This window comes from Cytobacillus sp. BC1816, assembly GCF_051353635.1.
In the GTDB taxonomy this organism is placed as follows: Bacteria; Bacillota; Bacilli; order Bacillales; family Cytobacillaceae; genus Cytobacillus; species Cytobacillus oceanisediminis_C.
Genome location: NZ_CP195611.1, coordinates 3,187,878 through 3,649,250, shown reverse-complemented (window position 1 = coordinate 3,649,250; position 461,373 = coordinate 3,187,878). Strand labels below are relative to the sequence as shown.

Below are 461,373 nucleotides of genomic sequence, written 5' to 3'. Positions count from 1 at the left end.
GGTGCCTGGCTTAATGAGAAAAGCGGTGATATCTGGATTGGCGGACATGGAGAAGGTGTTGAAATTGAACAGAATATCCATGTGTATGATACTGAAACAGGGGAGTTAAAGAAGAGAATTCAGGCTCCTTCGATGCCGATTAATTTTCTTGGACAAGAAAATCATGTATATGTCTTAAGCCATGGTTCAAATATGTTATATAAAATTAATGAATCAGGGGAAGAAGCTGCCACTGTCTCAGTTGCAGCAAATCCCTTTGAAATGGCTTTTGCAAATGATATGCTTTTGGTCGCCGGTTATGACAGCAATGATTTACATATACTAGAGCCAAAAAATTTAAAAACGCTTAAAAATATTAAGGTTGGAGAGGGCCCTTTTAAAATAGTCATTAGGGAGAGTGTGAAATGACATGCTGAATATCCTGATAATAGATGATGAAGCAGATATGAGGCATCTGATTGAAATGTACCTGGGGAATTCAGGATTTACATGCTTTTCAGCAGAAAGCGGCTTTGAAGCATATGGCATACTTGAAAATAATGTGATGGACTTAGTTATTCTGGATATAATGATGCCGGGTGAAGATGGATTTGAAGTATGTTCTCGAATCAGGGAAAAATCAAATGTGCCAATTATATTTCTCTCTGCCAAGGGAGAGGAATGGGATAAAGTGAAAGCCCTGCAGTTAGGAGGGGATGACTATATTGTCAAACCGTTCAGTCCTGGAGAACTTATTGCCAGAATGAATGCTGTTCTCCGAAGAACGGGCGGATTAAAAAGTGACATGGATTCTATACAAGTTGGAAAGATCACAATTGACAAAAAAGCAAGGAAAGTCTCAGTTGCGGGGAAGCAGGTCACGCTTACTCTTAAAGAATATGAATTGCTTCTATTTTTTATTGAACATAAAAACCAGGCATTAAGCAGGGAGCAGCTGCTTGAATATATATGGGGCATCGATTATACAGGAAGTTTAAGAACAGTGGATACTCATATAAAAACGCTGAGAATGAAGCTGGGGGTTGGGGACTATATCCAAACAGTCTGGGGAGTAGGCTATAAATTCGAGGTGCCAAGTGAATGAAATTCCTGACCAATAGCCTGGCAAAAAAAATGTGGCTGACTGTGACAGCCGCGATTATCATTACGATCTTATATTCCTACTTTCTATCTTATTTATTTTATGAAAAAATTTATGTGGAAAATGTAAGGGAATCCCTGCTTACTGAAGGGAGGAGTTTGTCTTCAGAATACAAGGGGGGGCCTTTGACAGAGGATCTCAGGGAAAAAATCGATTGGTATAATTCAAAAGCAGAAACAGAAGTTTTTATTGTCAGTAATCCTAGAGAGCTTAGTGCCTGTCTGCCTTTTGAAATTGACTATCAGACTCTAATTGGTGAAGAAGAACGCGAAGAGCTGCTAAAAGGCAGTGCAGTTGAAAAATTGGGCTATGAAAAAAGGTTTGACCGAAAGATTATGGGTGTCATTATTCCGCTTCTTGATGATAATCGGCTGCAGGGCATAATATATTTATATGTTCCCCTGGCAAAAATTTCAGAGATTACCCAGGATTTTGCGTATCTATGGTTTGCTGCCGCGTTGATTTTTACGGTTATCAGCATCATTTTAGGTACCATGCTGGTTAAAAAACTGACAAAGCCCCTATTGGATATGAAGGATGCAGCTGACCATGTTTCAAAGGGGTACTATGATATTCATTTAAACATTGATTCGAAGGACGAAATTGGCCAGCTGGCAAGTGCATTTAATCATATGTCCTCGTCTATACAAAAAGAAGACGAAAAGAAAAAGGATTTTCTGGCAAACGTATCGCATGAGTTAAGAACCCCCATTAGCTATGTAAAGGGCTACAGTGAAGCACTCATTTCCGAGATGGCAGAATCTGAGGAGGACAGGCAAAAATATTTGCAGCTGATAATTAGAGAGTCAAAAAGGATGGAACGTTTGGTGGGAGACCTGCTTGATTTATCTAAGCTTGAATCTGACGAATACAAACTCGAAAAAATGCCCCTGCCTTTGGGACAGCTTATTGAGGATGCTATTGAAAAATACAAGCCTATCCTCCGCGAAAAGAATTTGGATTTACAATACCGCCTGGATCCTGAAGTAATCATCAACGGGGATGAAGGCAGAATTGAGCAGATCATCCAAAATATTATGGACAATTCTATTCGGTATACAGGAGAAGGCAGAATCAGAATCCTTTTATCTCAAGAGAAAGATAAATGCGTGATTGAAATAGAGGATACAGGAATTGGGATTTCTGAAGAACATTTAAGCAAGATTAAACACAGGTTTTATAGAGTGAATAAAGGCAGAACGAGATCAGATGGCGGTACAGGACTTGGTCTTGCGATTGCAGAAAAGCTTGTTAAGCTCCATCAGGGTGAGCTGACTGTTTTAAGTGAATTAAATAAAGGTACGACGGTAAGAATCGTGCTGCCGCTGTTCGAAATAAGGTAAGATAAAGGAGATTTGTATGAAGAAGCTACTAAATATTTGGCTCCCAGTAATGTTCATGGTAAGCCTGACAGCCTGCAGCAATAATAATGCAGCTGAGGAAGAACCGCAGTTCCTGGAAGTCGAATTATCGATTAATCCTGAAAAAGCAAAAGCAAATGAGCCGGTAGTTTTTGAAGCAAAAGTTACATATGGGGAAGAAGAGGTGACGGATGCAGACGAAGTAAAGTTTGAAATCTGGAGAGCAAATGCGGAAGAACATGAAAAAATACTTGTTGAACACACTGAAAACGGGATTTACCGGCTCGAGAAAACCTTCGAAGAAGAAGGAACCTACTATATATACTCACATGTAACTGCACGAAGGATGCATAATATGCCTAAAAAAGAATTTGTTATCGGCCAGCCTAGTGAACCTGAAAAAGAATCAGCCAGCCCGGAAAAGGAAAATATGGAAGACAATGATGATAGCAGCCATTAAAAAGCAGCAATGGCTGCTTTTTGTTTTGGATCCGGGTAATTCACCAAAAACTTTTCCTTTAGGGGTATAAATACCCAAATTCGGGTACATATACCTATAATATTTGTTACAATGGTGTAATAAAAGTAAAGAATAATGTCAGCCTAAAAACCTGTCAATAGTGATGTTTTAGTATATAAATGGTATTTGATTAAAGAGGCTTCCACTAAAGAGAAAAAAACCCAATCGTTTATTTACCCATTTATGAATATCCCTAAACCTTTTAATATAAGGATTCATGAAAAGCTGCAGTCCTAATTTAACTAGATTAAAAGTCTCTGAGGTGTCCTGAATTCAGGTATTTGTTAAATCTGTCCAAAAATATTACGAAAAACCCTGTGATATGATGATTGTGCAAGTCACACAGCACCACACAACAAAGAAAACAAACACAGGGAGGATTTATATACATGAATAAGAAAGTTATTTACTCAGTAGCAGCGGCAGCAGCATTACTAGTATCAGCACCAGGAGCTAACCAAGCGGACGCAGCTTCAAATTGTCCTACTCCTGAACAAGCTAAAAAAATGGTAGTTTCTCAATCTGGTAACTTAAGCCAGGAACAAATCAATAGCATTCTTCAAAAATACCTTAATAACTACAATATTAATTGGGGAAATGTTCAAGTAAATAAACAGGAAGTTCAGAAGCCTGCAGCACCAGTACAGCAGCCTGCGAAATCACAGGCTCCAGCACAGCAGCCTGCGAAAGCACAGGAAACAGCAAAGGCTCCAGCACAGCAGCAGGCACCTGCACAACAGCAGCAAGCACCTGCTGAGCAGACAAAAGAAGCGGCACCTGCAACTTCTGAAGTAAGTGCGTACGAGAAAAAAGTACTTGAATTAACTAACCAGGAACGTGCAAAAGCAGGAGTGCCTGCACTTAAATTGGATGTAGAATTAAGCAAAGTTGCTCGTGAAAAGTCACGTGATATGCAGTCAAAAGGATATTTTGACCATAACAGCCCAACTTACGGTTCACCATTTGATATGATGAAGCAATTCGGTATCTCATACACTACAGCAGGAGAAAACATTGCTATGGGCCAACAGTCTCCTGAAGAAGTTGTACAAGCTTGGATGAATAGTGAAGGCCACCGTAAAAACATCATGAATGCAAACTTCACGCATCTTGGTGTAGGCCATGTTGCTGACGGCAACTACTGGACTCAAATGTTCATTGGCAAATAATATGTGATGGAGTGAAAGGCAGCCTTTTTAGGCTGTCTTTTTTTGTTTTGCACTGTCACCTGAATAATGTCGTTTACGTAATGATTCAATTATAGTATTTACTTGGACTCTATGTATGTATTCAATCCTTCATAGGAACATTAGTAAAAGACACTAAAATCAGAAGCAACAGGTGATTTGAATGGATATTAGAAAAGGAACAAAAGAAGATTTGAAAAAAATTATGGACATCGTCCAGCAGACTGTTAACATTATGGCATCCGAGGGAAATGACCAATGGAACCGGACTTATCCCCAGGATCAGGACTTTTTAGCTGATATTGAAGCAGGCAATTTGCACACGGCCATTTTTGATGGAAAAGTTGCAGGTTCCATTACTGTCGATCAAACTCAGGCTGAGGAATATAAAAGTGCCTCTTGGAGAAAAGATGAGCCGTGTTTTGTATTTCACCGTCTGGCAGTAGATCCAGAGATCAGAGGTGAGGGAATTGCGAGCAAGTTAATTATTTTTGCTGAAGAACATGCAGTCAGTAAAGGGATTCCGTATATGAGAACCGATACATACTCGCTGAATACAAAGGCTCAAAGATTATTTGAAAAAAACGGATATGTCAAAGCAGGTACAATCTTCATGGATCGGGACAACCCTTTTTATTGTTATGATAAACTGCTGGATTAAGGCTTTTCTTCACTCTTTACAAAAATGGGTATTTTTTCTTCCTCTTGAAGTAAGATGGGGAGAGAAATGGAAAGTATCCCATTTTCGAATGACGTTTCGATTGAATATTTATCAACGGGCATAGGGAGGGTCAGCACTTTTTCAAAGGACCTGCTATGTCTTTCTTTCAGAAAATAGCGCAAGTGCTGATGAAATGAAGAACATTTTCCTTTGATAATTAGTTCATTTCGTATGAGAGATACTTTTATGTCATTTTTGCATACTCCGGGGAGCTCTGCTTCAATTTTGATATCCCCATTGCACTCATACATGTCACATCGCGGATAAATATCCTGATTAGATAGAAAACGATTGATTTTTTCCTGTTCCAGTCCTGAAAAGGAATGTTTTTTATTGTGACTGGATTTCTCAGACGATATAAAGGTGTCCCAGAAATCCTGGTTTTGATACTGGGAGGACATTTTTATTAAATCTTTCCATTTTTCCAGCTCCATTAAGATGCCCCCTTTATAATATTTCCGTTACATCAATTTCCGAAAATTGCATATCAACGTTTTTAGGTATTTTTATCTCCATATACCCCTCTTTGCAGCTGGCTGATGATCCTTTCTTTCTGACAATAGCAGGGAGGGTTAGGATATGCTTATCGTCTTTTTCAGGAATATGTTCAATAATCATTTGGTTGGATGTGTGGTAAAGTTTCATTTCTTTTAACCAGTCCTCGTTTTTGATGGGGAATCTCACAAAAACATAATCATGTGTTTCAAAGACCGATGCATTCAGCGGTGAAGAATGTGGCTGGTGATTAGTTCCAGTAGCTGCTGTATTAAAGCCTTTCATAAAATCTGGTGTTCCGCTCATTTCCTGCATATTTTGAGGAAACATTTGCCCCATGATATTTCGGACATATTTATCAATATCCTCCGGTTTCATTTGATGGGGAGGATTTTTCATATCTTTATTAAATGGAAAAAGGTTCCATGGAAACATCCTTCTCATCCTTTCCATGCTAAACTGCCGGTAAGACTAATGATTCTTCACTATGTCATATATTCTATGCGGAAAAACGCCTATCCGTTAATAAAGGATCTTTAAGATTTGCACAGCCCCTGTAGCCGAAGGTGAAAAAAGTTTCTTATTATTTGCATTAATACACTGTAATTACTAGTATATTGGTATTGATGTATATAAAAATTATTAAGTACTGAGGGGTAATTTTGTGAGAAATAAAGCAGCTTTAATAACGGGAGGAGCAACAGGGATCGGGAAAAGAACGGCGTATGTGCTTGCCGAAAAAGGCATCGATCTGGTGATCAATTACCGTAGCAGTCAAAAGGAAGCTGTCTCATTATGCCGGGAACTGACCAAAAAATATGGAACTAAAAATATTGCTTTACAGGGAGATATTTCAATACCGGCAGAATGTGTGAAGATGTCAGAAGCTGCTTTTAATGAATTCCCAGTAATCGATATAGTCATTCATAATGCAGGCCCTTACGTGCATGAAAGAATAGAGATGATGGAATATACCTTCGAACAATGGAATTATCTGATTAATGGTAATTTAAATGCAGTATTTTATTTATCCAAGCTGTTTATCCCGAAAATGCGTGAAGCTGGATGGGGAAGGATTATTACAATTGGCTTTGATCGTGTAGAGTCAGCTTCCGGCTGGATATACCGCTCCGCTTTTGCGGCTGCGAAAACGGGTGCTGCGTCTTTGACGAAATCCATTGCACTTGAAGAGGCCAGGAATGGAATTACCGCGAATATGGTTTGTCCAGGAGATATCGTCGGTGAATGGAAGGAAAAGAAAATTGAAGAAGCTGCAGAGGTTCAGGAAAATGCCTCACCAGTCGGAAGACCGGGAACAGGTGAGGATATTGCCCGAGTAATCAGCTTTCTGACCGATAAAAAATCCGATTTTATTACAGGCAGTATTATCCCGGTTACAGGGGGCAAAGACGTTCTCGGAAAAATATTCCAGTAATAAACTTATAAATGGCAGAAGAACGAAATTCTTCTGCCATTTTTTAAACTTTCATGGATGCTGGGTATTTTTTGTTTTGAAGATAAATCAGCCTGCCTGTTAAAGTAATGGCGCCAGCTGCAAGTCCTGTAATTAAGCCGATCCAATAACCATATGCCCCCCAGTTTGTATGATTGGCTAGATAATAGCCAAAGGGCAGTCCGATAATCCAATAAGAAATAAGTGACATAATAAAGGTGACGTTTACGTCCTTATACCCCCTTAACGCTCCCTGGACAGGTGCCTGAATAGCATCTGAAAGCTGAAAGAACATGGCATAGATTAAAAAATTGGCCGTCAATTTTAATACATCGCTGTCTTTTGTATAAATAGATGCAACTTCTTTTGGAAAAGCCAAAAGGATGGCTGCACAAATTAATGCCATAATTACGGCAATGCCTACTCCGATCCAGCTGTACTCTTTAGCATCATTATAACGTGCAGCTCCTGATTCAAATCCTATTACAATTGTTAATGCCATTGAGATGCTGAGCGGTATCATATAAAGAAGCGATGCAAAATTGAGGGCAATCTGATGAGCGGCGATAACGGCTGTTTCGAATGTACTCATTAATAAAGTAACTGCTGAGAAAATGCTTGTTTCGAAAAAAATCGATAAGCCAATCGGGATGCCAATTATTAGAATTTCTTTCCATTTGCTGATTGAAACGGCATGCAAATTCCTGAAAACTCCATAATTCGAGAATGGAGAATTTTTATGAATAATAAAAAATGAAATAAGCATGATCAGCCAGTAAGTAATAGAAGAAGCATAACCTGCACCTGCTCCTCCGAGTTCCGGAAGTCCCCATTTGCCATATATAAGCATATAGTTAAACACAGCATTGATCGGCAGTGAAAGAAGAGTAATAATCATACTCACCCTAGTCTTACCAAGAGCGTCAATAAACGACCTTAATACATTGTAGACAAACAGGGGAATCAATCCAGTGCTTAAGGCTGCAAGGTAGTTGAAAGCTGTGTCATGGACCCTGTTTTCGAGATTCATTCCACTTAAGATTGGGTTTAAGGAGAGTGCTCCTCCGGCAAATACAAGGACGGCCATAATGATGGATAGATAAACACCCTGAATGACAGAAAATGAAACTTCTTTACTCTGTTTCTTTGCTCCCACCAAGTGGGACACGATCGGTGTAACAGCAAGGAGTATGCCGCTAAGACCGGTGAACACGGGAACCCAAAGTGAGGATCCAATCGCTACGCCTGCCAGGTCCTGTGAATTATAGCGGCCGGTCATTAAGGTATCAATAAATGTCATGGAGTACATCGCCAGCTGGGTTACTAGTATTGGAATTAAAATCACCAGCAGCTGTTGCAGCTTTTGTTTTTTGCTGTATGTCTGATTCATGATACTTTCCTCTTTCTTTAAAGTGACTAGAGAATTATATCATACTAAAGAGAGGCCGGTGCAAAGCAGGCCTTCATCCTGGAAAAAACAGATACAGTAATCTGAACAAATCGATACAACGAAGTGTTTCAATTATGTGAACTTTTGAATAACGGGAATAAAAATCCTTCCATCGGCGAGTATAAATATTAAAGCAGCCATTTTCAAAACTCGACTAAAGGAGGCAGAATGATGAGCTTCAATATAAATAGGATTAATCCAAATCAGACTCAAGTTTCATTCGTGGACGGGCATTTTGAAACACTTACAAATGAAGAGCTGGAAGAATTGCTGTCCCAGTACGGAATAAGAGAAAAAACAGATGAACCGGAATCCAATATTATCAATTGAAAGAATATAAAAAGCACTTGCCTGTATGCAAGTGCTTTGCGTTATTATTAAGCCTCCAGTAATTGGGACGATTCTTGGACTGCTGCTCCATGACGCATTACATGAAGATTGTATAGATCTTTTGGGATCTCATATAAATTGTAAATATCTCCATTGGCATTCAGCTGATCATAAACAGACTTTCTCGTTTCATTTGCAAGAATGACATAAGGCAGCTTTTCTGCAGCTTTTTGCGAGCGGATATTTTCCTTGCGGATCCGCATAAAGATTGTTTCAATGCCGGTTTCAAAAAAGAGCTCTTCAAAGAAAGCATCTTTTGCTAATTTGTTATAGCCCTTGCCATGATAGGGCTTGCCAAGCCATGTTCCTAAGAAGCCGGCATTGTCCTGGATGTCATACAAATTGATCGTCCCAATCGGAGTGCCCCATTCATCAAGAATTGTGCGTGAAATCAATTCACAGCGTTCTTCTGCTTCGATTGTCTGCTTTGTAATAAACATAAACTCATCATAACAATTGGCTTTTTGGCGAACAAAAGGGAAGACATCAGGGTGCGTCATTAAATCAAATAAAGCATGGCAGTCGTGAAGATCACGTTTCTTGAGCATAGGATATCCCTCCAATTGAGGGCAGTCCTACTCCATGCCAAATAGAGCCATCGGTCCACCCTCGAAATTTTTTATTATGCTGCTAAAAAATTTCGGGGTGGGAATCGAACCCACTAGAACCAGATAACTGGTGGCGCACCATTTGCCTTCCCTATTACTATCGTTTCCGATATTAGATTGTCTGTCATAAAGAAGCAAAATTTTCACTTCACTTTAGGTATAATACTAAAAAAAAATCAAAAAGGAAATAGGTTTTTTGATTATTTTTTTTGCGATTTTATGTCAAATTACACCAGCGATATTCGACACGGTTTCACGATTCCCTGAACACAAAATTTCCGCCTATCATTGTCCATTTCGGCTTGGAAAGAAAGTGAAATGGGTGATGGTTCCACAAAACTAAATCGGCATCTTTTCCTTCCTCGATGCTCCCAAGCCGATTATCGATCCTGAGGTTTTTTGCCGGCAGAATGGTGATTCCTTCTAAGGCCTTTTGTTCGGATAGGCCTTCCCGGACTGCAATAGCTGCACACATATTTAAATACTGCACAGGTGTATAAGGATGATCTGTAGTGATGGAAACTTCAACACCATGCTGTGTCAGCTGCTGATACGTTTTCCAGGTTTTGTTTTTTAGCTCCACTTTGGACCTTCTTGTTAAAGTGGGCCCGACTGATACCTTTAAATTCAGCCCTTCCAATTCGTCCGCAATTAAATGGCCCTCTGTACAATGTTCGATCCGAAGATCCAGATTGAATTCTTCTGCAAAGCGGATAGCAGAAATGATATCATCTGCCCGATGCGCGTGGATCCTGACGGGAATTTCTCTTTTAAGTGCTTTTACAAGCGGTGCGAACCTTAAAGAATCAGGGTTATCGCACTGTAAAGCCTCATAAAAGGCTTCCCTCAGCATTCCCATTATCCCCATTCTTGTAATTGAATCCTTGTTGCCATGGCTGTGAATCCGTTTTGGATTTTCTCCAAGGGCAATCTTAAGTCCGGCTGTTTCCTGGATAATCATTTTGCTGATATTTTTCCCTGCAGTCTTAATAACAGAAGTAGTTCCCCCAATTACATTGGCGCTGCCTGGCATGATATGGGCAGTTGTGATGCCATATTTCACAGCATCAGTAAAAGCCGGATCAAGAGGATATACTCCATCCATCGCTCGAATGTGCGGGCTTAGCGGTTCAATTGTTTCGTTGGCATCATTGCCTGCCCATCCGGTGCCTTCATCATACAGGCCCAAATGAGTATGAACATCTATGAAGCCCGGAAGCAGGTGATGGCTATGGCAGTCAATAATTTTTACATTTGAATCAGACTTTAAGTTCTTGCCTGTCTTTAATATCTTTCCGTTCTCTACTAAGACATCCCCATGAAAAGCAGGGAAAGCAACAGGGTAAATGAATGCGTTTTTTAATAAAGTTTTCATCTCATGGTCTCGTCCTTTAATCCTGTAGTATTTGCTTTATTTTACAAAAATGAAAAGAAAGGGTGAACATTTTCTGATTGAACAAATAAAAAAGTGTAAAATGATTATTCTACACTTTTGAGTAATAAACTGATCTAAGTTATGTTAACTTTTCCGCGTTTTGTAAAAAAAATAGAACACTCCCGAACCCATCGCGATGACTATGATCGGCAATATAAATGGTTTTGCATATTCTTTGATGTCTCTCCAGTGGTCACCGAGTTCCATTCCCAATAATAAAAAGAGAACCGTCCATGGCACCATGGCTGCTATTGTATATACTGTAAAGACTGATAATGGCATTTTGGCTATTCCCGCAGGGATGGATATGGCATGACGTATGACAGGAATAAATCTTGCCGTAAAGATCACCCCGGTTCCATACTTTTCAAACCATTTCTCTGATGCATCTAAATGCTTTTTTTGAATAAGTAAATATTTCCCATATTTATCAAGAACAGGTCTTCCTCCGTACGCGCCAAGCCAGTAAAGAAACAGCTGAGCTAATGTTCCGCCTGCAATCCCCGCAAACAAGGCACCTGTAAAATGGATGTCTCCGGTGCTGACTAAAAAGCCGCCGTAGCTCAGGACAATTTCGCTTGGTATCACCTCAACCATTAAACCAAGTGCAATGCCGGCATAACCCAGCTGGGAAAGTATTTCAAAAATGCTGGCAATAATCTCTTCCATTCTGATACCTCCCCATTAGAAGTTTAAAAAATCCCGGTCATTTGCAGGAATATAATGGTGAACCCTAATATCCAAACGTATACAGCAAATATCTTTAAGGATTTTCGTTTCAGAAAATTAATCATCCAAACGACTGCTGCATAGCCAAAGAGTGCTGAAGACAAAGTTGCCATTAACATACTTCCAAGGGTTATGGCTTCTGTGTGACCGGACATCAATTCCCCAAATTGCATAACAATGCCGCCTGCGATGGCTGGAATGGACAGCAGAAAGGAAAAATATGCAGCTGTTTCCCTGTCGAGCTTTCTAAAGAGGCCTGCTGCAATGGTTAATCCGGATCTGGAGACTGCTGGAAAGATGGCTGCTGCCTGAAAGGTGCCGATAAACAGGGCATCTCCATACGTGATGCTGTCCATCTTTTTTGCACCTTTCTTAGCACCATCAGCAATCCAGAGTATGAACCCCGTAAATAGAAATTCCCAGCCGATTGTAACCCCGGATTTTGAAATTGAATCAAACATGTCACTCAGCAGCAGCCCAACAATTACAGCTGGAATCGTTCCGACTATCAGAAGGATAGATAGCTTGCCAAATGGCTTCTTTACAATTTGAAGCAATTCATTTTTGTATACGACAAGGACTGCCAGTAAAGTTCCTATATGCAGCATTGTATCTAGGAAGAGGCCTGCCTCATCAAGCCCAAATAGATGTCTCCCCAAATATAAATGTCCTGTACTGGATATAGGCAGGAACTCGGTAAGCCCCTGTATGATTCCCAGAATGAAAGCCTCCAGCTTTGACATCATCTATATATCACCTTCCTAAGCAGGTAAAAAATTAGGCAAAGTCATGGCGCAATGCCTGTCTCTAACATTTGTATTCAAGTTGTCCTAATCAAGAACTTGAAATTAAGGTTTTACGGATTTTAGGGAAGGATGCAAAAATTAAAAAATACATGAAACCTTTTAAAACGAATAACGTAAATAATATAGAAGAAATCATAATATATATTTGAGTATTATTAGGAGGAAACAGAATGAATGATTATAAAGTGCCTTCCAATGATGAAAGGCTTTTAGCAGCAGCCATCTATGTAACCAGCTTTTTTACAACTTTTATCGGACCGCTGGTCATTTGGCTCTTAAAAAAGAATGACTCGGAGTTTGTGGATTATCATGGCAAGGAATATTTGAATTTTTTAATTTCCTATACGATTTACAGTGTCATCAGTGTTGTGCTCATGATCATCTTAATTGGAGTGATTACTATTTGGATCGTGGGAATCCTTGCTTTCATCTTCACGATAGTAGCTGCTGTTAAAGCGTATGAAGGCAAGGAGTACAGAATACCACTAGTTTTCAGGATTTTAAAGTAATGAAACAGAGCCCAGGGCCGTTGCCACTGGGCTTTTTTTCATGGATAATTAATTCTGCAGAGCTTTTAGTTATAAAGTACACGGGGTGAAGTAATGAATAGACTTGATAACAAACAAAGGATGCTCAAGCTTATGGAGATTCTAAGAGAGCAGACTGATGAAGAAAATGAATATACACTTGACGATATAACTGAACGCTTTAAAAAGGAATATGGACCGGATGTGAAATTAAACAAAAACTCACTGAGGGACGATATTGAGCACCTGATTGAAGCAAAATTCGATATTACCATCAACCAGGAAAAAGAGGGAATGCCGAAGTTCTACAGCCATCAATACCGTCTATTCGAGCTTTATGAATTGCGTATGCTGATTGATGCCGTTGCTTCTGCACGCTTCATCACGAAAGATGAGACGAAACAGCTGATCCGGAAAATTAAAAAGCTGACAAGCAGTCATCATGCCAAAAAGCTGCATAATGAAATTTTGATCGATTCCTCTGTAAAAAGTGAAAGCAAACTGGTTCGGCTGGCTATCAATGATTTGCATGAAGCCATTTCCGAGCGGAGAATCGTCACATTTCAATATGGAAGATATAATCTTAACAAGGAATTTGTTTTAAGCCACAATGGAGGGCAATACAGGGTCAAGCCGCTGGCGCTCACCTGGGTAAATGATTTTTATTATTTAATAGCCTATTACTTTGCTAAAGAGGAAATCCGCCATTACCGGATTGACCGTCTGCGCAATGTAAATATAACGGAAGAACAGTTCGCATATGAACCCTTTGATGTATCCAGGTATGTGAGCTCAACCTTTCATATGTATGCCGGCTCTGAAGAGTGGATAAAAATCCGGTTCCATAACGATCTGATCAACGTGATCATTGATAAATTCGGGCGGGATGCAGACATAAGAAAGCTTGATGAAAACCATTTCGTATTAACAGCAAAAGCCATTGTGAGTGATGGTCTAGTCAAATGGCTCCTCAACTGGGGTAACCAGGCGAAGGTACTCTCGCCGTCCTCACTCATTGATCAAGTAACAAACGAAATCAGCAATATGATGTCTGTTTATGAAAAAGAAACAGATTAACCTCTTCCTTATTCTATTAAACTTTAAAGCGCTCCATAATTGGGGTGTTTTTTTTTGTTTAAAAACAATTGAATTCCCAGTGAACGTTTTATGAACTTGCACGTCATATGAATGACATAACAAATCAGGGAGGACAACAAAATGGAATTTTTAGAGAGCATTAACTGGGCAATTCTTGCACCTATAGTCATCATTCAGCTTATTTTAGTGGCTGTTGCCATTATTGATTTAGTAAAAATAGAAAAAGCAAATGGGCCAAAATGGGTATGGGCTCTCATCGTTTTATTTATAAACCTGCTGGGGCCAATTATTTACTTTATTTTCGGAAGGAGAAGCTGATAATGCCAGTTGTAAACATAATAAACATAAAAAAGCAGTTCCAGGACCAGGAAGTAATAAAAGGTCTGGACTTCCAATTATCTGAAAGAAAATGTATTGCCCTTCTGGGAGCAAACGGGGCAGGAAAAACAACTACATTAAAAATGCTTGCAGGCCTGGTGAAGCCAGATTCCGGTTCGATCGTGTTTGAAGGGGCAGAAAAAGCAGATTTCCGAAGATTAATAGGCTATCTGCCTCAATTTCCTGTTTTTTATGAATGGATGACAGGCAACGAGTTTCTCGAATATGCAGGCCAGCTTGCCGGACTTCCGAAATCAGAAGCCAAAGACAGAGCAAAAGAGCTTCTTGAACTTACCGGTATAGCTGAAGCTAAGAATCGGCGGATTGGAAAATATTCAGGAGGCATGAAGCAGCGGCTTGGCATTGCACAGGCTATAATCCACCGTCCGAAGCTCGTAATGCTTGATGAACCGGTTTCTGCGCTCGACCCATTTGGACGCAGAGAAGTGCTGGAGCTGATGGATAAGCTGAAAAAAGAATCAGCTATCCTATTTTCAACTCATATACTAAATGATGCAGAAGAGATTTGTGATGAAATACTATTTCTCCATAATGGTGAACTAGTTGAATCAGGGACATTGACAGGCCTGAGAACTAAACATCAGCAGGCAAAGATTGACTTGGCTTTTAAGGAGAATACACTGCAATATGCAGAAGAATTATCTCTGCTTCAGCCCGTTTCTTCAATGAAATTGGATGGAGAGTATGCGAGCTTTTTTGTAGAGGATATAGAATATGCTAGAGAACTATTCTTAACTGAGATTATGAAAAGGAACTTGCCGCTGGTTAAGTTTGAAATCAGCAGAACGAGGCTGGAGGATGTCTTCATGAAGGTGGTGCAAAAATGAATCAATGGATGACTTTATTTAAAAAAGAAATGCTTGAAATGTCCAGAAATTTCAAATGGATATGGGTGCCGCTTACTTTTATTATGATAGCTGTAAAAGAGCCGCTGACATTATATTATATGCCTCAGATTATTGATTCTCTTGGAGGGCTGCCGGAAGGGGCGGTCATCGAGCTTCCTGTCCCATCAGCAGGTGAGGCGCTTGCTGCCAGTCTCAGCCAGTTCAATACGTTTGGTGTGCTTATTATTGTATTAATTACAATGGGGACTATTGCTGGAGAAAGGAAAAGCGGTGTGGCGGGGCTTATACTGGTAAAACCTGTTTCATATGCGTGGTTTGTAACGGCGAAGTGGGCTAGTTCTATGATTCTCATTTGGATTTCATATTTTTTGAGTTATTTCCTCTCCTGGTATTATGTAGGTGTATTGTTTGAATTTATTTCTTTTATGGATTTTCTCCAGTCCTTCTTTGTTAACGGTATCTGGCTTACCCTTATAGTAACTGTAGTAATATTGTTCAATACCTTTATGAAATCGCCTGGAGCAGTCGGATTTATTTCTATTGGCATCATTGTCATATTAAGCATATTGAGCAGTTCGCTCCCTCACCTGCTGGAGTGGAGCCCGGCGCTGCTGTCTGCTTATGCGAATGCTTTTATCATGGGCAGTAATCTCCCAGATGAATTGCTGCCGAGCATTATTGTTTCTGTAATCATGATCATGCTTTCCCTGCTTGCATCAATTGCTATCTTTAAAAGAAGGGAACTTGCCTGAATTCATGGCATGTTCTTTCTTTTTGGGCATATTTGTATATGGGAGGTTAATATTTTGGTAGTATAGCATTAAAAGAATGAAAGGAAGATGAGCGGTGATCAGGGAAGCGGGTCTTGTGCTAGAAGGCGGAGGAATGCGAGGAGTATACACAGCGGGGGTTCTCGAATATTTTCTTGAGCAGGACCTCTTCTTTCCTTATGTAATTGGAGTTTCTGCAGGGGCATGCAATGCAGCTTCTTACTTGTCCAAGCAAAAGGGCAGGAATAGAATTGTGAATGTGGATTATGTTACAGATTCCCGATATATCTCATGGCGGAATTACTTTAAATCCCGTCAGTTTTTCGGGATGGATTTTATTTTTGATGAAATACCGAATAAGCTTGTCCCATATCACTATGATGAGTTTTATAAAAATAAGTCTGAGTTTGTCATTGGAACAACTGATTGTCATACAGGTAAACCGGTGTATTTCAATAAGAAGGATTATGGCAAAGATATGCTTAAGGTTTTAAAAGCATCCAGTTCCTTGCCTTTTATTGCTCCGGAGGTAGACTTTAATAGCCGGGTCCTCCTTGATGGCGGAATCAGCGACCCTATACCAATCAAAAAAGCCCAGCAAGATGGATTCAAAAAAAATATAGTAATCTTGACAAGAAACAGGGGGTATTCCAAAAAGCCATCTAAATTTACTTTTATGGTCAAAAGGAAATATCCGCAATACACTGGGCTTCAGAAAGCATTGGAGGAACGCTACCGGACCTATAATGAGACCCTCCGTTATGTTGAACAGGAAGAGAAGAAAGGGACAGTTCTTGTCATCCAGCCGCAGGAGCCATTAACAGTGGGACGGATGGAACGGAATCCTCAAAAATTGGAAAAGTTATATTTGCAAGGATATGAAGATGCAAGAAAATCCTTTGAGAGAATCAATCAATTTTAGCCAAACCGTATCTAATAAGATGGAATTTTCTTAAGGAAATAGTCTAGTCTTTTCGACAGGGCTGACAAGGAATAAACAAAGTTTTGGATTGAGTATCAAGTAAATAGACCCAGGCAAACTTAAAATATGAAAAGTATATATGAGTCTTTAGTATTGTTTTCTGCAAAATGACGAAGAAGTATGTCGAAATACAAAGATTGGTCGATCTCCCTATTTTGAATATAATGAAAATTAGAAAATATAAGGGGGTCTCTATAAAAAATGAATATTAAGAAGGGCATCGTTACGGGTACATTAAGTTTGGCATTATGTGCCTCAGCTGTTTTTGCGGGTTCTGTCAGCATTGGACAAGCCCAAACAGTTGAAAAGAGTTATTTAGTCGTTTTTAAAGATGAAGGAAAGCTTCCTGCAGGCTATACAGACCTATTGAGAAAATCTGGAGGACAACTAGAGAATAAGCTCGAAAAATTAGGAGCTGTTGAGGTTTCATCGGCAAATCCTAATTTTCTTAATGAAATCCGGAAGTCTTCCTTGGTATTGTCAGCTGGCGCTGAAAATGTTATTTATCCCGAATCTCCTGCAGTAGATGCAGATCTTCCATTAGATAATGCAGATCTATACAACAATCTGCAATGGGATATCAAACAAGTAACAAATAATGGTGCGTCATGGAATCTTCCAGGAGGAACTGGAAAAGCAGCTGACGGTAAAGACATCGTTGTTGGTGTAATCGATACAGGTATTGACTATAATCATCCAGATTTAAAAGAAAATTACGCATATGGTAAATCCTTTGTTCCCGGCTACCCAGATCCAATGGATGAAAACAGCCATGGAACCCATGTTGCAGGTTCCATCGCAGCGAAAGGAAGAACTATGGGTGTCGGACCTGACTTGAAGGTAGCAGCATACCGTGTATTCGGCCCTGATGGCGGCGCAGCGACTTCCCATATCGCCGAAGCTTTAATGACGGCTGCGGACGACAATGTGGATGTTGTCAACATGTCTCTTGGCGGCTATGACTGGTTCCAGAATCCCGAGTATACAACGAAGGAAACCGTAGCGGATGTGCAAATGTTTAACAGAGCCATCAAATATGCGATTCAAAAAGGCGTTACTGTAGTTGGTTCTGCAGGCAATAACGCTGTTGATTTAAAGAGCCCGGGACAGCTGTCAGGTTCTGATAACGGTGCAACACACAGAAGCCCCAGCAGTCAATTGATGATTCGTGTATCTGCGGGAGGAGCTTTAAAGAATCTTGCTTTCTATTCCAATTACGGTGTCGGCAAAATTGATGTCATGGCACCTGGCGGAGACTTGGGACCAAACTATGATCCAAATACTGGAGCTGGCAGAGACAATACTTATTTGGCATTAGCAACAATCCCTGGCGGTGGATATGGATATAAAGGCGGGACTTCTATGGCCGCTCCGAAAGTTGCAGCACTGGCTGGTGTTATCATCGCAAAACATGGGAAAGACCAAATCTCTCCTGCACAAGTAAAACAGATCATTCAATCTTCTTCAGAAGATATCTTCAAGCCTGGATACGACGAACAATCTGGCCATGGGCTAATTAATGCAGTTAATGCTTTAAAGTAATTCCATCAAGCGAGCTGGCGGAAAGTGTCCGTCAGCTTTTTTATTTGAAGGAAAATCAGCGAATAAAGGTGTTAAGGAAAAGCTCAAACAGACTTTCTGCAGATACAGCGATATGTACACTCATAAAATCCTGCCAAAAATTCATTTTTTTGAAATTAATTAATAGAATATAGAGAAATACATATAGCGGGGGAGACACACTGATGAATATCCAGCAATATTACCGGAAAACAGCTGACATCTCAATAAATGCAAGCCTTGCCGCACTTGTACCTCCATTTTTCTTTCTCTTGGTTTTCATAAATGATTCTCCACGGACAAATTTAATTCTTTTCCTAATTCCTTTCATCATATATAGTTCTCTGTGCCATCAAATTCACTTGCTGAATAAACAAAGGGCGGCCGAGATATTGGAGAGAAATTCCACTAAAAGCAGACAAGCACTTCTCTCATTGTTATGCCAGTCAAATTTAATGATCGCTTTTTTGCCGGCTCCTTCCCTTAGAATGGTGCTCTTTGATCCGGAAGGAAGGCAGGTTGGTGAAATCAGGGATATGAAAATGTGGAAGTTTCGATGGTTCTTGCCTTATTTTTTGGACCGGCTTTTTCCAAGAAGGCTGGGTATCTATGATCATAACGATAATCTGGAGGCATCAATCCTAATCGATAAAAAGGGCGTCGATATTTCGTTTGCGAAAGACTCCTGTAAAGAAACAATAATTAATAAAAAAGATGGATCCAAACTGGTTTATGAGAATGGCTGTGATCGATATTCTATTTCTAGAACATTTTTTCATACGGATTTTCAGGTTCTTGATGAGAAATCCAATAGGATAGCACGCCTTCGGAAAGGATGGATGCCGCTTGAATGGGGGCAGCAGTTCAGGGATCCCAATACACCTGTACTTTCTTTTGATGAGGATCTGACATCAAAAGAAAAGCTTAGAATTTATGCCATTTTTGCGACGCTTTTTCTTTACCGCAATCACTGAAACAGAGTGCACATTTATAGATTCTATATTCCCCATATAGTATGATAAGTTCAGCTAAAATATAGGGATATCAGTATAGAGGTGTTGGAATGAAAAAGTTTCTATTCGCTGCCGCAGTTATTGTCCTTTTGCTGTTTATTGTTGACAAAACAATTCTCAAGGAAAAAGGGGTAGTAGAGCAAGCCGGACAAATGCAGAAATACGATAAAATGGAGAATCCTGAAGATTTGCCTGTTGGTCTGGAGAAAGGGGACCTTGCTCCTGATTTTGAACTGACAGATATGGAAGGAAACCCAGTAAAACTCTCCGACTTTAGAGGCAAGGCAGTTCTTTTGAATTTCTGGGCAAGCTGGTGTCCTCCTTGCCGTGCGGAAATGCCGCATATGGAGAAGCTGTATAATAAGTATAAAGATAAAAATTTCGATATTCTTGCAGTCAATCTCACAAACACAGAAAAAAATAGCGGTGACGCAGAGAAATTCGTAAAAGAGCTGGGGCTGACTTTTACAATTCCTATGGATGTAAAAGGCGAAGCAGGTTCTGACTATAATATAATGGCCTATCCTACAAGCTATTTTATTGATTCCGATGGTGTTATTAGAGAAAAAGTCCTGGGAGCCTTAAATGAAGAGTATATGGAGCAGGAGATCAAAAAGCTTCCATAAATAAAACCGGAGAGCCATTGTCAGCTCTCCGGTTTTATTTCTGTAATCATATTCTGTTGCAGACGATTAACGATTACTCTTTTTCGGTATAAGATTATGCCTGCTTCGGCAATATCATTTACGGCTGAACGATTTATGAAAGCCCCAAACAGCAGACCAGCTATTGGGATCATTTGGAAAAGTTTTTTCCAGCCAATTTGGTCCCTGTAAGAAAACACAACTTCTCTCCATCCCTGAAGCTCGGAAACGACTTCCCTTTTTGCTCCTTCTTCTTTAGAGCCGAACATGGAAAGCTGCTGCAGAATGGCTTTTTTTCCTACAATGTCACTGGAAACAAATTGCAGAATTTTGACGATGAACATTCTTTCATTCCTATCAGCTGGATCAAAGCCATAGCAAATCGCAATATCCTGCAGGGTTTTTAGCTGAATGCCAAGGAGAAGCGGGATATCAATGGTCAGGGTAAAAATCCCTCCGACCCCAGTACTCGCACCTTGCAATGCAGCGGTTCTTTTACGATTTGAGCTTAGCTTTTCGGCGGCTTCATCCATCTTTGATATTGGCAGGGCTTCTACATCCAGCAGTGTATGAATATTTTGTTCGGGATAATAATTCTTTAATGCTGAAGCTGAACTTAAATATCTTCCTCCTGATTGAATATATGTGCCAAGCTCATCAAGAATCACTCCAACCTTTTTTTGTATGAACTCCGGTGTGAATCTATCAATGAGCTTAAAAGGGAGTCTGCCCAGCTTCTCCCATAACCATAAATCACCCTGGTCTTTTTCCCATTCTTCACATTTTCTTAATTCATTTATTAGATGTTCTCTTGGTTCAATCATATTGAAAGTCCTCTCCTTCTTCTATAATTAACTATACGGCAGTTTTAAGCAAAAGTTTCGATTCTTTCATAAACAATTCTCTTTGTATCTTCCGACTATTCATGGTAAGATTCTTATAATAGAATAGGATTTCCTTCGGGGCAGGGTGAAATTCCCAACCGGCGGTGATGAGGGTAAGCCCTCTTAGTCCGTGACCCGGTTTTATTAGCAGAGATACTTTCTAATGAAAACGGTGGATTTGGTGAAACTCCAAAGCCGACAGTGAGAGTCTGGATGGGAGAAGGAATGATTATATGCTGCGTTCAAAAAAACCTTTTTGAAACGCTTATTTCGTCATGTGATTTTGCCCCGTTTCACCTAGCTGGTGTACGGGGTTTTGCCGTTTTGTACTTAATTTGGAGAAATAGCAAGGGAAGGAGGATTCAGATAATTTGAACCATCAGGAATATATGAAGTTAGCCATCAGCCTGGCAGCGGCCACTAAAGGCCAAACCAGCCCTAACCCGCAGGTGGGTGCGGTTGTAGTTAAAAATGGTGAAATTCTGGGGATGGGTACTCACCTGAAAGCAGGAACTCCCCATGCTGAAGTCCATGCGATTGCTGCAGCTGGCGATAAGGCTAAAGGCGCTGATATTTATGTCACGCTGGAGCCATGCAGCCATTTTGGCAGGACTCCGCCATGCGCAGACTTAATAATTAAATCAGGAATTAATAGGGTTTTTATTGCTTCTGCTGATCCCAATCCTTTAGTTTCCGGCAAAGGAATTGAAAGAATGCAGGATGCCGGGATTGAAGTGGTGACCGGCTTATTGAAGGAGGAAGCAGATGCCCTAAACGAACCATTTTTCCATTATATAAAAACAAAGACACCATATGTAACCCTTAAAGCAGCCTCATCGTTTGATGGAAAAACAGCTGCAAAAACCGGTGACAGCAAATGGATTACTTCTCCAGAATCCAGGCAGGATGTGCATCGGCTACGGCATGAACATGACGCAATACTTACAGGTGTAAATACGATCATTCACGATAATCCCCTTTTAACCGCCAGGCTGCCCCAAGGCGGAAAAAATCCCATTCGAGTTGTATTAGATACAAATCTGAGAATTCCCTCTGACGCAAATGTCATTCGAGATCAGTCTGTAAAGACCATAATCTTTACCGGCTGCAATATAGATCGGTCAAAGGCAGAAGAGATAAGGAAGTATGATGCTGAAGTTTTTTCTTTTCCTGCTAATGAGGTGCCGATTAAAGAAGTATTAAAAAATTTAGGTGAAAGAAACATCATGACTTTATTTGTTGAAGGCGGATCTGAAATCCATGCTTCATTTATAAAAAGCGGTTTCTTTCAGCAGATAATCCTTTATATGGCTCCTAAAATTATAGGAGGCAATAAGGCGATACCCTTTATTGGCGGGGATGGTGCCGACTATGTAAAAGATGCCCCTGTACTGGAATTTACAGAAATTGATAGGATTGGCGGAGACCTTAGAATTACCGCAAAACCGCTGAGGGAGGCCAAGGAGTAATGTTTACTGGAATTATTGAGGAACTGGGGACAGTAAAAAAAGTAGTTCAGCAAGGCAAGGCAATGAAACTGACGATTCAAGCTTCCAAAGTTTTAACAGATGTTCAACTGGGGGACAGCATTTCGGTAAATGGCGTGTGCCTAACAGTTACGGAATTTGCGAAAAATGAATTTTCAGCAGATGTCATGCCTGAAACATTCAAAAGTACTTCGCTTTCTGCCATTAAAGAACGAACAAAAGTCAACCTGGAGAGGGCGATGTCGGCAAATGGCCGCTTTGGGGGGCATTTTGTGACAGGGCATATTGATGGAACTGGTCAGATTCTAAAAAAAACAGTGAGTGAAAACGCCATTTATATAAAAATATCTGTGCCTCCTGCATTAAGTCATTTGCTTATCATGAAAGGATCAATTGCCGTGGATGGGATTTCCCTGACTGTTTTCGGTAATGAAGACAATACTGTTACTGTCTCGATCATTCCCCACACAGCAAGTGAAACGGTACTGGGGTTCAAAGCAGCGGGAGACATTGTTAACCTCGAGTTCGATATGCTTGCCAAATATCTATATTCCTTCATGAACAGGCAGCAGGAAACCGCATCGCCTAAAGAAGGAATTTCTGAGCGACTCCTTAAGGAGAACGGCTTCATATAATTAGCAAGGAGGGTCAATCAAACATGTTCAGTGAAATAAATGAGGCATTAGAAGATTTAAAAGCAGGAAAAGTCATTATTGTCTGTGATGATGAAGACAGGGAAAATGAAGGGGATTTCCTGGCAATCGCGGAATATGCGAAACCGGACACGATCAACTTTATGGCCAAAGAAGGCAGAGGCCTGATTTGTACACCTATCACTGAGGAGCTGGCTGAAAAATTGGAACTGAATCCAATGGCAGAAGTGAACACTGACAGTCATGGAACAGCTTTCACAATCAGTATTGACCATGTGAAAACCACTACAGGCATCAGTGCATTTGAGCGTGCATTCACAATAAAAGAAATGCTTGAGGACGACGCTAAACCAGCAGACTTTTCCCGGCCGGGACATGTTTTTCCGCTAGTGGCCAAAAAAGGAGGAGTCTTAAGGCGTGCAGGCCATACAGAGGCCGCCGTCGATCTTGCACGTCTAGCCGGTGCTGCACCAGCAGGGATTATCTGTGAAATAATGAAAGACGACGGAACGATGGCTCGAGTGGATGACCTGGAAAAAGTGGCTGAAAAATTCAACATAAAAATGATTACTATTCAGCAATTGATAGAGTATCGATTAAAGCATGACTCCATTGTAAAAAGGGAAGTGGAGATACAGCTTCCAACAGAATTTGGAGATTTTAAAGCAGTAGGCTATACAAACACTGTCGATGGAAAAGACCATGTAGCTCTTGTAAAGGGAGAAATCGATGAAAATGTACCGGTATTGCTTCGTGTGCATTCTGAGTGTCTGACCGGAGATGTATTTGGATCCAACCGCTGTGACTGCGGACCGCAGCTTGAAGCAGCGTTGGCACAGATTGAAGAGGCAGGCCGGGGAATCCTTTTATATATGAGACAGGAAGGACGCGGCATCGGCCTCATCAATAAAATGAAAGCCTATAAGCTGCAGGAAGAGGGCTACGATACCGTAGAAGCAAATCATAAGCTCGGATTTAAGGACGATCTTCGCGACTATGGGGTAGGTGCACAAATCCTTAGGGATCTTGGGGTGAAAAAAATGCGCCTTCTAACCAACAACCCTCGCAAAATTGCTGGACTGGGCGGCTATGGGCTGGAGGTATCCGAACGGGTTCCTCTTCAAATGCCTGCCAAATCTGAAAATGAGAATTACTTAAAAACAAAGAAAACAAAACTTGGACATTTATTACAATTTTAAGGGAGCGATTAGAGATGAAAAAGGTAATTGAAGGACATTTAGTAGGAACAGGATTAAAAATGGCAATAGTAGTGTCGCGTTTTAATGAATTCATTACGGGCAAGCTTTTAAGCGGAGCGGAAGATGCACTTAAGCGCCACGGAGTAAGCGAAGAAGATGTGACAGTTGTGTGGGTTCCTGGAGCATTCGAAATTCCTCTGGCAGCTAAAAAGCTGTCCCAATCCGGAAAGTATGATGCAGTCATCACTCTTGGCACAGTGATTCGCGGAGCAACTCCGCATTTTGATTTTGTCAGCGGCGAAGTGGCTAAAGGGGTCTCAGCGACAGCATTGCAAAGCGGTGTCCCTGTTATCTTCGGTGTTCTTACAACTGACACGATTGAACAGGCAATTGAGCGTGCAGGCACCAAAGCCGGAAATAAAGGATGGGAAGCGGCTGTTGGAGCTATTGAAATGGGAAATCTGTATAGACAATTATCCGACGGTGAATAATGTTCCGTATTTTTTGCGGGTATGAAAAATAAGAGTATTTTACAGGTGCAATTATCTTGTCCTGTTGCTATATCTATCAAAATCGGCGGGGAAGTTTCCGCCGATTTTTTTTTGAATATATGAGCAGACGTCTGACCTTTCTATTGGCAGAATGAGTTTTTTTTGATAAAATAATGCTTGTGGCTCACCCGTGTTTTTTCTAATCCCTCTTAACTGAGGGAGATATATGCGGGGAGAGCGGGTAGGGAGAGGGCTAATTTAATAGATAGGTAGTATATATGAATAAGTGGTTTAACCAGCTTTTTCAGCTTGATTCAAATGGAACAACTGTAAAAAGGGAGGTTATGGCTGGGGCAATCGGCTTTTTTACGATTGTTTATATTATCGCAGTTAACTCTCTAATTCTCTCTGAAGCAGGAATTCCGCTGGAAGCAGCCATTTTTGCAACCATTATAACATCGGTTGTCGGCTGTTTGATTATGGGATTTTGGGCAAATGTACCGATTCTCCTTGTGCCTGGAATGGGAATTAATGCTTTATTTTCCTATACTATGGTCCAATCCATGGGCTTATCCTGGCAGGAAGCATTAGCTGTTGTTTTTATTTCTGGTCTGATCTTTGTATTCGTGGCATTTTCGCGATTCGCAAAGACATTGAGCGAATCGATTCCGCATTCACTTAAAGAAGCAATAACAGTTGGACTCGGACTTTTCCTGATGCTGATCGGACTTGAAAAAGGCGGAATCGTCGAAAAAGGAACAAACTCCATTATTGCTCTGGGTGAACTTGGAGACCCGCAAGTGCTTGCAACCATTTTAACGTTCTTGCTTGCCATCATTTTATTCATGCGCAATGTGCCTGGCAACTTTTTGATTACTGTTGTAGCAGGAACAGCGATAGCATGGGCTTTTGGTCTGATTAATGTGCAAAATACCAATGAAAAGCCGTTCGCTCTTTCCGATTATATGGAAGTTTTTGGAGCGATGTCATTTGATAACGTGCTTTCCGTCACTTTTTGGATTGCCATTTTTTCACTGACAATGGTTCTTGTTTTTGAAAATATTGGATTAGTCCATGGTCATGTTGGTTTTATTAATAGGCCGGAACAGTTTAAGCGTGCTTTTCAGGCAAATTCAGTTTCTGCATTATTGTCAGGTATTTTTGGGACAAGCCCAACTGTATCAACGGTTGAAAGTGCAGCAAGTATGGCTGCCGGCGGTCGTACAGGGCTGACAGCAGTTACAACTGGATTCCTGTTTATACTATCCGCATTCTTTATTCCTGTTATTAAATTGATTCCCAACAGTGCAATTGCACCTATCCTTATCATTATTGGCGGACTGATGCTTCAAAACATCCGCAATCTTGACTTAAAGGATATGAGCGAAAGCTTTCCAGCTATCTTTATCATTGCCATGATCCCGTTCACGTATAGTATTGCGGACGGCATTGCCATTGGATTTATTCTTTATCCAATCTTAAAGATTTCGATTGGCAAAGCAAAGGAAGTTTCATTTGCATTGTATGTCATAGCTGCTTTATTTTTATTCAACTTTGTTTTTCATGTAATTAGTTAATATAGATATTGGGATGCCCTATTGGGGCATCCTTTTTATGTATTGGCGGTAAGGGAAGATATTATTCAAAAATCCCAAATGGCTGAAGAGACAATTAGGTTATCAATGATTCGTGCCATAATGTGTGAGGAAATTGGGAGACTCAGAAGCTGGAGAAGGCGATTCATCCAGCAATTTTATGACAGGGATGTTTTCATTAATGGTTTCATTGCTGAATATTCCGTTGAGTCAAATTCTCGATGAACTTCCTTTGCAGGATGATAACTGTGAAGCCCACCGAGGAATAATAATAAGCTGAAAGAGACACTCGATCGTATAAAAAGCACAACGGAGCAGGATCAGCGAAATGTGTGAGAAACTGAATGTTGATGAAAAAATCATTTTGAAGATCTATTCAGAATCATTAGCCTGGTCCAGCCAGCAATCGGCCGAGCTAATATGTTAGCCTCGGGTGCCATTATAGATATTTTTTCTGCGGCTTAATATATCTTTTCATTTCTGCGGCCATCTTCCTTTTAACAGACACCGGAATGTCTGCCCGGGAAAGGTCCTCAGGGAAGGGGAAAATCCCATAGTCATTAAACCGCACCCGGATAATCCCTTCATATACAATTGTTTTATTAAAAAATGCCGTTGTTTGTACAAAGGCATTTTTTTCATTAATTACGCTGCCAAACTCTTCAATCCGCTGAATGAAAAATTTAAATGAATAAAGATCAGTATTAATATCGGTCACTTCCCTAAAAGACGGAACTTATCAGTTTTCTGGTAAATTAATAATATAATAAAGAAAACAATTATTGAATAATAAATGCTTTTATGGCACTCTTATTTATAAGTTGAGCTACAAATGGTTTGGAGGTATTACTATGAAAATTGAACTGCTGAAATGTCATGGATCAGGAAATGATTTTTTTATAATAGATGAAATTTCCCATACGTATAATTTTACAGAAGAAAATCGTGCCGAGCTTGCCAAAGCAATATGTGACCGCAGCACTGAACTTGGTGCAGATGGAATTCTTTTCGTATTAAAAAGCGAAAAAGCAGATGCCAGGATGCGTGTTTTTAATCCGGATGGATCAGAAGCCTCAATGTGCGGAAATGGATTAAGATGCGTTGCCCGTTATGTATGTGAACTTCTTGGTCTAAAAGAAGCCATCATTGAAACCATGAAAGCGGATTTGCAGGTGAAAAAGCAAGAGGACATCTTTGAGGACATTCCGACTTATCTTGTTGAAATTTCCCCTGTTTCATTCGATTTGAAGGATCTTCCTTTAGTTCTCGATAAAGAAACTATAATTAATGAAAAAGTCAGAGGTATTTCAGAGGAATTAGCATTTACAGCATTAGCAGTCCCTAATCCCCACTTTGTTTCGATTGTGGAGAAAGAGCAAATTACATCTGACCTGCAAAAAAAGATCAGCGAATACTTGAACGGGCCAAATGATTTCTTTCCTGATGGAGTAAATGTCAGCTTTGTAAAGCCACTAAAAAAAGGGCATATTTATGTAAGGACATTTGAGCGGGGAGTAGGATTTACCAATGCCTGCGGTACTGCCATGTCCGCTTCAACACTTGTCACTTGCATGAATGGGCTGAATAAAATCGAAGAGCCTGTTGAAGTATACAATAATGGCGGAAAAGTGCGCTGTGTAGTTCACGAGAAGAATGGCAGGCAGTCCATTGATTTAATTGGGAATGCCAGCTATGTTTACCGCTGTGAAGCGGAGATCAATATGGAAAAACCAGCAAAGTTCACCCTATCCCCGAAAGAGGAACATACTGGAGAAATTAAGCAGTATGCTAAACTTCAGGAATATGCACAAGCGGTACTTAAAGAATGGATGTAGGATAAGGCACTGGCCTTATCCTTTTTTGTTTTGCTGTTTTAAAAAATCAAGCACCGGAGAAAAGGGCTGAATTTCCTTTGTCCGAAAATAAGAACTGAATGGATCTCCATCGCTGTTTACCCGTTTTATAAGATTGGTTATCTGAAACCGCTCCATTGTTAATTTCTCGTTGACTTCCTCCCAAAAAAGAGGAGCAGCAACAGTCGCTGCTTTATTTCCTCTTGCTGAATAAGGAGCAATGATTGTCTTGCCTTCTGCATGCTGGATATAATCCACATAAAGCCTGCCTCCGCGATTTTTCTTGAATCTTTCTATTGTGAAAGATTCTGGGTCATTGGTAATTAGATACTGGGCAATAAATTCGGTGAACAGCCGAGTATCATCAAAGCTATACGTATTTTCCTGCAGGGGGATATAGATTTGCAGACCTTTATTTCCGGATGTTTTAACAAAGCTGATTAATTTCAGCTGATCAAGCACCTCTTTAATCAATAGAGCAGCTTTAATGGCAAGATGAAAAGCATCCCTCGAAGGAGGATCTAAATCAAACACTATTTCGCTTGGTCCATTGCTGTAAATGGTCTTAAATGGGATATGAAATTCAAATGCCAGCTGGTTGCCAAGCCAGAGCAGTGTTTGAAGATTATTGCAGATGATATAGTTGATGCCTTCGGACGTTTCAGTTTCCACAAAATCCGGTGCGTAATCAGGGCAATTTTTCTGGTAGAATGGCTCAGCAAAGATCCCATGCGGATAGCGGATTACAGTTAAAAGCCTGTTCTTTAAAAATGGCAGCATATATGGTGCAATCTCTCTTAAAAAGTGAATGTAATCAATCTTTTGAATAGCTGGTGTTTCCCATAATGGCTTATCTGGATGGGTGATTTCTATTTCGGGAGGCAGGTTTTTCTGCTGTTGTATAAATTTATCATAAGTGCAGGCATCAGGCTTCAAATCGAAACGAAACTGGTGAAAATGCGGTTCACGCATTTGATCCTCATAAATCTCAAGATATTTAACTTCAACACATATTGCTGGTTCTACATAAATGAATTGGCTGTTTTCATCTGTTTTATTATCTTTGATTATTTGGAATAAGGCTTGTTTTTCATCGGGCTTCAACCCAAAAAGAAACTGTCCGATTGCAATGACACGATCCCCTTGGTATACACCAGCATAAAAGTAGCCATTTGATTTTTCATATGCAGTGATAAAGCAATTAACGTATTTCCAATTCTTGATTTTTAGCCATAAAGATGATCTCTTTCCTTCTTCCCACTTATTCTTCATCTGCTTTGCCACGATTCCTTCGCCATCATGCAGGACAATTTTTTCCCAAAGTTCATTAAAGCTGCGGTAAGGAGGGATTAATTGTATCAATCTCGGATCCTTCTCATCAGGCTTTAAGGGCATGTTACAATCTTCAAATAATGCTTCCAGCTCTGCTTTTCTGGTATAGTACTCTTTATTGGTCATCTTTTTGCCTTTCACCATCAAAATGTCAAAAATTAAAAGACGGCAGGGGGAAGTTTTTGCCTTTTCTTGAATTTTCTTTTCAGACCTCATCCTGCCCCTGACCTGGATGGACGCAAAATTGGCTTTATAGGGATTCTCCAGAAAGACTAATTCTCCATCTAGTGTAAGTGGAAGGTATGGTTCGAATTTATCTTTGTTTTGCTCCAAAAATTCCTTAATTTCGGGGAAGATATGTAATAAAGGTTTATCATTCCTGCTTGTCAGTCTGGGTTCCTTTTCCAAGTGCAGGATTGCTCTAAAACCATCATACTTTGCTTCAAAGAGCCATTCCTTCTCTTCCGGCACATCAAAAGTTAATGTAGGAAGCATTGGTCTCATTCAATTTGGCCTCCTTTACAATCGTTACTATAGTTTTGGCCATTGCCGCTAAAACTACTCAGTTTCCAAATGTTTTAGCGTATCTCCCATTTTGTTAATACACAAATTATGAGTACTACATCTAATAAGAATGGGAGTTTGACTATGCATACAATGTGGAAAGGAAGCATCAGTTTTGGGCTGGTGAATATACCAATTAAGCTGCACTCGGCTACAGAAGATAAGGATATTAAGCTGAGAAATCTTCATAAAGAATGTCATTCGCCAATTAAATACGAGAAAACATGTCCTGTTTGTGAAGTAGAAATTAAAAACGAAGATATTGTAAAAGCTTATGAATACACAAAAGGAAAGTTTGTCGTTTTAGAGGATGAGGATTTAGAAAAGCTTAAACAGGAAAATGAGGATAAAGCTGTCGAGATTGTGGACTTTGTTAAAATACAGGAGATCGATCCGATTTATTATAATCGCACGTATTATATGTCTCCAGGGGATGGAGGAGGGAAAGCCTATTCCCTTTTAAGAAAAGCACTGGAGACGTCAGAAAAGGTAGGTTTGGCAAAGATTATTATTCGCTCCAAAGAACAGCTGGCTGTGGTCAGGGTATATGAAAACACTCTTGTTATGGAGACGATTCATTACCCCGATGAAGTGCGTAAGGCTGCGGATGTTCCTAATGTACCTGCAGAAGACAAAGTGACTGATAAGGAAATCGATACTGCCATCATGCTGATTGATCAATTAACCACTGAATTTAAGCCCGAGAAATATAATGATGACTACCGGACAGCTCTTTTGGAGCTTATCGAAGCAAAACGTACGGGCAAAGATATAGTCACACCTGTTGAAAAAGAACCTGCAGCCAATGTAACCGACCTAATGGCTGCCCTGCAGGCATCCATTGATAAAACTAAGCCTGCCGATGCAGAAACAAAGAAAAAACCGGCAGCTAAAAAGAAACGGGCTCCTGCAAAAACAAAAGCAAAAAAGCAGGCTTAATAGAAATAAAACCGATTTTGCTGTTGCAAACTCGGTTTTTTACTGGAGCTATTTTTTTTAAAAAAAAGCCTTCAAAAAATGTTCCGTTTGTTAAAGTTAGTGGTAATCCTATAAATAAAAAGGATTTGTTTAAATGGACAGAAAGAATTTAACATCAAAAAATATCATCTACTTAACGTTGGCAGCTGCAATTATTGGCGGATTTTTGCTGCTTTTTATTGAAATAGTGGATGAATTAAAGGAAAATGAGCTAATACAATTTGATGAAACTCTGATTCAGTATGTACAGGCCTTTATTTCTCCCCGACTCACGGAGTATATGAGTGTGATTACTTTTTTGGGGTCGGTAAAATGGCTGGCCTTTTCTGTACTTATGGCAGCCGTACTTTTGTTTATGTTTAAAAAGAGTTCACTTGCATGGTTCATGATTCTTTCATCTGGTCTTGGAGCACTTTTCAACTTGCTGCTGAAATGGATTTTCAAAAGAGAACGACCGGATATCAGACCTCTGATCGAGGAGCAGGGATTCAGTTTTCCGAGTGGCCATTCAATGGGATCTTTTATTTTTTATGGCTCGTTGGCCTATATGATCATCCATTTGGCAAAAAGAAAACGATGGAAGACAGCATGGACCGTGCTGCTAGGCTGTTTTATCATCATGATTGGTTTAAGCCGCATCTATTTAGGCGTTCATTTTCCCAGTGATGTAATAGCTGGTTTTGCAGCCGGAGGTGCCTGGCTGACAATCATGATAATTGGATTCCGCTATTATGAGTACCTTAAAAATGTATAATGGGTATTGAGAAATGTGCAGTTTCTTTATAACATAGGGAAATAACAGATACAGGAGTGGGAACAATGAATCAAAAAATTTTGCCGGCATCTTCAAACATGAAAGAATTTGAAAAGTTCCTGAAAAGTCCCTTTGACATTGGAGTATTTCTCGATATGCACATTTCGCAGCTGAAGAATGTTTCGCAGATGGCAAAAGCATATAACAAAAAAATGATCTATCATGTTGATCTTATTCATGGCCTGAAAAGCGATGACTATGCCGCAGAATATATTTGCCAGGAATTTAGGCCTTACGGGTTAATTTCTACTAAATCCAGCGTCATCCTGAAAGCAAAGCAAAAAGGAGTAATCGCTGTCCAGAGGATTTTCCTCATCGATTCTCACGCGCTTGAAAAAAGTTATAAATTAATCGAGAAAACCAGGCCGGATTACATAGAAGTTTTGCCGGGAGCCATGCCATGGATGATAAAAGAAGTGAATGAACGTTTGAATACCCCTATATTTGCTGGAGGGCTCATCCGATCAGAAGAAGAGGTGAAGAATGCGCTTGATGCAGGAGCAGCTGCCATTACAACTTCGAAAATTGAATTATGGGAAAGGTTTTCATAAAAAAGTTAAAAGAAAGTTTGACAACGTTTTCATAGACTTGTATACTCGGTTTAACAAGTTAATTTATGTGTCGGAGATTAGGAGATTCACACAGTTTAGCCATTAATGGCTTAATCTGTCGTGAATCTCCTTTTTGTTTCCGATCACCAAAAGGGAAAGGGGATTTTTTCAGATGTCTGCATTTATGGGAGAAATAATTGGAACGATGATCTTAATTGTATTTGGAGGAGGCGTTGTTGCCGGAGCGAATTTAAAAAAGACTTTCTCTTTTAATGGCGGGTGGATTGTTATCACGGTAGCCTGGGGACTTGCTGTAACGATGGGGGTTTTTGCTGTTGGGTCGATTAGCGGGGCACACTTGAATCCTGCTGTGACAATCGGATTTGCGCTTAGCGGAGATTTCCCCTGGGCAGACGTGCCTGGCTATATTCTGGCTCAAGTCCTGGGAGGTTTTTTGGGAGGGGTCATTGTATTCCTTCACTATCTGCCGCATTGGAAGGAAACAGAAGACCAGGGTGCAAAACTTGCTGTTTTTTCAACAAGTCCTGCGATACCCCATACATTTTCAAATTTATTAAGTGAAATGATTGGGACGTTTATTCTGGTACTGGGATTGATGTTTATTGGAGCAAATCAATTTACAGAAGGATTAAATCCGATTGCTGTTGGCCTTCTGATCGTTGTAATCGGAATGTCGCTTGGCGGGACAACTGGATATGCAATTAATCCGGCTCGAGACCTGGGACCGCGCATTGCTCATTTTCTTCTTCCCATTGCAGGAAAAGGGAAATCGAACTGGGGGTATGCATGGATACCGGTAGCTGGGCCAATCCTCGGGGGTCTAATGGGCTCTGCATTCTATCAAGTGATGTTCGATGGCAAGGCTTCAGGCAGGTTATGGGCAGTGCTGGGTGTTAATATAATAGTATTAATTCTTTCATATATTTTTGGCAAAAAACAGCCAGGAGAAGTAGATTCTTCAAAAGTGGCAGCATAAATAAGAATAATGAGTGAGATTGGGAGGAGTTAATTGTGGAAAAGTATATTTTATCTTTAGATCAGGGGACTACAAGTTCGCGTGCTATCCTATTTAATAAAAAAGGGGAAATAGTTCACACAGCACAAAAAGAGTTCACGCAGCATTTTCCAAAGCCTGGCTGGGTTGAACATAATGCTAATGAAATATGGGGTTCAATATTATCGGTCATTGCCGGTGTTTTTTCGGAATCCGGGATTAAACCTGAGCAAATTGCCGGCATTGGCATTACAAATCAGAGGGAAACAACAGTAGTTTGGGATAAAGAAACGGGAGCCCCGGTTTACAATGCGATTGTCTGGCAATCAAGGCAGACAAGCGACATTTGCGATGAATTGAAGGAAAAGGGCTATAACGATCTATTCAGAGAAAAAACCGGTCTATTAATAGATGCATACTTCTCTGGAACAAAAGTTAAGTGGATCCTGGATCAAGTGGAAGGGGCAAGGGAAAAAGCTGAACAGGGGAAATTATTATTTGGAACCATCGATACATGGCTAATCTGGAAACTATCCGGAGGAAAAGCGCATGTTACCGATTATTCGAATGCGTCCCGTACATTGATGTTTAATATTCACGAACTTAAATGGGATGAAGAACTGCTTAACATTCTTGGAGTTCCGAAAACGATGCTGCCTGAAGTGAAGCCATCTTCAGAAGTGTATGCCAAGACAATTGACTATCACTTTTTCGGAAAAGAAGTTCCCATCGCCGGGGCGGCGGGTGATCAGCAGGCAGCGCTGTTTGGACAAGCATGCTTTGAGAAAGGAATGGCAAAGAACACTTATGGCACCGGCTGCTTCATGCTTATGAATACAGGGGAAAAAGCAGTGCAATCTGAACATGGGCTTCTAACCACTATTGCCTGGGGACTTGAGGGGAAAATTGAATATGCACTGGAAGGCAGCATTTTTGTTGCGGGCTCTGCCATTCAATGGCTCCGTGATGGAATGAGAATGCTAAAGGATGCAAAGGACAGCGAAAGCTATGCAAAAAAAGTTGACTCGACAGACGGGGTTTATGTAGTTCCGGCATTTGTCGGCCTCGGAACTCCATATTGGGACAGTGATGTAAGGGGAGCAGTGTTCGGAGTGACACGAGGAACGACTAAAGAGCATTTTATCCGTGCGACACTTGAGTCACTTGCTTATCAGTCAAAAGATGTTCTATCTGCCATGGAAGCTGACTCTGGCATTGAACTTAAAACGCTTAGAGTAGATGGAGGTGCCGTGAAAAATAACTTCTTGATGGAGTTTCAGTCTGATATTTTAAATGTGCCGGTTGAAAGGCCGACAATAAATGAAACTACCGCGCTTGGGGCCGCTTATCTAGCAGGATTGGCCGTCGGGTTCTGGAGATCCCAGGATGAAATTGCTGAACAGTGGGCGATAGATCAATCATACCATCCTTCGATGGAAGAAGAAGTCCGTGCAGATCTTTATCAAGGCTGGAAAAAAGCTGTAAAGGCAGCAATTGCATTTAAATAATCAGAAGCAAGTTTTATACACAAATCAAATCATTTATGTTATAATAAGCTCAAGTTAATAGTTCGGCAGGAGATGCGGAGAGACCACAAAATCATTATCGGAAGATCGATAATGTATTTTGTGGTCTCTTTTTTATTACCTGCTAAAAAGGGTAGTTACAACCAACTATCCTTTCGACAAGGAGGAGACAGCAATGACATTTTCGAATTTACATCGTACTGAAATGATAAATACTCTGACAACGGAAAATTTTGATGTTCTGATTATTGGCGGCGGCATTACGGGGGCGGGAATTGCTTTGGATGCAGCAACTCGGGGGATGAAACCAGCACTCGTCGAAATGCAGGATTTCGCAGCAGGAACTTCCAGCCGTTCAACTAAATTAGTTCATGGAGGATTAAGATATCTTAAGCAATTTGAAGTGAAAATGGTAGCGGAAGTCGGCAAGGAACGGGCGATCGTTTATGAAAATGGGCCACATGTGACAACACCCGAGTGGATGCTGCTTCCAATGCATAAAGGAGGGACATTCGGAAAGTTCAGCACTTCAATTGGCCTTAGAGTTTATGACTATCTTGCGGGCGTCAGAAAATCTGAACGCAGAAGTATGCTCAATGTCCAGGAAACAATATCAAAAGAGCCGCTTGTAAAAAAAGATGGACTTAAAGGCGGCGGATATTATGTGGAATACCGCACAGATGATGCACGGCTGACAATAGAGGTAATGAAAGCTGCGGCAGATAAAGGTGCAACGCCTGTTAACTATTTAAAAGTCGAAAAACTTTTATATGATGAACGAGGAAAAGTATGCGGTGCTGCTGCTGCAGATCAGCTGACAGGCAAAGTGTATGAAATTAGAGCGAAAAAAGTCATTAACGCAGCAGGTCCGTGGGTTGATTCCATCCGGGAGAAAGACGGGTCAAAGAAAGGAAAGGCCCTGCGTCTGACTAAAGGTGTTCATTTGGTTATAGATCAGTCAAAATTTCCTTTAAAGCAGGCTGTATACTTTGATACACCTGATAAAAGAATGGTTTTTGCTATACCGAGAGACGGCAAAACATATGTGGGGACAACAGATACTTTCTATGATTCAGATCCTGTAAATCCAAAAATGACTGCAAGTGACCGAACATACATCATCAATGCAATTAACTTCATGTTCCCTTCAGTGAAAATTTCGGAAAATGACATTGAATCCAGCTGGGCAGGCGTTCGTCCGCTAATTTGGGAAGAAGGAAAAGATCCTTCGGAAATTTCGCGCAAAGATGAAATATGGGAGTCGGATACAGGTTTGCTGACAATTGCTGGCGGAAAACTGACAGGATACCGGAAAATGGCCGAAACTATTGTTGATTTGCTTTCTGAAAAATTCAGACAGGAATCAAATAGGACATTCAGCGGAAGCATTACAAAGACACTGCCCATTTCAGGAGGGAATGTAGGAGGATCATCCAAATTCCAGGAATTTATCGTTTTACAGACTGAAAAAGGAACCAGTATGGGTTTATCAGAAGAACAGTCCAGACACCTTGTAAAAATGTATGGTTCAAACGTTAAAGTCATTTTTAACATGATTGAAGCGAAAAGAACTGAAGCAGAAAATTATGGACTGCCGATTGTATTATGGGCAAAGCTGAAATATGCAATTGAACATGAAATGGCTGCCACCCCTGTTGACTTTTTTAATCGCAGAACAGGAGCACTTCTTTTTGATATTGAAACTGTAAGAACTTATCAAAAGCAAGTAATTTCATATATGGCTGATGCATTTAAATGGGATACAGCTGAAGAAAGTAATTTTGAAAACCAGCTGAACCAGGAACTCAGTTTTGCGGTAAATCCGGATGATCTGGTTTAAAACTCTCCAATTTGGGGAGTTTTCTTTTTTAAGGAGTATTTTCATAAACAAAAGGGACATTCCGTAGGCATACTATAGACTAAATACGTAATGGAGGTGACTTATGTACAATGTTCTCATGTTTGTTGACTCAGGGGTTGATGATTCACTTGCCCTTATGTATGCCCTTCAGCATCCCGAGATTAATTTGGTAGGTGTAGTCAGCGCTTATGGCAACATATCTAAAGAAGAATCTATTAATAATACTGCTTATTTACTGAAGCTTGCAGGCAGAGAGGATATTCCCGTTATAGCAGGGGCGAGCGGGCCATTATCAGGGGAGACCGCTGTCTTTTATCCTGAAATTCACGGGGAGGAAGGACTTGGGCCGATTCAGCCTCCGAAGGACTTCAGCAATAATATAGAGGTTTATGATATAAATAAAATTATTGAAATTGTAAATAAATACAAGAATGACCTTGTGATCGTTGGTGTTGGGAGACAGACAGATTTGGCATTGCCGCTCATCCTGTATGGAAAGGATGCATATAAAGATGTAAATGCATTTTATGTAATGGGCGGTGCGTTTCTGGTTCCGGGAAATGTAACACCAGAGGCTGAGGCGAATTTTTACGCTGACCCCATTGCAGCGGATTCAGTGCTTGAGAAAGCAAAAAATATTTATATATTTCCTCTTAATGTAACAAATAAAGCGATAATCAGGCCTGAGACGATTAATTTTATTGCAAATAATACCCGATCACCTTTCAAAGATTTAATCCAACCTGCTTATGATTATTATTATGAGGCTTATCAACAGCTTGTCCCAGGAATTAAGGGTGCACCGCTTCATGATGTTCTTGTACTAAGTGTTCTCACCAATCCCGATCTCGTCAAGTATGTAAAACGAAGAGTGAGAATTGAACAGTTTGGAAAGGCAAAGGGAAAAAGCATAGCTGACTTTAGGCCGAAACCCGAAGAGGAACCGCCGGAAACACTTGATAATATAGCGATGGAACTTGACCTGCAACGTTTTATCATTGATTTTATAGAGGTTTTCCTTTCGCAGAAAAACCAGAAATAGCTTTTGACACCTGGTGTTAAAAGCTTTTTTTGTGTGGTGCAGAAGGGGATTGGGGATTTCACATAGAATGTATTAAGATGGAAAACATTTGCATTCAGGGAGCGTATCTTCAAATGGCAATAAATCCATTTAGTTTCTGCATACATTAAACAAATCAAATGGAGGCTTTCAAATTGCTAAAAAACAAAAAATTAAACAGGGCTCTATCAATTCTTGGAATGATCATAGCCATTGCCATAGCCTATAGTGTACTTGTCTTTTTAAATAAGGACGAATCCAAGGTCCAAAAAACCTCTGCGAATGCAGAGACATCCGAACGGGAATTAATGTACGATGATTTAGGAGACTTCATTGCCTCCAATCATACTTATTATAATGAAACACTTGGGTGGGGAAGAGACCGTAAAGTCAAATGGCCTAAACAAAGAAAACAGGCTGAATTAATCGTAAACTCGTTAAAAAAAATATCAGCAGAGAATAAGGATCTGCAGCATGACCTGGACACAATACTAAGTCTGGCAGAAACTGTGCAGTCGGGCACTAAGGAAAAGGATGTTCTTATTAAACTGCACCGATATTTTCATGATCTGGATATTGGCTTTAATGACTATAAAGACACAACTGATTATTTTGATGTAACTGAGTATAAAGGAGAAGGCTAATAAGAGAGTGACAAGTTATTTTCTTGACACTTTACCCCATATAAGGTAACATAGTGAATGAAGTATTTGAGGTATATTGTTGAAGTCGTTAATTCACGTGGATTGTTCGGCAGCCGAACCTTCTTTTTTTGTGAAACTGCGGCTTTTTATTATGTTTTATGCTCTTTAGGATTTTGAAAGAGTAAGCATGTGTTTGTAATTAAGAATAATTTGTGTGGACAGCTTAATGCTGAATTTTCTTCTTAATCATCTTCTATAAACCAGACACTTCTCCGTATTTTTACTTCAGTAAGTTTCTTACCATTTAATATTAAAATCTCAGAGAGCATCTAAGTCGGAAAGGATTCCGACCAACCTGATTCCCACTGGCGCGGTCTAGGAGCCGCAAGGATGGAAGAGAGGCAGGGCTTTCATTGTTTTAGGTAATAATTAATTAACTCAAATATATCACTTATAAGGACAGTATTTGCTGTCCTTTTTTATTTTTTTCAAAAACACGAACGTTTGAATAAGTTCCAGTTTAATTATTTGTGTTTTTGTGGTATGATGTATTCATTAGAATAGCTTATCAAAATCGCAGTGACTGACGACAATGCGGAATGAACCGCTGGGGAGCTGCGTCTATGTATAGCCGGTCGTCTGGGCAGAGATAAGGGATACCCTTGTCTCTTTTTTTCATAATAAAATGGAAAAGCCCGTCAGTCAGCCGAATAGGTGCTTTTCCTATAGGAGGAATATGCATGGAAAAAAAGATTATTCTTGATGGAAATGTTGTGGCAAAACATGTGAAAGACCAATTAAAAAATCGAATTGAAGAATTGAAGGGGAAGGATGTCGTCCCTTGTTTAGCCACTATTTTGGTGGGAGATGACCCTTCCTCTGAAACATATGTAAGGATGAAGGGAAATGCCTGTGAGAAACTTGGCATTTTATCAAAACGTATCCATATGTCAAAGGATACAACAACACAAGAACTATTAGAGAAGATTACAGAATTAAACGATGATCCTTCTGTGCATGGTATCCTTCTCCAGCATCCCGTACCTGGACATATAGATGAACGAAAAGCTTTCGAAGCTATTGCTATTGAAAAAGATGTGGACGGTGTGACAAGCCTTGGATACGGACAGACTGCATTCGGATTTGGTGAATATCCTTCGTGTACACCTGCAGCCATTTTGGAAATTATGGATTTTTATAAATTGAATGCTGAAGGTAAGCATGCAGTAGTCGTAGGGAGAAGCCCGATCCTTGGCAAGCCTGTCTCGGCCCTTTTACTCAATCGAAACGCAACAGTCACTACGTGCCATTCATATACCCAAAACCTGCCCCAAATTGTAAAGCAAGCTGATATTGTAGTAGCAGCTGTAGGGAAACCTAACTTCATCAAGGGTGAATGGATCAAAGAAGGAGCTATTGTCCTTGATGCCGGGTATAATGAAGGAAATATTGGGGATGCAGAGTATGACAGCTGTTTTGAAAAGGCGTTTGCCATTACCCCCGTGCCTGGAGGAGTTGGACCTGTTACGATTTCCATGCTTTTGAAGCATACTGTTCATGCTGCGGGAAAATCGCTTGAAATACACGAGAAGCATAAATAGTTCATTTATCCCTAAATAAAAATTGATCTTTAAAAGGATTGACTTATAACTGGGTGTCGTTTATTATTAGGTTAACGCTGTAAAGTTCGTTATATACTTTTTGGATAAGTAGTCGTAGCTGCAAAGAAATGTAGGCGATCGTTCATCCTCATTTCTGGCAGCTGCGACTTTTTTATGTTTAAGTTTATATGGTACATTATAGTGAAAAACAATTTATTGGGAGGCAACACAAATGAACACAGGTAAAGTTAAATGGTTTAATGCAGAAAAAGGTTTCGGATTCATCGAATCTTCAGAAGGTCAAGATGTATTCGTACACTTCTCCGCTATCCAAACTGAAGGTTTCAAAACTTTAGAAGAAGGTCAAGACGTAACTTTCGAAATCGTTGAAGGTAACCGTGGACCTCAAGCTGCTAACGTAACAAAAGCATAATTTTGCTTAAAATGAGGTGATGCATGTCTAATCATGCATCACCTTTTTATGTTTGCTTATCCACTTTGTAGCCTTCAGCATTCCTCAAAACAGATCTTCTGCAATAACTGCTTTTAGGAATATGTATTTTTCATTTCACCCAATTAAAATTCTTCACTTACAAAAAGTTTAAAAATAGTGCAAACGGAAATGTAAAAAAGAGATACAAACTGGAAAGCCTAGTAAAGTGTCCATGTCTTTATACAAAAACAATCTTTCAGTACCTAATAAGATATGCAATTCAAGGAGGAACATATATTTTGACAACTTTTTCAGATTTTGGCTTAAGTAATGAAATAGTAAAAGCCCTTTCCAATATGGGCTTCGAGGAACCAACACCAATTCAGGCACAGGCAATTCCAATCGGAATGAAGGGTAAGGACATGATTGGCCAGGCGCAGACTGGAACTGGAAAAACCACCGCTTTCGGTGTGCCGCTGTTAGAGCAGATTGATTTAAACGAAGGTATTCAAGGTCTCGTCCTTGCGCCAACACGGGAGCTTGCTGTACAGGTGGCAGAAGAATTAAACCGTATAGGACAGGTAAAAGGAGTCCGGACACTTCCTGTTTACGGTGGTCAGGATATCACCCGCCAAATCCGTGCGCTTAAAAAGCGCCCTCATATTATTGCTGCTACACCGGGAAGGTTAATTGATCATATTGAAAGAAAAACAATCCGTTTAAGCGACATCAAGATGGTAGTTCTGGATGAAGCGGATGAAATGCTTAATATGGGATTCATCGAGGACATTGAAAGAATTTTAAGTGAAATTAAAGGTGAGCGCCAAACCCTTCTTTTCTCTGCAACAATGCCGAAAAGAATTCAGTCTCTTGCTGAAAAATTCATGCAGGAACCAGAAATGGTTAAAGTCAAAGCGAAAGAAATGACTGTTAAAAATATTGAGCAGTACTATATGGAAGTGCATGAAAAACAAAAATTTGATGTGCTTTGCAACCTGTTGGATATTCAGTCACCTGAACTGGCTATTGTGTTTGGAAGAACTAAAAAGCGTGTAGATGAAGTGGTGGAAGGTCTTATCAAGAGAGGCTATTCGGCTGAAGGGATTCATGGTGATATTCCCCAGGCGAAAAGAGATCAGGTTATCCGCCGATTTAAAGAGCAGACAATCGATATAATGGTAGCCACTGACGTTGCTGCACGAGGTCTAGATATTTCAGGCGTTTCCCATGTTTATAACTTCGATATCCCGCAGGATCCTGAAAGCTATGTTCACCGGATTGGACGTACTGGGCGTGCTGGAAATAAAGGGCTGGCAATTACGTTCGTTTCTCCAAGAGAAATTGACCACCTGAAAATAATTGAAAGTGTTACAAAGAGCAAAATGACGAAAAAGCCTGTTCCTTCCTTTAAGGATGTTGTTGCAGGCAATCAGCAGGCGACTATTAATAAACTTATGGAAGTTATTGAAAAAGAAGAACATGCAGACTTCAAGAGAGTGGCGGAAAGTCTTCTTGAAGATACAGATTCTGTTACTTTGCTTGCTGCAGCCATCAAATTGCTGACTAAAGGTCCTGATGTAACACCGGTTAAATTAACTGCGGTGGAACCTATCCGTGTCAGAAAACCTAAAGGTGATCGCGGCGGGAGAAGATTCAACGACAGGTCAAGAGGCGGCGGCCGTGATAGAAGAGATTTTAAAGGCGGCCGGGACAGACGCACTAAAAACCGAAGCAGCAGCAATAAGGGATAATGCAGTCTAATATCCGAGAGAAAATGGATATATTGATTTTTTTCAGTGCTTTTTGAACATTTTATTATAAAATTTGAGGAATTTACCCATATTAGTAAATGCAGGGTAAAAAATCACTCTGTGAGTTATAGATATTAGGAGGAAATTTACATGGCAACAGGCAAAGTAAAATGGTTTAACTCAGAAAAAGGTTTTGGTTTTATCGAAGTTGAAGGCGGAGAAGATGTATTTGTTCATTACTCTGCAATCCAGACAGAAGGTTTCAAAACCCTTGATGAAGGCCAGGAAGTTAACTTTGACATAGAGCAGGGCCAGCGTGGACCTCAAGCTGTAAATGTAACAAAGTTATAATTGATTGATAAGAGAGTCCCCTTTTTAGGGGCTCTTTTATTTTTGGGGTAAAATAGGGTATAAAAGCAAGAGGGAAGGAATGATGCTGATTAAAATCCTTATTCTGTCTGATACTCACATGCCCAAGAAGTCAAAACAGCTGCCTGATATTCTTCTGAATAAACTTCTCAGCTTGTGATTTAATTATTCATGCAGGTGATTGGCAGGGCGTCGAATTGTATGATGAATTAAAACAATATGCACCTGTTGAGGGGGTATATGGAAATACCGACAGTGATGAACTCTGCTCCATTCTTAAGAAAAGAATACTGCTTGAAATAGAAGGCTTTAAAATTGGGGTTGTCCATGGACATGGAAAGGGAAAAACAACTGAAAAAAGAAGTATAGAAGCTTTTGATAATGAAAATGTTGATGCTATTATATTTGGGCATTCACATATCCCGATAAAGAAACTCCATAATGGAATAATACTGTTTAATCCCGGGTCTCCGACAGATAAGCGCAGGCAGCCGAACTATTCGTTCGGCACCCTGGAGATTTCAGATGAGATGACATTCAATCATATTTATTTCGATTCAAAGGAATAAAACCTGTTTCAAACTTTGAGTGTGTTCAGATCATATTCGTAATAATCTTGTGTGCCGTATGGTTCAAAGCCGCATGATTTGTATAATGAAAGTGCATGGTCATTTTCTGCAGCTACTTCAAGGTGCACCCAGCAAACTCCCATGCTGTGCTGATGATTAACAACATTTGTAAGAGCGCCCCTGCCGATTCCCTTCCCCTGAAAAGAAGGACTAACAGCAAAGCCGTAAATCCACGCGGCATCTTTTTCTGTTTGAATCCTGATTTTGCCGGCTTTTTCGCTTTTGTATTCAATTATAAAAGTCCTCTCATTTTCACATGCAAAGATTTTAGTATTAAAAACCTCTGCTTCTTCTTTGGGGATATCAAAGCATACAGTATCCAAATGATTAAGGAATACAAGGTCACTGCTCATTGCTTGCCGCATAGTTACATCAGGGTTTGCTGTTCCGATTTTTTCGCTTTTATGGCGTTTCATTTGATACTCGGAGAATGAATAGGTGCAGGGTAATGATTTTATATAACCTTTTGCTGATTGGGAAGAGGCTGGAGCATTAATAAGCAATTTGCGTGCTTGGGCAAATTGTTTTACTGCCTCATTGAACAAGCTGGAGAAGATGCCCTTTCGTCTATGATTAGGGTGAACCATTCCGCATAATTCAATCGGACCTCCAAAATTATATAGAGCAAGGTAACCTAATAAATTCCCGTTATTATCATAATGGAAATAGTCATTTTCCTCACCGGCAGACCTTGACTTCAAGGTATCCCAGTTTAATTTTAATTTGATATTCCCTGTCTGTTCGCATAATTGCTGGAGAGAATGGATATCTTTTAATTGTTTCTTTGTCAGCACTCGGGCGGCCTCCTGTATAAAAGAAATAATAAACCAATAATATAAGAAAACGATTCAAACGAATAGTCCTAAACTTCAATCTATTTGCTCTGGATTGAAATTATGTAAATAAATATAGCAATATGTTAGGATTGTATGGAAAAAGGGGGAGAATTAATGAAGAATTTCACAGTGATGTTCCATAAAGAAGATAATGTACAGCCGATGGCTGTTCAAAAATTAAATGAAAATGATTTTGAACTATACACAGAAGGCGGCACAAGGCATTTATTTGAATTGAACTCAAATGTAGGCTATTTTATATTTTTTGATGCAATTGATAAGGAGGGTAAGGAGTCTTATCTGGTTCTCTATTATGAAGGCGAATCGGAAGAACCAAGTGCATGCTTTGCTTTTGAATTAAAAGATTTCTATCAATTCACAGCTCTTTATCTGAATGACCTTGATTTTAATGAAGAAAATAATGTGGATAGGGAAGAAGCTTATACACCGATACAGCATTTGGCACATTTAATGTATCACATTATTGAAGAGGGTAATACTATTCAGTGATAAAATAAAAGAGCAGGGAAACCTGCTCTTACTCTTGTGTTTGAGAAAGGTTCTCTCTGCACAAGCAGAAACTTTTTTTTCTTCCTCCTCATCTAAAGCGAAATCCAATATGTTTCCTGAATGACTTTCAACAAAATGATAATTAAGAATCCTCTCATCTTCTCCATTTTTATAATAAAGCACCCTTAGCCTAATGCCATTCTCTGAATATAATTCATCGTCTTCATCTACATCGATATCCAAAAAGTATTCGTAGCGGTCACCCGTTAAAATGCCGGTAGGATCCTGTATGTACTCAACAGTATAACTTGTAATGTCCATGGTCTTCACCCTTTCTTTCGCTGCTGTACATGTCATTATACACTTTTCCCAGATTGGTTTAATAGTATTTATCAATTTGTTTCTAAAGCTGCTGTGTAAGTTTAGAACTTTTTGACAGCACCCTTTAAATATGTTATACTATTATTAGTTAAAAGAATATAATATTGCCCATAAACACTTGTTATATAGAGCCAGTGGTTCGTCACTTTATATAGCAAGTGATTTTTATTTTGGGTAAGGGTCTTACTCTTTGGGAGGTGCCTGATTATGGCAATGGGATTTGGCAGAAAAAATTTGGAAGAAATCAAGGTTGAAGAAGTGAAAATCTGGGAGTGTACATCTGAGTCTTGCAACTGCTGGGTAAGGGACAATTTCAAAAGCAGCCAGTTACCTATTTGTCCGATTTGCAAAAGTGAAATGAAAGAAACGACTAAAGAATTGCAAGTCGTTAACAATAACAGCATCTTTTCTAAATAATAGTAAGGGCGATGATATCGCCCTTTATTTTTTGCAGATTTTTTCTATTACGCTTGTAAGCATATCAGATCTTAGAAATTCAATAGGGGAAAAGCCTTTTTAAACATAATACTTTCAGATTCAATAAGTAGTACATAACGGCATTTGCTTTGGCCATATGAATCGTTTCCCCTGAAAGGAGCCAGCTCACGGATAGTGGTCCATCTAACTTAAGCTCAATCTATGGAGATTGTTCAATAATTTATACGGCAGCTTCAATTGCCTGGTCTGTTGAATTTGGATTGGCTGCCCAAATTTCAATGCCGCCTTCCAATTGTTTTCTTCTTCGCTCTTCAATATATTCTTGTACCATCCCAGCATCTTGATTTTTACAATTTTGGAGGGATCTTTGCAAGCTCACCATCCAAAAAATCCTTTCATGCACTATTCTCATATTCCTCTGAATCGAAAGTCTGAAAGTGTTAAGAGTACTTCTCAGCATTTTCCCCCTTCCCGGACAACATAAAATGATAAATATTTAATTTCAAAATCCATACATTTTACCTACCTTCTTCACTTTACCTTTATAAATATAGGCAGGAGAAATCTCACATTAAATTGTCCTTCATTCAATGGTGAGTATATGTTTTCTCATGATGAACAAAATAATGGAAACGCGCTAAACTGGATGTGGAAGAATGTCAAATTTGCTTTGGTTTCTTGGATTAGTGCTTATCAGCATAGGTCTTATTTATATAACTTTTATTAGAACTGAATTTCGGCATAATCTTGCGGTTTATTTCTTTGTTATGGGGCTATCTTTTTTAATGGAATACATTGTATTAATTTTAGGTGACGCATACTCTTATTACCCGAAATTATTTTCTATTCAATGGTATGATGATGTTTTTGGCTCCAGTATATCACAGGCTTTTTTTATTCCTAGTGTATTAATGGCAATAGCTGCTTTTAGAATTCGATTCAGATGGATTGTTTTCATAATCGCCGCTATATTTGGAATAGAAGAGCTGTTTCTCTGGCTGGGCATCTATCAACACAATTGGTGGAAATCCTGGTTTACCACGATTATCTTGTTATCTTCAGTTTTTGTTATAAAATGGTGGAGGAATAGAGTTGAAGATCCCGCTTTTTTTATACAGTTTATAACAGTGTATATGGCCATCACCACAATTTTTCAGGGTATATATTTTGGTTTGACCGCTATCCTGGGAACCCATCAGTATAACATCGGGTGGTTTGATTCACCTTATCAGGACCATATAGCTTTCAGTGTTCTGGTTTGGATTATCTATGCACTGCTGCTGACCATTATCATAATAAAATATTATCGATTTAAATGGCTGGCCTTATTATTTTTGGCTGATTTAGCTTTTCATTGCTTTATGCTGAAAATGGACATTTTAGAAATAAGCGCTTTTTGGAATCCTATTTACTTTAGTATGATACTTATGCTATTGCTGATGCTAATCAGAAAATTAAATAACTATATGTTTCCGTCAATTTGAAATCTATACTTTAGGAGGTGTTATCTATTGATCCAAAAAACTGGAATATAATACCACGAATAAAGCGTTGACCTGAAACGCTGGCGGTGCTATTATTTAAGAACAGCTTTCACAAAATAACTGATTGAAATTATTTTTAAAATGTTATTGACGATGAAGGTTGTCAAGTGATATAATATAAAGGTTGCGTCGAAAGATGCGACTTGGAAGATTGGTCTTTGAAAACTGAACGAACAAAAACGTCAACGTTAATTCTTTAGTCTTTTTTGAAAAGACAACTTATGAGCTTAATCAACTCTTATATGGAGAGTTTGATCCTGGCTCAGGACGAACGCTGGCGGCGTGCCTAATACATGCAAGTCGAGCGGACAGATGGGAGCTTGCTCCCTGAAGTCAGCGGCGGACGGGTGAGTAACACGTGGGCAACCTGCCTGTAAGACTGGGATAACTCCGGGAAACCGGGGCTAATACCGGATAATTCTTTCCCTCACATGAGGGAAAGCTGAAAGATGGTTTCGGCTATCACTTACAGATGGGCCCGCGGCGCATTAGCTAGTTGGTGAGGTAACGGCTCACCAAGGCAACGATGCGTAGCCGACCTGAGAGGGTGATCGGCCACACTGGGACTGAGACACGGCCCAGACTCCTACGGGAGGCAGCAGTAGGGAATCTTCCGCAATGGACGAAAGTCTGACGGAGCAACGCCGCGTGAGTGATGAAGGTTTTCGGATCGTAAAACTCTGTTGTTAGGGAAGAACAAGTACCGGAGTAACTGCCGGTACCTTGACGGTACCTAACCAGAAAGCCACGGCTAACTACGTGCCAGCAGCCGCGGTAATACGTAGGTGGCAAGCGTTGTCCGGAATTATTGGGCGTAAAGCGCGCGCAGGCGGTTCCTTAAGTCTGATGTGAAAGCCCCCGGCTCAACCGGGGAGGGTCATTGGAAACTGGGGAACTTGAGTGCAGAAGAGAAGAGTGGAATTCCACGTGTAGCGGTGAAATGCGTAGAGATGTGGAGGAACACCAGTGGCGAAGGCGACTCTTTGGTCTGTAACTGACGCTGAGGCGCGAAAGCGTGGGGAGCAAACAGGATTAGATACCCTGGTAGTCCACGCCGTAAACGATGAGTGCTAAGTGTTAGAGGGTTTCCGCCCTTTAGTGCTGCAGCAAACGCATTAAGCACTCCGCCTGGGGAGTACGGCCGCAAGGCTGAAACTCAAAGGAATTGACGGGGGCCCGCACAAGCGGTGGAGCATGTGGTTTAATTCGAAGCAACGCGAAGAACCTTACCAGGTCTTGACATCTCCTGACAACCCTAGAGATAGGGCGTTCCCCTTCGGGGGACAGGATGACAGGTGGTGCATGGTTGTCGTCAGCTCGTGTCGTGAGATGTTGGGTTAAGTCCCGCAACGAGCGCAACCCTTGATCTTAGTTGCCAGCATTCAGTTGGGCACTCTAAGGTGACTGCCGGTGACAAACCGGAGGAAGGTGGGGATGACGTCAAATCATCATGCCCCTTATGACCTGGGCTACACACGTGCTACAATGGATGGTACAAAGGGCTGCGAGACCGCGAGGTTAAGCGAATCCCATAAAACCATTCTCAGTTCGGATTGCAGGCTGCAACTCGCCTGCATGAAGCCGGAATCGCTAGTAATCGCGGATCAGCATGCCGCGGTGAATACGTTCCCGGGCCTTGTACACACCGCCCGTCACACCACGAGAGTTTGTAACACCCGAAGTCGGTGGGGTAACCTTTTGGAGCCAGCCGCCTAAGGTGGGACAGATGATTGGGGTGAAGTCGTAACAAGGTAGCCGTATCGGAAGGTGCGGCTGGATCACCTCCTTTCTAAGGATATTTACATGAAACGTGACGCGTTTTGTTCGTTCAGTTTTGAGAGTTCAATCTCTCAATGAAAGATTCGTTCTTTGAAAACTAGATAATGTTAATGAAGAAGCAATAACCGAGTAATCGCCATCTTAGTTTTTTTCTCTTATTTTTGTTTTAAAACGAAGTAAGAGCACAAACCATGAGGGCAATGAGAAGCAAGAAGATCAAGGAAGCGACCGAGCGAGCACCGGAGCGTACGAGAGTACGCGAGGAGCACAGTGACGGAGCTGACGCAGAGATTCGCCGCTTATCATTGGCCGAAGTAGGTTAAGTTAGAAAGGGCGCACGGTGAATGCCTTGGCACTAGGAGCCGATGAAGGACGGTACTAACACCGATATGCTTCGGGGAGCTGTAAGTAAGCTTTGATCCGGAGATTTCCGAATGGGGAAACCCCCTATCCGTAATGGGATAGGATCTTTACCTGAATACATAGGGTATGGAAGGCAGACCCGGGGAACTGAAACATCTAAGTACCCGGAGGAAGAGAAAGCAAACGCGATTCCCTGAGTAGCGGCGAGCGAAACGGGATTAGCCCAAACCAGGAGGCTTGCCTCCTGGGGTTGTAGGACACTCTATACGGAGTTACAAAGGAACGAGGTAAATGAACAGGTCTGGAAAGGCCGGCCAGAGAAGGTAAAAGCCCTGTAGTTGAAACTTCGTTCCCTCCAGAGTGGATCCTGAGTACGGCGGGACACGAGAAATCCCGTCGGAAGCAGGGAGGACCATCTCCCAAGGCTAAATACTCCCTAGTGACCGATAGTGAACCAGTACCGTGAGGGAAAGGTGAAAAGCACCCCGGAAGGGGAGTGAAAGAGATCCTGAAACCGTGTGCCTACAAGTAGTTAGAGCCCGTTAATGGGTGATAGCGTGCCTTTTGTAGAATGAACCGGCGAGTTACGATTACATGCGAGGTTAAGTTGATGAGACGGAGCCGCAGCGAAAGCGAGTCTGAATAGGGCGAATGAGTATGTGGTCGTAGACCCGAAACCAGGTGATCTACCCATGTCCAGGGTGAAGTCCAGGTAACACTGGATGGAGGCCCGAACCCACGCACGTTGAAAAGTGCGGGGATGAGGTGTGGGTAGCGGAGAAATTCCAATCGAACTTGGAGATAGCTGGTTCTCTCCGAAATAGCTTTAGGGCTAGCCTCATGTAGTAAGAGTCTTGGAGGTAGAGCACTGTTTGGACTAGGGGCCCCCATCGGGTTACCGAATTCAGACAAACTCCGAATGCCAAAGACTTATCCATGGGAGTCAGACTGCGAGTGATAAGATCCGTAGTCAAGAGGGAAACAGCCCAGACCACCAGCTAAGGTCCCAAAGTATACGTTAAGTGGAAAAGGATGTGGAGTTGCTTAGACAACCAGGATGTTGGCTTAGAAGCAGCCACCATTTAAAGAGTGCGTAATAGCTCACTGGTCGAGTGACTCCGCGCCGAAAATGTACCGGGGCTAAACGTATCACCGAAGCTGTGGATTGACATCTTACGATGTCAGTGGTAGGAGAGCGTTCTAAGGGCGTTGAAGCGGGATCGCAAGGACCCGTGGAGCGCTTAGAAGTGAGAATGCCGGTATGAGTAGCGAAAGATGGGTGAGAATCCCATCCACCGAATGCCTAAGGTTTCCTGAGGAAGGCTCGTCCGCTCAGGGTTAGTCGGGACCTAAGCCGAGGCTGAAAAGCGTAGGCGATGGACAACAGGTTGATATTCCTGTACCACCTCTTTACCGTTTGAGCAATGGGGGGACGCAGGAGGATAGGGTAAGCGCGCTGCTGGATTAGCGCGTCCAAGCAGTTAGGCCGGTAACGAGGCAAATCCCGTTACCACATAGGCTGAGCTGTGACGGCGAGGGAAATTTAGTACCGAAGTTCCTGATTCCACACTGCCAAGAAAAGCCTCTAGCGAGGGAAAAGGTGCCCGTACCGCAAACCGACACAGGTAGGCGAGGAGAGAATCCTAAGGTGAGCGAGAGAACTCTCGTTAAGGAACTCGGCAAAATGACCCCGTAACTTCGGGAGAAGGGGTGCTCATTAGGGTGAATAGCCCTGATGAGCCGCAGTGAATAGGCCCAGGCGACTGTTTAGCAAAAACACAGGTCTCTGCGAAGCCGCAAGGCGAAGTATAGGGGCTGACGCCTGCCCGGTGCTGGAAGGTTAAGAGGAGAGGTTAGCGCAAGCGAAGCTTTGAATCGAAGCCCCAGTAAACGGCGGCCGTAACTATAACGGTCCTAAGGTAGCGAAATTCCTTGTCGGGTAAGTTCCGACCCGCACGAAAGGCGTAACGATCTGGGCACTGTCTCAACGAGAGACTCGGTGAAATTATAGTACCTGTGAAGATGCAGGTTACCCGCGACAGGACGGAAAGACCCCGTGGAGCTTTACTGTAGCCTGATATTGAATTTTGGTACAGCTTGTACAGGATAGGTAGGAGCCTGAGAAGCCGGAGCGCTAGCTTCGGTGGAGGCGTCGGTGGGATACTACCCTGGCTGTATTGAAATTCTAACCCGCGCCCCTTATCGGGGCGGGAGACAGTGTCAGGTGGGCAGTTTGACTGGGGCGGTCGCCTCCTAAAAAGTAACGGAGGCGCCCAAAGGTTCCCTCAGAATGGTTGGAAATCATTCGCAGAGTGTAAAGGCACAAGGGAGCTTGACTGCGAGACCTACAAGTCGAGCAGGGACGAAAGTCGGGCTTAGTGATCCGGTGGTTCCGCATGGAAGGGCCATCGCTCAACGGATAAAAGCTACCCCGGGGATAACAGGCTTATCTCCCCCAAGAGTCCACATCGACGGGGAGGTTTGGCACCTCGATGTCGGCTCATCGCATCCTGGGGCTGTAGTCGGTCCCAAGGGTTGGGCTGTTCGCCCATTAAAGCGGTACGCGAGCTGGGTTCAGAACGTCGTGAGACAGTTCGGTCCCTATCCGTCGTGGGCGCAGGAAATTTGAGAGGAGCTGTCCTTAGTACGAGAGGACCGGGATGGACGCACCGCTGGTGTACCAGTTGTCTTGCCAAAGGCATCGCTGGGTAGCTATGTGCGGAAGGGATAAGTGCTGAAAGCATCTAAGCATGAAGCCCCCCTCGAGATGAGATTTCCCATAGCGTCAAGCTAGTAAGATCCCTGAAAGATGATCAGGTTGATAGGTCAGAGGTGGAAGCGTGGCGACATGTGGAGCTGACTGATACTAATCGATCGAGGACTTAACCAAAATGAAAAGCGGAGGCGACTGTTCTAGGAGCCGAAGCTAGACAATTCATTGGTGAATACTCGGCAAATGCTTCTTCATGCATTATCTAGTTTTGAGGGAACGAAGTTTCTTCAATTACATAGTCCGGTGGCGATAGCGAGAAGGTCACACCCGTTCCCATACCGAACACGGAAGTTAAGCTTCTCAGCGCCGATGGTAGTTGGGGGCTGTCCCCCTGTGAGAGTAGGACGCTGCCGGGCATATGAAAGAGCACCTGATTGGTGCTCTTTTTTGTGTGTTTGGATGCCAATATCTTATTTGGACTCTTCTTTTTAATGGAAAATACAAATTTATGCGTCACTTTTACTCGTATATGTGCCAGAAATGAATTATATGCGTCATTCCATATTTCACCTCCTGTTTTAAGTATTAATTTGTTTTCTTCAAAGAAAAATTGCTAGACATACTAGATAAATTCCCGAACTTGACAGATAACCAAATTAACTGCAAATCAGCTTCAAAAAATTTATAATTTATTTTATCCAGCAGCTCAAATAAATTTGCATCACATAATTATCTGTTTTTTTCACCTTGTCTGAATGGATGGAATATGGATTAAAACAAAAGTTTATAAGCCTGCATCCCAAAATAAATCCCAAAGCCAATCAGCGATAAGCCAGATAATATGGAAATTAAAGCGAGAATTTTTCCGGTTAAAAATCTTCTAAAGCTGCTGGCAACAGCTGCCATCGTTATGTCCCAGAGAAGAAGCCCAGTGAAAATGGCACCGCTGTATAAAATAACATGAGCCTTGTCATATTCGGCTATTGTTTTGGCCAGAATGGAACCATAGATGCCAAGCCAAAACAGTATAGTTAAAGGATTTGACAAAGACATAAGAAAACCTGACATAAAGGATTTAACTTTAGATTCATCTTTGGTTCTATAGCTTGAAACGACTTTTCCGGCACTTGTAAGTGTTTCAACTCCTGTGTATACAAGGACGAAAAATCCAAAGCACCATAAGAAAGCTTTCATGAATGGAATCTCAAGAAAGTGTACAACCCCCAAATAAACAGCCGCCATATATATGGCATCTGCTGTCATGGCCCCCAGTCCCACCAGCCAGGCATGGAAAAACCCATTTTTTATTCCTTTATCCAACTGTGCAGCATTGATTGGACCGATTGGCGCTGCAAGCGACAGACCCAAGAAAACGTAGCTTAGAAATATGCTCATAAGTGTACAGCCCCTAACTCCAAAACCTATTTAAACAAAGTGTATTCAGTGTATTGGAAGGATAGGACAACTTTTAATCCAGAGCAAGTTATGAACGCAGGTTTGTAAACAGATGACATAGTCCATATAAACCTTGAGCAAAAATCGAAGGCTCACTCACTTCACTTTTTGATAAAGTAAAGCATAAATTTCTCAACCATGCAAAAAATAAAAAATGAAAATTGCAGAGGAGAGTGACTTATGGATGCAAAACGTGTGAAGCAAATTCTTTCATCATCAGCAGATATCGAAGTAAAATACAATGGTGCTTCTGTGTGGATTGACAAGCTGAATGAGGATGGAAGAACAGCTACGGTACATTTGCGCGGTCCACTTGAAGAAAGATCCGAGGTGGAAATTGGAGAACTGTCAGAATTGTAAATATGATCTTAAGCCGCCATATTGGCGGCTTTTACTCTATATTTCCTGATTGGATTCAGTTTGTGTACGTTCATTTAAATACTGATTCTCAGCAGAAGCAAAGTTTACTGACTGCAGGCTGATATCTTTATCAATCCCATATAGATCTTTGCCCGTGTCTTCTAGATTTTCATGCTTTCTTTTCACATTAGCTGCCTCCTTTAATAAAGTGTTTCCGTTAGTATAAACAGAGATTTTAAATATCATGAAAGGGAAATTGTACATAAAAATCCGTAATTTATTTCATTATGAGTTTAAGTCTTTACATAGGATACCGGGGTATAATATAATAAAAATTAAGGAGGCTGATCAAGTGTCTTTTGAATTGGAAAATGAGGATCTATTGTCTGAAAGCTGCTGTTCGATTGAATCGGAGCGAAAAAGTCATCACTCAGAAAAAGTTAAAAAGAATTTGACAACCCGTTTAAATCGGATTGAAGGTCAAATACGCGGAATAAAAGGACTTATTGACAGAGACGTGTATTGTGACGATATAATAACACAAATTTCTGCAACTCAGTCTGCTTTGAATAGCGTAGCGAAGCTTTTGCTTGAAGGCCATTTGAAAAGCTGTGTGGTTGAAAGAATCCACGAAGGCGATGAAGAAGTGCTTGATGAATTTTTAGTCACTATTCAAAAACTAATGAAAAAATAATTGGGGGTTTAATTATTATGGAAAGTGTAACTTTAAAAGTTAGCGGAATGTCATGCGGACATTGTGTAAAAGCTGTAGAAGGCAGTGTCGGCAAACTAAATGGTGTAGATAAAGTAGCTGTTGACCTTGATAAAGGCCAGGTGCAGGTTCAATTTGACTCATCAGCAGTGACACTCGGGCAAATCAAAGAAACAATTGACGATCAAGGCTATGATGTAGAGTAATAGATCGGGAAAGAACGTGTAAATAAAATGCACGTTCTCTTTTTTTAATAAATAGGAAACTGTAAAAATGATTAATTTGTCTGGATTTATTTGATTGACAAATAGGGTAGAGGGGTATAGTATATTAAGTGTAAGGAACATCGTTTAATAAAGGAGTGGGAGTTATGGTAGATGCAGCCCTAAAAGAGGTTCACCTTCCAATATCAGGCATGACATGTGCTGCCTGTTCGTCTCGAATTGAGAAAGGCTTATCTAAGCTGGACGGCGTCCAGGAAGCAAGTGTCAATCTTGCTTTAGAAAAAGCATCAATTAAATATAATCCTGAAGTAACTTCTGTAGAAGCTTTTGAGAAAAAAATTGAGGATTTAGGTTATTCGGTTGTGTCTGAGAAAGCAGAGTTCGAATTGCTGGGCATGACTTGCGCTGCTTGCTCTGGAAGGATTGAAAAGGGACTTAATAAGCTTCCAGGCGTCAAACAGGCTGTAGTCAATCTGGCTCTTGAAACTGGCACTGTGGAATATAATCCTGAACAAATCTCCATCCAGGACATGATAATGAAAGTGGAGAATTTAGGGTATCAGGCGAAAGTGAAAATGGATAAAGATCAGGATATCGCAGGTTATCGGGAAAAGGAAATTGAAAAACAAAAAGGCAAGTTTATTTTTTCTTTAATTCTTTCCATCCCTTTATTCTGGTCCATGGTTGGACATTTCGAGTTTACATCATTTATTTATGTTCCCGATATGTTTATGAATCCGTGGGTGCAGCTGGCTCTTGCAGCTCCGGTACAATTTTTTATAGGAAAGCAATTTTATGTCGGGGCATATAAGGCATTAAAAAATAAGAGCGCCAATATGGATGTGCTGGTTGCACTCGGTACTTCTGCTGCTTTTTTCTATAGCTTATACCAATCAATTTTAACAATAGGCAACAATGCCCATATGGTGGAACTCTATTACGAAACAAGTGCCATCCTTATAACATTAATAATCTTAGGCAAGCTGTTTGAAGCTCGGGCTAAGGGACGTTCTTCAGAAGCAATCAAAAAGCTTATTGGACTGCAGGCAAAAACAGCAACTGTCTTAAGGGAAGGGGAAGAAATTGAAATTCCCCTTGAAGAAGTCATTACTGGGGAAATCATATTTGTAAAGCCGGGTGAAAAAATTCCAGTTGATGGTGAAATTATCGAAGGACAGTCTGCTTTAGATGAATCCATGCTGACAGGGGAAAGCGTACCTGTTGATAAAACAGCAGGAGACACAGTTATTGGGTCCACCATTAATAAAAATGGGTTCCTGAAAATTAAAGCCACTAAAGTCGGCAAAGATAGTGCATTGTCACAGATTATAAAAGTGGTTGAAGAAGCGCAAGGTTCAAAAGCACCCATACAGCGAATGGCAGACAGAATCTCTGGGATATTCGTTCCAATTGTTGTGACCATAGCAGTGGTTACATTCCTGGTGTGGTATATATGGGTAAGTCCTGGAAATTTTGCAGATGCACTCGAAAAATTGATTGCTGTCCTGGTGATTGCATGTCCATGTGCTCTAGGTCTGGCGACGCCAACCTCTATAATGGCCGGCTCTGGCCGGGCAGCGGAATATGGGGTTCTTTTTAAAGGCGGAGAGCACTTGGAGCTCACGCACGAAATCACTACAGTCGTTCTTGATAAAACTGGAACAGTTACACATGGCAAACCGGTTTTAACAGATGTGATTACGGAAGGCAAAGTTGAAGAAAGGATATTTCTCCAACTTGTAGGGTCAGCGGAGAAACAGTCTGAGCATCCATTGGCTGAAGCGATCGTAAAGGGAATAAAGGATAAAGGGATCACGCTATTTAATCCAGTTGAATTTGAAGCTATTCCCGGGTATGGAATAAAAGCGAAAGTGGATGGCAAAGAGCTTTTAATAGGTACAAGAAGATTAATGGACAAATACGACGTTAATGTCCAATCAGCCAAACTCGAAATGGAAACACTTGAGGAAAACGGAAAAACGGCAATGCTTGTCGCGGTTGATGGCAAATATGCAGGTATCGTGGCCGTTGCGGATACAATAAAGGAAACTTCCAGAGATGCAATCAATCGCTTAAGGAAACTGGGGATTGAGGTCATTATGATTACGGGAGATAACAAACGTACGGCTCAGGCAATAGCTGAGGAAGTGGGGATAGACTCTGCAATTGCAGAGGTTTTACCTGAAGGCAAGGCAGAAGAAGTAAAAAAACTTCAAAACCAGGGGAAAAAAGTCGCCATGGTCGGCGATGGTATTAACGATGCACCTGCACTTGCTGTAGCTGATATTGGAATGGCGATCGGAACCGGTACAGACGTTGCGATGGAAACAGCTGATATTACGCTAATGAGAGGGGATTTAAATAGTATTGCAGACGCCATCCTGATGAGTAAAAAAACCATAAGGAATATAAAACAAAATCTATTCTGGGCATTTGGATACAATACACTTGGCATCCCGGTAGCTGCGTTAGGGTTCCTCGCACCTTGGCTTGCCGGCGCTGCAATGGCGTTCAGCTCCGTATCTGTTGTTTTAAATGCACTTCGTTTACAAAGAGTAAAAATAAAGTGAAACTTCAATTAGCGGGGATGCTTTTCCCTTCTGATTAATAGTTGAACCAACCGGTCCTTTAGGGCAGCTGCCCTCCAGTCATCCCCCTGAAGTTGGGGCTTACTGCCAGTTAGACTGCGATAAATGAAAAAACGTTTAATTGAAAGGAGTATCTAAAATGAAAAAATGGGCAGGTGCAGCGATTGCTTACCTCGTTCTTGTAATGGCAGGGTATGCTGTATATGATACTTTTTGGGCTACCCCAGAGCCGGTATCTCATGATATTGAAATGGAAAATCATGAATGAGAAGTAAAGAGCAGAGGGAATCCCCCCTGTTCTTTTTCGTGCATTAACGATTTAAAATTTGTAATCTATTTATCTATATGATAGAATCATCTACAATATATAGTATATAATAAAAAGAATAAAAACTACATATAGATCGTGATTGGTGTCCTATGAGGACTTAATAGGGAATTCGGTGTAAAACCGAAGCTGTCCCCGCAACTGTAAGTGCAGACGAAAAGAGCATGCCACTGTACAAAACGCTTCATGGCGTTTGTATGGGAAGGGCTTTTAGTAGAGTGAAGCACAAGCCAGGAGACCTGCCAGGGCGATCGAATGTTTCTTATCTTCGGGGATTGAGATGATGAAACGATCGCGTAATGGCCGTTTATTCATCTTCTGCATGCTATTATACTATCGTTTGATCCGCTCATTTTCCGGGCGGATTTTTATTTTGCCTTTAGGAGGAAGTAAGATGGTCCAAACCATACAACCGATAGAAATTTTAGAAGAACTTAAGACAGAATTTCCACAGCTCGGCATTGGGCAGCTTTTAAAAAGGTATGAAGATATGAGCCAGCTCAGAGCGGAGGCAATGTACGACCAGCTTATACTGGATTGTTTATCTTTTATCAGCATTGATGAGCCTGATTGGACTTTTGCCGCGTCACGTCTGCTTCTTAAGAAGCTTTATACTGAGTCAGGAAAAAATAGAGAATGCCTGCCGGATGATTGCTACAAACATTTTTATACGTTAATTGAACGGCTGACGGCTTTGGGAATTTATGAACAGGATTTATTAGATGTGTATTCAAAGCAGGAGATAAATGAACTTGCCCGCTTCATAAAGAAAGAAAATGACCGCTTATTTACATATTTGGGGTTGAAAATGCTGGCTGACCGATATCTTGCCAGAGACAAACAGAAAAATCTTTATGAGCTTCCACAGGAGCGGTTCATGATCATCAGCATGGTGCTGATGAAAATGGAGCCGAAGGGTAAGCGGCTTGAACTTATTAAAGAAGCTTACTGGGCAATGAGTGGTTTGTATATGACTGTTGCCACTCCAACACTCGCCAATGCAGGGAAAAACTGGGGACAGCTTTCAAGCTGTTTCATTGAGACCGTTGATGACAGTCTTGATTCTATATATGACAGCAATACCGATATTGCATCACTATCTAAAAATGGAGGCGGAATCGGAGTATATATGGGGAAAATCCGCAGCAGAGGCAGTGATATTAAAGGATTTAAGGGTGCATCTTCAGGTGTGATTCCCTGGATGAAGCAGCTGAATAACACAGCTGTCAGTGTTGATCAGCTTGGACAAAGGCAGGGTGCTATAAGCGTCTATCTGGATGTCTGGCATAAAGATATCTTCTCGTTTCTTGATGCAAAGCTTAACAATGGAGATGAAAGGCAGCGAACACATGATTTATTCACAGGTGTCTGCATTCCGGATTTGTTTATGGAAAAAGTTGAAAGCCGGGGATATTGGTATTTATTTGATCCCCATGAAGTCCGAAAGGTAATGGGCTTTTCATTGGAAGACTTTTATGACGAAGGTGAAGGCGAAGGTTCATTCCGCCAGAAATATAAAGAGTGCATAGATAACCCGAATCTATCAAGGGAAAAAGTGCCTGCTATCGATATAATGAAATCCATCATGAGAAGCCAGCTTGAAACAGGGACACCATTTATGTTTTACCGGGATGAAGTAAATCGGAAAAATGCCAATTCACATTGCGGAATGATTTATTGTACAAACCTGTGCACTGAAATCGTACAAAACCAAAGTGTTACAAAGAGGGCTGAAGAATATACAAGGGATGGGAGAATTATTATCGAAAAACAGCCAGGAGACTTCGTTGTCTGCAATCTTTCATCCATCAATCTTGCAAGGGCCATAAGTGAGGGAGTACTTGAAAGGCTTGTGCCAATTCAGGTGCGAATGCTTGATAATGTCATTGATATTAATAGTATTCCAGTGCCGCAAGGCCAGATCACAAACCAAAAGTACCGTGCGATTGGACTGGGGACATTTGGATGGCACCACCTTCTTGCACTGAAAAAAATCACATGGGAAAGCGAAGAAGCAGAAACATTCGCTGACATTCTATATGAGCAAATTGCTTTTTTAGCGATAAAAAGTTCTATGAGCCTGGCAAAAGAAAAAGGAAGCTATTCAGCCTTTAAAGGTTCTGATTGGGAAACGGGTGCCTACTTTGACAAGCGGGGATATCTGGAGGCAGAGTCAGACATGGACTGGGCTGCATTAAGCAAGGAGGTAAGGGAAAACGGTGTTCGAAATGCTTATTTGCTGGCGGTTGCCCCTAATGCATCAACTGCTTTAATTGCAGGAAGCACTCCAAGTATTGATCCTATATTCAACAAGCAGTATTCCGAAGAGAAAAAGGATTACCGGATCCCTGTGACAGCACCTGATATTAACAGTGAGACCATTTGGTATTATAAATCTGCCTATCATATTAACCAGGAGTGGAGCATCAGGCAGAATGCAAACAGACAAAAACATATAGATCAAGCTATTTCTTTTAATTTCTATATACCTAACCATATTAAAGCAATCGATCTTTTGAATCTGCATCTTTCAGCATGGAAGCAAAAATTAAAAACAACGTATTATATCCGTTCAACTTCATCTGAGGTGGAAGACTGTGAATCTTGCTCAAGCTAAAGGAGGACCTTATGAATACTCTAAAAAAACGGCCAATTATTAATCAATCGGCGCCTAACAAATCAACTTCAATCATCAACGGGGAATGCTCCAATATTCTTAATTGGGATGATGTTCGCTTCTCCTGGGCCTATCCAAAGTATAAAAAAATGCTCGCTAACTTTTGGACGCCCTTTGAAATAAACATGTCACAGGACATTAAGCAATTTCCGGAATTAACGAAAAGTGAACAAGATGCATTTTTGAAAATTATTGGACTGCTTGCATTGCTCGACAGTATCCAGACGGATTATGCCGGAAAAGTTGCTGATAATATTACCGACTCAAGCATATCAGCACTCATGATCATACTTGCACAGCAAGAGGTGATTCATAATCACTCATATTCATATGTTCTATCAAGCCTTGTTCCCAAACAAAAACAGGATGAGGTTTTTGAATTCTGGCGTACTGAACCTATACTAGCTGAAAGAAATGAATTTGTTGTGAACGGATATAAAGATTTTGCTGAGAATCCAAGCGCAGAGAACCTGCTGAAATCTATTGTGTTTGATGTCGTTCTGGAGGGGCTTTTCTTTTATTCAGGCTTTGCATTCTTTTATCACCTGGCCAGAAATCAGAAAATGGTAGCCACCTCAACGATGATTAATTACATCAACCGGGATGAGCAAATCCATGTAGATTTGTTTGTTAAAATTTTCAAAGAAATTCTGCAGGAAAATCCGGAACTTAATACTAATGAATTAAGTGAATTCGTCCAGGAGACTTTTAAGAGAGCTGCTGACCTGGAAATTGAATGGGCCCGCGATGTGATCGGCAGCAAAACAGAAGGCATCTTGCTGTCTGACGTTGAAGCTTATATCAAATTTTATGCCAATGTCCGCTGCAATCAGCTGGGATATGAACGGCCGTTTGAAGGCTATCGGACCAATCCGCTCCGCTGGATAGTAGCTTATGAGCAGGTTGACCATGGGAAGTCCGATTTCTTTGAACAAAAATCGCGGCAATATACAAAAGTTCAAATTGATAATGGGTTTGATGAATTATAAACGTTATCCGGATATATAAAATAAAAAAGATTCTGCTTTGGCGCAGAATCTTTTTTTTGATCAGGAGAATACTGGTTCCCCAGATACAAAATCAATCTCAAAACCAAGATCCTTCAGCATTTGGTGATCCGCTGTGCTTTCCTGCCCTGCTGTGGTTAAGTAATCTCCTACGAAAATAGAATTAGCCGGATAAAGCCCAAGCGGCTGAAGGCTCCTAAGATTCACTTCTCTGCCTCCTGATATTCTGATTTCCTTTGATGGATTGATAAAACGCATCAGGCAAAGCACCTTTAGACAATAGCGGGGATTCAAATCATCTGTCCCTTCTAATGGCGTCCCATCAATTGCATGCAAAAAGTTAACCGGGATTGAGTCGGCATCCAGGGCTTTTAGGCTTCTGGCCATCGCTATGACGTCTTCCTTGGTTTCCTTCATGCCAATAATTACTCCGGAACACGGTGAAATACCTGCGTCCTTTATTAATTGGACAGTATTGACTCTGTCCCGATACGTATGGGATGTAGTGATGCTCTCATGATGATTTTCTGAAGTGTTGATATTGTGATTATAGCGGTCGACCCCAGCCTCCTTGAGTTTGTCAGCCTGATCAGGCTTTAGAAGCCCGAGACAGGCACAGACCTTCATGTTATAGTTATCCTTAATTTCTTTAACCGCTGAAACTACTTCATTTAGCTCCCTGGTGCTCGGACCTCTTCCGCTTGCAACGATGCAATAGGTTCCGACATTTAGCTGATGGGCCTGTTTAGCACCTTGGATGATAGATTCCTTATCCACCATCCGGTATTTTTCAATAGGTGCCGTTGAGATGCTCGATTGTGAGCAATAGCCGCAGTTTTCAGGACATATGCCTGATTTCGTATTAATAATCATATTTAATTTAACATGATTGCCATAATGATGATGACGGATTTTATAGGCGCTTTGCAATAAACTCAGTAGTTCTTCATCTGGACAATTTAAAATTTCCATTGCCTCCGAGTCTGTCAGTTCATGTCCTTCCAGAACGTCAATTGTTAGCTGTTGAAAATTCATATGTATCCTCCTTAGTAAAATGGTTTATGCTGCTCGGTTCATTTTTCTGAACTGACTGCTGGCAAATACTCTATGCTCCAGACGATGGGCCATTAACCCGGCAAAAACAGAGAGAATAATGTCTTTTGGAAGGGGGACTGCCATCCACAGCCATGCCATTTGATAGGTAAATCCCTCAGGTGCTGTAAACCAAAGTTTATAGGCCATATACATCCAATTCGTCCCGAAAACATAATTGATCACCATTCCGATTAAAGCTGCAGTAATATACACCGGTACAGATTTTTTCCTTTCTATTAATTTGCCGGTGACATAGGCTGCGAATATAAAAGATAAGATAAAACCGAAGGTGGGGCTTAATAAGGAAGCAAAACCGCCGCCGAATTTTGAAAATACAGGAGCACCTGCAAGCCCGGCAAAAGCATAGACAGCCATAGTAATAGCCCCTAATCGGCTTCCTAAAATAGCCCCTGCCAGAATGGCAAAAAAGGTCTGTAAAGTAATAGGCACTCCCCCAATAACCATAAATGGGACAAATGAAGTGATATTTGCTCCAACCGCCATTAGGGCAACAAACATGCCAGCCAATGTTAAATCAATCGTTCTTAAACCTGACTTCATAAAATGCCTCCTGATAAATTACTATTTATACAATTTAGAATAATAGCAGTAAATGTTAAATGTCAACTTAATTTTTATTTCGGTTTACATATATTCGTGTTAAAGTGTGAAAATGGATTATAGGTGAATGCAGGAAGCTAGCGAAGAAAGAAATGGAGGTGAGGTAAAGAGTTTCTTTTTTTGTAATAAACCAGCCGCTGGCTATTAGCCAGCGGCTGGTTAGAGGTATTAGTTATTGCCTTGTGTTTTTTTTCGAACCACATCAAAAAGTCCGGAACCGATAATATCAAGTGCTGATTGCATTCTCTCTGCAGAGATATTATCTTCAATCGTATCCTGTGGAGTATGGTAAACTTTCTCAATATGGTAAACAAGCGGATCCCAGCTGTCTATGCCCATCCAGATAAAAAGGGCAGCAGGAATGCCGGCATTATGGAATGGAACATGGTCACTCGATCCGAATTTGCCTGGGAGAATATCCGAATTGCCCAGGCGTGCCCCAGCTTCACCTGTTGAAGAAGTTACAATGTTTTGGCTGCCGTCTGGTGTCATGGCATATAGGTTTGTCGCCTTGGCATAATTTGTTGCAACCATATCAGGAACAAAAACAGCCTCTATCTGATCTTTTTGTGTCTCTGTTAACTGATCTACATAATATCTTGCTCCTAAAAGTCCGCGTTCCTCAGATCCAAATGCAATGAATTTAAGGGTCTTGTCTGTATTGTATCCTTTATAAACTCTTGCAAGCTCAAGCATTAACCCTACCCCGGAAGCATTATCATTCGCGCCTGGAGCACCCACTACACTATCATGATGAGCACCTAGTATAACCTCTTTTGTATCTTCATCTTTTGATTTAGCTTCCTTGGTTGCAATTACATTTACCGATTTAAGATCTTTATAATGTTTTGCTGTCAGGGAAAGCTCCACTGCACCTTTCTCCATTTGTTCTTTGAGCCATTCACCATGAATATAGGAAGCCCCGAAAACCGGGATATCATATTCTGCAGTAAGGTTAGGATTAAAAGTTTGTCCGTAATTGCCGCGGCTTCCAACGAGGCTTTGGAGTATCACACCAGCTGCTCCTGCCTCAACTGCTTTGGCTACCTGCTCACGGTATCCGGCTGTAGAATCTGCGCGAGCCAGAAGTACAATTTTGCCTTCGGCTCCCTGGAAGTCCTCATTTTCCACAAAGATGACTTCTGCATGAACTGGCGTATCGCTGATTGCCCCGTTTGGTGCTGCGCCCATTTCCCAAACCGTCTCATCTTCGAATGATGCACTGCCAATGAATTGATCTGCTACCGGAAAGTATTGAAATTCAACATCATAGCCATAACTTTTGAGTGTATTTGCAATATACTCTGCCGATTTTTTTTCATTTTCTAATCCGCCAGGTCTTGTCCCAATTTCTTCAGATAGATATCTCACGTGCTCGATAGCCCGTTCAGCATTTACTCTGGCAATAATCTTCTGATCTTGCGAGTGGGATGATTTTCCGTTTTCATTACTTAGCGGGGCAGCATACCCGACTGAGCCAAATGCTAAAGAAGCTGCTAGAGCCGCTGCTAATATCTTGGACGATTTTCGACTGTTTTTTGACATAGTACCCTCCTGAAATCTAGTGTTTTTTCGATTCCCTAACGATTCCTAGTTTAGTAGAAAATGGCATTTTTTGAATAGAGTATTAATTCCTATGGGGTATGCCTATTGTTCCGACACTATGTGTCAAATTTATATAATAAAAGACAATATTTAGTGGTAAGTTACTACTATTTTGAGAACGGGACTGTGTGTTTTTTTTCTTCCTGAGAGGGTAAGTGTTAGATGAAAGTTCACTTATGATAAGGAGGTATAACATGGCAAATCGTAAAAACAACATTCACAGTGATGAACAGGAACAATATTTTAAGGACAGAGCAGGTACAGATGAAGCAAGATTCCATGTAGTACCGCACGATGAGGAAGGATGGGCAGTCAAAAAAGAAGGGCAAAACGAGCCTGAGTTTACTGCGGAAACACGTTCAGATGCAGTGGAGAAAGCGAAGAGTATGGCAGAGGAAGCAGGCACAATGGCAATCCTGCATAATGAGAATGGAAAAATTGAGGATTTAGTAAATTATGAATAAATAAACGGTCCTACAGACGGGCACTGCCATTGAGCGGTGCTCTTTTTTGTTCTGGCAGGCTAATAAAAAAGATCCTATTTCCAAAACAAAAAAATTCCGCTTTCAAAAAGAAAGCGGATCAAAAAAGAGACCTTGGAACGAGTTAATTCTTAAAATGAAACAATATATAGTAGATGTGGTTATTCAAGAAACTATATATTGTTATTTTTGATTCTAGCATAATCAAATCAATAGAGCAAACTATTATTTTAATATATTTAAAATATTCTATTATTTTCATAATTAAAGAGTTAATAATCACAAAACAATCAAAAACGTTCAATTTTTGATTACTTTTGATTGTTTTTGGATGAAAATGATTGATTTTTGCAATCGGTTTCAGTATTATGTAATCAAGAGGAGCAACACATTCCAGGGGGTGATGTTTTGTTAACGCCAGAGCGCCACAAATTGATTCTGCAGCTTTTAAAAGAAAAAGGTGTAGTAAAAATTCAGGATCTCGTTGATATGACAGAAACATCCGAATCTACAATCAGAAGGGACCTGACTCAGCTTGAGGAAGGAAAATACTTAAAAAGGATACATGGAGGGGCTGCCAGGCTTCAGGGAAAGCTTCAGGAACCCAGCATGTCTGAAAAATCCGCAAGAAACCTTCAGCAAAAGCGCCAAATCGCCAAATATGCCGCAAGTCTTGTTGAAGAAGGTGATTCCATCTATTTGGATGCAGGCTCGACAGTTACTGAAATGATTCCCTTCTTGCCTGCAAAAGAAATTGTAGTAGTAACGAACGGATTAATGCATATCAACACATTGCTGGAACGAAATATAAAAACGTTTTTAATTGGCGGTTTTGCCAAGGGCCAGACAAAAGCCATCATTGGCAGGGGAGCATTGGCCAGCCTGGAAAATTATCGATTTGATAAATGCTTTATGGGGGTTAATGGCATCCATCCTCAATTCGGCTACACCACACCGGATCAGGATGAGGCCATGATTAAGCAAATGGCCATTTCGCTTTCAAGGGAGGCATTCGTGCTTGCCGATGATACGAAGTTTTCAGAAATCGCGTTTGCCAAGATTGCCGATTTGCATAAAGCAGCAATTATTACAAATGAACTGAATGAGGATCAGCAAGAGCCTTATATCAGCAAAACTACAATAAAGGTCGTGACAGCATGATACACACATTGACGCTAAATCCGTCAGTGGACTACATCTTAGAATTGGATGAGATAATAGTCGGCGGTCTTAACCGCATGCAGCATGATACAAAGTTTCCTGGAGGAAAAGGGATAAATGTTTCCAGAGTGCTGAACAGAATGGATGTTGAAAGCAAGGCTCTTGGCTTTGCAGGCGGATTTACAGGAGATTATATTCTTGATTGCTTAAACAAGGAGAATATTCAAACTGACTTTGTCCAGGTTGCTGATGACACAAGAATCAATGTAAAGATCAAGACAAAGATGGAAACAGAAATCAATGCCAAAGGGCCGGCCATTTCAGGAAGGAATTTCGAGGATCTTAAAAATAAGATCCGCAGCCTTTCAGAAGAAGATTTGCTTGTCCTGGCTGGCAGTATTCCTTCTACTTTGCCTGAATCAACTTATGAAGAGCTGGTAAGAATTTGTTTAGAAAACGGGACGGCTTTTGTGGTGGATGCAGAGGGAGAGCTACTGAAAAAGGTCCTTCCATACAAACCGTTTTTAATAAAGCCCAATCACCATGAATTAGGTGAAATATTCGAGACAGAATTTACTTCCGCAAAAGAAGTTATCCCATATGGACGGAAACTTGTAGAAATGGGCGCACAGAATGTAATTGTTTCATTAGCCGGCAAGGGAGCGGTCTTGATTTCTGATGAAGCAGCATATATTTCAAGCGTTCCAAATGGTGAAGTGAAAAGTTCTGTAGGTGCTGGCGATTCTATGGTAGCCGGTTTTCTTGCAGCTTATGAAAAATACAAAAATATAGAAAAGGCTTTTCAATACAGTGTTGCTTCCGGAAGCGCTACGGCTTTTTCACTTGGTCTTTGCAGTAAGGAAAAAGCAGAGGAATTGCTTTCTCAGGTTTCGATTGAAAAGATCAGCCTAAAAGGGGAGATTTAGGATGAGAATAACAGAATTACTGACAAGGGATACGATTTTGCTCTCATTGAGCGGAACAGGCAAAATGGATGCCATAAATGGATTGGTAAACCAGCTTGATCAAGCGGGAAAGCTTCATGACAGTTCTGCCTTTAAGAATGCCATTTTAAAAAGAGAAGAACAAAGCACAACAGGTATAGGTGACGGAATAGCCATTCCGCATGCAAAAACTGGTGCGGTCAAGGAGCCTGCTATTGCATTCGGCAAATCAGAAGCAGGGGTGGATTATGAATCACTTGACGGTCAGCCCGCACACCTATTCTTTATGATTGCAGCCCCGGAAGGAGCAAACAATACACATCTGGAAGCTCTATCCAGGCTTTCATCGATACTAATGAACGAGGAAGCACGAAAAAAGCTCCAAAATGCTTCGTCTGCAGACGAAGTTATTGGAATTATAGACAGCTATGACGAGACAGAAGAAGAGGAAGTCCAAAATATTGCAGACAGTAAACGATTTGTTGTTGCTGTAACAGCCTGCCCAACAGGAATTGCCCATACTTATATGGCGGCTGATTCCCTAAAAGCCAAGGCAGCTGAAATGGGTGTTGATATTAAAGTTGAAACAAATGGCTCCAGCGGTGCTAAAAATATTCTGACTCCAGAAGAAATCGCGAATGCGGCAGCAGTTATAGTCGCAGCAGATACAAAGGTTGAAATGGAGAGATTCAGCGGGAAGCATGTCCTTGAAACGGCAGTTGCTGATGGCATCCGAAAACCTCAGGAACTAATCGAAAAAGCGCTGAAGCAGGATGCGCCGCTATACAAGGGCAGAAGCGCGGACAGCCGCGGAAATGCAGATAATAAAAAAGAACAAAAAGCAGGAGTTTATAAGCATTTGATGAATGGTGTTTCCAACATGCTTCCATTTGTTGTTGGCGGCGGAATACTCATTGCCATTTCCTTTATGTTCGGATATAAAGCAGCAGATCCTAATGATCCGTCGTATCATCCTATCGCAGAAGCACTGATGACCATTGGGGGAGGAAATGCATTTGGATTGATTGTTCCAATCCTTGCAGCTTTCATTGCCATGAGTATTGCTGACCGTCCTGGCTTCGCTGCGGGCGCAGTCGGCGGCATGATGGCAGCATCTGGAGGCGCTGGATTCCTTGGCGGCATCATAGCCGGATTCCTTGCAGGTTATGTAGTAGTTGGTTTGAAAAAAGTTTTTGCTGGCCTGCCTTCATCACTTGAAGGAATTAAAACGATTTTGCTCTATCCGCTTTTTGGTATTGCGATCACGGGATTGCTGATGCTTTATGTTGTCAACAAACCAGTTGGCGCATTAAATACTGCTATCACCGAGTGGCTTTCAGGTCTTGGTACTGGAAATGCTGTCTTGCTTGGAGTAGTCCTTGGACTGATGATGGCATTTGATATGGGCGGCCCGGTTAATAAATCGGCTTATGTATTTGGTACAGGACTGCTTGCAAATGGAGTATATGAACCTATGGCAGCCATTATGGCGGCGGGTATGGTTCCGCCTCTTGCCATCGCACTTGCTACCACTTTATTCAAAAATAGATTTTCAAAACAGGAACAGGATGCAGGAAAAGCAAATTACATTATGGGATTTTCGTTTATCACAGAAGGAGCAATTCCGTTCGCAGCAGCAGATCCATTGCGTGTCATCCCGTCCATTATGGCAGGATCAGCCGTGGCAGGTGCCATCTCAATGATGGCTGGAATCGGATTAAGGGCGCCGCACGGAGGAGTCTTTGTCGTCCCTCTCGTCGATGGCCCATGGGGAATCTACCTTGCAGGAATAATAGCAGGTGCTCTATTGTCTGCGATCCTTATAGGGTTCCTGAAAAAACCGCTAAATAAATAATGAATAAATCAAAGCCGGTACTTAATGTATCGGCTTTTTTTTAGAAATTCATTTAGAAAAGATTGAAAAAACTGAAAATAAATGATTTAATTAAAATAAACTCATCAGTCTATATTTTTTTATGAATAAATAAACTCCCCGGTCTGTTTAGTTGGAGGTGTGAAATCGTGGCCATTATCATTGTTATTAAAAGAGGGAACAAACATAAATAACCATTAGATGCCCAGCAAGTAAAATATCAGAAAACACATGAAGGAGAGCGTTTATGAAAATAAAAAAACTTTCTCAAGTTACCCTGGAGGAGGCGCTGACTGCCTGGAATAAAGGCTTTGAAGGTTATATAGTTCCAATAAAAATGGATATTCAGGCATTTGTTAATCGAATGGCATCAGAGGGACTTTCGCCTGAAAAATCCATTGTCGTTTTTATGCACGGAGAACCGTGCGGAATCATAATGAATGGATTCCGGAAGATTAACGGCAGGAAAATTGCCTGGAACGGAGGCACTGGAATGGCACCGCAATACAGGGGAAAAGGTCTTTCTGCAGCCATGATGTCAGAAGTGCTTAGCATATATAAAGCTGAAAATGTACAAACTGCTGTCCTTGAAGCAATTGAAGAAAATGAGAGAGCGATTAAGCTGTATAAAAAAGCAGGCTATGCGATTACTGATCAATTGCTTTATCTAAACAAGAAACTAACACAAAAAGAAATAGGCCCATTGATGGAAAGCCATTTAGCAATAAAAAAGATATATCCTGAACAGCTTCAGTCACTCAGGTTTTATGACATTGATGCTGCCTGGCAGTGCCAGTGGCAAAGTGTGAAACAAGGGGAAGCTGCTGTACTTATGAGTGAAGATGGGAAAGAGGACGGCTACATTTTATATAAAAGAGTGCTGGCAGCAGGAGGACGTACAGAACGCATTATCATTTATCAGCTTAAGTTCACCGATGGCAGTGCATATGAGGCAATGACTGAAAGTATTCTGGGCCAGCTGTTCCTGGATCAGGATGATTCAATTGATTTCACTGCAGTTAATATTTCAGCTTCCAATCCCGCATCGAAAGCTTTGCTTAAAATGGGATTTGAAAAAAAGATTGGCCAGGTAATGATGAAAAAAACACTATAGGATGCCTGATGCCCAGTTAAGATTCCCCCTTTCTGCCAAAAATGAGTTACCAATTAATTTTTGAGATTCGTGCTTATAGGCATAATTTCTAATGGTTACTGATATGTTTTTATGAGTAAGATTGAAAGGGGAGATACTTTGGCTGCTGGATTTGAAAGTGCTGCAAAATTTGAACACGGATTTTGGCTTCAGATTTTGGGTGATCATGCACGCTTCATACATGATTCACTATCACCAAAGGAAAAAGAGAGCATTGAAAGGGCAAATTACTTTATACAAACCTTCGATCAGCTATTAGGCAGGGTTGAAGTAGATAATCTGGAGCAATTGAGCCGGAGGGCAGAACAGGAAGCTAAAAAGCTAAGGGAATTTAAATTGAACCTAATCGAACGTCATCTGATAGGGAAAATTTCCATTCATCTTGGTCCTGTTTTTATAAACCATATGGTCAATGAACTTGAAGAATATATGCTTGTCCTTCAATATTTAAAAAAAGGGGAAGTCCCGCCTGTATTTCATGAGCTCCACCACCATTTAATCTGGCTTCTTGATGCGGCTGGACATGCTGGAGCCATATCAGATAATATGGAACTTGTTGAGAAGAAAATAAAAAAAATCAGTGATGGCTATACAAAGGACTTTGAAGCATTTTATTTAAAGGCGGTTGAAATGTCCGGGTTCCTTCGGACAAAGGTTGAGTCATTCCCGGCACTTCAAAAGTTCAACAGCGATGTTGCACTTGAAATATCCTTGTTTATGAACTTTCTCAATGAAATTGAGGAGCTTGAATTGAGCAAAGAGGCATTGGGTACATTTGCAGCGTTAATGGCTGATCACATGTACCGTGAAGAATGCTATTACCTGTCAAAGCTTGCTGAATCCACTCAGTCTGAAAAGCCGAAATGTGATCCGGCAAAGCCGAGACTTAAAGAATAAATTCAATGCTGCCATTTTTGGCAGTTTTTTTTGCATTAAGAACATGCGTCAGTGTTTTCTGGGTAAATAGAGAATAAAAAGGCTGATATCATGAAACTTGTAAGATGGAGTTACATGCGGAGAAATCAGGTAAAGGGGTTGTTTGACTGTTTTCCTGAAGCGGTCATCATTTTTAAAAGAATAAAGAATTATTACTTTATCCACAGTGCTGAATGGACAGGCAGTCCACAGTTAATTGCTAAGCAGCATATGGAGGAAATGGAGTATTTGCTTAATAAAGAAATGGGTTTTCTTCGTGGATATCTTCAAAGGAAATCTGCAGGCGATAAAGATAGTGAAACTTGAAAAAATAGGAAAGAAGAATCAATTTTTCTGAAATAGAACACATGTTCGACTAAATGGACAAGGATGTGTTATAATAAAGAAGCAATGGGAGTTTCTCAAGGGTGGTCGGCTAGCCCCGTATGAAAGGGGGTGATGCCTTTTGACAGTTTTCGAATCGATCATGATGATGATTTCTTTCTCTAGTCTGATCATTGCTGTCATGACTTTTAACCATAAAAAATAGACCTCCCTTGATCTGACAATTGAGGGAGAGGTCTATGTCTTTGACAGGCCGATCCCCTAAGGGAACGACTATTGCGAATGACCGTGGGTGCGGCAACACCTGCGGTCGTTTTTTTTATTCATATTCTTAATTCAAGAATATCATATACGGTTCAGAAAGTCACGGAAATAAGCATAATCGCATGATTACTTATAGTATATGCAGATTCCAGCTGAAAATCCATAATGATTCGAATCCTTATGTGCCATACTATAATGGCAGTACTTTAAAGGAGGTTTAACATGACAAAACGCAACATTAAGACTAAATCAGGGTTACAGAGCACAAAGAAGAGCATAAACGATATGGAGTTCTCGAAAGAGCTTGATCAGCAGAGTAAAAAAGCTAAAAAAACAAGACCTAACTGATGTTGGAAATCAAGAATTGACCAAGATGGGGCAGACTAAAACTGTCCCATTTTTATATGGAACAGGAGGCTTTAGAGCCATCTATGTTTTGTGAATGGAAAGGACGATTCTTGTGCCAGCATTTATTTATGAGGATACAAAGATATTTTATGAAAAGATGGGAAAAGGTGTACCGATAATCTTTATACATCCGCCTGCCATGGGGAGAAAGGTATTTTATTATCAAGGCCTGCTGGCTGAGCATTTTCAGGTTATTTTTCCTGATCTAAGCGGGAATGGAGATACTATTGGTCCCGAGAAAACAGTAACCATCCAAGGGTATTCAGAAGAGATAAAAGCTGTATTAGACCACTTGGGAATTGAAAAAGCCGTTATCCTTGGTTATTCCTCTGGAGGCATAATTGCTCAGGACTTTGCTCTATCTTTTCCTGAAAGGACGCTTGGTGTCATACTATCTGGCGGATTTCCAGAGGTTTTATCAGAAGCCTTCAAATATGAGCATATAATGGGAATGTATTTCGTGAAACATTTTCCGGGTTTTCTGCGGTATGTAATAGCAGCAAGTCACACAAATGATCCACAAGTCAGAAAAGGTATTCACGAACATATGAAAAAGGCGAATCATACTATGTGGTTTCAATTTTACGATAGGTCGCTTCACTATTCTTGCACGGATCGCCTGAGGAACTTAAGTGTCCCCCTTCTTCTGATATATGGATCAAGAGATTTTGTTAATCAGCATATTAGGAGCTATAGGAGATATGTCAGCTTTCAGGCGGCGATAATCAAAGGTGTTTCCCACCAGGCGCCAACCAAAAAGTGGCAGCTTTTCAACCAGGTTGTAACTGGTTTTGTACTGCAGCATTTTAAATAAAAAAATCCGTATCGTCATTGCACGATACGGATTTTTTTTAGCCCTCATTTGCGTCAGGTTTGATTGCTATAATGGCTGCAAGGGCAGCAAAAATGGTTATTCCGCTTAATATATAAAAAAGCCCTTGAACAGAATGCTTCATCAGAATGGCAATGGCCGGCGGGCCTCCGGCAACGCCTATAAACCTCATTGAACTGTATAAAGAAGTAATGGTTCCGCGTTCTTCTTTTGCAATTCCTTCCGTAATAAGAGCATCCAATGAAGGCAAAGCAACGCCTATGCCGATTCCGGCAAACAGGAACATGCTGATCATAAACCACATATTGTTTGAAAAGCTTAAGATTGCAGTGGCAGCTGCCACAAGCACTGAGCCTAAAAAAATAATCCACTTCATCAGTATTTTATTTTCTTTTATTTTTTTTCCTGTCAGATAGGAGGACAGGCATAATGCGCCAAGCGGGACAGCTAGGAGAAGCCCTTTTTTTACATCTTTAATATCATATGTCTTTTCAAGCACATCAGATAAATAAAAAAGTATCCCAAAAAGCACAAACATAAGAATGGCTCCAATTAAGAAAATAGCAGATAGCCATTTTCCGTCGTTTTTAAAGGTATCCTTGATATTGCTCCAAAATTTCTTTAGCGGAAGCGGCTCTTCTCTTTTATTTGGCGTTTTTACAAGAAAGAAAACCAGCAGGATTGAAATCGTACAAAAAACTGGAAACGAAAAAAACGGTAAAAACCATATAAACCCTGCCAGAAATGCTCCAAGTATAGGTGAAAGAACTTTTCCAAAAGTATTGGAAGTTTCAATAAGGCCAAGGGAACTGCTGACATCATCATCATTTTTAAACATATCTCCTACTAAAGGCATAACAATTGGTGCCGCACCGGCTGCCCCAACACCCTGCAATGCCCTCCCGGCTAATATGATCCAATAAGCATCCCCCATTTTCCATGCCGCCCATCCAGAGATCAGTCCGCCAATTCCTGCAATGAAAAGACTTGGTATAATGACTTTTTTTCGGCCGATATGATCCGATAAAAAACCTGCGATTGGAATCAAAATAATGGCTACAATACTGTAAACGGTAATAATCATGCTGGATTGGAATGCAGAAATATTTAGTTTATTTTCCATCGCCGGCAGAACAGGAATCAGCATGGAATTCCCGAGTGTCATAACGAGAGGAATTGAAGAGAGTGAAAGAATGGCCCATTTTTGGTTATGAACATCATCACCTGACTTCTTTTTCGCTTTGGAATTTACAGATTGTAAATTTTCAACATGCTCCATATTTCTGACCTTCCTTTTCGTTAATCAAACTAGTCTTAATATGAGCTAATTGCAGGAAAACTAACTAGAAAAACCTCTGTCTTTTTTTGGGAAAGTTCAAATTCTGGAAAAATATGTTTCGATTTACTAAAAGGAAAGCGTTAAAATATAAAGAAAAGCGAATCTGGTGAGGGGATAATGTGAAAGAAATAATTACTTTAAGTATAGGAACACCGAAAAAGCACAGCTGGAAAAACCGTGAGGAAATATCGGGAATCGGCAAAGAAAAAATTGAAAGTGCGTTTTTAACGAAGGATGGTTTCCTGGGGGATGAAGTGGCAAACACTGATTTTCATGGCGGCCCCGACCGGGCAGTTTGCCTATACCCGTTCGAACATTACGGGATGTGGGAAAATGAATTTAAAAAGACATTCTGTCCCCCGGCATTTGGTGAAAATATTTGTGCGGAAAATATGCTGGAAAAAGATGTTTTTATAGGTGATATCTTTTCGCTTGGTGAATCCGCTATCCAAATAACACAGGGGCGCATCCCGTGTTCAACCATATCCAAGCATAACAAAGAAGATCGGCTCTTAAAAAGAATTGTTGAAACATGCTTTACAGGCTACTTTTTCAGAGTGCTTAAGGAAGGTACTGTAACAGCAGGCAGCGGTCTTAATCTTGAAGAAAGAAAGCAGGAAAAGGTATCAGTTCTGCAAGGGAATTTTATCATGTTCCATGACCGCACAAACCGTAAAGCTATTGAAGAACTGCTGCAGATTGATGCCCTTGCAGATGTCTGGAGAGAAAAGCTGGAAAAAGCTCTATTATAAAAATATTAAAAATTACCCTTGACATTTTTCATTTATCGGAATAGTATAATAAGCAATATATCGATCGGCAATGACAAAGAGTAGTAGCTGCAGTTGAAGCTAAAGAGAGCTGATGGTTGGTGCAAATCAGTGTGGAAACAGCAGTGAATGGACTTTCGAGCCTCCAAACCGAACCTTTTTAAGCAGTAGGCTTTGGCGAACGGTCTCATCGTTACAAGGGACAGATATTCAAACGTTTTTCGTTTTGATATCTGTTAAGTGAGCTGATGTTTCAGCTAATGAAGGTGGCACCACGGGTTTCTCGTCCTTTTTAGACGGGAGGCCCTTTTTTATTTTCAAATAACTTTATTACTTTAAATCGCTGAGCAAGAGGAGTAGATTGATGGAGTCCGTTCAAGAGAGCCGGGGAAAGGTGAGAGCCCGGTACGGAAAGTCATTCGAATGGACTTGCGAGAGGTTTCCTGAAAGATAGTAGGGACGCACGGATTTCCACCGTTAAAAGGATAGGGTATCGATATTTTTCCGTACCCGAAAAAGGGAGCAGCATTTTGCTCTAAAAAGAGGTGGCACCACGTTCACAAGACACGTCCTCTATACCCGCAGATTCTGTCTGTGTGTATAGGGGACTTTTTTTTATAGTTAAGTATAAATTCTGAAGTTAGATAACTGTCTAGCACAAGCAGCCTGCCCCCTCGCGGTGTCGGGGGTGATCAAGTTACTTGCGCTTTTCTGAATCCGAAAGAACTGGAGGAGAAATATATTGAAAACGAACTTGGAAGGTCCGTATATCATCGAAGAGCTTGAGGGGGACACATTAACACCTATTTTGATCTACCAGAGAATGAGCGGAAGAAAAAAATTTCTGTTTGAAAGCTCGCTAAAACATGAAAAGTCGGGAAGGTATTCTTTTATTGGTGCGGACCCAGTGATGGAACTAAAAGGGGAAGGAACTCAGACTGCTGTTTCTGCAGAGGGGAAAATTGAGGTTTTTGATGAAAAGCCGCTTGATGTAGTAAGAAGGCTGATGCCGGAGGAAAAACATCACCCCTTTGAAAAGTTTCCATTTTGTGGAGGAGCTGTTGGATATGCAGGCTATGATGTCATCAGGCAATACGAAGATATCGGGGTGATTCCTCATGATGAGCTTAATGTACCAGATGTCCACCTTATGTTTTTTGAGGAAGTAGCCGTTTTTGATCATCTGGAGCAAAAGGTATACCTGGTAGCCATGTCTTTATTGGCAGCAACCGATGAATCTCAGCTTCGTGAAAGGCTACAGAAAAGAAAGGCCGAAATCCAAAAGGGGGCTGTGGCAGCTCATTCGGAAGAAGCATCGCTGTCGGCTTTCAAAGCTTCCATTTCTAAAGAAGACTTCGTTGAAAAAGTAAAAAGAGCCAAGTCCTATATTGAAGAGGGAGACATTTTTCAGGTGGTGCTTTCTCAGCGATTAAAAGCGGAATTGACTGGAGATCCTTTCGCCTTTTACCGGAAGTTAAGAGTGCAAAATCCTTCCCCATACATGTACTATCTTGATTTTGAAGAATATGCGGTTGCAGGGGCATCGCCTGAAAGTCTTATTAAAGCAACTGGAAACAAAGTAATTACTAACCCTATTGCCGGAACAAGGCCAAGAGGCAAGACAGAAGACGAAGACTTACAGCTTGAAAGGGACTTGAAAGAAGATGAAAAGGAGCTTGCCGAACACAGGATGCTGCTTGATCTAGGCAGAAATGATCTCGGCCGTGTCTGCGAATTCGGATCGGTAACTATAGAAAAAAACATGGTAATTGAAAGATATAAGCATGTCATGCACCTTGTATCCGAAGTTGGAGGCAGCCTGAAATATCCTCACACAGCGATTGATGCCTTAATAGCGTGTCTGCCTGCAGGAACGGTTTCAGGTGCACCCAAAATTAGAGCAATGGAAATAATCAATGAACTTGAAGCAGTGAAAAGAGGAATTTACTCAGGGGCAGTCGGATATTTTTCCGGAAACGGCAATATGGATTTCGCCCTGGCAATCAGAACAATGGTAATAAAAGATGGATTCGCCTATATACAAGCCGGGGCAGGCATCGTGCATGATTCCATTCCGGAAAAAGAGTACGAAGAAACACTTCATAAATTAAAAGCATTTTTGGAGGAAAAAAAATGATACTGCTGATTGATAATTATGATTCATTCACATTCAACCTTTATCAGTATTTAGGTGAACTGGGACAGGAAATTAAAGTTGTAAGAAATGATCAAATAACAATCGAGGAAATAAAAGAATTAAATCCTGAAGCCATTGTTCTTTCTCCTGGTCCGGGACGGCCTGAACATGCGGGAGTGATTGTTGAAGTTATTCAGAAATTTTACAGGAAGCTCCCTATCCTGGGCATTTGCCTTGGCCATCAGGCAATCGGCTATGCCTTTGGGGCAAAGATTGAAAAAGCCAAGAAAATTATGCATGGTAAGGTGTCTAATCTGAAGCATAACGGATCACAGCTGTTTCAATACATGCCGCAGCCAATCAGCATCATGCGTTATCATTCCTTAATAATACAGTCGGGAACGCTGCCTGGCAGATTTAAGGTGTTGGCCAGATCGATGGATGATAATGAAATAATGGCAATCAAGCATGAAGACTATCCTTTATACGGTTTGCAATTCCATCCGGAGTCTGTAGGAACAGGGCTTGGAAAAAAGATTTTGGAAAACTTTTTACAAACTATCGGGAGGAAAAAAAACGATGAAGACTATACTGCAGAGGTTATCTGAGCGGGAGTCATTAACAGAGGCAGAAATGAAGGAAGCGATGGACAATTTATTTGCCAATGATGTAACGGACAGTGAGATTGCGGCATTTATGGTGAGCCTTAAAACAAAGGGGGAAACAGTTGAAGAAATTGCAGGCATCGTAAAAGCAATGAGGGATAAATCCCTTTCGTTTAGCAAGAAAATTCCTAATGTTTTGGATAATTGCGGTACAGGAGGAGATGGTTCAAGCAGCTTTAATATCAGTTCCACTTCGGCCTTTGTGATTGCAGGAGCAGGAATTCCTGTTGCCAAGCATGGCAATAGAAGTGTATCCAGCAAAACAGGCAGTGCTGATGTACTGGAACATTTGGGAATAAATTTAAATCACCCGCCTGAGCGCACGGAGGAAATTCTGGAGGAAATCGGGATAGCCTTTCTATTTGCACCTCATGTCCATCCGAATATTAAAAGAATTATGAAAGTGCGCAGGGACCTGAGAATACCTACAACTTTCAATTTAATAGGGCCATTAACCAATCCGGTTGAACTTGATCATCAGCTTCTTGGGATCTATCGGAGAGATTATATTGAAATGTTTGCAGAGGTGTTAAACGCTTTGGGAAGAAAACGGGCAGTTGTTTTAAATGGTTCAGGGCATATGGATGAAGCATCTCTGCAGGGGGAAAATCACCTGGCCATTCTTAATAACGGCAGGGTAACGAAAAAGGTTCTTCACCCAGAGGAAGTTGGCCTACCCGTCAGCAGCAATGATGCGATCAGAGGTGGAGATTCCAGGGAAAATGCTGAAATACTCCTAAGTGTTCTAAAGGGGGAGAAGGGAGCAAGAAGAGACACGGTCCTTCTTAACGCCGGGATTGGCATCTTTACAGGAGGCAAGGCCGAAACAATTCATGGCGGGATAAATTTAGCCAAAGAAAGCATTGATTCAGGTGCTGCATTAGAAAAACTGAATAGGTTAATTGAAGCAAGTAAAAGCGTCCATAAAGAGGTGATATAAGGTGGGAACGATTCTAGATCAAATACTGTCTGAAAAAAGAAAAGAAGTCATCGGACTGCAGCAGGCAAAAGAATATTTTCAACCAGGAGAAACCATTAATAAACGCTCCTTTATTAACAAGCTTGCATCAGGAAGTGAACTGGCTGTGATTGCAGAATTCAAAAGAGCCTCACCTTCAAAAGGTGATATAAATACCGGACAAAATCCGAAAGATCAGGCATTATTTTATAAAAAGTATGGTGCCGATGCCATTTCCGTTTTAACAGACAATAGGTTTTTTAAAGGCAGTTTTGCTGATCTGTCAGCGGTCAGAGAGACAGTCGACCTGCCCATCCTTTGCAAAGACTTCATTATAGACGAGGTGCAAATTTTAAAAGCAAAAGCATCAGGGGCAAACCTAATTTTACTCATTGCTGCTGCCATGGAAGCTGAACGGCTTCAAGAGCTTTTCAATTTTGCTGAAAGTGAAGGCCTTGAAGTATTAATGGAGGTTCATAATGAAGAAGAACTGGAAATAGCTCTTAGAACCGGTGCACAGCTGATCGGAGTCAATAACCGGAATTTAAAAACTTTCAAAGTAGACCTTGGTATAACAGAAAAACTTGCCCCGCTAATTAAGAAGGCGGGAAAATTCCTGATCAGTGAAAGCGGGATTAAATCGGAAGACGATGTACGGCGTGTAATAGCAGCAGGAGCAAACGCCATTCTTGTCGGAGAAGCATTCATGAAAGCAGATAATCTGGAAGGGCTTTTGAAGGCCATGAAAATTCCATTGCAGGGGGCTGTCAAACAATGAAGGTGAAGATTTGCGGAATTAGGGATATCAGCACGGCACTTTCTGCTATTGAAAACGGTGCGGATGCCCTCGGATTTGTTTTTGCTGAAAGCAAAAGAAAAATTAATCCTGAGGCAGCTGGGGAGATAATTAGAGAGCTTCCCAGAGAAGTTTTAAAAGTAGGAGTGTTTGTAAATGAAACGAAAGCGACCATTGAAGAAATAGCAAGTGTTTCAGGGATCAATGTCATTCAGCTTCATGGAGATGAAACGCCGGAATTTTGCAGCTCATTCTCTTTTCCGGTTATAAAAGCTCTGAGCGTTGGTTCACCAGATGATCTATCCCAACTGGATGAATATTCATGCGAATATATTCTTCTTGATAGTCCGAAAGGAAAATATCGGGGGGGCAACGGGATATCATTTGATTGGTCGATTCTAAACAAAAACCCAATGCAGGACAAAAAAATGATCCTCGCTGGAGGGCTCCATCCTGAAAATGTGGGAGAAGGAATTAAAGCAGCCAATCCTTATATGGTTGATGTAAGCAGCGGGGTTGAGACTGAAGGTAAGAAAGATCCGGAGAAAATAAAAAGATTCATAGATAACGCTAAACGTGTGGAGAGGGAGGAAGTAAAATGAACGCAGCTTATACATTGCCTGATGAACGAGGTCATTTTGGGGATTTTGGAGGAAGGTATGTGCCGGAAACACTTATGCAGGCCATTCTTGAATTGGAAGAGGAGTATAAGAAGGCTCAAGCTGATGAAAGTTTTCAGAAAGAACTGCAGGCTTTACTGACAGACTATGTCGGACGGGAAACTCCTCTTTATTTTGCTGAGAACCTCACAAAATACGCCGGCGGTGCGAAGGTCTATCTTAAAAGAGAAGATTTGAATCATACAGGTGCTCATAAAATAAACAACTCACTGGGCCAGGCTCTATTGGCGCTTCGAATGGGAAAAAGAAAAATAGTAGCTGAGACGGGTGCAGGACAGCATGGAGTCGCAACAGCAACTGCATGTGCGCTTTTAAATCTTGAATGCATTATTTTTATGGGTGAAGAGGACATCAGGAGACAGCAGCTGAACGTATTCAGAATGGAACTGCTTGGAGCGAAAGTTGTAGGGGTACAATCGGGAAGTGCCACATTAAAAGATGCAGTCAACGAAGCACTCCGCTACTGGGTGACAAATGTCGAGGATACTCATTACATCCTTGGTTCTGTGATGGGACCGCATCCTTTTCCTATGATTGTACGGGATTTTCAGAGTGTTATTGGAAATGAGACGAAGAAGCAATACCTTGAAAAAGAAGGTAAACTCCCTAATGCAGTTGTGGCTTGCATTGGAGGCGGCAGCAATTCAATGGGCATGTTTTATCCCTTCATTAAAGATGAAACCGTCCGCATGGTTGGGGTGGAAGCAGCTGGTTTGGGTACAGATACAAATAAGCACGCTGCTTCATTAACAAAAGGAACTCCTGGAGTTCTTCATGGAGCATTAATGTATTTGCTTCAGGACGAACACGGACAAATTCAGGAGGCTCATTCCATCTCTGCTGGCCTTGATTATCCAGGAGTTGGGCCGGAACACAGCTATTTGAAGGACAGCGGAAGAGCCGAGTATGAATCCATTACAGACGATGAGGCGCTTGATGCATTAAAGCTATTATGCAAACTGGAAGGCATTATCCCTGCGCTGGAAAGTTCCCATGCCGTTGCCTATGCATTAAAGCTTGCACCGCAAATGAAAAAAGACGAAGGCCTTGTTATCTGTTTATCTGGCAGAGGAGATAAAGATGTAGAAACTGTAAGAGCAAGATTAGGAGGGAAAGGACAATGAACCGGGTTGAAAAAGTTTTTCAGAGCCTAAAGCAAAACAGAGAAAAAGCATTTGTGCCATATATAATGGCTGGGGATGGAGGGTTAGAGACACTGGCCGAGAAAATCACATTCCTCGAAAAAGCGGGAGCAACTGCCATTGAAATTGGGATTCCGTTTTCGGATCCGGTTGCCGATGGACCTGTAATCCAGCAGGCTGGCATTCGAGCATTAGAAGCCGGAACAACACTTAGAGGCGTCTTAGCAAAAATTGCGGAAATCCGTCCTATTGTTCACATCCCGCTTATCTTTATGACATACATGAATCCGCTCATGGCCTATGGCATTGGCAACTTTATTTCTGATGCCTCTAAGTCTGGGGTAGACGGATTAATATTGCCTGATCTTCCTGCAGAGGAAGATGAGATAATTGCACCAATTGCAGAGAGAGCTGGAATCGAAATTATCCGCCTTGTGACCTTAACCAGTCCATTAGAGCGGATACAGGCGATTGCAAACAAAGGGAAAGGCTTTTTATACGCTGTTACGGTTAATGGCATCACAGGGGCAAGAAAAGAATTTAAAGAAGAGCTTGGAAAGCATTTGGAGAAGGTTAAGGATGTTAGTTCAATACCAGTATTGGCCGGCTTCGGAATTTCTGAACCACAGCATGTAAAAGAAATGAATCAGCATTGTGACGGGGTAATCGTTGGAAGCAAGATCATAGAGCTTTTTCAAAGCGGTGAGTTAGCAAAAATTGAAGAGTTGATCGCTTCATCTAAAATAGAAGAAATTAAAATGTGAAACAAAAGCTTTCTCCTTGATGGAGGAGGCTTTTTATTTGATTAAGCCCATTTTTAAAAATATTTATTGTAAAGGTTGACATGCAAAGTGAATACTTTATAATTACAAGTAATCCGAGTAAATTAATGAGATTTATAGGAATAGGTGATCTTTGAATGTTCATTGAGATAAACGATGTGAATAAACAATATAGCGATAAAGAAAATCGTCCTGTTGACGTCTTGAAAGATATTAATTTATCCATTGAGAAAGGCCAGTTTGTTTCAATTTTAGGCCCTTCAGGATGCGGAAAGTCAACACTTCTTTCAATCGTCGCAGGGCTTACTAAAACAACTTCAGGCCACATTCAAATCGACGGAAAAACCATAACAAAGCCCGGAAAAGACAGGGGAATGGTTTTCCAGCAGGCAGCCTTATTCCCTTGGCTGACAGTCATGGAAAATGTCACGTTTCCGCTGAAAAAAGAAATGAAGAAGAAGGATGCTGAGGAAACAGCACTTAAGTATCTGCAAATGGTTCAACTGGGAAAATATATATCCCATTATCCTCATGAACTTTCTGGAGGAATGCAGCAGAGAGTAGCGATTGCGAGAGCACTTGCGATGAACCCGGAAACACTCTTAATGGATGAACCATTCGGAGCACTTGATGAACAGACCCGTTCGCGCCTGCACGGACAGCTGGAAAACATCTGGACTGAGACGAAGAAAACCATTCTTTTTGTTACTCATAGCATCTCAGAATCTATTAAACTGTCAGATCGAATCATTGTTATGGGAACAAAGCCCGGAATCATTTTACAGGATATAACGGTTGATATCCCCAGACCCCGTGAGGAACACAAAAATGAAATGCTTGAGATTGAAGACCACATTATGAAATATCTGAAGAAGGAAATTGATAAAGTTGTAAGTGAGGAACTCCAATATGCAAACAGCTATTAAAAGAATTATATTTTTTGCAGCCATTATTGCATTTTGGGAAATTGGGTCACGGCTTGAGCTTTGGCATCCTTTGATTTTCCCTTCCCTTTCCAGTGTATTCAGTGCCCTTGTTGAAGGGTTTCAGGATAAAACTCTCATTTATGATTTAATCGCCAGTTTTAAAAGGCTCGCAGTCGGTCTTGCTATCAGCCTTGTCATTGGCACATTGATTGGTATTCTCCTTGGAAAATCCAAAACAGCTGATGAAACACTGGGTGCAGTCATCCTTGCCTTGCAAAGTGTTCCCAGCATCGTCTGGCTGCCGATCGCAATTATGTGGTTTGGCTTAAATGAAAAGGCTGTTATTTTTGTAACCATACTTGGCGGTACATTTGTAATGGCACTGAACATGCGAACAGGCATAAAAAATGTTTCACCATTATATATCAAGGCAGCTCAGACAATGGGTGCGAATGGAATTGATTTATTCACAAGAGTCATCTTTCCAGCATCCATTCCATACGTTGTCACTGGTTCACGACTTGCCTGGGCATTTGCCTGGCGTGCATTGATGGCCGGTGAGCTTTTAAGCACAGGACCAGGATTGGGCTACACACTTCGATACGCTTCAGACTTTGGAAGAATGGACATCGTAATCGGTGTCATGATTATTATTGGAGCTATTGGAATGATTGTTGACCAATTCATATTCCAGCGCATTGAAAAATCAGTCATAAAAAAATGGGGACTTGAGTCTTAATTTTGGAGGGGTATAAATGAAAAAGGCTATTTTATGGGTTGCTGTCTTATTTACTTTCACCGGGCTGCTTGCCGGATGCGGTGCATCTGAGAAGAGCAGCGGAGGCGAAGACAAGATTGTCATAGGTTATTTCCCGAATATCAATCATGTGCCAGCAATGGTTGCGAAAGATCAAGGCTATTTTGAAAAACAGCTTGGCGATGGTACTAAAGTAGAATACAAGACATTTGCAGAAGGCGGTTCATTCATGACTGCCCTGAAAACGGGCGACATTGATGCAGGCCTAGTAGGACCCGGACCAGCAATGAACAACTTCTCAACCGGGGCTGATGTTAAGATTATCGCAGGTGCCTCAACAGGCGGAACAGTTGTCCTTGCCAGAGAAGGAGTAGAAATTAACTCACTAGAAGACTTCCAGGGTAAAACGTTTATTACACCTGGCGTTGGCTGCACACATGATGTCCAGTATGAAACATATCTTGAAGAAGCCGGGATCACTTCAGCTCGCATAGGCGGTACCATGAAGCATTTAACAGGCAACCCTGCACAATATGCAAGTATGCTGAAAACAGGTAAAGTCGATATCGCAGTTGCTCCCGAACCATGGGCAGCTGTCATTGAACAGGAAACAAACGCTGAAGTCGTAATTGGCTGGGATGAAGTATCTTTCGGTGAAACACTTCCGGCATCAGTATTGGTTGCTACTGGCGATGCAGTAAAGAACAGCCCGGAAAAAGTACAGAAAATCGTTGATGCACATAAAGATGCAGTTAAATTTATCGAAGAAAATCCTGAAGAAGCAAAAGCAATTACTATCAAAGACATTAAAGAAGTGACTGGCCAGGAACTGGAAAAAGAAGTCGTAAACCGCGCCTGGGAAAGAATTGGGTTCACTTACGATGTTGATGCAGACGCAATCCAGGAATTTGCAGATTCATCCTACACTTTAAAATTCCTGAAAGATAAACCTGAATTCAGTGAACTGATTGCGAACAATTTTATTAAATAATCATACTTGGACTGGAGCCCGAATGGGTTCCGGTTTTTCTTATGTTATTGGGGAAAGGAAATTTGTTTGGCGCATTTGTGAAAAGCGACAGCGCGATAAAGAGACAGGAGCGGTAAGAAAAAAGAGATACGACGGCGCGAATAACCTGCTGGATGACGCGAATGTGGGGAAGTAAGACGCATTAACGTTGTAATAGCGCAAAAAAATTAAAAGATCTGCGCAATAACCTGTCCTGGAGACGCAATTTCCATCAGACATAATGATAGATATTGACGCGATTACTTTTGATATTGTAAAAAATCATATGGCGAAACATACAAGAATTCGCGCATAAAAGTAATATATCCGCCCGAACCTGAAGCCTGCCACGTATAAAACGTGCACCTTGCGCAGGGAGCCACCCCCGTGTGAATATCGGAATCCGCGCGCAAAGGTAAAAATCCCGCGCAAAACAAAAGGAACCCCGCGTAGAAGTAGCCCGCCCGCACGTAACTCACCCAAATCCGCGCACAAAAGTAATAATCCCGCGCAAAACAAAAGGAAGCTCGCGCAAAAAACGTGCACCTCGCGCAGAAGTAGCCCGCCCGCTCGTAAATCATCCAAATCCACGCACAAAGTTAATAATCCGCGCAAAAAAGAAGGAAGCCCGCGCATAAAACGCGACCCCCCCGCGCAGAAAGAGCCCGCCCGCTCGTAAATCATCCAAATCCACGCACAAAAGGAACAATCCCGCATAAAAAAAGGAAGCCCGCGCAAAAAAACGTGCACCTCGCGCAGAAGTAGCCCGCCCGCGCGTAACTCATCCAAATCCGCGCACAAAAGTAATAATCCCGCGCAAAACAAAAGGATGCTCGCGCAAAAAAACGTGCACCTCGCGCAGAAGTAGCCCGCCCGCGCGTAACTCATCCAAATCCGCGCACAAAAGTAATAATCCCGCGCAAAAAAGAAGGAAGCTCGCGCAAAAAAACGTGCACCTCGCGCAGAAGCAGCCCGCCCGAACGTAACTCACCCAAATCCGCGCACAAAGTTAATAATCCCGCGCAAAACAAAAGGAAGCCCGCGCACAAAACGTCCCCTCCGCGCAGAAGCAGCCCGCCCGCACGTAACTCACCCAAATCCGCGCACAAAAGTAATAATCCCGCGCAAAACAAAAGGAAGCCCGCGCAAAAAAAACGTGCACCTCTCGCAGAAGCAGCCCGCCCGCTCGTAAATCATCCAAATCCGCGCGAGCTTAACAACATCAGCAAACAAATCTCCAGGTTTAACTTTCGCGCCAAAAAGGAAAAATACCATGCAAGTGACAAAACAACTTAGAAACAGGAGTGGCGCAAATGAAAAAAGGTATGGGTGTTTTAATTGCTGTTATTGCTGCAGTAGTCATAGCAGGCATAATGCTGATGTCCAGTTATAACGGGTTTGTAAGTGCTGAGGAAAATGTGGACCAGGCTTATTCTCAAATTGAGAACCAGCTGCAGAGAAGGCTGGATTTGATTCCTAATCTGGTAAATACAGTAAAGGGATATGCTGCTCACGAGAAGGAGACAATTCAGGCAATATCAGATGCTCGTGCGAGATTGGCGGGAGCCCGGTCTCCTGAAGAGGAAGCTGCCGCAAACGCTGAGCTGTCAAGTGCTTTGAGCCGTCTGCTTGTAGTGGTGGAGAACTATCCAAATCTAAAAGCGGATAAGCAGTTTACCCAATTAATGGACGAGCTTGCTGGTACAGAAAATCGGATTTCAGTTTCCCGAAAGGATTATAACGACCAGGTTGCTGTATATAACAAAAAAGTAAAAAGGTTTCCGGGTGCAATTGTTGCAGGGATAACTGGCTTTGATGAAAAAGAGTATTTTAGGGCGGATCCGCTGGCGAATGAAGCACCTGAAGTTGACTTTGGAGGCAATGGAGAATGATCATCCGCAGGGTCTCTCTGACCCTTCTGTTAGTAAATTTAATAATGGGTGCATTCCAGGTCCATGCAGATGAACCCATACCGCAGCCTGCTGGAGATATTTATGTCCAGGATTTTGCGGAGGTCCTGAATGACCAGGAAAAATCTGAATTGAATAACCTGGGAAGGCAATTGGAAGATAAGACATCTGCACAGGTTGCGGTTTTAACTGTTGGAACTACTGGGGACAGACCGATTGAAGAATATGCAAATGAAGCTTTCCGGTCTTATGGCATAGGCAGTGCCGCAGAGAATAACGGTGTCCTCTTGGTTGTGGCCATGCAGGATCGGAAGGTGCGGATTGAGGTTGGTTATGGGCTTGAAGGACAGATTCCCGATGGAAAAGCAGGCAGGATTCTGGATGAAGTTACCCTTCCATATCTTCAGGATGGCCAGCCCAACAGAGCTGTAATTGAAACCTATAAGGTGCTTGTTCAGGAAGCTGCCGGGGAAGAAGTGAATTTAGGCGGCAATTATGCTGATGCAGGAACACAGGATAGAGGCAGTAGCATACCGTCCTGGCTGATAATTTTAATTGTTGTTGGATTATTGTTTTTAGACATTAAATTTTTTGGAGGAGCCTTTTCATACGCCATCCTTTCCATTCTCTCAAGAGGTGGAAGTGGCGGCGGCGGTCCCCGGGGAGGGGGCGGCGGTTCATCCGGCGGAGGTGGAGCCAGCCGAGGCTGGTGATAAATGAAAAAGAGCGGGAGCAACTCCCGCTTTTCTCCATTATTTGATTCCAGTTACACATACGGTTAGGACGGGGCGTGCTTCTTTATATGAAATGGAAATAGAATGGAATCCAGCGGCTTCCATATCAGTTTTGATCACCTTTCCGAGATTTTTGGCAATGTTGTCATCTGCTCCTTCTTCTCTTGGCTGAACGGTGACGGCAATTATTCCGTCTTCCTCAAGCATCCCATAGAGATGCTGAAGTGACTCTCTTGGTTTTGTCCATAATGGATAATTGTTGACTGAAAATATCTTATTATACGTTTTATCAGGGAAGTAATCGTGTATATCTTTTACGAACAATCTGACCTTTCCCTGACGAATATAGTCATCATTCAGTTTGGCTGCTGAAGCCTTCATATCTTCGGATACATCAACTCCATCCGTTTCTGCATGGCGGCAGTGATCCATTATATGCCTGATGCTGTAGCCAGGGCCAAAGCCTACTTCTAAAATTGAGTCCCTGCGATTAATCTTTAATTGTTGTATTGTCCATTTGTTAATCTTGCGGTTTTCAAGGTACATGATTTTCCCGGCAAGCTTCCCTAGTAATCCTGCTGGTTTCTCAAATTGTTTTGCTAAAATATCGAACATGTCTATCACCTCGTTGCTTAATACTTATATTTAGTCCCTTTAAAGAGGTTCTAAACCTATTCCGTAAAATGGATAAATAATTTTTAACTGGAAAAGGTACTAATATGAATTAAGATTGGAGGAAGTCCGGTTGATTTATAGCGAAGATCAATACCGAAAAGATTTAAACCGGTATATTGACAATATCGACAATCAGATTCATTCTATTTCCAAAACGCTAGAGGACTTCAGCTGCTGTATTTTATCCGATTTCGAAAACTTGCAGAAGGCGGTAACTGAGGCTCATACAATTGCTTCGACTTATTATCTTCAGTCATATTTATCGCCGTATACTAAGGAATATTCAAGCTTATCATTGGCCGCCCAGCATTTATCAGAAAAAAGGCATGGAGGGCTTATTGTTGTTGAGAGAAGACTGCCTATAGGCGATTACCTTCATAATGGGACGCCAATTGGAGCAAAAGTAAGCAGCACACTGCTTGAAACCATTTTTTATCCTGGAAACCCTTTGCATGACGGCAGTATTTTAATAAAAGAAGATACCATTATTTCTGCAGGCAACATCCTGCCTCTTGCCAATAAAACCATTGAAGGGAAAAAACTTGGGACAAGGCATAGAGCGGCAATTGGACTTACTGAAAAATCAGATGCTGTTGCCATTGTAGTTTCAGAGGAAACAGGCCGTATTTCTTTTGCAGTGGAAGGACAACTGTATACAATCAGGACATGAAAATCCCCCGAAAAATGGGGGATTTGTCATTATGACTTCTTATTAATTTGCTTTCCGCTTTTTTTCTGGCTTTGAGATTTATCATTTCCTGCCTGAAACTCGCTTCCCAGTTCAACATCGTTTCGTTTATCCTGTTTTTCAATTTGGGCTCTCGTTTGATTTGCATTTTGTCTGCCTTGTTTTGTCATATTGCATTCCTCCCTATAAAATAGCTGACAGTTTTAATATGCGCTATATCCGGGAATAGATGAACATTAAATTGCTGAATTGACTTAAAAGAGGTGATTATATTGTGCGGCCGGTTTACACTAACAGAAACCATTGCTAAACTTCAGCTGCTGTTTGAATTTGAATATGCGGAGGGAGAGGTTTTACCCAGATATAATATCGCGCCAAGCCAGAATATCTTAGCCATCATTGGAGATGGGAAACAGCGGATCGGCAGGCAGATGAAATGGGGACTGGTCCCCTTCTGGGCTAATGATGAAAAAATAGCTTACAAAATGATAAACGCAAGAGCGGAAGGCATCGACTCGAAACCAAGCTTTAAAGGTCCCTTTAAAAGCAAAAGGTGCTTAATCCCTGCAGATGGCTTTTATGAATGGAAGAAAACCGAAGAAGGTAAACAGCCGTACCGTTTCATTATGAAAGATGAAAAACCATTTGCCTTTGCAGGCATTTGGGATACGTGGCATAAAGGAGAAAATCCAATAACGAGTTGTACAATCATTACAACGGGGCCAAATGAAGTAACCGAGGATGTACATGACCGAATGCCGGTGATATTAAAGGAAAGCGATTTTGAGGACTGGCTTAATCCTCGTTTTAATGACACTGAATATCTGAAATCATTGCTTGATCCTTATCCGGCTGAAAAAATGGATAAGTACCCGGTATCAAATAAAGTGAATTCACCAAAAAATGAGCTGGCAGAATTAATTTCTCCCCTCAGGTAGTTTATAAAACGGACACGGCGACGCGTCCGTTTTTTCAAAATGATAAGAAATCATTACTTTTAACTTTGATTACTCTCCAGCTCCAGGTCTGCTCCTGCCCTCTCGAGGTCACAAGCTTGTTTTGCTGCGGCTCCTAGGGACTCATGACAGAAGCCAATCCCTTTCAGAATGAAAGGACATTCTTGCAGGGCTCGTCCATACGCTTGTCGTCCATGTGGCAGTCGCCTCCACATTTCGGGCAAATCTCCCAAAAGGCAAAGAACGAATTTCCGGGAGGTTCGTCTTGTGCTTGTCAGGGGTGAGCACCATGGGGAAAGCTTCCCTGGATGTTCTTCGCAGGAACAAGCGCTTTAGCTTGTTCCGAAGGCGGTTCCGCTTTTCCTATCATCTGCTCACAAACATCGGAAGCTCCGTTTGGCCCATTTCACGTACATATACAAACAAGTTCCCTTTATGATGAATTTCATGATCCATAGCAAGCTGCAGCAGCTGGCTGCCGGTAAGCTCCATTCCAAATATCCGTGTCATATCAATGGTTCTTTCTAACTCATCATTTGTTAATGATGAAATGATCTCAATGGTTTTTTCTGTGTAGCTTTCAGCGGCTTCAGAAAGGTCTTGCGCAATTTCATCGAATTTCTCGCCAAACACTTCAGTGCTGCCTTCTTTTACTGTTTTGGCAAACATATAAAAAGAAGTAAGCATATGAGTTACCAGCTTGCCGGCCGCCATGCTTGTTTCAGTTGGTTTGTAGTCATAGTTATTTTCATCAATCTTCTTGATTAGCTCATTGGTCACCTTTCTGTGCGATAAAAAATAGTTCAGGTATTTTTGCGCTCTTTCCATATTAAAGACCTCCTAAAAAATTAATCAGATTAACATTTCCACTTAACCTCCTTAAATTCCTTTATATTTCAAAATATGTTTTGGACTGGCAGGGATTTTACAAAAACCGTGGAATTATTTAACAGGGGAAGATTTGGAAGAATCTCTATTATACAGACAGAGTGTTCATAAGGGGGGAGATTCATACATGGGGAAAAAGAAGAAAAAGAAAAGCCATGTGCCTTTTAGGGTCAATTTATTGTTTTTTGCTGTTTTTGTTTTGTTTTCAGTACTAATTTTAAGACTTGGCGTCGTCCAGATTGTAAATGGTGAGACATACAAAAAAGAAGTGGACAGGACGGAAGATGTCATCGTAGCTAATCCGGTTCCAAGGGGAAGGATGCTTGACAGGAACCATCAGGTTATTGTGGATAATATTCCAAAGAGTGCGATTACGTATACCAACCGGAATGCCAAACAGAAAGAAATGCTTCAGGTGGCAGAGCGGCTGGCCATTCTGATTGATAAAGAGACGGATAAAGTGACGGAGCGCGATAAGAAGGATCATTGGATTCTCAAAAATCCTGATGCAGTCCGGGATAAAATAACTGATAAGGAATGGAAGCTGTTTAAAGAGAACAAACTGGATGATAAGCAAATTTATGAGATGCAGCTTGAAAGAATTACAGACGAAGATCTGAAACAGCTGAGCAAGCAGGACCTGGAAGTGCGGGCAATCTTCCGGGAATTTACGAGCGGCTATGCAATGACGCCGCAAATAGTCAAAAATGAGGGGGTATCAAGTAAAGAATATGCTGCGGTAAGCGAGAATCTTCAATATCTTCCAGGTGTCAATACAACTACTGACTGGGATCGAACTTATGCTTTTGACAGTACGCTCCAGACAGTCCTGGGGAAGGTTACAGATACAAACGAAGGGCTGCCGCAGGAAAGGCTGGATTATTTTCTGGCCAGGGACTACAGCAGAAATGAACGTGTAGGAAAGAGCTATCTCGAAATGCAATATGAGGATGTTCTGCATGGCCAAAAATCAAAGGAAAAGCTTATTACAAAAAAAGGAGAAATTCTCGGAAGTGAACTGGTTTCTCAAGGCCAAAGAGGCAAAGATCTTGTTCTGACGATTGATATGGATCTGCAGAAGGCAGTGGAAAAAATATTGGAAGAGGAAATTTGGGCTGCTAAAAGGACCAGGGGAACATATTTAATGGATCGTGCGTTTGTCGTCCTAATGAATCCGCATACTGGTGAAGTTTTGACGATGGCAGGGAAAATGATAGACAAAGATGATGATGGCAAAACGGTTCTGCAGGATTATGCGCTGGGTACGATTGCCTCTTCTTATAATGTGGGATCCTCTGTAAAAGGGGCAACTGTTTTAACAGGCTATAAAACCGGTGCAATTTCACCCGGGACGACATTTTTAGATGCACCAATGAAAATTGCAGGTACACCACAGGTGAAAAAATCGTGGTTTAACTTTCAGGCAATCATGAACGAAACAAGGGCTTTGCGAATATCCTCAAACGTATATATGTTCAAAACAGCAATTGAAATTGCGGATGCGCGGTATGCATATGATCAGCCTCTGGGATTTAAAAACCCTAATGCATTTGAAGACATGAGAGAGTCTTTCGGCCAATTTGGCCTCGGAGTCAGAACTGGCATCGATTTGCCGAATGAGGCAATAGGCTATGAAGGACCGCTTCGCTTGCCGGGATTTCTATTAGACCTTGCAATCGGACAGTATGATACCTACACTCCGATGCAAATGGCGCAATATATATCAACTATTGCAAATGGCGGCTATCGTATCCAGCCGCGCCTTGTAAAAGAAATCCGGGAGCCCGCCACAGAGCAGGAGGAGCTTGGCCGGATCTGGAAGGATATTCAGCCAACTGTCTTAAATACGATAGATGTAAGTGATAGAGAACTAAACACTGTCAAAGAAGGATTAAGACAGGTGATGCAGCATCCTGAAGGGACTGCATATAGAAGGTTCGCAGATGCACCATATTCTCCAGCAGGAAAAACAGGTACAGCGGAAGCATTTTATGACGGCCCTCTCAAAAAAAAGGGAGATAAGTTAATAGATGTTATGAACTTGAGCCTTGTTGCCTATGCACCGCATAATAATCCTGAAATTGCCATGTCTGTCATTGTTCCATGGGCATACCAGGGAAGAAGCGGACATACAGCAAATTATGAAATTGGCAGAAAAGTATTAGATGCTTATTTTGAACTGAAAAAGAAGCCGATGACTGGACCAGGACAGGAACAGTCGGCAGAAGAAGGTTCCGAAACAGAAGAATCTGATTAAAGTATGAGTTTTAGCGGCCTATAATGGCTGGTTAAAAAAGCCTTTCCTTATTGGGAATGGCTTTTTTTATACCTGAATTTGTTTTTCAAATGATGGAGTTTTTGTTTAATTAAAAACGGTTTGTCACTTTTTCCGAATACCTTACGATTCACCATAAATTGAATCGTTTCTTCCAAAATAGCGAGGATAATAATAGGGATGAAGATTACCAGAATCCAAAACCACATGCCTCTGCTCCTTTCGACTGATCGGCATACAATTTAATTATATTCAGGAATGAATAGAAAATGATGTATATGGAAGAAAAATCCAAATATTTTTCTGGCTGAACCATGTCCTGGTTATTTTCTTAAATAACCTTTTATTTCTGAAATAAACTTCTGCTTTTTTAAAGGTTCTATATAGTTTAATGAAAGGGCATTCGGGAAAATAGCTTAAAAAGGAGGTCCTGACATGAAAACAATAAATGTAGAGATTCAGTATGATGATCAGGAAATGAATAATAATCAGACAAAAATATTTGATCAATTGAAGAACCAGCTCGAGGGAACAGGATTTAAGGTGGCAGCGATTATGGAAAATGATCAATACCTAAAGGAGCATTCCGGTCTTCCCAATCAAAAGAAAAACAAAGTGCTTTCATCTCAGCCTGAAGGAGCAGAACCAGATATCAATTCCAGCGGTGCCGGCGGTATGGTTTCCCCTGATTCCAGTGAAAGCAAATATTCTGAGTAAGATACATGAGCAGCCTTAGTTCTCATTTCGGACTAAGGTTTTTTTATTTTTAAAGAGGAATTAATACGTTTGGATATAATTTGCAAAAATAGAGAGTTTGTTAGGAGGAGGCTCATTTTTGAGTCAAAAGCTCTTAAGAGTGGGAACAGTCTACATACCTGTCAGAAATGTAATGGATTCCTTAAACTGGTACACAGAGAAGCTTGGAGCAGCAGAAAGCTTTAGGGATGAAAAGGGGAAAATGGCCATAATCAATATGGCAAGCCAAAGCTTTTTCCTTTTGGAAGCACCTGAAGAGGAAAGTTTTAATTTTAAGGATTCTGACGGAAGATTGCGATTTTGTTTAACTTTTGAAGTCGATGGAATAACAGAACTCGAAAACTTGCATCGGGAACTTCTTGAGAAGGAAGTAAATACAGGACCTATCGAAAATCGCGGGCATCCTGGCAGAAATTTTGTGTTTTCTGACCCGGACGGCAACATATTTGATGTTTAGAGTGAACAAAGCCAAGTTTTAAGAAATAACTTTTAGGCAAGAGAGCAGACAATGGACTCTGCTCTCTTTTTACATATGGTCATAACTCTGCAGCAAATCCTTAGCAATTATCTGATTTGTGAAGATGAAGCGGCGGAGGAATAAGCCAGCCTTTTTCTTTATTCATTCGAAGAACCTTAACACCTAAAGCAGCTTTCTGAGTATGAAACTGGCCAAACATGCCTGCGATATCTTCACGGATGCATTGGCCCATGATTGTACTGCAGCCAACCAATCCTGCTGCCAGATCTCCTGCTAATTTTGCAGCAACTTCAGGATCCATAAATCTGGCGCCAGCAGGAATATCGTTTACACAGGCTTCAGGTCTGTCAGGCGGTGATGGCGGAAGACCGATCCCGTTTTCCTTTAGCAGATCCTCAATTTGTTCCTCTTCCTGCTTGCAGAGGCGGATGGCTTCTTCAAGCATTTTTTTCAAGTCCCCATCTCCAGAGTGGCTAAGCATCGTTTGGTAGGCAGAGGCCATTCCCTTTCCTGCCAGCAAATAAGACCATGTGCTATAAACCTCGCCATAATGCAAAGGCTCGTCCTTTGGATTTCCGCTTAAAATACCCATTATATACCTCCTGAAAAGATTCATTGTGCCACCTTCCTTGTAATGCACAGCTATATCATGCCCAACAAGCATCTTAAAATTTCAAAATGGTTAAACTTCCTCAGTTTGTGGTAAATACCGTATAAAAGATAGAGGAGATGAAAAACAATGGACCAAACAAAAAAAACATATTATATAGATATTGAAAATGCGCAGATCTACACAGAACCAGTTGAAGCAGCCGAATGGCAATTTAAAATTTATGCAACAGACGAAGAATTAGCTCATTTAAATGAATACATTAATGAGAATTATGATGCAGATCTTAAAACATTTGCACGTGCACATGTCCCTTTCCTGGAGTACCACAAAGAATCAAAAAATGATGAATATGATGCATCCATGGAAGGCATATATAAAATGATTTATGATCTGGGTGATGACGAAGCCCGGAGACATATAGAAGGGATGGGAATATTATAGTCGGAAAAATGCAGCTGGTCTTTAAACGGACTGGCTGCTTTTGAAAAGATAATACATAAAAAAAGAACCGTCTGTTCTGTTTTCATCAGAATAACGGTTCTTATATTTGCTCCTGTATGATTGTTCTTTTTTGGTTTTTGTTTTTCTTGTGCGCATGTCCGCATACGCAAATGGGCTTCGATTGCATTCAGGGTTTCTTTTTCCCTCACGTACTGCTTTTTCCCTTAACTTCTTCGCAGCTGATTTAGCCATATTACCAACTCCTTTTCATGATTGTACCATAGTGCCTACGATGGAGGAATAACATTTGTTAACAGTAAGATAAAGAAAACAAGACCAATAAGTAAAAAGATAACCGAACCGAGAACAGCATAATTAGGTCTGAAGCTGAACTCCTCTCTTTTAGATAAGAATCCAGTCATAGCACTTGCGGTGCTGTCCATAAACTTCGTCACCATACCGCCGCTGCTTGAAAACCATACAGTTAAAGCTGTAAACAACACACCTGAAAAAAACATGATTTCGATGAATCGGATTGAAAAGGCTCGTGAAGCAAGCAGGGTAATCAGAGTTTCTGCAGCAAGTGTAATGAGCAGTATAAAAATATTTTTTTTCATAATTCCGCCTCCTAATTAGAAAATACGCATGAATATGGAAAAAGTTTCAATATTTTCGCAAGACCTTTGAAAAGGTCTTTTTTTATTGGTGCATTCTATGCAGCAGCATGTTCATTTAATATCCTTTCATAAAGATAGGGGAATTTCCCCCCCTCTAATGGGGAAGTTCCCCGATATTGAAAAATTCCTCCCGCTTTTACAATAAAGTTAAGGTAATTGTTTGTGAATGAGGAGGAGTTAATATGCAGGCGAAAGCTGCAGTCAATCAAAAAACAGGAAACACATTAAACAATGCGTTTGCATCTCATTTTGCCAAGTCGATGTTTTTATCTGTTACAGCATTAGCTATTCTTTCTTTTATTGGCACTAGAATGTTTACACATGTTGATTTAAACCTGTACGGATATATGGTCGGAACGATTGTGTTTATTGGAGGGTTCTTCTATAGGTTCATTGCCTGGGGCGAAAGGCCGCCAACAAAGCTTATCCTGAAAAAAGGATTGAAGCTGCTATTAAGAAAGTCAACGCCAAAAACGTCTGTTGAGCATCTTGCAACTTACAATTTTATCTGGAATAGGGGAATTTACCGATGGACTCAGCATGTGCTGATCGGCTGGGGCTGCATCCTATCCTGCTTCGTTACATTCCCTCTAGTTTTCGGTTGGATGTATTTTACGATGGATGACAATGGTCATTACAACATAATTGCAATGGGCATAAAGGTAATGACTGTCCCTGCGGATGGCATCATTGCCAACCTTTCTTATAACGCGCTGAATATTACAGCAATAATGGTAATCGCAGGGGTTTGCATGGCGCTGTACCGCCGTCTGAAAAATATGCAGGCAAGAGCAGAGCAGAACTTCCTATATGATTTCATGCCTCTTTATATGCTGCTTCTAGTCAGCATTACGGGGCTGGCTTTAACCTTTATGAATATCTTTTTACACGGTGCGGGACAGCCGGCAATGTCACTGATCCATCAGTGGTCAGTCATCATTACACTGATTTACCTGCCATTTGGAAAGCTTGCACATATTCCTTTCCGCCCAATGAGTGTTTTGGCAAGAAACTACAGAGAACACTATGCCGAACAGGGAATGAAGGAATGCAAGGTGTGCGGAGATCAGTTTGTTTCATCAGAACAATCAAAAGATGTCGTCGATGTACTCGGCGTAAACGATATTGAATTTAAAGCAAAGGAAGGACATCATCTTGCAGAAATGTGCCTCCCTTGCAGAAGGAAATACCGGATCGCACAATTTTCCGGATTCCCTACTCATGAAGTGAAGGTCAAGGAGGCAAACCAGAATGCAAAGGGATAAGTTTTTTAAAGAAATTGAGAATCTAAACCATCCGAATGAAAAATTGATAAAAACACACTGCAGTTATTGCGGCATGCAATGCGGAATGAACTTGAGGGTTAATACACAGACAAATAAAATCATTGGGGTCGAGCCCCGTTATGACTGGCCGGTTACGGTCGGGAAAATGTGCCCCAAAGGGGTTACCGCCTACCAGCAGACCAACCACAAAGACCGCCTGCTGAAACCGCTGATCCGGGATGATGCTTCTTTAAAAGGAACCACAAAAGGGTTCCGTGAAGCAAGCTGGGATGAAGCATACGATTTAATTGCAAAAAAATTCAAAGAGCTTCAAACAGAATACGGAAAGGATTCTCTCTCCGTCTTCAGCGGGGTATCAATGACAAATGAAAAATGTTATTTAACAGGTAAATTTGCCCGTGTTGCTCTTGCCACGCGATATATTGACTATAACGGCCGTTTCTGTATGTCAAGTGCTGCAGGCGGATTCCTCCGTTCTTTCGGTGTCGATAGAGGGTCAACCTTGCCTTGGACAGATATTCATGAAACAGATTGCCTGTTTATCGCCGGAAGCAATACAGCTGAATGCCATCCGACTTCCATGTTCCGCATTTGGAACGTTCAGGAAAGAGGCGGTTATATCATTGTAGTCGATCCCCGGGAAACGCCAATTGCCAGAAGAGCTGACCTTCATCTCGACCTGCAGCCCGGAACAGACCTTGCACTTGCAAACGGGATTGTTAATCAATTGATTAAAATGGGCTATATAGATGAAGAGTTTATTAATAAACATACCAACGGATTTGAAGAAACAAAGGAACTTGTAAAGGATTTCACACCTGAACATACAAGCATGCTGACTGGTGTGGCGCCGGAAAAAATCATTCGCGCTGCAGAAATATACGGAAAAGCTCCAAATGCAGTTGTCATGTTTGCCCGAGGTGTTGAACAGCAGCATAAGGGTGTTGATAATGTTTCCGCCTACACCAATATGGCGCTTGTTACTGGAAAGATCGGCCGTCCGAAAGCCGGAGTAGCCACATTTACCGGGCAGGGCAATGGACAGGGCGGAAGAGAGCATGGACAAAAATCGGATTTGCTTCCTGGCTACCGAAAAATTACGAACCCAAAACATGTTGAAGAAGTATGCAGCGTTTGGGGAATTACACCTGAAGAAATGCCACAGCCTGGTGTATCTGCTTATGAAATGATTGAGCTGATGGAGAAAAAAACGATTCGCGGTTTATACCTTCTATGTTCGAATCCTGCTGTATCTGCACCAAATCTAAATTTTGTCAGGAAAGCATTTAAGACCTTGGATTTTATGGTATGCTCCGATTTCTACCTTTCTGAATCGGCAGAATTTGCAGATGTTGTTCTTCCGGCAGTTACATGGTCAGAGGATGAAGGAACAGTAACGAATATTGAAGGCCGCATAATTAAAATCAATAAAGCTCAGGAACCTGTAGGGGAATCGAAGCCGGACTGGCAAATCCAAGTGGAGCTGGCTGAACGCTTAGGAAAAGGAAAATACTTTTCTCACCTAAAAACCGCACGAGATGTTGCAGATGAGTTCAGACTGGCTACCAAGGGCGGCTATGCTGATTACTATGGAGCTACCTGGGATAAAATCGACAAGCAGGATGGAGTTTTCTGGCCATGCAAAAATGAAAATGATGAAGGGACACCACATATGTTCCTTGATAAGAAATTTTATCATCCGGATGGCAAAGCAAAAATATGCGCGCTGCCATACCGTCCGCCAGCGGAAGAACCATGTGAAAAATATCCGCTCCGTTTAACAACTGGCCGGGTGGTTTACCATTACCTATCTGGCAATCAGACTAGAAGAATTCCATTCCTCCATGATATGTGTCCTGAACCATTTGTGGAGATCCACCCGGAAACAGCATCAAAATATAATATGGAACATGAAGAAAGGGTCCGTTTATTTACCAGAAGAGGCGAGGCCATCTATAAAGTCAAAATTACGGAAGCCATCCGCAAGGATACCGTCTTTGTTCCATACCATTTTGGACATGAAGATTCTATTAATCTATTAACAATTGCGGCGTTAGATCCTATTTCCCGAATGCCTGAGTTCAAGGCATGTGCTGCACAGCTGGAAAAAGTCGAATTAAAGAAGGTGCAATAAATGAAGAAGAGGCTGTATTTAGAACTTGAAAACTGTATAGGATGCCGTTCTTGTCTGGCAGCATGTACACAATGCGGGGGGCATGAGGAGCGCAACAGAAACTATGTGTATGATGTAAATCCTCTTGTGAACCGGCAGACGATGCCTCTCATGTGCCTTCACTGTGAAAATCCGGCATGTGCCCGAAGCTGTCCGGCCCAGGCCATCCAAATTCATGAGACAGGCGCTGTGTTATCTGCACTGGTGGAAAAGTGTATTGGCTGTCAGAACTGCACAATTGCCTGCCCATATGGCATACCAAAATTTGATCAAGAACAGAACTTAATGTACAAATGCGACCTATGTATTGACCGTACTAAAGATGGAATTCCCCCTATGTGTGCGAGTGTATGTCCATCTAATACACTGCAATGGCTCACAGATGAAGAAATTGAAAACAAGAAGAAGCAATTTAACCTTGATAACGGCAAATGGGTAACAAGCATGCCATATCTTGAAGGTGAAACAAACGTAAAGGTAAATCTGCCGGGAATCCTGCAGGGAATTACAAAGCTGTTTTAGGAGGGATTAGGGATGTCTGATAAGAATAACAAGATTCCCTTTAATGAAGATAATTATACGCATAATATCGAACGGAATAACGAAAGAAAACTGGATAGACGCGGGTTCATGAAAACTTTGGTTGGTGCCGCCGGTGTGTTTGCGGTTTCCTCCCTTCCCTGGGGGGCAGTAGCTGCCAAAGAATTAATGGGGCTTGGCGAAAAGGAATATCCTCATAAGAAAATAACCGATGTAAGCAAGCTGCCAATCGGTGATGCAGTGGAGTTCAAGTTTCCTGGGGATCATGATGACGCAATTTTAATACGCTTATCAGAGAACAAATATGTTGCCTATCAGAATGCTTGTACACATTTGCGCTGCCCGGTATTTTGGGTAAAGGAGCAAGGTGAAATGATCTGCCCTTGCCACCATGGCAAGTTCGATGTGGAGACTGGTTCGCCAACTGCGGGGCCGCCAAGAAGGCCGCTTCCCGAAATCCAAATTAAGGTGGAGAATGGAGCAATCTTTGCAGTGAGGGTGAAACGTTATGAGGCGTAGCTTTCTGGGTGTCATCATTTTGGCCGCGATATTAATGATGAATATTATCTTTACCCAATATATGGTCCACCAATACTATTACGAAAACTATGAAAAGGTATTGATTTTCGGCGGACTGAATATTGTTCTTTTTCCCTTGGCCGTATTCGCTTATAAAAAGACGATTAACATGAGGGCGTGATTTTTTATGAACAGTGAAACATATCTTGATTTTTGTTTTGTAAGAGAACAATCCGGGGATTTTGCTCCAGAAGTTGATCAGCTCCTTTCCGAACTCTTCAAGGGAGTCCGCCTCAACTGGTATTTGGATGAGAAGTCTAATGACGGCATGGACATTGTTGTAGCAGAGATAAAAGGCATGAGCAAATGGCAATCAGAAGAGGAAACCATTGAATTCATAGAAGAAAATGCAAGTGAATCATTCTGGAAATATCTGCAGGGTTATCAAATGTATATTTACCCTGCTAAAAGAGGGTGCGGCAGCTGTGGAACTCATTAGAAAAGAAGATTTGGACGGCTTTGTACGGCAAAATGTGCAGGTGGCAATTTTAGATGAAGAGGGAAATGACAAAGCCCCTTTTGTTCACAAAGAAATAATAAAAACCGGGCTCTGTCCGGATGGAACACATTTGCGTATTTATTTTGACCACATGAATTTTTTTGCAGTTCCGCTGACATCCTGTGTGGAAGCATCTGACAGCAGGTGGGCTGCTCTTGATCAGGAAGCCGGATTAAAATATGTAATAAAGAAGAGAGCGTGAACACGATGATTAGAAAAATACAGCTGCCATTGCAGACGTTAAACTTAGTAGCCGGGTTTATGGTTTGGGTGCTGATATCCTCCCTTATGCCGTTTATAAAGGAAGATATCAATATTCCAGCCGACAAGCTAGCCCTTGTAACAGCAGTTCCGGTGATCCTTGGATCGCTGCTCCGTATTCCTCTGGGTTATTATGCTAATCAGTTTGGAGCAAGAATAATCTTTATATTGAGCTTTATTCTTCTATTATTTCCAGTCTATTTTATCAGTATAGCTGATTCCATTACTGATTTACTGATCGGAGGATTATTCCTCGGTCTTGGAGGAGCGGTGTTCTCTGTTGGTGTTACATCTCTTCCAAAGTATTATCCAAAGGAGCGCCATGGGTTTGTAAATGGAATATACGGGGCAGGCAATCTTGGAACAGCCATAACCGCATTTGCGGCGCCGGTTGTTGCCACAAAGTTTGGATGGTCCCTAACCGTACAAATCTATCTGGTCCTGCTCGGAATCTTCATTGCAGCAAACTTCTTGCTTGGTGATAAAAAAGAAGTTAAGGTGCAGACACCGCTTCTGGAACAGATTAAAGGCGTCTATAAAAATGAAAAGCTGTGGCTGCTGAGCTTATTCTATTTCATTACTTTCGGGTCATTTGTTGCGTTTACCATTTATCTGCCAAATTTCCTGGTAGCTCATTTTGAACTCGATAAAGTGGATGCGGGATTAAGGACAGCCGGATTCATCGTCCTTGCAACTGCCATGAGACCGATTGGCGGCTGGCTTGCAGACCGTTTCCATTCATTAATTCTTCTAATGTTTGTCTTTGGGGTTTATACCATCTCTGCAGTGATTCTATCATTATCTCCGTCAATTACATGGTACACATTTGGATGCTTAAGCATTGCTCTATCAGCTGGAATTGGGAATGGTGTTATCTTTAAGCTGGTGCCTATGTACTTCCAGAAGCAGGCGGGTATCGTAAACGGAATTGTTTCCGCAATGGGCGGCCTGGGAGGATTTTTTCCGCCGCTTATATTGACCCTGTTATTTAATATCACCGGCCATTATGCGATTGGCTTTATGGCATTGTCAGAAGTGGCGCTTGCCAGCTTGATTCTGGTTGTTTGGATGTACTTCCAAGGTAAAATGGAAATTGCGGGCCAGGTGATTGATCATACAATTGAAGGAATTCTGGTAACGGATAGGGGAGGTAAAATAATCTCTGTAAACCCTGCTTTCACAGAAATAACCGGGTACAAGGAAGAGGAAGTAGTCGGCAAAAATCCTAATATCCTTAAATCAGGAAAGCAGACTAAGGGCTTTTACCAGGACTTATGGACTTCAATTGAAAAAAATGGATTCTGGCAAGGGGAAATATGGAATTGCCGCAAAGACGGAGAAGAATATCTCCAATGGCTTACCATTAGTGCTATTAAAAATGATGCTGGAGATGTAGTTCAATATGCGGGCATGTTCAGTGACATTTCCAGTCATCGGGTAAAAAAAGCAAAGTAAATGCAAAAATAAAGTCTTAAGGAGGAGGGGTGGAATGGAAATCCAGCCGGCAAAGAAAAATATCAGTTCCTATATTATTCAATCTCAGGAAGATGAGATCAAGCGCATCGCCCTGGAGCTTCACGAAGGGGTCGGGCAGACGCTTTACAGCTTATATACAGGCATGCAGTTCATTCAAACTGCTGTGGATCAGCCCGAAATGAAAGGCTATGTTGGAGATATGGCGCAAATGATGGAAAAAACAATTCAGGAAATCAGGCTTCTGGCTGTGGAATTGCATCCCCCTGCCCTGGGAACCCTCGGCCTGCTGCCGGCGCTGAAAAGTTATCTGAAATTATACACTTCCACATATGGAATAACAGTGGATCTTCAAAATGAGGGGATGGAAGTCCAAATCAGTGAAAGGGAAAGCATAACTTTGTTTCGGGTTTGCCAGGAAGCTCTGGCAAACATAGCCAGGTATGCTGACACAATGAGTGCATCCATCTTCCTGCAATGGAAACCGGGACAGCTTTCTATTAACATTGAAGACAAGGGGATGGGCTTTGATGTTGATGCTGGGATGCAAAAATCGTCTGGCCTTGCTGCAATGATTGAAAGAATGTGTTTAATCAGCGGCAAGTGCGTCATCAGCTCCAAAATCGGCGAAGGGACTACAATAGATATCAGCCTTCCGTTATACTAAGATTATACATAACAAGGGAACTGCGCAAAGCGGCTCCCTTGTTGCCTATAAAAGATAATTTTTTAACACTGGAACTGTTACTTTGTACTTCAAGAACTGTCCGGCGAAATCAGTCTGCCCCTCGGGCAGGCAAAGGCCCTTGTGCTTTTCTCGTGCGGACAAATGGTAAAGGGGGAGCAAGGTTGATCAATATATTACTTTGCGATGACCACGCGGTAGTCAGAATGGGTTTGAAAATGCTATTAAATAACCATGAAGATATGCAGGTGGTTGGTGAAGCTTCGGAAGGCAACGAGGGGATTCAGCAGGCTATTGAATTAAAGCCTGATGTGGTAGTAATGGATTTGAGCATGCCCCATGGAAAAGATGGCATGTCTGCAACGTCAGAATTGAAAAAATTAAAGCCGGAAATACAGATCCTGATTTTGACCATGCATGATGATGAAGAGTACCTATTCAGGGCGATCCAAGCGGGTGCGTCCGGATGTATTTTAAAAAGTGCTCCTCATGATGAACTGCTCGCAGCAATCCGGTCTGTTGCAAGCGGGAATGCCTATTTGCATCCGTCTGCAACTAAAAGGCTGATGGAAGAATATATCGGAAGTGTAAAGCAGGGGAACACTGATACATTCAACCTGTTGTCTGACAGGGAAAAAGAGGTTCTTACATTAATAGCCAAAGGATTTTCCAATAAGGAAATTGCTGAACAGCTTGTGATTAGTGTAAAGACAGTTGAAACCCATAAAGGTAATTTAATGGAAAAACTTCAGATGAAGACCAGGCCGGAACTTGTTGCATATGCCTTAAAGAAAGGGCTGCTTGGTTATGGAATATAAGGGGGGCAGTCCGGGAGAAAGCGCACTTATTGATCAGGCTTGTGAAAAGGTGCTGACAGAGCTGGACTGTGATTTTGTCGGATTGGCACTGCAAAATACAGATGGCCCGGATGTAAGATGGCATTATGCTGCAGGAAATAGCAACGAAAAGTATAAGAGGATTACAGTAAGGTACGGCAAAGGCATTGCAGGAAAGGTGATTTCAACCGGAAGGCCTATGTACGTAGAAAACTTCCCCGAAAATGTTGCTGGAAAAGCATTGGAATACCCGATTATGCTTGCTGAAGCCCTGAAGCATGCATATGCTGTTCCCATTCATTTTAAGGGAATTCCCAAAGGGGTCCTCTTGATCGGGAAGCGGTCCGGTCAGCCTATAAATGAAAACATGCAAAGCACTGCAAGGAATGCAGCGAGGACACTTGAACTAAAGCTGAATGGTTAAAAAATGCAACTGGAGGTACGTAAATGGACAGGAATAATCAGTTGCCTAAAAAGAGAGAGATTGCTCCTGATTCCAGTGATGCAACGATTCTTGTTAATAGATTTGGGATCATCTCCTTTGCGAACGAGCAGGCGCAAAAGCAATTTGGATACAGGGTAAATGAGCTGCAGGGGAAGAGCCTAAAGGAACTGCTCCCTGAGATCACTCTGCATGAAACTGAAGAGGGTAAAGTGGTTCACCAATATGGCCAGCATCATAATGGTCAGGTATTTTCCATTTTTTATAGAATTAATTCTTTCAAGCAGGGAGAAGAAACCTATTATTTAATCGTCTTTCATTCAGTCAAAGACCGTTCCCGATTAAAAAAGCAGCAATCATATTCATTAAAGGAATTGGTTGATCTGCAATTTGCCCTGGATGAATCAACAATTGTGGCCTTTACAGACCAAAAAGGAAAAATTACGTATGTGAATGAAAAGTTCTGTGAGGTGTCGAAATATTCTGCGTATGAACTGGTTGGTAGAGACCATAGAATTATCAATTCATCCTACCATTCCAAGGATTTTATGCAGAACCTTTGGGAAACCATTTTGAGCGGGGAAGTCTGGCGCGGCGAAATTAAAAATAAAGCTAAAGACGGAACTTATTATTGGGTGGATACCACGATCGTCCCCTTCATTGATGACAAAGGAAAGCCATATAAATATCTGGCGATCCGGAAGGAAATTACTGAATATAAGCGTGTTGTGGAGGAACTGAAAAATTCCGTAAACGAGCTGATTGATTTAAAGTTTGCCCTGGATGCATCATCCATCGTGGCAATTACTGACCAGAAAGGCACCATTACTTATGTGAATGATCAATTCTGCAGCATCTCAAAATATTCACGGAAAGAATTACTTGGACAGGATCATAGAATTATCAACTCAGGATACCACACCAAAGATTTTTTCAGAGATTTATGGAAGACGATTTCTTCCGGGAAGGTATGGAAAGGAGAGATCAAGAACAGAGCTAAGGATGGCACACATTATTGGGTGGATACCACAATCGTCCCATTCCTTAATGAAAAAGGGAAACCCTATCAGCATCTTGCTATTCGCCATGAAGTCACGCAAAGAAAAAATGCAGAAGAAGAGCTGCAAAAAATGATGACCAGAATCATTGATGTTCAAGAGGATGAACGGAAAAGGCTGTCTCGTGAGCTTCATGACGGAATAGGACAGAATTTGTACAGCCATCTGATTACCATTAATAGGCTTCAGGCGGAAATAAGCCACCCGCTCCTTGATCAAATGCAGGATGAGGCTGCTGAAATCATTGAGGAACTGAGAGACCTTTCATGGGAACTGCGTCCTTCTGTGCTTGATGATCTTGGTCTGATACCAGCGATTCGATCCTACCTGGTCCGGTTTTCAGAACATCACAATATCAACGTCCATTTTGATTGCTACTTGGCTTCCCGTCTTAGTTCAAATAAAGAAATCACCATCTACAGGATCATTCAGGAAGCCCTGACAAACATAAGGAAATATGCTGAAACAGATGAAGCAGCAGTCACAATCAGGCAGATGGAAGAAGAAATCCGTATTGTCATTGAAGATAAAGGCAAAGGGTTCAATGTTAATGTAGTCTCCAGAGGAGTCGGTCTTTTTAGCATGGAAGAACGAGCAAAAGCTGCGGGCGGCTCCATAAAAGTTTATTCAGCAGAAACTAAAGGGACAAGAATTGTACTTGAAATACCGATATAGAAAAAGCTGCCTAATCCAGGCAGCTTTTCTTATTAGATGCGTTTTTAAACTATTGATCCTAATATCGTTCCGCCGATGGCACCTGTCACAACAATAATCCAGGGCGGCAGCTTCCAATAAACAAGCATGCTGAATAGTATTGCTGCAAAGGCAAAATCAGCCGGCTCCAGGATGCTGCTGGTCCAAATTGGGTGATAAAAGGCAGCGATTAAAATGCCGACAACTGCAGCATTTACACCCATTAATGCACCCTTTATTTTAGGGTTGCTGCGAAGTGTGTCCCAAAATGGGAGGGTGCCTACTATAAGCAGAAAGGCAGGCAGGAAGATCGCGGCCGCTGCAAGCAAACCGCCTTGCCAGCCATTCATCACTGCCCCAAGATAGGCAGCAAAAGTAAATAACGGCCCTGGCACTGCCTGGGCTGCACCGTAGCCAGCCAGAAAAGCTTCTTCACTTATCCAGCCTGTTGGGACAAATTCACGTTCCAGCAAAGGTAGGACAACATGGCCGCCCCCGAAAACCAGAGATCCGGAGCGATAAAAGCTGTCAAAAAGAGCAACCCAATCCAATGCGGTTAACTCCCTTAAAATTGGAAGGATTATTAAAAGGGCGAAAAACAACACTAAACAGCCAATCGCAAAACCTTTTGAAATGGGGAATTCCATACGCGCTTCCTTGTTATCTGCATGCTTCTTGTAGAGTAAAAATCCAATAAATCCAGAGATAAGGATGACCGCTATCTGAGTAATGGCTGTCTGCCATAAAAGTGTGGCAATAATCGCGAACAGTGCCAGCGTTTTTCTCGGCAGGTCAGGTACAAGCTTTTGTGCCATTCCCAAAACCGCATGAGCTACTACAGCCACTGCGACAATTTTGAGTCCATGTATCCAGCCGGCTTCCGCGGGATTAATGCCTTGAAGAAGAATGGCAAAAATAATCAGGGCAATAACAGATGGCAATGTGAAACCAAGGAAGGCCATAATGCCGCCGGCTACGCCAGCCCTCATAACACCAATGCCAATGCCAACCTGGCTGCTCGCCGGTCCGGGCAGAAACTGACAAAGTGCAACTAAGTCTGCGTAGGTTTTCTCATCCATCCATTTCCTTCTGCGGACATACTCATCGTGAAAATAGCCGAGATGAGCTACAGGTCCCCCGAAAGAGGTAAGTCCAAGCCTTGTTGAAACCATTAATATTTCCAGTAAAGATTTTAAGCCAGTTCTGTTTTTGTTCATATGCATCTCCTTTAGTCTTTAATCTCTTTAAAAAGCTCATAAGCTTTTTTTCTGGCTTCCTCGAGCACTGAAATTCCTTTAGCTGTTGCAGTATAATATTTTCGGATTCGGCCATCTACATTTTTCTTCTCCTGATGAAGCAGCCCGTCTGATTCCATCGAATGCAGGATAGGATACAATGTTCCGGAACTGATGCTATATCCATGCTCTTTCAGCTCTTCCACCATCCAGGCGCCGAAAACAGGGTGTTCCTTTGCATGGTGAAGTATATGGATCTGAATAAACCCCAGGAACAGCTTTCGCAATATTTTATCTTCCAAGCAAATGCCTCCTTGTTAATTTCGAAAACCGATATCGGGATTCGATAATAGAATGATACCAAAATAATGATGACAAAAAAAGGGGGAATTATAAATTTACAAAACTTTAACATAGATATAAAAAAGAACGCTCTTCCAAGCGTTCCATTATTAACTATTTTGTTCATTTCTTAAAATTTCATAAGCATGATCACCGGCCGCGGCCGTTAAACTTTCCCACAGCTGATCACGCAATAAATCGAGTTCAATAATCCTTCTCGCCAGATCTATTGTATTTTTTGTTTCCATAAGGGCCTCCTGATTAATAACGGCTTTGATTGCTGTGTTTTTTAAATATTACCTCAAGTTCTGTTAAGGTCAGCTTTTGCAGAGCCGGTTCAGAATGCTGATATTCGCTTCCTGATTTGACCAGCAGGTCGATTAAGTATTGCCGTTTTTTCTCAATGGCCTTCCGTAAATATTGCATTCATTATCTCCTCTTTCCTTTAATGTTTTTGTTTATTCTAAAAGAAATTTAGCTCTTATTCATGTATTATGTTAAGTTTTCTTACATTGTTTTTGCTGTATTGTAAGATTTTCTGACAGGATTGATGAAAGTGATTGAAAGATTAGTATAATGAAAGAAAATGGTTAGATTGAGGTGACATGATTGGAAAGAGAATCATCCTACAAAACCAGAAAAGTCATTTCGATTGGGACAGTCAGCGAACTGACAGGACTTAGTGAACGGCAGATTCGGTATTACGAAGAGAGAAAATTGATTTTCCCTGAAAGATCAGAACGCGGAAGCAGGAAATATTCTTTTAGCGATGTAGAGACGCTCATCGACATAGCCAACAAAAGGGAGGAGGGAGTCCGAACGGAAGAAATCCGCTCGGAATTAAAGAGAAAAAAGAAAAAAGACGATCAGGCATCACGTTCAAAAATGATTCAGGGTCAGCTTAATGCGCAGTTTGGAATCCGGAAGAAATAATGGGGAAGTGATTATTCTGCAAGGGATAATCGCTTTTTTTATTCAGCTTCTTTTCTGCTTTTAGAATATGCCGCGGGAGTTTACGGCACATTTTTATATAAATTTTAGACAAAAGGTCTTTCTTTCGTTTACCATTTCCGTTAAGATGTAACCCTATATATGAAGGTTTTAAATTTTGATCTGTAAAGCAGGTGAAAGAATGGGGAAAGAATTCCCTCCAACAATAGAAGTAATAGAGATCTGCTTGCTTGCCGGGAAAATCATGCTTCAGGGCGGTGCAGAAACGTATCGGGTAGAGGACACAATGACCAGGATTGCAGCCTCCCTGGGTATACCGCACTCGCATAGCTATGTGACGCCAACTGGAATCATATTTTCAACGGATGGAACTGAACCGGCAAAGCTGATTCGGATTTCAGAACGGTCAACGGATTTATATAAAGTGACATTAGTGAACGGAGTTTCACGCAGGATCAGCAGCGGTGAACTTGATGGAAAGGAAGCCTTGGAAAGGCTGAAGGAAATTGAAAGTGCCGACTATACTTTCCCTGTTTATCAGCAGATTCTTGCAGCCTCCATTGCAAGCGGCTGCTTTTTAATTATGTTCCTTGGAAGCTGGACAGATTTTATTCCAGCCATGATTGCAGGCGGTCTGGGGTTTGTTTCTTTTATACACGTACATAGAGTGGTCCAGATAAAATTTTTCTCTGAATTTATTGCTTCATTATTAATTGGCCTTATCGCCTATTTCTTTGTGTACACGGGAGCGGGAACAGAACTTGATAAGATCATCATTGGTTCAGTCATGCCGCTCGTTCCGGGGCTGCTGATCACGAATGCAGTCAGGGATTTAATGGCCGGGCACCTTGTTTCTGGTCTTTCAAAAGGGGCTGAAGCCTTTTTGACGGCATTTGCCATTGGAGCTGGGATTGCTCTTGTATTCACTTTCTAAATGCATTAGCGGAGGAATATGCGTATGTTTATGTTGACACATATGATTACAAGCTTTATTGCTTCAGCAGGCTTCGGGGTGCTTTTCAATGCTCCGAAAAAATCGCTGCTGAAATGCGGGTTTGTCGGGATGGTTGGCTGGTTTGTTTATATTTGGCTTGTCAATTGGCAGTATGATGCTGTCATTTCGTCATTAATTGCTGCTTTTACCATTGCCGTGATCAGTCAGATTTTTGCCAAAATGTATAAAACACCTATTATTATATTCAGTGTTGCCGGCATCATTCCATTGGTCCCAGGAGGGATTGCTTATGATGCAATGCGGAATTTTGTTGAAAATGATTATAATACGGCAATACAGCTGGCTGCGAAGGCATTCATGATATCCGGGGCAATCGCAGTCGGACTTGTCATTTCAGAGGTAATCAATCAAATGATCCGGAAAGTTCAGTTCAAATCTAGAATCTAAATATCAGCGAAGGACGATTACATCGGCCTTTTTAAGAATTTAAGCCATAATGGACCTCTAACTTTCAGACTCGTTCCAGAAATATATAGGGACGGGTTTTTCTTGTAATATATTCCTGGTGAATTTATAATCCTATTATGTTTGATTTTTTCAGAAAAGGAGATTATGATGATCCGACGGTTTTTTAGCTACTATAAGCCGCATAAGCGCCTATTCATTCTTGATTTTAGTTCCGCGGTATTCGTGGCAATTCTTGAATTGGGCTTTCCTCTTGCGGTTCAGTGGTTTATCGACAGCCTGCTTCCAAGCGGGAATTGGTCCATGATTGTTTCTGTAAGTGCCGGTCTGCTTGCTCTTTATTTGACCAGCACACTTCTCCAGTTTGTTGTTAACTATTGGGGTCACAAGCTGGGCATCAACATCGAAACAGATATGAGGCAGCAGCTTTTTCAGCACGTTCAAAGGCAGTCTTTCCGTTTCTTCGATAATACCAAAACAGGGCATATCATGAGCCGGGTGACAAATGATCTTATGGATATCGGAGAGCTCGCCCATCATGGCCCGGAAGATTTATTTATTGCGGTTATGACGTTTGTGGGTGCATTCTGGATCATGCTGACAATCAATGTGAAACTAGCTCTTGTAACGATATTTGTTCTTCCTTTTCTTGTATGGCTGATTACATTCTGCAATATTAAAATGAACAAAGCATGGAAAAGGATGTACGGTGAAATTGCCGATGTGAACGCCCAGGTTGAGGATAGTGTATCTGGAGTGCGTGTGGTTCAGTCTTTTACAAATGAAAGCTATGAGATTAAAAGATTTAGAGAAAACAATGGCAGATTCCGTCTTGCCAAGCTTGCAGCATATAAGATTATGAGTTTCAGTGCTTCCGGAGTCTATATGCTGACCAGATTAGTTACGCTGATTGTTCTTGTGTACGGTTCCTGGCTGAGCTTCAACGGGCAGCTATCATATGGAGAATTGGTTGGATTTGTGCTTTATGTGAATGTGCTCTTAAAACCGATTGATAAAATTAGCGCCCTGATGGAACTGTACCCAAAAGGAATGGCTGGCTTCAAACGCTTTTTGGAAATTATTGATACGGAGCCAGAGATTGAGGATGCAAAAGATGCCATTGAGGTTGTATCCTTAAGGGGAGATATCCGCTTTCAAGATGTAGCATTTAGTTATGACAAGCATAAAGCGGTGCTTCAGGGGATTGACCTTCAAATAAAAGCAGGTGAAACAGTTGCTTTTGTTGGACCTTCAGGTGCCGGAAAGACAACGATTTGTTCTTTGATTCCACGCTTTTATGATGTAAATAGCGGAAGCATTAAGATCGATGGCATGGATATCAGGGACATGACGAAAAAATCACTGAGATCACAAATCGGCATTGTTCAGCAGGATGTCTTCCTGTTTACCGGTACACTGAAAGAAAATATAGCTTACGGAATGCTTGGGGCAACAGACGAGCAGATTGCGGACGCGGCGAAAAAAGCTCACCTGCAGGACTTCATTGCATCTCTTCCGGATGGCTACGAAACTCAAATTGGGGAACGGGGATTAAAACTGTCTGGCGGACAAAAACAAAGAATTGCCATTGCAAGAATGTTCCTGAAAAATCCGCCGATTTTGATTTTGGATGAAGCAACATCGGCATTGGATACAGAAACAGAGCAGATTATTCAAACTGCGTTGAATGAGCTTGCCGTAAACCGCACTACACTTGTGATTGCCCACAGGCTTGCAACCATTCGAAATGCAGACAGAGTAGTGGTGGTTACAGAAGACGGCATAGCCGAAGAAGGTACACATGATGAGTTAATAGAACAAGGCGGGATCTTCGCGGGTCTCCATAATGTGCAATTCCAAAGATGAAGCAGAATCCGTAATGGATTCTGCTTTTTTGTCTAAATGGAGACCTATGCAAAAATACTGTTTCATCAAACAAACCTGGAAAAATGCAAAGAATATTAGAAACTAGCAAACAAGCATTCATTTTTACATAGAAAGCTGGGAATTCTGCAAACAAATCATGAGAGTCAAAAGGTGAAATGCTAAATTTTCAGAACAGTCAAAAAGAACTATCGATTTAATTAAATATATGGAAGTTTTTAACTAGAACAGGACTTATGTGGTATAGACAACTATACTCTATCTCTATTAATCTTACAGTATGTAAACCCTTTCAAACATAAAGGAGGTTATTGGCTGATGAAAGTTCATAAAATTAAAGGAGGCAGTATGAAAAATAAAACCAAGCTTGTTGCGCTATCTGCAGCACTTAGCACATCACTCTTTATTCCGGCAGCATATCCGGTATCTGCGCAGAGCGCGGAAGGAGTTAAGCCAACAATGGAAATGAAGAATAATAAAGATGTGAAATACAAAATTCATCCGATTTTTTCATGGGATCGCCCTGGGCCGATTTCCCCTATTCTTCATCCAGGTTCAGCGGCGGGAGCTGGAATGGTTCAGCAGCCGCTCAATGAAATCGATCCACTTATGGAAGAGATGATTTCAGAAGGAGTAATGCCGGGTGCTGTCACTTTTGTAGCAAGGCGGGGCCATATTGTCAAACATGATGCATACGGATATTCCTACCGCTATACGGATGATAAATTCACTGAAGCGCAGAATCCGATTGAAATGACGGAAGATACAATCTTTGATCTGGCTTCAATCAGTAAGATTTTTACAACGACTGCTGCGATGATATTGTATGATGATGGCCGCTTTCAACTGGATGATCCTGTTGCGAAATATATCCCCGAGTTTGCTGAAAACGGCAAGGAAAATGTAACAATTCGCCAGCTGATGACACATACTTCAGGTTTTACTGCATGGATTCCTTTATATTCACAAGGAAGCAGCAGAAATGATCGCATGCAAATCGTTTTTAAATATCCATTGGCCAATGAACCGCGTGAAGCGTATACATATAGCGATTTGAATATGATTACACTCGGTGCACTAATCGAACGCCTTTCAGGACAAAGCCTGGATGAGTTTGTGAAAAACCGCATAGCCAAGCCCCTCGGTATGAAGGATACGATGTATAATCCTCCTGAATCTTTGAAACACCGGATTGCAGCCACGGAATATCAGCCTGCTATCAGCAGGGGCCTAGTCTGGGGGGAAGTTCATGATGAAAATGCCTGGTCCCTTGATGGCGTTGCCGGACATGCAGGTGTCTTTTCCACTGCATCCGATCTTGCTAAACTTGCCCATATGTATGTGAATGATGGGCGTTATGGCAGCAAGCGGATTTTAAAGGAAGAGACGGTGAAAATGCTGATTCAAAACCAGATTCCCCAATTTCCCGGTGATGATCATGGACTTGGCTGGGAGCTTGGTCAGGGATGGTTCATGGATGCTTTATCAGAGGGAACATCGCTTGGGCATACAGGGTACACTGGAACATCCATTGTAATAAACCGGAATAATGGCACGATTGCGATTCTCTTAACAAATCGTGTCCATCCATCAAGAAATACAGTTACAACGAATATTGCAAGGCGAGGATTTGCAAGACAAGTAGCAGATTCCATTCCTGTTGCAATCCCTGGAAAAGGAGATGCCTGGTTCTCAGGATATGGAGATAAAATTCAACATAATTTAACGGCAAAAGTGGATCTCGAAGAAGAGGCGGTCCTGTCGTTTGATACCTGGTACAGAACTGAAAACAATGCGGATATGGCCTTTGTAGAGGTCTCAGAGGATGGCGTCAATTGGACACAGGCGGCACAGCCATTAACAGGCAGCAGCATCGATTGGAAAAACGAAAAACTAACGATTCCTGCAGAAACCTCCCACATTCGATTCCGATACCAGACAGACAGTACAGTAAACGGAAGAGGCTGGTATGTTGATAATGTAAAACTCAGGCTTTCAGATGGCCAAACAGTGACGCCTGCCTTCTCAGGAAACGGGTGGAAAAAAAGAAATTACTAGCATTCGATTTTTTAGTGAAAAGTAAGCTTAAGTGCATATGAAATAAATGCAGTAAGGACGGTGGAAGAAATGGTTAAAGCCCGTAAATTAATGTTCATTTCCCTTCTCGCAATTACACTTGCCGTTTCACAGTTATGGATCGGAGGAACCTTGAAGCAAGCATCTGCAGAAAGTGCAGCAAAGGATTTAATCATCCTTCAGAATGTGCCTGAAATCAGCACAGAGAATAGTGGAGATGCATTTCAATTAAAGGCGCTTCATGTATATAAAGAAGGACATTTCATGGGAGTTTCAGATGGTGTGAAATGGAAATCTTCAAATAAAAATGTTGCAGCAGTTGATCAGGCTGGGAATATCACCTTAATGGGGAAGCCCGGAAAAATATTCATTAGTGTAACAGACGGAGTATATAAGGACCGTATTGCACTTCAAATAAAACCTGATGGCAAAAAGCACAGCAATAGCAAGCCAGTTTTTAAAGTGAAAATCATTAAGGAGCATGGGAAACGGTATGATCTCATTAGCCGAGCAGTGAAAAACATGTCCATTGAAGAGAAGGTCGGCCAGATGCTGATGCCTGATTTCCGCACCTGGAAGGGACAAAATGTCACTGAAATACTGCCGGAAATTGAGAAGCTGGTAAAAGAATATCATCTTGGAGGGGTCATTTTATTCCGTGAAAATGTAGTGACAACAGAACAGACAGCCACACTGGTTTCAGACTATCAGAAAGCTGCCGATAAATTCGGCTTATTGATGACGATTGACCAGGAAGGCGGAATTGTTACACGTCTTCAATCAGGAACGGACATGCCTGGCAATATGGCATTAGGAGCTGCCCGTTCTGAGGAAATTTCCCGAAAGGTAGGCAAGGCGATTGGAGAGGAACTTGCATCACTAGGCATTAATATGAACTTTGCACCTGTCATGGATGTAAATAATAATCCCGACAATCCGGTAATTGGCGTTCGTTCATTTGGTGAGGACCCGCAGCTTGTCGCTGACATGGGTGTTGCTTATACCGAAGGATTGCAATCAGCTGGTGTTGCCGCTACTGCAAAGCATTTTCCCGGACATGGAGATACAGCAGTAGACTCACATCTTGGATTGCCTGAAGTACCACATGACAAAGAACGTCTAAAAAAAGTTGAATTGTACCCTTTTCAAAAGGGAATGGAAGCAGGGATTGATGCGATCATGACAGCACATGTTACCTTCCCTAAGATTGATGATACAAAAGCAATCTCGAAAAAAACGGGTGAAGAAATTGCAGTTCCGGCCACTCTTTCCCATAAAGTGCTGACAGAACTTATGAGGGAAGAAATGGGCTATGAGGGTGTCATTACAACAGACGCAATGAATATGAATGCCATCGCGGAACATTTTGGACCAGTTGACGCGGCTATTCGGGCAGTTAAAGCTGGAACAGATATTGTGCTAATGCCTGTTGGACTTCAAGAAGTTGCGGAGGGGCTATTGAATGCTGTGGAGAATGGAGAAATATCAGAAAAACGCATTGAATCATCAGTTGAACGCATTTTAATTCTGAAAATTAAGCGGGGAATAATTAAAGAAGAGACACCACAGCCGATTGATGAAAAAATTGCAAACGCACGTGAGATTGTTGGATCAGAAGAACATAAACAAATAGAAAAAGAAGCAGCTGAACGTTCAGTCACATTGGTTAAAAATGAAAGAGATGCACTGCCGTTACAATTATCTGCTGAAGATAAAATTGTCGTTGTCGGCAATACGTATATTGCAGACTTAAAGAACGCAATCACCAAGTTTCATGCAAACACAACGGTCATCCAGACTTCAAGCTTTGCATTAACGGAAGAACAAAAGCAGCAAATCAGGAATGCCAGCGCAGTTATTGTGGGCTCCTATACGTTTAATGTTTCAGGCCGCTCACCGGACAGCGCTCAGATGAAAATGGTTAATTCCATCATTGCGGAATCAGAAGCTCCAGTCATTTCGGTTGGCATCCGTAACCCATATGACATCATGGCTTATCCGGAAGTTGATGCCTACATTGCACAATACGGATTCAGGACGGCAAGCTTTGATGCATCTGCAGGTGTTGTTTTTGGCCAGGTAAGTCCTTCAGGTAAATTGCCTGTAACAATTCCGGGTACAGATGGCAGTATTTTATATGAATTTGGCCATGGATTGAGCTATTAGGCACACTGCTATTTATGAATAGGAGAGGGTACAGGAAGCCTTAGGGATTTGAGCGTACCTTCAATCTTAAGAATTTGAGGATTGTCTTGCTCCAGGGCCTTCCCCCTCGAGGTTTAGGGGGTGGGCAGGGAGCTTCCGCTTTTCTGATCAAGGAGGGAATATATATGAAGAAATGGTTTATGGGATTTTTGACAATGATTCTCGTACTTTCTTCTTTAACAGTTGTGCTTGCAGATAACGGCAATGGCAAAGGAAAAGGCAAGAAAAAGAAATTCGAGCTTGGAGTTGAAGTTCTTTTAGATGATAAGAAGGATCTCATAGAAGGGAAAAGAGTGGGCTTAATCACAAACCCGACTGGGGTAGACCAGAATTTAAACAGCATTGTCGATATTCTGCACAATGATCCCGATGTGGAGTTAACAGCTTTATATGGCCCGGAACATGGAGTACGCGGAAGTGCACAGGCGGGAGAATACGTTGAGTATTATATCGATGAAAAGACAGGGCTTCCTGTTTACAGCTTATACGGAAAAACCAAAAAGCCTACACCTGAAATGCTGGAAAATATAGACGTGCTTCTGTTTGATATCCAGGATGTTGGAACACGTTTTTACACGTATATTTACACAATGGCATATGCGATGGAAGCAGCAAAAGAAAACAATATCCCTTTTATCGTGCTGGACAGGCCAAACCCTCAAGGTGGAACAAAGGTTGAAGGACCAGTCCTCGATATGAAGTATTCCTCATTTGTGGGGAATTATTCGATCCCGCTCCGGCATGGGATGACTGTAGGTGAACTGGCCGAATTATTCAATGATGAGTTCGAAATTGGTGCAGATTTAACTGTTGTCAAAATGAATGGCTGGAAGCGAAATATGTATTATGATGACACCAGCCTTCCGTTTGTCATGCCGTCTCCAAATATGCCCACTTTAGAAACTGCTTTAGTATATCCGGGAGCTGCATTGATTGAAGGGACGAATGTTTCTGAGGGGCGCGGAACAACGAAGCCGTTTGAATTAATTGGAGCACCATTTATAAACTCTGATGATTTGGCTGGACATTTGAACAGTCTGAATCTTCCAGGGGTAACCTTCAGAGCTGCTTCGTTTACACCAAGCTTCTCTAAGCATGCAGGACAGCTTTCCCATGGGATTCAGATTCATGTTACACATCGCGATGCATTCAAGCCTGTCGAGACCGGACTTCATATTGTAAAGGCGATCCATGATATGTATCCGGAAGACTTCGAATTCCGTGCAGAGAACAGTGCAGGGATTTCATTCTTTGACAATCTGATGGGCAATGGCTGGGTCCGTGAAGACATTGAGGAAGGGAAGCCAGTTGAAGAAATCTCCTCCAAATGGCAGAAAGAATTAAAACAATTCAAAAAGACACGTGAGGAATATTTACTCTATTAAACTCGAGGAAAGAACTTGGCGGCAAAATGCCCCAGGTTCTTTTTTTATTATATGGCGGGTCGGCATAATACTGATGGTGCCTGGTACTGAATTATAAAGCCTGTTCATATTATGTAATAATCCATGCAGAAAGAGGTGTGTAAAAATGTTGGGGTTTTTACAAAGGATTGGCAAGTCTTTAATGCTGCCGATTGCAGTCATGCCTGCTGCTGCACTTTTGCTTAGGCTGGGACAGGATGATCTTTTAGGCATTCCGTTTATATCTGCAGCCGGGAATGCTGTGTTTGGACATTTGGCTCTCTTGTTTGCCATCGGGATTGCCATCGGTTTTTCTAAGGATGGCAGCGGGGCCGCTGCCCTCGCAGGTACAGTGGGTTATTTTGTGCTGACTGAAGGTGCCGCGGCGATAAACGAAACGGTCAATATGGGTGTTTTTGGGGGAATCATTTCCGGTATTATTGCAGGGCTATTATACAATAAATATCATGATATTAGGCTGCCGGAATGGCTTGGTTTCTTTGGAGGAAAACGGTTTGTGCCAATTATCACATCACTTGTAATGATTGTTATTGCATTTTTGTTCGGGTATGTGTGGCCTCCGGTCCAGGCAGGCATTAACGGTGTGGGCGATTGGATTATTGGTGCAGGTGCCGCAGGTGTTGGAGTCTTCGGATTCCTCAACCGATTATTAATCCCAGTTGGGCTCCATCATATTTTGAACACGCTTGTCTGGTTTGAGTTTGGGGAGTTTACTAATGCAGCCGGTGATGTCATTAAAGGTGACTTATGGCGCTTCCTTGCAAAAGATCCATCTGCAGGAATTTTCATGACAGGATTCTTCCCGATCATGATGTTTGGTCTGCCGGGTGCTGCTTTTGCCATGGTTGCAGCAGCTAAAAAGGAAAGAAGGAAAGCAGTGGCAGGTGCAATGGCAGGACTTGCATTTACTTCCTTCCTGACCGGTATTACAGAACCGATTGAATTCTTATTTATGTTCTTATCACCGGTACTATATTTTATACATGCTATTTTAACGGGTTTGGCTATGTCCATCTCCTATGCGCTGGATATTCACCATGGTTTCGGGTTCTCAGCAGGCGCCCTGGATTATTTTCTAAACTTCGGCATTGCCCAGAAGCCAGTACTGCTTGCTGGAATTGGTCTCCTCTATGGTCTGCTGTATTTTGTGGTTTTCTATTTCCTAATCAAGAAACTGGATTTAAAAACGCCGGGAAGGGAAGATGAAATTGAAGGTGAATTTGAAGGGAATTTCGCTATAAAAGGCAACTATGCTGAAGCTGCTGATGCTTATCTGGAGGCTTTGGGCGGCAGAGAAAATCTTGAAGAAATCGATAATTGTGTAACCCGCCTTCGTTTAAAGGTAAAAGATATAGCCCTGATTGATGAAGGGCATTTAAAACAGCTGGGGGCAAAAGGGGTAATAAAGCTCAGCAAAACCAGTCTTCAGGTTATTGTTGGAACGGATGTTGAATTTCTGGCAAATGAATTGAAAAAGAAGTAAATGATAGGCTGGCTCTCTGTCACGGGGGCCAGCTTTTGTTACATATAGTTATATAGTTTTACATGAATGCCTCAAACTCCCCTTAGAACTGATGAAAAAATCATAATTCTAATAGCTTCGCAGTAAAATTTTAAATATTTATATGATGGCCCTTTTTTCGAAAGTGTTATCCCCCATGGAATAGCGCCCTTTTTTTTCAGTACAGGATAGTAGTTTAAGCATGTCCAAATCTTAAACATAACATGTCTACGTAAGGGTTCCCTTGCTAAATGACTTTAAAGGGGGGATATCATCATGGTAGAACCATTAACGGTGTTAATTGTCATTCTTTTAGCCGTTGTATTGCTTTTGGCAAGTATTCTCGTACCTTCAGCAGAAGGTGCCATCGTGGAGGCTATTTGCAGCCTTTTGGGATGCTCCGCAAATGACGCTTAAAGCCAAATTACAAAAACCCTGGAATATTTCCAGGGTTTTTCATATGAAAAAAATCCATAAAATCTTTTAATCTTGTATGTTTGTCTATTCCAAATATAGTGCAGTTTCATAGAATAGTGAGTGAAAACGAAGAAGGACGGGATAAATATGGAGGAAAATAAACCAGAACAGCAGAATTCATCTGAAAAACCGGCAAACATTCCAAATGGTTATAATTCTGATGCTGTAGAAAAACTAGCAGCAACCTTACTGAAGGATAAAAATGATATCAATTTCGGATCTTTATTTAAAATGGCCAATAAGATTTTGAAGGATGATTCCCTTATGGGACTGGTCGCAGAAATCTCCCAAAAGCCGCCTGAAGATAAAGATGGAGCAGATATCGAAGAGATTCCAGACACCGAAAATAGTGAACTCGTTTCCTTGCAAAAAGAAATGGAGGCAATAAGGTCCGAATTAAAAACAACCCGAAAAGAGGTAGCTGAATTAAAGAAACAGAACGCTTCCCTCTTAAGCCTCTATTTAAAAGTACTCAATGCAGCAAACAATGATTTTAAAAAAGGTATTGGGCTTATATCAGGATTAAGCAAATTATTAAAATAGAGACTTAAGGCATTACTTTTACGAGTAATGCTTTTTTTCTGGCACAAAACCAGACCGGCATGCCATAAATCCTTAGGATAGAAAGAAAAACATTGGAAAGACGGCGGCCCATTTGAAAGAAATAACAGGAAGGCTAGCTCAGCAGCTGCTGGATACTTATAACCAGCAGAACATTGATGAATTTTTGGGGGTATATAGTGATAATGTAACAGTTATAACATTCCCTGGGGACGAGGTTATGTATAGGGGAAAAGAAAAAATGGGGGAGATGTACAGCCAGCTTTTTAAAAACAATCCTAATCAGCATGCTGAGCTGATTTCCAGAATGGTAAAAGGAAATATAGTGATTGATTATGAATATGTTACTGGAAGGGCGAACGGACAGACAGTCTATTTATGCAATAGCGATGTATGAAATTAAAGAAGATAAAATTCAAAAAGTCTGGTTTGTAAAATAAAATAGTGTTAATTAAAAAATTTCGTAATCCGATTAAAAAAGTATTGTGCTATGCAGGAAAATCATTGATAATTTTTTAAAGATAGAGTGAAACTCATCTATACATTTTCTGATGAGGGGGAGTATATTGAAAATTCGTGTATCCGCTGTGCAGTATCATCTGCACACCATTCGTTCATTTGAAGAGTTTGCCAGTCAATGTGAGCATTACATTAAAACTGCCCAGGAGTTCGGATCGGAGTTTGTCTTATTTCCTGAATTTTTTACCACACAGCTTTTGTCCATAGGAAGCGAGCAGGGGACAAGTCTGACGATTAATGAATTGCCTGGTTTTACAGAGCAGTATAAAATGCTATTTTCCAATTTTGCTAAAGATACAAAAATGCATATAATCGGCGGTACACACGTTATTAACAGAGATGGCCGCCTTTACAATGCCGCTCATTTATTTTATCCGGATGGGCGGATCGAAGAACAGGCTAAACTGCATATCACTCCTACTGAAGTCCATGAGTGGAATATGTCACCTGGCGAAGGCCTCCGAGTATTCGATACAGATAAAGGCAGAATAGCCATTCTGACATGCTATGATATTGAGTTTCCGGAAATCGTCCGTATGGCAAAAGCAAAAGGAGCAGATGTTATTTTCTGTCCTTCCTGCACAGACGACCGGCATGGTTTCCACCGTGTCCGCTATACAAGCCATGCAAGAGCTATTGAGAATCAGGTTTATGTTGTGGTCACAGGAACAATCGGTTCCCTGCCTACTGTCGACTTTATGCGTGCCAATATCGGCCAGGCAGCCGTCATTACACCGAATGATATTCCATTTCCGCCAAAGGGGATTATGGTGGAAGGCGAGTTGAATGACGATATGATTGTGACTGCCGATCTTGACCTTAGCCTTTTATATGAAGTACGCGAACGCGGTTCTGTTACGACTTGGCGCGACCGCAGAACTGATTTGTATGTAGACTGGGAAAAAGAAAATATCGAAGGATGAAAAATGGCATATAGAAGCGAATTTTATGTGTTTGACGGGGATAAGCCGGTGCCAGCTGTAATCAGGAATTACACTAAAGCGGATTTTGATAAGTTAATTGACATTCAGGCAGAATGCTTTCCGCCGCCTTTTCCTTCAGATTTATGGTGGAATAAGGAGCAATTAACTAACCATGTGGAACTCTTTCCGGATGGCGCACTATGCATCGAGGTTGAAGGAGTATTAGCAGGGTCTTTAACCGGGCTGATTGTTGATTTTGATCCCTCACATCCAGAACATACATGGGAAGAAATAACCGATAGCGGATATATTCGCAATCATAGTCCTCATGGCAAAACATTATATATTGTTGATATAAGTGTCCGCCCCAAGTTCCGAAAACTTGGGCTGGGCAAATTAATGATGCAGGCTATGTATCAGGTTGTCATAAGCCTGGGTCTCGATCGCTTGCTTGGAGGGGGGCGAATGCCTGGCTACCATAAATTCGCCCATGATTTGTCTGCCCAGGAATATCTTCAGCAATTGATCGATGGGAGAAAGAAAGATCCGGTTATCACATTTTTGCTAAGGTGCGGCCGAACTCCGCTTACTGTTGCAGAGAATTATTTAGAAGATGAAGAGTCACTTAATTACGGTGCCTTAATGGAGTGGAAGAATCCATTTAAGGTTTAAGCGGCAAAGGAGATAGTACATTGGAATATATCAGAATTACGAGTATTCATGATCCGCTTTTTGTTAAAATGCATGAGTTAATGAAAGAAGTCTTTCCTCCTGAAGAAGTACTTGAGTTTGAATTGTGGAAGGAACCTCTTGAAGATTCGGGAATTCGTGTGTTTGCGGCTGTTCATGAAGGTGATGTGGTTGGTGCTACCGAATATCGCTACTATCCGCAATGGAATATTGCCATGACTGATTTTACCATCATTGGCCGTCAGGGCCTAAGCCTTGGCCGTTTCCTTGCACGAAATCGATCAAAGGATCTGGATGAACTAGCCCGCCAAAATGGTAAAGAGCTATTTGGCATGTTTGCAGAAATTTATGATCCTTATGGGATTGAAGACCATGAATTTGGCGGTGCCAAGCCAATGAACCCATTCGTCCGCCGTGAGGTTTTGTCTCATATGGGCTATAAAAAGCTTGATTTTCCTTATCTTCATCCTTCTTGGAAAAACGATGGGGAAGCAGTTAAGGGACTTGACTTTTGCTTCATGCCAGCTGAAGAAGAAATCACAGAAATTCCTTCTGGCTTGGTTATTAATTTCCTTACTGAATATTACGCTGTTCTATCGGCTAAACCGCAGGAGTGGTTTGGAATGATTGATCAGCTGAAGGAAAAAGAGAAAATATCCCTGCTTCCTTTATAATCAGCAGAACGCCCTTGCCTCAAGGGCTGTTTTTTCATTCAATGTTTAGCGGACATACTAAAAAGGTAAAGTATATAAAGTACTGTTTAAACCGAAAAGAGGGATCCGTTCATGGCATTGAAAAGATTAATAAAAGCATTCATTGTAAAAAACGGTGCTTCATTAGTGAAAAAATATGTTGTTCCGGCTGTAAAAAGAAAGTTGAAAAGCAGGAGATAAATTTATTTAGGCATCTTCCATTGGAAGGTGTTTTTCTTTTGTGGGGGTCAAAAGAAATACGCAAAAACTGGCATAATTAGTGTAAACCTCATATTCCAATATTTCACTAGTTATATAGGAGGGAAGAGGATGAGTCATTTTTTGTAGAAAATATAGGAGAATTTACTGATTTTAAAAATTCTGAATTTTCTTTAATATAAAAAATGCAGTATTTCGGGACACTTAAACTTAGCGTACCGACTACATAGCTAAATTATATTAGGGGGAATACATTTGAAAAAGAAAGTTTTAATTAAAACTGCATTAGCCGGAGCTCTTGTCCTATCTGCAGGAGGCCCAGCAGCACTTGCACATGATGAATTCAGCGGAGGTATTGAAAAAGGTGATAGTCTGGCCGGTGTTGAATTAGCTGTTCCATTGCTTGAGGGCAGCAAAAATACAGGTAATCTTCAAGAAGTAGCCTCTGTTCCGCTAAAAGAAGTGAAAGAGGGGGTACAAAATTCATCGGGTGATGTTTATGCGCATAAAGGCTTTGCCTATGTAGGTACACATACCAAAAATGGGGGTGAAGGGGGAGTACGTGTATTTGATATGAAAGAGCCTTCAAATCCTGTAGAAGTGTCGTCATTTGCTCATATTCCAGGGACTTGGCAGGAAAAAGTAATTGTAAAAACTGTTAATACGAAGCACTTTAAAGGTGATTTGGCTGCAGTCAGTGTTCAAAAGGTAGATCGCACCAACCCAAATGCAAAAGGAGGATTTGTATTATATGATGTCACAAACCCTCGGGAACCAAAGGAACTGGGATTCTGGGAAGATACATCGGGGGCAAGGGGAACACATGAACTTTACCTAACCGTTCAAGGAAATAATGTTTATGTGCTGACGGCAAATTGCTATGCCGATCTGTATTCTCATGGTGAAAAAATGGATGTTAATATTGTAGATGTTACAAATCCTTCAACGCCTCAAACAATTTATGAATTTAATCCGCGCAATTATATACCTGAAGTGAACGATGATAATTATGATGGGTATAATTGGACTGATGAAGAAGGAATTCAAAGGGCAGCGTTTGCTCATAGCGTTAAAACAGATGGAACTGGGAAAACAGCTTTCCTTTCGTACTGGGATTTAGGAACAATCATGCTTGATATTAGTGATGCCAAAAATCCAGTTTATCTGGGCAGGACCGATTTCGCCAATGATGTTCAGGGAGCAGCCCATTCGATGGATTTAGCTAAAGGAGGAAATGTCCTTATAGAGACAAGGGAGGTGTTTGGCCCAACCAGAGAGGGCTTTGAGAGTGCATACGGCTACACAATGATTTATGATATCAAAGATAAGACAGATCCAAAGCTTCTAAGCACTTTTAGAACCGACTTCACTGAGAAGATTCCAGGAGGAGCAACGGTCCATGATCCAAAGGTTCAGGGGAACACATTATATCTCTCACATTATGCTGGGGGTGTAAGAACAGTTGATATTACAGACCCGTCCAATCCGGAAGAAATTGGTGTCTATATTCCAAGCAAATCTAACATTTGGGGTGTATTCGTAGACCGCAATTATGTACTTGCATCCGATATGGGTTCTGGATTGAAAGTTCTGCAGAAAAACGGCAGCCAATAATATTTAAAAAACAGGAGTCCCGAAGAAGGCTCCTGTTTTTTTGATATCTCCTAAATAAAGGACGGATAATGATTAACTATTGACCTGACAAGAAGATTTTTTGAAACTAAAGCCAACTAACTTTATCATTTAAATTCTAAACTACAGAGTTATTTTTGTTATCAGCTTTCATTTTTCTCGCCCAAACGGTATAGCTGAAGCTGATGGCAAAATCTATTGCAAGTACCAATGTCCATATTCTTGCTAATCCTTTGAGACTCCCGGTTTACTGAAGATTGCCAATGTAAAGGATCATAGCCATTAATAAAATCAAACCAATTATCCATGCGAGAAGATGCCTATACCATCCGATTCTTTCTCTCCCGGCATGTTCCCTGCCGTATTTAGCAAGCTTTTCAGGTTTTGGACCGTTTCCGAACTTATAGGCAAACCTTTCGTCTGCCCATTGAATCATAGGTTTTCCATAGGCGGTCTAGCCCTACATGCAGTAATGAAACCAAATCAATTTAATGAAGAAAAAATGAGAGTGATTCTTAGAAATCATTTGTTATCATTGCGAAAAAAATAATCGTGTTAAGGCGGCTGAATTTACAGCCGTTTTTTTTTTGTGCTCCTTATGATTATTGTTATTAGCATGCCTGGAGTTATCTGCCAATATCATTAACTAAACGTTTAACTTTTTCTTACAAGGGTAGTGAAAATCTAAGAAACCGATTCATTGAAAGGATGATTTATTTGCCAGCATCTCTCAATATAAAGATAAATGGTATAGATATGAAAGCAAAGCAGGATCAAACTGTTTTGCAATTATTGAATGATAGTTCGATTGAGATTCCTCAGGTTTGCTTCCATCCGAGCCTGGGAGCAATCGAAACCTGTGATACCTGTATTGTTTCTGTTAATGGAGAATTCGTACGTTCGTGCTCTACAAAAATTAAAGATGGAGATGTAATCGATACTGTGGATCCTGATGTAAAACAGGCGCAGACCATTGCCATGGATAAGATTCTCTTTAATCATGAACTGTATTGTACGGTTTGCGATTATAACAATGGGGGATGTGAAATACATAATACGGTTAAGGCGATGAAAATTAATCACCAAAGCATCCCGTTTGATCAGAAGCCTTATGAGAAGGATGAATCTCATCCCTTTTACAGATATGATCCCGATCAGTGTATTCTTTGCGGAAGATGTGTGGAAGCCTGCCAGGACGTCCAGGTTACCGAAACCCTTACCATTGACTGGGAGCGGCAAAGACCTAGGGTTATCTGGGATAAGGATGTCCCGATTAACGAGTCTTCCTGCGTATCCTGTGGGCACTGCTCCACTGTTTGTCCATGTAATGCCATGATGGAAAAGGGAATGGAAGGGGAAGCCGGATTTCTGACTGGAATTGCCAAAAACACCCTTCGGCCAATGATTGAAATCACTAAAAATGTTGAAACAGGATATGGATCCATCCTGGCGATATCTGATATGGAAGCAGCCATGCGGGAAGAGAAAATTAAAAAGACCAAAACAGTCTGTACCTATTGCGGCGTCGGCTGCAGCTTTGATGTATGGACAAAGGGCCGGGAAATCCTGAAGGTGGAGCCTCAGGCAGAAGCACCTGCCAACGGAATATCTACATGTGTAAAAGGGAAATTTGGCTGGGACTTTGTGAATAATGAGGAGCGATTAACGAAGCCGCTAATCAGGGAAGGTGATTCATTCCGTGAAGCAGAATGGGATGAAGCATTGGACCTGATTACACGGAAATTCTCAGAAATTAAAGAACAGCATGGCCCAGATGCAATGAGCTTTATTACATCATCAAAATGTACCAATGAGGAATCGTATTTAATGCAGAAACTTGGCAGGGCAGTCATAGGGACAAACAATATCGATAACTGTTCAAGATATTGCCAGACCCCTGCAACTGTAGGGCTATTCCGAACTGTGGGATATGGAGGGGATGCTGGTTCAATTGAAGATATTAAAAACTCCGAATTAGTGCTGATTATTGGTTCCAATACGTCTGAATCCCATCCGGTTCTTTCGACCAGGGTGAAAAGATCCCAGAAACTGAATGGCCAAAAAGTAATTGTAGCTGACTTAAGGGAACATGAAATGGCAGAGCGGTCTGATTTGTTTGTGCGGCCTCGTGCGGGTACGGATATGGTCTGGCTTTCTGCCATTACTAAATACATTATCGACCAGGGATGGGCGGACGAGAAGTTTCTGCAGGAAAAAGTGAATGGCCTTGAAGAATTTGTGTCAAACCTGGAGAAATATACTTTGAAATTTGCAGAAGAAACAACCGGGATATCCATAGACAATTTAATCAAAATGGCAGAAATGATTCATGAAGCCAATAGTGTTTCTGCTTTATGGGCAATGGGTGTCACACAGCATCTTGGAGGCAGTGATACAAGTACAGCCATTTCAAATCTGCTTCTTGTAACAGGAAATTACGCTAAACCTGGTGCAGGTGCGTATCCCTTAAGGGGCCATAATAATGTGCAGGGGGCAGGGGATTTTGGAAGCAGCCCCGATAATTTGCCTGGGTATCAAAAAGTTTCAGACCCTGATGTGAGAAAGAAGTTTGAAAAAGCTTGGGGTGTAAAGCTTCCGGAAAAAGCCGGACTGAATAATCACGAGATGGTAGAAGGGATTCATGAAGGCCAGCTGAAAGCGATGTATCTGAAGGGTGAAGATATGGGGCTAGTGGATTCAAATATCAATTATGTTCAGGCTGCTTTTGAAAAACTTGATTTCTTTGTCGTCCAGGATATTTTCCTTTCCCGTACAGCTGAGTTTGCGGATGTGGTGCTTCCTGCAAGTCCAAGTCTGGAAAAGGAAGGAACATTTACGAACACAGAGAGGAGAATTCAGCGTCTTTACCAGGCATTTGAGCCGCTTGGGGATTCAAAGCCTGACTGGCAAATAATCATTGAAGTAGCTAATCGACTTGGCGCGGGCTGGACATATACCCACCCAAGCGAAATCATGGCCGAAGCTGCTAAGCTTATGCCATTATACGCAGGTGTTACTTATGAAAGATTGGAAGGGTATAAGAGTCTGCAATGGCCGGTGGCTGAGGACGGAACGGATAGCCCGCTCCTGTATACGGAAAGCTTCCCGTTTCCTGATGGCAAGGCAAGACTTTATCCGGTAGATTGGACTCCAGCTCTTGAATTTCCAATTGAATATGATATCCACGTCAATAATGGACGTCTCCTGGAGCATTTCCATGAAGGCAACATGACGTATAAATCAAAAGGAATCAGCTCGAAAACACCGGAAGTCTTCCTGGAAGTATCACCTGATCTTGCCAAAGAGCGGGGCCTGAAGGATGGTACGCTTGTTCGTCTGACTTCACCGTATGGTAATGTTAAAGTTAAATGTCATATAACTGATAGGGTTAAAGGAAAGGAAGTTTACCTTCCTATGAATGATAGAGGCGAAGCCGCCATAAATTTATTAACAAGCAGCTATGCCGATAAGGATACCGATACACCGGCATATAAGGAAACGAAGGTGAAGCTTGAAATTCTGAGTGAAGAAGGCAGCAATCCGCTTCCAAGAATTAATCACCGTTATGGCAACCCGCAGCCGCAAATTGGTGTAAATGTTCAAAAGAAATGGGCAAGGAAAGATTATATTTTCCCGGGAGAAATGGTGAAAAAGGAGCGGAAACAGCATGGCTAAAGCGATTAATAATATCAAGCGTTTTGAGTTAAGCCCTGAGGACAAACGCCAAAAAGACCTGGAAGAAGTGGAAAATGCTCTAATAGATAATAAGGAATCCATTCTTGAACTGCTTACAGCGGTCGGCCATATGCATGATCGGGGAATTCTCTCGTTATTAAATGGTTTGTTTGGACAGGGAGATAAAGTATTGAACGTACTTGTTAAAGCAGTAGATAAACCGGAAGCTACAAATACAATCAAAAACCTGCTGCTTATGGTTGGGACCCTGGGTACCATTAATGTCCAGCAGCTTGAGCCTTTGCTTTTAAAATTAAATTCCGGTGTTGCAAGAGTTGCGGAATATAAAGAAACGGATGAAAAAACAAGCTACTTTGATCTTGTGAAGGCTTTGAAAGATCCAGAAGTCAATCGGGCAGTTACACTTCTGATCACTTTCCTCAAAGGAATGGGAGAAGATACAAGTGCCATGGAAAGGAACACCCAGCTTCCCGAGGACCAGAAAATGCACAAAATGGAAAAAAGTGAAAGAGATGTCCCTCCTAACAAAAGAGAATGACAAAAAGCCAGTGACCCCATTTAAGGTCACTGGTTTTTTAATGGGGACGATAAAAACAGGCAAATAGCCTTAAATATTGTCAATATTCTCTTTAATATCAACTAACTAGCAAAATTTTTGTGGAAAAATGGAAAATCATGTACTAGAATGGCAATATAGGAAAGTTTATTAATTTGCCACCCAATACATACATCATTTGCGAAGTATAAGAAAGAGGGTAATAAAGTGGGCATTATAAATGAAGATAGTTTCATTGAAACAGTCCACATGAAAGGTTTGCAAATCTCCTTGATTGCTTCGGGGGATGGGACAGAGGTTATTTATCATAAGCTTGAACCTGATGCTAGGTGGGGACTTGAACCATTAGAAGGCGGTGAAACGCTGGAATATCTTCATTTGATTTCCGGTGAACTGCTCTTAAAAGATTCTAATGGGGAAAAAACTCTCAGAGCTGGTGATTCGTTTCAAAGATGCCCAGTAACTGAACACCATATTTTTCAATCAATAGGTCAATCTGAATTTTTATATGTAACATCTAATCCAGTTTTTCACTACTATAGCAGAGTGACAAATGAATTAAGAGATTTGGTAATATCAATCGAAGAGAAAGATGGATATACAAGCGATCATTGCGATAGAATTACAAGAATGTCAATGCTCATGGCAGACGCACTTGATTTAAATTCTCGACAAATTTTAAAACTTAATCTTGCAGCATTTTTACATGATATAGGAAAAGTGAAGGTGCCAATAGAGATTCTTCAAAAACCAGGTAAATTAACCTCCGATGAGTGGGATATAATGAAACAGCATTCTGCTTTTGGACGAGAAATACTGCAAGAGACAGGTTTGCCAAGTTTAATAGAAGCAGGCAAAGTGGTAGAGCAGCATCATGAAAGATATGATGGCACTGGATATCCCAAAGGACTTAAAGGGGATGAAATTGCAATAGAGGCAGCAATTATTTCTGTTGTAGACTCATTTGATGCAATGACTACTGATCGGGTTTACCAGAAAGGCAGAAGCGTACTTGAAGCAATAGATGAAATCAGAAAAAATCGGGGCACTATGTACAATCCAGATATTGTTGATACATTTTTTAAAATAAAAGACAAATTAGTAAAAATTTAAGGGGGAACAAAAATGAAGAAAGCAGCATTTGTTTTAGTGAGTTTGATGTTATTGTTAGTATTCAACGCAAAGACATCAGAGGCAGCATATTTACCTGAATATGATAAATATGTAGAAGTATCGTATGAACAAGCTAGATATATAGCTGATTTAATGGGACTGCAAAAATATGAATTAGGAGAAGAAACAGCAAGATTGTCATTCGAATTGCAGGAAAGTCTGATTGCAAAGATAGAGAAGGTCCTGAAAACGGAAATTGACCATTATTACATCTGGTTAACCGTAGATGGTGAAACGGTTCTGGGAATAGATCCTCCACATCCTATGTTTTAATAGAAAGCAAGTCGAGGCAAAAGCTTTGACTTGCTTTTTCATGGTATTACTAAACCTATCTAATTATAACTAGCCTTTTTATTTTTACGTTTAGTAATCTGCAAAATCAAGATATTCATTTACATGCAAAAAAATGAGCTTAAAAAATAGAGACTTTTTGAAAAAGAGAAAGAGGCTGCCCCATTTGCGTGTGCAATTGGACACCCTCTTTTTATTAATCTTCCGCCCCTGAAACGATCCTTTCCGGATGAGAATAAACATTAAAAGACTGACCGCGTATAAAGCCAACAGCTGTGATATTAAGATCTTCTGCCAATTTTATGGCCAGATCAGTCGGAGCGGATTTTGATAGAATTATGCCTACTCCGATTTTGGAGGCTTTTAGAAGAACTTCCGAAGAGATTCTGCCGCTGAATGCAATGACTTTATCCCTTACAGGAATCCTGTTTTCAATGCAATACCCAAGGATTTTATCTAGAGCATTATGCCGGCCAATATCTGTTCTGCTGACAATCATTTCATCTGCAGAAAATAAGGCGGCATTATGTACTCCTCCGGTTTCTTGAAAAGTCTGACTGCCATCCTGCAGCTGTTTCATAAATGAGATGCACTGGCTGGGAGACAAGGTCAGCTTTGATGTAGAAGTTCTGGCTGTCCTCGCATCATTGTGAAAATAAAATTGCCTGCTCTTCCCGCAGCATGAACCAATAAACCGTTTGGAGTGGAACTCATGGCTTGCTGTAGAAGTTTGGGTATGTAACTCCACATATGCAAATCCTTTGCTTTCATCTATTTGAATATCCTTGATTTCTTCCATTCTCCTGATGAAGCCTTCAGAAGCCAAAAAGCCGATTGTTAATTCCCGAATATTCTCTGGGCTGCAGACCATTGTTGCGAACTCTTCTCCATTTAGCTGAATTGTGAGAGGGTGTTCGGAAACAATTGAATCTTCTGCATCCTGCAGAACTCCATTCTGAAATCTGACAATTTTTCTGCTGCTTAGAATTTCCATAATTCTTCCTCCTAGAACCTTTCAACTAACAAAATAGTAGCATATAATTTCAGTTAGACAAGAAATTTAGATTGTTTAGTTTGACAATAATTGTATTAATTGATTAACTTATTAAAGTGAAACCTGCATTGGACATGTATAATTGGGATTATACATGAAAATAGGTTAATGAGGGTTGGAATATGAACAAGTATGAAGCTGAATTCAGTAATTTAGTGCGCTCCTTCCGGAAAAAACATATGGGCAAAGGACCTAGCAAAGTTAGGACAACATTCTGCAAACATTGGGCTATATGTGAAATGGAAGGTAATTTATCTCCTGTGGAAAAATTCATAGCAAGTGCAGACGAGGGGAAACAAATGCTTCGGGCTGCCAGAACAGAAATGGTCAAGGAGATGTATAAAAAAAACCGCCCCGCAGAAATGGAAGAATTTTTGCAGGCAAGACTAATTGACCTGTTTGTGGATATAGATATCGAACGGGATTTTGGAATGTCGGTATTTGTGTTCGATCAGGATATCCAAAGCAAGTTTAAGGATTAAAAAGTATTCATTAAAGGCTGAAATCCGTAAGAGTTAATCTGGATTCCAGTCTTTTTTTATTTATTCTGGAATACAGCACACAACTGTCGTTGGATATCTTCTCTCAGTAAAATAGGGAATTATGTCATATATAGGTGGCGAAAAAAGGGGTTTAATGTCACGTTTGAAATATTTTTGTAATATTTCTATAACAAGTCTGTCAAATAAGGATGGTATAATCCTCCATGGAAAGACAAATTTACTAGAGATTTTTATTGTAATCGCTTAAAAAAATAAACATAGATAAATAGTTTTATATTCTTACGGCCAATAAATGACCAAGTACATATTAGAAAGCAGGGTAATTACTTTGAGAAAAAGGCTACTCGTTTTAAATACAACTATTATCCTTGGGCTCGGAAGTGCTTTTTCCATCCCAGGTGTAAATGCTGAATCAATCAATAAGCTAGAAAATCAAAAAAGCCAAATTCAGCAGCAGCGTTCCAGCTTGCAGGACACACTGGCTGAAGCGGATAAGGAATTGGTAAGTGTCCTTAAAGAAATCGCTGAGTTAAATACTAAAATTACTAAAGTTGAAAAGGCGATTGAAGATAATAATAAATTAATAGCAGAAACGCAAACTAAAATTTCCAGCACTAAATCCGAAGTAGATCAATTGAAGGCAGAAATGGCTATCATTGAGGAAAGAATCGAAAAGAGAAGCGCTATCCTAAAACAGCGTGCACAATCTTTTCAGGAAAGCGGCGGAACCGTGGCATATTTAGATGTTCTTCTTGGTGCTTCCAGTTTCAGTGACTTTGTTGACCGTGTCGGAGCAGTAACCACATTTGTTCAGGCAGACAAACAATTAATGGAAGAACAGGAACAGGATAAAAAGGTATTTGAAGAAAAGAAGGCTGCAGTTGAAGAAGAGTTAGCGGGATTAACCAGCATGATGACCGAATTAAAAGGCATGCAGTCCATCATGGAGGAGCAAAAACAGCAAAATAGCTCATTAATCCAGCAGTTAAAAGATAAAGAAAATTCAATTGCAGATAAGAAGGCAAAGCTGCAAAGTGAAGATGTTAAATATGCTTCCATGATTGCTCAAATCGAACAAAGCATTGCGGCGCAAACAGCACCAGCAGCACAGTCAGCTGCTCCGGCATCTGCTTCTTCAGGTCCAGCTTCTGCCAAAAAGCAGACTCCTGCTGCCCAAAAAGTAAAAGGAACAGCAAGCTCTGCTCCAAAGCCAACTGTAAATGGCGGCAGTGCAATCAGCATTGTGACAACTGCAGGTAATAAATATATCGGTAATTCTGTTTATGTGTTTGGGGGCGGCAGAAATGCATATGATATCGCCAATGGAAGATTCGATTGCTCAGGCTTTGTTCACTGGGCTTTCTCCCAGGCTGGAATTAGTGTAGGAGCCAGCACAGATTCTCTTAAATTTGGTGGACGCCAGGTTTCAGCAAGCGAGATGAGAGCTGGGGATCTTGTTTTCTTTGATACTTATAAAAGGGATGGCCATGTAGGCATTTACCTCGGCGGCGGTAAATTCATCGGTTCACAAAGCTCAACGGGTGTTGCGGTTGCAAACATGTCCAGCGGCTATTGGAAAACTAAGTTCAATGGACGAGTTGTACGCGTAATAGAATAGAAAATTTTAAACTGACTTCCATACGAAAACGTGGAAGTCAGTTTTTTTGCTGTTTTCATAAGGTTTGTTGTTTTAGCTCTTAAGCATGAGAGTCGATTTTTACTTCGTGCATATGATTTCAGCGAATGTGTAACTTCTTTATCAGATTTTCTGATACTTTGCCCGGATGGTCCTCTGGTTCGGGCTCGTTTTTCCGGATATCTTCTGCACCTGTCCAAATGACCCCTAGATTCAAATATTAATAAGAATCTTTGATAAATTCTAAATATTTTATTGATTATTATAATTCACCGTGATTTAATAGGAAGTAACATATAACATATCAGATATGTGACGTCTGCAAAGAAGGTGGCAAGAGATTGAATGTAAAAAAGATTTCAACACGAAAAATTTCTGAAATTGCTGCAGAGCAAATTGAAGATATGATTGCCAAAGGATCCTTTAAACCAGGAGAAAAGCTGCCATCAGTAAGAGAGTTATGCGAACTGTTTGGTGTCGGCCGATCCGCTGTCAGGGATGCTCTAACCTCATTGCAGGGCAAAGGAATCGTACATGTGAAACAGGGAGAAGGCACTTATATATCCCGATTTGATTCATCAAAGCTTTTTAAAAGTCCTCATTTGCATCCTGGCATTAAAGATATCCACGAGTTATTCCAGGCAAGAAAAATGGTTGAAACAGGTCTCGCTGAAATGGCAGCCGCCAATCGGTCTGAGGCGGATTTGGCGAAGATGAATAAACTGATTTCCGATGCAGCCATCCATGGATGGGAGGAAGATTATCAGTTTCATATGGCGATTGCCCATGCAGCAGGCAATGATATACTTATCCAATTTGTGCAATTTATATCTGAAACATTGAAAAAATCCATGATCGATTTTCATCAATACCTTCAAACACGGGATGATATCGCAAAAAAGATTGAAGAGCAGCATCTGGGTATCTATTTGTCTATTAAAAATAAGCAGCCGAACCAAGCGCATAAGAATATGATTGAACATTTAGAGCTGGTTGAGAAACTTTTGCAAATGAGTATCGTGCAGGAACGTTAAAGTTTTTTTGAAATTTCTTTGAAACATTGTTTGTTATTACGAAACAATCGGGGGTGGACATGTTGATTGCAGCAGAATCGATAAGTGCTTTAAAAACTTATTTTAGGGAAGATCAGATAAGTAAAAATGAAGTTTCTAGCCCATTTGGCAACTCAGGTGAAATGATTATATTACCGGAAACAGAAAATGAGATTGCAGCGGCACTTAAGCATGCAGATCTGAATGGTCTAACCATCAACATTATGGGCGGTGGCACAAAACGCGGATTCGGAGGTTTAAATGAAAAAGCGGATCTTCTTTTATCGCTTGAAAAATATACAGGGATTGTGGAACACACACCTGGTGATATGACAGTAACAGTAAGATCCGGAATTCGCTTTAAAGACCTTCAGGATTATCTGGCTAAACATAATCAAAAAATATCTCTTGATCCTTTTTGGCCCCAAAATGCCACAATAGGCGGTATCATTGCAGCAAATGAAAGCGGACCCAAAAGGCTGGGATACGGTTCAGCCCGTGATGCAGTCATTGGATTAAGGACTGTTTATCCGGATGGAAAGATAATACGCTCGGGTGGCAGAGTCGTAAAAAATGTTGCCGGCTATGATATGAATAAGCTGTTTATTGGATCAATGGGCACACTTGGTGTGATTTCTGAAATTACCTTAAAGCTTCGCCCAATCCCTAAATGTGAGAGTCTGGTTCTCGTTTCGTTTCCAGCTGGAAATCTGGAGGATATAAAGGCGTTTGCAGTGAAGGTATTGGATTCTATGATAGAACCAGTTTCGCTTGAGCTGCTGAATCCGTCACTTTCAGATAGGCTTGCCGGAATAAACTCTTACACGATAGCTATGAGTTTTGAAGATGTTGAAAGCTCTGTACGTTATCAGGAAACTTTTGTGGGAAATATGCTGCCGAAAGATGCGAAGTTGAGTATAAGCACTAAGGAAAAAGCGGATTTGTTTTGGGAACGCTTTTACAGGCACATTCCTAACGGGGCAGACAAGGATTTGCCAATTCAAACAGAAGCCTCCATGAAGATTGGAACTGTTAATCTCGACGCAGTGAGAGTATTAAAGAATACTGATCTGCTTCAGGATAAATTCAATGTGAAAATCGAATCACATGGAGGTCTGGGCCATGGATTAAGTCAAGTGACCATTAGAGGAGCAGAGCCAGATGTCGCGGATGCTGCTGTACATGTAAGGGAGACTGCTGAAAGAGCAGGGGGATATGCGGTTGCAAAGCACCTTCCATTTGAGCTTCGGAAAAAAGTGGATGTTTGGGGCAATAAACCTTCTCATTTCTTTTTGCTCCAGGGGATTAAAACAAAGGTCGACCCAAATAAAACTTTAAGCCCAAACAGATTCATAGGAGGGATTTAAATGAGTGTCCGGGAACTCGATTTAAAGCAAGAGCCGCCATGTACCTCGGGATTGGGAAACTATTTATGGAGCGATCCGCCAGATGAAAAGAAATGGGCTGACTGTGTCCATTGCGGCATGTGTCTGGAATCATGCCCGACATATGAACAGACAGGTCAGGAACAGCATTCTCCAAGGGGGCGTGTCCACCTAATCAAATCTGTGGCTGAAGGGAAGCTTCAAGTAAATGAGCAATTCATGGACCCAGTGTTTCAATGTCTGGATTGCCGCGCCTGTACAACTGCATGCCCAGCTGATGTCGATGTTGGCGGTTTGATTGAGGAAGCACGCGGCCAGATTCGGCAGGCAATGCCATTGACTGGTATAAAAGGAGCCATCAGCAAGTTTTTTCTTCATGACCTTTTCCCTCACCAGAATCGCTTAAATACGCTAGGCGGCCTTATGAAATTCTACCAAAAAAGCGGCATGCAAAAAGCAGTCCGGAAAACCAAAGTAATCAATATCATGCCGCAGCACCTTGTCGATATGGAATCCATCATGCCTGAAGTGAAAGAGCCTGTAAAAAAGAAGTATAAAGACGTAAAAGTAATCAAAGCAAAAGGGGAGACAAAGAAGGAAGTTGCGATGCTGACCGGCTGTGTAATGGATGTCATGTTCAGTGATATTAATGAATCCACCATAAATGTATTGACCAGAAATGGAAATGATGTTGTCATACCCCAAAGCCAAACTTGCTGCGGAGCCCTGCATGTTCATGCGGGTGACCGTGATATGGGCAGGAAGCTGGCGAAACAGAATATGGAAGCATTCAAAGACTTTGACAAAGTAATTGTTAATGCAGCAGGATGCGGGTGCATGATGAAGGAATACGCAGAATTGTTTAAGGAAGATCCGGAAATGCATGCAAAAGCGGAAGAGTTCTCTGAAAAGGTAGAGGATATATCAAAATTTCTTCATGATACAGGCTATGAAAAGCCAAAGGCTGAAATGAACACTAGAATTACTTACCATGATGCCTGCCATTTAGCGCATGGACAGGGAATCCGCCAGCAGCCGCGTGATATTCTCCTTGATATTCCTGGTGTTGACATGGTGCACATGCCTAATTCAGACCGCTGCTGCGGAAGTGCAGGAATATACAATATTACCAATCCGGAAATGGCTAATGCGGTCCTTGAAAGCAAAATGGAAAATGTTCCAGATGATGTGGAAATGATCTCAATGGGAAATCCCGGCTGTATGCTGCAAATGGCAATGGGAGTTCAAAAATACGGCAGGAATCAGAAAATTGTCCATACTATCCAGCTTCTTGATTGGGCTTACCAAAAGGAAGACCGTGTGAAGGAGGAAAAAGAGTGAGAACGAAAGATCGGGTTAAATCACAGGACCAACACATCTTAAATTTGGCTGAAATTGTGGGAGGTTCCCGTTCCATTCTTTACCAGAAAGAAGACCTTTTGGCTTATGACTGTGACGGCTTTACGATCCATAAGCACTTGCCCAAGGCAGTCGTATTTCCAAAGAATACACAAGAAGTGGCGGAGATTGTCAAGTACTGCTCGGAAAACAATCTCCCCTTCCTGGCCAGGGGGGCAGGTACGGGGCTGAGCGGCGGAGCAATACCTCTTAATGGAGAAATAATAATAAGTATGGTTAGGATGAAAAAACTTATTAGCGTTGATCTTGAAAATCGCCGCGCCGTTGTGGAGCCTGGATTTGTAAATCTAAAACTCACAAATTCAATATCCGATAAAGGCTATTATTACGCACCGGATCCATCCAGCCAATACTGCTGCACAATTGGGGGCAATGTTGCAGAAAATGCCGGGGGTGCACATTGTCTGAAATACGGAGTAACTACAAACCATATTCTTGGACTTGAAGTGGTCATGCCTAATGGCGAAATAGTGGAAATTGGCAAAGATGGTATTCCCGATGCTCCCGGATATGATTTGCTGGGTCTGATTACAGGTTCTGAAGGGACCCTTGGAATTGTAACAAAAATAACTGTGAGGGTACTGAAAAATCCTGAAGGAAAGCAGACTGTTCTTGCCTACTTCGATCGGGTTGAAGATGGGAGCCAGGCAGTATCAGATATTATATCTGCTGGTATTGTACCTGCAGCCCTGGAAATGATGGATAAGACTGCTATTGAAGGGGTGGAAGCTGCAGCTTTTCCGGTAGGCCATCCAAAAGATATAGAAGCAGTTCTTTTAATTGAAGTGGATGGTATTGCAGCGGGAATTGGGGAACAGATCGACCAAATCCTTGAGGTTTGCAGAAAGAGGAATGTCCGTGAAGTCCGTGCGGCGGGAAGTGAAGAGGAAAGAGCAAGATGGTGGGCGAATCGTAAGACAGGCTTTGGTGCCATGGGTGCCATTTCTCCTGATTATCTGGTACAGGATGGGGTGATCCCTCGAAGCAAGCTGCCTGAAGTTTTAAGCAGAATCAGCCAGATTAGCAGTGAATCGGGATTAAGGATTGCTAATATTTTCCATGCAGGAGATGGAAACCTGCATCCTCTTGTCCTATTTGACGCAAGGATACCAGGAGAATCAGAGAAAGCGCTCGAAGCTGGAAGCCAATGCTTAAAAGTCTGCGCAGATGTTGGAGGGACCATAACTGGAGAGCATGGTGTCGGCATTGAAAAGCGGGAAGAAATGCGTTTTGTTTTCACAGAAGAAGAAATTGCTGCCCAGACAGAAATCCGGGAAGTCTTTAATCCTCATAATCTGCTGAATGCTGGAAAGCTGTTTCCATCGCCGAGCAGATGTGCTGAAGTCAAAAAAGAGATGAAGGCCCAGGCAATTTCATAAGAAAATGCCCAGCCTTCCTTAGAAGAAGGCTGGGCATTTACCCAATGTTGAAAAGCTAAATTAAGCCTTATCAATTAGAGAAGAATAAAGTTGTGTGAAAATTATTGAAAATCGATTTAGAAACATGCTATTATTTTTTTAAGAGAAAGTTAGAAACGCTGTTTCGTAATAAGAAACAAGAATCGGCAACCGCATTAAATTTAAAATGGTAAAGCAGCAACCAAAGGAGGAAATGAATAATGGGAAACTATGTAAAAACAGGAAGCCTGCAAGTTGCAAGTGAGCTTTATGAATTTATCAATTCCGAGGCTCTGCCGGGAAGCGGAGTGGATCAGGAACAATTTTGGCCAGGTCTGGAAGCGCTTATAAATGATCTGACGCCTAAAAATAAAGCATTGCTGGCGAAGCGGGATGAAATTCAGCATAAACTGAACAAGTGGCACAGAGAAAATCAAGATTTTGATTTTAATAGCTATAAGTCATTTTTAGAAGAGATCAGCTATCTTGAGCCAAAGGCCGAAGGTTTTAAAATTACTACAGAAAACGTGGATGATGAAGTAGCTATAAAGGCTGGACCACAATTGGTCGTTCCAGTTAATAACGGGCGTTATGCGATCAATGCAGCAAATGCCCGGTGGGGAAGCTTATACGATGCACTTTATGGCACAGATGCAATCAGTGAAGAAAATGGGGCAAATAGAGAAGGCGGATATAATCCAGTAAGGGGAGAAAAGGTTATTGCATTTGCCAGGGAATTCCTTGATCAAACCGTTCCTCTGTCAAGCGGTTCTCATAAAGACGCTGTTCAATATAAAGTGGAAAACGGTAAGCTGGCAGCTGTGCTTAGCAATGGAGAAACTGCAAATCTAAAAGATGAATCAAAGTTTGCCGGATACCAGGGAGAGCAGGATCATCCTTCTGCGGTACTTCTGAAGAATAATGGCCTTTATTTTGAAATTCAAATTGACAGAGGCCACCCAATTGGAAAAACGGATGATGCCGGAGTAAAGGATGTTTTGCTTGAAGCTGCAATTACTACAATTATGGATTGTGAAGATTCAGTAACAGCAGTTGATGCTGAAGACAAGGTCCTTGTGTACCGCAACTGGCTTGGTTTAATGAAGGGAGACCTTTCCGCCGCCTTTACAAAGGGCTCTAAATCCATAACGCGTACATTAAACCCTGACCGTTCGTATATTTCTCCAGATGGAAAGGAGTTCTCATTATCTGGGCGCTCGTTGATGTTTGTCAGAAATGTCGGACATTTAATGTCCATTAATGCGATTTTGGATGCAGATGGAAATGAAGTGCAGGAAGGTATCTTGGATACGGTAATTACCAGCCTGATTGGCAAGCATACATTGCTTGGAAATGGCCCATACCAAAACTCATCAGAAGGTTCCATTTATATCGTTAAGCCAAAGATGCACGGTTCCAAGGAGGTTGCTTTTGCAAACGAGTTGTTTGACCGGACTGAAGATTTGCTCGGACTGGAGCGGAATACACTAAAAATTGGTGTAATGGATGAAGAGCGCCGTACATCTTTGAACCTGGCAGCCTGCATCCGTGAAGTAAAGGAGCGCATCGTCTTCATAAACACTGGGTTCCTGGACCGGACTGGGGATGAGATGCATACTTCCATGGAAGCTGGCCCAATGATCCGCAAGAGTGACATGAAGTCAACAGCATGGCTAAAAGGCTATGAAAAATCCAATGTCAATACAGGCCTTGAAACAGGCTTCCAGGGCCGTGCCCAAATTGGAAAAGGTATGTGGGCTATGCCTGATATGATGGCTGATATGATGGAGCAGAAGATCGGCCATCTGAACGCTGGAGCCAATACTGCCTGGGTACCGTCTCCAACTGCTGCCACCCTTCATGCTTTACACTATCATCAGGTAGAAGTTCAAAAAGTGCAAAATCAGCTGCTGGAAGAGATTACGGACCTTCGTGATGAAATCCTGCAGATTCCGGTTGCTGAAAATCCGCAATGGAATCCAGAGGAAGTTCAAGAGGAACTGGATAACAACGCACAGGGGATTTTGGGATATGTTGTCCGCTGGGTTGAGCAGGGCATCGGCTGTTCTAAAGTTCCTGATATCAATAATATTGGTTTAATGGAGGACCGCGCGACATTAAGGATATCAAGCCAGCATGTTGCGAATTGGCTGCACCATGGAATCTGCACGAAGGAGCAAGTGCTTGAGACACTTAAGAAAATGGCTAAGGTTGTAGATGAACAAAATAGTGGAGATCCCGCATACCGCCCAATGGCAGCTGACTTCGATCAATCAGTTGCTTTCCAGGCAGCATGTGACCTCGTTTTTGAGGGATATGATCAGCCAAATGGCTATACAGAACCGATTTTGCACCGCCGCCGACTTGAAGCGAAGTCCAAGTATGCTGTTAAACAGTAATAGTTTTAGAACAGGGCATGTATGTGCCCTGTTTTTCTAAAGAGCCGCAGACTTAAAGTAATTGAAGGGAGAGGGAAGAAAATGAAATTTACAAGATTTGAAGTTAAAGGAGCAGTACATACAGGAGTAGCAGAGGGGGGCATGTTTAAAGAAATTAAAGGTGATATTTTCGGAGAATGGGAGTATACTGGCCAGAGCTTTTCGGCGGATGAAGCTAAGCAGCTTGCACCTCTGGTTCCAAATCAGATTATTGGTATTGGAGCTAACTATGTGTCTGTGAAATCAGATTTGCCTGAGACACTCCCGGAAATTCCTGTATTCTTCTTTAAGCCTGTATCTTCTGTTATAGGGCCTGATGAGGATATTATCATTCCTGAAGGCATTGAAGAGGTGAAATTTGAATCAGAACTGGCAGTGGTAATAGGCAGAGAAGCTAAAAATGTAGCAGAGTCAGATGTGCTTGATTATGTTTTTGGCTACACAGTAGGCAATGATGTTACTGCACCGCAATTCTTCCATAATGACGGGCATTGGACAATTGGCAAATCCTTTGACACATTTACTCCGCTTGGTCCGGTAATCGAAACAGACCTGGATCCATTTCAGGTTAAAGTGGAAGCAAAATTAAACGGCTCAGAGAAGCAGAACAGCAGCACAGAATTAATGATTATCCCAATCCGGAAAATGATATCCTACCTGACTAATGTCATGACGCTGCTGCCAGGTGACGTAATCCTTACAGGAAGTCCTGTTGGAGCTGAGATGGTTAGGTCAGGCGCTGTTATCGAATGTGAGATCAAAGAGATTGGAGCTCTGCGGAATACATTTGCAGTAGCACGTGAAAGCGCAAAAACGGTATAATCTATGTGTAATGGATTAAGGTTTTTGCACCAGAGGTGAGTGTTGTGGAAAGAGAAAACATGGTCAAGTCCGTCAGCAGGGCACTGGATATTATCACATTGATCAGCCTGAAAAAAAGCGGTCTTGGCGTAACGGAAATTGCCAATCAGATTGATATCAATAAAAGCTCTGTTTATCGTATTCTCTCTACTCTTGTTCAGTACGGATATATAGAACAGGATAGCGAAACCGGCAAATACAAATTAGGGTATAAATTCCTGGAGATCAGTTCAAAACTGCTTGAATCAATCGATTTGCGTGCAGAGGCAAGACCTTTTCTGCAGGAACTGGAAAATGAAACAAATGAAGTCATTCATTTGGTCGTTTATGATCAGGGAGAGGTTGTGTACATCGAGAAGCTTGAGGGCAATGAGACTTTAAGGATGCATTCTAAAGTCGGAAAACGAGCTCCGATGCATTGCACATCTGTCGGCAAAGCCATTCTGGCACATCTGCCTTCAAGCGTTGTTTTTGATATCCTTGAAAGAAAAGGGATGCCGGTCCATACCGATAAAACCATAACGGATAAAGATGAATTTATGAAAGAATTAGGGCAGGTCAGGCAAAATGGATATGCGCTTGATCTTGAAGAAAATGAATATGGGATTACTTGTGTGGCCGTTCCTATTTTTGACCATCTCGGCAAAGTCATTGCTGCAGTCAGTATATCAGGCCCGACAATGAGGATGACAAGTGATCGTCTTGATGCATTAAAATCTATAATGGTAAGGACAGGACAAGGGATTTCTTCCCGGCTTGGACACGTCAGCTGAATAAGTTGGGATTAGCCCAATATATCTTGATGAAAAGATATATTGGGCTAATTTTGTATGTATATACATACAAATATTTTTGTGTAAATACATAGATTAAATTTTCCAAATATTATTGAAATTATGAAAAATGTTTGTATAATAAAAATAAGCTTGATTCATTGTTGTATAACAAAACAATTATAGTTATATAACATGTTTCGCAGTCCGCAACAAAGTGCAATTATTGTTCGCTATTACAAAACAAAAGGGGGAAAAGTAATTAATGAGTACTGGAATGTTAGCTTTATTATCATTATTGCCAATTATTGCAGTTGCAGTATTCCTTGTCGGACTGAGATGGCCGGCAAGTAAGGCTATGCCCATCTCGTACCTTGTAGCTGTTGTCCTGGCGCTATTTGTCTGGAAGGTGTCGGGTGCAAAAGTGGCGGCCGCATCCATTAATGGCCTGGTTGTCGCCGGAACACTCCTATACATTATTTTTGGTGCAATACTGCTTCTGAATACTCTGCAGGAAAGCGGAGGCTTAAAGACCATCCGCCAGGGATTTACCGATATCTCTCCTGACCGCAGAATTCAAGTGATTATCATTGCCTGGCTGTTTGGATCTTTCATTGAAGGCGCATCCGGGTTTGGGACTCCTGCTGCAGTAGCTGTACCGCTATTAGTGGGTCTTGGCTTCCCGGCTATGGCAGCTGTAATTGCCGGCATGGTCATTCAGAGCACACCAGTTTCATTCGGTGCAGTAGGCACTCCGATGCTAGTTGGTGTGCAGACCGGTTTATCAGGCAATGCAAGCCTTACAGATAATCTGCTCGGACTGGTAACGCAAATTGCCGGACAAGTAGCTATTCTCCATATGATTGCAGGCACATTAATTCCTTTATTTGTAGTAGCTTTAATGACAAGATTCTTTGGCAAGAACAAATCGTTTACAGAAGGGATAAAGATTTGGAAGTTTGCCCTGTTCGCATCTTTTGCCATGACTATCCCTTATGTCATTGTTGCCAATGTTCTTGGACCTGAATTCCCCTCTATGATTGGAGGATTAGCTGGTTTAGCAATTGTTGTTTTTGCAGCTAAAAAAGGATTCCTTATGCCTCCTAAGGATCAGGTTTGGGATTTTGAAGAGAAATCCAAGTGGGATCCGGAGTGGACTGGTAAACTTGAAATCAAAGCAGTTGCCCACAAAAGCGGAAGCATGAGCATGATGCGTGCCTGGACTCCTTATGTTTTAGTTGGCTTATTCTTAGTATTGTCCAGATTGAAATCGCTTCCATTCCTGGGGTGGCTCCAGGCCTGGACGGTTAAGTTTGAAAACATTTTCGATTCCGGCATCACTTCAAGTTTCCAGCCGCTGTACTTGCCGGGTACCATTTTTATTCTTGTATCCATTATCACCTATTTCATTCATGGAATGAATTCCGGTTCTTACAAAAAAGCCTGGGCAGACTCAGGAAAAACAACTGTTGCTGCTTCAACCGCATTAATTTTCACTGTTCCGATGGTACAGGTTTTTATCAATACCGGCGGGGGAGAGGCAGGCTATAATCAGATGCCAATCGAGCTCGCGAATGGTGCCGCAGCACTTGCAGGAGAATTCTGGCCGTTCTTTGCAACGTTTATAGGAGGGCTCGGGGCTTTTATCGCGGGAAGTAATACTGTCAGTAATATGATGTTTTCTCTATTCCAATATGATGTTGGTTCACAGATTGGAGTGGATGCAACCTGGATTGTAGCCCTTCAGGCAGTCGGAGGAGCAGCTGGAAACATGATTTGTGTCCATAACGTGGTTGCTGCATCAGCTGTTGTTGGTCTTGTAGGGAAAGAAGGGACTGTCATTCGTAAAACCCTTTTCCCATTCTTCTATTATGCATTGCTGGCTGGGTCAGTGGGTTACTCGATTGTATGGTATTCGCAAAAAGGGATCCTCAATCTCGGTTCCTTCATTGCGGTTTGCATCGCAGTCGCCGCAGTTTATATCATCGCAACAAACAATAGACGTTCCAACATGATTTTGCCTCCGCCTCCGGTGAATGTGAAATCTGCTAAATAATTAATTATAACTGGTTTAGCCCTTTGGCTGAGCCAGTTTTTTCTTTTTATAAAAATTTAAAATTCCTCTTCTCTTTTCCAATTACTTGTAATATAATCTAACTGTATTAACTGTACTATGAATGATAGTACACTACATACAGATGGGAGGGTAAACATGTTTGAGTTGGACGTAAGGAGCCGAAAGCCTATATATGAACAGCTGGTTGAGCGGCTTAAAGAGCTGATCATCACCGAGGTCTTAACAGCAGATGAACAGCTGCCTTCCGTTCGAACGCTGGCCCATCAGCTGACAATCAATCCCAATACGATTCAAAAGGCATACAGGGAACTTGAATCCCAGGGCTATATTTATTCTATAAAGGGAAAGGGCAGCTTTATCAGTCCAGCGACTCCCAATCTGAACAGCGAAAAAATAGAAAAAGTGAAAAATGAGCTTTCAAAGCTTTTATCAGAAGCTATATATCTTGGAATTACAAAAGATGAATTATTTAAGATGATTCAGGAATTAGAAGCAGCTATAGGGGGAGGGGTAGAAGATGATCAAAATCCGTAATGTACGTAAATCATTCGATGAGATGGATGCTGTAGAAAATGTCTCCATCAAAGTCAATAAAGGGTCCATATACGGCTTGCTTGGTTCAAATGGAGCCGGGAAAACAACGCTCCTGAAGCTTTTGGCAGGCATCTATGCGGAGGATGAGGGGTCTGTTGCCATTGCCGGCCAGCCGGTCTTCGAAAATCCGGTAATTAAAGAAAAGATCTTTTTTATTCAGGATCATCCCTATTTTCTGCCTCAATATACAGTTAAGCAAATGGCACAATTTTATCAAAATATTTACAGCAGATGGGATGACGGCCGCTTTGAAGAACTGGCTGCAATTTTTGAAATGGACATGCATAAAAAGATTCATAGATTTTCAAAAGGCTTTCAGAGGCAGGCTGCTTTTATCCTTGCTTTGTCTGCCAGGCCGGAGGTTTTAATTTTGGATGAGCCTATGGATGGGCTGGACCCGGTCATGAGAAAAAAAGTGAAAAGCCTGCTTATAGATGAGGTTGCCGAAAGAGAAATGACTATCCTTATTTCCTCTCATAATCTGCGTGAAGTGGAAGATTTATGTGATTTTATTGGCATCATGCATAAAGGGCGTATGATCCTGGAAAAAGACCTGGATGACCTTAAAACAGATACACATAAGATTCAGGTGGCTTTCAAAGGATCTGCACCAGCCATTTTCGATTCGCTGAGAATCCTTCATAAAGAAAAAAGAGGCAGCGTTATCCTCTGTATTGTAAAGGGAGATGCGAAGGAAATATCGTCATATGTAGAACAATTTAAGCCAGTGATTTTCGATATGCTTCCCCTTACTTTAGAGGAGATCTTCATTTATGAAATGGGGGACATTGGATATGCAGTCCAGAACATCCTTGGTTAAAAGGGAAATTTTAAAAACGATTTTCAGAAGTGTCGGCTGGGTTTCCATTGTATATTTTCTTGGTCTGTTCTTCGCTATTCCACTTGATATAATAATGAATTCTTCAGAGGAACAGCGGAAATTTCTGGACATTGACAATCTATTTCAATACAACTTCCAGCTCCAGTATATATTTAATATATCAGTGCCGGTAATCTTGTCTGTGTTCTTATTCAGATTCACACAGGTAAAACAATACAGCGACTTAATGCACAGCCTCCCAGTCAAGCGTGCATCCATTTTCCATCAGTATGCTTTAACTGGAATCATGTTATTAATTTTACCGGTTTTACTCATTGCTTTAATAGTTCTGATGCTTTACCAGCCCATGAATTTGCAGGAGTTCTATTCAATTGGGGAGATATTCAATTGGGTGGGCATCACCCTTTTATTAAATATTGTAATTTACCTGGCAGGAGTTTCTGTGGGGATGCTTACGGGGTTATCTGCCGTTCAAGGTGCCCTAACGTATATTTTCCTCCTGCTCCCTGTAGGCCTGATCATTCTAGTCTCTATTAATTTGCCATTCTATTTATTTGGCTATCCAGACCAATATTATATGGCAAGCAAATTTGAGAAGTTTTCTCCCTTAATTGCACTAACCCAGATGAACATGCGTACCCCGTCAAGTGCAGAGGCTGCTATTTATCTCTTTCTTATTTTGACTCTGTATTATCTTGGTTTGCAGATCTATAAAAGAAGAAGAATGGAGGCTGTTTCCCAGGCGCTTGTTTTTCCGGTTACAAAACCCATTTTTAAATATAGTGTAACTTTTTGCACGATGCTTTTAGGGGGAGGATATTTCGGTGAGATGCGAGGCGGCATTAGCTGGCTCATAGCTGGATATCTGTTTGGAGCATTGATTGGGTATGCCGCTGCCGAAATGGTTCTGCAAAAATCATGGCGTGTGACCATTAATATGAAAGGATTGATGGCATACACAGCTCTAATGGCTGCTTTATTCATTTTATTCCAATTTGACTTTACTCAATATGAAAAAAACATACCACGGGGCAATGAAATCGAGCGGGTTCATTTTAGCGAGAGTTTTTATCTTTATAGTGATATCGATCATGAGGAACCCTTATATTTGAAGGAATACGAGAATATTGATTTGGTCAGAAGATTTCATGAGACGATTGTAAAGGATGAAAACAGGCTTGCGGAGATCCCGGGCCGTGATTCAGTTTTTATCGTGTATGAACTGAAGAATGGTGAAAAGCTAGTCCGTGATTATAGGATTAATAAAAAGGAATACAAGCCATTTCTTAAGCTGATTTATGAATCGGATGAATATAAAAAGGCAACAAATGAAATTTATCAGGTTTCAGCAGATGCTACAACGAAATTAACCATTACTCCAAATGGGCCTGTTACTAAGCGGGCGGTTATTACAGACGATAAAGATCTAAAAGAGGCTATTGAGATATTAACTGAAGAAGTTGATTCTGCTTCCTTTGAAGAGCTCCAGGGAAGTGACGAGCCATATGCGCATATTGAGATTTTTTATAATGACAGCAATAAAGCTTATATGCCTTGGTATCCTTCTTATTCAAGATTTGAGGAATGGCTGGAAGAGAAGTCATTACTGAATGAAGCAAGAGTGAACAGCAATGATATTTCTTATGCTTTGGCTGCAAAAGCGAAGGATATCGATGTCAACTTTGCTGCAGGGTACTCGTATGAAGAAGTTTTTGAAGAAATGAGAGATAGCAAATCTGCTGTCAAATTAACAGATAAGAATCAAATAGAAAGCAGCTTGAAGAATTCAGATGGATTCATGGATGGAGACTATATTATTGCGTTCTATTTTGATGAGCAAAGGACAATTGATATTAAAAGCTTTACGGAAAAAACAGTTCCAGTCTTTATAAAAGAACGGCTTCAATAAAAGAGTAGAAACCTATAGGAGAGGGGGATTAAAGTGATTAAACCTTCAATGGATATGAGAGAGATCTGCAGGCTCTACAATAAACGTCTCTATCATATTGCTTATAATATAACCCGGGATCATTATCTTGCACAGGATGTTGTGCAGGAATCGCTTCTCAAAGCATATAAAAAAATGGACAGCATTGATGATCAGGAAAAGCTGGGGGCCTGGTTATCCTCGATTGCAACCAGAACTGCGATTGACTTTGTCCGGAAAGAAAGAAGGACATATGAGAGAATACAGGATTCCGTTGATTTTGAAAACTGCATGGAAAGTAAATATATTGATGCGGGGCAGGAAGCAGAAGTCAATTTGCTTGAGGAGCAGATATACGCTTATGTGGATTCCCTCTCCTATGAACAGAAAAGGGTTTTCCTTCTTAAAACAAAGCACGGGCTGAAAGAGAAAGAAATAGCGGACATTCTCCATCTCAATCCAAACACTGTTAAAACAAAGTTGTACCGGGTCAGACAGCACCTTAGAGAAATTCTTGGCGATCGGTATTTGGCATAGAATAACAGCTTCTGAAAAGGAGCTGTTTTTTTGTGTAATTACAAGAAATTGATAAATAATCAGCAGGGAATTCGGTCAGTCAGCAGGAAAATCTGAATTCATAATGGAAATGTCTTCATAGAAAAATATGATTAATAAAAGGAGGTTCACTATGGAATTGAAAGATTGCAGGGTCATTATCACTGGCGGCGCCTCAGGGCTTGGCGAGGCGACTGTGAGAAAAATAGCCGGATGCGGCGGAAAAGTTCTTATTGCAGATTTGGCGGAAGATCGGGGAAGCCATCTGATCAAGGAACTGGGGGGAAATGTTCATTTTTTGAAAACGGATGTAACAAAAGAAGAAGACGTGCAGCGAGCAGTTGCATTTGCTTCTGAACAATTTGGCAGCCTTAATACTGCCGTTAACTGTGCAGGCATCGGAATTGCCGCCAAGCTGCTTGGCCGAAAGGGAGTCCATACACTGGACATGTTCCAAAAGGTCATAATGATTAATCTGGTCGGGACTTTTAATGTCATTCGCCTGGCTGCTGAACAAATGGCAAAGAATGGTCCGAATGATCAAGGTGAAAGAGGCGTCATTATTAACACTGCTTCTGTAGCAGCCTTTGAAGGACAAATTGGCCAGGCTGCATATAGTGCATCAAAAGGCGGTGTGGTTGCCATGACCTTGCCAATTGCCAGAGAGCTTGCGGGTTATGGGATTCGTGTTATGACGATTGCCCCTGGATTGTTTAATACACCTATGTTTGATTCTCTCCCTGATGAGGCAAGGGATTCATTGGGCAAAATGGTGCCTTTTCCTTCAAGACTGGGCTATCCTGAGGAATATGCCAGGCTTGCTGAGAGTATTCTAGTGAATCCGATGCTGAATGGAGAAACGATCCGTCTGGATGGCGGCATCCGTATGCAGCCAAAATAAATTAGAGCACCAGCCCTTTCTGCAAAGGATAGGTTTTTTTGAAAAAATGAATTTTAAATGTTCTAAAAATATTGATAATTATTGTACAATATAAATGTAAGCCTTTTCGGAGATGAGGAATAGTACTTTGAGTTATGTCAAAAAAATTTTAGATTCGGAGGATCATAATATGGCTGCTTCATACATACAGGAAGAGCATGAAATATTTCGGCAATCACTGCGTAAGTTTTTAGAGAAGGAAGCCTATCCGAATTATGACAAATGGGAAGTGGACAGGATCATTCCCCGGGATTTTTGGTACAAGATGGGGGAGCAGGGTTTTTTATGCCCTGATATTGAAGAAAAATATGGCGGAAGCAATGTTGATTGGGGCTTCTCAGTAGTCATCAATGAAGAACTTGAACGTGTTGGCTCCGGCATGGTGGGAATTGGGCTCCATAATGATATTGTTGTTCCGTATATTACTGCTTATGGAACAGATGAGCAGAAGGAAAGGTGGCTGCCAAAGTGTGCTGCAGGTGAAATCATTACTGCTATCGCAATGACTGAACCTGGCGCCGGATCTGATTTAGCCGGCATCAGAACGACAGCAGGACTTGAAGGTGACCATTATATAGTGAATGGCGAAAAGACCTTTATAACCAATGGAATTCATTCCGATTTAGTCATCATAGCCTGTAAAACCAATCCCAATGCAGTTCCCCGGTATAAAGGAATAAGCTTGCTTGCGATCGAGAGGGGAACAAAGGGATTTACAAGGGGAAGAAAATTAAACAAGGTTGGACTTCACTGTCAGGATACAGCAGAGTTAATTTTTGAAGATTGTAAGGTTCCGAAAGAAAATCTGATTGGAGAAGAAGGGAAAGGTTTTCTATATTTGATGGAAAAGCTGCAGCAGGAAAGACTTGTCGTAGCAATCGCTGCTCAGGTGGCCGCTGAAGAAATGCTTAATTTAACATTGGATTATGTTAAGAATCGCGAGGCATTCGGAAAACCGGTCAGCCAGTTTCAAAACACTCAATTTAAGATTGCCGAAATGGCAACAGATATAGAGATGGGAAGGTCGTTCCTTGATCAATTGATCACAGAGCATATGGCAGGAAAAGATGTAGTTACAAAGGTCTCCATGGCGAAATGGAAGCTTACAGAAAATGCCCGGAATATTGCCGCGGAATGCATGCAGCTTCATGGCGGCTATGGCTATATGGAAGAATACGAGATTGCAAGGAGATACAGGGATATACCAGTTGCCAGCATATATGCAGGTACAAATGAAATCATGAAAACCATTATTGCGAAGAACATGGGTTTATGAGGAGGAGTAAACATGCGTGAAGCTGTCATCGTCGAAGGTGTCAGAACGCCAGTAGGAAGAAAAAACGGCTTTTTAAAAGATATCAGGGCGGATGATCTGGCTGCTGAAGCACTTAAGGCACTTGTCGGACGTGCGGGTATAGATCCGCAAATCATTGATGATGTCATTCTTGGATGTGTCTCGCAAATAGGCGAACAAACAGGCGATATTGCAAGGGTCGCAGCATTGATCGCAGGTTTTCCGATTGAAGTGCCTGGTACCACCATTGACCGTCAATGCGGCTCCAGCCAGCAGGCTGTCCATTTTGCAGCTCAGGCTATTTTGGCGGGAGATATGGATATTGTGGTCGCGGGCGGTGTCGAAAGCATGTCTCGTGTCCCTATCGGCTCCAGTTATCAGGGTGTAGGGTTCAGTGAAAAACTGACAGACAGACATGAAATCATCCACCAGGGCTTATCAGCTGAACGCATTGCTGAAAAATATGGTTTTACTAGAGAAGAACTTGATCGCTTTTCATTAGAGAGCCACCAAAAGGCTTTAAAAGCCCAGAGTGAAGGACGTTTTGAGAGAGAGATTGCACCATTAGATGTGAAATTGCCTGATGGGCAGCTCATGACGATATCGGAGGACTCTGGCCCCAGAAAGGAAACATCGCTGGAAGCACTTGGAAGCTTAAGGGCTGTTTTTAAGGAGAATGGAGTCATTCATGCAGGAAATTCAAGTCAAATCAGTGATGGAGCCGCAGCACTATTAATTATGTCACGGGATAAAGCAGAGGAACTTGGAATGAAGCCGAGATTCAGGATTCTTTCCCGCACAGCAGTTGGCTCTGATCCTACTTTAATGCTGACTGGGCCGATACCGGCAACTGAGAAGGTGTTAAAGAAAGCTGGACTGGCTATTGAGGAAATCGATGTATTTGAAGTGAACGAAGCGTTCGCTCCTGTTCCGCTTGCCTGGCTGAAAGAAACTGGAGCAGATCCTGCAAAGCTTAATCCAAACGGCGGAGCCATTGCACTCGGCCATCCTTTGGGAGGCAGCGGTGCACGGCTGATGGTCACCATGATGCATGAACTCGAAAGAACAGGGGGGCGCTATGGACTTCAGACCATGTGTGAAGGCCTTGGTATGGCAAATGCAACTATAATTGAACGTTTAGACTGAAGAATGGGGAGGAATGAAAATGACTACTACTATTGGAAGAGTTTTCGATCTAACTGCCGGAAAGTTTCCGAATAAAGAAGCCCTGTATGATGTCAGAAAAAATCTGCGTCTTACCTATAAGGAATGGAGCATTGAGATCAATAAATTGGCGAATGCCTTAATGAAGGAGGGAGTCAGGAAGGGTGACAGGGTTTCAACCTACCTATTTAATACTGAGGAGCTTGCAACAGCATTCTTTGCATGTGCAAAAATCGGTGCCATTTTTAATCCGATCAACTTTAGGCTGATGTCAGAAGAGGTTGCTTATATCCTTCAGGATGCAGAGCCAAAAGTAGTGTTATTTGAACAAATGCTGGAGTCCGGCATTACCCCAATAGCTAAACGTTTTCCGCATACATCCTTCTGGTACATTGATGACAAGGCACCCGGATATGCTTCATCCTATCGTGAAAAAGTGGATGCAGCATCGCATGATGAAATCGAAATAGAAATTGGCGAAAATGACTTGTACGCGATCATGTATACAAGCGGTACCACGGGAAGGCCAAAAGGAGTTGTCCACAGGCATCGGGATATGGCTGAACAAAGTTTAATCGTAATAGGAGCCACAAAGCTTGAAAGCAGTGACAATGGTCTCGTGACTGCACCAATGTTCCACTGTGCAGAGCTTCACTGTGCCTTTTTGCCAAGGGTGCATGTGGGGGCTAAAAATACCATCCTCCATCACTTTGATGCAAAAGAAGTATTACAGTTAATCTCAGATGAGAAGATTACAAAGTTTTTTGCAGCACCTACCATGTGGAATATGCTGCTTCAGGAAAACTTAAGCCAATATAATCTGGAAAGCCTGAAGCTGGGACTGTATGGAGCAGCTCCAATGGCTCCGGCACTTGTTTATGCCTGCCGGGAAAAATTAGGCATATCCCTCGTACAGGCATACGGAATGACCGAGATGGGGCCAGCGATTACGTTTTTATCTGAAGATGATCAAATCCGGAAAGCAGGCTCTGCCGGGCAGGCTTGTTTAAACCATGAGATTAGAATTGTAAGGCCGAATGAAAATGGTCCATCAGATCCTGAGGATTTGGTGCCACCAGGGGAAACAGGTGAAATCATCGTGAAAGGTCCATGCATGATGAGTGGTTATTTTAATCGGGATGAGGCAAACGATCTTGCCATGCATGGGGGCTGGTATCATTCAGGTGACATAGGATATCTTGATGACGAAGGCTACTTGTACGTCAAAGACAGAGTCGATGATATGATCATTAGCGGCGGTGAAAACATTTACCCCAGGGAAGTGGAAGATATTTTATATACGCATAATGGCGTACTGGATGTGGCAGTGATCGGCCAGCCTGATGACCGCTGGGGTGAGACGGTCACAGCATTTGTGGTTAAAAAAAATCCGGCACTATCTGAAAATGAGCTGGATGAACTGTGCAGAAATAGTGATGAACTTGCTAATTATAAGCGGCCAAGAAAATACGTATTCTGTGAAGCTCTGCCAAGGAATGCCAGCGGCAAAATTCAAAAGTTTATGCTTCGCAAGCAGTTGGAGGATCTGTTCGCTGAGGGGAAAATGTAGCCGGAAGAAAGGGATGCATGATGTTAAAAGGCATAAGAGTAATTGATTTTTCCAATTATCTCCCTGGTCCGTTTGCCTCCCAGAGGCTTGCAGAGCTGGGAGCTGAGGTGATTAAGGTTGAAACCTTGACTGGTGACCCCGCAAGACAGCTGGATGTTAAAATACAGGGTACAGGAGCAGTGTTTGCCGCCAATAACCGCGGTAAAAAAAGCATTACACTCAATTTGAAGAGTGAGGAAGGAAGAAGTGCAGCCCTTAGGCTGATTTCTGAAAGTCATGCCGTGCTGGAAAGCTTTCGGCCAGGAGTCATGAAAAAACTCGGACTAGATTATGAGACTGTAAAGAGCCACAAGCCTGCTATCGTTTATTGCTCCCTGACAGGCTATGGGGAGAATGAAGACTATCAATATTTAGGCAGCCATGATTTAAACTATATGGCAGTAAGCGGTGCCCTTTCCCAGCTTAAGGACGGCAGCGGCCGTCCTGTTCACCCGTCCAATACAATAGCGGACTTTATGGGAGGAATGGCCGCGAGTGAAAGGATACTTGCAGCCCTTCTTTCCAGCAGGATTTCCGGCAAAGGCGGGTATCACTGCATTTCAATTGCTGAAGTGATGGCTTCCATCATGGGAAACCATTTGCTGATTGAAAACGAAACGGGGTATCCAAATGGGCTTTCGATACTAAACGGGGAAATCGTCGCCTACTCTATTTATCAAACAAAGGATGAGCGGTTTGCTGCTCTTGCGGCATTAGAGCCGAAGTTCTGGATAAACTTCTGCAAGAGTGCCGGCAGGGAGGATTGGATGGATTCCCATTTTTCCCGTGCCTCTGGCAATAATCCTGTATATTTGGAGATGACCGAATTATTTAAAAGCAGGACATTAAAAGAGTGGACTGAATTCGGGCAAAGAGTGGATTGCTGCCTGACTCCGGTATTAGAGACAGGTGAATTAAAAGACTTTCCACTTTTTAAGGGGATTTATGAACTAGACGGGAATTACCCTTTAGTTAAAATGCATGGAGGATTTGACTCATCAGTGGCTGGCCCTCCAAAATTGGGAGAACATAATGAGGAAGTCTTAAGCAATATTGCTGGAATGTCAGCAGAGAAAGTTAAAGCTCTGACAACAAAATAAGTATTCTAAATAAAAGTCGGCGAGCTTGTCTTTCGGATAGCCGATTCTACAACTTATAAATTCATGAAAGAGCCCTAAATCTATATGATGATTATGGTTCTTTCTTTTTGTCGGCGAATGTTTCTATGAAAGAGGAGGGCTTTGAAGAAGATTAAATGGTATAATGAAAGGGAATATATATTAAAATAAACTTTTTTCTATTTTTGGAGTGTGATGGTCACTAGTGCGTTTTATTAAAACAATTCCCAATATGGTCACTTTGGGTAATTTATATTGCGGTTTTCTTTCAATCGGAATGGCTGCCAATGGCGAATTTAAAAATGCAGCAATATTAATTTTAATCGGCATGATGCTTGATAGCATGGACGGCAGGCTGGCAAGAATGCTGAAGGCAGATAGTACGCTTGGAAAGGAACTTGATTCTCTGGCAGATATTGTTACATTTGGGGTAGCCCCTTCATTTTTGGTCTTTTATACATACTTTTTTCAATTTGGAATCCTTGGATTAATCGTTTCAGGTCTTTTTCCTCTATTCGGGGCATATCGGCTTGCCCGATTCAATATCAGTCCCCCAAAGTCCTCATTAAATTATTTTATAGGAGTTCCGATAACAGCAGCAGGAGGGATAATGGCTATACTGACCCTTTTTGGCGACCGTATTCCCAATATCATTACAACTGTTGTGTTCACTGCACTATGCTTTCTAATGGTAAGCAGAATTCGGATTCCCAGCTTTAAGGAAGTCCCTCTTCCGAAATATGGGACGATTGTTACCATTTTTCTTGGAAGTGTCCTGTACGTTATTTATAAGGGCTCCTATGGACCATTTCCCGATTTAATTTATATTGCGATTCCGCTTTACATAGCGTATTTGACATACCGGTTCATTAAAGGCAAAAACAAAAAAGAAATTGATTAATTAGAAATGCGGAAACACCTTGCCCAAGAAGGAACTCAGACTAAGACCGCCACGCCCTCCCAAAAGCTGTCGCTTTCAGTCGTGCGATGTTTATGCTGACGATCCTTTGTCCTGGGGGTTCACCTCGAGGGGACAGTCTGCTTGCGCTAGACAGTTATCAAAGTTCAAAGTAATACTATTTTACAAATAAAAAAAGGCCGGGATGGCCTTTTTTTATTTGTAAAATACTTTGTCTATATTAAATTTTGCATGAAGGGTATTAATGATATAAGTTTCATAAATTTCGCGCTCCATGCTGTCTTCCACATAAATGACCGCAATTTTATAGACATCATCGCGATGATTTTTTATTGGGGAAACATTATCTTCAAAATGTTTTTTCACGCGCTGTCTTAATTTTCGTGCTTTCCCTACAAAGAGCAGATCTTCATTCGCATCGAAAAACAAAATCATGCCGCCCTTGTCTCTTGGTATTTTATGATAATCTGTGAAACCATAGACACTGCTAAGGTCACTCTCTCCTGCCTGTCCTGCTTGTCTGCTTCTTGTAATAACGAGATCGGGCTGAGGGATTTCAATTTTTATCAATATCATCACTTCCTATTCTAAGATTAAAGAGTACCATAAATTTCATATGTAATCCACATTAAAAAGTATTATTAGATTCTGCCTGGCCGCAAAAACCTGGTGAAATTGCGGGTTGCCCACCACTCCTCGGAACATTTAGCACTGAAAACTATTTTGAAATGCTTTAATCAGCTCCTTATATGAAGTGTAATTGTTTTTGTCTTTCTTTTGTCATATTCAGCAGCACTTCATTATTAAGCGAGCGTGCCATTTTAAGGGTGAGATCCAAAATCTTTATGATTCCTTCCTTCTGGCCGTAATCAATAGCTACCCGATCACATTGGACTTCAGTATCAGTACAGATTATATTCTTTCCAGCCGGATAGGTAATATGTCCAATTTCATGCCAGATTATGGCTTCTTTTATTTCTCTGTCTGAACAGAACTTTTCATAATCATAGACGACAATAAACCAGTCATAATGCACATCCAGGGATTGATAAAACATAGTCAGGAGTCTGCAGTCAATATTCCAAAAACCCAGCCAGCTTTCATCGTTTAGACCAAAGTTTTTTAAAACAGTATGTTTATCTTCTAAAATGGCTATTTTTCCGTCTAGGCCGCAATAGGATAAGAAAAACTCTTCACACAAACAGATCAAGTCAGATTCTCCTTTTATAATTTCGGTTTACTAGCATTGTTATGTAAGCGGAACTTTTTTAATCACCAGCCAAGAAGAAAATAAAGAAATGAATGGATTTGTTTGCAAACCTGCCATGCGGCAGTAAGATGCAATAACGTGGCAGCAGATACATTTAAGGAAAATCTGAGCGGGGAATTGATTTAAGCGTGATTTAACTAGTAATCCAAAAACGGAGCTTCAGCAGCCTTCATGCAGGGTGAGGTGTCCCCAGAACAAACTTTCATATGCAAAGCGGCTTTTTAGCACGCTTTCAGCCAAGCCTGGGAAACGGCACCTTATGAAGAAATTAATCGTGTCTTTGTCCTAAATAAAGGAAAAAAAAGTGTGGATATTTTAATGAAATTAACATTGAATGGAATGAATTCCTAAGCTGAGCACATCTGTGTTCAGCTTTTTATGTTTTTCACATGAAGATTTTTCCTAATAATATCACTTGGTTAATAGTCAAAAATACTTACACATAAGGAAATTGTCATATCAATATTTAAATTCACATAAAAATGAAAAATAGCTCAGGGCTAAAAAATATTTTAAATATAAAAAGGAGAAAGTAAAAACATAAAGAATATTAAAACTATTCATAATTTTATAAAAAATATTTTGTTTTTCGAAATAAAGGGGGTTAGCAAGTTGGGGATATTAGATATAAAAGATGCTACTTTGAGGTTTGGAGGCGTAGTGGCTCTTGACAGCGTCTCTTATGAAGTGCAGGAAGGAGAGATTTTTTCGCTTATTGGGCCAAATGGCGCAGGGAAGACAAGTATGCTGAATTGCATTAGCGGACTATACAAGCCTTCATCTGGTTCCATCCATTTCAAAGGGGAAGATATCACCCGCTATAAACCTCACAAAAGAGCCAGTATGGGTATTGCCAGGGCATTCCAGAACATCGAACTTTTTCCGCATTTATCTGTTTTGGACAATCTGATGCTTGGCAGGCATGTGAGAATGAAAACCGGACTTCTTGCAGGAGGATTTTATTGGGGAAAGGCGCAAAGAGAGGAAATTGAACATCGGAAAAAAGTTGAGCAGGTGATCGATTTTCTTGAAATTGAGGATATCCGAAATACTCCCGTGGGTACCCTTTCGTATGGATTGCAGAAAAGGGTCGAAACCGGCAGGGCTCTGGCACTGGAACCTGACATCCTTCTTCTGGATGAGCCGATGGCAGGCATGAATAGTGAGGAAAAAGAGGACATGGCCAGATACATTATCGACATTCATGAAGAAATGAATACAACTATTATATTAATTGAACACGACATGGGGGTTGTAATGGATTTATCCGATCACATTGCAGTTCTTGATTTCGGCAAGCTGATTGGCTACGGAACGCCAGATGAGATTCAGAATAATTCTAGAGTCATAGAAGCTTATCTGGGAGAGGAGAATGCGGTATAAAAGATAATTCGGCTAAAAGGTAGTTTACTTTAGTAGGGGGGAGCGATTCTATGAGCATGACATTTCCGCAGCTGCTGATTGAAAGGGCTTACATAAATGGGTCGCAAGTTGCTTTACGAGAAAAAGAATTTGGAATTTGGAATGAAATCACGTATGAAGCGTTCTTGGAGAAAGTTAAGAATTTCAGCTTGGGGCTGGCATCTTTAGGTCTGAAAAGGGAGGATAAGCTAGCCATCATCGGCGATAACAGACCTGAATGGGTAATCAGTGAGCTTGCTGTGCAAAGCTTGGGCGGTATTTCTGTCGGAATCTATCAGGAATCCTTATCTGCTGAACTTAGTTACATTATTGATAATTGTGACGCAACTATAATAGTAGCAGAAGATCAGGAGCAAGTGGATAAACTGATGGAAATTAAAGACTCCATTCCTAAAGTCAGAACGATTATTTATTATGATTCACGGGGCATGAGAAGTTATCGGGAGGATTTCCTGTTTGAATTTGAAGAGGTTCTGCAAATGGGAGAAAGCTATCACTCAGAGAAGCCTGATTTATTTGTGCAGGAAGTTGATAAAGGCACTGCTGATGACGTGGCGATTTTATCATATACTTCAGGAACGACAGGCAATCCGAAAGGAACGATGCTTACTTACGGGAATCTGCTGGATATGGCTAAAAATTTGTCAGACATTGATCCGCTGACAGACAAAGATGAATATGTTTCATTCCTTCCTCTTGCCTGGATCGGGGAGCAGATGATGACCCTTGCTATGGGCTTATACAATGGGATGACGATTAATTTCCCTGAAGAGCCGGCAACCGTATTGGAAGACCTGCGGGAAATTGGGCCACAGGTTATGTTTTCGCCGCCAAGAATCTATGAAGATATGGTATCGCGCTTTCAGGTCAGAATTCAGGACAGCGGCTGGCTGAAAAGAAAGATTTTTAACTGGTGCAAGCCGATAGGCGAGAAGGTAGCTAAAGCCCATTTTGAAAATAAACCTGTCAGCACTGGTACAAAGGCTTTGTATAAAATTGCTGATTATCTGATGTTCAGTGCGATCCGCGATCACTTTGGACTCTTGAAGATCAAGCGTGCTTATACCGGCGGTGCTCCTTTGGGACCCGATGTATTTGAATTCTTTCACAGCATAGGAGTCAATGTAAAAAGCATTTACGGGCAGACAGAAGTTGCCGGCATATCCATTGTGCACAGGGATGGCGACATTAAACTTGATAGTGTTGGAATTCCTATACCTGGAACAGAAGTGAAAATTTCTGATGAAGGGGAAATTCTGATCAAAAGCTCGAGTGTGTGCAAAGGGTACTACAAAAACGAAAAAAGCACTATCGAAACCATTCAGGAAGGCTGGCTGCATACAGGGGATGCAGGGAGGCTGGATGAGGAAGGGCATTTGTATATCATTGACCGGATTAAAGATGTCATCCGTCTTGATACAGGTGAGATGTTCTCCCCGCAATTTATCGAGAATAAGCTGAAATTTAGTTCGTTCATACAAGAAGCGGTAGCAATCGGGAAGGATCGCCCCTATGTGGTTGCCATGATCAATATTGATATGAAAAATGTAGGGCGCTGGGCCGAGAAAAATCAAATCAGCTATACTACGTATACCGATTTATCTTCCAAACCTGAAGTGCTGGAATTGATCGAAAAACAGGTGCAGGAAATCAATCAGACCCTGCCTGAAAAAGCCCGGGTTAAAAAATTCGTCCTTCTTTATAAAGAACTTGATGCAGATGATGAGGAGCTTACAAGAACAAAGAAAGTCCGCAGGCAATTTGTTGCTAAAAAATATCAGGCCTTGATCGATGGGCTTTATACAGAGGACAAAAAAATACGTGTCAATGGCACGATCAAATATCGTGACGGCATGGAACAAACCATCCAAACAACGCTTCAGGTCATTTTTATGGATGAAGGAGAGGGGGCAGCTTAATGACTTTTTTCTTGCAGATGCTTGTAACAGGAATCGTGGTAGGAAGTGTTTATGCACTTGTGGCACTGGGCTTTGTGCTTATTTATAAATCCAGTGACGCCATCAACTTTGCACAAGGTGAGTTCCTTTTAATTGGAACGTATGTATGTTTAACACTTATTACAGCCTACAACATCCCTTTTATAGCAGCCCTATTAATGGCGCTGATGTTCAGTGCAGTTTTAGGATTTGCCATTGAACGGATTGTTCTGAGGCCGTTTATCGGAGAGCCGGTCATATCAATGATAATGGCAACCATCGGTTTATCGAGTGTTCTCGCTGGGATTGTCCATATTATTTGGGGCCATGAAACACGTGTGTTTCCAAGAATATTCTCAGAACAGCCTGTTAATCTGGGCGAAATTGTCATTGCGCCCGTCTATTTATGGTCACTTTTAATCGTTGTGGCTATGCTTATCATTTTCACTCTCTTTTTCAAATATTCGAAGCTGGGAATTGCGATGAGGGCAACCGCAGATGATCAGCAGGCGGCGATGTCGATGGGAATCAGCGTTAAAATGATTTTCGCAGTTGCCTGGGCGATTGCAGCCATAGTTTCTGCAGTTGGAGGCATCCTTCTCGGGAACATTAATGGTGTTAATGCTTCCCTTTCAGCGATCGGCTTAAAGGTACTTCCGGTTGCTATTCTTGGAGGACTTGACAGTATCCCAGGGGCTATCATCGGCGGACTGATCATCGGCATTCTTGAAAGCTTGACCGGGGGATATCTGGATCCATTGGTTGGTGGCGGACTGAAAGAGGTTATGCCGTTTGTCATCCTCGTATTTATCCTTATGTTCAAGCCATATGGTTTGTTCGGAAAAAAAGAAATCGAGAGGGTGTAGCCGATGAGAAATCCTTTTGTAATGGATTGCGGAGAATTCCATGTGAATTATAAACAAGATATGGCTATCTGGAAAATATCAAGAGTAAGGATGCGTGTCTTTATTCTTCTGGCTATATTTGCAGTATTCCCGATGTTTGCATCGGATTATATCGTTGGACTGGCTACGCTTTGCGGAATTGCAGCGATTGGTGCCATTGGCCTGAACATCCTGACGGGTTTTACCGGCCAGATTTCCATCGGGGTAGGCGCCTTTCTGGGAGTAGGCGGTTATACCTCGGCCATTCTGACAGCAAAGCTGGGCTTAAGCTTCTGGATTGCCATGCCGACAGCCGGTATTGTGACGGCGATTGTAGGCGGACTATTCGGATTGCCTTCCTTAAGGCTAAAAGGATTGTATCTAGCCATTGCCACTCTGGCAGCACAGGTAATCATTTTGTTTGTTATTTCCCGCTGGGATGCGCTGACTGGCGGAACAGCCGGAATGGTCCTATCGAGGCCTGAACTTGGCAGTTTTGTCTTTTACAGTGAGCGGAGCTATTATTATCTGATGTTTGTGGTGCTGATTATTACAGCAGCCTTTACCCTGAACCTCTTCCGATCGCGGGTCGGCAGGGCATTCATAGCAGTCCGTGACCGTGATGTGGCTGCAGAAGTTATGGGAATCGATTTGTTTAAGTATAAGGTATTGGCATTTATTGTTAGTTCCTTCTTCGTAGGAATCGCCGGAGCTTTGCTGGGTCACTATACGATGGTTGTAAGTCCCGAGCTTTACAGCATTACAGTGTCCATCGAATACTTGGCAATCATACTGGTTGGCGGTTTAGGGAGTGTATTCGGGTCGATTTACGGAGCCGTTTTTATTACACTGCTTCCGGTTGTCCTCAGGTCAGGCGTAGAAATGATGAGCGGAATTTTCCCAGACCTATCTGCAGTCTTAATAGGAATGAAAGAGGTAGTATTTGGCCTCGTGATTATCTTATTCCTGATTTATGAACCGCAGGGGCTCGCAAAAATTTGGAAGAATATTAAAGACTACTTTAAGCTGTGGCCGTTTTCTTATTAATTCCCGGGTAATAATTTCTGAAAATTTTGAAAGTAAAACTTTCAAATTTTTATAAAAAGAGGTAAAAATGAGGGGGAACATTATGAAGAAGGTATGGAAAGGTTTATTGGCAGCATCATTAATGGCTGGAATGCTGGCTGGATGTTCAGGAGGCAGCGAGGAAGCATCCAGTGACAAGAAAGCCACTGTCAAAATCGGCGGTATTTTTGACCTAACGGGCGGTACCGGTGATGTAGGAACACCGTATGCAGAAGGTGAAAAAGCATTTTTTGAATCCATTGCAGGTGAGGAGATCAACGGTTATAAACTCGAATTAATCGGTGATGACTATGCTTATAAAATTCCTGAAGCTCAAAAACTTTATCAGAAATTAAAATCAAAAGATAAAGTATCGGCTATTTTAGGATGGGGCACAGGTGACACAGAAGCCCTTCGCCAGCAGGTGGCAGCCGACAAACTTCCATTCATCTCTGCTTCATACTCAGAGAATCTAAAAAATATTGACGAAAGCCCTTATAACTTCCTGGCCGCTGCTTCGTATTCCGACCAGGCAAGATCTGTACTGAAATGGATAAAAGACAACCACACTGGCGGCACACCTACTGTAGCTTTAATTTATAACGATACGGCTTTTGGAAAATCACCTATTGAAGATGCCAAAAATTATGCAAAGGAAAATGGCATTGAAATTGTTGATGAGCAAATAGTTGACCTGAAAACACTTGACGCAACCTCCCAATTACTGAACATGGAAAAGAAAAACCCTGATTATGCGATTATCAATCAAACCTGGGGGGCAACCGCAACGATTCTAAAAGATGCTAAAAAGCTTGGGCTTGATACACAATTCATCGGTTTAAACTGGGCTGCCGGCGAAGGGTTGCTTCCAATTGCGGGCGATGCGGCTGAAGGATTTATCGGGGTTGTCACACACGCGTTCCCTTATGAAGATCTTCCTGGAATGGAAGAAATCAAGAAGTTCGTAGAAAGCAAGGGTGAAAAGCTGGAGGACAAGAACCAGAAATTTATCCAAGGATGGGTGTCTGCCAAAATTATGGTTGAAGGCCTAAAACTTGCTGAAGACCCGACTTCAGGCGAAGGGATCCGAGCTGGCCTGGAGAAAATCTCAAATCTTGATCTTGGCGGTCTAGCCGCTCCAGTTACATTTTCACCTGACAATCATGCTGGTACAAACCAAATTCGATTAGCAGAAGTCAAAAACGGCCAGTTTGAAGTGTTCACTGATTATATCGGCTACTAAAATGATGGGGGCGAGGTTTTATACCCGCCTCCTGTTAACATTTAAAGATTGGATCATTGCTTAAATTGTGAACTTGGCAAATAAAATCGAAATTCGGCAAAGAAACTTGAAATTTTTGCAAACATTGGAATCCGCATACAAATCTCAGATTTTGCAAATAAACCCAGAAAACCAGCAAACAACAAATGATTCAGAACTTGTCCTTGGAACGAATAAATAGAGAAAGAGTTTATAAAAGGCGGGAGGACAGATGCATGCTGACAATTAACAATGTCGAAGTGATGTACGATAAGGTCATCCTTGTGCTAAAGGGGATGTCGATGGTGGTGCCCAAAGGGAAAATAGTTGCTCTTCTCGGCAGTAATGGAGCCGGAAAAACGACTACCCTTAAAGCCATTTCCGGACTGTTGAAGAGTGAAAATGGTGAAGTAACAGACGGGTTTATCGAGCTGTATGGGGAGCGCATTGATGTAAGCGATGCTGAAACCATCGTAAAGAAAGGCATTTTTCAGTGCATGGAAGGAAGACGTGTCTTTAAGCACCTTTCTGTGGAAGATAACCTGATTGCGGGTGCTCATACCAGGAAAGACCGGAAGAATATTAAAAGTGATATTCAAAAAGTCTATCATTACTTTCCAAAGCTTGAAATGCTGAAGCACAGGCAGGCGGGATATCTGTCAGGAGGAGAGCAGCAAATGCTGGCCATTGGCAGGGGGATCATGGCAAAGCCGAAGGTGCTGCTTCTTGATGAACCTTCATTAGGACTGGCCCCGCTATTAGTAAAAGAGATCTTCGGGATTATAAAAAAAATCAATGAAGAAGAGGGGACCACAATACTGGTAGTTGAACAGAATGCCAATGTTGCCTTGTCGATTGCCGATTATGGATACATCATGGAAAACGGCAGGATTGTGATGGATGGAACAGTGGACCGGCTTCTCTCCAATCAGGATGTGCGTGAATTTTACCTTGGAATGGGGGATAAGGGACGGAAAAGCTATAAAGATATTAAATCTTATAAAAGAAGAAAGAGGTGGCTGTAGTGGAAAAGCTGAAGGAAGTGATCCAGCATGCCTATGACAATGCCCAAGGATTTAAAAGTCAGCTTGATAATGCACATATTTCTCCAAGTGACATTCTGTCACTAAAGGATCTACAAAAAATTCCTGTGCTTAAAAAAGATCGATTGCCGGAAGTGCAATCTGCAGACCAGCCCTTCGGAAGCCTTGCAGCTGTAAAGCCTAATGAGATGGCACGAATCTTTATGTCACCAGGACCAATCTATGATCCGCAAACCACCGAGAAGGATTTTTGGCGATTTTCAGAAGCTCTCAGGGCAGCTGGGTTTAACAGTAATGATATTGTACAGAATACATTTTCCTATCATCTTTCACCGGCAGGCTTTATGTTTGACTCGGCACTTCGTGAAATAGGAGCAACTGTCATCCCGGCCGGAACCGGGAATCGGGAACTGCAGATTCAGATCATGAAGGATGTCAGGGTAACCGGCTATGTGGGAACTCCCAGCTTCTTTAACCTTTTGCTTGATGCCATTGAAGAAAAGGGTTGGAAGATGGGAAATGATGTAGTCTTGAACAAAGCTTTCTTTACCGCAGAAATGCTGACTGAACAAATGCGGAAAAGGTGTGAAGACAATGGAATTTCCGTATATGAAGGCTATGGGACTGCGGATTGCGGATGTATTGCTTTTGAAGACAAGCAGGGCCCAGGGCTGAGAGTAACTGATTCTGCCATCGTTCAAATCTGTGACCCCCAGACTGGATGGGAGGTCTCAGATGGAGAAGGAGAAGTGGTTGTCACTCTATTTGATAAAAGCTACCCTCTCATCCGCTTTGGCACAGGCGACCTCTCCCGCTGGGTTAAAGGGTACGAGGGAAAAAGGATTGCAGGAGTGCTGGGGCGTGTTAGTGATGGAGTAAAGGTTAAAGGAATGTTTGTAAGGGAAAAACAGCTTGAACAAGTCTTGAATGAAGCAGGGTATTCGATCTTCCAGGCTGTTGTCACAAATAAGAACGGGCAGGATCAGCTTACCATTTTCATAGAGTCTGAGAAAGGGCTGGAACCCGAGCTTTCATCAAAAATTCAGGATGTGATCAGGGTCAAGCCAATCCTGGCATTAACAGCGGCATGCTCAATTAAAAAGGATGATAAGAAGCTGGTTGATAACCGGAATTACGAATTAAAAAAGGTGTAGTCAAAGGAGGCTGATTGAATCGGCCTTCTTTTTTGTGGAGAACTGAAAAGGATTTCAAGTTTTGAAATATGAATAAAGCCGAAAGTGGATCATGAATAAGAGAATGGGAGTTAATCTTTCACATTAACGCCGAAACTATGGTAGGGGAAGATAAAATGGTAGTTAATCAACTGGAATAACGCCGAGAATGTGGTAGGGATGATGAAAATGGTAGTTAAACAGCCGGATTAACAACGAAAATGTGGTTGTGAAAAGGAGAATGGTAGTTAATCAGAGCTAATAACGACGAAAAAGTTAAGAGGAAAAAAACGCAGCTACTCAGCTGCCAGCAACAAAAATAGAGTAGCAATCCCCAAATAATCACAAATGGTGCCGCTAATTAAAAATTAACGGCTGCCATCGTTATTCTCACACTCTATTACTAGAAACAATCCTTTATAATAGGAAGTTACGTTCGTAACCTTCATGCCGGATTCCTGAATAGCCAGAAGTGTATCACGGTTTAAGTGGCAGCCGTCACAAATTCGTTTCCATATAGGGTTTAGGGCCTCCTGTGCAAGTGCCAGAGCAGGCTGCTCCATTTTAACATGCTCAAAGAATAGTATTTTTGCCTTTGGCTTACAGACTCGTTTGATCTCCGCGAGTGCTTTGTCAGGATTTGGTATCGTACAGAAAACAAGAGTGGCAACTGCTGAATCAAATGTTTTGTCCGCAAATTCAAGATCTTCAGCTGACTGCCGGTGGATATGGATAGGTACTGCGGCCGAATTCTTGCGTGAAATAGATTTTTCAATCATTGCCTGGTTTGGCTCTATGGCATCGACCCGATCAGCATTTTTGTATAATGGGAAGTTAATGCCTGTGCCGGCACCAACTTCGAGTACCCGGCCGTCCGCCATGGAAAGAATTTCACTTCTGATTTTCCGGAATTTTCTTTTTTCAAGTGGCTGCATGGCCAAATCATATAGGGATGGGAATAAGCTGCTCAATAATTTCACTCTTTTCATAATAGCTGTCTTTTTTCTATTTTACCCTTTTCCCCAAATGAAACAAGCTGGTACCTCTCTTAGGGGCACCAGCATCAATAAATCAAGGGAGGGTGTCGAACATCTCGTTCAGCTTCTCATAGGTGTCCGGATACTTTGCCTCATACTGAAGGTAGGTTGGGACAGGGTAGCGCACACCGCCTTTGTGGGTTTGCTGTAATCCCTCAGCAAACTCATCTGCCATGGAAAAAGGAATGGTGAAGGCCATCTCGTGATCATGAGTCTGACCAAAAACACGGTCTCCATAGCATGGCAGGATCACCTGCGGCTTCCCTGTTTTAATCGTTTTAATAACGATATCGGCACAGTCAGCTCTAGCCGTAAAAGTGGATGTAATTTCACCGCCCGTATGATAAAGGGCAGCCGCAACCATTCTCATGACTTGGGCTGAATTCCCATAGACAGTGATTACTTCCGGTTTAAATGCTGCTCTCCCGAGCGGAGCCATTACTATAGTTCCGGCTTCCTCTTTTGAAAATTTAGGGACTGCCGCTTCGGTTAAGGCACCAAGGTCACAGGTTTTTGTATACATGCCATCTGTTAAGCTTCCTTTAGAGTAATAGTCCAGTTCCTCTTCAAATCCAAAAGCAATTTTGGCAATTGGGCATGATAAGTCTTCTTTGCCCATGGCAATGGACCAGCCATATCTTCTTGACATTGTCACACCCTGACAGATGCTGAAGGTTTTTCCAAAATCTCTGGCTGGACGCTTTACCCTATCAGGAAGTGCTTCTTCTTTTTTCAAAACTCTTATAGCAAGCGGAAAGGTGTCGGGACGCACATATGTAAGAATCGCCGTTTCCAGATCAGAAAGTTTTTGGGCATGGACCGTTTGCTGCATCATTATCCCTCCTTTAGATATAAATATATTTCTGTAAAATATATGGATTAACCTGCATATTTAGGCTTTAATTTAGGAAACATCATAATATTCCAGTTGACATGAAACCAAAAGGTTTTATATGATTGAAATGAAACCAAAAGGTTATATTTTATTCATAAAGGGGAGCAAGTAAATGGAAACACTTCAGGATATTAAACAAACAGTCATACTTAATGCGCCTATTGAAAAGGTTTGGAAGAAAGTCTCTACGGCAGAAGGAATTGAAGCCTGGTTTATGCCTAATGATTTTAAGGCTGAGCTGGGTTATGAGTTTCATATTCAGTCCCCATTTGGCCCGTCTCCCTGTAAGGTGACAGAACTGGATGAACCTAACCGCCTTTCTTTTAAATGGGATACAGATGGATGGTTTGTATCTTTCCTATTGAAAGATTTGGGCGGCAAAACTGAATTTACTCTTATACATGGCGGCTGGAAACAGTCAGATGAACTGGTTGAGAAAGCTCAAGCGGAGAGTGCGGTTATCCGTGAAAGAATGTCTCAGGGATGGACTGGAATTCTTGCGAAGCTTGGCAAGGTTGTTGAGGAATAATGGGTGTTTCTGCCAGGAAACATGATGTGTTTCAGGCAATCGCCGATCCAACGAGGAGAGAAGTGTTAAGGCTGCTGGCTGAAAAAGAACGCCCGATCTCAGAGATAAGTGCTCATTTTCCCATAAGCCGGACCGCCATATCAAAACATCTTCATATCCTTTCTGAAGCTGAATTAGTAAAAGGAAAAAAGGCAGGCAGAGAAAGAATCTATCATCTCCAGCCTGAGCCGCTGACAGAATTAAAGCAATGGCTGTCCTATTATGAACAATTCTGGAATAATAAGCTGCAAAAACTCAAATATATAGTTGAAGAAGAAAATGAGTGATGTCCTGGAAAAAGAGCTTCTGCAGCTCTTTTTTCTTTTGTATAAAAGGAAGGTCTTTATTCTTAAAGATATAATATAATGATATTTGTGTTTAATATTTTGTGAAGGAGTCTTTAGGATGTATCAGACGTTTACTTTAATGGAGAAGATCAGGCAAATCACCATCATGCTGATTCCTATTTTAATCACGCAGCTTGGCATGTTTGCAATGGTCTTTTTTAATACGATCATGTCGGGAAGATATAATGCTTCCGACCTTGCAGGCGTAGCGATAGGCTCCTCCATTTGGAATCCTGTTTTTACCGGGCTCAGCGGAATTTTAATGGCTGTATCTCCAATTGCGGCTCAAGCGTTAGGAGAGAAAAAGAACAAAGAAGTTACTTCTATCGTGAAAAATGGAATTTTTCTGGGCTTTGTTATTGCCTTTGCAGTCATCCTGTTAGGTTCTTTATTGCTTGACCCGCTGCTTGATAGCATGAATCTGACTAATGCTGTGGAAGCAACGGCTCGGGGCTATCTTGTGGGACTCAGCTTTGGGATCATTCCTTTATTTATATTTAATGTTTTAAGATCTTTCATCTATGCACTCGGCAAAACGAGAGTTGTAATGGTGATTTTGTTTTGTTCACTTCCAATCAATTTCTTCCTGAATTATGTCCTGATATTTGGCTATTGGGGATTTCCTGAATTGGGAGGAGCAGGAGGAGGGTATGCAACTTCTATTACGTATTGGTTCATCCTTATCATGACTGCTTTTATTATAAAAACGAAGGAGCCTTTTTCAAGCTATACGATATTCAGCGGTCTAAATGATTTTTCATGGGATAAATGCAAAGAAATCTTAAAGATTGGAGTACCCATGGGATTGTCAATCTTTTTTGAAACGAGTATGTTTGCAGTGGTGACCATCTTAATCAGTAAATTCAATGTGACAACTATTGCCGCGTATCAGTCTGCATTAAACATTGTTTCATTCCTGTATATGATTCCAATCAGCATCTCAATGGCGCAGACAGTGTTAGTCGGATTTGAAGTGGGTGCAGGCAGGTATAAGGATGCAAAGTCCTACAGCTGGCTCGGCATCTATTTAGCCGTATTGATTGCCTTGTTTACTGGGCTTCTGGTCGTATTTTTCCGCTATGAAGTCGCAGGTTTTTATTCCACTGACAGTGCCGTTATTGCGTTAACTGCCCATTTTCTAATTTACGCCCTGTTTTTCCAGGTTTCTGATGCCATCCAAGCTACTGCACAAGCTGCATTAAGAGGATATAAAGATGTGAATATTTCTTTTGTTATCACATTGATTGCCTATTGGCTGATCTGTCTGCCTGCTGGCTATGTTCTTGCACATTATACCAGCCTCGGGGCCACTGGATATTGGCTTGGCCTTACCTTCGGGCTTCTTGCTGCAGGTGTTTGTCTTTCAATGAGGCTCATCTTTATCCAGAAGAGGAGATTTATCAATGAAGAAGTTCGGGAAGCAGGCTAAAAACCGTCTGGCCGTTTATTGCGGCATTGACGGTTTTTTTTTTGTTTTTTTGACATCTTCCTGACATATTGCCCCGATATAGTAAAGTCGAGGTTAAGAATGCTTGGCCTTTAAAATAGTCAGGAGGTATAGTGATGAAAAAGACAATCATTGGTGTTAGCCTTGCAGGTTTAATACTGGCAGGAGGGTATGCAACAACATCTTTTGCAGCAGATACCGAAACTTCTGCAGAAAAAGGCGAGGTAAGCAGGAAATTTAAAAACAAGGGGTTTGGACATCATGGCAGGGGGGGGACTAATGACTCTGAATCTGTCCTTCAAAGAGCTGAAGAGCTCGGCATTAAAACAGAAGGAAAAGATGGCGAAACCTTAATTGGTGAAATCCGGGAAGCAGAAATTCTGAAAGAAGCGAAGGAGCTTGGGATTAAAACGGATGGGAAAGACGCTGAAGACCTTCTGGAGGAAGTAATGATTGCTAAGCTGAAAAAGGAAGCTGCAGAAATGGGCATCAAGACAGAAGGAAAAGATGCAGAAGCACTCCATGAAGAAATTGGTACAGCAAAGCTAAAAGAGGAGGCCAAAGAACTGGGAGTATCAACTGAAGACAAAGATTTGGTTACTCTTAAGAAAGAAATACAGGCTGCTTCATTAAACAAGAAGGCAAAAGAGCTGGGGATTTCTTCTGATGGAAAAGGTTTGCAGACCTTATCAGAAGAAATATACACAGCATCAGTAAAAAAAGAGGCTGAAAAACTAGGAATCTCCATAGAAGGCAAAGATATCAGGGAAGCTGCGAAAGAGGTCTTTTCCGTGAAGGTCAAAAAAGAAGCGAAGGAACTTGGCATATCAATAGATGGGAAATTTATTCAGCAAATTGCTCAAGAGGTTAGGGAGAAAAAAGTGGCTGATCTCGCTAAGGACTTGGGTATTTCCACCAATGATAAATCAACAGCAGACCTTATCGCGGAAATAGAAGAGAAGGACAGTGCTAAATTACAGGATGTAATTGGAGAAAATTTTATGGGTATTAAAGGGTTGGGCATGAAGGAAATGAGAGGCAGTCATGGACCTGGGAAAGATGGCAGCATGAGGCAGCGGGTATCAAAAGAAGATCTAACTGATACAAGTACAGATTCAGGCTCTTTGTAATAAGTATTAAAAATCCCCGTGTACAAATCCGGGGATTTTTCTGTATAGTTAACTTATTGGAGGAAAGTAAAATGAAAAAGATCCTTGTGGCAGAAGATGAATTGGCTATTTCCAGGGTTTTAAGCGCTTATTTGCAGCGAGAAGGGTTTGAAGTTCTAACAGCATATGATGGCACCGATGCCCTTGAGCAATTTTTCAGTCACACACCTCAGCTTGTGATCCTGGATATTATGATGCCCGGCATGGATGGATGGAGTGTACTTGAAAAAATTCGTGAAAAAAGTGCATGTCCTGTCATCATGCTTACAGCGCTGGGGGATATTGATTACAAGTTGAAGGGCCTGAATTCAGGTGCAGATGATTATATTTCAAAGCCTTTTATCGGGGATGAGGTAATTGCACGTGTGAATGCCGTATTACGGCGATCAGCAAATATGTACACGGATGAACATATAAAACAATATGGAAGCTTAACGATAAATTTTGATGCGCATAGTATTTTCCTGAATGGCAAGGAAATAAGTTTGACCCCGCGGGATTTATCTTTGCTGCTGTTTTTGGCTGAAAGGCCTAACAGGACCTTCACCAGGGATCAGTTGATTGACCATGTCTGGGGAATGGATTATGACGGAAGTGACCGTGCTGTCGATTTGGCCGTAAAGAGGATACGGCAGGCATTAACGGACTGGCCGGAAACAGAAGGTGAAATAAGGACGCTAAGAGGAATGGGGTACCAATTCCATGTTTATGAAAAATAACAAAAGAACAACACTGCTCCGCTATTGGACAACCCGCTATCTTTTTACACTTGTCATCGGACTTATCATACTGGCAGCGGGATCTATGTGGTGGATCAGGCAGACAACTCTTGAAAACCGGTTGAACTTGCTGCAGTACGTTGCTGATGAAACTGCGGGGCGTGTCGTGCAGCAGGACGGCGGCATAGAATTTGACCCGTTTTTTAACAGAATGCTGGAGGAAAGAGCTAAGCTGCTGGAATTTAAGTTTGACCCCCAGGTTTTTATAAGCGATTTAAATGGCCAGATATTATATAAAAAATCTGGGCGTATGCAGAGAAATAACCAGGCTGGTCCCAATCTCGGAACTTTGCCTGCGGATTTGCTTGAGAACGAAAAGAACGTCCAAAAACTGGAGACACAGGATGGGCAGGCTGTGTATGCGGTCAAGTCGGTGATATCATTCGATAATAACCAGGTTGGATGGGTCGTGGTGGTCCAAAGCGCAGATGATTTGACGAACGTAAATCAGGAATATTCCTTGTTATTTATCATGCTCACAGGATTGGGTCTCCTCGGATGGAGTGTTATTTATTTTCTTTCAAGGAAAATTTCGAGGCCCATTCAGGAAGTAGCTCAAGCTGCCTCCAAAGTCAGCGAAGGTGACTATAAAATCGAACTGAATGCCAGAGCCAATGAGGAAGAGATTCATAATTTAATCATTTCGTTTAAAGAAATGACAGAGCGGCTTATGCACCTTGAAAGACTTCGGGCAGAATTGCTGGCTGGGGTCACACACGATTTGAAAACTCCTGTGACATCTATAAGCGGCCTAATTCAGGCAGTGCGTGATGATGTTGTAAGCGGGGAAGAAAAAGAGGAATTTCTTGATATTTCTTTAAAAGAAGTCAGCCGTTTGCAGAAAATGATTGAGGACTTGCTCGATTTCAATTCACTTTCGTCCGGTGCTTTTTCAATCAGGCCCGAAAACTGTGATATGAATAAGCTCGTGCAAGATATTGTAAGGCAATGGGCACTGGCACAGAAAGGCCATTTTCACTATCGTGTGGAAGTGCCCGCTGAAACCTTATGCAGATCAACAGACCCGTACCGTCTGCAGCAGATTATGATTAATTTATTGAATAATGCTTATCATGCCATTGATGAAGATGGCAGAATTACTGTTATTTTAAGCGAAAGATTTATTGAGGTTCATGATAATGGTTCAGGAATAGCGGAAGAGGAACAGCCTTATATTTTTGAGCGTTTCTACAGGGGTGAACAGAAGAAACTGAAAGTAAGAGGGCTCGGATTGGGCCTTCCATTCAGCAAACTGCTGGCGGGTGCTTTGAACGCAAATTTATTTTTAAAAGAAAGTTCGGCAAAAGGCAGTATATTTACGATTAAGTGGGAAGAAGAAGGGTAGGTATAAGCGGGGAAGACTTGCTTGCCTATCTTTTTTTTGGAGGTGAATAAAAACTCTCCACAATGAGCTGTGGAAAATTGCATGGATTATGGGCTCGCAGGCGGCAAATTTCAGCAGCTATTTTACATGACTATTTTTCATATTTAATAAGGGTTTAACGGAAGCATATACATTTTTGACTCCGAAATATTCTTGAGGGTAGAATAATAATGTTCTTTAAATAGATGACTAGATAGCAATCAATGTATAAAATGAGGGGGTATTCGATGGAGACTAACTCTTCCAAGTATGAAATAAATGTAAATGGATCTTTATTTGATTGGGATTTGGATGATGCAACGTTTAGATTTGAGAATGACGATGTGGTGGTATTTTGGGTAAACACAGCTTTCAAGACACTGCTGGACTCCATTGAAGAGATCTCTGGTGAAAAGTCGGCCAAGCTTGTCCTAGAGACAGCAGGGTATCGTACAGGGAAAATTGTCAGCAAATTTTATTTGGAATCGAATAGAGAAAAAGAAGACATTATCAATCATCTGCCCAATATTTATCTAACTGCTGGATGGGGAAAAACAGACATTGTTTCCTTCTGTCTCAAAGAAAAGAAAGCCGTTGTACGTGTTAACAGCGGCTGGGAATATAAGATTAATATTGCTCAAAAGAAACAAACCGAAGGCACTTTTTTGCCTGGACATTGGGCAGGTGTGTTAAGCGGACTGTTTGAAACGAATATTTGGTATAAAGTGAGGCAAAGCCAGGTCCAGGGTGATCAGTATTCCGAATACGAATTTTTCGAATCCGGCATTACACCCTCCCAGAATATTAGCGCATTGATAAAGGAGCGGACACAAAGCAACCAGAAAGAGCTGGAGAAGGAAATTGCTGAGCAGACCAGAGTATTGTCTGAAATCATTAAAGAGATTTCTTCTCCTATTATACCTGTGATCGACTCCATTTTGGTCATCCCTTTGGTTGGAAGATATGAAGAGCTGCGGGCAGAGGAATTGCTGAACAGAACATTACTGAATCTTCCCCGTTATAAAGCTGAGTATTTAATACTGGACTTAACTGGATTAAAGGGTGTAGATCAATATACTCTAGATTTTCTGAAGAAATTTGTGAAAGCCGCTTCTCTATTGGGCAGCAACTGTATATTTGTCGGGATTTCACCGGAGCTTAGCCTCCAAATAATAATGAGCGGAAATAAAGAAACGCAAATTCCATGTTTTTCTATTCTGCAGCAGGGAATTACCCACGCGCTAAATCAATTGGGATTGGAGATTTCCCCCAAAAGATAGTGAGCAAAAAACCAGCATTTAGGGCTAATGCTGGTTTTTTACTGCATAATGATGCAACTATCCTTTGACGATATTTCCTTCTGCAGGTATCGGATGAGCTTTTAACATTCTAGCAAAATGGATTAAATTATAGGCCATTACTTTGGCATGCTGTCTTGTGAAGTCATTTTCATAGCCCTTTGCTTTAATGAAGGATGGGCCGGGACCAGCCTCTCCAACCCAATAGGTGTCAACGTTTGGCGGTATGGTGAATCCTATATGGGAGAGTGAATATAGCACAGAACGGGAAACTTGTTTGGCTCCATCTTCATTGCCAGTCACCACAACTCCGCCGACCTTGTTGTAATAAATATACTGGCCTTTTTCATTGGTCAAACTGCTTCCTCCATACAATCTTTCAATTACTTTAGTGGTGATGCTGCTCTGCTCGCCAAGCCAGATGGGAGAGCCAAGGATAAGGATATCTGACTCTTCAACCTTCTTAAAAATATCCGGCCATTCATCCTCCTGATCCACAGCTTCAGAAGTAATACCATAACCAATCTTAAAGTCTGCAGCTGTAATGACCTCTGTTTCGACTTCCGTTTCATCAAAAAATTTAATAACCTCATCTATAAGTGCGCCGGTATTGGAGGGTTCACTGCTCTTTTTTAGCGTACAGTTTAATACCAAAGCATTAATTGTCATGTTTATTCAACTCCCTTTCTATTATCCAATACTCTTAATTCCCTTAACTTTCGTTCAAAAACAATAATTTAAAGGAAATGTGATGATTTTAACGAATAACATAAATTGGAATGGAATAGGAGGGCTGCAATGATTTATGAAATGACGATTCAATTCAGGGTGCTGGACATGAAAAGGGGACTGTGGCGGTATGAAACATTGCTTAATAAAGAACCAGATTTCATTCCGCATGAAGGATTTGCAGAGTGGCAACTCATCACAGGTTGCTGGCTTCAGATAGCTGAGGGATCCCCCAGTATAGGGAGCGGTCCAATTAGGCTGGGTCTGCCTGATCTTGAACAGGAACGTAAAAAGCTAATCACAGAATTAAAAATAACTCCATTTGATATCCATACAAAAAGGAGTCCCTGTTAAGTGGGCTGCATTTTCTGATCCTTGGGGAAATAGATTTGGATATTTTGAATATATCGATAAGCATGAAAAGGAAACTCAAATAAAAAAGGTAATCAAAAATAAACTGTGGAGATGACTGCTATGGATCATCATTATATAGAAAGAAAGGAAGGCTTTACCCTTCATTATCTGGAATGGAAACCTGCATTCGAGAATGACAGCCTTCCCGTTATATGTATTCATGGGAACCTTTCAAATGGAAGAATGTTCAGGTGGATAGGAGAAAAACTTTCTCAAGGAAGATGGGGAACCCCAAGACGGGTCCTTTCGATTGACTTAAGAGGGTGTGGGGACAGCAGCCTTCCGGAGACCGGCTTTACAATCCGGCATCTGGCCAGCGATATTGAGGCGGTTCTCCAGCACACAGGAATTGAGAAAGCACACTTTATTTCATTTTCCAGGGGAGTTCCGAATACTGTGCAATTTGCAGTAGATTACCCGGGCAAAATAAAGGGCTTTGTAGTGGGGGACTATCCTGCAAAAAGCTTTGTTATGAAAAAAGAGTGGGTTGACAACCTAATCGCCAAATATAAAATTCATCAGACGTGGGGGGAGCTTTATCAGTCTATCTCCCCTAATCATGAAATCAGCCCGGAAGAATTTGCAGAAAGAAAAGAAGAATTCTATGTAAAAAAAGAAGATGGAATTCATGCGAGGGTTCATAAAGATCTCCCCATGAAGCTTCAGATGGATTCAGAGGATTTGGACTTAATGCACGGACTGGATCAGATTGAAGGGCCAGTCCTTTTATTGCGCGGAGAGGAAAAAGGCACTCTTATTAATGATGAAGAGGTACAGGAATTTAGAAGATATCATCCTTCATTAAAAGAAGAAATGATTGCAGGGTCAGGACATTCTGTTTTTGATCCGAAAGAACAAACAGAAAGCATTTTAAAGGATTATTTTTCCAATTTGACATAGAAAGGAGAACATAATGAAGATTCGAAGTCTTCGCCATTCTGAGCCCCCTCCCAGGAATCTGCTATTATTGGCAGATCCTTCAATTGAATTTATTGAGGATTATCTAAATCGAGGGGAAACATATATTGCTGAACTTAACGGAGCAGTAGTCGGCGTTTATATCCTTCTTGCCACAAGGCCAGGAACATGTGAGATTGTTAATATTGCCGTTAGTGAAAAATATCAGGGGGAAGGCATCGGCAGAAAACTTCTTCAGCATGCAATAGAGCTTGCTATTCAAGGTGGAAATAGGACTCTTGAAATTGGTACAGGGAATTCCAGTATCGGGCAGCTGGCTCTTTACCAAAAATGCGGTTTTAGAATCACTGGGGTCGATAGAGATTTTTTTGTGCGGAATTACAAAGAAGATATCCATGAAAATGGAGTTCATTGCCGGGATATGATCAGATTGTCTATGGATTTACAAAGACAAGCTTCAAATGATTAGGAACGGCAGTGAAAAGGGCAAACTAAAAGCTGATTTCATGAATGTTATGCTGTAATGTGTTACGTTAAATTTAGAACGGTCAAAAAAGGAGTGGTTGGTTTTGCGTGAAAAGGAAACTTTAAAGGAAGACATTCTGAATGCCTATCAATTCAGGCATGCGACAAAAGAATTTGATCCAAATAAAAAAATTCCCGAAGAAGATTTTCGATTTATATTGGAGACAGGCCGTCTGTCACCAAGTTCATTTGGTTTTGAGCCATGGCGTTTTGTGGTTGTTCAGAACCAGGAGCTCCGTGAGAAAATTAAGAATGCCTCCTGGGGAGCATTCGGTAAATTGCCTGAAGCAAGCCACTTTGTTTTAGTCCTGGCAAGAACGAAAAAAGACACAAAATATGATTCCCAGTATCTGCAGAATCATTTTAGAAATACTCTGGGGATGCCGGAAGAACTGATGGGAAAATATTTGCAGAGGATTGAGGAATTCCAGAAGTCTGATTTTGATCTTCTGGAAGGAAACCGCCCTCTCTTTGATTGGGCCTGTAAGCAAAGCTACATCGCACTGGGGAATATGATGACCGCTGCTGCACAAATTGGCATAGATTCCTGCCCTATTGAAGGTTTTGATATTGAAAAAATGAATAAGCTGCTGGATGAGGAAGGATTGCTTGAAAAAGGAAGCTTCGGGCTGTCGGTAATGTGCGCATTTGGGTACAGAGTGAAAGACCCAAGACCGAAAACACGCAGACCATTTGATGATATTGTAAAGTGGATTGTTTAGGAAAAGAGCTTTGACTCTTTTCTTTTTTTATTGTTTAAAAAAGGAAATTAAAATAATAGCTAGAAAACTAATAAGAAATCAAATGGGCCTATTTAAGAAAGGAAATGAATTATGAAGATTACGAAAGAACTATTTGAAAATACAAGCAGATGGATAAAAAGAAATGCAAGGCCGCTTGAATCAGCTTTATGGTCATACCATTTTGAGGATCGTAAGGATGAAGGGGTAATAAAATGTCTTGAAGCTTTTCAGAATGACGACGGAGGATTTGGCCATGGCATTGAACCTGATTTCTGGTCAGCTCACTCATCACCGATGGCTTCATGGGCGGCCGGACAAATTTTGATGGACATTGAAGCAGAACCCGAGTTAAATGTTGTACAAAAGCTAGTAAATTATTTGGAACACAGCTATATGCATGAGAAGAAAATGTGGCTATCAGTGATGCCTTCAAACAACGAGTACCCACATGCTCCATGGTGGCACTGGACAGAGAGTGTCCAGGAAAATTGGTTTTATAACCCAAGTGCAGAGCTTGCGGGGTTCTTATTGCATTGGTCACCACCCGGAAGCAGTGCTGCTGAAATAGGGTGGGAAATGATTAAGAATGCAGCTGATTACTTAATGGAAGCTGATGAGATGGATAGACATGAAATAAACAACTTTCAGCAGTTGGTTAAGTTAATGTCTAAGCAGGAAACTGAATTTGATTCCAGAATTAAATATCCTCTCAAGCATACGGCTGAAAAAGTGAATGCTCTTGCATACAAAGCTGCCGGGAAGAACAAGAGAGATTGGGGATTAGGCTATACAGCCACTCCATTGGATTTTGCTGAGCACCCAGAAAATTCTCTTTCTATGAAATTCGGAACGTTAATTGATGATAATCTTGATTTCTATATTGAGCAGATCTCAAATGAAGGAACCTGGGATATTTCCTGGAGCTGGGAACAATTTGATAATGAATTCCAAATTGCACGCAATCATTGGAAAGGAATACTTGCAGTTAAGCGATATAAGATATTGTATTCTTTTGGAAGGCTAGACGTTTAAAAAATGAGGTGCAAATTATGAATCTAGTGATGAAAAGTGACTTAGCTGAGAGGCTCGACCAGGCAGAGACAGATGTACTGCATTCCAGATTGACAGCTATTAAAAATCGGGATGGAAACCCAATGGGCGTGGAAATTAAAAGAATTGGCCAGACAACCGCTTTTTTTGCAAGGAATATTCCGGGCCCATCCTTCAATCTTGTTAAAGGATTTAAGGAAGCAGAGGCCGAAGTTCTGGATCAAATAGTTGATTTCTACCAGGGAAAAGGAATCCCCATTCGATTGGAGATCACACCTTCTAACGGATCATCAGATTTATTGAAGATGCTTCATCAAAAAGGATTTTATCAGTGTGATTTCCATACCACTCTGTTTGCGGAGCCTTCAGATCTTAAGGACCTTCCCATTCATGCTGGTATTGATATACGCAGGATGAAAAGAGAGGATTTTGACCTTTTCGGCGAGGTGTATACAAAGGGGTTTGGCATGCCTGGATTCCTTAGCCAAGGGATAGCTGAGAATAATGAGGTGCTTTATGGCAATGAAAACTGGGTCTTTTATCTCGCATTTGTAAACAACGAACCAGCTGGAATAGGTGTCATTTTTATGGAAGAAGGGGTGGCAAATCTTGCGGCTGCGGCTGTTTTGCCTTCTTTCAGAAACAGGGGAGTCCACAGCGCGCTTATTCAAGCCCGAATCTGCCAAGCGATTACAAATAATGCCGGGCTGGTGACAGGTCAGGCAAGGTTTGGTTCGGCAAGCCAGAATAATATGGAAAAAGCAGGTTTGAAAATTGGATATACAAAAGCGATTTGGATAAGGGAGTAAAACCGCATGAAGGCAGGAAGGTGTAAAATGGAGCATAAAATACATATCAGGAAGACGGCTAATGAGGATATTCCCAAGCTTGCGAGTTTAATGGGAGACTTGGGTTATCCTGTATCGCGAGATCAAATGGAAACAAGGCTAAATAACATCGGCTCACATCCTGATTACTGCACATTAGTGGCATGTCTAAAAAATAAGGTTATTGGCGGTATAAAGGATCAAAAGAAGACATTCGTAAAAGATATGGGATTTAAAGTGGCAAAGGAAAACGAAAAGATAATCGAAGTTTTGAAAGAAAAGAAAGTGGAAAACAAATGACTTCAATCTATCCTTTTTTATGGCTTATGAGGAGGGTGTACTAGGCTTATACTTCTTTTTTCATTTTTTTTAACACCCAGGCGGGCGTTATTATTTTTAATTTATGAACGCACTTTATCCAATTGATTAAAACTACTATCGTATTTAATTAATCCTTTGGGTAAAGTGCGTTTTTTGCATTTTCCATTACTTTTTAAGTTCCACTGGCCAAAATAAAAAAGTTCATTTAAAGTACCCCAGAAAAAAATTATAATGACTCAACCGTCCTTTCAGAAAGATTGAGTCATTCATTATTGGTACTAAGTATAACACCTTTAGTAACAAATTAAGGATTGGAGGTCTCTCGGGTAATAAGTCAACATTTCAATACCATTTTCTGTCACAAGAACCGTATCAGAGTGTCTAAAACCACCTAAGCCCTTCACATATATTCCAGGCTCAACGGTAACAACCATGCCTGGTTCTAGTAATGTGTGATCACCTAAGTCGAAAAACGGCGCTTCATGTCCAAGTATTCCGATGTTGTGGCCGGTATGGTGTCTCGTTAATTCTGTCAAATTGTTTTCTTTGAAATATGCTTGAACATCTTTTTCAACATCAGAGTACGTTCTTCCAGGTTTGATGGCTTTAAATGCAACTTCTTGGGCTTCATACATATGGTGAAAATATTTTTCCTGCTCTTTAGAATATTCTTCGACGAACATGACTCGCTCTAACTCACTTGTATATCCAAAAACACTGGATGCTGCTCCCGTTACTAGAGTGTTTCCTTTTTTTAATACGATATTTTGTGTTACGGCATGGGGGAAAGCAGATTCTGGACCGACTTGACCACGAAAAACAGCGTAAGGTGTTTGGCCATGTGGTTTATAATCGGGTCCAAGAGTATCAATCATGGCTTTTGTTGCTTCATTCGAAGCCTTACTAGTAATTTCAATTTCACTTAAACCACTTTTGGTATACTTTTGGAGCAAGCGGTGAACTAGATTTCCCCAGCGACAGGATTCTTTAATTAATTCAATTTCATTTGGACTCTTAATAAATCTCAATTCTTCAACTACACCCTGTAAAGATACAAATTGCTTCGAGTCGATTAGCTGATCTATAGCAGGACCGCGATAGCCCATTGGGGATCCATAACCTAAAGAATCATAACCAATCGTTTTATTTTCAAACCCATATTCTATTAAGATCTCTTTGAAATACTCCATCGGGTGCTTAATTCCTGGATATTCAGGATAGGAATGTACATAATCCACAATACTATATTCTTCCGCATGTTCATGCTCTAATGCTGGAACAAATAAGTGAACTTTATCTTGCGGATCAATCAGCAAACCAATAGGTCTCTCGGTAGGATGAAAATGAAATCCAGTTAAGTAAAAGATATCTGTTACAGAAAAAAGAACGGAAGCATCACATTCCTTTCCTTTGTAAATGCTTTTAAACTTTTCTTGTCTTTCTTTAAATTCGTATTTAGGAATAGATAATAGCATTTGTTTTTTCCTCCTTGTTAGTGGTATATAGATGGCAGCTTGCGGTATGACCTGTAGCTATTTCTGTGAGTGAAGGTTCAATAGATTTACACATTTCCATGACATATGGGCATCTTGTGTGGAACGTGCATCCGGAAGGTGGATTGGCAGGATTAGGAACATCTCCTTTCAATACGATTCGTTCTTTCGCTTCTCTGGGGTGAGACACAGGGATAGCTGAGATTAATGCCTGAGTATAAGGGTGCTTTGGATTTGAAAACAATTCTTCAGTGTCGGCTAATTCTACAATTTTCCCAAGATACATAACTGCAACTCGGTCTGTCATATGTTTAACAACACTTAAATCGTGGGAAATAAATAAGTATGTCAAACCAAAATCTTTTTGTAGCTCGAGCATTAAATTAATAACTTGTGATTGAACAGATACATCAAGAGCGGAAACGGGTTCGTCTGCTATAATAAAGTCTGGGTTTAAAATAACAGTCCTAGCTATGCCGATCCGCTGCCTTTGTCCACCGGAAAATTCATTAGGGTGCCGTTCAAGATGTGTTTTAGAGAGACCGACGATTTCTAGAATCTCGGTAATTTTCTCCAATCGTTCGTCAGGATGAAATTTCTTATGGACTCGGAGCGGTTCCATTAAGATTTGTTTAATGGTCATCTTAGGATTAAGAGAAGCGTACGGATCCTGAAAGACCATTTGCATCTCTTTCCGTAATGAGCGCATTTTTTCAGTCGGTAATGATAGAAGGTCTTGCCCCTTGTATCGGATTTTACCTGAAGTTGCACCAGTTAACCTTAATATGGTTCTTCCAGTTGTCGATTTTCCGCAACCAGATTCTCCAACTAGGGCAAAAGTTTCTCCTTTATTAATAGAAAAACTAATATCGTCTACAGCTTTTACTACTAGCTTCGGCTTAAAGAGACCTTGTGATATTTCATAGTATTTTTTAAGATTCTTAACTTCTAGTAAGGGCTTTTCCGTCAATGAATATTCACCTGCCGATTGGACTCTTGTAGCCAACATTTACTTAAATGCTCTCCCATTGAAAAAGTAGGAGGGGCGCTAACAGTGCATTTATCAAATGCATATGGACATCGATTGGCGAATGTGCAGCCTTCTCCAATTTCATCAGGCCTAGGTACTTGTCCGTTAATGGAATAGAGCTTGCTTTTTCTCGAATTATTCGTCGGAAGAGAATGGATTAGACCTTTTGTATATGGATGTAGAGGATTGTCAAATAGTTCATGGATTTCTGCCACTTCAACAATCTCCCCAGCATACATGACCACAACACGATCGCACATTTCTGCTACCACACCCAAATCATGTGTAATAAAAAGAAGACTCATATCTTTTTCAGTTTTAATTTGCTTCATCAGTTCTAAGATTTGTGCTTGAATGGTTACATCTAAAGCAGTAGTAGGTTCATCGCAAATGAGGAGTTTAGGATCGCATAAAAGGGCTAATGAAATCATTACGCGTTGCCTCATACCGCCTGATAATTGATGAGGATATTCGTTAATAATCTGTTCCGCTCTTGGAATGCCCACTTGCTTTAACATATTGATGATGGCTTCTTTTCTTTCTTTTTTTGGCATTTTTTTATGCTGTTTTAGTGGCTCACTTAATTGTTCACCTATTGTAAAAACAGGATTGAGAGAGGTCATTGGTTCCTGGAATATCATGGATATTTCATTCCCGCGAAGTTTTCTGTATTGGTGATTATCTAGAGTAGTTACATCTATATTATTAAAATGAATACTCCCAGAAACAATCTTGCTTTTTTTCTCTGGTAAAAGTCCCATTATCGCTAAAGAAGTAACACTTTTTCCACTACCAGATTCACCAACAACCCCAAGAGTTTCACTTTTTTTCAAGGAGAAATTTACCCCTCGAATCGGTTGAACGGTACCTTCTCCTGTACTAAATTGGATACCAAGATTTTTGATTTCAAGAAGTACTTCAGTCATTTTTTTCACCTCCTATTATTCGCCTTTTAGTTCTGGATCGAGTGTATCCCTTAACCAGTCACCAAATAAATTAACCCCAAGTGTAGTGAGGATAATCGCAATACCCGGGAATGTGATTAACCACCAAGAACTGAAAATATAGTCCTTTCCTTCATTAAGCATATTGCCCCATGCAGGAGTGGGCGGTTGAACTCCGAATCCTAAGAAACTTACGGATGCTTCTGCGATAATGTATGTGCCCATTTGTAAGGAGATTAAAATAATGATGGGTGTAAAGATATTAGGGAGGATATGTCTTACTAATATCTCGAATTTCGGCACACCAGTTGCGATTGCTGCTGTAATAAATTCCTTTTCTCTCAAAGCCAACACTTCACTCCGAATAACTCTGGCAAAAATAACCCATCCCGCTAAAGCAAGAGATATGATAATGTTTGTAAGTCCTGCTCCAAGTACTGCACTTATGACGAGTACTAATAAGATAAATGGAAAACTTAATTGAACATCCACAATTCGCATTAGAACTATATCAATCCAGCCCCTAAAGTATCCTGCAATCACACCCACGATGGTGCCAATGACCCCGGCTAATAAAGCTGTGGCTAACCCGATAATTAAGGATACTTTTGTACCTGCAATGATTCTAGAAAGTATATCTCTTCCTAATTGATCGGTTCCCAATATGTGACCGTCTGTAAAAGGAGGTAAAAGACGATCTCGTAATGGGGCATCCATAGGATCAAAAGGGGCAATCCATTGCCCAAATAGACTGAGAACTACTAAAAAGAAAACTATGCAAAAACCGAGCAACCCAGCCCAGCTTTTTGACAGTTTTCGAAAGAAATCCTTGAATTTAGATTTCTTTTTAAATTTCATATCAATTGATTTATTAGTGGTTGTAATTGTACTGGTTTCCACAGCTTCACCTACTTCACTCTAATTTGGGGGTTCACATATGCATATAAAATATCTGTAATAAAGTTGATGACTGCATAAATGATGGCAACGATAAATACGCCAGCCAATACAATTGGGAAATCTCGATTCATTAATGACTGGTGTAATAGTCTTCCTACACCTGGCCAAGAAAAAACAGCTTCCGTAATAACAGCGCCGCCTAATAAAACACCGAGATCAAGCGCAATTAATGTGAGGATCGGAATCAAAGAATTTTTTAAGGCGTATTTCATAATTAGCGTGGATGTTGGTGTTCCAGCTGCTTTGGTTGTTCGGATATAGTCTTTATTTAATACATCTAGCATGGCCGATCGAGTAAAACGGACAAAACGCGATACGCTATACAAAGCTAGTGTAATAACTGGAAGCACCATGTGATTAACAGAGCCGCCTCCACTCGATGGAAATAATTTTAGTTGAGCAGCAAAAATAAAAATTAAAATTAAACCAAACCAAAAACTGGGGATAGCCTGACCGATAACCGTAATCCCTACACTTGCTTTATCAAATAGAGTGTTTCGTTTATATGCAGATAGAACACCAAGTGGAATAGCGATGATGATTGATAATAACAATGCTGAGAATGCTAATTGAAAAGTTGCTGGCATTCTATCTAAAACAAGTCCTAGAGCATCGTCGCCACTTCTTAAAGATTCTCCAAAATCACCTTGAATGGCGCCTTTCATGAAGTCAATGTATTGAACATATAGTGGGCGGTTAAACCCTAATAACTCACGATATTCTTCAATTTGTTCCCTTGGCGCATCAGGCGGGAGGAATAGTGTGGTCGGATCTCCCGAAAGACGAATTAAAAAGAAGACTGCTGTTAGAGCAAGAAATACAACGATGACCACTTGTATTAATCTTTTAATTATAAAATCTAACATAGTAGCACCCCGCCTTATCCCTTGGAATAAAAGAAGAGAGAAGGGGACCCTCTCTTCTTTGAAACTATAAATTTAGTTCCATGACATCTCAAACACGTTCATTTTCTCATCAACACGAGGTGAAAAATTTAAAGAAGATTTAACAGCGTAAAGGTCTGCTTGTTGCCATAATGGAACCCAAGCAGCTTGTTCTACTAACTGCTGTTGAAGCTCAGCATATCCAGCAAAGCGCGCTTCTTGATCAAACAATTGGTTTGTTTCCTTAATCTTTTTCTCAATATCCTCCTGGTAAAAACTACTGTATGGCGCTTCTAAAGTGAACAAGTTTTCAATTGTTGACTGGGCATCGAAAGCTGGCCCCCATCCAAGAATGAACATATCACCAGTTTCTCTTTTTTGAATCTTCTCCAAATGCTTGCCCCATTCATTCACCCTTACTTCTACATTGATCCCGATACTTTGTAATTGTGTAGCAATGGCTTGAGCAATATGGGAGTCCATCGGATATCGACCACTTGGTGTATCCAATGTTAATGTTAATTCTTCTGGACTATAGCCAGCTTCTTCGATTAATTTTACGGCAAGATCTGGGTCATAGTCGTATTCTTTAGTTTCAGCATAATCAGCATTCAATTGGGACAGCGGTCCTGTAATTCTCGATCCATACCCACTTAATACAGTTTCTAGAAGTTCATTTGCATTGATAGCGTGATTAATAGCTTGTCTAACTTTGACATCTTTTAATGGACCATCGACAAGGTTCGATAATGCTAAGTAATTGATTCGTGAAGAAGAAATTTGTTTTACTTCATTACTTTCAAATTGTTTAACTGAGTCGACAGGGATGTTCTTAAATAAATATATTTCTCCGCTCATAAAAGCAGACATCCTTGCGCTAAATTCCGGAATAATTCGGAACTCAACTTCCTCAATCTCAGGTTTTCCTTGCCAATAATCTTCAAAAGCTTTTAATTTCAAATGGTTATCTCTTGACCAGTCAACAAACGTATACGCCCCTGTACCAACTGGTTCACTTGATGCTTTCTCTATACCTACTTCTTCAACATAGCCAGGTTCCATGATGAGCAAATCTTCTGCAATCCGTTGGATTAAGCTTGGAAAAGGCACGGATGTATGGATCTCCACTTCGTAATCTGAAAGTACAATGACCTCCTTAACGTTAGCCCATCTTGAACGGTAAAATGACCCGTTACTTTCATCTAAGATGTAGTCGATACTAAATTTAACTGCATTTGCATTAAAATCTGCTCCGTTATGGAACTTAATTCCTTCTTTCAACTTTAAGTACCATGTTTTTTCGTCTGTATTTTTCCATTCCTCTGCAAGAACAGGGACAAATTCAGCTGTTTGAGAATCTCGATCAATCAGTGGATCATAAATATTGCGAATTAGCGTATCTGTGGTGTAGTTGACATCGTGATTTGCTAGAAGTGTGGTAGCGTCTGCTTCAAAACCGATGACAAGGGGACCCTGACTATTAGCATCTGAACTAGAATCTGGTGAACTACTGGAATTACCATCCACATTCGTACCTTCTGTACATGCTGCCAATAACATCGTAATGATTAAAAGAAATGTAATCAGGACCTTATTATTCCTCATCAAATCTTCCTCCTTTATTGACTGATAAAATTTTCTCGATTTCTTCCATTGATTGAATAAGAGAATTTACTTGTTCAAAATCTATTTTTTCAATCATCCTCCTTACATCATTGCTGGCATTATCTGAAAGTTCTTTAAGAACTTTTTGCCCTTTTTCAGTGATATGCAGATATTTTTTTCGTTTATCTTGGTTATCCGATACCCGTTCAATAAGTTTTTGTTTGCTGAGCTTATGTATCATTCTACTTACATAGCCTTTATCGAAGTCGAAATACTCAGATAATTGAGAAGCTGTACACCTCTTCCTTTTATCTATCTCATATAAAATCATAGCTTCTGACATTGAATAGGGGCTTCCTTTTGAATACTGAGCATACAAACCAACAACATTAAGATAAAAACGGTTAAACTTCTTAATTTTTTCGATTTTTTCATTCATGTAGTTTAGTTCCTTAGTTCATAAATTTAGTTGCTAATAACAACTTGTTTACATATTAATTTTAATTGGCTGCATTTGTCAACAGAATTTTATGAAAATTCTGTATAAATATAATCAGTTTCCCTTATGCCTCTTTAATATTAATCGGTTAAGCACTATCGCATAAAAAAAGGGAAATGGAAAACAACTGACTGCAATCTTTCCTTTTTAATGATTAATGGAGATGATATACTAGACCCATACTACTTCTTTTCATTTTTTACCTAACACCCAGGCGGGCGTTATTATCTTTGATTTTTGAACGCACTTTATCCAAGTGATTAAAACTACTATCGTAGTTAATTTAATCCTTTGGGTAAAGTGCGTTTTTTGCATTTTCCATTACTTTTTAAGGAGGATAACAATGATCATCAAAAAGGTTTACCGAGTGTATGATAATTTATTTTTCTGCAGAGAGGATGCTGAAGCCATTCTAAGTGGCTGGGAGCATAAAGAAAAAGTATATGTTCAATATGCAGTCCTTGAGGAATCTAAGGCAGAATTAATAGTCGGCGGAGTAAACTATGGAATACCGGCTGAAGAAGTGACTGTTTACACTAATGAAAAGATGCCCTGCAGGACCTTACTGAAGATTGTTAGGTTGAAATTCAGGTTTAGCTTAGAAACACTACTAACAGCAAAGGCAGGGATGAGGAATGATTGTAAAGTACCAAACAAGTGCAAGAAGTTATGAACGCAAGTTTAAGCGGGAAAGATGAAAGCTGGCTATTATAATACGGCCAGTGGGATAACTAACTATATTGTTCAATATGGTAAAAATTCTATTACTGTTAAAACGCCAGCACTATTTGGAATGATAAATAGGATTTTTCATCATATCGCCAGGTTATTGAAGTTAAGAGAAGGGTACCGTTTATCCCTTAAGACACTACGTTTTTGTGCAAGTGGACTTGAAAGAGAAAAGAATGGGTTGCAGCTGCTTAAAAAAATAGGAGGAAATTTTGTGCTCTTTAATTTCTTTCAAATCCTGCAGTCAGGACTAACTGTCTAAAGCAATTAGATAGATATAATTTATATGCATATATAGAGCGGAAGCTTTTCTCTCCATAATCAAAAATGTAAGAAAGGGTTACAAAATCTGTCCCTTTTTGATGAACAAACTTAACAGGATATGATATTAAAAGGGTATGCAGACTTTATTAATACAAAAAAGAATAATCCAAGAATTATAGGGTTCTTCCCCTTAGATGTAATAGGAGATTATATTTGCCGAACGGCGAAAGGATAGAGGCTCAAGTAGAGTTGGATACCAAAGATATAATAAACCAGAATTTAAATTTTTTAATTGATCTTGAAGAAATAAAGTATGTAGATTTATTCAGTTTCGCATTTAAAGAAAAAATCTCAGGTTTTGGATTGAAAAATACATTAATTATCAGACCAAATCGCATATGATTTGGTCTATTCTTACCTATAAACACCAAAGTTTATTGGATATACAGAGCTGTTTCGCCTTGCTCTCTACTCCTTGAGAGTGGGTGTCTTACTGCCAGTTAAAACGGGATACATTTAACCTCTATTCAGGAATCTTTTCATACGCTAACTTTAAAATAATTTCCTTATATTGAGGATATTTTGATAAAAGGTCGGCTTGTGTGAACATTTCAAAATCCTGAAATTCAAAGCCTGGAGAAACCATACAACCTACTAGTGAGAATGTATCCTCCTCCATAACAGACGAACCAAAAATTGAATTTTTCGGAACTAAAGCTTGAGGTACTTCTCCATTATCAAGGTTTATTCCTAATTTAATTTCTTCATATTCACTATTTTCATGGATGACATGAATGGTTAATGGACTTCCAGCGTGAAAATACCATAATTCATCCGACTTCAATCGATGAAAGTGGGACACATCATTTGACGTTAATAAAAAATAAATGCTTGTATAGAGCTTACGTGTTCCCTCAAAATTCACAGACAATTCTTGATCAGAAGTACATTCCTCTGATTCAAACGTTCTTTTATAATATCCGCCTTCTGGATGAGGAGTTAACCCAAGTTTTGAAACCCAATATTGCTCATTTTTCATCTTAATTGCTCCAATCCTTCTATAAAATATCGAAAAGGTTCCGTAAGTTTGCTTAACCCAAGAAAATACTATTATTTTATATTCCCTTGATTTATTTTTCCTTAGAAAAAGCATTATAATTTTTGAATTTTGAAGGCAACTTTTTCTTTTTTAAGTACTTTTCGTTAAGTACAATAACTTTCCCGCTCTCAGCGGTTATGTATTTTTGATACACTAATTTATATTTTTCAAATGCAAGGTGCCCTAAAATATAAATTGGTAAGATAATGAACATGAGGATTACACATTGTAGTATCCAATTGAATTCATTCCCAATGATATAAATAGTCATTACAGCATGTGCTGCAAAAGAAACCATTAAGGTAATAAGCACATTACATACATGAAAGGGGACCATATTATTTTTTTCTCGAAACATTCGCTCTAGTTCATTCTTAATAAAAAGTGTAATAAATACTGATATCACAATGACAAAAAGGGAAACAAAATATGTAAGAACAGTGTACATTTTTTCCGCCCACGCTCCCTTCAATTACACTAGATGACAAAGCTTCATCAATAATATTTATTATCGTTAACCTTTTGAATGTTATTTAATACGGGGTCATCTAACCGGTTTTACGGTAACATCAATTAACAATTAATGACCGAGATTAAGGATTAAGACGATAAAAGACAAATTCTTCAGAAAAAAGTTTTATCTTCATTGTAACACAAAAAGTAAAATAAGGAGCTTCACACAAGTTTGCTCAACTTATGAGAAGCCTCCGTTAAAATCCTCTATGTGCGTAACGTGTTAACATCCCACTGTAGAAATGAATTAATTAGTGTGACATACAAAAACCTAGGATAGCTACAAAAAATAGATTAAATTAAGTTATAATTAAAAAAGTTTTATTTGAAATTTTGCGATCATTAACAATTGAACGAAAATACGGAAGGGGGAAAAGCAATGAGAAATGAGATAGTAGTCTATATGAAAGAAGTCACACGCAGGTTTTCATTTAAAAGGGACAGCTGCCTTGAACCATATCAAACAGAGGCAGTAGGGGTTCATTTTGAGATAGATCGTACAAGAGCAAGCAGGTTATTAAATGAGCTTTCTAAAGAAGGTGTCTTATTAAAAATAAATACTCGTCCCGTTTGTTTTATACATAGAGAAACGTTAGAAAAACAATACGGGAGTTTGAAACATACTGTCTATGATAGTTTGGAAACGATAGAAAAAGAGCTTATTCCCAAATCAGAGGAGATTTTTAAAAAGCTAATTGGCTATGAGAAGAGTTTGAAAGAATCTATTGAGCAAGTCAAAACGGCCATTCACTATCCAAGTATGGGTTTGCCTTTATTACTTTTAGGACCAACTGGCGTAGGAAAAACATTCTTCGCAAAGCTTATATATGATTATTCACGAACACAAAATATCATTGAGGATCAGGCTCCTTTTTTTGTATTTAATTGTGCTCAGTATGCAAATAATCCAGAACTCTTATCAAGCTATTTATTTGGATATTCTAAGGGGGCTTTTACAGGCGCATTGAAGGACCAGGTGGGTCTTATTGAACAAGCGAATAATGGGATCTTGTTTTTGGACGAAGTCCATCGCTTGAATAAAGAAGGTCAAGAGAAGCTGTTTACCTTTATGGACCAGGGGACATTTACTCGATTAGGTGAAACGAATATAGTTAGAAAGTCCAAGGTACGATTGGTGTTCGCAACTACCGAAAGTCTGTCCGTTTTTCTAGAGACGTTCTTAAGGAGAATCCCAATTAAAGTAAATATACCTAGTCTTGAAGATCGTGGTTCGGATGAGAAAAAACAGTTTATCCACCACTTCTTTATGGAAGAGAGTAAATTACTTGGTATACCGATTGAAGTGACCAATAAGACTCTTGATGTATTAAGCAAATATCATTATAGCGGCAATATCGGTGAATGTAAGAATACGATAAAATATGCTTGCGGATTTGCTTTCTCTAAGAAGTCGAAAACAATGGATAAGATTTTTGTAACCATGCAGGATTTACCAAAGCATATTTTCAAGAACTCATCTTATCTCTTTAATAATTACTCTACGAGGGAAGGAAGTGTACTTTTCTCACCAAGTAGTAAGCAGTTTTTCAGCCATGTAAATGAAATGAAAATTACGCTTATTGAACAAACTTACCAGAATTGCTTAAAGTATTTTTGGAAATTTGAAAATTATCAATTCGAAGAATCTGTATTTATTGAAAAATGTACTGATGAAATAACGGCAATGATGGATAGGTTAATATTTGAACGACCTAATGAATCTCATAATTTAATGATGGAAATTATTCTTTCAACGATGCAGGATATCTTTAGATATTTGGAATTGAATTATTATGTAAAATATGATGGTAACAGTGTCTATACATTGTCATCCTATTTATTCTTTAAATTTAATCCTTTTCAGTTATCGAAAGAGGAACAGCTACTATCTCAACGCATGCTTCAATTCATAAAAGATCATTATAAAATGGAATACTCAATTGTTTCTAAAGTGGTGTTATTTATTGAAAAACGGATGGACATTCATTTATATTTTGAAGATATTATAATGATGACATTATTTTTATGTAAGGCGAAAATAAATCACTTCCATAACCGGATAAAAGCTATGATTATTGCACATGGCTATGCAACTGCGAGCAGCATAGCAAATGGGATGATTTCTCAGTGTTCAAGATTCGATTAGAAATTGCTTGGATAGGTAGATGATCACCATAAACAAAATGCCGAAAGAGGATGAACCCGGCTGGAAATCGCATCAATCCCGCCTTTTGCCAAGGAGATGGCAAGCAGTACAATAAATGGCAGGTCTACAGCAGTCATAATAAAACCTGCCATCGCAAGCCAAAAGGAAGTACCTGATAAGGCACCGAGATAAGGAGGTAATATTAAATTACCTGCCCCAAAAAACATTGAGAATGAATAACTTGAGGCCGATAAAAAAGCTGTCAAATTTCTTCATAAATTGTTCAAACTCCTTTATATAAAAATAAAAAGACCCGTCCCCAGAAAGGGACGAGTCTATACTCGCGATACCACCCTAATTTCGTAGTTCAAAAACTGCAGCACTCAGCTACGTACAATCATACGTGTTCCATTGTAAAAGCGGAAAACCGTCAAAGCTTACTGATTTCAGCTTTGCATCTCAGAGATGATCTTCGGATCAGGTACTGGACACCGGCTTTCACCATATGCCGGCTCTCTTTGGAACAGCACTCCTGTCTTACTCTTCTCGTCAGCGATTTATTATTTGAAAATAATTTATTAAATAAGTTTAGATAAGTTAATATTTTTTGTTAATTAAAATTACTTTTTAGGATAAAAGCATTAAAGCTGACGGATGTTTTTATTTTTACCGAATTAGCAACGGTAAACTGACTTGAATAAGAAAAGTATATTCTTGTTTAAAAGAGCAAGGTGAAGAGGTAAATAATAAACATCCAAGTGGAAGAGGGAAAAATCAGGATATCGTTATCAAAAGTGGAAAAAATACGTTTACAGAATGGAACTAGGAGACAATCATGATTAGAATACAAGCTGTTAATAAAAAAAATGAACTGCAGAAAGATATTACAATTGAAAGCCTGAAAGCAGAGTGGGAAAGTTATAAGTGGTTTTGGGTTGATTTTGATCAGCCAACCGAGGAGGAAACAGCGGAACTCGACAAGACTTTTCATTTTCATCCCCTGGCAATAGAAGATTGTGTTGTCAAACTCCAGCGCCCCAAAATGGATTATTATGAAGACTACAGTTTTTTTGTCACCCATAGCTTAAATCATATTAATGAAGATAAGCAGGAAATCAATTTTTTTATTGGTTCAAATTACATAGTATCGTACCACCATGAGCTCTCCAAAGAAATGAATGATGTTTGGGAAAGGCTGAGCCTGAGTAAGAAAATCAATAAATGGGATCCCTATCTGGTCATGTATCATATCATTGATAAAATAGTGGATAATTACTTTCCCATCGTTTATCAGCTGGAAGATCGTTTGAGCCTCATTGAAGATAATCCAAATGATGAAACAATGGAAGAATTATTGGAGAAATTATTTGATATCCGCCATCATTTATTGCAGATAAGATATACAGTCATTCCGATGCGGGATTTAATATACCGTGTCATTAATTCCCATAGGCTTAAAGGGGTAAAGGAAAGATACGAATACTTTGCTGATATTCATGACCACTTATTGAAATTGACAGAAATGATTGATGAAAACAGGGAATTGACGACCGATATCCGTGACAGTTATTTATCGATCAACTCCCATCAGACAAACCGGGTGATGAGAGTCCTTACCGTGATAACCACCATATTCATGCCATTAACCTTCATAGCGGGCATTTACGGTATGAATTTTGAAAACATGCCGGAATTAACATGGAAATATGGATACTTTGAAACGCTGTTTTTAATGTTTATTATTGCCTTAGGCATGTTTGGGTGGTTTAAGAAGAAGGGCTGGTTTCGATAAGTGTATAATGAAAGCTTTGCCTGAAATTTTAGGCAGAGCTTTTTTAATGGTTTTGTTATAAGGAAGGGAGGAGAACTTTTTACTTATATGGAATGTTAATGTATTAGATTCGCTAGAAGCGGATTGGTTAGAAAAATTATAAGAAACGAGTGAGCGGGAATGGATATTTTCGAGGTTAAATCCATTGAAGGATATAAAAAAGACCTGTCCAAACTATTAATTGAGGTGGTAAATGAGGGAGCGTCCATAGGGTATCTGCCCCCGCTTGATCAAGCTAAGGCAGAGGAATATTGGGAGGATTTATTAAAAAATAATGATGTGGTATTGTTTTTAGCTGTATTGGATGGGAAAGCTGCCGGAACAATCCAGCTCCATTTATGCCGGAAAGAAAATGGAAGCCATCGTGCGGAGATTGCAAAATTAATGACAGACCCCTCCATCCGCAGAAAGGGTTTGGGACGCTTTCTATTAAAAGCGGCAGAAGATAAAGCGAAACAGGAGGGCCGAAGCCTGCTTGTGCTTGATACAAGAGAAGGTGATGTTTCCAATATTCTTTATCAATCAGCAGGATATGTTCAAGCAGGCATCATACCAGGCTTCGCACAGTCTGAACAAGGCCATCTGGAGGCAACAGTGATTTACTATAAAAATCTAAACGTGACTTATGACACAAAAACTTCAAGTTAATAGAATGCTGGTCTAAATTTTTCATTTATAATGATAAGGTATATTATATTTAACAGATGTATTTCTATTTACAAAGGAGTTTATATGATTATTTTCTATCAGCTGGGAGTATTAAAAGAGAGTAAAAACCGGGATACGGCACAGCTTTTATACGGATTTATTCATTCTGAACATGGTATGTCTAAAATGGAGCAATACGGTTTTTCTTACCTGCTGAAATGATTCAATCCGAATACTTTTGGTCACCGGTTAAACTCTCACTGGAAATTGCCTCTATATCGCTTCTCGCTGTTTTAGTGATAGGGGTTATAGCTGCAAAACTGATGGCAAATCGGACGTTTAAAGGCCAGGCAATTATAGATACTCTGCTGCTTTTGCCATTGGTCCTTCCGCCTTCCGTTGTAGGATTTCTGCTTATTGTGATTTTTGGAAAGCAATCTTTCGTCGGACGAGGGATTGAATGGCTGTTTAACGGGCCAGTCATTTTCACTTGGTGGGCTGCTGTTATTGCAGCGGCCGTTGTAGCCTTTCCACTGATGTATCAATCTGCCAGGGCTGGTTTTGAATCCATTGACAATGAGATTGAAGACGCCTCAAGAGTCGATGGTGCATCTGATTTAAAGGTTTTTCTTTATGTAACGATGCCGCTGGCTTCTAAAGCTATCATGACAGGAGCAATATTAAGCTTTGCGAGGGCAATAGGGGAATTTGGGGCCACATTAATGTTTGCAGGCAATATTCCCGGAAAGACACAAACACTTCCCACCGCGATCTACGTTGCTATGGATTCAGGGGATATGGAACTGGCTTGGATGTGGGTTTCAATTATTTTACTGATATCAACTTCCATGCTTGTGTTCATGAATTTTATTAAGAAACGTTTCTAGAAAGGCGGAATGCAGTCATGCAATCCGCCTTTTATTTCTGAGGCAATTGGCTTAATTCACGTCCATAAGCGCCATTGACTGCTGCTGATTCATCCTGAAAGGCACTATTCTTATTGATGAGCGCCATTAACTGCTGCTGACTCTTCCTGAAAGGCACTAATCTCATGGATAAGCGCCATTGGCTGCTGCTGATTCATCCTAAAAGGCACTATTCTTATTGATAGGTGCCATTGAACCATGAATCGCACAGCCAGGCTAAGGGAGGGAGAAATGCTTGCAGTCATATTCGCATGCATTATTATCACAGGGATAAGCCTGTTAACAGCCGATGTATTTTTCCTGACCGAAGCTGCTCCTGGTGAGTGGCAGCTTATAAGAAGGCATATTGGAGCTGGTATTTTTTTAGTAAATAATCTTTTAATAAAATGATTTTTAGATGAAGAACAGGAATATCCCATATTAGTCTTTGATCAGCTGGTACAGTCTAAACATATCATCTCTGCTGAAGATTTTCGGAACAGGATACAGGGGATTGGCTTCCTTTAAGGCACGTTCAGCCATGATTGGAATGTCACTGTCTTGAATTCCGCTCACTTTTGGCGGAATCCCCATTCTGCTGTTTAGGGATTTTATGCTTAGAATAAAATTTTTGGCTTTGACTTCAGCCGAATCTGACGTATTGCCAATACGAGCGGCCACTGCCAGCTCAGCCAAAGGATCCCATACTGCCTCTCCATAATGCTCCAGGACATATGGAAGGATGACGGCATTTGCCAAACCGTGTGGGACCGAATAAAAACCTCCGAGCGTATGGGCAATAGCATGAACATTGCCAACATACGCCCTGGTGAAAGCCAGTCCTGCAAGATAAGCAGCTTTTTGCATCTTGGCTCTTGCCGTCAGGTTTTCGCCATTCTGGTATGTTTCATAAAGATTATCATAAATAAGCCGGACTGCATCAATGCTGAATTTTCTAGTATCAGCTGTATTGCTTCTGCCAATGTAGGCTTCGATGGCATGGGTTAGTGCATCCATACCGGTTGCAGCTGTTATATGAGGAGGCATTTTTAATGTAATCAACGGGTCAAGTACTGCATAATGCGGGATTAAGTTCAAATCAATGATCGCATATTTTTCGTGTGATTCGCTGTCAGTTATGACCGCTGCAACAGTGGCTTCACTTCCTGTACCTGCTGTGGTTGGAACTGCAAAAATGGGGGGGAGCTCTTTTCTAACCTTAAATTGGCCTTTCAATTGTGAAATGCTTTTCTCTGGCCTCACAACTCTTGCACCAACTCCTTTGGCGCAATCCATCGGAGAACCTCCGCCAAAAGCAATAATCCCCTGGCAATCATTCTTTTTATATGCTTTCAATGCTTCTTCTATATTCGTAATTGTAGGATTTGAAATGGTTTTATCATATATATTAAATTCAATGTTTTTTTTCTGTAAATTTGAAAGCAAACCATCCATTAGGCCAAGAGCACTGATGCCGCTGTCAGTTACAATCAGAATTCTGCTGATTTCTTTCTTCTTAATAACATCAGGAAGCTTGTCCAGGCTGTTGGCACCTTCTAATAATTCCGGTTCCCGCCATGGCAGAAAAGGCGATGCCAGCTTGAAGGTTTTTTGAACCATTCGGCAGTATGCACTATACATACCCTCACCCCCCTCCTGATTTTATCGGAAAATTCTAATATTATAAATTATATATACCTTTATGTTAAAGATGAAGTCAATATGCTGAATGTTATAAAATGGTCAGAATTTAATAATGTGTTAAAACACTTGGCTTAACAAATTAAGCATCCGTCCCATCCTTTCTCGTTTTCTTTGTGGAATGAGAAGGAATTCTTCATTCCGGAAGATTGACACAATCATAAATGTATTTTATAATTATCTCGAAATCAAGATAAATTAATTCGAGGTATTGGCAGGTGATAATATGAAAAGGTCGTGCCCTAACCCGGCATTCCTTATTCTCATGCAGACATCCAAATCCATTCATGAATGCATAAAGGACAGTATCACCAATTATAGCCTTAGCATGACTGAGTTTTCAGTGCTGGAAGCTCTATACCATAAAGATATGCAGACGATACATGAAATTGGAAAGAAGATATTAATTACGAGCGGCTCGATGACTTATGTAATAGATAAGCTTGTGGAAAAGGGATATGCCAAACGAATCGCATGTCCGAATGACCGCCGGGCGATTCATATTGGTTTAACTGATCAAGGAAATAAATTATTGGAAGAGATTATGCCGGAACACCAGGAATGGGTGAACACTTTTTTTGAAGAGCTGAATTCAGCTGAGCTGGATCATTTAATAAATTTACTTGAAAAAGTTAAAAAACGGTCAGAGATTTAAATCTAATATCTTGAATTGAATATATTTGAATTGAAATGAGTTTTATTGGCTGAATTTAGGTTACATTAAATAGGAAGAGGTTTTCACAGTGGGCAGAAAAACTAGTGGGATCCATCATATCACTGCCATCGTCGGCCATCCGCAGGAGAATGTCGATTTCTATGCAGGAGTACTAGGTTTGAGATTGGTCATACAGACCGTAAATTTTGATGATCCCGGCACTTATCATTTGTACTTTGGCAATGAAGAAGGAAAGCCGGGGACAATCATTACTTTCTTTCCATGGGCAAATGCTTTACAGGGAGTCATAGGGGATGGCCAGGTTGGGGTCACCTCCTATGCCATTCCCAAGGGTGGCCTTGGATTTTGGCAAGACAGATTTGAGAAATTTAATATTTCTTACACAATGGAAAAAAGATTCGGAGAAGAATCGATAAAGGTTCTTGATCCGCATGGCCTTGTTTTAGAAATGGTAGAAAGGGATGAGGGAGAGACTAATACATGGTCTTTTGGAGGCGTCACTCCAGATGTTGCAATAAAAGGTTTTGCAGGGGCGACTCTTTATTCATCCCAGCCTGAACAAACGGCACATCTGCTTGAAAGGGTATTGGGCCTTGAACGTATTGGGGAAGATGGAGAAATGATTCGGTTCCAATCCACTTCCCAAATCGGCAATATCATAGACCTGAAAAAGATTTCCGGCAAGCGCGGCCAGATGGGTGTCGGTACAGTCCATCATATCGCCTGGCGGGCAGAAGATGACGAGGATCAATTGGAGTGGCAGGAATATGTGAGGTCGAATGGATATGGCGTGACGCCAGTCAGGGACCGGAATTACTTTAATGCCATTTATTTTCGGGAGCAAGGGGAAATTCTATTTGAGATTGCAACCGACCCTCCTGGATTTGCGCATGAAGAATCACCTGGGAAAATGGGAGAGAAGCTGATGCTTCCTGAACAATATGAGGAAAAGAGAAATCGCATCGAGCGGAAATTAATCCCTATTGAAGTGAGGGAACTGGATTAAAACGAAAAGGGGAAGATACTATGAAACATATTTTTCAACAAGGAAAAGATCCTTCTAAACCTTTATTATTGCTGCTTCACGGGACAGGAGGTACAGAAACTGACCTGCTTCCGCTTGCAGGGCATATTGATCCGGAGGCCTCTGTTCTAAGTGTGCGCGGAAATGTGCTGGAAAATGGGATGCCGAGATTTTTCCGCAGACTGGCAGAAGGTGTCTTTGATGAAGAAGATTTGATTTTTCGCACTAAAGAATTAAACGGATTTTTAGATGAAGCTGCACAGAAATACAAATTTAAGCGTGAAAACATAGTGGCAATTGGCTATTCGAATGGAGCTAATATTGCAGGAAGCTTATTATTCCATCATGAAAACTCCTTAAGAGCAGCGATCCTGCACCATCCGATGGTTCCAAGGCGTGGTGCTGAATTGCCTGATCTTAGCGGAACATCAGTATTTATCGCTGCAGGAACCAATGACCCGATTTGTCCTCCAGAAGAATCCACCGATTTACAGTCTTTATTGGAACGTGCAGGAGCGAAAGTCGAGCTTCACTGGGAAAGTTTTGGACACCAATTAACCATGGGTGAAGTTCAGGCTGCAGCCCGCTGGTATAAACAAATATAAAATTAGTTAATGCAATATTTAAAAGGGAAGAGAATGAAAGAATAGGCGGTGCTGACATGGGTATCCTATCAAGGTTATTTGGAAATTCAACTAAAAAGGAGACGATTCATATGGAAAATGTGAAATTGGCAGTCATTTTTTACAGCATGGGCGGAACAAACTATCAATTGTCTAAATGGGCGGAGGAAGGCGGCAAGGAAGCTGGTGCTGAAGTAAAAGTTTTTAAGGTTCCAGAACTTGCACCGCAATCTGCAATTGAAGGCAATCCTGTATGGAAAGCAACTGTCGAGGCGACAAAAGATGTGCCTGAAATTAAGCCGGATGATCTTGAATGGGCAGATGCCATTATATTCAGCGTACCGACCCGTTTCGGCAATATGCCTTCCCAAATGAAGCAGTTCCTTGATACAACTGGCGGTCTTTGGGCGAAAGGAAAGCTTGCGAATAAGGCTGTAAGTGCAATGACATCAGCCCAAAATCCGCATGGGGGCCAGGAAGCAACTATTCTTTCCCTTTATACTACAATGTATCATTGGGGAGCGATTGTGGCTGCTCCTGGATATACAGATCCGGTTCTCTTCGGGGCAGGCGGCAATCCGTATGGAACTAGCGTAACGGTTGACCAGGATGGGAAAATGATTGAAGATGTCAAGGAAGCTGTTAAGCATCAGGCGAAAAGAACCGTCACAGTTGCCGGGTGGATTAAAAAAGGTAATCAGTAATCAGAGATGGAGCAATTGTTTTTCAATTGCTCCCTTTACATGTAAAAGGAGAGATGGCGAATGGAAAATGAGGAGATAACTAAGCGGAGAATTGCTTCAATTAGGAAAGTATATCTGCAGGAGCATAGCTCCATTCATGCAGCTGGCCCTGTGATAGAACCTGGGAATTGGGAAAAGTTTGACCCATTCCTTCTGTTGATGGAGGATAAATTTCAAAAAGACGCGTTTGACATCCATCCCCATCGCGGTATAGAAACCGTAACTTATGTCATTGAAGGGGCTATTGAACATTTCGATAGTCATTCCGGTGAGGGAGGCGTGTTAGGGCCTGGAGATGTTCAATGGATGACAGCAGGCAGCGGTGTTGTTCATAACGAAGTGCCATCAGAGGGAATAATTGCCCATTCGCTGCAGCTGTGGATCAATCTTCCCAGCGAGAAGAAAATGACAGCGCCAAGATATCAAAATCTTAAAGGCAGTGAAGTTCCTGTCAGAGAGGAAGATGGCGTTATTTTTAAAGTTTTCTCCGGATCTTCGAAGGGGGTTGTATCTCCTGCCTTAAATCATGTGCCTGTAACGATGGTTGAAGCTAGGATGAAAAAAGGCGCGGCAGCCTCGCAAGACCTGCCTGGAAGCTTCAAGGGCTTTATCTATATTTTAGAAGGCAGCGGGGTTTTTGGAGATAATGAAGCATATGCAGTAAAAGGCCAGGTTCTTGAATTGGGAGATGGCGGGAACGCTGGAAGCGAAATTTTCGTCAAAGCCGAAGAGCCTTTGCGTTTTTTACTATATGCAGGCGAGCCGGTCAAAGAAAAGATAGTTGCACGAGGACCGTTTGTTATGAACACGGAAGAAGAGATACGAACCGCATATAAGGAGTATATGGAAGGTACCTTTCTAAAATAAGAAGTGGGTGAGGAGCAATCATATGGTTGCTCTTTTTTGCTGGGAGTATTGGTTTTCAGAAGGACATTACCTGTTTTTTAGAGAAGTACTGATCAAATCCAAATAAGGAGCTGGCTATTTTGTACAAAGTTAAAACCAAAGAGAACGATAACAGTGTAATTGAATTTATTGAAAAAGTTGAGAGTCCTAAAAAGAGAGAGGATGCTTATAGGCTGCTGGATATCTTTACAGAAACGACCGGCTATCAGGCGAAAATGTGGGGACCAAGCATCATTGGCTTTGGTTCGTATCATTATAAATATGCAACTGGTCATGAAGGGGATGCACCACTTGTTGGCTTTTCGCCAAGAAAGGCTAAAATTAGCCTTTATTTTGCACCCGGGGATAAAAAAAGAGATGAATTGCTTGAAAGGTTTGGGAAACATACAACAGGAAAAGCTTGTGTTTACATAAATAAGATTACAGATATCGATTCAGAAGTGCTAAAGGAATTAATTATTCAATCAATTGATTTTTTAAGGGAGACTTACCCGGAGCAATAGGTAATACAACCTATAAATATTCTCGAAACCATGCGGCAGAACTGCAAGATTCATCCGGATGGGATTCTAGTATAATTTTCGTGGTTACTTCACCTTCAGTATGATATATTTTCAGTTAAGTATATTATGTTGAAGGTGAGATTATGCAGCCAAGTCTAACACCCATCAAGCCGGAAGAAAGACAAGGAAGAAAAAAATTATATGTCTCCATTAATAATAAGTTTGTACTCAGCCACCTTGTCTCAGCAGTATGGCTGGCTCTTTCTATTTATTTATCGCTTCCCTGGCTTAAGGAATTATCGGAGATTGTCACGCTCCCGATCAGTCTGCTGATTATTGGCGGAATTGCCTATGTACCTGGCTATATGAATGCCTTTCTGGTGATGAGCCTGCTTTTGGACAGGCAGCCTTCATTTAAAAATCCGGATCCTGATAAGGAAGTGACATTGCTGGTAGCTGCCTTCAATGAAGAGAAAACAATCTTTCAGACGTTAAGCTATGTGGCAAGCCAGGATTATAAAGGCAAAATTAAAGCTATTGTCATAGACAATCGTTCTTCAGACAATACCTATTGTGAATTAGTAAGGGCTCAAAAAGAACTTAACATTGAAATCAAGGTTTTAAAGGAATCTAAGCCGGGAAAATTCCATGCATTAAACAAAGGGCTGCAGCATGTGACAACAGAGTATGTCATCACGCTTGATGCCGATACCCTGCTTCATCCCTCAGCGGTCCGCTTTTTAGTGGCACGCATGGAAAGCAGTCCTGAAGATGTGTGTGCCGTAGCGGGCTCCATGCTTGTGCGCAATAGCCGCGAAAACCTATTGACTAAAATACAGGAGTGGGATATTACCTGGGTATTGCTTCAATAAAGAGGCTGCAGGGGTTATATCAGGGCACACTGGTTGCTCAAGGGGCCTTCAGTTTGTACAAAACAAATTCCGTCCGCCATGTAAATGGCTGGCCGGATGCCATTGGCGAAGATATTGTATTGACATGGAGACTTCTTCAGAGAGAATGGAAAGTGTATTTTGAGCCTCTGGCTGCAGCATTTACGGATGTTCCTTCCAATCTATCACACTTTGCAAAGCAAAGGTCCAGGTGGGCAAGAGGGATGATTGAAGGCCTGAATGAAATTAAACCATGGAATCAGCCCCAAATTTACACAAAATACTTAACGGGCGTTAACCTTGTTATGCCATATCTGGACATGGTGTATACTTTCTTTTGGATCCCTGGATTGATGCTGGCATTCTTCGGTTATTTCTGGATAGTTGGCCCTATGACCTTATTTGTCTTGCCGCTTACAATTCTAAGTTACGGTATCTTATATATGTATCAAAAGCATTATGTTTTTAAAAATCTGAATTTGAAAGTAAGAAAAAATATATTAGGTTTTTTTGCATTTATCCTTTTCTATCAGATGATTATGTCGCCCATATCTGTATGGGGGTACTTTCAGGAACTTTTCAAATTAAAGCGTGTGTGGGATTGACCTTCGCTGTGATAAGTGGCGGAGGTTTTTTTCCTTTTTTTTGCACATTTTCTTCAGTCATTCTTATAATATTGAAGTAAAAAAAAAAGAATTGCAGAGTCATTTTTATTGCTTTTGGTTTGCGTTGGAGATAAAATGTTTACCAAAGTAAACTTTTTAAGTTAGGCGCATATACTTTTAGTAATCTTGGATATATATTTTTTTAACGCAAAAGTTGCCCTAGAGAAACTTTTTGGCAACAGTGAAAAAGGAGAGAGTAAAATGTCGCAGGAAGTATTATTTGCATTAGGTCTCACATTGTTTGCAGGCTTAGCGACAGGTATTGGCAGTTTAATGGCTTTTTTTACTTCTAGAACGAATACGAAGTTTTTATCATTGGCACTTGGCTTTTCCGCAGGTGTAATGATTTATGTCTCCATGATTGAAATCTTTGTAAAAGCAAAAGATGCGCTGGTAGGAGCATTAGGTCAAGTAAACGGCAACTGGGCAACTGTTGGAGGTTTTTTTGGCGGGATAGTCCTTATTGCACTAATTGATCGGTTTATTCCTAAAAAGGATAACCCGCATGAAGTAAGAACAGTTGAAGAGATGAATGATGCAGGCAAGGTCGTCGAAGATCCGGCACTCTTAAAAATGGGAACCTTTGCCGCTTTGGCGATAGCGATTCATAACTTCCCGGAAGGAATTGCAACTTTTACATCTGCACTTCAGGACCCATCGCTTGGAATCGCCATTGCTGCGGCTATCGCAATCCATAATATTCCAGAGGGGATTGCTGTTTCAGTTCCTGTCTATTACGCCACTGGTAGCAAGAAGAAGGCTTTTAAGCTCTCATTTTTATCAGGGCTGTCAGAGCCAATTGGCGCCTTTGTGGCATACTTGATTTTAATGCCATATTTAAACGATGTAATGTTTGGTGTCATTTTTGCTGCAGTTGCCGGAATAATGGTGTTCATTTCCCTAGATGAATTATTGCCGGCTGCCAAGAAGTATGATGAAGCCCATACTTCTATTTATGGTCTTGTGGCAGGAATGGCCGTAATGGCGCTCAGCTTGCTGCTGTTTTTATAACAAAGGAAGCAGTCTCCTATTGTGCAGGAGGCTGCTTTCTTTATTTCACAATCAATGAGCTGTGCCCTTGTCAAAGTTGCTGCCGCTGACATCGGCAATATTTTCTATAGCCACTAATGCATTCGGGTCGATATCTTCTACAATCGAACGGAGCGCAGATAATTCAATTCGTGTTACGATGGTATAAATGATTTTTTTGGGCTCTCCAGTAAAAACACCCTGGCCCTGAATATAGGTCATTCCCCGCCCCAGTTGCTTCAGGAGCTCGGCAGAGATTTCTTCAGGCATATCAGAAATGATCGTTACTGACTTCAGCTCTTCTATACCTTCCACAACGATATCAATCATTTTATAAGCAATATAATAGGTGATAATGGAGTACATGGCAGTTTCCCAGCTAAAAACGAGGAAGGCCGCAAGAATAAATATAAATACGTTGACAATCATGATAAACTGGCCGACAGACACTGGTCGCTTTTTGCTGACTAGGATGGCGATAATTTCTGACCCATCCAATGCTCCGCCAGTTCTGATCACAAGGCCGACTCCTGTACCGAGAATGACAGCTCCTATGACTGTCGCTAAAAATAAATCATTGGTTACCGGCTCAAAATGATGCAGGTATGCGGTACTGGCAGATAAAACAATAACACCGTATAACGTATGTATCGTAAATTTCATTCCTATTCTACGGAAGCCAATATAGAGAAATGGCAGATTTAAAACAATCAGGAATATACTCATGGTCATCCCGGTCAGTTCAGCAGCGATAATGGAAAGACCGATAACCCCGCCATCGAGAATATTATTGGGGACAAGGAAAAACTCAAGTCCTGCCGCTGCAATCACCGCACCTAGCGTAATCATGATGAGCTGTCTTATCTCTTTTAATACCCGTTTTTTCTTTGTCATTGCCAATATGATCAAGCCCTTCTTTTTTAAATACTTTCATATTATAGCACTTATTAAGAAAAACCTTTAAGCAGGAACCACTTAGCTGTAAAAGAGGAAATAAAAAGGCAAGTGTTGAATGTAATTAAGCGGATTTAAAAAAAAGCGAGGTAAATATATGACTGCTGCTTACGTGGATTGGGGCGGAGCAAGGATAAAATTAACCTGGAAGGAGGCAGCCTATCTTCCAGAAAGAGAATGTATTACGAGCGTTCATGGGTTTTGCTTTTTAGGAGGAAAGGTTTTATTAGTGAATTTGCAGAACCGGGGATGGGATATTCCCGGCGGTCACATAGAAAAGGGTGAAAGCCCGAAGCAATGTTTTAAGAGAGAAGCCATGGAAGAAGGCTATGTGGAAGGGCAGTGCACCCAAATGGGATATATTATCGTAGACCATAGCGAGAATCTGCAGTGGACTGAAAGAAGCGCATATCCTAAAATTGGCTATCAGATTTTTTATCATATGGATATAGAAAGAATGTTCGACTTTGAAGCCAGGTATGAGTCATCAGAAAGGATCCTGGTCGATCCTCCGCAAATACCTGAGTTTTGTGAGGGATGGCATGAAACACTTGCTGAGGCTTTAAACTCAGCAATGAAAAGAAGTATCTCCAATTTATGAACCAAAAAGAAAAAGAGCATGGCTGCTCCTTTTTCCATCATGATCCGTTTTTATTCTGGGCCAATTTTTTTCGGTCTTTTGTGCCAGGCGGCTTTTCCATCCAATGATGTTTAATCATAATGTCTGCTCCCGTTTTGGCATATTTGGCAATCTCAATGGATAAGCGTTCATAATTCATGGCCAAATCGCTGCGCTGGCTGGCAGCTGCTGCCGTAGCATAGTTTCCGGTTCCTGCTGCACTTATTAAACTCATATGAAACATGATCAGCTTATCTGAAAATGTCTGTGTAACCGAATTGCTGACACTGACATCAGGCAGACGGGGTGTGGGAATATCATTTTGCAGCAGAATATCTGTGAAAATTTTAATATGTTTGTTGGCTATTTCTGCACCTCTAAGCATAAAATCTGAAACCTCTTTAACCGGTGAGGTCTGAGCAAAACTGAGGCTTAAGTTTACCCCCATGGCATTGGTCATGACATTCATATACAAATGAGATATTTCTATTGTATTTAACGGTCTTTTATTGGCCAAAGGATTCAGCCCGCTTAAATAATTCTTGCTATCAATATATTCAGTCACAGGTGGTGTTTCTATATAAGGGTGCCTTGCAAACAGGCCTTTGCTGAGGGCAATCCGGGTTGACTTATTATATAGAACTGAAGTTTCATGAAGCCCATTTGTAAAGTATTCACATATGTCTTCCCTTGAACTCATGGAAAGAAAGCTGCCGTAAGAAATAAGACCTGTCCGAGCCATATGGTTTATATACGTTAAGCAGAACATATCAGAAAAGAGCCATGGGGCAGTCATAATGACGTCGTTATCAGAAAAACCATTAGGCAGCGGCATCTCACTCTGCTGAAAAACCTTGACAAGCTTTTTTAAATGGGTGGTGGTCAAATCATATGCGAATTGGACCACTCCCTTAATTTCTTTGTCCTCCAGATCTTTAAGCATAAACCCTAAAATGCACTTGGCCATGCTGTCATTCATATAGGAAGTCCACAATGATGCAATTTCAGCCGCTGTGAGACGTGTCTTATTCTTTTGCATTGGATTGCCTCCATTATACGATTATTGACTATGGTTGATATTTTTTCCTTTAAAGTGGTTCTTATTCTTTTTCCGGATTAAGTCATCAATCAGCATTTGGAAAAGGGGCTGATTATTTGAGAAGAATTATGGTGATTGGGATTTCAGCGGGCGCAGGAAAATCAACCTTTGCCAGAAAATTAGGAGAAAAAACAGGCATTGAGGTATATCATCTGGATGCTGTATTCTGGAAGCCCGGCTGGGTGGAAAGCGGACTTCCAGAATTTTCGGATGCCCAGCGTGAACTTGTGAAAAAACAGCAGTGGATTATTGAAGGCAATTACAGCAATACTTTTGAAATCAGGGCAGCTGCGTGTGATACAGTCATATATCTGGAACTTCCCCTGTATCTCTGCTTGTACAGGGTATTGAAGAGGTGGCTGACCAATCTAGGTAAAACACGGCCTGATATGGCAGCCGGATGCAAGGAGAAAATGGACTGGAAGTTTATTAAATTCATTCTGACAACATACAGAACCCGCAAAAAGAAAATGGCTGAACGGCTTGACAGATTTGAAGCAGAAGGTAAAAAAGTCATTGTACTTAGAAAATCGGATATTGATTCATTCATAGAGGATTTTGATGTTAAGAATAACAATGCTTCATAGAATGCAAAAAACCCCTGCAATTTTGCAGGGGTTATTCTTTTCTGATTTTCGAAATATTTACCCGGCCTGAAAAGAACACGGCACCGCCTCCCATATCGGAAAGCCTGTCCGGAGTCAGCGAATTGACCAGATGTTTTGTTCCTGGGGCGTCTGCCCAAATTCCCTGTGAAACGACTGTACCAGTAAGGACAAGTTCTCCGACAGCCGCTTTGAGTTCACATTCCCCTCGTTCATTCCAAATACGAACCAAGTCGCCATCTTTAATTTCAGCATTTATAGCATCCCTTGTATTTATGTGAAGACGCGGTTCCTTCTCCATGGCTGCATGTTTTGTATTATTCGAAAAAGTTGAATTCAAAAAGTGATGGTTCGGTGCAGGCACAAATAGAAAAGGGAATTTATTTACTTCCTTCAGCGGTATGTATGTCGGCAGAGGAGGATATCCATCATCTTTCATTTTCTGCGAGTATAATTCTATTTTTCCGCTGGGCGTGGGCAGCCTGCCAGGAAAAAGCGGTTTTATCCTTGCTTTGATAAACTTGTTTTTCTTCAGGGATTCAGCATTGATTTCCTCAATTAAGGGGTTAGCTGAAAAATCTAATGCGGCATCAATCATTTCTTCTTCTGTTTCTTTAAATACAGAATCATGAAAGCCCATTCCTTCTGCAAGAAGCCGAAACACTTCGACATTAGATTTTGATTCGCCGTATGCTTCTATGACTGGCTCCTGAATTTGGATGTAGTGGTGCCAATAGGATGAATAGATGTCCGTATTCTCAAAAGAAGAAGCCGCCGGCAGTACAATGTCAGCATACTTGGCCGTTTCGGTTAAGAACAGATCATGGACAACAAGGAACAAATCCTCTCTCTGCAGCCCTTGACGGACCTTATTCCCTTCTGGTGCAACAACAGCAGGGTTGGTTCCATAGACGTACATAGATTTAATCGGTTTTTCCAGCTCAAAGAGTGCCGAACCGATCCGATTCATATTAATGAGGCGTGTATCCTTTTTGTGCAGGAGGTCAGGCCTTTGAAGGGCTCCAGTATTAAAAGCAAGATAGCCGGAGTTTCCCTTGATGGCACCGCCGCCCTTTAAGAGCCAGTGTCCTGTAATTGCAGGAAGACATGAAATGGTGCGAATGCACATTCCTCCATTGTCGTGATGCTGTGGCCCGTTGCCGATTCGGATAAAAGCAGGGGAAGTCTTTCCATACATACGGGCTAATTTCAGAATATCATCTTTTGGCACACCTGTTATGCCGGCTACTGTTTCAGGATCATATTCCTTCACATGTTCACGAAGTTCCTGGTGGCCAACCGTATACTTTTTCAGAAAGGTCTCATCTTCCAAATTTTCGTCAAACAAGACGTGCATCATGCCAAGAGCCAGAGCAGCATCAGTGCCGGGAGTAATCGGTATAAACCAGTCGGCCATTTTTCCAGTCTGGTTTTTATGGACGTCAATCACAACGATTTTCGCACCGCTCTTTCTTGCTTTTTGTGCGAGAATCATTTGATGCATGTTCGTGCTGACTGCATTAATGCCCCATAGAATAATGAGCTTTGAATGGATGGTATCCTCCGGATCTATTCCAAAGCTCCCGCCCATTGTGTACGTATATCCAGCTGTACCGGCAGACTGGCAAATCGTCCTGTCAAGGCGTGATGCCCCGACTTTATGGAAGAAACGGCGGTCCATTCCTTCTGCGTTTAATCTGCCCATATTTCCGTAGAAACTATATGGCAGGATGCTTTCAGGGCCATTATTGACAATTAGGTCCTTCCATCTGGAAGTGATCGTGTCTATCGCCTCTTTCCACCCAATCCGTTCAAAATGGCCATCACCTTTGGTGCCAGTACGCTTCATTGGATATTTTAGGCGATTTTTATCATAAATCCTTGATGGCATGTTGCGGACCTTATTGCAAATATTCCCCTGTGTTACGGGATGATTGGGATCTCCTTCAATTTTTACGATTTTTCCTTCTTTTTTATGAACGAGAAGGCCGCATTGATCGGGGCAATCCAAGGAGCAAACGGATGGGAAAACACCATCTAAGGTTTTGCTGTAAGAGTTCATGTCCACATACTCCTTCCTCATAGTATTTCGATCATAACATAAAATTCAGTTTATTTGATTGGCGTCTGGAGGCATCCGGCAAATTTCTATAATGAAACACCGAACCTCATATTTGAAACTATGCTTTGAAAAAACTTATGTAAAATAGGTTTGATAGATACGAATGGTTCAGAATACTTCCGAGCAGGTGAACAGGGAAATGGCGCTAAAAATTGCGATTGTAGATGATCATAAGCTCTTCAGAGAAGGGGTCAAACGGATACTGGAAATGGAAGAAGACCTTGAAGTTGTTGCTGAAGGGGAAGATGGCCGTGATGCTCTCATAATTGATAAGAATTATAAGCCTGACGTCATGATTATGGATATCGACATGCCCAATATGAATGGCATCAAAGCAACGGATAAGCTGAATGAAAACAAATCAAAAAGCAAAGTCATTATATTATCTTTTTATGATGATGAGAATTATGTGACGAGAGTGCTCCAGTATGGTGCAGCCGGGTACCTCCTTAAAGATATTGGTGCAAAAGGGCTAATCGAAGCAATCAGGATTGTTGCAAGCGGCGGCAGTTATCTGGATCCCAAGGTTACACAAAATATTATTAAGGAATACAAAAGACTTACAGAATTAAATTCAGGCAGCAATCATGCGTCAAATCAAAACTATCAGCGTCCTCTGCATATTTTGACTCGCCGCGAATGCGAGGTGCTTCAGCTGCTGGCAGATGGAAATAGCAATACTGGCATCAGTAAAGCGCTTTTTATTAGCGATAAGACGGTTAAAAATCATGTAAGCAGCATTTTGAGAAAGATAAAAGTTCATGATCGGACTCAGGCAGTCTTTCTAGCCATCAAAAAGGGCTGGGTCAGAATCGGTTAGAACCAATGAATGTAATTCAGAATTGGGCATGTTCTCCTGAGCATGCCTTTTTTCGTTGAGATAGCAGTAAAAGATGAGTAAACAGATTCGGTAAAAGAAAAGATAACTTTGAAGTGCTTGAAAAGATAGGTGATAAAATGAACCGGTTTTATAAACGCTATTCAGATTTAATCTTTCATTTGCTCAGTGAAAATAAATGGATCAGTTTAGCTCAGCTGGCAGAACGCACAGGTTTTTCAAAAAGCACGATATGGCGTGATCTGGAATTCCTGGACACGATACTGCCGGAGGATTGGAAGCTGGAAAGGCATGAGGCTTTTGGAGTTAGGCTGAGAAAACCTGAAAGCGGGACTCTGGAGAGCATTTTGAGAGAAATTCGCGATAAGAATACTTACTTCCATACGTTAAAGCTGATTTTATTAAGCGATGGAATAGATATTTCTCTAATATCCAATGAGGTGCATATAAGCCGTTCGACCGCATACCGCCACATTGAAAAGCTTCAGGAGGTTCTTCAGGAATCACAGCTTACTTTAACTTCGAGTCCATTCAAAGTAGTCGGAGATGAAAGAGATATCAGGCGTTTTATCATGCAATACTTAGATTTAATGAGCTTTAAACCGGAAGCTGAGAAGGATTGGCCGTATTCCGGGGATTTTCAGTCGGCCTTGCTGGAGCAGACCTCGAGCTATTCGATGACTCTCCGGACAGGAGCCGTTCAGCGCCTCAAAATGATCTTATATATTTCAAACCTGCGTATGTCTATGGGCTATTTTGTTTCATTTCCAAAAACTTTGGTGGATGCATATAAGGAAAGTAAATTTTTTCTCTCAGCTAAGGAAATAGTGCATTTTATGGCTAAAGCCAATATTCCTTCCAGGGAAACACAGCTCAAGGAAATACTTTTCTTTGCCATTTATTTAATGAGTGAGGAAAGGCCGACGAATAGATCGGAGCATCTGCGTTATCTCCGCAGGAGAAGAATAGGCGAAAGGGAACATCCTTTTTCTGTCTACTTAGAAGACCTTTCGAATATTGCTGGCTTCAATTTAACAGATGATGATATCTTTCTATTTCACATTTACCAGACATTCAAGAGAATTTACCTTGAAAAAGAATTAAATACCGAAACACTCCATAGCTCAATGATGCAATATCTTCCATATTATGAGACTAATCCACTTTTCAAAACAATAGAGGACCTGGGAGTCAAAACATTCTCGAAAGTCCCCCTTATTTTTAAAAAGCTGGATGTTCTTGAAATCTTTACTCTTCTCCAGGCTGCTATTCTGCGAAAGAGGAATAGGCATGTAATACAAGCTGCGCTTGTATGCCGGACATATTATGAAAAAGATTATATTAGGGAAGTGCTAAACTATCATTTTGGAAAACAGCTTTCTATATCAACGCTTGATTCATCAAGCATCGATTTAATTTCAGAATATGAAGAGTTTGATCTGGTCATATCAACCGATTTTGATCATTCATCCAAGCTTAAAGACCTGCCAGCCATAAATGTTTCTGCATTTCCGACAGGTTCAGAGCTTATGGAAATCAAGCAATTCATACATGATCATTTTTTAAAGCAAATGGACCTGGATAAAGAGATGATCTATCCCTTTGAAAAGCAGGATGAGCCATACTCATAAGGAGACGCCTTCAAGCTGAAGGTGTTTTTTTATTTATTTTTTAAAACATGTTGATTTTGATAATCATTATCAATTAAAATAAAGATAGATGATAATCGGTTTCAATTATACATAGTTTTGATTTTAAGGAGGCGAGGAGTTGATCAAAAACTCTCAAGTATCCGTCCGCACAATGACTGACCAGAATTTAACGGACTTTATCCGGTGCCCTTATAAATTTTATTACGCACATATTGAAAAGAAAAAACATCCTCTTGGCTGGCGTCAGGCCATTCAGCATATTATCAATAAAGTTGTTTCATCCTATTTTCAGCTGCCGCAAAGCCATCGCACTCCTGCGAACGTTCTTATGCTGATCGATCAATATTGGGGAAGGCTGGAGCTTCGCATGTTTGATTCCCAGCTCCAATATTATATGGCTGCAGCAACGGTAACTGATAGTTTAATGAGAAACTTAAGCAGTGAATCTGAAATAGCACAGCCGCTGTTTTTGTATGAAAGGTTCAGAATGAATCTTAAAGAGCTGAATGCAGATCTTTCTTTAACTTTTGATGTCGCGGAATGGCAGCAGGACTCTTTTATAGTGAAGAAATTCCTGGTGGATGCTGATGAGCAAATGCTTGAGCTCTATTGTCATTTAACAGTGGTTTTTTCAGAAAAGGTATTTGGAATAAGGCCGGCCAGAATTGAGGTCATAACATTAATGGATGGTGATAGGCATGTATTCAATCCAAATAAAGATAGCCTTGAAGCGGGATTAATCTATCTGCAGATGATGAAGGCGCTTCTTGAAGACACAAGACAGTTTTCGGATTTGTACAATATGAATGAGTGTCCAGCCTGTCCTTTTCAGGGAGTCTGCGACAGGGATGAAAAGAATGAGCGAAAACAAAAATACTTATCCTAAAAAAGGCGCCTGGGGAAAACCAGGCGCTTCTGTTGTTTATGAATATGCAGAACCGATTTAGGGTAAATGTATTTCCATTGCTTTTAAATGAATTTCCCGCTAAAGTTTTTACAGGGATGTTAGGTAGAAAGGTTGCGATTCTTCTTTGAATATACTAATTACAGGTGCAAACGGTTTTTTAGGGAAAAAGCTTTCATTAAAGCTTTTGGAACAGGGGCATGAACTTTATTTATTAGTCAGGAGCAGAAAGCGGCTGGATGCTTTCATGCAAGGCGAGGGAAGCGATTTTTCCAGACAGATTCATATATTGGAAGGCGATGTTACAGAAGAGCATCTTGGACTAAATAGAGAACTGGTGAATTCATTAAAAGGAAAGATAAATGCCTTATATCATAGTGCAGCACTTCTATCTTTTGATGAAAAGGATCGGGATAAGACTTTTAAAGTGAATGTGGGAGGAACAGAAAATGTTCTGAATCTTGCTTTGGAAATAAAATGTCCAAAAGTTTTATATATCAGTACCGCCTATACGGTTGGGAAAGAGATTTTTGGGGCGGAGGCTCTTTACTCTGCGGACAGGCGTTTTGTAAATCCCTATGAAGCTTCCAAATGCGAGGCAGAACACCTAGTATATACATTTCGGAAAAAACTGGATATTGTTATTCTCCGTCCGGCTATTATCATCGGTGATTCCAGAACAGGTGAAGCAGATACAAACTTCGGCTTATATGGATTTCTAAAAGGCATTAAGATCTTAAAGAAACGGGCCATGCGAAGACAAGACGGCCAATTCTGCAGAATCTATTTGGATCCAGAAGTTGCCCAGAATTTTGTGCCAGTGAATTATGTTATAGATACACTGGATGCCGCCCTGATTCATGCAGAAAATGGCGGGATTTTCAACATTACAAACCCTAACCCGCCTCTGCAATCAGATGTATATGAAATAGTAAAAGAGGTATTGGATTTTCCGCAATTGGAGATGTGTGTCCCATCATCATCTGCAGAAATGACAAGTGAGGAAAAGGCTTTTCATAATTCAATGAGCATTTTCCACAGCTATTTCCAGCGGACCATTGATTTTCCATCAGACAATACGCAAAAGCTGCTTGCAGATGCAGGAGTTCCCATGCTGCAAATGGACCGTGATGTATTAACAAGAATAATAGCAGGATATTTGCTCGATGAAGCGAGTATATCTTCCTGACAAAAGATAAGACCGGGGATTTGAATTCCCGGTCTTCCTTTATTCATTCATGCCTGTTCCCCGCCTTGTTGGGCACCTGCTTCAAGTGGGGCTTTTAAAAGCTTCCGGTGCTTAATTTCCATAGTCTGAATTTGATTCAATTCCTCAATTAAGTCATGGATGGAGAGAACCTCATATAAAATGGCTGTTTCAGGCTGGACATGGTGGTGTGTGCGCGGTCTCAAACCGCCTGCAGGGTTCAGCTGTTTTTGCTCAATAAACCACTGTGTTACTTCGCTGATTTTTTTATGATGGCTTTCTGTAATAAGAAAGCCCGGGTCATATAGGCTGTCTTTTATATCCTCAAGAACAGCAGCGGCTGCCTTTTTCCTGTCCTTCTCCAGCTCCGGAAGGACAGTTGGCAGAAAGATCAAGTTTCCCACGTGATAGGTAATCTGCCTTAAAATAGTCAGTTTTTTATATTCATAATGAAAGTTGCGCATATCTTCACGGCTAAATCGGTGATACCTATATTCTGCTTTTTGATAATGGCATAAGGTTTCGGTTTTATCGATATCTTTAATAAGTCTTTGAAAATCAGAACGGACAGTGCCATCGGATCCCTGTGAATTGAAAATTTCAAGGCCTCTTTTATGTAAAATGTCACCGGATCGTCTGTAAAGGGCATGTATGTTTTTTATGATTGATGTTGAGTAATTGGGAGGCATGACAAAAAAGTTAACTGCTGTGGAAACGACAATTCCGGTAGTCGTAGTCCCCAATCGAATGAAAAAAGAGGACAGATAATGGTCCTGTACTGTTGAAATCATAGCGACACCCGTCAATGTAGCCACCAGCATTCCATCATGAAGCTTCAGCTTATGGCAGACAATGATTGTCGCAAGCGACACGGAAGCATAACTGTACGGGCTGTCCCCGAAAATGAACGTAAATAATACAGCAAATCCCGCACCAATGGCTGCCGCCGGAAACCTGACATATGCTTTCCGAATTGAGTCCGCAACAGTGGGCTCAATCGTAACGATTGCCGTAATCACAGCAAACATGGCTGGCCAATCCAGCATATGGCAAATAAAAGCTGTTATAAAAACCGCCAGTCCGGTTTTGGCGATTCTTCCTCCTATAAATTTATATGGAATAGTCTGTTTCATACATAATCCTTCTTTTAATCTGTGGTTTAATATTAAATTTATATTAGTGCAAGAAACCAATAAGAGCAAATGTGAATCTTCTGATAAAGAGAAATTATCCCGATGACATCATCTGATAGTATGTTAAAATAGACAACTATAAAGTATAAATATTGAATATATATAAGATTTTACGGAATTAGAGGAAGGGTGAGTTTGAATGTCAATTGAAAGTGTGAAAGCCCATTTTAAAAAATGGGATCGGGAACAGGATGTAATGGAGTTTGATTCTTTAAGTGCAACAGTGGAACAGGCTGCTGAAACTATCGGTGTCAGCCCTGCACAAATTGCCAAGACTCTTTCCTTCAGGGGGGATGGGGATGAAGCAATTCTTGTGGTGGCAGCAGGCGATGCCAAGGTTGATAACAAGAAGTTCCGGAAAACGTTCGGTTTCAAAGCCCGGATGCTTTCAGCGGAGGAAGTCCTCGAGCAGACCGGCCATGCCGTAGGCGGTGTGTGTCCATTTGGACTGAAAAATGACCTGGATGTATATCTGGATGAATCTATGAAAAGATTCGAGACCCTATTCCCTGCATGCGGAAGCAGCAATTCTGCCATTGAACTGACACCTGATGAAATTAATACATATTCAGATGCAAAAGCCTGGGTGGATGTGTGCAAGGACTGGGAAGAGGCGCTGATCATCGAGCGGCCGCTGGAAAAAATAACGAAATAGATGTCATATTTTCGTGCTGAAATCAAAGAAGTGTTGTATAATTATAATTAATACTGAATAAATATATAATCGCGGGTTAGGAGAGCAGATAATTCATGGGAAAGAATCTGATTATTAAACAAATTGATGAACTTCAGGATGACTTTAATAGAATAAGCACCTATATCGGCGAGAATCCCGAACTGGGGCACGAAGAGTATAAGGCATGCAAAATATTGACAGAGGAGCTTGAAAAGCATGGTTTTTCTGTAGAAATCGGCACCTGCGGTTTACCGACTGCATTTACGGCAGCTTATGACAGCGGGAAAGAAGGTCCTGTGATTGGATACATGTCTGAATACGATGCATTGCCTGAAGTAGGGCATGCATGCGGTCATAATCTAATCGGCACGATGGGGATTGCTGCAGGAATAGGACTAAGTAAAGTGATTCATGAAACTGGGGGGAAGGTTATTGTCTTTGGCACGCCTGCAGAGGAGACGAAGGGCGGTAAGGTGACCATGGCCGAAGCTGGTATTTTTGATGTTTTGGATGCAGCAATCATGGTTCACCCCCTTGACAATTTTGTGAAAAGCGGGTCATCATTGGCAATGGATGCCATACAGTTTGAATTTTTTGGAAAATCAGCCCATGCAGCTGCCAGCCCCCATTTGGGAATAAATGCTTTGGATGCTGTCCTGCAAACGTTCAATAGCATAAACGCTCTGCGCCAGCATATCAAACCTGATGCCAGAATCCATGGCATTATCACTGAAGGGGGCAAAGCCGCAAACGTGGTTCCGGACTATGCGGTTGCCCAATTTTATGTTCGTGCAGCCAAACGTGAGTATGTGAATGAACTTGTTGAAAAGGTCAAGAAATGTGCGGAAGGGGCAGCTTTGCAGACTGGTGCCGAAATGAAGTGGTCATTTTATGAGTTCTCTTACGATGATATGGTTACAAACAGCCCTTTATCAGAAGCATTCAATAAAGAACTGCTTTCTCTTGGTGTGAACGAGGCGGAAATTCTGGAACAGAAGGATGGGTCAGGTTCTCTTGATATGGGGAATGTCAGCCAGGCGGCACCTTCCATTCATCCTTATATTAAAATCTGCAATGAGGCATATGCTTGCCACACACATGAATTCCGGGAAGCTGCTATGACTGAGCAGGCTAAAGAAGCCATGATACTCGGAGCGAAGGCAATGGCACTTACGGGGTATGAAGTGTTAACCAACCAGGAGCTTTTAAAACAGATTAAAAAAGATTTCGAGTCAAACAAGGCATTAGCTTAAAATCCAAAATATGGCCATGATCCAAAAGAAGCATGAGGATCATGGCCATTATATTATGATAAACTATTCCATTCTGAATACAGTCCGGTTCCATTGCAGCCCTGGCAGTCAAATTGGTTTGCATGGTAAGCGAATTCATTCCCCGGATAGAGTGAAAAACCCCTGCCGTAACAGTCAGGACACTTGTTTTCTTCCTTCATGCGATTGACATGATTCTGATATCTGCTTTCCCGCCATTCATTAAAGGCATTCAATAATCCCATCTTTTTCACCTCAGCCATTTTTCCTTATTTTGAATAAAATGGGCAGATTTTATACACTTCGCTACTATAGTATATGAATAAAGTGGGACTAGTGTGAAAAAAAGCTTGTTCAAAAATGCTATTTACCCTTCGGGTGCTTCCATTTTTCGCTGAGTGCTTCGATAAAAATGCTGACATTCTTTTTTTCCTGCATGATGGGGGAAAGAACATAGGAAAGAGTGCGTTTGAATTCCTGATTTTTCACTTTGATTATTGACAGGTTATTTTGTTTAACGTCCCTTTCAACGACGCTTCCAGACAGGATGCTTATTCCCAGCCCGTTGATGAGTGTTTCTTTTATCCCCTGGTTGCTGCTGATCGTTAAAAGTGATTTCACCTTAAGACCATTTGATCTGACAACATGGTTAAAATACTCGCGTGTCCCTGACCCGTTTTCCCTCATGATCCATGCCTGATCCTGAAGGTCAGCAATGGTGGTTTCCTCTTTTTGTACCAATGGATGCTGGTTGGAAGTCACAATATATAATTCATCCTCTAAAAAGGGAGTTACGATAAGCTCTCTTTCATTTGTCTGGCCCTCTATTAACCCAATATCCACATGATGGGACCGTGTTGACTGAACAACTTCCTCCGTGTTGGCAATCGTCACCTGGAGGTTTAGCTCAGGATACTGATTCTGCAAATCAAGCAGCAGGGGAGGCAGGATGTATTCCCCTATAGTGAAACTGGCCGCAATTTTGAGGTCTCCTTTAATGGTGTTTTGCTGCTCTAAAATTTCCTGTCTGGTTTGCTCGTAAATGGTAATCATCTGCTTGGCCCGGTCATATAATATTTCACCGCTGGGCGTAATTTTCAAGTATTTTGGAGAGCGTTGAAATAGCTTGGTCTGAAATTCCTTTTCCAGGTTTTTAATATGCAGGCTGACACTGGGCTGTGACATAAGGAGGAGCTCGGCCGTCTTCGTAAAATTTTTAACTTCAGCCAATGTGACGAATGTTTTTAATGCATCATAGTACAAAATATCACCCTTTCTATAATTAGTAATATTAATAGCTGCGATAATTAATATTTATTTTACTAATGGAATATCATTCGGTAAAGTAATAGATATATATTTTTTGCGTATAAAACCGACTTTTTTTATAGGAAAAGAGGAAATTTAAAGAAATACTATAAAACCAGCCTTTTGCGCTGGTTTGCGAGGTGGATCATGTTGCAACTTCAGGTAATGAACAGTCCGTTTAATCAGGAGCAGGCAGAGCTCCTTAATCGTCTTCTTCCGACTCTGACAGAGACACAATCCCTCTGGCTGAGCGGGTATCTTGCCGCGATACAGTCTTCATCACTGCAGGCTGCCCCGGCAGTGGAAGAACGTCCCGCACCTGCGGCGGCTCCGGCCATTCCAAAAGAAGTGACAATCTTATTTGGATCACAAACCGGGAACGCACAGAACCTGGCAAAAAAAACTGGAAAAACGCTTGAGGATAAAGGTTTTCAAGTAACGGTTTCAGCAATGAGTGACTTTAAGCCCAATAATCTTAAAAAGGTCAAAAACCTGTTAATTGTCGTAAGTACCCATGGTGAGGGAGATCCGCCTGACAACGCTTTGACATTCCATGAATTTGTTCACGGAAAAAGGGCGCCCAAAATGGAAGACTTCCGATACTCAGTTTTGGCACTTGGCGACAGCTCATATGAATTCTTCTGCCAAACGGGAAAAGATTTTGATAAACGTCTGGAGGAACTTGGCGGAACCAGAATAACGCCGAGAGTGGACTGTGATCTTGATTTCGAGGAGCCTGCAGCAGAGTGGGCGGAAGCAGTTTTAGCCGGATTGAGCGAAGGGGAAAGCAGCAGTCCTTCTCCTGCAGCAGCAGCTTCTGTTTCAGCTTCAGCACCTGCCGAGTCAGTCTATTCCCGGTCCAATCCTTTCAGGGCAGAAGTTCTGGAAAATCTGAATCTCAATGGACGCGGCTCCAATAAAGAAACCCGCCATCTCGAGATTTCTCTGGAAGGTTCCGGTCTGACTTATCAGCCTGGTGACAGCCTTGGGGTATACCCTGAAAACGATCCCGAATTGGTTGACTTGCTTTTAGCTGAGATGAGCTGGGATCCTGAGGAAGCAGTCAGAGTGAAGGAGGAAACAGTAACGTTAAAAGAAGCGCTTACGGCTCATTTTGAGATTACTGTCCTGACCAAACCGCTTGTTGAAAAGGCTGCAAAGCTTTCTGGAAATGAAGATCTGCACCTGCTTGTGTCAGACAGCAATCAACTGAAATCCTATATGAATGGGCGAGACTTAATTGATTTAGTCCGTGACTTTAAACCATGGAACAGTTCGGCACAGGAGTTTGTCTCTATACTGCGTAAGATGCCTGCGCGTCTTTATTCCATTTCCAGCAGCTTCGAGGCGAATCCTGATGAAGTTCATTTAACAATCGGTGCTGTCCGCTATGATGCTCATGGCCGTGAACGCAAAGGTGTCTGCTCCATTTTATGTGCGGAGCGTCTCCAGCCTGGCGATACACTGCCAGTATTTATTCAGCACAACGAAAACTTTAAACTTCCGGAGAATCCGGACACACCAATCATTATGGTAGGTCCAGGAACCGGAATTGCACCGTTTCGATCATTTATGCAGGATCGTGAAGAAAGCGGTGCAGATGGGAAATCATGGATATTCTTTGGCGACCAGCATTTTGTGACTGATTTTCTTTATCAGACTGAATGGCAAAAGTGGCTCAAGGATGGAGTCTTGTCGAAGCTGGATGTCGCTTTTTCCCGTGATGGTGATGAAAAGGTATATGTTCAGCATAGAATGCAGGAAAATAGCAAGGAATTATTCCAGTGGCTTCAGGAAGGAGCAGCCGTCTATATCTGCGGCGATGAGAAAAACATGGCACATGATGTTCATAACACACTAATAGATATTATTGAAAAAGAAGGCGGTATAAGCCGCGACCAGGCTTTAGAATATCTTGCCGACATGCAGAAAAATAAACGCTACCAGCGCGACGTATATTGATTTGGAAGGAAAGGAGTTTTACAGCATGGTAAACCCAAACTTAAAAGCACCGGATGGCCCTCCGAGTGATGTTGAGGGAATTAAGGATCGAAGCAACTATTTGCGCGGAACGCTGGAGGAAGTTATGCAGGACAGGATCAGTGCCGGAATTCCCGATGATGATAATAGATTAATGAAGCACCATGGGAGCTATCTGCAGGATGACCGGGATCTGCGGAATGAACGCCAGAAACAGAAGCTTGAGCCTGCCTACCAGTTTATGCTCCGGCTGCGCCTTCCTGGAGGGGTTGCAACCCCTGAACAATGGCTTGTCGTGGATGATTTAGCTGAGAAATATGGGAACGGAACTTTAAAACTGACAACACGCCAGACCTTCCAGATGCATGGAATTCTAAAATGGAATATGAAAAAGACAATTCAGGCAATCCATTCGACGATGCTTGATACGATAGCGGCATGCGGCGATGTGAACCGTAATGTAATGTGCATCTCTAATCCCGATCAATCGGAAATTCATTCGGAAGTGTATGAGCTGGCAAAGATGCTCAGTAACGACCTCCTGCCTCGCACACGTGCTTATCATGAAATTTGGCTGGATGAAGAAAAAGTAGCGGGCTCTCCTGAAGTGGATGAAGAGGTTGAGCCGATGTATGGCCCGCTTTATTTGCCCCGTAAATTTAAAATCGGGATTGCTGTACCGCCTTCCAATGACATTGATGTCTTTTCCCAGGATCTCGGCTTCATTGCCATCGTGGAAAACGGAAAGCTGGCAGGCTTTAACGTGGCAATCGGCGGCGGAATGGGCTTCTCCCATGGAGATAAGGCGACCTATCCGCAGCTTTCGAAAGTGATCGGCTTTGTGACACCTAATAAAATTTACGAAGTGGCTGAGAAGGTAATAACGATTCAGCGCGATTACGGCAACCGCTCAGTCCGAAAAAATGCCCGTTTTAAATATACGGTTGACCGCCTTGGTCTGGAAACAGTTATGGTAGAGCTGGAGAACCGTCTGGGCTGGAAACTTGATGAAGCTCGCGGATTCAAATTTGATACCAACGGAGACCGATACGGATGGGTAAAGGGTGTCCGCGGAAAATGGCATTTTACGATGTTCATAGAAGGCGGCCGTGTGGCAGACTTCGAGGGATATAAATTGAAAACAGCATTGCGTGAAATTGCCAAAGTTCATAAAGGAGATTTTAGGCTGACTGCCAATCAGAACCTCATTATCGGAAGTGTATCAACCAAAGATAAAGCAAAGATCGAGGCGCTGATTAATGAGTATGGCTTAACAGATGGAAGCCGCTATAGTGCATTGCGCCGCGGGTCAATGGCCTGTGTGGCCCTTCCGACGTGCGGTCTGGCGATGGCCGAGGCAGAACGCTATCTTCCTGTATTGGTCGATAAAATTGAGGAGATCGTTGACGAAGCAGGCTTGCGGAACGAAGAAATCACTATCCGCATGACCGGCTGCCCAAACGGCTGCGCCCGCCACGCACTCGGCGAGATTGGCTTTATCGGCAAGGCAGTCGGCAAGTACAATATGTATCTCGGGGCAGCATTTGACGGAAGCCGCCTCAGCAAAATGTACCGCGAAAACATTGGCGAAGAAGAAATCCTGAACGAGCTGCGCGCCATTCTGCCGCGCTACGCCCGTGAACGTCAGGACGGCGAGCATTTTGGCGATTTCGTGGTCCGGGCGGGGATTATTGAAGCGACAACGGACGGGACTAATTTTCATGATTGAGCTGAAGAAAGATGGGGCGGGAGCCCTGTCTTTTTTTCTTTGTGTTCGGGAGCCGAACGCACGTAAATATTTCTATCCACACATATTTTCTGCCTATAAGCACACAAAAAAGTCTATCCGCACATAAATTTTGGCTATCCGCACTTAAACATTCTCTTCGGAGTTTTTATTAGAGGATTTGAAGGAGTATTGCAGAATTTTTTAGTATCAAGCAAGAATGGAGTGAAAAAATGATCCTCAAAGAACGAAAAATCCCTTTTTTATTCTTAAAACAGAAGCTCTCCTCCGAAGGCTTCCAGCTCATCACCCCAAAATCCCTATCATTAGCGAAGAACTGAATAAAAGATTTGCAGGCTATAAAGGGGAAGCTTCATTGGATTTTCCTCTTGATTTTCTAGATAGTAAGGAATATTTTATCCTTCATGATCTCCGCCTGCCAGATAACGATCGCTTTTTCCAAATCGATACTCTTATACTTACAAAAAAGTTTGCTCTAATACTTGAAGTGAAAAATATAACAGGTATCCTTCATTTTGATACAGTATATAATCAATTAATTCGTATAAAGAATGGAAAAGAGCAAGTTTTCCCCTGCCCTTTAATTCAGGTGAATAGACAGGCATCGCAACTTAGAAGTTGGATTAATGCCAATGTCAGTATTGAAAATTTACCGGTCTATTCGTTTGTAGTCATAAGTAATCCGCATACAGGAATTAAAGTCATTCCTCCTTATATTGACCTCAGCCGTAAAGTTATACACCGAAATACGCTCCCTATAAAAATTGAGCAAATAGAAAAGTCCATTAATGGAGAAATCAGTAATAAACTCCTTAAAAAGTCCATTCGCTTATTAAAAAAGCAAAATAGAGAGCAGGAAAGCTCAATACTATCAAGATTCCAGATCAGCCAATCTGAAATTCTTACGGGTGTATTCTGCCCTGCCTGCAGCTATCTGCCTCTACAAAGAGTGAGTCGCACCTGGAGATGTCCTATATGCCAGATAACCAGCAAAGAAGCACATATGAAAGCATTGCATGACTGCAGTCTTCTGCTGGGGACTGCCATCACGAACAGGGAGCTGAGAAACTTTCTGCATATTCCTTCTTCCTATACCGCAGCCCGACTCCTCCAATCCCTCAATCTCCCGCATACCGGCGCTCAAAAAAATAGAAGATATACACTAATTTTTCCGAAGGAAACACCAATCCAAAAGTAATTAAAAGAGGTATTTGATAATAACTGTCGAAACATTTAGATATCTATAAACCTATCAAGGAGGAATATTCATGCCAAACGAGGAAATGCTTTTGATTCCAGGGCCGACGCCTGTTGTGGATTCGATTTATGATGCAATGGCACAAGAGACGCGGGGGCATACGGATCCCAGGTTTGCCGCTATTTATAAAAGTGCGATTGAGAAGACAAGGGAGATGCTGAAGACAGATGGGGAAGTGTTTGTAATCTCTGGCTCCGGGACGATAGCAATGGAAATGGCTCTGGTCAACACGGTTGCAGCTGGAGAGAGGCTTTTGATTATAAGTCAGGGCTTCTTTGGTGATCGTTTTCAGCACTTAGCAAAGGCGTTCGGAATCCAGGCAGATATCATTCAGTCCGAATGGGGAAAGCAGGTGGATCCCGCAGCTGTTGAGGAAAAGCTTGCGTCCCATTCCTATAAAGCTGTGACAATTACCCATGCTGATACTTCTACTGGTGTTGCGGCAGATTTGGATACATTAGTGCCTATCATTAAGAAGCAAGGGGCTCTTGTTATTTTGGATGGGGTCTGTGCGACAGCGGCAATGGAGGAGGATATGAGCAAGTCGTATGGCGAAGGAAAAATTGATGTTGTTTTGACAGGCTCACAGAAGGCGATTGGTGTCCCGCCAGGACTCGCTGTTGTGGCATTCAATGGGACAGCACTGGCTGCCAGGGAACAAATGGAACAGGTTCCTGCCTACTATTGCGATATCTATAATTGGATTCCAATTATGCATGACCCCCAAAAATACTTTGCTACACCGCCTGTTAATTTGATCTATGCCTATGATGAGGGCATGAAACTGGTCTTAGCTGAAGGAATGGACAATCGCTGCAAGCGCCATGAAGCATATGGTAAAGCTGTCAGGGCTGCACTTGCTGAATATGGAATGAAGGCAATTGCCGAGGAAAAGGCCGCCGCAGCGACTCTCAGCTGTATCCTTTACCCTGAAGGAATGGATGATGCTGAATTCCGTGCATCTCTTGCGAAAAAAGGTGTCATTGTTGCCGGAGCACTGGCCCATCTGGCAGGAAAAGCGTTCCGAATCGGCCATATGGGAAATACGACTGAAAATATGCTTGAAAAAGCCATTGTGCTGATCGGTGAAACAATGAACGAATTGGGCTTTGAAGCAGATATCCAAAAAGCAGCTGATAAGTTTAGAGAACTTGCATTGCCTGTTGCTTAATAAGGAGAGAAAAGATGTCTGATTTGACTTTCCGAGCGGCTGAGACAGAACTCGGAGAATTAAAACTGATAGGGATCCGCGTCTTATGCCCGCCGGATCAGTATCCGGCCGAAATTCCGAAGGCTATAAATTTATTATCTGGACGCCTTACAGAAATTAAGGGAGCTGTAAATCCTGAACGGCTTGTTGGTGCCTTCAAAGTGGAGGGAAACTCTCCTGAAGAAGACGGATATTGGATTTGCATTGAAGTGAAGGAATTTATTAGTGTTCCTGATGGTATGTTCTCATTAGAAGTTCCACCGCAAAAATATGCTTCTATCCGGCACAAAGGACCTAATTATGAGATTGGAAATTCCTATAGGGAATTGCACAGCTGGATTGAAGAAAAGGGATACAAGAGGCTGAAAAATAAATGGCACATAGAAATCCATCATAGCTGGGAGAGTATTGAGGATTTAGATTTAGAGCTGATGGATACGATTGTATAATATTAAAAGACTGCCATCCCGGCAGTCTTTTTCCTGAACATTACAGGATTGGAGAATGCAAGTATGGTCGATTGCCGTATTAAGCGTGTGAAGGGCTACGATGAAAAAAATAGGAGAACTTGTGTCAATGCTTGAACATGCCCGAGAAGTAACGCTGGAAGATATATCAGGCTTAACACAGGCTGAATTGGATTTTCGTCCTGATCCAGGCAGCAATTCAATTGGCTCACTTTTGAAGCATATAGGCTTTATTGAATATGTTCACCAAGTCATTACTTTTGAAAATAGAGATCTTAACGATGAAGAGCATTTAAGATGGGCCGCCGCGTATGAACTGGGCGAGAAGGCAAGGAGGGAAATTAATGATCATCCTCTTGAATATTATTTGAAGAAACTGTCTGCAATAAGAGGAAAAACGTTAAAACAATTATCATCCAAAAAAGATTGCTGGTTATATGAAGAAGGAAAGTGGAGCAACGGAGTGACCTTTAATAATTATTGGTTCTGGTATCACGTCATGGAGGATGAAATTAGCCATCGCGGACAAATCCGGGTGATAAGAAGACAGCTGGCAACCTAGAGGTGATAAGCTGACCGTCTGGTTTTTCCAAAAATATGAAACTAAAGGTCTTTTTGTTCGTATATAAGGTAAAACATTTAAAGGCGGTTAAACGTTATGAACAAAAAAAATTGGGGCCTTTCAGGAAGCGGACTGGCATACGGTCTGTCGCTGGGATTAGTTTTTGGAATGCTGTTTGAAAATTGGGCATTGGGTCTTGCTATGGGAGTTGCTTTTGGGGTATCGTTTGGATCCGCAAAAAAGGAGTAAAGGGGAATCTGCCTTGATTAAAAATAAAAAGCTCTTTGTGGCATCGGTTGCCTTAATCGTTATTTCCATAGCTTTAAACTTTCCTTTTCCGCATCAATATCCGCTAGGTGAAGCAGCCTTAATGATATTAAACATTCCTATAAAATCAGCAGATGGATTTCATTATGCAGGGGTTTTCATTCTCTTTTTACTTGTGCTGGGCATGATCTTTCTTCATCGTTCACTTGAAAGATATCATTTGCGATCTTTCTTTGCCGTTATCGTTATTGTTTCCCTTCTACCTCCTTTTCTGGCTGAATCCTACCAAAAAACGCTGGCAGATGGAATTTATGCTGTTTCCTATGTTAAAGATGAAAGTTTGTGTAAATTTGAAATGATTAGTGAAGAAACATTGCAGGGAATTTGTGAGCTGTCATTTGAGAATTACAGCAATGATGAAGTGTCTTTTACTATCGGCTTTTATGACAGATATTTAACTGAAGAGGATTTCCAGATGCTTTCACTAATGAACAGTGGAGAACACAATAACGTTAAACTGCTCCCTAACGAAGCAAAGGTCGTTCGTATTAAGAAAGAGATTGATGTGTCACAAATCAAAAACCACGTTGAGAGTGGAGAAGCTGCTTATGTAAGCATCATTATTAAGTCAGGTGATAAAAACAGGAAATTATAAGAAGGTGCAGAAGAAATGAACATTGGGTTAAAACCCGTTACAAGAGACAACTGGGAAGAAGCCATAAAGATGAAGGTAAAAGAATCGCAGCGTGATTTCGTTCCTTCAGCGGCTGTTTCACTTGCCAAGGTATATATTAAACCAGATGGAGATGATGTAGAGTATATCCCATTTTCAATATATGAAAATGAAAAAATGGTCGGGTTTATCATGCATGCCTATGAACCGGATACGGCTAACATGTATTGGATTAACGGTTTTTTTATTGACCAGAATTATCAGGGAAGAGGATATGGCAGGGCAGCATTAGCCGAGATGATCTGCTGGATAAAAACTAAATTTCCGCAGTGCGAGGAAATCCGTTTAACTGTTCATAAAGATAATCTTCACGCAAGGAATCTATATAAAAACTTCGGATTTTCCCCGGCCGGGGAGATTTGGGGAGAGGAAGAAGTTTACTATTTTTCGGTATAAAGGAGATATTTATGTTTAATGAAACATTGGAATTAAATAAGAAAAGCTGGGATGAAGCGGCTAAAAGATTTTATGGGCGCAACCCTTTGCCTGAATACGGACCGCTGGCGCCAACTGAAGATGATCTTCAATTGTTCGGAGATGTGCACAGCTTAAAGATGCTGGAGATTGGATGCGGAAGCGGGCATTCCCTAAAATATCTGGACCAGCGCGGAGCAGGTGAATTATGGGGATTGGACTTGTCTTCCAGGCAAATCGAATCCGCAAAGGAACTGCTGATAAATTCATCTTCACGAGTAAAGCTGTTTGAATCCCCGATGGAACAAAATCCGGGAATCCCTGCTGATTATTTCGATGTCGTTTTTTCCATTTATGCGATCGGCTGGACCACGAATTTAGATAAGACGCTTAAAAACGTTCATCACTACCTTAAAACAGGGGGGATGTTTATATTCAGCTGGGAACATCCGATGTATAACCGGATCAAGGCCGAAAATGGAGCATTAATTATGGATAAATCCTATCATGAGGAAGGCTCCTATCAGCATATAGCCTGGAACCAGCCTGCCATTATGCAGCAATATAAACTAAGTACATATATCAATCTATTAATAGAAAACGGGTTTGCGATAGAAAGGGTAATTGAAGATGTCAGCCTTACAGAGGAAGATGTTCAGCGGCATGCCAACCGATGGTATTCCTATGAAAAAACAAGAGCTATACCCGCTGCTTTTATTATTAAATGCAGAAAGCTATAGAAGAAAAGGCGGATGAGACCGAATGACCTATCATATTAGAGTCAGAGCAGGGGCAGTTATTATAGAAAATAATTCGATTCTGCTTATTGAGTTTCAGGATGAAAGAGGCCTTCATTACAATTTGCCTGCAGGAGGGGTTGAACCTAAGGAATCTGTTATTGATGCAGTGAAAAGGGAAGCGAAAGAAGAGGCCTCTGTGGATGTGATGGTCGGCCCATTGGCATTCGTTTATGAATATGCCCCTCACTTAAATGAATGTAGGTACGGGCAGATACATTCACTGGGCTTAATGTTTGAATGCCAGTTGAAGGAAGGCACATTGCCTAAGATGCCTTCTGCCCCGGATCCAAACCAGACAGGTGTTAGGTGGGTGCCGCTTTCGGAGCTGGTCAATATAGTGCTGTATCCTAATATGAAAGCTCACATCCTGGAATATGTTAAACATAAAAGAAACATAGATTTGATCGAAGAACACACACTGGATGTTTACCCGATGGAGATGAAAAAATGAATAAAGAAATAATGATCGATTGCGGTGAGATCATCCTTAGGGAATACAGGATGGAAGATGTGCCAGAGCTTTATGAAATTACTTTACAGCCCGAGGTTTATGAGTTCATTCCTGGTGCGCAGACTACACTTGAACAGCGTATTAACTGGATGGAGAATTATGAAATTCCTGCGAATAAAAAGTTTAGGTCCTCGATGCCTGACCTGAAGGATGCTGGATTTTTGAATTTAGGAATCATACTAAAGGAAACTGGAAAGTTTATTGGTTTTTGCAATACAGGAATAAAAGATGAATTGCCTGAACCGAACAGGGAAATTGGCTATGCCATCTCAAAATACTACCGAAATAAAGGATATTCCACGCTTGCTGCAAGAGGGCTACTGGGATTTCTTTTTGAAAAAACAGCTCTTGAAACTCTGAATGCCGTTGCATTAACAAGCAATTCCAGTTCCATTCACGTTCTGCAAAAGTGCGGATTTCAGCATGCTGGAGAAATGGAAATCGACGGAGAGCGATATTTCCATTACATCCTCAGAAAAAAGGATTGGGCATCAAATTCATAAAACTGCCGTAACTGCAAAGACACCCTCCATCCACTATGAGGGTGTCCCGCCATTCCTTTATCTATCTGATTTAGAGTTTGTATTAAATGTGCCGTTTCTGTTTTCATGTTCATGTCCACGGACCTGGTCTCCGCCATTTCCCTTTTCGTGTACCTTTTTGCCGCCTAGCTTTACGTTTGGGTATTCTTGTTCCCGCATGGTATTCACCTCCATGTTAATTAAATTATCCATAAAGGAAGAAAATATATAAATTTTGGGGTTTTTAAATGGAAATAACACTTATTAGACATGGCAGGTCATCGCAAATGGATAATCACCGCATGAGTAGGCATGAATTTAAAAAATGGGTTGAAATGTATAACCACTTAGGGATTGTTGAGGGTGAGACTTGTTCTTCTGACGCAATAGAAAAAGGGATTTCAGCCTCTTTTATACTTACAAGTGATTTAAAAAGGTCAATCGAGTCGGCCAAAAGCATAAATCCTTCTGCAAAGATACAGACAGATCCATTATTCAGGGAAACTGAATTGCCCATACCTGCCGGTAAATTTCCGGGTATGAGATTAAGGCCTAATACCTGGGCTGTGGTATTAAGGCTACTATGGTTATGCGGCTATTCACAGGGATGTGAATCATACAGGGATGCAAAATTACGGGCAAAGCATGCATCATCAACATTAACCGCTATTGCAAAAGAACATAACTTTGCTGTTCTCGTAGGTCACGGTTTTTTTAATCATTTAATTGCGAGGGAACTTCAAGAAGCTGGGTGGATCGGGAAGAGAAAAACAGGTTCAAAGCATTGGAATGCAGATACTTACATCTATTAACGGAGGGGAAGGAGAATGGTAAAACCTAATCTAGCATCCAGATTCAAAACATTTGGACAATATGAATGTCACGGATCCAGTGGGCTTTATGAGTTCTTGTCTTATAAGATTGCAGAGGATGAAGAATTGCTGGTTTTGGCATCTGAAGCGAAGGACGGCCAGCCTGTGCCGAATTTATTTCTTGGAGCCATTCATTATCTGCTTTTAAGCGGGAAAGAGCATGAACTTAAGGAATATTATCCAAGTTTAGTGGAGAATCCAAGAAACCCTCTGGAATCATTCCAAAGCTTTAAAGATTTCTGCAGGCTAAATTCACAGGAAATTAAAGAAATAGTAAAAGCAAAATTAGTCCAGACGAATGAAGTTAGGCGCTGTGCTTACTTATACCCTGTGTTTGCCTGGATCTTTCAGCAAACCGAAAAGCCCCTGGCCTTGATTGAAATAGGAACAAGCGCGGGCCTGCAGCTTCTTTGGGATAAATACTGCTACACATATGGTACAGAAGAAACTTTTGGAAATCCAGCCTCGATTGTTCAATTATCCTCTGAAATTAAAGGAGGGAATGTCCCGATTATACCGCCAGAAATGCCGCCGGTAGCTTCAAGAACTGGAGTTGATCTGCATATAAATGACCTGAATAATGAGGAAGATTTTCTATGGCTGAAATCACTTATCTGGCCTGAACATCAGGAGAGAAGAACTTTATTCGAAAAAGCTGCCCAATGTGTGAAAGAAAATCCAATCAGCCTGATAGAAGGAGATGGTGTTGAGCTTTTGCCCAGGCTGATTAAAGGCATACCTGATGAACATTTAATCTGTGTTTTCCACACACATGTGGCAAATCAGATGCCTATAGAAGTAAAAGAGAATCTGCTTAATAAAATAAAAGCAAGCGGACATAGCAGGGATATCTTTCATATTTATAATAATATCCAGGATCGGAATCTGCATCTTGATTATTATCTGGATTCCAAAGAATATAAGAAATTGGCCGGCCAAACAGAGGGGCATGGAAAGTGGTTCACATGGGAATTGAATTAAGCTTCCTTACTATTTCGCACCTCTAAAATTTTGAAACTTGACAGCATCTGTTATACTTATCTAGGTAAGTATATATTGTTTTAACCTATTAACAGATATATCTTGCAAATATTAAGTGATAGGTGGAAATACAAATGAGTCAAAAACCATACAGAGTTTTACTTTACTACATGTATGTTCCGATTGAGGACCCTGAGGAGTTCGCAAAGGAGCATAAAGCTTTTTGCAATGAGCTGGGCCTTAAGGGACGCATTCTTGTTGCGAATGAAGGCATAAACGGGACTGTTTCCGGACCAGTGGAACAGACAGACCGGTATATGGAAGCAATGAAGCAGGATCCGCGGTTTGCGGAGATGGTTTTCAAAATAGATGAAGCAGATGGACATGCCTTTCCTAAGATGAAGGTTCGTGCACGTCCCGAGCTTGTAACACTTCGCCTTGAAGACGATGTGAACCCCAACGAGGTTACAGGCAAATACCTGGAGCCAAAAGAGTTCTTCGAAAGACTTCAGGATGAAGACACAATTGTTTTAGATGCACGAAATGATTATGAATATGATCTTGGCCACTTTAGAGGTGCGATCAGACCGGATATCAAAAATTTCCGCGATCTGCCGGAATGGGTGCGTGAAAATAAAGAATTGCTTGGTGATAAAAAGATCATTACGTATTGTACAGGCGGCATCCGCTGTGAAAAGTTCTCCGGATGGCTTGTAAAAGAAGGATTTGAAGATGTAGCCCAGCTTCACGGAGGAATTGTCACTTATGGAAAAGATCCTGAAGTACAGGGAGAACTCTGGGACGGCCAGCTTTATGTGTTCGACGATCGCATTGGCGTTCCGGTTAACCAAAAGGAGCATATAATCGTAGGCAAGGACTACTTCACAGGTGAGCCTTGTGAACGCTATGTCAACTGTGCAAATCCTGCATGCAATAAAAAGATCCTATGCTCTGAAGAAAGTGAGCATAAATATATGCGCAGCTGTTCTGATGAATGCCGAAAGCATCCTCAGAACCGTTATGTAGCTGAACACGGTCTTTCCGAGGCAGAAGTGGAAGAAAGAGTAGAACAAGTAAGAGCATAAGATGTTTAGAGCAGATTTTCCTTTATGGAAACTGCTCTTTTTTTATTGGAAATTTCATGAAAGCTGATATAATATTCTTAAAAATCTTATAAGGTAGGTGGGATATGGAGAATTTACTGTTATTTCTGTTTATGTCGTTTCTGCTTGTTATTTTACCGGGACCTGATACTGGGATTTTAATTCAAAACACGATTTCAAGCGGGAAAAAAAGCGGCATTAAATCGATGTTCGGATCTGTCGCTGGGCTGATGGTCCATACAATGGCTGTTGTATTTGGCTTATCGGCATTAATTGTAAAGTCTGCTTATATATTTTCTTTTATTAAGTATGCTGGTGCGATATATCTTATTTATTTGGGCATCGTTTCGTTAAAGTCTCTATCGGGTAAACAAGAATCAGCTGACATGGAGAGTAAGTATAAAAAGAACAAATCGCATTTTCTTCAAGGGTTTTTCACGTGTGTGTCCAATCCAAAAGTAGCTGTGTTCTTTTTAACATTTTTCCCTCAATTTTTAAGTGCGGAAGGGAATCACTTTGCGCAATTTCTTGCGATGGGCTTAATATACAGTCTTATAACAATTATTTGGTTCTTTTTCTATGTATATTTGATTGACTTTTTCAGGGCCTGGCTGAAGAAACCTTCTGTTAATAATGCGATTCAAGGAATTTCTGGTGTGGTTTTAATGGGATTTGGCATTAAATTGGCACTTGAGAAACAGCCTTAAGGAAGGGACTGCTTAACCTCTAAAATAGGTTAAAGCAGTTTTTTTATGGTTTAGCGTAGGAAATATACTCTTTGATTATAGCTGTTCTCCCCAGCTTCTAATTAAATCTGTCATAGCATATTTGTTCTGTTTAAACTGCTTAGCGCGGTGTCCATTTGCGCCAGAAGGGTGAGGAAAGCCAGATAATATGGTATGTCCTGTAAGTTGTTTAGCTGTGTATAGATGACGGATGATCCTTTCGGCGGTTATTCCCAGCGGAATTATGAGTGCATGGCTATTTATTTGAGCCAGCTCTTCTGGGAATACTTCTGTTGCGTACTCGGCAAGCATCGCTGTTATTAATAGATCAGGCTGGTGTCCGGTATAATTATTGCCACGGAAGAAAACCGGATATTTTAAAACAGAAGTGGTGTGAAGGAGCGGTCTATTTCGCCCGAAAAGTGTATCAGTGCCATCTAGGTGTAATGCTTCTTGTAAACCGCATTGGTCTAGCATGCTTATTAAATTTCTCCTCATCCCTCCTGAAAAACTGGCTGCCTTTTTGGTCTCCTTCAGGATTGCATTAAGCTCATTTTCAGCAGCCAGTCCTTTCAAGAATGATTCAAAGGCAATCCTCATTTGGGCCCATCCAGGAGTAATCCCGACGATTACAATTTTCGCGTCATTATTGATATATTCGTTGTGCGGGGCATAATATATGTCCAAATCCCCATCCTGACTTATTAAGAACTCTTCAGTCATTAATTGATCCTTTGTCAGCGTTCCGACTTTTGGCAGCTTTTCAATGGCTGGAAGATACTTTGAAAGTAATGAACAATCCATAAGATCTCCTTCTAATATGTATTGGTATATGAATAATGTTACCAAATCATGAATAATAAAAGCCATCTAAGAGACATTAACAAATAAAAAGGATTCTGCTCATGTATGGACTGATAATAGCTGCCATTCTTTTTAATTTCATTGCATTTACAACAAAAAAACGTCTGACAAAAAATCAAATTTTACATATATGGACATTCACAATTTCAGCTCAGCTAATATTTGATGTCATGATTGAGTTTAAATTTGGGGGATACTGGTACTTTGACAAGGAGCCAAACTGGGCAGGACTGCTGGCACATATTGTTCTGGTACCCCCAGTTAACATGATGTATCTGAATTGGTATCCTTTCAGAGGGGATCTCATTAAACGATTTTCTTATATTGTTATTTGGGTAGTTGCCATTTTGCTGTATGAAGTCATCGCTTTATTGCCTGAGCCATGGGGATATTTTAATTATGGCTGGTGGAGATTGTGGCATGCAGCTTTACTTGATCCCATGCTGCTTTTATTGATGGTCAAATTCTATAAGCTGATTACGAGGTTTGAAGGGGAACTTAAATAACTGTAAATGATGATCTAAAAGGGAGATGTGCTCTCCCTTTTTGTGTTAGATGAAATGATTTATGGCAGATGACTGTGATACAATTTAAGTATACATATTCCCGGAAGGAGAAAGTTTGTGGATATTAAATTGACTCACAAATTGATAAAAGAAATGTGCGGCACTGTCTCCTTCAAAAGAGGGGACGCTTTTTTCCGTAATAAGAAGGTAACGATAAAGAAATACAATGATGAGATTTGTGAAGCAGCAGTATCTGCTGGTGAGGAATTTTTCGTTTCGGTCGAGAAAACATCCGGAAACAGTTTTAAGACATTGTGCAGCTGTCCAAAGCTAGCTTCGTTTGATAAAGAATGCCAGCATGCAACGGCTGTTCTGCTGGCAATTTATGATATGCAGCAGCACAGATCGCCCAGGATAAAGGATTCAGCAGGCACCCTTGTGGTTTCTGCCGAACACGCCTTAACGGATGGTCTCATGACACTTTTCAGTGAGCAGCCAAGAAGGTCAAGCGGACACCAGCTTCATTTTGAAAACAGGCAGGTGCTCCGTCCAGAATTCACATGTGTGCCTGTTCATTTGGGGAAGGGGCATTATTTGTTAGCCATAAAATGTACCATCGGCCCAATCGCTGTCCTTGATATCCGTCAATTTCTTCACGCCGTTAAAGAGGGAGAACCAAGCCTATTATCATTAACTTTTACCTACGACCCCGCTTTGCATTGTTTCCCGCCAGAAGCTGATGCAGTTCTTCAGCAGCTGATACAGCTAATACACGATGAATCCATTTATATAAATGCTTTAATGGATGATTTCGATTATACTGCGACCAAGCATATGCTCTTAATCCCTCCGTCATCTTGGGAAAGGCTGAAGCCTGTTTTGACGCTTGCTGAGAAAGTAAGGCTTGAGATAATGGGGAAAACATTTGAAAGGATGGCTTTTTCAAAGGAACGGCTGCCTTTAAGGTTTGAACTTAGCGAAAAGGAAGAGAAATGTTATTTAAATGTTTTTGGCCTGGATCGGATGCTGATCCTGGATTCATATTATGCTGTTCTATCAGGCGGCAAATTAGTCACGCTCAATAAAAAAGATTGCCAGCGTTTATATGATTTAACACAAATGCTGGAGTCAGCGGGGAGAAGCCAGATTCCGATTGCTGCTGAACAAATGGAACTGTTTCTGGAAAAAGTGGTCCCTGGACTGAGAAAGCTGGGGGATGTCCATATTTCAGAAGACATGTCACAAAAATTTATGAAAACACCTTTGATTGCCAAGCTATACTTAGATCGTCTGCGGAACCGGCTTCTGGCAGGAATTGAATTTCATTATGAAAATATCGTGATCAATCCGCTGGAAAGAAGAGAGCCGAAGGGCGGCACACGGATTATTAGAGATGTGGAATTAGAGGATGAGATCCTTCAGCTTATGGAGGAAAGCTCCTTTGCAAAGACGGATGGCGGCTATTTTCTGCAAAATGAAGAGCTGGAATATGAATTCCTTTATCATGTTGTCCCTAAACTGCAAAAGATGGTCCAAATATATGCCACTACGTCTGTCAGAAACCGTATTTTCAGGGAAAATGCCAAGCCGCAGATACGGATAAAAATGAAAAAAGAGCGGACGAATTGGCTGGAATTCAAGTTTGAATTGACCGGCATAGCTGATCAGGAGATACGGGATGTATTATATGCACTTGAGGAGAAACGGAAATTTTATCGCCTGAAAAATGGCGCGCTCCTTTCTTTGGAAACAAAAGAATTTGAGGAAATCCAGCGTTTTCTGAAAGCTGTGCCTGAACAGGCAGAAGATCTGGAGAGCGGTTTGAACATGCCGGTTGTATCCGGTCTTAGAATGCTGGACACAGCTGGAGATCAGGAGATGTTCCATCATGAGGAATCCTTTAGGGAGTTTTTAGAAGAGCTTGAGAATCCATCATGCCTCCAGACTCCTGTGCCGGAAATTCTGAATCCTATTTTGAGGGAATACCAGAAAAGCGGCTTTAAATGGCTAAAGATAATGGCGCATTATGGATTTGGCGGCATTTTGGCTGATGATATGGGACTGGGGAAGACACTGCAAAGCATTGCTTTTATTCAGTCTAACCTTAAGGAAATTCGGGAATATACCGGTCCTGCACTCATAGTGTGCCCTTCATCCTTGACGTATAACTGGTTAAGCGAACTGACGAAGTTTACACCGGATATCCAGGCAATTGTCATCGATGGAACTCAAAATGAACGGGCTGAGCTCCAAACGGATTTATCTGGCATTGATGTGGTGATTACTTCCTACCCCTTGGTGCTTAAAGATATTAAATGGTATGAAATGCAGGATTTTTATACGGTGTTTTTCGACGAAGCGCAGGCATTTAAAAATCCGGTAACTCAAACAGCGAGAGCAGTAAAGAAAATTAAAGCCAAATATCGCTTTGCTTTAACAGGTACACCCGTTGAAAATTCTGCGGAAGAACTGTGGTCTATTTTTCATGTCGTCTTCCCTGAATTGTTTGGCGGCTTAAAGGATTACGGAAATTTAACAAGGAAGACGATTGCCAGAAGGGTTCGTCCCTTCATGCTCAGGAGGCTGAAAGAAGATGTTCTTTCAGAGTTGCCTGAAAAGATGGAGCTTATTGATTCTGCTGAGTTGCTTCCCGATCAGAAGAAGCTCTATGCGGCTTATCTGGCAAAACTGAGAGAGGATACCTTAAAGCATTTAAATAAAGATACACTCAGAAAAAACCGCATAAGAATCCTTGCTGGTTTAACACGGCTCCGCCAGATTTGCTGCCACCCTGCTTTATTTGTGGATGGATATAAAGGGAGTTCAGCGAAGTTTGAACAGCTTAAGAGGATTATCGAAGAATCGAGATTGTCTGGAAGAAGAGTGCTTATTTTTTCGCAGTTCACTAAAATGCTTGACCTTATTGGCAGAGAACTTGCACTTCTGGGTCTGCCGTTTTTCTACCTGGATGGACAGACACCTTCGGCGGAAAGGGTGGAAATCTGCCGCCGATTTAATGAGGGAGAGCGCGATTTTTTCCTGATTTCATTGAAGGCAGGCGGTACGGGTCTAAATTTGACTGGTGCAGATACAGTCATCTTATATGATTTGTGGTGGAATCCCGCCGTTGAAGAACAGGCAGCCGACCGGGCGCACCGCATAGGACAGAAAAATACTGTCCAGGTAATAAAATTATTGTCGAGAGGCACCATCGAAGAGAAGATGAATGAACTTCAGGATAAAAAGAAAAACTTAATTGAAGAAATCATCGATTCGAATGAAAGTGCAGCCGGAAGCCTGACGGAAGAAGATATACGCGAAATATTAATGATCTAAAAGGAGGGACCCCATGCCAGAAAATAATCTAAAGGGGAGAAGATTCCCTGAAAAGCTGGCAAAGCCAGCATTGCGTGCACTCGAAGGGGCAGGCTACTTTACAATTGAACAGTTAGCCGGTGCCACTGAAGCAGAATTGCTGGATCTCCATGGAATGGGGCCAAATGCCATGGCAAAACTTCGCAAGGCAATGGCAGACAGAGGTTTAACATTTAAAGTTTAGTAAGGAAGACGCGACTCTTGAGACGCGTCTTTTTAATGGCTGTTTTCGTATATTGGCGCTTTTTAATTACTTAGTTTGAATTGCTGAGTTGATTGGAGCGGAGGGCACTTGATCCTCGAAAATGCTGACGCATTTCCTTCGTGCGGTGTTAAAGTCGAGGAAGTTAATTCAATGTCCTGCGGTAGCAGCGGGACAGGTGAGACCCAGCAGGTACAAAGCGACGAGGAGGCTCACCGCACCCACCCCCGCGGAAAGCAAGTGCCCCGTGCTGAAATCAACGGGCTGAATTCATGGGCAATAACAGCAACCTATGAGAAAAAAGCCTTTTTAATCTATCAGATTAAAGGAGGAATTTTCCAATAGTTAGAGAAATTCTTAGTATTCAAAGTTTGGAGGGATTTCTAATGTGTAAAGTCGTTTCGCAGGAGTTTAAAGCAGTAGTCATAAGGAACAAGGGTCTTTTTAAGGATTATGCCCATTTGGTGCCTGAAGCAGCTCAGAGCTTCTTGAAGCAGGGCCATCTTGTACAGCATAGCAGCGGACTGGAAGTGTCCATTTATGAACCTAAGAGGGGGGAAGACCACTTAGAGGGAATATTTTTTGTCGGTTATTTAGTTCATAAGAAACCTGAAACACTGCCAGATGGGATGGAATATATAGAGGTGCAGCATACTTATGCATCAATCAGAGGAAAGGGAGCTGACATGGGCGGCCTGTATGCACGTCTTAACAATTGGATTAAAGAGCAGGGCAATACGCAGGGTTCCGCTGATCATTATATTTTGGAAGTTTATTATCCGGCTGAAAATGAGGATGAGGATGTAGAAGTATACATTCCAGTCAAAAACTAACCGCTCAAATTCTGAGCGGTTGTCTGTCTTAGATCTCTTTCGACGAGATCGGGAGAAAGAGCTTTATGCCCCTTTTATTAAATGGAAGCAATTTTAAATCGGCTATCAAATGACTTATATAACCGGCAAGGCATGTATAGAATACACCCTCTATGCCAAGTGATCCTTCAAATTTGGCAGAGATGAATCCAAAAAAAATAACACCCAGGATAGAATGAGTATAACTGCGGTGGGAAACGAAGGAAGCTATCAATATATAAATCCCAAATAATATCAGCCACAGTTCCTGCAAAGAGATTCCTCCCGCCAGGACGCCAATTCCCGTAATGGTCAGCATATGCTTTTGCCTGATTTTCGCAGAAATGGCGGTCATGCTGATCCCTATAGCGATTCCCAGCCATTTCTCTTTCGGCGAGCCTTCATAGAAGCTATAGATGATCATTAAAATCCCTATGATTTGGGCAACTGTCCGAACGACTTCATGTGAAAGTGTAAGCCGGTCACGAAGTTTTCCATCAATGTCGAGGTCCGGGATTAATCCAGAAACGCTGCCGAGTCCTACTAATAATAGCGTTGTGGATGGGCTGGCATGAACAGTGTTCGCAACCACATATCCTGCTGCTGCTCCAATCGCTGCATGGGCGGTACCATTCAATATAATTTCCACCTTTATAATATATTTGCATTTTTTTCATGCATTCTTATATTATATCAAAACACTTGTTCTGTTTAGGGGTTAATAGATTATTTTGTTATTTAGGGCTAAATTCACCTCTGAGTTCATTATCCTGGGCATACTTAAAACAGTTCATGGTATAATGAACAATACATTGAGCTAAAAGCATACATAATAGAATTTGTATCTAAGGAAGGTATTTATGTCAGAGGAAAACATAACGAGGATTCATTTAGACGGCAAGGAATACATATTGATAGGAACAGCACATGTTTCAAAGCACAGTGCAGAACAAGTGAAGGAAGTCATAGAGGCTGAACAGCCTGACTCTGTTTGTGTGGAATTGGATGAACAGAGATATCAATCGATTACAGAAGGCAGCAAGTGGAAGGAAATGGATATCATCCAGGTAATTAAGGAGAAGAAGGCTTCACTGCTTTTAATGAATCTGGCGATTTCATCCTTTCAAAACCGCATGGCTGACCAATTCGGCATTAAAGCCGGCCAGGAAATGATTCAGGGAATTGAATCAGCCAAAGCTGCCGGGGCAAAGCTTGTTCTGGCTGACCGGAATATCCAGATTACCTTTGCAAGGATTTGGGGCAACCTCGGATTAAAAGGGAAATCCCTGCTTCTTAGTCAAGTAATAGCAAGTATTTTCAGCAAGGATACCATAACTGAAGAAGAACTTGAGAAGATGAAGAATCAGGATACGATAAATGCGATTCTAAATGAATTTACAGATAGTTTTCCGCGATTAAAGAAACCGCTCATTGACGAGCGGGATCAATACCTTGCACAAAAAATTAAAGATGCACCAGGAGAAAAAATAGTAGCGGTGCTGGGGGCAGCCCATGTACCGGGGATCAAAGAGGAAATCAAAAAAGAACAGGACATGGCCAAATTGACTGAGCGCCCTACAAAATCCAATGTTCCAAAGATAATTGGCTGGAGTATTCCGGTGTTCATTTTGGCCATTATTGCCTATACATTTTTCGCAAATCCTTCTGCGGGTCTTGCACAGACTATCAGCTGGATTATTTGGAATGGCTCCTTGTCAGCACTGGGGGCTGCCATTGCAATGGGACATCCTCTGACCATTTTAACTGCCTTTGTTGCAGCGCCAATTACATCATTGAACCCCCTTCTTGCAGCAGGCTGGTTTGCCGGACTGACTCAGGCCTATATACGGCGTCCGAATGTAAGGGATTTTGAAACCTTATCTGAAGATGTATTTAGTGTTAAAGGATTCTGGAGAAACAAAGTGAGCCGGATTTTATTGATTGTTGTCCTTTCCAATCTGGGCAGCTCGCTGGGAACCTTTATTGGGGGAGCAGATGTAATCAGAGTGTTTCTTGAAAATTTATAAGAAAGCCCTTCTGGGATGAAATCAAGATGATTTCATCCTTTTTCAATATTAATGAATTTTTTATACTTCCAAAAAAAATACTGAAGAAGGCCAGCTGGCCGATTTTGGCAGCTGGCACTTTTTTCATTATCTGTCAGCAGCAATCGCTTTTCTCTTATAAAGCAAGGATCCCAAAAGAAAAGTAACGGCTCCCCATAACGTCATCACGCCAATTCCTGCCCAAAGTCCTGCTGTAGCAATGCCGGTTTCATACACCATGCTTTCCCTTAAGCCTTCAGCAAAATAGGTTAGCGGCAGGATGCTGGATATTGGCTGGATCCATTCAGGCATCGTTTCAATAGGGAAGAACACTCCGCTTAAAAACATCATGAGAAAACTGCAGATATTGGCTACTCCCATATAAGCTTCTGTCGTTTTGCTGAAAGATGAGAAGAAGTAGCCAAGTGCATTAAAGGATAAAGCACCGATCAGGAATACGATAATCAAGGTAAAAGGATTAATATAAAGATTGGCTCCAAACACGAGGACACCTATTAATGATAGCAGGATGATCTGCACAATACTGAACAACAGCCTCATAACCATATCACTTAATCCGAAAATGCCCATATTTGCCGGTGTCATTCGCAGCCTTTTGATTAATCCCTTTCTGCGCATGTCCACCAGATCCACCATGCCAAACATCCCGCCCTGGGCAATGGATAAAGCAATCATCCCAGTTAAAAGGAAATCTGTATAATCCAGTTCATTAGTGCCAGAGGTTATCGATTCATATTGCAGATCATATTTCGGGGAAGCACCTGCTGCCATTAAATTGGCCTGCTGGACAAACTTATCCAGAATGCCGGAAACTGCCTGGGCTGCGGCACCTTGTTCATTTTCTTTGTTTATTAATAGGGTAACAGAGGAGGCCTCTGCCGACCCCGGCAGGATGATGGCGGCATCCACTTCCTGATCTTTTACCCATTCCTCTGCTCTATCCCTCGCAACAGGTTTTCCAGACTTGACTTCAAAAACGGGAAGACCTCTGATTTGAGAAAGCATCATCTCTGAAGCAGGATTCGGGCTTGGATCCACAACTGCCACTTCGGTTTTAAACTCTTCATCTGAATTTCCGCTGAAGATGACCATGAAGATAACCATTAGGATAACCGGGAAAAAGATGCCCCAAAACCATGCTTGTTTTTCGCGAAGAGTTAATTTCAGCTGTGCTAAAAACATCATTTTAAATTGATGGTATCTATTAATCTTAATCCCTCCATTCTTTGCCGGTAAACGCAATAAACACATCCTCCAGGCTCATTTCCCGTATGGAGACCTGTTCCACTCCGAATGATTTTTCTTTTGTAAATTTAAATAAGTCCAAAAGGGTTTCTTCAGGTTTTGCTGCCCATATTTTTAGAGTTGCCCCTTCCCGTTCCGTTTTGGATACGGATTCCAGGACCTTCGAGAATATATCAGCATCCACTGCAGCACCTTCGCCATCAAGGAAACTCAATCTTATTTCCCGTTCATCTGTAAGTTTCTCTATGAGTGCGGAAGGGGAGTCAAGTGTGATCACATTTCCCTGATCCACGATGCATACACGATCACTTAATTTCTCTGCTTCTTCCATGTAATGAGTGGTAAGAATGGTTGTTTTGCCTAGTTCTTTAAGATGAAGAATGATATCCCAAATATTTCTTCTGGCCTGGGGATCTAGTCCGGTAGTCGGTTCATCCAGAAAAATGATTTCAGGGTCACTAATCAGCGCCAGTCCAATTGCCAGTCTTTGCCTCTGGCCGCCTGATAATTTTTTTACATGATTTTTGCGGTGCTCAGTAAGATTGACAATTTCCAGGATTTCTTTGGCTGACCGGGCATGGTCATAAAAGGAAGCAAAAAGGTTCAGGTTTTCTTCTGGTGTTAATAAATCAAACATGGCACTTGACTGTGGCTGGACGCCAATTTTCTTTTTAATTGAAACGGCATGCTTATTCCAATCGAGGTCGCCAAAATGGATTTCACCGTTATCGGGTGAAACAAGGCCCTCAATCATTTCCAGTGTAGTCGTTTTGCCAGCTCCGTTTGGACCGATAATAGTGAAGACTTCCCCGGCATTAACCGAGAAACTTATATCCCGGACAGCCTTTATTTGGCCAAAGGATTTTTGCAGATTTCTTACTTCTAACACAGTCATTCGTCTTCCTCGCTTTCATGACAAGTTGGATATTAGCATCATGCAAAATTCTAACCTTTTATTTAATACGTTACTTTTTTTGAAAAAATTCATTTTTTTAGTAAACTTAATAATATCTATACTGATTACATAATATGGGGCAAACCGATGTAGAGAAGATGATTGCCGGGTTTGAAAATGAAGTGTGAAAGGCTTTTTCTATTAGAAGTTAGGGGAGAAGTGTAAATGAGAGGACTTCCAATAGTGGTTGATGAATTATTAAATGAATACATAGATTTAGTAAATGAATATATGCCCAATCAGCTTGAAGGCCTCTATTTGCACGGATCGCTTGCACTGGATGCTTTTGTGGAAGGATCAAGTGATATTGATTTTATTGCGGTTACAAAAAGCGGTTTAACTGTATCAGAATTCAAAAAAGCTGAGGAGATCCATGGGATACTAGCAGAAAAATATCAGTTTCCTGAGATGGATGGGGTATATTTAACTCAAAATGACCTGGGAACGCTTTGTGAATGTTTCTTCTATAATAACGGGACAATGAATTATGGGCATTTTCTGAATCCAGTCACCTGGTGGCTTTTACAAAAGAATGGTATTGTCATTTATGGGGCTGTTCCGGTTATAGAGATAAATGACAATGAATTGGTTTCATACACTTACGAGAACATGAATACATATTGGGCAAGTCGAATCCAGTCATTCGAGGAATCAATTGATGAACTGACACAAATAGCAGACTCTGAGATTGATAAAGAAGTTGAATGGATGGTGCTCGGCTTATTGCGCCAGTTTTACACATTGAGAGAGAAGGATATTATCTCTAAGCAAGGGGCCGGTGAGTACTCCTTAGAGCATTTGCCGGAAAAATGGCACCCAATCATAGTGGATGCCATTAATATTCGCAGAGGTGAGGAAAATAGACATTATACAAGAAAGCGTGATCGAATTAAAGAAACTATTAAACTGTCAAAATATCTTATAAGCCAATCAGCAGCAATCAAAAATAGGTGAGCTCCTCTTGATGTGAAGCTCACTTGACTGAAGGCCGTTACGTTATCCTTATTGGAGTATCCAAGTTATGGGAATCCCGATAAGATCGATAAGAGACAAATCTTTTTCCGTGTGAGGATCCATCCAATTGAAGTATCCGTTCATTAATTGTTTCCATATACAGAAAGTCATCATTCGCATTTAGTCGGTAGAAAGTGTAGGTGTTTCCAAGGAGTTCTTTCTTTGTTATTTGTGTATCGGGGTGCTGCTGGATGAATTCTGACAGCTGCTTAACAGAAACTGAAGGAATCTCTGCCATTTCATAAAGCTTCCCTTTAAGGTTTGCTTTTAGCTTGTTTACGGCACTCATTGCCTTTTCTTTATATTTATTCCTGGACATAAAGTCACTCCCTTAATAATGAGATACTAAGAATAATTTCCATTTGCAGAAAGAATAAACATTACCTGCAGGAAAGTCAAGAACAGTAACAAATAAAAAATATTGCTGAAATGAATCCTGTAATTTGAACGAAAGGAAGTGCCGTGTTTTGCCTAAACAAATTAGTAATTTAATATCCGATTGTGAAAATTGTTTTGGGCTTTGCTGTGTGGCCCTCCCATATGCAAAATCAGCTGACTTTGCTCTTGATAAGGAAGCAGGTAAACCATGCCCTAATCTGCAAGCTGATTTTCGCTGTCAAATACATGCAGACCTCAGGGGAAAAGGCTTCAGGGGATGCACCTCATTTGAATGCTTCGGAGCAGGCCAAAAAGTATCTCAAAACACTTTTATGAATAGAGACTGGCGCAGCCATCCCGGACTGGAGAAAGAGATGTTCGATGTGTTTCCCATTATGCATCAGCTTCATGAAATGCTTTTCTACTTAACAGAAATTCTATATTTGGAAGCCGCTATGCCTATTCATGATGAAGTCAGAGAAATTTTGGACAAAACAGAGGATTTAACTAATATGGAGCCGGATGTGATTATGGGTATTGATGTCCAGGCACATAGGGGTGAAGTTAATAAGCAGCTTCTAAAAGCCAGTGAGCTTGTCAGGAAGAACTCAGGATTGAATCAAAAATCCGCGAAAAAATATAGCGGCCGGAGAGATTTTATCGGAGCCAGATTAATCGGTGAGGTGTTATGCGGAGCGAATTTAAGAGGTTCCTTGTTTATTGCAGCTGACCTGCGCAAAGCTGACTTGAGATATACGGATCTTATTGGTGCAGACTTTAGGGACGCAAATTTATGCGGAGCCAATCTAATGGGAAGTATTTTTCTTACACAGGCTCAGGTTAATTCAGCAAAAGGGGACATGTATACGAAGCTGCCAAATGGTTTACAGAGACCGCAGCATTGGGTGAATTAAAGGAAAGAAGAGATGCCGAATGACACAGAACGAAATCGTGCTTGTTGTCAGCACATCAATTATACAGGAAGGCAAAGTGCTGATGATTAAAGAGAATAAAGCCACTGTAAGGAATAAATGGAATTTCCCGTCCGGCCGTGTTGAAAAAGGGGAAGATATCCTTGCAGCTGCCTGCAGAGAAGTTAAAGAAGAAACGGGCTTGGACGTAAACCTGACCCATACAACTGGTATCTATAACTTTATCAGCAGTACGGACCATCAGGTCATCTTATTCCATTTTATTGCTCAAATAAGAGGGGGCTTTTTAAACCTTCAGGAAGAGGAAATTGCCGATAGCATGTGGTTGAACCTGTCAAACCTTAATCGCTTTAAAGACGAGGAACTTCGCGATGCCAAAGTCATAAGGCAAATCCTGAATGCCGTAAAAGGTGATAAGCTTTATCCCTTGGAGCTGTTTCAAACAAAGTTAAGCTGATAAGGTAAAAGGAATATTCAGGAATTTTGTCGAAAGAATACCTTATCGATAATATTAGGTGGGGTATGAATGGAATTTAAAATTAGGAATGAATATTTTAATAAAGCCATTGGAGAAGTAAGCAGTGCAATTTCTGCTAAGACACCTTTTCCTATTTTAACCGGGATAAAGCTGACTGCATGTGAGGACCATTTAAGACTCACTGGAAGCAACTCAGATATTGTGATTGAAAAAGTCATTCCTGCTGCTGATGAAGGGGATGTGCTGGAAATAGTAAAGACAGGCAGTGTTGTAGTAACATCCAGATACCTGACAGAGCTAATTAAAAAGCTGCCGGGTGACATACATATCAAAGTGAATGAAAAGCATAACGTGACAATCATATCAGATGAAATTATTACATACATAAATGGTTTTCCAGCCGAACAGTATCCGAAACTTCCTGAATTTGATAATTCTCATGGGATCCAAATTTCTTCTGTAAAATTATCAGCAATAATAAAGCAGACCGTGTTTGCAGTTTCGAAGAATGATACAAGGCCAGTGCTCACAGGAGTGCATATGATTGTTAAAGAAAATCACTTTTCGTGTGCGGCAACTGACTCACATCGTTTAGCTTTTCTGGACACAAGGATCGCTTCTGCTTCCAAAGGGTCTTTCATTGTTCCAGGCTCGAGCCTAAAGGAACTTTTAAAGCTATTGGCTCATCAGGAAGAACGCAAAATACAGATCTTCTCATCCGAGAGCTATTTAGTTTTCAAAACAAAATCAATCATGCTCTGTTCACGGCTTATTGAAGGCAAGTATCCTGATGTAACTGGACTCATCCCAAATGAAGCGAAAACAGTTATAAAACTGGACGCAAAGAAACTATTAAAGGGAATTGACCGTGCCTGCCTGTTTGCCCTCGAATGGAAGAATAACAATGTCCTTCTGGAGATAAAAGAAGGAAAATTGAAAATATCTTCAGTTTCCTCTGCCATTGGAAAAATTGAAGAGATACAGCCTCTATTAGAAATCACAGGCGAGCGGGAGCTGTCCATATCACTTGATGGAAGCTTTTTAATGGATGCCCTAAAAGCTATTCAGGAAGAGCATGTTCTTTTAAGCTTCAGCGGCTCAATGAAGCCGGTTATAATCAAGCCTGTCAGTGACGAATCTTATATTCAGCTTGTTTCGCCCGTCCGTTCGTATTGAGAGCAGTCTTCTTACGTGGAGAAATGACATTTCTAAATTACTTTTTGCACCATTTACCAGCTAGACAGCTGGCGGATGGTGCTTTTTTATGACTTACAATTACAAGTCTGTATTTCCATTTCCACCCATTATAAAATAGAAGGGATGTAAACTTAAGAAATGCAGATTCAATCTTAAGAAATTCTTAAGATTTCTATTACATTAATGTTAAGATTTTGCGTTTAGTATAAAAATATGAAAAGAGCACCTTGAAAGCAGGGGGATTATGAATAACTATTATGTACTCGTCGTAGATGATGAAAAAGAGATAAGAGATGCCATTGAAATTTATCTTAAAAATGAAGGCATTACTGTATTGAAAGCAAAAGATGGAATCGAAGCTCTGGAGATATTGAATGAGAACCAGGTGCATCTGATCATTTTGGATGTCATGATGCCTAAGCTCGATGGTATTTCAGCTACATATAAAATTCGTGAAAAGAAAAACATCCCGATTATTATTCTGAGTGCCAAAACAGAGGACACAGATAAAATTCTAGGGCTGCAGGTTGGAGCTGATGATTATGTGACCAAGCCTTTCAATCCCATGGAATTGGTTGCCCGGGTGAAATCACAGCTGAGAAGATATGTGACATTCGGAACATTTGAAGGAGTCAAAAAGGTGATTGATCTGAACGGTCTCATGCTGGATAAGGAAGCAAAAGAAGTGAGTGTTAATGGAGAGCCAGTGAAAATGACTCCGATCGAGTATAAAATTGTGGAACTTTTAATGACTAATGCCGGACGCGTTTTTTCCATTAATGAAATATATGAACGGGTATGGAACGAGCCGTGCTATAACGCAGAAAATACGGTGGCAGTCCATATTCGGAAAATCCGTGAAAAGATTGAAATTGACCCGAAGAATCCGAGATATTTAAAGGTGGTATGGGGAATTGGATACAAGATGGAAAAATAAATTCATCATTGCAATGATAACGGTTTTATTTGCTTTTGGAGCGAGCGGCGTTTTGTCTGTTCTAATAAACGGAAGAGAATATGCGAACCCGGACTATTTTCACACAAGTCAGTTTAGAAGTGATTTGGATCAGTATGCCGGATACCTGGAAATGTTCGAACTGAATAACGTTACCCTCGAAAAAGCTAAGGAGGCAATAGAGGTGTCAGAAGAGGACATCCATGAACATCGCTATCGTTATGGAACTCTGCCTGAACAAATAGATAATATTAGAAGCCAATATGAATATAGAATCCAAGAGGCAAAGGACACTGAAAATAATGAATTTGCCAAGGCTTTAACCGATCAGATGAACAAAAGAATCGAGGATATTACGAAGAACTTTGAGAGTGATGAACACGTACGCCCCAAAGTGATAAAAGAAAAAGAAGAAAAAATAGAAGAGTTTTTTAAGGAAAAGGAACAATTGCGGGATCAGTATGATTTTTATGAGGATTCGTTTACTTATTATTTTGAGGATACTTCCACTGGTGAAGTATTCACCAATTTAACTTTGTCCAAAAATGAGTCTCCGGATGAAGTAATGAAAAAAGAGATGGTTTATCGTACCGATTACACCATGGACAAAAATTATTTCCTTCATTTTATTATGGGGGGGTATGGGGAGTTTGAACAGTCCCTGGTAGAATCGCAATCAGGCTACTTTAAAGGACAAATAGGCCTGGCTAAAAACCTTCCTGATTCAAATATGTTCATTGATCAAAATAATCATTTCAAACAAAAGCAGATTATATTATTAATTTATGGCGGCTCAGCGGTTTTGGCTATTATCGCTGCATTGATTGCTGGCAGAAAGTCAAAGGCCCTGTCTGCTGAAATCAAAAGGTGGGAGCCTTTATATAATAAGCTGCCTATAGATTTAAGAATAACCTTTTTGGGGTTGGCAGTAATAGGCAGCAGTTTGGCCTTATTTCTGATAAATGATTTTCTAATAGACTCCTACAATATCCTTCCGCGAGTTATTGAATTGATTATTGTGCTTCTTGGAGCATCGGTTCTTTGCGGTCTGACAATTGTTCAGCTCAAATATATCGCTGGTGAATTTAAGGACTTGAAAAACGCCAGGGAAGTTTTGAAAAAGAGTCTGGTTTATAGAGCGGCTGGCGGTTTGAAAACCAGCCTTCAGGAAGCCTTTTTAAACCGGAGTATAGGAACTCAGCTGTTTGTTGTTTTATTAATCATCTTTGGAATGGGAATGGGTTCAATTGTCATGTTCTTCCACCCGCTATTTGCCCTGTTTTATGTAATGGTCTTAGCGTTTGCAGGTATTCCGCTAGTTATGGCACTTATCAGGCGTGTAGGCTATTTCAACCGAATTGCCGTGACCGCAAATGAATTGGCAGCGGGTCACATGGGACCGGACTTACCGGTTAAAGGAAAGGGTGTTCTGGCTTCACTAGCAGGAAATATGAATGTATTGAAGCTGGGGGTAAAAACTTCCCTTAGCGAGCAGGCAAAAAGCGAAAGGCTGAAAACGGAGCTGATTACAAATGTCAGTCACGATTTAAGAACACCACTAACTTCAATTATTACGTACACGGAACTGCTGAAGTCAGGTGAAGTTTCTGAGGACGATCGCTCTGCCTACCTTGAGATTATTGACCGTAAGTCTAAACGGCTTAAGGTTTTGATTGATGATTTATTCGAAGTCTCGAAAATGGCGAGCGGCAATATTGAGCTGCGGAAGGAAAGAGTGGACCTTGTCCAGCTGCTGCAGCAGGCTCTCGCGGAGCATAATAACGCTATTAATGAATCCAATCTGCATTTCAGAGTAACCCAACCTGATCATCCGGCAATCGCATTTGTAGATGGCCAAAAGCTCTGGCGAGTCTTTGATAATTTAATTGGCAATATACTGAAATACTCATTGGAACACTCACGGGTCTATATTGCGATAGTGAAAGTGAAGAGTCAGGCAGTCATAACGTTTAAGAATGTTTCTAAATATGAATTGGACGATCAAAGTGAAGAACTGTTCGAGCGTTTTAAACGAGGAGATAAATCAAGGCATACAGATGGTTCAGGCCTTGGCCTTGCCATTGCCAAATCGATTATTGATCTTCATGATGGAAATCTTGAGATAGATACAGATGGTGACTTGTTCAAAGTGAGCATTTCACTGAATATAGAGGAGTAAGGGAAGAGGATGAAGTATGGATATTACCGAGCTGTATACGTGTCATTATAAACGCCTTTATCATATTTGTTTCTCGATGACAAGAGACGCATATCTTGCGGAGGATATCGTTCAAGAAACTTTTATTAAAGCCATGAAGAAAGCGGAAACGATTATCGATGAAGAAAAAGCGGGGGCATGGCTCTCTGTCATTGCCCGAAGGACCGCTCTGGACGTTATTCGGAAAGAAAGGCGGAAGACTGCTGTGCCGATGGAGCAGGACATGCTGGAATGCCTCGGTATAGCTGCAAAACAGAATGTCGAGCAGGAAGTTGAATCCGGCTTTGCTGCTGAGGAAATCACGGGGGCGGTAAAGAAGCTGACAGGCAGCTATAGAGATATTCTTTTGCTGAAAATAGACCGGGGATTAAAGGAAAGAGAAATAGCCGCTATGCTTAATTTAAATCCTTCAACTGTAAAAACCAGAATCTTCAGGGCTCGAAAGCAGCTGAAAATGATGGTGCAATTAGGGGCATAGCAAAAATAAAGAGAGCAATTGGCCAATAAGATTGGGCTTTTGCTCTCTTTTAAATTTATCCTTTCCGGCATGGGCGGCGGAGCAGACTCCGTTCCAATGGACTTGTACTTCTTATCGATATTGGGGCGGTGTATTTATAGACGGGCAATATCAGGTCATTTGTATTCTCTGCTTTTGTATAGCAGACGTCCGAAATAGGGGATAATAATATAAACTTTCGAGAAAGAGATATAATATGGTTTTACTTATAGCTTCCATAATCGCCTTTAATATAGTTGCCTTCAAAATGAATAAAAAAATTACTCCCAGTCACGTTTTGCAAATCTGGACATTTACGATAGCTTTTCAGATGATATTTGATTTAATTGTTGAATTTAAACATCATTTTTATTGGTACTTTACTCCAGCTATTGAATGGGAAGGCTTGCTGCCGAGGTTATTTTTAATTCCGCCGGTGAACATTATTTTTTTGAATGGATACCCTTTTTCAAAAGGCATTCTTAAAAAAATGGTTTATCTGCTTTTCTTTGTTGCGGGAATTATCCTTTATGAAATGGCGGCTCTGCTTCCTGAACCATGGGGTTACTTTAACTATGGTAAATGGAAGATATGGTATTCGGTGATTGTTGACCCATTTCTGCTGCTTGCTCTCGTTTTATTTTATAAGTTGTTGATTTTATTAGAGGAGAAAAGTTTTTTACAAAAGAAGTATTAAAACAATAAAAGTCGGTTCATTGTATTTTAGTGGTTTCCTTATGATTCTTTGGCCGTTAATCTGATATAGGAACTTATTAGAAAGAAATTTTCTTCAGATGGGTTGTCATTGCTTTAGCTAATTTAAATACGGATGAAATGCTAAGTTTATATTTTCGGATTTATGAGCTAAACGCGGGGGAGGGCAGCTGGGAGCCCTTATCATCAACTGACTCTTGGAGCAACATTCGGGATATCTTTTTAAATTTCATCCCAGAAAGCTAGTGCTCTTTTAAATCAGCACGGTTCATTTTTTCACATCTTTTTGAAAAGGCTACAGTCAAGCGGAATTATACAAATTATTTCTCCTGGAAATGGTGGTATTCAGCCCCTATTAATGTAGTTTTTTAATTAGTGTGTGCTTTCATTTGCATTTTGTTAGGTCAAAATTAAAGCTTCCTGCTTATGCCGGAAGCTAATTCCTGTGTTGGAATCTGTTTGGGAGCCTATCTTTATGCCTGCCCATTCTGTTTTCGAACAATTTTTTTGCCTCGTACTTTATTGCACCTAGAAGTGTTCTTAGTATTTTCATGTTTATCACCACTATAAGAATATGCCGCAAAAAACATTCAGTGCCAGTCCGTGTATCTGCTAAGATGAGAAAAAAAGAAAAATAGACTCCTGTTTCAATGATAGGAGGCAGGAGTTTTTTATTTCATTTATGGGGGAATCCTTCAATTTTTAATAAAAAACATATTTTTCCCTGCTGAAAAAAGGATTTTACTATTGATATAATAGATGGGTGTGTACAGCGGAGGTGAAAACAGCATGAATGCATTTATTAATGTGTTTAAAGAATCATTTAATTTCAGCGGAAGATCCAGAAGAAGAGAATATTGGATGTTTATTTTGTTTACATTTGTCATTTCAATTATTTTAACTATTATTGAGATGATTTTGGGATGGGAGATTACAGAGGACATTGGAATCCTTACAACCCTCTTCTCTCTGATTATGTTAATTCCGAGTCTTTCTGTAACTGTCAGAAGGCTGCACGACACCGGGAAAAGCGGCTGGTGGATTTTAATCTCTTTGATTCCATTAATCGGAGGGATTATTATCCTCATCTTTACTTTAATGGACAGTGAACGTGGATCAAATAAATACGGGCCTAACCCTAAATAAAAAAATCTCCAGCCGTCACGGCTGGAATTTTTTTATGAAACTATTTTTGGGAAAATTCGTATTACTTTTAAGTGGTATCTTTACCCGGAAGTGAGGAATTTAGGTGAGGAATAGAGTATTGAAGAGACTTTCATATCTTTGTACCGGAGAAACGACGAGCCTCATAATGTTTGTTTTTATCAGTTATCTGGTGAATTATACATATCCTGATCTGCGTTTATATTCACTATTTTCTTTCTGGTCATCATTTCTGCTGCTGGAGTTTTTACTCCTTCAAGGCTCCATTTATTGGTATGTAAAATGGAAGCGGTTAAAAAGAGAAAATACATCTGCTGCACCGATCAGGCTGGTTAAGCAGTTATGGGCTATAAAAAAATGGAACATTGCCATGATAATCATTATTCCGGCTGCCTTCATAGCAGATTATTATATGTGGCATCCCTCAACACCTCAGGGACTGGGGATTGCCGCCTTTATCTATACCTTTGCCATCCTCGAATATGTTAACTATTTTCATATTCAGTTATCTTATGATAATCGCGCTGATATTAACAGCCTCAAGCAGTCAAAGCACTTTAAACAAGCTAGTTTGAGCAAGGATTTTAAAAGGCTGAAAAATAGTAAAACAGAAAGCAGGAATTTTCGGTAAGCTTACTGAACACATAACATGGAACTAGTAGAATGTGCAGAATAGGCAAAGTATTAATGAATAATGTATAAGGGAGTTGGCCAGATGTGAATGGGATTATATGTTAAATACAAAGGAAGAGATTCCGAACTTCCACGACATAGAGAAAGAATAATGCATTCTATTGAAAAGGATTTGATCCATGATCAAAATGTATTATCTGTATTTTATGGCGGTTCAATAGGAGAGAACAGTACGGATTTATTTTCAGACATTGATCTGCGGATTGTCGTGAATGATAAAGTATTTGAGGAATATAGGCTTAATAAAGAGGGCAGGGCGAAAAAATGGGGAAATGTATTATTCTTCGAAGATAATCCCCGTGCATCACATACTGTTGCACACTATACAAATTTTATTAAAGTAGATGCATTTTATTATCGTTCCCAGCAGCTCCAGCCATCTGTATGGCTTCAAAATATTAAGATCGTTCATGATACGGATGGAGTAATGATTTCTTTATCTGAAAATTCAAAATTCTTAACTTACCAGCCCGCTCTTGAGGAAGTAGAAAGCTGGAGAGATAAATTTTTTGCCTATGTACATGAGGTATACAGAAGAGTGAGCCGGGGGGAGATTTATTATGCTTTGCGCTGCCTGGACAATCTCAGGTTATCCATGATAACTGCATGGCATATGGAAGCAGGGCTCCAGCCAAATACCTTTGGAGACTGGGCCAGACTACAGGGAACAAGGAGCAAACTGGAAACCTGGCAGCTAAAACTTCTGGAGGAATGGTTCAGCAGCCCGGAACCCTCTGAAATTATGAAGGTGATGACAAGCATGTTCCCGGAATTTAAAAGAGTACATGCATGCCTATGTCAAAAGGTGGGGCTGGAAGAAAATAATAGTTTGGCGGAAAAGGTACTGGGAATGGTTAATTAAGACATAGCAGTTAATATATGAAAGCAGGCGATACCAATGGCGAAAGTAATCGGATTTGAATTAAACAGCCAGGATCCGGAAAAAGCAGCTGAGTTTTATTCCAATGTTTTCGGATGGGAGATTGAGGAACCGAATTGGGGATATTGGCAAGTTAAGACAGGAAATGACCAAAATCAAGCCGTAAATGCGGGCATCAGTAAAGGACCACACGATTACCCGCATGGAATCCGTATTCAGATAGAAGTGAAATCGATTGAAGAATCCATTTCATTGGCAAAGGAAAATGGGGCAATGGTGGTAAGGGACAAAATGGAATTTGATGATTTCTATCTTGCCTATCTGGTGGATCCGGTTGGGCTTGGGTATGGGCTTATTCAGAGAAAGGGATAAAAGGGGCGTCCTTCTTGCTTTCTATCATGGTAAAGGAGAACTCTCAGTTGGAATTAATGAATGAAAAAGTTACATTAAGCGAGTAAGATTTTCTGACACTAATCTTAGGGAGGATAAGACTTCCTATTTCTGTAACGTAGATGGCAGTAAAATAAAAAGCAGCAGCTTGAAAAATGTTGAAATTATCGATAGTAACATAAGCGGAAGATCAATGGTTTATCTGTGGAAGACTTATTCCAATCTTATGAGCAGGTAAATATCAAATAAAGGGCGCTGCTTCAGATGCTTCGTGAAGAATAACGATGAAAAAGACGAAGGTCAAAGGAAAATGGTCGTTAATCGAGAAGAATAACGACGAAAAAGACAAAGGTAGAAGGAAAATGGTCGTTAATCGAGATGAATAACGACGAAAAAGACAAAGTTTGAAGAAAAATGGTAGTTAATCGAGATGAATAACGACAAAAAAGACAAGGGTAGAAGGAAAATGGTCGTTAATCAAGAAGAATAACGACGAAAAAGACAAGGGTCGAGGGAAAATGGTCGTTAATCGAGATGAATAACGACAAAAAAGACAAGGGTAGAAGGAAAATGGTAGTTAATCGAGAAGAATAACGACGAAAAAGACAAAGGTAGAAGGAAAATGGTCGTTAATCGAGATGAATAACGACGAAAAAGACAAGGGTAGAAGGAAAATGGTCGTTAATCAAGAAGAATAACGACGAAAAAGAAGAGGGTCAAGGAAAATTGGTAGTTAATCGAGATGAATAACGACAAAAAAGACAAGGGTAGAAGGAAAATGGTCGTTAATCAAGAAGAATAACGACGAAAAAGGCAAGGGTAGAAGGAAAATGGTCGTTAATCAAGAAGAATAACGACGAAAAAGGCAATCGTCAAGGGAAAATGGTAGTTAATCAAGAAGAATAACGACGAAAAAGGCAATCGTCAAGGTAAAAAGGTAGTTAATCGAGATGAATAACGACAAAAAAGACAAGGGTAGAAGGAAAATGGTCGTTAATCAAGAAGAATAACGACGAAAAAGACAAGGGTCGAGGGAAAATGGTAGTTAATCGAGATGAATAACGACAAAAAAGACAAGGGTAGAAGGAAAATGGTAGTTAATCGAGAAGAATAACGACGAAAAAGACAAAGGTAGAAGGAAAATGGTCGTTAATCAAGAAGAATTACGACGAAAAATACAAAGGTTGAAGAAAAATGGTAGTTAATCAAGAAGAATAACGACGAAAAAGACAAGGTTAGAAGGAAAATGGTAGTTAATCCTGAGAATGCATCAAAACGATTTCACAGGTTTAGGTTCTAATGAGTAAAAAGGAGGCCATAACATGAGCTTAGGTGCAAATTATCTAATGATCGTAAAGAAAAGATTCCAGGCAGTGAAGGAATTAGCGGATATAACCATTCGGCGGCTTTCCAATGAGGAATTGAATTGGGCCTGCAATGAAGAGTCCAATAGTACAGCGGTAATTATCAGGCATATGAGCGGCAATATGGTTTCACGGTGGACCGATTTTTTGACATCAGATGGAGAAAAGCCTTATCGAAACAGAGATGAAGAGTTTTCAACAGCCTCAGCCTCAAAGGATGAACTAATATTGATTTGGGAAAAAGGGTGGAAGGTACTGTTTTCCTCTTTAGATAGTTTAAAAGAGCAGGATCTGCTTAAAAATATCGTAATTCGAGGCGAGAGCCATCTAGTAATGGATGCAATAGAAAGGCAGATGGCCCATTATTCTTACCATGTTGGACAGATTGTTTATATCGGCAAGTTAATAAAAAACGGGGAGTGGGAAAGCCTTAGTATTCCGAGAGGGAAATCTGAGGAATTTCTTAAGGAAATGCTCGACAAACACGATGCCGGAAAACAATAGGAAATGTATTATTTGCAATTGGGGATGGAAATCAATGAGTAAACTAAGAACATAGGGTGGCGGCAATATCATTTTAATTTCCCTTTATATGTTAATCAGCCAAAGCTATATTTGTATCCCCTTAAGTTCTTTTCTTTTATGCATGTTAATGCTGGTGATAGGCAGGGAAGAGATGAAGAAAGGAATAGGGGATATGGGTATAGGGATTATGCATCAGAATTTACCTTTTTCGTCGGGCTTCAAACATTATTAGCCTAATGGTATAATTAGGAAAAACCGAAAGAAGTGTTCTTTTTGGATCTAATGACGGGGAAAATCGTGTTTACTTCTTTATTTATTATCCTTATACATAGTATTGAAACACTGGCTTATGCAGTCCGATTATCGGGTGCCAGGGTCAAGCTGATAGCATCAGGGCTTTCTTTGTTCAGTACCATTGTCATTGTTTCTCGAATGGCAAACATGGGTCAGCAGCCTTTGCTTGGCAGTATTATTGATACTGCGCCTGAACAAAACTTTCTCGTTTTTGTGGAGAGTCAATTCAGGGTGTTAATAGGGGCATCCACAATAGGGACCATAATTGGAATTCTATTGCTACCAACGTTCATAGCCATTTTCTCAAGAGCGATAATCCGTCTTGCAGATGAGGAAGGGTCGGTTCCTTCATTAATGAAAATGGGGTTTAATTGGAAATCAGCTAAGAGAATGGTTAAACATTTTAAGATTCCGAGAATTTCCTATTTAAATGGGCTTAAACTAAGTGAAATTCCAAAACGGCTTTTTATTTTTAATATGTTTGTAACAGCCATATATACGATTGGAGTACTTGCGGCCCTATATGCTTCCTTGCTTACAACTGCTAGGTCAAATACGGCTGTTATGGCGTCAGGACTCATAAACGGTGTGGCAACGATCCTTCTATCGATTTTTGTGGACCCGAAAATTTCTGTTATGTCAGATAATGTTGTCCACGGTAAGGCTAAATATTCGAGTTTAAAAGGAATTTCCATTATGATGGTTACCTCCAGATTGATTGGAACAGTCCTTGCACAAATCATGTTTATACCTGGTGCGTATTACATCGCCTGGGCTTCAAAGTTTTTTGTATAAAAGACAAATAGAAAACGGCACTGTCCATCCAGTGCCGTTTCCATTTATATTTAAATGCTTTGACTTTTTTTACGCTTGTTTACATATTTGTAAGTGAACAAAATAATGATTGCTGCAATGATGATCAGGGCTAGAGGCAGGGCATAGCTATTAAAAATTTCCTCTGCTTCTTTGTAGTGAGGTCCCAGTTTATATCCCAAATAAACATAGAAGGCTGTTATTGGGAGCATTGCCAGGAATGTATAGATAGAGAACTTCCACACATTCATTTTGGCCATCCCGCATGGAATGGATATCGCTGTACGGACAACTGGCATAAAACGGGCGAAGAAAGCTACCCCTGCGCCATATTTTTCAAAAAACTTGTCCGAAGCATCAATCTGTTTTTGCGAAACCAAGAAATATTTTCCGTATTTTAAAACCATTGGACGGCCGCCATATCTACCCAATGCATATAACGTCAGCGGTCCAATTGTTCCTCCCACTGTACCTGCTAATACGACTAAATAATAATTAAAGTCTCCCTGGTAGACCCAAAAGCCTGCCAAAGGAAGAACCACTTCTGCCGGGATAAATTCAAAGCATAAGGAAAGCAAAATACCAAAGTAAGAAAACTGTTTTAAAAAATCAATAAAGCTGATGATAATTTCTGACATAGCCACACATCCTGTTGAATTAATAAGAAAAGCGCAAGCGCCTTGCTACCCCCAACAAGCACAAGTCGAGCCTCACGGAAAAACGTTCTTTGCCTTTTTGGGGATTGGCTTGTGACCTCGAGGGGGCAGGCTGCTTACGCTGGACAGTTCACGAAGTTCAAAGATATAAAACGTACATAAGTCAGTCTAACGGGTAAAAGTAAAACAATCAAGTATTTATATAGACATGCCAAAAAGAAACGGCAGCTGCCGAAATCGGAGCTGCCGTTTTTATTAGTCTAATAGGGGCTTGCTTTTAAAAACCTCCAGATAATGCAGCTGGTGTCCATCTTTTTCGTGGACTTTGAATGTGAATCCATCAGCTTCAATCTCTGTTCCTATCTCAGCTTCCATATGCTGTGTCAGGAACCAGCCCCCAATTGTATCAACGTCTTCATGCTCAAAATCTGTACCAAGCAGATTATTGACATCATCTATCAGAAGCTTGGAATCCAGAATATAATGGTTGTCATTTAGCTTTCTAATTTCAGGAATTTCATCTTCATCAAATTCATCACGGATTTCTCCGACAATTTCTTCGAGAATGTCTTCAACAGTCACCAATCCGGAAGTTCCGCCATATTCATCCATTAAAATGGCAATATGGATGCGTTCTTTTTGCATTTTTACAAGCAGGTCATGAATCGGGATGCTTTCAATTACATGGATCACTGGATTAATAAAGGAGTCAAGCTCAAGATTCTCCGGGGTGATCTTGTTTGTGAGACTGGCCGTCAGAAATTCTTTTACATTAATAAATCCGCGAATATTGTCTTTATCTCCATCTTCGACTGGATATCGTGTGTAATTTTCTGTCTGGATGGTATGCATAATATCTTCTATTGTGTCATCAGAAGCAAAGGTAATCATTTCAGTTCGAGGAACCATGATTTCTTTCGCAATTCTTTCATCAAATTCAAAGATATTGTTTACGTACTTCAACTCATTTTTATTGATTTCACCGCTTTTATAACTCTCCGATAAAAGAATTCTCAGTTCTTCTTCTGAATGGGCGATTTCATGCTCGGAAGCTGGTTTTAAACCAAATATGCCAACAAGTACACGAGCAGATCCATTTAAAAACCAAATAAAAGGGAACATCAAACGGTAGAACCAGATAATCGGTGCTGCAAACGCCAATGTAACTGCCTCTGCTTTTTGAATCGCAACGGTTTTCGGTGCAAGTTCACCTACAACCACATGCAGGAAGGTAACTAAAGCAAACGCAATACCAAAGGATAAAATATGGGTAACGGATTCGGCGATCTCAAATCTTGCAAATACCGGATGCAATAGCTTTTCAACCGTAGGCTCACCAAGCCAGCCCAGACCTAATGCGGTAATGGTAATCCCCAACTGACAGGCTGATAAATACTCATCAAGATGAGTGGCGACTCTCTTAGCTGCTATTGCCCTTTTATTTCCCTCAGCGATCAGCTGATCAATTCGGGAAACACGTACTTTTACAATCGCAAACTCAGTTGCTACAAAGAATGCGGTTAATGCTATTAATAGTGCTATCAGTAATAAATTTATGGTTGTCAACGAGCAGTCTTACAAAAAGTAAGACATACACCTCCTAAAAATGGGTATAATCCATTAATAAGTTCACTACTTAAATTGTGCCCAAATAGATATCCATAATGCTCCAAAAACCAAAAAATCGTTTTGGCACAAGATATCAGTTGAGTAATAAAAGCAATGACTGTATTAATGATAAGCTTTCGTGTGAAATATTCTTTTTAACATATTCATATTTTTCGGGATCAGCTTTTTTGAGCTGAGAAAGTGCTTTTGTCACATCTTCCTCCAGATCCTGAATTTTGAGCCTTAGTTCTAGAACATCTACTTCTTCAGAAAACCGGCTGATGACTTTTTTCTTTATTTCCTCCAGCGACAAACCCTCAGCTTTACATTTTTCAATAAAAGCAATACGTTCGATGGCGGAATAATCATAATAGCGATAATTTGAAGGGGAACGTTCTGCTTTTAACAGGCCAAGAGAAGTATAGTAATCAATCGTTCTCTTAGTAACCTTTGCTTTTTCAGCTAATTCTCCTATTCTTAACTTCTCAGTCCCATGAGGATTCCTCCAAACTGTTACGTGATGGTTATGAAACTAATTATACTAAAAATTAATAGAAAATCAATGAATTTGTATAGAGAAACAAGCAGGGTGGAATATATTACCAAAAAAATAGCACCGGATAACCGGTGCTATTTTACATTCAGGCTTTAACGGCCTCTTTCTTTGCTTCTGTTTCAGCGACAATCACTGCACATGCAGCATCACCAGTAATATTGACTGCTGTTCGCGTCATATCAAGCAGACGGTCAATACCAATGATTAATGCGATACCTTCTACAGGAAGATTAACCGAGTTAAGGACCATCGCAAGCATAATCAAACCGACACCAGGCACACCAGCTGTTCCAACGCTGGCAAGAACGGCAGTAAGGACCACTGTGATCAGTTGGGTGAGAGTTAAATCAACATTATATACTTGAGCAATAAAAATGGTGGCAACCCCCTGCATGATGGCTGTTCCGTCCATATTAATGGTTGCGCCGAGCGGCTGGACAAAGCTGCTGATGGATTCAGGAACTTTCAGGTTTTTTTGTGCTGTGCTCATGGAAATCGGCAGTGTTGCATTACTGCTTGATGTACTGAAAGCAACGCCCATGGCAGGTGCAAAGCCCTTAAAGAATGACAATGGATTTCTTTTGGCAATAAGTGCTATAGAGCCGCCATAAGTGACAATGGCATGAATAAGAAGTGCAAGAACTACGACGATCATATATAGCCCCATGGCTTTTATGGCATCAAGACCCTGGCTTCCTACTGCCGAAACAATAAGTCCAAATGTTCCATACGGTGCAAACCGCATAACCAGGTTAACAAGATACATCATGATGTCATTGCCTTGTTCAATTAGATTTAATATGCCTTTTGTTTTATTCCCAAGCATGGTTAATGCAAATCCTACAAAAATAGAAAAGGTGATAATCTGAAGCATGTTGCCTTCTGTGAAAGCTTTTACCGGATTGGTTGGAATAATATTTAATAGTGTCTCTGAGACAGGGGGAGCTTCTTTAGATTCGTACTCCGCGTTTGTTACGTCAAATTCACCAACGTTTCCTGGCTGGAAAATGGCTGCCAAACCAAGACCGATGACGATTGCAATGCTGGTCGTAACCAAGAAGAATAAGATTGTCTTAATCCCAATTCTTCCTAATTTCTTTGGGTCACCAAGACCGGCTGTACCAAGAGTGATGGAAAAGAAGACGATCGGAACAACCAGCATGTTGATGAGATTTAAAAAGATTTTTCCAAGCGGTGTAAATAAAAACTTGTCAAGCTCAGGGAAAATGCCAGGTGCAAATAAATTAATTAAAAGGCCTGTGATTCCACCTGCAATCAGAGCAAGAATAATTTTAGTAGATAATTTCATACACGTTCCTCCAATGAATGATGTAAAAAAATGTAAAATATAAACAAAAAATATTTTGCCTTTCCTATATTACCCCCAAAAAACATAAACCTAACTAAAAAAGGCAACAAAAAAACACAGAGGTAATAACCACTGTGCATTTATGCAGTGTTTCCCTCTCAACACGCTTACGAGGTTAGCTGACGGATTCGGGTCTTGAGAGTACCCTACCTGTAAAAGGATTCACCCCAAGTACTTTTATTAAAAAGTACAGTTGGTTCCCCCGCTCAATTAAGATTAAGCGAAAATTATTAATGTTTTTTTAATATATTAACAATAATCATAAAAGTTGTAAATCATACGATTTTCTTATCTATGATTACTAAGGTTACTATACTTCAAATAGTAATTTAATAGGAAAGGTCAATTTGACTTTTGAGCAATAAGATTAAAAGTTAAGCCAGCTAAAAAGAGGATGTCTTTTTTTGTCCTTCACTTTCAGTTCCTTCTTATTCAGCTTGTCTTCATGTTCGGCCAGCCACTCTTTTAACTCTTCTTTATCCTTGCATTGCGTATAATAAGTTTCGCCGTTTTTCCCAGTGGCACTCACAACATATCTGCATGTATTTCCCATAAAGCACCCTTTTCAAAGTAATTTCTTATAGAATTATAACAAGATTTATGACAATGTCCACCATTATTTTTTAGGATTATGGGTATCTTGGTTATGGGAAAATGGCTGATGAAAATATGCCTGAAAAAATCCAGCTAAGATTTCCGCTGGATTATTTTCGCCACTGATTTTATTCAATTGGTTCGGCAGGATTACTGATTATTGGGAACGTTTTTTCCTGTTGTCAATCCTTGGGGAATAACCTTTCTTATTTGCGCAAAACTTTAATAAAGCCCTCAAGGATATTGTGACTAACAGTAAACCCTTTGCGTGTATTAAATTCAAGGGTCTCTGAATTCCCATTTGACACATAGATAAAATAATCTTCAACATCTTTAAATTGGCTTAACCATTCCACCGACTTATTAAAAAAGACTGATTCCATATTGTCTGCAGCCATCTGTTATAAAGAATTGAGAAAAGCAGCCAACATTGTTTTTTTCGACTGAAGTTTGATCAAAAAAAGTGACGAAATCATTGAGTATGCTTCCTTAGGAGAGACATTGGAATAGACATTGCCTACGATTTCTTCATCGTCCGTAACGAGCACAATATAATTATGTATAGCGGATTTTACGGATGTAATCATTCTTGTTTCAAAATTCATGCTGTCAAAACGCTCAGGTGTGATATGTTCCTTAGATTTCTGAAAAGCCATCAGCCCATTGGATAAATCCCGGTAAGAGCTGATTTTGTCTTCTGTTATCACCTCATAATTTAAATTCATTCTATTCACCTCTTTAGTTATCATTTTAAATTGGAAGGTCTTCATTCGTCCAAAAAAGAGGGAAATTATCTTTGGTAGAGAATTTATTTTTAAAACTAATATAAAAAGAGGGACCATAATGATTAAGGAAATTAATATTAAAGATCGAAAAGCTGCTGAGCAGGTTCTAAGCGTACAGCTTCCCGCTTATAAAATAGAGGCTGAAATCATTGGATGTCCTGATTTACCGCCTTTGAAGGATACTGCTGATGCCTTGCGAATAACCGGGGAGACCTTCTTTGGGTATTTTATTGGTGAAAAATTATGCGGTGTGATTTCTTTTAAAGAAGAAAATAATGTTTTAGATATTCATAGACTGATTGTGCATCCTGAATATTTTAGAAAGGGAATAGCACAAAAGCTGCTGAACTTTATTGAACTGAGGCCGAAGATTGAAAAAATGATTGTCACAACAGGCTCTAAGAATACCCCTGCTGTCGCTTTTTATTTAAAGAATGGTTTTAAAGAGCTAAAGAAAATGGAAATAAATGAATCACTGACTATTACTGCATTTGAGAAATATTTATAAAATACTAAAAGGTTAAGCGGATTTTTCTTATGGAAGAACCGCTCTTTTTAACCGAAATATGGAAATTTGTGATATGTTTTTATAGAGTCCGCTATTACTGTCCCGCAATTGCTTTAGGTCATTGGAATCATACCTTAAAGGGGAATACACATGTTAATTAGGGATTATGATAAAAGGTTAAGTTCTGTAATTAAAAATGTTGGTTTTTCTGGTGTCGTATTTGTTAAAGAAAAGGAGGGTATGATCCTTCAATTAGCAGAGGGGGATGCTGATAGAGCAAATGAAACCCCCAATAATCCAGACACCAGGTTTGGCATCGCCTCCGGATGTAAGATTTTTACGGCGGTTGGCATTTGTCAATTAGTCGAGAATGGATTCATATCATTCGAAACAAGACTTAAAGATATATTGGAGGATGTTTTTCCCTTATTTGATGAGACAATTACCATTCATCACCTGTTAACCCATACATCCGGAGTGCCTGACTATTTTGATGAGTCAGTTATGGATGATTTTGAGGAGCTGTGGAAAGAAAGGCCAATGTATCTATTAAATCATCTTAGAGATTTTCTGCCTATGTTCCAGAATAAAGAGATGATGTTTAAGCCAGGGGAGAAATTTCATTATAATAATGCCGGATATATCCTTTTGGGTTTAATTATAGAGAAGAAGACAGGACTGAGTTTCCATGATTATATCCAATCCCATATTTTTGAACCATGTGGAATGAAGGATTCAGGCTTTTTCCGATTTGACAATCTTCCTGAAAATACAGCAATTGGTTATATAGATAGTGAAGAAGGGACATGGAGAACCAATATTTATTCATTGCCCATCAGAGGCGGTTCTGACGGGGGAGCCTATGTTACTGCTCAGGATATGATCTTATTTTGGGAAGCTTTGTGTAATGATAAGCTCCTGAGCGGGGAGTATACTGAAAAGCTTATGACCCCGCATGCAAAAGCAGATGAGAATGAGTATTACGGCTACGGATTATGGATCAGCAAGAAAAACGAAGCCATCTTCAAATATCACCTCATGGGATATGACCCTGGAGTCAGCTTTCATTCTGCCTATTACCCTGAAAGCGGGATAACCCTTGTGGTGCCATCAAATAAATCTTATGGGCCATTTACTGTAATGGAAGAAATTGAAAAAGACTTTTAGAGAAGCTTAGATACGACGTGTATGTTTGTTTCTGATCATCTGTTTAATAAGGAGCGGTTATATGAATTTTCATTTAAGAGAGGCTATTGAGATTCTTGAACGGACACCCCATACGCTGGATGCATTACTAAGCGGTCTATCTTCGGAATGGCTTAATGGCAATGAAGGGGAAGGCACGTGGAATGCTGCCGAAGTGGTTGATCATTTGATTGATGGCGAGGAGAAAAATTGGATTCCACGGCTGAAATTTATTCTGGGGGAAGGGGAAAGCAAGCCCTTCCCTCCATTTGACCGCTTTGCCCATTTAAATGTGTCAAAGGATCTATCACTTGAAGAAAAACTTGATGCCTTTAAGACCCTTAGAATGAAAAATTTGGCCACACTTAGAGGTATACCTGATCTGGAAATTCATTTCGAAAAGACAGGACTTCATCCAGCATTTGGTCCAGTGAGAGTCAGGGAATTGATTTCCACTTGGGCAGTTCATGACCTTACGCATATTTCACAGATTTCACGAGTATTGGCAAGTAGATACAGGACTGATGTTGGTCCTTGGATTCAGTATCTGGGCATTTTAAAAAAGTAAGCATTGCATCGTAGTTGAGTTTTGTAAATTCTGTGTGAAAAGTAAAGTTTTGGGACCAAAACCTCATGATATGGCCGAAGGTGTTCATTTATACTTGGAGAAGATTGTGGCTTTTCTGATCATTTATAAGTCCTTTCAAAAAAATATGGAGGCGAATGAATGCTGAATCATAAGAAAAAAGGCCTGCTGTTAACTTTTATTCTGGTTACTGTCATTATGATCGTGATGCAGCCCATTCAAAATTCTATCACTAGGGCAGCTGCCGGGGATGGATCCTGGTCATCACCTTATTCGGTTTCACAGGGAATCAATACTCAAAACAACACTTCCAAAACGGTTCAAGGCTATGTGGTTGGACAGCCGACTGCGGCAAATATGGTTATTTCCAGCGGGTTTCCAAATGATTATGCTTTGGCCCTGGCTGATAGTCCATCAGAGACCAGCACAGCCAGGATGCTTTATGTTCAAATTCCTTCCGCGTTTCGCTCAGCTTTTGGCTTAAAATCCAATCCATCTTTGATTGGAGAAAAAATTAAGGTAACCGGAACGCTTACCGCCTATTTTTCTCATCCGGGACTTAAAGATGGGACGGCCTTCGAACAAGCTGGTGATGGAACAGCCGATCCCGGCCCTGAACCAGGAGGATATTATGATGCTGCAAACGGAAAAACAGGGGAGGCTTTAAAAACAGCCCTCCATACTATCATTGATGACCACACGGAAATTTCCTATTCGAATGTATGGGAAGCACTGCGCGAGACCGATGAAGATCCTGGAAATCCCAATAACGTCATTCTTTTGTATACTGGCCGATCTCAGGGGAAATTTACCAATGGTTCTGGCGTCAATGATTGGAACAGGGAGCATGTTTGGGCTAAATCTCACGGGGACTTTGGAACTGTAATGGGTGCAGGAACAGACTTGCATCATTTACGGCCAACAGATGCTTCTGTAAATAGTTCGAGAGGGAATCTTGACTTTGACGATGGGGGCACCCAGCATTCAGAGGCACTGGGAAACTACTATGATTCAGATTCCTGGGAACCCAGGGATGAAGTAAAAGGCGATGTTGCGAGGATGATTTTTTATATGGCCGTCCGTTATGAAGGAGACAGCGGAGAAGTGGATCTGGAGCTCAACAATCTGGTCAATAATGGCTCTGCTCCTTATCATGGCAAAATGTCTGTCCTGCTTGAGTGGCATAAGGAAGATCCGGTAGACGATAACGAGCGGAGAAGAAACGAAATTATCTATTCTGATTACCAGCATAACCGCAATCCATTTATAGATTATCCCGAGTGGGCATCAGCAATTTGGGAATAATCTTTGGGAAAGCACTTTCCGTTACAGGGAGGTGCTTTTTATTTTACATACTATGTTAAAAAAAGATTGACAAGAGATTTCCATGGGAGTAATTTATACTTATTAATTTCATAGTAAACCTTTTTGCTGAATCATTATGAGCGGGGGAACCAATTTTGATAAACCTGGTTTATCTTGGGGTGAATCTTAGCATATTAAAGCTAAGAAGGGATACTCTCAATCCCTAATCCGACAGCTAACTCCGTAAGCCGAATCGAGAGAAGGGTTGATGGAAACCATTGGCCATTCTTTTTAAGAGTGGTTTTTTTGTGTTCATTTTCAAAAAGAAGGGAATTTCTTCAATGAAAAAACAGTATGCTGTATTTGGTTTAGGCCGCTTTGGCGGAAGTCTCGTAAAGGAATTTCATGAATTGGGAGTGGAAGTGCTCGCAATTGATGTCGACCAGGAGAAAGTAAATCAATACGCACAGTTTGTGACATATGCAGTTCAAATCAATGGCATTGATGAAGCTGCTATAAAGCAATCAGGGATTAAGAATATTGATCATGCATTTGTTTCATTTGGTGAAAACATTGAGTCCAGCATATTGACATCCTTGTTATTAAAAGAAATGGGGATTCCAAAGGTGTGGGCAAAGGCACATAATGAGTATCATGCCAGGGTGCTCGATAAAATTGGCGTCGATCGAGTTATCCACCCGGAGCGGGACATGGCTAAGCGGATTGCCCACCATATTGTTTCGGAAAAGATGATTGATTATATTGAGCTGTCTGAAGATTACAGTATGGTTGAGATTGTGGCCACCGATAAAATTGCCAGAAAATCTCTGTCTGAATTGAATATTAGGGCTAAGTATGGCTGTAATATCGTAGGGATTCAGCGCGGGAAGGAAATAATCGTTACTCCTCCAGCTGAAGAGGTCATTTTAAGGGGTGATGTCCTGATTGTAATGGGACACAATAAAGGGATTGGCCGGTTTGAGAGGCATGGAGTGTAAGCTTTTTCAATGATGTTTACCATTTTAATGAAGGAGATTATGGACCATGTACAAAGAAACCAGAAGGAAAAGAAGAATTGAGCGGCCCAGCACATGGATCAGGATGAATCCTGCACAGGCTTTGTCTATTGGCTTTTTAATTCTTATAGCAATTGGCACCCTGCTGCTTATGCTCCCTTTTTCAACTAGTGACAGGCATCATTTATCGTTTATTGATGCCATATTTGAAGCAACTTCTGCTGTATGTGTGACAGGTTTAGTCGTCGTCGATACACAAACAACATTTACTGTTTTTGGCCAGGTGGTTCTTATGGCTCTTATACAAATAGGCGGACTTGGTTTTATGACATTTGGAGTTCTCATTGCCATTATGCTTGGGAAAAATATTGGCTTAAAGGGAAGGCTGATGATACAGGAATCATTAAATCAGCTTACAATTGAAGGGATGGTCCGTCTCGTAAAATTCGTAGTGGCTTTTACTCTGATTGTTGAAGCAATTGGTGCCATAATTTTGGCTGTTCGGTGGGCTGAAGATTTTGGATTTCCGAAATCTTTATATTATGGGGCTTTTCATTCGGTTTCAGCTTTTAATAATGCCGGGTTTGATATTATGGGCGACTTTAGCAGTGTTACCGGTTATGCAGGGGACTTTCCTGTCATTTTGACGTTAAGCTCGCTGTTTATCATCGGAGGAATTGGCTATATCGTGCTGCTTGATTTAAAAGTCAATAAAAGCTTGCGGAAACTTTCTCTTCATACGAAATTGGTTTTGCTGATGACACTGATTCTAAATATATTAGGCACAGTTTTCATATTTCTTTTAGAATTCAATAATCCCGCGACAATTGGTGAATTGGGAATGAAGGAAAAACTTTTAGGATCTTATTTTCATGGAGTCGTTCCAAGAACAGCAGGCTTTAATTCGCTTAACACAGGTGAGCTGACAATGGGCTCTCAGCTTATTACCATGCTTCTAATGTTTATTGGCGGAGGATCAGGCGGAACGGCAGGAGGCATTAAAGTAACAACCTTTGCTTTAATCCTGCTTGCTGTCAGAGCCCTCATCAAAGAAGATGAAGAAGTTAATCTGATGGGCAGAAGAATCCCGAAGGAATTAATTTTTCGGGCTTTTACGATTACAGTATATTCTATGGGATTAATAGCTTTGGTTCTATTTCTTCTTTCTTTGACAGAAAATGCACCGCTGAATATGCTTTTATTTGAAGTTATTTCTGCTTTCGGCACTGTGGGGATGTCTCTTGGATTAACTCCGGAACTGAGTCCATTAGGAAAACAATTAATTGCATTCATGATGTTTGCAGGCAGGGTGGGTCCTTTAACTCTTGCATTCGCACTTGCAAGAAAAAGAGAAAAAGCTAATTTTAAATATGCTGAAGAGAAAATCATGATTGGATAAGTAAAGGAAAGTTATCTGGTGTATATGACAGAATTATTTAAATTCAATAAAATTTTCCACCAATAAAGAGGATAGGGGATATTAAATGAAAACCAGATTTAATGACTATATAAGCATTAAGATCCATCAAATAGACCTTACCTTAACAAGCTATATTAAGGATAAATTAGCCCACTTAAATATTGCCCCGGAGCAGAACCTGATTCTTATGCTTCTCTGGGAAGAAGACGGATTAAGCCAAAACGAAATCGCCAGGCGGCTGGACAAAGATAAATCCAACATTACCAGAATGCTGAGCAGTCTTGAAAAGAAAGGGTTTATCAAAAAAAGCATGAATAAAGAGGACAGCCGATCTCTGAATGTCTATCTAACGGAAAATGGCAAAAATCTCAGTGAGCATGTATATCCCATCACAGAGGAGTTTCACTCGATCGTCACATCGGGCATAACGAAGGAAGAGCTGAGAATTGTTGACGATGTTTTAACGAAAATGAGAAGAAATGTCGAGGGTAATAAGTAAAATGGCCGGTGCAGGATAGAGTGGGATGCTCTATCCTGTTTTTTTGTGAAGGTCATAAGGCCGAAAAGTCGTAGAGTGAGAAGAAAATGGTTGTCATGAATGCATTATGAAGCTGAAAAATCGAGGAGTGAGAAGAAGATGGTCGTCATGAATGCTTCATGAAGCCGAAATGAGAGCAGCGCTGAGAAAACAGTCCTCATGAATCTATAAGAATTTATAATGGCACTCTAAAGAGAATCAGTTTATATAAAATTAGAACTATCAGAATTACCAGGTAAATCGATTCAGTTCCTTCTTTAATAATAGTATAATAAAATACATATATTTCTATATCTGGCCAACGGGTGTTTTCAGTGAGTCATACAGGGGGACGATGATGACGAAGATTATGCAGATATCAGATGAACTGAAGGATTGGATTGTGGGTGCGCTAAAAAGTAATGTGAGTCCGATTGCACTTGCAAACGCTTTGATTAAGAAGGGTTTTGATAACCGGTTTGCATATGAGACTTTATTTAAAATTGTTGGAAATGAAACAATTAAGACGACAGAAGGCCAGCAGATTCGATATAATTATGAAGTCCCCGAAATAGGCAGGAAGGGGAATATCCTGTTTACCAGTGACAAGGACGTAAGAGTGCTTTCCAGAAATGAAAAGCCATTTGTACTCCATTTGGATCAGGTGCTCAGCTCAGAAGAATGTGATGAGCTTATCAGCCTTTCAAGGAGCCGACTGCAGCCATCCCTGGTGGTGGATATGGGTTCTGGGGAAGAACGGGAGGGTTCAGGAAGGACAAGCAAGAGCATGGCTTTCCGAGTTAAAGAAAATGAACTGGTCGAAAGAATCGAAACGAGGATCGCTGAATTGACAGGTTATCCGGCAGAAAATGGCGAAGGCCTTCAGATCTTAAACTATGGATTGGGTGAAGAATATAAGCCTCACTTTGATTTCTTTCCTCCCCACATGGCGGATGCCAGCAAAGGCGGACAGCGGGTTGGCACATTCCTCATCTATTTGAATGATGTGGCTGATGGCGGTGAAACGGTCTTTTCTAAAGCTGGACTTTCATTTGTTCCCAAAAAGGGAGCGGCCATATACTTCCATTATGCCAATGAACAGGGGCAGCTGGACCGATTGTCAGTCCATAGCAGTGTGCCTGTAAGAAAGGGAGAAAAATGGGCGGCTACCAAATGGATTAGGGAAAGAAATATATACTGCCACCAGAGTATTTAAAGAAAAATCAAAAGGAAGTTTGATCAGGTGAAACTCATCAACAAATTATTCTCAAAGCAAAAAACGGCTTCGATTGAATTTTGTCAGCGGAATCTGGATGAATTTTTAAAAGAAGAGAGTTTTGCTGCATTTAATCAATTTCTGAGCCAGAAGAATATTAACTATAAAGAATACGAATGCCAGAGCAGATGCAAAGAATGCAGGCAATCACCTTATGCCATGGTAGACGGTAAGATGATTGCAGCGGAGAATTCGGATGAATTATTGATAAAATTGAAAGAAGAAGTAAAGAAATAAAAGGAATCGGAGCAATCCGATTCCTTTTTTCATACAATATTCAAATAAATGTTTGAATAAGTTTTTAGACGAGGTATAATATATTCAAATAAAAGTTTGAATAATGAGGTGAGATCATGGTGGGCTCTAAAGATACATGCGATATTTACTGTTTTGATGAAGAAAAAGTGAACCGCATTCAAGGGGAACTGGTGAAGGAAGATCTTTCAGGTGCTGCCCAATTATTTAAGGCTCTTGCTGATGAGAACCGGGCAAAGATTTCTTATGCACTATGCAGGGATGAAGAGCTGTGTGTCTGTGATATTGCCAATATCATTGGTGCAACAGTTGCAACGGCATCCCATCATTTGCGGACTCTGCATAAGCAGGGAATTGTTAAGTTTCGGAAAGAAGGCAAATTGGCTTTTTATTCATTGGATGATGATCACATCAGGCAATTAATGATGATTGCGCTTGAACACGGAAATGAGGTGAAAGCCAATGTCTGAACAAGCAGGAATTGCGGAGAAGGAGACGGTAACCTACCGTGTTCAGGGCTTTTCCTGAGCAGGCTGCGCCAAGACGTTCGAAGAGAACGTGAAACGCCTGGATGGCGTTTTAGATGCGAATGTGAATTTTGGAGCTTCCAAAATAACCGTTACAGGGAACGCTTCTATGGAAGCGGTCGAAAAAGCCGGTGCCTTCGAAAATCTGAAGCTGCGTGCCGAGAATGAAAAAGCGGTGGAGCGGGAGCCATTTTGGAAACAGAAAGCTAATCTTAAAGTTTATATTTCAGCAATTATTCTTGTCGTCAGCTGGTTTTTAAGCGAACCGTATGGACAGGATCATTTATACCCAATCGCAGGTTATGCAGCAGCCATCATCATAGGCGGTTATACTTTATTCCTGAAAGGCTTCAAAAACCTTGCTAAATTGAACTTTGATATGAGCACCCTGATGACAATCGCCATTATTGGAGCCGCAATCATTGGCGAATGGGGAGAAGGAGCGATGGTTGTCATCCTCTTTGCCATCAGTGAAGCACTTGAGCGCTTTTCAATGGAAAAAGCACGCCAGTCCATTGAATCCCTGATGGATATAGCTCCTAATGAAGCATTGGTCAGACGGGGACATGAAGAAATGCTCATTCATGTTGATGATATTCAAATTGGTGACGTTATGATTGTTAAGCCAGGTGAGAAATTGGCCATGGATGGAGTGGTCATAAAGGGGACCTCATCCCTGAACCAGGCAGCCATTACAGGAGAAAGCGTGCCTGCAGTAAAGACTGCAGGTGATGAGGTTTTTGCAGGAACTCTGAATGAAGAAGGGCTGCTTGAAGTAAAAGTAACGAAGCGTGCTGAAGATACAACTATTGCCAAAATCATTCATTTAGTGGAAGAAGCACAGGCGGAAAAAGCTCCTTCACAGCAGTTTGTCGATAGGTTTGCCAAATATTACACGCCTGCCATCATTGTTTTAGCCTTTTTAATTGCGGTTGTTCCTCCTCTGTTTGACGGAGAATGGAGTGAGTGGATTTACCAGGGTCTTGCTGCACTGGTTGTCGGCTGTCCATGTGCACTCGTTGTTTCTACGCCAGTAGCGGTCGTAACAGCGATCGGAAATGCGGCAAGAAACGGTGTGTTAATTAAAGGCGGCATCCACCTGGAGGAAACAGGGGCACTTAAAGCGGTTGCATTTGATAAAACAGGCACATTAACAAAGGGGGTGCCTGCGGTTACAGACCTTATCACCATTAGCGGTGAAGAAAAACACCTCCTCCAAATCACGGCAGCCATTGAAAAGGGGTCACAGCATCCCCTTGCTTCAGCAATCATGAAAAAAGCAGAAGAGATGGGCTCTGATTTTAATGGGCTGAATGCGGAGGAATTCACCTCTATTACCGGCAAGGGAGTAAAAGCTGCAGTGAATGGTGTCCTCTATTATGCTGGCAGCCCCAATCTGTTTGAAGAGCTCCATAGCGGCATGGACAGCTTTATTCAGAAGCAAATATCAGATTTGCAGACCCAGGGTAAAACCGTCATGATTCTGGGCACAGAAAGCGAAATTCTGCTTTTAATAGCTGTTGCAGATGAAATGCGGGACCATTCGAAAACTGTGATCAGCAAATTAAATGAAATGGGAATAAAAACGGTCATGCTGACAGGTGACAATAAAAGAACTGCTTTGGAAATCGGAAAGCAAGCTGGTGTTTCAGAGATTAAAGCTGATTTGCTGCCTCAGGATAAACTGGCTTTTATTAAAGAACTGCGTGCCAGCCATCAAAGTGTGGCAATGGTAGGGGATGGTGTCAACGATGCGCCTGCCCTTGCTGCGGCTGCGGTTGGTGTTGCCATGGGCGGAGCGGGAACTGATACAGCACTCGAAACAGCAGATATTGCGTTAATGTCAGATGATTTGAGAAAACTGCCTTATACCATTAAGCTCAGCCAAAAAGCGTTAGGGATCATTAAACAGAACATTACATTCTCACTTGGAATCAAGGCGCTGGCATTATTGCTGGTAGTTCCAGGGTGGCTGACCTTATGGATTGCCATTTTTGCAGACATGGGAGCAACATTGCTGGTAACCTTGAATAGTTTACGGCTGCTCAAAATAAAAAAATGAACATAGTCAGAGTGATGCATTAAGTGCATCGCTCTTTTTTTGAAATACGTACTGAAAGAGCATCTCACCATTCATATAAAAAAGAAGGAGCATTATTGCTCCTTCCCTGCACCAAGATCTTCTGCCAACTCCATAATTGCTTTGTTAATTCTCCAGACGAAATAAAGGTGATGAATTAAATCACGCTGGGATTGCTGCCTTGCAGGTGCCAATCGTTCAATTTGTTCCCTTTCATTTTCAAGACTATAGACAAGCATTCCGTCTCCGCTGTCTTTAATCAGATCCATTAATGTCTCAATATTTAATTCAAGCTTTTCTTCAATCCTTATAAAAACATCGACAAGCTCATCGGGATAGTCGAATCCCTTTCGGTAGGAGGAAGCCACAAGGTGTCTTGCATAGTAATTGATGGCTGAGAATAGTGTAATCCATCTGTTAACGTCGGCATGGCGCGGGGATCCGGGTTTTTTTATCAGGGATTGCGCTTCAACGTTTATAGTTTTAAGTTTTTGATCCAATAAGAACCCTTTGCCTGAAAGTTCCTTAACGTTCACATCTTCCCGGAAGCTTTTCACATACTCAGTGACATACGGCTTCAGTTCTTGTAAGTAGTCATTTAAGGTATCCGCCACTTTTTCCTTCGTTTTCTTTGGGAAAATAAATAAGGAAACTCCGAATGCAATGCCGGCTCCGGCAATAGTATCGATCACCCTTGCGCTGATAAGGGAAAATGAAATACCTCCCAGTAAAAGGTCATACATAAAAGCAACCAGCATCGTAATGAACATGCTCATTAACGTATAGGAGACCTCAAACAAATAAAAGGCGAAAAAAACAGCTGCAAAAATCAGTGTAATCTCAAGGAAAGAATGACCGCTGACCACTCTTGCAAGTGTAAATCCTATTACTGCTCCAATAATCGTTCCAACCGAACGCTGAAAACCTTTCGTATAAATGCGCCCAATCGACTCGGTTCCGAGCAAAACAATAAAAGCGGTTAAAAGGACCCAGTAAGGCTGGTCCGGCGAAAGGATCTCACCGGCAATGATTGAAATGATTGCAGCAGTCAATGCCTGAAAAGCCTTTTTGGTGGAAGGTTTGATGCCCTTATCTTCCTCAGATGGTTCATCTTCATTCTCGCCATCTGCTATCTCTTCGGATAATTTATTCTTATTGTCTTTCACTTTATGAAGTGCCTGCTGTATGGTTATGCCGCCCTCGATGACATGGTTCGCAATGGACTCGATCCGCCTGATCAAAAACAGCCATCCTGCAGGTTTGTCTTCCCGGCTGAACAAATCAATAATAAGCAGGCGAAGTGCCTGTACAGCAAGCTCTGCTTCACGAAGATTTTGTTCTTCATACTGTTGGGCAAGAACTTCAGCATCGCGAAGAGAACGGGTTACCCAAACCAGGAGTTTTCTCAGCTCATCAATTTCAAGGGCATTCGCTTTTTTTAAGCTTCGAATTGAGTCTGTCAGTGTTTCAATCAGCATACCTGCATCAAATATATATAACCTCAGCTGGGAAGAAGTCAGCCCAGGCCATAATTTATGAACATCTTCATCATTTACATATTCCGAAACCATGACAGCATACTCCCTGAGCTTCAGTACATTTCTCCGCAATTCCTCCCTCTGATGGGAAGTCATATTCTCATTCTGCATTCCCTCAATTAAGAGATTGAACGTAAAATTACTTTGGAAATGAAAGGAGCGAATACTTCTTTTCAGGTTTTTCGCGGTGTCCTGAAAAAGGATGAAATTGAACAGGAAAGCATACGCGATTCCAATCCAAATGCCGAAGTAAAAGGATGGAAGCTGACTGCCTGATAATTTTAAAATAGACGAAAAATAAAGTGTCATGAATGCAATCATGCATAGAGAAAAATACCGCACACCAAAGCGGGTCAAATAAAAGCTTAGGAAGATTAACAGAACCATGGCAATATCGACAAAGACCGTACTTTCAGCCAATAGTGAACCGATCGATACTCCTGCCATGGCTGAAAGTCCAAGTAAACCAGTTGTGAGCATCTTACCTTTTTTTGAGTCATCCATCACAATCATGATGCCAAGCATGCCTGCCATCCCGGACACGATCGCCGGAGTGAGAGCGGCATCAGCTCCAGCCAATTGCATGAAGAACAAAGTCGTAAAGACTGAAGCCATTAAACTTAAAGTGGCCCGTCCAGCTTTTTGAAATCGGATAAGCCCGGGATCGGATGCCAGCAAACGCCCGAGCCACCGGTGTTTTATAGGAAACTGCTTCATTGTTTCACCAATCTTTTCAGAGAGTTAAAGATTATTTTACCACTCGTACTTTTATTATCCAAATGAACCAGCTTGAGATTTTATGCTCTACAGGTTTAAAATAAGAACAAGTGTTCTATAATATAGGGTGGAGGGATTTGCTATGCCGCTAAAAGACAGAGGGAAAATAAAATGGCAGCCAGCCCACTTCATGCCGGAACACCGGGCGATGCTAAGAAAATTGGAAACTGAACAAATGGCTCAAAACAAGCCGCTTATTGATGAATATGAATTGGAGGATTATGAAAATAAAATTCACTATGCAATGGAATATGCCTTCTTTCTAAAAGTAAAAGTCTGGCGGGGAGGATTTTTCCACGAATACACAGGGAGGGTAAACAGGCTGGATGGCATCAGCAGAAAAATTTATCTGGAATTGGAAGATGGGTTTCTTGAGAAGGTCATGTTTGATGAAATCGCTTCGGTTGAAGTGAAAGAATAGTGCATCGAGACATAATTCAATTTTGCAGAAAAGTTAATGCTTTGCCATACCCATTATTTGCAATTTTTAGATATAATAGAAAGAAAGCTGTAATCGGAGGTACATATGAGCACGGATTTAGAAAAAGCGATTGTGCTTCGCAATCTCGGAAAATACAAAGATTCCAGCCTTCTGCTTGTAAAATTGGCTGAAGAGTATCCTGTAAACCCAGTCATTCACTATCAGTGTGCTTGGAGTTTTGACGTTCTAGGGGAGGAATCAAAAGCGGTTTCTCATTATGAAAAAGCGATCGAGCTTGGGCTGCCTGAATCTGACCTGCCAGGTGCCATTTTGGGTCTTGGGAGCACATACCGGACACTTGGTGAATATGAAAAGTCAAAGATGGTGTTCGAGAAAGGAATCTCCCAGTTTCCGGCTAATCGTGCAATCCAGGTGTTCTATTCCATGACACTCCATAATTTAGGCAAGCACAGCGAGGCAATGGAAATGCTCCTAAGGTGTGTGGCCGAAACTTCTGATTACCCGGAAGTTATGCAATATAAAAAAGCAATTACCTTTTATGCAGACAAACTTGATGAAATATTTGATAAGGATTAGAAAAAGGATATCTCAAAATACATGATATGCCTGCCCAGCATCTTTTAGTTATAAGCGGTAATTTTAATGAATGCATGGTTAATTGAAATAATAGATGATCTTAAATGGTCAAACGGCGGCCATATCCTTTATCAATTCATTAATGCAGTCTCTTATATATCTGCATGTGCCAAAAGCGGAGGACAAGTTTTATTTTGGAAGATGATCGTAATTTCCTCCAGTTTGATAAGGGGAGGAATATGACCTGATTTCCTGTGTGCTTATGATAACAACAGTACTCTTGGAATTAAAGAATACTTTAATGCGCTGCCATGATGTGCTTATTACAGATAAAAAATATAAATTTTTGCAAAACTAAAGTGTTTGCTATTTTAGGAGAAGCCGATGGAAAAAATCACTTTTAATACTATCCATAAACCGGGACACACAATACTGGAAAATGACCTTTTTATTCACAATCATAACCCTGACATGCTCCTTCAGTATGACAGCAGCTTTATTGCTTTTAAAAGAATGCCTTCTGTTCAGGAGTTTGAGAAGGCTCATCAATATTTAAGAAATTTTCATCAATATTATGGCCAAAAGCATGTAAGATTTTATTTTCCTGATGACGAGGAGCTTTCCGGAGAACTTTTGGCCATCCTTGAGAAGGATGATGATTATACGGTTGGTTATTTAGAGTTATTTGCGATTCATCCAGCTGATTTTCCTGATGTTCAGGAAAAGGAAGAAATTATAGTAGAATATGTTACGGATGAAACCTGGAATGATTATTTGGAATTTCAGCATGAGCAGGATTCGGTTTACGGGATTAATTATGCCGAGAAAAAGAAAGATCAGCATTTAAGGAATTATAATGATGAAAGGATTATGCAGTTCATTGCATTTTATAAAGGGAAAGCTGCCGGGTCGGTAGATGTTATTATAAAGGAATACACAGCTGAAATTGATGGATTGATGGTCCATGAGGATTTTCAGAAAAAGGGCATCGGCAGGAGCCTGCAGAAAGCGGTGATGGATCAGTTTAAGGATAAAACCATCATCCTTGTTGCAGATGGAGATGATACTCCAAAGGAAATGTACCGCAGGCAAAATTATCAGTATCTTGGAAAGCAATATAACCTTTTAAAAATATACGAATGAAGAGAAGCCTGGTTCTAGAGAGCCAGGTCTTTTTGTTTGAATAGAACACTGTTTCGTTGATAGAGTGCATCTTAATTAATTTCATAGTCCAAAACCGGGATGTTGTCGAAAAGTCTCGGAAAAAAATGAATAATACATTATTCTTAACGTAACAGTGTTATGTTACAATGATACCATCAGAAAGGGGTCCTGGAATTGAGCGATGAATTAATCTCAAAAAAAGAAGTCCTTGATTTAACGGGTATTTCTTATGGGCAGCTTTATCGGTGGAAAAGGAAAAGCCTGATACCGGAGGATTGGTTTGTCAGAAAATCAACTTTTACAGGGCAGGAGACATTTTTCCCAAAAGAGAAAATTCTTGAGCGGGTCGATAAAATACAAAAGATGAAGGATAGCCTATCGCTGGATGAGCTGGCAGATTTGTTTTCCTTGAATTCTTCAAATCTGAAGCTGACAAAGGAAAGCCTGATTACAAAAGGAATAGCTTCTGAACCAGTTATGAATATCTTTTTCGAGACACAGGGGGAATTTAACGAATTTAATTACCATGAGACTTTGAAGCTCTATATCCTTTCCATCCTGCTTGAATCGGGAAATATCCATATCGAGGAAGGGAAAATGCTCTTGCAGTTATTGAACGATCATCAAAGCATCCTGCAGCAGCCAAAAGCTGTTATCTGCTTTATTCGCAAACTTGGAATGTCCAGCTGCCTGATTTCGATTAATGGAGAACAGGTCCTGCTTGAAAAAGGAACAAAAGTGGCTGCCACTTTATCGATAGAGCATTGTACAGAGGAATTAAAATCCAAATTGGTATAGGGGGAATTTTGCTGTGAATATGAAAACACTAGGGAACTTAATAATTAATGGGGTTGGATCGTCTAATGGAGGTTCATTTGAAAAGGTTGAATTAAATGGGAAGGGAACGGTAAACAGTGATATTGAATGCGAGAGATTCCATTGCAACGGTACGGGCACTATCCATGGAAACGTAAAAACTGAAAAGGGAAAGATTAGTGGTGCAGCAAAGATCCATGGAGCTGTTAAAGCTGAATCCCTTGTTATCAATGGCTCTGCCGTTATTTCTGAAGCTGTCAGCTGTCAAAAGCTTGAGGTCGCTGGAAGAACTTCTATCGGAAGCTCTGTAAAATGCGATGTAATTGCTGTGAATGGGAAAGTAACAATTGAAGGGGACTGTGAAGCTGAGGTCTTCCGTGCTGAAGGGACATTTTCAGTAGATGGTTTACTGAACGCAGAAACGATTGATATTAAGCTTTTTGGAGACAGCAAAGCGAAAGAGATCGGCGGCAGAAAAATTAAAGTGACACAGCATAGAGAGACCCTATTTAAATTAATCAAATCCATCTTTCCCTTGAAGCTGGAGGCGGATTTAATTGAAGGGGATGACATCGAACTCGAAGGCACAGCAGCTCTTGTCGTAAGAGGGAGAAATGTAAAAATCGGCAAAAATTGCAAGATCGGACTTGTGGAATACTCAGGAGACTATGAATGTGCACCAGATTCAGAAGTAAAAGAATACCGATTAATTTAAGAGTGTAAGCCTAACCAGAATGGTTAGGTTTTTTTTATATCATGGGCAATAATCCAAATTGTACCGGGCACACTAAAAAACAATATCATCTTTCAAAAGGAGATTAACTGTGTTCAGGAAACATCATAGCCATCATAAAAGGGTCAGCAAGAGTGTTCATTTCAATATTCAATACTTAAAAGAGCAGCTTGGCGACAGCTCAGATCTATCTGTTCGGAATTTAACAATAGCTGAGCTTGGACATGCAGCCATCATACATATTCAGGGGATTGTCGACGAGCAGAGCTTGCATGACAATGTTCTGAGTCCAATCCTGGCCTTTATTCATGAAAAGAGAAATGTCCATTCGGGGAAATTGCCAGAAGAAATAACTCAAATTATTTCAGTGCCTAAGATTAAACTACTGAATGATTGGCCGGAAGTAGTCGACAATCTGCTTGGCGGCGACACAGTAATTTTGATTGAGGGGCACCCAGAAGCAATTATTGCGGGAACGAAAAAAATTCAATCAAGGTCCATTACAGAACCTACCACACAAACCGTGATTAAAGGACCAAAGGATGGCTTTACAGAGAATTTAAGTACGAATATTTCGCTCATCCGTTCCAGAATTCAAAACAATAAATTAAGAATTGAACAAACAAAAGCAGGGACAGTGACCAAAACCAATATTGGCATCTTATATATGGAAGGAATAGCGGATAAAGACATCGTCAGGGAAGTGAAGCTGAGAGTCAGTAAAATCGACATAGACAGTATCCTCGATACCAATTATGTGGAAGAAGCTATAAAGGACAACAGAAAAACTATATTTCCCCTCTTCCAAAGTTCAGAGAGGCCAGATGTGGTGTCCGCTAACCTTTTAGAAGGCAAAATAGCGATTATTATACAGGGAACACCATTTGCCTTAATTCTGCCGGCACTTTTAATACAATTTTTTCAATCTCCAGAAGATTATTATGCTAACTATTTGGTGAGTTCATTTTTAAGAATCATTCGGATTGGCTCTTTTTACGTAAACATGTATGCTTCGGCCATTTACCTGGCGCTAATTACACATCATCATGGTTTAATCCCTACAACTCTAATGGTGACACTTATGGCACAAAGAGAACAGGTTCCTTTTCCAGCTATTGTGGAATTGCTGCTGATGGAACTTGCCTTCGAGGTTTTACGGGAAGCCGGAATACGAATGCCTAGGGCAATTGGTCCAGCTGTTTCCATTGTAGGAGCCCTTATTTTAGGCCAGGCGGCAGTCGAAGCTGGCTTTGTTTCAGCTGCAATAGTGATCATCGTGGCTACGACTGCCATCAGCAGCTTCACATTGCCAAACCCCAATATTGTGAATGCAGCACGCGGATTGCGTTTTATCTTTATTTTTGCAGCTGCTTTTATTGGATTCTATGGAATTATCTTAGTTTCCCTATGCATTATTCTGCACCTTTGCAGTCTTAAGTCAGTAGGAGTCCCATATTTTGCGCCATTCTCACCGGTAAGGTTCAGTGATTTAAAAGACAGTTTAATCCGAATGGGGTCCCCTTCATTATTAAAACGCCCAACTGGGACCAACCGTTCCAACAAAGTCAATTAAAAGAGCAGGGATGAACAAATGAGAAAAGCCATTTCGGTACTGTTGATTATAGGATTACTATCTGGCTGTTCCAATTACAGGGAGTTAAATGAGGTTGGTTTAATTATCGCTATTGGCATTGACCTTCCAAAGGAAAGGGAATCAGGCTATCGGGTCACATATCAAGTTATAAATCCGAGCTACTTCTCCCAAAATGGTTCTGGCAGTCTTCCTGTTATTAATTATACTGTGGAGGCAGAAACGTTTATTGAAGCATATCGCATGGCGTCTGTCATCATTCCAAGGGAGAACAGGGTAACTCACCTCTCCCTGATTATCATAGGAGAGGCTCTTGCGAGAGCTGGGATGGGACTCATATTTGATGTGTTTGAAAGAGGAGAGTCACGTTCCACATTTCCTGTCTTTATAGCAAGAGATTCTACTGCTGAAGAAGTTCTTGGAGTAGTGGAGCCTCTCGAATCCAACCCAACAAAAAGCATTATAAGCACCAGCGAAAATAACCAAAAAATGTACGCCATTTCAGAAGCAATCCCCATTTACAGGGCAATTTCCCTTTTATCGGGCGAAGGCCAAAACCTTATGCTATCAGGCGTGAAATTAAGCCAGCCCTTAAAGTCCGAAAATCAAACAGCCAATCTGCAGAATATAAAGCCTTCCGTTGTTGAGGTAAGCGGTTTGGCGATGTTTAAAAAAGATCAATTGGCAGGCTGGTTTGATGGGAAATTCGCAAGGACAGCCCATTTAATCACATCTGCCGTGGAAAGCACTTCATTCCCGCTGGCTTGTAAAGGAAATAAGAATATTACGATTACAACACAGGGTATAAAGAGTGACATTAAGACAGAGTTAAAACCGGAACCGGCTTTAATTGTCAACGCAAAGATAAGGGGCAATGTTACTGAATTAGAATGTTATTTGGAAATCAGTAATAATGAAGAAATGATAAAGCTTGAAAAGAAGTTTGAAAAGGAGGCAGAAAACCAAATTAGGGAAACGATTACCAAGGCACAGGAACTGGAAGCAGATGTATTTGGTTTTGGTAAAGAGCTATCAAAAGATGATCCAGAGTATTGGAAAAGACACGAAAAAGAATGGAATACTCTTTTCAGCAATGCGGAAATAGACGTAAATGTAGAGGCTAATATATCGAACTCAGGAATGCTGACAGATCCATTTAAACTACAATAATTTGGATGTGAAGAATTATGCCAAAAGAGAAGATCGATGGAATTCAATTATTCTGCCTTATGGTCCTTTTTATGTTTGGCACTGCTATTTTTTTGGATCTCGGCAGCGGCGCAAAGCAGGATGCATGGATTGTTACCATTCTTTCGCCGATTACAGGACTTTTATTATTTGCAGTCTATTACCGTCTTTACAAACAGTATCCGTCGTTGCCATTAACAGAATATGTGAAGAAAATTTTAGGGAAATACCTGGGAAGCATTATTAGCTATTTGTACATCATTTATTTCATTTATATAGCCTCAAGAGTTTTGCGTGATATTGAAGAATTGCTGATCAGTTCTCCTTATGCAAAAACGTCAATTATAACACTGGGTATTTGTATGGTATTTGCTCTGATATACGCAGTGAATTTAGGGCTTGAAGTATTTGCGAGGGCAGGGGTTATATGCTTTGCGATTATCTCAGTTACTTTATTCCTAATCATTATCTTCTATGTGATCAGTGATTTGATTCACGCAGAAAATTTAAGACCTGTCCTTGCAAATGGGTGGAAGCCTATAATCAAAGAGATTTTTCCAGTTAATATGACAGTTCCATATGGCGAACTGGTCCTATTTTCTATGATCTTTCCTTTAATAAAACGGGAAACAAAAATTATGAAGACTGGAAGTATGGCAATTGGGTTTGTTGGCCTTTACTTAACCATTAACACCATTGTATTAATTTGTATTCTTGGTGCAGACCTTCTTGACCGGTCTGCTTTCCCGGCATTGGCTGCTGTAGGCTATATTCAAATTGCTGGTTTTATTCAGCGACTTGATCCACTAATCATATTATTGATTGTCTTTCTTGGATTTATTAAAGTAGGAGTATTCTTCTATAGTGCGGTAATCGGAATGAATAACCTTTTTAAGCTAAAGCCGAATGCTTTTACATCCTATTCTGTCGGGGGAATAATATGTCTTTCTTCCATAATCATTGCACCAAGCTACCAAAGCCATCTGGATGAAGGGCTAAAAATCGTACCGTACACTTTACATATTGCTTTCCAGTTAGTCATTCCTATCCTATTGTTTATAGTGGCTGTAATCCGTCGTAAATGGAAAGAGCATAAAATTTAGCAGCAACTATTTTATCTTTCTAATATGCAGCCAGAATAAAAGGAATAAACCCAAAATAAAAGTAACTAAAAGAAAATAATCTTCCCCTTTTGCAGAAGCGATAACAATTTTTATGCTCTGCCAGGATTCGAATAATGAATGGCCTTGTATATGATCGAGAAATACGATCAGGCCTATTGTGCCGGCCAAGACTGATAAGAGAACGAATAAAGTACGCAATTGCTTCACCTGCAGGATTTAGGATACTTATTAGGGTTAACATGTTTTTTCATTTATATAACCCATTGGGAACGAAGGAAGCAATATCCGAAGAAATGAGATGAAATAGCGGTGATCAGTTGCTCAGTTCTTGTGGGAATATAAAGTATAAAACATTAAGCATAGTGTACAAAACAAGAAAAATATACTTTAGAAAATTAAAAAATATTTTATTAATGTAAGCGCTTTAAAGGGTTGAAGTTTTCAGAAGACTTTGATAAGATTTAAAAAACCGAAAAGGCTATGTGTAACTGGCGAGACGCGGATCACCGCGAGGGAGCACATAGTGTCGAAGCCGTTCGCCTGGGCAGAGGTAAGGGATTCTACCCTTGCCTCTTTCTGTTTTAAAATCTGACAAAGTTAGTTGAAAAGGGGAGAATCCAGTGAGTACCATGACTTTAGACAGAGTGAAGACGATTAAAACCTTGAATGCGATTGCGCCAAGCGGACTTGAGGTGTTTAACAAGGATCAATTTACAATCGATAATGAAAGCGGCAATCCGGATGCGATTGTCCTTCGGAGCTTTAATATGCATTCCATGGAATTGGGTGACCGATTAAAAGCAATTGCCCGTGCAGGGGCGGGTGTAAATAATATCCCGGTTGAGAAATGCACTGAGCAGGGAATTGTTGTTTTTAATACACCTGGTGCCAATGCGAATGCAGTAAAAGAAATGGTGCTTACTTCCTTAATGGCTTCATCCCGCAATCTCTTTGCCGGCATCTCCTGGACCAAAACGCTGAAAGATGAAGGAGACCAAATTCCAAAGCTTGTAGAAGCAGGGAAAAAGCAATTTGTCGGAAAAGAAATTAAGGGGAAAACTCTGGGTGTCATCGGGTTGGGGGCAATCGGGGCACTTGTGGCGAATGATGCACTTGAACTTGATATGGATGTCGTAGGCTTTGATCCATTCATATCGGTTGACACTGCCTGGAACTTGTCCCGCAATGTTCAGCGCGCCATGACCATTGAGCAGGTGTTTGCAGAATCCGACTACATCACTGTACATGTTCCTTTAACTGATGATACAAGGGAAATGTTCAATGAAGATACATTCAGCATGATGAAGAATGGTGTTCATATTCTGAATTTCTCACGCGGAGAGCTTGTGAATGAATCAGATATGGCTGCCGCCCTTGAAAGCGGAAAAGTGGGCAAATATATTTCAGACTTCCCAAATGAAAATATCCTGAAAATGAAAAACACGGTAGCAATTCCGCACCTTGGGGCGTCAACAAAAGAATCTGAGGAAAACTGCGCTGTCATGGCAGCACGACAGGTGAAGCATTTCCTTGAAACAGGCAATGTCAAAAACTCAGTGAACTTTCCAAATGCTGCTCTTCCTTACACAGGCAAGCGGCGTGTCACTGCTTTTCATAAAAACATCCCAAATATGGTCGGCCAAATCACTCTTGCTATTTCAAGCTACCAGCTGAATATCGCGGACATGGTGAACCGCAGCCGCGGTGAATATGCGTATACCATGATTGATATCGATAATAAAGTCAATGGCGATGTGATTCCTGGACTGCTTGAACAGGTTAATCAAATTGAAGGCATTATCACGTCACGAATTATATAAAAATGCAGCCTCAATTCCGCAGGGATTGGGGCTTTTTTTTGACTGCACGCAGGACTGAAATCAAAAAAGGTATATAACCAGTATAAAATCAGCTATCCTTAGAATAAACTGATAAAAAATATGAACCCCCGTATCTTTTTGTTCTCTTATTCCGTTATAGAAGCAGAGATGTATTAAAGGAGTGAACAGGTTTATGAAGCAAGGGAAAGTTCAGGCTAAATCAAGGGATTTCTTAAAGCAGAAGGAAAGCTGTATTGCAGATATCTATCCTTCACTGCAGCGTTATAGCCGGTTTCTTGCACAGAACCGCTGGGACGGGGACGATCTAGCCCATGAGGCAATCATCCGCGCATATAAAAGCTATTCGCCCGAGAAAGTTAATCAGGCTCTTTTGAAGAAGATTGTCTATAATTGCTGGATGGACACTCTTAGAAACAGAAAGCGGGAAAAGCTTCAAGAGGCGCCTGAACGGGAAATGAAGGAGTTCAGCCCTGATGGCGGAGAAGCAATCACCCATCTCCTTAATAGGCTGACATTAAAGCAGGCAGTTGTTTTTACGCTGAAGGAAGGGTTTCAATATCAAACAAAAGAGATTGCTGATATTCTTCGGACCACTGAATTTGCAGTGAAGTCCTCGCTGAACCGAGCACGGAAGCAGCTTCAGCAACCAGTAGAAGATGAGACTGAGGCTTCTTTTGCAAATGAGGAAGAAGAAAAGTTATTTCATCTGCTGCAGCAATCAGTGGCTGCGGAAGACCCGTCCATCCTGATAAAAACAATACCTTTCCTGCGATCCCTTGAAAGCCATGCCCAAAAGCCTGTACTGTCCGTTCCATCTTCTTCTAATACTCTCTGTATGGCGGCATAGATCCGCAATGAACAGGAGGGATACAGGTGACAGCAATACCATATGTCATTGAGCAGTCCAGCAAGGGAGAACGTTCCTATGATATTTACTCACGGCTGTTGAAAGACAGGATTATCATGATAGGAGAAGAGATTAATGATGTGGTTGCCAATAGTGTGATTGCCCAGCTGCTGTTTCTTGCAGCTGAATCTCCTGAAAAGGATATCTCCCTTTATATTAATAGTCCAGGCGGGTCGACAACCGCAGGGTTTGCCATCTTTGACACGATTCAATATATAAAGCCTGATGTGAGAACGATTTGTACGGGAATGGCCGCATCATTTGGTGCGATGCTTCTCCTTGCAGGAAAAAAAGGAAAACGCTACAGCCTTCCGAACAGCGAAATCATGATTCATCAGCCTCTTGGCGGAGCAAGAGGCCAGGCGACCGAAATCGAGATATCTGCAAAACGGATCATAAAACTTAGGGAGCATATTAATGGAATTATTGCAGAACGAACTGGTCAGCCTATAGAAAAAGTAGCGCGGGACACGGACCGCGATTATTTCATGACTGCCGAAGAAGCAAAGGAATACGGGATTATCGATGAAATTATCTATAAAAGCTAGAAAAAAAGAAAAAGCAGCCGATGGAGGCTGCTTTTTCCGTTTGATCATTTTTCCTCGGAGTAGTACTCGTCAATTGCCCGAAGCCAGTTGACGCGTGCAATGTGCCCGGCTTTTTCTCTGTCTTTTTGTTCAAAAGCTTTTAATATATCTTCATGTTCTTCTATAGAGCGTTCTTTCAAAATAATTGTTTTATTGTAGTAAAGCCGCATGACATGAGCCTGAAGCATGGAAGCTGTATTCGAGATATAAGGATTCTGAGCCAGATCTATAATAATATTATGAAACTTCTCATCCTGCTTCAAAGCTGTGAAGGTATCTCCCGCAATTAGAGCTTTAGCGAATTTATGATTAATATCCCTAAGTATATTAATCGTTTCCTGGCTGATAACAGGAGCAGCCAATTCTGCAGCCAGTGCCTGCAATACGCCTAATGGGGGCAGGATTTTACTAATATCTTCAGGATTAACTGAAGTGACCTGCGTTCCAACCCCGGGAAACATTTCGACGAACCCTTGAACATTCAGCAGCTGAAGAGCTTCCCTGATGGGGGTCCGGCTGACACCTAATGCTTTTGCAAGATCGGCATCATTCAATTTTTCTTTCGGCTGGAGTGTGCCGTCAATGATCCACTCCTGGATTTGGGAGAAGGCGCGATCCTTAGCTGACACACGGGTAGGTGATGAATAATTGGAGGGTATCGGCATAGCTGTAACCACCTTTTCATTTCATGCAATTCATCTGTGAAATTAAAGTTATTTCCAGTAGATTATAAATTTAGTATATAGAAGTATCTTGAAAAATTCAATATATCGCATAATTCGACAAAAACTTTTGTGCGATATATTGCATAAGTATTTTGAATATGTTATCTTGAGTTATGCAATATATTACTAGCGTACGAAAATAATAATGTTACAGCGCTATAATTTTTCGGAAAATTTAAATTTTACAAAATAAGATAATCATTTAAGACAGACAGATTAATAGGAGGAATTGAAATGACCAGCAAAATACCATTCTCATATATTGTGACAGTTGGTTTTATGTTATTTGCCTTATTTTTTGGGGCAGGAAACTTAATTTTCCCTGCGATGCTTGGCCAATCGGCAGGAACGAATGTATGGTCAGCGAACGCTGGCTTCATAATCACAGGTGTAGGTTTGCCTCTTCTTGGTATACTGGCTTTGGGCTTCTCGGGAAAAAGTGATCTGCAATCACTGGCGAGCCGTGTCAATCCATTTTTCGGACTGGCCTTCACAGTGGCCCTGTACTTATCAATTGGACCGCTTTTTGCTATTCCGAGAACAGCTACAGTTTCATACGAAATCGGAATTAAGCCTTATCTATCAGAAGGAAGCGGTTCAATCGGATTAATCGTATTTTCAGTTATTTTCTTTGGCATTACCGTTTTTTTCTCTTTAAATTCTTCAAAGATTGTTGATATTGTAGGAAAATATTTAACTCCGATTCTTCTAATTGTAATCGCGGTTTTAATCGGTGCTGCATTCTTCAATCCAATGGGTGCATTCCAGGCTCCGACTGAAGCCTATATGAATGGTGCATTCTTTAAAGGGTTCCAGGAAGGCTATCTGACAATGGATGCACTGGCAGCATTTGTATTCGGTATTATCGTTGTAAATGCTGTGAAGGAAAAAGGCGCAGTAACTAAGAAGGATATCATGGTATCCATTGCGAAGGCAGGTGTGATTGCTTCTGGTCTATTAGCAGTCATTTATACATCGCTGTCCTTTATTGGGGCTTCAAGTGTCAGCGGTCTTGGAGCATTGGATAATGGCGGTGCTGTTCTATCTGGTGCATCTTCCCATTACTTTGGCTCATTTGGTGCACTGCTCTTAAGTGTCATTGTTTTTGGAGCATGTTTGACAACCAGCATTGGCTTAATTACAGCTTGTTCTTCATACTTCAATAAACTGATGCCAAAAGTTTCTTACAAAATGTTCGTGATTGTTTTATCTATATTCAGTGCAATTTTTGCCAACTTTGGCTTAAGCCAGCTTATCGCCATTTCCGTCCCTGTACTGGTGGGAATCTATCCATTGGCAATTGCATTGATGGCTCTTACTTTCCTGCATCCGATTTTTAAAGGCAAGAAAGAAGTTTATCAGGGAAGCATGCTTTTCACCTTTGTGGTAAGTTTGTTTGATGGTTTGAATGCAGCAGGTATTACGTTTGCACCAATCAATGACCTATTCAGTGCAATCCTTCCTTTATATGATGTTGGGTTAGGCTGGATTGTCCCTGCTATTGCAGGTGGTCTGATCGGTCTGGCTGCTGCTGCAATAAAGAATGACAGCCAATCAACTTCTGCTGATGCAAAAAAAGCAGCATAATGATTAGAGCCTCCAGTTTAATACTGGAGGTTTTTTTGATGAATGAATATAGTTTAATTACGAATATTAAATAGTTAATATGAACTAAATGTTCGTATTTGGGTTGAAAATCCACGTGCTAATTGTTATATTTTTATTGTAATCTTATAAATTTCATCACTCGTATATGCTCGGTAATATGGTCTGAGTGTTTCTACCTGGTTCCCAATGAAAGAACCGGACTACGGGTTAAAGTATAGGAATGGCCGCAATCTTTATTGCAGCTGCTTTAACTCTATGGTCTGGAAGGTAGAAATCATTCTGCTTTTACAGGCCTTTTTCTATGGTTAGAACTTCGAGTGTATCAGACATCAAGAAAAGGGGAGAACGTACTATGAAAAAGAAATTAACTTCACTCGCTGCGATTGCAGCACTGTCTGCAGCGATGCTTGCAGGATGCTCTTCGGCTGCAAAATTAGAAACGAAGGCTGAGGGGGCCCAAAAGCCAATTCTTATCCAGGGACCAATGCCGATCGAGGCCGAAAAGTTTGCTGAACGATTAGATAAAGTCAAAGTTGAAAAATCAGGGAACTTTGTCTTTTATAAAGGAAAGCTGGACAAGTACCCGGTTATCGTTGCTAAAACCGGAAAAGGGATGGAAAATACGGCGGCTGCCACAGCAATTGCCATTGAAAAGTATGATCCAGCTGCCATCATCAATCAGGGGACTTCAGGCGGCCATGATCCAAGCCTGAATGTGTATGATATCGTTTTAGGAGAAAGAACAGTCAATATCGGATCATTGAAGACTGGCCATTTGGAAGAAGGGGAAGGGATTGAACCAACCAATTGGATCCCAATGGACCTGATGGCTTCTGAGGGAAGTGCCGGTGAAGACCCTGATGCAGAAAAGATTCGTTATTATGATGGAGATGAAAATCTTCTTGCTGCTGCCAATGCAGTAAAAGATAAGCACAAGAAGGGCAAGGTAGTCGAGGGGACAATCGGTTCAGCGGACCTATGGAATAACGAAGTTGACCGCATCAATTGGTTCCACGAAAACTACGGAACATCGGTAGAAGAAATGGAAGGCGCTGCAGCCGCGCAGATTGCCGGAGCATACGATGTTCCATTCCTGGGAATTCGTATTCTTTCTAATAACAAAACAAACGGGGGCCAATACGATCCCAACACTGCTGCTGCAAACCAGGATTACGTATATGAAGTCGTAAAACAGTATATTTCAGAGATAAAAGGAAAATAAATTGGCTATATAACAGGTGAAGGACGAATCCGAGAGAATGAGTCCGAAGATGGAGCAACTTAGGACAGGGTAATGATAAGTCCGAGGAATTGAGTCCGAAGTCGAGGCACGTTCGGACAGAAGAAGCAAGATTCTGAGAGAATGAGTCCGAAGACGGAGCAACTTCGGACAGAGTAAGGATAAATCCGAGGAAATGAGTCCGAAGTCGAGGCACCTTCAGACAGAAGATTCGAGAATCCAAAAAATGAGTCCGAGCTCGCCAGTCCAAATAGGAATAACCACGATCAAAAGATATAACGCAAAAAAGAGTCTTCCAAAAAGGGAGACTCTTTTTTGATATTCATATATAAATTAAGCCTCTAACCAGTTCTGCGACCATTTTTCTATTTCTTTCATCAGCGGCTCCATGGCAAGGCCTTTTTCTGTCAGGGAATATTCGATTCTTACAGGAGTTTCAGGGTAAACCTCGCGTTTTACGACCCCCTCATTCTCCAGGTCCTTTAACCGGTCTGAAAGAACTTTGCCGCTTATCCCTATAGAGGATTCTATACTGCAGAACCGCTGTGGCCCGTTGAGCAATTGATAAATGATCAATCCGGTCCAGCGCTGGCTCAATATGCCGATGGCTTTTTCAAATCTTGGACAAATTAGCGACTTTTCCATTAGTATCACTCCTTGTTTTTATTATAATCATAAACCGAAAATAATTAAATCACTAAATATAAAATAATTACTTGACGTAACTTTATATTGATAATATACTAACTTACATAAAGTAAGCAACTAACATTAAATTCAAGGAGGAAAACATGAACAAAAACGAATTAGGACATTTCATTCTGCGAGTAATTTTAGGATTTATTTTCTTTATTCATGGATTATCAAAATTTCAGGGAGGCATAAGCAATACTGCCGGTTTCTTCGATAGTATCGGTATTCCTGGTTTTATGGCTTATGCCGTTGGCGTAATCGAGCTGGCAGGAGGCATAGCACTTATTTTGGGAATTGGCACTAAAATGGTTTCAGTACTATTTGCCTTCATCATGCTGGGAGCAATCTTTACTGCTAAGCTGCCCGCTGGCCTGCTGGGGAACGGCCAAATGGCGGGATATGAATTAGATTTAATCCTGCTGGCTGCATCGATCTATTTTGTATTAGCTAAGGAATCATCACTGTCTCTTGGGAGCAAATTAACACAATCAAAGCCAAACTAATGAGAGGGGAAATTTACATGAACTTTCATCAGAAACCGATTACCTTTGTAGCTCAGGTCAACCTGAAGGTACAGGATCTTGAACGGTCACTGGCATTCTATAAAGAAGTAATTGGATTTAAAGTGTTAACAAAAACTGACAGAATTGCCCAGCTTACTGCAGATGGCACTAGCGCCTTACTGACCATCGAACAGCCGGAAAATGTTGAACCTGCAATGGGAAGAACAACAGGTTTGTATCATTTCGCCCTGCTCCTCCCACAGCGTTCTGATCTGGCTAATATAGTGCGGCATTTCATCGGGATTGGTCTGCAGTTTGGTTCGTCAGACCATCTTGTCAGCGAAGCACTCTACCTGTCAGATCCGGATGGCAATGGGATAGAAATCTATACTGACCGTAACCCTTCCGAATGGACATGGAGAAACGGGGAAGTAAATATGACAGTTGATCCCCTGGACTTCCCTGACCTGCTGTCAAATGGGCAGCAGCAGTCCTGGAAAGGCCTGCCCGGCGGTACGGTCATGGGGCATATTCATTTGCATGTGGCAGAACTGGCAAATACCGAGACGTTTTACACAGAGGGGCTGGGATTTGAAGCAGTCTGCCGATATGGCACACAGGCATTGTTCATTTCGAGCGGAAAATATCACCACCATATTGGTTTGAATACATGGAATGGAGTAGGAGCCCCGCAGCCTGCAGCGAATAGTGCTGGGCTACAATCCTTCAAGCTCATTTTTGAAAATGAAGCAGCCAGAGATCAGGCAGTGGAAAATTTGAAAAAGATAGGTGCGGATTCAGCAATTGAGAATAATCAGGTGATTACTAAAGACCCTTCGGGGAATCGAATTGTTTTAGGATTTTAAATTATCATCAGGTGGTGTGAATCATGGGTTTTTTTAATCAATTATTTGGAAGAAAATCTAAGGAGGAACAAACAATGAGCGAGAAATTAAATATTGGGATTATCTTAGGAAGCACACGTCAGGGGAGAGTTAGCCCTCAGGTTGGATCATGGGTAAAAGAAATTGCCGATAAACGGGGGGATGCCAATTATGAGATTGTAGATATCGCTGATTTCAAATTGCCATTCTTAGGAGAAGCTGATTCACCAGGAATTGCTTCATGGAATGAGAAGCTTAACAGTCTGGATGGATTCATATTCATCGTTCAAGAGTACAACCACAGTATTACAGGGGCATTAAAAAATGCACTTGATCTAGCACGTGACCCTTGGAACAATAAAGCAGCAGGAATTGTAAGCTATGGTTCAACTGGCGGTGCGAGAGCTGCTGAACATCTGCGCGGAATCATGGGTGAATTGATGATCGCTGATGTGAGAGTGCATCCAACATTGTCTTTATTTACTGATTTTGAAAATGGTACAGTATTTAAACCTCAAGATCTTCATCTCGATAATGTGAACGCAATGATTGACCAAGTGATATCCTGGAGCGGTGCATTAAAAACTATTAGATAGAGTATAAGCAGAACCCTCGAGGTTCTGCTTTTTTAATCTTATTCTGAATAGTGGTTTTTAGTGTGGATCAAAAGGAAATAACTAAAGTAACAAAACAAAATGGAAGAGGTGAACTTGATGTGGAATGCTGCACTATGGGGAGGGGTCTCTGGATCAGCTGTCCTTTTAGGCGCAATGGCAGCCATGTTTTTGCCCATCCGAAAAAAAATGATCGGTTACATTATGGCATTCGGAACAGGTGTCCTGATTGGTGCAGCCTCATATGAGCTTCTTGGGGAGTCAGTCCATAACGGCGGCTTACTGCCGACAGGCATAGGATTTGTGGCTGGAGCTATTATCTTTACCCTTTTTGATATTATGATTTCAAATAAGGGGGCTAAGAACCGGAAAAGATCCGGCCATAAAGCAGCAGCCAGCAGCGGAATAGTCCTTTTTGCCGGGACCATTATGGATGCCATTCCAGAATCAATCATGATCGGGACAAGCCTGCTTGAAGGAGGAAAGGTGAGTTTTCTATTGGTGACGGCCATTTTTATCAGCAATTTTCCAGAAGGCCTTTCCAGTACCTCGGGAATGAAAAAGAGCGGCTATTCAAAAAAGAAAATTATCCTCCTTTGGAGTTCAGTATTTGTCATTGCGGGAATTGCTTCGATGGCTGGATACATATTTTTGGATGGAGCTTCAAAAGAGGTCCTATCAGGCATTGCAGGATTTGCTGGTGGTGCAATTATTGCCATGGTTGCTTCCACGATGATGCCTGAAGCTTATGAGGACAGTGGTCCGATGACCGGATTCATTGCAGCTATCGGTTTGCTGGCTTCATTGGTGCTTGATCATTTTTCTTGATAATTCCCAGAAAATAACACCCGAATAATGAATGTTTGGCACCTTATGTGGAAAAGACAAAACAGAGGTGTTATTGATGAAGATTAGAAATATTGTAAGGGAACAGCAGGAAAATGTGCATATTGAGATAGGCGACTACGAAATGATTATTGAAAAGCGATATAGGATAGTATCATTAATTAATGATCTGCTCCTGGGTGTTTTATATTTTATCGGAAGTATATTATTTTTAACAGATGTAAGCCAGGCGGTTTCGATATCGTTTTTCCTTGCGGGAAGTATTATGATGATCATCAGGGCAGGCTTGAATATTTTGAAGGACCTTCATGTTAATAAGATAACAGGAACAAAGAGACAGTAAACCCTTTTGAAAATGAATGGGGTTTTGCGGAAGGGCGAAACGGCAATACTATCGACATAGCGAAAACCAGCTAAAAATAAAAGTTTTTAAAGGAGAATGGCCATGGCTGAAGAAACAGAAAAGGTAAGCAAAGGAAAAAAAGCAGATGTCGGCGATACGATCAGCATCTTAAGCGGTTCCGAAAAAGGAAAAAAGGGCAGAGTAATCGTGGTACGGGATAACTCAGTCATTGTTGAGCTGGGGATTGATCCAAAAAAGGATGAGCCCATAAAAACGGTAATCAGCCATAAGCGCTATAAAGTCGTTAAATAAAAAGGGAGGATTAAGGTGAAATCTGAGCCAAAACGAACATCTGCGTCGATACCTTCTGACGTCCGTGCAAAAATTATTCAATCGGACAAGGATGAGAAAGCAAAGCGACAAACAAAACGGCCGCAGTAAAAAATCCATGACAGCCGAACGCGCTGTCATGGATTTTTCTAATGTTTGAAGGGAGCTGCAGGGACAGTGCTGATAGGACATGTTAAAGAGATTGTCCGCTATCCGGTGAAAAGCTTTCACGGGGAAAGTGTGAAAAAAACAAAGGTAATGGAATATGGGTTGTATGGGGATCGCAGCCATGCCTACCTGGATGAATCAAGGCCGGGGAAATATTTGACGATTACTCAGTTTCCGGAAATGGTCAGGTATAAAGCAGCGTTAATGGGAGAAGAAAATGAGAATATGTTTCCTCCAGTAAGAATTACAACTCCGGACGGCAGACGGATTCCCTGGGATGATAAAGAATTGCTAAAAGAAATGGAAAATCAATCCTCAAGGAAGATCACTCCAGTGAAATATAATCCAGCCCATGTACCTGAAGGAGCAATTGAAGAGGAAAATATTCTATTAGTGACAGACGCATCCCTTGAAAAAATGAAGGAGCTGTGTGGAAAGGAGAGGCTGGACTTCCAGCGGTTTCGCCCGAATTTAATCATTTCCCTATTAAAAGATGAACCTTTTATTGAGGAAAGCTGGTTTGGGAAGACAATGAAAATTGGCCGTGCTGAATTTCAAGTTAAGCGTCATTGCGAACGGTGTATGATTATTACAGTAGATCCAGAGAGCGGGGAGAGGGATCCTAGTTTGCATAAAGTGGTTATCAGGGAAAGGGATAATCACTTCGGTGTGTATTCCACAGTCAGGAATACAGGTGAAATTTCGGCAGGGGATGGGGTTTATCTTTTTGATTAAGTACTTGTTTGTACCTTGTCAATAAACAAAGTTATCATTCAATAAAGCTGGCCCAGTTTATGAACTGGGCTCCTGATTATGCACTTTGACTCATTTTCTTACCTTTTTTATGCCTCCCCGCAGAAAAAATCAGGACGATAATGCTTGCAGATATTAATGTCCCATGGAAGATCCAGACCATTTTAGCTAATGAGAATACTTCCAGTACAAGTGGAGCGGCAACAAATCCAAGTGCAAAGCCTAATGATTTTAAGAGCATGCCTACTCCAAAAATTCTGCCTCTGATGTGGTTGTCTGTCTTTTGCAGGATTGTGGCATGCAGAGTTGTGAAACAGGCATCAAAAACCCCAGTTAAAAAGGCAAACGGCAGAATGATCCATAAGCTATGATTGGACAGGAAGGTGATAAATCCTGCGGACATAAGCATGGCTGATACAAAGCATGCAAAATAGAGGCGGTTTTCCCGGAGGCTTTTCAATTTTGGCAGGATCATAGTTGCTAATACCGATCCAATTCCCCATACACCCCAAATTAATCCATAGTAAAAACTTTGTTTGCTGCTGTCTATATTTTCGGCCAGCAGCGGAATCCCCAAATTATGAGAAGCCCCTGCGAAGGCCCCAATAAGAAAGACAATATTGACAAGAAGCAGCATCGGTTTAAATAATATAAACGAATAAACTTCTTTCAAATCCCTGCCAATGCTGGCCAGTTTCTCTTTAAAGCCGCTGCTGACCCTTTTATTCACGGCTGATTCTGACGTTTGCCATTTCATTTTTAATAAAACGAGTGCTGAAATGACGTAGGTTGAGGCATCAATGATTAAAGTTATCTGGTATCCAAGGAAATCAGTTATGACTCCAGCCCCGATAAAACCAAACACCAGGCTGACAGATGTTAATCGGGAAATTAATGCATTCGTCTCCAGTACTTTATCCTCGCCAAAAATCTGAGGAATTTCTGCGCTGTAGCTAACTGCAAAAAAGCTTGATGTCAATCCGATTAAGAAGCAAACAATCAGAATCATGATTGGATTTGGAAAAGGTATTAAGCCTAAAATGATGACTGCACGGAATACATCCGTCCAAATCATAATTTTTCGGCGGTCAAAGCGATCGGCCAGAACTCCTGAGAAAAGACTTGATAAAACGCCCCCAAGTGTCCTGATGGCCATTGTCGCTGCAAGCCAGCCAGAGCTTCCGGTGGCCGCATACATGAGCACATTAATGGCAATCAGGTCCATGAACGTACCCAAATCGGAAAAAGCTTTTACATACAGAAAAATTTTGCGGTTCATGCGTGTCTCCCTGGTTCTCAAAGATGTTTTCTGTTTTATTTTAAAGATTTTGAATTTAATTCGCAATACGAAATTTCAGATTTTTGATTTGCCGATTTTGGCATAAAGGATAATCACATAGGAATGTGGAATAAATGATTGGAGAAACGTTGAAAGCAAGACTGAATGACTGATACAAGCAGCCATTATACAAAGAAGGTAAGAGAATGAGCAATATATTCGGGAACCCCAAAAAAGGACTTGATTATAAAATACGCAAGGGTGCTTACGCTGTTATATTCAACCCGGAAAATGAAAAAGTATTAAGTGTGCAAATTCAGTCTGGCCATTACTTTCTGCCAGGCGGTGGAATAGAAAAAGGTGAAAGTGAAATCGAATGCCTGAAAAGGGAAGTGCTGGAGGAGACCGGCTATGAGATTTCGAATTTCTTCTTTATCGGCAATGCAAAGAGCTATTTGCCGCAGATCAAGAAAAGGCCAATGCTAAGTGACGGGTATTTTTATCTGGCTGATTTGGGGGATAAAATACAAGAGCCGACTGAAGAAGACCATGTAATAAAGTGGATTGAAACGGAAAGAATAGCAGAAGTATTTGTTCATGGGCACCACATATGGGCGGTCCGGGAAGGGATAAGATATAAAAAGCAGGAGGGGGAAGGTGAATGATTGCCTACTACGGTGAACTCTGCACAAAGATGTATGAAAGTGATAAATCAATAGCAGAGGATCCAGAGCTGAGCTTTTACCTATCATATGTAAAAGGCAGGAAAATGAAAGTATTGGAGCCGATGTGCGGAAATGGAAGAATGCTTATACCCTTCATCCAGCATGGCATCGACACTGATGGTTTTGATATTTCAGAAGACATGCTGAAAGTCTGTAAGGAAAAGGCTGGGAAATTAAACTTAAAGCCTAATGTTTTTCAGAAAAAGATAGAAGAGTTTAATAGTGCTAAAAAATACGATTTAATTATGATCCCTTATGGTTCTTTTTCACTTTTGCCTGACTCCCTGGTAAATATAAGCCTTCAAAATCTAAAGAATTCCCTAAATAAAGGCGGTAAAATGCTTCTTACCATTGTAGAAAAAGATAATGAAATAGAAGAAGCTGCAGAATGGACAGAAACGAACAGGAAGGAATTAGAGGGACAGACCATTATAGAAAATAGAAAAATAGCTTATGATGAGGAAACGAAGATCCTGCATATCCAGCTGAAGTATGATGCCGTTGGAGAGGCAATCGCGGAAAGAACAGAACTGATGGATTTTCCCATACGGCTCTATGATCCAGGTGAATTCAATAGAGTGCTCAAAGATATCGGGTTTAGGCAAATCGCCGTTCGTGATGTTAGCGATGGGTACGGAGATGGACAATCTTTTCCTGTTTATGAATGTACGAAATGACAAGCTGTGATCTTGACGGCTTTTTTTTCAGTTTTGCAGGAGGGATAAGGATTTTTTATTAAATTACTAAGTGCCAGCATTCATCGAGAGAGGGTGCTTTATATGGAACTGGAAGAAATAAGTGATTCAAATAAACGTTTGAGGCTGAATAAAAAGATCGTGTGGGGAATAGCGATTATTTTGGTCCCCTTAGCGATGTTTTATTTAGATAAGCAAAAGTTATACAAGGAAGAAAAACCGCCAATGCCCACTGTGCTATATGGAGAGCAGGAGTTATATCCGATCTTAGGCTCTTATACATGGAACGCAGGAGAAATTGAGAAGGAGATAAAAGATCTTACCCAATTGATTGAATATCAGAATGCTGAATTTCGCGAGAATCTTAACATACAATTTCCTAAAAATCAGCAGCCGATCTTCATTGCAAGAGGAAACTACTATAATGGCGAAATTAAAGCAGAGCCATATCAAACACTTTATCGTGAATTTGCATTTTTACGAAACGAATCACGCAAAGAAATATATTCTATAAAAGCCTACTGGAAGGACGGCAAGCGGGCTGAATATATCATACCTGTTAACATTAAAGAGATTAGTCCTGAAAAGAACTATCTGGCAAGGAATAAAGGGTATCATTCACTTCTGATTGTTGGGGATACCGATAAAAATGTGATGGATGAACTCTATTCAGAACCATTTCACTTTCTTTTCGAAACAAGCAGTTCATTAGATCTAAAGGATGCAAATGCTATTTATCCTGAATTACAAGTAAAGGAAGAGCCAAGCTATATTTTATTTGATCATACGAAGGAAGCGTTTCGCACAGCTTCTCTAGAAGAGTTAATGAAATATATGAAGGAAAATACGTATTCTAAAAAAAGTTCAATAGTGGGAAGAGTCACAAAGCTGGATCGTAATCTGGGAGTAATCCAAGTGGATGATAACGTTTTTACTTCAGCAGATATTAGAGATCTTAAAGTTGGACAGAAAATCTCTTTAGAGGTGAAACAGCTAAATAAGGACATCCCTTACTATCGAATAATCGAGGACATCAAGGTGATAAAAGCTGCTGACGCTGTCTTTTCCGCTGCTAAATGGCTTGCGAAAGATGCTGAAAAGGTTTCTATTCTTGCTATTGGACCAACTGCCTTTACTGAGCAGTTTAAATCTCCAAATAAGGAAGACTTCAAGCTGGTGGAAAATATAGAGTTTCAAGAGACACTCACATTAAAAAATGGAGAGGCAGTCACTGGTGCTGCTGTTTATGTATTTAATGATAAGGAATTAGTTTTCCAGACGGATGAATTTGGCGAGCTGCTGAACTATTTATTTGAGTTTGAAATGTTAATGCCTGCAAGAAAGGAAAGAAGCGGGCTCTAGGGCAGCGAAAGGAAAATGAAGGTGCTCCTCCAATTATCAATAAAGATAAATTAATTTTAATGAGATTTTATCGCCCAACAAAAACAAGAGAGCAGGCAGAAGATTGGGTCAGCTGGCCCCTGCATAATTATCGTACATATGATGTGGGCCGTTGGAGAAGAATTGCTAATTGTTTGCGAGACGTGAATGGAGAAAAGCCTATGCGACGGAAGCGGCATTAGTCTGTAAAGAATATGAGTTAAAAGCTAAAAAAATAAAAAGCTGGTTTCCATTATAAATATGAACAATCTTGCTGCTATCCTTGTTGCAGAAAAAGGAATAAACATTCCACAGAGCGGAAAATAAGATGTATGAATATTTCATATCAATCGTTTAGGATTTTAGAAGATTTTTTTATAATGTTCATTAAACACCTTAAAAAGCCTTTCATCACCGCCTCGGTCTGGATGGAGGGCTTTTAGAATTTTCTTGAATTCTTTTCGGACTAATTGCATGTCCTCATCAGGCTTCAGGCCCAGAAGCTTTCTAGGCTTGATTTCTTCATCAGCGATCATATTTTGCGCTTGTATCATTTTCTTCAATGATTTAACTTTGGATTCCTCTATTTGGACTCGGGTATTCAGAATCTCTATATGTCCTTTAAGATCTTTAACCTGCAGGAGGATTCCTTCTAGTTTTTGCTGATAAAGCTCTTCATGTTTTTTAATGATGAAATCAGTGAGATCCTTCGTCTTAATTGTGTAGCTGATTTGCCTCCTGGGGCTTCGTTCCGCTTTCATTTTTCCTTCTTCAATCCAGCGCTCAACGTCTGCCCCATTCGCCTTTATTCCAGCTTTAAGTAATTGTGCCACAGCATCAGTAATGTTCATTCTTCATGCTCACTCTCTATAAAATCTAATTTAGCATTCAAAAACATCATATCATTGAACACTTTCAGAAAAATCACAAGCAGATGACATAGTATTAAAGTTTATTTACGCTGGTAACGCCATCATTTCAAAGAACGGGAATTATTAGAAAATTAGGTGGGATCTTGATATAATGTAAAAAACTGGACACGGGAGGATGGGAATTATAATGAAGAAAATGTTCAAATTTGCAGTGTGGGTTGCTGCTTTTCCGTTTATTTTGCTGTGGACGATCTTTTTTGATTCGAGCGGCAACTCTGCCATGTTTGTGAATGATGTATTAAATGATAAGAAATAGGTTGAAGAAATCCTAAAATTAAGATTGATTGTTAGCTGGACCAATCGGACTTGTATGGGCATTTGGACTCCCGTACATCCTCATTCGAAACCTTAGAGTCCAGATGAGGGAGTCTTATGCCCGTTAGACGGCTATAAATTGAAGAATTACTTTATAGGACGCTCGAGAGTCAGGATTTCATCCTCCATAGAAGCATATTGCTGCTCCACTACATGCTTTACATCTGAAATCGCTGCATTGTAAAAATGCGGGGCCAATGATTCTTTAACAAAATCCAGCACCCTTTCTGCACCGAACTCAGATATTTCCTCATCCCTTTCTTCAGAGAAAAAAATCTGGATATCCTCGATCATCTTTTGCTGCTGCTCTTTTGTTATTTTTAAAAACATGCCATGCCTTCCTTTCGGTTTTGGATATATGTTACTATACACGGAAATTTCATCAAAAGGGAGGCTGTTATTTTTAAAAGAAATATGTACAGCAGGAAAACGGAAAGCACCTGCCAGCTACTTATGTGATGTTTCATCGCCATATACATCAAAGAGAAGGCGGTAATAATCTTTTACATAAATGTCTTTGTTTGCAGCCTTCTTTTTCGGATAGAGAGAAATAGGGATAGATGACAAGGCAAGAATCGAACTGCATAATAGAACCAGATATAATATTCCAGATAGAATGTACATTTAGGATACCTCCTTGAGTTGTTAAAAAAAGCTTAAATTATGAAACGCATTTCAGAGCAAGAAAAAAGTGAAAAAATAATTAGGTGGTTTTATGGCAAATATAAAAGACATCGCTAAAAAGGCAGGAGTTTCAGTTACGACCGTATCCAGAGTGCTGAATAATCATCCTTATGTGAGTGAGGATAAAAGGGAAGCTGTTTTGCGGGTGATGGAGGAATTCAATTATCAGCGAAATATTAATGCTGTCCATTTAAGCAAAGGAGAAACACTGCTTATAGGGGTCGTGGTTCCTTTTACCAATCACCCTTATTTCGGCCTGCTGGTAGAAGGGATTGCAAATGAGGCCATGAAAAACAACTATAAGTTAGTTCTTTTTCAAACAAATTACCAGGAAGACAGGGAGATTGAAGCGCTAAAGATGCTGCAGCATAAACAAATCGACTCTTTAATCATTTGTTCCAGAATCTGCGAATGGGATGTCATCAATCAGTTTACTGAGTATGGCTCCATTGTTCTCTGTGAAGATGCAAGGAATCGTAATGTATCATCTACTTTTATCGACCATTACATGAGTTTCTCTAATGCTTTAGAGTATCTGCATAACAAAGGGCATCAGAAAATCGGGTATTGTATCGGAAGAAAGACTGGTGCCAACAGCAGGCAGCGCGGAAAGGCTTATGCTGACTTTTTAAAAAGAATTGACGAACCATATAAGGAAGAATATATCTTCTATGAATGTCTGCATTTTGAGCATGGCGAAGAAGTGGTACGGCGTTTGGCAAGCTTGGATAATCCCCCATCTGCTTTGCTGGTAACAAGTGATTTCGCTGCTGCCGGAATTGTAACTTCCTGCAGGGAAAAAGGCATCCATATTCCGGATGACCTGGCAATCATGGGATTTGATAACCAGCCAATAGCCAAAATCATGCACATTACCACACTTGAAATTCCGCTGGTTCAAATGGGAAGGCAGCTGCTTCTCCAAGCCATTGATGGTAAAAAGCACACACATGAGGAGATATCGGTGAAGCTGATCGAACGGCAAACCGTATAGCAGAAAGAAGGTTAATGCGGCTGTTCTCCCAGCCGTTCTTTTTTTGTTATGAATCTGTGCTACGAAGGCACTAATCGAGTGATGCCAATTCTGACTGGAGAAAATCTATGGAAACAGTCCGTAGCCTGTGTGCATTTCGGCTGGAAGAGGAGAAATCCGAGGTAGAGAGTCCGAACTAGCCTCGCCTTCGGACAGGAGAGACAGAGTTAGAAGAGAGTGAGTCCGAACCTGACAGCTTCCGATATAGAGTATGTATTCTGAAACAACCAGTCTGAACCCGATGCTCCGAACTATAGAATACAGACCAACACTCAAGAGCCAACGAAGGAATATTTGTACTTGTCCAAGCCAATACTAACAAAAAAGTATGGGGCTGAATTTACATGGGATTTGTACTTATAATTTTTCTAGCCTGGCTGGTGCTAATGCTGTTTACATCAATGAATAAAAAGCTGACATTTATTGAAAATACCTTCGTCTATTTGGTGGCGTTAGTCATCAATGTCAATTTTACATGGATTGTGTATGAAGAGTTGAATATGGCGAAAATTTCCCAGCAGATCTTAGATAATTCCGCGTTCTTAATACATAGAAGTATTACTCTTCCGCTCACAGTTGCTATCACACTAAATTTATTCAGGACAGCGCCTTCCTTTGGTTCAAAGTTTTTAAAAACCATCCTGTCAGTGTTGTTCCTTGTTTTGGCAGTGGTGATTGCCCGTTATTTTGACATTGTGGATTATAGAAAGTGGAATATCGGTTATGAAATAATATATTTATTCCTCCTGCATTTAGTGGTTCAATCCCTGCTGAAGTATTTTGGACAGCTTAAAACTAGAGGGGTGAAAGAAGCATGAAATTATGGGAGGATTTCGGCGGCAATGAACTCTTTCTTTTAATAACTGCTGCTGCTGCCTATCTTGTGTATTTTTTACTTTTAAGAAGGCCGGATAAGCTGCCCAAGCAAATCAGAATCCTGAGCCTGCTATGGGGAATGTCCATTGGTATTCTTTATGATTTCACAATAGGCGGAGGGAGGACAGATTTTTATAAGATAAACGATTTAAATAATTATGAAGTGACAGATGTTCTTTATTATTTATTATTCGCCCCATTCGGATATTTCTTTTTTTATTTTTATGAAAAAATGAAAATCGGCAAAAAAACATTCATTATATATGTTTTGGTATGGGCGTTATTAGGTGTTTTCTTTCAATGGGTGTTAACTGCTGCGGGAATCATTACGCTGCAGAAAGGGTATCGGATCGCTCACTCTTTTCCTATCTTTCTGCTGACTCAAACACTGACAGGAGTTTATATCCAGGTGCTCAAATCCAAAGAACAGCTTTCAGCAGCAGAATAGACAAACGAAGGCGGCCACAACAATATGGCCGCAGTTTTTTGCTTTCATGAAACCTTTTGCGGCTTCTGCTCGTATCTACTTAGTATAAGTAGCAGAATGGGGGATTTATAATGAAAGTGGAAAAATGTCCTAAGTGCGGATCGAGTGAATTGGGGAAAGGGAAGCATTCGGGTTATGGAGCCATGTTCCCTGTCAATAAGATGAGCCTCGGTTCTGATATTGAGTATGTTATTTGCACCAGCTGCGGTTTTATCATTGAGGGGTATGTGAAGAAGCCGGAAAAATTTAATAGTACATTGTTTTAAAACGTTTATTAAACGTCTTTTAAATTTATTGAAAAATGCTTACCAGGAAAATTAAAATTCAAAGGTGTATAATAACATTCTAGAGATTCATTTAATCTGATAAGCTATAGGAGCACCAAGATAAGATCATGAAAAAATATAAATTAAAGAATCATTTTAAAGGATTAAAGAAGGGAACACACTTTTACCTGATTGCTGAATCTGAATTTATTGGCATTAAAGAGTATGTTTTGCGTACAAAAGACTTAGAGATCAGGATTTCTATTAATGAAAGCGAGCTGAACAGGCATTTTACTTTAATGCACAGTTATGCTTCCAATGAGGATTAATTCATCCCCTTTATTGTGCTTGTAACATAATAAAAAAAGCCCCATTTAGGCGGCCTTAAATTAGTAGTTTCGATGTTTGACCCCAGCGCATGACAATGGCTCCCCAGCCGAGACCTGCACCATAGCCAGCCAATACAACCACATCCCCGTCTTTTATTTTGCCTTCCTTCACTTCTTCATGAAGCCCAATAGCTATCGTAGGTGCAGAAGAGTTTCCGTAATATTGTATGGTTTTGGTATGAACTTTTTCCATAGGAAAGCCGAGCCGTGCTGTACCTGCTTCAATAATCCGCAAGTTGGATTGGTGAGGGATGATGAAATCCACTTCCTGCAAGCTCAGGCCAGAGAGCTCCAAAACTTTATGAACCGCTTTGGGAAATCTGTCTACTGCAAATTCAAAAACGGCTCTTCCATCCATCTTGATGTGCTTGTTTTCATCTAGATGAAGATATTTCCCCCCGCTTCCATCCATTTGCATATGGATGCCGAGAATACCTTTGCCTTTATCCACCTGACCTAAGACAACAGCGGCAGCTCCATCCGAGAACAGCAGCGCCGTCTTTTTATCCATCGGATTCAAGAGGGATGAGCATTTGTCGACAGCGATGACTAATACGTTTTTATACATTCCTGTCTGAACAAATTGGGCCCCGGTTGCCAGGGCTGTGATAAAGCTGGAACAGCCTGAATGAAGGTCCAGCCCTGCGCATTGCGCAGCGCCGATTCTGTCCTGAACCAGCGCAGCCGTAATGTGGGTGTCATGTGTGTTTGTTCCAATAATGACCATGTCAATATCCTTCGGGTTCACCCCTGCATCTTCTATCGCACGTTTTCCGGCAATTTCGCACATATCTGTAAGTGATGAGTCTGGAGATTCGTAGCGTCTTTCCAGTATGCCTGTTTTTCTGCATATTTCTTCATGTGTAATATCGAAACGTTTGGCAATCATCTCATTCGTTATAATATTTTCTGGAATATTTACACCAATTCCTAAAACACCTGCACTGAACAAAGCACTGACCTCCCGGTATAAGTTAATTTTTACCATTACATTTTATCACATAATTGGACAAATTTTGCAATATTTAAAGTTTTATATTTTTATTAAATTAAAAAATACTCAGAGCATTTCGCCCTGAGCAATTTTCACTTCATAAGTTCTTTTACCAAATGTCACCGCGATCTTTCTTTAGAGCCTTCATTTTTTCAACCCATTCGTCGACTCTCTGTTTGATTTCATCACGTTGTTCATCAGCTGTATTTCGATTTTTTTCATAGAGTTCTGAATAGAGGTCCTTCATTTGCTCGCTTCGTTCATAGCCCCAATCACGAAGTTCTGATCGCTGCTCAGCAGTGATCCAGCCGTTGTCTCCCATGATCGTAACAGCATCAAGGATCCGATGTGCTTCACGCCTGCCGATCGTAAATAATTGGCGGGGATAAACTTCTCCCAGTTTATACTCATCCATCATTTCCCATGGGCTTGGCGACAGAGTAAATGCCCAGGCCAGGTCGCCGGCAGAAGGAAGCCACTCGTATTGGATCGTGCTTTTCAATTCATCCGGGTTATCCGCTTTTAAATATTCCCCATTGCCGGCTTCGGCTACTGCCTTTAATTGGTTCTCGGCTTTCCCATCTACATCAAACCCAATGATATTCACAGTATTGCTTCTGTTGTTTTTCACAAGGTTTTTACTGGCCGAGACGGGGTCGCCATCACATGTTTCGGCACCGTCACTGACAATGTAGATTGTTGTTGACCCATCATAACCGCTGCTCATTTCTGCCGCTTTTTGAATGGCACCGGCAAGCGGTGTCCATCCCTTGCTTTCAAATGAATCAACGGCTTCGTGAAACTCTTTTTTTGAATATTTGCCTATAGGATAGACTTCCTCTACTCCTGAACAGGAAATTTCTTTATCAGCGTCTGCTTCAGAGCCTTTATGGCCATATACAACAAGGGAAACTTCGCTGCTTTGGCCAATTGTCTGGGCGAAACTTTTAACGGCACTCTTAGCAATATCCATTTTTATTTTGCCGCCTGCCTGGAGCAGCATGCTTGAGCTGGCATCAAGAAGAATAATGGCCTGTTCTGATGCCTTTTTTTCTTCCCCAGGCTCTGATTTAGTGGGGTCCTGAAGGTAAGGCTCCTCAAAATCTGGTGTGTAAGCATTGGACTTTTCAATGATTTCTTTATAATTTGGGCTCGCCAGCAGGGAAAGAAGCCCTTTTTTAATTGAGTCTGTATCTTTCGTTTCATTCGTCAGTTCTTCCAGTTTAGGGGTCATCTTGCTTATAAGTTCAGGATCGGTTTCAGGCACATTGAATTCAATGGCCTCAATGTCCTTTTCGTATGTGAGCCCGTCCATTAATGCTCCAGGGGTCAATTTCAGCAGGCTTTCTTCTGAAACCTCTAAATGAATATTCTCAGACTCTGCTAAAATGCTTTCCTGCTTTTTTTCTTTCTTGTCTTCTTGTTTTTGTTCTTCTTTACCTGATGAATCAGCTGCCGCTTTCTCTTTGTCATTGCTGCATGCTGAAAGAATCAATGCGGCAAACAGCAGCCATAAAGCATAACGTTTCACATAAATTCTCCTTTTTATTTAAGTTTTACTAATAATAGAGTCTAACATGGATAAAGCGGGGTTTGAAGTAATTTCCATATTTGATAGGATTTTTTTACAGCATTTTGGTATAGTTGAAGGAAGATATAATGCAGAGGAGGCAATCCATTGGAAACAGTATTTCCGTTCCTTGAAACAGAAAGATTAATTTTAAGAGAAGCAACTGAAGAAGATGCAAAAGATATGTTTGTATACCTGTCAGATCACCTGGTTGTAAAGCATATGGGAATCTCGGCCTGTGAATCTGTCGAAGAGGTGCTGGATGAAATAGAATGGTATAAATCCATTTATAAAAATCGCACAGGAATACGCTGGGGCATCACCCTAAAGGATTCCGGGAAGGTCATAGGGAGCTGCGGTTTCCTAAACAGGAACCCCAGACATTTCCGAAGTGAAGTCGGTTATGAATTAAGCAGAGAGCATTGGGGAAAAGGGATAGCCAATGAAGCTCTTGAGAGAGTTTTAAAATTTGGATTTGAACAGCTTGAACTTGAAAGGATAGAAGCCCTGATTGAACCTAAAAACCTCTCATCCCAAAAGCTGGTTGAGAGACAGGGCTTCACGAGAGAAGGTTTGCTGAGACATTATGAATATACAAATGGAAAGTTTGATGATTTGTATATGTACTCAATTTTAAAAGGGGATTTGTAGAAAGACTGAAGCTTTGGAATACATATTAGGGTCTAGAGTAAAAAACCAGATCCGCTGGGAGGATATTATAATGAACTACAATGGCCGTACCTTTGTTTCCGTGCAAAATACAGATAATGGAGAAGTATCTTCAAAAACTTTTTTCCAGTATAAACAGGAGGGGAACATTATATCTGCTGCTTATGGCGGGGGAGAGATTATTCAGGGGACACTTATTGGAATTGTAAATGAAGATGGCAGTTTAGAATTTAGATATAACCATGTAAATAACAAAAATGAAATCCGGGGTGGAAAGTGTCACTCAAAACCGGAAATATTGCAAGACGGCCGAATAAGGCTTTATGAAAATTGGCAATGGCAGGATGATGAAGGGACCGAGGGTCATTCGATTATAGAGGAAGTAAAAGAATAAAGCGGCCAGGTGGGCAGGGAAGCCGGAGGGGATTACCCCTCCGCATGCAGTTTCAGGTTCTGTCTGCTTCTTTTTGTTTTTTCTTTTGTTAATGTGAAGAAGAAAATAAAGCCGATGAATGATGTTACAAACAAGATGGCTCCCATTGGTACCGCAGTGGTTTCATCAATGCTCACTAAAGGGGAAACAGCTGAACCCAGTACTAAAGGAAGCATTCCGATAACGGCGCTGGCACTGCCTGCACGGCGACCCTGATTTTTCATGGCCAATGTAAATGAGCTGGTGATGATCATCCCCATAGAAGTCATATAAATAAAAATCGGTATGACAAGCATGAACAGCGGCCCTTTAATAATGGTCATGATTAAAAGTAAAGAAGTGGCACTGACGGCAATGCAGACGGCTGTCCGGAGCAGGCTTCTTTCCGGAATGATACCTGCCAGGCGGCCAATTAGGAAACTTCCCGTAATGATGGCCAATCCATTAATGCCAAACAGGATGCTGAACACCTGAGGCGAAACCCCATAAATCCCCTGATAGACAAAAGGTGTCCCCGAAACATAAGCAAAGCTTCCGCCATGTATGAATCCTACGATAAGGGCATACCCAATGAATGATCGGTCTCTGAAAAGGCCCGCCATGCTTTTAATGGAAATACCGATAGAGCTTGGGACCCTTTTTTCTTGAGGAAGGGTTTCTTTTAATCGGAAATAGATAACGATGGTAATAAATAATCCCAAAAAGCTTAGAAAATAAAATATGGTTTCCCAGCTGGCAAAAGGAAGCAGAAGCAGGGCACCGCCTGTCATCGGTGCTATCATCGGAGCTGTTGCATTAATGACCATAAGCAGGGCAAAAAATTTCGTGAGCTCTTTTCCGCTGAACACATCACGGACAACTGCCCGTGAAAGGACGATACCTGCAGATGCGGTTAATCCCTGCAGAAAGCGGGCTGCAATAAAGGCTGTAATATTAGGTGAAATGGCGCATAAAAGGGAAGATAATGCAAAAAGAGAGATCCCGATTAGAAGAGGTTTTCTTCTTCCATGGGAATCACTGAGCGGCCCCACAATAACCTGCCCAGCCGCAAGGCCAATCAAACAGGCTGTTAAACTCATCTGAACAAGTGAAGCTCTGGCACTGAAGTCCTCAGCGATATCTGGAAAGCCTGGCAAATACATATCAATATTGAATGGCCCCAATATTCCAAGCATGCTAAGGAGAAAAGCCAGCGCAAGCCTCTCTTTTCCAGTAGGATTGTGAATCATGTTAAACACCTTTCTTTCTGCGAAGCTGTTAATCTTTTACATAAATATGGCTAGTATACGCCAGGTGCAGGGGGATGTCCAGCGGAGAATACTGTAAATAAAAAAATCCATGGCCAAGCTGCCACAGATTTAATCATTAACAATTGCAGATCATCAATATATTTCCATCCAAGTCCTGAAAGTTGAAATAGGCAAAGTCTCCAATACGCTCTATTTCCTTTACAATTGTGATTCCTAGATCTTTAACAAAAGTGTATGCCTCATCAATATCCTGGACGAAGAAATTAAATAAAACGTGACCGGAAGGATTTAAGGTAAAGGTTGGATCAAAGGTATGATCATCCAGTGTAAGACCGGTTTCAGTGGTGACAGGAAGGTTGTACACCGGGGATTCTACAGTATCCTTATGAAAAGGCAATCCAAGCAGGCTGCTGTACCATTCCGCTGATTTTTTCAGGTCGCTGACATGAATGAATACATTGTTGACTTTGCTTGCTATAGGGGAAGCAATTGATTTCATATACTCACCGCTTTCATTGTTATATTTTTACCTATTCTTCATACGCGGGAAGAATCCTTTAATTCAAGGGTTCAGCTTGTGTATTTCCCTCGCGACAGCTTCCAGAATGTACACAACTGGAACTTGAGTTGTAATATTGGACTGCTCAAACGTTTCCTCTGTTACATAATAGGCGATGTTTAAATCAGAAACTTTCGCAATTGTTGAAAGCCGGCTGTTTGTGATGCTGATGATTTTACTGCCTTCCTGCTTCAGCTGGTTGAGATGGGTGACTGTAAAAGGAGTTTCCCCTGAGACAGATAAGGCAATTGTGACACTGCTGCTGCGGATGCTTGAATGAATCGGGAAATGGGGATCCTTGATATACAGTGAAAACTTGCCAAGACTAGAGAAATATCTGGCTCCGTACTCAGCAAGTATGCCTGAGCTTCCGATCCCTATAAATATAACGTTATCTGCCGTATTTATAAGTTCTGCTGCCTCTCTGATTTTTTCTTCTAAATCACCCCTTAGCGTTCGCTCGAAAAACTCGATAATGGATTGTTTGGAACCTTTTATAGAGGTCTTTTTATTTTCCTGCAAATATAATTTAAACTTTATCTTAAATTCAGTGAAACCCTCACAATTCAGTTTCCTGCAGAACCGCAAGATGGTGGCAGTCGAAACATGGGTTTCATCTGCAAGTTCACGAATCCGCATATAAGGAATCTTTTCTTTGTTTTGACAGATGTAGTGATATATGGATGTTTCTAAATCATTGAAAGATGCGATGATGTCGTTTGAAAACATGATTCAATATTCCTCCGGGGAAAAAATAGTTAGGCTCATTCTATCATAAGGAGAAACAATACGTTACTTTTATGTAACAAGTATCAAAATGCCGTAATACAAAACTTAATTTACTCAAATTATTTACACATCCTTTGACTCGATTTAAGCTTCTTCTATATCCCTTTACGGGTAACATAAAAACTCCATTTAAACAAATATTAAAAAATAGCAGGTATTGGAGGTAATGAAATGAAAAAATACGATTTTCCTAAAGGTTTTTTGTGGGGTGGCGCCACTGCAGCGAACCAAATTGAAGGCGGATATAAGGAAGGAAATAAAGGCTTGAATATTGCGGATGTCCTTCCCGGAGGAAAAGAACGGTACAATATCTTAATGAAGCCCGGGTTTGACTTCGAAATTCATGAGGATCAATTTTATTATCCAAATCACGAAGCGATCGATTTCTATCATCGATATGAAGAAGATATTGCCTTATTTGCCGAAATGGGCTTCAAGGCGTTCCGAATGTCGATAGCCTGGACCCGCATTTTTCCGAATGGTGATGAGACGGAGCCGAATGAGGACGGACTTTCTTTTTATGATCGTGTTTTTGATGAATTGCAGAAATATGGAATTGAACCGGTTGTAACGATTTCCCATTATGAAATGCCTCTTCATTTAGTAAAAGAGTATGGAGGGTGGAGAAACCGCAAAGTCGTCAGTTTTTTTGAGCGGTATGCTAAAGCGATTTTGAGCCGGTACAAAAATAAAGTAAAGTTCTGGATGACTTTTAATGAAATCAATAGCGGATTGGTCATGCCGATTAATGGGCTCGGCTTTTCCTATCAAAGTGAAGAAGATAAATACCAGCCAACATTCCAGGCCTATCACCATCAATTGGTCGCAAGCGCAATCGCAGTAAAGGCATGCCATGAGCTCATTCCTGAGTCAAAAATAGGCTGCATGATTCTATTTGCTCCTGTGTATTCTTATGACAGCAACCCGGAAAATGTCATGTATGCTATGCAGGAAGAGCAGCTTTTCAATTACTTTTGTGGTGATGTACAGGTTCGCGGTGAATATCCGGCTTTTATGAATAGGTACTTTAAGGAACATAATATCAGCCTGGACATACAGGAAGGTGACCTGGATTTGTTAAAGGACGGTACTGTAGATTATATTGGCTTCAGCTATTATATGTCCCGCACCGAAAAGAAGGTTAAGTCAGATGCAGACTCATCGGAAGGGAACATCATTGGCGGGGTTAGGAATCCCTTCTTGGAAACAAGTGACTGGGGGTGGGAAATCGACCCTGAAGGTTTGCGGATCAGCTTGAACAAGTTATATGATCGCTATCAGAAACCGCTTTTTGTGGTAGAAAACGGACTAGGGGCCTATGACAAGGAAGAAGAGGATGGCAGCATCCATGACGACTATCGGATTGACTATCTTCGAGGGCATATTAAAGCAATGGGTGAAGCTTTAGAAGATGGCGTCGGGCTAATGGGATATACAAGCTGGGGCTGCATCGATATGGTCAGCATGTCAACAGGTGAGTTTTCAAAACGCTATGGCTATATTTATGTGGACAAGCATGATGATGGCAGCGGAACATTGAAACGGAAAAAGAAGAAATCTTTTCATTGGTATAAGGATGTGATCGAGTCAAACGGAGAAATACTATAGCAAGCTTAATTGGCTGCCTGAGGGCAGCCTTTATTTGTTTATAAACAGTTGGCTGCGAGAAATTTATTCTTTAAATAATGAAAAAACCATAATGGAGCAAAATATGGACAAGTAACTAAAAAAATTACAGAGGTGCTAATATGGAGGCATTTCCAATTATTCATACTAACTTCTGGGATGCGATAATAGCAGTGCCCTTAGTGGTTCTGCTGACTCAATTAGGCAAAGTGCTGTTTAAAATTCGAAAACCATATATTCCAGGGCTGGCTAATCTGCTTGGATTAATCATATCGGTTTTCTTTGCTCACAGGAATAATCTGTGGGCGGGAATGTTCATGGGCTTTTTTTATGGAAATGCGGCAGCAGGATTATATTCTTCCTTAAAGACACAAATCCTGGCATTCAGGAAGACAGATGAATAGGGGGATGAAGAAAAATGCCAAATCTCGGTTTAATTAAAATATAAGTATACCCCCATAATATAAAGATTCTCCTTCGTATTCTTTGAATATATACAATCACAAGTCTCGAGGGGAAAAATATGAAATCACCAGCTAAAGGGGCCCTTGCCATGGTATTAGCAGGGTCTATAACGTTTTCTGCTGCCAATGGCATGCTGAAAGCTACCAAACTTTTTTCTGAGGAACATTCTTCTGTTTTATCAGGTATTCAACAAAAATCTGAAGTGAACAGACAAATTGACAAAAAGGCGGAAGCAAAAATACTGGCTGTGAAAGAGAATAAGAAACAAAAACCGGTAACTGAAGAAGCTCCAGTTGAAGAATCACAAAAAAAAGAAAAGAAAAGCAATAAGATGATTGTTGCTGTTCAAACGAATACCGAAATTCCCAATCGGAAACCTGCTGTAAATTCAGTTTCGAAAGCTGTATCTGTCTCAAACGAAAAACCCTCCGCACCGGAGCCTGCCTCTGCACCTGCTGGAAACAAGGCAGCAAATGAATCATCGAAACCTGCGACCAGCACAAAAGATCCAAACACACCTGTCTCTGGTATGGGAGGAAGCAGCCCAACAAGTCCTGCTGCAAAAACACTCAGCCATGGCCAGCAGATTTCCCAAGCCGCAAAAGAAAAAGCTGAGAGTAATCAGGTTACCAAAGGTAAAGAAGACAAAGAAAACAATGGGAAAAATCATTAAATCTATCAGGAAGGATCATCAGGAGACGGTGGTCCTTTTTCCTTTAAAGGTATTAGATTATACAGCAAAAGGGCCTCTCCCCAATGGGAAAGGCCCTTAGATTCATTTAATATTCATAATGGAATTATCCTGTGTTACATTGCCTTTTCGTTTTAGTTTATTCCAGCCGACGGTTACTCCTTTTATAGCGGAGAAAATCGATTTTACTACCACATAAGTCATCAGCTGTTTATATAATATTCGCTGCAGGAACAATGAGATCAGTGGTTTAGGGCTTTCTTTCTCCAGCCTGAAAGCATATAGGGAGGCAAAGAAATCCATCAAGTAGAAAAGGACAAAGCCTATGGCTGCTTTTTCAGGCTTTGGGCTGAAAAGGGCAAAGATGAACAAGATATCTGCAATAGGTGAAATGGTTTGATAAACATATTGAAAAAGCCACATGTTAGGCAAGGCTACATACCCTAATGAATGGTGTTTTTTGTTAAATAATGCCGAGCGATGTTTCCAAAGGCATTGGAGAGTGCCATATACCCATCGGTATCGCTGCTTTGCCAGGCTTTTAATATCTTCTGGCACTTCTGTATAAGCATAAGCCTTTTCTTCAAACTCAATTTTCTTACCGTTTCGCAATAGTGCAAGCGTGATATCCGTATCCTCTGCAAGTGTATCCTCTCTAAAGTAACCAGCTTCTTCAACCGCAGACTTTTTCCATGCACCGATGGCACCTGGCACAACGGTAATGCAATTGAGAGCTGCAAAGGCTCTTCTTTCCAGGTTAAAGCCTGTCACATATTCAATATGCTGCCAGTTCGTCAGGAGATTTCCCTTATTGCCAACCTTTACATTACCGGAAACAGCAGCGACTTGATCATCTTTAAAATGGCTCACAAGCAAAGAGATGGCATTTTCAGCAATGAGAGTATCGGCATCTAAAGCAATTACAATTTCCCCCTTAGCTTCCTTAAATCCAAGGTTTACAGCCGAAGATTTTCCGCCATTGGGTTTTTTAATTAACCTGACGCGGGGGTTATCTGCAAATGCTTCTTCAACTGCACGGGCAGTATGATCTTTTGAGCCATCATCGATTATCAGTATCTCAAAATCCGGATAGTCACTGGATAAAATAGAATCTAAAGTTTTGCAAATTACTTTTTCTTCATTATAAGCTGCAATTACTACACTGACATAAGGAGTAAAGCCAGGGTCAATCTGGGTCTCTTTATACCTTTTGACCTGTTTCCTGGACAGGAAAACAAGAAAAATAATACGAAAAATACCTAAAAGAATGGCTGAGTAAAACAAAATGCTAATTCCAGTGTTCCAGCTTTTAATGACCTTAAATACCGCTTTATCATAAACAGAATAAGGGTTTTCCTGATCAGCAAAAGGCATGATTTCAGTATCGCTTTTCCCAATTAAACCAGCAGTCGTCGTAAATGTGTAGCCCCGACCTTTAAGTGTTTCAATAATAACCGGAAGAGCTTCCACTGTTTTGGAGCGGTCTCCGCCAGCATCATGAAGCAAAATGACGTTACCTTCGGACAGCTGATCCAATGTCCGATCTACAAGTTCATCTGCTGAAGATCCTTGCCAATCACCTGAGTCAATGGATTGGCCGACCATGGTATAGCCCAGCTTTTGAGCTTCCATTATAGGAAGCTGCTCCTTTCTTGTGCTCAGTTCCGTATCTGCTATATATGGAGGGCGAAAAAGAGTCGTAGAATGGCCGGTTATGCCTTGAATTAAGCGTTGTGTTGCATTCAACTCCATTCGTAAACGAGATGGTGTGATGGATGTAATATCAGGGTGTGTAAAGGTATGATTTCCGATTTCGTGCCCTTCATCATAAATCCTCTTAACCAGCTGAGGATGCATCATTGCATTTTCTCCAACGATAAAAAAGGTGCCTTTTACCTTATACCTCTTCAATATGTCCAATATTTTTGGTGTGTAGGCTGGATCCGGACCGTCATCAAAAGTAAGGACGATTTCTTTTTTGCTGGAATTACCATGGCGGATTACTTCAAAAGGCTTTGGATATTTGACATAGGATTCCTTTTTTATCATTCCATTGGAATCCATTTCTATCGTCCTTTTTCCTTTTTCAGTTTGTGAAGCGATTTTCAAAACCTCTCCGTTCCCTGTATGAAGTGCTGAGAAAGGACTTTCAATAGTACTTAGCACTGGAGATGGATTAATGTTTTCCTTAGGATTGTTAAGAAATCTCCAGATAGAGGGATCTTCGGAACCGAGACGCCATATGGCTATTCCGGTAGAGCCGTGATTTATTGCAAGGTTCATCTGGTTATAAAATGTAGCAGCATCCAAAAACCAGACAGTATGATTTTTTCCATTTTGTCTGTACCGTAAGTACGGGTTTCCAGCTTCCTTACTCCAATTGATATTGAGGTTAGCCTCGCTCCCCAGCTTCATAATATCTCCAAAAGTCAAGTCAGCTGCGGGCTTACCAGAATCTTCTTCCCAGTCGTAACCGTATGTTCCTAAGCCTGCAACCAATTTTCCGGAGGGAATATCAGCTTGATTCAAGTTCTCCTTTACCCAATTGGTTTGAGCGACAGGACCTGGTGTGCTCCTGGAATAATGCTGGTCATAGAGCATGACAATCACACGGTCAGCGTATTTTGCTAAAGAAGCATAATCGTAGCTTTCATCATTCGGCGGAACATCCAATGTCACCATTAAACCTTCCGTGTGGAAGGCTTTATAAACCTTGCTCATGAACTGAGTAAAATGATCCTTGTCAGCTGGTTTAATTGCTTCAAAGTCAATATTAATACCTTCAAATTCATTTATTTTCACATAAAAAAGCATCTCTTCAATAAAGCGGTCTTCAGCACCTGGAGCCGTGAATAACCGGTGGAGAACATCTGAATCCCATTTGTTGTCTATAAAATTATTCACTAATGGCAGAATTTTGATTTCATGTTTCTTTGCTTCTTTTACAATGGACCAGTCAATTGAAGACTTGAGATATAGATCTGGTGTAACATGCATCCACTCAGGGACTAGAGTGGTTATGGACTCTTTATTTTTATTGAAGGATGTTTTGCTATTCTTGTCCCAATTGACATAGAATCCATACACCTCTTGTTTTTGTGTAGTTTGTGACATGTTTAGCTTTTCTGATTTATCTGCTTCAGAATTTATCTTTTGAATCTGAGATGCCAAAGCTTCTTCACTAAAGGCATTGTTAATCGGATCTATATCTGTACTTGATGGGCTTTGATCCAGATGCAGCTCAGGAAACTTGGGAGTTGTATTCATGCTCTCTATAAAAAATGTAAATATAATAACAATTAATAGAGTGAAGCCCGCACTCATTCGTTTAATGAGGGACCACCGGCTTTTAGCAGGGTCAAGAAATATATATTCCTGTTTCCCCTCATTTTTTTTCAGCCCAAGGTTATAAAACCAGTGGAAGAAAAAATAGCAGACTAGTCCAACTAAACCTCCGAAGATTCCTGATGCAATTGATTCCGAAGTTAATATTTTGCTTTTAAGGGATGAAATTAGCCAGTAATCTTCAAATGGGCCAAAATCCATGTAAGGCAGCTCGTGTATGTATGGTATAAACACAGTAATCAGAGTGCCCAGGAATAAGGCAATAATATTAAGACGCAGCAGCAGTGAACAAATAAACAATAATGGAATTCTAAAACTATCCAAAGGTAAAAATGCCAGAAAAAAACCTAGAGTGCTTGCAATTGCTCCCGCATTTCCGGAGACAGGTGCAAACAAGGATCTGACAATCCACCTGAAAAAACGATCCACATTCATTCCCCCTAAGAAGTAATGTCGAATTATGTATAATAATTAATAGCTTAGGAGTGTAAATCCAATTTACTCCAAACATCCAGCGGATCATGATTTCGACAAAAAATGACCATCAACTAAAAATTTAGGTTGTCATTATATAATTTTGGGGGTGGGATGAAAAAATGTGTTTGTTTTTTTTATGGTAATTAACGCGTTTAAGATGATTCAATGTAAATAGGTGATATTTGTTTCATTCAGGTTAATTTGAACACCACATCTCCTTGTCTGCTCTGTAAGATTTCGAGCAGCTGTTCCGACATATAATTTGAATCATATTTAAATTCATGATTTATCCATTCCGTAATCATTCCCAGTATGGCATGAACATAGAAGCTTGTCTGTAATTCACGATTGATTTTTGGGTTAGGCTGTACACCTTTCAGGTCTTTTAACGTTACCTCTTTCAGTACATCGCACAATTTGCTTTGCAATCCTGATAATGCATTGGATTTTACCATTAGGGAATAGAATTCTTTTTTATGACTGACATGTTCAAAGATTTTAATGGCAGAAGAGGTAAGGGTCATTAACTCAAAGGTTTCTGTGTTCTTATATGGTTCGCGGTAGGAGGAGATTAGATCTGCTATAACATCATCGACAATTTCATCAAGGATATCTTCCTTGTATTCATAATGCTTATAAAAGGTTCCCCTGTTAAGATTGGCTGTCTTCACGATATCTGTTACGGTTATTTTTTTGAATGCTTTCGTCTGCATTAAGGATAATAGGGCATCCATTAAGGCTTGTTTGGATTTTGTTATTCTTCGGTCAATAGGTAGATTTTGCTTATTGGACATAAATGGCCTCCATTGTTGAAATAGAATGAAAAAATAATCAAAATACAATGAATGTGTTCATTAGTAGACAGATTGTCGTTAATTTGCTGATTGAATGGGCGTCTTTATTACCATATTATAAAGATGTAATAGATAATCAACAAGTGTTCATTAAATACATTCAGCCGAACGGAGGAAGTCTATATGAAGCTTCAGGATAAAGTAGCGATTGTAACAGGTGCAGCATCAGGGATGGGAAAAGCGATTGCGGAGTTGTACGCAAGGGAAGGTGCAAGTGTCATTGCAGCTGACTTGAACCTGGAAGGGGCAGTAGCTGCGGCAAAGGAAATTACTGAGAATGGCGGAAAAGCCAAAGCTGTTCAGGTTAATGTTTCAAAACAAGCAGATATTGAAAGAATGATAGATGCAGCAGTACATGAATTTGGAACGCTGGATATCCTGGTGAATAACGCAGGAATTATGGACGGATTTGAACCTGTTGGTGATATTCAGGATGAACGATGGGATTTAATATTTGATATCAATACGATAGGCGTCATGCGCGCCATGCGAAAAGCCATCCCGCTCTTTTTAGATAAGGGGAAAGGGGTAATCATCAATACTGCTTCTACAGGCGGATTGAATGGTGCCCATGCGGGAGCTGCTTATGGGGCTTCAAAGCATGCAGTAATAGGGCTTACGAAAAACACTGCCTATATGTACGCAAACAGCGGCATCCGCTGTAACGCCATTGCACCAGGCGGTGTGGAAACAAATATCGCTTCTTCAATGAAAAACATGAATGAATTTGGATTCGGCCGAACAAAGGCTGTTCAGGGCGTTATGCCAAGGGTCGGAAAGCCGGAGGAAATTGCACAGGTCGCATTATTCCTGGCATCTGATGATTCCAGCTTTGTTAATGGATCCGTGATTGTGGCTGATGGCGGGTGGACCGCAGCATTCTAAAGCAAAATCATATTTAAAAGGTGAGGCATCAAATCGTAATGATTTGGTGCCTTTTTTGCAACCAGTAAACTAACTGGTATTGACCGCAATTGGATTCATGCAAGCTGTGAAAATAAAAGTTAAGTAAAAAGAATCATAATCTGCAGTTGTCCGGCAGTATGATGAAGTAATAACTTTTTGGCAGATCCCCAGGAGGAGAGTAGGAATGGTCTTTTATCGGGATCCACAGTTAAAAGCAGAAGAAATGCTATCCATCATCAGAAAAGGTCTCGGTATTTCCAAAGTCCAGAATTGAATAATCGTTGTCGGAGCCGGTATGTCAGGTCTAGTTGCCGCTGCCCTGCTGAAGGCAGCAGAGCATGATGTGACGGTTTTAGAGGCACACAAAGGGTTGGCGGCAGAATATTTACATTGAGAGAGCCGTTCATGGACGGTATATATCTGGATGTGGGAGCCCTTTTTTGACCCAGTTAAAAGAAGACCTTTATTTCGGTTCTCAAATGACAAAAATAGAACAGGATCATCAGCAGGTTACAATCCATGCCAGACATACATTGAGTCAAAGACCTTTGACGGTCAGTGGTGATCTTGACATCTTAACTATACCTTGTCCTTCGTTGAAATCGTTCACCGGCAAACATTTTCCCCTAATAAGTGGAAGGCTATCAGGGAACTGCATTATGTTTCCTCCACGAAAATGGGGCTGCAGTTTAAACAGCGGTTTTGGGAACGCGAAGGTTTTCAGGGTGGGAAACTGATGACAGATCTGCCCATTCGATTCGCTGCCTATCCGAGCCATCTGATTGGAACTGCAGGTAACGGCATCATTATGGCAAGCTATACATGGAAAGATGATACTTTATCCTGGGATAACCTGAAGGAAGGCGATCGGATTCGGAATGCCCTCGACAATTTAGCTGTCGTTCATGGCAATCAGGTTTACGAGTATTTCTTAACAGGCGCCTCCCATAGCTGATCACAGTATCCGTTTTTTGGGGAGCCTTCACCATGTTCAAACCGAACCAGGAAACCGAGTTATTCCCATTTATTCCTGTTCCGGAGGGAAGAGTCCATTTCGCCGGGGAACACACGTCCACAGCCCCGGGATGGATTGAAGGGGCGATCCAATCAGGAATAAGGGTTGCACGGGATTAGGGGCGGCAAAAGCTAAAATGCGACAGGAATGTCTGTTTTTGACGTTAAAATGTGCCATTGGATAGGCACTTTCTAACGATTTTCCAACAAATTGTACAAGACAGCTGTAAACGCTTTCATTATAATTGAAGTAACAGATAGGAAAGGGGATGCGTTCAGGTGGAACTTTTAATGGGACAATGTGAACATGGCCAGCAGGAAGAACCTTGTGAAGAGTGTGCCCCTAATAAAGAAGGGGAAGAGAATTTTGACACCTCTGATTATGACTATCATAAGAGACTGTGGTTCTAAGAAAATCTGAAGCGCCCTGCCCACCCCCGTTTGTGACGCCGAGGGGGCAGGCGCTGAAGCTGGACAATTGTATGTTAAAAAACACTTGGAGAAAAAATTTTCCCAAGTGTTTTTCTATCTATATTTTCTTTCTCCTCATCCATTGCGTAGCAGCCCATTTATCACCAATGGCAACAGGTGCTCCGCCATGAAGTGTCAGGTCGTTTAAGTTCTGATCATTATAAAAGTATTCAAAATAAACAGCCATGCCTTTTTGGGGAGAAACAGAGAAGTTAAGCTTGGGAAAATACGTTTCCCCGCCCTGTTCCACATCATTCAGGTACATGACAAGCGTGCTGATTCTTGGATTGCTTGCTGCTCTGCTGGTCGAAGAGAAGAAGTCAAAATGAGCTTTATATTCCTGGCCAATTTTATAGTTAAGGATCTGCAGTCCTTCACCATGCTCAACTGGAATGTTCATGATTTGTGATATTCTTTTTTCAATTCTGGCGACAATTTCATTTTCCCCTTCATGAAAAAAAGTGCTGCTGCTGGTTCGCAGTTCATCAGCTTCAAGGGAGTTGGCAACTTTTGAACGCTGCATGCGATCTTTTGATTGCTGAATCAGCTGGTCACATTCTTCATCACTCAGCACATTTCCCAGAATCACGATCAATGGTTCTGCTAATTTGGCAATTATATGAATTTCCCGATCTTCTGTAATAATTTTATTTCCAACATGATCAAAAATCGTTTGTTCTTTAAAAGATGCATCCATTGCCATGTACATCAACCTCTTTTTATTTAGTTTTCTGAAAATTCAATATATTTAAAGGCTGCTTGAAGTATTCCTATTTTTACGTTCCTTCCTCCTATATAAATGGATGTCTGTGTCAGTTTTTCAACTGGCTGAATTTATTTTACACTTTGATATGAAGGAATTCTATCTTTTTTTTACTGGAAAACTATTAATATAGAAAGGAGGCTTCTGCATTTTATTGATTTTCCGGAATATATTTCAATACATAAGCCAATCTGAACAAAAGGAGATGGCCAGTGTATAGAAATAGGGTTCAATACTATTTAAGCCAAAGACGAAAGGACAATTTTTCCACCTTTAAAAATGGGCTGATTATCGTACTCGGAGCAACACTTGTGGCTGTTTCCCTGCAATTATTCCTGGTGAAAAATTATGTTATTGATGGAGGAATTGTTGGATTGAGCATCATCCTTTCACATGTCTTTCATGTTGAAGTGGGTGCCTTGATCCTGCTGTTCAATCTCCCATTTTTAGTGGCAGGCTTTTTCTTTTTAGGGGGAAGATTTTTGGTGTTAAGCCTGTTTGCCAGTTCAGTTCTGGCAGGGGAGACATACATATTGGCCCCATTTGAGGAAGTGACGAACCATCCACTGCTGATCATTATTCTGGGGGGCCTCTTACTCGGAATGGGAGTGGGCCTCATTATCCGGTTTGGAGCCTGCCTGGATGGTACAGAAGTTTTGGCGATTTTATTCAGCGAACGTTTGCCTTTAACCATCGGACAATGCATTCTTATAATGAATACCTTTATCTTTGGAAGTTCTGTTTTTTTATTCGGCATTACTGAAGCCGCCTACTCCCTTGCCACATTTTTTGTTGCTTATAAAACCATAGATACCATTATAATGGAGACTTAAACATTTTCGAATAATTTGATGGGCCAGGTGCATCCTAAGTGGTAAAAAAGCTGAAGGAGATTTCCTGTGAATCGATACGAAATTACCAGCATGATTATTGATGATGAATTTGATGGAGAAGAATATGTCACAACTGAATTTCTCCTGGAGAATGATACTTATAGCATAACATTTAAAAAAGCAGATCTTGAGGTGCTCAATGCCTGGGTATTTAATGATGGCTCGTCGCTTCCAGCGAATTTGTCCGAGGAGATGATAGAGTCAATCAGAAACTCTGTGAAAAACAGAATAGGACGAAAATAGAGGCAGGAAATTAAACCTCTATTTTTTTTTGCATAAAATGAACCCTCTCTCAAACAATACTTGTAAATACAATTGTATCTGCAAGTTAGGGGGATAAGGGGTGAACATTTTATTGAAACAGCAGACATTGCTTGTCATAAGGGCACTATATTTCTGCATGGAAAAGAAGTGGGCGGAGCTTGAAAGAAAGTTTAAGCTGACGCCAGCTCAGCAGCATATTCTGTTTCTGCTTGGCACTCATAACCAAAAACTAAGCCCCACCCAAATTAGTGATTTGGGATGCTGGCATCTATCGACTGTAACCAGGCTTTTAAAGCCGTTAAAGGAAAAGGGTCTGATTGAGATCACAGCCAATAAAGAACAGCTCCGTTATAAATGTGTGACTATTTCTAAAAGCGGAAAGGAAGTATTGGATCAGATTATGGATGAGGTAAAAGAGATGGAACAATTTCCGCTGAATATGAGTCATTTATCGGAAAACGAGCTTTTGTCTTTCCTTGAATATGGCCAGAAGATATTAGGAGTTCAAAAAGGAGATACATTTAGAAAAATGCTGATTGAGGCACGAGTAGAAAACTATGATTATGCATGATTCTTTTAAGATGCTGCGTTTTAGGAGGTTATTCTATGAGTTACAGCGAATATTGGGAGCAAATATATTCACGAAGCGAAAAGATGAATGTCCTCATTTCTTCATACTGGAGAGAATATTCAGGTCTTGGAACCTGGCAATTTTGGGTGGTTTTGGCACTTATGGTGCTGCCTCTTGTTATTGTATATCTATCAGTAGACCGGAGCAGGATATTTGAGATTTTCTTTTTTGGATACACCGTGCATATTCTATGGACTTACGCCGACAGCTTTTTGGAGCGATACAGTTATTTTGTCCACACCTATTTTTTATTGCCCATGTTTCCTTATGCCATGAATATGACAGCCGCTGCGTTGCCGGTCGGTTTCCTGCTGATCTATCAGTACTGCACGAACAAAAAGAAAAGCTTTTTGCTTTACACGATTTTAGCAAGTGCGGTTTTTGCCTTTGGATTCGCCACACTTGAAGGTTGGGCAGGTATGGTGCATTTTAATAAGGGAATGAATCAATTTTACATTTTTCTGATCGATATCGCTATTGCTTATGCAGCTTATTTTTTAACGATATTTGTTAAGAAAATCAGCGGGAATGGCACAGGCTGAAATGCTGGAGAACTAGGTAGCCTCCCATCTGCTTAGAGATGGGAGGCTTTTGTTAAACGTTCTCTTTCCAAAGCTTCATTGGATTGCTTTGGTTCTCATTTAATGGCATTTTCACCATATTTAGTCCCCGGTCTTCTCTTGCGTTTTTCAAATCCTCATAAATCATTTTAGATTTGCCTAGACCTGCATTGAAAGCGTCATCTATTGATTGGCAATAGTACACCTTCTCGATGCCTGCGAAATACATGGCAGTTAAACACATCGGGCAAGGTTCCCCGCTTGCATATATCGTAAAGCCGGCTAAATCATTCGTTTGCAACTGCTCCTGTGCCCGCCGGATTGCAAGCATTTCAGCATGCCCGCTGACATCATGCACTTTATGCAATTCATTCACGCCTTCAGCAATGATGTCCTGATCTTTCACCAGGACTGCACCGAAGGGCTGGCCGCCGTCTTTTACATTATTAATGGCCAGTTCTATAGCCCGTTTCATGAAGTGATCCATTATTAATCATCCTTTTTCAATTAATTGACTTCAATTAAATTAATATCATTTTTCCGTTGGTTCTCCAAATAATCTGCTGAATTTACAACCGATCAATGAAAAATTTTCAAATTCACGCATCAGGATCTGCTGTAAAAGGATGGATATTCATTTAGGTAATCTATATAATTAATTATACATTTTGTATTTATAAACATAATAAGGAGGCATCCATTATGACAGAGTTAGATTCCAAAAGTCCTATTCCGCTTCACATACAACTAAAGAACAGGCTGCAGGAGTTAATAGACAATCGATCTTTCAATGAAAAAATTCCAAGTGAAAGAGAGTTGATGGATACCTATAAAGTGAGCAGAAGCACTGTGAGAGAAGCAGTTTCCCATTTAGTAAACGAAGGTGTGCTAAAGAAAGTTCACGGAAAAGGCACTTTTATTTCAAAGAAACCTATTGAGGAGTGGCTTGGGAATATTACCAGTACAACAGAAGTAATTAAAAAAATGGGGATGAAGCCGGATGCAAAATTATTGGACAATGGCATCGTTGTTCCAGCAAAAGAAATTGTAGAAGCCAGCGGACTTACAGAGGCATACTTTATAAAGCGAATTCGTTATGCAAACGATAAGCCATTGGCTCTTGAAAGTCAATATTACCCTATTGAAATTGGTGAAAATCTCGCCCAATATGATATTGAAAAGGGGACACTGTATGATCTGCTTGAGCAAAGTTTAGACTTAAAGTTTGCAGAAGCCGAACAGATGATTACAAGTACTTATTTATCTAAAGAAGAAGCCGGCCTGCTTGGTGTTCCTTGTTCCTTAAGTGTGCTTCACATTGAACGGTTATTATCAGACATAAATGGTAACTTAATAGAATACTATTCTGCTTATTTTCGTTCGGATATGTACTCATTTCGAATAAAACTTTCAAAGAATTATAGTTAAATTCAGTATTATGCAATTTTGCAATAATACCTATTAATAATTCCGATAATATAAAATTTTTAGAAAATATTGAAAATGAATAATAGTTGTGTTTTAATACAACTGAGGCTAGTCATACAACAACTGGTACGGACGACATGACGTCATGATGTGAAGGATAATGTTTTTATTTTGCAGGATGGAGTGATGACATGATTATTGGTGTGCCAAAGGAAGTAAAGAATAATGAAAACCGTGTTTCCGTTGTACCAGCAAGTGTTTCTGCATTTACAGATGCCGGTCATATGGTCCTGATTGAGAAAGGTGCAGGTGCAGGGTGCGGAATCTCTGACCAGGAATATGAAAAAGCAGGTGCAACAGTTGTTACAAGTGCAGAAGAGGCCTGGTCTGCGGATATGGTTATGAAGGTTAAGGAGCCGCAGCCAGATGAATACCAATATTTTCGAAAAGGTTTGATTCTCTTTACTTATTTGCATCTGGCAGCCGAACCTGAATTGACAAAGGCTTTGGTCGAAAAAGAGGTTACCTCGGTTGCGTATGAAACCATCCAGCTGGATAACAGGTCGTTGCCTCTCCTAACTCCTATGAGCGAAGTTGCGGGAAGGATGTCTGTCCAGCTAGGAGCTCAATTTCTTGAAAAGATTCATGGCGGGAAAGGAGTCCTATTAGGCGGAGTTCCCGGTGTGAAGCCTGGAAAAGTGGTGATTATCGGCGGTGGAGTGGTAGGGACGAATGCCGCAAAAATGGCAGTTGGCCTCGGTGCAGAAGTTAGCATCATTGACATAAGTGCTGAAAGACTCCGCCAGCTGGACGATCTTTTTTCTGGCAGGGTGAGGACGGTCATGTCAAATCCGTTCAATATCTCCCAGGAAGTAAAACTTGCGGATTTAGTGATAGGGGCTGTTCTCATCCCCGGTGCAAAAGCACCTCAGTTAGTAACCGAGGAAATGGTTATGCAAATGGAAAAGAATTCGGTCATTATTGATGTTGCCATTGATCAGGGCGGTTCAATTGAAACCATCGATCATATTACCTCACATGATTCTCCAACATATATAAAGCATGGTGTTGTGCATTATGCGGTTCCAAACATTCCGGGCGCTGTAGCAAGAACTTCCACCTATGCCCTCGCCAATACTACAGCACCATATGCCTTAATGCTCGCTAATACAGGGATTGAAAATTCTATTGTTAAGTATCCTTTTCTTGAAAAAGGGGTCAATACCATGAATGGAAAGGTCACTCATCAGAGAGTTGCAGAGGCGCATAACTACCCTTATACACCCACCCATGAATTAATAAACAAAATTGCAGCCGCAACATGATTCCCTATTAGAAGAGACACAATGCAAACCTGAATCTTTACTAAATAGAAGGAGGAAAGCAATATGTCTACAGTAGAACTGAATGATAGCAAAAAGTTATCTGATCAGGATCAGGAACACTTATGGCATGCGATGAGCCGGCATACAGAAGGAAGCAGTCCGATGATTGCCAAATCAGGTGAAGGCTCATGGTTTACTGATATGGATGGCAATCGATATTTGGATGGCGTATCCGGTCTTTGGTGTCTGAACCTGGGACATGGACGGAAGGAAATTGCAGAGGCGGCAGCAGAACAAATGATGCAGCTGTCGTATTTCCCTCTGACATTAAGCCATGCACCAGCCATTAAGTTATCTGCAAAAATTAGTGAATTACTGGGGGATTCATATAAAACATTTTTCTCCAATAGCGGTTCCGAAGCGAATGAAACCGCATTCAAAATAGCGAGGCAATACCATAATCAGAATGGCAATCCGGGTAAATATAAATTCATTTCGCGCTACCGTGCCTATCATGGTTCAACTTTAGGTGCATTAAGTGCTACTGCCCAGGCCAACAGGAGAGTTAAATACGATCCTGGCATGCCGGGATTCCTGCATGTTCCGCCTCCTTACAGCTATCGCTGTCCATTTGGCGAAGATGTAAAGGATTGCGATAAAGTCGCAGCTGACATGATTGACCAGGTCATCCAATGGGAAGGGGCCGAAACGGTTGCTGCGGTCATAATGGAGCCTTTCATTTCAGGCGGGGGAGTTATTATCCCATCTCCTGAATATCTGCAGAGGGTAGCACAAATCTGTAAAAATCATGATGTCCTCCTGATAATGGATGAGGTTGTATCCGGATTTGGGCGAACGGGCAAAATGTTTGGATTTATGCATTCGGAGGGTGTTCAGCCTGATATCGTAACGATGGCAAAAGGGTTGACCAGCGGCTATCTGCCGCTTGGTGCTACGGCAGTTCATTCCAGAATTTATGAGAAATTTAAAGAGCAAGGTACAGATAACCATTTCCGCCATGTTTCAACCTATGGGGGACATCCGGCAAGCTGTGCGGTTGCATTGAAAAATATCGAAATCATCGAAAGAGAGAATATTGTCAGCAGGGTAGAGGTGCTGGGTGAAAGCATTTTAAGCAGCTTAAAAGATTTGCAGACTCATAAAAATGTAGGTGAAGTCAGAAGTGCCGGTTTCTTGTATGGTATTGAAATGGTTGAAGACAAGGAAACGAAACAGCCAGCTTCAGATCAATTAATGGCAAAGATCATTGCACTATGTAAAGAAAAAGGCTTGATCATTGGCAGAAACGGGGATACAGTGCCTGGTTTCAATAATGTCCTTATTATAGCTCCGCCTCTTTCATCTACAGAGGAAGATTTAAAATTTGTTGTTAAGACGGTCCAAAGGGCATTTAAGGAAATTTAGATAAAAAAGTTAATCTGGGTCAGAGCTCTTTTTTTACAGGGCTCCTATCCATTTAAATATATGGAACATATAAACCGGAAAGGGAGTGCCCGTAATGGCAAAAGCAGAAAAAGAATTAGCAGAAATCAAAACAAAAAAGGTGAAAATGACACCAAGTGAGGCTATTGTAGAAACATTAGTCAAGGAAGGTGTCACACATATTTCCGGGATTTTGGGATCCGCCTTCATGGATCTATTAGACTTGCTTCCAACTGCTGGAATCCGCTTCATCGGCGTACGTCATGAACAAAGCGCAGCCCACATGGAAGATGCCTATACTCGAGTAAGCGGTGTAGCCGGGGTTGTTATTGGCCAGAATGGACCAGGAATCACCAATATGGTAACGTCCGTTGCAGCTGCGAATCAGGCTCACACACCTATGGTCGTCATTTCTCCTTCAGCAGGAACCCCTACAGTCGGATGGGACGGTTTCCAGGAGTGCGACCAGGTTTCAATATTTAAAGCAATTACGAAGGAAACGGTTCGGGTCACACATCCGGGGCGTGTGGCGGATTGCCTGAGGACTGCCTTCAGAATTGCTTACGCGGAGAGAGGTCCAGTGCTCTTTGATATTCCGCGGGACTATTTTTATGGGGAAGTGGAAGATGTAATTCTTGAACCGCATCAGTATCGTGTTGATAATAGGGGCTGCGGATCATTAGAGCAGGTTGACCAGGCCGTGGAATTGCTTGCTTCTGCCAAGAACCCTGTCATCATTTCAGGCAGGGGGGTAGTGGATTCAGGTGGAATAGAGGCAGTGAAGGAAATTGCCGACCACTTAACGATTCCTGTAGCTGTTTCATATATGCATAATGATGCTTTTCCGGCAAATGAACCTTTAGCAGTTGGACCTATTGGCTATATGGGGTCAAAAGCAGCTATGAACACATTAAAGGATGCAGATGTGGTGCTGGCTATCGGTACTAGATTATCTGTATTTGGAACATTGCCATGCTATGACATTGATTATTTTCCGAAAAACGCAAAGATTATCCAAATTGATATCAATCCACGCAATATCGCCAGGACCCATCCAGTAGAAATTGGGATCATTGGAGATGCCAAAGCAGCTTCAGTTGAAATCGCAAAACGCCTAAAAGAAAAAGTACCAAATAAGCAATTCAATTCTGAGAGAATGGCAAGAGTGACAAATGAAAAAGAGCAATGGGAAAAAGAACTTGTCGATTTGGCCATGGTGGAAGGAAATCCAATTAATCCGCGCAGGGCGCTCCTGGAGCTTACGAAGGTCCTTCCGGAAAACGCAATTGTTACGACAGATATCGGGAATGTATCTTCTACCGCAAATGCCTATTTAAAGTTCAATTCCGGCCGCCAGCATGTTGCAGCCTTAACATTTGGGAATACAGGTTTTGCCTATCCGTCAGCATTAGGTGCAAAGCTTGCAAATCCAAATAGCCCTGTAGTAGCTATCGTAGGTGATGGAGCATGGGGAATGAGCCTGCATGAAGTAAGTACGGCTGTTGAGGAGAACATACCAGTAGTAGCATGTGTTTTTAATAATAATGCCTGGTGTGCAGAAAAGAAAAACCAAGTAGATTTTTATAATAATCGCTTTGTAGGAGCAGATATCCAGAACCCTGACTTTGCAGAGGTGGCAAGGTCTATGGGGGCACAGGGAATTAGTGTAGATAAACCTGAGGATGTAGGGCCAGCTATTCTCCAGGCAATAGAATCCAATAAACCGACAGTTATTGATATTCAGGTGGATGGCACGCAATTGGCACCTCCTTTCCGTAAAGATGCGTTAAAGATGCCGACTCGTCTTCTGCCGAAATATGCTCACCTTGATCATAAAAACTGGTAGGTAAAATGGAAGGAGCTTAATAGATTTTTGATTAAGCTCCTTTTTAAAGGAAAGCTTACGAGTTTGAATATATCGTTACTGTGCAGATGTTAGAAAGTTCCTAAGGCACGGACTGACCGATATAGGGGAAAAGTGTCCGATAAAATTGAAAAATAACCTATAAATAGTAAAGTTTACCGATAAATTCGAAATCTGACCTGTAATCATAGGAAAGTGACCGATATAGTGGAATTAAATAGAAGATGTGCAACATATTACTGCCAATAATTTACAGAATATTGAGAAAAAAAAGGGGGCAGTCGATGAGCTGGTATTTTGGATACATTTTGGCTTATTTCATATTCATGTTCGCAATTGGAATCTATTATTTTACAAAAATTAAAACCTCTGACAGTTATTTAATTGCAGGCTGGAATATGGGTTTTTGGAATATTGTCGGCACAATCATCAGCACGAATTGCGGCGCTGCCGTTTTTATTGGCTGGATTGGAATGGGATTCACAATGGGGATATCGGGATTTTTAAAATTTGCTTTACCAGCCATGCTTGTCAGTATGCTCTTGATCTTCTTCTTTAGCCGTCCATTAAGAAGACAGAGGCTGTATACACTAGCGGACCTTTTTAGTGAAAGATTTGGATCAAAAACCGGTATCATTCCATCAGTATTATCTGCTTTCATATACTCAGTTCCCACTACTGCCCTGCAGATTGTAGGGATGAGTACCGTATTCAGCATTGCTTTTAATATGAACGTGAAAACTGGAATTGTGCTGTCTTTCATTTTGATTCTCGGCTTTACGATTTTGGGCGGCTTAGTAGCGACAATTGTAACGGATGCCATTCAAAGCGTAATTCTGATTGCAGGGATTGTTATGCTTGCATATGCCGCCTTGCAATTTGGCGGAGGCATGGAACACATTCTCAGTAACACGCCGAGAGATTTTTTGACTCCGCTTGGTGCCAATGGGCTTGGGGATGTTCTGCTGTTTGCCCTTTCTGTCGCTCCGTTCTACTTAGTTTGGCAATCCACATGGCAGCGGATCTTTGCTTCCAAGACAGAAGATATTGCCATTAAAGCCGGCTTAACCGGTTATGCCATTACTTTATGTATTTCTGTGCTTCCTTATAGTATAGGAATTATGGCAAGGCAATTTGTGCCAGCCGATATTCACCCAGATTTAATTTTCTCCTATGTAACAGTGGAAATGCTTCCTCCGTATATTGGAGGCATTATTCTGATCGGACTCCTATCAGCACTTATGACGGGTGCAGACTCCTTCATTTTACAAGGAAGCTCTAATATTACTCAGGATTTGTATCACCGGCTATTAAATCCCAATGCTACGGAAAAGCAAATGATGTTTGTTTCCCGCTTGAGTGTAGTGATTATATCGGTATTATCATTGTTAGTCGCCTTTGCATTAACAGATATAGTCAGCATGTATCAATGGGCACTCAGACTGTCAGCAACAACTCTTGTGTTTCCGTTTCTGACCATTATGTTTTGGAAAAGGACAACCAACACCGCTGTCATTTCCAGCATGCTTCTTGCCTGCTGCACGACCATTCTGTGGCCTCTTCTTCATACAGGTATAGATCAGACAATACCTGGCTTTATCATATCTTTTTGTTCACTTGTCATAATTAGTCTCTGGACAAAACATTCATCAACAGAAAATGTAAAGGCTGTTTACTGGGAAGACCTTCCTTCAGCAAATAGAAAGATAGACGATATTGATTCAGCAGAAAACAAAGCTGTCTAATAAGGAGGGATAAGGGTGAGTATCCTTATCATAAAAAATGCAAATATCATCACGCTTGATCAACATAATACTAAGGCAAAATCATTGCTTGTCAGAAATGGCATCATCGAAAAAATTTGGGATAAAACCGAACCGGACTATTCGGAAGTTCCAAACAGTCCTGATATTGAGATCAAGGATTTAAAGGGAGCTGCGTTGCTTCCGGGTTTTATTGACACACATAGTCATTTATTAATGTACGGGCAAATGCTGAATTATGTTGATTGCAGATCCCCACGGAATAAAAACATTGGTGATATAAAGGGAGAAATAGCAGAAAGGGCCGGTAAAGCGAAACCTGGGGAATGGATCATGGGGTGGGGTTATGATGATACCCTCCTGGAGGACAAGAGGCATCCGAACAGGTCCGATTTAGACCAAGCAGCCCCGGACAATCCCGTTTTTATCCGGCATATTTCAGGACACTTTGGTGCTGCAAATTCCAAAGCTCTTGAATTGGCTGGAATCGATGAAAGCATTTCAAATCCGCATGGCGGGTACTTTACACGCGATGATAATGGAAGGCTGGATGGTGTCATTCATGAAATTCCTGCCCTGGAATTTATTTTTCCGGTCCTGCCTTCTCCGTCAAGCGATGAACAAATCAAAAATATCGGGAATGCGGCTGAGGTGTACCTTTCTCAGGGGATCACCACATGTACAGATGCCGGTGTGGGTCTTGACAGAGGAATAGAGGAATTAAATGCACATATCGCGGCCATTAATTCAGGAAAGAATCCCATGAATATGCGGCTAATGATCCTGCATCATCTTCTAAGAGAGGGAAGTGCTTTTTCCGGTTATACTGCAGATCAGCTGGATCTTGAATTAAAGAGACGCACTAAAAACAGAGTTTCACTGGATAGTGCCAAATTATTTCAGGATGGATCCATCCAGGGACTTACAGGTGCACTCCGCGAACCTTATCATTGTGATGAATCTGTATATGGTGAGCTGCTGCATGATCAGGGTTCATTTGCAGAAGAAATGCTGGATCTCCATAATAGAGGATTTAGGATTGCGATTCATGGAAATGGAGATCGGGCAATCGGATCCATCCTTGAGGCTTTCGATTATGTTTTGTCAAAAAGTCCGATGGAGGACCACAGGCATCGAATTGAACATGTACAGACTGCAGGCAGTGAAGACCTTGATGCCATGCAAAGATTGGGTGTAGCTGCTTCGTTTTTCATCAATCATGTTTACTTTTGGGGAGATCGGCACCGCAGAATATTCCTGGGTGAGAAGAGAGCGGCTAGAATTAATCCTTTGGCTGATGCGGTTGACCGCAATTTGCTGTTCACACTGCATTCTGATTGTCCTATTACCCCAATTTCGCCCCTGTTTTCCATATGGGCGGCTGTGAACCGCGTCACTTTAGAAGGTGATGTGCTTGGTAAGAATCAAAAAATTGAAGTTCTGGACGCTTTAAAAGCGATGACATCTTACGGGGCAGCTCTAAACTTCGAAGAAGATTCAGCTGGCACCATTGAAGAAGGAAAAAGAGGAGATTTTGTTGTCCTGGATGCCGATCCTCTTACTTGTCCAGCAATGGAATTAAAAGATATTCCCATATTGGCGACCATAATTTCCGGTAAGGTTGTGTGGGAGAATACAGAAAACGCTTATACTCATTCATAGATAACCGCTATTTAATAAATCCTCAATACTGAAGCAAAAGCTGGGGGTCAGTTTTTTGCTCCAGTTTAAGGATAAGGCATTAGCTCAACAAGATAAAGCAGTCCTTAATAGATTTGAGAGAAGCCTTAATAATGGAGGGGAAAACATGGAAGAAAGGGTACAGCTTGAAAAAACGTTTAAGCCGCAATGGGTGTGGGCGATCGCGCTTGGTTCTGCCATTGGCTGGGGAGCCTTTATTCTGCCGGCTGAATGGCTGGGGAAAGCAGGGCCGATTGGTGCGGTGATCGGGTTAATCATTGGTGCTTTATTAATGATGGTGATTGCTGTCAGTTATGGGGTTTTAATTGAAAAGTATCCTGTTTCCGGCGGAGAATTTGCTTATGCATATATCGGGTTTGGGAGGAATCATGCTTTTATTTGCGGATGGTTTCTTACTCTTGGTTATATTTGTATTGTCGCCCTGAATGCATCTGCATTGGCCCTGCTCGGAAAGTTTATGCTTCCCTCGCTGACAAACATCGGTTTGTTATATGAAATAGGCGGCTGGCAGGTTTATCTGGGAGAAGTAGTGATTGCGACTGCAGCACTCCTGATCTTTGCCTATTTTAATATAAAGGGTGCTTCCATTTCTGGCAGTCTCCAATATATATTCTGTATTATCCTTGTTGCCGGTGTGTTTCTGCTCACCTTAAGTATGTTATTAAGTCCATCCTCAGATCTGTCAAATCTTCAGCCTTTTTTTAAGCCCGAGATACCTGCCCTTACTGGAATCATCGCAATCATCGCTATTGCTCCATGGGCATATGTTGGTTTTGATAACATCCCGCAGGCTGCTGAAGAGTTTAATTTTCCTCCTAAGAAGGCATTCATGCTTATCATATATTCCTTAATTGTAGCTTGTATCTTATACTCTTTCATGATTATTGCCACAGCAGTGGCAATGCCATGGCAAAACCTGGTTGCCGGTAAGCCGATTTGGGGAACTGGTGATGTCATCTCTGATACTTTAGGTGCTTTCGGAGTGCTTCTGCTCGCAATCTCCCTTTGTATGGGTGTATTCACCGGGCTTAACGGATTCTATGTATCTTCCAGCCGTTTATTGTTTGCGATGGGGAGAGCTAAAGTAGTTCCTAAAGCATTTTCCAGGCTTCACCCAAAGCATGGCACCCCATATATAGGAGTTTTGTTCACATGTGCCCTGTGCCTGTTTGCTCCATGGTTTGGGCGTCCCGTCCTATTATGGATTGTTGACATGTCAGCAACAGGGGTAACTATTGCCTATTTTTATACTTGTTACACAGCCTATAAGCTATTCAGCTGGACAGAAGCAGCCGATGGAAGAATGGTCTCACCCGGCAAAAAACTGGTTGCTCTGATCGGTGCACTAAGCGGACTTTCATTTCTGGGATTGCTGCTCGTTCCTGCGTCTCCATCAGCACTTGGAGCACCTTCACTGATCGCCTTAATCGTTTGGGCAGTATTAGGATTAGCTTTCTATCTATATAAAAGGAAAGAATACAATCAAATACCTAAAAGCACACTTGATTATTATATTTTAGGCAATACAGAGACAAATGGGACGGAGGATAAGACTGATAGCCAGGTTAGTATAAAAATAGATGCTTAATAGCATACTGACAGCACCTGAGAAGTTCCGATAAAGTATGGAAATACTATTGAACATGGATAAATCTATTAAACTGCTGTATCAAATTAACAGGGAATTGAAGGTTTGGCAAAAAAAGAGCTGGATTTTCAATTCTAGTTCGGGGACGGGGCGGATTTAGACAGGAGAGACCCGGAAAAAGCCAGTTTGTGTCCGAAGACGGGGCAGGTTCAGACAGGGAGACCCGGAAAAAGCCAGTTTGTGTCCGAAGACGGGGCAGGTTCAGACAGGGAGACCCGGAAAAAGCCAGTTTGCGTCGGAGGAAGGGGCGGGTTCAGACAGGAGTACTAAGAATTGGCCTGCTTGTCTGAAGATGGAGCAGCTGAACAGGCAGATCCGCATCAATCCAACTCTTGTCCAATAAATGGGATATTACGAAAAAGCCGCAATTAAATACAAGGCTGATATCTTAATGAACATATAGTTATCATGAAGAATAGGTTTTTCCGCCTGCTGCTCCTCATAGCCCAAAGCTCAATTAATAATAACTTTAACAGGAATAATTAGAGCCCCAATCATTATGTGATTGGGGCTCTTTGTTATTTATAAAGTTTATCACAAAAAACAGCCTGCAGCTCTGTGTCCTACTTCATCTTGCCATCGTCTTTATTGTTTTGATGATATAAATTCCATCAGCTTCCTGCTGGTATGTTTCAGGGCTTCCTCATGATAAATCATGTAAAAGTCCCGCTGCATTGAAATTCCGTCTATATGTAATTGTTTTAAAGTTCCCAGCCGAAGTTCTTTTTTTACAGCGGATTTTGAGATGATGGAAATTCCTAATCCTGCTTCGACACATGTTTTTATGGCTTCGGTGTGCTTCAATTCCATAATGACATTCAATTTGGATGCATCTACATGGCATCTTCTAAAGGAATCCTCCATCACTTGCCGTGTTCCTGATCCTTTTTCACGGATAATAATAGGAACTGACAGGAGCTCCTCGATGGTTATATTGTCCGTCTTAATGAATTTATTTTCAGGGGAGGCTATGATAATTAGCTCATCTTTAGCAAAAGGAACTTGTTTTAAGGCTGGATAAGAGAGCATGGATTCAATGAACCCTAAATTGATTTCATGATTTAACAGCTTCTCAACGATATGCCTGGAGTTATATACATTTAAATGGAGGCTGACTTTTGGATAGAGACTCGAAAAGTCGGCTAATAAAAAGGGGAGGACATGCTCCCCGATAGTTAGGCTGGCTCCGACTTTTAAGTCCCCATGTACACTTCCCTTAAGTTCTTCAAGTTCATTTTCAGTTTCATTCATTAAAGCTATCAGCTTTTTGACTTTATGATAGAGGATTTCGCCTGCAGGAGTCAGAGAAATTTTTTTAGTTGTCCGTTCAAAGAGCTGACAATCCCACTGTTCTTCGAGTTGTTTGATTTGAAGGCTGACACTTGATTGAGAGAGGTGAAGATCCTTTGCAGTCTGGGAAAAACTTTTATTATTTGCGGTGACATAAAATACTTTTAAATAGTCGAGGTTCATACGTATTCTCCTTCAATCCTGTAACTTCCCTCTATCTATTGTAATCGATTAGAGGACATTTAAAAAATTTTATATAGTAAGAGAAGCAGAGGCGTTATGGCAAGAAGGCCCAGAAAGCCTGCAATGGCAACAGCAACAGGTTTAAAGCCAACTTTCACAAAGTCTTTCCATTTAATATTAAGCCCCAGCCCTGCCATACCCATTGCGAGGAGGTAGGTGCTCAGTAACAAAAAGATGCTGATGATGCTGCCGGGTATGGAGAACATAGTATTGATTAGGCTGGTAAGGAGAAATCCGAAAATAAACCATGGGATTGGCAGCTTCCCTATATTGCGGCTCTTACTGCTGTTTTTTCTGCTGTAAACAAAGCTTATGATAAGGGCAACTGGTATCAGCAGCAGCACTCTTCCCAGTTTTACAAGAATGGCAGAGTCACTGCTGACATCTCCGCCCGGAACCCCTGCCGCCACTACATGGGCAAGTTCGTGCAGTGTTGCCCCGGCTAATACACCATATTCCTGATCGCTAATAGGCAGCAAGGGAAATAAAACAATATACAAAATGGCCCCAATGGTCCCTAAAACGGCTATGCATGAAACTGCAACAGCGGTTTGCTCTTCCTTGCTTTTGACAATAGGAGCAATCGCAATAATGGCTGCCGCTCCGCAAATAGCAGTGCCAGCAGCAAGTAAAGCTGACAATTTCTTATTGATTCTAAACGCTTTGCCCAAAAGCAGGATGAAGCTCATGGTAAAGACGATGACCACAACATCGATGATCATGATTGAAAAACCAGCAGATATAATTTCCTGCAAATTTAACCTAAAGCCCAGTAAAATAATCCCTGCCCGAAGCAAAACCTTGCTTGAGAACTGAATTCCTGAATGAGCGTCCGCAGGTACAGATAGCGTATTTCCCCAAATGCCTCCCATCAGAATGGAGAGGATCATGATTCCGAGAATGGAGAAAAAGGGAAGATTGGCAATTTGGCCAGCCAGAACCGCAAGGAGGAGGGTCAGCAATAATCCTTTCGCAAACCCGATAGCCTTTTGTTTTTTTTTAGGTTCTTCTATTACATATTCTTGAATTTTTTGTGCTTCCACAGAAAGTTCCCCTTTCGTTCATTTGATACCTTAACCGTATCATAGGAAAGGGAAACCGCTTCACCGATTGTTTAATAAGGCTTATTGGATTTCTTAATGATTCAAAATGGTATGACTTAAGCCCCTTTTTGCTGCAAAATAATGACTTCCTCTTCTTTTTCTTTCATTGATAGGAATAGTACTCCTGAAATAATCAGAACACCACCGAGCAATTGATAGCTTCCGAAGGTTTCTTTTAGCCACAGGAAGGATATCAAAGCTGCCACAAGCGGCTCAATACTGGATAAAAGACTGGTTTCTGTGGGGGAAAGATACTTCAGACTTCCTATATAGAATAAAAAGGAGAGGGTGCTGATCACAATAATGGCAATTAACATAGATAATGTACCAATATTAAGGGCTCCTGCCATGTCGGCAAAGCTGAATGATGGCATCAGCAAATATAGGACAATTCCGCCGAGCAGCATTCCCCAGCCTATGATAGTCATCGTTCCCCAGGTCTTAATGAGGGAAACAGGCTGCAATGTATAAAAGGCAAATCCAAGCGCCGTTAAAATCCCGATCCATAAAGCCTTATCTGATAAGAGAATTTGGTCCAGAGATCCATTTGTAATTAGCAGAAAAATTCCTGATAGAGCGGTGACAATGGCCAGCAAATGGATCGTGGATGGCCATCTTCTGGACTCAATGGCCACATAAATCGTGATCAGCACCGGACCTGCGAATTGAAACAGGGTTGCTGTAACGGCATTGCTCACCTGAATGGTTTCAATAAAAGCATATTGCCCTCCAAGCATCCCCAAAACAGCAAAAAGAAGAAGCTGTATCCAGTGGCGGGGATGTTTCCATATCGCAAATATATTTACTTTCCGGCATGATAAAAAAATGAGTGTGAAAATGCCTGCCGCAATCAATCTGATAACTAAATAATCGCTTGATGATAAGTGGGTTTCCTGAAAAAACCACTGCAGCATCGGGCCAGATAATCCCCACAAGGAAGCTCCGCTTATAATCATGGCCAGTCCCAGCCTGCGTGAATTGCTCATGTTGTGTGTCTCCTTACTATATTTGTAATTATCAAGTATTATAGATAATAACTGGTGTTGTTAGAAGGGTCAGATTTTTATTATTGAAGGGGGCCAGATTAATGTCCGAGTTAACGCCAAATCTAGACTTTACAAGCGGTGAGCCACTTTATGTGCAATTATATAAATATATTAAAAACGAAATTAAGACAGGCAATCTGGCGGTAATGGCAAAGCTTCCTTCCAAAAGGAAATTTGCCAGATATCTTCAGGTCAGTGAGAACACAATTGAATCTGCATATGAACAGCTTATAGCTGAAGGATACATCGAATCGAAGGCGCGTAAAGGATATTTTGTCTGTGAAGTGGAACAATACCATTTTTCTTCAGAAAATGAAGTGCCTCTCGCCGAAGAAAAGCAGCATTTAGAGGGTAAGTACATGTATCATTTTACTCATTCAGGGGTGGATATCAGGACGTTCCCATTTTCTGTATTTCGGAAATTAACCAATCAAGTCCTGACAAAGGATAATGGCGAGGTTCTTATGCTTGGCCATCCACAAGGCGAGCTGAAATTGCGGAACCAGATCGCGGGGTATCTGTATAAATCCAGGGGGGTAAATTGTTCCCCAAGCCAAATCATTCTTGGTTCAGGAACACAATATCTAATGAAAACGTTATTGCAGCTGCTGGATGGAAGTATTTTTGCTGTCGAAAATCCGGGATATCACCGTAAGCTCGTCATCTTTGAAAAAGGAATGGATAATGTGAGGGACATTCCTCTGGATAAAGATGGACTTGTTTTATCCAAGCTGAAAAAGTCAGGAGCAAACATCGTCTTTGTCACTCCATCACACCAATTCCCTTGCGGAATGATTATGCCTATTGCCAGAAGGATGCAGCTATTAAAATGGGCAAAGGAAAACCCTGGCCGTTATATCATTGAAGATGATTATGACAGTGAATTCCGCTACACGGGCAAGCCGATTCCGGCCCTGCAGGGATTGGATAAGGATGAAAAAGTAATTTATATGGGCACATTCTCGAAAGCCTTGCTTCCCTCTTTAAGGATTAGTTATATGGTCCTCCCAAGACCTTTGCTGAAGATTTATCAGGAAAATTATTTCTTTTATGCGCAAACTGTTTCCCGGACAGATCAGGAGATTTTGATTAAATTTATTCAGGAGGAATACTGGGATAAGCATATCCAGAAAATGAGGGTCGTTTATCGAAAGAAAAGAGATATCCTAATTGCTGCCATATCGAAGTATTTTCCACCAGGTTCTGAAGTAATCGGACAGGACTCAGGTTTGCACATATTGCTTCGGCCGAATAATGCAATGAATGAACAGCAGCTGATCAGGAAAGCCTTAGAGGCAGGAATAAAAATTTATCCTGTATCTCAATTTGGAGAAAATGACGGTCACACCGTATTGCTTGGTTTTGCCTTACTATCTGAAGAAGAGTTATTTGAAGCAATAAGGGAATTGGCCAGGGCATGGTATTGAATGAAATGAATAACCTTGTAAACCTGGGGAGTGGTGATCTAGCATGCGCAGCTAGTCCAGAACCATACTGTGGAGAATATTTGAAGGATTCTAAAGTAGTTATTAATGCTCATTTTACCAAGTAAAGCGAACTGTTTGTCCATTCAGTACGTTTCCATTTATAACAGGCGTTAGCCTGAAAAATTAGATGGAGGTTTTCTGAATGAAAAAGTTTCCTATTCTGATGGTATGTCTATTTTTTTTGGCAGGTGCAGCGGGTTTCACAGCATATTCGAATTCTGGAGAGCAGGCAAATTCTTCAGTTGAAGCCTCACAGCCAGAAGCTGTTCAAGTTTATGGTCCAGGAGGTCCTTTGGGCCCGATAAAGGAGGCTGCAGAAAAGTTTTCAGTGGAAACAGGAATCAGGGTGAACGTTACTGCTGGACCTGAATCCAATTGGATTCAGCAGGCAAAGGAGAATGCGGACATCATTTATGGCGGTTCAGAGTATATGATGCAAAACTTTGTGTTTAACCATCCTGGAATGATAGACGAAAAATCACGAACAGAACTGTATCCTCGTGCTGCTGGTATTCTGGTGAGAAAAGGAAACCCCAAAAAAATAGAGTCGCTTGAGGATTTAGCAAAGCCGGGAGTTAATATAGTGGATGTTAACGGTGCTGGCCAGCTTGGCCTTTGGGAAGACCTGGCAGGAAGTAAGGGGCTGATCGCTGGTTTAAATCAAAACATTGATATTTCAGTCAAAACCAGTGCTGAAGCCATTGACCTTTGGAAAACAAATTCAAAGCTGGATGCATGGATCACATATGAGTCCTGGCATTATCGCTTAAGAGATGAAACGGAATTAATTGAATTGCCTGATGAGGAAAAGATATACAGAGGAACACCCATTGCTATTGTCAAAGCGTCGCAGAAGAAAAAAGAGGCAAAAAAATTTATAAATTATCTGCAAACTGAATCATCCCATAAGATTTTCCAAAAATGGGGATGGAAGTAGGATGCGAATCTTCAATTAAAGATGACTATATTTTTATCGAAAAACAACAGTCTGTGACTTCTTATCCAGTTTGAGGATTCAAAGTAGAGGGAATGAAATGGGCGAGGAGGGTTCAAGTGAAAAAAATACTTCTATATATATCAATAGTAGTGGTCGTTATAATGGCAGCTGGCTGCAATTCAAATGGAGAGAATAAGAAACAGGAAAATTCAAAAGCGAACAACTCAGACGGAGAAATGGCTGATGAGCTTTTAAATGGCAGTGATGAGGTAATGGCAGTTCTGGATGATTTACAAGCTAATTTGGAAAATAAGGAGGAAAACTCGGAACTGATACAAAAAACAGGCAAAGACCTTGAGGAAAACTGGGATGAGATGGAGAAGAAAGTGGAGGAGAATTTTCCCGAAGACTATGAAAGTATTGAAGAAAGCTTATATCCGCTAATTAGTGAATCTCAAAAAGATCAGGGTGACTCAGCAAAAATGAAGGTACTGGTTACCCAAACAAAGGAAAAATTAGAGTCCTTTAATGAGAAATTAGCTAAAGAGTAATGAGTTCAAACCTGCCCTAAATACTTTTGGGCAGGTTTATTTCTTCATGTTAGGTCCCCAGCACTTTTTGCCCTTGCGGCTGAGTGTTAAATGGATTAGGTTCCAATGTAATCCCAATATCTTCAAACGAATATTCTGGAGGCAGGCGGTAGGTGATAAGTCCGCTGCCGTTTTGATCAGGTATCAAAGTGCCAGCACTTTGCCGGTTTCCGTTTTTTAACAGCCATACTTGGTAAACCTCATTACCCTTCGTAATAGGCATATTGTTCAAAGCAATGACTAGACTTGTTTCCGTGCCTTCCTGAAGAAGGTATGCGCTGCCGGTAGCAGAAGCAGCTAAGCTTTGTCCTGTTAAGGAATAAGTCGTAACAATTTGTGTCGGATCAGCAGCTTTATTCTCTAATGACTTAATCGTATCTTTCAATTGAAGGCTGTTCCAATAAAACCCAATTAAACAAATGATTAAAATAGCTGTTACAGCAGTGGATATGGGTGAAAAGTGCCTTTTGGCAACTGTTAAAATTCGTTCTTTAAAGCTAATCGGTTCGGCTTCTATTTTTTCTTCGTGTTTAAGAAATTTATTTTCTTCAAAGACAAAATCCATCACTTGTGACTTCAATGATTCCGGTACTTCTGTTTCTTCTACATCATAAGAAAGCATTTGCCATGTTTCTTGTATAGATTTCAGTTCCTGCTGGCATTTTGCGCATTTTAGCAGATGGTCTTCAAACTGTTTTTTATCATGATTTGTAAGTTCATTTATAATATATAAAGATAAATTATCACATTTATTCCCCATGCCGAACACCTCCTATTTTCCCGTTGAAATTATTCCGCAGTTTTTTTAAGGCCTGATGCAGGCGGCTTTTAATCGTACCCAGCGGCTTTTGTTCAAGTTCTGCAATTTCACTTAAGGAGTAGCCTTCCCAATATAATAAGTTGATCAGGCGCTGCTGAGGTTCAGAGAGATGTCGTTTTGCTTCTTGAATCTGCTGTTTTAGCAGATTTCTTGTAACTTGCTGCTGGACATCATCAGCTTGAAGGCCTTGCATTTGCTGCCATTCTTCAAGCTCCAATTGGACCGTTCCTTTATATTTTTGTTCTTTACGGATGAGATCTATGGAAATGTTTCGAGTTATGGTGAGCAGCCAGTTCACAAACTGTCCTTGGGATGGATTATAGGTGCTTTTTGTCGTCCAAAGCCGAAGGAATACCTGCTGAACAATTTCTTTCGTTTTTTCCTTATCTCCCTTGGTTATTTTTATGGAGAAGCTGTAAATAAGTTTTACATATCGGTCATACAGCTCTTCAAGTGCTGGCCGGTGATTTTGAACAATTAATTCTATTAGTTCTTCATCTGACTTGGACTTCATTGACTGAAATCTCTCCCTTGTTAAACGAAATTATTTAGTATAGATCTTAACATAGATTGGCGGGGAAATTTGATAGGGGAGGAAAAAGAACTGCCGATAAACCAGGCAGTTCCTTCAGTAACAACATGCATTATTGTGTAAATTTCGTTCCGCTGTTTACAATAAACCAAACATCTTTGACGCCTTGTCCTTTTACATCACCAGATGCTCCGTCCTTTACGAAGTAGTAAAGCGGATAGCCCTTGTAGGTCGTTTGTTTCTCACCAGTGTCAGCGCGAGTAATCGTTCCGAAGTCTTCTTTATTAAATCCTTCCGGAACGGCAAGGTCTTCAGTGTAGAAAGCAGGCCAGTTTTCAAGGCAATCACCACTGCAATTTGATGTATTAGGCTGATCTTTTGCAAAGTAGTAAAGTGCCCTGCCTTCAGCATCTGCAAGATAATTGCCAATTTCCTCATTTTCCATCAGCTGAAGTTCTGTATCCGATTCTGCAAGATCTTTTTCTGTCTCGTTGTTTACCGCTGTTGTTGCTTCTTGTGCTTGTTCCTTTGCACCTGTGCTTTCTGGTTTTTCCTGAGAGCTGCATCCTGCAAGAATAATCCCTGCTAAAAGGAATGTGTAAAAATGAACTGTTGTTTTCATAATTAATCCCTCCGTTTTTTTCTTATCAAATACAGGTAACGCAGGGAAGACTTAAAAGGTTTGATATAAATTAAAATTTTTTGAATTTCTTCTAACAGGGGCTGAGTCGACAACCTTCAATTTGAAATTGATAAGCGAAACATTTCATTATTGTTTATATACATTAAGACGGGAATATTGGTTAACTTTAAAAGCCTTATAACTTACTTTTCCTGCCAAAATGGCACAAACAGTTATCTAAATGGATTTATAAAAAACTGAATAATAAAATTATTCTGCCGTTTTGCTGCCCATTGCATTGGGTTTCAAAAATCATTGAGGTTGTATTAATATCAGGCTTAGTCATTGTGATTTTCCAAACCCTAACAGGAGTAGAACTTTTTAAGACTTAGTTCCTATTCATGAGAGCTTTAAAACCATCGGGGATATTACCATTATGCTTGCCGGTGCATTTCCATTGGTCTTCTTTCTGCAGCATGTGCTGAAAATGCCATTTGAGAAAGCAGGCAATAAAATTGGCCTCACGCATCAATCTCTAGTCGGATTATTATCATCATTGGCCTGCCATGTTCCGATGTTCTCAAAGTTCGACCTTTTTGATGCGAGGGGGAAACTCATCAAAACAGCTTTTGCAGTAAGCGTTTCCTTTGTGATGGGGAGTCATGTTCCCGTGATTTTTGGAAAGCTGACTGCTGGAATTTTAGCCGAATTTATATTTTGTTATGAATGATTAGGTTAGGGATAACAGTATTTTACCCCCTAATATACTGACTGAAAGTAAAACAGCAGCCGGTTCTAATGGACCCGGCTGCTGTTTTATGATTTATGCAATTGTCGAAGCTGTCTTCTTCTGTTTATGGTGCTTATCCTGCAGAACAAATTGAGCTCGGCCTGCCCCAATTCCGGAAATAGTAAAGATGGCAGTAATGACCATAAGGAAGATCAGTGGAACGGTCCAGGTGTGGAACAGGTCATAAAGTGAGCCGATGAGTATCGGTCCTGCCGCGGCAAGCAGGTAGCCGACGGATTGTGCCATTCCTGAAAGACTGGCTGCCTGTTTGGCATTTTCAGCACGAAGGCCGATCAGGGTTAAGGAATGACTGATTGCAGCCCCAAGTCCAATCCCGAGGAGAACGATACTGATGTTAGAGATGATGGCATTGACATTCATCAGGAGCCCCGTTATGCCGGTGAAAGTAAAAATGCCGATGCCAAGAGCAATCCCCTTTTGGTTAGGCAGCCGATCGGCAAGAACCGGAATAATAAAATTAACAGGTAGTCCTGAAAACTGGAAAACCGTTACCATCCATCCAGCGGCGGCTATTTCCCGTCCCTGGCTATGAAGAATTTCGGGGAGCCAGGTGGTGGTGCTGAAATAGACCATTGACTGCAATCCCATAAACAGTGTGACCTGCCAGGCGATGGGTGAAGACCAGATAGAACCCTTTGGTGCAGAGCCTTTAGGTACTCCCGTTTTTTTCTTTCGCAATGTGATCTGAGGAAGCCAGACAATAATGGCGATAAGTATTAAGATGGTCCATATGCCAAGAGAAAGCCTCCATCCCAGGCCAAGGTCTTCTGCAATCGGGATACTGAACCCTGGTGCAAGTCCTGCACAGACCCCCATTGAAAATGTATAAATGCCTGTAAGCAGGCCAACCTTCTGCGGAAACTTTTCTTTGACCATTCCAGGAAGAAGCACATTGCAAAGACCTACGCCTAACCCTATTAAAATAGTTCCTATGTACAAAGGCGGAAGCATTCCCAAAGAACGGGCCGCAATGCCGGCTCCCAAAATAGTCAAACCCAAAAGAATGCTCCATTCACTTCCAAGCTTTTGTGCAATCCTCGGAACAAAAGGAGAGAGCAGGGCGAAGGCAACGAGCGGAAGGGTAGTCAGAAGGCCTGCAGCACTATTGGAAATTCCCGTTTCATCCCTGATTGCTCCGATCAATGGCCCAACTGATGTAATCGCAGGGCGTAAATTAAAAGCCACAAAAATTATGCCGGCCATCAGGAAAAAGGTTTTTGAATCAAATTTTGCTGAACTTCTCAACTAAAGACACTCCTTAAAGGTATTTCAAACATCTTTCGCATTACTAAAAGACAATATTCAGAATAGTATAATTGTTTTCAGGCTAAAAGTACATAGCTTTTAAGCAAAATAGCAATATTTTTACAGTTTATTAGAGAGGGTAAACATGAGGAAACAGCCGGATATATAAATATAAAAAGCAAGGGGAGGCCCCCCTTACTTCTATTTTTAAACTGATTCTAATTCATCGAGAATTTTAGTAAGCCAATTCATATAAAACTCATTTAATCCTTTATAATGCTCCTGGATCAGGTTCGGAATGGCGTCTTGGTACTCATGCTTCACTTCACTTTCTGCCTTCAGCTCGGAGATCCAGGATGTAATATGCTCTGCTGCTGCAGGGACTTCGGGTGATTCGATAAATAATAGGGCTGGATAAAGGGAGCGCGGTTCAGGCATCCGCTTTTTAAACACTTCAATGATCTCTTCTGAAAGCTGATTTTTTCCTTCTTCAGTAATTTGGTAGACAGTACGGCTTGGCCGGTTATTCACCTGTTCCTGCTTTTCCGCCTGGATCCATTTATGCTTTTCGAGTTTGCGGATGGCGTGATATAAATTGCCGTCCGTAACTGGGAATAGCTGATCCCATTTGTGTTCTAAAATGACTTTTTTCATTTCATATGGATGATATTCTTTCTCTTTTAAAAGACCGAGAATTACGATTTGCATGGACATAGCAGCAGCTCCTTTTAATAATTACTTTGCGCAAAGTAATGAATGATTTATAATAAAGATGAGGAGGAGATCATATGAATCTAAAGGACAAAGTTGCATTAATTACTGGCGGTGCCGGCGGCATTGGCAAGGGGATAGCCACAGCCATGCTGAAACATGGCGCTAAAGTCGTGATTGCAGATATCAACCGGGAAGCCGGAGAAGCGGCTGTACAGAAATTAAGCCAGTTTGGATCGATTTATTTTATTGAAAAAGACATATCCCGCAAGGAAAATGCCGTAGAGCTTGTGCAGGAGACAATCTCACAGTATGGAAAATTGGACATCCTTGTCAACAACGCCCATGTTTCCAGACAGATGCCATTTGTGAATACGACACTGGAAGACTTTGAATTATCCTTTAATACAGGATTTTACCCTACTGTCCATTTAATGCAAGCCTCATACGAGCAGCTTAAGAAAAATAAAGGATACGTGATTAACTTTGCTTCAGGTGCCGGTATTTCGGGCCAGGTTAACCAGGCTTCCTATGGATCTGCAAAAGAAGCGATTCGTGGTTTGACGCGAACCGTTGCAAATGAGTGGGCTAAGGATCAGATTAATGTAAATTTAATCTCACCAATTGCTTATACTGAAGGCGTGAAAAATTGGAGTGAGAACTTCCCTGATCAATATGAGCAGGTACTCAATGGAATTCCGCTTGGCCGCATGGGAGATCCTGAAAAGGATATTGGGGAAGCGGCGGTATTCTTAAGCAGCGAAAGCAGTTCCTACATTACCGGGCAGACAATAATGGTAGATGGGGGAACGCAAAAGTTAACTTAAACAAAGAAACTGTCCGCTTGGACAGTTTCTTTGTTTAGGATAGGCTTATCTGCTCTGAAAGTTAGATAACTGTCTAGCTTAATGAGCCTTCCGCTTTTCTATTGTGCGGAAAATCCGCCGTCAATAACTAATTCTGCTCCTGTAATATATGAAGAATCATCTGAAGCAAGGAACAATACAGCGCGTGCCACGTCATCAGCTTCCCCAAGTCTTTGGAGCGGAGTGGCCTGAATTAATCTTTGCAGCACTTCACTGGATTCTGACAGGTTTTCTGTCATTGGCGTTTTAATAACACCAGGGAAGACGGCATTAACCCTGATGCCGAAACGGCCATACTGTGTGCTTGCCGCTCTGGATATGGCTCTGACAGCCCCTTTTGAAGCAGTGTACGTGTTTGTCCCCATTCCAACCATGGCTGTGTAGCTAGAAATATTCACAATACCACCGCTTTGCTGTTTGACCATCTGCGGCAATACATGCTTCATTCCTGCAAATGGCCCGAAACCATTAATGCGCATCATGAGATCCCAATCTTCAATGGTCACCTCATCCATATGCTTCTCACTTGAAATGCCGGCATTATTAATAAGAACATCGATTCTTCCATGATCGGCAACGATTTCTTCCACTGCCTTTTTCCAATCATCCTCTGACATGACATTCAGCAATTTGCCTTCCACTGAATCATTTTGGCTGACAACGTCCAGGAGCTCTTTATTAATGTCGGCTGCAATAACATAAGCGCCTTCTTCAACTAAAAGCTCAGTCATTCGTTTTCCCATTCCGGATGCCCCGCCAGTAACCAATACAATTTTATTATCGAATTTACCCATTATATTTCCCCCTTAATTTATCTTTTTATAAATCGTTTACAAATCAAGTATAATCGAAAATATACTTTGTGCAAAGTAATTAGTTTTGGAAAAATACCAAGTTTTAAGGGACTTTTCATTATTCTTGATAGAAAGGGAAAGGATTGGTATAATGAATGACAGTCAGTCACTAATGGGCAAGGAGGCGATATCCATGCAGGATCTGCCAGATGATAAATACAGTAGAATACTGAACGCTGCTATAGAGGTTATTTCTGATAAAGGCCTTGAAAAATCCTCCGTATCAGAGATCGTAAAGAAAGCAGGCATCGCCCAGGGAACGTTCTATTTATATTTTTCTTCAAAAAGTGATTTGGTTCCTGCGATCGCCAATTCACTTCTCACCAAAATACTGGATCGGATGAAGAGGAAGGTGCAGGGAGCTGAAAGCTTCTGGAGTACGTTAGATGCCGTCATTGATGTGACATTTAAGGTTACAGATGATCATAAAGATATCATAGTACTTGTATACTCAGGACTTGCTGTCAACCATTCCCTTGAAAAATGGGAAGAGGTTTACCGGCCATATTACGAATGGCTTGAGATAGAAATCAGCAAGGCAGTTCAAAAAGAAGAAATTTATGCAGACATTAATGTAAAGTGGACCTCAAGGACCATTATTAACCTTATCGAAAATGCTGCTGAAAGATATTATATTGGCGGCGAGCAGGATGAGTCCCTGACTGTTTATAAAGATGAGCTTTTTAAATTTATCAGGAAATCATTAATCACGGACTAAAATTATTGGACCGCTTCCAATAATTTTTCTTTAAAGAAAAAATGACTGACTGTCATTCATGGGAGTTGAGAGAAAATGAAATGGATGTTAGTATTTGCAGCCGGCATCCTGGAAGTGATGTGGGCTTCAGGTTTAAAATATGCAGATTCAATTCTGGATTGGACGATTACCACTGTGCTGATAGCAGCAAGTTTCATGCTATTGATCCGCTCATATAAGGTAATTCCTGTTGCTGCTGCTTATACTGTATTCGTCGGGATTGGAACTGTAGGCACTTATATTTTAGGTGTGATAATGGGGGAGCCTTTTTCGGTAAATCAAGTATTCTTTCTGATGATATTATTGACTGGGATCATTGGCATGAAGACATTTACGAAACAGGAAAACACTGAAGCGAGAGGTGAATCATAATGGCTTGGGGATTATTGGTCCTGGCGGGGATCGAAGAAGTGATCGCTACAATTGCCATGAAATACATGGATGGAACGAGAAAGAAATGGCCAATCGTTGTTATGGTAGTTGGTTTTATTTTCTCTTTTTTCTGTTTATCCATGGCCATGCAAAGGATTCCAGCAGGTGTGGCCTATGCTATTTGGACAGGAGTGGGGAGTATTGGCATTACGCTGGCTGGTTTGTTTTGGTTTAAAGAAAAATTTGGATATAAGCAATTTATATCCCTGGCATTCATCTTAGTTGGAGTTATTGGGCTGGGGATGACGTCTTAAGGACTATTAAACTATGATAATATGGGAAGCAGACTGGAAATATGCTGGTCTGCTTTTTTTGGTAAAAAAATTTAAAAAATAGTTGCAAACTACAAATAAAAAAACTATAATATAACCAAGAGGTGAAAATAATGGAAAATCTTCGCAGTTTGTTTCAAGTAATGACGCGCCGTTTTGGCTTACTCAATAAAAATTGCTGCAGTGTCGGCGGATGCGATATTTCCCTCATTCAAAGCCATATTCTTTATGAGATTGACAATCAGCATAACCCGTCCATGCAGCAGATTGCAGATACGTTAGGGACGGATATTACTACTTTCAGCAGGCAGGTTCAATCTTTGGTGAAGATGAAGTTAGTTAAGAAAACGCCGGATCCTGCTGATAAGAGAATCAGTATCCTTTCGTTGACTGCTGAAGGCAAATACATTGCAGGTTCAATAGATCAGCAGATGAATTCATTTTTACATGAGGTTTTTTCACAAATGAATGAGTTTGAAAAAGAAACAGTCATCCGCTCAATTCATTTGTTAAATAATGCAATGGCAAAGTCCAGTGCATGCTGCAAGCCAATTCAGGGGTAAAACCCCTGGGTATAATACTTGTATTATGCAAGTAAAATCAATCGAATTTTTGAGAAAAGAGGAGAGAGCATGAATAATCAGAATGAACTTTTTATTGCCAAAGGCTGTTGCACGGCTAAGAAAAACTTGTCAGAAAAGGCTTCACAAAGCAAGGATGAAGGAAGAGAGTTGCCTGTGGCTATAATTGGCGCCGGACCGGTTGGACTGGCAGCTGCTGCACACCTGTCAAGCAGGGGGCAGTCATTTATTCTGCTGGAGTCGGGGGAGCAAGCAGGAGCCAATATTAAAAGCTGGGGACATATTCGGTTATTCTCACCATGGAGATACAATATTGATAAAGCGGCTGCCAGGTTATTAAGCGCCAATGGCTGGGTACAGCCGCAGCTGGAAGCTTTGCCTACAGGGGAGGAGCTTGTTGAACACTATCTAAAGCCGCTGTCCAGGTTACCTGAAATAAAGCCTTTTATTCACTTGAATACGAAAGTTTTGTCAGTGGGCAGAAAAGACACCGATAAAATGAAAACTGCAAACCGGGAAAATACTCCCTTTGTTATCCATGCTGAACAGAATGGCGAGTACAAGACATACGAATCAAAAGCAGTCATTGATGCTGCAGGCATCTGGGGAAATCCAAATCCAGCTTCGTCAAGCGGTATTTGGCTGGCTGAAGAACAGCAGCTGAAGGAAAAAATATTTTATGGAATACCCGATATATTAGGGAGTGAGCAGCATCGGTATAGGAATAAACGGATAGCAGTTGTCGGGGGAGGCCATTCAGCCATTAATGCCTTGCTGGATTTAGCCGCATTGAAAGAGTCTTATCCCGAAACAGATATTCTCTGGATTATGAGAAGAAATCAGGTTGAGGATGCCTACGGAGGAGAAGAAAGGGATGCGCTGGAAGCACGCGGCCGCCTCGGAAGCAGAATCCATCAATTGGTTGATAACGGGCAAGTGATGGCCATTACTCCATTTCGTATCCAGCTGGTCAAAAAGTCAGAAACGGGAATTGAGTTAATAGGCAGTCAAAATGGCAAGCATAGCAGCCTGGATGGAATCGATGAAATGATTGTCAATACAGGAAGCCGTCCGGATTTTTCAATCATAAGTGAACTTCGAACTTCCATTGATTCTTCAACTGAAAGCGTAGATGCATTAGCACCATTAATTGATCCTAATATTCATAGCTGCGGTACGGTTCGCCCGCATGGAGAAAAGGAGTTAAGACAGCCTGAGAAGAATTTATATATCGTGGGTTCAAAAAGTTATGGCCGTGCTCCAACCTTCTTAATGGCGACAGGCTATGAGCAGGTTAGGTCAGTGGCAGCTTATTTAAGCGGTGATTTCGCCGCTGCTGAAAAAGTGGAGCTCGATTTGCCGGAAACGGGTGTTTGCAGCGTTAATCTAAAAAGTTCCTGTGATGAACCTGCATCTTCTTGCTGCAATTAATTAAGGGGAGGGTATTTCTTCCCCTCATGACGAATTTATAGGTGATGACAATGACCATCAATCATGCTGGTGTACTTAAAAAAGAATATTTTATCTCATATATGAAACTAATCATGAATGCTTTCGGATGTTCTGTTGAGGAAGCTAAAGATAAAACGTTTGAAAGGCTGTTTCGATTGCGTGAAATTGAAATGGGGCAGGAAACGTATGCACAATTTCTTTTGGCCTATCGGGATTTAATGAAACATTCGAATGATTAATAAAGGAGAGAACGACTTATGGTTGCTATTAAAAATCATTTATCTTCAAAACCTATAATAATAGTCGCCATAGTCACAGCACTAAGTCTCTTAGGTGATTCCATGCTGTATATTGCCTTGCCTATTTATTGGGAAAATACAGGTCTGGAGTCTATCTGGCAAGTGGGTGTGCTTCTATCCATTAACCGTTTCATACGATTGCCCTTTAATCCAATAGCATGCTGGATATATAAACATATTTCATTAAAGGCTGGCCTTATCATTGCTGTTCTTTTAGGCGGATTCACAACGATAGGTTACGGTGTTGTCGAAGGGTTTACGGCATGGGTGATCCTCCGTGCATTATGGGGGATTGCCTGGTCATTTTTTCGAATAGGCGGATTATCGGTTGTGGCCGTATATGCTGATGCCAATAAGCGGGGAAGTTCCATGGGGTTATATAACGGGCTATACCGAACAGGCAGCCTGGTTGGAATGCTGATTGGCGGCTTGCTCGTTCCGATTATAGGCTTGAGCACGGTTTCAATTTCATTTGGGTTATTATCCCTATTGGGGCTTCCTTTAATGCTGAAGTCTAAAATTAATCAGGATGATGAGACTCCTGAAAAGAAAGATAGAATGGCTAAAGAGACGCCTTTCATTGGAAAGGCAGGATATAAAGCCTGGATTATTGTTTCAGGCTTTCTCATTGCCATGTTATATCAAGGAATAGTGACATCCACACTGAGCTCTTTAATTGAACATTTTTACGGAGAGAGTATATCTATATGGAATGTGGTTATCAGTGTTACATTATTATCTGGCATCATCCAAGCGGTAAGATGGTCGTGGGAACCTTTTCTGGGAAGGACAGTGGGGCACTGGTCTGATGGATCACGGGGGAGACTGCCGATTTTTATCGTTTCTCTAATCTCTGCAGGATTTGTCTTTGGAATGGTATCCATTAGACTTCCATTAGGGCTGTGGATAGCCGTTACTCTTCTAGTAATGGCTGGTGCTACCATATTATCTACCATTCTGGACACGATTGCTCTGGACACAGCTAAAACGGTAAACGTGGTTTCTTTCCTTACGGTATACTCGATCTCTCAAGATGTGGGGGCAGCTTTAGGGCCGGCACTTAGTTACATATTAATCCAATTTGAGGCAGGGTTTACATTTTTGTATTGGGGCGGCTCAATAATCCTGCTTATTTTAGCCATAATTTGGTCAGCTTTAGCAAGGAGGTTGAACACATCAATAAAAAAAGAGATCTATGAATTCTACTAGGGGGGAAACTGAAATGTTGAGTGAGATTGTTATTCGTGAAGCCAGAAAAACAGATTTAGAGGATATTCTGGCGATTTATAATCAGGGAATAGAAGATCGCATCGCTACATTGGAAACAGAGGCAAAAGATCTTTCCTTTATAACAAACTGGTTTGAACAGCGTCAAGGCCGATATAGCGTGCTTGCCGCTGAAAAAGGGGATCAAGTGATTGGGTGGGCTTCCTTGAATCCGTATAACAGCCGCTGTGCTTATGATGGAGTGGCAGATCTATCAGTCTATATCTCCAGGGCATTCAGAGGCAAAAGAGCGGGCGGTAAGCTGCTTTCTGCTCTCGAAATGAATGCAAGAGAAAATAAGTTCCATAAGCTGGTTTTGTTTACTTTTCCATTTAATGGCCTTGGACAGGGACTGTACAAGAAAATGGGGTATCGTGAAGTTGGCATATTTCAAAACCAGGGTGTTTTGGATGGAGAATTTGTTGATGTGATGGCTATGGAAAAACTGCTTTAAATTAGGGTGCGGCTATAGTTTAGCCGTTTTTTTGTGAGGTTTTACTTAAAAGTTCGGTGGGGAAAGAGGTTTGTCCGAAGTTGGACAAAGTCCGGACAGGAATTCCTGGATTTCCTTTTTATCAGACCGAAGTTGGAATAAGTTCAGACAGGATCTCTCAGATTTCTTCCTTGCCTGTCCGAAGGAACGGAAAGCTATCTTTAGTCAGCTCTTCATAGACTCATTCGCCAGTTCGAAAAAGCCTTAAGTAGGGCAGCCACACAAATAAAACGTTTCTGTTCCAATAAGCTCATTTGTCAAAACCAGCAAAACAAAATGAATACGGCGAAAATAAAAAAAGCAAACTATAGGTAAAGATTTTGTAAATAAGAAAAAAAGCATTTACTTATATAAGTAAATTATTATATATTAATATGTGCAAAGCGGAGGTGATAAGATCATGAGAGTGTCCTCAGTTGAAATCGACAAAGCAGCATCCATTTTAAAATTATTAGGCGATAAAACACGGCTCACAATGGTCAAACTTTTAAATAACCATGATTGTTGTGTGTGTGAGTTTGTGGAGATTTTTAAAATGAGCCAGCCAGCCATTAGCCAGCATCTCAGGAAACTAAAAGATGCAGGTGTGGTAAGGGAAACCAGGAGAGGTCAGTGGATTATTTATTCATTGAATCAGGATAATGAATACTACCCATTGGTTCGGACTGTGCTCGATCACCTTCCAAGCCAAGATAATTTATTAGAAGAATTAGAAGAACAGGGATTGCGAATTTCCTGTGAGTAAGAGGGGGGAACACATTGACTCAAATAGTTTTAGCATCGGTGATTTTCTTGGTCACCCTCATATTAGTCATTTGGCAGCCAAAAGGGCTATCGATCGGCTGGTCAGCATGCGGCGGAGCTATCCTGGCCCTAATTGCTGGTGTGGTGGACTTCAATGATGTCATAGATGTTACGTCCATTGTCTGGAATGCCACATTAACCTTTATTGCCATCATCATTATATCTCTTATTTTAGATGAAATCGGGTTTTTCGAGTGGGCCGCTTTACATATGGCGAGAGCGGCAAAGGGCAGCGGAGTGAAGATGTTCATTTACGTTTCGATTTTGGGAGCGGTTGTTGCAGCATTCTTTGCGAATGATGGAGCGGCACTTATTCTCACGCCAATCGTCCTCGCAATGGTCCGGAACCTTCAATTTGAAGAAAAATTGGTTTTTCCGTTTATCATTGCGAGCGGATTTATTGCAGATACAACGTCCCTGCCATTGGTTGTCAGCAACCTTGTCAATATCGTCTCAGCTGACTTTTTTGGCATTGGCTTTGTGGAATATGCGTCCCGCATGATTATTCCGAATTTCTTTTCACTGGCAGCCAGCATTTTAGTCTTATTCTTGTACTTTAGAAAAAGCATACCAAAAAATTATGATTTATCCCATTTGAAGGAACCGGCTGAAGCAGTTCGTGACAGCAAAATGTTCCGATTGTCATGGCTTGTTCTAGGCATCTTATTAATAGGTTATTTTGCAAGTGAATGGATTGGGGTACCCGTTTCATTCATCGCAGGAATCATAACCATTTTCTTCCTGGTTATGGCACAAAGAAGCCCGGCCGTGAATACACGCACTGTCATCAAGGGTGCTCCGTGGGCTATTGTTTTCTTTTCTATTGGCATGTATGTTGTGGTTTACGGATTAAGAAATGCGGGTCTTACAAATGTATTGGCAGACTTGATTCAAATGACAGCTGACCAGGGACTATTCGCGGCAACGATCGGAATGGGATTCATTGCGGCCATCCTTTCTTCTGTCATGAACAATATGCCAACCGTTATGATTGATGCCCTGGCCATTGCTGATACGAATACTAGCGGAATCATGCGTGAAGCCCTTATTTATGCGAACGTGATTGGATCTGATTTAGGTCCGAAAATCACGCCGATTGGTTCTCTTGCAACCCTGCTATGGCTGCATGTATTGTCCCTAAAAGGAGTAAAAATCTCGTGGGGAACGTACTTTAAAACTGGAATTGTTTTAACCATACCAACTTTATTTATAACATTAGTTGGTCTATATATTTGGTTACAGATACTTTAAAAAATTTACCTAAAAGGAGAAATTCAACATGACTAAAAAAACAATCTACTTCCTATGCACAGGCAACTCATGCCGCAGCCAGATGGCGGAAGGATGGGCAAAGCAGCATTTAGGTGAGGACTGGAAGGTTTATAGTGCAGGCATCGAAGCACATGGCTTAAATCCTAACGCTGTAAAAGCAATGAAAGAAGCAGGCATTGATATTTCAAATCAGACTTCTGATATTATTGACCCGGAAATCCTAAATAATGCTGATTTGGTAGTAACGCTTTGCGGAGACGCAGCTGATAAATGCCCAATGACTCCTCCTCATGTGAAGCGCGAACACTGGGGATTCGATGACCCTGCAAAAGCAGAAGGAACAGAAGATGAAAAATGGGCTTTCTTCCAGCGTGTTCGTGATGAAATTGGCGGACGCATTAAAACATTTGCCGAAACTGGAAAGTAAATAATATACTAAAAAACATCCAAGGGAGGGAACAGACATGATGATTACAGACAATGCGCGTGATGAATTAAGAAAAATGCTGGAAGAACAAAATGCCAGCTGCATCCGCATCTTTTTTGACGGCTATGGCTGAGGACAGCCAAGAATAGGACTGGCTCTGGATGAGCCAGCAGCAGATGATATTATAGTCACAATCAATGAAATCAAAGTAGCAATCGACCCTATTATTGAACCAAACACCGAAGACCTTGTTTTAGAGCGAAGCGGGAACGGGAGCGGGATTTCGATGATCGGGAATACGGGAAGATGCTGTTAGTAAAGGGCCTTTTAGGCCCTTTTTTATTTGATCTAGTCCATGCTCCTAAGTAGATCATTCACATACATTATGGTAACTAGCATTGAGGAGTGATGTAGTTGTATTACTCATATAATCCGTATGTACATTCCTTTAATAACTGCCATGTTAACCATCAAGCTTCGCTAAGCAATCATTTCAAAAGAGCAAGAGTAAGCTTTTCCAAGGAGGAAGCGGCAGCCATTGCATTACTGTCAGGAATCGATTTTACGAAAAGCAAGTTTGATTTGAATGAATTCTGGATGGGCGTAAATGTAGAACTTGAACATGGGAAACAGTCAAGCCGAACAGACGTTACAGGAGATGATCCGCTGCTTACGGGAAAAATTGCATTGGCCCATCTTAACGAGTTTCCTGACTATTATCAGAGGTTGAAAGTTCTGGAAGCAGATGCTAAAGCCTATTGGAACAAATGAAATTGAGCTGCTCGCTGGGCAGCTTAATTCTTTTAGCCCATATTGGATCTGGAGAAGGATAATGCCAGAATCTATAGAATTTAACTGTCAGCAGCAAAATTCCCGAAGGAGCAAATAAACCCATGAATGAAAATGAAATAAAAGCTATAGTTGACTGCATGGCCGCGAGCAAAATGGCATATGAAGTACAGATGGTTCAGACGAGGCATCGCATAAAGCTTGTGGATTTCTGGGATATAAAAGCTGAAAGCCGAATTCTGGAAATCGGATGCGGACAGGGAGATACAACCGCGGTGCTGGCTGCCTATACTGGTGAAAAGGGGCTTGTACAAGGGATTGATTCGGCTTCACCTTCATACGGGAGTCCAGTTTCACTCGGTGAATCAGCTGAATACCTGAACCATTCCAGAGTCGGCAAGCAAATTAAATTAGATTTTAATTTAGATATTTTAGATGAGAATGTGGATTTTCAGGAAAACCTCTATGACTATATCGTATTCTCCCACTGTTCATGGTACACGAAATCTTATGCCGAGCTATTAAGGATCCTCGAAAAGGTGAAAAAATGGGGAAAGCAGCTTTGCTTTGCAGAATGGAGCACCGAAATAAACACAATCGAACAATATCCGCATTTATTATCAATCCTCATTCAGGCACAATATGAAGCCTTTAAACAAGAAAGTGATTCTAATGTGAGAACTCTGCTGACTCCCGGCGATTTGAGGGATATTGCGGGACAAGCAGGATGGCGAATCATAAAGGATTCTAACATAGATTCCCCTGATTTGCAGGACGGCCTTTGGGAAATAGATAAGGTGCTGATGGACTTTAACGATGAAATAAAGGGAGTAAAGAATATGCCGGAAAAAATAACAGATCTTCTGCATTCTGAGGTTTCGATGCTGAGAGCGCTAACAGAATCAAGAGAAGTTAAGCCTCTATCCGTATATAGCTTTATAGCTGAATAGCTGACAAAAAAAGAGCAATGCAGCCTCTAAAACAGGATTGCATTGCTCTTCTAACTTAACGTTCTGATGTTTTTTCAGTCAAAAAGGTAATCGCCACAAACAGTGCAAAGGCTAGCAGCAGCAAGGTTCCGCCCGCGATGAAGAAGATCAGAACAAAGGTATCCCCTAAATTAAACGGATTTAATGTGTACATCCACATTCCGATTGTCAATCCGAGTGCTCCTGCCATTCCAAGTATGCTGTGAATGGAAACGAGCTTTTTATATTTTACACGGTATACTTTATAAAAGATTCCCCATGCAAATACAGAAAGCCATCCTACCAGCAGGATGTGGGCGTGAATAGGCCTTAAAGAATAATCCATCTGCCCGGACATATGCGATCCAAGATAGGTCCCGATAATGCCAAAGATGGCTGCAAATCTTATTAATCTGATGCTCCATTGTTGTTCCATAGTTTTTTATTCCTCCCGTTGTTTCTCCCTGAAAAATGTGATGGTAAAAGAGGTTCCTTTGCCAGCCTGGCTGACTGCCTTTATTTCCCCATAATGCAGTTCAATAATCTGTTTCACAATCGAAAGCCCGAGTCCTGTGCCATCTCTTTTTCTTGCCGAGTCCACCCGGTAAAAACGGTCGAAAATCTGGCTGATTGTATCCTCGGATATTCCAATCCCGGTGTCTTTAAAAACAACTTCAATCGCTGTTTCAGTTTGAGACAAGCTGATTAAAATGCTCCCGCCATGAGAGTTATATTTTATCGCATTCGTCAGCAGATTGTCCCAGATATTCACCATCAGCTCTGGATCCCCCTTGAAAATGACAGGCGCAAGCTTATAGGAAACCTCAATCTCTTTTTCTTCCAGCCGCCATTGATGCCTGCGGATGGTTTCCTTGATCTGATCGTCCAGTTTCACTTCCGAAAGCTTCATCGGATATGATTTCTGGTCAAGGGAAGTCAAAAGCAAAAGCTGTTTGGTCAGGTTGGAGAGCCGCTTGGACTCCTGATCGATGATCTGCACATATTCGAAATGTTCTTCTGCAGACAGTTTCTGTGTCTGCAGAAGTTCTGCATATCCTTGAATATTCATAAGAGGGGACTGAAAGTCATGAGACACATTGTTGATGAATGACTTGCGGGCCTCGTCATTGTGCTGCAGCTGCTCCTGCATGCGGCTAAAGCTTTCTGCCAGCTGTCCAATTTCATCTCTGCGAGCAATATTCAATGGGAAGTTGAAATTTTCCCGTGTGATTTCCCTGGTTGCTTCCGTCAGCTTCGTGATCGGCTTGATAAGGTGCTTGGCGAACCAGATCACTCCGGTGATGCTGACAACAGCAATGGCGACAAAGAACCATGCGAAAATCATATGAATGTCCGAGAAAAGCAGCTTATTATTCGGGCGAAGAAATAGCCCGTAATTCTGGTCGTTCATAGTAAAAGGGACACCGACGGTATTTTCCAGATCGTTTGAAAAATGGCCCATCATCAGAAATTGGCCGGCAAAGCTATCCATACCATGATAAACATCATGATCGGTCAGGACTTTGGCAGCTTCCTCTGGCAATTCTGTCTTATTGAACGGCTGCCCGAAGAATTCCCCTTCACCTGATTCAGTTACGATATAGATCTGATAGCCGAGCTTGCTCATGGAATTTAAGTAAGTTTCATAAGTAGGGCCCGAGGAATGCATATTCTCCAGACCATGAGCGATTTCCTCTGCAATTACAACATTTTGTCTGTCGATTTTCCCCTTTGTTGAAGTCATATAGACCCAATTGGTTAAAATGAAGGAAAGCACGATGCTAATGGCTAAAATCACAAGTGTGGCTGCAATGAATTTCCGGTAGAGGGTTTTCATTTTATTTCCTCAAGCTTATACCCGATTCCGCGAACAGTCTGGATTTCAACGCTTGCGCCATATTTTTTCAAACGGTCGCGAATCCGGTTGATATGGGTATTTAAAGTCTGTTCGCTGCCCTCATAATCCGCTCCCCAAGCCTGTTCGATCAATGCAGCGCGCTGTGTGATTTTATTTTTTCGTGCCGAAAGTAAGCTTAGCAGCTCAAATTCCTTTAATGGAAAAAGGATGGTCTCCTGATCGATTTCCACTTCAAAGCTTTTTCTGTCCATTAACAGGTTTCCGGCTTTGACGACTGTTTCCATTGCCCGCTCAGCTCTTCTTAACACCACGGCTACCCGGAAAAGGAGCTCCTTCACTTCAAACGGCTTTACAATATAATCTTCAGATCCGGCTAAGAATCCCAGTTCTTTATCACACAGCTGTCCCTTCGCCGTTAATAGGATAACAGGGATTCCGAAGTCCTTAGTCAGAAGCCTGGTGAGTTCGAAACCGTCCATACCAGGCATCATGACATCGACAACTGCTAAATCTGCGGTTTGTTCCTCTAAAAGTGCTAGAGCTTCCTGTGCATTGTGTGCGCGCAGGACCTGATAGCCCTCATGATTTAGATGGATTGTGACGAGTTTTTGTATATTTACATCATCGTCTACGACAAGTATCTTCATATCAGGGCCTCCTCACAGGGGAATAGGGAGGTGACCCTCTCCCTATTCCGAAATTTTTTGCCGGGAAGTCTCCTTGTCTTTTTCAAAAAACAGAATTAATGCCGGAAGCAGCATTCCTCTAACAAGGAAGGTGTCAATCAATATTCCCATGGCAACGATGAATCCAAAAACGAATAGGTCCGCTATCGGCATGGTCATCAGGGCAGCAAATGTAGCTGCCAGAATGAGGCCAGCTGAAGAAATGACGCCTCCGGTATTCCGGATGGCAATTTCAAGAGCGTCCTTGATTCTATGTGTCTTCCTTTCCTCGATAAAGCGTGAAACAAGGATGATGTTATAATCAATGCCCAATGCTACAAGGAAAATGAATGAATAAACAGGAACACGCGAACTGATGGATTCAAAGCCGAATAATACATCAACAAGGAATATCCCCAGTCCTAAAGCTGAGACAAATGAAAGCAGAATGGTTGCCATCATATAGATCGGCATCTTTATGGATTTCGTAAGCGCAAATAACAGCGCAAGAATCAGAACCGTCTCCAGCAGAACAATTTTTATTATATCACCGTTGTTGATATCCTGTTCGTCCACTATTTTCGCAGTGACCCCGCTGTAGTAAGATTCAGCTTCCACGCCGGCTTCTTTCAGCAGCTCCGGTGTGTCGTCACGCAATTTTTCCATAAAGGTTATGGCTTCAGCCGAATAGGGATTAATGGATAAAGCGACACTGATTTTAGCAGCCTTGCCGTCTTCTGAATATGCTGAAAGGCGGACAGAGGCTATTTCATCATATCCCTGCAGCTTATCAGATATTGCATTTGCATCGGTTTCTTCCAATTTTTGATCACTGACAATCAGAAGTGTCGAAGGAGCCAGTTCTCCTTTGTCAAATCTGGATTCCACAATTTCATAGCCGACACGGGACGGCAGGTCATCCGGGAATTTTTTTACCATATCAAATTCATAATCTAGGTTAAAGATAATAAGCGCTGTGATGAGCATAAAAATGCCGACCATACCGCCAGAGAGACCAGGCTTATTCACCACAAATCTGGCAAGCGGTCCCCAGACTTTATGTTTAACTTCCGTTTCCGTTCCGTATTGAGGAACTTTCGGCCAAAAAGCCTTACGCCCGAACAGGGTGAATAAAGCAGGAACCAGCGTAACGGACGCGAGCATGATAAAGAACATGGCAGTTCCAAAAATAGGAGCAAAGTTCTGATAATCCCGGAAATCCGCGAAGAACAGAACCAGCATAGCAGCAAGAACGGTTCCGCCCGCAAAGAAAACAGGCTCGCCTGTTGCGCGCATCGCATGCTTCATCGCTATATATTTGTTTTCGTAATGGTTGAGCTCCTCCCGATAACGGGAGAAAACAAATAATGAATAATCAATGACAGCAGCAAACAGCAAAATACTCATGATCGAGGTTGTCTGGTTATTGACCTCAAGTCCGCCAGCACCCATTAAAGCTATGCTCTGGTTTACGACCTGGTAGACAATCGCCGTTGCCAGAAGCGGTATAACTGCAAGCAATGGTGAGCGGTAAATCGCTATAAGCAATACTAGAATGATAAGAACGGTGGCAATCAGCAGAACAAAGTCCGCCTGTTCAAAAAGTTTAACCGTGTCTCCCGCTATACCGGCCGGGCCAGTAATATAAAACGCAGTACTCTCGAGATCCTCTGCAATTTTATTGCCTGTTTCAGAAGCATGGTCGTTAATTTCGGAATACTGGTCATTGCCAAGTCCGTTTTCAAGCTCCATCGGCACAATCATCGTGGACTTGTCTTCAGAAATGAAAGAACCCAAGGCTTGAGGAGGAAGCTTGCTGATATCGATAATCGTCTTGATTCCATCGATGTCCTCCAGCGCGATTCCTTCTAATATCTGTTTAGCTTCTTCGATATTCACCTCGCCATTTTCATTATGGAAAACCAGGATGCCTGGAGTTCCTTGTTTGTTTGGAAAATATTCCTCGGTTTTATTTTCGGCAATAATGGATTTCGCCTCATCAGGAAGTGACTGGAAATTATTTGTTTTATAATCGCCAAGCTTTGGACCTGCACTTAAGCCAATCATCAGCACAAGCCAGGCGATAATGGTAATCCACATTCCCGGTTTGGTGGAAACCCAATCTGTAATCGAATGCAGCAGTTTTTTCACATGAATGCCTCCTAAATTTATTTCAATGCCTATCTTACAAAATGAAAATAAACTTAAGATCAACTTTTGTTTACAGTTGAATGGTGAGGGCACAAGGTAATGATTTTGCATTGAACTAGCATACTGGATAAAGTATGAAAAAAATCTTTTTGCAGAAAATAGCCATAATGATTTTCGCTGTCTTGGGAGGAGAATTATGGCTCTTATATTCAGGAACCAGAAAGAGGCTTCAAAGCTTTCCCATTTAAGTATTTTTGGTACAACACAAATCCATTTGCGGAATCCATATATTATCGCAATGTGGTCAGTGGTGTTTCCAGGTTATGGACATCTGCTATTAAACAAATTTTTGAGGGGGTTTTCCCTGGTTATTTGGGAATTATTTATAAACCAAATGATCCATTTGAATTCAGCAATGGTTTATAGCTTCATAGGGGATATTCAAAAAGCAAAAGAGGTAATAGATATCAGATACATGCACCTGTATATTCCTGTATATATTTTCGCCATCTGGGATAGTTACCGGACGACTGTAGACATGAATAAAATTTTTCTGCTGAACGAAAAAGACGCTAAGGCAATTGAGCGATTAGTGATAAAACCATTTGAAATCAATTACCTGGATAAGAGAGACCCAATATCCGCTGTTCTTTGGTCAATGACCATCCCAAGCGTTGGCCAATTGTACATCCACAGAATTTTCAGCGCTTTTTTTACATTGGTTATGACGGTTGTACTTGTGCATTTTTCTCATTTTATTGAAGCATTCCATTACCTGCTGATAGGGGATCTTAAAAAATCATCTCAAGTGTTAAATGCACAGTGGCTGCTTTATCTGCCTTCATTTTATTTTTTTACAATTTATGATACCTATATGAATGTTGTTGAAAACAATAAATTATACGATACCGAGCAGAAGAAGTTTTTGAGAAAGTATTACCAATCGAATTCATTCCATTTAAAGAAAGGCATGAAGGTGAAGTAAATGCAGGTATTTGCAACATTTGACCATTCACCCTATCTTGAACTTGCAATCAGGAAGCTGGAACAGCAGGGAATAACCGACATATACTCGGTCCCGCTGGATAATCGGACGGAAGAACCAAGGATGATAGACTCGATTCACCAGTCAGATGGAGTATCACTTATAAATAAAGGGATGGTACTGGCGGTAATGTTCTCGGTTGTTGGAGCCAGCAGAGGATTTATATTGGAATGGGGGCCAATTTATTGGGGCATGATTGGGGCTGCGGCCGGATTTCTGCTTGGCTTTGCGATTGATTTCATCCTTTTAAAGCTAAGGACTAGAAATAAGCGGCTGTTAAAAGGAGCAAAGTCAGAGGTTATTCTTATTATTGGCTGCCAGGAAGAAGAAGGGAAACAGGTTGAAGCGATCCTCTGGGAGCATCTTGCAAACGCAGTCGCCAGAGTAAAATAAATAAATATCCTTTTTGGAGGACATGAGATGATTCAATTTGCTAATGCACCAGCATTAATGGTATTAGATATGCAAAAAGGCTTTGATGATCCGTATTGGGGGAAGCGAAACAATCCCCAGGCTGAAAACAATGCGTTCCGCCTGCTGACAGAATGGAGGAAACGGCAGTGGCCCATTTGCTTTTCAAAGCACTTGTCTCTGGACCCGCAATCACCTCTTTTTCATAAAAATGAGCAGGGAATTCAATTTAAAGACCTATTGGCTCCTAAAGCAGGGGAAAAGGTTTTTACAAAGAATGTGAACAGTGCATTCATAGGCACGGAGCTTGAGATCCATCTTCGGCAGAGGGGGATCAAGTCTGTTGTCATCACCGGCCTGTCAACACAGCATTGTGTTTCAACTACAGCCAGAATGAGCGGAAATCTTGGCTTTGTTACCTATTTGGTGTCGGATGCGATTGCCGCTTTTGAAATCACCGATCATCTGGGGACAGTCCATCCCGCGGAAACGGTACAAGAATTGGAGCTGGCTGCTTTGCATAAAGAGTTTGCAGTGATTGTGACAGCCGATGAAGTGATAGGGGAATTGATTTAAAGGGCTCTGGCAGCTGTTCTGAAGGCGCAGGCCCATAATGTGTGGGGTGAATTTTTATGACGGTAAACGAGACGATCCTTCGTGTAACTATCTCATTTCTAGTACTTTTCTTATTAGCCAGACTGATGGGACGCAAGGAAATTGGGCAAATGACCTTTTTCAACTGGGCTACAGCCATTGGAATCGGGTCTATCGCCGGAAATCTTGCTGTGAATGAGAGTACCCGCATTAAAGATGGAGTAATTGCACTGATTGTCTGGACACTTTTTACAATCCTTATGGACATGATTGACCTTAAGTCGAAACAGGGGAGGACAGTCACAACAGGTGAGCCATTAATAGTCATAAAAGCTGGCAGGATAATGGAAAGGGCGCTCAAAATATCGAGGGTGGATCTGGATGAACTGCAGGCGTTATTAAGGCAAAAGGACATATTTTCCCTTAACGATGTCGATTACGCGATCCTGGAAACAAACGGAGAGCTGTCCGTTTTGAAAAAGGAAAGTCAACAGCCTGTTACCAAAAATGATTTAAATATTATGAGTTCAATAAAAGATCTCATTCCTTTACCTACAGAAGTCATAGCAGATGGAAAGGTCAATTCAAAAAATCTTTCTAAATTAAAATTAGACAACAACTGGCTTGACAGGGAACTGCAAAAAGCGAAGATTCACTCATCCGAAGATGTATTTTTTGCACAAGTCCAGCAGGATGGCACTCTTTATATCAATAGAAAAAACAAATAGAGAACAGAAGCGGCTTCTGTCCTCCTTATTTATTCTTGAAGGTTTCCAGCAAACGATGAAAGGGGCATTTAGAGATCGTGGTGTCATCATCCCGCAGAAAATATTGTTTCCATTCGAAGTTGTCATCGGCTCCATAACTGTTCAAATCCGGGTGTATCGTAATGCTGTCATATTTTTGAAGCCGTTTGCGGACCTGACTTTTAATTCGTGATGCTAAGCGTCCTTTTTTCATAAACTCTTGCAGTACCCACCTCGGTGTGATGGCGAGCATCATCGTATCAAAATGCCGGCTCTGCCGATTTTTATGCGCAGGGGTGGCACAATAGACAAAGTACTTTTCTCCGTGAAAGCAAAACTCCCAAAGTGGATCATGCGGGTCAATTGGGATTTCGTTTGGCCACTCAGCATTATCCATCCCAGCTAACCCTGTGAGCTGTTCCCAAAAGAGCTGTTCATATTCCTCCACACTCAATTTATCCATTGTTTTGTAAAAAATGATCAGCGAAGTGTAGCTTCCGAACTCTCTTGAATGTACAGAGAATTCCTTTAGTATGGCTGCGGTTTGCTGAATGGCGGCCGGATCCCTTGGGTCATCTGCAAACCCATAACGGAGCTGGTTATTGGCAAACCCGATAGTTGCAGGTATGCAGGGAAAAGGCCTTTCTTTATCCGTCATCTTTGTCTGAAATCTATCAATAGCAAGCTGCTGCCAATCTTCTAAACTATGCATACCGGAGGAGTTCGCAGTATATAGACTGTTGATCTTAGTCACCCCCTTCTGACTCCTACACTATATTCAAAATGGGATAAGGCAGGTGAGTGTCCATTGTGAAAATGGGCGGACAGAGGTGGTGACGGCATGTGGCGTTGTGGGTTTTGCGGGGGATAGCGACGAGAAATAGGAGTGGGCTGGGAAATCGCAGCCAGGGACACAGCGATAACGACGAATAATCCATAGATCAGGAAAAGTGGTAAAAAATCAGAGCGAATAACGACGAAAAAAGCGGAGTGCTCAACGAAACTGGTAGTTAAACAGGATGAATAACGACGATAATCGGAAAGCTCAGCAAGAATGGTAGTTAATCAGAGCGAATAACACCGAAAAAGCGGAGTCCTCAACGAAACTGGTAGTTAAACAGAGCGAATAACGACGAAAAAGCGAAATGCTCAGCGAAACTGGTAGTTAATCAGAGCAAATAACGACGAAAAAGCGAAATGCTCAGCGAAACTGGTAGTTAAACAGAGCGAATAACGACGAAAAAGCGAAATGCTCAGCGAAACTGGTAGTTAAACAGAGCTAATAACGACGAAAAAGCGGAATGCTCAGCGAAACTGGTAGTTAAACAGAGCGAATAACGACGAAAAAGCGAAATGCCCAGCGAAACTGGTAGTTAAACAGAGTGAATAACGACGAAAAAGCGGAATGCCCAGCGAAACTGGTAGTTAAACAGAGCGAATAACGACGAAAAAACGGAATGCTCAGCTAAAATGGTAGTTAATCGAAATGAATAACGACGATAAGGCCGCGAACCAAAGAAAATTCACAGTTAATCACCACTCTTCCTCACTTAACTCCAATAATTTTAAATTCAGATGTTTATTCAAAAACATGCCCGGGTAAAGAGATATGTTTAGGATGAATCGGACCCATTCTTAATAGATTAAATCAAAGTACTATAGGGGGAGAACATGAGTAATCAGATGCGTCTTTTAGGGGAAAAGATTTTAAGAGAGAAAGATATGATAGCAGAAAAACTGCATAAGGATCGAATGAGCGATGTTGGGATGACGGAAATCGAGAGAATGCAGGCTGACAAAATGGAAGCGCAGATTATTCATATTCGTGCTGAGTTTATTGGATTGTTCGGTGAAGCATTGCTGAACCATGATAATAAAGATAAAATGATGCAAAAGATTGAGAAATGGTGCAAGGAGACAGGAGAGTATTTCTTTAAGCTTGGAATCCCCTTGGATGAAGCGTTAAAGGATGCGGGTTTTTATAGGAAACATATCTGGAAATCTTTAGAGGAATCTATGATGGAGCTTGAGATGCCAGCATCAGAGGTTTTTAAGGTAATCTATTTGATAGATCCCCTGCTGGATCATTCCATCCATTGTTTCAGCATGTCTTATGTTAAATACCATCAGGTAACACTCGAAAATGCAAAGCAGGCTTTTCTTGAGTTATCAGTCCCGGTTGTCCCGCTTTCAAAAGGAGTTGGCATCCTGCCGCTAATTGGCAACATTGATACAGAGAGAGCGCGGCTTCTGATGGAAGAAACGTTAAAGCAGTCTGCGAACCTGAAGCTGTCGCATTTAATTTTAGACATTTCAGGCGTGATGATTGTTGATACGATGGTGGCAGATCAGCTGTTTAAAGTAATTGAAGCACTCGCACTGATTGGGGTAAAAACGATTATTACCGGAATCCGTCCAGAAGTGGCCCAGACGATTGTCTCGCTCGGCATAAAGCTTAATGGCATTCAGGTAAAAGCCAATGTGTATCAGGCTTTTGAAGAACTGCATGGGTGAGGAAAGAAAAATAGCAGAGTAATTCGAAATGAATTTACTCTGCTATTTTTTTGATTTTACAGATTGGGTTTTCTTGCCCAAAAATTGATATAAAGGTTTGAAAGAGTAATCTCAACAGCCTCTTCATTTTCGGGATCAACATCTGAAGCATATAAATAGAAACTGAATTCATCCCCATCCTTGTATTTTAATGGAGCTGAGCCCGCAGGAAATAATTCAAATGTTCTTCCCTGATAAGCTGCAGTAGCTTTTGCCTGCAGGATATCTGTATATCCATTATTTTGTCTGGCGTGTTCAATTCCGGAAACCAAGGTTGCCCCACTGAAATTATAGTTACCGCTGGAGCGAAAAACCACCTGATAATTTGAATTTGTGTCGATAAATACCTCTGAAACGTAAATCTTATTGTTTTCTTCCTCATAAAGAACCTTTCCCTCATTTTTTTCCAAATTGCTTAAACTTATTTTTACAGTGTAATTACCTTCAACAGGATAGGCTTGAGTAAAAATATCCCCAGCATCTTCCGAAACAGCCTTTATTCCATGTATCCAGATTCCGAAGAAGCCGGTTATCCAAAGGAAACCAAGTAAAGCAACGACGTTAATGAACAAAAGAGGAGACTTAAAATTCATTACAATCCCCTTACCCTTTTACTAAAAGATTAACATAATTTTCCTTATTGGCGGGCATAAAATCCGGTTTTTCCGCATATTAACCGTGTTAATTTTCCTCACTGTGAATACAATGAATCAAACAGCACTTCAATGCCTATTGAGGGGTGATGACATCATGTTTTCGGTAACGGGTATGCAGGGGTTTGAAATGTTTTCGGTTATGCACCTGGTTACACTGTTTCTTTTCTTTTTTACCGCCTGGTGGCTTGTATATTACAGGCAGGCGCTAAGGGCCTATCATAAAATTATAAATGGTCGCTGTTTGGTGCACTGCTGGCTTGTGAAGTGACGCATCATATATGGCTGATTCTGACAAATCAGTGGGATGTGGCAGATCTGCCGCTCCAGCTTTGCTCTTTGAGCACTTTCATTGCTCTTTACTTGTTTTTAAAGCCTGCTGAAAAGGCTTTTTGGCTGCTTTATTTTATTGGAACAATACCTCCCATTTTAAGCATGGTGACACCTGATATGGTTTACCAATTTCCTCATTACCGCTACATCAAATACTTTCTTCATCATTCAGCCATTCCGCTTGCCGTATTATATTTTATTCTGTTTGAAGGATACAGGGTGCCTAAAAAAGCAGTGCTGACAGTCTTTTTAACACTCAACGTAATTGCGGTGCCAGTCTTCTTTTTAAATAAGCTGCTTGGTACTAATTTCTTTTATTTGGCCAGCCCGACAGAAACTAAAACGCTACTGTCGTTTTTCGGGAACGGTGTCTGGTACTATGCAGCACTTGAAGCTGCTGCGCTGATTGTCTTTTTTATTACCTATTTACCGATGCATTACATGCAGGCAGCCGAACAAAAAAGGGTCCGGGGAAAATGAAAGCCTTATTCCTGCAGGGATTAAGGCTTTTTTCTTTAAAACATATATAATATAGGTACACGTTTATCAAAGCAGGAGGATTTATGCTGATTAAAGATGAGCTATATGGAGAATACAAGCTTGAACACGTGCTGGAAGAATTAATCAGCAGCAGGCCGGTGCAAAGGTTAATGGGTGTACACCAGGGCGGAGCAGGCTATCTTGTCAATGAAAAATGGAATGTAACAAGGTATGAACATTCATTAGGCGTGATGCTGTTAATAAGGAAACTGGGCGGATCTGTGGAAGAGCAGATTGCCGGTTTGCTTCATGATGTTTCTCATACTGCCTTTTCCCATGTGGTTGATGGGGTTTTGGAAAATGAAGCAGAAGATTATCATGAACATATTTTTGAACGTGTTGTCCTTGAATCTGAGATCCCGGCCATTTTGAAAAGCCATCATCTTGATTATGAAAGGATCCTTTTTGAAGATTCACAATGGACATTATTAGAACAGCCTGCACCCGAACTTTGTGCAGACCGGCTGGACTACACGTTACGGGATATGTACCGATATGGCCATATTTCTTTAGGTGAGGCACACAGATTTCTGAACCATTTGATCGTTGTTGACGGTCAGATATATATTTCTGACCTGCAGGCAGCTGAGTGGTTCGTAAAAACTTACTATAAAGAAGTTATTGATTTCTTCATGGAACCCTTAAATATTTTTGCAAATGACTCTCTTGCAAAGGCCCTAAAAAGATCTCTGGAAAAAGAAATTATTCATTTGGGTGATCTCCTTGGCAAAGATGAAGAGGTATTAATGAAAATGTGGGAATCAGGGGATCAGGAAGTAAGGCGTCCACTTGAAAAAATGGAACATAACGTCAGGGCAGAAGAAAACAAGTTAGACTACGATATTCATTTCAAAGGGAAAATCAGATTGATTGATCCTTCCGTTATGATTAACAGCAAGCTCATCAGAGCATCCAGCCTGTCAGATGATGTTAAAAACAGTGGACAAAAAGCATATGAAAAAGCTAAGGAAGGTGTGTACATAAAAATTCAATAAGGATGGAAGCCTTATCACTGCATTTCGGGCAGGAATAAGGCTTTTCCATTTTATCGTTTATTCTGTTCCTTCTCTTTTTCATACTGCCGCTGCGGAGTCATTTTGGAAATGGCATCTTCCACAATTTCCTGTGCTTTCTTCGCTTCACGATCCTGTTTTTGTGCTTCTTCCTGAATGCGGTTTACATCCTGTGGAGTTTTTTCGCTCATATCATTTGCCTCCCTTTTTCCGTATGTTTTTAATGTTTCCGTTTTAGAAGGAAATAAACAATCCGGATAGAGATGAAACCAAAAGGCAGCTAAAAGGTAAAATGAAAGCGAAGGGGCTGAGATGATGACAGATTTCATATTGATGTTTATCTTATTTATTCCTGTATACGGGGTCTGATCTGGAGTTGTTTTGATCCGGAAGAAAGCCTGCTGTAGGGAAAGCGGTGGATGTATAAGGAAGAGCCCGAGATATCGGAAGGGCCATTCGCTTTACAAAAATGATGTCTTTGGTCAGTATCATCCTTCTAAATGCCATTTTTACATTTGCTTTCATTGGCCTCTTTTAAGAGAACTCTCAGTCACTCCTTCTAACAGCGGCCCGAGAGTTCCGTTTAATTTTATGTATAGACTTTCACCCATTTTAGCCCATTGAACTTGATTTCCTCCTCAGGCCAATTCTGCGGCAAATCCGCATCAGTAATGACAAAATCAATAGCCGAAAAAGGGCTTATATGGAAAAATGCCCTTTGATTCAGTTTTGAGGAATCGGCTGCCACATAAACCTGTTTAGATCTGTTTATCATGATCGAAGAGGCAGCTGCTTCATCAATAGTATAATCGCATATTCCGTCGCGGTTCATTCCTCCACATGAGATAAAGGCCTTGTCAAAATAAAAGTGTTCCAGCATCTGATTAGTTAGTGAACCTGAGGTTGAGCGCTGCAGGGGGTTCAAGGTCCCGCCAATCAGAATGACCCTGCCATTAAACAGTTTATTTTCCATTCTTGTATTTAATATTTCTGCGGCAGCCAGGGAATTGGTTACGATCGTTACATTCTCAACATTTTCTATCGAACCGGCAATATGAAGTGTTGTGGAGCCGACATCCAAAACGATTGTTTCTCCATCGGAAATAAAGCCTGCAGCAGCTTCACCAATTTTCTTTTTGACGGGAAGGCTTATACCAATCCTTTTATTGAATTGCTGCTCCTTCTCTAAGCCAAAATAGCATATCGCTCCTCCATGAATTCTTCGCAATTTGTTTCCCTTCTCAAGCCGTCTCAAGTCACTCCGGATTGTTTCTGGCGTTACACCTAATTTTCTGGAGAGATCCGCTACACTCACTTTATTCTTTATTTCTAATTCCCTGATAATCCTCCTGTGCCTTTCCGCAACGAACCCTTTTTTCATTATTGGTACCCCCGCTTTCATGTTATGGATATTATAGGGCTGAAGTTTTAAAAATTGAGGTCAAAAATATTAATTTATATAAAAGTTTTAAAACAGAAATGAAAACAAAAGAATACAAAGAGAGGATAGTCCCGAATTTCTTTCTTTCTTCCTATTAATCTTAGATGAATAATCGAAAATCATATTTTTGTTTATCTTTTTGCCTTTATTTTCTTTACTAAACAATCTATTGATATTAATACTTCGTTAATAGATTTACTCTAGGATTTTAACCGTAGGGGAAATTTTTTATCAATTCATGGAGGTAAGTCTGATGAAGAAAGAAAATGAAAGCAAAGGAATGGACAGAAGGGCATTTATTAAAGCGGGAGGAGCAGGGACATTAGCTTTAACCATGGCAGCTGCAGGCTTGCCTGGAGAATTATTCGAAAGCAGGGTTCAAGCTGAAGAGATAAGTGAAAAGCTGGATGGGCCAAGGCTTTCCTTCAATTCAGATGGGAAATTTAAAATTGTACAATTTAATGATACGCAGGATGATGAAAGGATCGACAGACGGACTATACAGCTGATGGAAAAGGTGCTTGATTCAGAGAAGCCTGATTTTGTTGTTTTAAATGGTGACAATATAACAGGCGGATGTGATACAGAATTAGAAATGAAGCAAGCCATGAATAATGTCGTCCAGCCAATGGAAAAAAGGGGAATCCGCTGGGCGGCTACATTTGGAAATCATGATGAGGACTCAACTCCAAAGAGCGGCATGGATGAGAGCGGTATGCTCAAGTTCTATATGAAATACAAGCATAATATGAACACCCCTGGACAAGAAGGCCTTTCGGGAACAGGAAATATGAATCTATTGATCAAAAAATCCAAAGGGAATAAGGCAGCATTTAATCTCTGGCTTTTAGACAGCGGCAGATATGCCCCTCAAACAATCGCCGGCCAGGATTTCAAGGGCTATCCAACATGGGATTGGCTGCGATTTAATCAGGTCAATTGGTATTATGAAAGATCCAAAGCAATAGAAAAGCGATATGGCTATAAAGTGCCTTCACTTGTATTCATTCATATTCCTCTATGGGAACACCGTTTTATGTGGTGGGGCAGTGTGGACGGCAGAACACAGGCCGGGCATGATTTGGCTGTGGCCAGGCATCAGATCAATGGAGAGCGCAATGAAGATGAGTGCCCCGGCCCGATCAACAGCGGCTTGTTTACAGCCATGCTGGATAGAGGGGATGTGAAAGGAGTATTCTGCGGCCATGATCATATTAATACATATTGCGGCAGCTACTATGGAATTCTGCTCGGATATGCCGGCAATACCGGCTTTGGCACTTACGGTCTTTCAGGCCCCGACAGAAACAGACTTCGGGGAGCGAGAGTGTTTAATTTAGATGAAAATCATGAAGGTGTTTTAGCAGATACACATATGGTTTTTGCCAAAGACTTCGGTATTGATTTAACAGCCAACGACCAGAGCATTGATCCGCTGCCGCTGGAGAAAAAATAGGCTAAAGCTGGCCTCAGCTTTTAATAGAGGACTGTGTTAAGAGTAGTCTGGAAAAATAGGAGAAGGAGTTTATAAATCATGAAGGATAATCGGACTGGACAAAGAGATGGAAATATATTTAAAAAAGAAATGGATCGTCGTGCTTTTTTGCAGAAAACGACCTTAGCTGCCAGTGCAACAATTGGATTATCTCTTGCTAACTCTCTTAATTTAATTACAGCAAGTGCTGCCTCTTCTGCTTCGATTATGAACTCCGCTGGCAAGAAACCGGATTTAGTTTTCCCGGTTATTAGTGACATTCATATTCATAACAGCAACACTAAAACACTTGAAAAGTTTATAAATACTTTAGAACAGCTGAATAAGATTGTTCCGAAGCAGGATGCTTTTTTGGTTGTAGGAGATTTAACCGATTATGGATATGCATCCGAATTCGATAAGTTTATGTCAGCTTATAATGCCCACAAACAGCCAGGTGCTGTTTCCATGTTTGCTATAGGGAATCATGACTATTGGAATGGCTTATCAGCAGCAGATGCACAAAAGCGATTCCTAGCAAAAACAGGCATGGAATCTATCCGCTATCACAAGGTAATCAAAGGCTACCATTTTATCATTCTGGGAACAGAAGATGGATTGACAGAGGGCACCTTTTCCGCGGAACAGATTAATTGGCTGGGTGAGCAGCTGAAGATTGCGCATGAAGATGATTGGAAAAAGCCAATTTTTGTCTTTCACCATCAGCCGATTAAAGGGACGGTCTATGGGAGCGAATGGGGCTTTACTCAAAATAGAGACCTTTTTTACAACACTTTAAAGGAATATCCGCAAGTCATCTCATTTTCCGGTCATACACACTATCCTCTTGATGACCCGAGAATCATTCACCAGAAGGATTTTACTTCAATTGGAACCTCAACTGGCGCCTATTTGTGGCTGGACGCAGGCAGAATTCAAGGGGAAGTGCCTGAAGGGGCAGATGTCCTGAATCAGGCATTAATTGTAGAGGTTCATAATAATAAGGTACTGATCAGGCGCCGCGATATTCATCATAATGATTGGACAGGAGAGCCATTTGAAATAAACTATCCCGCAAATAAGCGGAAATTTTCTTATACAGAAGACAGAGATAACAAGGCGCCTTTTTTTACCAAAGATGCGATGCTTTCCATTAATCATGAAATGACAACAGCCACTGGCATGGCCATTATGTTTACACAAGCCAAGGATGACCTGCTGGTTCATGACTACAAGGTAGTGGCAAGACATGCAAATTCAGAGGAAGTCGTGAAGGAATTTCTTGCTTTCTCGGAATTCTATAAAGATCCTGTGCCAAACCCTTTAACGTTAACAATTGAAGGATTACAGGCAAATACAGCCTATCAAATTGAGGTGCATGCTCTGGATGCTTATGGGAATGTATGTAAGAAGCCTTTGAGAGCTTTAGGGAAGACGAAAACAATGGCTGCCGCAAATCCCGTTTGATAAAGACGATTAGTAATAATAATCAGCAGGAGGGATGAACATGCTGCAAAATATAGGTATACCTGGATTAATATTAGTATTAGTTATCGCACTTATCATTTTCGGCCCATCGAAGCTGCCGGAAATTGGGCGGGCATTCGGCTCGACTTTGAGGGAATTTAAAAGCTCAACAAAAGAATTGCTGGCAGAGAACCAGGAAGACAGCAGCAAAACTAAATAACAAAACAGAAATGGGCCGGCTTTTTTGGAGTTGGCCCTTTTTCGTGAAGATTTTGAAAAAACTGTCTTCCAAATGGGGATATCGGCCACTTTCGGAAGTTTATCGGTCAGTAATAGCATATATCAGTCACTTTCCTGAAATATTGGTCAATTTTTGACTTATATCGGTCACTTTTCCAACCTATCGGCCAGTTGCTTAAATGCCGGGCTTATAATAAGGCAGTTCCACAAAAAGCCATAATAGGAATTACAAATTCTTAACAGAAATTTACATCCCATTAACCTATCTGGCTTGGCACCAAGTTATTCTAATTAAAAAGGCTATGAATAGGAGGAATGAAAATGAAAGCAGAGCTGCATTGCCATACGAATGTATCTGATTGCCCGCTATCGATTGATGAGGTATTGAATCTGGCCATTGCCAATGAGGTTTCACACTTGGCCATTACGAACCATGACACGACAAAAGGGCTGCAGGAAGCAATTGATCGTGGAAAGAGGTATGGAGTGGAGGTAATCCCCGGTATTGAAATTTCTGCTTTTGACTTTGACAGGGCACGCCGGGTTCACATTCTGGGCTATTTTATCGAACCAGGGCATAAGGCAATAGAAACGCTGTGCCAGCCAATCATTGAGCGGAGGCATAAGCTTTCATTTGAAATGGTTCAAAGGCTGATATCAGCAGGCTACAGCATAACATGGGAACGCTGTCTGGAGCTATCTGAGGGTGGAACCGGAGTTTATAAGCAGCATATCATGGAAGCTCTTATTGAAACTGGATATGCAGATTCTATTTATGGTTCCCAATACAAAAAATTATTTGGCCGCGGTCAAAATGGAGAATCGAAAGGAGTGGCTTTTATCCCGATGGAATATGTGGATGCGAGGCTTGCTGTTGAGGCAATTCTTGAAGCAGGCGGTGTGCCCGTGCTTGCCCATCCTGGCCAATATGGAAATTTTGAAAAAGTGCCTGAGCTGGTTGAAGCCGGCCTGCAGGGGATAGAAGTCTGGCATCCCCTTCATAATGAACAGCATGAAGAAATGGCAAGGAAACAGGCCATACAATATGGATTGACCATGACTGGAGGTTCCGACTTTCATGGGACTTACGGTGAGAAACCGGTTGTGCTGGGCTGCATGTCTCCGGGGGTGGAGAGAGTGCATGAATTAGCTGCAAGAAGGCAGAGACTGAAAAGCCAGCGATTATAGGCAGCACATATAAAGAGGAGTGGGATTTGCACATGTCAATGATTTATAAACCAAAAAAGGATGAAAAGCTCTCCGTTTCACCTGCTGTACATCATTCCAGCTTCATCATTGACAGCTATGCGGGAGAATGGACGTCAATCGGGGAAAGAAATAAAATTATCGAATCAAATTTTGGCGACTACACTTATACGATGGATGATGTAACAGTCAACTATGCAGAAATCGGTAAGTTTTGTTCCATTGCTTCTCATGCATGCATTAATCCCGTTCAGCATCCGATGGACCGGGTGACCCAGCATCATATGACCTATCGGAAAGTCGACTATGGCTTCGGCAATCAGGATGATCATGAATTTTTTGATTGGCGCCGTACAAACCGGGTTAAAATAGGCCATGATGTTTGGATTGGCCACGGTGCCATCATCATGAAGGGTGTTGAAATCGGCACGGGGGCAGTCATCGGCTCCGGGGCTGTTGTTACAAAGGATGTTGAACCCTATACAATTGCAGCGGGCGTGCCCGCTAAACCGTTGAAAAGAAGATTCACTGAAGAAACAGCTGTAAAGCTGTTCGAGATTGCCTGGTGGGATTGGCCAAGAGAAAAGCTGGAAGCCCATTTTGAAGAATTAAATGATACGGAAGCTTTCATCAGGAAATTTGGGAGCTAAACCATAGCCTTACAAGACCCAGTCACTAAAAAGATTGGGTCATTTTCATTTTTTATAAAAACATTACATTCACGTAACTCTCCATATAAACTCTTTTTTTAGACTTAAATTGTTTCTGGATTCCGAAAGGGGCTGACTGTATGAGTGAAAAAATGTTGCTGGTAGACGAGCTGATTACCCAAATAAAGGAAGGGAAGTACAAACCAAATGAAAAACTTCCTTCTGAGAATGAGCTTGCAGATCAATATAGGATTCCAAGGATGGTTGTACGGAAAGCGTATGAACAATTGCAGGATCTGGGATTCATTTTTTCAAAGCAGGGAAGGGGCAGTTATGTCCAAAATAGGAAACAGCAGATTCCGCTGATTTTAACAGGAAATATCAGCTTTAGTGAAAAGATGAATGAGCTTGGGTTTGACTTCAGGTCGCAGAATGTTTGCTTTGAAAAAATCACCTATGAATCTGATATCTATCATTCGTTAAAAGTCAATCTGCAGGATGAAGTATACAGAATTTCCAGATTAAGAATCGTGGACGGCTGCCCGATTGCCTTGCATACATCCTATGCAGCCAAATCAGTCTTTCCGCAAATTGATAGGGATGGACCGGGAATTACCTCTATTTTTCATTATTACAAAACGCAAGGCTATAAAGAATTCACTTCGGGCCAAAGTCAGCTGAGTGTGGTTTTCCCGAATGAATCTGAACGGAAAATCCTGCAATGCTCGAATTTGATTCCGCTTTTGCTCCTGAAGTCCCTTTGTATGGACAAAGAGACGGGAACAGTACTGGAAGTCTCGAGAATCAAATATAGGAGTGATTGCTTTACCTATTTAATTTAATTTAATTTGGCTTTGAGTTAATAAAACTCTTACATAATTTACACTTCTTTAACATCCGCCAGCTTGGCAACAAGATAGATTTAAGATGCAGAACAAAAACAGATGGAGGCCAAAAGGTGAAAAGAAAACAGCGAACAGAAATTTTGATTGAAGGTTCACATGAATTGGCAAAATCTTTAGCGAAAGAAATTGAGCAAAAATATTCAGTTTCTGTTATACAGGAACCGGAAAATGGGCTTGTGATGTTAAAGGTTAGGGAGACTTCCAGGAACAGCCTGTTTTATTTAGGGGAAGTGCTGGTGACAGAATGCAAGGCAAAGGTGGAAGGAAAGATCGGCATAGGGATTGTGAAAGGCGATCATCCAGATCTGGCTTATCATCTTGCCGTGATTGATGCGGCCTTTCTCGGGGATCTTCCCGAAACCAAACCATGGGCCGGGATACTCGAAATTGAAAAGTACTATATAGAACAGAATAGAAAAGCAAAGAATGAAGCTATTTTGAGAACAAAAGTCAGCTTTGAGACGATGGATGTTTAATAGAAGGAGGAACAGGCGTTGAAATTAGATGTTGTTCATGACCTGCAATCTGTATATAGAAAATTAGTCGATTCCACATCAAGGCCAGGGCTGATATCAGACCTGGGCAAGGAAGCTGCATTGCTTGACGGGGGGAATGCTGCTGGCTGCTCCAGATCGCTCTTACTGCTGGCGCTAACGCTGCTTGATCCTGAGGTTACATTTAAAGTGTATGGCAGTGAGGCTGAAGCAGTTGAGGCAGAAATCAATCAATTAACATTCGCAAAAGCGGTGCAAGCGGATCAGGCAGATTATTTATTTCTCCTGAAGGATGCCGGGGCAGGGTATCTGGAACATGCCATTGAAAATGCGAATCCAGGCACGTTCGCAAACCCGCATAAATCCGCAGTGATTATAGCAGAAACTGGTGCGATTACTGAAGGTGACAACCTGCTATTAAGTGGACCCGGCATTCAAACAAAAACAGGAATCAATGTAGAACTGGCAGGGGATTGGATTGAAAAACGCAATGAAAAAAATAGGGAGTATCCAACAGGGGTGGACCTGGTATTCGTGGACCGAAATCATCAGCTATTATCACTGCCAAGAACGACTCAAATAACAGAAAGCAGGGAGGTGGAGAAGGAATGGGTTATGTAGGGGTAAAAGGCGGGACACTGGCCATTGAAGAGTCGATTAAACGATTGAAATATGAAAGGCTGCATAAGGAGCAAGTGCTGGAAACCGGACAGATTGAAGCAGGGATGAGAGGGTTAATCGATCAAGTGATGTCAGAAGGCAGCTTATATAATGAAAAGCTTGCTGCATTAGCGATCAAGCAGGCTGAAGGAAATCCGGAAGAGGCGGTATTCCTGCTCCGCGCATACCGCTCAACCCTGCCGAGAAAGTACTGCTCGAAAATCATTGAAACCGGGGAAATGAAGGTTGAACGCCGGATTTCAGCAAGCTTCAAGGATATTCCCGGCGGCCAGATTTTAGGGGCGACAACTGATTATACTCACCGGCTCCTGGATTTCAATCTGATGAAGGAAACGGAAAAGACGGTAAAAGAATGGCTGTCATCTTATGCTTCAGACAATAACCCACTTGATGAACTGCTGCAGGAGCCTGATCTTATATTACCGAAGGTGCTGGATTATTTGAGGAAAGAAGGCTTGATTCCTCCACTTGAAAACAATGATGCTGAGCCGGATGATGTGACGAGGGAAAGCCTTGACTTTCCATCAAGCCGCAGCCAGCGCCTGCAAATTTTGACAAGGGGAGAAACAGGGGCTGTTACTTCACTGGCATATGCGGTTATCAGAGGCTATGGCGCTCTGCATCCGACTGTTGGTGAGCTAAGAGTTGGAAGCCTGCCAATATACGTGGGCCATCCGAATGAAGAGGGCAACGATGAAGATGACTATTACATTGGTGATATAAAAACAACAGAAGCGGAAATGCTTATGCCTTTTATGACCGAAAAGGAGAAAGGGAAAAAGGAATTGGAGTTTGAAATCGGATACGGATTATGTTTCGGACAGAATGAGACAAAAGCCATCGCTATGGGCATTCTGGATAATTGTCTGGAGCATCCTGATAATAGCTTCCCAAGCCATAATGAGGAATTTGTCCTCTTCCATATTGATTCTGTCGAGTCAACTGGCTTCATATCACATTTGAAAATGCCGCATTATGTAACGTTCCAGTCGAAGCTTGACAGTGTGAGAAAGACAAAAGCGAAAGCAGACGAACGTGAGGAGGTGCAGGCATATGATTAACGCCTATAACTTTGCTTTCTTTGACGAAGGTTCGAAGCGGGAAATTAGAAGAGCCACATTAAAAGCGATTGCAATCCCGGGTTATCAGGTTCCATTTGCTTCAAGGGAAATGCCGATTGGAAGGGGCTGGGGGACAGGAGGCCTGCAGCTGACACTCTCATTGATCGGGAGAGAAGATGTATTGAAGGTGATTGATCAGGGCTCAGATGAATCTGTCAATGCAGTCAGTATTAAAAAGCTTGTATCTGATACAACAGGTGTTCAAATAACGGAACATACTTCTCAGGCGACCATGATTCAATCACGGCACAGAATCCCGGAGGTACCGCTGAAAAAGGAACAAATCCTTGTACTGCAGGTACCGCTTCCTGAACCGCTCCGATATTTTGAATCCAGTGAGCATGAAACGAAAAAGCTTCATGCAGAAAAAGAATACAGCGGTGCCTGGCTCATGCTCTTTGAACAAATCATGAAATACGGAAGCATGACAACAGGTGCAGATCATCCGGTCATGGTTCACGGCCGCTATGTAATGGCACCAAGCCCGATCCCGCGCTTTGATAATCCGAAAATGGATGAAAACGAAGCACTCATATTATTGGGAGCAGGCCGCGAAAAGAAGATATATGCAGTTCCGCCATTTACGAGAATCGTTTCCCTTGATTTTGAAGATTATCCGTTTGAAAAGGAAAGTTTTGATGGGAAATGCTGCAGATTGTGCGGCTCTGAGGGAGTGTTCCTTGACGAACTGATCGATGAGGCAACAGGAGAGGCGTATTATCAATGCAATGATACCAGCTATTGCTATGAAATATTAAACAAAGCTGAAAAGGCAGGAGTGAATTAAATGACTGAATTTGAGGTTCCGGTCTTATCTATAAAAAACTTAAACAAGCAATTCGGTCCCGGCTGCGATCATTGCAGAAACCCTGAGCCTTTGACCCTGATCAAAAATTACTGCAGTGTGTGCGGAACGGTCTATGCGTGCAGGAATGTGTCATTTGATGTCTACCCTGGAGAAGTGCTTGGAATTGTAGGGGAAAGCGGAAGCGGCAAGTCCACCTTAATGCAATGCCTGTACTTTGACCAGGAAACGACCTCAGGTGAGGCGTATATTTCTTCCTACCAGAATGGGCTGAATAATCTTTTTGAGGAATCCTCCCAGCAAAAACGGTATATCCGCAACCACTTAATGGGGAAAGTCTATCAAAACCCTCTATCGGGATTAAGAATCGACTTTTCTTCGATTGGAAATATTGCCGAAAAATTGATTGCAGCCGGCAGCAGGAATGTGGGAATGATGGAAGACAGGGGATCAGAGCTGCTCAGCAAGGTGAATATTCCCGTCCATCGCCGCAAAGAAGCTCCAAAGAATTTTTCCGGGGGAATGCAGCAGCGTGTGCAAATTGCCAAGGCACTTTCTAATCAGCCTCCGATTCTCCTTTTGGATGAGGTTACGACCGGACTGGATCTATCTGTACAGGCAAGTGTTTTGGATTTAATTAAAAGCCTGCAGAGAGAGATGAATATTAGTATTGTGCTGGTTTCGCATGATTTGGGCGTTATCCGGATGCTTGCGGACAGAACATTGGTCATGCTGGAGGGACAGGTCATTGAACAGGGGCTGACAGATCAAATACTCGAAGATCCTCAAGCTCCATTTACTCAAAGCTTGGTTCATTCGCTTCTTTAAGGCTATTCGGAAATATTTCATTTCAAATTAGGGGGAAGCATATTGTACGTCATTACGAACGGAAAACTTATTACAGAGGATACTATTTTGCAAGGCTATGATCTTCTGATTGAGAATGATAAGATCAGCAGAATTGCTCCAAGGGGGGAAATGAAATTTGAAGATTCCATGGAAGTGATCGATGCAGCGGGCGGCTATGTCTCACCTGGATTTATCGATATCCATTCCGACTATATTGAGCATATGGCGGCACCGAGGCCAACCTCATTAATGAACTTTCATTTAAGTCTCAGGGAAGCAGAGAAGGAGCTCATATCCCATGGAATCACAACGATGTTCCACTCCCTTTCCCTATTTAAAGAAACAGAATATGCCTACAAGCCGATTCGGGAACCGGAAAATGTCAGAAAACTCATTGACCTGATAGATGAAACGCACAGTACGAAGCATCTTGTTCGCCATCGCTTCCATGCACGAATGGAAATTGATAATGTGGATGAAATCGAAAACCTCAAAAGTTATATAAGCGAAGATAAGGTGCACCTGATTTCGTTTATGGACCATACACCCGGACAAGGGCAATATCGTCATCTGGAAATTTATCGGAACACGGTTAAAAGCTATAACAGTATGAGCGATGCTGCTATAGACGTTTTAATCCGAAATCACCAAACGAAGGAAAAGCTTTCTGCTGAGGATATGAAGGAGATCGCAGAGCACGCACGGGCACATAATATAGCGGTTGCTTCACATGATGATGACAGTTTCGAAAAACTGGAGCTGGTCAAAAGCTTTGGCACGAACATCAGTGAATTCCCGATTACCCAGGAGGTAGCCTGCAAGGCGAAGGAGCTTGGCATGTATACAGTGGCCGGTGCACCAAATGTTCTGCTTGGAGGCTCCCATAGCGGTAATCTGGGTGCAGCAGATGCAATTCAGAATGAGTCGATTGATATATTGTGCAGCGACTATTATCCGGCTGCCATGCTTCATGCCATTTTTGAACTGGTAAGAAATTATGGGATGGATCTGGCAGACATGATCAGGCTTGTCACCATTAATCCGGCAAAAGCCGTGAACATGGATGAGGAAATCGGTTCAATCGAGGAAGGAAAAAAAGCAGACCTTTTGATCATTGAAAAATTGGCAGACGATTTTCCGGTAATCACGGGCGTATTCGTTGATGGGAAGCTGATTCAAAAAACGAATTACAGAATTTAATACTACTTTGAGAGAAAGCAGGTGGATCGGTGGAAAATCTATTGGAAATCAGGGAACTGTCCAAATCATTTACCCTTCATAATCTCCGGAAGAATATCCATGCAGTGAGCGGCATTGATATCAGATTGGGGGAAGGAGACTTTGTTGGGATTACTGGAAAAAGCGGGAGCGGAAAATCAACAATCCTGAAATGTATTTTTGGAACATACAGACTTCAGCAAGGAAGCATTTGGTACAATTCCAAAAAGTTCGGTCCTCTCAATATTGCAGAGGCAACAAATAGACAAATGATTTATTTGCGCAAGCATGAAATAGGCTATGTATCTCAATTTCTGACTGTTATGCCAAGAACGACTGCCAGACAGCTTGTAAAGCAGGCCATTGTTGAAATGGGACGGGACCAGGTTCATGCTGAGAAAGAGACAGAGCAGATCCTTTCTCATTTCGAGCTGGATCCAGAGCTATGGGACAGCTATCCTGCCATCTTTTCTGGCGGGGAAAAACTCAGGCTCAACATTGCCCGGGCGATGGTCAAGAAGCCAAGGCTGCTTCTTTTGGATGAACCGACGGCAAGCCTGGACTATGAATCTAAAATCAAGGTAAAAATTTTAATAGAACAATTAATGCATGAAGGTACGTCGATGCTGGGAATCTTCCATGATCTCGAATTTATGAACAACTTATGTGACAGGGAATACAACATGCAGAATGGCGTATTTACATTATCTCATTAATTCTTTACCAATGCTTAACCATTTCTCATAGTGCCTTATCAGTAGATTAACATTCTTTCGCTATAGTTAGGTCAATGGTATTATAAAAACTTTTCCAAATAAGAGAGGGGAAAAATCATGAAGAAAATGGCGTTATTTCTGCTTTCTATGGCTATGACAGTGTTATTTACAGGCTGTTCGTTTACTGCAAACTCAGAAAAGGACGATACACTGACGATCGCTTGGCTTCCAAACGAATCAGGTGCTGATTTAACCGAAGCCCGTGACGAAATTGGAAAATTAATAGAAGAGAAAACAGGCAAGACAGTAGAACATCAAACAACGACTGATTATATTGTGGCAATTGAAGCGATTGCAAACGGCAATGCAGATATGGCGTTCCTTGGTGCACAAGGATACATAGAAGCCCATAACAAAAATGAAAAGGTCCTTCCGCTGGTTGTTCCAAGCGGCGAGTCAGGCACTCTGGAGGATGCTGTATATTACAGCTGGCTGGCTGTTCAGAAGGAAAATGCGGATGAATACAAAAATGGCGGGGAGTTTGCCATAGACAATATTCAAGGAAAGAGATTCTCCTTTGTTTCGAACAGTTCCACATCAGGATTCAAGGTTCCATCTACAGGCATTACTGATTATTTCAGCACGAAAGAAGAGTTTAAGAGTTTGACAGCTGAGGATTTACTTGAGGGCGGAGAGGACAAGTTCTTCAGTGAAGTATTATTCGGCGGCTCTCACCAGGGTTCTGCTGTCAATCTATTAAGCGGCAAAGCGGACGTGGCGGCATTCTGTGATACATGTGTGAACAATTATGTAGAACTGGCAGTGGGTGAAGCGAACAAGCAAGGCGCAGTGTATAAAGTGAAAGATGATGCTGCTGAGCCATTGAACACGGTTGCCGGAAAAGAATTCAGCTTAATCTCAGTAACACCTGTTTTAAATGCACCATTTGTTATCAATTCCGGTACTTTGAGCGAAGAAGACCAAACACAGCTGCGAGAAATCATGACTTCCGATGAAGTGGCAAGTAACGAAAAAATCTTCGTTCCGGAGGAATCCGAATTTTCCGGATTATTCAGCAAAAAGTCAGGAAATGAGCGTCTGGTTGAAGTAGAAGATGAGTGGTTCAACCCGATCCGCGAGCTTGCAAAATAAAGGTAAGCATTCATCAGTGGGGGCTTTCATTCCCCGCTGATGACTTTAATTTATTTGCATAGAATAGAAAATTATTTGCGTATAGTCCTAATTTATTTGCGGATAAAATTATAATTTGCTAACAGTCCAGATTTATTTGCAGTTAGAACAGAGTGATGAAATCTTCTGCCCATTAAAGCGGGATAAAACAATTGGATAGGAGGGGTTAACTCATGACAGCATTATTGGAAGTTAATCACCTTACAAAGCAATTTGGCAAAGATTCGAAAGCATTAACTGATGTAAGCTTCTCAGTCCAGGAAGGGGAGTTCGTTTCCATTATCGGCCCATCTGGAGCAGGGAAATCAACTCTCCTCCGCTGCCTCAACCGCATGATTGATGCTACTGGCGGAGAAATCCGCTTCCAGGATCTCCATATAATGGACCTGAAGAAAAAAGAATTAAAGCAGGTCCGCACCAAAATTGGCATGATCTTTCAGCACTATAACTTAGTGAATCGATTATCGGTAATCGAAAACACGCTGCACGGAATATTGGGAACCAAATCAACACTGGCTGGCGTTATTGGATATTACAGCAAAGAGGAAAAGCAGCAGGCAGCCCAGATTTTGAATGTGCTTGGCCTGAACGAAATGATTTATAAGCGCGCAGACCAATTAAGCGGCGGGCAAAAACAGCGGGTTGGCATTGCCCGTGCGCTTATCCAAAATCCGCGGATGCTTTTATGCGACGAGCCCATTGCGTCCCTTGATCCTAATTCGGCAAAAGTGATTATGGACTATTTAAAGAAGGTTACAGCAACAATGGGCATTACCGTTATTGTGAATCTTCATCAGGTAGATGTAGCCATCAAGTATTCGGACAGAATCATCGGCATTAACAAGGGGCAGGTTGTGTATAACGGTTCGGCTAAAGACCTGACTTCAGAAGACATTCAGCGAATATATGGATCGGAAGCAGAAGATTTAATCTTTGACATTGGAGGCATACATGCAGGCTGATATCTTTGCTAAGAAAAAACGAAACACACTTGCCTTCCTATTACTCCTTGGTGCCGTTACGATCCTTGCCATGATCATTACTGAGTACAATGCATTAAAGGGCTTTGCTTCAATCCCGAAAGCCATTCAATGGGGAATGGCAAACTTCTATCCAACCGCAGAATCCTTAGAAAAGCTGCCAGTTATTCTTGAAAAGCTGCAGGAAACACTCCTGGTTTCGATTGCAGCTACGACAGCAGCTGCTGTGTTCGCCCTGTTATTTTCCATTTTCGGTTCGAATACAACAAGGGTAAATGCCTTTTTTGGAGCGATTACAAGAGGAATTGCCACTGTCTTTCGAAACATCGATGTTGCCGCATGGGCGCTGATTTTGCTGTTTTCATTTGGACAGAGCGCGTTAACAGGCTATTTTGCTTTGTTTTTTGGGTCATTTGGATTCTTGACCAGAGCTTTTACCGAAACAATTGATGAAGTGAGCGGGGGTTCTGTGGAGGCTTTAAAAGCGACAGGCGCAGGCTACTTTTCCATCATCTTTCAATCGGTAATTCCATCAAGCATTCCGCAATTAATCAGCTGGATTTTGTTCATGATCGAAACGAATATCCGAAGTGCCACATTAATTGGACTGCTGACAGGATCTGGAATCGGATTTACATTCAACTTATACTATAAAAGTTTGGCTTATGACACAGCAAGTCTGGTTGTTGTTGTCATCATTGCTGCTATCCTTTTGATCGAATATGCATCCAATTATGTAAGGAAGGTGATATTGTAATGGAGGTGAAGGAACAGCTGAGTAATGTAACGGCACCAGCCGGTCATCTGCTTGGCAAAAGAATGCCGGCTAAGCCTTTGAACAAAGCGGCCATAGTAACGAGATTAACCCTCTTTATTCTGGCTGCGCTGACAGTCTATGCATTTTACAGCTTTGATTATAAGGAACTGGACTTTATGGATGCGCTTCTCGGCACATTCGCCAATTTAAAAACCATATTCCTTGAACCGCACTTAAAGCATTTCTCCTTTGGACATGCCCTTTATCAAGTCATGGTCACACTTGGGCTGGCTTTCCTGACAACCTTATTTGGCGCCATAATTGCAGTCCTATTCGGATTGCTGGCCGCTGAGAACCTGTCTTCGAAAAGGGTTTCAATAGTCATTAAAAGCATGGTAGCCTTTATTAGAGCCGTGCCGACCGTCCTGTGGGTGCTGATCTTCGCGGTTGCAGCCGGTCTTGGAAGTACAGCTGCAGTTATTGGAATGACCTTCCACTCGATCGGTTATCTGATCAAAGCCTATTCGGAGTCCTTTGAAGAATTGGACAGGGGAGTGATTGAAGCCCTGCAGGCCAGCGGAGCCAATTGGTGGCAAATTGTCTTTCAGGCGGTTATCCCATCTTCCATCACTTATATGATTTCCTGGACATTTCTCCGCTTTGAAATTAACTTTGCGGTAGCCGTTGCCATGGGAGCAGCAGCAGGAGCCGGCGGTATCGGATTTGACATGTTCATGGCAAGCAGCTTTTACCTGGATATGAGGGAAATCGGTGCTATTACTTATTTTATTCTGGCCGTTGCGATTACCCTTGAAGTCTTTGCTGCCAGGATTAAGAGAAAGCTGAATACAGCTTAGTGTATAAATAAATAAGGCAGAATCTGACCAGGTGCTGATATACCTGGTCTATTATTTTGTGAGAAGAATTTCTGTGATTATCAAATTTAATGTTTTCAATGGATTTGAGGGAAAGGGACGATTAACCAGGCAACAAGTATGAAATGATAGATCCTAGTGGCAAGTTGACATGATCTTGTTGAAATTAACAGGGGCCAAAAATCTAAAGAACTTGAATTTGGGATATTCTTGCGATATGCTCATTCATCAGGTGACCCAGGGATTGTCAAAAAGAATCAGATATCCTTAAGTTCATATTGGAATCTGATTTAATGCGTTAAATAGGCTCAGAAAGAGCTTTATTTGCAAGGTTAACATCGTTAATAAGTAATTTGTTTAAATTGTAAGAAGGATAAAAGCCTCTTTTATACATATACTGGTAAATTTTCGCGTGTAAATCAATTGCTCCCATAAGATGTTTAGTTAATACAATTCTTACTGAATCCGTTGCTGTTTCGGTAATGGCTATTGCATAATTCCTGACCGAAGTTTTGGACAGGCCTAATAAATCCCCTGAATAAAATGGCAGTTTATCCACTCTATCCCCATCAAATTGATCCGATCTTGGAGCCATGGGATAAAACTGAAGAAGCACGCTGATATTTTTGCTTAGGGCATTAATGGACTGCCTGTATATTTCCTTTAATTCCGGGTCAGTTATTTCCCGGTATGCTTTTTTTAGTTTCATACGTCCAATAGGTTGAAAAGCGACTAATTCATGGATTTCCAATGTTTCGTGCCAAGCGAGATGCTGTGGGGGACGGCTATAGCTTTGTTCCATTTTTTAACCTCCAGAATTGAATTTATATAACTGTATTCAAAAATGGATCTGGGACTTTGTCTATTGGATTTTAATTTCCCGCTTGAATAAGGTCGGTATTTCTCTGCATTGTAACGGAATTAAATAAAAAGAAAGAGTAGAGATACAGTATATAAAAATAAAAAATATAAAATTTTCAGAATTTAATATTGAAATTACGAGATTATCATTCTATAATAAATTTAATTATTTTCATCACTGGAGAAAATAATATGTAAAATAAACTAAAATACGCTAAAATACATATTTTTTTGCATATTTATTAACTTGGTGAAAATAATTATCTGAAGATTTAAGTTGCAGCTTTGTTATCTGGCCTGTTTAGAACCAGCACTTCTTAAATCTTTTGAATGAACTTCCAAGAAAAACAAAAAAACAAAATTGTTCGAGGGGGAAAGCAATTTGAGAAGGGTAAACGTGTGGAAAACGCTATTTGTTGTTTTGATTTCCTTGGTACTGATGGCTGGCTGCTCCAGCAAAGAAAGCGGAACGGATGAGAAGGAAAGCTCCGGAAGCTCTTCAAGCCCGAAAGAAGAGGAATTAGTGATTGCGGTAAATGAAAACTTTATATCCATGGACCCGCATAATACGGGCGATACGAATTCAAATTCCGTTCAGACAGCCATGTTAGAGGGACTGCTGGGATCGGATGAAGAAGGGCAAATCATTCCGCAGTTGGCTGAGGAATACAGTGTCAGTGATAATGCACTGGAATATTCATTCAAACTGCGTCAGGGTGTTACCTTCCATGATGGAGAGCCGTTCAATGCAGAGGCGGTTAAAACCAGCTTTGAAAGGATTATGAAGGATGAAAGCCTCCGATTGAATAGCCGCGGATTTAATCTTATTACCAGCATTGATGTGATTGATGATTATCAGATTAAAGTCACATTAAAAGAACCATATGCAGGGATGCTGACAAGATTTGTCTCCGCTAAAATCCTAAGCCCGAAGCTGATCAATGATTCTTCTAATGATATCGGCAAAACACCAGTTGGCACCGGTCCATTCAAGTTTGTGGAATGGGTTCAGGGGGACCATTTAACAGTTGAAAGATTCGATGATTATTGGAATAAGGCTGATCGTGTGAAAAAGATTACGTACAAACCTGTTCCTGAAAATGGCTCTCGTGTAGCTATGCTTAAAACAGGCGAAGCACATGTGATCTATCCGGCGCCAGTGCAAAACTTGAAGGAATTGGAGAGCAATTCAGACGTAGAAATTCATAAAATTCCTTCCACGATTGCCCGATATGTATCCATCAATACAATGAAAGAGCCGTATGATGACGTCCGCATCCGTCAGGCCATAAACTATGCAGTGAATAAAGAGGCATTTATAAGTGTCGTAAATTCCGGCTACGGCTTGCCGCTGGACTCGATTATTCCAAGCAAAACCCAGTTTTACTCCAAACAGGAAACCTATGATCACAACATTGAGAAAGCAAAAGAATTAATGAAAGAGGCTGGATTTGAAGATGGCTTCAATGCTGAAATTTGGGGTAACACCAATTCCGACACATTGAAGGGAATGCAGTTTATCCAGCAGCAGTTAAAAGAAATTGGCATTACGGTTGAGATTAAATCAATGGAAGAAGGCACATTGTCAGATGAAATTTATGGAGCTCAGACACCAGAAGAGGCAAAGGTGCAAATGTGGTATGTCAGCTGGTCTGCGTATCCATCCGATACCACCAATGCAACGAAGCCATTGTTCAGCAGCAGCTCATTCCCGCCGGATGGAGCCAATACTGCATACTACAAAAATGATGATGTAGATAAGTGGATAACAGAGGTAAATCAAACAGCAGATCCTGACAAGCAGGCAGAGATCTACAGCAATATTCAATCAGCTATCTACAAAGATGCACCTTGGATTTTCCTTGGGGTAGATGAGATTCTGGCTGGTTCAAGGTCCAATGTAGAGGGCGTCTTCATTTCTCCAACAGGCGGAATTAATGTGACAGACGCGAATCTTAAGTAAGAGCAAGGCAATCAGAAGAGGCAAAGGCTGATTATACCCAATGCCTCTTCCTTTCTAAGAAAGGGGTTTTCATTTTGCTTCAATATATCTTGAAGAGAATCCTGGAAATGATCCCAATCCTATTTATTGTTTCAATATTAATCTTTTTCTTCACGCATTTAATCCCTGGAGATCCTGCCAGATTAGTTGCCGGAAAAGATGCAACTCTTGAAGAGGTCAATATCATCAGGGCGGAACTGGGACTCGATCAGCCAATTTGGGATCAATACATTACATACATGAGCAATTTGTTTCAAGGAGATTTGGGGACTTCCTTAAAGACAGGTCTTCCGGTTTCAGAGATGTTTGCAGACCGCTTTATGCCCTCCATCTATTTAACGTTCATGAGTATGGGCTGGGCGTTGGTGCTTGGATTGTTAATTGGCACACTGTCTGCGGTATTCAAAAATAAATGGCCGGATTATTTTGGGATGGTCACGGCTGTATCAGGAATTTCCATGCCGGGATTCTGGCTTGGTTTGATTCTTATCCAGATTTTTTCTGTCCAGCTGGGGTGGTTTCCAACCGGGGGGGCCGAGAGCTGGAAAAGCTATATATTGCCTTCCATCACTTTGGGCGCAGGCATCATGTCCATGCTAGCCAGGTTTACCCGGTCATCATTGCTTGAAACATTAAGAGCAGATTTTATTCGGACGGGAAGAGCGAAAGGACTTAAGGAATCTGTAGTCATTCCAAAGCATGCATTGAGAAACTCTTTAATTCCTGTAGTCACTATTGCCGGGCTGCAGTTTGGATTCCTGCTGGGCGGATCGGTCGTCGTGGAGACTGTTTTTAGCTTTCCGGGGATGGGGCGATTGCTGATTGATTCCATTGCCTTCAGGGACTATCCTGTCATCCAGGCTGAGCTTTTGCTCTTCTCCATTGAATTTATTCTCGTTAATTTAATAGTAGACATCATGTACAGTATGCTGAATCCGAAAATACGCTACGTTACCTAAAGGAGGGGAATCATGGAAATAATAAAAGAAGTAAATGCCTATACCCCAGTGATTCCAAAGAAAAAATACTCACCTGTTAAAGAATTCTTTAAGAATTGGAAAAAGCAAAAACTGGCATTTGGGGCAAGCATTTTTATACTGCTGCTAATCATCGTCGCCATCATTGGGCCCTATATTGCACCCTATGATCCGTATGAGCCCGATTATAATACGACGCTGCAGGGTCCCAGCAATGAACATTGGGCAGGCACAGATGAATACGGACGCGATATTTTCAGCCGGCTTCTCGTGGGTGCGAGAATTTCGCTTGGTGTCAGTTTTCTGGCTGTTTTTTTGGGAGCGGCTGGAGGTATCATTCTTGGACTAATGAGCGGTTATTTTGGCGGCTGGCTGGATCGTCTTATCATGAGGGGCAGTGATGTCATGTTTGCGTTTCCGGATCTGCTGCTGGCAATCGCCATTGTGGCCATTTTAGGACCGGGATTAACGAATGTGGTAATTGCGGTATCCATTTTCAGCATCCCATCTTTTGCAAGACTGGTAAGGGGCTCGACATTGGAGGGAAAGGAAACTGTCTTTGTGGAAGCGGCGAAATCTATGGGAGCCTCGCACCGGAGGATTATGTTCAAGCACATTTTTCCTGAAACTCTTGGAAGCCTAATCGTATTTATTACGATGAGAATTGGAACGGCAATCTTAGCGGCCTCCAGTTTGAGTTTTTTGGGTCTCGGTGCCAGTCCTGAAACACCGGATTGGGGTGCTATGCTCAGCCTTGGCCGTGATTATTTAGGAACTGCTTCCCATGTTGTCATGATGCCGGGATTAGCAATCTTTTTGACAGTGCTTGCTTTCAATCTTGTCGGAGATGGGCTACGGGATGTCCTGGACCCTAAAACGAAGAATGAGTAAGGGAGATTGAAAAAAATGGAGAAGCTATTGCAGGTTAACCAGCTGGAGACGCAATTTACAAAGGATAAGCAAAAGCTGAAAATTTTGCGGGGTGTCAGTTTTCATATCAATAAAGGAGAGGTACTCGGGCTCGTAGGGGAATCCGGCTGCGGCAAAAGTTTAACCTCCCTATCGATCATGAAATTATTTAAAGGCACAAGCGGAGAAATATCAGGCGGAAGCATTTCCTTTAAAGGCGAGGATCTTACTCATAAAACAGAGCGGGAAATGAGAAAGATCCGCGGAAAACAAATGGCCATGATTTTTCAGGAGCCGATGACTTCATTAAATCCCGTAATGAAAATAGGAGAACAGCTGCTTGAGCCCATCCGGCTGCATCTTGCCTTAAACGAAAAACAGGCGAAGGAGCATGTGATTTTTATTTTAAAGAAAGTTGGGATTCCCCGTGCGGAGGAAATCGTTTATGAATTTCCACATCAGCTCTCCGGGGGGATGCGGCAAAGGATTATGATTGCCATGGCCATGTCCTGCAATCCTCAGCTTTTAATAGCCGATGAGCCAACGACTGCATTGGATGTAACCATTCAGGCGCAGATATTGGAATTGATGAAACAGCTGCAGCGGGAGGAAGGCATGTCCGTTCTATTAATTACGCATGATCTCGGTGTAGTGGCGGAAATGTGTGACCGGGTAGCCGTCATGTATGCAGGCCGAGTAGTAGAGGAAGCGAATGTATTCGATTTATTTGAAAGCCCTCAGCATCCTTATACGAAAGGACTGATAGGATCTGTTCCAAAAATCGGGCAGAGAAAGGATAAATTGACATCGATTAAAGGGAATGTGCCCGATCCCGGCAATATGCCAAAGGGCTGCAAATTTGCACCAAGATGCAATGAGGCCATGGCTATTTGTTTAGAGGAAGAGCCGCATGCCACTGATTTGGGTAATGGGAGAATGTGCAGCTGCTGGATGATTGAAGAAGGGAGGAAGAATGTATATGCCTGAGACACTGCTGAAAATAAATGGGCTGAAAAAGTCATTCACGCTTCCGGGTGGCATGTTTTCCAAAAAGAGATCATTAAAGGCAGTTCATGATGTGTCCTTTGGCATCGAGCAAGGAACTACATACAGTCTGGTTGGAGAAAGCGGGTGCGGCAAGTCAACAACAGGACGGCTGATCTCAAGACTGCTGACTCCCAGCCACGGTGAAATCTGGATTGATGGCGAAGAAATTTCACAAAAGAAAGAATCACAGCTGAAATTGGTAAGGAAAAAGGTGCAGATGATCTTTCAGGACCCCTATGCATCTCTCAATCCAAGAATGAAAGTAAGAGAGATTATTGCTGAACCTCTTGTGATTCATACGAAAAGATCAAAAGCTGAGCGAAATCATCTAGTGTCAGAAATGCTCGAAGTTGTAGGACTGACAGAACATCATGCAGACCGGTATGCTCATGAATTCAGCGGCGGCCAGCGCCAGCGGATCGGCATAGCCAGGGCTCTGATTATGAAGCCTAAGCTCATTATAGCTGATGAACCCGTATCCGCTCTTGATGTTTCCATTCAATCTCAAATCCTGAACTTATTAAAGGATTTACAGACTGAATTTAATCTTACCTATCTATTTATTTCTCATGATTTAAGTGTAGTCGAACATATCAGCGATAACATCGGGGTCATGTATCTTGGCACCATCGTCGAATCAGGCCCGAAGGATGTCATCTTCTCAAATCCGCAGCATCCTTATACAAAAGCACTGTTATCTTCTGTTCCAGTCCCGGATCCGAGGCTGAGAAGAGAGCGGATTGTCCTGCAGGGAGACTTGCCGAGTCCGGTTAACCCTCCTTCCGGGTGCCGCTTTCATACGAGGTGTCCTGCCTGCATGGATATTTGCAGAACAGTGGAACCAGAGGTGAAAAAAGGGCTGGCTGATGATCATTTTGTTGCATGTCATTTAATGGATTAGCCAAATGTGCTGATCCAATGAGATTTTTCCAAAGGATTTTTCGCTCTGCAGGATTTTATCGGTCACTTTGCTCTGTTTAACGGTCGACTTCTAATTATAACGTTCAGTTTTCGGAGATATCGGTCAGAATTTAATTTTATCGGTCACATTTTTAATATATCGGTCACTTTGCTTAATATCAGCATTGCTGCAAATTCACTATAAAAATACTGGAAATAGGAGAGGATTTTCATGAAGGTTGGACTTAGCACGTACAGTTTAGTAAGAGAATTAAGAGATGGCAATATGACGGTTCTGGATGTGATTGACTGGATTGCCGAAAATGGCGGGGAGCATATGGAAATTGTCCCTTATGGTTTTTCGGTTGTGGATAATGCAGAGCTGGCACATCAAATTAAGAAGAGAGCAGAAGCTGCAGGGATTGAACTTTCTGCCTACTCCCTTCCGGCCAATTTTGTTCAGCCGACACAGGAAGCATTCGAACAAGAAGTGGAGAGGCTGAAAGAGCATGTGGATATCGTTAATCTCATGGGCATTAAGATTATGCGCCATGATGTAACAGCATTTCAGCTGAAGCCGGAAGAAATGACGATTCACTACTTTGAAGAGCATTTTGATAAGTTAGTAGAAGGAAGCCGTCAAATCGCAGATTATGCAGCGCAGTACGGCATTACGACAACTATTGAAAACCACGGATTCAATGTCCAATCGAGCGACCGTGTACAGCGGGTCATTCATGCGGTGGACCGTCCTAACTTCAAAACAACTCTCGATGTCGGCAACTTCCTTTGCATTGATGAGGATCCGCTCGTTGGGGTAAAAAAGAATCTAAAATACGCAGCAACGGTTCATTTAAAAGATTTCTATATTCGCCCATATTTTGAAAATCCGGGTGATGGAGTATGGTTCAGAACGGTAAATGAAAACTATTTGCGCGGAGCCATCGTGGGCCACGGAGATTTAAATATACGCGAGATTATTAGATTGATAAAAGGCTCCGGTTTTGACGGTTATTTGACAGTGGAATTTGAAGGCATGGAAGATTGCAGGACTGGTTCCAAAATTGGCATGGATAATGTAAGAAGGTTATGGAACGAAGTGCAGGCAGTGAATGATTCTAAGCCGGTTTTGAAAGGGTGAAGAAAGTGGAACCTTTAAGAGTATGTATTATAGGAGCCGGATCCATATCTGATATGCACTTCAAATCCTTTGCCAGCAATTCTGATGCTGTTCTGTACGGAGTTTTTGATTATTCTGCGGAAAGAGCGGAAGCGAAAGCGCTGGAGTATGGAATCAGCCATGTATATAGGAATATAGAAGAAGTGTATAGTGACCCGAATGTCGATGCAGTAAGCATTTGCACCTGGAATAATAGCCATGCCGAAATATCTGTTGGGGCACTAAACGCTGGAAAACATGTTCTGGTAGAAAAGCCTTTGGCCATGAATGTGGAAGAAGCGTTAAAAGTGGAAGCAGCTGAAAGGAATAGCGGGAAAACTCTGCAGGTAGGTTTCGTCCGGAGGTTTGCTACAAATACAAAAGTGCTGAAAGCTTTTGTTGACAACGGAACTTTAGGCGACATTTACTATGCTAAAGCATCATGCCTGCGCCGTCTGGGAAATCCCGGCGGCTGGTTTGCAGACAAGGATCGGTCAGGGGGAGGTCCCTTAATAGACCTTGGTGTCCATGTCATCGATGTGTGCTGGTACCTTATGGGCCGCCCTAAAGTAAAGTCGATTTCCGGAAATGTGTACAGCAAGCTGGGGAACAGAGGGAATGTCGAGAATTTACGTTTTTATAAAGCGGCAGATTATCATAAAGACCGGAATACAGTAGAAGATTTAGCAAATGCCCTTATTACGTTTGAGAACGGTGCCTCTTTATTTGTGGATGTATCCTATACACTTCATGCGAAACAAGATGAAATTGGAGTCAAATTATATGGCACCAAAGGCGGCGCAGAACTGGAGCCTGAATTGGCCATTATTAGTGAAGAAAACAACACTATCCTTAATATTCACCCGCAAATGGATCATTTAACCTTTGATTTTGCCAATGCTTTTCAGAATCAGATCGATTCCTTTGTTTCAAGCTGCATAACAGGAACAAATCCATTAGCGCCTGTTGAAGATGGGGTGGAAATGATGAAAATCCTCGCTGGCATTTATGAAGCGGCTGATAAGAAAAGTGAGGTGACATTTGCTTAAAATGAAGACTGTTAAACTCTCAAATAAAATTGGTGTCATGGTGGATAGTCTGCGGCTGCCTCTTTACGAAGGACTTAAACTCTGCAAGGATATGGGGGCTGATGGTGTACAAATATATGCAGTTGAAGGAGAAATGGCTCCTGAAAATATAGATCAGAATTCCCGTAAAAACCTAAAGGGCTATTTGGATTCCATCGGCCTGGAAATTTCCGCCCTTTGCGGTGACCTTGGGGGGCATGGGTTTCAGGATGCTGTGCAAAATCCAATTAAGATCGAAAAATCAAAACGCATTTTGGATCTCGCTGCAGAGTTGGGGACAAATATTGTGACGACGCATATTGGCATTATTCCTGAAGAGCAGGACAGCCCCATATTTGAAGCGATGCAGGCTGCATGTGAAGAACTCGCTGTTTACGCTAGAAGCATGAATGCCTACTTTGCCATTGAGACAGGTCCTGAACCATCCGCCAGGCTCAAAAACTTTCTGGATACCTTGAGCACTAACGGGGTATCAGTTAATTTTGATCCAGCGAATATGGTGATGGTAACCGGAGATGACCCGGCAGAAGGTGTAAGGCTCCTAAAGGACTATATTGTCCATACACATGTGAAGGATGGAAAGAGGCTGAAGCCTGCTGATCCTCGTGATGTATACGGGTTCCTTGGATATGGCGGCGGCACAGACCATGAAAAAATGGCAGAAATGGTTGCTTCAGGTGAGTATTTTAGGGAGCTGCCGCTCGGAAAGGGAGATGTGGATTTCGAGGCTTATTTCAATGCTTTAAACGAAATTAACTTTCAAGGGTACTTAACCATTGAAAGAGAAGTAAATCAAAATCCAATCAGTGATATTTCGGAAGCGGTAGAATTTATCAAAAGCTTTAGGTAAATGGATTCATACTTTGAACAAAGTGTATAATGAGATAGGGATTTCCAACGTAAGCTTCCAAAAGGGATAAGTGAGATTTCTCTTTTGGAAGCTTACCGAACTTGCACAGAAAAGTGATTAAGTTTTAAAGGATGATGTTGGTTTTTCCAATGAAGGCGAGAGTCAACACGATTCTTTAAATGCACCTTCAGAGTTGGAAGTCTAAATCTGCAGGCATAAAGAAGGTAGGATAATGGAGAAACACGATCAGCTACTAATGAAAAGACAAAATAAAAATCTTGTTCTTGATATTTTAAAGACAAAGTCTCCTATATCAAGGATTGATATTGCAAAAATGACGGGGATGAGCCCGACTTCCATAACACGAATTGTTACTGAGCTTCAGCTGCAGGGCTACCTAAGGGAAACTGAGGCAGTTGCAACAGGAGTAGGGAGAAAAGCAACCCTGCTGGAAGTTCGCGGTGATGTGCTTTATACAGTTGGCATTGAAATTGACAAATCCCTGCTGAAAGTTGGAATTGTCAATTATATTGGAGAAATGGTTTCATTACATAAGAGTAAAAGAAATGAATCAGAGAGTTATAGGGAAACACTTCATAAAATAAATGCTGTGATTCAAAAGATCATGACTGAGAACGAGATTCCTGCCAATAAAATAATGGGCCTGGCAGTCGGTTTACCTGGATATATTGATTATAAAAACGGAATTGTAAAGGTATCGGATCAGTTAAAGTGGAAAGATGCAAGCCTGGCTGAGGATCTTCAAATGCTTACCTCTTTTAATGTCATAGTTGATAATGAATTAAAAATGAAGATTGTGGCAGAGAGCTTTACAGGCAAAGCAAAGGACTCACAAAATTCCATATTAATAGGCATTGGTTCAGGAATTGGCTCTTCTATCATGCTTAATGGAGACATTTACAGAGGGGAAACCAATAATGCAGGGGAAATCGGGCATACCGTGATTGATCCTACAGGCAATGTATGCAATTGCGGCAAAATAGGCTGTCTCGCAACCTATATTTCTGAAGGGGCGATCCTTGCTGACAGCAGGAAAGTGAAGGAAATTTCTTCTATAGAAGATGTGTTCCAATCCTACCGGGACCGGGAGCCCTGGGCTCTAAATATTATGGATAGAGCCTCCACTTATATTGCATTGGCCATCAGCAACCTCCTCTGTCTGTATAATCCTGAAGTCATTATCTTGAGCGGCAATACGATTGAGAAACTGCCTGAAATGAAGCAAGCCATTGAACAAAAATGCGAGTTATATATATGGGAGCCATTGAAGCAATCGGTCAGAATCGTATATTCGGAATTGAGTGATACCGGAGTTGTTCTTGGGGCGGCTATACAGGCCCAAAATCTTATGCTGGAGCTTGAGTAGAAGGAGAGAACTGAATTGAAATTTACTGCATTAGTAGAGGAAGTCAGGGGAGGGATCGTTGAGAATATTCATACCGGGATTATATGCGGTGTGGACGATCAATTAGAATCCTTTTATCAGGTTGGGGATGAAGAGCATTACACATACTTTCGCTCTGCATCTAAGCCAATCCAGGCACTGCCGGTGTTTCTGACTGACATAATTGATAAGTACGGATTAACAGAGCAGGAAGCAGCATTGTTCACAGCTTCCCATCGAGGAGAACCTTACCATATTAAAGCTCTGGAATCCATGTTAGCAAAACTCCCTGTAAAGGAAGAAGAACTTTATTGCCCTGCTTCTTATCCTTTAAATATACAGCCAAGAGAAGAGATGATCAGGCAAGGGATTCAGAAAAGGAAGCTTTATCACAATTGCGCAGGCAAACATATGGGATTTATTACTGTATGCCGTGAATGGGGATTTCCAGTGGAGGGATACTGGAAAGAAGACCATCCTTTGCAAAAGCATATCCTGGATATTCTTTCTCATTTATCGGGTATTCCTGTCTCTAAAATTCATATTGGTGTTGATGGCTGCGGGGCGCCCGTTTTTGCCATTCCTTTAAAGAGGATGTCAGAAGTATACCTGAAGCTGGCTTGTCCCGATCTGATTCAAGATCCTCAGCTGCAGCAGGCAGTTTTTAAAATGACGTCCATTATGAATAACCAGTTTAATATGGTGGCATCACAGCATTTTATCTGTTCGATTTTATTGGAAGACAGTAATATTGTTGCTAAAGGCGGAGCCCAGGGTGTGTATTGCTTCGGACTAAAAAAAGAACGGGCTGGATTTGCCCTAAAAGTGTTAAATGGATCTGAGGACGTCTGGCCAAACATTGTAGCATCTATTCTTGAACAAATACACTATAACAATCAAGAAACCATAAAAAAGCTGAGAAACCTAAGGCCTTCCATTATTCGAAATGATGCTGGAATGGAAGTAGGATCTATACAGGAAATATTCCAGTCCGAGAAATTGCCTTTAAATTAATTAAGTCCAAACTAATGGGAGAGCACGATTAAAGGAGATACATGAACATGTTAATAGAAGTAATCGCAGATACCCTAAGTGATGCGCTAATTGCAGAGGAAGCCGGCGCAGGCAGAATTGAACTGGTAACCGGGCTCGCAGAGGGCGGTCTGACACCAGGCTATGGCGTCATTGAAAGAGTGTGCAAGGAGTTAAAGATTCCCGTGAATGTAATGATCCGTCCGCACAGCCGCGGGTTTTGCTATTCGGAAGAAGACATTGACATTATGATTCAGGATATTAAAATATGCAATAAATTAGGAGCGGCAGGTGTAGTGCTTGGCGTTCTTACACCTGACCAGCAAGTACATAACGATCATTTAAAGATGCTAATCAATGCAGCAGATGGAATGGATATTACTTACCATCGCGCCTTTGATGAGGCCAATGATCAATTTGCAGCTTTGGAAAGTCTAAAGCAGTATCCGCAAATTTCGAGGATCCTTACTTCCGGCGGCAGGAGAAGTGCTGCAGATGCAGCAGAAAGACTAAAGAGCCTGCATGATCTTACAGCAAATAGTCATCTAAAAATCATGGCGGGTGCTGGTCTTTCAATTGAAAATATCAGTGCGTTTTTAGATGAGGTGCCAGTCACTGAAGTTCATTTTGGTACAGGAGTCCGTGTGAAATCCAGCTATGAGCATGCGATTGATCCAGAGAGGGTGCTAAAGGTAAAGAATATAATCGGTGCATAATGTGAAAGGGGCTTTAACGGAATGCAGCCTGCTAAGTAATGCGGTATTGTGTGAGCGAGTTATTATCACATACTAACCTAAGAATATTGCTATTAAAAAAGACAGGTAAATCACCTGTCTTTTTATATTACGAAAATACCTATAAAAATACATTAAATCGCATAAGATTTAAGAAGATAACGTTCAATAAACTCAGCTAATCCATCATTTTCGTGGTGCCCTGTAACAAAATCAGCTGCGGCTTTAACCAGCTCGCCAGCGTTCCCCATTGCCACACCCGTACCGGCATGACGAAGCATTTCTATATCATTGGGTCCGTCTCCAATGGCTGCGACTTCATTTGGGCTGATCCCAAGTTCGTTAAGTAAGCTTTTGATGGCAGCCCATTTGGAAACATCGGGAGCAACCAGCTCAAACCCGTCATTCCAATCGATGACTGCTGCTTCCGTTTTAAACAAAGCGGATGTTTCTTGGCTTGGAGAACCTGTTCGAACACTATATTTAAGAACATCCTGATAAGCTGCCTGTCTTAAATCTCCGATATACTGCGGCGGAATTTGCCCAACTTTAGTCCAATAATCGATTTCTTCATTTGTTTCCTTACAATATAGCCCAGTAGATGTATGGATCATAACATTACATGGACTTTCTGCTGTCAGATGGTGGAAACGTTCCTCGTTCAATCGCACGGTTTTTATTTGCGTAGCTCTTCCTGTCTCCGCATCGTGAATAGAAGCACCATTCAAACAGATCATCGGAGTTTGTAATCCAATTTCTTTATGGTAGGGAGCGGTTACTTCATAGTGCCGGCCAGTGGCTAGAAACACCATGACTCCCTGATCTATGAGCCGATAAATGGCTTCCATGTTTCGGCGGGAAATGCAGTTTGAGGCTTTCAGGAGTGTACCATCCATATCAATAAATACTGCACGCATATTCATTTATATTGCCTCCTCATTTGGTGATAAACCAATCATATACTCTGAATATTAAACCCATGTAAATTCAGAGTATAGATTAGATGTTTTTTTGAAGCAGAAGAGCTTATCCAAATAACAGGGTATTAGTTTAAGAGGAAAATATCGGGCTTTAGATTAAGGTAAGATTTTTATTGTGCCATTAAAGGGCTCTTTCCTGCGCAGAGCGGGAAAGTAGCAGATCCTTATAAATCGAGCAGCTGAAACATCCACAAAGAATAGAGGGGTAGACTATGAATATTATTCGTGCTAATGAAGCAAAAGGAAAGATAAGAAATGAGATGAGTGTCATTTTTGTAGACGGCTTTTATCAATGGCTGAATTATTTTTCAAAGGATAAAGCTAAACTTTACAGGACATTTGCCCATATGTTTAATACTGAGGTCTTTTATACGGCTGCAGCTGACAATCATATTGCGTCTATAGCCGCCTGTACAAACAATACACCTGCAGTAAGATTAAAATATAGTGAATTTAGAAAGCATCTTGGTTTAATCATGGGAAGTATTGCTTATATCATTCTCAAAAAAGAATTTGAGAAAAAGCAATACCCCTTTCAAATATCTGAAAATATGGGTGCAATAGAGTTTGTGGCAACATCGGTTAATTATAGAGGACAGGGTGTGGCGGCAGAACTGCTAAAATCGATAATGGATTCAGCTTCATATGACGAATATGTTCTAGAGGTAGCAGATACCAATACAAATGCCATCAAGCTTTATGAAAAACTGGGCTTTGCAGAGTTTATGCGTATACCTCAAAAGCATAGTGAAAGAAGTGGTGTCAATCATCTTGTCTATATGAAGCATGTGAAGAAGAAAGAAGTTGAGTCGCTGGGACCTATCCTCTGATGTGATGGCTAAATGGATGAGCTGACCCTGATGCTGTATAGTTGATTTGAACCATTTATCTAAAAATAGGTTATTTCCACGAAAAAGAAGCTTAATAGAGGTAAAAGTAGAGACATCCATTGGATGAAATTCGATTAAATATATTTCTAAGAAGGAGATTATCATCAATGGCATCTGTTTCAATGAAGAGAAACTGTATCGGATTCAGATTACTAAACCATGCCAGGTAATAGGCATACTCGATAATGTTTTTGGAGGGTTTTATCCTTTTTTAGATGATATGAAAGCCCAAAACTGGGGGGTGATCCCGGTAGGCTGTGAAGGATGGATAATCAAAAAATGGGGACGAACATACTTTTGGCCTGATGAAAACCAGAATGGAATAGAAAAATTCATACCTGCTTACCAGCCATTTGTGTTAATTCCCTACCATAAAATAAAAGACTCTTACAATAAAATGAGCTAATGGGCGCTAATGCTTAATAGGATCATAAAAAATGAAGGAGCGGCGGTTATAGTGATTAATGGCTGGATTCTTATCCTTATTATCTTGCTGATTATAATCCTTTGTCTTTACTTTATTACCAGACATAAAAAACAAGCGGTTCAGGTATTTACTTTAGAAAGTTTTTTAAATGCACATCACTGGAATGAGAGTGCAGATACAAATAAAAATATACTGGATTCTATTAAAGAATTTTTTGATGAAGCCGATCATGCTGGGAACGGCGATGAGAGTAATCCAGGAGACAGCGATGATGGAGGAGACGATGGGGGAGAATGAGTGCCAGCAGTTTACCCGGAAAAAACTTAGACCATGAGTTCCAAGGTCCCCATTTGTGAAGGGCTTTTGGTCATGCTATTTGAAAAAGCTATGTTATTTTTTCATGAACTTTCTTAAAAGAAGGTTAATGTATGTAAAAAAATGGATTATGACCTTCTATTTCCGTTCGGATTCTTCTATGATTACTACTGTAACAAATATAGCAGCCAAGGAGGAATTGGAAATGAAAAAATGGTTATTAGCTATGATGGCAGCTTTAATGATTACAGGTGTGGCTACAGGCTGCAGCAATGAAGATGATACTGACGAGACTAACACAGAAGAAACTGAAGATACGGGAACAGAAGAAGGTACTGAAGAAGGAACTGAAGAGGAAACTGAGTAAAGATTCAAATTCAAAGAAAGTGCGCCTTTTGGGGAAGGTGCACTTTCTTTTTTTTTAAATACGCAAATATTTCCATATGCAGTTTGACGAGACTGGCAGTTCCGTGCTACATTAATTTCATAATACAAAAAGGTGTGGTGAAGTATGTCGGTAGTAGGTGTCAACTAATTGTTATTAGTTGAATAAGGTGTTTATTTTCTGGTTTTAGCCAGGTTATTAAGAATGCCTTTTTTCAAACATAACTTGTTTGAATACCTACTATAAGACTGCTTCCATTTCTATATTTTCGTGTAGCTTTAGACATTAAGCCTGCTTTAGGGTTTAGTTTGTTTATGCCTGTTCGAAATAGTACGCCCGCGGAAGCTTTCTGCCCAATTCAAATTGGCGGTGGGGAAGGCTTTTGCGGGCTATTTTATTTGGAATGAGGCAGAGAATATGAATAAAATGACTTTTGAAAAATTACAATACCATGAATTGAAGAATAAAGTGAAACAGCATTGCGTCAGCAGTTTAGGGAAAGAATTAATCGACCGGTTACAGCCGAGCACGAATATGAAAGCCGTCCGCAATCGCTTAAATGAAACAAGCGAGGCCAGAAGGCTGCTGGACGCCGAAAAGCATCTGCCATTAACCGGCATTTCCAATATCACAAGCCATATTGAAAAATTGGAAAAAGGCATCATATTAACTCCATCAGAGTTAAATGCTGTATCAGATTTTTTAAGAGGCTGCAGGAAAATCAAAAAGTTTATGGCTGATAAAGAATTTTTTGCGCCAGTCCTGTACACTTATGCGCTATCTATGACTGAATTTAGAAATATTGAAGAAGAGATCTTATATGCGATTAAGGGAAACATGGTTGACTCTGGTGCCAGCAAAGAGCTCAAACGAATCAGAAATCACATGGCGAAAACAGAAGGGAAAATCGAAGAACGATTGAATAAGTTTTTGCGCAGCGGAGCAAATAAGGAGTACATTCAAGAATTCTATATCAGCAAAAAGGATGACCGTTTTACGATTCCGATTAAAGCATCCTTTAAAAATCAGGTAGCCGGAACAGTAATCGAAACATCCTCAAAAGGGTCGACTGTTTTCATAGAGCCTGATGCAGTTTCAAAGCTCAATGTTGAATTGGCAATGCTAAAATCGGAGGAGTCGGTAGAGGAATATCAAATATTAGCCACGCTTTCCGGAGCGATTCTTGAATCCATTCATGAGATCCGAATCAATATTGAATGCATTAGCCAGTACGACATGATTTTTGCGAAAGCGAAGTACAGCAAAAGTACGGACGCCATTGAACCGGAGATTAATAATCATGGATATATCAAATTAGTAAGCAGCAAGCACCCATTATTAGAAGGAAACATTGTCCCGCTGGATTTTGAAATCGGGAAAGATTATAGAAGCTTAGTCATAACAGGCCCAAATGCGGGCGGGAAAACCGTCGTATTAAAGACAATCGGAATCCTTACGCTGGCTGTCATGTCAGGGTTTCATATTATGGCGAAACCGGGAAGTGAAATCGCCATCTTTGATCATGTATATGTTGATATTGGCGATAATCAAAGCATAGAGAACGCCCTAAGCACGTTTTCTTCCCATATGAAGAACATTTCAGAGATCATGAGTGCTTCCACCAATAATACGCTGCTTTTATTCGATGAGATCGGCAGCGGAACAGAGCCGAATGAAGGTGCCGCTTTAGCTATTGCCATTCTAGAAGAGTTTTATCATATGGGATGCATAACGGTTGCCACTACTCACTACGGTGAGATTAAACGTTATTCTGAAATGCATGATGATTTTATGAATGCTGCCATGTTATTCGACAGTTCGGAATTGAAACCGATGTATAAGCTCTTAGTAGGTGAATCAGGAGAGAGCAATGCGCTTTGGATTTCCAGAAAGATGAATATCCGCGAACCTGTCCTGAAGCGTGCACAAATGTATATTGAAAACAAGGATTATAATATGCAAGCAGTAAGAGAGAACAAAATAAAGAAGCCAGTAATTGAAGTGAAGCAGATCATAGAAGAATATCATTTTGAAGTCGGTGACCGGGTAAAATGGATCAGCCAGGATGATTATGCCATTGTCTATGAGCCAATAGATAAATTTAATAACATCAAGCTGTTTTATAAAGATGAAATAGTGGAAGTAAACAGCAAGCGGGTTGAATTAGACATTAAAGCAAGCGAGCTTTATCCAGAAGGCTATGATATGAATACCTTATTTACCGGTTACCATGACCGGAAGCTGCAGCATGATCTGGAGAGAGGATCGAAAAAGGCGCTAAGAAAAGTTCAAAAGGAGATTAGAAATAGAAAGCAGGAATAATTGTATGTAGGCGATCCTCCATTTATGGAGAGATCGCTTTTTCTTCCTTTCTTAACGAATACTGGCCAATAATCTGACCGACTAATTTGGTAATCTGTCGCCGAAAAAACAGAGGTTTCGCTCATGGCTTTGGAATTTCCGATAAAACAGCGAATTCGCTCATAACTTTGGAATTTCGCCGATAAAACTTCGAATTCGCTCATAACTTTGGAATATCGCCGATAAAACTGCCGATTTCGCTCATAACTATGGAATTTCGCCGATAAAACTGCCGGTTTCGCTCATAACTATGGAATATCGCCGATAAAACAGCGAATTCGCTCATAACTATGGAATATCGCCGATAAAACTGCCGAATTCGCTCATAATTTTGGAATATCGCCGATAAAACTGCCGAATTCGCTCATAACTTTGGAATTTCGCCGATAAAACAGCGAATTCGCTCATAACTTTGGAATATCGCCGATAAAACAGCCGGTTTCGCCCATAACTTTGGAATTCCGCCGATAAAACAGCGAATTCATCCATTACTTTGGAATTTGCCGATAAAACGGCTGAATCGCTCATAACTTTTGAATATCGCCGATAAATCAGCGAATTCGCTCATAACTTTGGAATTCAGCCGATAAAACTGCGATTTTGCTTATAACTTTAGAATTTCGCCTATAAAACTTCGAATTCGCTCATAACTTTAAAACTTCGCCGATAAAACCGAAATTTCGCTCATAACTTTGAAACTCTAAGCAGAAGTAGTTTTCTAATCTGCCATTACATCATGTACTAGAAAAATACCTATTAGGCAAATCATTTACCTCATATGCAGCTCGTATACCGGATTCGATTGCCCCTTGAATCCATGTCCGGGTTTTGGATGTATGCTCTCCGGCAAAATGGACACGCCCCTCCGGTGAAACAATATCGGGAAACAATTCGGTTTCCTGTCCGGGCTCAAAGAATGAAAATCCGCCGCTAGAGTAAGGATTCAGTGCCCAGCTGAATGAAGCTCCTGCAGCAAATTGGCTATAAACGATATTACCGTAAATATCCGCCAGGTTTTTAAGTGCATATTGAATACGCTTTTCCTCGGGCTGGCTATCCCATGTGTGAGCCTCATCCGCCCAGGTATAGCTGGCAATAAGAATGGCAGGGCCGCTTGTGCCAATCCCATGACTTGGAAGATAGGAAAATCGAATCGGCTGGTCTGTAATGGTTTTGCCGCCCGGCTGACCTGCCATCTCCCAAAACCGGGACTTAAATTCAATGGCAATTTTGGTTGCTGCCATATAATTAAGCTCCCGAATAGCTCTCCGCTTGAAATAGGAAAATGATTGAAAGGGTTCGATATTCACAAATCTCATAACTGAAAAGGGGATTGTGACAATGGCAAGGTCTCCTGTTATGGTGGAATGCTCATTGGTCTGCTGATGGGTTAATTGAATGGATACGCTGTTTGTGTCCTGAATGATTCCAGTCATTTTTTGATGGAGATGAATATCATTTTTCAATTGAGGGAGGAAAGCCTTTGGCAATCGGTCCATTCCGCCTGTTATTTCATAGTAAGTTCCTGGAGAAGTGAAAATGACTAACTCACGTAAAACTTCAGTAAAAGACATTCCCATAAATGCCTCTAAATCCAGCAGTACACCAATCATGTCAATCGCACCAGCTGAAAAATAAAGGTTTAATATATAGCCAAAAGAGTATTTTTTATATTGGCTTTCCAAAATGGCCCAATTTTTTGCAGGGTCTTTGCTGATAAAGTCAATAAAAGGCTGTACCGCTGTCAGCAGAAGCTCTTCAGCCGATTTGCCTCTCTCATTTGGATGAATGGGGAAATTTAATATGCCTGGATAGCGTTCATACACCTCAAGCCGTGTTTTAATGCCATTTGCGTAAAGAAGATCCATTGGAGTACGGTTTATAAAAACATTTATAGGGAGCCTGAATTTTTTGATATAGGACAAGGTCAGCGAATGGATATGAGGTATCCTCATTGGACCAGCGTTAAAGAATAATCCTTTGCTGAAGGGGGAGCGCATGGTATATACTCGTCCGCCTATTCTGTCATTTGCCTCCAGAATGGTGATCTTATGTCCGGATTCCTTTAATAAAGAACCTGCCACCAGACCAGCCATACCTGCACCAATAATGATGATATGCTTTGGCGACTGTGTCTTTCGAAGGCCGTGATGAATCACATTCAGCATTTGATCATTCGTTAATTCCGGCTCTTTCTTCCAAGTCATCTCTCCGCCCCTTTGCAATAGGATTCATTGCAGTATATTCATCTGCATGAATCACTATGTACATAAGAAGAAAAGGGACTGCTGCACACAATCAGAAGTGACGAACTTTTTAGGAAATGAAAAACCCGCTTGCAATGAATAGCCCAGCTGCAATCACGCCGCCAATCGCTGAAACCTTCAATTTATACCGTGCATAATCCACAAGGTCCATATCTAAGATCGATGCAGTGGTAATGGTCGTATCTCCAAGAGGTGAAGTTAACGCTCCGAATGCCCCGCTTGCGAATACGGCTCCAACGGTAAGCGGAATGGAGGCGCCAGTCGAAACCGCCAGGGTAATTCCAAGCGGCATGAATAATCCCCAGGTTCCCCACGAGCTTCCAATAAAGTAGCCCACCACAGAACCGAGCACAAAGATGGCCGCTGGAGTAAGGAAGGCAGGCAGAAAGCTCCCGAGTGAGCTCCCGATAAAGTCGGAGAACCCAAGATCCTCCGCCGCCAGTGTCAGCGCCCAAATCAGGATAAGAAGGCTGATCGCCTCCATCATCTGATTGCCTCCATCATAAAAATGATAAAGAATTTCGTTCATTTTCTCCCGTCTGATTATGTAAAAAATAAAGGTTAAAACGAGGGTAATAAAAACAGCTAGCAGCATCACAAATGTTGCATCTGCCATGGAAAAAGCCTCGAATATTGTATTTGCGCCCTGTGCCAGGCCATCCTGCCATAATAGGAACAAAGAAAAGGCAAGCAATAAAACCACCGGGAAAATCAAATGCCATGGCTGGGCTTTTACAAGTGATAATTCCTTTTTAATTCCCATCCGGTGGAACTCATGCTCTATTTCCTCCAAATCGGTTTGGGTCTCCCCATTTTGCTCTCCCGTCTTTTTCCGTCGCCAAAATGTTTGAATGATTCCAATCAGCAGCATAATGATCGCGTAAAAGTTAAACAAAATACTTAATAAAAAAATCTCATATGCCGACATATCCAGGTTCAGCCCGTTGATCCCGCCTTCAACCAATGACACCATGAAGCCCACAAATGCCGTTGCAACCGGAAGCAGCACGATGACTGATTCGGTTGAAATATCCAAAGTCATGCCCACTTTTTGCTTGGACAGGTTCATCTTTTTGATTAAGGATTTAATAATAGGCCCAATCATCATTATCCGAAACATCGGCATCATGAAGGTGAAAGGGAGGGTGATCCAGATGAACACAAGAAGACCGCGTTCAGACTGGATCCGCCTCCCGGCCCATTCCGAAAACCCCTTAATGCCTCCTGCGATATTCATCATCCCCACAAGGCCGCCAAACAAATATAAAAACCCGACAATCTTGATGTTTGTTTCATCCGAAAGGGTTGTCACGATATAAGCGACTGATTGCTCCGTACCTGTCAGCAAATCAGCTGAAACAATGATGGAACCAAGGAGAATGCCGACTACTAAGCCTGGCAGGATGTTTTTTAGCCAGATGGACATTCCGATTACGATTATAAATGGTATGAGAGATAGCCAGGTGTGATTCAAATTTCTGCCCTCCATTAAGAATGCCATTACTTATTTAGTATTGCCCAGAAATGTTCTATGTAGTGCTATTAATGCCATGAACCTTTTTCCTTTCTGCATGGTTAAATGTAATCCAATAAATCTGGGTGTTTGATTCAGTAACAATACCCCATCCAGGCACATATTTTGATGAGGAGAGTATTAGGAGAATGGATGAATTCAAAAAATTACGATTGATTTCTGCTGTTCTTCATGATTGCCCTTTGCTGCTGACACAGCTTAAAAATATTTACGGAGGTATGAACATGAATGATTTTCAAAGAGATCTTCAAATGTTAAATGTTGGTGATTTCCATGCGAACGAGGCAGTTCCTTGGGATCAAAACCAGATCTATACTGATCAGAGCCGGTTATGCGCTGGTTTTGGTTTTGGCTTTAGCTGCTTTTTCTTTACCTGCTTCAACTGTTTTAACTGTTTTAATTGTTTCCGATGCTCTAACTGTTTCCGATGCTCTAACTGTTTTAGGTGCGGCGGTCGCTGCGGTGGTTAATAACCATGAATCTATAATACAATCCCGGCTGGATAGCAAAAGGAAATCCCCTGCACTTTGCAGGGGATTTTCTCTTGAAGGTCAGACATATGAGACAAATCCCAATACATAGAATGATAGGGAAAGTATGTTTCATAAATAGGCATAGTTTACGGGTAAGGAGGAGCGAAATGAAAAATTTGACCCCTTCTGTGAGGCTGAAGGTAAAAAGGGATACGTTTTTTATCCCTGATCCAGCCAAAGGTGTGTATTTTCGGAATAATGTAAGCTCCTTCCGCATGGAAGGCAGTATGATCGATCAGTGGGTTCAAAAGCTGTTGCCAATGTTTAATGGCGAGCATTCGCTGGAGGTATTGACGGCCGGCTTGCCGGGCCCGCATAGGGATCGGGTGTTTGAAATTGCAGAAGTGCTGTACCGCAATGGCTTTGTACGGGACGTAAGCGAGGACCATCCTCATCAATTGGAAGATCATGTTCTTAAAAAGTATGCTTCTCAAATCGAATTTTTGGAAAGCCTCGGTGATTCGGGTGCATACCGTTTTCAGTCCTACCGGCAGGCAAACGTGCTGGCAGCAGGTTCTGGCCCTTTATTTGTTTCGCTGGTTTCTTCGCTGATTGAGTCCGGATTGCCTAAAGTTCATATGGTCATTACAGACCCTGAATCGACGAATACAAAGCGTCTGAAGGAGATTATTGCACATGCCCGGCAAACAGACCCCGATATTTCTGCAGAGGAGGCAACCCGCGAGAGTGAGGAAGATTGTTCCTGGGAGGAATTGATCCAGCCATATGATTCCATTTTATATGTTTCGGAATCAGGGAATGTAGAGGAACTGCAGGTTATACATGGCGCTTGCCGGAAAAAGAAGAAGATATTTCTTCCTGCTACTATCTACAAACAAGCTGGTATGGCAGGCCCCCTCGTGCATCCGGAATCAGAAGTCTGCTGGGAGTCTGCCTGGCATAGAGTCCATCAATCCGCGTTTTGCGAAGACAAGCAATTGCACACCACCTCCCCCACGGCAGGAGCCATGCTGGCTAATTTGATTGTGTTTGAACTGTTTAAAGAGGTTACCGGATTAATCAGTGCTGAACAGAGAAATCAGTTTTTCCTGCTGAATCTGGAGACGCTTGAAGGAAATTGGCATTCCTGCCTGCCTCATCCGATACTGACTGGAAATACAGCTGTGGGTTGGATAAAAGATGTTGATCAGAGGATGGGACAGAGTTCCGGAATAAACAAGACTGACAGTTTGTTTCTTTTTTTCAGCCAATTAACTTCCAAAGAATCCGGGATTTTTCATACATGGGAGGAAGGGGATTTAAAGCAGCTTCCGTTGGCACAGTGCAGTGTACAGCCAGCAGACCCGTTGTCAAAGGGCCCGGCAGATCTCCTGCCAAATATAATCTGTACAGATTTGAGACATGACGAGGCACGCAGGGAAGCGGGTTTGACCGGAATTGAAGCGTATGTGTCGCGGATGGCTGGCCAGTTTGAACTTCCTCCAAATTGCGAAATAAATGGTAATATCTTAGATTTAAATGATGCTGGAATTGGAGCAGGGGAAACATTTGCAGAGGGTGTTTTACGCGGGCTGGATAAGTGTTTGGAAGAGAAACTGGCTAAGCGTCAAGCGGTTCAGAAAACAATTTCTCCGCTGCATTTGAGTGCAGTAGAAGATGAACGCTGCAGATTCTATTTGGACGCATTGACAACGATGCAGGGAGCACCGAAAATCTGCCAGGGGGAGGAAGTATCCGGCTTCCCTGTGGTCTGGGTCGGCACGAACGATCGCTGGTTTGGCAGTGTTGGCTTTAATATAACATTAGCTCTGAGAAAAGCGCTGCAGCATGCGATAATACAGGTGCAAAACCAAATGGGGGGACATAAGGGAACTGCAGTGGAGGCATCATCGGTGCTTTTGGAAGAAAAGGAGCCTCAAAGTCTAGTCATTCCTCCATGTGAAGAGAAAGAACAATCACAGCTTTTGCTGTCTGCAAGAAGGGTGCTGGAGGAAAACAGCAAGCGGCTCTTAGTCTGTGAATTTTCGTTCGAACCATTTTTGAAAAATAGTCTGGCAGGGGTGTTTGGGGTGTTCATACGAGAGGAGGAACCTTTGTGAGTGCTGTCGTGGTAGTTGTCGGAGAAGGACTGCTGGCGGACAGCGTATGCAGGGAACTGCCCGCTGAATATAAGGTAATTCGTCATATGAATTTTGAGCCTGAACTGCCGGCTGGGACTGACTTGATTCTGGTGGTGCACGATACCTGGATGCCTTCAGTTCATAAAAAGGCGGAGGAGGTGTCACGAACATCAGGCATTCCCTGGCTGAGGGGCTTTGTATCATTTGGAGAGGGTGTAATTGGCCCATTCGTTCACCCGTCTGCGCCGGGATGCTCACAGTGTGCGGACAATCGAAAACTTCTGGCAGGTCGTGACCGGGAGGAAATGTGGGAGCTGCAGCAGAGAGTCGAAGGGAGCAGCGGATTAATGCGTGACGCATGGGCATCGAGCACGGGACTTTTACAGATGTCCTACCTGCTTCTATCAGAGGTGCAGAGGGTTCTGGAGGGCAGCTTAGCAGACCTGGAAGGGCGAATGTATTTGGTCAGCCTGAAAACACTTAAAAGCACTTGCCACTTCATTCTGCCGGATTCAATGTGCCCAGTGTGCAGCTCCCTGCCTGAAGATTCACAGGAAGCTGCAAGAATTACCATTAAGCCAAGTCCGAAAATAAGCGCAGACAGTTATCGCTGCCGCTCATTGGAAGAGTTAGATCAAACGCTCGTCAAAAATTATCTGGATCCGAGGACTGGTTTATTAAATGGTAAAATGTATGATTTTACGCCGCCTTTTGCGGATGTAGTCGTAAACCTTCCAATGTTTAGAGGGGACGAAGGTGTGGCAGGCCGCACTCATTCCTATAAGGTGAGCGAGCTGACAGCCATTTTGGAGGGGCTTGAGCGTTCCTGCGGCATATCGCCCCGTGGTAAGAGGACATCAGTCTATGACAGTTTCCGCAACCTGGAAGATCAGGCTCTTAATCCTGTGAAAGTAGGTGTGCATGCGGATGAGCAATATGCGCGTCCGCACTTTCCTTTTAAAAAATTTAATCCTGATATCCCGATGAATTGGGTATGGGGTTATTCGTTCTTGCAGGAGCGCCCGATTTTGGTTCCTGAGCTGCTTGCTTATTACAGCTTGGGCTGCGGGAATGGATTTGTCTATGAAACATCAAACGGATGCGCACTGGGCGGCAGCCTGGAAGAAGCGATTCTTTACGGTATTTTAGAAGTGGTGGAGCGTGATTCATTCCTGATGACCTGGTACGGGCAGCTGTCCCTTCCGCGTCTTGATCCATATTCCTCCAATGACCCGGAATTACAGCTGATGATTGAACGGGTAAGGACAGTGGCGGGATATGATCTGCATCTGTATAACGCGACCATGGAGCATGGAATTCCAAGTGTTTGGGCGATGGCGAAAAACAGGAGGAAAAAAGGATTGAATATCATTTGTGCCGCCGGAGCCCATCTTGACCCGGTCCGGGCGGTAAAAAGCGCAGTTCATGAGTTAGCTGGAATGATGGGGACACTGGACGAAAAACTCGAAGAAAACAAGGAGGAATTTTTGCGAATGCTGCAGGATTCTTCCCTCGTCGGGAAAATGGATGATCATGGGATGCTTTACGGTTTGCCGCAAGCGGAAAAACGCCTAAAGTTTTTACTGGATGAAAATCGTCCGCTCCAAACGTTTTCCGAGGAGTTCAAGCGGGAGAGGAAACATGAAGATCTGACAGATGATCTGCAGGACCTTCTTCAGGCATTGCACCGGAAAAATCTTGATGTAATAGTGGTGGATCAGACGACACCGGAAATACAGCGGAGCGGATTGCATTGTGTCAAAGTACTTATTCCGGGTATGCTGTCAATGACATTTGGACACCATCTGACACGTGTAACAGGGCTTGAGAGGGTGCTAAAGGTCCCGATGGAACTTGGATATGTAAAAGAACCACTTACAGTTGAACAGCTTAATCCACATCCCCACCCATTTCCATAAGCATGACTGGGAGGTAAAAAGGATGAATCTAGATACCTTTCTGCACAATTTGCATTTTGATATTGACCAAATAAGCCCGTCAGATTGGGAAGTGGATTGGGAAGATGCGCCGCTTGCCTATAAGCTTTACCGGGGCTTGCCAGTTGTTCCCCTGTCACTGGAGGTTCCCCTTTCCTGTAAAGAAATGGAGTCACCTGCAAAGCCTGACCTCAGGAGAATGGGTCATTTTCTTTGGTACACATTCGGCCTTAATCAGTTAAGCCAATCTGTCTCTCCAATTGGTTCCAATGAAGAGGAGGATGGGTTTATGCAGTCGTTTCGGCGGTCTGTACCTTCTGGCGGAGCGCTGTATCCTAACGAACTATACATGTACCTGAAATTGGATGACGTGCCGGAGGGGATCTACCACTATGATGTGCTTCACCACCGCCTGGTTCTGCTGCGCAAGGGTAATTTCGATTCATATATAGATCGCGCTCTAGGCAATCGCTGTGATGTTTCATCTTGTTTTGGGACTGTGTTTGTGACGACCATGTTCTGGAAAAATTACTTTAAATACAATAACTTTGCTTATCGTCTGCAGGGCTTGGACGCGGGTGCTGTGATGGGACAGTTATTGGAGGTTACAAAGAAGTTTGGTTTTGCAGCGGGAGTTTACTTCCAGTTTCTTGATCGTGCCCTTAACCATCTTCTTGGACTGTCTGATCAGGAGGAGAGCGTATATGCCGTTATCCCGCTGTCAGTTGAACCGACCAGCTGGGCTGCGAACAGAAGCTGCAGGGAGGGAATGGCTGCCTCCGAATTGTGCGGGGAAGTAACAGCGATTCAGAATAATTCCTGGGTCAGATCAATCAAAGTGAAAGAATTTCCGATGTTAACCGGCATCAATAAAGCGTCCATGCAGGAATCAGCCAAATCGTTTCGTCAAATCATGCCTTATGAAACCAATTGTGAGGGCCGGCCTCTGGCTCTTCCTCACGTAAAAAGAATATCGTATGATTTGGCGTCAGTCAGCCGGGAGCGATTTTCACCGGACATGGATTTCGTTTTGGGAAAGATTAGCCGGGAGCAGCTTGCTGCACTGCTTCAGGTTGCGGCCGCATCCTGCTTGTATCGAAACGACTTAGATATGGCACTTGATAAGCGCGCGTCACGTGTAACTCTATATATGTGTTTGAATAATGTCGAAGGGATTCCGGATGGAGCTTATTATTACGACAGCGATGCTCATTCACTTAGGGAGCTTAATCCCGGAGACCATCGAATGGCGCTTCAAAACGGAATGCCGGCAGGCAATGTGAATCTGTTTCAAGTCCCGCTCTGCTTTCATGTAGCAGGGGATAAAGATTTCCATAAAACAGCAATGGGCTACAGAGGTTATCGCATCCAGCAGATGGAAGCGGGAATGCTAGTGCAGCGGCTGCTTTTAGCCGCGACAGCTCTTGGGATGGGGGGGCATCCGCTTCTCGGGTTTGATGCGAAAATGTGTGATGAAATTTACAGAATGGAATCACAGGGAAAAACAAGCCTTATCCAAATCCCGATCGGCTTCTACCGGGCCCGTCCATGGCTGAGGGGGAATTTAATTAGCTAGGTGGAGTAATAATTTTATTGATTGTATATTTAATAGATCTTATTGCCGGCTAATAATCAAATATAAGACTATATCGGAAATTCTCTGGCGGGATCAGTTTTTCAACAATAGAATGATTCTATTAGGATGATAAAGAATAGTTACACGTTCCATAAAATTCATATTAAATATAATTAAGGCTGCTGTTTTTGAATGGAAAATTCATTAACAGCAGCCTTATATCATTTTGCTGCACAGAAATTTATTAAAGGGTAACCTTTTAATATATAGAATATTAAATATCATCAGAAATTTACTCGTTTTATAAGGAGGCCCTCATGGACAAAAAGCTTTACAGAAGATTTGATTTTCCGGAAACAGGAATTAATTTGTATGAAAGCAAGCATCTCAGAGGCAAGTTTGTAGCTGAACATTATCATGATCATTTTCAAATTCTCTATGCGCTTGAAGGAGAAGGGGAGATTACCCTTGATGGCAAGGCTTATAATTTTTCTAAAGACAAGGTAGTGCTGATAACTCCAAACTGTGTTCACTCTATAAAAGCGACTACTAAAATGACTGTTTTGGTTCTGGCATTTTCAGTACCTTTGTTGAAAATTACCCTGCAAAATGAATTGCTTTCTTTAGTTCAGAAAAGCGCCCGCCATTTCGAACTTGATTTGTATACGGCAAGTGAAATTCGGCCGTTAATTCGAAAAATGCTGTATGAACAAAAAAATGGGGACTTATTTGGAAAGCTGTCCATGCCTGTGTATCTGATTGAAATCATCATTCACCTCCTGCGTCAGCAGAATTTTTCATTTGTCCAGGATGCGAATGATATTCGATCCATACAAATGAAGGAATACATAGAAAGGCATTATTTCACTAATATCACGGCAGAAAGCTTGTCTGCTGTGTTCGGAATCTCAACAAGATACATGAATGATATTTTTAAAAGGAAGTTTAATGATACCCCCCTGCAATATCTCCAGAAAGTAAGGATTAACCATGCAAAGGAATTGCTGCTCCAATCTGACCAGGATATCGTATCCATTTGCTTTGAGGTTGGATATGAAACATTATCAACCTTTTATCGTACTTTCAGAAATCTGGTGGGGATTTCACCGAATAAATTCCGCTTGTCCTCTCAGTCAGCTTCAGATGTTTCAGATACCGTTTCCTAATGGCCTATCTCCAAAATTAAGAATTTTTCTCTCAATCTCATAAGACAATAGTTGAAAGAAAATTCAAAATAGTAAACAAGAGAGAAAAATATTTTACTTAGGAGGGCCAAAGGGACATGAAAAGAAAATGGGGATTATTTTCAATTTGTATTTTGATGCTTGCTATGATTACAGCTGGCTGTGGAAATTCAGCAGCAACAGAGGGAAGCGGCAAGGCTGAAGAAAAAGAGGAATATGTTATAAAATTTGCACATGTTGTAAGCGCTTCAACAGCAAAGGGCAAAGCTGCCGAGAAGTTTAAAGAGCTATTGGAAGAGCGGACAGACGGCCAAATTAAAGTGGAAGTCTTCCCGGATTCCCAATTGGGAGCTGACCGGGAAATCACAGAGCAAATGCAGTCTGGAACCATTCAAATGAACGCTCCTTTTACTGGCGTGCTGCCTGCCTTTGTTAAACAATTTGAAGTGTTTGACCTGCCCTATTTATTTAAAGATCGTGACCATGTTAAAAGCGCTGTAAATGGAAAAGTAGGTGAAATTTTCAACCAGCACCTGGAGAAACAAGGGCTTCGTGCCTTGGGATATTGGGACGGAGGATTCAAGCATCTGACGAATTCAAAGCATACAATTCAAAAGCCGGATGATCTGGATGGCCTGAAGATGCGTGTTTCCCAAAGCCCGCTCTTAATTTCCCAGTTCCAGGCGATGGGCGCCGGCGGGGTTTCCATTGACTTTGCGGAGTTATATACAGCTCTTCAAACCAAAACGGTTGATGGGCAGGAAAATCCTTTAAGCAATATCGTCAGCAAGAAATTTCATGAAGTCCAGGATTATTTAACGTTAAGCAGTCACGGTTATATGGCTTATCCATTATTAATGAGCGAGCAGTTCTATCAGAAGCTTCCTGCAGATCTTCAGAAAGCTGTTGATGAAGTGTCTGCTGAGGTAACGGATTGGCAATGGGAACAATCTGCTGCGGATGAAGAAGCCTATATGAAAACATTAAAGGAATCAGGGATTGAAATTACCGAACTGACAGAATCAGATAAAGAGGCATTTATTGAGGCTACAAGTGAAGTTTATGAAGACTTTAAGAAAGTGGAAGGCGGGCAGGAAGTACTGGATGCAATTAAAGAAGTGCAATAGCATGTTTAAAAATACATTTAAGGACGGCTGATAGCCGTCTCTTTTTCGAGAAGGAGGGAGTTTTATGCAGAAAATCAACCATATTTTGAACTATTTCGAGGAATATACCGGAGTTGTTTCCCTGATTTTTACTTCCTTGCTTGTGTTCGCTCAGGTGGTGCTAAGATATGTTTTCAATTATTCGCTGTCCTGGTCAGAGGAGGTGGCCAGATACTTAATAGTGTGGTTTGTCTTTATAGGAAGCAGTATTGCCGTCAGGGAAAAAGCGCATGCCACTATGGACGCCCTTGTTACGTATTTGCCTGATAAGGGGAAAAAAATCTTTTCAATGATAGCCAATCTGATTTCCATCGTTTTTTGCATCTTTTTAATTTGGTCGGGAAGCGGGATCGTTTCCAGTGTTATTGAATTCGGCAGTGTGACTCCGTCCACAGGAATGCCGATGTATATCCCATATTTGGCTCTCCCTGTTGGGGCAACCCTGATGATGATTCGTTTTCTTCAGCTGGCAGTTCAGGATGTGAAAAGCTTGCGTTCAGTAAATCAAACCATTATTCCTCCAATAGAGGAGGCACCAAAACTATGATGCTATTAATCATCTTTCTGCTTCTGCTTTTATTGGGGGTCCCCATTGCAATTTCCATTGCGTTAAGTACGATTGTCGTCATCCTTCAAAGCAATGTCGGGATGGATACATTGGCAAGGACCATGTTTTCTGGAGTAGATTCCTTTTCACTGATGGCCATTCCGTTCTTTGTCTTTGCAGGAGATTTAATGCTGGCAGGGGGAACATCCAAAAGATTAATAGATTTCACAAAGAAATGGGTCGGATGGACAACAGGAGGCCTGCCAATTGCAGGGGTGCTATCGTCCATGTTTTTTGCTGCACTATCAGGTTCAAGCCCTGCAACGGTTGCTGCGATTGGTGGCATTATGATTCCTTCCCTAAAGGAGGCGCGTTTTTCTGAAAAGTTCTCGGTTGGCTTGATGTGTGCATCCGGGTCGCTCGGAATCATTATCCCTCCAAGTATAACGTTTTTAGTCTATGGATCTGTTGCCGAGGTTTCAATCGGCAAATTGTTTATAGCCGGAGTCATTCCGGGAATCTTTATCGGACTGGTCCTTATGACTGTCGGTTATATTATTGCTAAAAAACAAGGGCATAAGCCAGATGCACGGCCAACTGGCAAGGAATTATGGAAAACAACGGTTTCTGCCATCTGGGGGATTTTGATGCCAGTTATTGTTCTTGGCGGGATTTACTTTGGTGTATTCACCCCGACAGAAGCCGCAGCGGTCGCGATAGTATACAGTATGATCGTCGGCTTTTTCATCTATAAGGAACTGACTATGAAGGAATTATTTGCTGTTACAAAAAGATCCATTGTGACTTCTGCCATGATTATGCTGGTCATTTCTGCTTCAAAGGTATTCAGCTGGTATTTGACATATGAACAAATTCCATCAGCCGTTGCAGGAACATTAATAGAGTATGCCTCAAATCTTATTGTATTTTTAATTCTGGTCAATATCATCCTGCTGATTGTGGGAATGTTTATGGATTCCAGTGCAGCAGTCCTGATTCTTGTCCCGCTATTCCTGCCTGTGGTTCTTGAAATGGGAATAGATCCAATTCATTTCGGTGTCATTATGATTATCAATTTGGCAATCGGGATGTTAACTCCGCCATTTGGATTGAATCTTTTTGTGGCTTCAGGGGTCAGCAAAATGTCGCTGGCTGGTGTCACACGGGGAACGATGCCGTTTATTTTCGTGCTGATTGCAGCATTAATGGTTATTACGTATGTGCCGCAGCTTTCACTTTATTTAGCAGACTTTGTTTACCAGTAATCTCTTCATTTCCGCCTCTTCCAAAAGGAAGGGGTGTTTTTTTTGTGCCATACATTTAATAGACTTTCCCTCTTATCTCCGATATTGCAAAAAGCCTTCCGATATGGATGAGATAATCCTTTCAAAAATTTTTAGAATAAAAGTAAGCTAAACAACAAATTACTTGGCTCTAAAGTCAAAAGGAGGAAAAGAGTTATGGCAGTTAAAAATATTGGAATTATCATGAACGGTGTGACGGGAAGGATGGGAACCAATCAGCATTTAGTGAGATCCATTGTGGCAATCCGCGAGCAAGGCGGGGTGGAGCTGGCGAATGGTGATGTCATTATGCCGGACCCCATCCTTGTAGGAAGAAACAAAGATAAACTGCAATTGCTTGCTGAAAAGCACAACATAAGCCGATGGAGCACAGACCTTGATGAGTGTCTGGCTGATCCGCATAATGTGATCTATTTTGATTCTCAAACCACCGTCCGAAGGGCAGATGCGATTCGGAAAGCAATAGAAGCCGGAAAGCACATTTACTGTGAAAAACCAACTGCCACAAGCTTAGAAGAATCTATTGAACTTGCCAAGCTGGCTTACGGGGCTGGCGTGAAAAATGGGGTTGTGCAGGATAAATTATTCCTGCCGGGTCTATTAAAATTAAAGAGACTGATAGATTCAGGGTTCTTCGGCAAAATCCTCTCCGTTCAGATGGAATTTGGCTATTGGGTATTTGAAGGCGATTGGCAGGCTGGACAGAGGCCATCCTGGAATTACCGCAAGGAAGATGGCGGCGGGATTATTGTTGATATGTTCGCCCATTGGCGATATGTCCTAGATAACTTATTTGGAAATGTGGAATCTGTTTCCTGCCTGGGTAAAACCCATATTCCCAAAAGGGTCGATGAAAATGGAAATACGTACATGTGCACGGCAGATGATGCAGCATATGCAACATTTGAACTAGAAGGAGGCATTGTTGCACAGGTGAATTCTTCCTGGACTGTCCGAGTTAATCGGGAAGACTTATTAACAATTCAAGTAGATGGCACACATGGGAGCGCTGTAGCTGGTTTAAGAGAATGTAAGATTCAGCATCGCATCAATACACCAAAGCCTGTTTGGAATCCTGACATTGAGAATCCTTTTGCATTTACAGAACAATGGCAAACAGTCCCGGATAACCAGGTTTTTGATAATGGCTTTAAGATCCAGTGGGAGCTGTTCTTGAAACACATTGCAGCCGGCGAACCGTTTCCTTGGGATTTGCTCGAAGGTGCCAAAGGAACTCAGCTGGCTGAACTAGGGCTTAAATCGTGGGAGGAGCGGCGCTGGATTGATGTACCGGAATTAAGCCTGGAGGTGAGAAAGAATGGTGAAGCAGTTAACTCTGCCGGATAAAAACGGCAATTCATATGAATATCACGCTGGGAATCATAAAGCTTTCATCCTGCCGGAAGGCCCTTTCAAAAGCAGGATCGCCTTTTCAGCTGCACATGTGGTTTGTGATCCTCTTGCAGATTCCGATCCCGTTTTAAGGTCAAAGATCGACTGGGAAAACACCTTAGCATACAGAAGACATCTATGGTCTATGGGGCTCTCGGTGGCGGAGGCAATGGATACGGCTCAGCGCGGAATGGGTCTTAATTGGGAGCACGCAAAGGAGCTCATTCGCCGGTCGGCGGCGGAGGCAAAAGCAGCAGGCGGCAGGATAGCATGCGGAGCCGGGACAGATCAGCTGCTCCCTGGTCCTTCCGTCACCTTATCGGATGTTCAGGCTGCCTATGAGGAGCAATGCGAATTTGTGGAACAGCATAACTCGCAGATCATCCTGATGGCAAGCAGGGCCCTGGCAGATTGTGCGCAAGGCCCTGAGGATTATGAGAGGATTTATGCCAATATTCTAAGACAGGTCTCTAAGCCGGTTATCCTTCACTGGCTTGGCGATATGTTCGATCCATCCTTAAAAGGGTACTGGGGCTATAAGAATCTGGATGATGCAATGGAAGTCTGTCTGAATGTCATTTGGGATAACAAAGACAAAGTCGACGGAATTAAAATCTCTCTTCTAGATGCTTCCCGTGAAATTGAAATGCGCAGGCTTCTGCCTCCAGGTGTAAAAATGTATACCGGAGATGATTTCAATTATCCTGAATTGATTAAAGGGGACGAGCACGGATACAGCCATGCTTTGCTGGGGATTTTTGACGCCATCGCTCCAGCGGCAGCTGCAGCCCTGCATGCTCTGGATGATCATGACTATGACTCCTATCATGCATTATTGGAAAATACAGTCCCGCTGTCACGCCATATATTCCAGGCGCCAACTTATTCCTATAAAACCGGGATCGTCTTCATGGCCTATCTGAACGGGCACCAATCCCATTTCCGCATGATTGGCGGGGCTGAGAGTGCAAGGTCCATCGTGCATCTGTCGGAACTGTTTGTATTGGCAGACCAGGCCGGACTGCTGTCAGACCCTGAGCTTGCTGCAGAAAGAATGAAGCTGGTATTGAATGTAGCCGGGATTCGTCAGGAGGAGTATTCTAGTGGAAAATTATGAGCGTCTAAGTCTGAATCAAATTACGACAGAGCAATGGAATTTAAAAGAAGCCATCGAAGGGTGTGCACGGGCGGAGGTTCCCTGGATCGCCCCCTGGAGGCATAAGGTAGAGGAGTTGGGCTTAAGCACAAGCAAGCGGCTGATCAAGGATGCGGGATTAAAGGTTTCCAGTCTATGCCGAGGCGGCATGTTCCCGGCTGGAAATGCATCTGAGCGGCAAAAAAGAATTGACGATAATAAAAGAGCGGTGGAAGAAGCGGCCGAGCTGGGGACGGATGTTCTCGTTCTGGTCTGCGGGCCGTCCCCTGACAGGGACATTGTGTCTGCCCGGCAAATGGTCGAGGAAGGAATCGCCCAGCTGATTCCTTTCGCGGAATCGCATGGGGTGAAATTAGGAATCGAGCCGCTGCACCCTATGTATGCGGCGGAACGGTCGGTGGTCGTTTCAATGGATCTGGCTAACACTCTTGCAGAAGCATACCGGCCTGAACAGGTCGGAGTCGTTGTCGATGTCTTTCATGTTTGGTGGGATCCGGATTTATATAACCAGATCAGCCGGGCCAAAGGCCGAATCCTGGGCTTCCATGTTTCCGATTGGCTGGTTCCTACACCTGATATGCTAAAGGGGCGGGGCATGATGGGTGACGGTGTCATTGAAATCAGCCGCATCCGCAAGGCTGTAGAGAAAACAGGCTACTCCGGGCCCATTGAAGTGGAAATTTTCAATGATCAAATCTGGAGCCAGCCTGCCGATGAAACATTAATTCAAATGAAAGAAAGCTATTTGAAGCATGTGTAGTAAAAAAAGAAGCGACCATATTTGTAGCTTCAGTTTGAAGACCAAAAGGGTTCGGAATAGTCTCATTCCGAATCCTTTTTTGATTTTTTGAGGGGAATTATGCAATAATAGAGAATTGCAGACCTCTACGAGGTTATCATTTAGGAAATTTCTGAACCTTTCCAAGTCGAGTTGGCCATCTTCTTTAAATTCATGGCAGTTCAAAATCGAAACTAAAATATTTCAAATTTGAAATACCATCAGGCGATCAAGTTGAAAAGTCGTCATTTTTCCTGGCTGGTTGTATTGGCACAATTTTTGCAAGATATAAGTGTAACAGGTACAAGGAGGTAATTGAATGAAATTTGAAAAGCCGTTATCTGGGTTGAAGGTGTTAGAGATGGGTCAGTTAATAGCCGGGCCATTCACAACGAGAATGCTTGCTGAGTTCGGTGCAGAGGTCATAAAAGTCGAACCGCCGGGAAAGGGAGATCCCATTAGAAAATGGAGACACATCTATAAAGGAAGCTCACTTTGGTGGAAGGTTCAGTCACGCAATAAAAAATCCATTACAATCAATTTAAAATCTGAAGAGGGCCAGAGAATTATCAAGGAATTAGTGCGCTCATGTGACATCGTCGTAGAGAATTTCAGGCCTGGGGTGGAGAGTGATTACATAAGAACTATTTTAAACCATTGTAACGGGGATAAGGAAACAGCTGCCAAAAAACTAGGAATAAGTAAAACGAAACTTTGGAGGAAATTAAAACAATAGTCCATTTAGTTAACGGGAGAAAAAAAGAGGGTTATCGTTTTTTTAGGGCCATAAACTATTTTCCAATCGTGTTATAAAATTTGTATGAAAAAATTCCCCTTTTTATTAGCACTTTGGACAATTGAATTTTCTGAAATATCGAACTACTATTAGGACAAGGAAATTCTTTTATGGAGGGGAACATGATGCATTCAAGACCTGTAAAGGAAAGAATAGATATTTCCATCCGCGATATTTGGGAGGCAAAGAAACGAATTTCTTCCCTGGTATATAAGACACCATTGATTCAATCGGCTATCCTGTCTGAAAAAATGGGCCGGAGGGTTTTTTTGAAGCTGGAGAATATTCATGAAATTGGCGCCTTTAAAGTCAGAGGGGCAGCGAATAAAATTTTGAGTTTAAGTCCCGAAGCGAGAGAACGGGGAATCGCTACCTATTCAACAGGGAACCATGGTATGGCTGTTGCGTATGTGGCAAAAAAGCTTGGAATTGAGGCAGTTGTATGCTTATCAAACCGTGTCCCGAAAGCTAAGGTCGATTCATTAAAAAGACTGGGAGCCAAAATAAAAATCTACGGTGACAGCCAGGATGCCGCCGGCGAACGATGCTATGAGCTGGAGAGGATGGATGGGCTGACTGTGATTCAGCCGTTCGATGATCCCCACGTGATTGCCGGACAGGGAACGATTGGTTTGGAAATTTTGGAGGAACTTCCGAATGTAACAGATGTGATTGTTCCTCTTTCAGGCGGTGGGCTTCTTTCAGGGATTGGGCTCGCAGTAAAATCAAATGACAGGGGGATTAGGGTTTCAGGTGTTTGTATGGAAAAATCCGCTGTAATGTATGAGAGTTTAAAAGCAGGGAAACCGGTATTGCTTGAAGAGACTGAGACTCTTGCAGACAGCTTGCTGGGTGGAATCGGTCTGGATAACAGCTACACCTTTCGTATGGTTCAAGGATACATGGATAACATTTATCTGATTCCTGAAGAGGAGATTGCATACAGCATGGCTTTTATGATAGATAAGCACAGAATGATTATGGAGGGGGCGGCAGCTACTGGAGTTGCAGCGGTTTTAGGAGGGAAAATTCCCCGGCAGGAGGGGGACGTTGCGGTCATCATCAGCGGACATAATGTGGATCTTTCTGTCATTCATCGGATAATTCAAGATTATGCAATCAGTAATGAAGAGAGTGAATGATAAAACTGCCGAAATGGATGGTATTACATTTATTCAGATGAAGGAGTGACCGAAAGATGAATTTATGAATATAAGTACAGCTGAAGTTCTTCTCAGTTAGGTCCTCAGCAATCAATAAAGCTTAATTAAAGCTTAGGCTATAATACAGTATCGTTCTCGTTAATATGGAAATAAAATGAAATTGTTATATGGATAAAATATAAATTGGAAGAACGTAAAATTAATAGTGGACGTTGCTATCTGAATATGGTTTCCTATAATAAAAGTCTTCTATCTTATTAATCTTAAGGTGTTTAGAGGGGAGCCAACATGAGATTAACAGTTAAAGATGTACTAAAATACAAGATTCTCAATAGTGCCAAGATTGTTACCGGAAAGGAATATGCTGAAAAACGTTATATCCAATGGATTTCAGCCATCGAAATGCCGGTGGAAAACTTTGTCCGAAAAAATGAAGCGGTATTGACGACGGGGATTGGCTGCGGGGAGGATGCTGAAACTTTCCAAAGGTTTGTTCAGGATGTGATCGACTCCGACGCTTCCGCTCTGATGGTCGCTTTGGGAAGATACATTTTCGATATTCCCACTGAGGTCATAGAACTGGCCAAAAAGAATAATTTTATTATTATTGAAATACCATGGGAAATCCGTTTTTCCAGTATTATCGAATCGGTCATGAAAGAGATTAATGACATCGAATATAAAGAGCGTAAAAAATCAGAAAAGGTTCAGCAGGAGCTTCTTCAGCTCATTCTAAAGGATACAGATCTGAAGGAAATCTCAAAATTCGTTGAAAAGCATATCGGGTATCCGATTGTCATTACAGACCGATCCGGCACCCTTCATGAAAAAAGCATCCACACACAATCCTTTATAAAGGAGTGGAAAAAATATATCCTGCAAGGAATTCTTCCATCAAGGGCAGAAAACACTCTCTTAAAAGGGGACCCTATGTTTCAGAAGTTCCAAATGATTAAAATAGAAAACCAGATTGTTTTTCAAATTCCGGTGCTCCAGGTAGCCGACAATCCACAAGGCTATATTTTTGTATTGGTTCCTAGTTCCGAATCAATCGAATCCTTTCTCACTCTCTTTCGGGTTAACGTGTTAGAGCATACTGCCACGACGATTGCTCTTTGGCTTTCAAGGAGAAATGCCATTGAAGAGACAAAAATGCGCCTTCGCAGCGATTTTGTACATGAGCTTTCTAAGGGCGAATTCCTATCACTTGAACAAGCCGATTCACGGGCAAAATTGCTGGGATATAATCTTAAACTCTCATATGTGTGTATTGTCGGGTATCCGGAAAATATGGAAATATTATTCCAAAAGCGCAAGCAGGACTATGATTCCTATGAACATTGGCTTGAAAGCATGATTCAATATATTGAAGAAGAAATCTACTATGCCGCCCAGTCTCTTAAAAAGGACATACTGATGACCTATCAGGGTGACCAGCTTGTCATTTTCCTGGAAACCCCTGGGGTAAAGGAAAATGAAAACGCTACAAATTTCCTTGATCTTGTAGAACGGCGCCTCGGAAATCTGCTTCCTGAAGTGGTCATATCCTGGGGCATCGGCAATGCGTTTGAAGGCATTTCAGGATTTGGGGAAAGCTTCCGTCATGCTGGCACAGCTTTACGCATCGGGCGGCGAAAAAAGGGTTCCGGGCAGCGAATGTTGTATGAGCAAACAAGAGTGGACAGGGTACTATTAAATTTGGCCGACAATAAAGAAATGGAAGAAATCATTATGTCAACAATTGAACCTCTTGTACAATATGACGAGCAGCGGCACATGGATTTGATTGGCACGTTCATCGCCTATAATCAATTTCATGGGAATGTAAGTCAAACAGCGAGATCGCTAAATCTTCACCGGCAGTCCCTTCTGTACCGGCTAAGGAAGATTGAAGCTTTGACTGGTTTATCTCTTATTGATCCGGATGATTTATTCCTTTTGGACTTGAGCATAAAAATTTGGAAAATAGGAGAACATGCCGTTATGGCAGGCCAAGATTAATACTATGAAAGAACAAGAACTGCGGCTAAATCCTTTATGGGTTTTTCCGCAGTTTTTTTCTTTTTAACTTCACAAACCTCGGCCCTGCCCTTCACAGCCTTTCTGCCGCTATTGGTCTCCCTTGGACAGGAGAATCACGAACGATCCGCTCCAATCAATTACAAACCTAAATCATCATCCGTTTTTGATCATCCATCTATTTTAGGAAAATAGTTCTTATTAAGGCTTTAAAGTTATACAATTCTATATTTTTCGATAATTTGACTAAAATAAAGTTTGAATTTTCATACAACTTTGCGGATGATAGATTTCTTACCCTGACACTATAATGAACCTACAAACTAAATTCCTGAAAATTTTATACTGGTTTGGTAGGAGGGAGCGCCAACATGTCATTTGGAACAGCAGAGTATAAAAAGAGAATCTTGAAAACAAAGGAAAGAATGGCAGCAGAAGGGATTGAAGTATTGCTTATTACCGATCCCGCTAATATGAATTATTTATCCGGTTACGACGGATGGTCCTTCTACGTGCATCAAATGCTTGTCATCATCATTGATGAGGAACAGCCGATCTGGATTGGCAGAGGGCAGGATGCAAATGGAGCCAAGGTAACGACATGGCTTTATCATGAAAATATTATTCCCTACCCTGACGATTATGTACAATCTGAAACCAAACATCCAATGGATTTTGTGGCAGAAATCTTAAAGCAAATTGGACAGCAAAATCGTTTCATTGGTGTTGAGATGGATAACTATTATTTCACTGCAAAATGCTATGAGCAGCTGAAAAAAGGACTTCCAAATGCTAGTTTCCGGGATGCATCCCTGCTAGTCAACTGGGTCCGCATTATAAAGTCCGATACAGAGATCGAGTATATGAAGAGAGCAGCCAAAATTGTGGAGAACACAATGGCAGCAGGAATTGAGCTGGTGAATGAAGGTGTACGGGAATGTGATGTGGCAGCGAAAATCTTTCATACACAAATAACAGGCACGGATGAATTCGGGGGGGATTACCCGGCAATCATGCCTCTTCTCCCATCTGGAGAAAGAACTTCCACACCGCACTTAACGTGGACGGACCGGCGTTATAAATCAGGCGAGCTTGTGATCCTGGAGCTGGCCGGATGCTTTAAACGCTACCATTCCCCACTTGCCAGAACTGTTCATATCGGCAAGCCCCCCGAAGAAATCAAAGCACTTTCGGAAGTGGTTGTCGAAGGCTTGAACGCTTGTTTGGATATGATTAAGCCAGGGATTGCCTGCGAGGAAATTGAGGAAGCATGGAAAAAATCGATTGAAAAAAGCGGAATTATAAAGGAATCGCGTCTTGGATATTCCATGGGTCTGAACTATCCTCCAGATTGGGGTGAGCATACAGCGAGCATCCGCAAAGGAGATAAAACCATCCTTCAGCCCAATATGACATTTCATTTGATCCCGGGCATCTGGCTTGATCAATACGGTTTCGAAGCAAGTGAATCATTCAGGGTAACTGAAACGGGATGCGAAACATTCGCACAGCTCCCAAGGGATTTATTTATAAAAGAAGCATCACTTTCAAAAATTTAGGAGGTGAGACGGAAGGATGCTCATTTTTACAGAACAGGAACTTAAACAGTATGTGCAGCTGAATAATGAAGCGATTGCTATTGTGGAAGCTGGATTTACGAAGCTAACAGATAATGAAGCCGTCATGCCGCCGATTATGCGTGTGGACCTGCACGACCAAAATGGGGAGGTGGATGTCAAAACCGCTTATGTAAAAGGGGAAGACATGTTTGCCATCAAAGTATCTTCCGGATTTTTCAATAATTATAAGCTGGGACTTTCAAGCGGCAATGGACTTATGCTCTTGATCAGCACTCAAACAGGAATCCCGCAGGCAATCCTGCTGGATAATGGCTATTTGACCGAGGTACGGACAGCCGCAGCGGGAGCGATTGCTGCAAACTACCTTTCCCGCAAAAACATTGAAACAGCAGGCGTGATAGGAGCAGGAAGCCAGGCGAGGTACCAGGCAAGGGCACTCAAACTCGTACGGGATTTTAAAAGAATCCTGGTCTATTCCAGGTCAGAGGATCGTTCGAGAAAGTATGCCGTGGATATGTCCGCCGAATTGGGGGTTGAGGTCCAAGTGGCTGAAAGTGCCGAAGAATTAGTCCGTAATAGTGATACGGTCATTACGACGACTCCGGCAACAGAACCGGTGATCAAAGCGGAATGGCTTCATCCCGGACTTCATATTACGGCTATGGGATCAGATGCTGAGCATAAGCAGGAGCTTGAAGCAGAAGTCCTTGCCCGGGCGGATAAGCTTATATGCGATACAAAAGCACAGTGTGCCAGGCTTGGAGAATTGCATCACGCACTTGACAAAGGAATATTAACGAATGAATCGCACGTTATTGAACTGGGTCAATTAACATCCGGAAAGCTGAGCGGGCGGGTAAATGATGAGGAGATTACGGTTTGTGATTTAACTGGTACAGGAGTCCAGGATACTGTCATCGCCCTGTTTGCATACAGTGAATTGGTCAAACGGGAAATCGGCTTAAAGGTTGAGAACAAAAAACTGGCATTAAAAAACTGAGAAGGAGTGATCGTATGGTAAAAGAAAATGTTCAGGCAGGTACAAAAGCGGTATGGGCTGGGGAAAAGGATTATTTGGTGCATGGAGCCACCCAGGTGCCGGTCGTACTCAGTGTGGCATATGGCTATGATGATATGGATGAGTGGTATGATGTAGCAATTGGCAAGAAAAAGGGCCATATTTACGGAAGAAATACAAATCCAACCGTACAGTCATTTGAAGATAAAGTGAAAATTCTCGAAGGCGCCGAAGCTGCAACAAGCTTCTCAACAGGCATGGCTGCAATCAGCAATACTTTATCGACGTTTTTGGTGCCAGGAGATCGCATTGTATCGATGAAGGACACTTATGGCGGAACGAACAAGATTTTCACCGAATTCCTGCCGCGCCAGCAAATCGATGTGGTTCTTTGTGAAACGGGGAATCACGAGCAAATCGAGGCAGAAGTGGCAAAGGGGTGTAAAATTCTTTATCTTGAAACACCGACGAATCCAACGGTTAAGATCACTGATATCGAACGAATGGCAAAAGCAGGACACGAAGCCGGGGCGATTGTCATTGTCGATAATACGTTTGCAACACCAATGAATCAGAACCCTATTAAACTTGGTGTGGATCTGGTTATCCACAGTGCAACAAAATTCCTCGGCGGTCATGCTGATGCACTGGGCGGAGTCGTTTGCGGTCCGCATCAACTAGTGGAAAAAATCTATCATTATCGCGAAATCAATGGCGCCACAATGGATCCGATGGCAGCTTACCTGATGATCCGCGGCATGAAAACACTGCACCTTCGTGTCCGCCAGCAATGTAAAAATGCAATGGCGCTTGCCAAATACCTGCAGACAAAAGATATGGTGGAATCTGTTTATTATCCAGGACTTGAAACACATCCAAACCATCATATTGCCAAAAAACAAATGAAGGATTTTGGCGGGATGCTCAGCTTTGCTGTTAAAGGCGGAGTAGATACAGTCCGTGATTTGCTTCCGAAATTGCAATTTGCCAACCGCGCTGCAAACCTCGGAGCTGTTGAAACAACAGTAGGGCCTGCCCGAACAACCAGCCATGTCGAGTGTACGCCTGAGGAGCGTGCAGCTGTTGGCATTCCGGAAGGGTTAATCCGTGTTTCCTGCGGAATTGAAGAAATTGATGACATCATTGCAGACTTTGAACAGGCATTTAGCCATGCTGAAAGTGTTTTGCAGGTAAAGTAGTTTACTAGTTCCGATCGAGGTGAGAGTTGATGTCAAATAATCATCCTATCGTTGAGCAAGCGAATAAATTGGCTGGGCGTCTTGTTGAATGGCGCCGTCATTTTCATAAGCATCCCGAACTTAGCTTTCAGGAGTTCGGGACCTCCCGTTTTGTTGCGGATATGTTAAAGGAAATAGATGGAATAGAAGTAGAAACAGGAGTTGGGCTTGAAACAGGAGTAGTAGGCACTTTGACCTCGGGGGATGGACCAGTTATTGCACTTAGGGCTGATATGGATGCCTTACCGATTACGGAGGAAAATAGAACAGGCTATTCGTCCAAAACTGAAGGTGTAATGCATGCTTGCGGCCATGATGCACACACCTCTATTCTCCTCGGGGCTGCCTCCCTCCTCTCGGACCATTTCAAAAAGGGCGAATTGAAAGGGACGGTTAAATTTATTTTCCAGCCGGCAGAGGAGAGCACCGACGCTAACGGACTTTCAGGTTCATCGTACATGGTCCGTGCAGGGGCTTATGACCAAGCTGAAGCTGCCCTTGCACTCCATGTCTGTCCATGGCTTCCAGTAGGTAAAGTGCAAATCAGCGATGGCTACAGTATGGCTAACGTGGATGTTTTTGAAGTGAAAATCCATGGCTCAGGCGGCCATGGAGCTTATCCGGAGCTTGGCACTGATCCTATTTGGATGCTTGGCCCGGTCATGCAGGCATTATATGGAATTACAGCCAGGAGAGTTTCAGCGCTGGATGCTGCCGTTATCAGTATTGGGCAAATCCATGCTGGTACAGCAAGCAACATCATTCCGACTGAGGCAGTTATTCAGGGCACAATTCGGAGCTATACACCGGAAGTCCGTGATTTTTTGGCAACAGAAATAAAGAAAGCGCTTTCTATCGTGGAGCATTTAGGGGGAACCTTTTCATTGAATATCCAAAGAGGAGAGCCCGCTTTAAAAAATCATCCTGCTGTCAATGAATGGATAACGGACGCCATTGCAAAGACATATCCAGGCATGGGAATTACCAGGCGCCCATTTGGCCTTGGCGGGGAAGACTTCGGCTATGTGACTGAAAAAATACCTGGATCCATGTTTTTTCTAGGATGTGCACCAATAGAGGGGGTCCAGCGTGATCTTCATACCCCGATTTTTGATTTGGATGAAGCCTGTTTGCCGATCGGAACAGCCATCTTGGTACAAACGGCAGGCATGTTTTTAAGAACGAATCCGAAATTACAAATAGACCAAAATTTGGAGGTGGAAATGCTTGGCACATAAATTGGCGTTTATAGGATTTGGGGTTGTTGGCCAGGGATTGGCGGAAATTCTTCGTGATAAGAAAGAAGCACTTAAACAGAACGAAGGATTTGAAGCTGAAATTGTCGCGATTTCCGATTTAATGAAAGGGTCGATCTACCATCCAGGCGGCCTGGATATCAGTACAGTATTGCAAGTATTGAAAGAAACAGGGAGTTTGGAGAATTATCCGGAAACACCGGGGCTAATCAGGGGATGGGATAGCATCAGAACAATCAAGGACACCAATGCAGATACGGTTATTGAGGTTTCCTATACAGATGTCAAAACCGGCCAGCCCGCCATAGACCACTGTAAGGCTGCATTTGAAAAAGGAAAAAATGTGGTGATGACCAATAAAGGCCCTGTTGCCCTCGCGTACCAGGAGCTTTCTGAAATGGCACAAAAGCATAAAGTTTACTGGGGATTTGAGGGGACGGTCATGAGCGGTACACCAGCATTACGGATGCCGGCTGCTGCCTTGGCCGGGAATGACATTACGGAAATCCGCGGCATATTGAACGGGACAACCAACTATATTCTGACCCAAATGGAACAGGAGGGCGCTTCTTATGAAGCGGCTCTTACCGAGGCACAAAAACTCGGCTATGCAGAGGCGGACCCTACAAGCGATGTAGAGGGCCATGATGCAAGGTATAAAATTGTCATTCTCTCCAACCATGTCATGAATGCTCCTTTATCAGTCGGGGAAGTGGAATGCAAGGGCATTACAGGCATCACTTTGGACGATATTGAGAAGGCAAAGGCGGAAGGAAAGTCCTGGAGGTTAATCGCAAAAGCCAAAAAGGAAAACGGCAAGGTTATTGCCTCGATAGCTCCTGAGAAATTGGATGCTGAAGATCCTTTGGCTTCCATCAGAGGCGCTGTCAATGCCATAACGTATCAATGCGATCTTTTGGGCACAGTCACATTAAGCGGTGCAGGGGCAGGGAAAATAGAGACAGGATTCTCCCTTTTGATTGACTTAATTTCCATTAATCGTGAAAGGCAGCTTGTTTCAATCTAAAACGGAAAGGCGGTAATAAGCATGACCACTCAACTAACCGGACAAAGAATGTTTCTCGCAGGCGAATGGACGACAGGCGAAAGATTGATTGAAGTTCGTGATCCGCAGGATAACAGCATCATTGATACTGTACCAGCAGCTTCGAAGGAAGATATGCTTACTTGTATTGAAGAAGCGAAAGAGGGGGCGAAGATTGCTGCTTCCCTTCCTGTCCATCAGCGAATGGCAATTATTAATCGGGCTGCAGACTACATTGAAGCCAAGAAAGAAAAATATGCCAAGACGATTGCAAGGGAAGGAAGCAAAACCATTCGGGAAGCTTCAAAGGAAGTGGAAAGAGCCATTCAGACCTTCCGGATCAGTGCAGAAGAAGCAAGAAGGATTCATGGAGAAACCATTCCGTTTGACCAAATGCCCGGGAGTGAAAACCGCCTGGGATACTACCGCCGCTTCCCTATTGGAATTATAGGCGCCATTACACCCTTTAACGATCCATTAAATCTTGTAGCGCATAAGGTGGGTCCAGCCATTGCTTCCGGGAATGCCATTATCGTAAAACCTGCAACAGTGACTCCTCTCAGCGCCCTTTTAATCGCCGAAGCATTTGAACAAGCCGGATTGCCGACTAAAGTGTTATCGGTCATCACTGGATATGGAAGCGAAATTGGGGATGTTCTTGTTACCCATCCTGCTGTGCGAATGATTACTTTTACTGGAGGCCTGGACGCCGGGGAACAAATTACACGGAAAGCGGGATTGAAAAAGATAAGTATGGAGCTGGGGTCCAATTCTCCTGTTATTGTGCTGGAGGATGCTGATTTGGAAGAGGCTGTTGAATCAACGGTTTCCGGGGCATTTTGGGCAGCAGGGCAAAATTGCCTCGGTGTCCAAAGAGTGTACATCCAGAATTCCGTTTATGAGGCATTTCAACAGGCATTCGTTGCCAGGACAAATCAATACTGCGTAGGGGATAAGCAATCAGAACTGACGGATATGGGGCCGCTTATTACGGAAAAAGAGGCTGTCCGGGTTGAAAACATGGTTAATGAAGCGAAACAAAAAGGAGCAGCCGTATTAACAGGCGGGAAAAGGAATGGGTCTTTTTATTCACCTACTGTTCTCGAAAATGTCCCGGAAGATTGCACCATTGCGAAAGAAGAAATTTTTGGTCCGGTTGTACTTTTGTACCAAGTATCTTGTCTTGATGAAGCAATCAGTAAATCGAATGACATAAATTATGGCTTGCAGGCCGGAATATTTACCAGGGATATCGAAAAAGCACATAAAGCCATTGCCAAAATGGATGTAGGAGGAATAATGATCAATGACAGCAGTGACTACAGGATTGATGCAATGCCATTTGGCGGTGTGAAAAATTCAGGGTTAGGCAGGGAAGGAATCAAATTCTCCATCCAGGAGATGACAGAACCGAAAGTAGTCTGCTTTAAATTATATAACTATTAGAAACTTTTAATTTAATACTGCCAGACAGCCATCAAGCTGCCTGAATATCGTATGAGGAAGAACAATCCGGCTGCTCCGGAGGGTCTTCCTTTCCTTTTAGATAACTGAAGTCATAATTTATGTCATTCAACAACATTCATATACCTATGAAATGCAGACAGGCTTTATATTAAAAACCCTATCAAACTTCCATTGCAGTTTTCCACAAGGCACACAGGTGCTAAATCAATGCTTTGATAGAGCCATATAAAAGAAAGATTAATAAGGAGGATTTTATTTTGAAGAAAAACCGGGACCGCGCTTCATATAACAATCCAGTCTTTAAAATCTCAGCCATAATCGTTGGACTTTTTACCATTTGGGGAGCCTTTTCACCTGATAGTCTCGCTAAAAATGCCTCTATTGTTTTTAACTTTACAAGTAAATCATTTGGATGGCTTTATTTACTCAGTGTAGCTCTTTTTGTTTTCTTCTGTTTATACCTTGCTTTTAGTAAATATGGAAACATAAAACTCGGCCGGGATGGAGAAAAAGCCGAATATTCCTTATTTGCCTGGATCAGTATGCTGTTCAGCGCGGGTTTCGGGGTAGGAATTGTATTCTGGGGTGTAGCAGAACCGCTGTCTCACTTTTCTTCTCCACCGCTTCCTGGCGTAGAGCCGCAATCAGCAGAAGCAGCACGGGTAGCCATGCGATATTCCTTTTTTAACTGGGGCATTCATCAATGGTCAGTCTTTGCCATTGTCGGACTGGCTCTTGCTTATTATCAATACCGTCATAAAAGGAAGGTTCTTGTAGGCGAAGTATTAAGCGCAAATCATCCAGAAAAAAGAAAAAAGCTGAAGTCAGCAGTTAATATACTGGCTGTCATTGCTACGGTAACGGGAATTGCCACCTCGATGGGAATGGGTGTCCTGCAAATTAATGGCGGCTTGAACTATGTCTTCTCAGTTCCAAACAACCCTTGGGTACAAATCGGCATAGTTGGCATCATGCTTGCCCTTTATCTTGTTTCAGCTACAACCGGTATTGATAAAGGGATTAAGATTTTGAGTAATACAAATATGATTTTAGTCCTTGCTTTAATGGTGTTCTTCCTGTTCAGGGGTCCCACGGTATTCATATTTGAAAGCTTCGTCCTTGCCATCGGCGATTATATCCAGCATTTTATGGAAATGAGCTTCTATTTGACCCCATACACAGGTGAAACATGGGTTCAGGATTGGACAGTTTTTTATTGGGCATGGGTGATTGCCTGGTCTCCTTTCGTCGGTTCCTTTGTTGCCCGGATTTCAAAAGGGAGAACGATCAGGGAATTTGTAATAGGTGTAATGGTTGTCCCTCCTGCTATTGGGTTTGTATGGATGGCCATTTTTGGAGGAACGGGATTATACATGGATTTATTCCAGGGTACCGCCATATCCCAAGCTGTTTCGAAAGATGTGACAACTGCCATTTTCGTTCTGTTAAAGGAATTTCCATTATACACATTGTTATCAGTGCTGATGCTGGTCCTAATCGTCATATTCCTTGTAACTTCTGCGGATTCAGCTGTTTTCGTTCTGGGCATGATGACATCAGATGGGGATTTGAATCCATCCAACATGGTAAAAGTGATCTGGGGAGTATTAATGGCCGGGATCACCGCCGTGTTAATTGCCAGCAGCGGATTAAAAGGGCTGCAAACTGCTTCCTTGGTCTCCGCTCTCCCTTTTACAATCATATTGGGCATTATTAGCATTTCGCTCTATAAATCATTATCAAGGGAGAGAAAAGAAGCAAAAGGACAAGCCAAGTCGGTTCCCCTGCAGAAAGCCCAGTAATAATTGATAGAAAAATTCAATTTCTAAAGAGGCTCTTATAACATGCCCATCAAGAGATGAACAAATCATTACCCCGTTAACAAAAATAACGCTATTCTTTCTGTAATAACACGGAAAGGATAGTGTTTTTTAGATTTTAAATGAACTTATTCTGTTTTCTCAGGAATTGCAACCTCTTTGGCTTGGGTTCACTTCCTAAATCCTTTTGCCGATACCTATTCCATTTTTCACATTATAGCTTCACTTATTAAACAAGATCTACGTCCCAGCCTTCATCATGTTTTTGAAAGGCTGTGAAGTTTTTTACTAAAACTATAGGCTGCTTTCGTTCCATAAAAACGGGTAATCATAACAAAGAGGGCTCGCCATTTTGTGGCGAGTTTTCCTTTTTTATATGCCATTTACGTTGTCAAAAGGGCTGACATTTTCGGTAAAAAAAGTATCTCTGAACGGAACCTAGATTTAATAGGCGGCGCCTCTTTTGGCATGAAAAATGTAAAAGACGGCAGGGCTATTTCTTCCTCTGCTGTATATCACTGACCGAACTTCCTATGATAATGAGCCAAAGCCATAAGGGGAAAAATATACCGATAGCTATGATAATGGATGTAGAAGCTTCCTGCCATGGCCTGCCCTTTAGGATAGGCTGTTGTCCAATCCTCTTTATTAATTGAATGGACCAGGTAATAAATTCCTTTCCGAATCTCTTCGGTTGGCTGGTCTTCCGCTGCAATTAAAGCATCCAGCGCCCATGCCGTGTCTGTTATGGTACTTGCATTCAAAGGAACATATGATTTTTCACTGTCGCTCAGGCAGGATTCTCCCCAGCCGCCATCCTCGTTTTGGATACTCTTAAGCCAGTCAGCGGCTTTTTGGATGGAGGGATGTTCTTTTGCCATGCCTGAAGCAATAAGACCTGTTACGGCCGCCCATGTGCCATAAATATAGCAAACACCCCATCTTCCATACCATGATCCATTCTGTTCCTGATTGTTCAACAGCCAGTTAATGGCGTTTTGAACTGCAGGGTCCTGATCAGGCAGATTGGTATAGTTCCCCAAAAACTCCAGAGTCCTTCCGGTCAGGTCGGCAGAGGTTGGGTCTCCAAACATATATTCACCCTTTTCAATCGGCAAGAAGCCGAGCCATGGATTTTCGGTGTTTCTTTCAAAGGAAGGCCAGCCGCCATCCTCATTCTGCATGGATACAAGCCAGCGGACTCCGCGATCCCAGGCATCCTGATGAATTGGACTGCCCTCTGCGCTTCTGGCAATCGATCGCAGCGAAGCCGTTGTATCGTCGACATCAGGGTTTCGGGTATTAACGTCCGAAAATCCCCATCCGCCCGGCAAAGCATTCGGATTATGAATGACCCAATCCCCAAACTGATCATGCTGCCGCTTCAGCAAATAGGTATTTGCTTTCTTTACAGCAGAATCTTCTTGCGAAAGGCCGGCTAATTGGAGAGCGGCATTAATTAGAGAAGTATTCCAGACACTGGCGTTAGCATATTGCATATGGGGGAGACCATCGATATCAGTCCTGAGCGATTTCAGGCCAGCGACCGCATTTTTTATAATTGGATCGTCTTTGGAATAGCCAAGTGACAGGAGCGCAAAGATCATTAAAAAGGTGGAGCTGAAGTAACTATAGAATGTTCCATCCGGTTCAATCCGCTCCAGCATATATTTTTTTGCCCGGTCCATAGCCATCGAGTGAAACTGTTCAGGCAGTTCTAACAGATCTTCAACACCCTCTTTGATGGCTGATAATAAGGACCGGTATTCTGGCTGGATATCCCATGGGGTTTCTCCTGCTCTTGTTAAAAGTAAATCTGATAGGTCAGGGCTGTTTTTCGTTTTGATGCTGAACTTTTTCTCTGCCAGAATCAAAATCGGAGCCAGATTTACACGCCCATACACGGAAAACTGATAAAAGTTAAACGGGAAGGAAAGAGGCAAAAGCATTATCTCCACAGGAATTGGAAAGGATTCAGGCCATTTGTATTGTCCCGTAGACGAAAGCATAATTTTTGTAAAAACATTCACGCTCTCCATTCCGCCATGCTCCAGTATAAATTTCCTTGCGGCTTTCATTCTGGATTCTTCCTTCTGAATATAGCCCGAATACAAGAGCCCGTAATAAGCCTCCAAAGTGGCAGTTGCATTTCCATCCTTTTCATCCTCGAAAATTTTCCAGGCGCCATTTTCCTCTTGCCTGTTTATGATCCTTGCTGCCAGCCCCTGTATTAATTTTTCATCATGTATCTCCAGTGTCCTTAATAAAATGATCATATAAGCATCTGTTGAAATTCCAGTTTCAAATGGATAATTCCAGGAACCATCAGGAGACTGGTCTTTTCTTAATAGGGTGATGAGATCGTTAATGCCGGAAACTGTATCAGTCATTTCATGCACATTCCTCTCAAGTAAAATGGATCCTTTAGATACATATTCATATGGCTGAAAGAGAATTCATGGGGGAGGGGATGCTCATCTTTTTTCAAAGGAAGCAAGGGAAGTCCCCGATGGGCTGGTTAAAGGAAGAATTAAAGAAAAGGACAGGAACGCAAAAATCGATACATCTTTCAGATGAGGAAAAGGGGATCCTCGGCCATATCAAACGGGAGACAATGGGCTGGAATCTGAATAATGTCACCAGGACAAAAGCCTATCTTGATTTCTACCGGCAGCATCCGGAGATCCATTGGGCTTTTTTGGGGCATATGGTCTCCCGTAATGGCGGCTGGAATATGACCGATTTAAAAGGAGAGATTCTGTCCCGATTAGTACCGGATCATGAAAAACATTCCTTTTTTTCCTTTCTGGAAAGAGGGAATTGGCTCATTTTTCAGGATGCCTATCCGCAATTTTTGATTTACCGGGAAAGTCTGAAAAGAAATAAGCCATTATTTTTCCTGTTTCCATTCCTTAATATTTCGGTCTTCATGGAAACGGTCTGGAGCAGCTTTTGGAGAAAGCCCGATCCTTACCTTCTCACCATTGCCCTTATCATCAATGAACAGAGCTATTTAGAAAAAAGGGTGATTCAAAATTCGCTATATAAACAAGAGGTTTTTCATAAGCTTGAATTTAAGCTGCAGGAGCTTCTGTCCTTGAATCACATCCTTTTTCCTTATGAAAAGAATGGCGTTACCCATATGAGGGGCCAGACATTGAATCATTTTGAATCACTTCATGAACGGATCCTATTAGGGAAAAAGCTGTATGATGTCCTGTTTAAGGACAAAGAGGTGCTTGCCCTAACGGAACAATGGGCATATGCTCACCCCCATACTGGCTCAAGGAAGGATTATTGGCCGCATATTTTCAATGATATCCATGAAGGACTGCCAGGCGAGCAATATCAGTTTCAATTAAAATCGTGCCAGCTGCGACCGGGGGGAAGACGGATTTATAGCCCAAGCCTTGAAACGGCCTGGAAAAATGTGAGCCAGGCTGAAGCCGAATCAGGGGATTGGTTTAGAGATTTTCACGTATTGGAGTATTTTCTGGAGTTAGACGATATGATCAATGGGGAGATCCAGCATGCGTACTGTAAAACACTTGAAAGACTTGAGCTCGCAGCCCTTGCCAAAAAAGCCGTCTGGAATTAGAGCCTATTTGCCGGCCATGCTATTGGCATCGTTGTTAGGCACATATTTAGATCTGTATTTCATCGGGAAGGGGATGTACTACTTCCCGATCAGGCCATTCTCGGCCATCTTTTCCATTAATATATTGTTCACCCTGGCAGTGCTTCCTATTTTCATGATTCCTTTATTAAGAATCATGCAAAGCCTGAATGGCTGGTTAAAAGGAATGTTTGCTTTGTCCATCAGTTTAGCAATGGCAGCCCTGGAAAAAATGGCAGAGGACATGGGGCTGTTTGTCCATGCAGATCACTGGCATCATCTTTATACATTCGCGGGATACTGCCTATTTATCGGATTAATCTCTGCGTTTCATGGATGGATTAATAGAAAGTAAAAGGAATGAGTTATTTTTAAAAGCCTATTTCGACGGAAAATAGGCTTTTTTCTGTCTGATTAATTCGCATCAACGAAAATAGAAGACTATCTTTCAGAAATAATACAAAGATTAGATTTATTAAAGAAAGTTAACACTCTATTTACAAATTGGTAAAGGTCCGATTGTTCGACATATTTTTAAAAACTGCTTGATATAATGACATTATTTTAAGAGGAAGGGAGATGAAAACGGCGAAGCACTTGTAGGTTTAATACGATTTGACAATCCTCAGCAGCGAGAATTAACCCATCTATAAAGAAAAATTAACGTCAAAATCATTGGGGGAGGAATCATGACGGAGGTTTTACTTTATGTCGGTACATATATTTCCCTTACTTTTGCCCTCGGCTGGCTGATCACGGTTGCTTTTAATCTGTTTTTAAAATAAACACAACCTCTCACTCCCATAAACTATAGGGGTACTGCGAATTGGGCTCATTCTTCAAGCATCTTTAAAACCGGGGAGGTATTAAGATTTGTGGATTCTAACACTTTTTTTACATGACAGAGTCAAAATGTTTGAGTATGACAATAAAGATGAAGCCAGAACGGAGTTTGAGAAGGCAAATGGATGTAAGATTCTTTCTGAGATCATACATTTCAGGGACTTTGAAAAGAGAGGAAGTTAAAATACCTGGGCAAATGAAGCAGAGTCGTAAATGGAAAAATGCTAGACCTTCTTAACCGAAGGTCTTTTTTATTTGTCTGTTATTGTTATCACTGAATGCACTAACTTTTTGGTTGTTCGTTTGGGAATAAGCAAATATATTATAGGTGCGTTTGTTTTGTGGTTGACTAAAATTAAACTTTGTTTTAATATGTTTATCATAAAGCAAACAAAGTGATAGTTTGTTTATTTTCAAATTGATTAGGATGTGTATGGGTTAATGGAAATATCAACTCTATTCTGGGACGCTTCTTTTGAGGAGCTTAAGCAGGGCTATATCGAAGAAAAGGATTCACTTACATGCCTCTTATGCGGGGACAAGATTGAAAAAGGCATTGTTTACCCGTATAAAGATAGATTTTACGAAGCGGAACGGTATATGCGCATTCATATCGAAACGGCGCATACCTCGGTGTTTGATTATTTGCTGTCCATGGATAAAAAGCTTACAGGCCTTACTGATCATCAAAAAAGTCTTCTGCAGCTTTTTTATCAGGGAAAAAGCGATAAGGACATTCAGAAAGAACTGGACATGGGGAGCACCTCAACCATTCGCCACCACCGCTTTGCTTTAAAGGAAAAGGAACGGCAGGCGAAGACCTTCCTGGCAATCATGGAATTGCTGAAGGAAAAGGATGAGTACGCACCAGCTTTCCTGCCTGTTCATAAAACAGCCACGATGGTGGATGACCGCTACAACATTACAGAAGAAGAACAGGAGAAGATCCTCAAGAAATACTTCCCTGAAGGCACTGATAAACCGCTCTTAAAGTTTCCGCCAAAGGAGAAGCAAAGGCTGATTGTGCTGCGGGAGGTTGCCAGCCAGCTTTTGCCTGAGCACACATATGGCGAGAAAGAGTTAAATCAGGCTTTGAAGGACTTTTATGAGGATTATGCTCTGATCAGAAGATATTTGATCGACTATGGATTTTTGGACCGAAAGCTCGATGGCAGCGAGTATTGGCTTAAAAAATAGAAAAAACGGGGGAATTACCATGGAACGCAAAAGAGAATTAAAGCAGCAGTTTAAAGAAACACCCATTGAAGCAGGAGTTTATCAAATAAAGAATCAAGTGAACAATAAAATCCTCATTGGCAGCACGAATAATTTAAAAAGCTTGAACGGAGTAAAATTTTCACTCGAAACAAACGGCTACATGCCTAACCGGGAGCTGCAGGACGAGTGGAATCAGTACGGGAAAGAGGCTTTTGAAATCGGCATTCTGGAGAAGCTGAAAAAGAAAAATGATCCGTATTTCAATGAGAAGGAAGCCCTGGAGAAGCTGGAAGAAAAGTGGCTGGAGGAGCTGCAGCCATATGGGGAAAAGGGATATAACAAGAAAAAATGACGTGTGGTGACTCCACACGTCATTTCTTTAGGCTTGTTTAGCCAGTAAGGATTCCTTCAGCCAATTCTTCCCCTCAACAAATCGGCTGACCATCATGGCCGAAACCGTGTTGCCGGCTGAATTCAGGAGAGTTGCCGGTGCATCAATGATCGTAGAGATGACCGCAATGATTGGCAGTACTTCAGGCGGAAAGCCGAATACGCTTAAGATCAGCATCTCGCCAATCATGCCGCCGCCAGGGATTGCCCCCATAACAGCGCCAACAAGGAACGAAACGGCAAGGATGGTAAGAATGCTTGTCATGCTCGACATATCTTTCCCATACAGGCTGAACAGGAAAACAATCTTAAACACTCCGCCTAAGACAGAACCATCTTTATGCGTATTAGCACCAAGCGGGATCATCGTCTCCGCAATATCCTGCGGAACGCCCATTTTTCTGACCGCCGCCAGATTTATCGGGATACATGCTGCACTGGAGCATGTAGCAATCGCAGTCACTGAAGGAGTGGTGGCATTTTTCCAGAACACCCTGACCCCATCTTTTCCGCCAGCTGCAAAGGCGTACAGCGTAAAGAATCCAAAGAAGTATATGAGCGTTAATACAAGATAAAGGACAAACACACGTACATATCCGCCTAGAATCTGCGGGCCAAGCTCACCAATGATGGTCGCGAAATAACAGCCAAGACCAATTGGCGCATAGTACATCACAAATCCAACGATCTTCATCATGACAGCTGAACCAGAAGAAAGAAGATTTGCAATCGGCTTTCCTTTTTCCCCTGACATCGCAGTTGCCAGGCCGAATAAAATCGAGAACACAATCAGCTGCAGCATGTTATTTTTAGAGAGCAGCATCTGGAAATCAGGCACCGTGAACGCCTGGACCAGCTGGCCCAGGAACGTGACTTCTTCTGCCTCAGGGTCGATGACCGCGTCCGTCATAATGCTTTTAATGGCAGAGATGTCTGTGTTTTTCAGCGGTTCGACAATGGAAATCCCGATGAAGCCCAGGATAGCGGAAATAACAGCCGTAATGAAAAACACAGTGAAAATTCCGGCCATGATTTTCCCAAGCCTTTTCATCCCGCCCATATTCGCCAGGCTTGAAGCGATGCTAAAGAAGACGAGCGGGACAATGATCATAAACAATAAATTTAAAAATAAATCCCCAAACGGTTTTACGACCGCTGTCTTCGGGCCAAAAACCACTCCGGCAATTCCCCCAATCAGGATGGAAAGGAGCAGGAAGATGGTGAGTTTGTAATTTGAAAGAACCTTTTTCATAATGTCTCAACCTTTCTATATAATACGAAACTCTATTATATAATTAAATTGTGCCTCAAAAGAAGGCTGCTGAAATATTTTTTTTATCTGTCCGATATTTCCAGCATTGGCCAGGCATCAATTGACTTCAGCCATTAAATATCTTACAGTTAAAACATCCAATAGTCGAAAGGGTGAAGAAAAGCACATGATCCTATAATCCTGGCTTTAGAGAAAATCGATATTTCAGCCTCTTTGTTCAGTCCAAAAATGTGTTGGAATGGGCTTTATTTATCGATTGTTTTTCTGAGATAGGATTAATGTGTGTGCTTTTTGACTTGAAAAAGGGCTGAACTAATCGAAAAGCCTATTTAAGTCTATTTATGTGCTGCATTGCCTCCTGTCTCGGGAAAACGAGATAGGAGGCTTTTTGTTTTTGAAAAAGGCCATTTTCTAATCGTTGTTTGTATATGAATTTAGTCCTTTGATTTCCACTGCGGACACTTGCTTTCCGCGGGGAGGAACAGAGCTCCTCGGCTTCGTCTGCGGGGTCTCCCGCTCCCTCTCCTCCCGGAGGAGTCAAGTGCCCTCCGCTCCAATCAAATCAGTAAATTAAACAAGGTTAATATAAAGGAATACAACCTTGAAAAATAATAGCAATTGGAGGGAACAGTATGGCATTTAAATTACAGGAAATAAACCTTGCCAGTAAAAATACAGGCCCATACGGAATCGCTGTTTCAGATCGGGGAGAAGTCTGGTTTACACAGCATAAAGCCAATAGGATAAGCTGCATTGGATTGGATGGGGAACTGACAGAGTACCCGCTGCCGACACCGGATGCAAAAGTCATGTGCGTATTGGTGTCATCAAAAGGAGAGACCTGGTTTACCGAGAATGCAGCCAACAACATTGGGAAAATAACAAAAGAAGGAATTGTTCAAGAATATCCCTTGCCCCATCCAGATTCAGCACCGTATGGGATTACAGAAGGGACGAACGGCGATATCTGGTTTACCGAAATGAATGGAAACCGTATTGGGCGGATTCAGGAAGACGGCTCAATCAATGAATACGACCTTCCAACTCAAGGTTCGTACCCAGCATTTATTACGCTGGGATCTGATGATGCCCTATGGTTCACAGAAAACCAAAATAATGCGATTGGAAGAATTACGGAAAATGGAGATGTGACAGAGTTTCCAATTCCTACTCCAGCATCTGGGCCGGTTGGGATTACGAAAGGTAACGATGGTGCACTATGGTTTGTCGAGATTATCGGCAATAAAATAGGACGGATTACCACCTCAGGAGAAATAACGGAATATGAAATTCCAACCCCGAGCGCCCGCCCGCATGCCATCACAGCTGGGGCAGGCAATGATTTATGGTTCACGGAGTGGGGAGCAAATAAAATTGGAAGAATTGCAGACAATGGGATGATTGAGGAGTATCCAATTGAAACTTCAGACGCTGAACCGCATGGCATTTCAAGCAGCGATGGGAAAACGATTTGGTTTGCATTGGAATGTGATAAGATTGGGAAACTATCTATTATGCATGACTAATCTTATAAATTGAGTATTCAACCCCGTTACTACCAGTATACGGGGTTCTTCTAATTGGATTTTAAACACCAATACTTAATAGCCAGAAAAAAATGTAAAAATTATTGTTGTAATTTTAAGAATATTATTTATAATAAAGTTGAGAGGTGATTCAGGTGTCAGTTAAGAATGTGACTGAGGAAAAAGTACTAACTCCAAGAGGAATTGAAACGCGTGAAAAACTGTTAAAAGCAGCTGAAGAGGTTTTTGGGCAGAAGGGATATTTTGAGACTTCCATCGTCAATATTTCTCAGGAAGCCAAAGTCGCTCAGGGAACCTTTTATAATTACTTTCCTTCCAAGAAAGATATTTATGATGAACTGATCCGCAGCTACAGCCGGGATCTGCGCATTGCGATTAAAGAAGGAATGGCAGGAAGCACTTCATTTGAGGAAGCACAGCGAAATGGCTTTTTCGCTTTCTTCAGCTGGGTCAAAAATCATCCGAATTTGTACAGCATTGTCCAGCAGGCGGTCGTAGTGGATCAGGAGCTGTTCCGCTGGTATTACGGGAAGCTGGCCAACGGATTTTTAAAGAGTCTTTCTCAAGGAATTAAAGCCGGAGAGTTTAAGGACCTTGATCAGGAGACAGTTGCTTACTGTTTAATGTCAATTGGACAGTTCCTCGGCATGAGATGGGTGTATTGGGAAAAGAAAGAAGTTCCTGAAGAAGCATTTGATGCCGCGATGACACTTATCTTCCAGGGGCTAAAAAAGTAAAGAGGGGGAGTTCAATGAAAGGGATTGCCTATTGGATACAAAAATGGGCATATACACATCCAGATCGAACAGCAATCATAACAGATAACGAAAAGGTGTCCTACAGGCAGCTGGATAAAATGATCGATTCAGCTGCTGTGAAAATTCATGAAAAGCTACAGGGAAGAAAAGGGGAGCGCATCGCCATTCTGTCGCACAACCGGATTGAATACATAGTCCTTCTATTTGCTATTGCAAAGGCAGAATGTATAGCCGTCCCTCTCAATATTCGGCTAAGTGCGAAGGAACTAATATTCCAGCTCAACGACAGCGGTTCAAAGCTTATTTTTGCCGAAAAAGAAAATGCAGAGTTTGCAGCCGCCCTTGTTGAACAAAGCGAACTCCAGAGTTTGGAGTTTATGGAGGACTTATGCCAGGGTACTCAAACGAGCCTTTCTAATGAGAATCCAATTGACGAGGAAGCTCCATACATTATCTGCTACACCTCCGGGACAACCGGTAAACCGAAAGGGGCCGTGCTGACACAGAGCAATATGTTCTGGAATGCAGTGAATAACAAGCTTGCGATCGATTTAACGTCAGAGGACCGCTGCATAGTGCTGCTTCCGCTCTTTCATATAGGGGGAATCGGGCTGTTTGCATTTCCGTCCCTGTTTTCAGGTGGAACCATTGTCATCCCTGGCAAGTTTCAGCCGGAAAAAGCGCTCGCTATGATTGAGAAGCATAAGGTGACCATTGTGATGGGAGTTCCGACCATTCATCAGGCACTGCTGACAAGCCCATCATTCCAAACGGCTGATTTGAGCACAGTCCGCTGGTTCTATAATGGAGGAGCACCATGTCCGCATGAGTTAATAGATGCCTATTTTGATAGAGGGTTTCTGTTTGGCCAGGGCTTTGGAATGACGGAGACGTCTCCTACACTATTCATGCTCACAAAAGAGGATGCGTCGCGGAAAAGAGGATCGATCGGCAAGCCGGTGTTATTTTCCGAATACAAGCTGATAGATTCAGAGGGCAGTGAGGCTGCAAAAGGTGAAATTGGCGAGCTTGCGGTGAGAGGGCCAAATATCATGAAGGAATATTGGAACCGGCCTGATGCCACTATGGATGCACTGAAAGATGGATGGCTCCTGACAGGGGATCTAGCCAAAACGGATGAAGAAGGATTCCTATACATTGCAGGCAGGAAGAAAGAAATGATCATTTCAGGCGGGGAAAATATTTACCCCCTTGAAGTAGAGCAAGTGATCAGTCAGTTAAAGGATGTTTCAGAGGTTGCCGTGGTTGGGAATGCCGATCCTCTTTGGGGTGAAGTGCCTGAAGCGTTTATTGTAAAAGAAAATGGAAGCGCTTTAACTGAAGATGATGTTGTTCAACACTGTCATGGGAATCTTGCAAAATATAAGATTCCAAAAAAGGTAACATTTTTAAACGAGCTCCCGAAAAATGCCACGGGAAAAATACAGAAAACACAACTTTTAGTAAGAGGGTGAAAAGGTGATCAGTTATAGTGTCGGCCAGCAGGCTTCCTGCAGCAAAACCATCACAGAAACAGATTTTGTGATGTTTGCAGGATTAAGCGGTGACTTCAATCCGGTCCACATAGACGGCGAATACGCCAAAAAAACGAGGTTCAAACAGCGCATAGCCCATGGTCTCTTAACATCCAGTTTATTATCCCAGCTATTGGGTGTGCATCTCCCAGGAAAAGGATCCATTTATGTAGAACAGACCATCCGGTTTAACTCCCCTGTTTTTATAGGAGATACGGTTACTGCAAAAGGAACCGTTCAGGAAATTGACCAGGAAAGGCGAATACTGACACTCCTGACAGAGTGCTTTAACCAGGAAGGAACACTAGTTTTGACGGGCACAGCCAAGATGATGGTGCCTGAAAATGGAGGGGTAATCTGATGGGAATCGGCATTAAATCAACAGGAGTTTTTTTTCCTCCTGGAATTGAAACGGCAGCCGACCTGGCTGTAAAGACGGGCATACCCGAACAGGTAATTATCGAAAAGTTCGGTTTGGTCCAAAAGCATGTTGCGGATGATGGTCTTCATGCCTCTGACTTGGCCATTGGGGCGGGAAGGGAGGCCCTCAAAGGGATTGACCCGCTGTCCATCGATGTCGTCATCTATTTTGGCAGCCCTCATAAGGATTATTATGTCTGGTCAAGCGCTCCGAAAATACAGCATGAATTAGGGGCGAAAAATGCCTATGCGTTTGAAATCATGAATGTCAGCTCCTGTTTTCCGATTGCGTTGAAGGTGGCAAAAGACATGATCGCTTCAGATCAGTCAATTCAAAATATCCTGCTAGCAGGGGGATGCAAAGAGTCACAAATTATCGATTATGCGAACCCACGGTCACGCTTCATGTTCAACTTTGCAGATGGAGGCACTGCTGCACTGGTCACCAGGGATTCCTCCCAGAGCGAAATTCTCGGAAGTGCCATTCTGACAGATGGTTCCTTCCATGATGATGTCCGAACGCCTGCTGGGGGATCTAAACATTTTGCCAGCCGCGAAACAGTTGAGAAAAACCTCCATTATATTGATGTGAAGGATCCGCAATCTATGAAAGAAAGGCTCGATCCTGTATCGATTGCAAATTTTGATCATGTAGTTCGCGAAGCACTCCATAGAAGCGGTTATACTCCTCAAGATATGAAACTCCTATTGCCACTGCATACAAAACGTTCCATGTTCAAAGAACTCTTACAATCACTTGAACTTCCTGAAGAAAAAGCGATCTACTTAAATCACCATGGCCACATGTCTTCACTTGACCCATGCATTGGGCTGCATTTTGCACAGGAACGGGGACTGTTGAACCCTGGGGATATTGCCGTAGCAGTCAGTGCGGGAACTGGGTATACGTGGGCTGCGACAGTAATTAAATGGAAAGGAAGTGGAAAGATTCATAGGTAGTCAGCGAGACTTTACATGGCCGATAGAAAATGAATATAGGGGGAATGGCTATGGAATTCAAGTTAAACAGTTTTAAATCGCTATTAATGCTGGGCACTGCACTTACTCTTATCGTTACTTCGGGATGTTCCGGAGACACGGCAAGTTCAGAAGAAGAAACAATCAAAATTGGTGTTCTCGCCTCCTTAACCGGTCCGCTCGAGACTTACGGAAAGCAGACGGCTGCGGGATTTGAACTGGGCCTCGATTATGCAACGGAAGGATCGAATGAAGTTGCCGGCAAAAAGGTCGAGTTTATCGTGGAGGACACGGAAACAAAGCCAGATGTCGCAGTCAGAAAAGCGACAAAGCTGCTGGAAGAGGATGAGGTGGATTTCTTAGTGGGTTCATCAAGCTCTGGCGACACATTGGCCGTATTGCCGCTCGCTGAAGAATACGAAAAAATCATGGTGGTGGAGCCTGCGGTTGCAGACAGCATTACAGGACAGAACTGGAACAAATACATCTTCAGGACCGGGAGAAATTCCTCACAGGATGCAGTGGCAGGAGCGGCAGCAATCGCTGAAAAGGATGTGAAAATCGCGACGTTCGCGCAGGATAATGCCTATGGCCGGGAAGGGATCGCGGCATTTAAAGAGGGAGCCGAGAAGCTCGGTGCCACTATTGTAAATGAACAATATGCAGACCCAAATTCCACTGATTTCACAGCGAATATTCAAAGCATCATAAATGAAAAGCCTGATTACCTTTATATCGTCTGGGCAGGATCCAATGCACCATGGAAACAGTTAAAAGATATGCAGCTGGAGGAGCAGGGAATTAAAATTTCCACTGCAGCTCAGGACATTGCTTCACTAAAAACGATGGATTCCTTAATTGGCATGAGCGGTTTTTCCATTTACTATCACACCCTTCCGGATAATAAAGTGAACGACTGGCTGGTGGAAGAGCATAAGAAAAAATTTGATGGAGAAATACCAGATCTCTTTACTGCAGGCGGGATGACAGCTGCCATCTCCATTGTGGAGGCTCTTAAGAAAACAGAAGGCGACAAAGATGTGGATGGCTTAATCAGCACAATGGAAAATATGGAGTTCGAGACACCGAAAGGAACAATGAAATTCCGGGCAGAGGACCATCAGGCTCTGCAGTCTCTGTATGCGGTAACCCTTGAGGAACAGGAAGGTGTGGATCATCCGGTTCCGGTCCTGATCAGGGAATTGAATATGGAAGAAACCGAGCCGTCAATCCGGAATGGCGAATAAAATTTCAGAATAAATAGAGTTATAGGAGGGGTCGCCAAGTTGGAAAAAATTCTGGAAACAAAAAGCCTATCGGTTTCCTTTGGCGAGCATGATGTCATAAAAGAAGTGAACCTGGAAATAGAGCGAGGCAAGCTGACTTCGATTATCGGTCCCAATGGGGCAGGCAAGACCACACTCTTTAACCTCCTGAGCGGCCAGATCGCTCCGACAAAGGGAGAGATTTATTTTAAAAACGATAATATAACAAAGCTTTCTGTACCATTACGGGCGAGAAGGGGCATCGGCCGCTCCTTCCAGCTCACCAATATTTTTCCGGAGCTGACGGTTCTGGAAAATATCAGGCTGGCCATCCAGTCATCGAGCAAAGATTACTACTCAATCTTACCAAGGCTTTCTTTCATGAGCCGCCAGCAGGATGAAGCAAAAGCGGCCATGGAGCGGTGCATGCTAAGCGGCAAGGAAGATGTGCTGGCACAGGATCTGGCACATGGGGAAAAAAGAAAACTGGAGCTGGCCATGCTGCTGGCTCTAAAAACAGAACTGCTTCTGCTCGATGAGCCGACAGCAGGTATATCGATTGAAGAGATTCCGGCCATTCTGGAAGTGATTGAGAACATTAAGAAGGAAGGCATGTGTACGATTGTCTTAATCGAACACAAGATGGAGATGGTCATGCATCTTTCCGATACTCTGGTGGTTCTGTTCAATGGAGAGCTCCTGGCAAGCGGCAATCCGAAGGAAATTATCAAAGATCAGAGAGTTCAAACGGCATACTTGGGAGGCTTGCATCGTGAGTCTATTAAAACTGGATAATCTTGAGACCTATTTGGGTCAATATCACATCCTTCAGGGAGTGTCCATGTCCGTAGAAGTGGGAAGCATCACCGTCCTGTTCGGAAGAAACGGAGCAGGCAAAACAACAACACTGCGCTCCATCATGGGGTTCAATCCATCCACCACGGGTTCAGTGCATTATCACAACCAGAAAATCAGCGGAATCCCTACTCACCTGATATCCAGGAAAGGAATCGGGTATGTGCCGGAGAATCAGGGAATATTCAGTGCGCTGACAATAGAAGAAACGCTCAATCTGGCCAGGGCAAAGAGCACTGGAGATTCGGAAGAAAAAATGGAGTGGATGCTGGAACTTTTCCCGGATTTAAAGAAATTCTGGCGCAAGAAAAGCGGTTTGCTCTCCGGCGGACAAAAGCAGATGCTGGCGATTGCCAGGGCGTATATCAATGGAGATGGACTGCTTTTGATTGATGAGCCAAGCAAAGGATTGTCACCGATTATGGTTGAAAAGCTGATGGAATCCATTCTAAAAATGAAAGAAAAAACAACGATACTGCTTGTGGAGCAGAACTTCCTGATGGCAAGTGAAATCGGCGATTACTTTTATATTATGGACGACGGAAAAATAGTCCATGATGGCTGGATGCAGGATCTAAAGGACGACAGGGAAACCTGCCAGAAATACTTGGGCATCGCGTAAGCAGTGAAGGAGGGCTGGAAATGGAAGTCTTTATTAATTTATTGGTCAATGGGGTTTCAACAGGGCTATTGATATTCCTTCTGGCTGCTGGACTTACTTTAATCTTCGGGCTGATGAGTGTCCTGAATTTTGCCCATGGCGGATTATTCGTTTGGGGCGCTTTTTCAGGAGCGTGGATTTTTAAAGAAACAAACAGTTTTCTATTAGCGATTGCGGGAGCCATTGCAATCGGAATGATATTGGGCTGGGTATTGGAGAGATTTCTGATCCGTCCTGTATACGGAAATCATGTCCGTCAGCTGCTGATTACATTAGGCGGCATGCTGGTCTTGTCAGAAAGCATCAAAATCTTCTGGGGACCAAATCCGATACGGGTAAACCTTCCAGCGTGGCTAGAGGGGAGCTATCAGTTTGATGGAATCATCATCATTAAATACCGTGTGTTTGTGATTGTGGTTGGGCTGCTGCTGTATCTGGCATTATGGCTTTTGCTCAGCCGTACACAGATTGGCCTTATGATCCGGGCTGGAGTGCTGGATAAGGAAATGGTACAGGCGCTCGGAATCAATGTAAAGGGTCTATTTACCTTCGTATTCCTGCTCGGTGCCGGATTGGCTGCTTTAGGCGGAGCGCTATTGGCGCCGTATTCTGGAGTCGTTTTTGCGGAAATGGGCATGCAATATGCCATACTGGCTTTCATTGTGGTCATCATTGGGGGGATGGGCAGCCTGCAGGGATCAGCACTGGCTTCCCTGATCGTAGGAGTAGCGGGAGCGTTTATGGCTTATTATATGCCTGATTTGTCACTGGCCTTGAATATGCTCTTATTGGCCATCGTCTTATTGGTGAAACCAACCGGGCTGCTGGGAGAAAAGGGGAGTGCCGTATGAGAGGGGTAGTTCATAAAGTGCCGCTGTATTGGGGGCTTGCGATTCTGCTGTTTATGCTTCTGCTCCCCTTTGTCAACGACTCCCGCAGCACGCTGATTTTACTGACTCAAATTTTCATTTTTGCTATATTTGCGATGAGCTTCGATATTCTGTTAGGATACACGGGAATCGTATCCTTTGGGCATTGTATGTTCTTTGGGATCGGCGCTTATAGTACCGCACTTATTTTTAATCAGCTGGACGCTACTCTGCCAAATTTTATATTAGGTTTAGTTATAGGAATTCTCCTGTCAGCATTGGTTAGCTATATCATCGGATTGTTATCCTTAAGGCTTAAAAGCCACTTTTATGCGATGCTGACATTGGCTGTCTCCCAGCTGTTCCTTGTACTGGCAGAGAAGTGGAGAGGACTTACTCATGGCGGTGACGGATTTACCTTCAGTGTGCCTGACATATTCAAAGACCGTACTTCCTTCTATTACATTACACTCATTAGTGTGGCCATTGTTTTTATCCTGCTGAAGCTATTTACAGAATCGTCCACTGGCAAAGTGTTAAAAGCTATATCACAGAATGAATATCGCGCCGAGGCATTAGGGTATAAGTCGCTTCAATATAAACTCATTGCCAGCGTAACGGCAGGAGTGGCAGCTTCCTTCAGCGGTGCTCTGTATGCTGTATCGTTAAGGTTCATTAATACCAATGTCTTTTCTATTGAAGTTACCCTGGATGCTCTCTTAATGACAATGATCGGAGGACTGGGAACCCTTGCTGGTGCCATAGCAGGAGCGGGGATCATCGAATTCTTAAGACATTATCTTTCAGAGCTGGCGATGATATACCCCATTTTCGAAAGATGGACGATTATCCTTGGGTTCTTATATATAGTGGTGCTGCTGGGATTCCCTTCAGGTTTGGCAGGATTTTTTAAAAAATTCACTTCGAAAAAGAGGAGGAAGGAGAAGAAGAAAAGGGAAGTGGGGAAGGCTGCTTAGTGTGAGATAAGAAGATTCCAGAAACCTTGCCATCATGGGTAAGGTTTTTATTAATTGCAAAAACACTTATAATTTTTTGCCATATTGAACGGGGGTTCAAATCAATACCAAGATCTGTAATGTTGTGAAAAAACATTCTTTAGCTGGTGTGAGAGCTGATAAATCCAACGTGGAGCGGGCTATGGATAGTTATCAATAGACCATAGAAAGATACTCTTTCTCCAAAAAAAGAATAAACCTCTCCATCAAAATCAATGAATTTCAGGAGAGGTTGGCACTATAGATTGCTCTTGGAGAAATATTTCCGGGTATCTTGACGTATTTGATTTGGCAAGACACGATCCAGCTCTTCATTTAACCATGAAAGTTTTTTGCTGCGCAAGAAATCACGCATTTTTTCTTCCGCTGAGAGCATAACTAAATTGATGGTACAGGAGGAGGTACTCGAAGAGCAGATATTTTCTCTATACAAATAACCATTATCTTTAATGTTTTTGCATTGAAAAATCGGCTTGGGACCTTCAACTGCTTCAATTACATCCCAAAAAGAAATTTCTTCTGGAGATTTTGCGAGTTTATACCCACCCTTAACTCCAGGAACTGAACTAACAATACCGCTCTTTGATAATTTACTGAAAATCTTTGAAAGATATGTTTCAGAAATCCCTTGGAAAGTGGAGAGGTCCTTGATTCCAATGGAGGAATCCTCTGTATTATCAATTAAATATACGAGGCAGTGAAGTGCGTACTCAACCCCAATACTATATTGCATTAAAAACACCTCTTTATAAATGAGATTAATTTATCTTAAGAATTTTTTATTTTTTTGTCAAACAGGGCCATTTGGAATCAATTAACATTAAAAGTTGTTTGACATAATAAAGTGTACAATTTATTATAGATAATATCAATCGCTGATTGATGCTGTCCACAATTGAAATTTCAATGCGGTTCAATTATTTGTTGAATCAGCTTATAAGGAGGAATTGATATTGGAACAACGAATTGATTATTACAATTTAGCACCAGAGGCAATGAAAATAATGATGGAAATGGAGAAGTATACGAAAACGACAGGTTTGGACCGTAATCTTCGTGAACTAATAAAAATTCGGGCTTCTCAAATAAACGGCTGTGCCTTTTGCATTAACATGCATACTGCTGATGCGAGAAAAATGGGAGAAACGGAACAGCGTATATATTGCATTAGTGCATGGAGAGAGTGCACATTTTACACCGAAGCAGAAAAAGCAGCTCTTGAGTTAACAGAACACATAACTTTAATCCCGGCAAAACGTGTGCCAGAGGATCTTTATAAGCGAGTGCGCGGACATTACGATGAGAAACAATATATTGACCTTGTACTAATCATCAATCAAATCAACAGCTGGAATAGAATTTCTATTGCAATGGGGAATGTTGCAACTGAAAAATAATCCTCCAACAGTTCCGTGTCTTAATGATTGTCTTTGTATCCTAAGATCGTTTTCTTAAGATAAACTTACCTTCTAGTAAGTAAAAAATAATGACCTTCCAGACGAAAGAGAAGGGCAAAGACTAGCGTTGCAGAAAAAGTCATTGCCGGGCTCATAAAGTTCGCCCTTAATGCAAAAGCTACTTGTGGAAATATTGAAGCAAAAAAAACTAATCCATTATAAAAAGGGGAGTTTTAAAAATGATGAAAATAGAAAAGAAATTATACACGGCTACTGTAAATGTTCAAGGCGGAAGAGATGGGAAAGCGGTATCTGACGATAACAATCTGAATGTAGACTTGAGATATCCAAAGGAATTAGGCGGGGACGGAACTGGAACTAATCCTGAGCAGCTGTTCGCTGCAGGATTTGCCGCATGTTTCCAGGGAGCGATGGGCACTGTTCTTAGGAAAAAGAACATTAAAACAGACGGTATAAATATTGCTTCACAAGTTACGCTTGGCAAGGATGCGAACGATGGCTTTGTGCTGGCCATTACAATGGATATCACAGTAAAGGGGGTAGAAACCAGCGTGGCAGAAGAAGTTGTTGCGGAAGCTCATAAGGTTTGTCCTTATGCCAAAGCAACCCAAGGTAATATCGAAGTAATATCAAACGTTGTTGGTTAATCAGCATCCCGGTTTTTTTTCGTACACCAAGAGTGCCTATCTTTAACAAGATAGGCACTCTTTTTTGCAGTAGGAATTAGATTTTATTTAACCTATTTTTCATAAAATGGTTCTTAATCCATTTTATAATAAGAAGGAGCGGCAGATACACATATACAAAACCAATTCCCGCATTAGAAGTAAAATTGACAAGATAATCAATACTCTTAAATTCCTGAAGGTATACAGAAGCAATTATCTCTGCAATAAGTAAGAATAGCAAAGTCGCTTTAGGAGGAATTGAGAAAGTTCTTTTTACGATTCTTGTACATGCCCACAAAGAAATACATATAGGAGATATAATCACTAACAGCCATATAAATATGAATACATATTCAAATCTTTCCAGGAAAGAGAATTTAACGATCTTAACCATCATTAGAGTCGGCCAAGGTAAATGCTGTAATACCTCTTGATTAAAGTATAAGAATGATATTAACGTTATAATTAGGTACACAATGAGAGTATATATATTGCCAAGATACGCCCATTTTGAAATATCTCTGTTATTTGAACTCCTAAGGAAGGGATAATACATCAGGATCCACTCGAAACCAAGAAAAAGCAGGGCATACTCTTTAGAAGATAAAAATAGCTCTCTGAGGGAATGACTGAAGGCAGGGAGCAGATAAATATAATTCGTATGCTTCAGTGGGAAATAGATTAAAAAGAACAGAAAAGAAGGCAAAATAACTCCCCAGAAACTAAAGCCGGTTAGACTGCGGAAGCCGCTTGAGATAATATAATAAAATGTGAGTCCGAAAACGAAACATAGCTGCCATGTTTTTATGGTAGGATACACCCATATTTGGATGACCTCAATATAAGCACGGAGGACCGTCAAAGAAGCCAGCCAGAAATAAACCAATGCCAGAACAGACATTATGCTGCCAATCGCTTTTCCAAAGCAATACTGATGAACAGCTACTAAATCATTAGTTCCCTCGCCTAATAGCTTAAAAATAATAAAGAGTATGATATGGGTTGTAACCCAAGTTATAATTAAAGAAATCCAGGCGTCCTGCTCAGCATGTTTAATAACCTGGCTTTGAAAATTTAGGATGCCAATTCCGGTTTGTGAAGAGTGAATGAGAAAAAATGTGAAAAAAGCCGAAACTTGAAATTGTTTTTCTACTTTTACGTTCACTATTTTCCCACCCCAGTTTGCCTAACTGTAATTTTGGTATTTACCTCATATGTCATACTAGGATATATCCGATCGTAAAAACTCTGTTCAGAATAATTTCTGTGAGTTGCTTTATACACTCTTCCTAAACCTAAAGGATCTACACCATTTGTTTGAAAATCCTTAAGAAGTAATTCAGCATCACTTGAAATTGATTTTTGTAAGGCGGTTTTAAATAATTTAAGATCCTTTTCATCTTCTAAATTGATCCATTCAGGCAAAGCGTCAAGTTCTACATCTAAGTTTAGGCTTACTCTAACTTGTTCCCTGAGGTTCTCCTTGATATATTTCACCTTGTGTTTTCCATAGTTCGTTCTGACCCCAATATTAGCTTTGTGTCCATGCATGTTGAGATCAAAACTGTAAACTCCCCTTTTATTTTTATCCGTCATTAATTTTAATAAGAGGGTTTCTTTTTCGGAAATCCTAAATGCTAATTTTTCACCTTTAAAAATCCCCATACCATCGACTTTAATTTTCCCTTTAGAATCAACTGTAAGATTTGGAAAGGACATATCAATGCCGCTTCCAAAAAACTGGTCATACATTACATGGGAGTTAGATTCAGGAGTTCCTTCATTTTCAATACTTTTATCAATCAAATTCATTAAGTATAGCGGACTCTCATTAAGTGTTTTACTTAGTATTAAATCTGGAGTTCCATCTGTTATGACAATTCTTACTATTCCAATTTTTGGATCCTTACAGATGGGGTCTAATATGGAAGCTAACCCATCTCTGCTTAGTTCATCCCCAAATATCATTACCCTTACTTGACCAATTTCAAATGGAAATTGAGACTTATGGCTCAGTTCTTCCTGCAGACTGGATGGATTTTTAGCAGCAGCTGTGATTAAAGCAGGATTATCACTCTCGGCATAATTTGGATAAACAACACTTGCCTTTAGCTTCTCATCTTCTTTGTCATATCCTACATTATGCATCAGAGAGACTTCATTAATAATATTGTGAGGTACACAACCAGCTAGAATTAGAGTTAGAACAACAATACCCATTTTAACTAATGTGTTATTCGTCATTAAGATCTTCCTTCTTTTTGTTACTCTCTTTTGGTGAATATTTAATTTTATCTTTAGGTCTCAAAAAATCCGGCCTTTTGTTTAATTTGGTATAAGGCGGCCTAATAATACTATCTGCAAGACTATTGCTGCGGAACGGATGCAAAGGAACCATGTAAGGAGTATCAAATGATTTTAATTTAAACAAATGACATAGCAGCACGGCAAAACCTATCATAATACCCAGCCCGCCCAGGAATGATGACAAGATGATAAAGGGAAATCTTAAAATTCTAATGGTGTTGGACATCACGATAGTTGGTGTTGTGAATGAAGCCAGGGCAGATAAAGCCACGACAATTAATAATATATTACTTGTCAGTGCTGCCATAACAGCTGCCTGACCAATGACAATACCGCCAACAATTCCCAATGTTTGTCCTACTTTAGTAGGCAATCGGGCTCCTGCCTCTCTTAATAATTCAATGGTCATTTCTAAAAAAAGAACCTCCAGCAGCGGCGGAAATGGAACGTTTGCTCTGGACTCTATTAGCGGACCCAGTAAATCCGCGGGCACCACCTCATAATGAAACGACATAACCGCAACATAAATGGAGGAAGAAAAGATTGAAAAGATGATCGCCAGTATTCGAGTAAAACGGAAGAAAGAGCCGATAATCCAGTTATAATAATAATCTTCAGATGAGAGAAAAAAATCGAAAATGGTAGTAGGTCCGGATACTGCGTATGGTGAACCATCACTAAAGATAACGACTTGGCCGGAAGTGAGTGAATAAGAAATTCGATCCAGCCTCTCAGAAGAAAAGTAAAGCGGAAAAGGAGTATAAGAATTTTCCTTAATTAGCTGGATTAACGCAGAAGTATCCCAAATAATATCAAAATCGATCTCAGAGAGCCTATTCTTTACAAATTTTATATGCTGTTCATTTGTAATGCCATCTAAGTAAACAATCATTACTCTTGTTTTTGACAGTGTGCCCAGCACAATCTCTTCAGTAGTTAATAAAGGAGATTTTACCTTAGTTCGAAGTAAAAGAATATTCGTATCAAGGCTCTCAACAAACCCTAATTTTGGACCGATAACATTAAATTCATTCTCAGTTTCGTTAGATTCTCTTATCCCTTTAGATAAATTGCTTACATTCACTAATAGACAATCTTCAGAGGTATTTTCAAATTTAATTAGGACATAGCCCTGGTGAATTTTCTCTTCGATTTCATTTTCTTCCTTTGTTCTGATAACGTCTTCAAGCGGAAGGCTGTTTTTAAATTGAATAATATCAAAAGCCTGTTCAGTCTTTTTTTCGCATTCATTAATATATGGAAGAAATACTTGTTCCATCGTCCTGTGATCGATTAGTGAAGTGAAGTATAAAATGAATACCTGGACGCCTGAAACATTTTTTTTAATCTCTTTAAAATCAGATGACTTTTTAGCTCTTTTCACTATTTCTGCAGTTGTTTGATTTTCTGCAGGATTCAGATTATTTTTTTCCTTTATCATAAACAACTGTACTCCCTAACATTTGTTACTACTTAGTATTATTACTATCAAAAATTGTATGCACTTTAACATTTTTATTCTGGCTGTATTGGTCTTGGCTTGTTCATTGCGAAGAATATAGTGGAGCAGCATAATGGAACCGTTACGGCAGAGAGCAATGTCTGCCAAAGGAAAGTGAACGAAGTAATGAAGATTAGCTGGGATAAAAAAAAAATTTAAAAT

470 protein-coding genes, 3 rRNA genes, 7 pseudogenes, 7 riboswitches and 3 other annotated features (1 of these 490 cut by a window edge) are annotated in these 461,373 nt (G+C 41.4%); of the genes and pseudogenes, 369 read left to right on the top strand and 111 right to left on the bottom strand.

The features are described from left to right. The 6 genes from ACR42H_RS18550 to ACR42H_RS18525 all read left to right on the top strand — a co-directional run. On the top strand, positions 1-408 hold the 3' portion of the coding sequence (locus ACR42H_RS18550) for a WD40 repeat domain-containing protein (RefSeq protein WP_436372465.1). It extends 573 nt beyond the left edge of the window; only the last 408 of its 981 coding nucleotides appear in the window; its start codon lies off the left edge, out of view; its stop codon occupies positions 406-408. Between the two features lies 1 nt (position 409). Then, positions 410-1,084 (top strand): response regulator transcription factor, encoded by a 675-nt coding sequence (locus ACR42H_RS18545; protein ID WP_113885409.1) that lies wholly within the window; start codon positions 410-412, stop codon positions 1,082-1,084. Next, a complete protein-coding gene (locus tag ACR42H_RS18540; protein ID WP_436372463.1) occupies positions 1,081-2,484 on the top strand; it encodes a sensor histidine kinase in 1,404 nt (467 codons plus the stop codon). The genes ACR42H_RS18545 and ACR42H_RS18540 overlap by 4 nt, the downstream gene beginning before the upstream one ends. Positions 2,485-2,500: 16 nt before the next feature. Next, on the top strand, positions 2,501-2,962 hold the full coding sequence (locus ACR42H_RS18535; protein WP_436372461.1) for a FixH family protein: 462 nt from the start codon (positions 2,501-2,503) through the stop codon (positions 2,960-2,962). A gap of 449 nt (positions 2,963-3,411) precedes the next feature. After that, positions 3,412-4,191, top strand: a complete 780-nt coding sequence (locus ACR42H_RS18530) for a CAP domain-containing protein (protein ID WP_436372459.1) — start codon at positions 3,412-3,414, stop codon at positions 4,189-4,191. A gap of 181 nt (positions 4,192-4,372) precedes the next feature. Beyond that, positions 4,373-4,870: a GNAT family N-acetyltransferase gene (locus ACR42H_RS18525; RefSeq protein ID WP_436372456.1), complete on the top strand. Its 498-nt coding sequence runs from the start codon at positions 4,373-4,375 to the stop codon at positions 4,868-4,870. On the opposite strand, the gene ACR42H_RS18520 is transcribed toward ACR42H_RS18525, so the two are convergent. Next, a complete protein-coding gene (locus ACR42H_RS18520) occupies positions 4,867-5,364 on the bottom strand; it encodes an Hsp20/alpha crystallin family protein (protein ID WP_113885404.1) in 498 nt (165 codons plus the stop codon). The two genes, ACR42H_RS18525 and ACR42H_RS18520, sit on opposite strands and share 4 nt — an antisense overlap. A gap of 13 nt (positions 5,365-5,377) precedes the next feature. Then, positions 5,378-5,860: an Hsp20/alpha crystallin family protein gene (locus ACR42H_RS18515; RefSeq protein ID WP_113885403.1), complete on the bottom strand. Its 483-nt coding sequence runs from the start codon at positions 5,858-5,860 to the stop codon at positions 5,378-5,380. Between the two features lie 229 nt (positions 5,861-6,089). On the opposite strand from ACR42H_RS18515, the gene ACR42H_RS18510 reads away from it, so the two are divergent. Further along, on the top strand, positions 6,090-6,860 hold the full coding sequence (locus tag ACR42H_RS18510; RefSeq protein ID WP_113885402.1) for an SDR family oxidoreductase: 771 nt from the start codon (positions 6,090-6,092) through the stop codon (positions 6,858-6,860). A gap of 43 nt (positions 6,861-6,903) precedes the next feature. On the opposite strand, the gene ACR42H_RS18505 is transcribed toward ACR42H_RS18510, so the two are convergent. After that, complete coding sequence (locus ACR42H_RS18505; protein ID WP_436372452.1) at positions 6,904-8,268, bottom strand: MATE family efflux transporter; 1,365 nt, start codon at positions 8,266-8,268, stop codon at positions 6,904-6,906. A gap of 231 nt (positions 8,269-8,499) precedes the next feature. On the opposite strand from ACR42H_RS18505, the gene ACR42H_RS18500 reads away from it, so the two are divergent. Next, positions 8,500-8,658 carry a hypothetical protein gene (locus ACR42H_RS18500; RefSeq protein ID WP_181782429.1) on the top strand — a complete coding sequence of 53 codons (159 nt, stop codon included), beginning with the start codon at positions 8,500-8,502 and terminating at the stop codon, positions 8,656-8,658. A 47-nt stretch (positions 8,659-8,705) separates the two neighbouring features. On the opposite strand, the gene ACR42H_RS18495 is transcribed toward ACR42H_RS18500, so the two are convergent. The 4 genes from ACR42H_RS18495 to ACR42H_RS18480 all read right to left on the bottom strand — a co-directional run bounded on the left by ACR42H_RS18495 (position 8,706) and on the right by ACR42H_RS18480 (position 12,233). Beyond that, positions 8,706-9,266 carry a GNAT family N-acetyltransferase gene (locus ACR42H_RS18495; RefSeq protein WP_113885400.1) on the bottom strand — a complete coding sequence of 187 codons (561 nt, stop codon included), beginning with the start codon at positions 9,264-9,266 and terminating at the stop codon, positions 8,706-8,708. A gap of 313 nt (positions 9,267-9,579) precedes the next feature. Further along, a complete protein-coding gene (locus ACR42H_RS18490; RefSeq protein ID WP_436372449.1) occupies positions 9,580-10,701 on the bottom strand; it encodes an amidohydrolase in 1,122 nt (373 codons plus the stop codon). A gap of 144 nt (positions 10,702-10,845) precedes the next feature. After that, positions 10,846-11,430 (bottom strand): DedA family protein, encoded by a 585-nt coding sequence (locus ACR42H_RS18485; RefSeq protein ID WP_113885398.1) that lies wholly within the window; start codon positions 11,428-11,430, stop codon positions 10,846-10,848. A 23-nt stretch (positions 11,431-11,453) separates the two neighbouring features. Continuing rightward, positions 11,454-12,233: an undecaprenyl-diphosphate phosphatase gene (locus tag ACR42H_RS18480; protein ID WP_166672415.1), complete on the bottom strand. Its 780-nt coding sequence runs from the start codon at positions 12,231-12,233 to the stop codon at positions 11,454-11,456. A 233-nt stretch (positions 12,234-12,466) separates the two neighbouring features. Between ACR42H_RS18480 and ACR42H_RS18475 the strand changes: the two genes are divergently transcribed. The 7 genes from ACR42H_RS18475 (at position 12,467) to ACR42H_RS18445 (ending at position 18,462) form a co-directional block, all read left to right on the top strand. Then, complete coding sequence (locus ACR42H_RS18475) at positions 12,467-12,805, top strand: DUF4870 domain-containing protein (RefSeq protein WP_113885396.1); 339 nt, start codon at positions 12,467-12,469, stop codon at positions 12,803-12,805. 93 nt (positions 12,806-12,898) lie between these two features. After that, positions 12,899-13,900 (top strand): helix-turn-helix transcriptional regulator, encoded by a 1,002-nt coding sequence (locus tag ACR42H_RS18470; protein ID WP_113885395.1) that lies wholly within the window; start codon positions 12,899-12,901, stop codon positions 13,898-13,900. A gap of 141 nt (positions 13,901-14,041) precedes the next feature. Continuing rightward, positions 14,042-14,239 carry a PLDc N-terminal domain-containing protein gene (locus ACR42H_RS18465; protein ID WP_113885394.1) on the top strand — a complete coding sequence of 66 codons (198 nt, stop codon included), beginning with the start codon at positions 14,042-14,044 and terminating at the stop codon, positions 14,237-14,239. Positions 14,240-14,241: 2 nt separating this feature from the next. After that, the gene (locus ACR42H_RS18460; RefSeq protein ID WP_436372444.1) at positions 14,242-15,147 is read left to right on the top strand and encodes an ATP-binding cassette domain-containing protein; all 906 of its coding nucleotides are present in this window, start codon (positions 14,242-14,244) and stop codon (positions 15,145-15,147) included. Then, entirely contained in the window at positions 15,144-15,920 is a 777-nt protein-coding gene (locus ACR42H_RS18455; protein WP_436372441.1) for an ABC transporter permease, read from the top strand. Before ACR42H_RS18460 ends, ACR42H_RS18455 begins: the two co-directional genes overlap by 4 nt. A 94-nt stretch (positions 15,921-16,014) precedes the next feature. Further along, positions 16,015-16,860, top strand: a complete 846-nt coding sequence (locus ACR42H_RS18450; protein ID WP_436372439.1) for a patatin-like phospholipase family protein — start codon at positions 16,015-16,017, stop codon at positions 16,858-16,860. Between the two features lie 261 nt (positions 16,861-17,121). Beyond that, positions 17,122-18,462 carry a S8 family peptidase gene (locus tag ACR42H_RS18445; RefSeq protein ID WP_113885390.1) on the top strand — a complete coding sequence of 447 codons (1,341 nt, stop codon included), beginning with the start codon at positions 17,122-17,124 and terminating at the stop codon, positions 18,460-18,462. Between the two features lie 220 nt (positions 18,463-18,682). Here the strand turns inward: ACR42H_RS18445 and ACR42H_RS18440 are convergent, their stop codons facing one another. After that, positions 18,683-18,814 (bottom strand): hypothetical protein, encoded by a 132-nt coding sequence (locus tag ACR42H_RS18440; protein ID WP_436372436.1) that lies wholly within the window; start codon positions 18,812-18,814, stop codon positions 18,683-18,685. 121 nt (positions 18,815-18,935) lie between these two features. Between ACR42H_RS18440 and ACR42H_RS18435 the strand changes: the two genes are divergently transcribed. Continuing rightward, positions 18,936-19,454 carry a hypothetical protein gene (locus tag ACR42H_RS18435; RefSeq protein ID WP_436372433.1) on the top strand — a complete coding sequence of 173 codons (519 nt, stop codon included), beginning with the start codon at positions 18,936-18,938 and terminating at the stop codon, positions 19,452-19,454. A gap of 89 nt (positions 19,455-19,543) precedes the next feature. Beyond that, on the top strand, positions 19,544-20,119 hold the full coding sequence (locus ACR42H_RS18430) for a TlpA disulfide reductase family protein (protein ID WP_436372431.1): 576 nt from the start codon (positions 19,544-19,546) through the stop codon (positions 20,117-20,119). Positions 20,120-20,139: 20 nt separating this feature from the next. On the opposite strand, the gene ACR42H_RS18425 is transcribed toward ACR42H_RS18430, so the two are convergent. Then, on the bottom strand, positions 20,140-20,961 hold the full coding sequence (locus ACR42H_RS18425) for an EcsC family protein (RefSeq protein WP_113885387.1): 822 nt from the start codon (positions 20,959-20,961) through the stop codon (positions 20,140-20,142). Positions 20,962-21,088: 127 nt separating this feature from the next. Next, positions 21,089-21,250: riboswitch (FMN riboswitch) on the top strand. A 142-nt stretch (positions 21,251-21,392) separates the two neighbouring features. Between ACR42H_RS18425 and ribD the strand changes: the two genes are divergently transcribed. The 5 genes from ribD to ACR42H_RS18400 all read left to right on the top strand — a co-directional run bounded on the left by ribD (position 21,393) and on the right by ACR42H_RS18400 (position 26,428). Continuing rightward, positions 21,393-22,490, top strand: a complete 1,098-nt coding sequence (ribD, locus tag ACR42H_RS18420) for a bifunctional diaminohydroxyphosphoribosylaminopyrimidine deaminase/5-amino-6-(5-phosphoribosylamino)uracil reductase RibD (RefSeq protein ID WP_436372429.1) — start codon at positions 21,393-21,395, stop codon at positions 22,488-22,490. Further along, complete coding sequence (ribE, locus tag ACR42H_RS18415; protein ID WP_436372426.1) at positions 22,490-23,143, top strand: riboflavin synthase; 654 nt, start codon at positions 22,490-22,492, stop codon at positions 23,141-23,143. Before ribD ends, ribE begins: the two co-directional genes overlap by 1 nt. A gap of 23 nt (positions 23,144-23,166) precedes the next feature. Then, entirely contained in the window at positions 23,167-24,360 is a 1,194-nt protein-coding gene (locus ACR42H_RS18410) for a bifunctional 3,4-dihydroxy-2-butanone-4-phosphate synthase/GTP cyclohydrolase II (RefSeq protein WP_113885384.1), read from the top strand. Between the two features lie 14 nt (positions 24,361-24,374). Then, entirely contained in the window at positions 24,375-24,851 is a 477-nt protein-coding gene (gene ribH / locus ACR42H_RS18405; protein WP_113885383.1) for a 6,7-dimethyl-8-ribityllumazine synthase, read from the top strand. A 278-nt stretch (positions 24,852-25,129) separates the two neighbouring features. After that, positions 25,130-26,428 (top strand): NCS2 family permease, encoded by a 1,299-nt coding sequence (locus ACR42H_RS18400; protein WP_436372424.1) that lies wholly within the window; start codon positions 25,130-25,132, stop codon positions 26,426-26,428. A 457-nt stretch (positions 26,429-26,885) separates the two neighbouring features. On the opposite strand, the gene ACR42H_RS18395 is transcribed toward ACR42H_RS18400, so the two are convergent. Further along, positions 26,886-27,164 (bottom strand): hypothetical protein, encoded by a 279-nt coding sequence (locus tag ACR42H_RS18395; protein ID WP_436372421.1) that lies wholly within the window; start codon positions 27,162-27,164, stop codon positions 26,886-26,888. Between the two features lie 133 nt (positions 27,165-27,297). On the opposite strand from ACR42H_RS18395, the gene dapF reads away from it, so the two are divergent. Beyond that, on the top strand, positions 27,298-28,281 hold the full coding sequence (gene dapF, locus ACR42H_RS18390) for a diaminopimelate epimerase (RefSeq protein WP_436372419.1): 984 nt from the start codon (positions 27,298-27,300) through the stop codon (positions 28,279-28,281). A gap of 15 nt (positions 28,282-28,296) precedes the next feature. Here the strand turns inward: dapF and ACR42H_RS18385 are convergent, their stop codons facing one another. Then, on the bottom strand, positions 28,297-30,135 hold the full coding sequence (locus ACR42H_RS18385; protein ID WP_436372417.1) for a DNA ligase D: 1,839 nt from the start codon (positions 30,133-30,135) through the stop codon (positions 28,297-28,299). Between the two features lie 144 nt (positions 30,136-30,279). Between ACR42H_RS18385 and ACR42H_RS18380 the strand changes: the two genes are divergently transcribed. From ACR42H_RS18380 to ACR42H_RS18320, 13 genes and pseudogenes are all read left to right on the top strand, one after another. Further along, the gene (locus ACR42H_RS18380; protein ID WP_009332517.1) at positions 30,280-31,134 is read left to right on the top strand and encodes a Ku protein; all 855 of its coding nucleotides are present in this window, start codon (positions 30,280-30,282) and stop codon (positions 31,132-31,134) included. Between the two features lie 133 nt (positions 31,135-31,267). Then, the gene (locus ACR42H_RS18375; RefSeq protein ID WP_113885376.1) at positions 31,268-31,927 is read left to right on the top strand and encodes a phosphatase PAP2 family protein; all 660 of its coding nucleotides are present in this window, start codon (positions 31,268-31,270) and stop codon (positions 31,925-31,927) included. 65 nt (positions 31,928-31,992) lie between these two features. Beyond that, positions 31,993-32,538, top strand: coding sequence for a glycerol-3-phosphate responsive antiterminator (locus tag ACR42H_RS18370; protein WP_113885375.1), 546 nt, complete (start codon positions 31,993-31,995; stop codon positions 32,536-32,538). A gap of 172 nt (positions 32,539-32,710) precedes the next feature. Further along, positions 32,711-33,535, top strand: coding sequence for an MIP/aquaporin family protein (locus ACR42H_RS18365; RefSeq protein ID WP_436372414.1), 825 nt, complete (start codon positions 32,711-32,713; stop codon positions 33,533-33,535). A gap of 35 nt (positions 33,536-33,570) precedes the next feature. Next, on the top strand, positions 33,571-35,061 hold the full coding sequence (glpK, locus tag ACR42H_RS18360) for a glycerol kinase GlpK (RefSeq protein ID WP_436372412.1): 1,491 nt from the start codon (positions 33,571-33,573) through the stop codon (positions 35,059-35,061). Between the two features lie 193 nt (positions 35,062-35,254). Beyond that, positions 35,255-36,919, top strand: coding sequence for a glycerol-3-phosphate dehydrogenase/oxidase (locus ACR42H_RS18355; protein WP_436372410.1), 1,665 nt, complete (start codon positions 35,255-35,257; stop codon positions 36,917-36,919). A 103-nt stretch (positions 36,920-37,022) separates the two neighbouring features. After that, entirely contained in the window at positions 37,023-37,982 is a 960-nt protein-coding gene (locus ACR42H_RS18350) for a nucleoside hydrolase (RefSeq protein ID WP_113885371.1), read from the top strand. A gap of 173 nt (positions 37,983-38,155) precedes the next feature. After that, positions 38,156-38,644 (top strand): hypothetical protein, encoded by a 489-nt coding sequence (locus tag ACR42H_RS18345; RefSeq protein WP_436372408.1) that lies wholly within the window; start codon positions 38,156-38,158, stop codon positions 38,642-38,644. Between the two features lie 569 nt (positions 38,645-39,213). Next, positions 39,214-39,296: riboswitch (ZMP/ZTP riboswitch) on the top strand. A gap of 88 nt (positions 39,297-39,384) precedes the next feature. Next, positions 39,385-40,245, top strand: a complete 861-nt coding sequence (locus tag ACR42H_RS18340) for a bifunctional 5,10-methylenetetrahydrofolate dehydrogenase/5,10-methenyltetrahydrofolate cyclohydrolase (RefSeq protein ID WP_436372406.1) — start codon at positions 39,385-39,387, stop codon at positions 40,243-40,245. Between the two features lie 232 nt (positions 40,246-40,477). Next, positions 40,478-40,678: a cold-shock protein gene (locus ACR42H_RS18335; protein WP_009332508.1), complete on the top strand. Its 201-nt coding sequence runs from the start codon at positions 40,478-40,480 to the stop codon at positions 40,676-40,678. Between the two features lie 299 nt (positions 40,679-40,977). Further along, complete coding sequence (locus tag ACR42H_RS18330; RefSeq protein ID WP_113885368.1) at positions 40,978-42,429, top strand: DEAD/DEAH box helicase; 1,452 nt, start codon at positions 40,978-40,980, stop codon at positions 42,427-42,429. Between the two features lie 150 nt (positions 42,430-42,579). Continuing rightward, entirely contained in the window at positions 42,580-42,780 is a 201-nt protein-coding gene (locus tag ACR42H_RS18325) for a cold-shock protein (RefSeq protein ID WP_009332506.1), read from the top strand. A 79-nt stretch (positions 42,781-42,859) separates the two neighbouring features. Continuing rightward, positions 42,860-43,367: pseudogene (locus tag ACR42H_RS18320) on the top strand (metallophosphoesterase family protein). Positions 43,368-43,375: 8 nt separating this feature from the next. Here the strand turns inward: ACR42H_RS18320 and ACR42H_RS18315 are convergent. Then, positions 43,376-44,221, bottom strand: coding sequence for a GNAT family N-acetyltransferase (locus ACR42H_RS18315; RefSeq protein WP_436372402.1), 846 nt, complete (start codon positions 44,219-44,221; stop codon positions 43,376-43,378). 156 nt (positions 44,222-44,377) lie between these two features. Here ACR42H_RS18315 and ACR42H_RS18310 point away from each other — a divergent pair, with 156 nt between their 5' ends. Beyond that, positions 44,378-44,773, top strand: coding sequence for a cytosolic protein (locus ACR42H_RS18310; protein ID WP_436372400.1), 396 nt, complete (start codon positions 44,378-44,380; stop codon positions 44,771-44,773). Here ACR42H_RS18310 and ACR42H_RS18305 read toward each other — a convergent pair. Further along, positions 44,732-45,094, bottom strand: a complete 363-nt coding sequence (locus ACR42H_RS18305; RefSeq protein ID WP_436372398.1) for a DUF6509 family protein — start codon at positions 45,092-45,094, stop codon at positions 44,732-44,734. The two genes, ACR42H_RS18310 and ACR42H_RS18305, sit on opposite strands and share 42 nt — an antisense overlap. 267 nt (positions 45,095-45,361) lie before the next feature. Between ACR42H_RS18305 and ACR42H_RS18300 the strand changes: the two genes are divergently transcribed. The 5 genes from ACR42H_RS18300 (at position 45,362) to rrf (ending at position 52,407) form a co-directional block, all read left to right on the top strand. Next, a complete protein-coding gene (locus ACR42H_RS18300) occupies positions 45,362-45,571 on the top strand; it encodes a cold-shock protein (protein WP_113885363.1) in 210 nt (69 codons plus the stop codon). A gap of 677 nt (positions 45,572-46,248) precedes the next feature. Beyond that, positions 46,249-47,076, top strand: coding sequence for a hypothetical protein (locus ACR42H_RS18295; RefSeq protein WP_436372396.1), 828 nt, complete (start codon positions 46,249-46,251; stop codon positions 47,074-47,076). A 299-nt stretch (positions 47,077-47,375) separates the two neighbouring features. Next, positions 47,376-48,925, top strand: a 16S ribosomal RNA gene (locus ACR42H_RS18290). Positions 48,926-49,232: 307 nt separating this feature from the next. Continuing rightward, positions 49,233-52,168 (top strand): 23S ribosomal RNA (locus ACR42H_RS18285). Between the two features lie 122 nt (positions 52,169-52,290). Further along, a 5S ribosomal RNA gene (gene rrf / locus ACR42H_RS18280) occupies positions 52,291-52,407 on the top strand. Together the 16S, 23S and 5S rRNA genes form the textbook arrangement of a ribosomal RNA operon. 355 nt (positions 52,408-52,762) lie before the next feature. On the opposite strand, the gene ACR42H_RS18275 is transcribed toward rrf, so the two are convergent. Beyond that, positions 52,763-53,386: a LysE family transporter gene (locus tag ACR42H_RS18275; protein ID WP_436372394.1), complete on the bottom strand. Its 624-nt coding sequence runs from the start codon at positions 53,384-53,386 to the stop codon at positions 52,763-52,765. Positions 53,387-53,626: 240 nt separating this feature from the next. Between ACR42H_RS18275 and ACR42H_RS18270 the strand changes: the two genes are divergently transcribed. Next, positions 53,627-53,806, top strand: coding sequence for an H-type small acid-soluble spore protein (locus ACR42H_RS18270; protein ID WP_113881242.1), 180 nt, complete (start codon positions 53,627-53,629; stop codon positions 53,804-53,806). A gap of 36 nt (positions 53,807-53,842) precedes the next feature. Here the strand turns inward: ACR42H_RS18270 and ACR42H_RS18265 are convergent, their stop codons facing one another. Beyond that, positions 53,843-53,992, bottom strand: a complete 150-nt coding sequence (locus tag ACR42H_RS18265) for a hypothetical protein (protein ID WP_166672443.1) — start codon at positions 53,990-53,992, stop codon at positions 53,843-53,845. Between the two features lie 166 nt (positions 53,993-54,158). On the opposite strand from ACR42H_RS18265, the gene ACR42H_RS18260 reads away from it, so the two are divergent. The 6 genes from ACR42H_RS18260 (at position 54,159) to ACR42H_RS18235 (ending at position 61,324) form a co-directional block, all read left to right on the top strand. Then, positions 54,159-54,500 carry a metal-sensitive transcriptional regulator gene (locus ACR42H_RS18260; protein ID WP_113881243.1) on the top strand — a complete coding sequence of 114 codons (342 nt, stop codon included), beginning with the start codon at positions 54,159-54,161 and terminating at the stop codon, positions 54,498-54,500. Between the two features lie 17 nt (positions 54,501-54,517). After that, a complete protein-coding gene (gene copZ, locus ACR42H_RS18255) occupies positions 54,518-54,724 on the top strand; it encodes a copper chaperone CopZ (protein WP_113881244.1) in 207 nt (68 codons plus the stop codon). Positions 54,725-54,888: 164 nt separating this feature from the next. Beyond that, the gene (locus ACR42H_RS18250; RefSeq protein ID WP_436372391.1) at positions 54,889-57,312 is read left to right on the top strand and encodes a heavy metal translocating P-type ATPase; all 2,424 of its coding nucleotides are present in this window, start codon (positions 54,889-54,891) and stop codon (positions 57,310-57,312) included. A gap of 157 nt (positions 57,313-57,469) precedes the next feature. After that, the gene (locus tag ACR42H_RS18245; RefSeq protein ID WP_436372389.1) at positions 57,470-57,598 is read left to right on the top strand and encodes a hypothetical protein; all 129 of its coding nucleotides are present in this window, start codon (positions 57,470-57,472) and stop codon (positions 57,596-57,598) included. 126 nt (positions 57,599-57,724) lie between these two features. Next, positions 57,725-57,918, top strand: a riboswitch (cobalamin riboswitch). Between the two features lie 134 nt (positions 57,919-58,052). Next, positions 58,053-60,275: a ribonucleoside-diphosphate reductase subunit alpha gene (locus ACR42H_RS18240; RefSeq protein WP_436372387.1), complete on the top strand. Its 2,223-nt coding sequence runs from the start codon at positions 58,053-58,055 to the stop codon at positions 60,273-60,275. Positions 60,276-60,286: 11 nt separating this feature from the next. After that, complete coding sequence (locus tag ACR42H_RS18235; protein WP_113881247.1) at positions 60,287-61,324, top strand: ribonucleotide-diphosphate reductase subunit beta; 1,038 nt, start codon at positions 60,287-60,289, stop codon at positions 61,322-61,324. A 60-nt stretch (positions 61,325-61,384) separates the two neighbouring features. On the opposite strand, the gene bioB is transcribed toward ACR42H_RS18235, so the two are convergent. From bioB to ACR42H_RS18220, 3 genes are all read right to left on the bottom strand, one after another. Further along, positions 61,385-62,377, bottom strand: a complete 993-nt coding sequence (bioB, locus tag ACR42H_RS18230) for a biotin synthase BioB (RefSeq protein ID WP_436372385.1) — start codon at positions 62,375-62,377, stop codon at positions 61,385-61,387. A gap of 24 nt (positions 62,378-62,401) precedes the next feature. Then, positions 62,402-62,998 (bottom strand): biotin transporter BioY, encoded by a 597-nt coding sequence (locus ACR42H_RS18225; protein WP_113881249.1) that lies wholly within the window; start codon positions 62,996-62,998, stop codon positions 62,402-62,404. 228 nt (positions 62,999-63,226) lie between these two features. Continuing rightward, on the bottom strand, positions 63,227-64,603 hold the full coding sequence (locus tag ACR42H_RS18220; protein WP_436372382.1) for a M28 family metallopeptidase: 1,377 nt from the start codon (positions 64,601-64,603) through the stop codon (positions 63,227-63,229). A 254-nt stretch (positions 64,604-64,857) separates the two neighbouring features. Here ACR42H_RS18220 and ACR42H_RS18215 point away from each other — a divergent pair, with 254 nt between their 5' ends. The 11 genes and pseudogenes from ACR42H_RS18215 (at position 64,858) to ACR42H_RS18165 (ending at position 73,022) form a co-directional block, all read left to right on the top strand. After that, entirely contained in the window at positions 64,858-65,127 is a 270-nt protein-coding gene (locus tag ACR42H_RS18215) for a DUF2188 domain-containing protein (RefSeq protein ID WP_113881251.1), read from the top strand. Between the two features lie 426 nt (positions 65,128-65,553). Continuing rightward, on the top strand, positions 65,554-66,306 hold the full coding sequence (locus tag ACR42H_RS18210) for a DeoR/GlpR family DNA-binding transcription regulator (protein WP_436372380.1): 753 nt from the start codon (positions 65,554-65,556) through the stop codon (positions 66,304-66,306). Next, complete coding sequence (gene pfkB / locus ACR42H_RS18205) at positions 66,303-67,232, top strand: 1-phosphofructokinase (protein ID WP_113881253.1); 930 nt, start codon at positions 66,303-66,305, stop codon at positions 67,230-67,232. The genes ACR42H_RS18210 and pfkB overlap by 4 nt, the downstream gene beginning before the upstream one ends. A gap of 1 nt (position 67,233) precedes the next feature. Beyond that, a pseudogene (locus tag ACR42H_RS18200) lies at positions 67,234-67,998 on the top strand (fructose PTS transporter subunit IIA); the annotation flags it as partial. 114 nt (positions 67,999-68,112) lie between these two features. Then, positions 68,113-69,105 (top strand): PTS fructose transporter subunit IIC, encoded by a 993-nt coding sequence (locus tag ACR42H_RS18195; protein WP_436376998.1) that lies wholly within the window; start codon positions 68,113-68,115, stop codon positions 69,103-69,105. A 265-nt stretch (positions 69,106-69,370) separates the two neighbouring features. Further along, positions 69,371-70,237 carry a GNAT family N-acetyltransferase gene (locus ACR42H_RS18190; RefSeq protein ID WP_436372378.1) on the top strand — a complete coding sequence of 289 codons (867 nt, stop codon included), beginning with the start codon at positions 69,371-69,373 and terminating at the stop codon, positions 70,235-70,237. Between the two features lie 111 nt (positions 70,238-70,348). After that, the gene (locus ACR42H_RS18185; protein WP_113881256.1) at positions 70,349-71,173 is read left to right on the top strand and encodes a DUF2935 domain-containing protein; all 825 of its coding nucleotides are present in this window, start codon (positions 70,349-70,351) and stop codon (positions 71,171-71,173) included. A gap of 114 nt (positions 71,174-71,287) precedes the next feature. Next, positions 71,288-71,518, top strand: coding sequence for a hypothetical protein (locus ACR42H_RS18180; protein WP_436372375.1), 231 nt, complete (start codon positions 71,288-71,290; stop codon positions 71,516-71,518). Positions 71,519-71,657: 139 nt separating this feature from the next. Further along, positions 71,658-71,741 (top strand): putative holin-like toxin, encoded by an 84-nt coding sequence (locus ACR42H_RS18175; RefSeq protein ID WP_226280784.1) that lies wholly within the window; start codon positions 71,658-71,660, stop codon positions 71,739-71,741. A 281-nt stretch (positions 71,742-72,022) separates the two neighbouring features. Next, positions 72,023-72,148, top strand: a complete 126-nt coding sequence (locus ACR42H_RS18170) for a hypothetical protein (protein WP_258549806.1) — start codon at positions 72,023-72,025, stop codon at positions 72,146-72,148. Positions 72,149-72,242: 94 nt separating this feature from the next. Continuing rightward, positions 72,243-73,022: an alpha/beta fold hydrolase gene (locus tag ACR42H_RS18165; RefSeq protein ID WP_436372373.1), complete on the top strand. Its 780-nt coding sequence runs from the start codon at positions 72,243-72,245 to the stop codon at positions 73,020-73,022. Positions 73,023-73,059: 37 nt separating this feature from the next. On the opposite strand, the gene ACR42H_RS18160 is transcribed toward ACR42H_RS18165, so the two are convergent. After that, positions 73,060-74,319, bottom strand: coding sequence for an MFS transporter (locus ACR42H_RS18160; RefSeq protein ID WP_436372371.1), 1,260 nt, complete (start codon positions 74,317-74,319; stop codon positions 73,060-73,062). 179 nt (positions 74,320-74,498) lie between these two features. Between ACR42H_RS18160 and ACR42H_RS18155 the strand changes: the two genes are divergently transcribed. The 13 genes from ACR42H_RS18155 to ACR42H_RS18095 all read left to right on the top strand — a co-directional run bounded on the left by ACR42H_RS18155 (position 74,499) and on the right by ACR42H_RS18095 (position 87,624). Further along, positions 74,499-75,131, top strand: coding sequence for an MOSC domain-containing protein (locus ACR42H_RS18155; protein ID WP_436372369.1), 633 nt, complete (start codon positions 74,499-74,501; stop codon positions 75,129-75,131). Positions 75,132-75,192: 61 nt separating this feature from the next. Beyond that, positions 75,193-75,443 (top strand) — a binding site (T-box leader). 40 nt (positions 75,444-75,483) lie between these two features. Beyond that, positions 75,484-75,726, top strand: a binding site (T-box leader). Positions 75,727-75,891: 165 nt separating this feature from the next. Beyond that, a complete protein-coding gene (gene trpE / locus ACR42H_RS18150) occupies positions 75,892-77,286 on the top strand; it encodes an anthranilate synthase component I (RefSeq protein ID WP_436372367.1) in 1,395 nt (464 codons plus the stop codon). Next, positions 77,283-77,894, top strand: a complete 612-nt coding sequence (locus tag ACR42H_RS18145; protein ID WP_436372365.1) for an anthranilate synthase component II — start codon at positions 77,283-77,285, stop codon at positions 77,892-77,894. The genes trpE and ACR42H_RS18145 overlap by 4 nt, the downstream gene beginning before the upstream one ends. Then, the gene (trpD, locus tag ACR42H_RS18140) at positions 77,866-78,891 is read left to right on the top strand and encodes an anthranilate phosphoribosyltransferase (RefSeq protein WP_113881263.1); all 1,026 of its coding nucleotides are present in this window, start codon (positions 77,866-77,868) and stop codon (positions 78,889-78,891) included. The genes ACR42H_RS18145 and trpD overlap by 29 nt, the downstream gene beginning before the upstream one ends. Before the next feature lies 1 nt (position 78,892). Then, complete coding sequence (gene trpC, locus ACR42H_RS18135; RefSeq protein ID WP_436372362.1) at positions 78,893-79,687, top strand: indole-3-glycerol phosphate synthase TrpC; 795 nt, start codon at positions 78,893-78,895, stop codon at positions 79,685-79,687. Then, a complete protein-coding gene (locus ACR42H_RS18130) occupies positions 79,684-80,307 on the top strand; it encodes a phosphoribosylanthranilate isomerase (RefSeq protein ID WP_113881265.1) in 624 nt (207 codons plus the stop codon). The genes trpC and ACR42H_RS18130 overlap by 4 nt, the downstream gene beginning before the upstream one ends. Further along, positions 80,304-81,509 (top strand): tryptophan synthase subunit beta, encoded by a 1,206-nt coding sequence (gene trpB / locus ACR42H_RS18125; RefSeq protein WP_113881266.1) that lies wholly within the window; start codon positions 80,304-80,306, stop codon positions 81,507-81,509. The genes ACR42H_RS18130 and trpB overlap by 4 nt, the downstream gene beginning before the upstream one ends. Continuing rightward, complete coding sequence (gene trpA, locus ACR42H_RS18120) at positions 81,506-82,291, top strand: tryptophan synthase subunit alpha (protein ID WP_436372360.1); 786 nt, start codon at positions 81,506-81,508, stop codon at positions 82,289-82,291. The genes trpB and trpA overlap by 4 nt, the downstream gene beginning before the upstream one ends. A 155-nt stretch (positions 82,292-82,446) precedes the next feature. After that, positions 82,447-83,235, top strand: a complete 789-nt coding sequence (locus ACR42H_RS18115; protein WP_113881268.1) for an ABC transporter ATP-binding protein — start codon at positions 82,447-82,449, stop codon at positions 83,233-83,235. After that, positions 83,219-83,974 carry an ABC transporter permease gene (locus ACR42H_RS18110; protein ID WP_009333473.1) on the top strand — a complete coding sequence of 252 codons (756 nt, stop codon included), beginning with the start codon at positions 83,219-83,221 and terminating at the stop codon, positions 83,972-83,974. Before ACR42H_RS18115 ends, ACR42H_RS18110 begins: the two co-directional genes overlap by 17 nt. Positions 83,975-83,990: 16 nt before the next feature. Further along, positions 83,991-84,983, top strand: a complete 993-nt coding sequence (locus ACR42H_RS18105; protein WP_436372357.1) for an aliphatic sulfonate ABC transporter substrate-binding protein — start codon at positions 83,991-83,993, stop codon at positions 84,981-84,983. Between the two features lie 1,331 nt (positions 84,984-86,314). Further along, positions 86,315-86,893 (top strand): LemA family protein, encoded by a 579-nt coding sequence (locus ACR42H_RS18100; RefSeq protein ID WP_113881271.1) that lies wholly within the window; start codon positions 86,315-86,317, stop codon positions 86,891-86,893. Next, positions 86,890-87,624 carry a TPM domain-containing protein gene (locus ACR42H_RS18095; RefSeq protein ID WP_113881272.1) on the top strand — a complete coding sequence of 245 codons (735 nt, stop codon included), beginning with the start codon at positions 86,890-86,892 and terminating at the stop codon, positions 87,622-87,624. Before ACR42H_RS18100 ends, ACR42H_RS18095 begins: the two co-directional genes overlap by 4 nt. 39 nt (positions 87,625-87,663) lie before the next feature. Here the strand turns inward: ACR42H_RS18095 and ACR42H_RS18090 are convergent, their stop codons facing one another. Further along, on the bottom strand, positions 87,664-88,260 hold the full coding sequence (locus ACR42H_RS18090) for a methyltransferase domain-containing protein (RefSeq protein WP_436372355.1): 597 nt from the start codon (positions 88,258-88,260) through the stop codon (positions 87,664-87,666). 130 nt (positions 88,261-88,390) lie between these two features. Here ACR42H_RS18090 and cdaS point away from each other — a divergent pair, with 130 nt between their 5' ends. Then, complete coding sequence (gene cdaS, locus ACR42H_RS18085) at positions 88,391-88,990, top strand: sporulation-specific diadenylate cyclase CdaS (protein WP_113881274.1); 600 nt, start codon at positions 88,391-88,393, stop codon at positions 88,988-88,990. A 29-nt stretch (positions 88,991-89,019) separates the two neighbouring features. Here the strand turns inward: cdaS and ACR42H_RS18080 are convergent, their stop codons facing one another. Further along, positions 89,020-89,178, bottom strand: coding sequence for a hypothetical protein (locus tag ACR42H_RS18080; protein ID WP_009333479.1), 159 nt, complete (start codon positions 89,176-89,178; stop codon positions 89,020-89,022). 102 nt (positions 89,179-89,280) lie between these two features. On the opposite strand from ACR42H_RS18080, the gene ACR42H_RS18075 reads away from it, so the two are divergent. After that, a complete protein-coding gene (locus ACR42H_RS18075; protein WP_113881275.1) occupies positions 89,281-89,946 on the top strand; it encodes an SOS response-associated peptidase in 666 nt (221 codons plus the stop codon). 384 nt (positions 89,947-90,330) lie between these two features. Here the strand turns inward: ACR42H_RS18075 and ACR42H_RS18070 are convergent, their stop codons facing one another. After that, a complete protein-coding gene (locus ACR42H_RS18070) occupies positions 90,331-90,792 on the bottom strand; it encodes a DinB family protein (protein ID WP_436372351.1) in 462 nt (153 codons plus the stop codon). A gap of 187 nt (positions 90,793-90,979) precedes the next feature. Between ACR42H_RS18070 and ACR42H_RS18065 the strand changes: the two genes are divergently transcribed. Further along, the gene (locus ACR42H_RS18065; RefSeq protein ID WP_436372349.1) at positions 90,980-93,109 is read left to right on the top strand and encodes a peptidoglycan D,D-transpeptidase FtsI family protein; all 2,130 of its coding nucleotides are present in this window, start codon (positions 90,980-90,982) and stop codon (positions 93,107-93,109) included. A 47-nt stretch (positions 93,110-93,156) separates the two neighbouring features. Here ACR42H_RS18065 and ACR42H_RS18060 read toward each other — a convergent pair whose 3' ends face one another. Beyond that, positions 93,157-93,336 (bottom strand): hypothetical protein, encoded by a 180-nt coding sequence (locus ACR42H_RS18060; RefSeq protein ID WP_113881278.1) that lies wholly within the window; start codon positions 93,334-93,336, stop codon positions 93,157-93,159. 226 nt (positions 93,337-93,562) lie between these two features. On the opposite strand from ACR42H_RS18060, the gene ACR42H_RS18055 reads away from it, so the two are divergent. Together ACR42H_RS18055 and ACR42H_RS18050 are read left to right on the top strand one after the other, a co-directional pair. Continuing rightward, positions 93,563-93,844: a hypothetical protein gene (locus tag ACR42H_RS18055; protein ID WP_436372347.1), complete on the top strand. Its 282-nt coding sequence runs from the start codon at positions 93,563-93,565 to the stop codon at positions 93,842-93,844. A gap of 118 nt (positions 93,845-93,962) precedes the next feature. Then, positions 93,963-94,340, top strand: coding sequence for a VOC family protein (locus ACR42H_RS18050; protein WP_436372345.1), 378 nt, complete (start codon positions 93,963-93,965; stop codon positions 94,338-94,340). Between the two features lie 100 nt (positions 94,341-94,440). Here the strand turns inward: ACR42H_RS18050 and ACR42H_RS18045 are convergent, their stop codons facing one another. After that, positions 94,441-94,953, bottom strand: coding sequence for a DUF3231 family protein (locus ACR42H_RS18045; protein ID WP_113881281.1), 513 nt, complete (start codon positions 94,951-94,953; stop codon positions 94,441-94,443). Between the two features lie 147 nt (positions 94,954-95,100). Between ACR42H_RS18045 and ACR42H_RS18040 the strand changes: the two genes are divergently transcribed. After that, a complete protein-coding gene (locus ACR42H_RS18040) occupies positions 95,101-95,415 on the top strand; it encodes a hydrolase (RefSeq protein WP_113881282.1) in 315 nt (104 codons plus the stop codon). A gap of 21 nt (positions 95,416-95,436) precedes the next feature. Here the strand turns inward: ACR42H_RS18040 and ACR42H_RS18035 are convergent, their stop codons facing one another. Beyond that, a complete protein-coding gene (locus ACR42H_RS18035) occupies positions 95,437-95,667 on the bottom strand; it encodes a hypothetical protein (RefSeq protein WP_113881283.1) in 231 nt (76 codons plus the stop codon). 35 nt (positions 95,668-95,702) lie between these two features. Further along, positions 95,703-96,032 (bottom strand): hypothetical protein, encoded by a 330-nt coding sequence (locus ACR42H_RS18030; RefSeq protein ID WP_436372342.1) that lies wholly within the window; start codon positions 96,030-96,032, stop codon positions 95,703-95,705. A gap of 242 nt (positions 96,033-96,274) precedes the next feature. Between ACR42H_RS18030 and ACR42H_RS18025 the strand changes: the two genes are divergently transcribed. The 12 genes from ACR42H_RS18025 to ACR42H_RS17970 all read left to right on the top strand — a co-directional run bounded on the left by ACR42H_RS18025 (position 96,275) and on the right by ACR42H_RS17970 (position 106,599). Continuing rightward, positions 96,275-97,357 carry a hypothetical protein gene (locus tag ACR42H_RS18025; RefSeq protein ID WP_436372340.1) on the top strand — a complete coding sequence of 361 codons (1,083 nt, stop codon included), beginning with the start codon at positions 96,275-96,277 and terminating at the stop codon, positions 97,355-97,357. Continuing rightward, complete coding sequence (locus ACR42H_RS18020) at positions 97,344-99,512, top strand: molybdopterin oxidoreductase family protein (RefSeq protein ID WP_436372338.1); 2,169 nt, start codon at positions 97,344-97,346, stop codon at positions 99,510-99,512. The genes ACR42H_RS18025 and ACR42H_RS18020 overlap by 14 nt, the downstream gene beginning before the upstream one ends. Next, the gene (locus ACR42H_RS18015; RefSeq protein WP_009333499.1) at positions 99,513-100,073 is read left to right on the top strand and encodes a 4Fe-4S dicluster domain-containing protein; all 561 of its coding nucleotides are present in this window, start codon (positions 99,513-99,515) and stop codon (positions 100,071-100,073) included. A 12-nt stretch (positions 100,074-100,085) separates the two neighbouring features. Next, the gene (locus ACR42H_RS18010; protein WP_113881287.1) at positions 100,086-100,610 is read left to right on the top strand and encodes a Rieske (2Fe-2S) protein; all 525 of its coding nucleotides are present in this window, start codon (positions 100,086-100,088) and stop codon (positions 100,608-100,610) included. Next, complete coding sequence (locus tag ACR42H_RS18005; RefSeq protein ID WP_113881288.1) at positions 100,600-100,791, top strand: hypothetical protein; 192 nt, start codon at positions 100,600-100,602, stop codon at positions 100,789-100,791. The genes ACR42H_RS18010 and ACR42H_RS18005 overlap by 11 nt, the downstream gene beginning before the upstream one ends. A 6-nt stretch (positions 100,792-100,797) precedes the next feature. Continuing rightward, a complete protein-coding gene (locus ACR42H_RS18000; RefSeq protein WP_113881289.1) occupies positions 100,798-101,109 on the top strand; it encodes a hypothetical protein in 312 nt (103 codons plus the stop codon). Next, positions 101,096-101,371 carry a hypothetical protein gene (locus ACR42H_RS17995; protein WP_113881290.1) on the top strand — a complete coding sequence of 92 codons (276 nt, stop codon included), beginning with the start codon at positions 101,096-101,098 and terminating at the stop codon, positions 101,369-101,371. Before ACR42H_RS18000 ends, ACR42H_RS17995 begins: the two co-directional genes overlap by 14 nt. Before the next feature lie 5 nt (positions 101,372-101,376). Then, positions 101,377-102,885, top strand: a complete 1,509-nt coding sequence (locus tag ACR42H_RS17990) for a nitrate/nitrite transporter (protein ID WP_113881291.1) — start codon at positions 101,377-101,379, stop codon at positions 102,883-102,885. Positions 102,886-102,919: 34 nt separating this feature from the next. Next, on the top strand, positions 102,920-103,570 hold the full coding sequence (locus tag ACR42H_RS17985; protein WP_113881292.1) for a sensor histidine kinase: 651 nt from the start codon (positions 102,920-102,922) through the stop codon (positions 103,568-103,570). A gap of 182 nt (positions 103,571-103,752) precedes the next feature. Then, positions 103,753-104,406: a response regulator gene (locus ACR42H_RS17980; RefSeq protein ID WP_113881293.1), complete on the top strand. Its 654-nt coding sequence runs from the start codon at positions 103,753-103,755 to the stop codon at positions 104,404-104,406. Beyond that, entirely contained in the window at positions 104,396-104,848 is a 453-nt protein-coding gene (locus ACR42H_RS17975) for a GAF domain-containing protein (protein WP_113881294.1), read from the top strand. The genes ACR42H_RS17980 and ACR42H_RS17975 overlap by 11 nt, the downstream gene beginning before the upstream one ends. Positions 104,849-104,871: 23 nt before the next feature. Next, positions 104,872-106,599, top strand: a complete 1,728-nt coding sequence (locus ACR42H_RS17970) for a PAS domain S-box protein (protein WP_436372333.1) — start codon at positions 104,872-104,874, stop codon at positions 106,597-106,599. Positions 106,600-106,643: 44 nt separating this feature from the next. Here ACR42H_RS17970 and ACR42H_RS17965 read toward each other — a convergent pair whose 3' ends face one another. The 4 genes from ACR42H_RS17965 to fbpA all read right to left on the bottom strand — a co-directional run bounded on the left by ACR42H_RS17965 (position 106,644) and on the right by fbpA (position 108,620). Next, positions 106,644-107,834 carry a chromate transporter gene (locus ACR42H_RS17965; RefSeq protein WP_113881296.1) on the bottom strand — a complete coding sequence of 397 codons (1,191 nt, stop codon included), beginning with the start codon at positions 107,832-107,834 and terminating at the stop codon, positions 106,644-106,646. Positions 107,835-107,845: 11 nt separating this feature from the next. Continuing rightward, positions 107,846-108,154 carry a PadR family transcriptional regulator gene (locus tag ACR42H_RS17960; RefSeq protein WP_113881297.1) on the bottom strand — a complete coding sequence of 103 codons (309 nt, stop codon included), beginning with the start codon at positions 108,152-108,154 and terminating at the stop codon, positions 107,846-107,848. 150 nt (positions 108,155-108,304) lie between these two features. Next, positions 108,305-108,442, bottom strand: a complete 138-nt coding sequence (locus tag ACR42H_RS17955; RefSeq protein WP_166672445.1) for a hypothetical protein — start codon at positions 108,440-108,442, stop codon at positions 108,305-108,307. Between the two features lie 13 nt (positions 108,443-108,455). Continuing rightward, on the bottom strand, positions 108,456-108,620 hold the full coding sequence (gene fbpA, locus ACR42H_RS17950) for a Fur-regulated basic protein FbpA (protein ID WP_113881298.1): 165 nt from the start codon (positions 108,618-108,620) through the stop codon (positions 108,456-108,458). Positions 108,621-108,803: 183 nt separating this feature from the next. Between fbpA and ACR42H_RS17945 the strand changes: the two genes are divergently transcribed. From ACR42H_RS17945 to ACR42H_RS17875, 15 genes are all read left to right on the top strand, one after another. Continuing rightward, the gene (locus ACR42H_RS17945) at positions 108,804-109,127 is read left to right on the top strand and encodes a MerR family transcriptional regulator (protein WP_035329590.1); all 324 of its coding nucleotides are present in this window, start codon (positions 108,804-108,806) and stop codon (positions 109,125-109,127) included. Between the two features lie 199 nt (positions 109,128-109,326). Then, on the top strand, positions 109,327-110,079 hold the full coding sequence (locus tag ACR42H_RS17940) for a threonine/serine exporter family protein (RefSeq protein ID WP_436372329.1): 753 nt from the start codon (positions 109,327-109,329) through the stop codon (positions 110,077-110,079). A 24-nt stretch (positions 110,080-110,103) separates the two neighbouring features. After that, positions 110,104-110,547 (top strand): threonine/serine exporter family protein, encoded by a 444-nt coding sequence (locus tag ACR42H_RS17935; RefSeq protein WP_113881300.1) that lies wholly within the window; start codon positions 110,104-110,106, stop codon positions 110,545-110,547. 168 nt (positions 110,548-110,715) lie between these two features. Further along, positions 110,716-112,431, top strand: coding sequence for an ABC transporter ATP-binding protein (locus ACR42H_RS17930; RefSeq protein ID WP_436376995.1), 1,716 nt, complete (start codon positions 110,716-110,718; stop codon positions 112,429-112,431). 336 nt (positions 112,432-112,767) lie between these two features. After that, positions 112,768-114,507 carry a serine hydrolase gene (locus tag ACR42H_RS17925; protein ID WP_436372326.1) on the top strand — a complete coding sequence of 580 codons (1,740 nt, stop codon included), beginning with the start codon at positions 112,768-112,770 and terminating at the stop codon, positions 114,505-114,507. A 69-nt stretch (positions 114,508-114,576) separates the two neighbouring features. Further along, positions 114,577-116,691 carry a glycoside hydrolase family 3 protein gene (locus tag ACR42H_RS17920; protein WP_436372324.1) on the top strand — a complete coding sequence of 705 codons (2,115 nt, stop codon included), beginning with the start codon at positions 114,577-114,579 and terminating at the stop codon, positions 116,689-116,691. Between the two features lie 164 nt (positions 116,692-116,855). Continuing rightward, positions 116,856-118,115, top strand: coding sequence for an exo-beta-N-acetylmuramidase NamZ family protein (locus tag ACR42H_RS17915; protein WP_436372322.1), 1,260 nt, complete (start codon positions 116,856-116,858; stop codon positions 118,113-118,115). Positions 118,116-118,260: 145 nt separating this feature from the next. Continuing rightward, positions 118,261-119,637: an N-acetylglucosamine-specific PTS transporter subunit IIBC gene (nagE, locus tag ACR42H_RS17910; protein ID WP_436372320.1), complete on the top strand. Its 1,377-nt coding sequence runs from the start codon at positions 118,261-118,263 to the stop codon at positions 119,635-119,637. A gap of 294 nt (positions 119,638-119,931) precedes the next feature. Continuing rightward, positions 119,932-120,072: a hypothetical protein gene (locus tag ACR42H_RS17905; protein ID WP_019381191.1), complete on the top strand. Its 141-nt coding sequence runs from the start codon at positions 119,932-119,934 to the stop codon at positions 120,070-120,072. Positions 120,073-120,219: 147 nt separating this feature from the next. Next, on the top strand, positions 120,220-120,675 hold the full coding sequence (locus ACR42H_RS17900; RefSeq protein WP_436372317.1) for a hypothetical protein: 456 nt from the start codon (positions 120,220-120,222) through the stop codon (positions 120,673-120,675). Positions 120,676-120,787: 112 nt separating this feature from the next. Beyond that, entirely contained in the window at positions 120,788-121,090 is a 303-nt protein-coding gene (locus tag ACR42H_RS17895; protein ID WP_436372315.1) for a nuclear transport factor 2 family protein, read from the top strand. 169 nt (positions 121,091-121,259) lie between these two features. Next, the gene (locus ACR42H_RS17890) at positions 121,260-122,135 is read left to right on the top strand and encodes a carbon-nitrogen hydrolase family protein (RefSeq protein WP_113881308.1); all 876 of its coding nucleotides are present in this window, start codon (positions 121,260-121,262) and stop codon (positions 122,133-122,135) included. Positions 122,136-122,138: 3 nt separating this feature from the next. Beyond that, positions 122,139-122,807: a GNAT family N-acetyltransferase gene (locus ACR42H_RS17885; RefSeq protein WP_436372313.1), complete on the top strand. Its 669-nt coding sequence runs from the start codon at positions 122,139-122,141 to the stop codon at positions 122,805-122,807. 20 nt (positions 122,808-122,827) lie between these two features. Continuing rightward, a complete protein-coding gene (locus ACR42H_RS17880; protein WP_113881310.1) occupies positions 122,828-123,499 on the top strand; it encodes a GNAT family N-acetyltransferase in 672 nt (223 codons plus the stop codon). A 492-nt stretch (positions 123,500-123,991) separates the two neighbouring features. Then, positions 123,992-125,350: an LVIVD repeat-containing protein gene (locus ACR42H_RS17875; RefSeq protein WP_113881311.1), complete on the top strand. Its 1,359-nt coding sequence runs from the start codon at positions 123,992-123,994 to the stop codon at positions 125,348-125,350. A gap of 265 nt (positions 125,351-125,615) precedes the next feature. Here ACR42H_RS17875 and ACR42H_RS17870 read toward each other — a convergent pair whose 3' ends face one another. After that, positions 125,616-125,804, bottom strand: a complete 189-nt coding sequence (locus ACR42H_RS17870) for a hypothetical protein (RefSeq protein ID WP_166672442.1) — start codon at positions 125,802-125,804, stop codon at positions 125,616-125,618. Between the two features lie 272 nt (positions 125,805-126,076). Here ACR42H_RS17870 and fdhF point away from each other — a divergent pair, with 272 nt between their 5' ends. The 4 genes from fdhF to ACR42H_RS17850 all read left to right on the top strand — a co-directional run bounded on the left by fdhF (position 126,077) and on the right by ACR42H_RS17850 (position 131,066). Further along, a complete protein-coding gene (gene fdhF / locus ACR42H_RS17865) occupies positions 126,077-129,043 on the top strand; it encodes a formate dehydrogenase subunit alpha (protein WP_436372310.1) in 2,967 nt (988 codons plus the stop codon). Continuing rightward, positions 129,036-129,602 carry a DUF1641 domain-containing protein gene (locus ACR42H_RS17860; RefSeq protein ID WP_113881313.1) on the top strand — a complete coding sequence of 189 codons (567 nt, stop codon included), beginning with the start codon at positions 129,036-129,038 and terminating at the stop codon, positions 129,600-129,602. The genes fdhF and ACR42H_RS17860 overlap by 8 nt, the downstream gene beginning before the upstream one ends. A 225-nt stretch (positions 129,603-129,827) precedes the next feature. Continuing rightward, positions 129,828-130,733: an HD-GYP domain-containing protein gene (locus tag ACR42H_RS17855; protein ID WP_436372308.1), complete on the top strand. Its 906-nt coding sequence runs from the start codon at positions 129,828-129,830 to the stop codon at positions 130,731-130,733. Between the two features lie 12 nt (positions 130,734-130,745). Further along, complete coding sequence (locus ACR42H_RS17850) at positions 130,746-131,066, top strand: 8-amino-7-oxononanoate synthase (protein ID WP_436372306.1); 321 nt, start codon at positions 130,746-130,748, stop codon at positions 131,064-131,066. A 214-nt stretch (positions 131,067-131,280) separates the two neighbouring features. Here the strand turns inward: ACR42H_RS17850 and fdhD are convergent, their stop codons facing one another. Then, entirely contained in the window at positions 131,281-132,078 is a 798-nt protein-coding gene (gene fdhD / locus ACR42H_RS17845) for a formate dehydrogenase accessory sulfurtransferase FdhD (RefSeq protein ID WP_113881316.1), read from the bottom strand. Positions 132,079-132,260: 182 nt separating this feature from the next. On the opposite strand from fdhD, the gene ACR42H_RS17840 reads away from it, so the two are divergent. The 20 genes from ACR42H_RS17840 to pssA all read left to right on the top strand — a co-directional run bounded on the left by ACR42H_RS17840 (position 132,261) and on the right by pssA (position 156,622). Then, entirely contained in the window at positions 132,261-132,620 is a 360-nt protein-coding gene (locus ACR42H_RS17840) for a DUF2294 domain-containing protein (protein ID WP_113881317.1), read from the top strand. Between the two features lie 349 nt (positions 132,621-132,969). Further along, positions 132,970-134,259, top strand: a complete 1,290-nt coding sequence (locus ACR42H_RS17835) for a coiled-coil domain-containing protein (RefSeq protein ID WP_113881318.1) — start codon at positions 132,970-132,972, stop codon at positions 134,257-134,259. A 359-nt stretch (positions 134,260-134,618) separates the two neighbouring features. Then, on the top strand, positions 134,619-135,311 hold the full coding sequence (locus tag ACR42H_RS17830) for a FadR/GntR family transcriptional regulator (protein WP_436372303.1): 693 nt from the start codon (positions 134,619-134,621) through the stop codon (positions 135,309-135,311). Positions 135,312-135,373: 62 nt separating this feature from the next. After that, positions 135,374-136,696: an FAD-binding oxidoreductase gene (locus ACR42H_RS17825; RefSeq protein ID WP_436376993.1), complete on the top strand. Its 1,323-nt coding sequence runs from the start codon at positions 135,374-135,376 to the stop codon at positions 136,694-136,696. After that, positions 136,697-138,055, top strand: coding sequence for a (Fe-S)-binding protein (locus ACR42H_RS17820; RefSeq protein ID WP_113881321.1), 1,359 nt, complete (start codon positions 136,697-136,699; stop codon positions 138,053-138,055). Next, positions 138,052-139,512 carry an FAD-linked oxidase C-terminal domain-containing protein gene (locus ACR42H_RS17815; RefSeq protein ID WP_436372301.1) on the top strand — a complete coding sequence of 487 codons (1,461 nt, stop codon included), beginning with the start codon at positions 138,052-138,054 and terminating at the stop codon, positions 139,510-139,512. Before ACR42H_RS17820 ends, ACR42H_RS17815 begins: the two co-directional genes overlap by 4 nt. Positions 139,513-139,751: 239 nt before the next feature. Continuing rightward, a complete protein-coding gene (locus tag ACR42H_RS17810; protein ID WP_436372299.1) occupies positions 139,752-141,929 on the top strand; it encodes a malate synthase G in 2,178 nt (725 codons plus the stop codon). Positions 141,930-142,010: 81 nt separating this feature from the next. Beyond that, positions 142,011-142,790 carry a fumarylacetoacetate hydrolase family protein gene (locus ACR42H_RS17805; RefSeq protein WP_436372297.1) on the top strand — a complete coding sequence of 260 codons (780 nt, stop codon included), beginning with the start codon at positions 142,011-142,013 and terminating at the stop codon, positions 142,788-142,790. Positions 142,791-142,834: 44 nt separating this feature from the next. Further along, positions 142,835-143,602, top strand: coding sequence for an IclR family transcriptional regulator (locus ACR42H_RS17800; protein WP_436372295.1), 768 nt, complete (start codon positions 142,835-142,837; stop codon positions 143,600-143,602). Between the two features lie 265 nt (positions 143,603-143,867). After that, positions 143,868-145,658 carry an L-lactate permease gene (locus ACR42H_RS17795; protein WP_113881325.1) on the top strand — a complete coding sequence of 597 codons (1,791 nt, stop codon included), beginning with the start codon at positions 143,868-143,870 and terminating at the stop codon, positions 145,656-145,658. 156 nt (positions 145,659-145,814) lie between these two features. Next, positions 145,815-146,213, top strand: a complete 399-nt coding sequence (locus tag ACR42H_RS17790; RefSeq protein ID WP_113881326.1) for a GntR family transcriptional regulator — start codon at positions 145,815-145,817, stop codon at positions 146,211-146,213. Then, positions 146,197-147,093: an ABC transporter ATP-binding protein gene (locus ACR42H_RS17785; protein WP_113881327.1), complete on the top strand. Its 897-nt coding sequence runs from the start codon at positions 146,197-146,199 to the stop codon at positions 147,091-147,093. The genes ACR42H_RS17790 and ACR42H_RS17785 overlap by 17 nt, the downstream gene beginning before the upstream one ends. Beyond that, positions 147,047-149,023 carry a DUF6449 domain-containing protein gene (locus tag ACR42H_RS17780; protein WP_436372292.1) on the top strand — a complete coding sequence of 659 codons (1,977 nt, stop codon included), beginning with the start codon at positions 147,047-147,049 and terminating at the stop codon, positions 149,021-149,023. Before ACR42H_RS17785 ends, ACR42H_RS17780 begins: the two co-directional genes overlap by 47 nt. 33 nt (positions 149,024-149,056) lie before the next feature. After that, positions 149,057-149,578, top strand: a complete 522-nt coding sequence (locus ACR42H_RS17775; protein ID WP_243856105.1) for an RNA polymerase sigma factor — start codon at positions 149,057-149,059, stop codon at positions 149,576-149,578. A 151-nt stretch (positions 149,579-149,729) separates the two neighbouring features. Continuing rightward, a complete protein-coding gene (locus ACR42H_RS17770) occupies positions 149,730-150,497 on the top strand; it encodes a 3-hydroxyacyl-CoA dehydrogenase (protein WP_436372290.1) in 768 nt (255 codons plus the stop codon). 169 nt (positions 150,498-150,666) lie between these two features. Beyond that, positions 150,667-151,812, top strand: a complete 1,146-nt coding sequence (locus ACR42H_RS17765) for an acyl-CoA dehydrogenase family protein (RefSeq protein ID WP_113881330.1) — start codon at positions 150,667-150,669, stop codon at positions 151,810-151,812. A 12-nt stretch (positions 151,813-151,824) separates the two neighbouring features. Then, on the top strand, positions 151,825-152,976 hold the full coding sequence (locus tag ACR42H_RS17760; RefSeq protein ID WP_436372288.1) for a thiolase family protein: 1,152 nt from the start codon (positions 151,825-151,827) through the stop codon (positions 152,974-152,976). 19 nt (positions 152,977-152,995) lie between these two features. Further along, complete coding sequence (locus ACR42H_RS17755; protein ID WP_113881332.1) at positions 152,996-154,564, top strand: fatty acid--CoA ligase; 1,569 nt, start codon at positions 152,996-152,998, stop codon at positions 154,562-154,564. A gap of 20 nt (positions 154,565-154,584) precedes the next feature. Further along, a complete protein-coding gene (locus tag ACR42H_RS17750) occupies positions 154,585-155,703 on the top strand; it encodes a CaiB/BaiF CoA transferase family protein (protein WP_436376991.1) in 1,119 nt (372 codons plus the stop codon). A 223-nt stretch (positions 155,704-155,926) separates the two neighbouring features. Continuing rightward, positions 155,927-156,622, top strand: a complete 696-nt coding sequence (gene pssA / locus ACR42H_RS17745) for a CDP-diacylglycerol--serine O-phosphatidyltransferase (RefSeq protein WP_009333556.1) — start codon at positions 155,927-155,929, stop codon at positions 156,620-156,622. 213 nt (positions 156,623-156,835) lie between these two features. On the opposite strand, the gene ACR42H_RS17740 is transcribed toward pssA, so the two are convergent. Continuing rightward, complete coding sequence (locus ACR42H_RS17740) at positions 156,836-157,210, bottom strand: nucleotide excision repair endonuclease (protein WP_436372285.1); 375 nt, start codon at positions 157,208-157,210, stop codon at positions 156,836-156,838. A gap of 175 nt (positions 157,211-157,385) precedes the next feature. Beyond that, complete coding sequence (locus ACR42H_RS17735) at positions 157,386-157,850, bottom strand: hypothetical protein (RefSeq protein WP_113881334.1); 465 nt, start codon at positions 157,848-157,850, stop codon at positions 157,386-157,388. 672 nt (positions 157,851-158,522) lie between these two features. On the opposite strand from ACR42H_RS17735, the gene ACR42H_RS17730 reads away from it, so the two are divergent. From ACR42H_RS17730 to ACR42H_RS17700, 7 genes are all read left to right on the top strand, one after another. Further along, on the top strand, positions 158,523-159,293 hold the full coding sequence (locus ACR42H_RS17730; RefSeq protein WP_113881335.1) for an ABC transporter ATP-binding protein: 771 nt from the start codon (positions 158,523-158,525) through the stop codon (positions 159,291-159,293). A 50-nt stretch (positions 159,294-159,343) separates the two neighbouring features. Beyond that, a complete protein-coding gene (locus ACR42H_RS17725; RefSeq protein WP_436372283.1) occupies positions 159,344-161,251 on the top strand; it encodes an AMP-binding protein in 1,908 nt (635 codons plus the stop codon). Beyond that, complete coding sequence (locus tag ACR42H_RS17720; RefSeq protein WP_436372281.1) at positions 161,251-162,135, top strand: branched-chain amino acid ABC transporter permease; 885 nt, start codon at positions 161,251-161,253, stop codon at positions 162,133-162,135. Before ACR42H_RS17725 ends, ACR42H_RS17720 begins: the two co-directional genes overlap by 1 nt. 3 nt (positions 162,136-162,138) lie before the next feature. After that, entirely contained in the window at positions 162,139-163,200 is a 1,062-nt protein-coding gene (locus ACR42H_RS17715) for a branched-chain amino acid ABC transporter permease (RefSeq protein WP_113881338.1), read from the top strand. Between the two features lie 82 nt (positions 163,201-163,282). Continuing rightward, a complete protein-coding gene (locus ACR42H_RS17710; RefSeq protein ID WP_436372278.1) occupies positions 163,283-164,461 on the top strand; it encodes an ABC transporter substrate-binding protein in 1,179 nt (392 codons plus the stop codon). 254 nt (positions 164,462-164,715) lie between these two features. Continuing rightward, positions 164,716-165,504, top strand: a complete 789-nt coding sequence (locus ACR42H_RS17705; protein ID WP_009333564.1) for an ABC transporter ATP-binding protein — start codon at positions 164,716-164,718, stop codon at positions 165,502-165,504. Further along, positions 165,504-166,676 (top strand): phenylacetate--CoA ligase family protein, encoded by a 1,173-nt coding sequence (locus tag ACR42H_RS17700; RefSeq protein ID WP_436372276.1) that lies wholly within the window; start codon positions 165,504-165,506, stop codon positions 166,674-166,676. The genes ACR42H_RS17705 and ACR42H_RS17700 overlap by 1 nt, the downstream gene beginning before the upstream one ends. Before the next feature lie 386 nt (positions 166,677-167,062). Here ACR42H_RS17700 and ACR42H_RS17695 read toward each other — a convergent pair whose 3' ends face one another. Further along, positions 167,063-167,683, bottom strand: a complete 621-nt coding sequence (locus ACR42H_RS17695) for a class I SAM-dependent methyltransferase (protein ID WP_113881341.1) — start codon at positions 167,681-167,683, stop codon at positions 167,063-167,065. 82 nt (positions 167,684-167,765) lie between these two features. After that, positions 167,766-168,566 (bottom strand): DUF169 domain-containing protein, encoded by an 801-nt coding sequence (locus ACR42H_RS17690; RefSeq protein ID WP_113881344.1) that lies wholly within the window; start codon positions 168,564-168,566, stop codon positions 167,766-167,768. Positions 168,567-168,738: 172 nt separating this feature from the next. On the opposite strand from ACR42H_RS17690, the gene ACR42H_RS17685 reads away from it, so the two are divergent. From ACR42H_RS17685 to ACR42H_RS17655, 7 genes are all read left to right on the top strand, one after another. Then, positions 168,739-169,155 carry an SRPBCC family protein gene (locus ACR42H_RS17685; protein WP_436372273.1) on the top strand — a complete coding sequence of 139 codons (417 nt, stop codon included), beginning with the start codon at positions 168,739-168,741 and terminating at the stop codon, positions 169,153-169,155. Continuing rightward, on the top strand, positions 169,155-169,481 hold the full coding sequence (locus ACR42H_RS17680; RefSeq protein WP_113881346.1) for an ArsR/SmtB family transcription factor: 327 nt from the start codon (positions 169,155-169,157) through the stop codon (positions 169,479-169,481). Before ACR42H_RS17685 ends, ACR42H_RS17680 begins: the two co-directional genes overlap by 1 nt. A gap of 118 nt (positions 169,482-169,599) precedes the next feature. Next, positions 169,600-170,970, top strand: coding sequence for an MATE family efflux transporter (locus tag ACR42H_RS17675; RefSeq protein ID WP_113881347.1), 1,371 nt, complete (start codon positions 169,600-169,602; stop codon positions 170,968-170,970). Positions 170,971-171,104: 134 nt separating this feature from the next. Beyond that, the gene (locus ACR42H_RS17670) at positions 171,105-172,118 is read left to right on the top strand and encodes a hypothetical protein (RefSeq protein ID WP_113881348.1); all 1,014 of its coding nucleotides are present in this window, start codon (positions 171,105-171,107) and stop codon (positions 172,116-172,118) included. A gap of 71 nt (positions 172,119-172,189) precedes the next feature. After that, entirely contained in the window at positions 172,190-172,876 is a 687-nt protein-coding gene (locus ACR42H_RS17665) for a response regulator transcription factor (protein WP_436372270.1), read from the top strand. Further along, complete coding sequence (locus tag ACR42H_RS17660; protein ID WP_436372268.1) at positions 172,866-174,281, top strand: ATP-binding protein; 1,416 nt, start codon at positions 172,866-172,868, stop codon at positions 174,279-174,281. Before ACR42H_RS17665 ends, ACR42H_RS17660 begins: the two co-directional genes overlap by 11 nt. A gap of 266 nt (positions 174,282-174,547) precedes the next feature. After that, positions 174,548-175,579: an STAS domain-containing protein gene (locus ACR42H_RS17655; RefSeq protein WP_436372266.1), complete on the top strand. Its 1,032-nt coding sequence runs from the start codon at positions 174,548-174,550 to the stop codon at positions 175,577-175,579. A 57-nt stretch (positions 175,580-175,636) separates the two neighbouring features. Here the strand turns inward: ACR42H_RS17655 and ACR42H_RS17650 are convergent, their stop codons facing one another. After that, on the bottom strand, positions 175,637-176,266 hold the full coding sequence (locus ACR42H_RS17650) for a flavodoxin family protein (RefSeq protein WP_436372264.1): 630 nt from the start codon (positions 176,264-176,266) through the stop codon (positions 175,637-175,639). A 129-nt stretch (positions 176,267-176,395) separates the two neighbouring features. On the opposite strand from ACR42H_RS17650, the pseudogene ACR42H_RS17645 reads away from it, so the two are divergent. From ACR42H_RS17645 to ACR42H_RS17615, 7 genes and pseudogenes are all read left to right on the top strand, one after another. After that, positions 176,396-176,795: pseudogene (locus ACR42H_RS17645) on the top strand (VOC family protein). Positions 176,796-176,800: 5 nt separating this feature from the next. Then, positions 176,801-177,640, top strand: coding sequence for an alpha/beta fold hydrolase (locus tag ACR42H_RS17640; protein ID WP_436372262.1), 840 nt, complete (start codon positions 176,801-176,803; stop codon positions 177,638-177,640). 13 nt (positions 177,641-177,653) lie between these two features. Next, on the top strand, positions 177,654-178,127 hold the full coding sequence (locus ACR42H_RS17635; RefSeq protein WP_436372260.1) for a GNAT family N-acetyltransferase: 474 nt from the start codon (positions 177,654-177,656) through the stop codon (positions 178,125-178,127). A gap of 100 nt (positions 178,128-178,227) precedes the next feature. Beyond that, complete coding sequence (locus ACR42H_RS17630; RefSeq protein WP_436372258.1) at positions 178,228-178,905, top strand: NAD(P)H-dependent oxidoreductase; 678 nt, start codon at positions 178,228-178,230, stop codon at positions 178,903-178,905. A gap of 111 nt (positions 178,906-179,016) precedes the next feature. Continuing rightward, positions 179,017-179,958, top strand: coding sequence for a hypothetical protein (locus ACR42H_RS17625; protein ID WP_436372257.1), 942 nt, complete (start codon positions 179,017-179,019; stop codon positions 179,956-179,958). Positions 179,959-179,975: 17 nt separating this feature from the next. Then, positions 179,976-180,785: a GNAT family N-acetyltransferase gene (locus ACR42H_RS17620; RefSeq protein WP_436372255.1), complete on the top strand. Its 810-nt coding sequence runs from the start codon at positions 179,976-179,978 to the stop codon at positions 180,783-180,785. Positions 180,786-180,812: 27 nt separating this feature from the next. Then, complete coding sequence (locus tag ACR42H_RS17615; RefSeq protein ID WP_436372253.1) at positions 180,813-181,103, top strand: hypothetical protein; 291 nt, start codon at positions 180,813-180,815, stop codon at positions 181,101-181,103. Positions 181,104-181,417: 314 nt separating this feature from the next. Here the strand turns inward: ACR42H_RS17615 and ACR42H_RS17610 are convergent, their stop codons facing one another. The 7 genes from ACR42H_RS17610 to ACR42H_RS17580 form a co-directional block, all read right to left on the bottom strand. After that, on the bottom strand, positions 181,418-182,599 hold the full coding sequence (locus ACR42H_RS17610; RefSeq protein WP_436372251.1) for a M24 family metallopeptidase: 1,182 nt from the start codon (positions 182,597-182,599) through the stop codon (positions 181,418-181,420). Beyond that, entirely contained in the window at positions 182,580-183,626 is a 1,047-nt protein-coding gene (locus ACR42H_RS17605; RefSeq protein WP_436372249.1) for an ABC transporter ATP-binding protein, read from the bottom strand. Before ACR42H_RS17605 ends, ACR42H_RS17610 begins: the two co-directional genes overlap by 20 nt. After that, complete coding sequence (locus ACR42H_RS17600) at positions 183,584-184,573, bottom strand: ABC transporter ATP-binding protein (RefSeq protein ID WP_436372247.1); 990 nt, start codon at positions 184,571-184,573, stop codon at positions 183,584-183,586. The genes ACR42H_RS17605 and ACR42H_RS17600 overlap by 43 nt, the downstream gene beginning before the upstream one ends. Before the next feature lie 15 nt (positions 184,574-184,588). After that, positions 184,589-185,491, bottom strand: coding sequence for an ABC transporter permease (locus tag ACR42H_RS17595; RefSeq protein ID WP_436372245.1), 903 nt, complete (start codon positions 185,489-185,491; stop codon positions 184,589-184,591). An 8-nt stretch (positions 185,492-185,499) separates the two neighbouring features. Further along, a complete protein-coding gene (locus ACR42H_RS17590; RefSeq protein WP_436372243.1) occupies positions 185,500-186,417 on the bottom strand; it encodes an ABC transporter permease in 918 nt (305 codons plus the stop codon). A 72-nt stretch (positions 186,418-186,489) separates the two neighbouring features. Further along, the gene (locus ACR42H_RS17585) at positions 186,490-188,040 is read right to left on the bottom strand and encodes an ABC transporter substrate-binding protein (protein ID WP_436372241.1); all 1,551 of its coding nucleotides are present in this window, start codon (positions 188,038-188,040) and stop codon (positions 186,490-186,492) included. Further along, positions 188,030-188,479 (bottom strand): MarR family winged helix-turn-helix transcriptional regulator, encoded by a 450-nt coding sequence (locus tag ACR42H_RS17580; RefSeq protein WP_436372239.1) that lies wholly within the window; start codon positions 188,477-188,479, stop codon positions 188,030-188,032. The genes ACR42H_RS17585 and ACR42H_RS17580 overlap by 11 nt, the downstream gene beginning before the upstream one ends. A gap of 403 nt (positions 188,480-188,882) precedes the next feature. Here ACR42H_RS17580 and ACR42H_RS17575 point away from each other — a divergent pair, with 403 nt between their 5' ends. From ACR42H_RS17575 to ACR42H_RS17565, 3 genes are all read left to right on the top strand, one after another. Beyond that, a complete protein-coding gene (locus tag ACR42H_RS17575) occupies positions 188,883-189,212 on the top strand; it encodes a hypothetical protein (RefSeq protein WP_436372237.1) in 330 nt (109 codons plus the stop codon). A 21-nt stretch (positions 189,213-189,233) separates the two neighbouring features. Then, entirely contained in the window at positions 189,234-189,530 is a 297-nt protein-coding gene (locus tag ACR42H_RS17570; RefSeq protein ID WP_436372235.1) for a hypothetical protein, read from the top strand. 215 nt (positions 189,531-189,745) lie between these two features. Then, positions 189,746-189,934: a hypothetical protein gene (locus tag ACR42H_RS17565; RefSeq protein WP_436372233.1), complete on the top strand. Its 189-nt coding sequence runs from the start codon at positions 189,746-189,748 to the stop codon at positions 189,932-189,934. Positions 189,935-190,055: 121 nt separating this feature from the next. On the opposite strand, the gene ACR42H_RS17560 is transcribed toward ACR42H_RS17565, so the two are convergent. Both ACR42H_RS17560 and ACR42H_RS17555 read right to left on the bottom strand, forming a co-directional pair. Beyond that, the gene (locus tag ACR42H_RS17560; RefSeq protein WP_436372231.1) at positions 190,056-190,571 is read right to left on the bottom strand and encodes a cupin domain-containing protein; all 516 of its coding nucleotides are present in this window, start codon (positions 190,569-190,571) and stop codon (positions 190,056-190,058) included. A gap of 91 nt (positions 190,572-190,662) precedes the next feature. Beyond that, positions 190,663-190,845 carry a hypothetical protein gene (locus ACR42H_RS17555; protein WP_436372229.1) on the bottom strand — a complete coding sequence of 61 codons (183 nt, stop codon included), beginning with the start codon at positions 190,843-190,845 and terminating at the stop codon, positions 190,663-190,665. A gap of 678 nt (positions 190,846-191,523) precedes the next feature. Between ACR42H_RS17555 and ACR42H_RS17550 the strand changes: the two genes are divergently transcribed. After that, complete coding sequence (locus ACR42H_RS17550) at positions 191,524-193,290, top strand: sigma 54-interacting transcriptional regulator (protein WP_436372227.1); 1,767 nt, start codon at positions 191,524-191,526, stop codon at positions 193,288-193,290. Positions 193,291-193,302: 12 nt separating this feature from the next. Here the strand turns inward: ACR42H_RS17550 and ACR42H_RS17545 are convergent. Next, positions 193,303-193,566: pseudogene (locus ACR42H_RS17545) on the bottom strand (branched-chain amino acid transport system II carrier protein); the annotation flags it as partial. A 46-nt stretch (positions 193,567-193,612) separates the two neighbouring features. After that, positions 193,613-193,852 (bottom strand) — a binding site (T-box leader). 273 nt (positions 193,853-194,125) lie between these two features. Here ACR42H_RS17545 and corA point away from each other — a divergent pair. From corA to modB, 4 genes are all read left to right on the top strand, one after another. After that, the gene (gene corA / locus ACR42H_RS17540; protein ID WP_113881360.1) at positions 194,126-195,082 is read left to right on the top strand and encodes a magnesium/cobalt transporter CorA; all 957 of its coding nucleotides are present in this window, start codon (positions 194,126-194,128) and stop codon (positions 195,080-195,082) included. Positions 195,083-195,241: 159 nt separating this feature from the next. Further along, positions 195,242-195,769: a GNAT family N-acetyltransferase gene (locus ACR42H_RS17535; RefSeq protein ID WP_113881361.1), complete on the top strand. Its 528-nt coding sequence runs from the start codon at positions 195,242-195,244 to the stop codon at positions 195,767-195,769. Positions 195,770-195,853: 84 nt separating this feature from the next. Continuing rightward, a complete protein-coding gene (locus ACR42H_RS17530; protein ID WP_436372224.1) occupies positions 195,854-195,991 on the top strand; it encodes a hypothetical protein in 138 nt (45 codons plus the stop codon). Further along, positions 195,988-196,656 (top strand): molybdate ABC transporter permease subunit, encoded by a 669-nt coding sequence (gene modB, locus ACR42H_RS17525; protein WP_113881362.1) that lies wholly within the window; start codon positions 195,988-195,990, stop codon positions 196,654-196,656. Before ACR42H_RS17530 ends, modB begins: the two co-directional genes overlap by 4 nt. Positions 196,657-196,687: 31 nt before the next feature. On the opposite strand, the gene ACR42H_RS17520 is transcribed toward modB, so the two are convergent. Beyond that, entirely contained in the window at positions 196,688-196,822 is a 135-nt protein-coding gene (locus ACR42H_RS17520; RefSeq protein ID WP_436372222.1) for a hypothetical protein, read from the bottom strand. A gap of 71 nt (positions 196,823-196,893) precedes the next feature. Here ACR42H_RS17520 and ACR42H_RS17515 point away from each other — a divergent pair, with 71 nt between their 5' ends. Continuing rightward, positions 196,894-197,085 (top strand): hypothetical protein, encoded by a 192-nt coding sequence (locus ACR42H_RS17515; RefSeq protein ID WP_113881363.1) that lies wholly within the window; start codon positions 196,894-196,896, stop codon positions 197,083-197,085. Between the two features lie 30 nt (positions 197,086-197,115). On the opposite strand, the gene ACR42H_RS17510 is transcribed toward ACR42H_RS17515, so the two are convergent. Next, on the bottom strand, positions 197,116-198,315 hold the full coding sequence (locus tag ACR42H_RS17510) for an iron-containing alcohol dehydrogenase (RefSeq protein WP_113881364.1): 1,200 nt from the start codon (positions 198,313-198,315) through the stop codon (positions 197,116-197,118). Positions 198,316-198,601: 286 nt separating this feature from the next. Between ACR42H_RS17510 and ACR42H_RS17505 the strand changes: the two genes are divergently transcribed. The 8 genes and pseudogenes from ACR42H_RS17505 to zupT all read left to right on the top strand — a co-directional run bounded on the left by ACR42H_RS17505 (position 198,602) and on the right by zupT (position 205,416). After that, on the top strand, positions 198,602-199,030 hold the full coding sequence (locus ACR42H_RS17505; protein WP_436372219.1) for a MarR family winged helix-turn-helix transcriptional regulator: 429 nt from the start codon (positions 198,602-198,604) through the stop codon (positions 199,028-199,030). An 88-nt stretch (positions 199,031-199,118) separates the two neighbouring features. Continuing rightward, on the top strand, positions 199,119-200,057 hold the full coding sequence (locus ACR42H_RS17500) for a ring-cleaving dioxygenase (protein WP_436372217.1): 939 nt from the start codon (positions 199,119-199,121) through the stop codon (positions 200,055-200,057). A 20-nt stretch (positions 200,058-200,077) separates the two neighbouring features. Beyond that, a complete protein-coding gene (locus ACR42H_RS17495) occupies positions 200,078-200,680 on the top strand; it encodes an alpha/beta hydrolase (RefSeq protein WP_113881367.1) in 603 nt (200 codons plus the stop codon). A gap of 110 nt (positions 200,681-200,790) precedes the next feature. Next, positions 200,791-201,402 carry an NAD(P)H:quinone oxidoreductase gene (wrbA, locus tag ACR42H_RS17490; RefSeq protein ID WP_113881368.1) on the top strand — a complete coding sequence of 204 codons (612 nt, stop codon included), beginning with the start codon at positions 200,791-200,793 and terminating at the stop codon, positions 201,400-201,402. Between the two features lie 60 nt (positions 201,403-201,462). Then, entirely contained in the window at positions 201,463-202,308 is an 846-nt protein-coding gene (locus ACR42H_RS17485) for a pirin family protein (RefSeq protein WP_436372215.1), read from the top strand. A 119-nt stretch (positions 202,309-202,427) separates the two neighbouring features. Continuing rightward, complete coding sequence (locus tag ACR42H_RS17480; RefSeq protein ID WP_113881370.1) at positions 202,428-202,850, top strand: DUF1801 domain-containing protein; 423 nt, start codon at positions 202,428-202,430, stop codon at positions 202,848-202,850. 143 nt (positions 202,851-202,993) lie between these two features. Beyond that, positions 202,994-204,345: pseudogene (locus ACR42H_RS17475) on the top strand (glycosyltransferase family 2 protein). Between the two features lie 261 nt (positions 204,346-204,606). Next, positions 204,607-205,416 (top strand): zinc transporter ZupT, encoded by an 810-nt coding sequence (gene zupT, locus ACR42H_RS17470; protein ID WP_009333594.1) that lies wholly within the window; start codon positions 204,607-204,609, stop codon positions 205,414-205,416. Positions 205,417-205,467: 51 nt separating this feature from the next. Here the strand turns inward: zupT and ACR42H_RS17465 are convergent, their stop codons facing one another. Continuing rightward, entirely contained in the window at positions 205,468-206,328 is an 861-nt protein-coding gene (locus tag ACR42H_RS17465; RefSeq protein ID WP_436372212.1) for a YitT family protein, read from the bottom strand. Between the two features lie 157 nt (positions 206,329-206,485). Here ACR42H_RS17465 and ACR42H_RS17460 point away from each other — a divergent pair, with 157 nt between their 5' ends. Then, positions 206,486-206,989 (top strand): NUDIX domain-containing protein, encoded by a 504-nt coding sequence (locus ACR42H_RS17460; protein WP_113881392.1) that lies wholly within the window; start codon positions 206,486-206,488, stop codon positions 206,987-206,989. A 37-nt stretch (positions 206,990-207,026) separates the two neighbouring features. Here ACR42H_RS17460 and ACR42H_RS17455 read toward each other — a convergent pair whose 3' ends face one another. Next, on the bottom strand, positions 207,027-208,046 hold the full coding sequence (locus ACR42H_RS17455) for a DUF3231 family protein (protein ID WP_113881393.1): 1,020 nt from the start codon (positions 208,044-208,046) through the stop codon (positions 207,027-207,029). 116 nt (positions 208,047-208,162) lie between these two features. On the opposite strand from ACR42H_RS17455, the gene ACR42H_RS17450 reads away from it, so the two are divergent. Beyond that, complete coding sequence (locus ACR42H_RS17450) at positions 208,163-208,693, top strand: topology modulation protein (protein ID WP_436372209.1); 531 nt, start codon at positions 208,163-208,165, stop codon at positions 208,691-208,693. A 31-nt stretch (positions 208,694-208,724) separates the two neighbouring features. On the opposite strand, the gene ACR42H_RS17445 is transcribed toward ACR42H_RS17450, so the two are convergent. Beyond that, positions 208,725-210,773, bottom strand: a complete 2,049-nt coding sequence (locus ACR42H_RS17445; RefSeq protein ID WP_436372207.1) for a molybdopterin-containing oxidoreductase family protein — start codon at positions 210,771-210,773, stop codon at positions 208,725-208,727. A 199-nt stretch (positions 210,774-210,972) separates the two neighbouring features. On the opposite strand from ACR42H_RS17445, the gene ACR42H_RS17440 reads away from it, so the two are divergent. The 4 genes from ACR42H_RS17440 to ACR42H_RS17425 all read left to right on the top strand — a co-directional run bounded on the left by ACR42H_RS17440 (position 210,973) and on the right by ACR42H_RS17425 (position 215,416). Next, positions 210,973-211,653 (top strand): response regulator, encoded by a 681-nt coding sequence (locus tag ACR42H_RS17440; protein WP_436372205.1) that lies wholly within the window; start codon positions 210,973-210,975, stop codon positions 211,651-211,653. Positions 211,654-211,766: 113 nt separating this feature from the next. Next, positions 211,767-213,302, top strand: a complete 1,536-nt coding sequence (locus ACR42H_RS17435; RefSeq protein WP_436372203.1) for a helix-turn-helix domain-containing protein — start codon at positions 211,767-211,769, stop codon at positions 213,300-213,302. 139 nt (positions 213,303-213,441) lie between these two features. Beyond that, entirely contained in the window at positions 213,442-214,209 is a 768-nt protein-coding gene (locus ACR42H_RS17430; protein ID WP_436372201.1) for a hypothetical protein, read from the top strand. A 145-nt stretch (positions 214,210-214,354) separates the two neighbouring features. Next, entirely contained in the window at positions 214,355-215,416 is a 1,062-nt protein-coding gene (locus ACR42H_RS17425; protein WP_436372199.1) for an SDR family NAD(P)-dependent oxidoreductase, read from the top strand. A 47-nt stretch (positions 215,417-215,463) separates the two neighbouring features. Here the strand turns inward: ACR42H_RS17425 and ACR42H_RS17420 are convergent, their stop codons facing one another. Then, entirely contained in the window at positions 215,464-216,567 is a 1,104-nt protein-coding gene (locus tag ACR42H_RS17420) for an aromatic acid exporter family protein (protein WP_436372197.1), read from the bottom strand. A gap of 199 nt (positions 216,568-216,766) precedes the next feature. Between ACR42H_RS17420 and ACR42H_RS17415 the strand changes: the two genes are divergently transcribed. Together ACR42H_RS17415 and ACR42H_RS17410 are read left to right on the top strand one after the other, a co-directional pair. After that, positions 216,767-217,282: a YbaK/EbsC family protein gene (locus tag ACR42H_RS17415; RefSeq protein WP_113881401.1), complete on the top strand. Its 516-nt coding sequence runs from the start codon at positions 216,767-216,769 to the stop codon at positions 217,280-217,282. A gap of 95 nt (positions 217,283-217,377) precedes the next feature. Beyond that, on the top strand, positions 217,378-218,556 hold the full coding sequence (locus ACR42H_RS17410) for a M20 family metallopeptidase (RefSeq protein WP_436372195.1): 1,179 nt from the start codon (positions 217,378-217,380) through the stop codon (positions 218,554-218,556). Between the two features lie 53 nt (positions 218,557-218,609). Here the strand turns inward: ACR42H_RS17410 and ACR42H_RS17405 are convergent, their stop codons facing one another. Together ACR42H_RS17405 and ACR42H_RS17400 are read right to left on the bottom strand one after the other, a co-directional pair. Next, positions 218,610-218,819 carry a methionine aminopeptidase gene (locus ACR42H_RS17405; protein ID WP_113881403.1) on the bottom strand — a complete coding sequence of 70 codons (210 nt, stop codon included), beginning with the start codon at positions 218,817-218,819 and terminating at the stop codon, positions 218,610-218,612. Between the two features lie 118 nt (positions 218,820-218,937). Beyond that, positions 218,938-219,837 (bottom strand): LysR family transcriptional regulator, encoded by a 900-nt coding sequence (locus tag ACR42H_RS17400; RefSeq protein ID WP_113881404.1) that lies wholly within the window; start codon positions 219,835-219,837, stop codon positions 218,938-218,940. Positions 219,838-220,032: 195 nt separating this feature from the next. Between ACR42H_RS17400 and ACR42H_RS17395 the strand changes: the two genes are divergently transcribed. The 12 genes and pseudogenes from ACR42H_RS17395 (at position 220,033) to ACR42H_RS17340 (ending at position 230,334) form a co-directional block, all read left to right on the top strand. Next, positions 220,033-221,844, top strand: coding sequence for an assimilatory sulfite reductase (NADPH) flavoprotein subunit (locus ACR42H_RS17395; RefSeq protein WP_436376989.1), 1,812 nt, complete (start codon positions 220,033-220,035; stop codon positions 221,842-221,844). 25 nt (positions 221,845-221,869) lie between these two features. Beyond that, positions 221,870-223,591, top strand: a complete 1,722-nt coding sequence (cysI, locus tag ACR42H_RS17390) for an assimilatory sulfite reductase (NADPH) hemoprotein subunit (RefSeq protein ID WP_436372192.1) — start codon at positions 221,870-221,872, stop codon at positions 223,589-223,591. A 373-nt stretch (positions 223,592-223,964) separates the two neighbouring features. Then, complete coding sequence (locus ACR42H_RS17385) at positions 223,965-224,807, top strand: NERD domain-containing protein (RefSeq protein ID WP_436372190.1); 843 nt, start codon at positions 223,965-223,967, stop codon at positions 224,805-224,807. 70 nt (positions 224,808-224,877) lie between these two features. After that, the gene (locus ACR42H_RS17380; protein WP_436372188.1) at positions 224,878-226,038 is read left to right on the top strand and encodes a pyridoxal-phosphate-dependent aminotransferase family protein; all 1,161 of its coding nucleotides are present in this window, start codon (positions 224,878-224,880) and stop codon (positions 226,036-226,038) included. Between the two features lie 14 nt (positions 226,039-226,052). Beyond that, positions 226,053-226,526, top strand: coding sequence for a GyrI-like domain-containing protein (locus ACR42H_RS17375; RefSeq protein ID WP_436372186.1), 474 nt, complete (start codon positions 226,053-226,055; stop codon positions 226,524-226,526). Between the two features lie 63 nt (positions 226,527-226,589). Then, positions 226,590-227,106 (top strand): annotated as a pseudogene (locus ACR42H_RS17370) (DinB family protein). A 96-nt stretch (positions 227,107-227,202) separates the two neighbouring features. Then, positions 227,203-227,355, top strand: coding sequence for a hypothetical protein (locus ACR42H_RS17365; RefSeq protein ID WP_166672452.1), 153 nt, complete (start codon positions 227,203-227,205; stop codon positions 227,353-227,355). A gap of 13 nt (positions 227,356-227,368) precedes the next feature. Continuing rightward, positions 227,369-228,028: a hypothetical protein gene (locus tag ACR42H_RS17360; protein ID WP_436372184.1), complete on the top strand. Its 660-nt coding sequence runs from the start codon at positions 227,369-227,371 to the stop codon at positions 228,026-228,028. A gap of 15 nt (positions 228,029-228,043) precedes the next feature. After that, positions 228,044-228,502 (top strand): GNAT family N-acetyltransferase, encoded by a 459-nt coding sequence (locus ACR42H_RS17355; protein ID WP_436372182.1) that lies wholly within the window; start codon positions 228,044-228,046, stop codon positions 228,500-228,502. Positions 228,503-228,513: 11 nt separating this feature from the next. Then, positions 228,514-229,260: a class I SAM-dependent methyltransferase gene (locus ACR42H_RS17350; protein WP_436372180.1), complete on the top strand. Its 747-nt coding sequence runs from the start codon at positions 228,514-228,516 to the stop codon at positions 229,258-229,260. A 22-nt stretch (positions 229,261-229,282) separates the two neighbouring features. After that, complete coding sequence (locus ACR42H_RS17345) at positions 229,283-229,771, top strand: NUDIX domain-containing protein (RefSeq protein ID WP_436372178.1); 489 nt, start codon at positions 229,283-229,285, stop codon at positions 229,769-229,771. Next, positions 229,768-230,334 (top strand): GNAT family N-acetyltransferase, encoded by a 567-nt coding sequence (locus ACR42H_RS17340; RefSeq protein ID WP_436372176.1) that lies wholly within the window; start codon positions 229,768-229,770, stop codon positions 230,332-230,334. Before ACR42H_RS17345 ends, ACR42H_RS17340 begins: the two co-directional genes overlap by 4 nt. Before the next feature lie 57 nt (positions 230,335-230,391). On the opposite strand, the gene ACR42H_RS17335 is transcribed toward ACR42H_RS17340, so the two are convergent. Further along, positions 230,392-230,532, bottom strand: a complete 141-nt coding sequence (locus ACR42H_RS17335) for a hypothetical protein (RefSeq protein WP_436372174.1) — start codon at positions 230,530-230,532, stop codon at positions 230,392-230,394. Between the two features lie 68 nt (positions 230,533-230,600). Between ACR42H_RS17335 and ACR42H_RS17330 the strand changes: the two genes are divergently transcribed. The 4 genes from ACR42H_RS17330 to ACR42H_RS17315 all read left to right on the top strand — a co-directional run bounded on the left by ACR42H_RS17330 (position 230,601) and on the right by ACR42H_RS17315 (position 234,015). Then, positions 230,601-231,164: a histidine phosphatase family protein gene (locus ACR42H_RS17330; RefSeq protein ID WP_436372172.1), complete on the top strand. Its 564-nt coding sequence runs from the start codon at positions 230,601-230,603 to the stop codon at positions 231,162-231,164. A 15-nt stretch (positions 231,165-231,179) separates the two neighbouring features. Continuing rightward, entirely contained in the window at positions 231,180-232,205 is a 1,026-nt protein-coding gene (locus tag ACR42H_RS17325) for a DUF2332 domain-containing protein (protein ID WP_436372170.1), read from the top strand. 134 nt (positions 232,206-232,339) lie between these two features. Beyond that, positions 232,340-233,290: an oxygen-dependent tRNA uridine(34) hydroxylase TrhO gene (gene trhO / locus ACR42H_RS17320; RefSeq protein ID WP_436372168.1), complete on the top strand. Its 951-nt coding sequence runs from the start codon at positions 232,340-232,342 to the stop codon at positions 233,288-233,290. A 104-nt stretch (positions 233,291-233,394) separates the two neighbouring features. Beyond that, the gene (locus ACR42H_RS17315; RefSeq protein ID WP_436372166.1) at positions 233,395-234,015 is read left to right on the top strand and encodes a LysE family translocator; all 621 of its coding nucleotides are present in this window, start codon (positions 233,395-233,397) and stop codon (positions 234,013-234,015) included. A 75-nt stretch (positions 234,016-234,090) separates the two neighbouring features. Here the strand turns inward: ACR42H_RS17315 and ACR42H_RS17310 are convergent, their stop codons facing one another. Then, positions 234,091-234,837 (bottom strand): uracil-DNA glycosylase family protein, encoded by a 747-nt coding sequence (locus tag ACR42H_RS17310; RefSeq protein WP_436372164.1) that lies wholly within the window; start codon positions 234,835-234,837, stop codon positions 234,091-234,093. 101 nt (positions 234,838-234,938) lie between these two features. On the opposite strand from ACR42H_RS17310, the gene ACR42H_RS17305 reads away from it, so the two are divergent. The 5 genes from ACR42H_RS17305 (at position 234,939) to ACR42H_RS17285 (ending at position 239,813) form a co-directional block, all read left to right on the top strand. Next, positions 234,939-235,403, top strand: coding sequence for a hypothetical protein (locus ACR42H_RS17305; protein WP_113881419.1), 465 nt, complete (start codon positions 234,939-234,941; stop codon positions 235,401-235,403). 117 nt (positions 235,404-235,520) lie between these two features. Then, positions 235,521-238,739, top strand: a complete 3,219-nt coding sequence (locus ACR42H_RS17300; protein WP_436372162.1) for an SNF2 helicase associated domain-containing protein — start codon at positions 235,521-235,523, stop codon at positions 238,737-238,739. A gap of 13 nt (positions 238,740-238,752) precedes the next feature. Continuing rightward, the gene (locus ACR42H_RS17295; protein WP_436372160.1) at positions 238,753-238,962 is read left to right on the top strand and encodes a DNA-binding protein; all 210 of its coding nucleotides are present in this window, start codon (positions 238,753-238,755) and stop codon (positions 238,960-238,962) included. Between the two features lie 108 nt (positions 238,963-239,070). Then, complete coding sequence (locus ACR42H_RS17290; protein WP_436372158.1) at positions 239,071-239,325, top strand: hypothetical protein; 255 nt, start codon at positions 239,071-239,073, stop codon at positions 239,323-239,325. Positions 239,326-239,366: 41 nt separating this feature from the next. After that, complete coding sequence (locus ACR42H_RS17285; RefSeq protein WP_436372156.1) at positions 239,367-239,813, top strand: GyrI-like domain-containing protein; 447 nt, start codon at positions 239,367-239,369, stop codon at positions 239,811-239,813. A 28-nt stretch (positions 239,814-239,841) separates the two neighbouring features. Here ACR42H_RS17285 and ACR42H_RS17280 read toward each other — a convergent pair whose 3' ends face one another. Next, positions 239,842-240,468 (bottom strand): metal-dependent hydrolase, encoded by a 627-nt coding sequence (locus tag ACR42H_RS17280; RefSeq protein ID WP_436372154.1) that lies wholly within the window; start codon positions 240,466-240,468, stop codon positions 239,842-239,844. 223 nt (positions 240,469-240,691) lie between these two features. On the opposite strand from ACR42H_RS17280, the gene ACR42H_RS17275 reads away from it, so the two are divergent. Continuing rightward, positions 240,692-241,858, top strand: a complete 1,167-nt coding sequence (locus ACR42H_RS17275; protein ID WP_436372152.1) for a TraB/GumN family protein — start codon at positions 240,692-240,694, stop codon at positions 241,856-241,858. 126 nt (positions 241,859-241,984) lie between these two features. On the opposite strand, the gene ACR42H_RS17270 is transcribed toward ACR42H_RS17275, so the two are convergent. Beyond that, positions 241,985-243,139 (bottom strand): ABC transporter permease, encoded by a 1,155-nt coding sequence (locus tag ACR42H_RS17270; RefSeq protein WP_436372150.1) that lies wholly within the window; start codon positions 243,137-243,139, stop codon positions 241,985-241,987. Continuing rightward, complete coding sequence (locus ACR42H_RS17265) at positions 243,108-244,037, bottom strand: ABC transporter ATP-binding protein (RefSeq protein WP_113881426.1); 930 nt, start codon at positions 244,035-244,037, stop codon at positions 243,108-243,110. The genes ACR42H_RS17270 and ACR42H_RS17265 overlap by 32 nt, the downstream gene beginning before the upstream one ends. A 225-nt stretch (positions 244,038-244,262) precedes the next feature. On the opposite strand from ACR42H_RS17265, the gene ACR42H_RS17260 reads away from it, so the two are divergent. Continuing rightward, the gene (locus ACR42H_RS17260; RefSeq protein ID WP_113881427.1) at positions 244,263-245,051 is read left to right on the top strand and encodes an aminoglycoside adenylyltransferase domain-containing protein; all 789 of its coding nucleotides are present in this window, start codon (positions 244,263-244,265) and stop codon (positions 245,049-245,051) included. A gap of 37 nt (positions 245,052-245,088) precedes the next feature. On the opposite strand, the gene ACR42H_RS17255 is transcribed toward ACR42H_RS17260, so the two are convergent. After that, positions 245,089-245,430, bottom strand: coding sequence for a hypothetical protein (locus tag ACR42H_RS17255; protein WP_436372147.1), 342 nt, complete (start codon positions 245,428-245,430; stop codon positions 245,089-245,091). 148 nt (positions 245,431-245,578) lie between these two features. Here ACR42H_RS17255 and ACR42H_RS17250 point away from each other — a divergent pair, with 148 nt between their 5' ends. The 13 genes from ACR42H_RS17250 to ACR42H_RS17190 all read left to right on the top strand — a co-directional run bounded on the left by ACR42H_RS17250 (position 245,579) and on the right by ACR42H_RS17190 (position 258,584). Then, a complete protein-coding gene (locus tag ACR42H_RS17250) occupies positions 245,579-246,403 on the top strand; it encodes a pentapeptide repeat-containing protein (protein WP_113881429.1) in 825 nt (274 codons plus the stop codon). Positions 246,404-246,422: 19 nt separating this feature from the next. Further along, on the top strand, positions 246,423-246,878 hold the full coding sequence (locus ACR42H_RS17245) for an NUDIX hydrolase (protein ID WP_113881430.1): 456 nt from the start codon (positions 246,423-246,425) through the stop codon (positions 246,876-246,878). A gap of 69 nt (positions 246,879-246,947) precedes the next feature. After that, positions 246,948-248,075, top strand: a complete 1,128-nt coding sequence (dnaN, locus tag ACR42H_RS17240; protein WP_436372144.1) for a DNA polymerase III subunit beta — start codon at positions 246,948-246,950, stop codon at positions 248,073-248,075. 265 nt (positions 248,076-248,340) lie between these two features. Then, positions 248,341-249,033, top strand: coding sequence for a response regulator transcription factor (locus ACR42H_RS17235; protein WP_113881432.1), 693 nt, complete (start codon positions 248,341-248,343; stop codon positions 249,031-249,033). Beyond that, a complete protein-coding gene (locus ACR42H_RS17230) occupies positions 249,011-251,230 on the top strand; it encodes a sensor histidine kinase (protein WP_436372141.1) in 2,220 nt (739 codons plus the stop codon). The genes ACR42H_RS17235 and ACR42H_RS17230 overlap by 23 nt, the downstream gene beginning before the upstream one ends. A gap of 16 nt (positions 251,231-251,246) precedes the next feature. Further along, positions 251,247-251,747, top strand: coding sequence for an RNA polymerase sigma factor (locus tag ACR42H_RS17225; RefSeq protein WP_113881433.1), 501 nt, complete (start codon positions 251,247-251,249; stop codon positions 251,745-251,747). Between the two features lie 235 nt (positions 251,748-251,982). After that, positions 251,983-252,462 carry a hypothetical protein gene (locus ACR42H_RS17220; RefSeq protein ID WP_436372139.1) on the top strand — a complete coding sequence of 160 codons (480 nt, stop codon included), beginning with the start codon at positions 251,983-251,985 and terminating at the stop codon, positions 252,460-252,462. Positions 252,463-253,268: 806 nt separating this feature from the next. Continuing rightward, a complete protein-coding gene (locus ACR42H_RS17215) occupies positions 253,269-253,625 on the top strand; it encodes a DUF805 domain-containing protein (protein ID WP_113881435.1) in 357 nt (118 codons plus the stop codon). A gap of 103 nt (positions 253,626-253,728) precedes the next feature. Continuing rightward, positions 253,729-254,274 (top strand): general stress protein, encoded by a 546-nt coding sequence (locus ACR42H_RS17210; protein ID WP_436372137.1) that lies wholly within the window; start codon positions 253,729-253,731, stop codon positions 254,272-254,274. 90 nt (positions 254,275-254,364) lie between these two features. Continuing rightward, positions 254,365-255,198: an aminoglycoside 6-adenylyltransferase gene (locus ACR42H_RS17205; protein WP_436372136.1), complete on the top strand. Its 834-nt coding sequence runs from the start codon at positions 254,365-254,367 to the stop codon at positions 255,196-255,198. Between the two features lie 36 nt (positions 255,199-255,234). Then, positions 255,235-255,588, top strand: coding sequence for a VOC family protein (locus tag ACR42H_RS17200; protein WP_436372134.1), 354 nt, complete (start codon positions 255,235-255,237; stop codon positions 255,586-255,588). A 1,340-nt stretch (positions 255,589-256,928) separates the two neighbouring features. Beyond that, complete coding sequence (locus tag ACR42H_RS17195) at positions 256,929-257,474, top strand: DUF1572 family protein (protein WP_436372132.1); 546 nt, start codon at positions 256,929-256,931, stop codon at positions 257,472-257,474. A 294-nt stretch (positions 257,475-257,768) separates the two neighbouring features. Then, positions 257,769-258,584: a lipid II flippase Amj family protein gene (locus tag ACR42H_RS17190; protein ID WP_436372130.1), complete on the top strand. Its 816-nt coding sequence runs from the start codon at positions 257,769-257,771 to the stop codon at positions 258,582-258,584. A 50-nt stretch (positions 258,585-258,634) separates the two neighbouring features. Here ACR42H_RS17190 and ACR42H_RS17185 read toward each other — a convergent pair whose 3' ends face one another. The 7 genes from ACR42H_RS17185 to ACR42H_RS17155 form a co-directional block, all read right to left on the bottom strand. Beyond that, positions 258,635-259,240 (bottom strand): DedA family protein, encoded by a 606-nt coding sequence (locus ACR42H_RS17185; RefSeq protein ID WP_436372128.1) that lies wholly within the window; start codon positions 259,238-259,240, stop codon positions 258,635-258,637. A gap of 273 nt (positions 259,241-259,513) precedes the next feature. Beyond that, positions 259,514-260,824 carry a hemolysin family protein gene (locus ACR42H_RS17180; RefSeq protein ID WP_436372126.1) on the bottom strand — a complete coding sequence of 437 codons (1,311 nt, stop codon included), beginning with the start codon at positions 260,822-260,824 and terminating at the stop codon, positions 259,514-259,516. A 136-nt stretch (positions 260,825-260,960) separates the two neighbouring features. Next, entirely contained in the window at positions 260,961-261,341 is a 381-nt protein-coding gene (locus ACR42H_RS17175; protein WP_113881443.1) for a MerR family transcriptional regulator, read from the bottom strand. A 166-nt stretch (positions 261,342-261,507) separates the two neighbouring features. Further along, positions 261,508-262,731, bottom strand: coding sequence for a dicarboxylate/amino acid:cation symporter (locus tag ACR42H_RS17170; protein WP_113881444.1), 1,224 nt, complete (start codon positions 262,729-262,731; stop codon positions 261,508-261,510). Between the two features lie 148 nt (positions 262,732-262,879). After that, positions 262,880-263,024, bottom strand: a riboswitch (cyclic di-AMP (ydaO/yuaA leader). A 134-nt stretch (positions 263,025-263,158) separates the two neighbouring features. After that, entirely contained in the window at positions 263,159-263,344 is a 186-nt protein-coding gene (locus tag ACR42H_RS17165) for a hypothetical protein (protein ID WP_113881445.1), read from the bottom strand. Positions 263,345-263,591: 247 nt separating this feature from the next. After that, positions 263,592-263,783 (bottom strand): hypothetical protein, encoded by a 192-nt coding sequence (locus tag ACR42H_RS17160; protein WP_436372124.1) that lies wholly within the window; start codon positions 263,781-263,783, stop codon positions 263,592-263,594. Between the two features lie 3 nt (positions 263,784-263,786). Continuing rightward, positions 263,787-264,110 carry a hypothetical protein gene (locus tag ACR42H_RS17155; protein WP_436372122.1) on the bottom strand — a complete coding sequence of 108 codons (324 nt, stop codon included), beginning with the start codon at positions 264,108-264,110 and terminating at the stop codon, positions 263,787-263,789. Between the two features lie 118 nt (positions 264,111-264,228). On the opposite strand from ACR42H_RS17155, the gene ACR42H_RS17150 reads away from it, so the two are divergent. From ACR42H_RS17150 to ACR42H_RS17100, 11 genes are all read left to right on the top strand, one after another. Then, on the top strand, positions 264,229-264,678 hold the full coding sequence (locus tag ACR42H_RS17150) for a GNAT family N-acetyltransferase (RefSeq protein WP_436372120.1): 450 nt from the start codon (positions 264,229-264,231) through the stop codon (positions 264,676-264,678). 150 nt (positions 264,679-264,828) lie between these two features. Beyond that, positions 264,829-265,845: a serine hydrolase domain-containing protein gene (locus ACR42H_RS17145; RefSeq protein WP_436372118.1), complete on the top strand. Its 1,017-nt coding sequence runs from the start codon at positions 264,829-264,831 to the stop codon at positions 265,843-265,845. A 61-nt stretch (positions 265,846-265,906) separates the two neighbouring features. Next, positions 265,907-266,431, top strand: coding sequence for a DinB family protein (locus ACR42H_RS17140; protein ID WP_436372116.1), 525 nt, complete (start codon positions 265,907-265,909; stop codon positions 266,429-266,431). Positions 266,432-266,590: 159 nt separating this feature from the next. Beyond that, the gene (locus ACR42H_RS17135) at positions 266,591-267,754 is read left to right on the top strand and encodes an endonuclease (protein ID WP_436372114.1); all 1,164 of its coding nucleotides are present in this window, start codon (positions 266,591-266,593) and stop codon (positions 267,752-267,754) included. A gap of 114 nt (positions 267,755-267,868) precedes the next feature. Further along, a riboswitch (cyclic di-AMP (ydaO/yuaA leader) is annotated at positions 267,869-268,019 on the top strand. 76 nt (positions 268,020-268,095) lie between these two features. Further along, the gene (locus ACR42H_RS17130) at positions 268,096-268,752 is read left to right on the top strand and encodes a potassium channel family protein (protein WP_113881698.1); all 657 of its coding nucleotides are present in this window, start codon (positions 268,096-268,098) and stop codon (positions 268,750-268,752) included. Positions 268,753-268,798: 46 nt separating this feature from the next. After that, on the top strand, positions 268,799-270,169 hold the full coding sequence (locus ACR42H_RS17125) for a TrkH family potassium uptake protein (protein WP_113881450.1): 1,371 nt from the start codon (positions 268,799-268,801) through the stop codon (positions 270,167-270,169). A gap of 85 nt (positions 270,170-270,254) precedes the next feature. Further along, positions 270,255-270,689 carry a MarR family winged helix-turn-helix transcriptional regulator gene (locus ACR42H_RS17120; protein WP_436372112.1) on the top strand — a complete coding sequence of 145 codons (435 nt, stop codon included), beginning with the start codon at positions 270,255-270,257 and terminating at the stop codon, positions 270,687-270,689. Between the two features lie 373 nt (positions 270,690-271,062). After that, a complete protein-coding gene (locus ACR42H_RS17115; protein WP_436372110.1) occupies positions 271,063-271,923 on the top strand; it encodes a 2OG-Fe(II) oxygenase in 861 nt (286 codons plus the stop codon). 27 nt (positions 271,924-271,950) lie between these two features. Then, positions 271,951-272,220 (top strand): DUF1450 domain-containing protein, encoded by a 270-nt coding sequence (locus ACR42H_RS17110; RefSeq protein WP_113881453.1) that lies wholly within the window; start codon positions 271,951-271,953, stop codon positions 272,218-272,220. A 119-nt stretch (positions 272,221-272,339) separates the two neighbouring features. Then, complete coding sequence (locus tag ACR42H_RS17105) at positions 272,340-272,708, top strand: ArsR/SmtB family transcription factor (RefSeq protein WP_061793441.1); 369 nt, start codon at positions 272,340-272,342, stop codon at positions 272,706-272,708. Continuing rightward, entirely contained in the window at positions 272,701-274,827 is a 2,127-nt protein-coding gene (locus ACR42H_RS17100) for a heavy metal translocating P-type ATPase (RefSeq protein ID WP_436372107.1), read from the top strand. Before ACR42H_RS17105 ends, ACR42H_RS17100 begins: the two co-directional genes overlap by 8 nt. A 92-nt stretch (positions 274,828-274,919) precedes the next feature. Here ACR42H_RS17100 and ACR42H_RS17095 read toward each other — a convergent pair whose 3' ends face one another. Further along, entirely contained in the window at positions 274,920-277,100 is a 2,181-nt protein-coding gene (locus ACR42H_RS17095; RefSeq protein ID WP_436372105.1) for an FUSC family protein, read from the bottom strand. A 142-nt stretch (positions 277,101-277,242) separates the two neighbouring features. On the opposite strand from ACR42H_RS17095, the gene ACR42H_RS17090 reads away from it, so the two are divergent. The 12 genes from ACR42H_RS17090 to clpP all read left to right on the top strand — a co-directional run bounded on the left by ACR42H_RS17090 (position 277,243) and on the right by clpP (position 288,090). Continuing rightward, positions 277,243-277,581, top strand: a complete 339-nt coding sequence (locus tag ACR42H_RS17090) for a YolD-like family protein (RefSeq protein WP_113881456.1) — start codon at positions 277,243-277,245, stop codon at positions 277,579-277,581. A gap of 105 nt (positions 277,582-277,686) precedes the next feature. Beyond that, positions 277,687-278,178 (top strand): tetratricopeptide repeat protein, encoded by a 492-nt coding sequence (locus ACR42H_RS17085; RefSeq protein ID WP_436372103.1) that lies wholly within the window; start codon positions 277,687-277,689, stop codon positions 278,176-278,178. Between the two features lie 66 nt (positions 278,179-278,244). Beyond that, entirely contained in the window at positions 278,245-278,421 is a 177-nt protein-coding gene (locus tag ACR42H_RS17080; RefSeq protein WP_166672454.1) for a hypothetical protein, read from the top strand. A gap of 141 nt (positions 278,422-278,562) precedes the next feature. After that, complete coding sequence (locus tag ACR42H_RS17075; protein WP_113881458.1) at positions 278,563-279,321, top strand: GNAT family N-acetyltransferase; 759 nt, start codon at positions 278,563-278,565, stop codon at positions 279,319-279,321. A gap of 195 nt (positions 279,322-279,516) precedes the next feature. Then, positions 279,517-280,140: a YhbD family protein gene (locus ACR42H_RS17070; protein WP_113881459.1), complete on the top strand. Its 624-nt coding sequence runs from the start codon at positions 279,517-279,519 to the stop codon at positions 280,138-280,140. 19 nt (positions 280,141-280,159) lie between these two features. Next, entirely contained in the window at positions 280,160-280,873 is a 714-nt protein-coding gene (locus ACR42H_RS17065) for a polymer-forming cytoskeletal protein (protein ID WP_113881699.1), read from the top strand. 109 nt (positions 280,874-280,982) lie between these two features. Then, entirely contained in the window at positions 280,983-282,464 is a 1,482-nt protein-coding gene (locus tag ACR42H_RS17060) for a spore germination protein (protein ID WP_243856111.1), read from the top strand. A gap of 18 nt (positions 282,465-282,482) precedes the next feature. After that, positions 282,483-283,652: a Ger(x)C family spore germination protein gene (locus ACR42H_RS17055; protein ID WP_436372100.1), complete on the top strand. Its 1,170-nt coding sequence runs from the start codon at positions 282,483-282,485 to the stop codon at positions 283,650-283,652. Positions 283,653-283,669: 17 nt separating this feature from the next. After that, on the top strand, positions 283,670-284,773 hold the full coding sequence (locus ACR42H_RS17050) for a GerAB/ArcD/ProY family transporter (RefSeq protein WP_436372098.1): 1,104 nt from the start codon (positions 283,670-283,672) through the stop codon (positions 284,771-284,773). 495 nt (positions 284,774-285,268) lie between these two features. After that, positions 285,269-285,347: riboswitch (ZMP/ZTP riboswitch) on the top strand. Between the two features lie 67 nt (positions 285,348-285,414). Beyond that, complete coding sequence (locus ACR42H_RS17045; RefSeq protein ID WP_436372096.1) at positions 285,415-286,614, top strand: phosphoglycerate dehydrogenase; 1,200 nt, start codon at positions 285,415-285,417, stop codon at positions 286,612-286,614. Positions 286,615-286,807: 193 nt separating this feature from the next. Continuing rightward, on the top strand, positions 286,808-287,482 hold the full coding sequence (locus tag ACR42H_RS17040; protein WP_113881465.1) for a sigma-70 family RNA polymerase sigma factor: 675 nt from the start codon (positions 286,808-286,810) through the stop codon (positions 287,480-287,482). Positions 287,483-287,508: 26 nt separating this feature from the next. Further along, positions 287,509-288,090 carry an ATP-dependent Clp endopeptidase proteolytic subunit ClpP gene (clpP, locus tag ACR42H_RS17035; protein ID WP_071155714.1) on the top strand — a complete coding sequence of 194 codons (582 nt, stop codon included), beginning with the start codon at positions 287,509-287,511 and terminating at the stop codon, positions 288,088-288,090. Positions 288,091-288,134: 44 nt separating this feature from the next. Here clpP and ACR42H_RS17030 read toward each other — a convergent pair whose 3' ends face one another. Further along, complete coding sequence (locus ACR42H_RS17030; protein WP_009333678.1) at positions 288,135-288,794, bottom strand: GntR family transcriptional regulator; 660 nt, start codon at positions 288,792-288,794, stop codon at positions 288,135-288,137. A gap of 294 nt (positions 288,795-289,088) precedes the next feature. On the opposite strand from ACR42H_RS17030, the gene brnQ reads away from it, so the two are divergent. Both brnQ and ACR42H_RS17020 read left to right on the top strand, forming a co-directional pair. Next, positions 289,089-290,441 (top strand): branched-chain amino acid transport system II carrier protein, encoded by a 1,353-nt coding sequence (gene brnQ / locus ACR42H_RS17025; RefSeq protein WP_113881466.1) that lies wholly within the window; start codon positions 289,089-289,091, stop codon positions 290,439-290,441. Between the two features lie 140 nt (positions 290,442-290,581). Then, positions 290,582-290,685: riboswitch (purine riboswitch) on the top strand. A 129-nt stretch (positions 290,686-290,814) separates the two neighbouring features. Then, positions 290,815-291,684, top strand: coding sequence for a 5'-methylthioadenosine/S-adenosylhomocysteine nucleosidase (locus ACR42H_RS17020; RefSeq protein ID WP_113881467.1), 870 nt, complete (start codon positions 290,815-290,817; stop codon positions 291,682-291,684). Positions 291,685-292,035: 351 nt separating this feature from the next. Here ACR42H_RS17020 and ACR42H_RS17015 read toward each other — a convergent pair whose 3' ends face one another. Next, positions 292,036-292,347 (bottom strand): winged helix-turn-helix transcriptional regulator, encoded by a 312-nt coding sequence (locus tag ACR42H_RS17015; RefSeq protein WP_113881468.1) that lies wholly within the window; start codon positions 292,345-292,347, stop codon positions 292,036-292,038. Between the two features lie 146 nt (positions 292,348-292,493). Here ACR42H_RS17015 and ACR42H_RS17010 point away from each other — a divergent pair, with 146 nt between their 5' ends. The 7 genes from ACR42H_RS17010 (at position 292,494) to ACR42H_RS16980 (ending at position 296,818) form a co-directional block, all read left to right on the top strand. Next, positions 292,494-292,898 carry a DoxX family protein gene (locus ACR42H_RS17010; RefSeq protein WP_113881469.1) on the top strand — a complete coding sequence of 135 codons (405 nt, stop codon included), beginning with the start codon at positions 292,494-292,496 and terminating at the stop codon, positions 292,896-292,898. Between the two features lie 17 nt (positions 292,899-292,915). Next, entirely contained in the window at positions 292,916-293,764 is an 849-nt protein-coding gene (locus ACR42H_RS17005; RefSeq protein ID WP_436372092.1) for a VOC family protein, read from the top strand. A 23-nt stretch (positions 293,765-293,787) separates the two neighbouring features. Next, entirely contained in the window at positions 293,788-294,378 is a 591-nt protein-coding gene (locus tag ACR42H_RS17000; protein WP_113881471.1) for an NADPH-dependent FMN reductase, read from the top strand. Positions 294,379-294,495: 117 nt separating this feature from the next. Then, on the top strand, positions 294,496-295,224 hold the full coding sequence (locus ACR42H_RS16995) for a ZIP family metal transporter (protein ID WP_113881472.1): 729 nt from the start codon (positions 294,496-294,498) through the stop codon (positions 295,222-295,224). 76 nt (positions 295,225-295,300) lie between these two features. After that, the gene (locus tag ACR42H_RS16990) at positions 295,301-295,585 is read left to right on the top strand and encodes a YrhK family protein (RefSeq protein ID WP_436372089.1); all 285 of its coding nucleotides are present in this window, start codon (positions 295,301-295,303) and stop codon (positions 295,583-295,585) included. A gap of 102 nt (positions 295,586-295,687) precedes the next feature. After that, entirely contained in the window at positions 295,688-295,897 is a 210-nt protein-coding gene (locus ACR42H_RS16985; RefSeq protein ID WP_113881474.1) for a DUF2187 family protein, read from the top strand. A gap of 195 nt (positions 295,898-296,092) precedes the next feature. Then, entirely contained in the window at positions 296,093-296,818 is a 726-nt protein-coding gene (locus ACR42H_RS16980) for an MOSC domain-containing protein (protein WP_436376985.1), read from the top strand. A gap of 76 nt (positions 296,819-296,894) precedes the next feature. Here ACR42H_RS16980 and ACR42H_RS16975 read toward each other — a convergent pair whose 3' ends face one another. Beyond that, on the bottom strand, positions 296,895-298,115 hold the full coding sequence (locus ACR42H_RS16975) for an MFS transporter (protein WP_436372087.1): 1,221 nt from the start codon (positions 298,113-298,115) through the stop codon (positions 296,895-296,897). 206 nt (positions 298,116-298,321) lie between these two features. Here ACR42H_RS16975 and ACR42H_RS16970 point away from each other — a divergent pair, with 206 nt between their 5' ends. The 3 genes from ACR42H_RS16970 to ACR42H_RS16960 all read left to right on the top strand — a co-directional run bounded on the left by ACR42H_RS16970 (position 298,322) and on the right by ACR42H_RS16960 (position 300,897). Continuing rightward, entirely contained in the window at positions 298,322-298,780 is a 459-nt protein-coding gene (locus tag ACR42H_RS16970) for an NUDIX hydrolase (RefSeq protein ID WP_436372085.1), read from the top strand. Further along, the gene (locus ACR42H_RS16965; RefSeq protein WP_113881477.1) at positions 298,777-299,517 is read left to right on the top strand and encodes a class I SAM-dependent methyltransferase; all 741 of its coding nucleotides are present in this window, start codon (positions 298,777-298,779) and stop codon (positions 299,515-299,517) included. The genes ACR42H_RS16970 and ACR42H_RS16965 overlap by 4 nt, the downstream gene beginning before the upstream one ends. Before the next feature lie 102 nt (positions 299,518-299,619). After that, positions 299,620-300,897, top strand: coding sequence for a hypothetical protein (locus ACR42H_RS16960; protein WP_436372083.1), 1,278 nt, complete (start codon positions 299,620-299,622; stop codon positions 300,895-300,897). A 380-nt stretch (positions 300,898-301,277) separates the two neighbouring features. Here ACR42H_RS16960 and ACR42H_RS16955 read toward each other — a convergent pair whose 3' ends face one another. Next, entirely contained in the window at positions 301,278-301,766 is a 489-nt protein-coding gene (locus ACR42H_RS16955) for a J domain-containing protein (protein ID WP_436372081.1), read from the bottom strand. 208 nt (positions 301,767-301,974) lie between these two features. Between ACR42H_RS16955 and ACR42H_RS16950 the strand changes: the two genes are divergently transcribed. Then, positions 301,975-302,103: a hypothetical protein gene (locus ACR42H_RS16950; protein WP_258549807.1), complete on the top strand. Its 129-nt coding sequence runs from the start codon at positions 301,975-301,977 to the stop codon at positions 302,101-302,103. Positions 302,104-302,249: 146 nt separating this feature from the next. Here ACR42H_RS16950 and ACR42H_RS16945 read toward each other — a convergent pair whose 3' ends face one another. Both ACR42H_RS16945 and ACR42H_RS16940 read right to left on the bottom strand, forming a co-directional pair. After that, on the bottom strand, positions 302,250-302,492 hold the full coding sequence (locus ACR42H_RS16945; protein WP_019382696.1) for a DUF2164 domain-containing protein: 243 nt from the start codon (positions 302,490-302,492) through the stop codon (positions 302,250-302,252). Positions 302,493-302,609: 117 nt separating this feature from the next. Next, positions 302,610-302,786: a hypothetical protein gene (locus ACR42H_RS16940; RefSeq protein ID WP_436372078.1), complete on the bottom strand. Its 177-nt coding sequence runs from the start codon at positions 302,784-302,786 to the stop codon at positions 302,610-302,612. Positions 302,787-302,877: 91 nt separating this feature from the next. Here ACR42H_RS16940 and ACR42H_RS16935 point away from each other — a divergent pair, with 91 nt between their 5' ends. The 5 genes from ACR42H_RS16935 to ACR42H_RS16915 all read left to right on the top strand — a co-directional run bounded on the left by ACR42H_RS16935 (position 302,878) and on the right by ACR42H_RS16915 (position 305,837). Then, the gene (locus tag ACR42H_RS16935; RefSeq protein WP_113881480.1) at positions 302,878-303,840 is read left to right on the top strand and encodes a LacI family DNA-binding transcriptional regulator; all 963 of its coding nucleotides are present in this window, start codon (positions 302,878-302,880) and stop codon (positions 303,838-303,840) included. Between the two features lie 383 nt (positions 303,841-304,223). Next, entirely contained in the window at positions 304,224-304,697 is a 474-nt protein-coding gene (locus ACR42H_RS16930) for a hypothetical protein (RefSeq protein ID WP_113881481.1), read from the top strand. After that, entirely contained in the window at positions 304,694-305,203 is a 510-nt protein-coding gene (locus ACR42H_RS16925; protein WP_113881482.1) for a hypothetical protein, read from the top strand. Before ACR42H_RS16930 ends, ACR42H_RS16925 begins: the two co-directional genes overlap by 4 nt. Before the next feature lie 110 nt (positions 305,204-305,313). Further along, a complete protein-coding gene (locus tag ACR42H_RS16920) occupies positions 305,314-305,508 on the top strand; it encodes a transcription initiation factor TFIIIB (RefSeq protein WP_113881483.1) in 195 nt (64 codons plus the stop codon). 128 nt (positions 305,509-305,636) lie between these two features. Beyond that, positions 305,637-305,837: a hypothetical protein gene (locus tag ACR42H_RS16915; protein WP_436372075.1), complete on the top strand. Its 201-nt coding sequence runs from the start codon at positions 305,637-305,639 to the stop codon at positions 305,835-305,837. 55 nt (positions 305,838-305,892) lie between these two features. Here ACR42H_RS16915 and ACR42H_RS16910 read toward each other — a convergent pair whose 3' ends face one another. Both ACR42H_RS16910 and ACR42H_RS16905 read right to left on the bottom strand, forming a co-directional pair. Next, entirely contained in the window at positions 305,893-306,885 is a 993-nt protein-coding gene (locus ACR42H_RS16910) for a 3-oxoacyl-ACP synthase III family protein (protein WP_436372073.1), read from the bottom strand. Positions 306,886-307,000: 115 nt separating this feature from the next. Continuing rightward, on the bottom strand, positions 307,001-308,422 hold the full coding sequence (locus ACR42H_RS16905) for a vWA domain-containing protein (RefSeq protein WP_436372071.1): 1,422 nt from the start codon (positions 308,420-308,422) through the stop codon (positions 307,001-307,003). 147 nt (positions 308,423-308,569) lie between these two features. Here ACR42H_RS16905 and ACR42H_RS16900 point away from each other — a divergent pair, with 147 nt between their 5' ends. Both ACR42H_RS16900 and ACR42H_RS16895 read left to right on the top strand, forming a co-directional pair. Next, positions 308,570-309,112, top strand: coding sequence for a GNAT family N-acetyltransferase (locus ACR42H_RS16900; protein WP_113881487.1), 543 nt, complete (start codon positions 308,570-308,572; stop codon positions 309,110-309,112). Positions 309,113-309,182: 70 nt separating this feature from the next. Then, complete coding sequence (locus tag ACR42H_RS16895; RefSeq protein ID WP_113881488.1) at positions 309,183-309,524, top strand: n-acetylglutamate synthase; 342 nt, start codon at positions 309,183-309,185, stop codon at positions 309,522-309,524. 32 nt (positions 309,525-309,556) lie between these two features. On the opposite strand, the gene ACR42H_RS16890 is transcribed toward ACR42H_RS16895, so the two are convergent. The 3 genes from ACR42H_RS16890 to ACR42H_RS16880 all read right to left on the bottom strand — a co-directional run bounded on the left by ACR42H_RS16890 (position 309,557) and on the right by ACR42H_RS16880 (position 312,101). Next, complete coding sequence (locus ACR42H_RS16890; RefSeq protein WP_436372068.1) at positions 309,557-310,792, bottom strand: Bcr/CflA family efflux MFS transporter; 1,236 nt, start codon at positions 310,790-310,792, stop codon at positions 309,557-309,559. A 136-nt stretch (positions 310,793-310,928) separates the two neighbouring features. Beyond that, on the bottom strand, positions 310,929-311,312 hold the full coding sequence (locus tag ACR42H_RS16885) for a VOC family protein (RefSeq protein ID WP_113881490.1): 384 nt from the start codon (positions 311,310-311,312) through the stop codon (positions 310,929-310,931). A 63-nt stretch (positions 311,313-311,375) separates the two neighbouring features. Next, positions 311,376-312,101 (bottom strand): MurR/RpiR family transcriptional regulator, encoded by a 726-nt coding sequence (locus tag ACR42H_RS16880; protein ID WP_113881491.1) that lies wholly within the window; start codon positions 312,099-312,101, stop codon positions 311,376-311,378. A 231-nt stretch (positions 312,102-312,332) separates the two neighbouring features. On the opposite strand from ACR42H_RS16880, the gene ACR42H_RS16875 reads away from it, so the two are divergent. From ACR42H_RS16875 to ACR42H_RS16865, 3 genes are all read left to right on the top strand, one after another. Next, a complete protein-coding gene (locus ACR42H_RS16875; protein WP_436372065.1) occupies positions 312,333-313,769 on the top strand; it encodes a glycoside hydrolase family 1 protein in 1,437 nt (478 codons plus the stop codon). A gap of 140 nt (positions 313,770-313,909) precedes the next feature. Beyond that, entirely contained in the window at positions 313,910-314,191 is a 282-nt protein-coding gene (locus ACR42H_RS16870) for a hypothetical protein (protein WP_113881493.1), read from the top strand. A 119-nt stretch (positions 314,192-314,310) separates the two neighbouring features. After that, positions 314,311-314,925 (top strand): hypothetical protein, encoded by a 615-nt coding sequence (locus ACR42H_RS16865; protein ID WP_436372062.1) that lies wholly within the window; start codon positions 314,311-314,313, stop codon positions 314,923-314,925. 102 nt (positions 314,926-315,027) lie between these two features. Here ACR42H_RS16865 and ACR42H_RS16860 read toward each other — a convergent pair whose 3' ends face one another. Then, positions 315,028-318,717 (bottom strand): polysaccharide deacetylase family protein, encoded by a 3,690-nt coding sequence (locus ACR42H_RS16860; RefSeq protein WP_436372060.1) that lies wholly within the window; start codon positions 318,715-318,717, stop codon positions 315,028-315,030. A gap of 239 nt (positions 318,718-318,956) precedes the next feature. Beyond that, complete coding sequence (locus ACR42H_RS16855; RefSeq protein ID WP_436372058.1) at positions 318,957-319,559, bottom strand: TetR/AcrR family transcriptional regulator; 603 nt, start codon at positions 319,557-319,559, stop codon at positions 318,957-318,959. A gap of 183 nt (positions 319,560-319,742) precedes the next feature. On the opposite strand from ACR42H_RS16855, the gene ACR42H_RS16850 reads away from it, so the two are divergent. The 4 genes from ACR42H_RS16850 to ACR42H_RS16835 all read left to right on the top strand — a co-directional run bounded on the left by ACR42H_RS16850 (position 319,743) and on the right by ACR42H_RS16835 (position 321,659). Continuing rightward, on the top strand, positions 319,743-320,504 hold the full coding sequence (locus tag ACR42H_RS16850; RefSeq protein ID WP_436372056.1) for an SDR family oxidoreductase: 762 nt from the start codon (positions 319,743-319,745) through the stop codon (positions 320,502-320,504). A gap of 316 nt (positions 320,505-320,820) precedes the next feature. Then, positions 320,821-320,919, top strand: coding sequence for an NAD(P)-binding protein (locus ACR42H_RS16845; protein ID WP_243856112.1), 99 nt, complete (start codon positions 320,821-320,823; stop codon positions 320,917-320,919). A gap of 192 nt (positions 320,920-321,111) precedes the next feature. Beyond that, complete coding sequence (locus ACR42H_RS16840; protein ID WP_436372054.1) at positions 321,112-321,480, top strand: FAD-dependent oxidoreductase; 369 nt, start codon at positions 321,112-321,114, stop codon at positions 321,478-321,480. Positions 321,481-321,512: 32 nt separating this feature from the next. Next, positions 321,513-321,659, top strand: a complete 147-nt coding sequence (locus ACR42H_RS16835; protein WP_436372052.1) for an FAD-dependent oxidoreductase — start codon at positions 321,513-321,515, stop codon at positions 321,657-321,659. A 409-nt stretch (positions 321,660-322,068) separates the two neighbouring features. Here the strand turns inward: ACR42H_RS16835 and ACR42H_RS16830 are convergent, their stop codons facing one another. Then, entirely contained in the window at positions 322,069-322,713 is a 645-nt protein-coding gene (locus tag ACR42H_RS16830; RefSeq protein ID WP_113881498.1) for a 2OG-Fe(II) oxygenase, read from the bottom strand. Positions 322,714-322,985: 272 nt separating this feature from the next. Between ACR42H_RS16830 and ACR42H_RS16825 the strand changes: the two genes are divergently transcribed. The 4 genes from ACR42H_RS16825 to ACR42H_RS16810 all read left to right on the top strand — a co-directional run bounded on the left by ACR42H_RS16825 (position 322,986) and on the right by ACR42H_RS16810 (position 325,103). Beyond that, positions 322,986-323,606: a YitT family protein gene (locus tag ACR42H_RS16825; protein WP_436372050.1), complete on the top strand. Its 621-nt coding sequence runs from the start codon at positions 322,986-322,988 to the stop codon at positions 323,604-323,606. 66 nt (positions 323,607-323,672) lie between these two features. After that, entirely contained in the window at positions 323,673-323,909 is a 237-nt protein-coding gene (locus ACR42H_RS16820) for a hypothetical protein (protein ID WP_113881500.1), read from the top strand. A 100-nt stretch (positions 323,910-324,009) separates the two neighbouring features. Then, a complete protein-coding gene (locus ACR42H_RS16815) occupies positions 324,010-324,501 on the top strand; it encodes a MarR family winged helix-turn-helix transcriptional regulator (RefSeq protein WP_113881501.1) in 492 nt (163 codons plus the stop codon). A 35-nt stretch (positions 324,502-324,536) separates the two neighbouring features. Further along, positions 324,537-325,103 (top strand): hypothetical protein, encoded by a 567-nt coding sequence (locus tag ACR42H_RS16810; RefSeq protein WP_436372047.1) that lies wholly within the window; start codon positions 324,537-324,539, stop codon positions 325,101-325,103. Positions 325,104-325,155: 52 nt separating this feature from the next. Here ACR42H_RS16810 and ACR42H_RS16805 read toward each other — a convergent pair whose 3' ends face one another. After that, complete coding sequence (locus ACR42H_RS16805; protein WP_436372045.1) at positions 325,156-325,608, bottom strand: nucleoside deaminase; 453 nt, start codon at positions 325,606-325,608, stop codon at positions 325,156-325,158. 215 nt (positions 325,609-325,823) lie between these two features. Here ACR42H_RS16805 and ACR42H_RS16800 point away from each other — a divergent pair, with 215 nt between their 5' ends. From ACR42H_RS16800 to ACR42H_RS16770, 7 genes are all read left to right on the top strand, one after another. After that, the gene (locus tag ACR42H_RS16800) at positions 325,824-326,549 is read left to right on the top strand and encodes a GntR family transcriptional regulator (protein WP_436372043.1); all 726 of its coding nucleotides are present in this window, start codon (positions 325,824-325,826) and stop codon (positions 326,547-326,549) included. A gap of 191 nt (positions 326,550-326,740) precedes the next feature. Next, positions 326,741-327,874, top strand: coding sequence for an alanine dehydrogenase (ald, locus tag ACR42H_RS16795; protein ID WP_113881505.1), 1,134 nt, complete (start codon positions 326,741-326,743; stop codon positions 327,872-327,874). 63 nt (positions 327,875-327,937) lie between these two features. Further along, complete coding sequence (locus ACR42H_RS16790) at positions 327,938-329,299, top strand: aspartate aminotransferase family protein (RefSeq protein ID WP_436372041.1); 1,362 nt, start codon at positions 327,938-327,940, stop codon at positions 329,297-329,299. 94 nt (positions 329,300-329,393) lie between these two features. After that, on the top strand, positions 329,394-331,163 hold the full coding sequence (gene xsc / locus ACR42H_RS16785; RefSeq protein ID WP_436372039.1) for a sulfoacetaldehyde acetyltransferase: 1,770 nt from the start codon (positions 329,394-329,396) through the stop codon (positions 331,161-331,163). A 302-nt stretch (positions 331,164-331,465) separates the two neighbouring features. Then, positions 331,466-332,926, top strand: a complete 1,461-nt coding sequence (locus ACR42H_RS16780) for a sodium:solute symporter family protein (protein WP_436372037.1) — start codon at positions 331,466-331,468, stop codon at positions 332,924-332,926. Positions 332,927-332,941: 15 nt separating this feature from the next. Next, on the top strand, positions 332,942-334,606 hold the full coding sequence (locus ACR42H_RS16775; protein WP_436372035.1) for an amidohydrolase: 1,665 nt from the start codon (positions 332,942-332,944) through the stop codon (positions 334,604-334,606). A gap of 145 nt (positions 334,607-334,751) precedes the next feature. Next, a complete protein-coding gene (locus ACR42H_RS16770; protein ID WP_113881701.1) occupies positions 334,752-336,233 on the top strand; it encodes an APC family permease in 1,482 nt (493 codons plus the stop codon). A 645-nt stretch (positions 336,234-336,878) separates the two neighbouring features. Here the strand turns inward: ACR42H_RS16770 and ACR42H_RS16765 are convergent. From ACR42H_RS16765 to ACR42H_RS16755, 3 genes are all read right to left on the bottom strand, one after another. Continuing rightward, positions 336,879-337,766, bottom strand: coding sequence for a selenium metabolism-associated LysR family transcriptional regulator (locus tag ACR42H_RS16765; RefSeq protein WP_436372033.1), 888 nt, complete (start codon positions 337,764-337,766; stop codon positions 336,879-336,881). A 59-nt stretch (positions 337,767-337,825) separates the two neighbouring features. Continuing rightward, positions 337,826-338,869: a YeiH family protein gene (locus tag ACR42H_RS16760; protein WP_436372031.1), complete on the bottom strand. Its 1,044-nt coding sequence runs from the start codon at positions 338,867-338,869 to the stop codon at positions 337,826-337,828. A gap of 116 nt (positions 338,870-338,985) precedes the next feature. Further along, positions 338,986-339,915, bottom strand: a complete 930-nt coding sequence (locus tag ACR42H_RS16755; protein WP_436372029.1) for a DMT family transporter — start codon at positions 339,913-339,915, stop codon at positions 338,986-338,988. Positions 339,916-340,016: 101 nt separating this feature from the next. Between ACR42H_RS16755 and ACR42H_RS16750 the strand changes: the two genes are divergently transcribed. The 3 genes from ACR42H_RS16750 to ACR42H_RS16740 all read left to right on the top strand — a co-directional run bounded on the left by ACR42H_RS16750 (position 340,017) and on the right by ACR42H_RS16740 (position 342,950). Then, positions 340,017-341,402 (top strand): PLP-dependent aminotransferase family protein, encoded by a 1,386-nt coding sequence (locus tag ACR42H_RS16750; protein ID WP_436372027.1) that lies wholly within the window; start codon positions 340,017-340,019, stop codon positions 341,400-341,402. Positions 341,403-341,604: 202 nt separating this feature from the next. After that, positions 341,605-342,399 carry an extracellular solute-binding protein gene (locus ACR42H_RS16745; protein WP_436372025.1) on the top strand — a complete coding sequence of 265 codons (795 nt, stop codon included), beginning with the start codon at positions 341,605-341,607 and terminating at the stop codon, positions 342,397-342,399. 116 nt (positions 342,400-342,515) lie between these two features. Further along, positions 342,516-342,950, top strand: a complete 435-nt coding sequence (locus ACR42H_RS16740) for a hypothetical protein (protein WP_436372023.1) — start codon at positions 342,516-342,518, stop codon at positions 342,948-342,950. A gap of 49 nt (positions 342,951-342,999) precedes the next feature. On the opposite strand, the gene ACR42H_RS16735 is transcribed toward ACR42H_RS16740, so the two are convergent. The 3 genes from ACR42H_RS16735 to ACR42H_RS16725 form a co-directional block, all read right to left on the bottom strand. Beyond that, positions 343,000-343,749, bottom strand: coding sequence for an anti-sigma factor (locus ACR42H_RS16735; RefSeq protein ID WP_436372021.1), 750 nt, complete (start codon positions 343,747-343,749; stop codon positions 343,000-343,002). After that, entirely contained in the window at positions 343,739-344,323 is a 585-nt protein-coding gene (locus ACR42H_RS16730; RefSeq protein WP_113881517.1) for an RNA polymerase sigma factor, read from the bottom strand. The genes ACR42H_RS16735 and ACR42H_RS16730 overlap by 11 nt, the downstream gene beginning before the upstream one ends. A 130-nt stretch (positions 344,324-344,453) precedes the next feature. Continuing rightward, positions 344,454-344,963, bottom strand: coding sequence for a COG4315 family predicted lipoprotein (locus ACR42H_RS16725; RefSeq protein ID WP_436372019.1), 510 nt, complete (start codon positions 344,961-344,963; stop codon positions 344,454-344,456). Positions 344,964-345,360: 397 nt separating this feature from the next. Here ACR42H_RS16725 and eutH point away from each other — a divergent pair, with 397 nt between their 5' ends. After that, positions 345,361-345,693, top strand: coding sequence for an ethanolamine utilization protein EutH (eutH, locus tag ACR42H_RS16720; protein ID WP_436376983.1), 333 nt, complete (start codon positions 345,361-345,363; stop codon positions 345,691-345,693). Between the two features lie 93 nt (positions 345,694-345,786). Here the strand turns inward: eutH and ACR42H_RS16715 are convergent, their stop codons facing one another. Both ACR42H_RS16715 and ACR42H_RS16710 read right to left on the bottom strand, forming a co-directional pair. Next, on the bottom strand, positions 345,787-346,977 hold the full coding sequence (locus ACR42H_RS16715) for a CynX/NimT family MFS transporter (RefSeq protein ID WP_436376981.1): 1,191 nt from the start codon (positions 346,975-346,977) through the stop codon (positions 345,787-345,789). A gap of 249 nt (positions 346,978-347,226) precedes the next feature. After that, a complete protein-coding gene (locus tag ACR42H_RS16710; protein WP_113881520.1) occupies positions 347,227-347,733 on the bottom strand; it encodes a PadR family transcriptional regulator in 507 nt (168 codons plus the stop codon). Between the two features lie 74 nt (positions 347,734-347,807). On the opposite strand from ACR42H_RS16710, the gene ACR42H_RS16705 reads away from it, so the two are divergent. Beyond that, the gene (locus tag ACR42H_RS16705) at positions 347,808-348,557 is read left to right on the top strand and encodes an SDR family NAD(P)-dependent oxidoreductase (RefSeq protein ID WP_436372016.1); all 750 of its coding nucleotides are present in this window, start codon (positions 347,808-347,810) and stop codon (positions 348,555-348,557) included. 98 nt (positions 348,558-348,655) lie between these two features. Here the strand turns inward: ACR42H_RS16705 and ACR42H_RS16700 are convergent, their stop codons facing one another. Further along, positions 348,656-349,390, bottom strand: a complete 735-nt coding sequence (locus ACR42H_RS16700; protein WP_436372014.1) for an SDR family NAD(P)-dependent oxidoreductase — start codon at positions 349,388-349,390, stop codon at positions 348,656-348,658. 193 nt (positions 349,391-349,583) lie between these two features. On the opposite strand from ACR42H_RS16700, the gene ACR42H_RS16695 reads away from it, so the two are divergent. From ACR42H_RS16695 to ACR42H_RS16635, 13 genes are all read left to right on the top strand, one after another. Continuing rightward, a complete protein-coding gene (locus ACR42H_RS16695) occupies positions 349,584-350,168 on the top strand; it encodes a TetR family transcriptional regulator (RefSeq protein WP_436376979.1) in 585 nt (194 codons plus the stop codon). A gap of 75 nt (positions 350,169-350,243) precedes the next feature. Continuing rightward, positions 350,244-350,579, top strand: a complete 336-nt coding sequence (locus tag ACR42H_RS16690; protein ID WP_113881524.1) for a DMT family transporter — start codon at positions 350,244-350,246, stop codon at positions 350,577-350,579. Continuing rightward, positions 350,579-350,893 carry a DMT family transporter gene (locus ACR42H_RS16685; RefSeq protein WP_113881525.1) on the top strand — a complete coding sequence of 105 codons (315 nt, stop codon included), beginning with the start codon at positions 350,579-350,581 and terminating at the stop codon, positions 350,891-350,893. Before ACR42H_RS16690 ends, ACR42H_RS16685 begins: the two co-directional genes overlap by 1 nt. Before the next feature lie 131 nt (positions 350,894-351,024). Continuing rightward, complete coding sequence (locus tag ACR42H_RS16680; protein ID WP_113881526.1) at positions 351,025-351,474, top strand: MarR family winged helix-turn-helix transcriptional regulator; 450 nt, start codon at positions 351,025-351,027, stop codon at positions 351,472-351,474. Between the two features lie 69 nt (positions 351,475-351,543). After that, on the top strand, positions 351,544-352,923 hold the full coding sequence (locus tag ACR42H_RS16675; protein ID WP_436372011.1) for an FAD-dependent oxidoreductase: 1,380 nt from the start codon (positions 351,544-351,546) through the stop codon (positions 352,921-352,923). Between the two features lie 50 nt (positions 352,924-352,973). Then, positions 352,974-353,183: a hypothetical protein gene (locus ACR42H_RS16670; protein ID WP_113881528.1), complete on the top strand. Its 210-nt coding sequence runs from the start codon at positions 352,974-352,976 to the stop codon at positions 353,181-353,183. A gap of 18 nt (positions 353,184-353,201) precedes the next feature. Next, complete coding sequence (locus tag ACR42H_RS16665) at positions 353,202-354,452, top strand: MFS transporter (RefSeq protein ID WP_436372009.1); 1,251 nt, start codon at positions 353,202-353,204, stop codon at positions 354,450-354,452. Between the two features lie 16 nt (positions 354,453-354,468). Next, complete coding sequence (locus ACR42H_RS16660; RefSeq protein ID WP_436376978.1) at positions 354,469-354,963, top strand: arsinothricin resistance N-acetyltransferase ArsN1 family A; 495 nt, start codon at positions 354,469-354,471, stop codon at positions 354,961-354,963. Between the two features lie 439 nt (positions 354,964-355,402). Then, positions 355,403-355,747: an ArsR/SmtB family transcription factor gene (locus ACR42H_RS16655; protein WP_436372007.1), complete on the top strand. Its 345-nt coding sequence runs from the start codon at positions 355,403-355,405 to the stop codon at positions 355,745-355,747. A 14-nt stretch (positions 355,748-355,761) separates the two neighbouring features. Beyond that, positions 355,762-357,057, top strand: coding sequence for an arsenic transporter (locus tag ACR42H_RS16650; protein ID WP_436372005.1), 1,296 nt, complete (start codon positions 355,762-355,764; stop codon positions 357,055-357,057). 28 nt (positions 357,058-357,085) lie between these two features. Beyond that, a complete protein-coding gene (gene arsC / locus ACR42H_RS16645) occupies positions 357,086-357,505 on the top strand; it encodes an arsenate reductase (thioredoxin) (protein ID WP_113881532.1) in 420 nt (139 codons plus the stop codon). Between the two features lie 414 nt (positions 357,506-357,919). Next, entirely contained in the window at positions 357,920-358,276 is a 357-nt protein-coding gene (locus ACR42H_RS16640; RefSeq protein WP_181782260.1) for a DUF5661 family protein, read from the top strand. A 122-nt stretch (positions 358,277-358,398) separates the two neighbouring features. Continuing rightward, the gene (locus ACR42H_RS16635) at positions 358,399-359,244 is read left to right on the top strand and encodes a class I SAM-dependent methyltransferase (RefSeq protein WP_436372002.1); all 846 of its coding nucleotides are present in this window, start codon (positions 358,399-358,401) and stop codon (positions 359,242-359,244) included. Positions 359,245-359,299: 55 nt separating this feature from the next. Here the strand turns inward: ACR42H_RS16635 and ACR42H_RS16630 are convergent, their stop codons facing one another. The 4 genes from ACR42H_RS16630 to ACR42H_RS16615 are packed head-to-tail and all read right to left on the bottom strand — an operon-like array spanning position 359,300 to position 363,936. Continuing rightward, the gene (locus ACR42H_RS16630) at positions 359,300-359,698 is read right to left on the bottom strand and encodes a hypothetical protein (protein ID WP_436372000.1); all 399 of its coding nucleotides are present in this window, start codon (positions 359,696-359,698) and stop codon (positions 359,300-359,302) included. A 6-nt stretch (positions 359,699-359,704) separates the two neighbouring features. Continuing rightward, positions 359,705-361,099: a sensor histidine kinase gene (locus ACR42H_RS16625; protein ID WP_436371998.1), complete on the bottom strand. Its 1,395-nt coding sequence runs from the start codon at positions 361,097-361,099 to the stop codon at positions 359,705-359,707. Further along, on the bottom strand, positions 361,096-361,767 hold the full coding sequence (locus tag ACR42H_RS16620; protein WP_436371996.1) for a response regulator transcription factor: 672 nt from the start codon (positions 361,765-361,767) through the stop codon (positions 361,096-361,098). The genes ACR42H_RS16625 and ACR42H_RS16620 overlap by 4 nt, the downstream gene beginning before the upstream one ends. A 42-nt stretch (positions 361,768-361,809) precedes the next feature. Then, on the bottom strand, positions 361,810-363,936 hold the full coding sequence (locus tag ACR42H_RS16615; RefSeq protein WP_436371995.1) for an MMPL family transporter: 2,127 nt from the start codon (positions 363,934-363,936) through the stop codon (positions 361,810-361,812). Between the two features lie 196 nt (positions 363,937-364,132). Between ACR42H_RS16615 and ACR42H_RS16610 the strand changes: the two genes are divergently transcribed. The 4 genes from ACR42H_RS16610 to ACR42H_RS16595 are packed head-to-tail and all read left to right on the top strand — an operon-like array spanning position 364,133 to position 366,714. Further along, a complete protein-coding gene (locus tag ACR42H_RS16610; RefSeq protein ID WP_436371993.1) occupies positions 364,133-364,921 on the top strand; it encodes a hypothetical protein in 789 nt (262 codons plus the stop codon). Further along, entirely contained in the window at positions 364,922-365,374 is a 453-nt protein-coding gene (locus ACR42H_RS16605; protein WP_113881539.1) for a hypothetical protein, read from the top strand. It begins immediately after the preceding gene. Between the two features lie 27 nt (positions 365,375-365,401). Beyond that, a complete protein-coding gene (locus tag ACR42H_RS16600; RefSeq protein ID WP_436371991.1) occupies positions 365,402-365,968 on the top strand; it encodes a cysteine hydrolase family protein in 567 nt (188 codons plus the stop codon). Between the two features lie 56 nt (positions 365,969-366,024). Continuing rightward, positions 366,025-366,714, top strand: coding sequence for a YetF domain-containing protein (locus ACR42H_RS16595; protein WP_436371989.1), 690 nt, complete (start codon positions 366,025-366,027; stop codon positions 366,712-366,714). Positions 366,715-366,739: 25 nt separating this feature from the next. On the opposite strand, the gene ACR42H_RS16590 is transcribed toward ACR42H_RS16595, so the two are convergent. Further along, positions 366,740-367,477, bottom strand: a complete 738-nt coding sequence (locus ACR42H_RS16590) for a YqcI/YcgG family protein (RefSeq protein WP_436376976.1) — start codon at positions 367,475-367,477, stop codon at positions 366,740-366,742. A 926-nt stretch (positions 367,478-368,403) separates the two neighbouring features. Between ACR42H_RS16590 and ACR42H_RS16585 the strand changes: the two genes are divergently transcribed. Continuing rightward, positions 368,404-369,246 carry an STAS domain-containing protein gene (locus ACR42H_RS16585; protein ID WP_436371987.1) on the top strand — a complete coding sequence of 281 codons (843 nt, stop codon included), beginning with the start codon at positions 368,404-368,406 and terminating at the stop codon, positions 369,244-369,246. A gap of 56 nt (positions 369,247-369,302) precedes the next feature. Here the strand turns inward: ACR42H_RS16585 and ACR42H_RS16580 are convergent, their stop codons facing one another. Beyond that, a complete protein-coding gene (locus ACR42H_RS16580) occupies positions 369,303-369,878 on the bottom strand; it encodes a hypothetical protein (RefSeq protein WP_436371985.1) in 576 nt (191 codons plus the stop codon). Positions 369,879-370,205: 327 nt separating this feature from the next. Between ACR42H_RS16580 and ACR42H_RS16575 the strand changes: the two genes are divergently transcribed. Together ACR42H_RS16575 and ACR42H_RS16570 are read left to right on the top strand one after the other, a co-directional pair. After that, positions 370,206-370,751 (top strand): TMEM164-related integral membrane acyltransferase, encoded by a 546-nt coding sequence (locus ACR42H_RS16575; RefSeq protein ID WP_436371983.1) that lies wholly within the window; start codon positions 370,206-370,208, stop codon positions 370,749-370,751. 83 nt (positions 370,752-370,834) lie between these two features. Then, complete coding sequence (locus ACR42H_RS16570) at positions 370,835-371,806, top strand: HD domain-containing protein (RefSeq protein ID WP_436371981.1); 972 nt, start codon at positions 370,835-370,837, stop codon at positions 371,804-371,806. A 50-nt stretch (positions 371,807-371,856) separates the two neighbouring features. On the opposite strand, the gene ACR42H_RS16565 is transcribed toward ACR42H_RS16570, so the two are convergent. Together ACR42H_RS16565 and ACR42H_RS16560 are read right to left on the bottom strand one after the other, a co-directional pair. Then, on the bottom strand, positions 371,857-372,015 hold the full coding sequence (locus tag ACR42H_RS16565; protein WP_166672456.1) for a DUF1682 domain-containing protein: 159 nt from the start codon (positions 372,013-372,015) through the stop codon (positions 371,857-371,859). A gap of 398 nt (positions 372,016-372,413) precedes the next feature. After that, positions 372,414-373,205, bottom strand: coding sequence for a DeoR/GlpR family DNA-binding transcription regulator (locus tag ACR42H_RS16560; RefSeq protein ID WP_436371979.1), 792 nt, complete (start codon positions 373,203-373,205; stop codon positions 372,414-372,416). Between the two features lie 313 nt (positions 373,206-373,518). Here ACR42H_RS16560 and ACR42H_RS16555 point away from each other — a divergent pair, with 313 nt between their 5' ends. From ACR42H_RS16555 to ACR42H_RS16475, 17 genes are all read left to right on the top strand, one after another. Then, positions 373,519-374,721: a metallophosphoesterase family protein gene (locus ACR42H_RS16555; RefSeq protein ID WP_436371977.1), complete on the top strand. Its 1,203-nt coding sequence runs from the start codon at positions 373,519-373,521 to the stop codon at positions 374,719-374,721. 78 nt (positions 374,722-374,799) lie between these two features. Beyond that, complete coding sequence (locus tag ACR42H_RS16550; RefSeq protein ID WP_436371975.1) at positions 374,800-376,206, top strand: metallophosphoesterase; 1,407 nt, start codon at positions 374,800-374,802, stop codon at positions 376,204-376,206. 40 nt (positions 376,207-376,246) lie between these two features. Further along, a complete protein-coding gene (locus tag ACR42H_RS16545; protein WP_113881550.1) occupies positions 376,247-376,426 on the top strand; it encodes a twin-arginine translocase TatA/TatE family subunit in 180 nt (59 codons plus the stop codon). A gap of 341 nt (positions 376,427-376,767) precedes the next feature. Then, on the top strand, positions 376,768-377,634 hold the full coding sequence (locus ACR42H_RS16540) for a PHP domain-containing protein (protein ID WP_436371973.1): 867 nt from the start codon (positions 376,768-376,770) through the stop codon (positions 377,632-377,634). Positions 377,635-377,666: 32 nt separating this feature from the next. Next, positions 377,667-378,302, top strand: a complete 636-nt coding sequence (locus ACR42H_RS16535) for a DapH/DapD/GlmU-related protein (protein WP_436371971.1) — start codon at positions 377,667-377,669, stop codon at positions 378,300-378,302. A gap of 140 nt (positions 378,303-378,442) precedes the next feature. Then, positions 378,443-379,144 (top strand): GntR family transcriptional regulator, encoded by a 702-nt coding sequence (locus tag ACR42H_RS16530; protein WP_436371969.1) that lies wholly within the window; start codon positions 378,443-378,445, stop codon positions 379,142-379,144. 116 nt (positions 379,145-379,260) lie between these two features. After that, positions 379,261-379,683, top strand: a complete 423-nt coding sequence (phnG, locus tag ACR42H_RS16525; protein ID WP_113881554.1) for a phosphonate C-P lyase system protein PhnG — start codon at positions 379,261-379,263, stop codon at positions 379,681-379,683. Between the two features lie 18 nt (positions 379,684-379,701). Beyond that, the gene (gene phnH / locus ACR42H_RS16520; RefSeq protein ID WP_436371967.1) at positions 379,702-380,322 is read left to right on the top strand and encodes a phosphonate C-P lyase system protein PhnH; all 621 of its coding nucleotides are present in this window, start codon (positions 379,702-379,704) and stop codon (positions 380,320-380,322) included. Continuing rightward, positions 380,310-381,443 carry a carbon-phosphorus lyase complex subunit PhnI gene (locus ACR42H_RS16515; protein ID WP_436371965.1) on the top strand — a complete coding sequence of 378 codons (1,134 nt, stop codon included), beginning with the start codon at positions 380,310-380,312 and terminating at the stop codon, positions 381,441-381,443. The genes phnH and ACR42H_RS16515 overlap by 13 nt, the downstream gene beginning before the upstream one ends. Continuing rightward, entirely contained in the window at positions 381,436-382,290 is an 855-nt protein-coding gene (locus ACR42H_RS16510; RefSeq protein ID WP_436371963.1) for an alpha-D-ribose 1-methylphosphonate 5-phosphate C-P-lyase PhnJ, read from the top strand. The genes ACR42H_RS16515 and ACR42H_RS16510 overlap by 8 nt, the downstream gene beginning before the upstream one ends. After that, entirely contained in the window at positions 382,291-383,136 is an 846-nt protein-coding gene (locus tag ACR42H_RS16505; protein WP_436371961.1) for an ATP-binding cassette domain-containing protein, read from the top strand. It begins immediately after the preceding gene. A 42-nt stretch (positions 383,137-383,178) separates the two neighbouring features. Further along, complete coding sequence (gene phnM, locus ACR42H_RS16500; protein WP_436371959.1) at positions 383,179-384,357, top strand: phosphonate metabolism protein PhnM; 1,179 nt, start codon at positions 383,179-383,181, stop codon at positions 384,355-384,357. Between the two features lie 29 nt (positions 384,358-384,386). Next, positions 384,387-385,091 carry a phosphonate C-P lyase system protein PhnL gene (locus ACR42H_RS16495; RefSeq protein ID WP_436371957.1) on the top strand — a complete coding sequence of 235 codons (705 nt, stop codon included), beginning with the start codon at positions 384,387-384,389 and terminating at the stop codon, positions 385,089-385,091. Positions 385,092-385,208: 117 nt separating this feature from the next. Further along, on the top strand, positions 385,209-386,243 hold the full coding sequence (phnD, locus tag ACR42H_RS16490) for a phosphate/phosphite/phosphonate ABC transporter substrate-binding protein (RefSeq protein WP_436371955.1): 1,035 nt from the start codon (positions 385,209-385,211) through the stop codon (positions 386,241-386,243). Between the two features lie 212 nt (positions 386,244-386,455). Continuing rightward, complete coding sequence (gene phnC, locus ACR42H_RS16485) at positions 386,456-387,244, top strand: phosphonate ABC transporter ATP-binding protein (protein WP_436371953.1); 789 nt, start codon at positions 386,456-386,458, stop codon at positions 387,242-387,244. After that, positions 387,234-388,019, top strand: coding sequence for a PhnE/PtxC family ABC transporter permease (locus ACR42H_RS16480; protein ID WP_113881563.1), 786 nt, complete (start codon positions 387,234-387,236; stop codon positions 388,017-388,019). Before phnC ends, ACR42H_RS16480 begins: the two co-directional genes overlap by 11 nt. After that, positions 388,019-388,876 (top strand): PhnE/PtxC family ABC transporter permease, encoded by an 858-nt coding sequence (locus tag ACR42H_RS16475; RefSeq protein ID WP_436371950.1) that lies wholly within the window; start codon positions 388,019-388,021, stop codon positions 388,874-388,876. Before ACR42H_RS16480 ends, ACR42H_RS16475 begins: the two co-directional genes overlap by 1 nt. Before the next feature lie 316 nt (positions 388,877-389,192). Here the strand turns inward: ACR42H_RS16475 and ACR42H_RS16470 are convergent, their stop codons facing one another. Next, on the bottom strand, positions 389,193-389,696 hold the full coding sequence (locus tag ACR42H_RS16470; RefSeq protein WP_436371948.1) for a spore coat protein: 504 nt from the start codon (positions 389,694-389,696) through the stop codon (positions 389,193-389,195). 441 nt (positions 389,697-390,137) lie between these two features. Here ACR42H_RS16470 and ACR42H_RS16465 point away from each other — a divergent pair, with 441 nt between their 5' ends. From ACR42H_RS16465 to ACR42H_RS16415, 11 genes are all read left to right on the top strand, one after another. Beyond that, on the top strand, positions 390,138-391,718 hold the full coding sequence (locus tag ACR42H_RS16465) for a glutathione ABC transporter substrate-binding protein (protein ID WP_113881566.1): 1,581 nt from the start codon (positions 390,138-390,140) through the stop codon (positions 391,716-391,718). A gap of 74 nt (positions 391,719-391,792) precedes the next feature. Then, entirely contained in the window at positions 391,793-392,716 is a 924-nt protein-coding gene (gene nikB / locus ACR42H_RS16460; protein ID WP_113881567.1) for a nickel ABC transporter permease, read from the top strand. A gap of 12 nt (positions 392,717-392,728) precedes the next feature. Continuing rightward, entirely contained in the window at positions 392,729-393,625 is an 897-nt protein-coding gene (locus tag ACR42H_RS16455; protein WP_113881568.1) for an ABC transporter permease, read from the top strand. A 15-nt stretch (positions 393,626-393,640) separates the two neighbouring features. Continuing rightward, positions 393,641-394,630, top strand: coding sequence for an ABC transporter ATP-binding protein (locus ACR42H_RS16450; RefSeq protein WP_113881569.1), 990 nt, complete (start codon positions 393,641-393,643; stop codon positions 394,628-394,630). After that, the gene (locus ACR42H_RS16445; protein ID WP_436376974.1) at positions 394,623-395,591 is read left to right on the top strand and encodes an ABC transporter ATP-binding protein; all 969 of its coding nucleotides are present in this window, start codon (positions 394,623-394,625) and stop codon (positions 395,589-395,591) included. Before ACR42H_RS16450 ends, ACR42H_RS16445 begins: the two co-directional genes overlap by 8 nt. 231 nt (positions 395,592-395,822) lie before the next feature. Next, positions 395,823-396,731 (top strand): sugar phosphate isomerase/epimerase family protein, encoded by a 909-nt coding sequence (locus tag ACR42H_RS16440; RefSeq protein ID WP_113881570.1) that lies wholly within the window; start codon positions 395,823-395,825, stop codon positions 396,729-396,731. 5 nt (positions 396,732-396,736) lie between these two features. Then, positions 396,737-397,798, top strand: a complete 1,062-nt coding sequence (locus ACR42H_RS16435) for a Gfo/Idh/MocA family protein (protein ID WP_113881571.1) — start codon at positions 396,737-396,739, stop codon at positions 397,796-397,798. Between the two features lies 1 nt (position 397,799). Continuing rightward, positions 397,800-398,687: a sugar phosphate isomerase/epimerase family protein gene (locus ACR42H_RS16430; protein ID WP_436371944.1), complete on the top strand. Its 888-nt coding sequence runs from the start codon at positions 397,800-397,802 to the stop codon at positions 398,685-398,687. Positions 398,688-398,919: 232 nt separating this feature from the next. Beyond that, complete coding sequence (locus ACR42H_RS16425; protein ID WP_436371942.1) at positions 398,920-400,074, top strand: ROK family transcriptional regulator; 1,155 nt, start codon at positions 398,920-398,922, stop codon at positions 400,072-400,074. A 15-nt stretch (positions 400,075-400,089) separates the two neighbouring features. Then, a complete protein-coding gene (locus tag ACR42H_RS16420) occupies positions 400,090-401,106 on the top strand; it encodes an asparaginase (RefSeq protein ID WP_436371940.1) in 1,017 nt (338 codons plus the stop codon). 47 nt (positions 401,107-401,153) lie between these two features. Beyond that, a complete protein-coding gene (locus tag ACR42H_RS16415; protein WP_436371938.1) occupies positions 401,154-401,840 on the top strand; it encodes a copper homeostasis protein CutC in 687 nt (228 codons plus the stop codon). A 152-nt stretch (positions 401,841-401,992) separates the two neighbouring features. On the opposite strand, the gene ACR42H_RS16410 is transcribed toward ACR42H_RS16415, so the two are convergent. Next, positions 401,993-402,781 carry an HAD family hydrolase gene (locus tag ACR42H_RS16410; RefSeq protein ID WP_436371936.1) on the bottom strand — a complete coding sequence of 263 codons (789 nt, stop codon included), beginning with the start codon at positions 402,779-402,781 and terminating at the stop codon, positions 401,993-401,995. 269 nt (positions 402,782-403,050) lie between these two features. On the opposite strand from ACR42H_RS16410, the gene ACR42H_RS16405 reads away from it, so the two are divergent. The 4 genes from ACR42H_RS16405 (at position 403,051) to ACR42H_RS16390 (ending at position 407,177) form a co-directional block, all read left to right on the top strand. Further along, on the top strand, positions 403,051-403,668 hold the full coding sequence (locus ACR42H_RS16405) for a GNAT family N-acetyltransferase (RefSeq protein WP_113881577.1): 618 nt from the start codon (positions 403,051-403,053) through the stop codon (positions 403,666-403,668). A gap of 475 nt (positions 403,669-404,143) precedes the next feature. Next, positions 404,144-404,452, top strand: a complete 309-nt coding sequence (locus ACR42H_RS16400) for a hypothetical protein (protein WP_436371933.1) — start codon at positions 404,144-404,146, stop codon at positions 404,450-404,452. Positions 404,453-404,675: 223 nt separating this feature from the next. Beyond that, positions 404,676-404,837, top strand: a complete 162-nt coding sequence (locus ACR42H_RS16395; protein WP_243856114.1) for a hypothetical protein — start codon at positions 404,676-404,678, stop codon at positions 404,835-404,837. 435 nt (positions 404,838-405,272) lie between these two features. Further along, positions 405,273-407,177, top strand: coding sequence for an endonuclease MutS2 (locus ACR42H_RS16390; RefSeq protein ID WP_436371928.1), 1,905 nt, complete (start codon positions 405,273-405,275; stop codon positions 407,175-407,177). A gap of 773 nt (positions 407,178-407,950) precedes the next feature. On the opposite strand, the gene ACR42H_RS16385 is transcribed toward ACR42H_RS16390, so the two are convergent. Continuing rightward, positions 407,951-409,423: a flavin monoamine oxidase family protein gene (locus tag ACR42H_RS16385; RefSeq protein ID WP_436371926.1), complete on the bottom strand. Its 1,473-nt coding sequence runs from the start codon at positions 409,421-409,423 to the stop codon at positions 407,951-407,953. A gap of 109 nt (positions 409,424-409,532) precedes the next feature. After that, the gene (locus ACR42H_RS16380) at positions 409,533-410,957 is read right to left on the bottom strand and encodes a Na+/H+ antiporter NhaC family protein (protein WP_436371924.1); all 1,425 of its coding nucleotides are present in this window, start codon (positions 410,955-410,957) and stop codon (positions 409,533-409,535) included. Positions 410,958-411,145: 188 nt separating this feature from the next. On the opposite strand from ACR42H_RS16380, the gene ACR42H_RS16375 reads away from it, so the two are divergent. From ACR42H_RS16375 to ACR42H_RS16275, 21 genes are all read left to right on the top strand, one after another. Then, positions 411,146-411,487, top strand: a complete 342-nt coding sequence (locus tag ACR42H_RS16375; RefSeq protein WP_436371922.1) for a heterocycloanthracin/sonorensin family bacteriocin — start codon at positions 411,146-411,148, stop codon at positions 411,485-411,487. A gap of 170 nt (positions 411,488-411,657) precedes the next feature. Beyond that, positions 411,658-413,610, top strand: a complete 1,953-nt coding sequence (locus ACR42H_RS16370; protein WP_436371920.1) for a putative thiazole-containing bacteriocin maturation protein — start codon at positions 411,658-411,660, stop codon at positions 413,608-413,610. Then, complete coding sequence (locus ACR42H_RS16365) at positions 413,607-415,550, top strand: TOMM precursor leader peptide-binding protein (protein ID WP_436371918.1); 1,944 nt, start codon at positions 413,607-413,609, stop codon at positions 415,548-415,550. Before ACR42H_RS16370 ends, ACR42H_RS16365 begins: the two co-directional genes overlap by 4 nt. Before the next feature lie 22 nt (positions 415,551-415,572). Continuing rightward, positions 415,573-417,144, top strand: coding sequence for a SagB family peptide dehydrogenase (locus ACR42H_RS16360; protein WP_436371916.1), 1,572 nt, complete (start codon positions 415,573-415,575; stop codon positions 417,142-417,144). Between the two features lie 317 nt (positions 417,145-417,461). Next, on the top strand, positions 417,462-418,310 hold the full coding sequence (locus tag ACR42H_RS16355) for a helix-turn-helix domain-containing protein (protein ID WP_436371914.1): 849 nt from the start codon (positions 417,462-417,464) through the stop codon (positions 418,308-418,310). Between the two features lie 116 nt (positions 418,311-418,426). Further along, positions 418,427-419,455, top strand: coding sequence for a TRAP transporter substrate-binding protein (locus tag ACR42H_RS16350; RefSeq protein WP_436371912.1), 1,029 nt, complete (start codon positions 418,427-418,429; stop codon positions 419,453-419,455). 64 nt (positions 419,456-419,519) lie between these two features. Then, on the top strand, positions 419,520-420,041 hold the full coding sequence (locus tag ACR42H_RS16345) for a TRAP transporter small permease (protein ID WP_113881589.1): 522 nt from the start codon (positions 419,520-419,522) through the stop codon (positions 420,039-420,041). Continuing rightward, a complete protein-coding gene (locus tag ACR42H_RS16340) occupies positions 420,038-421,306 on the top strand; it encodes a TRAP transporter large permease (protein WP_436371909.1) in 1,269 nt (422 codons plus the stop codon). Before ACR42H_RS16345 ends, ACR42H_RS16340 begins: the two co-directional genes overlap by 4 nt. Positions 421,307-421,501: 195 nt before the next feature. After that, positions 421,502-422,692 (top strand): Gfo/Idh/MocA family protein, encoded by a 1,191-nt coding sequence (locus ACR42H_RS16335; protein ID WP_436371907.1) that lies wholly within the window; start codon positions 421,502-421,504, stop codon positions 422,690-422,692. Then, entirely contained in the window at positions 422,664-423,854 is a 1,191-nt protein-coding gene (locus tag ACR42H_RS16330) for a dihydrodipicolinate synthase family protein (RefSeq protein WP_436371905.1), read from the top strand. The genes ACR42H_RS16335 and ACR42H_RS16330 overlap by 29 nt, the downstream gene beginning before the upstream one ends. Continuing rightward, positions 423,841-424,653 carry a sugar phosphate isomerase/epimerase family protein gene (locus ACR42H_RS16325; protein ID WP_436371903.1) on the top strand — a complete coding sequence of 271 codons (813 nt, stop codon included), beginning with the start codon at positions 423,841-423,843 and terminating at the stop codon, positions 424,651-424,653. The genes ACR42H_RS16330 and ACR42H_RS16325 overlap by 14 nt, the downstream gene beginning before the upstream one ends. A gap of 337 nt (positions 424,654-424,990) precedes the next feature. Beyond that, positions 424,991-425,407, top strand: coding sequence for a CoA transferase (locus ACR42H_RS16320; RefSeq protein WP_436371901.1), 417 nt, complete (start codon positions 424,991-424,993; stop codon positions 425,405-425,407). A 182-nt stretch (positions 425,408-425,589) separates the two neighbouring features. Next, entirely contained in the window at positions 425,590-426,609 is a 1,020-nt protein-coding gene (eutB, locus tag ACR42H_RS16315) for a hydroxyectoine utilization dehydratase EutB (RefSeq protein ID WP_436371899.1), read from the top strand. A gap of 309 nt (positions 426,610-426,918) precedes the next feature. Next, positions 426,919-428,631, top strand: a complete 1,713-nt coding sequence (locus ACR42H_RS16310) for a PucR family transcriptional regulator (RefSeq protein WP_436371897.1) — start codon at positions 426,919-426,921, stop codon at positions 428,629-428,631. A gap of 389 nt (positions 428,632-429,020) precedes the next feature. Beyond that, the gene (locus tag ACR42H_RS16305) at positions 429,021-430,208 is read left to right on the top strand and encodes a M24 family metallopeptidase (protein WP_436371895.1); all 1,188 of its coding nucleotides are present in this window, start codon (positions 429,021-429,023) and stop codon (positions 430,206-430,208) included. Between the two features lie 16 nt (positions 430,209-430,224). Beyond that, positions 430,225-431,229, top strand: a complete 1,005-nt coding sequence (locus tag ACR42H_RS16300; protein WP_436371893.1) for a cyclodeaminase — start codon at positions 430,225-430,227, stop codon at positions 431,227-431,229. Positions 431,230-431,243: 14 nt separating this feature from the next. Further along, positions 431,244-432,446, top strand: a complete 1,203-nt coding sequence (locus ACR42H_RS16295) for a cystathionine gamma-synthase family protein (protein WP_436371891.1) — start codon at positions 431,244-431,246, stop codon at positions 432,444-432,446. 29 nt (positions 432,447-432,475) lie between these two features. Further along, the gene (locus ACR42H_RS16290) at positions 432,476-433,723 is read left to right on the top strand and encodes a M20 metallopeptidase family protein (RefSeq protein ID WP_436371889.1); all 1,248 of its coding nucleotides are present in this window, start codon (positions 432,476-432,478) and stop codon (positions 433,721-433,723) included. Further along, a complete protein-coding gene (locus ACR42H_RS16285) occupies positions 433,713-434,768 on the top strand; it encodes a homoserine dehydrogenase (protein WP_436371887.1) in 1,056 nt (351 codons plus the stop codon). The genes ACR42H_RS16290 and ACR42H_RS16285 overlap by 11 nt, the downstream gene beginning before the upstream one ends. Before the next feature lie 21 nt (positions 434,769-434,789). Beyond that, a complete protein-coding gene (locus ACR42H_RS16280) occupies positions 434,790-436,232 on the top strand; it encodes an aldehyde dehydrogenase family protein (protein ID WP_436371885.1) in 1,443 nt (480 codons plus the stop codon). A gap of 278 nt (positions 436,233-436,510) precedes the next feature. After that, positions 436,511-438,055, top strand: a complete 1,545-nt coding sequence (locus tag ACR42H_RS16275; protein WP_436371883.1) for a BCCT family transporter — start codon at positions 436,511-436,513, stop codon at positions 438,053-438,055. A 533-nt stretch (positions 438,056-438,588) separates the two neighbouring features. Here ACR42H_RS16275 and shc read toward each other — a convergent pair. Further along, positions 438,589-440,463 (bottom strand): squalene--hopene cyclase, encoded by a 1,875-nt coding sequence (shc, locus tag ACR42H_RS16270; RefSeq protein ID WP_436371881.1) that lies wholly within the window; start codon positions 440,461-440,463, stop codon positions 438,589-438,591. A gap of 119 nt (positions 440,464-440,582) precedes the next feature. Here shc and ACR42H_RS16265 point away from each other — a divergent pair, with 119 nt between their 5' ends. From ACR42H_RS16265 to ACR42H_RS16245, 5 genes are all read left to right on the top strand, one after another. After that, on the top strand, positions 440,583-441,671 hold the full coding sequence (locus ACR42H_RS16265; RefSeq protein ID WP_436371879.1) for a DUF2515 family protein: 1,089 nt from the start codon (positions 440,583-440,585) through the stop codon (positions 441,669-441,671). Continuing rightward, the gene (locus ACR42H_RS16260; protein WP_436371877.1) at positions 441,646-442,044 is read left to right on the top strand and encodes a CBO0543 family protein; all 399 of its coding nucleotides are present in this window, start codon (positions 441,646-441,648) and stop codon (positions 442,042-442,044) included. The genes ACR42H_RS16265 and ACR42H_RS16260 overlap by 26 nt, the downstream gene beginning before the upstream one ends. Before the next feature lie 518 nt (positions 442,045-442,562). After that, positions 442,563-442,715, top strand: a complete 153-nt coding sequence (locus ACR42H_RS16255; protein ID WP_166672458.1) for a hypothetical protein — start codon at positions 442,563-442,565, stop codon at positions 442,713-442,715. Between the two features lie 258 nt (positions 442,716-442,973). Continuing rightward, entirely contained in the window at positions 442,974-443,729 is a 756-nt protein-coding gene (locus ACR42H_RS16250; RefSeq protein WP_436371875.1) for a DUF2087 domain-containing protein, read from the top strand. A 19-nt stretch (positions 443,730-443,748) separates the two neighbouring features. Continuing rightward, a complete protein-coding gene (locus tag ACR42H_RS16245) occupies positions 443,749-444,102 on the top strand; it encodes a GIY-YIG nuclease family protein (protein WP_436371873.1) in 354 nt (117 codons plus the stop codon). 27 nt (positions 444,103-444,129) lie between these two features. Here the strand turns inward: ACR42H_RS16245 and ACR42H_RS16240 are convergent, their stop codons facing one another. Next, complete coding sequence (locus ACR42H_RS16240; RefSeq protein WP_436371871.1) at positions 444,130-445,392, bottom strand: dicarboxylate/amino acid:cation symporter; 1,263 nt, start codon at positions 445,390-445,392, stop codon at positions 444,130-444,132. Positions 445,393-446,045: 653 nt separating this feature from the next. On the opposite strand from ACR42H_RS16240, the gene ACR42H_RS16235 reads away from it, so the two are divergent. From ACR42H_RS16235 to ACR42H_RS16190, 10 genes are all read left to right on the top strand, one after another. Further along, positions 446,046-446,939, top strand: a complete 894-nt coding sequence (locus ACR42H_RS16235) for a Vgb family protein (RefSeq protein WP_436371869.1) — start codon at positions 446,046-446,048, stop codon at positions 446,937-446,939. 155 nt (positions 446,940-447,094) lie between these two features. Then, positions 447,095-447,697, top strand: coding sequence for a TetR/AcrR family transcriptional regulator (locus ACR42H_RS16230; RefSeq protein ID WP_436371867.1), 603 nt, complete (start codon positions 447,095-447,097; stop codon positions 447,695-447,697). A 14-nt stretch (positions 447,698-447,711) separates the two neighbouring features. Next, entirely contained in the window at positions 447,712-449,193 is a 1,482-nt protein-coding gene (locus ACR42H_RS16225) for an o-succinylbenzoate--CoA ligase (protein ID WP_436371866.1), read from the top strand. A gap of 4 nt (positions 449,194-449,197) precedes the next feature. Continuing rightward, entirely contained in the window at positions 449,198-449,614 is a 417-nt protein-coding gene (locus ACR42H_RS16220; RefSeq protein ID WP_436371864.1) for a MaoC family dehydratase, read from the top strand. Then, positions 449,614-450,633 (top strand): 3-oxoacyl-ACP synthase, encoded by a 1,020-nt coding sequence (locus ACR42H_RS16215; protein ID WP_436371862.1) that lies wholly within the window; start codon positions 449,614-449,616, stop codon positions 450,631-450,633. The genes ACR42H_RS16220 and ACR42H_RS16215 overlap by 1 nt, the downstream gene beginning before the upstream one ends. Before the next feature lie 86 nt (positions 450,634-450,719). Continuing rightward, complete coding sequence (locus ACR42H_RS16210) at positions 450,720-451,898, top strand: substrate-binding domain-containing protein (RefSeq protein WP_436376971.1); 1,179 nt, start codon at positions 450,720-450,722, stop codon at positions 451,896-451,898. A 39-nt stretch (positions 451,899-451,937) separates the two neighbouring features. Continuing rightward, entirely contained in the window at positions 451,938-452,711 is a 774-nt protein-coding gene (locus ACR42H_RS16205) for an ABC transporter ATP-binding protein (RefSeq protein WP_436371860.1), read from the top strand. Further along, positions 452,689-453,393 (top strand): ABC transporter ATP-binding protein, encoded by a 705-nt coding sequence (locus ACR42H_RS16200; protein ID WP_436371858.1) that lies wholly within the window; start codon positions 452,689-452,691, stop codon positions 453,391-453,393. The genes ACR42H_RS16205 and ACR42H_RS16200 overlap by 23 nt, the downstream gene beginning before the upstream one ends. A 20-nt stretch (positions 453,394-453,413) precedes the next feature. Next, a complete protein-coding gene (locus ACR42H_RS16195; protein ID WP_436371856.1) occupies positions 453,414-454,283 on the top strand; it encodes a branched-chain amino acid ABC transporter permease in 870 nt (289 codons plus the stop codon). Between the two features lie 41 nt (positions 454,284-454,324). Continuing rightward, positions 454,325-455,278 carry a branched-chain amino acid ABC transporter permease gene (locus tag ACR42H_RS16190; protein WP_436376969.1) on the top strand — a complete coding sequence of 318 codons (954 nt, stop codon included), beginning with the start codon at positions 454,325-454,327 and terminating at the stop codon, positions 455,276-455,278. A 277-nt stretch (positions 455,279-455,555) separates the two neighbouring features. Here the strand turns inward: ACR42H_RS16190 and ACR42H_RS16185 are convergent, their stop codons facing one another. Then, positions 455,556-456,050, bottom strand: a complete 495-nt coding sequence (locus tag ACR42H_RS16185) for an RrF2 family transcriptional regulator (RefSeq protein WP_436371854.1) — start codon at positions 456,048-456,050, stop codon at positions 455,556-455,558. A gap of 220 nt (positions 456,051-456,270) precedes the next feature. Here ACR42H_RS16185 and ACR42H_RS16180 point away from each other — a divergent pair, with 220 nt between their 5' ends. Next, the gene (locus tag ACR42H_RS16180; protein ID WP_436371852.1) at positions 456,271-456,714 is read left to right on the top strand and encodes a carboxymuconolactone decarboxylase family protein; all 444 of its coding nucleotides are present in this window, start codon (positions 456,271-456,273) and stop codon (positions 456,712-456,714) included. Between the two features lie 239 nt (positions 456,715-456,953). Further along, positions 456,954-457,382 carry an organic hydroperoxide resistance protein gene (locus ACR42H_RS16175; RefSeq protein ID WP_436371850.1) on the top strand — a complete coding sequence of 143 codons (429 nt, stop codon included), beginning with the start codon at positions 456,954-456,956 and terminating at the stop codon, positions 457,380-457,382. A gap of 76 nt (positions 457,383-457,458) precedes the next feature. On the opposite strand, the gene ACR42H_RS16170 is transcribed toward ACR42H_RS16175, so the two are convergent. From ACR42H_RS16170 to ACR42H_RS16160, 3 genes are read right to left on the bottom strand one after another with little or no spacing between them, the layout of a single operon-like run. Continuing rightward, a complete protein-coding gene (locus tag ACR42H_RS16170) occupies positions 457,459-458,568 on the bottom strand; it encodes a GerAB/ArcD/ProY family transporter (protein WP_436371848.1) in 1,110 nt (369 codons plus the stop codon). Continuing rightward, a complete protein-coding gene (locus ACR42H_RS16165; protein WP_436371846.1) occupies positions 458,568-459,647 on the bottom strand; it encodes a Ger(x)C family spore germination protein in 1,080 nt (359 codons plus the stop codon). The genes ACR42H_RS16170 and ACR42H_RS16165 overlap by 1 nt, the downstream gene beginning before the upstream one ends. Next, a complete protein-coding gene (locus ACR42H_RS16160; protein ID WP_436371844.1) occupies positions 459,637-461,151 on the bottom strand; it encodes a spore germination protein in 1,515 nt (504 codons plus the stop codon). Before ACR42H_RS16160 ends, ACR42H_RS16165 begins: the two co-directional genes overlap by 11 nt. A gap of 90 nt (positions 461,152-461,241) precedes the next feature. Here ACR42H_RS16160 and ACR42H_RS16155 point away from each other — a divergent pair. Beyond that, positions 461,242-461,370, top strand: a pseudogene (locus ACR42H_RS16155) (vancomycin resistance histidine kinase VanS); the annotation flags it as partial. Between the last annotated feature and the right edge of the window lie 3 nt (positions 461,371-461,373).

Coding starts and splice junctions, on each gene's coding strand:
- ACR42H_RS17505 (WP_436372219.1), top strand. CDS start 198,602: ATGAAAAGGTCGTGCCCTAACCCGGCATTCCTTATTCTCATGCAGACA.
- ACR42H_RS16305 (WP_436371895.1), top strand. CDS start 429,021: ATGTCATTTGGAACAGCAGAGTATAAAAAGAGAATCTTGAAAACAAAG.
- ACR42H_RS16770 (WP_113881701.1), top strand. CDS start 334,752: ATGGAAGAAAGGGTACAGCTTGAAAAAACGTTTAAGCCGCAATGGGTG.
- ACR42H_RS16375 (WP_436371922.1), top strand. CDS start 411,146: ATGGATGAATTCAAAAAATTACGATTGATTTCTGCTGTTCTTCATGAT.
- brnQ (WP_113881466.1), top strand. CDS start 289,089: ATGACCAGCAAAATACCATTCTCATATATTGTGACAGTTGGTTTTATG.
- ACR42H_RS17660 (WP_436372268.1), top strand. CDS start 172,866: ATGAAAAATAACAAAAGAACAACACTGCTCCGCTATTGGACAACCCGC.
- ACR42H_RS16700 (WP_436372014.1), bottom strand. CDS start 349,390: ATGGGTAAATTCGATAATAAAATTGTATTGGTTACTGGCGGGGCATCC.
- ACR42H_RS17350 (WP_436372180.1), top strand. CDS start 228,514: ATGTTTAATGAAACATTGGAATTAAATAAGAAAAGCTGGGATGAAGCG.
- ACR42H_RS16160 (WP_436371844.1), bottom strand. CDS start 461,151: ATGATAAAGGAAAAAAATAATCTGAATCCTGCAGAAAATCAAACAACT.
- ACR42H_RS18365 (WP_436372414.1), top strand. CDS start 32,711: ATGTCTGCATTTATGGGAGAAATAATTGGAACGATGATCTTAATTGTA.
- ACR42H_RS16730 (WP_113881517.1), bottom strand. CDS start 344,323: ATGAAGTCCAAGTCAGATGAAGAACTAATAGAATTAATTGTTCAAAAT.
- ACR42H_RS17575 (WP_436372237.1), top strand. CDS start 188,883: ATGATCATCAAAAAGGTTTACCGAGTGTATGATAATTTATTTTTCTGC.
- ACR42H_RS17795 (WP_113881325.1), top strand. CDS start 143,868: ATGAGTACTGGAATGTTAGCTTTATTATCATTATTGCCAATTATTGCA.
- ACR42H_RS18040 (WP_113881282.1), top strand. CDS start 95,101: ATGGACCAAACAAAAAAAACATATTATATAGATATTGAAAATGCGCAG.
- ACR42H_RS18020 (WP_436372338.1), top strand. CDS start 97,344: ATGCAAAGGGATAAGTTTTTTAAAGAAATTGAGAATCTAAACCATCCG.
- ACR42H_RS17780 (WP_436372292.1), top strand. CDS start 147,047: ATGAAATGGGGGACATTGGATATGCAGTCCAGAACATCCTTGGTTAAA.
- ACR42H_RS16290 (WP_436371889.1), top strand. CDS start 432,476: ATGTCAAATAATCATCCTATCGTTGAGCAAGCGAATAAATTGGCTGGG.
- ACR42H_RS16835 (WP_436372052.1), top strand. CDS start 321,513: ATGTTCAAACCGAACCAGGAAACCGAGTTATTCCCATTTATTCCTGTT.
- ACR42H_RS17020 (WP_113881467.1), top strand. CDS start 290,815: ATGAAAAAGAAATTAACTTCACTCGCTGCGATTGCAGCACTGTCTGCA.
- ACR42H_RS16680 (WP_113881526.1), top strand. CDS start 351,025: ATGGAAAATCTTCGCAGTTTGTTTCAAGTAATGACGCGCCGTTTTGGC.
- ACR42H_RS18005 (WP_113881288.1), top strand. CDS start 100,600: ATGAGGCGTAGCTTTCTGGGTGTCATCATTTTGGCCGCGATATTAATG.
- ACR42H_RS16470 (WP_436371948.1), bottom strand. CDS start 389,696: ATGGAACAAAGCTATAGCCGTCCCCCACAGCATCTCGCTTGGCACGAA.
- ACR42H_RS17030 (WP_009333678.1), bottom strand. CDS start 288,794: ATGCCGATACCCTCCAATTATTCATCACCTACCCGTGTGTCAGCTAAG.
- ACR42H_RS16450 (WP_113881569.1), top strand. CDS start 393,641: ATGGAGAAGCTATTGCAGGTTAACCAGCTGGAGACGCAATTTACAAAG.
- ACR42H_RS17275 (WP_436372152.1), top strand. CDS start 240,692: ATGTCAGAGGAAAACATAACGAGGATTCATTTAGACGGCAAGGAATAC.
- ACR42H_RS18505 (WP_436372452.1), bottom strand. CDS start 8,268: ATGAATCAGACATACAGCAAAAAACAAAAGCTGCAACAGCTGCTGGTG.
- ACR42H_RS16505 (WP_436371961.1), top strand. CDS start 382,291: ATGACTGAATTTGAGGTTCCGGTCTTATCTATAAAAAACTTAAACAAG.
- ACR42H_RS16725 (WP_436372019.1), bottom strand. CDS start 344,963: ATGAAAACAACAGTTCATTTTTACACATTCCTTTTAGCAGGGATTATT.
- ACR42H_RS16995 (WP_113881472.1), top strand. CDS start 294,496: ATGTGGAATGCTGCACTATGGGGAGGGGTCTCTGGATCAGCTGTCCTT.
- ACR42H_RS18475 (WP_113885396.1), top strand. CDS start 12,467: ATGAATGATTATAAAGTGCCTTCCAATGATGAAAGGCTTTTAGCAGCA.
- ACR42H_RS17570 (WP_436372235.1), top strand. CDS start 189,234: ATGAAAGCTGGCTATTATAATACGGCCAGTGGGATAACTAACTATATT.
- ACR42H_RS16530 (WP_436371969.1), top strand. CDS start 378,443: ATGAGTGAAAAAATGTTGCTGGTAGACGAGCTGATTACCCAAATAAAG.
- ACR42H_RS17355 (WP_436372182.1), top strand. CDS start 228,044: ATGAACATTGGGTTAAAACCCGTTACAAGAGACAACTGGGAAGAAGCC.
- ACR42H_RS17090 (WP_113881456.1), top strand. CDS start 277,243: ATGCCGCTAAAAGACAGAGGGAAAATAAAATGGCAGCCAGCCCACTTC.
- ACR42H_RS16165 (WP_436371846.1), bottom strand. CDS start 459,647: ATGACGAATAACACATTAGTTAAAATGGGTATTGTTGTTCTAACTCTA.
- ACR42H_RS16715 (WP_436376981.1), bottom strand. CDS start 346,977: ATGGCCGGCATAATTTTTGTGGCTTTTAATTTACGCCCTGCGATTACA.
- ACR42H_RS18080 (WP_009333479.1), bottom strand. CDS start 89,178: ATGACAAAACAAGGCAGACAAAATGCAAATCAAACGAGAGCCCAAATT.
- ACR42H_RS17965 (WP_113881296.1), bottom strand. CDS start 107,834: ATGAACAAAAACAGAACTGGCTTAAAATCTTTACTGGAAATATTAATG.
- ACR42H_RS18500 (WP_181782429.1), top strand. CDS start 8,500: ATGAGCTTCAATATAAATAGGATTAATCCAAATCAGACTCAAGTTTCA.
- phnD (WP_436371955.1), top strand. CDS start 385,209: ATGAAGAAAATGGCGTTATTTCTGCTTTCTATGGCTATGACAGTGTTA.
- ACR42H_RS18100 (WP_113881271.1), top strand. CDS start 86,315: ATGAAAAAAGGTATGGGTGTTTTAATTGCTGTTATTGCTGCAGTAGTC.
- ACR42H_RS18170 (WP_258549806.1), top strand. CDS start 72,023: ATGACAAAACGCAACATTAAGACTAAATCAGGGTTACAGAGCACAAAG.
- ribE (WP_436372426.1), top strand. CDS start 22,490: ATGTTTACTGGAATTATTGAGGAACTGGGGACAGTAAAAAAAGTAGTT.
- ACR42H_RS17940 (WP_436372329.1), top strand. CDS start 109,327: ATGGGGAAAGAATTCCCTCCAACAATAGAAGTAATAGAGATCTGCTTG.
- ACR42H_RS17380 (WP_436372188.1), top strand. CDS start 224,878: ATGCCAAACGAGGAAATGCTTTTGATTCCAGGGCCGACGCCTGTTGTG.
- ACR42H_RS18245 (WP_436372389.1), top strand. CDS start 57,470: ATGAAAAAATGGGCAGGTGCAGCGATTGCTTACCTCGTTCTTGTAATG.
- ACR42H_RS18110 (WP_009333473.1), top strand. CDS start 83,219: ATGCAAACAGCTATTAAAAGAATTATATTTTTTGCAGCCATTATTGCA.
- ACR42H_RS17530 (WP_436372224.1), top strand. CDS start 195,854: ATGATTATTTTCTATCAGCTGGGAGTATTAAAAGAGAGTAAAAACCGG.
- ACR42H_RS17140 (WP_436372116.1), top strand. CDS start 265,907: ATGAATTTTCATTTAAGAGAGGCTATTGAGATTCTTGAACGGACACCC.
- ACR42H_RS16440 (WP_113881570.1), top strand. CDS start 395,823: ATGAAGGTTGGACTTAGCACGTACAGTTTAGTAAGAGAATTAAGAGAT.
- ACR42H_RS16950 (WP_258549807.1), top strand. CDS start 301,975: ATGAAGAAAATGTTCAAATTTGCAGTGTGGGTTGCTGCTTTTCCGTTT.
- ACR42H_RS18380 (WP_009332517.1), top strand. CDS start 30,280: ATGCATACAATGTGGAAAGGAAGCATCAGTTTTGGGCTGGTGAATATA.
- ACR42H_RS17065 (WP_113881699.1), top strand. CDS start 280,160: ATGAAAACACTAGGGAACTTAATAATTAATGGGGTTGGATCGTCTAAT.
- ACR42H_RS16360 (WP_436371916.1), top strand. CDS start 415,573: ATGAATCTAGATACCTTTCTGCACAATTTGCATTTTGATATTGACCAA.
- ACR42H_RS18300 (WP_113885363.1), top strand. CDS start 45,362: ATGGCAATGGGATTTGGCAGAAAAAATTTGGAAGAAATCAAGGTTGAA.
- ACR42H_RS16915 (WP_436372075.1), top strand. CDS start 305,637: ATGAAAAAATATAAATTAAAGAATCATTTTAAAGGATTAAAGAAGGGA.
- ACR42H_RS16555 (WP_436371977.1), top strand. CDS start 373,519: ATGAAGAAAGAAAATGAAAGCAAAGGAATGGACAGAAGGGCATTTATT.
- ACR42H_RS16920 (WP_113881483.1), top strand. CDS start 305,314: ATGAAAGTGGAAAAATGTCCTAAGTGCGGATCGAGTGAATTGGGGAAA.
- ACR42H_RS17680 (WP_113881346.1), top strand. CDS start 169,155: ATGGGTGTTTCTGCCAGGAAACATGATGTGTTTCAGGCAATCGCCGAT.
- ACR42H_RS18045 (WP_113881281.1), bottom strand. CDS start 94,953: ATGGGTATTTTAAGCGGAAATCCAAAGGACGAGCCTTTGCATTATGGC.
- cysI (WP_436372192.1), top strand. CDS start 221,870: ATGGTAAACCCAAACTTAAAAGCACCGGATGGCCCTCCGAGTGATGTT.
- ACR42H_RS17465 (WP_436372212.1), bottom strand. CDS start 206,328: ATGACAAAGAAAAAACGGGTATTAAAAGAGATAAGACAGCTCATCATG.
- ACR42H_RS17935 (WP_113881300.1), top strand. CDS start 110,104: ATGTTTATGTTGACACATATGATTACAAGCTTTATTGCTTCAGCAGGC.
- ACR42H_RS16245 (WP_436371873.1), top strand. CDS start 443,749: ATGGAACGCAAAAGAGAATTAAAGCAGCAGTTTAAAGAAACACCCATT.
- ACR42H_RS16675 (WP_436372011.1), top strand. CDS start 351,544: ATGAATAATCAGAATGAACTTTTTATTGCCAAAGGCTGTTGCACGGCT.
- ACR42H_RS17245 (WP_113881430.1), top strand. CDS start 246,423: ATGACACAGAACGAAATCGTGCTTGTTGTCAGCACATCAATTATACAG.
- ACR42H_RS18035 (WP_113881283.1), bottom strand. CDS start 95,667: ATGGCTAAATCAGCTGCGAAGAAGTTAAGGGAAAAAGCAGTACGTGAG.
- ACR42H_RS18400 (WP_436372424.1), top strand. CDS start 25,130: ATGAATAAGTGGTTTAACCAGCTTTTTCAGCTTGATTCAAATGGAACA.
- ACR42H_RS18435 (WP_436372433.1), top strand. CDS start 18,936: ATGATCGCTTTTTTGCCGGCTCCTTCCCTTAGAATGGTGCTCTTTGAT.
- ACR42H_RS16605 (WP_113881539.1), top strand. CDS start 364,922: ATGCAGGTATTTGCAACATTTGACCATTCACCCTATCTTGAACTTGCA.
- ACR42H_RS18015 (WP_009333499.1), top strand. CDS start 99,513: ATGAAGAAGAGGCTGTATTTAGAACTTGAAAACTGTATAGGATGCCGT.
- ACR42H_RS17550 (WP_436372227.1), top strand. CDS start 191,524: ATGAGAAATGAGATAGTAGTCTATATGAAAGAAGTCACACGCAGGTTT.
- ACR42H_RS16585 (WP_436371987.1), top strand. CDS start 368,404: ATGAGTAATCAGATGCGTCTTTTAGGGGAAAAGATTTTAAGAGAGAAA.
- ACR42H_RS16600 (WP_436371991.1), top strand. CDS start 365,402: ATGATTCAATTTGCTAATGCACCAGCATTAATGGTATTAGATATGCAA.
- ACR42H_RS17010 (WP_113881469.1), top strand. CDS start 292,494: ATGAACAAAAACGAATTAGGACATTTCATTCTGCGAGTAATTTTAGGA.
- ACR42H_RS16535 (WP_436371971.1), top strand. CDS start 377,667: ATGTCAATGATTTATAAACCAAAAAAGGATGAAAAGCTCTCCGTTTCA.
- ACR42H_RS16265 (WP_436371879.1), top strand. CDS start 440,583: ATGGGCTGGTTAAAGGAAGAATTAAAGAAAAGGACAGGAACGCAAAAA.
- ACR42H_RS16225 (WP_436371866.1), top strand. CDS start 447,712: ATGAAAGGGATTGCCTATTGGATACAAAAATGGGCATATACACATCCA.
- ACR42H_RS18520 (WP_113885404.1), bottom strand. CDS start 5,364: ATGGAGCTGGAAAAATGGAAAGATTTAATAAAAATGTCCTCCCAGTAT.
- ACR42H_RS17975 (WP_113881294.1), top strand. CDS start 104,396: ATGGAATATAAGGGGGGCAGTCCGGGAGAAAGCGCACTTATTGATCAG.
- ACR42H_RS16910 (WP_436372073.1), bottom strand. CDS start 306,885: ATGGTAAAAATTAACTTATACCGGGAGGTCAGTGCTTTGTTCAGTGCA.
- ACR42H_RS17080 (WP_166672454.1), top strand. CDS start 278,245: ATGAATGCATGGTTAATTGAAATAATAGATGATCTTAAATGGTCAAAC.
- ACR42H_RS18000 (WP_113881289.1), top strand. CDS start 100,798: ATGAACAGTGAAACATATCTTGATTTTTGTTTTGTAAGAGAACAATCC.
- ACR42H_RS16965 (WP_113881477.1), top strand. CDS start 298,777: ATGATTGCCTACTACGGTGAACTCTGCACAAAGATGTATGAAAGTGAT.
- ACR42H_RS17925 (WP_436372326.1), top strand. CDS start 112,768: ATGAAAGTTCATAAAATTAAAGGAGGCAGTATGAAAAATAAAACCAAG.
- ACR42H_RS16310 (WP_436371897.1), top strand. CDS start 426,919: ATGAGATTAACAGTTAAAGATGTACTAAAATACAAGATTCTCAATAGT.
- ACR42H_RS17805 (WP_436372297.1), top strand. CDS start 142,011: ATGAAATTTACAAGATTTGAAGTTAAAGGAGCAGTACATACAGGAGTA.
- zupT (WP_009333594.1), top strand. CDS start 204,607: ATGTCGCAGGAAGTATTATTTGCATTAGGTCTCACATTGTTTGCAGGC.
- ACR42H_RS17085 (WP_436372103.1), top strand. CDS start 277,687: ATGAGCACGGATTTAGAAAAAGCGATTGTGCTTCGCAATCTCGGAAAA.
- ACR42H_RS16250 (WP_436371875.1), top strand. CDS start 442,974: ATGGAAATATCAACTCTATTCTGGGACGCTTCTTTTGAGGAGCTTAAG.
- ACR42H_RS17610 (WP_436372251.1), bottom strand. CDS start 182,599: ATGCTATTATCTATTCCTAAATACGAATTTAAAGAAAGACAAGAAAAG.
- ACR42H_RS18190 (WP_436372378.1), top strand. CDS start 69,371: ATGAAAATAAAAAAACTTTCTCAAGTTACCCTGGAGGAGGCGCTGACT.
- ACR42H_RS17215 (WP_113881435.1), top strand. CDS start 253,269: ATGAATGCATTTATTAATGTGTTTAAAGAATCATTTAATTTCAGCGGA.
- ACR42H_RS17415 (WP_113881401.1), top strand. CDS start 216,767: ATGTCAATTGAAAGTGTGAAAGCCCATTTTAAAAAATGGGATCGGGAA.
- ACR42H_RS17665 (WP_436372270.1), top strand. CDS start 172,190: ATGAAAAAGATCCTTGTGGCAGAAGATGAATTGGCTATTTCCAGGGTT.
- xsc (WP_436372039.1), top strand. CDS start 329,394: ATGGCAAAAGCAGAAAAAGAATTAGCAGAAATCAAAACAAAAAAGGTG.
- ACR42H_RS16630 (WP_436372000.1), bottom strand. CDS start 359,698: ATGGAACAACAATGGAGCATCAGATTAATAAGATTTGCAGCCATCTTT.
- ACR42H_RS17405 (WP_113881403.1), bottom strand. CDS start 218,819: ATGGGATTATTGAATGCCTTTAATGAATGGCGGGAAAGCAGATATCAG.
- arsC (WP_113881532.1), top strand. CDS start 357,086: ATGACTAAAAAAACAATCTACTTCCTATGCACAGGCAACTCATGCCGC.
- ACR42H_RS16845 (WP_243856112.1), top strand. CDS start 320,821: ATGTCAGGTCTAGTTGCCGCTGCCCTGCTGAAGGCAGCAGAGCATGAT.
- ald (WP_113881505.1), top strand. CDS start 326,741: ATGATTATTGGTGTGCCAAAGGAAGTAAAGAATAATGAAAACCGTGTT.
- ACR42H_RS18465 (WP_113885394.1), top strand. CDS start 14,042: ATGGAATTTTTAGAGAGCATTAACTGGGCAATTCTTGCACCTATAGTC.
- ACR42H_RS17150 (WP_436372120.1), top strand. CDS start 264,229: ATGATTAAGGAAATTAATATTAAAGATCGAAAAGCTGCTGAGCAGGTT.
- ACR42H_RS16635 (WP_436372002.1), top strand. CDS start 358,399: ATGAATGAAAATGAAATAAAAGCTATAGTTGACTGCATGGCCGCGAGC.
- fdhD (WP_113881316.1), bottom strand. CDS start 132,078: ATGGAAATTCTAAGCAGCAGAAAAATTGTCAGATTTCAGAATGGAGTT.
- ACR42H_RS17330 (WP_436372172.1), top strand. CDS start 230,601: ATGGAAATAACACTTATTAGACATGGCAGGTCATCGCAAATGGATAAT.
- ACR42H_RS18060 (WP_113881278.1), bottom strand. CDS start 93,336: ATGTGGTTTTGGATTCTGGTAATCTTCATCCCTATTATTATCCTCGCT.
- ACR42H_RS18540 (WP_436372463.1), top strand. CDS start 1,081: ATGAAATTCCTGACCAATAGCCTGGCAAAAAAAATGTGGCTGACTGTG.
- pfkB (WP_113881253.1), top strand. CDS start 66,303: ATGATACACACATTGACGCTAAATCCGTCAGTGGACTACATCTTAGAA.
- nagE (WP_436372320.1), top strand. CDS start 118,261: ATGTTGGGGTTTTTACAAAGGATTGGCAAGTCTTTAATGCTGCCGATT.
- ACR42H_RS17000 (WP_113881471.1), top strand. CDS start 293,788: ATGGGTTTTTTTAATCAATTATTTGGAAGAAAATCTAAGGAGGAACAA.
- ACR42H_RS17670 (WP_113881348.1), top strand. CDS start 171,105: ATGAAAAAGACAATCATTGGTGTTAGCCTTGCAGGTTTAATACTGGCA.
- ACR42H_RS16475 (WP_436371950.1), top strand. CDS start 388,019: ATGGAGGTGAAGGAACAGCTGAGTAATGTAACGGCACCAGCCGGTCAT.
- ACR42H_RS17760 (WP_436372288.1), top strand. CDS start 151,825: ATGCGTGAAGCTGTCATCGTCGAAGGTGTCAGAACGCCAGTAGGAAGA.
- ACR42H_RS17345 (WP_436372178.1), top strand. CDS start 229,283: ATGACCTATCATATTAGAGTCAGAGCAGGGGCAGTTATTATAGAAAAT.
- ACR42H_RS18370 (WP_113885375.1), top strand. CDS start 31,993: ATGAATCAAAAAATTTTGCCGGCATCTTCAAACATGAAAGAATTTGAA.
- dnaN (WP_436372144.1), top strand. CDS start 246,948: ATGGAATTTAAAATTAGGAATGAATATTTTAATAAAGCCATTGGAGAA.
- ACR42H_RS17145 (WP_436372118.1), top strand. CDS start 264,829: ATGTTAATTAGGGATTATGATAAAAGGTTAAGTTCTGTAATTAAAAAT.
- ACR42H_RS17990 (WP_113881291.1), top strand. CDS start 101,377: ATGATTAGAAAAATACAGCTGCCATTGCAGACGTTAAACTTAGTAGCC.
- ACR42H_RS16705 (WP_436372016.1), top strand. CDS start 347,808: ATGAATCTAAAGGACAAAGTTGCATTAATTACTGGCGGTGCCGGCGGC.
- ACR42H_RS16690 (WP_113881524.1), top strand. CDS start 350,244: ATGAAATGGATGTTAGTATTTGCAGCCGGCATCCTGGAAGTGATGTGG.
- ACR42H_RS16330 (WP_436371905.1), top strand. CDS start 422,664: ATGGTGAAGCAGTTAACTCTGCCGGATAAAAACGGCAATTCATATGAA.
- shc (WP_436371881.1), bottom strand. CDS start 440,463: ATGACTGATACAGTTTCCGGCATTAACGATCTCATCACCCTATTAAGA.
- ACR42H_RS17685 (WP_436372273.1), top strand. CDS start 168,739: ATGGAAACACTTCAGGATATTAAACAAACAGTCATACTTAATGCGCCT.
- ACR42H_RS18010 (WP_113881287.1), top strand. CDS start 100,086: ATGTCTGATAAGAATAACAAGATTCCCTTTAATGAAGATAATTATACG.
- ACR42H_RS17050 (WP_436372098.1), top strand. CDS start 283,670: ATGCCAAAAGAGAAGATCGATGGAATTCAATTATTCTGCCTTATGGTC.
- ACR42H_RS18105 (WP_436372357.1), top strand. CDS start 83,991: ATGAAAAAGGCTATTTTATGGGTTGCTGTCTTATTTACTTTCACCGGG.
- ACR42H_RS17375 (WP_436372186.1), top strand. CDS start 226,053: ATGTCTGATTTGACTTTCCGAGCGGCTGAGACAGAACTCGGAGAATTA.
- ACR42H_RS16960 (WP_436372083.1), top strand. CDS start 299,620: ATGGAACTGGAAGAAATAAGTGATTCAAATAAACGTTTGAGGCTGAAT.
- ACR42H_RS17970 (WP_436372333.1), top strand. CDS start 104,872: ATGGACAGGAATAATCAGTTGCCTAAAAAGAGAGAGATTGCTCCTGAT.
- ACR42H_RS16350 (WP_436371912.1), top strand. CDS start 418,427: ATGAAAAGAAAATGGGGATTATTTTCAATTTGTATTTTGATGCTTGCT.
- ACR42H_RS17915 (WP_436372322.1), top strand. CDS start 116,856: ATGAAGAAATGGTTTATGGGATTTTTGACAATGATTCTCGTACTTTCT.
- ACR42H_RS16710 (WP_113881520.1), bottom strand. CDS start 347,733: ATGTCCATGCAAATCGTAATTCTCGGTCTTTTAAAAGAGAAAGAATAT.
- ACR42H_RS18445 (WP_113885390.1), top strand. CDS start 17,122: ATGAATATTAAGAAGGGCATCGTTACGGGTACATTAAGTTTGGCATTA.
- ACR42H_RS16865 (WP_436372062.1), top strand. CDS start 314,311: ATGAAATCACCAGCTAAAGGGGCCCTTGCCATGGTATTAGCAGGGTCT.
- ACR42H_RS17285 (WP_436372156.1), top strand. CDS start 239,367: ATGTGTAAAGTCGTTTCGCAGGAGTTTAAAGCAGTAGTCATAAGGAAC.
- ACR42H_RS18095 (WP_113881272.1), top strand. CDS start 86,890: ATGATCATCCGCAGGGTCTCTCTGACCCTTCTGTTAGTAAATTTAATA.
- ACR42H_RS17755 (WP_113881332.1), top strand. CDS start 152,996: ATGACTACTACTATTGGAAGAGTTTTCGATCTAACTGCCGGAAAGTTT.
- ACR42H_RS17185 (WP_436372128.1), bottom strand. CDS start 259,240: ATGTCAGAAATTATCATCAGCTTTATTGATTTTTTAAAACAGTTTTCT.
- ACR42H_RS16215 (WP_436371862.1), top strand. CDS start 449,614: ATGGGAATCGGCATTAAATCAACAGGAGTTTTTTTTCCTCCTGGAATT.
- ACR42H_RS17095 (WP_436372105.1), bottom strand. CDS start 277,100: ATGAAGCAGTTTCCTATAAAACACCGGTGGCTCGGGCGTTTGCTGGCA.
- ACR42H_RS17420 (WP_436372197.1), bottom strand. CDS start 216,567: ATGAAACAGACTATTCCATATAAATTTATAGGAGGAAGAATCGCCAAA.
- ACR42H_RS18470 (WP_113885395.1), top strand. CDS start 12,899: ATGAATAGACTTGATAACAAACAAAGGATGCTCAAGCTTATGGAGATT.
- ACR42H_RS16545 (WP_113881550.1), top strand. CDS start 376,247: ATGCTGCAAAATATAGGTATACCTGGATTAATATTAGTATTAGTTATC.
- ACR42H_RS18195 (WP_436376998.1), top strand. CDS start 68,113: ATGAATGGTGTTTCCAACATGCTTCCATTTGTTGTTGGCGGCGGAATA.
- ACR42H_RS16550 (WP_436371975.1), top strand. CDS start 374,800: ATGAAGGATAATCGGACTGGACAAAGAGATGGAAATATATTTAAAAAA.
- ACR42H_RS17655 (WP_436372266.1), top strand. CDS start 174,548: ATGGAGACTAACTCTTCCAAGTATGAAATAAATGTAAATGGATCTTTA.
- ACR42H_RS16195 (WP_436371856.1), top strand. CDS start 453,414: ATGGAAGTCTTTATTAATTTATTGGTCAATGGGGTTTCAACAGGGCTA.
- ACR42H_RS17985 (WP_113881292.1), top strand. CDS start 102,920: ATGGAAATCCAGCCGGCAAAGAAAAATATCAGTTCCTATATTATTCAA.
- ACR42H_RS17160 (WP_436372124.1), bottom strand. CDS start 263,783: ATGGCTGCAGACAATATGGAATCAGTCTTTTTTAATAAGTCGGTGGAA.
- ACR42H_RS16580 (WP_436371985.1), bottom strand. CDS start 369,878: ATGAATTTTAAGTCTCCTCTTTTGTTCATTAACGTCGTTGCTTTACTT.
- ACR42H_RS16415 (WP_436371938.1), top strand. CDS start 401,154: ATGTTAATAGAAGTAATCGCAGATACCCTAAGTGATGCGCTAATTGCA.
- ACR42H_RS16685 (WP_113881525.1), top strand. CDS start 350,579: ATGGCTTGGGGATTATTGGTCCTGGCGGGGATCGAAGAAGTGATCGCT.
- ACR42H_RS16370 (WP_436371920.1), top strand. CDS start 411,658: ATGAAAAATTTGACCCCTTCTGTGAGGCTGAAGGTAAAAAGGGATACG.
- ACR42H_RS17115 (WP_436372110.1), top strand. CDS start 271,063: ATGATGACGAAGATTATGCAGATATCAGATGAACTGAAGGATTGGATT.
- ACR42H_RS17695 (WP_113881341.1), bottom strand. CDS start 167,683: ATGAAAAGAGTGAAATTATTGAGCAGCTTATTCCCATCCCTATATGAT.
- ACR42H_RS16850 (WP_436372056.1), top strand. CDS start 319,743: ATGAAGCTTCAGGATAAAGTAGCGATTGTAACAGGTGCAGCATCAGGG.
- ACR42H_RS16735 (WP_436372021.1), bottom strand. CDS start 343,749: ATGGGGAATAAATGTGATAATTTATCTTTATATATTATAAATGAACTT.
- ACR42H_RS17335 (WP_436372174.1), bottom strand. CDS start 230,532: ATGCGGGAACAAGAATACCCAAACGTAAAGCTAGGCGGCAAAAAGGTA.
- ACR42H_RS18090 (WP_436372355.1), bottom strand. CDS start 88,260: ATGTTCGATATTTTAGCAAAACAATTTGAGAAACCAGCAGGATTACTA.
- ACR42H_RS17580 (WP_436372239.1), bottom strand. CDS start 188,479: ATGAATGAAAAAATCGAAAAAATTAAGAAGTTTAACCGTTTTTATCTT.
- ACR42H_RS18250 (WP_436372391.1), top strand. CDS start 54,889: ATGGTAGATGCAGCCCTAAAAGAGGTTCACCTTCCAATATCAGGCATG.
- ACR42H_RS17955 (WP_166672445.1), bottom strand. CDS start 108,442: ATGGAAACAAAAAATACAATAGATCTGGCGAGAAGGATTATTGAACTC.
- ACR42H_RS17930 (WP_436376995.1), top strand. CDS start 110,716: ATGATCCGACGGTTTTTTAGCTACTATAAGCCGCATAAGCGCCTATTC.
- ACR42H_RS16300 (WP_436371893.1), top strand. CDS start 430,225: ATGCTCATTTTTACAGAACAGGAACTTAAACAGTATGTGCAGCTGAAT.
- ACR42H_RS16885 (WP_113881490.1), bottom strand. CDS start 311,312: ATGAAATCAATTGCTTCCCCTATAGCAAGCAAAGTCAACAATGTATTC.
- ACR42H_RS16620 (WP_436371996.1), bottom strand. CDS start 361,767: ATGAAGATACTTGTCGTAGACGATGATGTAAATATACAAAAACTCGTC.
- ACR42H_RS17165 (WP_113881445.1), bottom strand. CDS start 263,344: ATGGGAAATACATGCAGATATGTTGTGAGTGCCACTGGGAAAAACGGC.
- ACR42H_RS16940 (WP_436372078.1), bottom strand. CDS start 302,786: ATGTACATTCTATCTGGAATATTATATCTGGTTCTATTATGCAGTTCG.
- ACR42H_RS18145 (WP_436372365.1), top strand. CDS start 77,283: ATGATACTGCTGATTGATAATTATGATTCATTCACATTCAACCTTTAT.
- ACR42H_RS17585 (WP_436372241.1), bottom strand. CDS start 188,040: ATGAGGAATAATAAGGTCCTGATTACATTTCTTTTAATCATTACGATG.
- ACR42H_RS17265 (WP_113881426.1), bottom strand. CDS start 244,037: ATGACTGTGTTAGAAGTAAGAAATCTGCAAAAATCCTTTGGCCAAATA.
- ACR42H_RS17455 (WP_113881393.1), bottom strand. CDS start 208,046: ATGCAAAAGAATAAGACACGTCTCACAGCGGCTGAAATTGCATCATTG.
- eutB (WP_436371899.1), top strand. CDS start 425,590: ATGATGCATTCAAGACCTGTAAAGGAAAGAATAGATATTTCCATCCGC.
- ACR42H_RS16750 (WP_436372027.1), top strand. CDS start 340,017: ATGTCCGAGTTAACGCCAAATCTAGACTTTACAAGCGGTGAGCCACTT.
- ACR42H_RS17905 (WP_019381191.1), top strand. CDS start 119,932: ATGGTAGAACCATTAACGGTGTTAATTGTCATTCTTTTAGCCGTTGTA.
- copZ (WP_113881244.1), top strand. CDS start 54,518: ATGGAAAGTGTAACTTTAAAAGTTAGCGGAATGTCATGCGGACATTGT.
- ACR42H_RS18055 (WP_436372347.1), top strand. CDS start 93,563: ATGAAAACAATAAATGTAGAGATTCAGTATGATGATCAGGAAATGAAT.
- ACR42H_RS18545 (WP_113885409.1), top strand. CDS start 410: ATGCTGAATATCCTGATAATAGATGATGAAGCAGATATGAGGCATCTG.
- ACR42H_RS17460 (WP_113881392.1), top strand. CDS start 206,486: ATGACTGCTGCTTACGTGGATTGGGGCGGAGCAAGGATAAAATTAACC.
- ACR42H_RS16830 (WP_113881498.1), bottom strand. CDS start 322,713: ATGGCAATGGATGCATCTTTTAAAGAACAAACGATTTTTGATCATGTT.
- ACR42H_RS17560 (WP_436372231.1), bottom strand. CDS start 190,571: ATGAAAAATGAGCAATATTGGGTTTCAAAACTTGGGTTAACTCCTCAT.
- ACR42H_RS18375 (WP_113885376.1), top strand. CDS start 31,268: ATGGACAGAAAGAATTTAACATCAAAAAATATCATCTACTTAACGTTG.
- ACR42H_RS17900 (WP_436372317.1), top strand. CDS start 120,220: ATGGAGGAAAATAAACCAGAACAGCAGAATTCATCTGAAAAACCGGCA.
- ACR42H_RS18130 (WP_113881265.1), top strand. CDS start 79,684: ATGAAGGTGAAGATTTGCGGAATTAGGGATATCAGCACGGCACTTTCT.
- ACR42H_RS17620 (WP_436372255.1), top strand. CDS start 179,976: ATGAATCTAGTGATGAAAAGTGACTTAGCTGAGAGGCTCGACCAGGCA.
- phnC (WP_436371953.1), top strand. CDS start 386,456: ATGACAGCATTATTGGAAGTTAATCACCTTACAAAGCAATTTGGCAAA.
- ACR42H_RS17810 (WP_436372299.1), top strand. CDS start 139,752: ATGGGAAACTATGTAAAAACAGGAAGCCTGCAAGTTGCAAGTGAGCTT.
- ACR42H_RS18535 (WP_436372461.1), top strand. CDS start 2,501: ATGAAGAAGCTACTAAATATTTGGCTCCCAGTAATGTTCATGGTAAGC.
- bioB (WP_436372385.1), bottom strand. CDS start 62,377: ATGAATTTTCAACAGCTAACAATTGACGTTCTGGAAGGACATGAACTG.
- ACR42H_RS16790 (WP_436372041.1), top strand. CDS start 327,938: ATGTCTACAGTAGAACTGAATGATAGCAAAAAGTTATCTGATCAGGAT.
- ACR42H_RS17485 (WP_436372215.1), top strand. CDS start 201,463: ATGGAAAATGAGGAGATAACTAAGCGGAGAATTGCTTCAATTAGGAAA.
- ACR42H_RS18490 (WP_436372449.1), bottom strand. CDS start 10,701: ATGAAAACTTTATTAAAAAACGCATTCATTTACCCTGTTGCTTTCCCT.
- ACR42H_RS16935 (WP_113881480.1), top strand. CDS start 302,878: ATGGCAAATATAAAAGACATCGCTAAAAAGGCAGGAGTTTCAGTTACG.
- ACR42H_RS18480 (WP_166672415.1), bottom strand. CDS start 12,233: ATGTCAAAGCTGGAGGCTTTCATTCTGGGAATCATACAGGGGCTTACC.
- ACR42H_RS17870 (WP_166672442.1), bottom strand. CDS start 125,804: ATGATTCAATGGGCAGACGAAAGGTTTGCCTATAAGTTCGGAAACGGT.
- ACR42H_RS17130 (WP_113881698.1), top strand. CDS start 268,096: ATGAAAAAACAGTATGCTGTATTTGGTTTAGGCCGCTTTGGCGGAAGT.
- ACR42H_RS17295 (WP_436372160.1), top strand. CDS start 238,753: ATGCCAGAAAATAATCTAAAGGGGAGAAGATTCCCTGAAAAGCTGGCA.
- ACR42H_RS16665 (WP_436372009.1), top strand. CDS start 353,202: ATGGTTGCTATTAAAAATCATTTATCTTCAAAACCTATAATAATAGTC.
- ACR42H_RS18485 (WP_113885398.1), bottom strand. CDS start 11,430: ATGGAAGAGATTATTGCCAGCATTTTTGAAATACTTTCCCAGCTGGGT.
- ACR42H_RS16430 (WP_436371944.1), top strand. CDS start 397,800: ATGAAGACTGTTAAACTCTCAAATAAAATTGGTGTCATGGTGGATAGT.
- ACR42H_RS17770 (WP_436372290.1), top strand. CDS start 149,730: ATGGAATTGAAAGATTGCAGGGTCATTATCACTGGCGGCGCCTCAGGG.
- ACR42H_RS18410 (WP_113885384.1), top strand. CDS start 23,167: ATGTTCAGTGAAATAAATGAGGCATTAGAAGATTTAAAAGCAGGAAAA.
- wrbA (WP_113881368.1), top strand. CDS start 200,791: ATGGAAAATGTGAAATTGGCAGTCATTTTTTACAGCATGGGCGGAACA.
- ACR42H_RS18115 (WP_113881268.1), top strand. CDS start 82,447: ATGTTCATTGAGATAAACGATGTGAATAAACAATATAGCGATAAAGAA.
- ACR42H_RS16800 (WP_436372043.1), top strand. CDS start 325,824: ATGACAGAGTTAGATTCCAAAAGTCCTATTCCGCTTCACATACAACTA.
- ACR42H_RS17765 (WP_113881330.1), top strand. CDS start 150,667: ATGGCTGCTTCATACATACAGGAAGAGCATGAAATATTTCGGCAATCA.
- ACR42H_RS16400 (WP_436371933.1), top strand. CDS start 404,144: ATGCTTAATAGGATCATAAAAAATGAAGGAGCGGCGGTTATAGTGATT.
- ACR42H_RS17340 (WP_436372176.1), top strand. CDS start 229,768: ATGAATAAAGAAATAATGATCGATTGCGGTGAGATCATCCTTAGGGAA.
- ACR42H_RS17555 (WP_436372229.1), bottom strand. CDS start 190,845: ATGTTCATTATCTTACCAATTTATATTTTAGGGCACCTTGCATTTGAA.
- ACR42H_RS18295 (WP_436372396.1), top strand. CDS start 46,249: ATGTCAAATTTGCTTTGGTTTCTTGGATTAGTGCTTATCAGCATAGGT.
- ACR42H_RS17135 (WP_436372114.1), top strand. CDS start 266,591: ATGCTGAATCATAAGAAAAAAGGCCTGCTGTTAACTTTTATTCTGGTT.
- ACR42H_RS18240 (WP_436372387.1), top strand. CDS start 58,053: ATGGTCCAAACCATACAACCGATAGAAATTTTAGAAGAACTTAAGACA.
- ACR42H_RS16955 (WP_436372081.1), bottom strand. CDS start 301,766: ATGAACATTACTGATGCTGTGGCACAATTACTTAAAGCTGGAATAAAG.
- ACR42H_RS18530 (WP_436372459.1), top strand. CDS start 3,412: ATGAATAAGAAAGTTATTTACTCAGTAGCAGCGGCAGCAGCATTACTA.
- ACR42H_RS16985 (WP_113881474.1), top strand. CDS start 295,688: ATGGCTGAAGAAACAGAAAAGGTAAGCAAAGGAAAAAAAGCAGATGTC.
- ACR42H_RS17600 (WP_436372247.1), bottom strand. CDS start 184,573: ATGACTGAAGTACTTCTTGAAATCAAAAATCTTGGTATCCAATTTAGT.
- ACR42H_RS16880 (WP_113881491.1), bottom strand. CDS start 312,101: ATGTTTTCAAACGACATCATCGCATCTTTCAATGATTTAGAAACATCC.
- ACR42H_RS17235 (WP_113881432.1), top strand. CDS start 248,341: ATGAATAACTATTATGTACTCGTCGTAGATGATGAAAAAGAGATAAGA.
- ACR42H_RS17220 (WP_436372139.1), top strand. CDS start 251,983: ATGGTTTTACTTATAGCTTCCATAATCGCCTTTAATATAGTTGCCTTC.
- trpD (WP_113881263.1), top strand. CDS start 77,866: ATGAAGACTATACTGCAGAGGTTATCTGAGCGGGAGTCATTAACAGAG.
- ACR42H_RS16595 (WP_436371989.1), top strand. CDS start 366,025: ATGACGGTAAACGAGACGATCCTTCGTGTAACTATCTCATTTCTAGTA.
- ACR42H_RS17075 (WP_113881458.1), top strand. CDS start 278,563: ATGGAAAAAATCACTTTTAATACTATCCATAAACCGGGACACACAATA.
- ACR42H_RS17515 (WP_113881363.1), top strand. CDS start 196,894: ATGAATCGCACAGCCAGGCTAAGGGAGGGAGAAATGCTTGCAGTCATA.
- ACR42H_RS17715 (WP_113881338.1), top strand. CDS start 162,139: ATGAGAAATCCTTTTGTAATGGATTGCGGAGAATTCCATGTGAATTAT.
- ACR42H_RS18225 (WP_113881249.1), bottom strand. CDS start 62,998: ATGAAGTCAGGTTTAAGAACGATTGATTTAACATTGGCTGGCATGTTT.
- ACR42H_RS17410 (WP_436372195.1), top strand. CDS start 217,378: ATGGGAAAGAATCTGATTATTAAACAAATTGATGAACTTCAGGATGAC.
- ACR42H_RS17615 (WP_436372253.1), top strand. CDS start 180,813: ATGGAGCATAAAATACATATCAGGAAGACGGCTAATGAGGATATTCCC.
- ACR42H_RS18185 (WP_113881256.1), top strand. CDS start 70,349: ATGAGTAAGATTGAAAGGGGAGATACTTTGGCTGCTGGATTTGAAAGT.
- ACR42H_RS16480 (WP_113881563.1), top strand. CDS start 387,234: ATGCAGGCTGATATCTTTGCTAAGAAAAAACGAAACACACTTGCCTTC.
- ACR42H_RS16175 (WP_436371850.1), top strand. CDS start 456,954: ATGATGAAAATAGAAAAGAAATTATACACGGCTACTGTAAATGTTCAA.
- trpB (WP_113881266.1), top strand. CDS start 80,304: ATGAACGCAGCTTATACATTGCCTGATGAACGAGGTCATTTTGGGGAT.
- ACR42H_RS17255 (WP_436372147.1), bottom strand. CDS start 245,430: ATGTCCAGGAATAAATATAAAGAAAAGGCAATGAGTGCCGTAAACAAG.
- ACR42H_RS17015 (WP_113881468.1), bottom strand. CDS start 292,347: ATGGAAAAGTCGCTAATTTGTCCAAGATTTGAAAAAGCCATCGGCATA.
- ACR42H_RS16425 (WP_436371942.1), top strand. CDS start 398,920: ATGGAGAAACACGATCAGCTACTAATGAAAAGACAAAATAAAAATCTT.
- ACR42H_RS17445 (WP_436372207.1), bottom strand. CDS start 210,773: ATGAACTCTTACAGCAAAACCTTAGATGGTGTTTTCCCATCCGTTTGC.
- ACR42H_RS16390 (WP_436371928.1), top strand. CDS start 405,273: ATGAATAAAATGACTTTTGAAAAATTACAATACCATGAATTGAAGAAT.
- ACR42H_RS16210 (WP_436376971.1), top strand. CDS start 450,720: ATGCTGGGCACTGCACTTACTCTTATCGTTACTTCGGGATGTTCCGGA.
- ACR42H_RS16970 (WP_436372085.1), top strand. CDS start 298,322: ATGAGCAATATATTCGGGAACCCCAAAAAAGGACTTGATTATAAAATA.
- ACR42H_RS18160 (WP_436372371.1), bottom strand. CDS start 74,319: ATGGAGCATGTTGAAAATTTACAATCTGTAAATTCCAAAGCGAAAAAG.
- ACR42H_RS18325 (WP_009332506.1), top strand. CDS start 42,580: ATGGCAACAGGCAAAGTAAAATGGTTTAACTCAGAAAAAGGTTTTGGT.
- ACR42H_RS17195 (WP_436372132.1), top strand. CDS start 256,929: ATGAGCTTAGGTGCAAATTATCTAATGATCGTAAAGAAAAGATTCCAG.
- ACR42H_RS18310 (WP_436372400.1), top strand. CDS start 44,378: ATGAAGAATTTCACAGTGATGTTCCATAAAGAAGATAATGTACAGCCG.
- ACR42H_RS16560 (WP_436371979.1), bottom strand. CDS start 373,205: ATGAAAAAAGGGTTCGTTGCGGAAAGGCACAGGAGGATTATCAGGGAA.
- ACR42H_RS17820 (WP_113881321.1), top strand. CDS start 136,697: ATGAGTGTCCGGGAACTCGATTTAAAGCAAGAGCCGCCATGTACCTCG.
- ACR42H_RS17040 (WP_113881465.1), top strand. CDS start 286,808: ATGAAGCAAGGGAAAGTTCAGGCTAAATCAAGGGATTTCTTAAAGCAG.
- ACR42H_RS17055 (WP_436372100.1), top strand. CDS start 282,483: ATGAGAAAAGCCATTTCGGTACTGTTGATTATAGGATTACTATCTGGC.
- ACR42H_RS18215 (WP_113881251.1), top strand. CDS start 64,858: ATGGCAAATCGTAAAAACAACATTCACAGTGATGAACAGGAACAATAT.
- ACR42H_RS16780 (WP_436372037.1), top strand. CDS start 331,466: ATGAGCTGGTATTTTGGATACATTTTGGCTTATTTCATATTCATGTTC.
- ACR42H_RS18350 (WP_113885371.1), top strand. CDS start 37,023: ATGTACAATGTTCTCATGTTTGTTGACTCAGGGGTTGATGATTCACTT.
- ACR42H_RS17840 (WP_113881317.1), top strand. CDS start 132,261: ATGAACAAGTATGAAGCTGAATTCAGTAATTTAGTGCGCTCCTTCCGG.
- ACR42H_RS18270 (WP_113881242.1), top strand. CDS start 53,627: ATGGATGCAAAACGTGTGAAGCAAATTCTTTCATCATCAGCAGATATC.
- ACR42H_RS16445 (WP_436376974.1), top strand. CDS start 394,623: ATGCCTGAGACACTGCTGAAAATAAATGGGCTGAAAAAGTCATTCACG.
- ACR42H_RS18355 (WP_436372410.1), top strand. CDS start 35,255: ATGACATTTTCGAATTTACATCGTACTGAAATGATAAATACTCTGACA.
- ACR42H_RS16540 (WP_436371973.1), top strand. CDS start 376,768: ATGAAAGCAGAGCTGCATTGCCATACGAATGTATCTGATTGCCCGCTA.
- ACR42H_RS17170 (WP_113881444.1), bottom strand. CDS start 262,731: ATGAAATTATCTACTAAAATTATTCTTGCTCTGATTGCAGGTGGAATC.
- ACR42H_RS16745 (WP_436372025.1), top strand. CDS start 341,605: ATGAAAAAGTTTCCTATTCTGATGGTATGTCTATTTTTTTTGGCAGGT.
- trpA (WP_436372360.1), top strand. CDS start 81,506: ATGAACCGGGTTGAAAAAGTTTTTCAGAGCCTAAAGCAAAACAGAGAA.
- ACR42H_RS16455 (WP_113881568.1), top strand. CDS start 392,729: ATGGAAATAATAAAAGAAGTAAATGCCTATACCCCAGTGATTCCAAAG.
- ACR42H_RS16870 (WP_113881493.1), top strand. CDS start 313,910: ATGGAGGCATTTCCAATTATTCATACTAACTTCTGGGATGCGATAATA.
- ACR42H_RS18460 (WP_436372444.1), top strand. CDS start 14,242: ATGCCAGTTGTAAACATAATAAACATAAAAAAGCAGTTCCAGGACCAG.
- ACR42H_RS16395 (WP_243856114.1), top strand. CDS start 404,676: ATGAAAAAATGGTTATTAGCTATGATGGCAGCTTTAATGATTACAGGT.
- ACR42H_RS17495 (WP_113881367.1), top strand. CDS start 200,078: ATGAAACATATTTTTCAACAAGGAAAAGATCCTTCTAAACCTTTATTA.
- dapF (WP_436372419.1), top strand. CDS start 27,298: ATGAAAATTGAACTGCTGAAATGTCATGGATCAGGAAATGATTTTTTT.
- ACR42H_RS17710 (WP_436372278.1), top strand. CDS start 163,283: ATGAAGAAGGTATGGAAAGGTTTATTGGCAGCATCATTAATGGCTGGA.
- ACR42H_RS18070 (WP_436372351.1), bottom strand. CDS start 90,792: ATGGAAAGAGCGCAAAAATACCTGAACTATTTTTTATCGCACAGAAAG.
- ACR42H_RS18525 (WP_436372456.1), top strand. CDS start 4,373: ATGGATATTAGAAAAGGAACAAAAGAAGATTTGAAAAAAATTATGGAC.
- ACR42H_RS17260 (WP_113881427.1), top strand. CDS start 244,263: ATGAGAGGACTTCCAATAGTGGTTGATGAATTATTAAATGAATACATA.
- ACR42H_RS16655 (WP_436372007.1), top strand. CDS start 355,403: ATGAGAGTGTCCTCAGTTGAAATCGACAAAGCAGCATCCATTTTAAAA.
- ACR42H_RS16855 (WP_436372058.1), bottom strand. CDS start 319,559: ATGTCCAATAAGCAAAATCTACCTATTGACCGAAGAATAACAAAATCC.
- ACR42H_RS17640 (WP_436372262.1), top strand. CDS start 176,801: ATGGATCATCATTATATAGAAAGAAAGGAAGGCTTTACCCTTCATTAT.
- ACR42H_RS17005 (WP_436372092.1), top strand. CDS start 292,916: ATGAACTTTCATCAGAAACCGATTACCTTTGTAGCTCAGGTCAACCTG.
- ACR42H_RS16810 (WP_436372047.1), top strand. CDS start 324,537: ATGAGTTACAGCGAATATTGGGAGCAAATATATTCACGAAGCGAAAAG.
- ACR42H_RS17635 (WP_436372260.1), top strand. CDS start 177,654: ATGAAGATTCGAAGTCTTCGCCATTCTGAGCCCCCTCCCAGGAATCTG.
- ACR42H_RS18220 (WP_436372382.1), bottom strand. CDS start 64,603: ATGTCAAAAAACAGTCGAAAATCGTCCAAGATATTAGCAGCGGCTCTA.
- ACR42H_RS17205 (WP_436372136.1), top strand. CDS start 254,365: ATGGGATTATATGTTAAATACAAAGGAAGAGATTCCGAACTTCCACGA.
- ACR42H_RS16295 (WP_436371891.1), top strand. CDS start 431,244: ATGGTAAAAGAAAATGTTCAGGCAGGTACAAAAGCGGTATGGGCTGGG.
- corA (WP_113881360.1), top strand. CDS start 194,126: ATGATTAGAATACAAGCTGTTAATAAAAAAAATGAACTGCAGAAAGAT.
- ACR42H_RS16565 (WP_166672456.1), bottom strand. CDS start 372,015: ATGAGCGAAAAAACTCCACAGGATGTAAACCGCATTCAGGAAGAAGCA.
- ACR42H_RS17725 (WP_436372283.1), top strand. CDS start 159,344: ATGAGCATGACATTTCCGCAGCTGCTGATTGAAAGGGCTTACATAAAT.
- ACR42H_RS17675 (WP_113881347.1), top strand. CDS start 169,600: ATGTATCAGACGTTTACTTTAATGGAGAAGATCAGGCAAATCACCATC.
- ACR42H_RS17590 (WP_436372243.1), bottom strand. CDS start 186,417: ATGTTAGATTTTATAATTAAAAGATTAATACAAGTGGTCATCGTTGTA.
- ACR42H_RS18440 (WP_436372436.1), bottom strand. CDS start 18,814: ATGATGAAAGGAATTAGGAAAAGAATTAAATTTGTCCGTGGAGAATCA.
- ACR42H_RS16765 (WP_436372033.1), bottom strand. CDS start 337,766: ATGAACCTCGACTATTTAAAAGTATTTTATGTCACCGCAAATAATAAA.
- ACR42H_RS17920 (WP_436372324.1), top strand. CDS start 114,577: ATGGTTAAAGCCCGTAAATTAATGTTCATTTCCCTTCTCGCAATTACA.
- ACR42H_RS16695 (WP_436376979.1), top strand. CDS start 349,584: ATGCAGGATCTGCCAGATGATAAATACAGTAGAATACTGAACGCTGCT.
- ACR42H_RS17850 (WP_436372306.1), top strand. CDS start 130,746: ATGAAGAAAGCAGCATTTGTTTTAGTGAGTTTGATGTTATTGTTAGTA.
- ACR42H_RS17440 (WP_436372205.1), top strand. CDS start 210,973: ATGGCGCTAAAAATTGCGATTGTAGATGATCATAAGCTCTTCAGAGAA.
- ACR42H_RS16320 (WP_436371901.1), top strand. CDS start 424,991: ATGAAATTTGAAAAGCCGTTATCTGGGTTGAAGGTGTTAGAGATGGGT.
- ACR42H_RS18495 (WP_113885400.1), bottom strand. CDS start 9,266: ATGCTCAAGAAACGTGATCTTCACGACTGCCATGCTTTATTTGATTTA.
- ACR42H_RS18065 (WP_436372349.1), top strand. CDS start 90,980: ATGGGGAAAAAGAAGAAAAAGAAAAGCCATGTGCCTTTTAGGGTCAAT.
- ACR42H_RS16405 (WP_113881577.1), top strand. CDS start 403,051: ATGAATATTATTCGTGCTAATGAAGCAAAAGGAAAGATAAGAAATGAG.
- ACR42H_RS16340 (WP_436371909.1), top strand. CDS start 420,038: ATGATGCTATTAATCATCTTTCTGCTTCTGCTTTTATTGGGGGTCCCC.
- ACR42H_RS17790 (WP_113881326.1), top strand. CDS start 145,815: ATGTTTGAGTTGGACGTAAGGAGCCGAAAGCCTATATATGAACAGCTG.
- ACR42H_RS16875 (WP_436372065.1), top strand. CDS start 312,333: ATGAAAAAATACGATTTTCCTAAAGGTTTTTTGTGGGGTGGCGCCACT.
- ribH (WP_113885383.1), top strand. CDS start 24,375: ATGAAAAAGGTAATTGAAGGACATTTAGTAGGAACAGGATTAAAAATG.
- ACR42H_RS16670 (WP_113881528.1), top strand. CDS start 352,974: ATGACCATCAATCATGCTGGTGTACTTAAAAAAGAATATTTTATCTCA.
- fdhF (WP_436372310.1), top strand. CDS start 126,077: ATGATTTATTTGCCAGCATCTCTCAATATAAAGATAAATGGTATAGAT.
- ACR42H_RS17200 (WP_436372134.1), top strand. CDS start 255,235: ATGGCGAAAGTAATCGGATTTGAATTAAACAGCCAGGATCCGGAAAAA.
- ACR42H_RS18455 (WP_436372441.1), top strand. CDS start 15,144: ATGAATCAATGGATGACTTTATTTAAAAAAGAAATGCTTGAAATGTCC.
- ACR42H_RS16945 (WP_019382696.1), bottom strand. CDS start 302,492: ATGTTTTTAAAAATAACAAAAGAGCAGCAGCAAAAGATGATCGAGGAT.
- ACR42H_RS17225 (WP_113881433.1), top strand. CDS start 251,247: ATGGATATTACCGAGCTGTATACGTGTCATTATAAACGCCTTTATCAT.
- ACR42H_RS17650 (WP_436372264.1), bottom strand. CDS start 176,266: ATGACAATTAATGCTTTGGTATTAAACTGTACGCTAAAAAAGAGCAGT.
- ACR42H_RS16975 (WP_436372087.1), bottom strand. CDS start 298,115: ATGAACCGCAAAATTTTTCTGTATGTAAAAGCTTTTTCCGATTTGGGT.
- ACR42H_RS17535 (WP_113881361.1), top strand. CDS start 195,242: ATGGATATTTTCGAGGTTAAATCCATTGAAGGATATAAAAAAGACCTG.
- ACR42H_RS16355 (WP_436371914.1), top strand. CDS start 417,462: ATGGACAAAAAGCTTTACAGAAGATTTGATTTTCCGGAAACAGGAATT.
- ACR42H_RS16410 (WP_436371936.1), bottom strand. CDS start 402,781: ATGAATATGCGTGCAGTATTTATTGATATGGATGGTACACTCCTGAAA.
- ACR42H_RS17120 (WP_436372112.1), top strand. CDS start 270,255: ATGAAAACCAGATTTAATGACTATATAAGCATTAAGATCCATCAAATA.
- trhO (WP_436372168.1), top strand. CDS start 232,340: ATGAGTCAAAAACCATACAGAGTTTTACTTTACTACATGTATGTTCCG.
- ACR42H_RS16895 (WP_113881488.1), top strand. CDS start 309,183: ATGAACTACAATGGCCGTACCTTTGTTTCCGTGCAAAATACAGATAAT.
- ACR42H_RS16570 (WP_436371981.1), top strand. CDS start 370,835: ATGCTGATTAAAGATGAGCTATATGGAGAATACAAGCTTGAACACGTG.
- ACR42H_RS16385 (WP_436371926.1), bottom strand. CDS start 409,423: ATGACTTGGAAGAAAGAGCCGGAATTAACGAATGATCAAATGCTGAAT.
- ACR42H_RS17720 (WP_436372281.1), top strand. CDS start 161,251: ATGACTTTTTTCTTGCAGATGCTTGTAACAGGAATCGTGGTAGGAAGT.
- ACR42H_RS16510 (WP_436371963.1), top strand. CDS start 381,436: ATGATTAACGCCTATAACTTTGCTTTCTTTGACGAAGGTTCGAAGCGG.
- ACR42H_RS17520 (WP_436372222.1), bottom strand. CDS start 196,822: ATGAGATTAGTGCCTTTCAGGAAGAGTCAGCAGCAGTTAATGGCGCTC.
- ACR42H_RS18385 (WP_436372417.1), bottom strand. CDS start 30,135: ATGAGACCAATGCTTCCTACATTAACTTTTGATGTGCCGGAAGAGAAG.
- ACR42H_RS17860 (WP_113881313.1), top strand. CDS start 129,036: ATGGCTAAAGCGATTAATAATATCAAGCGTTTTGAGTTAAGCCCTGAG.
- ACR42H_RS17510 (WP_113881364.1), bottom strand. CDS start 198,315: ATGTATAGTGCATACTGCCGAATGGTTCAAAAAACCTTCAAGCTGGCA.
- ACR42H_RS18515 (WP_113885403.1), bottom strand. CDS start 5,860: ATGTTTCCATGGAACCTTTTTCCATTTAATAAAGATATGAAAAATCCT.
- ACR42H_RS16925 (WP_113881482.1), top strand. CDS start 304,694: ATGAAATTATGGGAGGATTTCGGCGGCAATGAACTCTTTCTTTTAATA.
- ACR42H_RS16805 (WP_436372045.1), bottom strand. CDS start 325,608: ATGGATCACTTCATGAAACGGGCTATAGAACTGGCCATTAATAATGTA.
- ACR42H_RS17785 (WP_113881327.1), top strand. CDS start 146,197: ATGATCAAAATCCGTAATGTACGTAAATCATTCGATGAGATGGATGCT.
- ACR42H_RS18305 (WP_436372398.1), bottom strand. CDS start 45,094: ATGGACATTACAAGTTATACTGTTGAGTACATACAGGATCCTACCGGC.
- ACR42H_RS16610 (WP_436371993.1), top strand. CDS start 364,133: ATGGCTCTTATATTCAGGAACCAGAAAGAGGCTTCAAAGCTTTCCCAT.
- ACR42H_RS16335 (WP_436371907.1), top strand. CDS start 421,502: ATGGCAGTTAAAAATATTGGAATTATCATGAACGGTGTGACGGGAAGG.
- ACR42H_RS16515 (WP_436371965.1), top strand. CDS start 380,310: ATGGGTTATGTAGGGGTAAAAGGCGGGACACTGGCCATTGAAGAGTCG.
- ACR42H_RS18165 (WP_436372373.1), top strand. CDS start 72,243: ATGGAAAGGACGATTCTTGTGCCAGCATTTATTTATGAGGATACAAAG.
- ACR42H_RS18335 (WP_009332508.1), top strand. CDS start 40,478: ATGAACACAGGTAAAGTTAAATGGTTTAATGCAGAAAAAGGTTTCGGA.
- ACR42H_RS18235 (WP_113881247.1), top strand. CDS start 60,287: ATGAATACTCTAAAAAAACGGCCAATTATTAATCAATCGGCGCCTAAC.
- ACR42H_RS17315 (WP_436372166.1), top strand. CDS start 233,395: ATGGAGAATTTACTGTTATTTCTGTTTATGTCGTTTCTGCTTGTTATT.
- ACR42H_RS16990 (WP_436372089.1), top strand. CDS start 295,301: ATGAAGATTAGAAATATTGTAAGGGAACAGCAGGAAAATGTGCATATT.
- ACR42H_RS18025 (WP_436372340.1), top strand. CDS start 96,275: ATGCAGGCGAAAGCTGCAGTCAATCAAAAAACAGGAAACACATTAAAC.
- ACR42H_RS18425 (WP_113885387.1), bottom strand. CDS start 20,961: ATGATTGAACCAAGAGAACATCTAATAAATGAATTAAGAAAATGTGAA.
- ACR42H_RS18340 (WP_436372406.1), top strand. CDS start 39,385: ATGGAAAAAAAGATTATTCTTGATGGAAATGTTGTGGCAAAACATGTG.
- ACR42H_RS17310 (WP_436372164.1), bottom strand. CDS start 234,837: ATGGATTGTTCATTACTTTCAAAGTATCTTCCAGCCATTGAAAAGCTG.
- ACR42H_RS18180 (WP_436372375.1), top strand. CDS start 71,288: ATGCGGAGAAATCAGGTAAAGGGGTTGTTTGACTGTTTTCCTGAAGCG.
- ACR42H_RS17305 (WP_113881419.1), top strand. CDS start 234,939: ATGTATGGACTGATAATAGCTGCCATTCTTTTTAATTTCATTGCATTT.
- ACR42H_RS17365 (WP_166672452.1), top strand. CDS start 227,203: ATGAACAAAAAAAATTGGGGCCTTTCAGGAAGCGGACTGGCATACGGT.
- ACR42H_RS17885 (WP_436372313.1), top strand. CDS start 122,139: ATGGCATATAGAAGCGAATTTTATGTGTTTGACGGGGATAAGCCGGTG.
- ACR42H_RS18275 (WP_436372394.1), bottom strand. CDS start 53,386: ATGAGCATATTTCTAAGCTACGTTTTCTTGGGTCTGTCGCTTGCAGCG.
- ACR42H_RS16930 (WP_113881481.1), top strand. CDS start 304,224: ATGGGATTTGTACTTATAATTTTTCTAGCCTGGCTGGTGCTAATGCTG.
- ACR42H_RS17690 (WP_113881344.1), bottom strand. CDS start 168,566: ATGATGCAGCAAACGGTCCATGCCCAAAAACTTTCTGATCTGGAAACG.
- ACR42H_RS17325 (WP_436372170.1), top strand. CDS start 231,180: ATGGTAAAACCTAATCTAGCATCCAGATTCAAAACATTTGGACAATAT.
- ACR42H_RS17605 (WP_436372249.1), bottom strand. CDS start 183,626: ATGTTGGCTACAAGAGTCCAATCGGCAGGTGAATATTCATTGACGGAA.
- ACR42H_RS16890 (WP_436372068.1), bottom strand. CDS start 310,792: ATGATTCACAATCCTACTGGAAAAGAGAGGCTTGCGCTGGCTTTTCTC.
- ACR42H_RS17705 (WP_009333564.1), top strand. CDS start 164,716: ATGCTGACAATTAACAATGTCGAAGTGATGTACGATAAGGTCATCCTT.
- modB (WP_113881362.1), top strand. CDS start 195,988: ATGATTCAATCCGAATACTTTTGGTCACCGGTTAAACTCTCACTGGAA.
- ACR42H_RS16755 (WP_436372029.1), bottom strand. CDS start 339,915: ATGAGCAATTCACGCAGGCTGGGACTGGCCATGATTATAAGCGGAGCT.
- fbpA (WP_113881298.1), bottom strand. CDS start 108,620: ATGCAATATTTACGGAAGGCCATTGAGAAAAAACGGCAATACTTAATC.
- ACR42H_RS16345 (WP_113881589.1), top strand. CDS start 419,520: ATGCAGAAAATCAACCATATTTTGAACTATTTCGAGGAATATACCGGA.
- ACR42H_RS17155 (WP_436372122.1), bottom strand. CDS start 264,110: ATGAATTTAAATTATGAGGTGATAACAGAAGACAAAATCAGCTCTTAC.
- ACR42H_RS16235 (WP_436371869.1), top strand. CDS start 446,046: ATGGCATTTAAATTACAGGAAATAAACCTTGCCAGTAAAAATACAGGC.
- ACR42H_RS16280 (WP_436371885.1), top strand. CDS start 434,790: ATGACCACTCAACTAACCGGACAAAGAATGTTTCTCGCAGGCGAATGG.
- ACR42H_RS16625 (WP_436371998.1), bottom strand. CDS start 361,099: ATGAAAACCCTCTACCGGAAATTCATTGCAGCCACACTTGTGATTTTA.
- ACR42H_RS17750 (WP_436376991.1), top strand. CDS start 154,585: ATGTTAAAAGGCATAAGAGTAATTGATTTTTCCAATTATCTCCCTGGT.
- ACR42H_RS18030 (WP_436372342.1), bottom strand. CDS start 96,032: ATGAAAAAAAATATTTTTATACTGCTCATTACACTTGCTGCAGAAACT.
- ACR42H_RS17625 (WP_436372257.1), top strand. CDS start 179,017: ATGAAGATTACGAAAGAACTATTTGAAAATACAAGCAGATGGATAAAA.
- ACR42H_RS16240 (WP_436371871.1), bottom strand. CDS start 445,392: ATGAAAAAGGTTCTTTCAAATTACAAACTCACCATCTTCCTGCTCCTT.
- ACR42H_RS17125 (WP_113881450.1), top strand. CDS start 268,799: ATGTACAAAGAAACCAGAAGGAAAAGAAGAATTGAGCGGCCCAGCACA.
- ACR42H_RS16185 (WP_436371854.1), bottom strand. CDS start 456,050: ATGCAATATAGTATTGGGGTTGAGTACGCACTTCACTGCCTCGTATAT.
- ACR42H_RS18430 (WP_436372431.1), top strand. CDS start 19,544: ATGAAAAAGTTTCTATTCGCTGCCGCAGTTATTGTCCTTTTGCTGTTT.